Origin of the sequence: Saccharopolyspora flava, assembly GCF_900116135.1 — a bacterium.
Taxonomy (GTDB): Bacteria; Actinomycetota; Actinomycetes; order Mycobacteriales; family Pseudonocardiaceae; genus Saccharopolyspora; species Saccharopolyspora flava.
In genome coordinates this window covers 457,397-916,976 of record NZ_FOZX01000001.1, presented here as the reverse complement: position 1 = coordinate 916,976, position 459,580 = coordinate 457,397, and the positions used below count along the sequence as shown (strand labels likewise).

Genomic DNA, 459,580 nt, shown 5'->3' with positions numbered 1-459,580 from the left:
CGTGCTGCTGCTGGACGAGGCCGTCGGGGGATCTCCCGGCGGCGTCGAGGAGGGGTGAGGCGCCGGTGCTGGACGACACCCTCCTCGACGACCCGGCCAGGCTGGCCGACGTCGACTCCGGCGGCCTGCTGAGGCTGGCCGCGCTCTTCGGCGCGCAGGTGCGCGCCACCGCCGAGACCGCGGCCGAGGTCGGCCTCGACGACCTGGCCGACGACCGCCCCCGCGCGGTCGTGCTGCTGACCAGGCCGGGCGTCTCGGCGAACGTGGCGCGGCTGCTCCTCGCCCTGACCGGGGCTCGCTGCCCGGTCCCGGTCGTGGCCGCCGACGAGCTGCCGTCCTGGGTCGGTGCGCTCGACGTCGTGTTCGCCCACACCGACGACGTCGGTGACGTCACCCTCGCCGAATCCGTGGCCACCGCCTGCCGCCGGGGCGCGAGCGTCGTGCTCGCCGCTCCCTCCGACGGGCCCGTGGCCGCCGCCGGAGCCGGGCGGGCGAAACTGCTGGTCCCGAGGGTTCCGGTGCCGCCCGCGCTGGCGTTCGCCTACGTCTTCGCCGCCGGCATCAGCACCTTCCGGGCCCTGGGACTGCTGGACTTCGACGTCGAGGAACTCGCCGAGGAGCTCGACAAGGAAGCCGAACGCGCCCACCCGGGGCACGAGTCGCTGAGCAACCCCGCCAAGTCGCTGGCGCTGCGGATGGCCGAGCGCACCCCGCTGCTGTGGGGCCTGGGCCCGGTCACCACCGCCGTCGCCGCGCACGCCTCGTTCGCGCTCGGCGCGCACGCCGGCGTCCCGGCGCACGTCACCGACTACCCGCAGGCCGTCGCGCAGCGCGGGCTGCACCGCGCCGCCGCCGCCGTCGGGTCCGAGGCCGACATCTTCGCCGACCCCGACGACGAACCCGGGGTGGCGCTGCGGGTGTTCCTGATCAGCACCCGGCACGACGAGCGGGTGGAGGTGGGGGAGCGGTCCGCCCTGCGGGACCTGCCCGGTGCCGACGTGGTCGCCCCGGGCGACACGGTGCGCGCCGACCCGCTGCTGCGCGCCGCGGTCCTGGCCGCCCGCTTCGACCTGGCCGCCGTCTACTTGGGCCTGGCCGCGGGCACGCTCAACGGCCCGGGCTGGCCCGCACTGGCCATGAGCTGAGGCCGAGGGGCCCGCACCGAAAATCCGGGAGGCCCCCGATGCCCCGCGCTGCGCGGACGGGGTGTGCTGGCCGGACGAGCAAGCGCGAGAACGAGGAAGCGAGAACGACTGTGGAGCTACTGCGCAACGCGGTGCGCCCCTACGCGTGGGGTTCGCGCACCGCAATCGCGGATCTGCTCGGTCGGCCCGTCCCCACACCGCACCCGGAGGCTGAGCTGTGGATGGGCGCCCACCCCGGTGACCCGTCCCGGGTGCTGCGCCCCGGCGGGGACGAGGTGTCGCTGCTGTCGCTGCTGGACTCCGCACCGGCCCACCACCTCGGCGACGAGTGCGTGCGCCGCTGGGGCGGCAGGCTGCCGTTCCTGATGAAGGTCCTCGCCGCCGACGAGCCGCTGAGCCTGCAGGCCCATCCCTCCGCCGAGCAGGCCGCCGAGGGCTTCGCCCGTGAGGAGAGCTCGGGCATCGCCCGCAACGCGCCGCACCGCAACTACCCGGACCCCACGGCCAAGCCCGAGCTGATCTGCGCGCTCACCGAGTTCCACGCGCTGGCCGGGTTCCGCGAGGCGCAGCGCACGGTGCGGCTGCTCGACGCGCTGGACGTGCCGAGCCTGCGCGCCCACCGCGAGCTGCTGGCCGCCCAGCCGGACGCCGACGGGCTGCGAGCGCTGTTCACGACCTGGATCACGCTTCCCGAGCACTACCTGCGGGACGTGCTGCCGGAGCTGCTGGACGCCTGCGTCGCGCACGTCAAGGAGCGCGGCGAGTTCGCCCTGGAGTGCCGCACGGTCCTGGAGCTCGGCGAGGCCTACCCGCACGACGCGGGCGTGCTGGCGAGCCTGCTGCTCAACCGGCTGGTGCTGCAGCCCGGCGAGGCGATCTTCCTGCCCGCCGGGAACCTGCACGCCTACCTGCACGGCACCGGCATCGAGATCCTCGCCAACTCCGACAACATCCTGCGCTGCGGGCTGACGCCGAAGCACGTGGACGTGCCGGAGCTGCTGAAGGTGCTGGACTTCGCCTGCGGCGACATGCGGGTCCTCAAGGGCGAGTCGCTGGACGCCAACCTCACCGCCTACCGCACGCCCGCCGACGAGTTCGAGCTGTCCAGGCTGGACTGGACGCCCGCCGAATCCGGGACCGTCCACCTCGATTCGCCGGGACCGCAGATCCTGCTGTGCACCAAGGGCAGCGTCCGGTTGACCAGCGGCCACCGCGAGAACGGGTCGCTGCCGCGGGAACTGGTGCTGCAGCGCGGGCACTCGGTGTGGCTGGCCGCCAGCGACCCGGCCGTGGAGGTCCGGCCCGCCGAGCTGGACCCCGACGGGCAGGCGCAGGTGTTCCGGGCGGCCGCCGGCTCGTTCTGAGAGCGATCTCAAGTCGCCGATCTCCCCGGTTGTCCCTTTTCTCCGCTGAGCACCCGGTAGATTCCTCCCGTCGTCGCAGCCGGAAGGTCTGGAGGAGATCGTGTCAGCAGGGGGCGGGACCAAGGCCATCTTGGCCGCGTTGGGAGCGAACGCGGGGATCGCGGTCGCCAAGTTCGGCGGATTCCTGTTCACCGGTTCGTCGTCGATGCTGGCGGAATCGGTGCACTCGCTGGCCGACACCTCCAACCAGGGGCTGCTGCTGCTCGGTCAGAAGACCTCGCAGCGCAAGGCCGACGAGGAGCACCCCTTCGGCTACGGCCGCGACCGGTACTTCTACTCGTTCGTCGTCGCGCTGATGCTGTTCACGCTCGGCTCGGTGTTCGCGCTCTACGAGGGCATCCACAAGATCGAGCACCCGGAGCCGCTGCAGGCGGCGTGGGTGGCGGTGCTGATCCTGGTCATCGCGATCTGCCTGGAGTCCTACAGCTTCATGACCGCGATCAAGGAATCGCGCGCGCTCAAGGGGAAGCTGACCTGGTGGCAGTTCATCCGCCAGGCCAAGACCCCGGAGCTGCCGGTGGTGCTGCTGGAGGACTTCGGCGCGCTGATCGGTCTGGTGCTCGCGCTCGGCGGCGTCGGGCTGACCGTGCTCACCGGCAACCCGGTCTTCGACGGCATCGGCACCGTGTGCATCGGCGTGCTGCTGGGCGTGATCGCGGTGGTGCTGATCGTGGAGACCAAGAGCCTGCTCATCGGTGAGGGCGCGAGCCGCGACGTGCTCGACGACATCATCGGGCAGATCGAGTCCGAGCGGGTGGAGCGCGTCATCCACATCCGCACCCAGTACCTGGGTCCCGAGGAGCTGCTGATCGCCGCGAAGATCGGCCTGGCCCCGTCGCTCTCGGTTGCGGATGTCGCCGCCGAGATCGATGGTGCAGAGCAGCGGATCCGAGCGAAGGTTCCGGCGGCGCGCCTGATCTACCTGGAACCGGACCTCGACCGTGGCCGCACGACCACGGCCTGACACAAGACATCGTCTTGTCATCACAACGGGTTAACGAAAGCTAGGGCGAATACTAGTCGGTCGTTACCCGCAGCGACATTGGCGAGTTAGGGTGCGTGCACCCACGACACTTGGGACTTGATGGAGGAGGCGACAGTGCCAGGCACTGGGCTGTGGCGTACCAAGTCGGTAGAGCAATCCATTCTCGACACCGACGAGCCGGACACCAAACTACGCAAAAATCTGGGCACCTGGGATCTGATCGTCTTCGGCGTATCAGTCGTCATCGGTGCCGGCATCTTCACGCTCGCGGCGCGCACGGCGGGTGACGTCTCCGGGCCTTCGGTGTCGTTGGCCTTCGTGCTCTCCGCGATCGCCTGCGGCCTCGCCGCGCTGTGCTACGCCGAGTTCGCCTCGACGGTGCCGGTCGCCGGCAGCGCCTACACCTACTCCTACGCGACCTTCGGCGAGTTCATCGCCTGGATCATCGGCTGGGACCTGATCCTGGAGTTCGCGGTCGCCGCGGCCGCCGTCTCCAAGGGCTGGTCGGTGTACCTGCAGGAGGTCCTGGCGCTCATCGGGCTCGACGTGCCCACCGTGTTCGATCTCGGGCCGCTCCAGTTCGACTGGGGCGCACTGCTGCTCGTGGCCGTGCTGTCCACGCTGCTGGCGGTCGGCACGAAGCTGTCGGCGCGCGTCTCGCTGGTCATCACCATCATCAAGGTGGCCGTCGTGCTGCTGGTGATCGTGGTCGGCCTCGCCTACATCAACGCCGCCAACTACACGCCGTTCATCCCGCCGGCGCAGGCGGCGACGGAGGACAGCCCGGCGATCGAGCAGTCGCTGCTGTCGCTGATCCTCGGCGGCCAGACCAGCACCTACGGCATGTTCGGTCTGCTGGCCGGTGCTTCGCTGGTGTTCTTCGCGTTCATCGGTTTCGACATCGTCGCCACCACCGCGGAGGAGACGAAGAACCCGCAGAAGAGCGCCCCGCGCGGCATCATCGGCAGCCTCGTCATCGTCACCGTGCTCTACGTGGCGGTCGCGCTGGTCGTCACCGGCATGGTGCCCTACACCGACCTGGCCACCGCCGACGACGGCACCCGCTCCACGCTGGCCACCGCGTTCGCGATCCACGGCGTGACCTGGGCGGCGGCGATCATCTCGGTCGGCGCGCTGGCCGGTCTCACCACGGTGGTCATGGTGCTGCTGCTGGGCCAGACCCGCGTGCTGTTCGCGATGTCGCGTGACGGTCTGATGCCGGGCGCGCTGGCCAAGACCTCCAGCAAGGGCACCCCCGCCCGCGCCACCATCCTGGTCGGCATCGTGGTGGTGCTGGCCGCGGCCTTCTTCCCGGCGGACAAGCTGGAGGAGATGGTCAACGTCGGCACGCTGTTCGCGTTCGTGCTGGTGTCGCTGGGCGTGATCGTCCTGCGGCGGACCCGCCCGGACCTGCCGCGCGGCTTCAAGGCCCCGCTGGTGCCGGTGGTGCCGATCCTGGCGATCATCGCCTGCCTGTGGCTGATGCTGAACCTGACGGCGCTGACCTGGATCCGGTTCGTGGTCTGGATGATCGCCGGTGTCGTGATCTACTTCCTCTACGGCCGGACGCACTCGCGCCTCGGCAAGCGGCAGCAGGGAGACATCGCCTCCGGCGGCGAAGTCACCAGCTAGCCCCGCACCACACCAAAGCGGCGCCATCCCCCCCGGGGGTGGCGCCGCTTTTCGCTGTCCTCCGGGAGTGCTCGGGCGTCACCAGTGGACAGTTTTAGTCCAAATCACCCGGCCTCGACGCCCGAAATGTCCGGACAGTTCTCACTAAAACTGTCCCCTGCCAAGCACCTTCGGCACCGCAACGGGACACCACAGCGAGGAGCACCGCAACGAGGAACACCGCAACGAGGTGCCGAAGCGACCGGGCGCTACTGGGAATGGGCGGCGCTGAGCTGGGCGCCACCGGGGTTGGGTAGCGCTGGGTTGGGTGCTGTTGGGGTGTTGTTGCTGGGGGTTGGGGTCAGGAGTCCGTGGAGCGGAGGGAGGAGCCTCGTTCCCAGGGGGCCGTGCGGCCTCGGGGTTCGGTGATCTCCGGGAGCACCGATGGTTCCGAACGCGGCTCGGAGTCCTGCTGCTCGGGGAGCCCGGCGTCGCCCTCGGCGTCCTCCGAGGACGGGTCCCGGTGCGACTGCTGCTCCGGCACCTCGGCCTCGACCGGCCGCTGCGGTCCCTTGCGCAACGACCGGATCGACTTGGCGCGCTTGGTCTTCGCCGCCTCCGCCGACTCGCCGGAACCCCGCTTCGGCAGCTCCTCCACCGGATCCCCGATCGACCCGCCGTCATCACCCCGCGGCGACAACGCCGTGCCCGACCCGATCGCCTGCGGATCCGGCGCGGACGGGATCTGCGGCGCCTCCGACACCGGCAGCGCGGCACCGCGAACCGGCCGCTCCAGACCCGCCGCCATCGCCACCGCGCGATCCCACTCCGGATCACCGCTGTAATCGGTGTGCCCGAGCACGCCCGGAACCCAGCGGCGGCACGAGAACGGCCCGCGCTGCGGATCCGGCAACCAGTGGTCACCGCCGAGCACCAGCGCACCCGTCGGGCCGCGCGTCGCCGCGGGCAGCGGGCCTTCCGTGCCGTCGCCGCGCAGACCCACGCCGATCAGCATCCCGTTGTAGACCTGCCGGTTCCAGGTCGTCACGGCCCCGCCGAGCGGGTCGGTGCCCCGGCACAGCGAGCGCCAGCGGTCACCCATCGACCCGGCCAGATCGCGCAGCGCCGCGTGCGGCACGACACCCGGGAACGCCCTCGGATACGCCCACTGCAACTGCGATCCGGCGGTCACCAGACCCACCCGCTCGCGATCGGACTCCGGCAGCGACTCCAGCAGCCGCGCCGCGGCGACGGCCGCCAGCAGGCTGCCCTGGCTGTGCCCGACCAGCACCACGCGGGTGTTGGGGTCCTTGAGGTGCTCGGTGGCCCGATCGGCCAGCTCCGGGATCACCTTCAGCGCGTAGCACGGCGGCACCACCGGGTGCGCCTCGCGCGGCCAGAACAGCGCCAGATCGCCCAGCACGCCCAGGTAGCGGGCGGTGTCGCGCTTGGTCGCCGCCAGGAACACCATCCGCAGCAGACCGACCGCCAGACCCGCCAGCGCCACCACGCCGATCGCGCTCAACCAGCCCAGCCGCGGCATCCCCGCGAACCGGGCCGCCAGGCTCGCCGCCGTGCTCGCGGTCAGCACCCCGGCGATCACCAGGAACAGCTGGTGCGAGTAGCGGCGCTGCAGATCGGCCAGCCGCCACGCGCCCGCCGCCTTGCGCTGGTCCTCCTGGCGCCCGGCGTGCAGCAGCGCCACCTCGTCCGGGATGGGGTCGTCGTCCTCGCCGCGCCGGAACCGACGCACCAGCAGCCACGGCACCGCCACCAGCAGCGCCACCGCCATGAGCACCACGGCGGTGCCCCAGAAGATCGTCACGTCGTCGAACGCGGTCGGCAGCAGCAGCGGCGCAGCGCCCTCGGGCTGCGGCGCGCTCAGCGTCTGCCGGACGCTCAGCGCCAGACCCGCGCCGAAACCGTTGCCCAGCATCGCCGCCAGCATCAGCACCGGCGCCGCCATCCAGCCGCCCGCCCACGGCCGCAGCTGCCGCGGCTGCGACTTCCACACCGGCCGAGCCAGCAGCGACGCAGGCAGCAGCAGCACCGCGACCGCCACGCAGGTCAGCACCAGCAGCGCGGTCAGGGCGTCGATCGTCCCGCCCGACCCCGGCAGCGGTCCCGTCAGCTCACCCGGCAGCACCGCCACCGAGGCCACCAGGACACCGGCCACCGACATCAGCACCCGCCTGCTGCGGCGGCCCAGCAGCGCGCGGAACACCTTGCCGGTCTCCCGCATCCCCGCCGGATCGTCCAGCCCGGCCGTGCCGACACCCGCGATCACCAGCAGCGCGACCGCGACCAGCCAACGCGGGTCCAGGCTGAACGTCAGCGGCCCGCCCAGCGCCACCAGGGCCGCCGTGGCCAGCGCCGCCGTCACGTGCAGCGCCCGCAGCGCGGGAGTGTCCGGATCGGACACCACGTTGCCGCCCGGCAGCATCGGCGCCAGCGCCGAGTGCTGCGGGCTGTCCTCCTTCGGCGCCGACACCCGCCAGGACACAGTGGACAGCCGGTGCATCAGCAGCACGACCAGCGTCACCGGGATCAGCGCGACCACCGACCGCAGCACGTCCGCGCCGCGCGCCGCCTCCGGCACGAAACCCAGGCACTGCGCGCCCGGCGCCAGGCACTGCGCGGCCACCAGGTCCAAGGTGATCACCGTGAGCTGCGCGACCATCAGCATCGTCAGCAGCAGCGCGGAAATCCGCAGCAGCCCGCGCAGCGCCGAGCACAGCAGCCGGCTCAGCGGGTTCTCGGCGCGCGTCGGCGGCAGCATCCAGTGCGCCATGTTGGCCAGCGCGAACGGGAACAGCAGCGCCCAGGTCGCCTTCGCCAGACCACCCGAGGTCATCGCGCCCCACACGTAGCCCTCGACGATCCGGGGAACCGAGCGGTCACCGGCGTTGAGCATCGGCCCCGGAACGGGGCGGCGCAGCCGGTCGGCGGGCCGCATGATGCGCCCCACCCCGTCCCCAGCGACGTCCACCGACGCCACCGAGTCGGTCAGCTCGTCACCGGTGGTGCCGAGGATGCCGTGCACGCGCAGCTCAACGACGCGGGTGTCGGGCCCGGGTACTTGCACAGGGGTCCTCCCGAGCAGGTGGTGATCATCGAACGCCGTGGTGATTGTCCATCGCAGATCCACACCTGGCGACCTCTACGCGAACGATTGTGATCGTCACGGCAGGTGATGTCATGAATTCGAGCGTTTTGCGCGGCGGGACCGGCGCGGCGGCGAGCGCCCCGGCCCGCTCCGCTACCGTTCAGCGACGTGGGACGACTCATCGTCATCGAGGGACTGGACGGCGCGGGCAAGCGCACTCTCTCCAGGGGGATCACCGAGGAGCTGACCGCGCGCGGACGCACCGCCGCCACCGCGGCGTTCCCGCGCTACACCGAGGACGTGCACGCCGAACTCGTCGCCGAGGCGCTGCGCGGGCAGCACGGCGACCTCGGGTCCTCGGTGCACGGCATGGCCGTCCTCTACGCCCTGGACCGCCGGGGAGCGGCCGACTCGCTGCGCGCCGACCTCGACACCCACGACGTCGTCCTGCTGGACCGCTACGTCGCCTCCAACGCCGCCTACGGCGCGGCCCGCCTGCACCAGGGGGCCGACGGCGATTTCGTGTCCTGGATCCGCGACCTGGAGATCACCCGGTTCGGCCTGCCCGAACCCGACCTGCAGATCCTGCTGCGGGTGCCCGCCGAGGTCGCCTCCGGCCGCGCCGAGCACCGCGAGCGCACCGAGTCCGACCGCCGCCGCGACCGCTTCGAGTCCGACACCCCGCTGCAGCAGCGCTGCGCCGAGGTCTACGCCGAACTGGCCGAGTCCGGGTGGTGGACGCCGTGGGTCGTCGTCGACGGAGCGACCGATGTGGACTTCGGCGCACTGGTCGACGAGCACGTGCTCGGCTGAGAACTGAAGCCGAGACCACACCACCTCTGCTCCATTCGGCGGTATGGGTGCCGCTGAACCGGTGTCGAGTTCACGACCTGCGACGACACCCGGCGGGTGGATGCACGGGCGCGAAGTGACAAGTGCAACGATGTGGTGCATGAAGGCACGCGTGCTCGTGGTGGACGATGATCCGGCCCTGGCCGAAATGCTGACCATCGTGCTCCGGGGAGAGGGATTCGAGACGGCCGTCGTCAGCGACGGCACCAAGGCGATGCCCGCCTTGCGCGAGCTCAAGCCCGACCTGGTCCTGCTGGACCTGATGCTGCCCGGCATGAACGGTATCGACGTGTGCAAGGCGATCCGCACCGAGTCCGTGGTGCCCATCGTCATGCTCACCGCCAAGAGCGACACCGTCGACGTCGTCCTGGGCCTGGAATCCGGCGCCGACGACTACATGGTCAAGCCCTTCAAGCCGAAGGAGCTCGTCGCCCGGTTGCGCGCCCGGCTGCGCCGCACCGACGCCGAACCCGCCGAGGTCCTCACCATCGGCGACGTGATCATCGACGTGCCCGGCCACGAGGTCACCCGCGACGGCCAGCCGATCGCCCTGACCCCGCTGGAGTTCGACCTGCTGGTCGCGCTGGCCCGCAAACCGCGCCAGGTCTTCACCCGCGAGGTGCTGCTGGAGCAGGTCTGGGGCTACCGGCACGCCGCCGACACCCGCCTGGTCAACGTGCACGTCCAGCGCCTCCGCTCCAAGGTCGAGCGCGACCCCGAACGCCCCGAGGTCGTCCTCACGGTCCGCGGCGTCGGATACAAGGCAGGCCCCCCGTGATCAGCTGACCACCTCGTTCCGGACGCCACCTCGTCTGCAAGGGTCCGATGGGGAGCGTCAGGAGCAAGCGGCGCAGCCGCGAGCCGTGAAGACCACCTTCGCAGCCCGCACCGCCGCGGGTTCTCAGACGTTGCCTGGTGAGGACGCCGGGACGCCGTGTATTGGCATACATCAGGAGCGGCGCCCGGAGCCAGGCGGCGTCTGAGGTTCCGCTACCTGCACCGCTACGCAAGACGAGTACTAGCAGCCTTGAGGTCGCCGTGAGCGTGTGGACTCGACAGAGCCGCTGGGTGCGGTTGTTGAGCAGTCGTGTCCGCGAGGAGACGCGCACCCGCTGGCACCACTTCGAAGCCATGTGGCGCCGGTCCATGCAGCTGCGCGTCGTCGTCAGCACCCTCGCGCTGTCGCTGGCCGTGGTGATCGTGCTGGGCATGGTGCTGCAGTGGCAGATCACCTCGCAGCTGCTGGACTCCAAGGAGCAGGCCGCGATCTCGCAGGCCGAGTACAGCCTGCCGATCCTGGAGCGCGAGCTCACCGCCGTCGACCCCAACTCCGACAGCGTCGCCGAGCAGCTGCAGGCCGCCCTGAACCGGCTCACCACCTCCTCCTCCGGCCAGTCCACCACCGAGACCGTCGCCGGAGCCTTCACCCCCGTCCTCGTCGACGGCCGAGCACCCGGTGCGCGCGACCAGCAGCCCGCCGCCGGACCCATCGAGGACGTGCCCGAAGACCTGCGCGGCTTCGTCGAGCGCGGCCAGCTCGCCACCAAGATCTACACCGTGCAGCGCGACAACCGCCCGGTCACGATGGTCATCGTCGGCACCCCGGTGTCCAGCGCGACCCGCCCGCTGCAGATCTACCTGCTGTTCCCGCTCACCGCCGAGCAGGCCACCCTCGCCGTCATGCAGCGCACCCTGCTGGTCAGCGCCGTCGTGCTGCTGGCGCTGCTCGGCGCGATCACCAACCTGGTCACCCGCCAGGTGGTGCGCCCGGTCCGGCAGGCCGCCCAGATCGCCGAGCAGCTCGCCGAAGGCGACCTCGACAAGCGGATGCGGGTGATCGGCGAGGACGACGTCGCCCGGCTCGCCGAGTCGTTCAACGAGATGGCCGACAGCCTCAAGCAGCAGATCACCCAGCTCGAGGAGTTCGGCCAGCTGCAACGCCGCTTCACCTCCGACGTCTCGCACGAGCTGCGCACCCCGCTGACCACCGTGCGGATGGCCGCCGACGTGCTGCACGCCTCCCGCGAGGAGTTCCCGCCCGGCCTGTCCCGCTCCACCGAGCTGCTCGTCGACGAGCTCGACCGGTTCGAGCTGCTGCTCGCCGACCTGCTGGAGATCTCCCGCCTCGACGCCGGCGTCGCCGACCTGGCCGCCGGCGAGCTGGACCTGCACGAGATCAGCACGCGCGCCGTCGAATCCGTGCGCGCCATCGCCGAGACCAGCGGCGTCGAGCTCCGCGTCCACCCGCCCGCCGAGGGCGCCGACCTGCACATCGTCGCCGACGCCCGCCGCGTCGAGCGCATCATGCGCAACCTCGTCGCCAACGCCATCGACCACGCCGAAGGCGGCCCGGTGGAACTGCGCTTCGGCGGCAACGAGCAGGCCGTCGCCGTCACCGTCCGCGACTACGGGGTGGGGCTGCGCAGCGGCGAGGCCGAGCTGGTGTTCACCCGCTTCTGGCGGGCCGACCCGTCCCGCAACCGGCGCAGCGGCGGAACCGGTCTCGGCCTGTCGATCAGCCAGGAGGACGCCCGGCTGCACGGCGGCGAGCTCGACGCCTGGGGCGAACCCGGCGAGGGCTCCTGCTTCCGGTTGACGCTGCCGCGCAAACCCGGTGAGGACGCCGAGCCCAGCCCGCTGTCGCTGCCCAGCACCCGGCGCATCGCCGCGCCCGAGGCGCTGCTGGCCACCGGCGTGGAACGACCGTCCGAATCGGACGGCGAGCAGGAGGTCCGGGACCAGGGCCCGGCCCGGCTCTCCGAAGAGCCCCGGGAGGAGACGTGATGCGCGCGGCCCGCCGAGGAGCGGCACTGCTGGTCCTGCTGCTGACGGTGTCGGCCTGCGCGTCGATCCCGGAGAGCTCCGAACCCAAGGCGGTCAAGGAGGTCGACGGCAGCAACACCACGATCCCGATCAACCCGCCGCCGGACGACATCGACGCGCTGGCGCTGGTGCGCAGCTTCGTCGACAAGTCCGCCTCCCCGGCCAGCAACCACGAGTCGGCCCGCAAGCACCTGGCGCCCGCGATCGAGCGCAACTGGACCCCGCCGCCGGGGATGCTCATCGTCGAGAACGTCGACACCATCCCGGCCACCCCGCCGCAGCCGCTGCCCGAGGGCGTCCAGCTGGTGACCTTGCGCGCCGACCGCGTCGGCAGGCTGCTCGCCGACTCCTCGTTCGTGCCCGAGTCCGGCGAGCTCACCGTGGACGTGCGGGTGGAGCGGCAGGGCAACGGCCAGTGGCGGATCACCACCCCGCCGCCGGAGCTGGTGGTCAGCAAGGCCTCGTTCAGCAGCGCCTTCCGTCCGGTGCCGGTGTACTTCCTCGACCACGACCTCTCCGGCGTGGCGCCCGACCTGCGCTACGTCGTGTCGCAACCGGCCACCACGCTGCCGCGCCGCGTCATCGAGCTGCTCACCTCCGGGCCGTCGGAGGGCATGCGGGACGCGATGCGCACCGCCATCCCGCCGGGCGTGCACCCCAAGACCAACACCACCGAAGCCGCCGACGGCGCGCTGGAGGTCAACCTCAGCCAGCTCGGCGACGTCTCCCCGGAGACGCGCAGGCTGATCGCCGCGCAGGTGGTGTACACGCTGGAGGGCGTCAGCAGCGCGCGGGTCCGCATCAAGGAGGAGGGCATGCCGCTGCTCCCCGACGGCAAGGACCTGCGGCCCACCGACATGGAGAACTACGAGGCCGACAACCTGCAGCGCCCCGACCTGCCGGGCCTGGCCGTGGTCTCCGAGCGGGTGCTGGTGCTCGACCGCCAGGCCAAGCCGATCCCCGGCCCCGCCGGTTCCGGCGAGTACGACGTGGTGCGGGCCGGCCGGTCCCCGCACGGCGACAAGTTCGCCGCGGTCACCCGGCGGCCCGGCGGGGTGGCGCTGCGCGTCGGCGACTTCGGCGGTCAGCTGGCCGAGCTGCCCACCGTCGGCAACTACATGTCCAAGCCGACCTGGCGCGGCGAGGAGGAGACCTGGACGGTCGTCGACGGCCGCGAGGTGGTGCGCGCGATGGCCACCGCCACCGGGTGGGTGCCGCAGACCGTCGACACCCGCGCGCTGCCTGCCGGCCGCCCGATCACCGACCTGCGGCTGTCCCGCGACGGCACCCGCGTCGCCGCCGTCATCGACGACCAGGTGGTGGTCGCCGGGATCGGCGAGCAGGACGGTCACGCCGTCCTGCAGCGCCCGGTGATGCTGCGCGCGCCGCAGGACGTGCGGATCACCGGCGTCGAGTGGCGGCAGGACGAGTCGCTGGTCGCGACCACCGACAGCAACAACTTCCCGGTCTTCGACCTGTCGGTGGACGGCTTCCGCTGGGAGCCCTACACGGCCGCCAACCTCGGCCAGCCGCTCACCGCGATCACCGTCGGACCCGGCGGCCAGGTCGTGGTCGCCGACCGCCACGGCATCTGGCAGGCCCAGGACACCGAGGACGTCTGGTCGCTGGTGGACGCCCCGATCGGCGGAGCGTCGATCCCGTTCTACCCGGGGTGACGCGTCTCCCGCGAGGAACCGGCTCGCCCGACACGCGTCGGTGAGTCGGATCGGCGGGAACGCCATGATCGGGCGGTGCTCACCCGCCTGCGCCTGGCGCTCACCGGACTCGTCGACCTGCTGCTGCCGCAGCACTGCGTCGGCTGCGACGTCGCGGGCACCGCGTGGTGCCGGGAGTGCGCGGGCCGGCTGGGCGGGCTGCGGCGCGTCGAGCGGCCGCTTCTCTCCGACGGGCCACCGGTGTTCGCGCTCGGCCGGTACCGGGGTGCGGCTCGCCGCGCGGTGCTCGCCTACAAGGAGGCGGGACGGCGCGATCTCGCCGCCCCGCTGGCCGCGCAGCTGGCGGTCGCGCTGCGCTCGATCACCCTGGAGCGCGCGTGGCCGGGGGAGTGGTGGCTGGTCCCGGCGCCGTCGCGGGCGGTGGCCTCGCGGCGGCGGGGCGGTTCCCACATGGGCCGGATCGCGCGGCACGCGGCCGAGGCGCTCACCGCATCGGGGACACCGGCCCGCGCGGCCGACTGCCTGGTGACCGCACCGGGCGCCGCCGACTCGGCGGGACTGTCCCCGCAGCAGCGCGCCGACAACCTCGCGGGCCGGGTGCTGGTGCGCCCGAACCGCCTGCCACCTGCGGGAACGCGGGTCGCGCTGCTCGACGACGTGGTCACCTCCGGTGCCACGGCGGCCGGTTCGGCGGCGGCCCTGAGCAGGGCGAGACGTCCGGTTTCGGTGGTGCTCGCGCTGACCGCGACGGCCGGTTGATCTCCCCGGGTGATTCGGTGATACCTGATCGGCCCAGGAACCTGAGCGGCCCGCCGTTCGTTCTCCGGGTATGAGCTGGGTGAACAGTCAGATCGCTACCCTGCGCAGAGCGACGACGCTACCTACCCGAACGGGTGATGAGCCCGTTCGGCGGCTCATTCCGGGCACGCCTGACACACAGCGTGATCTCGTGCTTTCGGCTGCAAATATCACTCTCGGTGGATGCTTGACTTCGCCCTTCCGAGGGGGTGTCACAAATCGATAAACCGAGCTAACGTGGCGAACCAATCTAGCCAACTCGAGGCGGAGGGAAGGAGCGAAAACCATGTCCCTGGCGCCTAAAGCGAGCTGATCTCCTTTCCAGGCGCCCCCGTGCACACCTCGCCTACGGATCATGCAAGGAACGGAGGTCGTGAATGGATATCGTCGTCAAGGGTCGTAACGTTCAGGTTCCCGATCACTACCGGGAGCACGTCAACACGAAGATGACCCGGCTTGAGCGGTACAACCGGAAGGCCATTCGGGCGGAAGTGGAGCTGTTCCACGAGAAGAACCCCCGCCAGGCCAAGAACTGCCAGCGAGTCGAGATCACCCTCAAGGGCAAGGGCGCACCCATCCGCGCCGAAGCCTGCGCAGGCGACTTCTACGCCGCGCTCGACGCCGCGACGACCAAGCTGGAGAGCAGGCTCCGGCGCATGCACGACCGTAGAAAGGTGCACTACGGACAGCACAACCCCACTTCCGTGGCAGAGGCGACCGCAGCGATGGCAGACCGGCCCGTCGTGACCGGCTCCGGCTCCTCCGGCATGGCCGAAGGCCGGACCGCGCTGCTCGAAGCGCCCCAGGAAGCCCCCGAGCACACCGCCGAAGTGCCGGGACAGCGCATGACCGAGGAGGACGACGAGTACGCCCCCGGTCGGGTCGTGCGCGAGAAGGAGCACACGGCCAAACCGATGACCGTCGACGAGGCCCTGTCCCAGATGGAGCTCGTCGGCCACGACTTCTACCTCTTCGCGGACGCCGACAGCGGACGTCCCAGCGTCGTCTACCGCAGGAAGGGATTCGACTACGGCGTGATCCGACTCGCCGACGCCTGACCACACAATCCGGGCGGCTCCGCGGACGTCGCCCGGAAGGGCTCAGGGCGAGTCTGCGCCACGCCCGACCCGCACGGCTGTCCCCCGCGTACGGTGGTTCGCGGGGGACAGCCGTGCGTTGCGGTCCGCCAACACTGCAGCGGACTACGGCACACCCCCGCAGCCAGCTCTAATACGATGGCCACAAAGCGTCCGTGACGGACGCGTCACGATCAGCTAGCGAGGTCGACCGGATGGTCCTGTCCCGACTGCTCCGCGCCGGCGAGGGCAAGATGCTCAAGCGCCTGCGCGCTATCGCAGCGCACATCAACGAGCTCGAAGACTCCGTCGTCGGTTTGTCCGATGGCGAGCTGCGGGGCAAGACGGACGAGTTCAAGCGCCGCTACAGCGACGGAGAGTCGCTGGACGAGCTGCTCCCCGAAGCGTTCGCCGTCGCCCGCGAAGGCGCCAAGCGCACCCTCGGCCAGCGCCACTTCGACGTCCAGCTGATGGGCGGTGCCGCCCTGCACCTCGGCAACATCGCCGAGATGAAGACCGGTGAGGGCAAGACCCTGACCTGCGTGCTGCCCGCCTACCTCAACGCCATCACCGGCAAGGGCGTGCACGTGGTCACCGTCAACGACTACCTCGCCAAGCGCGACGCCGAGTGGATGGGCCGCGTGCACCGCTTCCTCGGCCTCGAGGTCGGCGCGATCCTCGCCGAGATGACCCCGGAGCAGCGCCGCCAGGCCTACGCCGCCGACATCACCTACGGCACCAACAACGAGTTCGGCTTCGACTACCTGCGCGACAACATGGCCTGGAGCCTCGCCGACTGCGTGCAGCGCGGGCACCACTTCGCCGTGGTCGACGAGGTCGACTCCATCCTCATCGACGAGGCCCGGACGCCGCTGATCATCTCCGGCCCCGCCGACCAGTCCTCCCGCTGGTACCAGGAGTTCGCCCGGCTCGCCCCCATCCTCAAGCGCGACACCCACTACGAGGTCGACGAGCGCAAGCGCACCGTCGGCGTCACCGAAGAGGGCGTGTCGATCATCGAGGACCAGCTCGGCATCGAGAACCTCTACGAGGCCGCCAACACGCCTCTGGTCGGCTACCTCAACAACGCGCTCAAGGCCAAGGAGCTCTACCAGCGCGACAAGGACTACATCGTCCGCGACGGCGAGGTGTCCATCGTCGACGAGTTCACCGGCCGCGTCCTCGCCGGCCGCCGCTACAACGAGGGCATGCACCAGGCGATCGAGGCCAAGGAAGGCGTCGAGATCAAGGCCGAGAACCAGACGCTGGCCACGATCACGCTGCAGAACTACTTCCGCCTCTACGACAAGCTCGGCGGCATGACCGGTACCGCCGAGACCGAGGCGGCCGAGTTCCACACCACCTACAAGCTCGGCGTGGTGCCCATCCCCACCAACGAGCCGATGGCCCGCATCGACCAGCCCGACCTGGTCTACAAGGGCGAGCCCGCCAAGTTCGAAGCCGTCGCCGACGACATCGCCGAACGCCACGAGAAGGGCCAGCCGGTCCTGGTCGGCACCACCAGCGTCGAGCGCTCCGAGTACCTGTCGAAGCTGCTCACCAAGCGCGGCATCCCGCACAACGTGCTCAACGCCAAGAACCACCAGCGCGAAGCCGCGATCATCGCCGAGGCCGGCCGGCTGCGCGCCGTCACCGTCGCCACCAACATGGCCGGTCGCGGTACCGACATCGTGCTCGGCGGCAACGTCGATCACCTCGCCGACGCCGAACTCCGCCAGCGCGGCCTCGACCCGGTCGACAACACCGAGCAGTACGAGGCCGAGTGGCCCGCCGTCGTCGAGAAGATCAAGGCGCAGGTCGACGCCGAAGCCGACCGCGTCCGCGAAGCCGGCGGCCTCTACGTGCTCGGCACCGAGCGCCACGAGTCCCGCCGCATCGACAACCAGCTGCGCGGCCGCTCCGGCCGTCAGGGCGACCCGGGCGAGTCCCGCTTCTACCTGTCGCTGGGCGACGAGCTCATGCGCCGCTTCAACTCCGCCATGGTCGAGACCGTCATGACGCGCCTGAAGGTGCCCGACGACGTCCCGATCGAGCACAAGATGGTCTCCCGCGCGATCCGCAGCGCTCAGACGCAGGTCGAGCAGCAGAACATGGAGATCCGCAAGAACGTCCTCAAGTACGACGAGGTGATGAACCAGCAGCGCACCGTCATCTACGACGAGCGCCGCCGGGTCCTGGCCGGTGAGGACCTGCAGGACCAGATCATGCACATGCTCACCGACGTCATCACCGCCTACGTCGACGCCGAGACCTCCGCCGGCTACGCCGAGGACTGGGACTTCGAGAAGCTCTGGAAGGCGCTCGGCTCTCTCTACCCGGTCGGCTTGAGCTGGGAGAAGCTCGTCGACGAGGACGACGACCTCAGCAAGGAGCACCTCCTGGAGCTCGTCGTCAACGACGCCAAGGAGGCCTACGCCCGCCGCGAGGCCGAGGTCGACGGCAAGGTCGGCCCCGGCGCGATGCGCGAGCTGGAGCGGCGCGTGCTGCTCAGCGTCCTGGACCGCAAGTGGCGCGAGCACCTCTACGAGATGGACTACCTCAAGGAGGGCATCGGCCTGCGCGCCATGGCGCAGCGCGACCCGCTGATCGAGTACCGCCGCGAGGGCTTCGACATGTTCGGCGCCATGCTGGACGCGTTGAAGGAGGAGTCGGTCGGCTTCCTGTTCAACGTCCAGGTCGAGGCCGCCGAGCCCGAGCCCGCCCCCGAGCAGCCCGCTGTGCCCGTCTCGGTGAGCCAGGCGGGCAACGGGGTCCCGGAGGTCCCGCAGACGCCGCAGGTCCCGCAGGCGGGCGCTCAGCCCCAGGGCGCACGCGCCCGGCGCGCCAAGCCCGCCTCGGCGGGCCCGGCGCTGAGCCAGCTCGCGGGCGGACCCGCCCAGGGCGGCGAGCAGCCCCCGGCCGCGCTGCGCGGCGGCGGCCTCCAGGCCCCCGGCAACCAGCGGCTGAGCTACTCGGGCCCGAGCGAGACCGGTGAGGTGCAGACCAACCAGGACGCCGACACCCCCGAATCCCGCGGCGGCACCCGTCGCGAGCGCCGCGCGGCGGCCCGCGCCGACAACAAGAAGCGCAAGCGCTGACCCGTCAGCCACGAGAAAGGCCCCGGACCGATCGGTCCGGGGCCTTTCTTCATCTCGGGTGCGGCCAGAGCCGCCGAGATCACGAGTTGGGGCGCTTGCCGTGGTTGGCCTTGTTCTTGCGCCGGTCCTTCTTCTTGCGCGCGCGCTTACCCATAAGGCGACTCCCTCGAAGGTCGAGATTCACTCCAGCCCGGTGACCGCGAGTGATCAACTGTCGAGTGATCGACTGATCAACTGGTACCCGGTCTCCGCTGGGATTTCGAGGTTCCAGTCTGCCATGTCCGATACCTGCCTCCGGCGGGTGGTGGCGGTCGTGGTTTCCTGAACGGGGGCCGATGACGGCCGCGACGAGGAGGAAGAATGGCGGGGGAGATCCGCGCAGCCGACCCGGAGGGCCGACTTGTCCACGCTGAGTGACCTTCTCGCCGAGCACACCGGTCTGTCCGGCACGGCCGCCGACCACCTGCAACTCGTGGTCGCGGAGTGGCAGCTGCTGAGCGACCTGTCGTTCGCCGACTTCATCATGTGGGTCCCGATCGGCCCGTCCGAGGCCCCCGAGGACCGCTTCCTGTGCGTCGCCCAGGCGCGCCCCACCACCGCGCCCACCGCGCACCCCGAGGACGTCGTCGGATCCGAGGTCACCCAGGACGACCACCCGCAGCTGCGGCGCGCCGCCCTGGAGGGCCGCATCTGCCGCGAGGAGGACCCGCGCTGGCACCTGGGGGTGCCGGTCCGGCGCGAGACCATCCCGGTGAAGCTGGGCGACGAGATCGTGGCCGTGCTCAGCCGCGACACCAACCTCGCCGTGCCGAGAGTGCCCAGCCCGCTGGAGATCTCCTACCTGGGCAGCGCCGCCGACCTGTGCCAGATGGTCGCCGACGGCACCTTCCCGACCCCGGAACCCGCCCCCGACGTGCACACCAGCCCGCGCGTCGGCGACGGTCTGATCCGCCTGGACAACTCCGGCACGGTCGTGTTCGCCAGCCCCAACGCCCTGTCGGCCTACCACCGCATGGGCCACGCCGCCGACCTGGTGGGCGCGCAGCTGGCGCCGCTGACCCGGTCGCTGCTCAACGACCCGTTCGACGCCGACGAGGTCGCGCAGCGGGTCCGGCGGGCGATGGGCGGTGAGCCGAGCATGCGCATCGAGGCCGAGGCGCGGGGCGCGACGGTGCTGTTCCGCGCGCTGCCGCTGCGCCCGCGCGGCCAGTCGGCCGGCGCGCTGGTGCTGGTCCGCGACGTCACCGAGGTCAAGCGGCGGGACCGGGCGCTGATGTCCAAGGACGCCACGATCCGCGAGATCCACCACCGCGTGAAGAACAACCTGCAGACCGTGGCGGCCCTGCTGCGGTTGCAGTCGCGGCGCACCGGCAACAACGAGGCGCGGCTGGCGCTGGACGAGTCGGTGCGGCGGGTCACCTCGATCGCCCTGGTGCACGAGACGCTGTCGATGTCGGTCGACGAGCGGGTCGACCTCGACGACGTGGTGGACCGGGTGATCCCGATGATGAGCGATGTCGCCGTGGCCGAGACCGGGGTGAAGGTCAGCCGCGGCGGGAAGTTCGGGGTGGTGTCGGCCGAGCTGGCCACGCCGCTGGTGATGGTCCTGACCGAGCTGGTGCAGAACGCTTTCGAGCACGCCTTCCCGGAAGGGCAGGGCGGGGAAGTGGTCGTGCAGGCGGAGCGTTCGGCGCGCTGGCTCGACGTCGTCATCTCGGATGACGGTCGTGGCCTGCCGAAGGGCTTCTCCCTCGAGCGCGCCGAACGTCTCGGCCTGCAGATCGTGCGGACCCTCGTGGAGTCGGAGCTCCGCGGGTCGTTGAGCTTGCGTGGCCGCGGTCATCAACGCGGTACCGAAGCGGTCTTGCGGGTGCCGCTGAAGTACCGACGATGACGGCCCGTATACTGGGCGCCACGCTATGCGTCGATCGTTCGAGTGACGTCCCCACGCGCCGGGGACGTCGGCGGGCCGATCGGGTCGGTTTCCCGGTTCCGGCTACCCCGTCGAGATGGGGAGATCGGCTGGAACGTGCGGGACCGACATCGACGCTGATCGGCCTGGTGCTACTAGTCGGGGTGGGTCAGTTCACGCTGCGAGGCCGTGTGCGGCCCGGGGCGAGACGGGCGGTCGGTCACCGGGGGTGCGACCGACCGGCCGCGTCTCAGCGAGCTGCTCCTCAGGCGTTGGTGCGCGCCCGGGTGCGAGCGTTGCGCCGCTTGAGGGCACGCCGCTCGTCTTCGCTCATGCCGCCCCAGACGCCGGCGTCCTGGCCGCTCTCGAGCGCCCACGCCAGGCACTGAGAGGCAACCGGGCAACGGCGGCATACGGCCTTCGCCTCGGCGATCTGCAGCACAGCAGGACCGCTGTTCCCCACCGGGAAGAACAGCTCCGGGTCCTCGTCACGGCAAACCGCATCGTGGCGCCAGTCCATTGTTCCTTGCTCCTCGCTAGGCACGCCATGCGCGCGCCGATAGTTCGTTCGGGGTGTTTGTGAATGCTTTCACGGAGTCCGTGTGCTTGTGAATGCTTTCACGAACTGCCGCGATGTCAAGAGGTCGATCTCGAGCGGTGAGCCAACTCACCTGAAAGATCGACGAGACTTGACCAGGGGTTTCGGTGTGCTCCCGGACTCAGACGGGGGTCATGAGTCGGCAGCGACGTCCATCCGTTACGAGAAGGTTATACAGCGACGCGGAGAGCGTTCGGGACTGAGGAGAACTCGACCACCGATCGCTCACCCAGGCAATCGCCGTCCACCTGCAGGCGCAACGGCTCCGTACAGGCTACGCGTAGATGGGGCACATCCGCAGCCTGAATTGAGTTTCTTCCGTGTGGTTTCCCTCTACCGCGTAGCATCTCCGCTACGTGTCGCAACACAGGGTAAACGCTCGTCTTGGTCAGCGCGAACACGCCGAGACCGTTGTCGAAGCTGGTCTCGGGGCTCATGCGCACCGGAGTCGACCCCAGGTAGGTCCACGGGTCAGTGTTGGAGACGAACACGCTGTGTAGTAGGTCACTCGGTTCGTCGTCACCAATTTGCAAGGTGAGCTTCGGCTCGCCGCGCGCCATCCGGAAGTAGCAGGACAGGGCGATCCGGGCGTACAGGGCGGGCGTCGCCTCCCGGCCGCGCGACCGCTGGCGCTCCATCTCGGCGACCACCTCGGCGTCCCAGCCGATGCCGGCGTTGAAGGTGAACCACCGCTCATCGGCCTTGCCCAGCCCGACCCGCCGCGTGCTGCGATCCGCCAGCGCGCGCATCAGGTGGTGGGTGGCGTCCACCGGATCCTTGGGCAGCCCGAGCGCGCGGGCGAAGACGTTCGCCGACCCGCCGGGCACCACGCCCAGCGTCGGCATCGACGGATCGCCCGGCTCGGCGACCTCGAACATGCCGTTGACCACTTCGTTGACCGTGCCGTCGCCGCCGTGCGCGATGACCAGGTCCGCGCCGTCCCGGACGGCGTCCCGCGCCGATTCCGCGGCGTGCCCGGCGTGCTCGGTCTCCACCACGTCCAGCTTCAGCACGCTGGCCAGTGCCGCGGCCAGCACGTCCCGGCCGCTGGCGGTGGTGGAGGTCGCCTGCGGGTTGACGACGAGAACGGCGCGCACGACCTGAAGCCTAAGCGAGACGGTTTCGTGTCCGTCGGGCGCGGGGGCTCCGGTAGGCGCGCGAGAACTCCGGCGCGAGAAGTCAGCTGGGCTGTCCGGCCACCTCCGGCATCGACGACCGACGGGACCGGCCGAGGTGCGCGGCACGGGCGGACGCGGCGGACGAGCGCACCAGGAGCGAGTGCGCCACGCCGCTGACCACCGGTTTCCGGTGACGACCCGATGCGTAACCCCGGAACGCACCCGCTCGTCGTCCACCGGCTGCCGACCTGCACGCGGCGAGATCGGCGGACACCCCGATATCCGCGAACGCCGCTTCAGCCATGAGTCGATCATGTCGCCTCCGGGCCAGCGGCAGCTATGCGGCGATCGGGCGGTATTACCATCGAAAGCGCACACGCAGAGTCACTAGCGGGGTTCCGGCCCCGATCCTGAGAGGGCCCCTTGGCTACCGAGACCGTTCCCCGCACGGTGCGCATCGCCGGCCTGCTGACCACGCTGCAGGCCGTGGCGGGCCTGGTGTTCGTCGTGGCGCTGCTGATCCGCAGCACCTCCACCGACCTCGGCGGCGTCGGCCAGCTCGAACGCGGCGAGACCTGGGGCGAAGCCGGCTACTACACCCTGCTGGCCGCCGGCGTGCTCGCCGCGGGGATCGGCCTGATCAAGGGCAAGCACTGGGCCCGCACTCCGGCCCTGCTGCTGCAACTGCTGCTGCTCGGCACCGCCTGGTACGCCACCGGCCCCTCCGGGCGCCCGCTGATCGGCCTGATCATCGCCGTCCCCGCGATCGCCGTGCTCTGGTTCCTGTTCAACCGCCAGGGCCGCGAGTGGTCGTTCCACGCCTCGATGGCCCCCGACGCCCGCGACGACTGACGCGCGCGGCGACCGACCCGCTCAGGGCCTCGCTCAGCGGCTCAGCCGCCGAACGCGGTGAGGGCGTCGCCGGTGAGCCGGTAGACGCTCCAGCCGTCCATCGGGAAGGCGCCCTGGGCCTTGTAGAAGGCGATCGAGGGCTCGTTCCAGTCCAGCACCGACCACTCCAGCCGCGCGTAGCCGCGCTCGACGCACTCCCGCGCCAGCGTCCGCAGCAGCTCCTTGCCCAGCCCCGAACCGCGGTGCTCCGGGCGCACGTAGAGATCCTCCAGGTAGATCCCGTGCACGCCCTCCCAGGTGGAGAAGTTCAGGAACCACAGCGACAACCCGACCACCGCGCCGTCCACTTCGGCCACGTGCCCGAACAGCGCCGGGTCCGGGCCGAACAGCGCGGTCCGCAGCTGCTGCTCGGTGAGGTGGCAGGACTCGGGTTCCTCCTCGTAGCGCGCGAGCTCGTGCACCAGCTCGACCATCGTCGCCACGTCCTGCTCACGGGCCCGCCTGATCATCCGACCTCCACGACTCGGTGTCCGGCGGTCCATTCTGCGCGGCCGCCCCGGCGCGAGTCGCGGCCAGGTCTCAGCCGTGCTGCCAGGCGGGGATGTTGGAGCGCTGGACCTGCGGGACACCCCGGTCGTCGCCGAGCACGGTGACGGCCGCCGCGTCCAGCGCGAAGTGCACGCCCGCCGAGATCGGCAGGTTCAGCCAGCGGGCGATCAGGCAGCGGCTGAAGTGCCCGTGCCCGACCAGCACCACGTCGGTGCCGGCCTCGCGCACCCGCGCCAGCAGGTCGTCGGCCCGGGTGGCGACGTTGGAGGCGGTCTCACCGCCGGGGCACGGGTGGCTCCACACCGTCCAATCCGGAACGGTCTCGCGGATCTGGTCGGTGGTCAGGCCCTCGTAGTCGCCGTAGTCCCACTCCACCAGCAGCGGTTCGGTGACCACGTCGGCCAGCCCGGCCAGATCCGCCGTCCGCTGCGCCCGCTTGCGCGGACTGCACAGCACCAGCACCGGCCCGGGCGGGCGCAGCGCGGTCAGGGTCTGCCCGGCCTGGCGAGCGCGCAGCTCGCCCTCCGCGGTGAGCGGGATGTCGGTGCGGCTGGTGTGCTGCCCGGTCAGGGACCACTCCGTGGTGCCGTGCCGGAGGATGTAGACGCGCTGCTCCACGCACCGCAGCCTACGGACCCGGGACCGTTCCGCACGGTGACGTCCCGAGTCCACATCGGTCAGTGCTCGTCGTAGTGCTGCCCGTGGGCGGCGTGCCGGTGCCCGTCGTGCAGGTAGTCCACGTGATCACCGTGCGGAACGGCGACGTGCCCGCAGCCCTCGCCGTGCACGTGATCGTGGGAACCGTGCTCCTGGTGCCCCTCGGTCTCGCACTCGTCGTAGTGCCCGCCGTGATCGACGTGCAGGTGCCCGTCGTGGGCGTAGTCGACGTGATCGCCGTGCGGCACCGCGACGTGCCCGCACCCCTCGCCGTGCACGTGGTCGTGGCCGGTGTGCTGCTTGCACGCAGTGGTCATGATCCCTCCCGCGACGTCGCTCTGGGACTGCCGAGACTACGAGCGGGCCGGTGACCTCGCATGATCCGGAGAGCGCGCCGGCCGGCGGACCACACCGGCCGGCGCGCGGCTCAGTGCTCGGAGGCGATGGCCGCCGGCACGCACGTCATCGTGTGGCCGGGGGTGGTCGGCGCCAGGCCGAGCGAGGCCAGCAGCGCGGGCGGGCCCGGGTCCTGCTGGTACTGGCAGGCGTAGGCGACGGTGGTGCCCGGGTCGTCGCCGCCGGACGTGATCGTCTCGCCGCCGGGGGCGAGCGGGTTGATCACGCTCGACAGCGCCGTGCGCGGGGGCAGCGGCTCGCCGTGGAGCGCGTCGATCTCGTGGTCGCTGATCCGGGAGATCACGGGTTCTCCTCCTGGTGTGCGCGGGAACGGGGTCGCAGGACTCGGCGCAGCAATGCCCGCAGCAGCAGCCACAGCATCAGCGCCAGTCCGGCCACCGGCAGCAGCATGAACAGGATCTGCAGCGCACCGGCGGTGACGGTGAGGACGTCCAGGTCGGGGCCGGAGAGCCGGCCCGCCAGGTCGTGGATCGAGGTGCCGATGGTCTCCAGCAGACCGGGCAGCTGGAACGCGATCAGTCCCAACTGGACGATCAGGGCCGGGACCACCAGCAGCACCCACGCCGAGACCATCAGCTGCGGCCACCGGCGCAGGACCTTCAGCTGCTCGTGCTGGGGCTGCCGCAGGAACGTCTGGCGCAGGATCGGCCCGATGTACTTGTACAGATCGGGCACGCCGACGAGGTCGGCCATGATGTAGTAGCCGTCGAACCGCAGCGTCGGCAGCAGCTGCTGGACGATCTCCAGGTTCGTGGCCAGCACGATCACCAGCAGCGGTTCGAAGCCGGTGCGCAGGTACAGCAGCGTCAGCACGACCACGACCAGGCCGTTGAAGTACACGCCGCCGAGGTCGGCGCGCAGCCGCCCGGCCCGGTCGAGCCGGTAGGAGTCGGTGATGTCGGTGTAGAACGCCGGCCACACCACGTAGATGCCGCACCCCATGACGCCCGGTCGCGCGCCGCCGTAGCGGCAGGCGGCGGCGTGGCCGAACTCGTGGAACGTCGTCGACACCAGCGCCAGCAGCAGCACCAGCAGGACGTTGACCGGCTCGCCGAGGGTCGATCGCATCGCGGCGCCGAGGTCCTGGGTGAGCAGGACCCATCCCTCGCACATGAAGGTCGCGGTGAGGACGCCGGTCATCACCAGCGGGTGGAACAGCCAACTGAACAGGCCGGCGATGAACCAGGTCGTCCCCTCACCGAAGACGCCGAGCTTGAACCGCAGTGCGAGGAAGGGACTCTTCCGCTCAACTCGCGGCGTGGAGCCGTCGCTGAAGGTCGTCAGGCCGAGCGGGGCGAGCTTGTGGTCGATCAGGTGCGCCAGCTGCTCGGGTCGCAGCAGGACGTCGCAGCGCTCCAGCAGGACGGCCGCCAGGCGCGGCAGCTCGACGTCGGGGCTGGCCCACTTGCCGGGCGGGCGGTCCTGCAGCACCTCGATGATCGAGTGCAGCAGCCACGGCAGCCGGACCAGCTCGCCGTCGGCGCGGCGCACGAGCTGCGGCGGTTCCCGGTAGCCGGAGCCGCGCAGTTCGCCGACGGGTTCCACGCCGTCCAGCAGCCTCGGCACGGGAGCGGGCAGGCGCCGGAGCGGGCGCGTGTCGGCCACGTCGAGGGTCGGGGTGTCGATGGTGCTCTCCGGGGTCTCGCGTTGGTGGCGGCCGCGTTCTTTTCTTCGCGGAACGACAATTCCTGCGGCGGCCGCGCGTCGGCCGTAACGTAAAAGACGAATCCGCGTTCTCGCGGATCGCATCGCGCTGTTCCCCGAATCGGATGACGCATTTCTCGAACCCGCGTCCCGGCGATTTCGGTAAGACCGGTCCTGATTTAGTTCGGACAAACAAGTGTGATCTTGCCGGAACAATTAGCGGCGGTTGACATTTGTTTTTCGCCGCGCCGAGAGGGTCGCTGAGCCGGGCGTCGGTTCAGGCACGAATGCCTCCCTCGATCGGAGGTAGGGGGCGCGGGAAGGATGCGAATTGCGGATTTGGTCGGATAGAAATTCCCCGCCTTCGCCGAACGGCTGGCGAGGTGAAATTCCTGACCCCGTCATCGGGGTTGAGGGGGAACGATGAAAGGAATGTTGTTCGTGCGTACTTTCAGCAACGAAGAGGTCAACCAGGTCGCCGGTGAGCTGCTGCCGGAGCGTGCCGTGCTGTCGGTCGTGCCGATCGTCGGCAACGGCGGCGGCGCTGCCGGTGGCCCCGCCTACGGCGGCGGCGTTGACCACGGCACGACCGCTCTGTCGGCCTGCCACGCGCACACCGCTGAGGGCACCCCGGGGCTGCTCGGCTCCCTGGGTCTGGGGTCCAACAACCCGTCTGACGGCATGACCTGCGCCCCGGCCGCGGTTTCCGGTCACTGAGGCTGAATTCGCGCACGAGGCCGCCGGGGAGAGCTCGCGCCTTCCGGTTCTCCCCGGCGGTCCTTCTCGTTGATCAGAATCGCACTGGCTGATCGGCGAACACCGCGGGATTCGACGCGAGTCGGGGTGCGGGGACGATTCCGCGCCCCGACTTCGCGTGTTCCCGGGGGTGCCGGATAAAACGCCACCCCGGGGTCGCTACCGGTGAGTCGAACGAATTCGTTCGCCCACCTCAATTCCTCGAACTCCTCGCCCGTCCGCGCCGCCCCGACAACGCGGACGGCTCACCAGCCTCGAAGGTGAAAATACCGATGTCGAACAACGAGACTCCCTTAGCGGAAAAACGCGGAACGTCCACCAACACGATGCTCACCCTGGGAGTGCTGATCGTCGCGGTGGTCGCGATCGGAGGAGCGCTGCTGTTCGCCCGCGGCGGCAGCGGCGACAGCGGCACCGCTTCCGCCGAGGTGCTGCACCGGCCCGACAGCCACGCGCTGACCACTGCGGCCGACGGCAAGGTCACCGTCGTGGAGTTCCTGGACTACCAGTGCTCCGCCTGCCGCGAGTACTACCGCGCCCTCACCAAGCGGATCGAGTCCGACTACGCGGGCCGGGTCACCTTCGTGGTCCGCAACAACCCGCTCGACGATCACCCGCTGGCCCAGCCGGCCGCCCGTGCCGCCGAGGCGGCCGCGATGCAGGGCCGGTTCGCCGAGTACCACCACGCCCTCTACGACCACTACGGCGCGTGGGCGGTCGGCGGCGACGGCCGGAGCAGCGCCGACACGGCCAAGGCCACCCGCCTGTTCGAGCAGTACGCGCAAGCGCTCGGCCTCGACCTCGGCAAGTTCCGCTCCGACGTCGCCTCCCCGCAGGTGCAGGCCCGCATCGACGGAGACGCCGCCGACGCGGGAGCGGCCGACGTGCAGTCGACCCCGACGCTGTTCATCAACGGCACCCGCTTCGAACCCGACGAGGCCCGCACCTTCGCCGAGGTCAACGACGCCTTCCGCGCACGCGTGGAGGAGGAGCTGAGCCGATGACCACCCCGATGGCCCGCGAAAGGCGACCTTCATCCACACCGGGCGGTGACGTGCGCATGGGAACCTTCCTCGCACTGGCGCTCGGCCGCCTGGCCACCGCGCAGATGAAGGTCGCGTTCGGGGCGCTCCGCCGACCGCGAAGGTCGTCTCCGGCCCGCGCCGGTTGCGGGGAGGGGAACCTTCCTGTCACCGCCGCGGGCGGGCGACGTTCCCGCTGAAACCTCCCCACCACGCCGCGGCCAGGCGCTCCCTTCTGGACGGCGGCGCGGGTTTCGGCCGGAACACCGCACTCGGCGGGTGACGCCCCGGAGGCGAGGTCGTGCGGACATGAGGACGCCCGCCGGTGAGAGCACTTCGCCGGCGGGCGTCCTCATGCGTGCGCGCTCGACGAGAGGGCGCGGTAGCGCGTCGCTCTCGCCTCGCCTCGACCCTCCACTCGGGACCGGGCCGTCTCGCAGGGCAAAAAAAGACGCCGGCCGGCGAGAGAAGCTCTCGCCGGCCGGCGCCGTGTTCGGGCGGACTACCTCAGCCCTTCTTGGTCTCCCAGAAGATCTTGTCGATCTCGGCGATGTAGTCCAGCAGCTCCTGGCCCTTGGCCGGGTCCATCGAGCCCTTGGTGCCGGTGGCGCCGGCAGCCTTGGTGGCCTTGTTGACCAGCTCGTGCAGCTGCGGGTACTTCTCGAAGTGCGGCGGCTTGAAGTAGTCGGTCCACAGCACCCAGAGGTGGTGCTTGACCAACTCGGAGCGCTGCTCGGCGATCATGATCGCGCGAGTGCGGAACTCCGGGTCCTCGTTGGCCTGGTACTTCTCCTGGACCGCCTTGACCGACTCCGCCTCGATCCGCGCCTGCGCGGGGTCGTAAACGCCGCACGGAAGGTCGCAGTGCGCGGTCGCCTCAAGACGGGGGCCGAGGATGCGCGACAGGAGTCGCATGTTTCCTCCCTGACAGGTGAGTGCTCCGACGGGGCCGACCCTACTCTTGAAGATCCTCGTCGTCCTACTGGAGGTGCCGGTGAAAACACTCGGACCGTGGCCGTTGCGCCGGTTGCGGGTGCGCGGACCGTCGATGGTTCCCACTCTTCGGGACCAGGACGTGGTGCTGTTCCGCACCGGAGACGTTGCCCGTCCGGGTGACGTCGTGCTCGTGCGGTGGCAGCAGCGCCCCGAACAGCTGTCGGTCAAGCGCGCGGTGCGCCGCGAAGACGGCGGCTGGCACGTGGAGGGCGACAACGGTTTCGGCTCCACCGACTCCCGCGACCTCGGCCCGGCTCAGGTGCTGGGCGTGGTGCGGTGGCGGTTGTGGCCCTCGCCGGGGCGCGTGCGCTGAGGAAGGGAACCTTCTTGTCACCGCCCCGGTGGCGTCACCTCGGGCGTGACAGGAAGGTTCCCATGCTCACGTCGCCGACCGCAGCGACTCGTAGTGGGCGAGGCAGGTGGCGAAGTCGGGGAGGAGGCCGTCGGCCTTCGCTTCGGCGAGGGTCGGGGCGTCGCGGTCCTTCGCCGACAGGATCGGTTCGCCGGTCAGCTCCGCGGCCCAGGGCAGGTCGAGCTCGGGGTCGAGCGGGTTGATGCCGTGCTCGCCGGAGGGGTTGTAGCCGGTGGAGCACAGGTAGGTCATCACCGTGTTGTCGGTGAGGGCGAGGAACGCGTGCCCGAGGCCTTCGGCGAGGTAGACGGCGCGGTACTCGGTGGAGTCGAGGCGGATCGCCTCCCAGCGGCCGAAGGTGGGGGAGCCGACGCGGACGTCGACGATCACGTCCAGCAGGGAGCCCTGCGGGCAGTAGACGTACTTGGCCTGGCCCGGAGGGGTGTCGGCGAAGTGCACGCCGCGGATGACGTCGCGGGCCGAGACGCTGTGGTTGGTCTGCCCCAGGCGCATCGGGTGCCCGGTGGCTTCGGTGAACGCGTCCCCTTGGAAGGGGGCGACGAACAGCCCCCGGTGATCCGGGAAAGCCTTCGGGGTGAATTCGAACGCCCCGGTGATCTCAAGTCGACGTACCTGCACGCGCCGAGCCTAGGAGGCGTGATCTCCGGTTCCCGCGACGGGGCGGCGGTGACAGGAAGGTTCCCTTGCTCGGATCGCATCGCGGAAAACACGAGGTAGTCCACCGCGCTTTTGTGAACAGTTTCGATTCAGATGCGAGAACCGCACGGATGTCCCGCATAACCGCGAATTGCAAACCGGACGTACGTACTGCATTCCGCACGCGGAAAATATGACGCGCGTACTGTCCTGTTCCGTAAAATTCTCGCCTTTTTGCTGGTCGAGCGTGTGATCCCTGTCGCTGACATGCTCTCGCGGGGCTGGCACACTAACCGAACCGCAGCGTCCGCCGAGCCGCTGTCCGAACAGGATGGCCGGTATCGGTATTTCGAAAGACGTCCACTTCTCCGGTACGCCCGGGAAGTCGGCGTCGAAAGCGACCGCTCGAAGGTCGCATCCGCCCGGCTCGAATTGTGCTCGGGTCGCAGGCATGGCAACAGGAGGGACGCCGTGACCACCATGAACGAGGGCACCGCCAATGGAATCGGTGCCGAGCTGACCCACGAAGAGATCTTCGCCGCGCACGAAGGGGGCAAACTCACCGCTGCGGTGACCGCCCCGCTCGACAGCGCGCGCGACCTGTCGATTGCGTACACCCCCGGAGTGGCGCAGGTCAGCCGGGCGATCGCCAGCGATCCCGCCCTGGCCGACCGCTACACCTGGACGCAGCGGCTCGTCGCCGTGGTCAGCGACGGGTCGGCCGTGCTCGGTCTCGGCGACATCGGGCCGAAGGCCTCGCTGCCGGTCATGGAGGGCAAGTCCGCACTGTTCAAGACCTTCGCCGGGCTCGACTCGATCCCGCTGGTCCTGGACACCAACGACGTCGACGAGATCGTGGAGACGCTGGTCCGGCTGCGCCCCTCGTTCGGCGCGGTGAACCTGGAGGACATCTCCGCGCCGCGCTGCTTCGAGCTGGAGCGCCGCGTCACCGAGGCCCTCGACTGCCCGGTCATGCACGACGACCAGCACGGCACCGCCGTCGTCGTGCTGGCCGCGCTGCGCAACGCCGCCCGCGTCTCCGGCCGCGAGCTGGGGTCGCTCAAGGTGGTCATCTCCGGCGCCGGCGCCGCCGGTGTCGCCTGCGCGAAGATCCTGCACACCGCGGGCGTCGGCGAGATCATCGTGCTCGACTCGCGCGGCGTCATCAGCGCCGACCGCGACGGGCTCACCCCGATCAAGCAGGAGCTCACCGAGTTCACCAACCCGCGCGGCATCAGCGGCGGCCCCGCCGAGGCGATGCGCGGCGCCGACGTGTTCATCGGCGTCTCCATCGGGCAGGTCCCCGAGGAGCAGGTGGCCTCCATGGCGCCCGACTCGATCATCTTCGCGCTGTCCAACCCCGACCCGGAGATCCACCCGGAGATCGCCGGCAAGTACGCGGCGGTCGTGGCCACCGGGCGCAGCGACTTCCCGAACCAGATCAACAACGTCCTGGCGTTCCCCGGCATCTTCAAGGGCGCGCTGGACGCGGGAGCGCGGCGCATCACCGACGGCATGAAGGTCGCCGCGGCCGAGGCCATCGCGGCCGTCGCCGCCGACGACCTCAGCGCCGACTACATCGTGCCCTCGCCGCTGGACCCGAGGGTCGCCCCGGAGGTCAGCGCGGCCGTGGCGAAGGCGGCTCGTGCCGAAGGTGTGGCCACCGCGTGATCAACGAACCCTGTCGCCGGTCGGTGGATCGGCGGTAGGTTCTACACCGGCATCGAGTGGGGCCGGGAGAGTCCTCGAGGGCTCTCCCGGCCCCACTCGTCGATGGCGGCCGGGAACCGGATTCAGAAAGATTCGGCGGTCGGCGTCATCATGTCGGGCGAAGGCTGTCACCTCTTCAGGGAACGGGCCTCAGGTGGTCCCGGCACCACGGCGGTACCGGCCGTGCGCGGAACGGTAGGGTCTGCGATACGACTCGCTGTGGCGCGCATCACTCGGTGGTGGGGTGTTCGGGGGCCATCGGGCCGGAGTGGACGGCCGTTGCGCGGCTGCAACGCAGGAGGGGTGCAGTTGACCGAGCGGAGCGAGCGGAACCGGATGTCACCGACACCCGGTGGTCTCGGCCTGGCCGGCACCCCGCGCGTGCACGGCCTGTCACTACCGGACGCACCGGCGCTGCTCAGCGCCGAAGACGGCCTCGTCGTCGCGGCCACCAAGCAGGCCGCCACCCTGACCGGGCACGACGAACCCGGGGCACTCGTCGGCAGCAAGCTCGCCGACCTCGTCGAACGCGAAGGCCGCGAGACCTGGCTCATCGGCGCCACCGGCCGCACCCCCGTGCGACTCCAGACCTGGCCCCACCCCGACGACGACGCGCTGCAGGTCACCCTGCTCGTCGACGTCTCCGACCTCACCGAGACCGGCCCCGACGCGACCGGCGGCCCGCGCGACTCCGAAGAGCGCTACTGGCTCATCGACGCACAACGCCTCGCCAAGGTCGCCAGCTGGGTCTACTACCCCGACACCGGCGCCATCTACCGCAGCCCGCTGCTCGCGGAATTCCTCGGCGCGGGCGGCGCCGACCACGCCGACGACGTCACCGCGATGATCTCCACCACCCACCCCGACGACCGCGACCGCGCCGCCCAGTTCTACGCCGACGTGCTCAACGCCGCCGAAGGCGAACTCCTCGAAACCGAGCTCCGCAACCTCCACGGCACCCGCATCTTCCTGTGCACCGGCCGCGCCGAGTACGACCGCGCCGGGCAGATCGTCCGCGTGCAGGGCACCGTCCAGGACGTCACCGAACACCGCGCGCTCGAACGGCAGCTCCGCGACGAACGCCGCCGGCTCCAGGACGCCCAGCGCATCGCCCGCCTCGGCACCTGGGAAGTCGACCCGCGCACCAACGTGATGCGCCTGTCGAGCATGCTCTACGAGATCCTCGGCCAGCCCGTCAGCAGCACCGGCACCTTCGACCGCTACCTCGACCGCGTCCACCCCGACGACCGCGAATGGGTGCGCCAAGCCTGGCGGCCCCTCATCGAGCACGGCGAACAGGTCGAGATCGAACACCGCTACCAGCGCACCCCCGACAGCACCCGCATCCTGCGCATCCACGGCACCCGCATCGCCGACGCCGACGGCCGCGACCTCCTCGTCGGCACCGCCCAGGACGTCACCGAACAGCGGGCCGTCGTCACCCGGATGGAACGCTCCAGCCAGCGCTTCTCCGACCTGGTCAACATCACCCCCGTCGGCATCGGCCTGTTCGACCGCACCGAACGGCTCGTCAACGCCAACGAAGCCCTCTGCGAACTCCTCGGATACCGGCTCGACCAGATGCGCGGCCTCAGCATCCGCGACATCACCCACCCCGACGAACCCGACCCCAGCCTGCCCGCGCCCGACGAACCCTCCGGGTTCCGGCGCCGCGCACCGCAGCGCGTCATGGTCCGCGCCGACGGCGAACCCGTCTACTGCGAACTGCACACCTCCAGCTCCGTGCAGGACGACGGCACCGAGTTCTGGCTCGTGGTGTTCCAGGACATCACCGAACGCCGCCGCGCCGCCGAAGCGCTGCGCTACCAGGCCACCCACGACGACCTGACCGGCCTGCCCAACCGCACCGCCGTCAAGGACCTGCTCGGCCGCCTGCTGGGACGCGCCGACTCACCCGGCATCGCCGTGCTGTTCTGCGACATCGACAACTTCAAGCGGGTCAACGACTCCCTCGGCCACGACGCGGGCGACGAACTGCTCGTCGCCCTGGCGCGGCGCCTCGAAGGCGGCCTCCCCGAAGGCTGCACCCCCGCCCGGCTCTCCGGCGACGAGTTCGTCATCATCTGCTCCGACGTCGAGGCCTGCGGCGGCGTTGACCACCTCGCCACCCGCGTCTCCGCGCTGCTGCGCACCGCCGTGCCCGTGCACGGCCAGCTGGTGCGGGTGTCGTCCTCGATCGGCGCGGCCGTGCCCAACGGCTCCGGCGCCGGCGGCGAAGACCTGCTGCGCTTCGCCGACGCCGCCATGTTCGAGGCCAAGCGCCGCGGCACCGGCAAGGTCTCGCTCGCCAGCCCCGCCCTCATGGCCGCCGCCGACCGCCAGCTCCACCTCGAAGGACAGCTGCGCGAAGCGCTCAGCAACGACGGACTCGCCCTGCACTACCAGCCCGTCGTCGACGCCGAAGGCACCGTCGTCAGCGCCGAGGCCCTCATCCGCTGGCCGCACCCCGAACGCGGCATGCTCTCGCCCGACGCGTTCCTGCCCGTCGCCGAACAAGGCGACCTGCTGCGCGAACTCGACCGGTGGGTGCTGCGCACCGCGCTGCGCGAAGCCGCCTCGTGGCCCGTCCGCAACGGCAGGCCCGTCAGCATCGCGGTCAACCTCGCCGGACTCGTGCCCGGCGGCCCCGACTTCGTCGACTCCGTCGCCGACATCGTCGCCGAGACCGGCATCGCCTGGGACCGGGTGATCCTCGAACTCGTCGAGACCTCGCTGGTCGACCTGCCCTCCCGCACCCGCCACGAGATGGGCGAGCTCGTCTCCCGCGGCGTGCGGTTCGCCGTCGACGACTTCGGCACCGGCTACTCGTCGCTGGCGCGCCTGAAGGACCTGCCCGCGCAGATCATCAAGGTCGACCGGCGGTTCGTCGCCGGGGTCGGCGGCGACGCCTCCGACTTCGCCGTCGCCCGCGCCGTCGTCGACATGGCCTACGCCATGGACCGGCAGTGCGTCGCCGAAGGAGTCGAGGACGCCACCCAGTTCCGGCTGCTGCGCGGCGTCGGCGTCGAGTCCTACCAGGGCTGGTTGTTCTCCGGCGCGGTCCCCGCGGAGAAGTTCCGCGAGATGCTCGCCGACGGGCCGCTCGCCACCCCGTGACCCGGCCCCGCTGACGAGCCCCCGACCAGCGAGCCCTCGCTGGCCGGGCTTCAGCGCATCGCGCGCAGCACGTCGGCGATGCGGTGCCGCGGCAGGTCGATCAAACGCAGCTCCAGGTCCCGCGAGTGCGGTGCGAGTTCGGCGACCTTCTCCCGCGCCTGCCGCTTGGTGAGCTCACCGGAAGCCGCGATGAGCGCCTCGCGCCAGACGTTGCCCAGCTTGCCGTGGGCGCGCTGCAGCACGAACCCGGCCGCCGCCTCGGCGCCCTCCCGCTCGTCCGCGCGTTCGGCGACCACGATCGCGTGCTTGCCGTCCGGGACGCTGCGGTGCAGCGTCAACCGGTACTTCGCCGCCACCAGCTCGCGCAGTTCGGACTGGGCGCGCTCGCTGGTCACGTCCGGGTGGTTGTTGCCCACGACGAAGGCCACCTTCCGCGCACCGCACGCCAGCAGCATCCGCAGCAGCCACGGCCCCGGATCGGCCCGCAGGTCGAACGCCACCGGACCCGGCTCGCGCACCGGCCGCGCCCAGCCCGCCCGCCGCAGCTCGGCGACCGGCTCCCCGAGACGCTCCGCCGCGGCCTGCGGCATGGACTCCGGCGTGTCACCCGAGGCCTCCACCGACTGCGGGCCGTGCGTGTAGATCGCCTGGTCCTGGCGCGACGCGAGCTTGCGGGTGCGCGGCGTCGGCTGGCACACGTACAGGTCGCTGGCGCTGCCGATGGCCTGCGCACCGTAGTAGCGGTTGAACTGCGGCAGGATCGCCTCGAACGCGAAACCCAGGCGCAGCAGCTCCTGCTGGACCTTCCATCCCAGCGCCGGGGTGCGCGGGCTGCAGCCGTAGGCCAGGAACATGCGGCTGGTGGCCCCCGCCAGGCACTCGGCGGCCCGCGCGGCGAACAGGCCGATGCCCTCCGGGGTGTAGGGCGGGTCGGTGAACACCGCGTCGGCCCAGCCCTCCAGCGCCGGCGGCAACCCGAACCGCAGGTCGGCGTGCGTGGTGACGACGGGGAAACCGCGCTCGGCGGCGACCGAGTCGATGTGCCGCAGCACCCGCTCGTCCAGATCCACCACCCGCACCTCGGCCGAGGGCGCCACCAGCGCCAGCGCCAGCGACGTCAGGTCGTGGTCGCCCAGGCACAGCACCTTGCGGCCGTCCAGGTCGTAGTGGTCGCGCAGCCACATCGCCCGCCGCAGCGCCGTTTCCGGCGTGGCCGTCACGTGGTCCAGCGCCGACTCCGGACGCGGCCCGGACGCCACGAAACCGGCCATCACCTCCAGCGCCTCGGCATCGAGGTCGCCTTCCGCGCACGCCACCGGCAACGCGTCGAGATCCAGCTCCCGCCGGTAGAGCGAGAGAAGGGAGTCCTTGATGCGCAACGCACCCGCCCGCTCCTCGACGTCGTCACCGGCCGCGGCGAGCACCTGCTCGACCGTGCGGCGGGACACCCCGGTGCGGCGGATCAGCTCGTCCAGCGAACGCGGGGCGGTGGTGAGCTCGGCGAGCACGCGACGCACGTGCTGACCCAGCAGTCCGTGCTCGGCGCGCAGCTCGCGCACGGCATCGATCGGGGGAGCGGAAGACGGGGCGCTGGAATTCGGGGCGTTGTCCATGGGAATGCACAGCCTAATCGGTGCCCGAACGCGAGCACGGGAACGTTCCTGTCACCGCGCAGGGTTCACCGAGCAGGGGACTCCCGCATCATGGGAGCAGGTCACGCATCGATCTCGGGAGATCGCGGCGAGTGACACCTCGGGCTATCGTCGGCCGCGACTGGGGACCCGCGCGAGAGGGGGGCTCGCTTGATCGAGTTCCAGGCCGTCCGGAAGCAGTACCCGAACGGCACCGTCGCCGTCGAAGAGCTCAGCCTGTCCGTCGAGACGGGAACCATCACCGTGCTGGTGGGCCCGTCCGGCTGCGGCAAGACGACCCTCATGCGCATGGTCAACCGCATGATCGAGCCCTCATCGGGCACCGTGTCCGTCGACGGCACCGACGTGCGCGACCGCGACCCCGCGCAGCTGCGCCGCGGCATCGGCTACGTCATCCAGCAGGCCGGGCTGTTCCCGCACCGCACCGTCGTCGACAACATCGCCACCGTCCCGCTGCTCGCCGGGGAAACCCGCCGCGCCGCCCGCGACCGCGCCGGCGAGCTCCTCGACCTCGTCGGGCTGCCCGCCGACCTCGGCAAGCGGTACCCGGCGCAGCTGTCCGGCGGGCAGCAGCAGCGCGTCGGAGTCGCCCGCGCCCTGGCCGCCGACCCGCCGGTGCTGCTCATGGACGAACCCTTCAGCGCCGTCGACCCCGTGGTCCGCGAAGGACTGCAGGACGAGCTGCTGCGGCTGCAGGACGAGCTGGGCAAAACCGTCCTGTTCGTCACCCACGACATCGACGAGGCCATCAAGCTCGGCGAGAAGGTCGCCGTCCTGCGCCAAGGCGGGCACCTCGCCCAGTACGCCCGCCCCGACGACCTGCTGGCCGCCCCCGCCGACGACTTCGTGACGACCTTCGTCGGCCGCGACCGCGGCTACCGCAGGCTGTCCTTCGTGGACTCCACCAGCCTGCGCCCCCACCCGGTCCCGACCGTGCGGGTGGGAGAAAGGTTCCCTTCCTCGCACGACTGGCGGCTCGCGGTGGATGAGGGGAACCGTCCTCGCGGCTGGCTGCCCCCGGACTCCGGCCCCGGCGACGCGCTCGACGAGCAGCACCTGGTGGCGGGAGGATCGCTGCACGCGGAGCAGGGGAACCTTCGTGGCGCCCTCGACGCGGCGCTGTCCGCGCCGTCCGGGCTCGGGGTCGTCGTCGACCGCGACGGCGGCGCGATCGGGGTCGTCACCGCCGACGAGGTGCTGTCGGCGCTCGACCGGCAGCGGGCGGCGACATGATCGACTTCTTCGAGTCGCCCAGCAACCGCGAACTGGTGATCACCCAGCTCGGCCAGCACCTCTACCTGTCGCTGCTGCCGCTGCTGCTCGGCGTGCTGCTCGCCCTGCCGCTCGGACGCCTCGCGCAACGCGTCGGCTGGCTCCGCGAAGCCCTGCAGAACATCGCCAACGTCTTCTACACCATCCCGTCCCTGGCGCTGTTCGTGATCCTGCCCGGGCTGATGGGAACCCCGCTGCTGTCCCCGCTCAACGTCATCATCGCCCTCACCCTCTACACCGCGGCGCTGCTGGTGCGGCCGGTGCGCGACGCCCTGGACTCGGTGCCCGGCCACATCGTCGCCGCCGCCACCGCCATGGGGTACCGGCCCGGCAGGCGGCTCCTCGCCGTCGAGCTCCCGCTGGCCGTGCCGGTGCTCGCCGCGGCCGTGCGGGTCGCGTCGGTGAGCAACATCAGCCTCGTCAGCGTCGGCGCCCTCGTCGGCATCGGCGGTCTGGGACGGCTGTTCACCGACGGATTCCAGCGCGACTACCCCGAGCAGATCGTCATCGGCATCGTGCTCACCCTCCTGCTCGCCCTGATCGTCGACCTCCTGCTCGTGCTGCTGTGGCGGCTCGCGACCCCGTGGGCGCGGTCATGATCGGCGAGATGATCGCGTGGCTCACCGACCCCGCCCACTGGCGCGGCGCGGACGGCATCCCCGCGCAAACGCTGCTGCACCTCTACTACTGCGTCCTGTCCGTCCTCGTCGCCGCCCTCATCGCCATCCCCCTCGGCGTCTACATCGGACACACCGGGCGGGGCTCGGTGCTCGTGGTGGCCTTCGGCAACGCGATGCGGGCGCTGCCCACGCTCGGCGTCGTCACCCTGCTCGTCCTCGGATTCGGGCTCGGCGTCACACCCGCCCTCGCCGGACTGGTGATCCTCGCGATCCCGGCGATCCTCTCCGGCGCCTACGCGGGCGTGCGCAACGCGCCCGCCGACGCCGTCGACGCCGCCAGGGGAATGGGCATGCGACCCGCCCAAGTGCTGTGGCAGGTGGAGCTGCCGACCGCCCTGCCGCTGGTGCTCGGCGGCATCCGCAGCGCGATGCTGCAGGTCGTGGCCACCGCCGCCGTCGCCGCCTACGTCGGACTCGGCGGACTCGGACGCATCCTGCTGGACGGGCTCAAGATCAGCGACTACGCGCAGATGGCCTCCGCCGCGATCGTCATCGCGGTGCTGGCCGTCCTACTCGACCTGGCCTTGGCTGGACTCACCCGGCTCGTGGTGCCACGCGGTCTGACCCTGGCCGCCCGACGAGGAGGAAACGACCGATGAAACGACTCCTGGCACTGGCCGCCACCGCGGCCCTGCTGCTCACCGGCTGCGGAACGCAAGACCCGCTGGAAGCCAACAAGGCCCAGGGCGGGCAGGTCGTCATCGGCTCCGCGGACTTCGCCGAGAGCGAACTGCTCATGCACATCTACGCCGAAGCCCTCAAGACGACCGGCACCGACGTGCAGACCCGACCCCGCATCGGCGCCCGCGAGTTCTACGTCAACGCCGTCCGCAACGGCGAACTCACCCTCGTCCCCGAATACACCGGCAACCTCCTGCAATTCCTCGACCCGGCCTCGACCACCACCGAATCCCAGCAGGTCTACGACCAGCTCGGCACCAAGGTCGGACCCGACATGGAACTGCTCGAACAATCACCCGCCGAGGACTCCGACGTCCTCACCGTCACCCGCGCAACCGCCGACAGCGGCCTGCACTCGATGACCGACCTCGGACCCCGCTGCGGCGAACTCGTCCTCGGCGCCCCCGCCGAGTGGAAATCCCGGTGGGAAACCACCATCGCCCGCGACTACGGCTGCACCTTCAAGGAAATCCGCAGCGTCGAAGCCGGCACCATCACCGTCAACGCGCTCACCGCCGGCGAGATCCAGGTCGCCAACCTGTTCACCACCTCGTCCCAGATCGCGAGCAACGGCCTCGTCAAACTCGACGACCCGAAGAACATGTTCCCCGCCCAGAACGTCGTCCCCCTCGCGGGCAAGGGCAAGCTCACCCCACCCCAAGCCGACGTCCTCAACAAGGTCTCCCGGGCGCTGACCACCGACAAGCTCACCGAGCTCAACAAGCGACTCGAAGTCGACAAGGCCAACCCCGCCGACGTCGCCAAGGAATTCATCTCCACCGTCGGCCTCTGACCCGCCGACGACCGAATCACCCCGTGCGGCCGCTGATCCGCGACGTCAGCTCAGCGGCCGCACGCCCCACCTCGCCTGCCAGGTTCGGCCACGTCTCCCCGCACCCCGGCCCCTCGCAGTCGTGGCGGAACGTCACCGCGATCGCCGCGAGCGGACGCGCCGTGTGATCGAAAACCGGGCACGCCACCGACGCGAACCCCGCCGTGATCACCCCGTCCTCCACCGCCCAACCCCGGCGCCGCTCCTCGGCCAGCAACCGCCGCAACTCCGGCAGGCTCCGCGGCCCCCGATCCGTGCGCAGCACGAACCGCTCGGAGGAAGGGAACATCGCGCGCACCTGAGCCGCCGGAAGATGCGCCAACATCGCCCTCCCCGACGCGGGCAGCTGCGCCGGCAACCGCACACCCACATCGGTCACCAGGGTCTGCGGCTGCGAAGGACGCTCCTTGATCAGGTACAGCAGCTCGCCCCCGCGCAACACCCCGAGCTGCGCCGTGCGCCCCACCCGATCCACCAACCGCCGCAAGACCGGCCCCGCCAACCTCTCCAGCGGATCGTGCCGCACGTACGCCGACCCCAACTCGAACACCGCCACACCCAGCCCGTACCGGCGCTCCTCCGGCAGGTGCACCACAAAACCACCCGCCACCAACTCCGCCAGCAGGTGATACGTCGTCGACCTCGGCAAATCCAGCTCGCGGGCCAACACCCCCGCCGACACCGGACCCGGCCGACCGGCCAACGCGCGCAAGATCGCCAACCCCCGCCGCAACGCGGGCACATCGCTGCTCTCACCCACCCACCGAGTCTGGCATCCCAGACACAGACCCACCATCAGGGCTTCTGCCAGGAGCTTCCGCGAGTTGGGATGGAGACATGCACACCGAGTTGTTCATCGGCCCGCAGCCGCTCACACGCGCCGAGGTCGTCTCCGTCGCGCGCGGCGGAACCCCGGTGCGGCTCAGCGAACTCGCCGAACAGGGCATCGCCGCCACCCGCAAGCACATCGACGCCCTGGCAGCCGAGGAACGACCCGTCTACGGCGTCTCCACCGGCTTCGGAGCCCTGGCCGTCCGCCACATCCCCCGTGACAGAAGGGCGGCCTTGCAGCAGTCCTTCGTCCGCTCCCACGCCGCCGGAGCAGGCGACATCGTCGAACCCGAAGTCGTGCGCGCCCAGATGCTGCTGCGCCTGCACACCATCGCCACCGGCCGCACCGGCGTCCGACCCGAAACCGCCCACGCCCTCGCCGCCGCGCTCAACGCCGGCATCGTCCCCCTCGTCCGCGAGCACGGCTCGCTCGGCTGCTCCGGCGACCTCGCACCCCTGGCCACCGTCGCCCTCGCGCTCACCGGAGAAGGCGACGTCCTCGACGCCGAAGGACACCGGCGACCCGCCGCCGACGCCCTCGCCGACGCCGGAATCACCCCCGTCGCCCTCGCCGAGAAAGAAGGCCTCGCCCTCACCAACGGCACCGACGGCATGCTCGGGATGCTCGTGCTCGCCCTGCACGACATCGGCGACCTCATCGACGTCGCCGACCTCACCGCCGCCATGAGCGTCGAAGCCCTCCTCGGCACCGACCGGCCCTTCGCCGCCGACCTGCAGGCGCTCCGCCCGCACCCCGGCCAAGCCGTCTCGGCCGCGAGGATGGCCGCCTTCCTGTCACGCTCACCCATCGTCGCCAGCCACCGCGGCCCCGACTGCCCGCGCGTCCAGGACGCCTACTCGCTGCGCTGCTCCCCGCAGGTCCACGGCGCCGCCCGCGACACCGCAGGCCACGCCGAAACCGTCGCCGACCGCGAACTCGCCGCCGCCATCGACAACCCCGTCGTCCTGCCCGACGGGCGCATCGAATCCAACGGCAACTTCCACGGCGCACCCCTCGGCTACGTCCTGGACTTCCTGGCCATCGCGCTCGCCGACATGGCCAGCATCTGCGACCGGCGCACCGACCGGATGCTCGACGTCGCCCGCTCCCACGGGCTCCCGGCCTTCCTCGCCGACGACCCCGGCGTCGACTCCGGCCACATGATCGCCCACTACACCCAGGCCGGGATCGTCTCCGAGCTCAAACGCCTCGCCGCACCGGCCTCCGTCGACTCCATCCCCACCAGCGCCATGCAGGAAGACCACGTGTCCATGGGCTGGGCCGCCGCCCGCAAACTCCGCCGCGCCGTCGACGGCCTCACCACCGTGCTCGCCGTCGAACTGCTCACCGCCGCACGCGCCCTCGACCTGCGCGCACCCCTGGAACCCGGGCCCGCCACCGGCGCCGTCCGCGACCTGCTCCGCACCCGCGTGCCCGGACCAGGACCCGACCGCCACATCGCCCCCGAGATCGCCGCCGCCGAAGAACTCATCCGCCACGGCGACGTCCTCGCCGCCGCCGAAACAGGGAGGGACCGATGACCGACGTGCGAGCCCCGCGCGGCACGACCCTGACCGCGCGCAGCTGGAGCACCGAGGCACCGCTGCGGATGCTGCAGAACAACCTCGACCCCGACGTCGCCGAACGCCCCCACGACCTCGTCGTCTACGGCGGGACCGGCAAAGCCGCCCGCAACTGGGCCAGCTACCACGCACTCGTCCGGGAACTCACCGCGCTGCGCGACGACGAGACGCTGCTGGTGCAGTCCGGAAAACCCGTCGGCGTCCTGACCACCCACGAATGGGCGCCGCGCGTGCTCATCGCCAACTCCAACCTCGTCGGCGACTGGGCGAACTGGAGCGAATTCCGGCGCCTCGACGAACTCGGCCTGATGATGTACGGCCAGATGACCGCAGGCTCCTGGATCTACATCGGCACCCAAGGGATCCTCCAAGGCACCTACGAGACGTTCGGGGCCATCGCCGCCAAGCGCTTCGGCGGAACGCTCGCGGGCACCCTCACCATCACCGCCGGGCTCGGCGGCATGGGCGGCGCGCAACCGCTGGCGATCACCATGAACGAAGGCGCCGCGCTCGTCGTCGAATGCGACCCGGAACGCGCCCACCGCCGCGCCCGCCAGGGCTACCTCGACGAAGTCGCCGACACCCTCGACGAGGCCATCGACAAGGCCGCCGCCGCCAAGCGAGACCGCCGCGCCCACTCGGTCGCCGTCATCGGCAACGCCGCCGACCTGCTGCCCGAGATGCTGCGACGCGGCGTGCCCGCCGACATCGTCACCGACCAGACCTCCGCCCACGACCCGCTGTCCTACCTCCCGCTCGGCGTGGACCTCGACGACTGGGCCGACTACGCCGCCCGCAAACCCGACGAGTTCACCACCCGCGCGCGCGAATCCATGGCCCGGCACGTCGAAGCGATGGTCGGATTCCTCGACGCCGGCGCCGAAGTCTTCGACTACGGCAACTCGCTGCGCGGCGAAGCCCAACTCGCCGGATACGACCGGGCCTTCGCCTACCCCGGCTTCGTCCCCGCCTACATCCGGCCGCTGTTCTGCGAAGGAAAAGGTCCCTTCCGCTGGGCGGCGCTGTCCGGCGACCCCGCCGACATCGCCAAGACCGACCGGGCCGTGCTGGAACTCTTCGGCGACGACGAGCACTTGGCCCGTTGGCTGCGGCTGGCTGACAGGAAGGTTCCCTTCCACGGCCTGCCCGCCCGGATCTGCTGGCTCGGCTACGGCGAACGCGCCGCCGCGGGCCTGCGGTTCAACGAGATGGTCGCCTCCGGTGAACTCGCCGCCCCCGTCGTGCTGGGACGCGACCACCTCGACTGCGGCTCGGTCGCCTCCCCCTACCGCGAGACCGAAGCCATGGCCGACACCTCCGACGCCGTCGCCGACTGGCCGCTGCTCAACGCCCTCGTCAACACCGCGTCCGGCGCCACCTGGGTCTCGCTGCACCACGGCGGCGGCGTCGGCATGGGACGTTCCCTGCACGCCGGTCAGGTCACGGTCGCCGACGGCACCGAACTCGCCGCCCGCAAACTGGAACGCGTCCTCACCAACGACCCGGGCATGGGGGTGATCCGGCACGTCGACGCCGGATACGAACGCGCCGAGGAAGTCGCGGCGCAGCGCGGCGTGCGGACCCCGCTGGTGGGCCGATGAGCGGGCTGGACGACCTCGCCGGCATCGGCGCGGACCGGCGTCGCGGCGGCTACTCGCGGCACGTCTTCGACGACGCCGAACGCCACCTGCGGGAGTGGTTCGTCGAGCAGGCCGAGCGGCGCGGGCTCGCGGTGGAAACCGACGCCAACACCAACATCTGGGCCTGGTGGGGAAACCCGGGACCGGGCGCGGTCGTCACCGGCAGCCACCTCGACTCGGTGCCCGGCGGCGGCGCCTTCGACGGCCCGCTCGGCGTGGTCAGCGCCCTGGAAGCCGTGGACCTGCTGCGGGAACGCGGGTTCCGGCCGCGCGCACCGCTGGCGCTGGTCGTGTTCTCCGAGGAGGAAGGCGGCCGGTTCGGCGTGCCGTGCCTCGGGTCGCGGTTGATGACGGGAACCATCCACCCGGACCGCGCCCGCGGCCTGCGCGACTCCGACGGGCTCACCTTCGCCGAAGCGATGGGCTCCTTCGGCGCGGACCCGGCCCGCATCGGCCGCGACGACGATGCTCTCGGGCGCATCGCGGCCTTCGTGGAACTGCACGTCGAACAGGGCAAGGGACTGATCGACCTGAACCGGCCGATCGCGGTCGCCGACTCGATCCTCGGACACGGCAGGTGGCGGTTCCGGTTCCGCGGCCAGGGAAACCACGCGGGCGCCACCCTCATCGACGACCGCAACGACCCGATGATTCCCGCCGCCCGGCTCGTCCTCGCCGCCCGCGACGCGGCCGCCGCGACGCGGGACGGCCGCGCCACCGTCGGCCGGCTGGTCCCCACCCCGGGCGGCACCAACGTCATCGCGTCCGCGGTGGACGTTCACCTCGACGCCCGGGCACCCCGCGACGCGCGGGCCCTGGTCGACGACCTGGCCGGTCAGGCGAGGGAATTCGCCGCTCAGGAAGGCTGCCACGTCGACGTCGTCGAGGAGTCCTTCGGCGACACCGTCCACTTCGACCCGACGCTGCGCGACCGGCTGCGCACCGTCCTCGGCGACGCACCGACCCTGCCCACCGGTGCCGGCCACGACGCGGGCGTGCTCGCCGCCGAGACACCGACGGCGATGCTGTTCGTGCGCAACCCCACCGGCATCAGCCACGCTCCCGAAGAGCACGCGACCGCCGAGGATTGCGAGGAAGGTTCCCATGCCCTGGCCCGCGTCCTGGCCGAGCTGGCGGGGTGAGGGGGATGTTCTGGTGCGCGTGGGCGTGGCTGCCCGACGGTCCCTGCCAGGACGTGCTGTTCGAGGTCGAGGCCGGACGGATCACCACCGTGCGGAAGGGGGAGGCGCCCGGCGGTGCGCGGCGGCTTCCCGGGCTGGTGCTGCCGGGCTTGGCCAACGCGCACTCGCACGCCTTCCACCGGGCGCTGCGCGGCGACACCGATCGCGGGACGTTCTGGACCTGGCGGGAACGGATGTACCGGATCGCCGAGCGGCTCGACCCGGACAGCTACTACCTGCTGGCCCGCGGCGTCTACGCGGAGATGGTGCAGGCGGGCATCACCGGCGTCGGCGAGTTCCACTACCTCCACCACGCCCCCGGCGGTTCCCGCTACCGCGACCCCAACGCGATGAGCCACGCACTCGCCCACGCCGCCCGGGACGCCGGAATCAGGTTGACGCTGCTGGACACCTGCTACCTCACCGGTGGCTTCGGCCGGGAACTCGACCCGATCCAGCGCAGGTTCTCCGACGGCGACGCGAGCCGGTGGGGCGAACGCGTGGAGACCTTCACCGCACCCGAGGTCACGACCGGGGCCGCCGTGCACTCGGTGCGGGCGGTGCCCGCCGAGGCCATCGAGACCGTCGCGGGGTGGGCGCGTGACAGGAAGGTTCCCCTGCACCTCCACCTGTCCGAGCAGCGCGCCGAGAACGAGGCGTGCCTGGCCGCGCACGGGCGGACCCCGACGCAGCTGCTCGCCGAACGCGGCGCGCTCGGCGAGAACGTGACCGCCGTGCACGCCACCCACCTCGCGGCCGGGGACGTGGCGCTGCTGGGCGGAAGCGGCACCGGGGTGTGCCTGTGCCCGACGACCGAGGCGGACCTGGCCGACGGGATCGGTCCCGCCGGTCCGCTGGCGGTGGCGGGAAGTCCGCTGTCGCTGGGCAGCGACGGGCACTCGGTGATCGACGTGCTCGCCGAGGCCCAGTCCGTGGAGGCCTACCAGCGGTTGGCGACCGAGACGCGGGGACATCACGCACCGGGGGAGCTGCTGTCGATGGCCACCGCCCACGCGGCGCTGGGGCACCCCGATGCCGGTCGGCTCGAACCGGGTGCCCGCGCCGACTTCGTCGCGGTCGACCTGGACTCGACGCGGTTGGCGGGTGTCGCTCCGGAAGCGGTACCGGCCGTGGCGCGCGCCGCCGACGTGCGCGAGGTGATCGTCGACGGCCGGACCGTCGTCACCGGCGGCGCTCACACCGACATCGACACCGCGCGTGAACTGCGGGAATCCATCGCGGCACTGCGAGCGTGAGGAAACAGCCAACGATGCCAGCCACTGTTATCACTGGAATAGGTGAACTCACCACCCACGACGACGAGCTCGGACCCCTCGCCGACGCCGCGCTGGTCCTCGAGGGCGACCGGGTCGCGTGGGTCGGTTCCTCCCGGCACGCCCCCGCCGCCGACGAGCGCGTCGACGTCGGAGGGCGAGCGGTCCTGCCCGGCTGGGTGGACAGCCACACCCACCTCGTGTTCGCCGGCGACCGCACCGACGAGTTCGCCGCCCGCATGTCCGGGCAGCCCTACCGGGCGGGCGGGATCGCGGTCACCGTCGACGCCACCAGGAGGGCCTCCGACACCGAACTCGCCGACACCCTCCGCCGCCACGTCGACGAAGCGGCCGCCCAGGGCACGACGTGCGTGGAGACCAAGACCGGATACGGGCTGACGGTCGCCGACGAACTGCGGTCCGCGAAGGTGGCCGCGGGCATCGCCGACGAGATCACCTTCCTCGGCGCGCACCTCGTTCCCCCGGGAACCGATGCCGACGACTACGTGGACCTGGTGTGCGGCGACATGCTCGACGCCGTCGCGGAGCACGTCGGCTGGTGCGACGTGTTCTGCGAGGAAGGTGCCTTCGACGCCACCCAATCCCGGCGAGTGCTGCACGCCGCCCGGCAACGCGGCCTGGGGTTGCGGGTCCACGGCAACCAGCTCGGGCCGGGCCCCGGCGTGGCGCTGGCGGTCGAGCTGGACGCGGCCAGCGTGGACCACTGCACCCACCTCAGCACCGCCGACGTCGACGCGCTCGCGAACTCCGACACGGTCGCGACCTTGCTCCCGGCCTGCGACCTGTCCACCCGCCAGCCGCTCCCGGACGCCCGCGCGCTGCTGGACGCGGGAGCCACCGTCGCCCTCGCCAGCAACTGCAACCCCGGCTCGTCCTACACCTCGTCGATGGCGTTCTGCGTGGCCACCGCCGTGCTGCAGATGCGGATGAGCATCACCGAAGCCGTGCTCGCCGCGACCTGGGGAGGGGCGCGCGCCCTGCGGCGCGAGACCGGCGACGGTGCGGTCGGCGTGCTGCGCCCCGGAGCCCGCGCGGACGTGCACGTGCTCGACGCCCCGAGCACGACGTGGCTCGCCTACCGGCCCGGGGTTCCCCTCACCCACGCGGTGTGGCGGAAAGGCGACCGCGTTCGCTGACGGCCGCCGGTGAGCACGGGAACCTTCCTGTCAACATCGCCGCGCCTTCGTACACTGCCGTCATGGCCGTCGGTTCGGAAATGGCTCGGTGAACGACCGCGAGCGGCTGCGCTCGGTGTTCGGGCAGGACGCCGAGCGCTACGACCGGTGCCGTCCGGGGTATCCGTCCCAGCTGTTCGACGTGCTCACGGCCGCGGTGGGGGAAGGGGCCCGCGTCCTGGAGATCGGCTGCGGCACCGGGCAGGCGACGGTGCCCCTGGCCGGTCGGGGTTTCGCGCTCACCGCGCTCGACCGGAGCGAGGAGATGGTGAAGCTCGCCCGGGAGCACCTGGCCGGTTACCCGTCGGCGCGGGTCGTCGTCGAGGACTTCGAGAGCTGGGAGCTGCCTCCGGTGGGCTTCGACCTCGTGGTGGCCGCGACCTCGTTCCACTGGCTCGACCCCGAGCTGCGCATGGCCAAGGCCGCCGATGCGCTGCGTCCGCGAGGTGCGCTGGCCGTGGTGTCGACGCACCACATCGCCGGTGGCAGCGAGGAGTCCTTCACCCGGATCCAGCGCTGCTACGAACGGTTCGATCCGCGCACCGAACGAGGCCGGCGGCTTCCCGCGGCCGACGAGATCGCCCAGGACCCGGACGAGTTCCACCGGTCGGGCCGGTTCAGCCCGCCGGAGTTCCACCACTACGAGTGGGAAGCGACCTACGCGGTCGACGCCTACCTCGACCTGCTGATGACCTACTCGGGCCACCGGGCGATGCCCGACTCCGCCCGCGAGCAGCTGCTGACCTGCATCGGCAGGTGCATCGAGGAAGACGGCGGCACCATCACCAAGCGCTATCTGACCCAGCTCGCGTTCGCGCAGCGACTCGGATGACCCCTTCATCGCCGCGACGTGTCATGGCGATCGATCTGACCGGTATCGACTCCGCCGAGTCCCTCCTGACCGAAACGCCCCCTTGACCTCCAGCTCGCTCGAAGTTCGACGGTGGGTGCAGTCGACGCGAAGGGCGGAGTGATCGGAATGCGAGCGGTGCAGGTGAACGAGTTCGGGGGACCGGAAGTCCTGTCGGTGGTCGAACGACCCGTGCCCGAACCACGACCGGGAGAAGTCCTGGTCCGGATGGCGGCCGTGGACGTGCTGTTCATCGACACCCGGCTCCGCCAGGGCTGGGGACGCGAGTACTTCGAGATGAACCCGCCCTACACCCCCGGCGACGGGGTGGCGGGCGAGGTGGTCGCGCTCGGCGAGGACGTCGACCCGGCGTGGCTGGGCACCACCGTCGTCGCCGACACCGGCAACAGCGGCACCTGCGCCGAACTCGTCCCCGTCCCGGTCGCCGAACTCGCGGTCATCCCCGGCGGTCTCGACGAGCAGGCCGCCGTCGTGCTGCTGCACGACGCCGTCACCGCCCTGGGCATCGCCGACCACGCCAGGATGCGGCCGGGGGAGAACGTGCTCGTCACCGCGGCGGCCGGGGGAGCGGCGGGCATCGTCATCCAGCTGGCCATCGCAGCCGGAGCGCGCGTCCTCGGCGCGGCCCGCGGCGAGGAGAAACTCGCCCACGCGCGGTCGCTCGGCGCCGAGCCGGTCGACTACGGCGCACCGGACTGGGTGGAACGGGTCCGCGACCTCACCGGCGGAGTCGACGTGCTCGTCGACGGCGCCGGCGGCGCCTACGGACGCGACGCGTTCGGGGCCGTGGCTCGCGGCGCGCGGGTCATCACCTACGGGGCCTCCGACGGCGACTTCGCCGACATCGACCTCGACGAGGCCCGCCGCCGCGACGTGACCGTCACCGGGCTCTTCGACCTGGGGCTCAACACGCGTGAACGCCGCCGGGAACTGCTCGGCAGAGCCCTCGCCGAGGCCGCCGCGGGACGCATCAGCCCGGCCATCGGAGCCGCCTTCCCCCTGGAGAAGGTCGCCGACGCCCACACCGCCATCGAACGCCGCGAGATCGTCGGACGCGCCGTCCTGCATCCCTGACCGAGGCCCGGCCGCGCTTCCCGGGGGTGCGCGGCCGGGCCCGGCTCACTCGTCGTCGGCGTCGTCGCGCGCGAGGAAGGTCGCCAAACGCTCAGTGGCGTCCTCGAAATCCGGGTTGAGGTCCACGAAGGCCCGCATCCGGTCGGCGACCCACGCCAAGGTGACCTCGTCGTCACCGCGACGCTCCTCGAGTTCCTCAATGCCGCGGTCGGTGAAGTACACCGCTTCCTCCTAGTGCTCGGTCGATCTTCGACGCGGTGTGGTCGGGAACAGCAGGGTACGAAACGGGCCTCCACCACGCGGAACAGCCCCGCCCGAGATGAGCGGAAGGTTCCCGTGCACACTCCGCCACCCCGCCTGGGCGCGAAAAAGCGGGCCGCCGGTTCCCGGAGGAACCGACGGCCCGCTCAAGCCGTGGAGATCAGGCGAACGCGTTCGCCACGACCTCGGCCTGCTCGACCTCGTGGACCTTCGCCAGACCCGTGGCCGGCGCGGCCATCGGACGACGCGAGACCCGCGTCAGCTTGCCGACCAGCTCCGGGAACTGCTCGGTCAGGGCCAAGCCCAGGAACGGCCACGCACCCTGGTTCGCCGGCTCCTCCTGCGTCCAGCGGACCGACTCCAGGTTCGGGTACCGCTCGAACAGGGCGCCCAGCTTGCGGTGGGGCAGCGGGTAGAGCTGCTCCAACCGCGCCACCGCGGTGTCGGTGATGCCGTTCTTGTCGCGGTAGGCCGCCAGCTCGTAGTAGAGCTTGCCGGTGCACAGCACCAGGTTCTTGACCTGCGACGGGTCCGGCTGCGCCGGGTCGTCGATGACCGACGTGAACTTGCCCTCGGTGAAGTCCTCGACCGGGCTGGTCGCGGCCTTCAGGCGCAGCATCGACTTCGGCGTGAACACCACCAGCGGGCGGTGGATGCCGTCGAGAGCGTGCCGCCGCAGCAGGTGGAAGTAGTTCGCCGGAGTCGACGGCATCGCGACCGTCATCGACCCCTCGGCGCACAGCTGCAGCCACCGCTCGATGCGGCCCGAGCTGTGGTCCGGGCCCTGACCCTCCTGGCCGTGCGGCAGCAGCATCACCACATCGGAGCGCTGACCCCACTTGGCCTCACCGGACGAGATGAACTCGTCGATGATCGACTGGGCGCCGTTGAAGAAGTCACCGAACTGCGCCTCCCACAGCACCAGCGACTCGGGGTTGCCCACCGAGTAGCCGTACTCGAAGCCCAGCGCGGCGAACTCCGACAGCGCCGAGTCGTAGACCAGGAACTTGCCCTGGTCGTCCGAGAGGTTCTGCAGCGGCGTGTACTCGGAGTCGTTCTTGCGGTCGATGAGCACCGAGTGGCGCTGACCGAACGTGCCCCGCCGGCTGTCCTGACCGGTCAGGCGGACCTGGCGGCCCTCCATCACCAGCGAACCGAACGCCAGCAGCTCGCCGAACGCCCAGTCGATGCCGCCCTCGCGGCCCATCTTGGCGCGACGCTCCAGCACCGGCTTCACGCGCGGGTGCGGGGCGAAGCCCTCCGGCAGGTTGATCTGCGCCTCGGCGATCCGCTCCAGCGTCTCCTGCGGGATCGCCGTTGACAGACCACGCGGAACCTGCTGCTCGGACTCCACCGACGGGCTCGGCGTCGGCGGGTGCTTCTCCAGCTCGCGGACCTCGTTGAACACGTGCTCCAGCTGCGCGGCGTAGTCCTTGAGGGCCTTCTCCGCCTCGTCCACGGTGATGTCCCCGCGGCCGATCAGCGACTCGGTGTAGACCTTGCGGACGCTGCGCATCTTGTCGATCGCGTCGTACATCTTCGGCTGCGTCATCGACGGGTCGTCGCCCTCGTTGTGGCCGCGACGGCGGTAGCAGACCATGTCGATCACGACGTCCTTGCCGAACGCCTGGCGGTACTCCACGGCCAGCCGCGCGACCCACACGCAGGCCTCGGGGTCGTCGCCGTTGACGTGGAAGACCGGCGCGCCGATCATCTTCGCCACGTCGGTGCAGTACTTGCTGGAACGCGAGTGCTCCGGCGCGGTGGTGTAGCCGACCTGGTTGTTGACGATCACGTGGACCGTGCCGCCGGTGCGGTAGCCGCGCAGCAGCGACAGGTTCAGCGTCTCGGCGACCACGCCCTGACCGGCGAACGCGGCGTCACCGTGCAGCAGCACCGGCAGCACCGTGAAGCCCTCCTGGCCCTTGTCCAGGATGTCCTGCTTGGCGCGGACGATGCCCTCCAGCACCGGGTCCACGGCCTCCAGGTGGGACGGGTTCGAGGTCAGCGACACCTTCGTCTCGCCGTCGCCGAACATCCGGAAGTATTTGCCCTCGGCGCCCAGGTGGTACTTCACGTCACCGGAACCGTGCGCCTGACCCGGGTCGAGGTTGCCCTCGAACTCGCGGAAGATCTGCGAGATCGGCTTGCCGACGATGTTGGCCAGCACGTTCAGCCGGCCGCGGTGCGGCATGCCGATGACGACCTCGTCGAGCTCGTGCGCCGCGGAGTTGTCCAGCACCGCGTCCAGCAGCGGCACCACGGTCTCGGCGCCCTCCAGCGAGAAGCGCTTCTGACCGACGTACTTGGTCTGCAGGAACGTCTCGAACGCCTCGGCGGCGTTGAGCTTCGACAGGATGTACTTCTGCTCGGTCGAGTCCGGCTTGGTGTGCGGCTTCTCGACCCGCTGCTGCAGCCACTCGCGCTCGTCGGGCTCCAGGATGTGCATGTACTCCACGCCGACCGTGCGGCAGTAGGAGTCGCGCAGCACGCCCAGCACGTCGCGCAGCTTCATCTTCTCGCGGCCGGCGAAACCACCCACCGCGAACTCGCGGTCCAGGTCCCACAGGGTGAGGCTGTGCGACAGGACGTCGAGGTCCTCGTGGCGGCGCTGCCGGTAGTTCAGCGGGTCGATGTCGGCCATCAGGTGGCCGCGGGTGCGGTAGGCGTCGATGAGCTCGAGCACCCGGGCGGTCTTGTCGACCGCGCCCTCGGGGATGTCCTGGGTCCAGCGCACCGGCTCGTACGGGATGCGCAGCGACGCGAAGATGTCGTCGAAGAACCCGTCCTCGCCCAGCAGCAGCTGGTGCACGCGGCGCAGGAAGTCACCGGACTCGGCGCCCTGGATGACGCGGTGGTCGTAGGTGGACGTCAGCGTCACGATCTTGCTGATGCCCATGTCGACCAGCGTCTTCTCGCTGGCGCCCTGGAACTCGGCCGGGTAGTCCATCGCCCCGACGCCGATGATCGCGCTCTGGCCCTTGGTCAGCCGCGGCACCGAGTGGTTGGTGCCGGACGGGCCCGGGTTGGTCAGCGAGATCGTGGTGCCGGAGAAGTCGTCCGCGGTCAGCGTGCCACCGCGCGCCTTGCGGATGATGTCCTCGTAGGCCTGCCAGAACTGGTAGAACGTCATGTCCTCGCAGCCCTTGATGGAGGCGACCACGAGGTTGCGCGACCCGTCCTTGCCCGGCATGTCGATGGCCAGGCCCAGGTTGACGTGCTCCGGCGTGACGGCCGCGGGCTTGCCCTTGGCGTCCTCGCCGTAGTGGCGGTTCATGTTCGGGAAGTCCTTGACCGCCCTGATCAGCGCGTAGCCGATCAGGTGCGTGAAGGAGACCTTCCCGCCCTTGTTCCGCTTGAGGTGGTTGTTGATGACGATGCGGTTGTCGAACAGCAGCTTCGCCGGCACCGCGCGCACGCTGGTCGCGGTGGGGACCGTCAGCGACTGGTCCATGTTCTTGGCGATCGCGGCGGCGGCACCCCGCAGCGTCTTGACGTCGCCCTCGGCCTGCGGCTGCTTCACCGGCGCGGCCTTCGCGGCCTGCTGCGGAGAAGGCTTCGGAGCGGCGGGGGCGGGCTTGGCGGCGGGCGCGGCGGACGCCTGGCCGTTGGTGTCGGCGGCGCGGGTCGCGGTGGCCGTCTGGGTCGGGGCCGCTGCAGCGCCGGCCGCAGCAGCGGTAGCGGTGTTCTCGTTTTTCGCCTGGTCCGACTTGTAGTCGGCGAAGAATTCGTGCCACGCCGAGTCTACGGAGGTGGGATCTTGGAGGAACTGCTCGTACATCTCCTCGATCAGCCACTCATTGGGGCCGAACTGTGACGCGGGGCTGCTGGACACGGCTGGCGTTCGCCTCGATCCATATGCTCGTGATTTACAGACACACTCGGGTACCAGGCTAGCCGCCCGATTCGCGAGGTTGACACACAGGACGGCCGTTCGGCGGAAGGACTCCGGTCACAGAATCGATCAGGGTCGTCCGGCCAGCGGAGATGGGACTCCTCCTGAGCCGTTCGCATGACCATCAGCCGTCCTCGGCGTGCTTCGTTCGCTGATCAGCGCCGCTTGGCACTACTCCGTACGGGTTGTCGTACATGTTCATTATGGCGTTTCACCGCCACGCTGTGTTCTCAACTGGTAACCGAACCGACCGCATGGCGAGAACGCGCCCCTCATCCCGCACGGCGACGCCCGGTTTTCCCGGTTGCTGATCGCGGACCGTGTCGAACCGGTTCCGGTGCGTGCGATCACGGGCCCAGATGTGGCAATCGTGACAGAAAGGTTCCCTTCCTCACACCCGTCGGCGACCTCGAAGTGACCTAGGAGTAACTCGCCCGCCGCCGCACCCGGGGCGTCAGCGCGCCGGATGGCGGCGGGCCGGGATGACAGGAAGGTTCCCCTGCTTCACGCGATGTTGCTCGCCTCCGCGACGGAACCGCCCTCGGACGAGTCGTCCGCCGCCCGCCACAACCGCGCGTAGTGCCCCTGCCGGGCCACCAGCTCCTCGTGCCCGCCCTGCTCGACGATCCGCCCGCCATCGACCACCACGATCCGATCCGCGCGCGCCGCCGTGCCCAACCGGTGCGCCACCACGAACGTCGTGCGCCGCGCCGCCAGCCGATCACTGGCCGCCACCACCAGCGACTCCGTCGCCGGATCCAACGCCGCCGTCGCCTCGTCGAGCAGCAGCACGTCCGGCTCCACCAGCTGCGCCCTCGCCAACGCCACCAGCTGCCGCTGACCCGCCGACAACCCCCGGCCGCGCTCACCGACCTCCTGCCGGAACCCGCGAGGCAACATCGCGATCCCCGGCAACGCCCCCACCGCGCGGGCCGCCGCCTCCACCTCCGCGGGCCCGGCATCGGGACGCGCGTAGGTGATGTTGTCGGCGACATCCCCGGTGAACAGGTGCCCCTCCTGCGGCACCACCGCCAGCCGCTGGTGGAACGCCGCCAGCCCGTAGCCGCGCACATCCGTCCCATCGACCAGCACCGCGCCCTCGGTGACGTCGTAGAACCGGGCGATCAGCTTGATCAGGGTCGACTTGCCCGCACCCGTGGCACCCACCAGCGCCACCGTCTCCCCGGGACGCACCCGGAGGTTCACGTCCCGCAGCGCCCACTGCTCGGTGCCCGGGTAGCGGAACGAGACGTCCCGCAACTCCACCTCACCCCGCAGTCGCGCGGGCACCTCGACCGGCTCGGCGGGCGCCGGCACCGACGTCGGCGTGCGCAGCAGCTCACCGATGCGCCGCAACCCCACCCGCGCCTGCTGGTAGCCGTCGAACACCCCGGACAACTGCTGCACCGGGGAGAAGAACAACCCCAGGTACAGCAGGAAAGCGACCAGCACACCGGCCGTCAGCTCACCCGAGGCGACCCGCGCCGCACCCACGCCCAGCACCGCCGCCTGCGCGATCTCCGACAGCAGCGCCACGAACGGGAAATAGGTGGCGATGTAGCGCTGAGCCCGCAGCCGCGACCGCCGATAGGCGTCGCTGCGCTGCGCGAACACCTTCGCGGCGTGCCCCTCGCGGCGGTGCGCCTGAGCGACCCGCATGCCCGAGACGTTCTCCTGCAGATCCGCGTTGACGGTGCTGACCCGCTCCCGCGCCTCGGCGTAGGCGGTCGAGGACACCCTGCGGAACACGATCGTGGCCACCACCAACACCGGCAGCACCGCCATCGCCACCAGCGCCAGCGACGGATCGGTGATCAGCAGCGCACCCGCGATGCCCAGCAGCGTCAGCACGCTCACCACGAACGTCGCCAAACCCGTCTGCAGGAACGACGACAGCGCGTCGACGTCGGTGGTCATCCGGGTCATGATCCGCCCGGCCAGCTCCCGCTCGTAGAAGTCCAGGCCCAAGCGCTGCAGGTGCGCGAAGCTGCGCAGTCGCAGCACGTAGAGCAGCGTCTCGCCGGTGCGGGCCGTGATCACCGTCTGCAGCTTGATCACCAGCCACCCGCAGGCCACCAGCACCGCCGCCAGACCCGTGGCCAGCCACAACGCGTCGACATCGGCGGTCCCGACACCGCTGTCGATGCCGTGCCGCACCAGCGACGGCAGCAGCACCGACGTCAACGCGTCCCCGGCGACCAGCGCGACCGTCAGCACCAGACCCCACCGGATCGGCCGAAGCAGCCGCGACAACCGGAACCGCGGATCGGGCGCGGTCGGATCCGTTCCCCGCACCCGAGGCATATCCCGAGCCGGCGGCAACGCGCGAATGCCCTCCACCAGCTCCGGCGTGGGAGGAACGGTCCCTTCCCCCATGCCGTGCCTACCGGGTGCTGACACAGCGGTTCCCGTCACCTCGGCCGCGGGCTCGTCCTCCCGCGGCCACAGCTCCGGGGTGATGCCGTCGGGGGAGACCTCCACCCGGCCCTCGTGCGGATCGTCGATGGTCTCGCCCGGACCGGCCAGCAACGACCGGAACAGCCCGCACCGCTCCCGCAACTCGCTCTCGGTGCCCACGTCCACCACGCGGCCCTCGTCGAGCACCGCGATCCGGTCCGCCAGCGCCAGCGTCGAACGCCGGTGCGCGATGAGCAGCGTCGTGCGCTGCGCCGTCACCGACCGCAGCGTCTCGTGGATCGCGGCCTCCGTCGCCGGATCGACCGCCGACGTCGCGTCGTCGAGCACCAGAACCCGAGGGTTCGACAGCAGCGCCCGCGCCAGCGCCACCCGCTGCCGTTGACCCCCGGACAACGTCAAACCCCGCTCACCGACGACCGTGTCGTAGCCGTCGGGAAGCGCGGAGATGAACTCGTGGGCCTCGGCGCCCTTCGCCGCCGCGATCACGTCCTCATCGCTCGCGTCGGCGCGCCCGTAGGCGATGTTGCCGCGAATGGTGTCGGAGAACAGGAACGCCTCCTCGAACACCACGCCCACCGCGCCGCGCAGCGAATCCAGCCGCAGGTCGCGCAGGTCGAAGGTCTCCCCGGTGTCAGCGGAGGCGATCGCGACACGACCCGAGTGCACGTCGTAGAAGCGGGGCAGCAGCAGCGACACCGTCGACTTGCCGGACCCGGCCGGCCCCACCAGCGCCACCGTCTCGCCCGGGCGGACCCGCAACGACGCGTCCCGCAGCACCGGCTGATCGCGGGTGTAGCCGAAACCGACCTCGTCGAGCCGCACCTCCAGCGGGCCCTCGGGCAGGCTGCGGGCGTCGGGGGACTCGGTGACCTCCGGCTGCGAGTCGGTGAGCTCGTGGATGCGCTCGACCCCGGCCCGCGCCAGCTGGCCCTGGATCATCACGCTGGAGAGCATGCGGGCCGGCCCGGACAGCATCGCCACGTAGCCGGCGAATGCCACGAAGGTTCCCAAGCTCACCTGGTCCTGCAGCACCAGCCAGCCGCCCAGGCCCAGCACGCCCACCTGACCGGCCGACGGCAACGTCGCCAAGCTCGCCGCGGGCAGCGACGTCATGCGGGCGGCGCGCAGCCGCGCGGCGAACAACCGCCGGGCCCGCGTCTCCAACCGGGCGACCTCGCGCTGCTCCTGGCCGAAGCCCTTCACCACGCGGACACCGGTGACGGTTTCCTCGACGTGCTGGGCGATGTCGGCCGCGCGCTGCTGCGCCGCCCACGTCGCCGGGAACAACCGCTTCTTGCTGCGCGCCGAGACCCACGCGATCAGCGGTGCCACGATCAAGGCCACCACGGTGAGCAGCGGCGACAGCCACAGCATCGCCGCGATCGCGAACACCGCCAGCACCGCGGTGCCCGCCGCCAGCGGCAGCATCGACAGCAGCGAGTTCACCAGCTGCAGGTCGCTGATCGAACGCGACACCACCTGACCGGTGCGCAGCGCGTCCTGCTTGCCGCCGTCCAGCCGCTGCATCGCGGCGAACACCGCCCGCCGCAGGTCGTGCTGCACGTCCAGGGCCAGCCGCCCGGCGCTGTAGCGGCGGACGAACGCGGCCGCGAACCGGAACACCCCCAGCACCAGCAGCACGAGCACGACCCACCACAGCCGCTCGGTGCTGCGGGCCACGGCGTCGTCGACCGCGAGCTTGGTCAGCAGCGGAACCAGCGCCTCCAACCCCACCGCGGTCACGGAGGCACCCATCGCCAACACCAACGCGACCGGGTGGCGCCGACATGCGGCGAAGAGGCGACGGATCCAGCCGCCGGAGGAACGGCGGGGATTCTCGGAGTCGCTCACCCCGCCAGATTAGGCCGCCGCACCGACGCGGCAGCACCACCGATCCTGCGGTGTGACCGGCGCCAACGGGTGAGCAAGGGAACCTTCCGCTCATTTCGCCCGCGCGCCGGCGGGGTTGGCAGAAAGGTTCCCTTGCTCACACCACGTCGCGCCGCGTGCTCACGAACCAGCCGCCGGCCACGAACAGCGCGGTGTAGCCGAGGAACGTCAGCAGGCTCGCCCACCACGGGTGCCCGTAGGTGCCGCCGAAGAACAGGTGCAGCAGTTCGAACGCGGCGCGCGGCGTGTTCGGCTCGTCGGGTCCCGCCACCGCGGAGACGAACAGCGGTACCGCCAGGTTCGACACGATCCCGTTGCCCGCCGCGCCCGGCAGGTAGGGGCTGATGCCGGAAATGGCCGTGTCGATCAGGCTGATCGACAGGATGAACTCGATCGCGAACTTGTAGACCAGCGGCAGGATGATCACCAGCACGGAGTTGGCGATCAGCGCGCCGAAACCGACCCCGAGCAGCGTCCACAGCAGCATCGACAGCACCCCGGCGCCACCCACGCCGAGCCAGCTGCCGAAACTGCCGAAGTTGCCCATGTCCTGACCGGCGCCGAGCAGCGCGCCGAAACTCGCCACCAGCACGTTCGCCAGGCCGTAGAGCACCCCGACCCCGGCGCAGGCGATCAGCTTCGCCCACAGCACGGAGCTGCGCGGGTTGGCCGTCAGGTACGTGGTGGTGATCGACTTGGAGCGGAACTCGCCCGCGAAGGCCATCGCCCCGAACAGCAACGCGAAGATCGTGCCGAAGTTCGTCGACAGCGCCACCGACAGCAGCCCCAGCGGCAGGGAAGCGCTGAACTCCTCGATCATGTCGATGATCCCGCCGAACGCGGTGCCCAACCAGCCCGCGCCGAACCCGAGTACCACCACGGGGATCAGCAGCGCCCACCACAGGCTGGTGGTGAAGATCTTCCGGTACTCGGCCTTGATCAGCGCGATCATCACACGTCCCCACCTTCGCCGGGCCGATCCGCCCACGTCCCCCGCATCGGCGGGGCGTACTGCGGGAGCCCCGCGTACTGGCCTTGGGTGAGGCGGAAGAACAACTGCTCCAGGTCGATGCGCTCGTCCTGCATCGCGTAGAGCGCGACCCCCGCTTCTCGCGCCAGGTCGGCGACCGCGCGGGAATCGGCCCCGATCACCGCCAGCCGCCCGTCCGGCAGGTACTCGACCCCGAAACCGGCCTGCTGCACCCTGCCGACCAGCACGTCCGGCGAGTCGGCCTGCACCAGCGCGCGGGCCTGCTGGGCGGCGCGCAGCTCCTCGATGTGGCCGTCGTAGACGCAGCGGCCCTGGCTGATGATGACCAGGCGGTCGACGGTGTTCTCGATCTCCCTGAGGAAGTGGCTGGACATCAGCACCGTCCGGCCACCGGCGGCGAAGGCGTGCAGGAATCCCCGCAGCCACGCGATGCCCTCGGGGTCGAGGCCGTTGGCGGGCTCGTCGAGGACCAGGATCTGCGGGTCGCCGAGCAGCGCGGTGGCCAGCGCGAGTCGCTGCCGCATGCCCAGCGAGAACCCGCCGGTCTTGCGGTCCGCGGCGGCGGCGAGCCCGACCAGTTCCAGAGCCCGGTCGACCTGCGAGTCGGGAACGTTCATCGCGGCGGCGTAGCAGCGCAGGTGGTGGCGGGCGGTGCGGTTGGGGTGGAAACCGTGCGCGTCGAGCACGGCCCCGACGATCCCGCCCGGGTTCGGCAGCCGGTGGAACGGCAGCCCGTTGATGGTCGCGGAGCCCGAGGTGGGGGTGATGAGCCCGAGGATCATGCGCAGCGCGGTGGTCTTGCCCGCCCCGTTGGGGCCGAGGAAACCGGTGACCGCGCCGGGCTGCACCGTGAAGCTGAGGTCCTGCACCGCGTGCACGGGACCGAACCTCTTGTTCAGCCCCTGCACGTGGATGCGACCGCTGCCGTCGTGCACGCGCCCTCCCACGTCCGGTCACCCGTCGGTGTGCCAACCCTGACGGCCCCCATCCTGCCGGACAGGCGGGCGCGGGCCGGTGCGGTGTCGGGGCCGTCTCGGGTTGCGGGTGCCGGACGTGGGGGAGAGCGACAGGTCAGGAGCGCTCGACGACGGCCGCGCGGTAGAACGCGCCGTGCTCGGCTTCGGGCGCCTCGGCCGGTTCGGCGAGCGGGGGCGGGGTGACCGGGACGGTGGTCAGGTCGGGCCGGATGAACTCGTCGGTGTCCCAGTCCGACGGGCCGCGCCCGGTGGTCGACACGATCGGCTCGCTGATCACGGGAACCTCGGGCTCGGGGGTGCGCGGGTGCGATCCGGTTTGCCTGCGCAGCATGCCGCGGCGTTCCCGCGAAGCCGAGCGCTCGGTGATCAGCTGGTGGTGCGCGGCCTGCCACACCTTGCAGGGCCAGGGCCGGCCGCGCAGGGTTCCCCGGCAGGACGGGCAGCGTCCGTCCGCGCCGGGTTCGTGAGCCGATAACAGGGATTGCAGGGCTTCGGTGAGTCGATGCAGTTCGGATCGGGCAATCGGAAGCAGCACTTCCGGAGAGCCTTCGCCCATCGCTCGGTCCAGCGTGTCGAGCCGGTCGAGAACCGCCTTGCGCAGCGCCGTGTCCGTCACGTTTTCTCCCACCCCTCAGCGCGTTTTTGCCGCCTTCGGAGTTTCCGGCCGGAGCACTTGTCGATCAGTCACCCGCCGTTACTCCGATGGGTGACATCGGCATCGCCGGTCCACGCCTGCACGGCCACCCGACCAGACTCACCCCATCGAGTGGTTATCGATTCGGCTGGGAAATGGCGGCGAAGCGCTCGCTCACGTCATCGGCAAACCGGCGATCTTGTCCTACACTGAGAGTGGCGGCCTGCTCCCGGTGACCCCCAGGCTGGTTGAGCGGGCCGCCCCTTTTTCCTAATGCCCGACGTGCCGGGATTCGCACATCCCGGCAATTGCTGCGCATTCGGACCCGAGTTGCTTCTCAACCAATTCGAATTCGAACTCGGCACGAATTCCCGAGCCGCGCGGTCGCGATGCCGGAGGGCCGGCGGGTCCGGTCGGCTGCGCATGTGAAACTTCTTCCCCGTGGAGCCTTCCCCGACGACCGACAACACCACGAGCGGCGCCGACACCCGTCCCGCTCACCACCTGCGCGATCGCCTCGCGCACGTGCTCACCGAGGTGTGCGCGCCGTGGGTCATCGTCGTCCTGCTGCCGCTGGCGGTGGCCTGGCAGGCCACCCACCGGGTGCTCCCCGCGCTCGGCTGGGGCCTGCTCGTCGCCGCCACCAGCAGCATCCTCCCGATGGGGATCATCGTCTGGGGCGCCAGGACCGGGCGGTGGGACGGCCACCACGTGCGCGACCGCGCCGGCAGGCTCGTGCCCTTCATCGCGCTCATCGTCATGAGCCTCGTCGGACTGGGACTGCTGCTGGCACTGGGCGCACCGCGACAGGTGATCGTCCTGGACGTCGTCATGATCGCCCTCCTGCTCGTCACCGGAGGCATCACGGCGTGGTGGAAGATCTCGATGCACTCGGCGGTCGCCGCGGGCGCGGTCGCGATCCTCGCGGTGACCTACCACCCGCTGTGCTGGGCGCTGATGCTGCTGGTCGTGGCGATCTCCTGGTCGCGCGTGCGGATCCGGGACCACACCACCGCCCAGGTCACCATCGGAGCCCTGGTCGGTGCCGCGTCCGGCGGCCTGTTCGCCGCGCTCCTCTAAGCGCTCGAACCGGGTGCGACCGCCTGGGACCGGACCTCGGCCACGATCGGTGAGCGCTCCACGAGACGGCCGACCTCGATCAACCACCGCGCCTCGGCGTGCGGGTCGGAATCCACCCCGCGATACGGCGCGGTGGACTCCTCCGAGTCCTGCTGGTGCCGCCGCCCCTCAGCGTGAGCGTCCAGAGCCGCCGCCAGGCACGCCGCCTCGACGACCTGATGCGCGCGCCGCGCACCGAGCCCGGCACGCTCGGCGGCTGAGCGAGCCCGGTCGCGGGCCTCGGGAGGCACGTAGGACCGCAGCACCAGCTGCGCGTCGCGGATCTCCACCACCCGCCGGTACAGCGCGAACCGCGCATCGGCCTGCGCGTACATGGCGGAGGGCAAGGTGATCTGCGGCAGTTCGTCGGCCAGCCGCCGCCAGAACCGGCGCAGCCGCCGGGCCTGGACCACCGCGCGCACCCACGACGCCCCGGCCTCCACCCGCGGCCCCAGGACGGGCACGGTCGCCCCCACGGCCACCAGCGCCACGCACCCCGCCGCGCACGCGCTCGCCACACCCGCCACCGGCGCCACCGCGGCCGGGTCGTGGCCGCTGACCACCCACAGCGCAGCGGTGACCTTGGCCGCCGCCCACCCCGCCGACGCCACGCACCCGGCCTGGATCGTGCGCAGCCCGGCGCGCAACCACCTGCGCGGCGATTGCGCGCTGTAGCGGTGCAGGAACCAGCCGAACACCGACGTCGACCAGCAGATGTAGAGGGCGAACACCACGATGTAGGCCGCCACGGCCGGGTGATGGGCGTACTCGGCCAAGAACGCCGGGTGGAACGGCAGGCCCGCCGTGATCAGCAGCACCGCCATCGCGGCCGAAGCCACGACCATGATCGGCACTTGCAGGCGCATCACCCGGCGGGCGCGGGCCGGCTCGTGCAGCAGGTGCGCCAGCAGCCCGTGCACGCAGACCGCCGCGCACATGGCCAGGACGTTGGCCACCAGGCGCCCGAGGTTCGGCACGGGCTCCCAGGCCGACATCCACCGCAGCGAGGCCGGGGCCACCAGCGCCGCCGACAGACCCACGCCGCCGATCGCGCCGCACAGGTACAGCAGACTCGGCGTCAAGGACCGCCTGCGATACCCCTGAACGGCCTTGCCGACCGCCGTCAGCACCGCGACCAGGCCGACGACCTGCAGGACCACGCTGCTCATCGCTTCTCGGGCCCACCCCGGCGGGAGCCGTCGAACGTCGCCTGGATCTCGCGCAAGGTCCGGCCCGACTTCGCATCCAGCTTCCGCACGCCCCGCAGCGGAGCCGGTGCGCGACCGGCGCGGTAGAGGTACAGGCTGGCCACGAGCTCGGCCTGCTGCTCGGTGACGGCGTCGAACGCGGAGCGCCCCAGCACGCTGCGGATCAGCTCGGGAGAGAGGTCCGGCACCAGCGCGGCCACCATCGGCGAATCGGCCAGCTTGGTGTCCGAGTGCCCGCACACCAGGTGCCCGACCTCGTGCAGGATGATGTGCTCCTCGTGCAGCGGGGTGCTGGGCACGTAGCCGATCACGTCGTGGTCGGCGAGCGAGACCAGAGCGCCGCAGGGGCTCTCGGACTCCACCGCGGACACCCGGCGCAGCCGGATCCGGCGCCCCCGGGCCTGCCCCAGCTCCTCGATGAACGTGTGCAGATCCCACGGCGTCGGCAGGGGAAGCGCCGACGCCAGCTCCTGGCACCGCGCCCGCATCAGCGCGTGATCGTCGGACCTCATGTCGTGATCACGGCCCGGGGCCAGGACCAGTCGCGCGCAGCGGAACGGAGTGTGCTCATCATCGCGATCACGCGTCATCGCTGCTCGCGGCGTTGCTGTCGCGCAGATCGGCGACCACGCCGCGGATGCGTTCGGCTTGGGCCGGGGTGAGCCCGCGCAAGCTGAGCGACTCCACACCGGAGTCCTTCAGCTCCCGCAGCTCGACCAGCGTCGCCAGCTGGGCGCGCACCGAGTCGGCGTGCTCACCGGAGTCGAAGGTGTCCAGCGGTACGCGGAAGAACGCCGCCAGCGCCCGCAGGTGCTGCCAGCCCGGGTTCGGGGACTCCCCGCTGAGGATCTTGTAGAGCTGCGAGCCGGAGATCCCGGTCTCCGAGGCGATCCGCTTGATCTCGTACGGCCGCCCGGTCTCCGGATCGGGGAACGATCGCCGCAGCCACGCCAGCCGCTCGGCCAGCGTGTTCCCCTGATCGCTCGACGCGCTCCCGTCCTTCTCCCGCACAGGATCACCCCCAAGATCACGCCATCGATTGACGGATTCTCGCATTCGATACTACTGTCTGTCGATATTCCACGATCGTGTAATCGTGGTGCTGGGGGTGAGCCGGGCAGGGCCGCGGAAGGCCGACACCTTCCCGCGCCCTGCCCCGGTCCGGCGGCCGGAGGGGACGCGACCGGTGCAAGGGAACCTTCCTGTCACCGACGACCGTCCGGGGTGAGAAGAAGGGAACCTTCCTCCCACCCCGAGGCGCGCGATGCAACCGCGGCCTTCAGTCCAGGACGCTGCTCAGCGGCAGGCTCGACCGGCCGTGCGCCTCGGCGACCGCCTCGTTGACCAGGTGCCCGTCGTGAGTGTTGAGGCCACCGGCCAGCGCCGCGTCCGAACGGCAGGCCTGCTGCCAGCCCGCGTCCGCGATGCGCAGTACGTACGGCAAGGTCACGTTGGTCAACGCGTGCGTGGAGGTGTTGGGCACCGCGCCCGGCATGTTCGCCACGCAGTAGAAGACCGAGTCGTGCACCCGGTAGGTCGGGTCGTCGTGCGTGGTCGGACGCGAATCCGCGAAGCACCCGCCCTGGTCGATGGCGATGTCGACCAGCACGCTGCCCGGCTTCATCTCCGAAACCAGGTGGTTCGACACCAGCTTCGGGGCCTTCGCGCCCGCGATCAGCACCGCGCCGATCACCAGGTCGGCCGACCGGACCGCCTGCTCCACCGCGTAGCGGTTGGAGGTGACCGTCCGGATCTGGCCGTGGAAGTCGCGGTCGATCTCGCGCAGCTTGTCGACGTTGGTGTCCAGCAGCTCCACATCGGCGCCCATGCCCAGCGCCACCCTGGCCGCGTTGAGCCCGGCGACACCGCCGCCGATCACCACGACCCGCGCCGGGTGCACACCCGGAACACCGCCCGGCAGCACACCGCGACCACCGCTGGGGCGCATCAGCGAATGCGCGCCCACCAGCGGTGCCAGCCGCCCGGCGACCTCGCTCATCGGCGCCAGCAGCGGCAACCCACCACCCGGGGTCTGCACCGTCTCGTAGGCGATCCCGGTGACACCCGAGTTCAGCATCGCGTCGGTCAGCTCGGCCGACGCCGCCAAGTGCAGGTAGGTGAACAGCACCTGGTCCCGGCGCAACCGCGGGTACTCCTCGGCGATCGGCTCCTTGACCTTGAGCACGAGGTCGCCTTCGGCCCACACGTCGTCGGCGGTGGCCAGAACCTTCGCCCCGGACGCGAGGTAGTCCTCGTCCGGGATGGACGAGCCGGCGCCGGCGCCCGCCTCGACGAACACGTCGTGACCACGTGCGGTCAGCTCGTGCACACCGGCAGGAGTGATCGCCACCCGATACTCGTTGTTCTTGATCTCGCGAGGCACTGCGATCTTCACCGTGGGGTCCTTTCGTCGTGTGGAAACAACGATCGGACGCTGTGGCGCAGGACGCATCATGTCCACGGCATGAGATTGGGTGGGGGACTTTGTGCTGCGGGCACAACGGCGGTGCGTGCGGGGCGGGTGGTGACAGAAAGGTTCCCGTGCTCCACCGCGGGCGCGGGCCTCCCGGGCTCAGCCGTGCTGGGCCCACCGCTCGGCCAGCAGCTGCACCAGCAGCGCCGAGCGCACGTCCGGGTCGTCGAGGTCCACGTCCACCAGCTGACCGATCCGCTTCATCCGGTACCGGAAGGTGTTCGGGTGGACCCGCAGCTCACGGCTCGCCTGGCGCGGGTCGCCCGGGTGCCGCAACCACGCGTGAAGGGTGGCCTGGTACTCGGTGCCCTGCGCGCGGTCGTGCTCGCGCAACACCGGCAAGGGACCCAACGTGGCAACCCCCGCGTCGGTGGCCGCGCCCGCCATCCGGCTCAGCACCAGCAGGTGCCACAGGTCGTCGTAGATCGCCACGCGCTGCCGCACCAGGCCCGTGCGCAACAACCCGATCAGCTCGTCGGCCTGCGCGCGCGACCGCGGCACATCGGTGACCGGCACGGAAGTTCCCACCGCGATCAGCGGGCGAGGGGACAACTCGTGCGAGAGCAGGGCCTGGCGCAGCTCCGGCCAACCACCACCTCGCGCCCGATCCGGGACCAGCGCGTAGAGCACCGAACCGATCTCGGTGACCAGCGGACGCCGCCCGATCCCACGGGTGATCCACTCCCACATCGCCAGCCGCTGCCCCTCCGCCGGCTCGTCGGAGGAGGGCATCTCGATCGCGATCACCCGGTGCTGCTCGTTCGGCACGGCCAGTTCGGTGGCCGCCGCGCGCCACCCCTCACCGCCCTCGAGCAGCAACCGCACTTGCTCCGCCGATCGCCGTCGCTGCACGTCGGCGACCGCTCGCCAGCGCAACAGCTGCAACGCCACCAGCGGCGCCGTGTCGGCGAAGGCCGTGGCGCGCTCCTCCGACACCGGCCCCGGCACCACCGCCCACATCGATCCGAGCAGCTCACCGCCCATGCGGATCGGCACCACCAGCCGCGGCAGCGTCCCGTCCTGCTGCGCGGGCACGAAGATCGCCGAACTGCCCTTGGTGAGCTGCCGGAACGTGCCGCGGGCCCGGAACTTCGCGAGCACGTCGTCCGGCTGCTTGCGCCCCATGATCGTGGAGATCCGCGCCGGATCGGTCAGGTCCTGCCGCGCCGAGTGGGCCAGCACCTGCGAGTGCGCGTCCTCGATGGTCACCGGCGCGTCCACCACGTCGGCGACCGCATCCGCCAGCCGGAACAGGTCGGTGACCCCGACCCCGCTCTCCTCGGTCTGCCGGATGCCGCCCGCCAGAGCCGCGCGGATCAACCACACCAGCTGCGCCCACGCCGTGCCCTGCCGCACCTCGATCAGCGCGATCCCCGCCTCGCGCACCGACGCCACCACCTCGTCGAGCCCCGCCGCAGGCGGTTTCAGCAGCACCGCCGCCACTCCGCGCTCGCCGCACTCGCGCACCAGCCGCAGCGCCTGCTCGGCCTCGGTGATGCCCACGCCCAGCACGAGGTCGCCGCCGGTGGCGGTCGTGGGCTCGCCCGGTTCGGCGATCACCACATCACCGGCGACGGTGCTGGCCTCCGAGCTGATCACGGTGCGCAGCAGGGCCGGTCCGACCCGCTCGACCAGCGCCCGGATGTCGAGCATCGAAGAGGCCTCCTCGACCAGACGCACCGGCGGAGATCACATGTGCATTGACAGTGCCGCTGGCGCGTTTATCGTTGCTGAGCACATCGACAATCGCATACGGCCATCGACCCCGTGCGGGAGAGACCCTGCCCGGTGCAGGGCGCCGAAGGAGCAACACTCCCCAGCAAACTCTCAGGCACCCATGACCGCTCGGGCGAGGCGACTCTGGAAAGCGCTCGTCGACGCCGACGCGCCACCCACGGTGCAAGCCGCCGCAGCGGCGAAGCTCTCAGGTTCCGCAACAGAGGGGGAGGCCCAGCCGAAACCGGGGATCAACGCCCCTCGAACCAGCTTTGGAGCCTCCCTCATGGCGCTGCCCACCAACCTGTCCTACACCGAAGAGCACGAGTGGATCGAGGACCGCGGCGAGATCGCCCGCGTCGGCATCACCGAGCACGCCGCCAGCGCCCTCGGTGACATCGTCTTCGTCCAGCTCCCCGAGGTCGGCGACACCATCGAGGCCGGTCAGGCGTGCGGCGAGCTCGAGTCGACCAAGTCCGTCAGCGACCTGTTCGCGCCCGTCACCGGTGAGGTCGTGGCCGTCAACGACGCCGTCGACGAGGACCCCGCGGTGGTCAACTCCGACCCCTACGGCGAGGGCTGGCTGATCGAGGTGCGGGTCACCGAGACCGGTGCGACGCTCACGGCCCAGCAGTACTCGGACTTGATCAGCGAGTAGTCGCGGAGCCCGGAACGAGGCGAGGCGATCAATGGCGATCGGTGTCTTCGACCTGTTCTCGGTGGGGATCGGCCCGTCCAGCTCGCACACCGTGGGACCGATGCGCGCGGCGCAGCGGTTCACCGTCAGGCTGCGCGAGAACGGGCTGATCTCCCAGGTCAACAGGGTCAAAGCGGAGTTGTTCGGTTCCCTCGGCGCGACCGGCCACGGTCACGGGAGCCCGGGGGCCGTGATCCTCGGGCTGGAGGGGCACCGGCCGGAGTCGGTGGACCCGGTGGCCGGCGCGCGGCGCGTCGACGAGATCGAGCGCAGCGGCATGCTGCGGCTCGGCGGTGACCAGGTGCTGCCCTTCAGCAGTGCCCGCGACCTGGTGCTGCACCGGCGCAAGTCGCTGCCGCGGCACCCCAACGGGTTGCGGTTCACCGCCCTCGGCAACGACGGGGGAGAGCTCGACTCGGCGATCTACTACTCGGTCGGTGGCGGTTTCGTCGTGGACGAGGACGCGGCCGGGGCGGATCGGGTCAAGGCCGATGACACGAAGGTTCCCATGCCCTTCCGCACCGGCGCCGATCTGCTGCTGCACAGCGCAGAGTCCGGTCTGCCGATCAGCGGGGTCATGCTGGCCAACGAGCTGTCGTGGCGCGAGGAGCCCGCGGTGCGCGCGGGGCTGCTCGACATCTGGCGGGTCATGCGGGAGTGCGTCGACAACGGATGTCGCAACACCGGTGAGCTGCCGGGCGGGTTGAAGGTGCGGCGGCGAGCGGCGGAGCTGGCCGCGTCGTTGACCGACCGTGACGACCCGCTGGAGTGGGTCACGTTGTTCGCGCTGGCGGTCAACGAGGAGAACGCGGCGGGCGGGCGCGTGGTGACGGCTCCGACCAACGGCGCGGCCGGCATCGTTCCCGCGGTTCTGCACTACTACGCCCGTTTCGTGCCCGGTGCCGACGAGGACGGGGTGGTGCGGTTCCTGCTCACGGCGGGGGCGATCGGGGTGCTGTTCAAGGAGAACGCCTCGATCTCCGGTGCCGAGGTCGGCTGCCAGGGAGAGGTCGGATCGGCCTGCTCGATGGCGGCGGCCGGTCTGGCGGAGGTGCTGGGCGGCACCCCGGAGCAGGTGGAGAACGCCGCGGAGATCGCGATGGAGCACAACCTGGGGCTCACCTGCGATCCCATCGGTGGTCTGGTGCAGATCCCGTGCATCGAGCGCAACGCCGTCGCGTCGGTCAAGGCGATCACCGCGGCCCGCATGGCGCTGCGGGGGAACGGCACGCACTACGTGTCTCTCGACAAGGTCATGAAGACGATGCGGGAGACCGGGCGCGACATGTCGGTCAAGTACAAGGAGACGGCTCGCGGCGGCCTGGCCGTCAACGTCATCGAGTGCTGATCCGCGGCCCGGGGTGAGCATGGGAACTTTCCTGTCATCACCTCGGGCCGCATCACGTCCCTGACCTGCCTCGGCGCGGTGCAGGGGAACCTTCCTGCCAACCCCCGGCAGACCATTGCGTCCAATTCAGTTGCGCACAACTGAATGGCGCGCTACTGTTTATCCCGTGACGACAGAACCCGGAACGACGCTGGACCGGTTGCTCTGCTTCGCGCTGCACAGCGCGTCGCGGGCGTTCACCAACCTCTACCGGCCCTTCCTCGACGAGATCGGCCTGACCTACCCGCAGTACCTGGTGATGCTCGTGCTGTGGGAACGCGAGTCGCTCACCGTCAAAGAGCTGGGTGCCCTGCTCCGGCTCGACTCCGGAACCCTGTCGCCCCTGCTGAAGCGACTCGAAGCCCGCGGAGTCCTCACCCGCGCCCGCAGCGAAACCGACGAGCGGTCCGTGCGCGTCGCGATCACCGACGACGGACGCGCGCTCGGGCGGCACGCGAGCGATATCCCGCAGCGGATGGTCGCCGCCACCGGGATGGAACTCGGCGACGTCGAGGAACTTCGGTCCACATTGGAAAACCTGACGACCACGTTGAACGACGCGGCCCGCCGGGTCACCGAGAATCAGGAGACGCCATCATGACCGTTCTCTACACCGCGGAGGCCACCGCGACCGGAGCCGGCCGCGCCGGCCACACCCGCACCTCGGACGGCCTCGTCGACCTCGAGCTGGCCATCCCCAAGGAGATGGGCGGACCCGGCGGCGCCACCAACCCCGAGCAGCTGTTCGCCGCCGGCTACGCCGCCTGCTTCCACAGCGCCCTGCAGGTCGTCGCCCGCAAGCAGAAGGTCGACATCGAAGGCTCCTCGGTCACCGCCGAGGTCGGCATCGGCCCGAACGGACAAGGCGGCTACGGCCTCAACGTCGGGCTCGTCGTCGAACTCCCCGGCCTCCCGAACGACCAGGCGCAGCAGATCGCCGAAGCCGCCGACGCCGTCTGCCCGTACTCCAACGCCGTGCGCGGCAACATCGACATCGACGTCCGCGTCGCCGCCTGACCCCGCCAGGCACGCCCTCGCCGGTACCTACGCGAACAGGACGTACACCGCACCGGTCGCACCGGCGAGCATCGCCAGCGCCGCTGTCGCGGCGGGCAACACCCCGCCCGGCAGCGGCGTTCGCGCGCGCAACCGACGTTCACTGCGGTGATGACGCCGCCACACCAGCCACGCCACGAGCCCGCTGACCGGCAACGTCACCAGCGCGCACACCACCGCCGCGACCGTGCTGTGATGCGAGATCAACTTCAGCAGCACCAGCAGACTCGCCGTGAACGCCAACACCGTGCGCAACCACGCCAAGGTCGTGCGCTCGATCTGCAGACCCGGATCCCAGGGCTGATTCCCGCTCACCGTCAGAACCCGGTCACGAACAGCAGCACGCAGGCCAGCACCCCGACCACGCCCAACCCGTAGCCCAGCACCGGGGCCAGCCGCGGCGCGGGCAGCGGCCGCCCCCTGCGCAGCGCGCGCTCGGTCGCCACCCACCTCGTGAAGGCCGTGGCGCTGCACAACACCCCGGCCAGCAGCAATGCGACCGCCAGCACCGTGCGAATCGGGCTGCGCTCCGCGGCCACCGCGTTGAGCGCCTCCACACCGACCCCGCCGGCCATCAACGCCAACGAGGTGCGGATCCAGGCCAGGAACGTCCGCTCGTTGGCCAGCGTGAACCGGGGATCGGGCTCATCGCCCTCCTCGTAGAGCCGCCGCGGCCAACGCGTGCTCCGCTCTTCGCCATCGGTCGCCATGACCTCACGTTATCTGGTCCGAATGGCGGAACAGCCTCCGCTCCGGCCTCGACGGCCTCCACGGTGACAGGAAGGTTCCCCTGCTCCAGCGGGAATGACAGGAAGGTTCCCACGCTCCCCGCCGTCACAACGCCAAGGGCACGTTCCCGCCGAACAGCTCCGGCTTGCGGCCGGTGATCGTCAGGTACCCGTCGTCGTCCAGCTCGCCCACGTCACCCGTGCACAGCCAGCCGTCCGCGTCGGTGACCGAACGGATCATGCCGTCCGCCTCCAGATAGCCCGCGCACACCAGCGGCCCGCGCACCAGCACTTCGCCGTCGGCCGCGATCCGCAGCTCCATGCCCGGCATCGCCCGGCCCACCGTGCCCGTGCGGCGAGCGGCGGGATGGTTCGTGGTGGCGCACCCGGTGGTCTCGATCAGCCCCCACCCCTCGCACACCTCGAGCCCGATGCCGCTGAACAGCTCCACCACCTCGGCCTCGACCGGGCCGGACCTGGTCGACGGCCACACCGTGCCGCCCAACCCGATCCGGGCCCGCACCCGCTGCCCGTCGCGGGGCGTGCTGCGCTGCTCGGCCGGGATGTCGCGAAGCACGCCCGTCAACTGCGACAACACCTCCGACGAGGCGAAGAACAGCGCGGGTCTGGCCCTCGGGAGCTCGGCGAGCACCCGGCCGCGGTCCCCGCAGAAGTGCACGTGCGCGGCGTCGTGGATCGCCGCGTGGACACCCACCACCCGCTCGGCGATGTGGCTCAACGGCAGATAGCTCAACCGGGCGGTGTTCGGCTCGGGACGGGTGAGCCGGTGCAGCGCCGCGGCCGCGAAGCACAGGTTGCGGTGCGTCAGCACAACCCCTTTGAGGTGGTCGCAATCCTCGCTCGGGTAGACCACCGCCGCCGGTGTGCCGGGGGAGACCCCGGCGCTCTCCCGCCGCACCAGGCCGGGATCCGCCGCCAGCTGCTGAGCCCCCTGTCTTCGCAGGTCGCGCCAGGTCCGGAAGCGGTGATCGGCACTGACCATCAGCGCCTCGTCGAGCACCACCACGTGCTCGATCGTGCTGTCGTTGCGCAGCGCCTTGGCCCACCGGCGCAGCTGATCACCGCTCTCCAGCACCGCGACCCGGGCGCGGCTGTGGGCGACGATGGCGTGCACCTGGTCCTGGCTCAACCCCGGGTTCAGCGTGCTGGGAACCGCTCCCAGATGTGCCGCGGCCACGTCGGCCAGCCAGTGCTCGGGGCGGGTGGACATCATCAGCAGGATCGTCTGACCCCGTTGCAGGCCGAGCGCGTGCAGCGCCGCGGCCAGCAGCTCGACCTCCTCACCCGCCTGCTTCCAGGTGAAGGTCCGATCACCGTCGGTCAGGGCCGGTTCGTCCGCGAAATGAGTGGTGGTGTGGTAGAACAGTCGTGGGATCGTCGTTTCCAGTGCTGCCTCGGCCCAGTCGTCCACGGTGCTCATCGCAGCCGGATCTCCCCTCGCCCCGAACGACGGTTGCGAATGTCGCGCGTTGAGGCGATGAAACCCGATCAGGGCCGAGGGAAACCAGCGCCGAAAGCTGGAATCACGTTCCGCCCAACCGGTAGACCTGCCGGCCCAACACGGGAAAACCGGTGAAATCAGACGTGATCGCGGATGACGTCGTTGACCGCGTGCTGGAACCCGTTGACCAGCACCTGAATGGTCAGCGGCCGCAGCTGGTCGGTCGCCGCCCGCACCCGTTCCCGCTCGTCCTCGGGGCGCCCGTGCTCCATGTAGGGGCGCAGCACGTTCGCCGCGAACAGCTCCCGCAGCTCCGTCGCGATCTGCGCGGTGTGCTGCTCGACGATTCCCTTGGCCTGCACCAGCATCTCCAGCGGCAGCCCCAGGTCGAGGATCTGCAGCCCGACCCCGAGCATCGCCGGGCTCGGCAGCCGCAGCGCATCGGCATCCTCCGTGCGCTGCAGGATCCCCAGCTCCACCAGGTGCTCGACCAGATCGTCGTCGAGGTGACGGCCCGCCCGGCGATCCAGCTCGTGGCGGTCGAGCTCCTCGGCGTGCTCGTCGGTCCACGGAGCGATCAGCGCCCGCTGCAGCGCCAGCTCGTCCGGCGACGATCCCTCGGGGATGCGCTGCAGATGCCGCTCGATCGCCGACAGGGTGAACCCGAGAGTCTGCAGCTCGCGGATCAGATCCAGTCGCGCGAGGTGCTCGGCGCCGTAGAGTCCGAGACGCCCGCGCAGCCGCGGTGCGGGCAGCAGGCCGCGCGACGAGTAGAAGCGGACCGTCCGCACGGTCACCCCGGCGCGGGCAGCCAGTTCGTCGATGGTGAGCTCTTCGTCCGCAGTTCGGAGCATGCCGGTCACGCTACTCCTTGACCGCTGTTACACCAACGATGTAACACTAATCGCGTCGAGATTCCTGTGTCGCGTGACACAGCGTTGTGCCAGGGCCCGGGCGGCCCGGACTTCCGCGTCGTGGAGAGGACTTGTCGTGACGGCAACGGGTGGCCCGCTGGCCGGGGTGAAAGTCGTCGAGCTCGCCGGGATCGGTCCCGCGCCGTTCTGCTCGATGCTGCTGGCCGACCTCGGAGCGGACGTGGTCCGCGTCGACCGGCCCGGCACCGCCGGCGGTGGCGACGACCTGCTCAACCGCGGCAAGCGGTCGGTGCAGGTCGACCTCAAGCACGAGCAGGGCCCGGAAGCGGTGCTCGCCCTCGCCGAACAGGCCGACGTCCTGCTGGAAGGACTGCGGCCCGGCGTCACCGAACGCCTCGGCGTCGGCCCCGAGCAGTGCTGGAAACGCAACCCCCGCCTCGTCTACGGCCGGATGACCGGATGGGGTCAGGACGGCCCGCTCGCCCACACCTCCGGCCACGACGTCGGGTACGTCTCGCTGACCGGAATGCTGCACCTCATCGGCCGCAAGGGCGGACCCCCGCAGGTGCCCGCGAACCTGCTCGGCGACTTCGGCGGCGGCGCCATGTACCTGGCCGTCGGCGTGCTCGCCGCCCTGCTGGAAGCCCGCTCCAGCGGACGCGGCCAGGTCGTCGACGCCGCCATCGTCGACGGAACCGCGCACCTCGGCGCCATGCTGTGGGGCTTCTTCGGCTCCGGCGGGTGGAGCACCGAGCGCGGCACCAACCTCCTCGACACGGGGGCTCCCTACTACGACGTCTACGAGACCGCCGACGGCGAGCACATCTCCGTCGGCGCCCTGGAACCGAAGTTCTACGCCGAACTGCTCGACCGGCTCGAACTGACCGGAAAAGTCCCGGACCGCGACGACGCCTCGAACTGGCCCGAGCTGCGGGCGACCTTCGCCGAGACGTTCAAGCAGCGCACCCGCCAGGAGTGGACCGAGGTGTTCGACGGTTCCGACGCCTGCTTCGCGCCGGTCCTGTCGATGGCCGAAGCCGAACAGCACCCGCACCTGGCCGCCCGGCAGACCCTCGTGCGACGTGACGGGACCCTTCAACCCGCCCCCGCACCGCGCTTCAGCCACACCCCCAACCCCGAGCCCGGCCCGATCGCCACACCGGGCGCGCACACCGAAGACGTGCTGCGCGACTGGGGACTTCCCCAGGGCCTGCTCGACTCCGGAGCGATGCACTCCGCGTCATGACGACCCGCGACGCACCGCGTCGCGAGAACCCGTCCCCTCGAAGCGGCCTCGCGGGCGGCCCGTGACAGGAAGGTTCCCTTCCTCGCACCGCCCACCACGAACGAAAGGGATTGCGTGATGATGCGCAGGGAGTTGTTCGAGCCCGAGCACGAGGCGTTCCGCGACACGGTCCGGACCTTCGTCACCAAGGAACTCGTCCCGCACGTGCCGGAGTGGGAAGAAGCCGGTCAGGTCAGCAGGCAGGCCTGGCGCGCCGCCGGCGCCCAGGGGCTGCTCGGTTTCGCCGTCGACGACGAGTTCGGCGGCGGGGGAGTCGACGACTTCCGGTTCAACGTCGTGTTCAACGAGGAACTCGTCGCGGCAGGCGTTTCCGGGTTCGGATCGCCCCTGCACAACGACATCGTCGCCCCCTACCTGATGAACCTCGCCAACGACGAGCAGAAGCGCCGCTGGCTGCCCGGTTTCTGCTCCGGTGAGCTCATCTCGGCCATCGCCATGACAGAACCCGGCGCGGGCAGCGACCTCCAGGGCATCCGCACCACCGCGATCCGCGACGGCGACGAGTACGTGCTCAACGGGCAGAAGACCTTCATCAGCAACGGCATCATGTCCGACCTGGTGATCGTGGTGGCCCGCACCGATCCCGACGCGGGTCACCAGGGCATCAGCCTGCTGGTCGTCGAACGCGACATGCCCGGCTTCGAACGCGGCCGCAACCTCGACAAGATCGGCCAGAAGTCGCAGGACACCGCCGAGCTGTTCTTCCACGACGTCCGCGTCCCCGCCCGCAACCTCCTCGGCGAGGAAGGGCAGGGCTTCGTCTACCTGATGCAGAACCTACCGCAGGAACGCCTGTCGATCGGCGTCGCCGCCATCGCCTCGGCCACCAAGATCCTCGAGCTCACCAAGGACTACTGCCGCGAGCGCACCGCTTTCGGACGCCCTATCGGCAAGTTCCAGAACACCCGGTTCGAGCTCGCCGAGATGGCCACCGAGGTCGAGATCGGCCAGGTCTTCGCCGACCGCTGCGTGCGCGACCACGTGCGCGGTGAGCTCAGCGTCGAGCACGCCGCGATGGCCAAGTGGTGGCTCAGCGAGCTCAACAAGCGCGTCATCGACCGCTGCCTGCAGCTGCACGGCGGGTTCGGCTACATGACCGAGTACCCGGTGGCCAAGGCCTACCTGGACTCCCGGGTGCAGACCATCTACGGCGGCACGACCGAGATCATGAAGGAGATCATCGGCCGGTCCATGGGATTCTGACGGTGCCGGCGGTGACCGGCGCCCGCCGGTCACCGCGCCCCGCCGAGAAGGAGGCGAGCCGTGGACTGGATCGTCGCCCCCGATCCCAACGGTCGTGCGCTGCGCGACGTCCTGCCCTCGATGCTGTCCGCGCTGGACGTCGAGGGCTTCACCGACACCATCGGCATCCCGCCGTGCCGCACCGCGCTGGTGCTGCTCATCGACGGGCTCGGCCACGAGCTGCTGCGCGAGCACGCCGCCGATGCCCCGTTCCTGTCGAGCCTGCAGAGCGCGCCGCCGCTGACAGCGGGGTTCCCCACCACCACCGTCACCAGCATCACCTCGCTGGCCACCGGCCGGTGCGCGGGAGAGCACGGGCTCGTCGGCTACACCTTCGCCGAACCGGGCGGCGGTCTGCTGCACCCGCTGAGCTGGACGGTGCGCAGCGCCCCCGGCGGCGCCGGCGACGAGCGCGGCGACATGATCGAGAAGTGGCCACCGGAGCAGGTCCAGCCGCACGCCACCGTGCTGGAACGCGCTGCGGCCGCGGGCGTGGACGTGCGCACCGCCGTGCCGGGGCACTTCGAAGGCACCGGGCTGACCAGGGCCTCGATGCGCGGCGCCGCGTTCCGCGGTGTGCGGGAGCTCGGTGACCTCGCCGCGGAACTCCTCGCCGCGGCCCAGAGCCGGGGCCCGGCCCTCTGCTACGGCTACCACGGCGGTGTTGACCTGCTGGGTCACATCCACGGGCCCGGGTCGATCCAGTGGCGCATGCAGTTGCGGCAGATCGACGCATTCGTGCAGATGATCGCCGAGGCGCTCCCGCCGGGAGCGGTGCTCGGCGTCGTCGCCGACCACGGCATGGTCGACCTCGACCCGGCCGAGGCCATCGACGCCGACGCCGATCCCGCGCTGAGCGACGGGGTTCGGCTGATCGGTGGCGAGGTCCGCGTCCGCCAGGTCTACGCGCGGCCGGGCGCGCGCGACGACGTGCTCGCCGCGTGGCGGGACACCATCGGCGCCGCCGGTGCGGTGATGACCGGGGAGCAGGCCATCGACGAGGGCTACTTCGGCCCGGTGTCGGCGCAGATGCGGCCACGCATCGGTGACGTGCTGGCGATCATGCGAAGCGGCGGGGTGATCCGGTCCGTGCACGAGCCGGGGGAGTCGGCGCTGCGCGGCCACCACGGTTCCCTGACCGCCGCCGAACAGCTGGTGCCCGTGCTGGTGACGGGAGGCTGAGTCCCGATGGCCGATGACGGGGTCCCGATGCTCGACGAGGGCTTGTTCGGGCCGCGAACGGTGACCTGGCAGCTGCACGGTGATCCGACGATGTGGATCGCGGGGATCTGCAGCCTCTTCCTGCAGGCCTTGCACCCCCGGGCGGTGGCGGCGGTGGTGCAGAACTCGCGGTTCCAGCAGGACCCGATCGGCCGGTTGCGCCGCACCAGCGATTTCGTCGGCGTCGCCACCTACGGCACCACCGACAAGGCCGCTGCCGCGGCCGAACGCGTCCGTCACGTGCACCGGGTGCTGAGCGCCACCGATCCGAGGACGGGCGAGCGGATCCGGCTCGACGACCCGGACCTGCTGCTGTGGGTGCACTGCGCGGAGGTCGCCACCTTCGCCGAAGTGGTGCGGCGGGCGGGTTTTCCGATCACCGACGCCCAGCACGACCGCTACCTCGACGAGCAGCGCCGGTCGGCCGAGCTCGTGGGACTCGACCCGCAGCAGGTCCCGGGTTCGCGCGCCGAGATGGACGCCTACTCCCGGCGGGTGCGCCCGGAGCTGGCGCGCACGGCCGAATCGGAGGTCGTGTTCCGGTTCCTGCACCACCCGTTGCGCAGCAGGCGCTGGCGCCCGCTGAACGCCGGCTATCTGCCGATCGGGCGCCTGGCGTACTCCCTGCTGCCGGCTTGGGCGCACGACCTGCACGGCCGGAAGGCGTTGCCGTCCGCCGTCACCACCTCGGGCGCGCGGGCGTTCCGCGCCGCGGGCAAGGCGGTGCCCGACCGGCTGCGCTACCGGTTCCCCAGCGGGCACGTGCTGCGCGCGGTGGAGCGGATGGGGGAAGGGGCCTTTCCTTCCACCCGGGCGCTGGCCGAGCTCTAGCGGCGGGGCGGGAGGAAGGGAACCTTTCTTCCACTTCCCTCGGTGCTCCCGGCCTGCGGAGATCGTCTGTGAAGTGCATATTCGGGCACACTCGGGATGAGCACGCGCATCTTGTCCACCTCTTGTATCTATGTTGTGAGCAACCTAGGATTTCCTTTCACGGAACCACTTTTCTGCCAGGCGGAAGTTTCCCGGGAGGCTGAACGATGCAGTCGGCCAGTGTCGAAGCCGAGCGCGCGGCGGGAGGTCCGGCCGCGCTGGACACCGCGATAGGGGAATTCCGCGCGGCGTTGCCCGACGGGGCGGTGATCACCGATCCGCAGCGGCTGCGGACCTACGAATGCGACGGACTCGCCAGCCACCGGGTCGTGCCGGCCGTGGTCGTGCTGCCCGAGACCGCCGAGCAGATCCGCGACGTCGTGCGAACCTGCGCCGCGCACGAGATCCCCTTCGTCGCGCGAGGATCCGGAACCGGCCTGTCCGGAGGGGCGCTCCCGCACTCCTCCGGAGTTCTGATCGTCACCTCCAAGATGCGCCGCATCCTGGAGATCGACACCGCCAACGAACGCGCCGTCGTCGAACCCGGCGTGATCAACCTCGACGTCACCAAGGCCGCTGCGCCGCACGGCTACTACTTCGCCCCCGACCCCTCCAGCCAGCAGGTGTGCTCGGTCGGCGGCAACGTCGCCGAGAACTCCGGCGGCGCGCACTGCCTGAAGTACGGGTTCACCGTCAACCACATCCTCGGCATCGAAGTGGTCACCCCCGACGGAGAGCTCGTCGAACTCGGGTCGGATGCGCGCGAAGCTCCCGGCTACGACCTGCTGGGGGCCTTCATCGGCAGCGAAGGGACCCTCGGTGTCGTCACCAAGATCACCGTGCGGCTGCTGCGCAAACCGGAATCCGTGCAAACCCTGCTCGCCGGGTTCCCCTCCACCGACGAAGCGGGCGGCGCGGTGTCGGCCATCATCGCCGACGGCGTCACGCCCGCGGCCATCGAGATGATGGACGCCCTCGCCATCGAAGCCGCCGAACAGGCCGTGCAGTGCGGATATCCCGCCGGAGCCGGGGCCGTGCTGGTTGTGGAGCTCGACGGTCCCGCGGCCGAAGTCGAGCACACCTTCACCGAAGTTGAACGGCACTGCCGCGCCCACGGCGCCTTCGAGATCCGCGTCGCCGCCGACGACACCGAACGGGCCATGATCTGGAAGGGCCGCAAATCGGCCTTCGCCGCCGTGGGTCGCATCAGCCCCGACTACATCGTTCAGGACGGGGTCATCCCGCGCACCGCGCTGCCCGAGGTGCTGGGCCGCATCGCCCGCCTGTCCAGCGAATCCGGTGTGCGCGTGGCCAACGTCTTCCACGCCGGTGACGGCAACCTGCACCCGCTGGTGCTCTTCGACGACGCCGAACCCGGCGCGGGCGAACGCGCCGAAGCCGTCTCCGGCGCGATCCTCGACCTGTGCATCGAGCACGGCGGCTCCATCACCGGCGAGCACGGCGTCGGGGCGGACAAGGTCAAGTACATGGGCCGCATGTTCACCGCCGACGACCTCGACACCATGCAGCGGGTGCGCTGCGCCTTCGACCCGGTCGGGATCTGCAACCCCGGCAAGGTCTTCCCGACACCCCGGCTATGCGGCGAAGCACCGGGCCGGCGCCGCGGCGTGCACCCCCTGACCGAAGCGGGATTGGCGGACCAGTTCTGATGCCCACGAAGACCACCGACGCCGCCCACAACGCCCTGGTCGCCGCCCTCGGCGCCGACCACGTCCGCGCGGCCACCGAGCAGGACCAGCACGGCATCGGCCACTCCCTGGTCGCCGCAGTGGAGGGAACCGAACAAGCAGCGGCCGCGATGAAGGTCGCCGCCGAACACCAACTGCGCGTCGTGCCCAAGGGCTCCGGCAGCAAACTCGACTGGGGCGCCCCACCCCAGGACGTCGACCTGCTGCTGGACGTCTCACCGGCCAACAAGATCGTCGAACACGCCGCGGGCGACCTCGTCGTGCACGCGCTGGCCGGCACCCCCATCGCCGAGATCAACCGCGCCGTCCGCAGCGGCGGGCAACAACTGGCCATCGACCAGCCCATCGAGTCCGCCACCGTCGGCGGCGTCATCGCCACCGCGAACTCCGGGCCGTGCAGGCACCTGTTCGGCGGCGTGCGGGACCTGCTGATCGGCATCACCGTCGTGCTCGCCGACGGCACCGTCACCACCGCGGGTGGCAAGGTCGTCAAGAACGTCGCCGGCTACGACCTCTGCAAGCTCTACACCGGATCCTTCGGCACCCTCGGCGTCATCACCGAAGCCGTCTTCCGGCTGCACCCCGTCGCCGCCGAGCACAGGTGGATCACCGTCACCACCGACGACACCGCGACCGCGGCCGACGCCGCGGCCGCCATCCGCCACTCGCAGGCGATGCCGACCGCCATCGAGGTCGACCGTCCCGCGGAAGGTCCCATCACCGTGTGCGGACAGGTGGAAGGACGCCCTTCTGCCACCCACGCCCGCGCACTGGAACTGGCGGCCGAGATCGGAGGCGACGTCCTCGACCAGCCACCGCAGTGGTGGGGGAAGCATCCCTTCACCCCCGACGGCACCGGGCTGCGCGTCGGCGCCGAACCCACCGCCATGGCCGAGCTGCTCGCCGCCGTCGAACAGCTCTCCGGCGACCTGCCGGTCGCGGTGCGCGGCGCGATCGGGCTCGGCGTCCTGCACCTGGGCCTGCCCGCCGACACCGACCCCGCCGCGATCGCCCGGCTCACCTCGCGACTGCGCGACCGCGGCGACTACGCGGTGCTCGAACGAGCCCCGCGCGAAGTCCTGCGGGCCGTGGACCCGTGGGGACCGGTCGCCGCCGGACCGCTCGCGCTGATGCGCCGCACCAAGGACCAGTTCGATCCGCAACACCGGCTCGCCCCCGGCCGGTTCGTGGGAGGAATCTGATGACCGAGACCCCGGCCCGCCCCGGAGCCTTCGACGCCTTTCACCCGCCGCAGCGCGAACTCATCGACGACTGCGTGCACTGCGGGTTCTGCCTGCCCAGCTGCCCCACCTACGACCTGTGGGGCGAGGAGATGGACTCGCCGCGCGGGCGCATCTACCTGATGAAGGAAGGTCTCGAAGGCGAACCGCTCACCGACAACATGGTCGAGCACTTCGACGCCTGCCTGGGCTGCATGGCCTGCGTGACCGCGTGCCCGTCCGGCGTGCAGTACGGCACGCTGATCACCGAAACGCGCGCGCAGGTCGAACGCCACCACGAGCGCGGCCGCTTCGAGAGGCTGATGCGCACCATCATCTTCACGCTCTTCCCGTACCCGAAGCGGCTGCGCGCCATGCGCGGCCCGCTCGCGCTCTACCAGCGCACCCGCCTGGGACGACTGCTCAAGCGCACCGGGCTGATGGCCAAGCTGCCCGCAGGGCTGCAGGTCATGGAATCGCTCGCGCCGCCGATCAACCGCGCCGAGAAACTCCCCGAGCGGATCCCGGCCCGCTCGGCCAAGCGCGCCACCGTCGGCATGATCACCGGCTGCGTCCAATCGGCGTTCTTCCCGGACGTCAACGCGGCCACCGCCCGCATCCTCGCCGCCGAGGGCTGCGACGTCGTCGTCCCGCCCTCCCAGGGCTGCTGCGGTGCGCTCAGCGAGCACTCGGGCCGCGAAACCGAAGCGGTGAACTTCGCCCGCGCCCTGCTCGACAGCTTCGAAGCGGCCGGCGTGGACCACGTGGTCATCAACTCCGCGGGCTGCGGCTCCACGCTCAAGGAGTACCCGCGACTGCTCCAGGACGACCCGGTGTACCGGGAGAAGGCCGAGCGGTTCTCAGCGAAGGTGCGCGACATCGCCGAACTGCTGGTGGAACTCGGCCCGGTCGCCGAGCGGCACCCGCTGCCGGTGAAGGTCGCCTACCACGACGCGTGCCACCTGGCCCACGGCCAGGGCATCCGGTCGCAGCCGCGCGAACTGCTGCGCGCCATCCCGGGCCTGGAGCTCAGCGAGATCAACCGCGCCGAGCTGTGCTGCGGCTCGGCGGGCGTCTACAACCTCCTGCAGCCCGAACCCGCCCGTGAACTCGGCGACCGCAAGGCCGCCAACGTGCTCGACACCGGCGCGCAACTGCTGGTCACGGCCAACCCCGGCTGCTCCATGCAGATCCGCACGGCGCTGGAGCGGCGCGACGAGACCATGGCGATGGCGCACACGGTCCAGGTGCTCGACGCCTCGATCCGCGGTGCGGGCGTGGAGTCGCTGCTGACGTGATGTCGGTGACGGCAAGCGGGGGCGCCGTTGCGGCGTCCCCGCTTCGTCGTTGAGGCGGGTGTGCGGTCGGGCAAGGGAACCCGCGTGTCGAGTTGCCGGGCGCCGGTGGCGGGGGAAGGTGAACGAAAGGTTCCCATGCTCCCAACACCGCCCGCTCCGTCCCGACCGGATCAGGATTGTCATTGACTGTGACAGCATTGGTGTCACACTCTGAGTGGAGCACCTGCCGCAATGAGGAGGCACGCCACACATGTCCGAGGCGTTCGTCTACGACGCGATCCGCACACCGCGGGGTCGTGGAAAGAAAAACGGGTCGTTGCATGGGGTGAAACCCATCTCCCTGACCGTCGGCCTGATCGAGGAGCTGCAGCGCCGCCACCCCGAGCTCGATCCCGCGCTGATCGATGACGTCGTCCTCGGCGTGGTCTCGCCGGTGAGCGACCAGGGCGGCGACATCGCCAAGACCGCGGCCATCGCCTCGGGTCTGCCCGACACGGTCGCGGGCGTGCAGCTGAACCGCTTCTGCGCCTCCGGCCTGGAAGCCGTCAACATCGCCGCGCAGAAGGTCCGCTCCGGCTGGGAGGACGCCGTCCTCGCCGGCGGCGTGGAGAGCATGTCGCGCGTCTCCATGGGCTCCGACGGCGGCGCCTGGGCGATGGACCCGGAGACCAACTACGCGACCGGATTCGTCCCGCAGGGCATCGGCGCGGACCTCATCGCCACCCTCGAAGGCTTCGACCGCGGCACCGTCGACGCCTACGCGGCCGAATCGCAGGACCGGGCCGCCAAGGCCTGGGCCGACGGCCGCTTCGCCCGCTCGGTCGTCCCGGTCAAGGACCGCAACGGCACGACCGTCCTCGACCGCGACGAGCACATCCGCGCCGGCACCACCGCCGACTCCCTCGGCGGGCTCAAGCCCTCCTTCGCCGACATCGGCGAGATGGGCGGGTTCGACGCCGTCGCGCTGCAGCAGTACCACTGGGTCGAGCGGATCAACCACGTCCACACCCCGGGCAACTCCTCGGGCATCGTCGACGGCGCCGCGCTCGCCCTGATCGGCAGCGAGAGCCTCGGTCAGCGCACCGGTCTCAAGCCGCGCGCCCGCATCGTGGCCGCCGCCCTGTCGGGCGCCGACCCGACGATCATGCTCACCGGTCCTGGCCCGGCCGTGCGCAAGGCTCTGGCCAAGGCCGACATGAGCATCGAGCAGATCGACCTGATCGAGATCAACGAGGCGTTCGCCGCGGTGCCGCTGAAGTTCATGAAGGAGTTCGGCGTCGACCACGACAAGGTCAACGTCAACGGCGGTGCGATCGCCATGGGCCACCCGCTGGGCGCCACCGGCGCCATGATCCTGGGCACCGTCATCGACGAGCTCGAACGCCGCAACCTCCGGTACGGCCTCGCGACGCTGTGCGTCGGCGGCGGCATGGGGATCGCGACCATCGTCGAACGGATCGGCTGAGGGGCACATCAGACATGAGCGAGCAGAACACCATCCGCTGGGAATCCGACGCCGACGGCATCGTCGTGCTGACCCTGGACGACCCCCAGCAGCAGGCCAACACCATGAACCTGCGCTACCAGGCGAGCATGGACGCGGTCCTCGACCGCCTGGAATCCGAGCGCGACAGCATCACCGGCGTGGTCCTCACCTCCGCGAAGAAGACCTTCTTCGCGGGCGGTGACCTGCGCGAACTCATCCAGGCCCGGCCGGACGACGCCGAATCCGTCGGCGCCACCACCGCCAACGTCAAAAAGCAGCTGCGCCGCCTGGAAACCCTCGGCAAGCCCGTCGTCGCCGCGCTCAACGGCACCGCCCTCGGCGGCGGCCTGGAGATCGCGCTGGCCTGCCACCACCGCATCGCGCTGAACAACCCCAAGGCCCGCTTCGGGTTCCCCGAGGTCAGCCTGGGCCTGCTGCCGGGCGCCGGCGGTGTGGTGCGCAGCGTGCGCCTCATGGGCATCGCCGAGGCGCTGATGGGCGTGCTGCTGCAGGGCCAGCAGCTGCGCCCGGAGAAGGCGCTCAAGACCGGCCTGATCCACGAGATCGTCGACACTCCCGAGGACCTGCTGTCCAAGGCCAAGGAGTGGATCAAGGCCAACCCCGAGGCCGCCCAGCCGTGGGACACCGCCGGCTACAAGATCCCCGGCGGCACCCCGTCGAACCCGAAGTTCGCGGCGAACCTGCCCGCGTTCCCGGCCAACCTGCGCAAGCAGCTCAAGGGCGCCCCCATGCCGGCGCCGCGCAACATCATGGCCGCCGCGGTCGAGGGCAGCCAGGTCGACTTCGACACCGCCCTGGACATCGAGGGCCGCTACTTCGTGGAACTGGTCACCGGCCAGACCGCGAAGAACATGAGCAAGGCGTTCTTCTTCGACCTCCAGCACATCAACGCCGGTGGCAGCCGCCCCGACGGTGTGCCGCAGTTCCAGGCGAAGAAGGTCGCGGTGCTCGGCGGCGGCATGATGGGCGCCGGCATCGCCTACGTCTGCGCCAAGGCCGGCATGCAGGTCGTGCTCAAGGACGTCTCGCTGGAGAACGCCGAGAAGGGCAAGGACTACTCGGTCAAGCTCGTAAAGAAGGCCGTCGCCCGCGGCCGGTCCACGCAGGAGCAGGGCGACGAGCTGCTGGGTCGCATCACCCCGACCGACCAGGTGGAGCCGCTGTCGGGCTGCGACCTGGTCATCGAGGCGGTCTTCGAGAACCTCAAGCTCAAGCACCAGGTCTTCGGCGAGATCCAGGACGTCGTCGACGGCGACGCGCTGCTGTGCTCGAACACCTCGACGCTGCCGATCACCGACCTCGCCGAAGGCGTGCGCAACCGGGAGGACTTCATCGGTCTGCACTTCTTCTCGCCGGTCGACAAGATGCCGCTGGTCGAGATCATCTCGGGCAAGCAGACCAGCGAACGAGCCCTGGCCCGGGCTTTCGACGTCGTGCAGCAGATCAAGAAGACGCCGATCGTGGTCAACGACAGCCGCGGCTTCTTCACCAGCCGCGTCATCGGCACCTTCATCAACGAGGGCGTGGCGATGCTGGCCGAGGGCGTGCACCCGGCTTCCATCGAGCAGGCCTCCTCGCAGGCCGGCTACCCGGCGCCGGTGCTGCAGCTGTTCGACGAGCTGACCCTGACGCTGCCGCGCAAGATCCGCGACGAGTCCAAGGCCGCCGTGGAAGCGGCCGGTGGCACGTGGGATCCGCACCCGGCCGAGCAGATCATCGACCGGATGGTCGACGAGTTCGGCCGCACCGGCAAGTCCGGTGGTGCCGGTTTCTACGACTACGCCGACGGCAAGCGCGCCGGGCTGTGGCCGGGTCTGGTGGAGCACTTCGGTTCCGCCGACGCCGACCCGTCGCAGGTCGACCTGGTCGACCTGCGGGAGCGGATGCTGTTCGCGGAGGCCCTGGAGACCGTGAAGTGCCTCGACGAGGGCGTGCTGACCTCGGTGCCGGACGCCAACATCGGGTCGATCATGGGCATCGGTTTCCCGCCGTGGACCGGTGGTGTCGTGCAGTACATGAACGGATACCCGGGCGGTCTGGCCGGTTTCGTCGCCCGCTCCCGCGAACTCGCGGAGCGCTACGGCGACCGGTTCCAGCCGCCGGAGTCGCTGGTCAAGCGCGCCGCCAACGGCGAGCCGTTCGACATCGGCGAACCCGACTCGGAGATCGTGAACTTCACGTCGGCCCAGTGACGTGACACGATGGTGAGCTGACAAGACGAGGCGCCGGGTCCGATTCGGACCCGGCGCCTCGTTGCTCGATCAGCGAGCTCAGCCCTCGGGGTGGTCCACGACCGGGGCGTTGACGCACTGCGGGGTCTGCGGCGACAGGACCGGGACAACCGCGCCGAGAACGGCGACGTTGTCTCCGCACAGCTGCACCGGAACGGCGCTGATGTTGTTGTCGTTCGCCCCGTTGACGCCCTCGTTGTCCGCGCTGTCGGCGAACGCCGGGCCGGCCAGGGCCAGCATGGCGGTGGCGGCGCCGGCGACGCCGGCGATACGTGCAGCGGTACGCACTGTCGTTCTCCTTATGGATGACTGTTCTTCAGGGATGAACCCTTGCGGCACAGGGAATTTCTGCTCTTCGCCTGAGTCGCGCGGCAGAGTCTGCGACATGGCGCGCGCCCAAGTCGAACTCAGAAGGGCGTTTTCAGCCGAATACCCTCGATGGAGTGACGCGAACCGGACATTCCACTATGGCCTTTCATTTCAGCTGAAACCGCGGGGTTCTCAGTTCTGCGGCAGGACGCCGGTAATCCGCTGGAGCGGAGCGTCCGCCACGCCGCCCACGGCCTTGTCGACCTCGGACAGCACCGGAGCCTTCTGCGCGGCGGGCAGCACGTCGCTGGGCTTGGGCAGCGTCACCGGCTCGCCGGAGGTCTGCAGCGGGTTGTTGTTGAGCGTCGGGGCGACCAGCGCCACCGGGTTGCTCACCGGCTCGGACTCGTAGCCCTGGGCGGCGGTCAGCGCCACCGCGGTGTCCAGCGCCGAGAAGCCCTGGTGGTTGGGCTCGCGCGGGCCGATCTCGGTGTCCAGCAGCGCCGCGTCGGGCGTGTGCTCGTACACCACGCCGAGGTGGCCCGGGGTGACCGAACCGCTCACGGTCGGACGGGTCTTGGTCATCTTCGAAAGCCGCGTGGTCTCGGCGAAAACGTGCCCGAGGACCTGGTTGGGCTTGCCCGGCGCGAGCACCGGGCGGCCGTCCTGCAGCTCGCCGGCGACGCCGTGGGCGGTCTTGGTGATGTCCACGCCGACCTTCTTGACGACGTTCGGCGAGCTCACGTTCAGCTGCGTGTCGGCGCACGGCGCCTTGGTCGAGCTGAACGACGGGCCTTCCTGCATCTGGCAGGCGTTGGCCGGGATCTCCGCGGTGATCTCGTCCGGCACGGACGAGAGGTCGGGCTTGTCGATGTCGGTGGTTCCCGCCGCGTTCGCGGCACCGGTGCCGACGGTGGCGAGGCCCGCGGCCATGACGGCCGCCTTCACAGTGCGCGTGGTCCAGGAGCGCAAGATTGGATCTCCTCGAGTCAGAGGTGTTGGCACGGCTGACTCGACATCGGAGACGCTGTTAAGGATCTTGAGTCATGATCGACCAATGCAGCCCGAACGAGTGAATGTGCCCGTTCCGCTCGGGGCTGTGACAGGAAGGTTCCCTTGCGCCGGTCAGGACCGGTCGGCGTGGGCCGGGTGATGACAGGAAGGTTCCCTTGTGCCGGTCGGCGCCGCTGATCAGAAGCCGAGGCCGGGGGCGAACAGCGCGATCACGTGCTCGGTGGCCTTCTCGGCCGTGACCTCCGGACGGTTCTCCCGCCACAGCGCCAGTCGCTCGCTGGCTCCGATGATCGCCTCCGCGTAGGCCTCGGCCTGCTCGTCGTCGAGGTCGTCGCGGACCTGGCGCAGCAGGTCCGCGGTGAAGTCGCGCTGCTGGATGCGGATGGCCTCCAGCTCGGAGTTGACCGAGGCGTTGGGGATGGAGAACTCGTTGCGCAGCAGCGCCCAGGCCTGCTGGTGCTCGTCGCCGAAGCGGAAGAAGGCCAGCATGCAGTCGTAGAGCAGCTGCTCCGGGCCGGTGGCGTGGGCGGCGGCCCGGCTGGTGACCTCGAGCAGCTCGCGCTTGGAACGCCGCAGGCAGGCGAGCAGAAGGCCCTCCTTGGAGCCGAAGTACTCGTAGAGCATCGGCTTGGACAGGCCCACTTGACCTGCGATGTCGTCCATCGAGCTCGCTTGGTAGCCGTCGTTGGCGAAGACCCGCTCGGCGACTTCCAGGATCTGCGCCTCGCGTTCGGCGCGGGACATCCGCTTGCGGGCGCCCACTGCAGGAGAGCTCGTCACGAAATCAACCCTACCGCAGGTAACCTACTCGTAGTAGCCTACTCCCGAGTAGTTAGCGTGCCGGTGTCCGAGGAGGGGCTCTGATGGTGCAGAGGCAGTCGCCTGGCCAGCGTCGATACGAGACTTCGGTGGTCATCGTCGGAACCGGTTTCTCCGGTCTCGGCATGGCGATCAAGCTCAAGCAGGCCGGCATCGATGACTTCATCGTGCTGGAGAAGTCCGATGGTCTCGGTGGAACGTGGCGCGACAACACCTACCCGGGCTGCGCCTGCGACGTCCCCTCGCTGATGTACTCGTTCTCGTTCGAGCAGAACCCGAACTGGTCGCGGCTGTTCGCCGAGCAGGGCGAGATCAACGACTACCTGAGCTACTGCGCGGACAAGTACCAGGTCCGCGAACACGTCCACCACGGCGTCGAATTCACCGGTGCCGAGTACGACGAGCAGAGCAAGACCTGGCTGGTCACCACCGCTGACGGGACCGAATACGTCGGCCGCGCCCTGGTTTCCGGCGTCGGCGCCCTGCACATCCCCAGCTACCCGGACCTGCCGGGCGTGCAGGACTTCGAGGGCGAGATCTTCCACTCGGCGCAGTGGAACCACGACTACGACCTGACCGGCAAGCGCGTCGCCGTCGTGGGCACCGGTGCGAGCGCCATCCAGTTCGTGCCGCGCGTCGCCGAGAAGGCCGCGAAGCTGCACCTGTTCCAGCGCACGCCCCCGTGGATCCAGCCCAAGCCCGACCGCCCGATCCCCGAGTCGGTCAAGAAGCTGTTCCGCACCGTGCCGCTCACGCAGCGGGCGGCGCGCGCCGCCGTGTACTGGATTCTCGAGGCCCGCTACTTCGCGGTGTTCAACAAGCGCCTGGGCAAGGCGGCCGAGTGGCTGTCCAAGCGCTACATCCGCAAGACCATCTCCGACCCGAAGCTGCGCGAAGCCGTCACGCCGGACTACTCGATGGGCTGCAAGCGCATCCTGCTGTCCAACGACTACTACCCGGCGCTCAACCGGCCCAACGTCGACGTCGACACCAGCGGTGTCGCCGAGGTGCGGAAGAACTCGGTGGTCACCGGCGACGGCCAGGAGCACGAGGTCGACGCCATCATCTACGGCACCGGGTTCCACGTCACCGACGCCTACGACCACCTCGCCATCGTCGGGCGCGAAGGGCGCAAGCTCCAGGACACCTGGCGCGACGGGGCCGAGACCTACCTCGGCATCACCGTTTCCGGGTTCCCCAACCTGTTCTTCCTGCTCGGGCCGAACACCGGGCTCGGGCACAACTCGGTCGTGTTCATGATCGAATCCCAGCTGAACTACGTGATCGACTGCATCCGCCGCATCCACCGGGGTGAGATCGGGCAGGTCGACGTGCGTCAGCCCGTGCAGGACGCCTTCAGCCAGGAGCTCCACGGCGAGCTCGGCGGAGAGGTCTGGTCGGTCGGCGGCTGCCGCAGCTGGTACCTCGACGAGAACGGCGTGAACCGCACCCTGTGGCCGGGCTTCACCTGGAAGTACTGGATGCGCACCAGGAAGGTCGACTACGCCGACTACGAGGTCGCGGCCCGCTGAGGTGATCGACTCGCCGCCCCCGGTTGAACCTTCGCACGAGCGTTCGATATAGTGATCGAGTCACTGTCGAGCAGCTCCGTCCGGAGCGCACCCTAGCTAGGGGCGGCGATGTCACCGCTGTCGTCCGATGAACTGCGCGCCATCCGCGAGGAACTCAGCGCGGGAACCACACCGACCGTGTGGTTCACCAGCTCTGCCGTCGGCGTCCAAGAAGGTCGCTCCGGCAAGGTGATCGCGCTCGGCGAACCCGCCGAAGGGGACTTCATCCAAGTCCGCCCCGCCGGATCGAAGGACGTGCTGTCCTTCTCGACCGCCGAGGTCACCCAGGTCAAGCCGCCGCGCAAGAAGCCGGCCCCGCCGGAACCGGCCAAACCCGCGGCGGCGAAGCCCCCGGCGAACAAGCCCGCCCAGACCGCTGCGGCGAAACCGGCCGAGAAGCCCGCTGCCAAACCAGCGACTCCCGCGACCACGTCGACGCCCTCGCCCGCGGCGAAATCCGGTGACACCGCTGCCGCGCGCCGCAAGCCGCGACAGGCCAAGCCGCAGATCGGTGGCGCCGTGGTCACGCTCACCGCCGATCAGGACGGGCAGTGGAGCGTCGAGGTCGCCAACACCAAGCGCAAACTCGTCAAATCGACCCAGGTGCCGGCCAACGCCGTCGCGCAGGCGGCGAAACTCCTGCACGACGACGTCGCCGCGGCCGTCGAGCCGCTCATCGAAGCCGCTCGCGAACAGCACCGGGCCCGCGTTGAGCAACTCCGGGCCGAACTCGAAGCGGCCCAGGCCGCGCTCGAAGAACTCGACGAGTGAACGCGCTGTCGTCCCCACCGGGACGACAGCGTCCTCATCCCACGCCGACCGGAACCGCGGCTCCCGCGGGTGGCGAGCATGGGAACCTTCCTGTCACGCCCCTGCGCCGCTCCAGCGCGCGTCGGGTGAGATCTAGCCTTCGATGCCGGTCGGCCCGCTCAGCGTCCGCTCGCCGCGATCCGTCGGCGGGATCCGGTCGTACTCGGCCGGGTCGATCCGGGCCACCTCACCGCTGGCGATGGAAGAAAGGATCCCATCCAATCCGATGTGGACGGTCTGGGTGAGGGTCTCCCGGTGCTGCTCGCCCAACGTCTGCGTCTGCCCGCGGACCTCGAACAGCACCGCGCCGCTGCCGTTGAGCTGGAACGCCCCGAGGCCGGTGCCCGGCAGGTTGATGTCCTGCGGGTACAGGGTGATGTGGCCGAAGTCGGGGTTGCGGTCGGCCGCGTCCTGCAGCGCGTTGTAGGCGGCCACGTTGAGCTGACGGGAGTACTCCGGACGGAACGTGTCGCCGAACTCGGCGAACGCGGCGCCCTCGGGTGTGCGCGGGTCCGCGACGAACTTGCCCGACAGGCTCATCGTCACGAAGTCATCGGTACCCGGCACCGTGTAGCACGCGCCCTGGTGATGAAGGTCGACATAGGTGTCGACCGCGCCGAACTCCGCGCGCAGCCGCTTGTAGACGTCCCGGACCGTCTGCGTTTCCGGGCTGATGAACCACCCCGGCTCGTCGCTGCTGCCCGGGAAGTCCTGCGGCTGCGGCCGGTAGTCCAGATCCGGGTGGTAGTCGCGGTTGACGTCGAAACCCGGACGTTGCGAGTAGTCGTCACCTTGGCGCTGATCGGTGATGTAGTTCCACGGCGGAGGCGACGCGGCCAGCTGCGGGAACCGCGCCTGCGCTTCCTGCCAGGTCATGTCGTTGCCCCGCCGATCCAACGACGCCGCATCCGGGTTGATCTTCGGCATCGCGACCACCGTCAACCGGTCGCGGATCTGCCGGGCCGCCGTCGAATCCGACGTCCCCAGGTAGTCGACGACATCCAGCAGCGCATCCGGGCCGGTCTTCTCGTTGCCGTGGATCTCGGCGGTGATGAACACGACCTTCGGGCCCGTCCCGACCCGGGCGAGCATCATGCCGCGCCCCCGGTTCGAGGTCCCCACCTCCTCGACCGCCACCCGGCCTCGGCTGACCCGCTCGATGCGGTCCAACTCCACCAGCAGCTCGTCGTAGCCGGTGAACTCGCTGATCGGGTTCTCCCGCGGTTCCTCGCTGCACGGAGGCGGTGCCGCGGCGGTGTGCGGAGCCGACGCCGTCGAGGGAACGAACGCGGCACCCACCACGACGCCGACCAGCGCCAGTGCTCGTAAACGGTGCATTGCCGAACTCCTTGCCGTAGGCGAAACGCGGTTCAGGCAAATCGCTCGACCCGAAACGCACAATCGGCCAAGAGGGGACAACCCGGATATCGCGTGAATTCGCCGGAATGGACACGAGGCGCTCGCGCCGCCTATCAAGAGCAGGTGCGCACACCCGTCTCCACCGGCTCCCCGACACCGCTGCGACAGCGACCCTTCCGATTCCTGCTGATCGCGACGGTCGGAGGGTTCTCCGGGTACGCGCTGCTGCTGCCGGTCGTGCCGCTGTGGGCGGTCGCCGGAGGTGCCGGAGAGGTCGCGGCCGGCGCGACGAACGCGGTGTTCATGCTGGTCACAGTGCTCACCCAACTGGTGATGCCGTGGTTGCTGCGCCGCGTCGACTGCCGGGGGCTGTTCGCTCTCGGCACCGCGCTGATCGGAGCACCCACACCGCTGTTCGCGCTCTCCAGCGACATGGTGACGCTGCTCGGAGTCTCGGCGCTGCGCGGGATCGGCTTCGGGATCCTGACCGTCACCGGCTCCGCGCTCACAGCCGAACTCGTCCCGACCGCCCAGCGAGGCAGGGCCGCCGCCTACTACGGCCTGGCGATCGGACTCCCCAACGTCGCACTGCTCCCGGCGGGCGTGTGGCTCAGCGACCGCATCGGATTCGAGCCGCTGTTCTGGGCCGCCGGTGCGGTGCCGCTCGTGGCCGCGCTGACCGCGCTGGGCATCACGCGGGTGCGACTCGGCGAGGCGCCGCGGACCGCCCCCGCCCAGCCGGTCGCCTTGCTGCCGTCCTGGACGATCATGGTCGTCAACACCGCAGCCACCGGAGGCCTGACCGCTTTCCTGCCGATGGCCGTGGACGCCTCCATCGCGCCCGCCGCGCTGCTCGTCTTCGCCGCCGCGACCATGCTCGGCCGCTGGCTCGCGGGACACGTGGGGGACCGGCTCGGCCAGCGAGGCGTCCTCGCGCCCGCGACCCTGCTCGGCGGCATCGGCGTCCTGCTGCTGGCCCTGGCGGCCTGGAGCTCTGACCCGGTCGCCCTGGCCGGAGCAGCGCTGTTCGGGGCCGGCTTCGGCGCGGTGCAGAACACGACCCTCATCCTCATGCTGGAACGAGTCGACTCGGCCACGGCCAGCACCGCCTGGAACATCGCCTACGACGGCGGCCACGGACTCGGTGCCATCGGCTTCGGCGTGCTCATCGCCGCATCCGGATATCCCGTGACCTTCGCGATCACCGGCGTCCTGCTGACACTGTGCCGAACCCTCGCCGCCCGCCGGTGGGCGTGAAGCAGGGGAACCTTCCTGTCACCGCCGCGCGCGAACCGCCCCACGAGGAGCACTCGCGCTGTGGGGTCGGCCACACCGCGCTCCGAGGGGTCGGGGACGGCGAGGTCACTGACAGTGGTCGACGCCCGCGGCCGGAGATGCCGGGCGGTTGCCACCGCCGCGGGGCACCTAGAATCGGGGTGTGTTGCGCAGCCTGTTGACCCCACGTTGGCTGCTTCTGCATGTGCTGTTCATCGTGGCCACGATCGCCACCGGCTTCCTCGCCGTGTGGCAGTGGGACCGCGCGCACGAGGCGGGTGGGAGCTTCCAGAACCTCGGCTATGCGCTGCAGTGGCCGCTGTTCGGCGCCTTCACGATCTTCCTGTGGATCAAGCTCATCCGCATGGACCTCGCTCAGCACGACGGCGAGGGCGAAACCGGAAGCGCTCCCGAAACCGGCACCCCGGAAGAACACCAGGAGACGACTCCCGAAACAGCGGAACAACGCCGGACGCGACCGCTCGTGCCACCCCCGGCGCCGTCCGTCGACGCCGACGAAGATCCGGAACTGGCCGAGTACAACAAGTACCTGGCCGGGCTCAACGAATCTGATCAGTCCGCTAGTTGAACGTGATCCCGCCGTTGATCTCGCGGGTTTGCACCAGATTCGTGACCTGACCCTTGTTGATGTTGACCACGTTGTCCGACGCGGTGATCTCGTTGTGCACGGCCGCACCCTCGTGGCGCAGCTGCTCGGCGAACTGCGCGTCCTCCGCGCACACCTCGTCCAAGCGCTCGGCCAGCGCGGTGATCTGAGCAGGGCCCGCATCATCCCGCTCAGCCGCCTCCAACGCGGCCTGCGTGTCCGGGTCCCGCTGCGACCTGCGGCTCAGCAGATCGCGCACCTTCGCCAAAGCCATCGTCCCCGCAGCGCTCAGCGCGGTGGCGGCCTGCCCGCCGAGTGCGGTGGCCAACGAATCCAGGAACGGGTCGGTCATCTGTCCTCCGCGAGCAAGGGAACCAATCTGTCACGAAGTGTAGTGATCTGGACCGTCTCCGTGTCGATTTCAAGTCGAATTCAGTTGTTCGGCAGCACGCTGGCCACGCGGGCGGGTGTGATATCAACGAACTGGTTGACGGCAAAGCGAAACGATGCCGATTGCTTCCGTTCAGCGGAAGCCGGTGGTTCTTTCCGGCCGCTGGGATCGGTGAACGCGAGTGCGGATGTGCACCGCGTCCCGCGGTCGGTGGCCGGATCTTGCGGACACTTTGGTGATAGGGGCTGGCGTGCGCAGCGGCGTGCTGTTGAAGATGTTCGGACTGTGCGTCCTTGCCGGCGTACTGGTGGCGGCATTACTGCTGCCCATGGCGACCGGGGCAGGGGCGATGGTCAACCAGACCACCCATGCCATGTCGAGAATGTCGAGTTCGCTCGCAAAGCAGGAAATGCCGCAGGTGTCCACGGTCACCGATCGCAACGGCAAGCCCATCGCGCACTTCTTCAAGGACTACCGGGTGGAAACCCGCCCGGACCAGATCGCCGACACCATGAAGGCCGCCATCACCGCGGTCGAGGACAAGCGGTTCTGGCACCACGGCGGCGTCGACTGGCACGGCACCATCCGGGCCCTGGCCACGAACATCGGCAGCGGTGAAACCGCCCAGGGCGCGTCGACGATCACCCAGCAGTACGTGAAGAACTACCTGGTGCACGTCACCGCCACCAACGAGCTCGAAGCCGAGCAGGCCAAGGAAACGACGATCGCGCGCAAGCTCCGCGAAGCCAAGATCGCCGTCGAGCTCGAACGCACGATGTCCAAGGAAGAGATCCTCACCGGGTATCTCAACGTGGTGCCGTTCGGCAACCAGACCTTCGGCGTCGGAGCGGCCGCTCAGACCTACTTCGGCACCACCCCGGACAAGCTGACGATCGCGCAGGCCGCCCTGCTGGCCGCCGTGGTCAACCAGCCCGGATCGCTGAACCCCAACAGCAACCCGCAGGACGCCCTCGCCCGGCGCAACCTGGTCATCGACCTGATGGCGGACAACAACAACGACATCCGCATCACCAAGGAAGACGCCGAGATCGCCAAGCAGGAGCCCTTGGGCGTGCTGTCCCCGCTGGGCCGCCCGCCGAACGGTTGCGTCGGCATCGGTGACGGCACCACCGACGGCTTCTTCTGCACCTACGTCCGCGACTACCTCGAGCGCTACGGGATCGACACCGACAAGCTCAAGGTCGGCGGCTACACCATCCGCACCACGCTCGACCGCACCGCCTCGGACGCTGCCAAGCAGGCCGCGCAGAAGCAGGTCCCGACCCAGACCGAGGGCATCGCCAACGCGATGTCGGTCGTCGAACCCGGCAAGGACAAGCACAAGGTCCGCGCGCTGGTCGCCAACCGGGACTTCGGCAACGACTCCTCCAAGGGGCAGACGGCCTACGACATCGTCAGCCGGGTGCAGCCCTTCGGCGCCGGGTCGATCTACAAGATCTTCACCGCCGGCGCCGCGCTCGAACGCGGCATGGACATCTACGACACGATCGACGTGCCCGCCAGCTACACCTCGCGCATCTACAAGAACGGCCTGGCGCCCTACACCGTGCACAACGCCGACGGCGTCCGGCCAGGGCCGCGCACCTTGCAGATGGCGCTGGCCACGTCCCCGAACACCGGGTTCGTGGCGCTGCTGGAACGCGTCGGGTTGAACAACGCCGTCGACATGGCCGCCAAGCTCGGGATGCGCAAGAGCATCAACGGCGTCAACGCACTGGGATCCACGCTCAAGGACGACGGCTCCAACGGCCCCTCGCTCGGCGACTCCATCAAGCGCCACAACAACGGGGCCTTCACCCTCGGCTTCACGCCGACCAGCGTGCTGGAGCTGTCCAACGTCGCCGCCACGATCATGAGCGACGGCGTCTACTGCCCGCCGACGCCGATCGAGGAGATCAAGGACCGCTACGGCAACCCGGTCCCGCTCAACGAGCCCGGCTGCGAGCAGGCCGTCTCGCCCGCGGTGGCCACGGCGCTGGCGCAGGGGCTGAGCAAGGACGACACCGAGGGAACCTCCCGCGCAGCCGCCCAGGCGGTCCAGTGGACCCGGCCGATGATCGGCAAGACCGGCACCACCCAGGAGCACAAGTCCGCCGCGTTCCTGGCCGCCACCCCGCAGATGGCGGGCGCGGTGCTGACCTACTCCGACGGCAAGCGCCCCCAGGGCATCTGCGACGGCGGCGGTGACGCCCCGCCGTACCTGTGCGGGGACGGCAACATCTACGGCGGCAAGGTGCCCGCGCGCACCTGGTTCGACGCGATGACGAAGATCCACAGCGGTTTGCCGACCGTGCCCCTCCCGGGCACCCCGGCACCACCGCCGGCGCAGGGCCCGCCGCCCGGAGCGCCGACCCCGTAATCGGGCGTGAGAACAAGGGGGCCTTCCCGTCATTTCGGATGACAGGAAGGCCCCCTTTCTCGTGTCCCCAGGGTGTGCTCAGCGGAAACTCAGAAAACGTTGGCAAAATGCCGACGTGGTTTCCGAACGTGATCGAGTGGATGTTCGCGGCACCGTCTGGTTCGTCGTCCTCGCCTACGCTCCCGCCTGGCTGTTGAGCCTCCCCCTGTGGCTGAGCGGTGAAGGACTGTCGTGGAAGTGGGCACCGGTCGCCCTCACGCTCATGATGTTCGTGCCCGCGGTGGCCGCGTTGGTGGTCAGCCGGTGGATCAGCCCGAGCCCGACGCCGCTGCGATCACTGGGACTGACCAACCCCGGCGGGATCAAGAAGTGGTGGCGCTACGCGCTCCTTGCATGCGTCGGCCCACTCGCGGCGATGCTGCTCGCCCTGGCGGTCGGCTACCTGCTCGGCGTGTACAAAGCGGACTGGACCGGGTTCTCCGGGCTCGCCGAGCAGAGCGGAACCACCGTCGTCGGCCAACACAACCAGACAGCACCGACCGGGCTCGCCGCGACCCAACTCGGCTGGATCTTCCTGCTCGGGTGGGTCCAGGCGCTTCCCGCGCTCGGCGAGGAACTCGGCTGGCGCGGCTACCTGGCCAAGCAGCTGCTCCCGCTCGGTCAACCCGGCTCGTTCCTGACCACCGGTGTTCTGTGGGGCCTGTGGCACGCTCCGATCCTGATCCTCGGCTACAACTACCCGACCGTGCCCGTCGTGGTGGCGTTCCTGATGATGGGCTGCTTCTGCGTCCTGGTGGGGACGTTGCTGAGCTGGCTGCGGCTGGCATCGGGCAGCGTGTGGCCGGCGGCGATCGCACACGGATTCCTCAACTCCGCGGGCACCATGGCCCTGGTCTTCAGCCAGGCCGGACATCCCGTCGACAACGCCGGAGTCGGCTTGCTGGGGTGGACCGGCTGGATCGTGCTGATCCTGCTCATCCTCGTGCTGATCATGATGGGGAAACTGCCGGTCAGGTTCCCAGAGGTGAAGCAGGGCATCAGCAAGGGCGTCGAACGGCGCAGCCGCAAGGCCTGAGCGAAGCACGGGAACCTTCCTGTCATTCCCGCGCGAACCCACGGCCACGATGCGCGTGCCCGGGAACTTTGGCGTGACAGCATTGAGGCATGGTGACGAGTCTGCTGCCCTCCACCCAGCGCGCGCTGCTGCGACGTCTGGCCGTGGAGCAGAGTGAAAACCGCGTTCCTTCCCTCATCGCCGGATTGCTGCGCGACGGAGAAACCATCTGGGTCGACTCCCGCGGCCAGGTGAACGGGGCACCCGCCTCGACCGACACCCAGTACCGGATCGGTTCGATCACGAAGACCTTCGTGGGCGTCATGGTGATGCGGCTTCGCGACGAAGGTCGCCTCGACCTCACCGACAAGCTCGACGAGCACCTTCCGGGAACGGCACTCGGCGACCGCAGCCTCGGCGAGATCCTCAGCCAGAGCAGCGGACTGACCGCGGAACCGGCCGGGCAGTGGTGGGAACGCACCCCGGGAGGAAGCCCGGAGGAACTGCTCGCCACTGTCGACGGCAGCGCGATCCGCCCGACACCCCGCCACCAGTTCCACTACTCGAACGTCGGATTCGGCATCCTCGGCGAACTGGTCGCCCGCCTGCGCGGCGCCCCGTGGCACGAAGTGATGGAACGCGAGATCCTTCGGCCGCTCGACATGCGCCGCACCACCCTGAGCCCCGTCGCTCCGCACGCCGAAGGACTGGCCGTGCATCCGTGGGCGGACGTCGTCCTGCCCGAACCGGCCGAGGACACCGGGGCAATGGCACCGGCAGGGCAGCTGTGGTCGACCTTCGACGACATGGCCAGGTGGGCCCGTTTCGTCCTCGGTGACACCGGAGAAGTGCTGCACCCGGACACCGTGGCGGAGATGCGGGTGCCCGGATCCGTCGACGACGGGCCGGAATGGCGTTCCGGATACGGACTGGGACTCCAGCTGATCCGGAACAACGGTCGCCGACTCGCAGGTCACAGCGGCTCGATGCCGGGCTTCCTGGCCAGCGTGTGGGCCGACCCGGCCGAGAACGAGGCGGTGATCTTCATGGCCAACACCACGGCCGGCGTCACCGGTGCCCTCGGCACGGACCTGCTCGATGCGCTCGCCGAGCACGAACCGCGCATCCCGGCACCCTGGGTCCCGCGTCCCGACGTCGACATGGGGCTGCTCGAACTGACCGGTGAGTGGTACTGGGGCCCGTCCCCGCACGTGCTGCGGGTCCTGAGCAACGGTCTTCTGGACCTCAGGCCGGGCCACGGACGCAAGGGGAGGGCCTCGCGGTTCCGCCCCAACGGCGACGGCACCTGGACCGGCCTCGACGGCTATTACGCGGGCGAGACCCTGCGCATCGGCCGCGACGCCGACGGCATCCCCAACCACCTCAACCTCAACACGTTCATCTTCACCCGCACCCCCTACGCCGCCGACGCCCCGGTGCCGGGCGGCGTCGCCGGGTGGAGGCCCGCCGGTAGCTGACGGTGAGCTTGGGATCCTTCCTGCCACCAAGACGACAGGAAGGATCCCAAGCCGCGTGCGCGGGTGCCGCTGTGAGCGGCCGAGCAGGTGCGGCATGCTGGCCGCATGCCCGAAGACCTGCCCATCACCGACGCCTGGAGCATCCCGCCCGCAGAACTCTCCGAGCGCTTCTCCCGGTCATCCGGGCCAGGTGGGCAGGGCGTCAACACCACCGACTCGCGCGTGGAGCTGTCCTTCGACCTCGCGCGGGCAGCGTCCGTGCCGGAGAAGCTGCGAGCACGCGCGATCGAGCGGCTCGGGAACCGGCTCGTCGACGGGGTCATCACGATCACCGCGTCCGAGAACCGAGCCCAACTGGCCAACCGGCAGGCCGCCCGCGAACGCCTCGCCGCCGTGCTGGCCGCCGCCGTCGCACCATCCGCGGCACGGCGCCGCCCCACCAAACCGACCAAGGGATCGCAGAGGCGGCGCCTGGCGGGCAAGAAACGACGCTCCGAGATCAAACGCCAGCGCAGACGCGGTGACCCCGGCGACGCCTGAGCTGCGAATACCCCATTCCTCGATACTCTTGCGCACGAGGTGAATGCAGGAGGGAACGAGCTGATGCGCACAGCATGGGTCATGCCCGGCGGTTCCACCTTCGGAGCCATCCAGGCCGGTCTGGCAACGGCACTGATCGAGCACGGCATCAGGCCCGACGTCGTCGTGGGCACCTCCGCAGGCTCGCTCAACGCGGCGTGGATCGCGGGAGACCCCACCGTGGGCGGCGTTGAGAAGCTGCGCGAGCTGTGGAAGTCGATGCGGCGTGCCGACGTGTTCCCGATCCAGCCGATGCGGATCCTCGCCGGCAAGCTCGGCCTGTCCAACCACGTCATGGGCAACCACGGGCTCGCCCGATGGCTGCACGAAACGCTGCCGTTCCGCAGGCTCGAGCAGGCCGCGATCCCGCTGACCGTCACCGCGACCGACCTCGTCACCGGGGAAGCCGTCTACTACGAAGACGGCCCCGCCTTGCCCCCGCTGGTGGCGTCCTGCTCGATTCCCGGCATGTTCCCACCCGTGAAGGTGGGCGATCGCTGGTTGGTCGACGGAGGCCCCGCGGCCTTCATGCCGATCAGCCGCGCCGTCGAGCAGGGAGCTCAACGCGTGTTCGTGCTGCCCTGCGGCGGCACCGAACCGTTCGAACTCGACTCCCACCGGTGTCGCGGCGTCGGCTCCATCGCGACCTGGCCGCCGCCGAAAACACCGCCGCGCTCCGTCGGCGGCGTCAACGGCGCAGCCCTGGGCGCCGCGATGCTCTCGGCCGCTCGCCTGGACATGCAGCTCAACGCTTCCCGCTGCGAGTTGTACGTGGTCCCGGCTCCTTCCGTCGTGGGCCTGTCGCCCTACTCGTTCGCGCACTCAGGCGCCCTGATCGACACGGCCTGGCGCGTCGCCGGCGACTGGCTGCCGTCGGCTGCACCCGTCCCGGCAGGACAGGCTGTGGACATCACCGGCAAGCCGACCGATGGCGACCGCTTCGGCGTCACGGATTCGGCACCCGTGTCCTGAAGAACGCACGGCTGATCAGGCGTCCCGCCCGCACCAGGGGATGTCGCCGCGAACCCGACGAACTCGCCGCGGACGGCCGTTTTCCGGCCCCGGTGAGGTGTGCGACGTGCAACCGGTCGCGCGGTGGATCGAGATCAAACCGGTAGGCCCGCAGGGTCGCGCGCGGCAGCGCGGTCCCACGGCGACTGCCGCGATCCATCTCGGTGACCAGTTCCTCGAAATCGCACAGGTTTTCCCGCTGGACGGCCTCGAACAGGAGCTGCTTGGTGAGCGCGGCCGTCAGGAACGTGCGGGCACCGTCCATCACCGCGCGCACCGGCGGAGCCACCGGAATCCCGTCGATGAGAACGGGTTTCGGCAACCGCGTGGTGCGTTCGAATCGGGTTCCCGCGTAGCTCTGGATCTTCTGGCCGTGCGGGATAAGGATGTGGACGTCAGCCGATTGCGGAGGCGATTTCAAACCGTGCAGGCGCGCCGCCTGCAAGCCCGTGACCATTGCGCCCGGCCCTGCCCGCAGCAGCGCGGCGTCGATGCGGTCGCGCACCGTCGCGGGACCCGGTGCGACGAGCACGATTCCGGGGGCCAGACGTGTCCAGGGACCGTCGGCGCGAGCCCAGCGGTAGGCGGTGGACTGGCTGATCCCGAACCGGGGGAGTTCAGCGACGCGGTAGACGCGACGCTGCAGGTTCCTGGCGGCTTCCTTGGCGGCGATCGATTTCTGCATGCAGAGAACTATCGCCTCTAGCGCGCGGAAATCGTGGAATCAAGCGTTGGGTGTGCGCGTGTTGGTAACCGGGTGGGCTCGACCGTCCGGCTACGAGGTGGGCGTGGGAGCGCTTCGTCCCGACCGAGCCGGGAGGAAGCGCTCCCACGCCCACCTGGAGCGGGAATCACCGGGTGGCAGAAAGGTTCCCCTGCTCCTCCGGGTGCCGCTGCATCCACCACTGCATCGCGTATTCGACCAGCCGGATCAAGGACTGCTTGGTGGACTCCCTGTTCCGGGCGTCGCAGGTGACGATCGGAACGTCGTCGGGGATCGCCATCGCTTCCCGAACCTCTTGCACGCGGTGCTGCAGGGTTCCGTCGAAGCAGTTGAGGCCCACGATGTACGGCAGCTTCCGGTCTTCGAAGAAGTCGATGGCCGAGAAGCAGTCCGCGAGACGCCGCGTGTCGACCAGCACGATCGCGCCGATCGCCCCGCGGACCAGGTCGTCCCACATGAACCAGAACCGGTGCTGACCAGGCGTTCCGAACAGGTAGAGGATCAGATCCGAATCCAGCGACAGGCGGCCGAAGTCCATGGCCACCGTCGTGGTCTGCTTGTGAGGAGTGGCGTGCAGGTCGTCGATTCCGTGACTGGCCTCGGTCATGACCGCTTCCGTGGTCAGCGGCACGATTTCCGACACAGAACCCACGAACGTGGTCTTTCCTGCGCCGAAACCACCGGCGACGACGATCTTCGCCGACGTGGTGGTCGGAGACCTGCGGGGGGATTCAGGTCGGGCTTGCGTATCAGGATTCATGTCTGCCCACTTCAGTCATCGAGTCAGAGCTGGGTTGCTGCGCTCGGCGCGCAGGGGAGTCAGAGCCGACGTAGGCCGCTCAGCACTCGTTCCATCAACAGGAAGTGCGACGAGCTGGTGCTGTCGCTGACGGTTTCGTGCACGGTGATCAACCCCAGATCCGCCATGTCACCGAGCAGCACCTTGGCCACGCCGAGCGGAACTCCGAGCATCGCGCCCACTTCGGCCACCGACCTGGGGTGCCGGCAGATCTCGGCGATCGAGTGGTGCTCGGTGCGCCGCAACCGTTCCGGCGTGCAGAACTCGCTGGCCGTGACCAGCGTTTCCAGCTCCAGGTGGTGGTTGGACCTCGTGCGACCTCCGGTCCACGCGTAGGGGCGGATGGAGGTCGACATCGCGTCACCGTTCGGTGAAGCGTCCGGGGCCGTCCTGGACGCGGGCACCTGTGCCGGAGGGTGCTCGCCGTGACCGTCGGAAGCCGGCCAGGGCGGTTCGGGAGCGGAACTGCCGGGCTCGGGTGCGGATGGCTGCGGCACGCGGTCGCCACCGCCCGGTTGTTCGGTCGCGCCCTGCGGTCCGGGGTCCTTCCGCGCACGCTTCCGGAGCCACCCGCGGCGGCCGCTGTCCAGGGTGAACCGGTTGAAGACCTCCGCCACGCCGTCGTCCGACGCATCGGGGTCACGCCACCGGTGTTGCCCGGTCGGGTCCGGACCTTCGCTCATCTCCGCCTCACACCGACTGTCCGGTCATCACGCGGTTCGTGCCTTGCAGTTGAGAGCGCAGCTCGGGCGTCAGGATCTGGCCGACGCGTTCGACCAGCAGCGTCATCTCGTAGGCGATCAACCCCATGTCGCATTGCGGAGCCGCCAGCACCGTCAGGCAGGAACCGTCGCTGATGGCCATCTGCAGCATCAGGCCGCGTTCCATCTCGACCACGGTTTCGGTGACCGCGCCCGCCTCGAAGCACCTCGCGGCCCCTTGGGTGAGGCTGAGCAGCCCGGACGCTACCGCGGCGAGCTGATCGGCGCGGTCGGTGGGGAGCTTCGCCGATGCGGTCAGCAGAAGTCCGTCGGCAGAGACGACGACTGCGTGGGCGACACCGGGGACTCGCTCGGTGAAGTCCGTGACGAGCCAACCGAACTGACTCGGCTGGGAATTGTGGGCGTTCATGGCGCCTCCTTTCCTCCTAACTGATTCGGGGGTCACCGGGTCTCATCCGTTGAGGGTTGAGGGTCGCGGAGACTGTGCTTGCCTTCGCGGACTCCGCGTTGGAAGCTGGCCAGCCGACCTCGCATCGCGTCTGCGTCGCGGGGCGGTGCGGTGGCCGAATCGGTGGCCAAGCCCGAAACCAGCTGGGCCCTGGGGGTGCGGCGGGGAAGCCCGGAGGGCGTGTAGTGCACGGCCTCGCCGGAGGTCTCCTCCACCGCTGCGGTTGCGGGGTTTTCAGGTGCGTCGGGTGGTGCGGTGGCGGGGTCCTCGACCGCGGTGCCCGCGGCCTGGCCCGCCTGCTTCAACCGGTGCCGACCTCGCTGCACACCGGCCTGGAAGCTGGCCAACCTGCCTCTGGCCAGGTTGGCGTCCCGAGTCGGCCGGGCTTCGTCGGAATCGGGCCGCTCAGCGCTCCCGGCGACCAGGTTCGCCAGCGGAACCCGCTGCGGCAGACCGGCCGAGGTGAAGTCCGTGGGCTCGGCCGCCGCGACCTCCTCGGCCCGCTGCCTGCCCTCATCGCTGGCGAAGGTCCAGTCCCGGGGACCCGAATCGCTCGTTGACTCGTCGGTCTCGTCGGAGGAAGGGACCTCTTCTTCCACGTCCACTGCCGCGAACGTCTCGGTGTTCGGGCCGTCGGCCTCGTCGGGCCACAGGAGCTCCGGCTCGCCGTCGGGCCGTTCCTGGAACCACGCCGAGGACAACTCGTCGAGGATCGACTCCGCGGTGGAGGGAACCTCCATCGCGGGCGGAGGCTCGGTGGAGATCTCCTGCGTGGTGAACAGGTCCGCGGGGGAGTTGTCCGGCGAATCGTCGCCGGCCTCGCGGAAGAGGTGGAAACCGTTGTGAGTGGGCGGGTTGTTGATCGCGTCCTGCTCGGCGGCTTCCCAGTCGAACTGCCGGATGAGCGTGTCGTCGTCGTGATCGGGGCGGTAGACGCCGTTGGTGCGCGGGGCGGGCAGCGAGACGTCGTCGACCAGCAGCTCCGGGCGCAGCGTCAGCGACACCCGCACGCCCGTGCCCTCCTGACCGGGAGCCAGCTCGACCCGGATCCCGTGTCGGCGGGCCAGCCGCCCCACCACGAACAGGCCCATCCGCCGGGACGTGGACTGCTTGATCTCCTCGTCAGAGGTCAAGCGCTCGTTGGCTTCGGCGAGCTCGGCGGGATTCATGCCGATGCCCTCGTCGTCGATGTCGAGACGAAGGGAACCATCCTTCTCCCGCTGCCCCGACACCACCACCTGCGTCTGCGGTGCCGAGAAGTTCGCCGCGTTGTCGAGCAGCTCCGCCAGCAGGCGCACCAGGTCGCTGGCCACGTATCCGACGATCTTGGTGTCGGGCAGTTGCTGCACGTTCACCCGCGGGTAGTGCTCGATCTCCGAGACCGCCGCCCGCAACAGGTCGGCGGGGGTGGTCGGCCGGGTGAAGCGCCGGGCGAGGTCCGCACCGGAGAGCACCATCAGGTTCTCGTTGTTGCGGCGCATCCGGGTCGCGAGGTGGTCCAGCTGGAACAGCGTCGCCAGCTGGTCGGGGTCCTCTTCGTCGCGTTCCAGCTGCTCGAACAGGCGCAGCTGGCGCTCCAGCAGGCTCTGGCTGCGCCGCGACACGTTGATGAACGAGTCGCTGTAGCTGCGGCGGAGCTCGGCCTGCTCGGTGGCGAGGGTGACCGCCTGCTCGTGCACGTCGTCGAAAGCGCGGGCCACTTCACCGACTTCGTCGGTGGTGGAGACCGGCACGGGGTCGACGGCCAGCGGTGCGTGCCCGGCGCGGATGTCGGCGACGGCGTTGGGCAGCTGGTGGTTGGCGGTGTCGAGCGCGCTGCGCCGCAGCAGGTCGAGCGAGCCCAGCAGGTGCCGGGCCATGACGACGACGATCGCTCCGGCGATCAGCAGGGCGCTGAGCAGGAGGACCGACGAGAGCCCGGCGAGGTTGCCCGCGGTGTCCTGCAGGGTGAACGCGGTGCTGTGCAGCTGGCGGTCGAGCTGCGCCTGCAGGTCGTTGAGGGCCTTCGTGGCGGTGTGGGACTGGTTCTTCCAGGTCGTCGTCGACACCAGGTGCGAGGACAGGCTGGAACGGGTGTTGTTCTGCTCGGCCATGGCCAGCTGCACCGAGGTTTCCCGCGCGGGCACCTGGGGATTGGCGTAGAGCCGGTCGTACCGGATTCGCTGCTCCGGGTCGGCCGCGGCGCGGAACTCCTTGACGGCCGCGGTGCGGCGGGCCTCGCTGGCGGCGAGCCGGGCGAGGTTGTCGCTGGTGAACTCATCGCGGGACAGCCCGGTGAGCACCAGTGCCTGCTGCAGCTGCACCTCTTCGCTGATCTTGGCCAGCTCGTGCACGGTGGTGGCGGTGGCCACCAGTTCCGACGACGAGATCTGGCTGATCAGGGTGCGGTCGAGCGCGAGCATCACGTCGATGAGCTCGGTGTAGGAGTTGGCGGTGATGCCGGGGTCGACCTGGCCGCCGAGCACGAGCCTGCGGATGGGGTCGAGCTCGGTCGACTGCCGGTCGGTTTCCTGCCGGGCGTAGCGCACGGCGTCGCTGTCGGGGGCGGCGCGCAGCAGGCGTTGGGTTTCGGCGAGGGCCCGGTCCGATTCGGCGAACCGGTTCCGCACGTCGGCGTCGGTGACCTGTCCGTGTGCCAGGAATTCGGCGGCCTGACTGCGTTCCTCCTGCAGCCGGTCGACCGCCGTGCGCACGGCGCGGCCTGCTGAGACGACCCGGTCCATCTGCTCGTAGTTGTTGGCCTCGGTGATCTGGCCACGAATCTGCAGGACGCCCAGCACGATCGCGAAGATGACCGGGACGAGCACGACCGCGGCAATCTTGACCGGGAGTTTCCAGTTCTGCCACGTGATGATTCGAGTTGTGGCGCGCGACCACATGGACGTCCGGGTCGCGTTCGCGGGCGGGTCTTGTACTCCGCTGCTCACGACGCAGTCCTTTCCCGCGCGGTGGAAGCTTTCATCGCCAACTGCGCGTTCGTGTGGTGGGCAGGCCGGCCCGCCTCGGGTGTGTGCGCGGCAGGTCATGCGTGGTTGGCGGCGCTGCCTGCGTTTCGGGGTTTATTCGCGGGTGGCCGTGCGGTCTTCGACGTCGGTTTTCGAAGGCCTGCGATGTCGGGGGTGATCGCGGCGGCATCGAATAGGTTCGCACCGGTCGTCGGCGTGCAGAACACTACCTCACCGGAATGATCTACCAAGGATCTCGAATTTGATCCGCTGACCTGCGCATTCGCATCGATGGAGATCATCTTTGCGGGTGGTGGGGGGCTCGCTGGGCACAATGGACACTGCTCGTGTTCATTTTCCAGGAGGTCAGCGGCGCTTTAGTCACCCGATGGGGAGAATCTTTCCTATCGGGTGACGATGAGGGCGAAAGCGACAGGAAGGTTCCCTTGCTCTTCCTGTGTTACCCTCGCCTAATTCCCCTGTTGATCAGCGAATATGCTGTTCATCGGGTCGATCATGAAGGGCTCGGAGCTGCCGTCCGACACCCGGAGGGGCATGGCTTCGAGTGCCGCTCAATCACGCGTAGTGACTGTTCGATTCATCAATAGGTGTGGTGTGTCGCTGCCGTAGTCCAGGTATTGCGAATTGATCGTTAGACTCCGGCTCCGGTTGGCATCGCAAGTCGTGCGGTCACCGACCGCCGTTGAATTCACGATCGAGGGAGATCGGGAAGGACTGCGGCGGCCGGACGGAGTTGGGGGACTTCGCAGCATCGGCGGAACACGCCGGTGCGATGCTCGAAATGCTTGGAAGGATGCATGCGCAACGCCACCCAGCCACCGCCGCCCCCTCGGCAGACCGAAGCCACGTTCGGGCAGATCGACAAATCCGCCCGGCGCACCGACCTGCCCGAGCCCGCTCGCCCGAAGCCGGACTACCCGGCACTGGCGCGCAGTGACGAGTTCCGCGAACTGCGCGGCAGGCTGCGCAGGTTCACGTTCCCGATGACCGCGATCTTCCTCATCTGGTACGTCGGCTACGTCATCGCCGCCGCCTACTTCCCCGATTTCATGGCGATCCGGCTGTTCGGGACCGTCAACATCGGTCTGGTCTTCGGCATCGCCCAGTTCGTCAGCACCCTGGTCATCACCGTCCTCTACCTGCGCTACGCGGCAGCCGAGATCGACCCCCGCGCCGACGACCTCTACCGCCAGGCCACCGGGGAGGAGCGCCCGTAATGGACACCAACCCGATGCTCAACATCAGCATCTTCGCGGCATTCGTGCTGGTCACGCTGTACATCGTCTACCGCGTGAGCAGTGCGGGCACCACCACCGACTACTTCGCCGCGGGCTCGCAGTTCACCGGTGCGCAGAACGGAATCGCGCTGTCGGGCGACTTCCTGTCGGCCGCCTCGTTCCTCGGCATCGCCGGCGCCATCGCCGTGCACGGCTACGACGGGTTCCTCTACTCCATCGGCTTCCTGGTCGGCTGGCTGGTGAACCTGCTCCTGATCGCCGAACTCCTGCGCAACACCGGCAGGTTCACCATGGGCGACGTCCTCAGCTACCGGATGGAGCAGCGCCCGGTGCGCGCGGCGGCGGCCGTGTCGACCATGGTCATCTCCTTCATCTACATGATCGCGCAGATCGCGGGCGCCGGAAGCCTGGTCGCGTTGCTGCTCGACGTGCACAGCGCCTCCGGCCAGGCCCTGGTGATCGCCGCGGTCGGTGCCCTGATGGTCGTCTACGTGCTCGTGGGCGGGATGAAGGGAACCACCTGGGTGCAGATCATCAAGGCCGTGGGCCTGATGCTGTGCGTCGCGCTCATGACCCTGTTCCTGATGGGCAAGTTCGGCTACAGCATCACGTCCCTGATGCAGCACGCGGCCGAGCGGAACCCGCTCGGCGAGCGGATCTTCGCCCCCGGCGCCCAGTACGGCGAGAACGGCACCACCAAGCTCGACTTCGTGTCGATGTCGCTGGCCCTGGTGCTCGGCGTGGCCGGTCTCCCGCACGTCCTGATGCGCTTCTACACGGTGCCCAACGCCTTGCAGGCCCGGCGTTCGGTGGTGTGGGCGACGGTCACCATGTCCGTGTTCTACCTGTGCACGCTCGTGATCGGCTTCGGCTCGGCCGCGGTCAGCGGCACGGACTCGATTCTGTCGGCCCCGGGTGGCGAGAACTCCGCGGCACCGCTGCTGGCCTACCGCATCGGCGGCACGGTGCTGCTGGGCGTGGTCGCCGCGGTCGCGTTCGCCACGATCCTCGCCGTGGTGGCGGGGCTGACGCTGACCGCGTCGGCCTCCTTCGCCCACGACGTCTACGCCAACGTCTTCAAACGCGGCCAGGCCGACCCGGAATCGGAGATCAAGGTGGCACGGCTGACCGCGTTGATCATCGGTGCGACCTCGATCATCGGGGGCATCCTGGTCAACGGCCAGAACCTCGCGTTCCTGGTGTCGCTGGCGTTCGCCTTCGCCGCCTCCGCGAACCTGTCCACGCTGCTGTTCTCGCTGTACTGGCGGCGGTTCAACACCCGGGGAACCCTGTGGGGCATGTACGGCGGGCTGGCGACCTGCCTGCTCCTGATGATCTTCTCCCCGGTCGTCTCCGGAGCCCCGACGTCCATGATGCCCTGGGTCGACTTCGCCTGGTTCCCGCTGAACAACCCGGGCCTGGTGTCGATCCCGGCCTCGTTCCTGTTCGGCTACATCGGCACCCTGCTCGGCGAGCGGGAGGACGACGACCGAAACGACGAGATGGAAGTCCGATCGTTGACCGGCATCGGCGCCCACTGATCGCCCGACCACTGGATGGGAACCTTCCTGCCACTTCCCCGGCAGGAAGGTTCCCTGGTTTTCAGGCCTGCTCCCCGGTAATCGGGGTCGCACGGAGCGTAAGGATGCCGTCAGGGATGCCGATTTCGGGCGATTGGGGACGTAAGGTGTTCCGACCAGGGAACCCAGGCTGGAAGTGAGGAGTGGCATGAGTTCCGCCGCCTACAGTTCGTGGGAACCGGCGCGCAAGGTGCGGACCTACGAGCAGGTCATGGCGCAGATCGAGCAGCGCATCCTCGACGGCCGCCTCGCGCCCGGCGACCGGTTGCCCAGCGAGCGGGAATTCGCCCAGCTCCTGGGTGTGAGCCGCCCGTCGCTGCGAGAGGCCCTGCGCGTGCTCGAGGCCCTGGGCGTCGTCGACGTCAGGCCGGGCCGCGGGCCCGACGGCGGCACCGTGTTCCTCGGCCACCCCGGAACCGGGTTCTCGATGCTGCTGAAGATGCAGCTCGCTCTCGGCCACTTCGACCCCACCGAGGTGCTGCGGACCCGGTTGACGCTGGAGGAGTGGGCGATGAGGGAGGCCGCCCGCCACGCCACCGAAGACGATCACCTCGCGTTGCGGGCGATTCTCGACCAGATGGACTCCCCGCACCTCACGGCCCGCGACTTCAACGGCCTCGACACCGAGTTCCACGTGCGGATCGCCGAGGCCACCGGCAATTCGCTGGCCGCGCACCTGATGGGGTCGCTGCGGACCGCGATCCAGCGCCAGATGATCGAGGCCTACGAGCAGCTCGACGACTGGCGCCTGACCTCCCGGCGCGTGCGGAGCGAGCACCGCGCCATCCTGCAGGCGATCGAGAACCGCGACGGTCAGCGGGCGGTGGAGCTGCTGCACGGGCACATCAGCGACTTCTACGAACTGGGGGAAGACCCCCGAGCCTGAGGCTGGACGGTCAGTCCTGCCTGCGGACGCGCAGACCGTCGAAGGCGACCGCCGCCACCGTGTCGGCGAGCGTCTGGGCATCGGCGCCGCGACGCGGCCGGTACCACTCGACCAGCGAGTTGACCATGCCGAACAGCAGGCGGGCCGCGGTGGCCGGGTCGACGTCCGGGCGCAGATCACCGTCCGCGGCGGCCTTGCTGACCAGGTCGGCGACGATCTGGTCGAATTCGCGCCGGCGGGCCAGCGCGTCCTTCTCGACCTTGGTGTTGCCGCGGATCCGCAGCAGCAGGGTCACGAAGGGCAGCTGTTCGACCAGCACGTTGACGCTGGCCCGCACCAGGTATTCGAGCTTGTCGATGGCGCGGCCGTCGATGCTCTCCAGCTTGTCGGCCTCGGCGAAGAGCCCGTCCAGACCGCGGTTGACCGCCAGCCGCAGGAGCTCGTCCTTGCTGCGCACGTGGTGGTAGATCGCGGACTTGGTGATCTGCAGCTTGCGCGACAGATCTTCCATGCTGGTGCCGTCGTAGCCGCGCTCGTTGAACAGCTTGACCGCCACCGCGAGCAAGGACTCCAGGTCATAGCCGGGGCGACCGCGCTTGGTGGCGCGGGTGCTGGGTGGTTCGGTCATGGCCGCCATTATCGCAAGTGACCTCAGTCTCGAGGCCGTTGGTCGATGACGCGGCGGAGCTTGCCGACCGAGCGTTCCAGCGAGCCGGGCTCCACGATCTCCACCCCGACGCTGACGCCGACACCGTCCTTGACCCGCGCCGCGATCTCGACCGACGCGGTGCTCCACCGCTCCGACGGGGTTTCGGGGAGGGCTTCGACGAGCACGGTCAGCTGGTCCATCCGATCGTGCCGTGTGAGCCGGAGCTGGAAGTGCGGTGACAGGTCGGCGGTGTCGAGCACGATCTCCTCGACCTGGGTCGGGAAGACGTTCACACCGCGCAGGATGATCATGTCGTCGCTGCGGCCGGTGACCTTGTCCATCCGCCGGTAGGCGGGGCGGGCGGTGCCGGGGCGCAGGGCGGTGAGGTCGCGGGTCCGGTAGCGGATGATCGGCAACGCCTGCTTGGTCAACGAGGTGAACAGCAGCTCACCGGTGGTGCCGTCGGGGAGAGCGACGCCGTCGATCGGGTCGATGACCTCGGGGTAGAAGTGGTCCTCCCAGATGTGCAGGCCGTCCTTGGTCTCGACCGCTTCCTGCGCGACACCGGGTCCCATCACCTCGGAGAGCCCGTAGATGTCGACCGCGTCGATGTTCGCGCGTTCCTCGATCTCGCGCCGCATCTGCTCGGTCCACGGCTCGGCGCCGAAGATCCCGACCCGGAGCGAGGACTTCCGCGGATCGATCCCCTGACGTTCGAACTCGTCGAGGAGCGTGAGCATGTAGGACGGCGTCACCATGATGATCTCGGGCCGGAAGTCGTTGATGATCTGCACCTGGCGCGCGGTCATGCCGCCGGAGGCCGGGATGACCGTGGTGCCCAGCTTCTCGGCGCCGTAGTGGGCGCCGAGTCCGCCTGTGAACAGCCCGTACCCGTAGGAGACGTGCACCTTGTGCCCGGGGCGGCCGCCGGCGGCGAAGATGGATCGGGCCATCACCGTCGCCCAGGTGTCCAGGTCCGCTTCGGTGTAGCCCACCACGGTCGGTTTGCCGGTGGTGCCGCTGGAGGCGTGGACGCGCCGCACCTGTTCCTGCGGGACGGCGAACATGCCGAACGGGTAGTTGTCGCGCAGGTCCTGCTTGGTGGTGCAGGGGAACTTCTCGAGATCGCGCAGCTCCCGGCAGTCGTCCGGGTGCACGCCCGCGTCGTCGAACTTCCTGCGGTAGAAGGGAACGTTGTCGTAGGCGTGGTGCAGCGTCCACCGCAGGCGCTCGAGCTGCAGGGCGCGAAGTTCGTCGGTGCTGAGCCGTTCGGCCGGTGAGAGGTCGTCCACCGCGGGCGCGGTGCCCAGTCGGCGCGCGGTCGGCACTTCGTTGTGCGTGGTCGGCATGGGAAGACTCCTCAGCGCTTGATCTGTCCGACGGTCCGGCTCCTGCCGCGGAACTCCGCGATGACCTCCGGGCCGGCGGGAGTGTCCCGGTGGACGGTGACGTCGTAGATGCCGTTGCGGCCGTAGCTGGTTCGCTCCTGCGCGGTCGCGGTCAGCTCGTCACCGAGGTGCGCGCTCTTGACGAAGGAGATCTCCGCCCCGGCGGCGACGGTGACCGGTCCGTGGCTGTTGCACGCGGCGGCGAAGGTCGTGTCGGCGAGCAGGAACACGTAGCCGCCGTGCGCGATGTCGTGACCGTTGACCATCTGCTCGGTCACTCGCATGTGGGCGGTCGCGATGCCGTCGTGCGCAGTGGTCACGTCGATGCCGAGCGCCGCCGAGGCGGCGTCGGATTCGAGCATGGAGCGCGCGGAGTCGGTGAGTCGGTTCGCCGAGGTTGACACGAGGCTGCACCGCCTTGGTTACTGACCGAATGGACGGTAAATAAATCCGCTCAAGTAAAAGTCAGCCCACGAATCCCTGTCAAGGGTGCCCGTGGGCGGTGGGGTCCCGGTGCAAGGGAGCCTTCCGCTCATTCCGTCGCGTGCCCGGCGGGCGGAAGGTTCCCTTGCGGTTGCTCCGCCGGACGGGGTGATTCGCGAGCCGGGCGGTTCCGTTCTCCACGGCAGAGCGCTAGCATTATTTCCCGACCGTTCGGTTAGTAATTCTGGGAGAGCGAGGCGCGATGGCTCAGGGTGCGAGCAAGGTCCTGCGGAGCTACACCAGTGGCGGCTGGCAGGTGGGCGAAGGCGACGGCGCACCGCTGCACGACGCCGTCACGGGGGCGGAAGTCGCGCGGATCTCCTCGGTGGGCATCGACATGGCCGCCGCGCTCGACCACGGCCGCCGGGTCGGCGGACCGGCGTTGAGGGAACTGACCTTCCACCAGCGCGCCGCCCTGCTCAAAGCCCTCGCGTCCCACCTCCGCGAGAACCGCGACGAGCTCTACGCGCTGTCGGCCAAGACCGGAGCGACCCCCGGTGACTCCCAGTTCGACATCGACGGCGGAATCGGAGTCCTGTTCTCCTACTCCAGCAAGGGCCGACGCGAACTGCCCAACGACATCGTCTACGTCGATGGCGGGGTCGAACCGCTCGGCAAGGGCGGCACGTTCCAGGCCCAGCACATCGCCACACCCCTCCGCGGTGTCGCGGTGCAGATCAACGCCTTCAACTTCCCGGCCTGGGGCCCGCTGGAGAAGTTCGCCCCGGCGTTCCTCGCCGGCGTGCCCAGCCTGATCAAACCCGCCAGCCAGACCGCCTACCTCACCGAGAAGCTGGTCGAGCTGATCGTGAACTCCGGCCTGCTGCCCGAAGGATCGCTGCAGCTGATCAGCGGCAGCGCCGGTGACCTCCTCGACCACGTGACCGGCCAGGACCTGGTGTCGTTCACCGGCTCGGCGTCCACCGCGCAGAAGCTGCGCGCCCACCCCGCGATCGTGCGCAACTCGGTGCGCTTCAACGCCGAAGCCGATTCGCTCAACTGCTCGATCCTCGGCCCGGACGCCACGCCGGGAACGACCGAGTTCGACCTCTACGTCAAGCAGCTGGTCACCGAGATGACCGTCAAAGCCGGGCAGAAGTGCACCGCGATCCGGCGAGCGTTCGTCCCGGCCCAGCTGCTCGACGACGTCACCGAGGCCGCCCGCGAGCGGCTCGCCAAGATCAAGGTCGGTAACCCCGCCAACTCCGACGTGCGGATGGGGGCGCTCGCCAGCCTCGAACAACGCGAAGAGGTCCGCCGCTCCCTGAAAGCACTGCAGGGCGCGGGCAACATCGTGTTCGGCGACCCGGAGGCGGTCGAGGTCCTCGACGCCGATGCGGAGAAGGGAGCCTTCCTCTCACCCGTCCTGCTCCAGGCCGACCCCGACCGGGCCGAGCCGCACGAGGTCGAGGCGTTCGGCCCCGTGTCGACCCTGATGCCCTACACCTCCGTCGAGCAGGTCGTCGACTACGCGGCGCGCGGGCAGGGGAGCCTGGCGGGTTCGGTCGTGAGCGGAGACGCGGAATTCGCGCGGGAGGTCGTGCTCGGCGTGGCGCCCTGGCACGGGCGCCTGCTGGTCCTCGACGCCGACGACGCCAAGGAATCCACCGGGCACGGCTCGCCGATGCCGGCGCTCGTGCACGGCGGTCCCGGCCGCGCCGGCGGCGGTGAGGAGATGGGCGGGATCCGCGGCGTGCTGCACCACATGCAGCGCACCGCCGTGCAGGCGAGCCCGCGCGTGCTGTCCCAGGTCACCGGTCGGTGGGTGGAAGGTGCCCCTCGTCGCGACGAAGGCACCCACCCGTTCCGCAAGTCGCTGGCCGAGCTGAAGATCGGCGACGCCGTGGTCGCCGGGCCCCGCCCGGTCACCGACGAGGACGTGGCGCACTTCGCCGAGTTCACCGGCGACACCTTCTACGCGCACACCGACGAGGAGGCCGCGCGCGAAAACCCCCTGTTCGGCGGAATCGTGGCGCACGGCTACCTGGTCGTGTCCTTCGCCGCGGGGCTGTTCGTGTCACCCGAGCCCGGCCCGGTGCTGGCCAACTACGGGCTCGAGAACCTCCGGTTCCTCACTCCCGTCAAGCCCGGCGATGACCTGACGGTGACCTTGACCTGCAAGCAGATCACCCCTCGCGAGAACGCCGACTACGGCGAGGTCCGGTGGGACGCCGACGTGACCAACCAGAACCAGGAGTCCGTCGCCAAGTACGACGTGCTCACCTTGGTGGCCAAGGAGAACCGATGACAGCGACACCGACGGCAGCGACGCTGTCCGACGAGGAGCTCGAAGCCCACTTCGAGCACACCATCGACAAGGACCAGCGCATCGAACCCCGGGACTGGCTTCCCGAGGGCTACCGCAAGACGATGATCCGGCAGATCGCCCAGCACGCGCACTCCGAGATCATCGGCATGCAGCCCGAGGGCAACTGGATCACCCGGGCACCGTCGTTGCGGCGCAAAGCGATCTTGCTGGCCAAGGTGCAGGACGAGGCCGGGCACGGGCTGTACCTGTACTCGGCGGCCGAAACGCTCGGCGGCGACCGGCAGGACCTGACCGAGAAGCTCATCACCGGTCGTCAGAAGTACTCGTCGATCTTCAACTACCCGACGTCGTCCTTCGCTGACGTCGGAGTGATCGGCTGGCTCGTCGACGGCGCCGCGATCTGCAACCAGGTGCCGCTGTGCCGCTCCAGCTACGGCCCGTACGCGCGGGCGATGATCCGCATCTGCAAGGAGGAGTCCTTCCACCAGCGGCAGGGCTACGAACTGCTGATGACCATGATGAGGGGAACCCCCGAGCAGCGGCAGATGGTCCAGGACGCGGTGAACAGGTTCTGGTGGCCGTCGCTGATGATGTTCGGCCCGCCCGACGCCGAATCCGCGCACACCGAGCAGTCCATGCGCTGGAAGATCAAGCGGCACACCAACGACGAGCTGCGGCAGCGGTTCGTCGACATGACCGTGCCGCAGGCAGAGGTGCTCGGGGTGACGCTGCCGGATCCCGACCTGAAGTGGAACGCCGAGCGGCAGCACTACGACTTCGGCGAGATCGACTGGGACGAGCTCAAGCAGGTCATCAAGGGCAACGGGCCCTGCAACACCGAACGCGTCGCGCGGCGACGCCAGGCGCACGAGGCCGGCGCCTGGGTGCGCGAAGCCGCGGCCGAGCACGCGCGCAAGAGGGCGGAGGCGACGTCATGAGCAGGAACGAGTGGCCGCTCTACGAGGTGTTCGTGCGCGGCAAGCGCGGTTTGAACCACGTGCACGTCGGTTCCCTTCGCGCCGCCGACGACGAGATGGCCGTGCACCACGCACGCGACCTCTACACGCGGCGCAACGAGGGCGTGAGCATCTGGGTGGTGAAGGCGTCGGAGATCACCGCGTCGTCTCCTGACGAGAAGGATCCCTTCTTCGCGCCCTCGGGGGACAAGGTGTACCGCCACCCGACGTTCTACGACATTCCCGACAACGTTCCCCACATGTGAGCCGACGATGTCCTTCGACAACGCCTACGAGGCACTCATCGACACCCATGACGACTCGCGGTGGGCCTTCGGCACGGGGTTCGAGGACCCCTTGGCCGGCATCGACACCTCGGTGCCGGCCGGGGTGGACGGTGCGGACCTGGCCGCGTACTGCCTGATGCTCGGTGATGACGCGCTGGTCCTGTCGCACCGGCTGCAGCAGTGGTGCACCTTCGCCCCCGAGCTGGAGGACGAGGTCGCCATCGCCAACATCGGGCTGGACCTGCTGGGGCAGGCGCGGCTCCTGCTCGCCCGAGCGGGCAAGGCCGACGGCACCGGACGCGGCGAGGACGACTACGCGTTCTTCCGCCACGAGAACGAGTTCCGCAACGTGCGGCTCGCCGAACTGGAGCGCGGCGACTTCGGCAGGCTCACCGCGGTCCTGCTGGTGCTGTCCACGTGGCGGCTCGCGCTGTTCCAGCGACTGACCACCTCAACGGACCCGGTGCTGGCCGCGATCGCCGACAAGGGAGTCAAGGAACTGACCTACCACCGCGACTACGCGGCCCGGTGGGCCGTGCGGCTCGGCGACGGAACCGCGTTCTCGCGGGAACGCATGCAGGCGGCTTTGACCGACATCTGGCCGTACGTGGACGAGCTGTTCACCGCGCACGAGATAGAATCCCGCCTCGCCGCCTCCGGCATCGCGGTCGATCCGGCGGCGGTGCGCGACGAGTTCGACTCCGTGCTGCACCAGGTCTTCGAGCCCGCCACGCTCGAAGCACCCGAGACTGCGAGCAAGGCCGGTGTCGCCGGTGGTACCGGGCGCCACGGGCGCCACACCGAGAGCATGGGATACCTCCTCGCGGAGCTGCAGAGCGTCGCCCGAGCGCACCCGGAGGCGACGTGGTGACCGCACGAGCCATCGCCGAAACGGTCTGCGACCCGGAGCTTCCGATGCTCACGCTCGCCGACCTCGGAGTCCTGCGCGAGGTGTCCGAACACGACGGTGCGGTGAAGGTGTCCATCACGCCCACCTACACCGGCTGCCCGGCCATGGACACGATGCGCGACGACCTGGTCCACGCCCTGCGCGAGGCCGGGTACGACGACGTCGAGGTGCGCACGGTGCTCAACCCGCCGTGGAGCACGGACTGGATCAGCGAGCGCGGCCGCCGCAAGCTCGCCGAAGCCGGCATCGCCCCACCGGCCGGAGCGCCGTCGGCGAAACCGGGCCCGGTTCCTCTCACTCTGCTCCCGCCTGACAGAGAGGTTCCCTGCCCGCGCTGCGGTGCCCCGGACACGGAATTGCTGTCGGAATTCGGCGCTACGGCGTGCAAGTCGATGCGCCGCTGCCGGTCGTGCGCCGAACCGTTCGAACACGTCAAGGAGATCTGAGGTGGCCGCGTTGACGAAGTCCCGGCTGCGGGGCGAGTTCCACACGCTGACCGTCGCCGACGTCAGCCGCCTGTGCGACGACGCCGTCGCGGTCACCTTCGACGTGCCGGCGGAACTGGCGGAGGTCTACGACTTCCGCGCCGGTCAGTCGTTGACGCTGCGGCGCGTCGTCGACGGCAGAGAGGAGCGGCGCTCGTACTCGCTCTGCGCTGCGGAAGGGAACCTTCCTCGCATCGGCGTGCGCGAGGTGCCCGAGGGGCTGTTCTCGACGTGGCTGGTCAACGAGGTCCGGCCGGGCGACGAGATCGAAGTCGGTGTTCCCACGGGCTCGTTCACACCGAGGTCGCCTTCCGGTCATCACGTGCTGATCGGAGCCGGGTCCGGGATCACTCCGCTGCTGTCGATCGCGGGAACCGTGCTGCGCGACCCGGAAGCCACCGTCACCATCGTCTACGGCAACCGGCGCACCGACACCGTGATGTTCGCCGATGAGTTCGCCGATCTCAAAGATCGGTATCCCGCGCGCGTGGAACTGGTGCACGTGCTCTCGCGGGAACCGCGCGAGGCGGACTTGTTCACCGGCCGCCTCGACGCGACCAAGCTTCGCGAGCTGCTGACGTTGGTCCCCGATGTCGGCGAGGTCGACGAGTGGTGGTTGTGCGGCCCGTTCGGCATGGTGACGGGCGCCCAGGAACTGCTGACCGAACTCGGCGTCGGCGATGAGCGCATCCACCGGGAGCTGTTCTACGTCGACGAGGTCCCGCCGGAACCGGTGCGGCACGTCGACGCGAAACCGGTGGGTGAGATGACGGAGGCGACCATCGTTCTCGACGGCCGCCGCACGACAACGACGTTGTCCCGAGAGAGCACCGTCCTGGACGGAGCGCAGAAGGCCAGGCCGGATCTTCCCTTCGCCTGCAAGGGCGGGGTGTGCGGGACCTGCCGGGCGAAGGTCACCGACGGGAAGGTCGACATGCGGCGCAACTTCGCCCTGGAGCAGGCGGAGGTGGATGAAGGGTTCGTTCTGACCTGCCAGTCGGTTCCCGTGACGGAGGCGATCACGGTCGACTTCGATTCCTGATCTCCGCGGCGGAACCCGATGCGTGCGAAAACCGCCCCTGGCTGAGAACTCCGTGGCCGGGGGCGGTGTCGCGTGTTCTTCAGGACCGTGTCCGGAGGTCGTTCGTCGGGGCGAGTGTGAAGGTGTGGTGCTCCTTTTCGGTCATTCGGACAACCTCCGGTCGTCCGGGGCGTCTTCAGGAATATGAACAGCAATCGGATCCGGCGGGACTGGAGCGCCCAACAGCGGCCGGTGCGCGGCCCGGTGAGGCGGGCACCGATGGAGCGGGCCCCGCGGGGCAGGGCGCCGATGGGACGTGCGCCGGGGGTGCGGCGGCGAAGCAGGAAGCGCCCGGTCGCGGTGTTGCTGGTGGCCCTGCTGGTGCTTCCGGTGGTGTTCGCGACCTGGCTCTGGTTCCACGTCGATTCGACCGTGCACCGGATCGAGGCCTTCCCGGATTACTCGGGCCGGCCGGAGGCCGCCGCGGGTGAGAACTGGCTCGTCGTGGGATCGGACAGTCGTGACGGGCTGGATCCGGAGATCGCGGAGGGCCTGCACGTGGGGGATGCGGACGGGCAGCGCACGGACACGATCCTGATTGCGCACCTGCCGGACAACTCCACGACGCCCACGCTGATCAGCATCCCGCGCGACTCGCGGGTCCCGGTTCCGGGCCACGGCCGGAGCATGATCAACGCGGCGTTCGCGATCGGCGGGCCGCAACTGCTGGCGCGGACGGTGGAGCAGGCGACCGGGCTGCGCATCGACCACTACGCCGAGATCGGGTTCGGTGGTTTCGCGGGCCTGGTCGACGCGGTCGGCGGGGTCGAGATGTGCCTCGACCGGGAGATGCACGACGTCAAGACGGGCGAAACCCTCCAGGCCGGTTGCCAGACCTTGCAGGGGGCGGACGCGCTGACGTTCGTGCGCATGCGCTACAGCGACGCGACACCGCGATCGGACCTGGATCGTGTCGCCAACCAGCGCAAGTTCATCGGTGCCCTGGCCTCCGAAGCGTCGAGCATCACCACCTTCATCAATCCGTTCCGGGCGTACGCGGTGGCGGACGAGGGCGCGGACGCGCTGACCATGCTCGACTCCGACGGTCCGGGTGATCTGCTGTCGTTGGGGTGGGCGATGCGCGGCATGTCCTCGGGCGGTGTCGTCACGACGACCGTTCCGGTCACCGACTCCACCGCCCATCAGTGGGACAAGGAGAAGGCGCTGCGGCTGTTCGAAGCGATGGAAACCGACTCCCCGCTCCCGCAAGACCTGATCGTGAACTGACCATCGCAACGCCGTGAAGATCGGCCTCTTGGTCGCGATAGCCGTCAGGACCGGGTTCGCGGTCAGCGGACGAGGCGGAAGAATCCGCGTACCTGCTCCACCAGCGATTCCGGTTGTTCCAGTGCGGCGAAGTGCCCGCCTCGGGGCAGTTCCGCGAACCACCGCAGGTCGGTGAACCGCAGTTCGGCCTCTCGGCGCGATGGGCGGGTGATGTCGTGCGGGTAGACCGACAGCCCCGCAGGCGCGGTGACCGAGTTCCGGAAGGAAGCGAAGCTCTCCCAGTACAGGCGGGCCGACGACGTGGCCGACGCGGTGAACCAATAGACGGAGATCTCGTCGAGGATCTTCTGCCGGGACACGGCGTCCTCGGGATGGCCGTTGTTGTCGGTCCAGGCCCAGAACTTCTCGGCGATCCACGCGGCCTGGCCCGCAGGAGAGTCGGTGAGTCCGTAGCCGAGCGTTTGAGGACGGGTCGACTGGATCGCCGAGTAGCCCCGCCCGGTGCGTCGGAACTCCTTGACGGCTTCGAGATTCGCCCGCTCTCCGGGAGTCGGGTCGTCGAAGGTGCCTGACGCAACGGATCCCATGTTCACGTGAACACCGGCGACGCGTTCGGGCGCGACTTCACCCAGCTCGCCGGACACCGCGGACCCCCAATCGCCGCCTTGCGCTCCGTAGCGCTGGTAGCCGAGGGAGTCCATCAACGCGTCCCAGGCGCGCGCGATGCGGGTGATGTTCCACCCGGTCGTCGGCGGCTTGTCGCTCCAGCCGTACCCGGGCAGGGACGGCGCGACCACGTGGAACGCGTCGGCCGGGTCGCCGCCGTGCGCGCGCGGGTCGGTCAGCGGACCGAGGACGTCGAGGAATTCGAGCACCGAGCCCGGCCACCCGTGGGTCAGCACCAGCGGGAACGCGTTCGGTTCGGGCGAGCGGACGTGCAGGAAGTGGATGCCGAGTCCGTCGATGGTGTCCCGGTAGTTCGGGAAAGCGTTGAGCCGCTCGGCGAACCCGAAGTCGTAGTCCTCGGCCCAACTGCGGCAGAGCTCCTGCGCGTAGGCCAGCGGTACCCCTTGCGACCAGTCGTCCACTGGTTCGTGCTCGTTCCACCGCGTCCGTCGCAACCGGTCGCGCAGATCCTCGATCTCGGCTTCGGTGACGCTGACGTCGAACGGTTCGGCGGCCATGGGGCTCCTCTCCGGAACTGCGTGATCGGACGGTGGCCGAAGTCGAGCGGGCTCTTCGGCCACGGCGCTCAGGTGACTGCGCACGTGCATCGCACCTGATGATCAGTCGACACCGCCGGAAGCATGCGGGCAAGCCGTCGAAACACAAAACCGCCCCTGGCCAGTTCTCGCTGGTCAGGGGCGGTTCTTCAAGGGTGCCCTCGGCAGGATTCGAACCTGCGACACCTGCCTCCGGAGGGCAGTGCTCTATCCACTGAGCTACGAGGGCTAGTCGCTGTGGACGATCGAAAGCTTATCGCACGCCTCGGAGGTGGCTGGGACGGGGTCGGGTTGTGGCGGGGTGGATGAGTTCATCTGGGGGTTCCCGGGCGGTGGGTGCAAGGGAACCTTCCTGTCACCACTGCTGCGCCGGGGGTCGGGCGCGGGTCGTGATCTGAGTTTCAGGGCACTTTCCTCTCACCGCGCGAATCATGCATACTTCGCTATGTATTGGACGCGGATGTGAGGAGACGACGAGATGGGCCACGGTCACGGGCACGGCTCCGCCGCCGACGCGGCGCACGCGTCCGGCCGGTACCTGACCCGGCTGTCCATCGCCTTCGGCGTGCTGCTCGCGTTCTTCGTGCTCGAGGCCGTCGTCGGGTGGATGACGTCCTCGCTGGCACTGCTGTCCGACGCCGGGCACATGCTGACCGACGTCCTCGGCGTGGGGATGGCCCTGGCCGCCATCACCGCTGCGCGGCGCCCCATCGGCACCAAGCGCACCTTCGGCCTCTACCGGGTGGAAGTCCTCGCGGCGCTGGCCAACGCGGTGCTGCTGTTCGGCGTCGCCGGCTACATCCTCGTCGAATCGGTGGAGCGCTTCCAGCGGCCGCAGGAGGTCGCCGGTCTGCCGATGATGGTGACCGCGGCCGCCGGTCTGCTCGCCAACCTGGTCGTGTTCGCGCTGCTGCGCAAGGGTGCTGACGAGAGCCTCAACGTGCGCGGCGCCTACCTGGAGGTCCTCGCCGACACCGTCGGATCCGCGGGCGTGCTCGTCGGCGGCTTCGTGACCTGGGCGTTCGGCTGGTACCTCGCCGACCCGATCATCGCCGTCGGGGTCGGGCTGTTCGTGCTTCCCCGCACCTTCACGCTGGCGCGGCAGGCGCTGCGGATCCTCGTGCAGCAGGCGCCCGAGGGCCTGGACCTGCAGGAGATGCGCAGCGACCTCGCCGCCCTGCCCTCGGTCACCGAGGTGCACGACCTGCACGTGTGGACCCTGACCTCCGGCATGGAGGTGGCCTCCGCGCACCTGACCGCCACCCAGGACGCCGACCACGGGGGAGTGCTCACCGCCGCGCAGCGACTGCTGTCCGAGCGCTACCGGATCGAGCACGCCACCCTGCAGGTCGAACCCGCCGAGTGCGCGCGCCGTTGCCAGGAACTGACGTGGTGAGCGAGAGGAACCCTTCCCGCTCCGGATGAGCGGAAGGTTCCCATGCTCAGCTCAGCGGCCGCTCAGCTCAGCGGCTGGGCGCCTCGCTGGCTGAGCATGGTCTTCATCAGCTCCATCTCGCTGCCCTGGGAGCCGAGCATGTTCTCGGCCAGGGCGCGGACCGCAGGGATCGCGGCGTGCGCTGCGCCGTACTCGGCCATCGGGGCGCCGCCCTGGTGATGGCGCAGCATCAGCTGCAGGAAGTACACGTCGAACTCCGGGCCTCGCAGCGAGCTGAGGCGGGAGAGCTCCTCGCTGCTGGCCATGCCCGGCATGAGCGCGCCGTCGGACATCGGCATCGCGGTGGCGCCGTGCTGGTGCTCGCCGGTCTCGGTCATCCACTGCATGACCGGGCCGGAGGCCTGCGCGGGCTGGTTCCAGATGCTCAACCAGCCCTGCATGCGCCCGATCTGGTCGCGCTGGTTGGTCTCGATGTCGAAGGCCAGCTGCCGGACGGCGACGTCATCGGCGCGTTCCCGGGCCAGCGTCGCCATGGTCACCGCCTGCTGGTGGTGGACGGTCATGTCCTGGGAGAACCCGATGTCGGTCGCCGTCGGCCGGGGCTCGGGCTGCTCGGCCGACGGCATCCGGATCAGCAGTCCGATCGCCGCCCCGATCAGCAGGAGCGAGAACGCCGCGACGATCGCGACGACGATCTGCGAAACGCGTCGTGCCTGGGCCACCGCGCTCACTGCCCCATTTCGCCGCTGGCGGCGTTGGCGCCCTTGCCGTCCATGGTGACCGCGCCCGGGCCGGGCGGGGACGCGTCGAACTTCGGCGGGTTGTTCGTGTCGAACGCGCCCGGGTAGGCCTGGCAGGAGCCGCCGACCTCGGGGTAGACGCCGTTGTTGTTCAGCCGCAGCGCGGTGATGAACTGGTCGATCCGCGGGTCGTCGGCGCTGTCGACCTTGAGCTGGTGGCCCCAGGACTGCAGCGAGATCGGCTTGTCCAGGCCCGGGTACGGCGACATCATCGTGTACGGCTTGCCCTCGGCGCGGACCTTGAGGCGGTCCAGCGCGGCCTGGTCGACCTTGTCCGGGTTGTAGGCGATCCAGACGGCGCCGTGCTCCAGCGAGTGGACCATGTTCTCGGTGCGCACGGCCTCCGGGTAGACGACACCGGTGCAGTCGGCCCAGACGCCGTCGTGCGGGCCGCCGAACGGCGGGGTCTTGTCGTAGGCGACGCGCTGGTCGGGGTTGACGTGCTGCTGCCCCTTGTAGTCGGCGGTGACGACCCCGGGGATCTGCTTCGACGGGTCGGGGTTCTGCGGCGACGGCTTGAACGCCGCGGTGGCCTTCTCGGCGGCCGCCTGAGCGTCGCGCGTCGCGGCCTGGTCGGACCACCGGGTGTAGGCGTATCCGAAGATCACCGCCGCGAACACCGCGACCACCGTCACCCCGGAGACCAGCATCCAGGGGATCGACCGTTGGTTGACCACGGCGGCGCTGCGCACCGCTTTGTTCTTAGCCATGCTGCTCGCAAACCTCGTCTCGCCCGAACCTGGGGACAGCGCCCGCCAGTGTAGAGAGTGCCCGTTCGGCGGTGTGCCGATCGGCGCATGCTCGCCACCACACGTTCTCACACACAGGCAACGCTTCGATCACGCCCCGTGGTCATCTCGGGGGAGGGGTGCGGGCGTCCCGGGAGACGGCGGTGGTCGTCCCGGGCGGGGCCGCTGGGCCGAACGGGCCGGGGGTGGGGCGGCAACCCGGCGTCTGAACTGCGCGGAAGGATCCCTAGACTTCATCGGGTGACTCCTGCCGCGCTCGCTGAACTGGTCCGCAACACCGCCGTCGACGTGCTCTCCGCCCGTGGGCTGGACACGTCGGTGCTGCCTGAGACGGTCACCGTGGAGCGCCCGCGAAAGCCGGAGCACGGCGACTACGCGACGAACCTCGCGATGCAGGTCGCCAAGAAGGCCGGGGTCGCCCCGCGCGATCTCGCGACCTTGCTCGCCGAGGCGCTGACCAGCCAGGACGGCATCGACTCGGTCGACGTCGCCGGTCCGGGCTTCCTCAACCTGCGGCTCGCCGCCGACGCCCAGGGGCAGATCGTGCGCGAGGCGCTCGAGGCGGGCGCCGACTACGGCACCGGCGAGCTCTACTCCGGCCTGAAGGTCAACCTCGAGTTCGTCTCGGCCAACCCGACCGGCCCCATCCACCTGGGCGGCACCCGCTGGGCCGCCGTGGGCGATGCGCTGGGACGGGTGCTCTCCGCTCAAGGCGCCGAGGTGACCCGCGAGTACTACTTCAACGACGCGGGCGCCCAAATCGACCGGTTCGTTCGTTCCCTCATCGCCGGCGCCAAGGGCGAGCCGGCGCCGGAAGACGGTTACGGCGGCGACTACATCGCCGAGATCGCGGGCCAGGTCGTCGAGGCCGAGCCCGGGGTGATGGAGCAGCCCGAGGACGAGCGCAACGAGACCTTCCGCCGCATCGGCGTCGGGTTGATGTTCGAGGAGATCAAGCAGAGCCTCACCGACTTCGGCACCGTTTTCGACGTCTACTTCCACGAGGACTCGCTGCACACCTCCGGGCAGGTCGAGCAGTGCGTGGAGCAGCTGAAGGCCTCCGATCACCTCTACGCCGCCGACGGCGCGTGGTGGCTGCGCTCCACCGAGTACGGCGACGACAAGGACCGCGTGGTCATCAAGAGCGACGGCGACCCCGCCTACATCGCCGGTGACATCGCCTACCTGCGCGACAAGCGCTCCCGCGGCTTCGACCTGTGCATCTACATGCTCGGCGCCGACCACCACGGCTACATCGCCCGCCTCAAGGCCGCCGCCGCGGCGCTGGGCGACGACCCGGCGGTGGTCGAGGTCCTCATCGGCCAGCTGGTGAACCTGGTGCGCGACGGCAAACCGGTCCGCATGAGCAAGCGCGCCGGCACCGTGGTCACCCTCGAGGACCTGGTGGAGGCCGTCGGCGTCGACGCCGCGCGCTACTCGCTGATCCGCTCCTCGGTGGACTCCGCCGTCGACATCGACCTGGACCTGATCAGCAAGCGCACCAACGAGAACCCGGTCTTCTACGTGCAGTACGCCCACGCCCGGTTGTCGTCGTTGCAGCGCAACGCCACGTCCCTGGGCATCGAGCGGGGAGCCGTGGAGAATGCCGATCTGTCGCTGCTCACCCACGAACGTGAGGGCGACCTGATCCGCACCTTGGGCGAGTTCCCGCGCGTGGTGCGTTCGGCCGCCGAGTTGCGCGAACCGCACCGGGTGGCTCGTTATCTGGAGGACGTGGCCAGCGCGTACCACAAGTTCTACGACGCCTGCCGCGTGCTGCAGCCCGGTGACGACCAGGCCAACCCGCTGACCATCGCGCGGCTGCAGCTGTGCGAGGCCACCCGCCAGGTGCTGGCCAACGGTCTGGGCCTGCTCGGCGTGAGCGCGCCGGAACAGATGTAATCGCGGGCGGGCGGATTCCCTCGACGTGGAGGGAACCGTTCTGCCGGCTTTCACCGCCTGTCCAGCGGCAGGCTGCGCTAAGGAGCTTTGTCAACATGCGCGCCCATCCCGCCGGGCCGCTGCACGCCGACGTCGTGCCCCCCGGCAACACCGCAGGACCGTCCCCGTCGAGCACGGGGGAGACCGACCTGCTGCATCCGCACGTGTGGCCGCGCAACAGCGAGCGCGGCGCCGACGGCGTCGTGCGCGTCGCGGGCCTGGACGTGCGGGAACTCGCCGAGCAGTACGGCACCCCGCTGTTCGTGCTCGACGAGGACGACTTCCGGTCGCGGTGCCGCGACTACGCCGAGGCCTTCGGCGACCCGGCCGCCGTGCACTACGCCTCGAAGGCGTTCCTGTGCACCGAGGTGGCCCGCTGGGTCGCCGAGGAGGGGCTGAGCCTGGACGTGTGCAGCGGCGGCGAGCTGGCCGTGGCGCTGCGCGCCGGGTTCCCCGCCGAGCGCATCACCTTCCACGGCAACAACAAGTCCGTGGCCGAGCTGACCGCCGCCGTGGACGCCGGGGTCGGTTCGGTGGTGCTGGACTCGTTCCACGAGATCGCCCGGCTCGACCACATCGCCACCCAGCGCGGCGCGACGCAGCGCGTTCTGGTGCGGGTGACGGTCGGCGTCGAGGCGCACACCCACGAGTTCATCGCGACCGCGCACGAGGACCAGAAGTTCGGGTTCTCGCTGGCCGCGGGCCAGGCCGCGGAGGCGGTTGCCCGGGTGCTCAAGGCCGACGGGCTGGAGCTGGCCGGTCTGCACAGCCACATCGGTTCCCAGATCTTCGAGGTGGACGGGTTCGAGCTGGCCGCGCACCGGGTGGTGCGGCTGCTGGCGGAGCTGCGGGAGGAGCACGGGGCCGACGCGCTGGCCTCGGCCGACACCGTCGACCTCGGTGGTGGTCTGGGCATCGCCTACACGCCCGAGGACGATCCGATGCCGCCCGCGCAGCTGGCGAGCAGGCTCTTCGAGATCGTCGGCAAGGAGGCCGAGAACGCGGGCCTGCCGGTGCCGAAGATCGCGGTGGAGCCGGGGCGCGCGATCGTCGGGCCGAGCATGATGACCGTCTACGAGGTCGGCACGATCAAGGACGTGGCGCTGGGCTCGGACGTCGAGCGGCGTTACGTCAGCGTTGACGGCGGGATGAGCGACAACATCCGCACCTCGCTCTACGACGCGGTCTACGACAGCCGTCTGGTGTCGCGTTCGGCCGAAGCGGAGCCCGTTCTGTCCCGCATCGTGGGCAAGCACTGTGAGTCCGGTGACGTAGTGGTGCGCGATTGCTGGCTTCCGGGCGACATTGCTCCGGGAGACCTGCTCGCGGTGGCCGCCACCGGGGCGTACTGCTACGTGATGGCCAGCAACTACAACCGCCTGCCCAAGCCGCCGGTGGTTGCGGTTCGCGCTGGTCAGGCGCGATTGTTGCTGCGCAGGGAGACCGAGGACGACCTGCTCCGGCTGGAGGTGTGAGTGATCCGGGACCGTGAACCGATCAGGGTCGCGATGTTGGGCTGCGGCACCGTGGGCACCGAGGTGCTGCGGCTGCTGCAGGATCAACCGGAGGAATTCGCGGCGCGAACCGGGGCCCCGATGCTGGTCACCGGTGTCGCCGTGCGGCGCCCGCACAAGCATCCGGAGGTGCCCGAGCAGCTGCTGACCACCGATGCGCAGGCGTTGGTGGAGGGCGACGTCGACGTCGTGGTGGAGCTGATCGGCGGTATCGAGCCGGCCAGGTCGCTGCTGCTGACGGCGCTGCGCTCGGGCAAGTCGGTGGTGACGGCGAACAAGGCGCTGCTCGCCGAGCACGGCTCGGAGCTCTACGCCGCGGCCGACGAGTCGGGTGCCGACATCTACTTCGAGGCCTCGGTGGCGGGTGCGATCCCGCTGCTGCGGCCGTTGCGCGAGTCGTTGGCCGGGGACCGGATCAACCGGGTCATGGGCATCGTCAACGGCACGACGAACTACATCCTCTCGGCGATGGACTCCACCGGCGCGGGCTACTCGGAGACGCTCGACGAGGCCGGTCGGCTGGGGTACGCGGAGGCGGATCCGACGGCGGACGTGGACGGTTTCGACGCTGCGGCGAAGGCCGCCATCCTCGCGTCGCTGGCGTTCCACACCCGCGTCTCGGCCGGTGACGTGCACCGCGAGGGGATCTCCGGGGTCACCCCGGGCGACATCGCGGCCGCGGCGACGCTGGACCGCACGGTGAAGCTGCTGGCGATCTGCGAGCGGGTCGTCGACGACAACGGTGCCGAGTCGGTGTCGGCGCGCGTGCACCCGGCGATGATCCCGCGCAGCCACCCGCTGGCCGGGGTCGGCGGGGCGTTCAACGCGGTGTTCGTGGAGGCCGAGGCCGCCGGTCAGCTCATGTTCTACGGGCAGGGCGCCGGTGGGGCGCCGACGGCGAGCGCGGTGCTGGGCGACCTCGTCGCGGTGGCCCGGAACCTGGTGGTCGAGGGCAAGGGGCCGCGCGAGTCGGCGCACGCCCAGCTGCCGGTGCAGCCGATGGGCAAGACCCCGACCCGGTACCACATCAGCCTCGACGTGGCGGACAAACCTGGTGTGCTCTCGCAGGTGGCGGCGACGTTCAACGAGCACGATGTGAGCATTTCGGTGGTGCGTCAGCAGGGCAGGGGTGCCGAGGCCAGCCTCGTGGTGGTCACGCACACCGCCGACGACGCGGCACTGTCGTCCACAGTGGACAAGATCGCGCAGCTCCCGATTGTGCGCGAAGTGGTCAGCGTGATGCGCGTGGAAGGTGAACCGACGTGACGAACATCCAGAGCGCTCCGGCGAAGTCCGGAGCCGGCTGGCCCGGTCTGATCGAGGCCTACCGGGACCGGGTCGCGGTTCCGGACGGCGCGCGCATCGTGACGCTGCAGGAGGGCAACACCCCGCTGGTGCCCGCGCCGCACCTGTCGGAGCGCACCGGGTGCACCGTCTACCTGAAGGTGGAGGGCGCCAACCCGACCGGGTCGTTCAAGGACCGCGGCATGACGGTGGCCATGACCCACGCGCTCGCCGAGGGCAGCAAGGCCGTCATCTGCGCCTCCACCGGCAACACCTCGGCGTCGGCGGCCGCCTACGCCGCACGCGCCGGGCTGACCTCGGCGGTGCTGGTGCCGCAGGGCAAGATCGCGCTGGGCAAGCTGGCCCAGGCCGTCGTGCACGGCGCGAAGATCCTCCAGGTCCAGGGCAACTTCGACGACTGCCTGGAGCTGGCCCGCAAGACCGCCGCCGAGCACCCGGTCACCCTGGTCAACTCGGTCAACCCGGTGCGCCTGGAAGGCCAGAAGACCGCGTCGTTCGAGATCTGCGACGTGCTGGGCCGCGCGCCCGACATCCACTGCCTGCCGGTCGGCAACGCCGGCAACATCACCGCCTACTGGAAGGGCTACACCGAGTACCACGGCGAGGGCATCACCGATTCCCTGCCGCGGATGTTCGGCTTCCAGGCCGCCGGTGCCGCGCCGCTGGTGCACGGTCACCCGGTCGCCGAGCCCGAGACGATCGCGACCGCGATCCGCGTCGGCAGCCCGGCTTCGTGGGAGGGCGCGGAGAAGGCCAAGGACGCCTCCGAGGGCCTGTTCTCCGCGGTGAGCGACGAGGAGATCCTCGCCGCCTACCGCACGCTGGCCTCGCGCGAGGGCGTGTTCGTCGAGCCCGCCTCGGCCTCCAGCGTCGCCGGCCTGCTGGCCACCGCCGCCGACGGGCGCCTGCCGAAGGGCTCGGTCGTGGTGTGCACGGTCACCGGGCACGGTTTGAAGGATCCCGACACCGCGCTGGCGGGCATGGTCGAGGTCGAGCCGCTGCCGGTCGACCCGAGCGCGGTCGCCGACGCGCTGGAGCTGCGGTGAGCCCGCTGCCCGTGGGAGCGGTCCGGGTCGAGGTTCCCGCGTCGACGGCGAACCTCGGCTCGGGATTCGACGCGCTGGGCATGGCGTTGTCGTTGCACGACACCGTCTTCGCGCGCGTGGCCGAGGGCCCGGAGGGCTCGGCGACGGTGTCGGTGACCGGTCAGGGTGCCGGTTCGGTGCCCGGTGACGAGCGGCACCTGGTCGTGCGGGTCATCCACGACACCCTTGCGGAGCTGGGTTTTCCGGCTCCGCCCGCGCTGGAGTTGCGCTGCGAGAACAGCATTCCGCACTCGCGCGGTCTGGGTTCCTCGGCGGCGGCCATCATCGCGGGCATCGCCGTCGCGCACGGCCTGGCCGGGATCGACCTGCGCGCGGCCGAGAACGCGGAGCGCGCGCTGCACCTTGCGGCTGTCCGCGAGGGGCACGCCGACAACGTGGCGGCGAGCCTGCTGGGCGATTTCGTGCTGGCGTGGCGGGAATCGGACCGGTTCCGCGCGGTGAGCGCGCCCGCGCACCCGGAGGTGTCGCCGATCGCCTTTGTGCCGCAAGCGGAATCGGCGACGCACGTGACGCGAGGGCTGCTGCCGGAACGGGTTCCGCACGCCGACGCCGCGTTCGCCGCGGGCCGCGCCGCGCTCGCGGTGCACGCGATCACCCGCGATCCGTCGCTGCTGCTGGCCGCGACCGATGACCGGCTGCACCAGGACTACCGCGAGCCTGCGTGGCCGGAGACCGTGGCGCTGGTGCGCGCGCTGCGCGCGGAGGGGATCGCGGCCGCGGTGTCCGGTGCGGGCCCGACGGTGCTGGCGCTGCCTGTGAAGAACGTGAACGCGCGCGAGTTCGCTCCCGAGGGCTTCGCCGCGCTGGACCTCCCGGTCGACCGGGCCGGGGTCCGCACGCACGTCGAGGGCTGACCCGATCACCCCGCGGCCGGGCGCGTCGACGCCGGGTCGCGGGGTGGGTCACGAGCGAAAAGGCCTGATCAGCGGCCCCCGGCGCGGTGGTTTCGCCGGGAGTGGTAAAAAGGAGTTGTCGCCGACGGTCCGCTAGCGCGAGTCGCTGGAGGGAATCACGCGGGCCGGTCCCCGAAACGGGATCGCACCGCTTTCCGGGGTCTTCGTTCGTGGAAATGTCGACGGCTTGATCTGCGAGCGCGCTACACGCCCGCGGGGGGTTGTTGCACCCGAACTACGGGGCGTCTACCCTCAAGGTCAATCAGTCACCGCGCCTAGGGCCGGTGCCGTGCCCGGAACATCGTTTTCCGGGGCGCATCTCCCGCTGTGAATTGGCCTTCGCCCGGCATGGGTGAAGATCAACTTCAAGGGGGTCTGGCGACCGCGGTGACCGAGGCAGGAGTTGTCAACTCAAAGTGAGTTCGCTTCGGGATCATCGGCGCCAATCCGTTGCCGATGTCGGGGTTGGGGCCTTAAGTTCCACGGTGTGGCCTCTCAAGGTGACCATGACGCCGACCCGGATCCTGAAGTTTCCCGGTTCACCACCGGGGCAATCCGAGAGTCGGGGATTCCTGGAATGAGGCGGCAGGACGTGCATCGGCACGTGTGGATCGGAGTGGATGCGTCGCACATGGACCACGCGAGCCGGGTGCCTCCCACTGCCCGGTGCTGCTGGTTCCCCGAGCCAACGCCGAAGTCGGTAATGCTGTGCCCGAGGGGCGAATCCGACCGGCGACAGGGCTGGTAGCACATACCGGCCGTCCGCACTCAGATGAGCGGGCGGGCAATCCGCTGGGTCGCGTAGGAGGCGCGGTCCGGTCAGGAAGGACATTCGTGAGCAACACCGAACTGTTGAGCAGCGAGGCCGCCAACGGCACCTCATCTGCTGGCCAGCAGGATGCCGAGGCCAACGGCACTCCGCGGCGACGCGGCGGACTTTCCGGCATGGTTCTTGCCGAGCTGCGCCAACTCGCGGGGGAACTGGGGATCGAGACCGGAGGCCTTCGCAAAGGCGACCTGATCGCCGCGATCAAGGAGAAGCAGGGTGGCGGCAGCACTGCGCCGCGAACCCGCTCGACCGCGAAGAAGGCCCAGGTGCGCAGCGAAGAATCCCCCGCCAAGGCCAGCCAGCCGACCCTCGACGGCAACGCGAGCGAGGGCGACAACGCTTCCCGTGACACCGCCCCGCGCGAGGGCCGTGACACCGCGTCGCGCGACGGTGCGGCCGAGTCGAACAACAACGGCTCCGCCCCCGCGCGCACCCGCACCCGTCGGCAGTCCGGCGACAGCGGCGGCGAGGACGACAACCGCCGCGGCAACAACCGCCGTCGCCGCTCCAACGGGCGCAACAACGCGAGCACCGAGTCGGGCGGTGCCGACGACCAGCGCGGCGGCAACGCCGAGCGCAAGTCCGACAACAACCGCGACAACCGGCAGGACCGGGACAACAACCGGGACAACCGGCAGGACCGGCAGGATCGCGACAACCGGCAGGACGATGACGACGAGGGCCGCGGCAGGGGCCGGGGACGTCGCTTCCGCGACCGCCGCCGCAACCGCGGTCGCGGCGAGGGCGGCGAGCCGGAGGTCCGCGAGGACGACGTGCTGCTGCCCGTCGCCGGCATCCTCGACGTGCTGGAGAACTACGCCTTCGTGCGCACCTCCGGCTACCTCGCCGGGCCGAACGACGTCTACGTCTCGCTGTCGCTGGTCCGCAAGTACGGGCTGCGCCGCGGCGACGCCATCAAGGGCGTCATCCGCCAGCCCCGCGAGGGCGAGCAGCAGCGGCAGAAGTTCAACCCGCTGGTGCGGGTGGACTCGATCAACGGCCTGGAGCCCGAAGCCGCCAAGAGCCGCTCCGAGTTCCACAAGCTGACGCCGCTGTACCCGAACGAGCGCCTGCGCCTGGAGACCGAGCCGCAGAACCTGACCGGCCGGATCATCGACCTGGTCATGCCCGTCGGCAAGGGGCAGCGCGCGCTGATCGTCTCGCCGCCCAAGGCCGGTAAGACGATGGTGCTGCAGGCGATCGCCAACGCGATCACCACGAACAACCCCGAGTGCCACCTGATGGTCGTCCTGGCCGACGAGCGTCCGGAAGAGGTCACCGACATGCAGCGCTCGGTCAAGGGTGAGGTCATCGCCTCCACCTTCGACCGCCCGCCGTCGGACCACACCACGGTCGCCGAGCTGTCCATCGAGCGCGCCAAGCGCCTGGTGGAGATGGGCCACGACGTCGTCGTGCTGCTGGACTCGATCACCCGGCTGGGCCGCGCCTACAACCTGGCGGCCCCGGCGTCCGGGCGCATCCTGTCCGGTGGTGTGGACTCCACCGCCCTGTACCCGCCGAAGCGGTTCCTGGGCGCGGCCCGCAACATCGAGAACGGCGGCTCGCTGACGATCTTCGCCACGGCGCTGGTCGAGACCGGTTCGACGATGGACACGGTCATCTTCGAGGAGTTCAAGGGCACCGGTAACGCGGAGCTCAAGCTGGACCGCAAGCTCGCCGACAAGCGACTGTTCCCCGCGGTCGATGTGGACTCCTCCAGCACCCGCAAGGACGAGATCCTGCTCTCGCCCGACGAGCTGGCCGTGACCCACAAGCTGCGCCGGGTGCTCGCCGCCCTCGACGCGCAGCAGGCGCTGGAACTCCTGCAGGACCGGCTCCGCAAGTCGCGCACCAACATCGAGTTCCTGATGCAGGTCGCCAAGAACACCCCGGGCAAGGACGACGACTGACCCGTCCCCACCGGCAGAACAGGGCCCGCACCCGAGAGGGGGGCGGGCCCTGTTTGCGGTCCGGGGTGACAGGAAGGTTCCCTTGCTCAGCTCGGTGCGCGGCAGGAAGGGGGCCTCGTGCCGTTGCCGGGGCGCGTGGTGACAGGAAGGTTCCCTTGCACCGGTCAGGGCCGGTTCAGGTGGGCAGGCAGTCGGCCTCGTCGCGGGTCTGGCGGGAACGAACGAGCAGCCCCGCGAGCAGCAGGGCGGCGATCGGGCCGATGATCAGCGCGGCGCCCATCGGGAGCGTGAACACGTCCATCGCGACCGCGCAGGCGAGCATCACCAGCGGGTAGGCGACGCGCAGGCTCAGGCGCTGCCAGCGGAAGCTCCACTTGACGTGGCCGGCGCTGAACAGCGCCAGCCCGCCGGCGAAGCCGAACAGCAGGGGAGCCGACAGCGACAGGTCGCCCGCCACGGTCGGCTCGGTCTGCAGCATCAGATCGATGAGCGCGGCGACCCCGGTGGCGCTGCCCAAGAAGAGCAGGGGAAGGAACACCCACGACCGGACCGTGAGTCTTCCCAGGGCAGCGCAGAACAGCACCCGACGATGATGAACGGCGTTCACGGAGTTCTGCATCCGGGGCGCGACCCGGCCTCGCCGGGCGGTTGCTCCGCTGCGCCGGGCGGTCGAGCTGGTGCGACGAACGGCTCCGGGAATACTGGTCCGAACACCTGCGTTGCAGGTCGCGTGCCGTGGTCTGGCACAATCGAAGGCTGGTTCCGGTCCCGGTTCACCACGTCGCGAGGTGCGCGTGGACCCGGCGGCCAAGTTGAGAGGAAACGCCGTTGAAGAGTGGCATTCACCCCGAGTACGTGGTGACGCAGGTCAACTGCGGTTGTGGCAACAGCTTCACCACCCACAGCACCCGCAAGAGCGGTCAGATCACCGTTGAGGTCTGCTCGAACTGCCACCCGTTCTACACGGGTAAGCAGAAGATCCTGGACACCGGTGGCCGCGTGGCCCGCTTCGAGGCCCGGTACGGCAAGCGCAAGAAGTAGCTGCGCCGACGGCGCCCGCCCTCCGCTCCCACGCGCGAGGGCGGGCGCCGTCATTGCGTGAGGGCCGTCTCGACCGGGGGCGGCTGCGTCGAGACCGACTTCAAGCCGTCAGGAAAAGGGTCGCCCCGTGGAGACATCGAAGCTCGAAGGTCTGCTGGCCGAGTACGAGGATCTGGAGAAGCGGCTGGCCGACCCGAGCGTGCACGTCGACCAGGCGAACGCCCGCAAGCTCGGCCGCCGCTACGCCGAGCTCACCCCCATCATCCGCACCTCCCGCGAGCTCGACGAGACGCGCTCCGACCTGGAGACCGCGCGCGAGCTCGCCGCTGAGGACGAGGGCTTCGCCGAGGAGGCCGAGCGGCTCGCCGAGCGCCTCCCCGAGCTGGAGGACAAGCTCACCGAGCTGCTGCTGCCCCGCGACCCGCACGACGGTTCCGACGTGGTGCTCGAGGTCAAGTCCGGTGAGGGCGGCGAGGAGTCCGCGCTGTTCGCCGGCGACCTGCTGCGCATGTACCTCCGGTTCGCCGAGCGCCAGGGCTGGCGGGCCGAGGTCCTCGACTCCACCGAGTCCGATCTCGGCGGCTACAAGGACGCCACCGTCTCGCTCAAGGCCAAGGCCGGCGACAACAGCCCTGATGGCGTGTGGTCGAAGATGAAGTTCGAAGGCGGCGTGCACCGGGTGCAGCGCGTCCCGGTCACCGAGTCGCAGGGCCGCGTGCACACCTCCGCGGCGGGCGTCCTGGTCTACCCGGAGCCCGAGGAGGTCGAGGTGGAGGTCGACGAGAAGGACCTGCGCATCGACGTCTACCGGTCGTCCGGACCGGGCGGGCAGAGCGTGAACACCACGGACTCGGCGGTGCGCATCACCCACCTGCCGACCGGCATCGTGGTGTCCTGCCAGAACGAGAAGTCGCAGCTGCAGAACAAGCTGCGCGCCATCCAGGTGCTCAAGGCCCGGCTGCAGGCGGCGGCCGAGGAGGAGGCCCAGCGGGAGGCGTCGGAGACGCGCCGCAGCCAGGTCCGCACGGTCGACCGCTCCGAGCGCATCCGCACCTACAACTTCCCGGAGAACCGCATCTCCGATCACCGGGTCAACTACAAGGCGTACAACCTCGATCACGTTCTCGACGGTGACCTGGAGGCGGTGCTCGACGCGCTGCTGGCTGCGGATCGCGCCGAGCGCCTCGCGCTCTAAGCTGACCGACGTGACCCGACAGCCCTTGCGCCTGGCCATCCTGGAGGCCGAGCGCACTCTCGCGGCGGCGGGCGTGGGAAGTCCGCGCACCGACGCCGAGCTGCTCGCCGCGCACCTGCTCGGCGTCGAGCGCACCAAGCTGATGATGGTGCCGCTGGTCGACCCGCCGGTGGTGCAGGCGCTGCAGGACCTGGTGCGGCGCCGCGCCGCGCGGGTTCCGCTGCAGCACCTGACCGGGCAGGCGCACCTGGGTGCGGTGAACCTCGAGGTCGGGCCCGGTGTGTTCGTGCCCCGCCCGGAGACGGAGCTGCTCCTGGAGTGGGGCGGCAGCGTCATCGAGGGCGTCGACAAGCCCACGATCGTCGACCTGTGCACGGGCTCGGGAGCGCTGGCGCTGGCGTTGGCGCACGCCCGCCCGGACGCCTCGGTGCACGCGGTCGAGAAGGACCCGACCGCGCTGTCGTGGGCCCGGCGCAACGCCGAGCGGCGCGCGGCGGCCGGCGACGGCCCGATCACCCTGTACTCGGGCGATGTCACCGACCCGATGCTGTTCATGGAGTTGGAGGGCCTGGTCGACCTGGTCGTCTGCAACCCGCCGTACGTGCCGGACGGGACCCCGGTCCCGCCCGAGGTCCGCAACCACGATCCGCACGAGGCGGTGTTCGGCGGCCGCGACGGCCTCGACGTCGTCCGTCACGTGGTGGCCTGCGCGGCCCGCCTGCTCAAGCCGGGCGGTGGTGTGGCGATCGAGCACGATGACACGCACGGCGGCTCGGTGCCCGCGCTGCTGCGCGCCCGCAGGGTCCTCACCGACGTCCGGGAACACCCGGACCTCGCCGGTCGCCCCCGCTTCGCCACCGCCCGCCGCACCCAGCCGGAGTGACAGGAAGGTTCCCTTGCTCCGCACGGAGCAAGGGAACCTTCCTGTCACCGTCCCGGTCCACCACTGCGATGAAGGTCGTGGCGTGAGCGCGGTGGTGAGCGAAAGGTTCCCTTGCTCAGCTCACGGGCTTGCCGTCGGTGCCCTCGGACTCGGTCTTCTTCGGCTTGTCGGTCGCCTTCTCGGCGGCCTCGGGCTTCTCGGTTTCGTCGTCCGCGGGGGTGGCCTTCGCGTCGGTGCTGGCCGAGTCGGTGTCGGTGGTCGCGTCGTCGGTGTCGTTCGCCGGTTCGGTGCGTGAGGTGTCGGAGTCGGCGGGTTCGGCTTCGGGCTTTGGTTCCGCCGCTGCCTTCGTCGTCTCCGGTTCGGGCGCTGGCTCCGGCTTCCGGGGAGCTTCCGCTTCCTCGGCGTCCTCCGTCGCCTCGGTCGCGGTGTCCTCCTCGGCCTTCACGTCCTCTTCGACCTCCGCGTGCTCGGCGGTCTCGGGCTCTTCGGCCGTGTCGGGCTCCTGGGGCTCGTCGGCTGGGGCCGGTGCGTCGTCCTCGTCCTTCGACGGGGAGTCGACCTTGATGAACCGGGTCGGTGCGTCGGCGGTCGCCTTCGTGTCACCGGAGGCCTCGTCGGCGGTCTCGGTGCTTCCCGAGTCGGTCGCGGGCTTGCCGGTGGTGTCCTCGTCCGGCTTCGCCGCGTCCGCGTCGTCCTCGGAAGCGGGGGTGCTGCCGGTGCCGATCTTCAACATCTGCGTCTCGGCCTCGGCGGTGTCCTGCGAGCCGGAGGGGGCCTTCATCCGCTGCGTGGGGGCCTCCGCGCTCGCATCGCGCTGCGGGCCCGCGGTCGCCGGGCCCAAGGCCGCCGGGCCTGAGGTCGCCGACGCCGGGGGAGCCGGGGTGTCGAGCGCGTTGACGAACTCGCGGAGCAGGGCGTTGAACTCCGTGGGTCGTTCCCGGTTGGGCCAGTGACCGGCCTGCTGCATGATCCGCAGCTGGGCGCCGGGGATCGCGCCCGCCACGGCCTGCGCGGAGGCGACCGGGACGAGGGCGTCCTTCTCGCCGTGGATGACGGTCACCGGGCACGTGATCCGGTCCAGCTGCGGCAGGTGGTTGATGCTCATCGAGCGCCGGTTGATGGCGTCGGCGTGCCAGTCGGCGAACACCGAGCGGCGGGCGCGGGCCTCGGCGCCGATCTCCTCGACGACGGCGTCCAGGTCGCGAACCGACGAGGGGTCGGCGAAGAACACCTTGTCCAGGGCGGTGCGCACCAGGGCGCGGTTGCCGCGCAGCAGCTTGGCGGCGACCCGGCCGCTGAGGTCGGTGCGCATCAGCAGGTAGGTCAGCAGGTGGTGCGGCATGCGGTGCTGCACGCCGGTGCTGTCGACGAGGGCGAGCGCGCGGACCCGCTGGGGGTGGCGCAGCGTGAACCCGGCGGCGATGCTGCCGCCCATCGACAGGCCGACCAGGATGGCCTGCGGGACCTGCCAGGCGTCGAGCAGCCAGCGCAGCACCTCCTCGAAGGTGCGCTGGTTGCCGCGCCCGCGCCATTCGGTGCTGCCGCCCTGTCCGGGCAGGTCGGGGGCGTAGACGCGGTGGTCGGGGGCGAGGGCGCCGATGGTGTGGCGCCAGCTCAGCAGCGCGTTGTCGGGGCCACCCCCGTGCAGCAGGACGATGGGTGGACCGTCGGTTCCCGCCTTGTAGTAGCGGACCTTGCCGGCCGGGAATTCGATCTGGTCGACCTCGACACCCTGGGGTGGGGCGGTCATCAGCGCTCTCCTCATCTCTGTGCTCGATCGGCGCCCGTGTCCGGCAGACGCGTGGGAGGCCGGGCTCGTTTCGTGTCCACGACCACACCCGAATTGATCTCGGGCCGATGCTCCGGCGTTACTAGTCAGGATGCCCGGGACGGTGATCTGCTGCACCACCCGCAGGCGCTTCGGCGTGGCGTGTCAGGATTCGTGGGGTGAGCACCGTTTTTGACTGCAGCAGTCCGGACAAGCGCGAGGCGGGATTGGCCGCCGCGGCGAACGCGGTCCGCGCCGGCGGGCTCGTCGTGCTGCCGACCGACACGGTCTACGGGATCGGCGCCGACGCCTTCGACGCCGAGGCCGTGCGATCGCTGCTGGCGGCGAAGGGGCGGGGCCCGGACATGCCCGTCCCGGTCCTGGTCGGGTCCTGGTCCACGGTGGACGGCCTGGTCATGTCGGTCCCGGACCAGGCGCGTGCGCTCATCGAGGCCTTCTGGCCGGGCGGGCTGTCGCTGGTGCTGCCGCAGGCACCGTCACTGAACTGGAACCTGGGCGAGACCCGGGGCACCGTGAACCTGCGGATGCCGCTGCACCCGGTGGCGCTGGACCTGCTGCGCGAGGTCGGCCCGATGGCGGTGTCCAGCGCCAACAGCACAGGTCAGCCGCCTGCCGGCAACGTCACCGAGGCGGAGGAGCAGCTCGGCGACCGGGTGCAGGTGTACTTGGACGGCGGGCCGTCGGGGGACCCGGTGGCCTCGACCATCGTGGACCTGACCCAGGGGACGCCGCGGATCCTCCGCGACGGCGCCGTGAGCAGGGCCGAGCTGTCCGACGTGCTCGGTGTGGAGCTCGAAGCGGACCGGTGAACGGACCCGGTGGCGCGATCGATAGCGTTAGACCGCAAACAGTGCGGACCTGCCGTCCCGGGTCGGGGCGGGCGGCGGTCTCGCCGCGCGGGTGCCAGGCGCCGCGGCGACGCCGGTGCGGGACCGTGATTCTCTAGCGACGAGGAGCGCCGGGTTTGATTACTCCGTTCTGGGGGCTGGACTTCGACCGCGCGCCGCAGCGCGGGTGAGCCACCGGCATGGACTACGCACCCTTCGCCCCGGTCGGACTGCCCGCGCGTGAGTACCTGCTGGTACTTCTCACGGCGGCGGTCACGACCTTCCTGCTGACCGGCCTGGTCCGGTTGCTGGCCATCCGGGTGGGCGCGGTGGCCTACCCGCGGGTCCGGGACGTGCACGTCAAGCCGATGCCGCGGATGGGCGGCGTCGCGATGTACGGCGGCGTGGTGGCCGCGGTCTTCCTGGCCGCGAACCTGCCGGCGCTGTCCCGCGGGTTCGCCTACTCGAAGGATTCGCTGGCGGTGCTCATCGCCGGCGGGTTGATCGTGCTGGTGGGCGCGCTCGACGACCGGTTCGAGCTGGATTCGCTGACCAAGCTCGCCGGTCAGGTCACCGCGGCCGGGATCCTGGTGCTCTCCGGTGTGCAGTGGTTCGTGTTCTGGGTGCCGTGGGGCGGCACCGACGGGCACGTGGGCCAGCTGCTGGTGCTGGGCAGCAACCAGGGGCAGCTGCTGACGGTGCTGCTGGTCGTGGCGATGATCAACGCGATGAACTTCGTCGACGGCCTGGACGGGCTGGCCTCGGGCATCGGCCTGATCTCGGCGACGGCGACGTTCGTGTTCTGCCTGAGCGTGCTGGACCGGCAGAACGGCGACGTCAACGCCTACCCGCCCGCGCTGATCGCGGCCGCCATCGCCGGTGCCTGCCTGGGGTTCCTGCCGCACAACTTCCAGCCCGCGAAGATCTTCATGGGCGACTCGGGGTCGATGCTGATCGGCCTGATGCTGGCCACGGCGAGCACCTCGGCTTCGGGCCGCATCATCTACACCGGTTCCGGGCCGGGCGACACGATCGCGCTGCTGTCGCCGCTGCTGGTGGTGGCCGCGGTGCTGTTCGTGCCGCTGCTGGACCTGATCATGGCGGTGGTGCGGCGGACGAAGGCGGGCAAGAGCCCCTTCCACGCCGACAAGATGCACCTGCACCACCGGTTGCTGGAGATCGGTCACTCGCAGCGCCGCGCGGTGCTGCTGATGTACCTGTGGGCGGCGGTGATCGCCTTCGGCGCGGTGTCGTTGACGCTGTTCAACACGTGGGTCGTGGGCTGGGTCGTGGCACTGGTCGTGCTGCTGGCCGCTATCATTTCGGTGATTCCGCGCATGCGAACCCGAGCCGATCGAGAGTCCTGATGAGCGAAGCACCCGAGCCCGCCACCGGTGAGCAGTCCGAGCCGGTGAACCCGCACGCCGAGGTCGTGCGCAGGCTGGCCTCGGCGATGCTGCGCACCGCGGTGTGGCCGGGTGCGGCCACGGTGGTCATCGGGGCGATCGTGGCGACGGTGCTGGTCGGTGTTCCCGGGCTGGTCGGGGCGCTGATCGGTGGGGTCGTGGCGTTCGGGTCCTCGTTGCTGACCATCTGGCTGATGCGGTTCTCCGGAGGCATGAACCCGCAGTTTGTGATGGTTGTCGCATTGGGTGGCTACGTGGGCAAGATGCTGGTGCTGCTGGTGGTGATGACGTTGCTGGGAGGCATCGACGTCATCCACCGGGAGTCGCTGGCGTTCACGATGCTGGCCACCGTGATGGTGTGGGCCGGTGCGGAGGTCGTGGCCTTCAAACGCACCAGGATCCCGACCATCATTCCGGGTAACTGAACCGTTCTCACGGCGTAATCCGGGCCTGCGGACGGGTGGAATCGCAGGGGTAGCCGACCAGCATGTCGGTTGGCTACGTACCCGCTGGTAAGGTCTGACCCGCAAGCCTTCCCTGCACAGCGGGTTGAAGGGCACCAGGAGGCCGGCCCTTGAGACCACACTAGGTGGGGTGGGCCCCTCCGCGTGCCGGATCGCGTATCAGGTACGTTAAGTGCAAAACGTGACGATTCCCCCGGAAGAGTGAAGTTCGGCCGGGAGAACCGGAAGGAGCCCAGTTGGGCGCGCTGATGCTGGCCGAAGGCGGAACATTCCAGCCGCCGGGCGCCGATAGCTTTTTCCTCCCGCCGATCGCCGGCGGAGTCACCAAGCCGATGGTTCTCGTCATCGCTTCGGCGATCATCGTGGGCGCCTACTTCCTGATCGCCACCCGAAACCTGAAGCTGGTTCCGGGCAAGGGTCAGTTCGTGGCCGAGTTCGCCTACGAGTTCAGCAGGAACAAGATCGCCCGGGAGCAGATCGGCGCCAAGGACTTCCGTCCTTTCGTGCCGCTGATCTTCGCGCTGTTCACGTTCGTTCTGGTGAACAACCTCTTCGGCATCATCCCGATCATCCAGTTCCCCACGATGTCCAAGATCGGTTTCCCGATCGCGCTGGCCGCCGTGGTGTACCTGGTGTTCCACGGGGTCGGGTTCGCTCGCCACGGCTTCCTGGGCTACTTCAAGCACATCATGTTCCCGCCCGGGGTCCCGAAGCCGATCTACATCCTGCTGGCACCGATCGAGTTCCTGCAGAAGTTCATCGCGCAGCCGGCCGCGCTCGCGGTCCGAGTTTTCGCCGCGATGTTCGCCGGGCACCTCATCCTGCTGGTGTTCACGCTCGGCGGTGAGTACCTGCTCATGGAAGCCAGCGTGGCGTTCAAGCCCATCTCCGTGGTGGCGTTCGCCTTCGCTATCGCCCTGACCTTTGTCGAAGCCCTGATCCAGGTGCTCCAGGCCTACATCTTCGCCCTGCTGACCGCCAACTTCATCGGCGCGGCACTGGCCGAAGGCCACTGACGGCCTGACACAAATAAAGAACCGGGCGACGACAAAGACTTTCCGATCCGAAAAAGGACCTGTCGATCCGCCCAGATAAAGCGGACCGAGTGAAAGGTAGTGAAAGTGAGCAACATCGTTCTCGCGCAGGCCGCTGAGGCCGCGGGCAGCATCAACCCCGGTCTCGCCGCGATCGGCTACGGCCTCGGCGCCGTCGGCCCGGGCATCGGCGTCGGCCTGATCTGGGCCGCCGTGATCAACGGCACCGCCCGCCAGCCGGAGGCCCAGGGCCAGCTGCAGGGCATCGCCTGGATCTCCTTCGTTCTGGTCGAGGTGCTGGCGCTGATCGGTCTGGTCGTCTACTTCATCGCGTCGGCTGCCTGATCATCTGACGGCTCAACGCGTTGGGAGACGTTGTGGTGAAGACCCAGATGCTGCTGGCCGCTGAAGGCGAGCACAACCCGATCATCCCGGAGCCCGCGGAGATCGTGGTCGGTCTGATCGCGTTCCTGCTGCTGCTGTTCGTGCTCTGGAAGTTCGCGGTCCCGCGCTTCGAAAAGATCTACGCGGAGCGCAGCGAGCGGATCGAGGGCGGGATCGCGAAGGCCGAGGCCGCCCAGGCCGAGGCCCAGCGGACCCTCGAGCAGTACAAGTCGCAGCTGGCCGAGGCTCGCGCCGAGGCCGCGCGCATTCGCGACGACGCCCGGGCCGAGGGGCAGCAGATCCTGGAGGAGATGCGCGCTCAGGCTCAGACCGAGTCGGACCGCATCGTCAGCCAGGGTCAGGCCCAGCTGACGCACCAGCGGGCGCAGATCGTCGCCGAGCTGCGTGCCGATCTGGGACGTCAGGCGGTCGACCTGGCCAGCCGGGTGGTCGGCGAGTCCCTGGAGGACGAGGCGCGTCGTCGCGGCACCGTGGACCGGTTCCTCGACGAGCTGGACGCGACCTCGGCCCCGGCCGAGTCGGCCAAGCCCTGAATCTAGTGAAAGGCGCTGAGAGTTGAGCACCCTCGTGAACGCCGCGAGCCGTGAGGCAATGGCAGCGAGCCAGCTGCAGTTGCTGCAGGCCACTGACGGGGCTCAGGCCGCGGAGATCACCGGGCTCGCCGACGAGCTGTTCGGCGTGGCCGCTCTGCTGGGCCGTGAGTCCACGCTGCGGCGGGCGCTCGCCGACGCCTCCACCGACGCGCAGTCCAGGGAGAACCTGGCCCGCGGGTTGCTGGAAGCGAAGGTCGGCGCCCGGGCGCTTCCGGTGATCGTCGAAGCCGTCCGCGCCCGCTGGTCCAACCCGAGCGACCTCGTCGGCGGACTGGAGCAGCTGGCCCGCACCGCGCTGCTGGTGCAGGCCGAGCGGGCAGGTCGCCTCGACTCCGTCGAGGACGAGCTGTTCCGCCTGGGCCGCATCATCGGCTCCGAGGTGGACCTGGAGCGCTTGCTGTCGGATCCCTCCGGGGACCCGGCTGCCAAGACCGCCGTGCTGGATCGGCTCATCGAGGGCAAGGTCGAACCGGTCACCCTCGAACTGGTCCGGCAGCTCGTGGCCCGGCCGCGTGGCCGGCGGGTCAGCGAGGGGCTGGAAGAGCTGGCCGAGCTGTCGGCGAAGCGCCGGGAACGCTCGGTGGCGCACATCCGATCCGCTTTCCCGCTCAGCGAGGAACAGCAGGACCGGTTGTCGCGCACCCTGCAGCGGATCTACGCCCGTCCGATCGCTCTGCACCTGGAGGTCGATCCCGGTGTCGAGGGCGGGCTGCTGATCAAGGTCGGTGACGAGGTCATCGACGGCAGCGTGACGGGACGCCTGCAGACGCTGCGGCGCGACCTGGCCGACTGATGCCGACGCCGCGCCCCGGCTTCACCGAGCCGGGCGCGCGGCGCGCAACACCAACTCCCTTCCAAGAACTAACCGAGGGCAGGAACGAGACATGGCGGAGCTGACGATCTCGTCGGACGAGATCCGCAGTGCGATCGAGAATTACGTCTCCAGCTACTCCCCGGAGGTCAGCCGCGAGGAGGTCGGGGTCGTCACCGAGACCGGTGACGGCATCGCCCATGTCGAGGGCCTGCCTTCGGTCATGACCGAGGAGCTGCTGGAGTTCCCCGGCGGCATCTACGGTGTCGCGATGAACCTGGAGGCTCAGGAGATCGGTGCGGTCATCCTGGGTGAGTCCGACAAGATCGAGGAGGGCCAGGAGGTCAAGCGGACCGGCCAGGTCCTGTCGACCCCGGTCGGCGACAACTTCCTCGGTCGCGTCGTGAACCCCCTGGGTGAGGCCATCGACGGCCTCGGCGACATCGTCGCCGAGGAGCACCGTCCGCTGGAGCTGCAGGCCGCCACGGTCGTGCAGCGCCAGGGCGTCGGCGAGCCGATGCAGACCGGCATCAAGGCCATCGACTCGATGACCCCGGTCGGTCGCGGTCAGCGTCAGCTGATCATCGGTGACCGCAAGACGGGCAAGACCACGGTCGCCGTCGACACGATCATCAACCAGAAGAAGAACTGGGAGTCGGGCGACCCGACCAAGCAGGTCCGCTGCATCTACGTCGCGATCGGCCAGAAGGGCTCCACGATCGCCGGTGTGAAGCGGTCCCTCGAGGAAGCCGGCGCGATGGAGTACACCACCATCGTCGCGGCTCCGGCCTCGGACTCCCCGGGTCTGAAGTGGCTGGCCCCCTACACCGGTTCGGCCATCGGCCAGCACTGGATGTACCAGGGCAAGCACGTCCTGATCATCTTCGACGACCTCACCAAGCAGGCCGAGGCCTACCGCGCGATCTCGCTGCTGCTGCGTCGTCCGCCGGGCCGCGAGGCCTACCCGGGTGACGTCTTCTACCTGCACTCGCGTCTGCTGGAGCGCTGCGCGAAGCTGTCGGACGAGCTGGGCGCGGGTTCGATGACCGGTCTGCCGATCATCGAGACCAAGGCCAACGACGTGTCGGCCTACATCCCGACCAACGTCATCTCGATCACCGACGGCCAGTGCTTCCTGCAGTCGGACATGTTCAACGCCGGTCAGCGCCCCGCCATCGACGTCGGTATCTCGGTGTCGCGTGTCGGTGGTTCCGCGCAGATCAAGGCGATGAAGGGCGTCACCGGTTCGCTGCGTCTGGACCTGGCGCAGTACCGCGAGCTGGAGGCCTTCTCGGCCTTCGCCTCCGACCTGGACGCCGCCTCCAAGGCTCAGCTGGACCGCGGTGCCCGCCTGATGGAGATCCTCAAGCAGGGTCAGGGCGAGCCGCTCCCGGTCGAGGAGGAGGTCGTGTCGCTGTTCATCTCCACCAAGGGTCACCTCGACTCGGTGGCGATCGGCGACGTGCGCCGCTTCGAGAGCGAGTTCCTCGCGCACATGCGCCGCTCGCACGAGACCACGCTCAAGGAGATCGTCGAGACCGGCAAGCTGTCGGCCGACGGCGAGAAGGTCATCGTCGACGCGGTGGAGGAGTTCAAGAAGAGCTTCACCGGTTCGGCCGGTTCGGCCGCCCCGAGCGGTCCGGACGCCGAGGCTCTGGCAGCCGACGAGGTCGGGCAGGAGACCGTGAAGGTCGCCAAGCCCGCCCCGAAGGGATGACCGGATAAGCCATGGCCAACCTTCGGGAACTCCGGGATCGCATCCGGTCGGTGAAATCGACCCGGAAGATCACCAAGGCGCAGGAGCTGATCGCTACCTCGCGCATCACCAAGGCGCAGGCCAGGGTCGAGGCTTCGCGGCCGTACGCCGAGGAGATCACCAACGTCCTGTCCGCGCTGGCCGACGTGAGCACGCTGGACCACCCGCTGCTGACCGAGCGCTCGAACCCCAAGCGGGCCGGGGTGCTGGTCGTGACCAGTGACCGGGGTTTCTGCGGTGGGTACAACGCCAACGTGATCAAGGCCGCCGAGGAGCTGCAGTCCCTGCTGCGCGAGCAGGGCAAGCAGCCGGTGCTGTACGTCATCGGCCGCAAGGGCGAGTCGTACTACAAGTTCCGGCAGCGCGAGATCGAGGCCAGCTGGTCCGGTTTCAGCGACCGGCCCGAGTACGCCAACGCCTCCGAGGTCGGCGAGACCCTGGTCAAGGCGTTCCTGGCGGGCGCCGACGACTACCTCGACGACGGTGGTCCGGACGGTAAGCTGGGTGTGGACGAGCTCCACCTGGTCAGCACCGACTTCGTGTCGATGCTGACCCAGAAGCCCGCCGTCCGGCGGATCGCTCCGCTGGAGGTCGAGTACACCGACGAGCGCAAGCTCAAGCCCGTCTTCGAGTTCGAGCCGGACGCCGAGACGCTGTTCTCCGCCCTGCTGCCGAAGTACATCAAGACCCGCCTGTTCGCGGGTCTGCTGGACTCGGCGGCGTCGGAGCACGCGGCGCGGCGGACCGCGATGAAGTCGGCGACGGACAACGCGGACGAGTTGATCCGCAACCTCAGCCGCGAGGCCAACCAGGCCCGCCAGGCCCAGATCACCCAGGAAATCAGCGAGATCGTCGGCGGTGTCGAGGCGCTCTCGTCCGCAGGAAGTGAGTGACATGACTGCTGCTACTGCCACCAGCACTGGCACGGGCCGCGTCGTCCGGGTGCTCGGCCCGGTCGTGGACGTCGAGTTCCCGCGTGACCAGGTGCCGGACCTGAACAACGCCCTGACCGCCGAGATCACGGCGGAGGGCATGGCCAAGACCCTGACCCTCGAGGTCGCCCAGCACCTGGGTGACAGCGTCGTGCGCACGGTCTCCATGCAGCCCACCCAGGGCCTGGTCCGCGGCGTCAACGTCGTGGACAGCGGTGCCGCGATCTCCGTCCCGGTCGGCGACAAGGTCAAGGGCCACGTGTGGAACGCGCTGGGCCACTGCCTGGACGAGCCGGGCTACGGCTCGGACGCCGAGCGCTGGGAGATCCACCGCAAGGCCCCGGCCTTCGACCAGCTCGAGGGCAAGACCGAGGTGCTGGAGACCGGCATCAAGGTGATCGACCTGCTCACCCCGTACGTGCAGGGTGGCAAGATCGGTCTGTTCGGTGGTGCCGGTGTCGGCAAGACCGTTCTGATCCAGGAGATGATCCGCCGAGTCGCCAAGAACTTCGGTGGTACCTCCGTGTTCGCCGGTGTCGGTGAGCGCACCCGTGAGGGCAACGACCTCTGGGTGGAGATGGACGAGTCCGGCGTTCTCGCCGACACCGCCCTGGTGTTCGGTCAGATGGACGAGCCGCCGGGCACCCGTATGCGCGTGGCGCTGTCCGCTCTGACGATGGCGGAGTACTTCCGCGACGTGCAGAACCAGGACGTGCTGCTGTTCATCGACAACATCTTCCGGTTCACCCAGGCCGGCCAGGAGGTCTCGACCCTGCTCGGTCGCATGCCTTCGGCCGTGGGTTACCAGCCGACGCTGGCCGACGAGATGGGTGAGCTGCAGGAGCGCATCACCTCGACCCGGGGTCGTTCGATCACCTCGATGCAGGCGATCTACGTGCCGGCGGACGACTACACCGACCCGGCGCCGGCGACGACCTTCGCCCACCTGGACGCGACGACGGAGCTGTCCCGTCCGATCTCCCAGATGGGTATCTACCCGGCGGTCGACCCGCTGACCTCCAGCTCCACCATCCTCGACCCGTCGATCGTGGGTGACGAGCACTACCGCGTGGCCCAGGAGGTCAAGCGGATCCTGCAGAAGTACAAGGAGCTGCAGGACATCATCGCCATCCTCGGTATGGACGAGCTGTCCGAAGAGGACAAGGTGACGGTGCAGCGGGCGCGTCGCATCCAGCGCTACCTGTCGCAGAACTTCTTCGTCGCGAAGCAGTTCACCGGCCAGGAGGGCTCCTTCGTCCCGGTGAAGGAGACCATCGAGGCCTTCGACAAGCTGTGCAAGGGCGACTTCGACCACTACCCGGAGCAGGCCTTCCTGTCCATCGGTGGTCTCGACGACCTCGAGGCCGCGTACAAGAAGCTCACCGAGCAGTGATCGCCCGCCCCGCCGAGCCCGGCGGGGCGTGGTGAAACCGGCGAGCGGGGTCGGGACCCGAGGCGGTCCCGACCCCCTTTGCCACTAGGCCCTTCCAGCCCGGCAGTCATGATCGCCCCGGTGGCGTTGGCTAGACTGCGGGCACACACCCGACAAAGGAGACGCGCGTGGCCAACATGTCCGTCCAACTGGTCGCCGTCGAGCGCCTGCTGTGGTCCGGGGAGGCGACCGCGGTGGTCGCGCAGACCACCGAGGGAGAGATCGGCATCCTGCCGGGTCACGAGCCGCTGCTCGGGCAGCTGGTGGAGGGTGGCGTCGTGCGCATCACCACCACCGACAAGGAGACCGTGACCGCTGCGGTGCACGGTGGTTTCCTCTCGGTGACCGGTGCCGGTGTGAGCGTGCTCGCCGAGTCCGCCGAGCTGGCCCAGGAGATCGACGTGGCGCAGGCCCGTCAGGACGTCAAGAGCGACGACGAGCTGGCCAGAACGCAGGCGGCCGCCCGATTGCGAGCAGCGGGCCAAGCGGACTGATCGGGCCAGCATGGGTTCGCCGGTCGTGGTGCTCGTGGCAGCGGTGACGCTGCTGGTGCTCGCCGCTGCGGTGGTGGGCCTGCTCGCGTGGCGGCGAGTCCGCGAACTGCGGGTCGGAGGCATCGACGTGGCGCTGCGCGCCACCGATGGCAAGGGACGCGGCTGGCAGCTGGGTGTGGCGCACTACCGGGGCGAGGAATTCGCCTGGTACCGCATCCTGAGCCTTCGCTCCGGCCCGAACTGGGTGATCAACCGGCGGACCGTGGACATCGCGCAGCGCCGCGAACCGTCGGTCGCCGAGGCGTACGCGATGCCGAGCGGCTCCACCGTCCTGGACCTCACAGGACCGGACCTGGAGCTGGCGATGAACAGCGACGCGCTGACCGGTTTCCTCTCCTGGCTCGAATCGGCACCACCGGGACGATCGGTGCCGTGGGCGTCGTAGGACGCCCGACGAACAACAGCGGGGCCCACCACGGGCCCCGCTTTTTTCGTGCCCGGGGTGGAGCATGGGAACTTTCCTGTCACTCCCGCCCCGGTGGTGGCGGGAGGGTTCCCGTGCCTCAGGGGTGACAGGAAGGTTCCCATGCTCGCGTGGGCCCGGGAGCTCTCCGGCGGGTGGGCTGGCCGAGACTGGGGGCGTGGTTGAGGACTTCACGATCGCCCCGGAGCCGTTCGGCGGGGCTGACGCCCGGTGGGCGTTGGCTCAGTACGTCGCTGAGCTCGTCGAGCGCTTTCCGGAGGGTTTCGATCCGGGTAGGGGCGCGCCGCCCGATGAGGACGCTTTCACGCCGCCGAAGGGCGTGTTCCTGCTGCTGCGCCGGGACGGGTCGGTGCTGGGCTGCGGAGGGGTGCGGACCGAGTCGCCGGGGACCGCGGAGATCAAGCGGATGTGGATCTCGCCGGAGCTGCGCGGCAGGGGTGCCGGCCGCGCGATGCTGAGCGCGCTGGAGGAGCAGGCGCGCCGGTTGGGGTTCTCCCGGGTCCGGCTCGACACGGCGGCCGAGCTGGTGCAGGCGCGGGCGATGTACGCCAAGGCCGGCTACGCCGAGGTCCCGGCCTACAACGACAACCCGTATGCCGCGCACTGGTTCGAGAAAGGCCTTCTCTGACCAGGCCTGGAGCCGATTACGCTGCGGGTGTGCGCATCGAGATCGTCGACTACGACCACCCCGATTCCCAGCGGTTGATCGAGGATCTGCAGCGGGAGTACGTCGCCCGCTACGGCGAAGCCGACATCACTCCCGTGGACCCGGCCGAGTTCTCCCCGCCGCAGGGCCTGTTCCTGCTGGGCTATCTCGGGGACGAGCCGGTCGCCTCCGGTGGCTGGCGGGTTCACGAGTCCGATGAGGAGGACTTCCGCGACGGCGACGCGGAGCTCAAGCGCATGTACATCGTCCCGGCGCAGCGCGGCAACGGGTTGTCCAGGCGGATGCTCGCCGAACTGGAGTCCGCCGCCGCGCTGGCCGGGCGCAAGCGCCTGGTGCTGGAGACCGGCACCGAGCAGCCCGAGGCCGTGGCGCTCTACGCGTCGTCCGGGTACGAGCGGATCGACAACTTCGGCATCTACCGCGACGACCCGCGCAGCCGCTGCTTCGCCAAGGAGCTCTAGGCGTTGCCGCCGGGCTTCCACAGCACGTCGCCGTCGGGGTTGGCGACCCTGGCCAGGATGAACAGCAGGTCGGAGAGCCGGTTGAGGTACTTCGCCGGCAGCGGCGAGGTGCGGTCGGGGTCGGCTTCCTGCAACGCCCAGGCGGAGCGTTCGGCGCGGCGCGCCACGCAGCGCGCCTGGTGCAGCAGGGCGGCACCGGGGGTGCCGCCGGGCAGGATGAACGAGTCGAGCTTGCCGAGCCGCTCGTTGAACTCGTCGCACCAGCCCTCGAGCCGGTCGATGTAGGGCTGGGTGACGCGCAGCGGCGGGTACTCGGGGGCCTCCACCACGGGAGTGGACAGGTCCGCACCCACGTCGAACAGGTCGTTCTGCACCGCCCGCAGCGCGCTCACCACGTCGTCGGGGAGTTCGGCGGTCGCCAGCGCCACGCCCAGCACGGAGTTCGTCTCGTCCACGTCGGCGTAGGCGACCAGGCGCGGGTCGGTCTTGTGGACCTTCGAGTTGTCCGACAACCGCGTGGTGCCCGCATCGCCCGCGCGCGTGTAGATCTTCGTCAGGTGGACTGCCATGCCCCACACCCTAGGCGCGGCGGGGCCGGGTGGAGAGTGGCAGGAAAGTTCCCCTGCACCGCTCTGCGGTGAGTGGGAGGTTCCCCTGCTTCCCACCCGGTGGGAGGAAGGTTCCCTCACTCGCTCGTGACCCGCCACGATGCGCGCCACGCCGGGGCCGTAACCTCGATGCTCGTGAGTGAGCACTTCCGGGTACGCGGCGGAGCCCGCCTCGTCGGCGCGGTGGACGTGGTCGGGGCGAAGAACAGCGTGCTGAAGCTGATGGCGGCGGCGCTGCTGGCCGAGGGCACGACGACGATCGTGAACTGTCCCGAGATCCTGGACGTTCCGCTGATGGCCGACGTGCTGCGCAGCCTCGGCTGCGAGGTGACGATCGACGGCGGCACGGTGCGCATCACCACGCCCGCCTCGATCAGCCACGAGGCCATCTCGCCGTCGATGGGCAAGTTGCGCGCCTCGGTGTGCGTGCTGGGGCCGCTGGTCGCGCGCTGCCGCCGCGCGGTGGTGACGCTGCCCGGTGGTGACGCGATCGGTTCGCGCCCGCTGGACATGCACCAGAACGGGCTGCGCAAGCTGGGTGCGACCAGCCACATCGAGCACGGTGCGGTGGTCGCCGAGGCCGAGAACCTGCAGGGCGCGCAGATCTGGCTGGACTTCCCGAGCGTGGGCGCCACCGAGAATATCCTGATGGCCGCCGTGCTGGCGGAAGGCACCACGGTGATCGACAACGCGGCGCGCGAGCCGGAGATCGTCGACCTGTGCGTGATGCTGCAGCAGATGGGCGCCAAGATCGAGGGCGCGGGGACCTCCACGCTGACGGTGCACGGCGTGTCCTCGCTGCGCGCGGTGGAGCACCGCGTGATCGGTGACCGCATCGTCGGTGCGACCTGGGCTTTCGCCGCGGCCGCCACCCGCGGTGACATCACGGTCAACGGAGTGGATCCCCGGCACACGAACCTGATGCTGGAGAAGCTGCGCAGCGCGGGCGCGGAGGTGATCACCGAGGAGGAGAGCTTCCGGGTGGTCATGCCGGAGCGCCCGAAGGCCGTGGACTACGTGACCCTGCCGTACCCGGGTTTCCCGACGGACCTGCAGCCGATGGCGCTGGCCCTGTCGGCGGTCGCCGACGGCACCTCGATGATCACCGAGAACCTGTTCGAGTCGCGGTTCCGGTTCATCGAGGAACTGGTGCGGATGGGTGCCGATGCGCGCACCGACGGGCATCACGCCGTGGTGCGCGGCCTGGATCGGTTGTCCAGCGCGCCGGTGTGGGCGACCGACATCCGCGCGGGCGTGGGCCTGGTGCTGGCGGGGTTGTGCGCGGACGGCGACACCGAGGTGTGGGACGTGTTCCACATCGACCGGGGGTATCCGAACTTCGTGGAGAACCTGCGCGCGCTGGGTGCCGACATCGAGCGCGTCGCCGACTGATCTCGCCTGTTCTGCGGCCGGTGTCCCGTTCTCGGATCGGGTGCCGGCCGTTGTGCTCGGCGGGGCGGGGGATCATGATCATCGGTTCCGGGTGCGTGGCTAGAGTCCTCGTGCACCTGGTGAGAATCCGGAAAGGGAACCGATGAGCACCATCCCGCGGGTCGGCCGAATCATGACCTTCACCGCGAAACCCGGCCGGGGCGCGGAGCTGGCTTCGATCATGTTGCAGGTGGCCGAGGGCCTGCGCGGTTCGCTGGGTTGCGAGCTCTACCTGGTCAGCCGTGACGCGGAGGCTCCCGACACGGTGCGCGTCGTGGAGGCGTGGACGGATTTCGCCAGTGCCGACGCGGCTCTGGCCACCACGGTGGCCACGCACGCCGACATCGACCTCAACGCGGTGCTGGGGATGCTGGCCGAGCCGCCGGAGCAGATCGATCTGGACGCGCTCGGCGGCGTCGGCCTGTGATCCGGCCGCCGGTTCAGCCGGTTCGGCGTTCGTGCAGCAGGAGCAGCGCGTAGGCCGCGATGGACTGGGCGTCGGTCACCTCACCCGCGTGGATCATCTTCTCGAAGTCGGTGCGGCTGAACCACGCGGTGCGCATGTCCTGCTCCTCGTGCTCGCGTTCGTGCGCTCCCTCGGTGAGGCCGGTTGCGAGGAAGACGCGTCCGCGCTGGCTGGACATGCCGGGGGCGACGTCGAGCGGTCCCAGCTCGTGCATGGTGGCCGCGCGCAGACCGGTCTCCTCCCGGAGTTCGCGCGCGGCGAGTTCGCCGGCTTCGACGTCGGCCCGGTTCGGGGCGGTGCCCTGCGGGAACTCCCAGCGGCGCATGCCCAGCGGGTACCGGAACTGCTCGACGAGGTGCACGCGGTCCCCGTCGAGCGGGATCACCAGTGCGTAGTCGGGCTTGTCGATGACCCCGTAGATCCCGTCGGATCCGTCGTCGCGGCGGACGCCGTCCTCCCGCACGGTCATCCACGGATTCGCGTACACCTCGCGGCTGCTGGTCTGCTCCATGCGCCCCATCGTGCCGTCGATCGGGTGCGGACGTGCGCATGGGAACCTTCCTGTCACCCCACCCCGGCGAAGCCGCTGGTCAGGGCGTGGGTGACAGGAAGGTTCCCTTACTCCGCGGGGGCGTTGAGGCGCGATTTGCGGCGGCCGTAGCCGAAGTAGACGGCGAGGCCGAGCAGCGTCCAGATCGCGAAGGTCAGCCAGGTGACCGCGTCCAGCCCGGTGATCAGGTAGGCGCACAGCGCCAGGCCGAGCAGCGGCACGAACGGCATGAGCGGGGTGCGGAAGCTGCGGGGCAGTTCGGGGCGGGTGCGGCGCAGCACCACGACACCGATGTTGACCAGGCCGAAGGCCACCAGGGTGCCGATGCTGGTGGCTTCGGCGAGCTGGTTGAGCGGCACGACGGCGGCCAGCACCGCCACGAGCACGCCCACCAGCAGCGTGTTGCGGGCCGGGACCGCGCGGCGGTTGACGCGGGCGAGCACGGGCGGGACGAGCCCGTCACGCGACATCGACACCAGGATGCGGGTCTGCCCGTACAGGACGGTGAGCACGACCGAGGCGATGGCGATGACCGCTCCGAGGGCGAGCACGACGGCGGGCCAGCCCTGGCCGGTGACCATGCGCAGGGCGGTGGCCAGCGAGGCGTCGGATTCGCCCAGCGCTCCGGCGCCGACCGCGCCGACCGCGGCGAAGGCCACCAGCACGTAGATCGCGGTGACGATGACCAGCGACAGGATGATCGCCCTGGGCAGGTCGCGCTTGGGGTTGCGGGCCTCCTCACCTGCGGTGGAGGCGGCGTCGAAGCCGATGAAGGAGAAGAACACGGCCGAGGCCCCGACGGAGATGCCCGCGACGCCTGCCGGTGCGAAGGGGGTGAGGTTGCCGGAGTTGAACGCGGTGAAGGCGACCGCCACGAAGAACACCAGCACGGCGATCTTGAGGACGGTGGTGACGGTGGTGGCCCAGGCGCTCTCGCGCACGCCCAGCAGCAGCACGGCGGTGGCCAGCAGCACGACGATCGCGGCGGGCACGTTGACGACCCCGCCCTCGCCGGGTGGTGCGGCCAGCGCGTCCGGGATGGTCACACCGATGGTGCCCTGCAGGAATTCGTTGAGGTAGCCGCCCCAGCCGACGGCGACCGCGGCGACCGACACCCCGTACTCCAGCAGCAGGCACCAGCCGCAGATCCAGGCGATGATCTCGCCGAGGGTCGCGTAGGTGTAGGAGTAGGCGGAGCCGGAGACGGGAACGCTGCCGGCGAGCTCGGCGTAGGACAGCGCCGAGCACAGCGCGGCCAGGCCCGCGAGGACGAACGAGACGACGACGGCCGGGCCTGCCGCCGGTGCGGCTTCGGCGAGCACCACGAAGATGCCGGTTCCCAGCGTCGCGCCCACCGACAGCGCCACCAGCGGGACCAGGCCGAGGGTCCGGTTCAGCTCGCTGTGCGAGCCCTCGCTGGAGAGCTGTTCGGCTGGTTTGACGCGGAGCAGACTGCGGGCGAAAGACACGAGCGGTAACGGTAACTCCGGTGGTGGAGGGCCTGGTGGAGCGGGGCCTGACCGGGTGACCGACGTTGATCACCCGTGGGGGTGCTCGACATCGATCACCACGCCCGTACTCTGTGCCGAGTGCGACTCGTGATTGCCCGCTGCCAGGTGGACTACGTCGGACGCCTCACCGCGCACCTGCCGATGGCGCAGCGACTGCTGCTGGTGAAGGCCGACGGTTCGGTGTCGGTGCACTCCGACGACCGCGCCTACAAGCCGTTGAACTGGATGAGCCCGCCGTGCTGGCTCATCGAGGACCCCGACGTGTGGACGGTGCAGAACAAGGCCGGCGAGAAGCTGGTGATCACGGTCGACGAGGTGCTGCACGACTCCAAGCACGAGTTGGGTGCGGAGCCGGGCCTGGTCAAGGACGGTGTGGAGTCGCACCTGCAGGAGCTGCTGGCCGAGCACGTGACGACCCTGGGTGACGGGTGGTCGCTGGTGCGCCGGGAGTTCCCGACCGCGATCGGGCCGGTCGATCTGATGTGCCGGGACGAGGCGGGCAAGAGCGTCGCCGTGGAGATCAAGCGTCGCGGCGAGATCGACGGTGTCGAGCAGCTGACCCGCTACCTGGAGCTGCTCAACCGCGATCCGCTGCTGGCCCCGGTCTCGGGTGTGTTCGCCGCGCAGCAGATCAAGCCGCAGGCGCGGACCCTGGCCGAGGACCGCGGGATCCGCTGCGTCGTCCTGGACTACGACAAGCTCCGGGGCATCGAGCCCGACGAGTACCGCCTGTTCTGATCGCACGACCGCTCCCGTCGTCGCCGGGGTGCGGTCGGTGCCGTGGTGACAGGAAGGTTCCCTTCCTCAGGTCATCGGGGGATTCCTTCGCGAATGCCTTTTCCGGTGGGATCGGACCGCTCAAAAGTCGATCTTGATCGGTGTCGTGCGGATCGGTGATGACAGGAAGGTTCCCTTCCTCCGCGCGAGAATTGATCCAGACCATTCTTCTCGCTCGGATGGCGGCCGCGGTTCGGTCGCGAAGTGGCAGAAAGGTTTCCATCCTCGCGTCCCGCGCTGGGGGCGGGACGTGAGTGCGGATGGGGACGGCTGCGGGTGCCGGGTCAGCGGGACGCGTGGCCGGGGCAGTCGCAGAGGTGCGGGCGGGGTGCCGCGAGCGGGGCGAGCATCGCCGTCAGCTGCTGGAAGAGTCCTTCGTGGCGGGATTCGGCCGGTTCGGGGTGGTCGCTTCGGGAGCGCTCGGGCGGGTCTTCCGCGAGTCCTGCGCTGATCGCCAGGTCGATCCGGGCGTTCACGATTCCTCCCCGCATCGTTTCGAATGCATACTGTGACCATACAGTCACGGTGTGTCGAATTCGGCGGGATAATGCGTATATCACTCGCATGGCCCTGAGTGCTCACGGGGTGCACATGGGTGCGACCGGAAAGTCTCCTGCGTGACGCCACTCGGCGGAAGTTCCGTGATCGATTTAGTGTCTTCTCCAACGAATTGATATCGGCTTACGACCACTGCCTCATCTGTGCGGTACTGTCCGACCGCTATCGCGAATGTGGTGGTTCTCGTTTGACTTTGTTGGGTCTGTGGGAGGTGGGGCGGCAGTGCAGCTAGCCCAAGGTCAGCTACTCGACGCGAACGGCGTCGACTACGTGTTGTTGGCGCTGTATTTCGCGTTCGTACTGGGTATCGGCTGGCTGGCGAGGCGGGCCGTTTCAACCAGTCTTGACTTCTTCCTCTCCGGGCGCGCCCTGCCCGCGTGGGTGACTGGTCTGGCGTTCATCTCGGCGAACCTCGGCGCCATCGAAATCATCGGCATGTCGGCCAACGGTGCCGAATACGGCATGCCGACGATGCACTACTTCTGGATCGGTGCAGTCCCGGCCATGCTGTTCCTCGGCGTGGTCATGATGCCGTTCTACTACGGCTCCAAGGTCCGAAGCGTTCCCGAATTCATGCTTCGCCGATTCGGCAAAGCGGCGCACCTGGTCAACGGCATCTCCTTCGCCCTCGCCCAGGTCCTCATCGCCGGCGTGAACCTCTACCTGCTGGCCAGCATCGTCAACGCCCTGCTCGGCTGGCCGCTGTGGGTCTCGGTCCTGGTCGCCGCGCTGATCGTGCTCTCCTACACCGCGCTGGGCGGCCTGTCCGCCGCCATCTACAACGAGGTGCTGCAGTTCTTCGTGATCGTCGCGGCGCTGCTGCCGCTGACCATCGTCGGTCTCGTCAAGGTCGGCGGTGTGCAGGGCCTGGTCGACAAGGTCACCGCCAGCAAGGGCGGCGCCGAGCAGCTGACCGCCTGGCCCGGGGCCGAGCTGACCGGTTTCGCGAACCCCGTCCTCAGCGTCATCGGTCTGATCTTCGGCCTCGGCTTCGTGCTGTCCTTCGGCTACTGGACCACGAACTTCGTCGAGGTCCAGCGCGCGATGGCCTCCAAGTCGATGTCGGCCGCGCAGCGGACCCCGATCATCGGTGCCTTCCCGAAGATGTTCATCCCGTTCATCGTGATCATCCCCGGCATGATCGCCGCAGTGATCATCCCGGAGATGACCAACTACAAGCTGACCGAGCAGGGTCCCTACGACTACAACGACGCGATCCTGCTGATGATGCGAGACCTGCTGCCCAACGGCATCCTCGGCATCGCGCTCGCCGGTCTGCTGGCGTCGTTCATGGCTGGTATGGCCGCGAACCTGTCGTCGTTCAACACGGTGTTCACCTATGACATCTGGCAGGCGTACATCGTCAAGAACAAGCCGGACAGCTACTACCTGCAGATGGGCCGGTGGGTCACCGTCGGCGCCACCATCGCCGCCGTGGGCACCGCGTTCATCGCCTCCGGCTATGAGAACCTGATGGACTACCTGCAGCAGCTGTTCTCGTTCTTCAACGCGCCGCTGTTCGCGACCTTCATCCTCGGTATGTTCTGGAAGAGGATGACCGCCCACGCCGGTTGGTCCGGTCTGGTGTTCGGTACGGCCTCGGCCATCACGGTCTACGCTCTGGCTGAGACCGGGGTGTGGGACCTGCCCGGTCAGGGCGCGAGCTTCGTCGGTGCCGGTGCGGCCTTCGTGGTCGACGTCGTCGTCAGCGTCGTGGTCTCGCTGGCCACCAAGCCGAAGACCGATGAGCAGCTGGTCGGGCTCGTGTGGGGCCTGACGCCGAGGGACAACCTGAAGGCGTCCACCACCGGCGAGGACGCCGGCTGGTACCGGCGCCCGGGCCTGCTGGCGGGCATCGCGCTGATCCTGATCATCGCCCTCAACATCATCTTCGGCTGAGCCAGGACTGGGAGGAAATCTCATGGCTAGTGAAGGTTCGGGGCACAGCGCAGGTGCCTTCGACATTCGCACGGTGATCGCGCTGCTGTTCGCGATCTACGGCGTCGTTCTGGTCGTGCTCGGCTTCATCCAGCCGCAGGCCGAGATCGACAAGGCCGCAGGACTCAACATCAACCTGTGGGCCGGTGTCGGCATGGTGGTGTTCGCGGCGGTGTTCATCGCCTGGGCGCGACTGCGCCCGATCACCGTCCCCGACGACGTCGAAGGCGGCAGCACCGCCGAATGACGTGATCCGAGATCGCCCGAGACGGCGTCCGCTCCCGATGGGTGCGGGCGCCGTCTTGCATTTCGGCACCGATTCCCCGGATCCCGCCCCCATTTCAAGATCCGCTGGCTACCGTGACGGCCGGAGCGCAGCTGACAAGTGGACCAGTGGTCAACGCCCCGTGTCCAGCACATGAGTCGGGCGGTACAGGACGGTTCTTTCCCGACCCGTGATTTCGTAGGCTGCACCGTGACAACGACCGTCGTAATGGTGGGAGGCCGGCCATGACCCAGACCGCCCGTGAGAACGTCGAGGAGATCGCCGACGCGCGGACCGAGACGTTCGAGTCGATCGATCCGCGCACCGGCGAGGTGGTGGGCGAGCATCCGATCCACGACGCGGAGACGGTCGGCAACCGGGTCGCGGCCGCGCGCGAGGCGCAGGCGGCGTGGGACGAACTCGGCTTCTCCGGCCGCAAACAGCATCTCGACAGCTGGCGGAAACTCCTGGTCAAACGCCTCGACGAGCTGGCGGGCGTGATCTGCGCGGAAACCGGCAAGCCGCTCGAGGACGCCAAGCTCGAACTGGTCCTGGTCATCGACCACCTCGCCTGGGCCACCTCCAACGCCGAGAAGGTTCTCAAGCGCCGCAAGGTCTCCCCCGGCGTGCTGATGTCGAACCAGACCGCCACGGTCGAATACCTCCCGTACGGCGTCGTCGGTGTCATCGGCCCCTGGAACTACCCGGCCTTCACGCCCATGGGCTCCATCGCCTACGCGCTCGCCGCGGGCAACGCCGTGGTGTTCAAGCCCAGCGAGCTCACCCCCGGGGTGGGGGAGTGGCTGGTCAAGAGCTTCGCCGAGGCCGTGCCCGAGCACCCGGTGTTCCAGCTGGTGACCGGCTACGGGTCCACCGGTGCCGCGCTGTGCAAGGCCGGTGTGAACAAGGTGGCCTTCACCGGCTCCACCGCCACCGGCAAGCGCGTGATGGCCTCCTGCGCGGAGAACCTCATCCCGGTGCTCGTCGAGTGCGGCGGCAAGGACGCCCTCATCGTCGACGCCGACGCCGACCTGGCGGCCGCCGCCGACGCGGCCGTGTGGGGCGCCATGTCCAACGCGGGCCAGACCTGCATCGGCGTCGAGCGCGTCTACGTGCACGAAGCCGTCGCCGACCGGTACCTGAAGATGGTCAGCGACCGCGCCGCCAAGCTGCGGCCGGGCGGCGAGCCCGGCGCCGACTTCGGCCCCATCACGATGGCCTCGCAGGTCGACATCATCCGCGGCCACATCGACGACGCCATCAACCGCGGCGGCCGCGCCGTGATCGGCGGCCGGGACTCGGTGCGCCCGCCGTTCGTCGAGCCCGTGGTGATCGCCGACGCCCCCGAGGACTCCACCGCCATCACCGAGGAGACCTTCGGCCCGACCCTCGTGGTGCAGCGGGTCAAGGACGTGGACGAGGCCATCACCCTCGCCAACGCCACCAACTACGGCCTCGGCGGCACCGTGTTCTCCCGCGCCCGCGGGATGGAGCTGGCCCGCCGGCTGCGCAGCGGCATGGTCGCGGTCAACTCGGTGATCGCCTTCGCCGGTGTGCCCGCGCTTCCCTTCGGCGGGGTCGGCGACTCCGGCTTCGGCCGGATCCACGGCGCCGACGGCCTGCGCGAATTCGCCCGCCCGCAGTCGGTCACCCGGACCAAGTTCACCATCCCGCTCAACCCGATGAGCTTCGCCCGCCCCAAGGGCACCGTGAGCACCGTCGTCAAGCTCATCAAGGTGCTGCGCGGCCGCTGAGCGGATCGGGTCCACCGCGGCCGGTGTTTTGGCTTGCGCCCGTGGTGACAGGAAGGTTCCCTTGCTCGCATCCCCCTGGGTCTCGTCCGAGGGGGATGCGCGCGGGCGCTCGTCCCGGGCAGAGTTGACCGCGCACGGTTGATCGCGCCGAGTCCGTGGAGCGACGTCGGCGGCGGGAGCGCAGGCAGGGAGGCCAGCGGGTGAAGAAGATCATCAACGAGCCGGCGGACGTGGTCGCCGAGGCGTTGCGGGGCGTGGCCGCGGCCCACCCCGAGCTGCTCCGGGTGCAGACCGATCCGGCGGTGATCGTCCGCGCCGACGCCCCGGTGCAGGGCCAGGTCGCCGTCATCTCCGGCGGCGGATCCGGCCACGAGCCGCTGCACGGCGGCTTCGTCGGCGCGGGCATGCTCGCCGCGGCCGTGCCCGGCGCGGTGTTCACCTCCCCGACCCCGGACGCGGTGCAGGCGGCCATCACCGCCGCCCACGGCGGCTCCGGGGCGCTGCTGCTGGTCAAGAACTACACCGGCGACGTCCTCAACTTCGAGACCGCCGCCGAGCTCGCCGCCATCGAGGACATCGACGTGCGCAGCGTCGTCATCGACGACGACGTCGCGGTCAAGGACTCCACGCACACCGCCGGTCGCCGCGGTGTCGGCGGCACCGTGATGGTGGAGAAGATCGTCGGTGCCGCGGCCGCGCGAGGTGACAGTCTCGACGCGTGCGAGCAGCTCGCCCGCAAGGTCGTCTCCCAGGTGCGCTCGATGGGCATGGCGCTCAGCGCCCCCACCGTGCCGCACGCCGGGCAGCCCAGCTTCGAGCTCGCCGACGACGAGATGGAGATCGGCATCGGCATCCACGGCGAACCCGGCCGGGCGCGGGTGCCGATGGGCACCGCCGACGAGATCGTGGCGCGGCTGCTCGACCCGATCCTGGAGGACCTGCCGTTCACCGAGGGCGACGAGGTGCTGCTGTTCACCAACTCCATGGGCGGCACCCCGCAGCTGGAGCTGTACCTGGCGCACGGCATCGCCGAGCGGCTGCTGGCCGAACGCGGCATCACCGTGCGCAGGCGACTCGTCGGCCCCTACGTGACGAGCCTGGAGATGCAGGGCATGAGCTTGACGCTGCTGAAACTGGACGACGAGCTCACCGAGCTCTGGGACGCGCCCGTGCGCACCGCGGCGCTGCACTGGTGAGGAGGAGTCCCGGAATGGGTTGCACAGCACAGGACATCACCACCGCACTGCGGGCCGGTGCCGCCGTCGTCGCCGAGCACCGCGACGAGCTGATCCAGCTGGACCGCGAGATCGGCGACGCCGACCACGGCGAGAACATGGACCGCGGATTCCGCGCCGTCATCGCGAAGCTGGACACGGCGGGCCCGGAAACCCCGGCCGCCACGTTGAAGCTCGCCGCCACCGTCCTCATCTCCACCGTCGGCGGCGCCTCGGGCCCCCTCTACGGCACGGCGTTCCTGCGCGCGGCCACGGCCGTCGGTGACGACACCGAGCTCGACGGCCGGGCTGTCGCCGCGGCGCTGCAGGCCGGGATGGAGGGCGTCGTCGCGCGCGGCCGCGCCGAGGTCGGCGACAAGACGATGATCGACGCGCTGTCCCCCGCGGTCGAAGCCGCCCGCAGCGTGGCCGAGTCCGGGGCCGACGGCGCCAAGGTGCTGGCGGCCGCCGCCGAGGCCGCGCACCAGGGCGCCCAGGACACCGAAGGGCTCGTCGCCCGCAAGGGCCGCGCCTCCTACCTGGGTGAGCGCAGCGCCGGGCACGTCGACCCCGGTGCGCGTTCCACCGCGCTGCTGTTGACCGCGTTCGCCGAAGCCGCAGGAGCCCGATCATGACCGTGGGACTGGTCGTCGTCTCGCACAGCACCGGCCTCGCCGAGGGCGTCGCGGAACTCGCCGGGCAGATGGCTCCGGAGGTGCGCATCGTCCCGGCGGGCGGGCTGCCCGACGGCGGGATCGGCACCGACTTCGAGAAGGTCTCGGCCGCGCTGTCGGACGCCGACACCGGCGCCGGGGCGGTCGTGCTCTACGACCTGGGCAGCGCGCAGATGGTCGCCGATCTCGCAGTGGAGACGCTGGGCGATCCCGACAGCGCGCTGGTCGTGGACGCCCCGCTGGTGGAGGGAGCGGTTGCCGCGGCCGTCTCGGCCCAGGGCGGCAACGACATGAAGACCGTCGCCCAAGCCGCCGAGAGCGCCCGGGGCAGCGCGGACGCCGCAGCGGCCGAACCGGCCGGCGCCGCGCCGGACACCGGCGGCCAGGTCACCAGGGAGCTGGAGCTGACCAACGAGGTCGGTCTGCACGCTCGCCCGGCCGCCCTGCTGGCCCGCAGCCTCACCGGGTTGCAGGCCACGGTCAAGATCGGGCTCGGCGACAAGCAGGCCGACGCGGCCAGCGTCCTCGGCCTGATGGGGCTCGGCGCACGCAAGGGCGACCACCTCACCCTGACCGCCGACGGTCCCGACGCGGTCCAAGCGGTCGAGCGCATCCTCGACCTCGCCCGCCGCGACTTCGACGAGTAGCCCGCGACCGGTGCAAGGGAACCTTCCTGTCATCTCCGCGGCAGGAAGGTTCCCTCGTGCGCGCCGCCGTGACAGGAAAGTTCCCTTGCACCATCCCCGCCGGTGTTGATCACTGCGTTCCAAGGTCATCGGGGGCTAGGCTGAGTTGATGTCGCCGCGCCGCCACCGAGGCATGTTGCTGCTGGTGCTGTGCTGGGTGCTGCTCGCCGCGTGCACGGCGCAGCCCACCACCGAGATCGCCGGCTCCAGACCGGTCGACACGAGCGCCCGCGCGATGCTCGGTGATCTCCGCACCCTCGATCCCTGCACGCTCGCCGACACGGCGGCTTTGCAGCGCTTCGGCGCGGTGTCGAACGCGGGAATCGTGTCGCTGGACTACTGCCTGCTGCACCTCAAGCCCGATGACCGCACGCTCATCCAGCTGGCCGTCGGCGAGCTGACCGGCCCCGACAGCGACCGGCCGGGCGATCCGGTCGTGCCGCAGGGGGCGTTGAACATCGTGCAGAACGCACCGGTCCCGGGGCACTGCACGCGCCGGGTGCGGTTCGGTGACGGTGTTTCGTTGCAGGTCAGCGCCGATCTGCTTGCGGGAGAACCGGGTGCCGGGCTGTGCGGCATCGCCGATGCCGGTGCCGAGGCGGTCGCCGGCGCGGTCCAGCAGGGACGTGCCGGTCACCGCGACTTCCCGCCGAACTCGCTGGCCCTGGTCGACCCGTGCGCCGTGCTGGACACGGCCGCGGTGAACCAGGTGCCGGGGTTGGAAGAGGCGCGACCCCGGCCGTCCGTCGGTGGCCACCAGTGCTCGTGGGGCGAGCAGTCCGCGGACGCGCCGCGCGTGCAGTTGCAGCACACCGCCGGCGAACCGCCCAGGATCCTGCACGGGGCCGCCGTGGAGGAGCCGGTGGACGGGCGCCGCACCGTGCTCAGCGTCGTCGGCGGTGACCCGCAGGTTCCCCTGTGCTCGGCGGAGACCGGGCACATCCCCTTCGGCACCGTCGCGGGGCAGGTCGAGGTCGCCCAGCTCGTCGTCGCGGTACCCGGCGAGACCGGCACCGATGCCTGCGCCTACGCCCGCGGACTGGCCCGGTTGGCATGGCCGAACCTGCCGCCCGCGAATCCCTGAGCGCCGAACCGGTTACCGTTGTTGTCGTGCCTCGACGCAATCGACAGCAGCGCCACAAGGGTCTTCGCGCGGACACCAGTCACCGCGGAGCCGGCACCGCCTACGGGGCGTCCCGCGTCGAGCAGGGCCCGGACGGCGACTGGATGGTGCGCACCGTTCCCGCCGCGCAGGCCACCAAGATCTACCGCTGCCCGGGCTGCGACCACGAGATCCAGGTCGGCATCGCCCACGTGGTGGCCTGGCCGGAAGCGGAGCTCGGCGGCGTCGACGAGCGCAGGCACTGGCACAGCGGCTGCTGGAAGGCGAGGGCCCGGCGCGGCCCGACGCGCCGCTGGTCGTAGCGCGCGCCACAGGCGCGCAGGTCACCACGAGCGGACCACCCTTTCGTGGCAGGATCGGGTTCGATGAGCACCGAGATCCGCGCCAACACGATGCTGCCCGCCCGCCGCGAGCAGATCACCCTGCACACCGCTGACGGGCTGGAACTGATCGGTGAGCTGGCCCTGCCCGAGCCCGGGCAGCCGCGCGCCACCCTGATCTGCCTGCATCCGCTGCCCACCCACGGCGGCATGATGGACTCGCACATCTACCGCAAGGCCGCGTTCCGGCTGCCCGCGCTGGCCGACATCGCGGTGCTGCGCTTCAACACCCGCGGCACGGTCAGCGAGGCGGGCCGCAGCCAGGGCAGCTTCGACAACGGCGACTCGGAGCGCTTCGACGTCGCGGCGGCCCTGGAGTACGCGGAGTTCCACGACCTGCCCAACGTGTGGCTGGTCGGCTGGTCCTTCGGCACCGACCTGACCTTGGTGCACGGCCTGGACCCGCTGGTGGAGGGCGCGGTGCTGATCTCGCCGCCGCTGCGCTGGTCCACCGAGGACCACCTGCGCGCGTGGGGCGAGTCGGGCAAGCCGGTGCACGCCCTGATCCCGGAGTTCGACGACTACCTGCGGCCGGACGAGGCCCGCGAGCGCTTCTCCCTCATCCCGCAGGCGCAGGTCACCGGCTTCACCGACACCAAGCACCTGTGGGTCGGCAAGGCGGAAGCCGCGTTGGACGCCATCGTGCAGGCCGTCGCCCCCGACGTCGCCACACCGCTGCCGCGCACCTGGGACGGGCCGTCGGAGACCCGCCAGGTCACCATCGTCAACTCCTGAACCGGCGGTGGGGTGACAGGAAGGTTCCCATGCTCACGTCAGCGGCTCGGGAACCGACCACCGGTAGAGCACTTCGGGTTCGCCGTCGTGGAGGCGTTCCCGGACGCGTTCGAAACCCAACTTGTCGGCGACCCGGATCGCGGGGGTGTTGCGGACCGAGGTGGCGATGACGACGGGCAGCCGCGGCCGGTTGTGGTGCGCCCACCGCAGGGCCGCGTGGCCCATCTCGGGGGCGTAGCCGCGACCCCAGGCGTCCGGCAGGAACCGGAAGTAGAGGTTGAGGACCTCCTCGGCGTCGTCGACGCATTCCCGCAGGCCACCGAAACCCAGCACGTCGCCGGAGGCCGCCGACACCACCGTCCAGTAGCCGATGCCGCGGGTGTCCCAGTCGCGCTGGACGCCGTCGAGCAGCCGCAGCGACCGGTCCCGGTCGCGTGGCGCGACGCCGGGGAAGACGTGGGTTTCGGGGCTGGTGTGCACCTCGATGAACGGTTCGGTGTCGGTGGGCAGCGGGCGCCGCAGCAGGAGCCGGCGGGTGCGGATCTCCGAGGGGAGGGCTGTCCGGCAGGATGGTTCCCGTGCACTACATCGAATCGGGAGCCGGAACGCCGCTCGTGCTGCTGCACGCCTTCCCCGTCGACGCGCGCATGTGGGATCCGCTGCGCGTCCGGTTGGAGGAGCAGGTCCGGGTCATCACGCCGGATCAGCGGGGCCTGGGGGAGAGCGCGTTGGACGGGTCGTGGGCGCGCGGCATGCTCGACGAGCGGTCGGCTTCGCTGATCGTCGACCGGCCGGGTGTGGATGTGGCGGCCGCGGACGTGGTGGAGCTGCTCGACCGGTTGGAGCTGCCGCGGGTGGTGCTGGGCGGCTGCTCGATGGGCGGGTACGTGGCCTCGGCGGTGCTGCGGGCCGCGCCGCAGCGGGTCGCGGGCCTGCTGCTGGTGGACACCAAGGCCCCCGCCGACACCGAGGGGCAGCAGGCCAATCGGCTCGGCGTGGCCACGCGGGCCGAGAAGGAGGGCACGTCCGGGTGGCTGGCCGAGAGCATGTTGTCGAACCTGCTGGGTGCGAGTACGCGGCAACGGCGCCCGCAGGTCGTGGAGGAGCTGCGGGCGCTGATCGAGGCGCAGCCCGCCGACGGGGTGGCCTGGGCGCAGCGGGCGATGGCGTCGCGGCCTGACAGCCTCGCCGCGCTGCGCGCTTTCGAGGGGCCGGCGATGGTCGTCGTCGGTTCCGAGGACACCATCACCCCGCCGGAGGCGGCTCGGGAGATGGTCGATGCGTTGCCGAACGGCGAGCTGGTCGAGCTGCCCGGGGTGGGGCACCTGCCGTCGCTGGAAGCCCCGGACGCGCTGGCTCGGGTGCTGCTGCCGTGGTTGGCGAGCATCGACGTGTGACTAGTCGTCGGTGCCGGGGTCCTGTTCCTTCCCGCGTTGGGCGGATTCCGGCGTGCGCTCTTCGCGCCGGAACCGCTCCGCGGTTTCGCTGGGCAACATGAAGTACCGGCCCGAGTCGCGCTGGCCGCGCGATCGGGTTCCGGTGGTGTCACTTCGGGGCTCGTTGTCCGCCATCGATGGGTCCTCTCCTGGGGCGTCGGCTCACGGCCAACCTCGCCCATAGAGAGAGCGCTGCTCCAAAACGATGACGCGCAATCACCTGACCAGCGGAAATTCGGTCAGCTCTGCTGGTTGGCGTTCACCCGGTCGGACTCCTGCGCGTGCTCCTCGGACTGCTGCTCGCCGGGCACCGGGAGTTGGATGCGGCGGGTCGGTTCGTCCGCGGAGAGCTGCTTGCGCTGGATCTTGTCGGTGGGCTCGTCGACCGACGGCTTCGGCGAACCGCCCTGGCCGGGGGTGCGCTTGGGCAGCCCCGAGTCGGTCACGGCCTTCTCGGAGCGGCCGGACGCGTCCTGGCCGGTTGTTCCCGGGTTGGGCGCGTCGTGGATCTCGCCGGTTTCGCGGCCGTCGCGGGCGATGGCTTCCTCGGCGTCCTTGCGGGCCTGCTCGCGGGCTTCCACCGCGGCCACGCGGAGCTTCTCCTCCTCGGCGTCCTCGAGGTCGAGGCGTTCCAGCAGCGGCGTGGTCTGGCCGAGCAGTTCCGCGGCGTCGCGCAGCTTCTTGGCGACGGTGTCGCGCAGCTGGGTGAGCGAGTGGACGTGCTCGTCGGCCTGGGCGAGCCGGCGCTGCACCTCCTCGGTGGTGGCGCCGAGCCTGCGCTGCGCGTCCGCCCGGGTGGCGGCGACCAGGCGCTTGGCCTCGCGGGTGGCCACGTCGATGCGCCGGGTGGCTTCCTCGGTGCACTCGCGGATCATCCGTTCGGACTTGTCGGTGGCCTCGGCGACGAGGCGCTCGGCCTCCTGCTTGGCCTCCTGGATGCGGCGCTGCGCGGCTTCCTTGCTGGAGGCTTCGCGGGCGTGGGCGGCCTCGGTCGATTCGCGTTCGAGCTTCTCGGCGGCCTCGGTGGAGTCCTTCTCGAGCTTCTCGGCCTTGGCGGTGGCCTCGCTGACCAGCGTGTTGGCCTGCTCGGTGGCTTCCTGGACGCGGCGGTGGGCCTCGTTGGTGCCTTCGCGCAGCCTGCGGTTGGCCTCTTCGGTGGCTTCGCGGACGCGGCGTTCGGCCTCGGACTTGCTGGTGGCCTCCTGCTCGGCGAGGGCCCGCATGGACTCGGTGCGGCGGGCCGACATGGCGATCTCGAAGTCCTCTTCCACCTGGATGCGGTGGGCTTCGGACTCCTCGTCGGCGCGCTTGCGGTTCTCCTCGGCCTCGCGTGTGATGCGTTCGGCCTCGGCCTTCGCGCCCTCCATCAGCGACCGGTGCTCGGTCTCCATCTCGCTGCGACGGCTGTCGACCTCGCTGATCAGCCGCTCGTAGCGGGTGCGCAGGTTGACGGCCTCGGCTTCGGAGCGGGCGCGGATCTGGGAGGCGTCGCTCTCGGCGCGGGAGCGGATGTCGGCGGCCTCGTCCTGGGCCAGGCGGAGCATGCGCTGCAGCCGCTCGCTGAGGCCTTCGAGGGTTGTCGGCGGCTTGGCCAGCCGGTCGACCTGGCCGCGCAGGCTCTCGATCTCGGACCGTGCCGCTTCGAGCTGCTTGGACAGGTCGGCGGCCTGCGACACCGCGGCATCCCGGTCAGAGGTGAGGATGCGGATGTCGGCGTCCAGGCGCTCGAGGTGCTCGTCGACCTGGGCGCGGTCGTAGCCGTTCTTGCGAGCGAGATCGAAGCCCGATCCCAGTGGCAGCAAATCGCGGTCGTCGGCAAGGCCCATGACAACCAAGCTACCTGGTAGCCGACGTTGTTGTGGGAGGTGCGGCTGGGTCTCGGGAGGATTTTCCTCACCTCGGGTCACCGGGGGTGCGGACCGCGAAAAACCCGCTATTGACCGGCTGGCCAACCAAGAGTGAACATGGACTGGTCAACTCGGACATGACGGAGGTGATCGACGTGGCCGACAGGTCGAGCGCTTCGGCTTCGAAGCCGTGGGTCCGCTGGCAGGACTGGGTCGGGGTCGTCCTCGGCGCCTATCTCGTCCTCGCCACCATGTGGACGTCGACGAACGGGTCCGCGATGTCGGCGATGATCGTGCTGGGCGCGCTGCTGCTCATCGCGAGCGTGTGGTCGCTGGCGATGCCGGGCTCGATGACCAGCGAGTACAGCCACATGCTGCTGGGTGTGCTGCTGTTCATCTCCCCGTGGGTCCTCGGCTACACCGAGATGATGGCGGCGTCGTGGACCTCGTGGATCGTGGGCGTGCTGGCGGTGATCGCCGGTGCGGCGGCACTGCCCGAAGCCAACGCGAGCCACCGCGGGATCGCGGGGCAGCACTGACCCCATCGCACCGCTTCCTCCTCCGAGATGTTCGACGCGGGCCCGAGGCGGTGACGTGCACGGTTGCGACAAACGCGCGGCCCGGCGGTAACCTCCGGGCCGCGCTTTTCGTGTTCATCCCGCCAGGAGGAGGTCGGGCACATGTCGAACGAGGTGGGCGAACGAGCCCGTCGACGCCCGTCCACTTCGGACTCCGACGACGACCGCGGTGCGAGCACCCGGGAGCGGATCCTCACCGCGGCCGGTGAGCTGTTCGCCGAGCACGGTTTCAACGCGACCCCGACCTCCCGCATCGCCGAGCGCGCCGAGGTCCCCAAGGGACTCATCCACTACTACTTCCGCCGCAAGCAGGACCTGCTGGCCGCGCTCGTGGAACGGCTGCCCGACGAGGAGATCGTCTCCGACGCGCTGGTCGTGCGCGGCGACGTGGCGGCCAGCCTGCGTCGCCTGGTCGGCGAACTCGACGCCCGCCTGGAGTCGTCGATGCTGCTCAGCCACCTGCTGTGGCGGGAAGCCGACACCCACGACGCGGTGCGCCAGGCCATGCAGCAGCGCTTCGGGGTGGTGGTCGAGCAGATCCGCCGGGTCATCGAGCTGGCCATGCCGCGCGGACTGGCGGGCTGCGACATCGAGGCGGCCGCCATGCTGCTGGCCCGGGTCGTCAACCACCGGCACTCGGTGGCCCGCCACCGCACCGGTGACGACGAGCTCGACCGCGAGATCGGTTTCATCGCCAAGGCCCTCGAACTCGGCGCGGGCAACGCGGCGGTCGAGCCCGCCTGAATCCCGGCCTTGTGGCCGGGTGTTCGCGGCACTAGACACTCCCGCAGGTGATCACTGCGGCAGGTTGGGGTGGGCATTGAGCGCGTTCGTCTTTCCCGTCGGCAAGGACTCATCGCGACCGGTTTCGGCATCGCCGGGGCGGGTGCCATGACCTCGGTCGGTGATGCCGCGCCCGACCCGGCGTCCTACCCCGTGACGGGGCTGGCCGAGGAGGTCGAGCTCGTCGAGGACCGCTACGGCGTCCCGCACCTCTACGCCCGCAACGAGGACGACCTCTTCCTCGCGCAGGGCTTCAACGCGGCACGGGAACGTCTCTTCCAGATCGACCTGTGGCGGCGGCGCGGCCTCGGCCGGCTCGCCGAGGTCCTCGGCCCCGACCACGTCGAGCAGGACCGGGCCACCAGGCTGTTCCTCTACCGCGGCGACATGGACGCCGAGTGGGCTCGCTACTCCGACGACGCCCGGCACATCGCCACCCGGTTCACCCAGGGCATCAACGCCTACCTCGACTGGCTCGACGAGCACCCCGAGCGGATGCCCGAGGAGTTCGGCATCCTCGGCTACCGGCCCGCGCGCTGGGACCCGGCCGACGTGGTGCGCATCCGCAGCCACGGGCTCACCCGCAACCTGGAGAGCGAGGTGGAACGGTCCCGCGTGGTCTGCGCCGCGGGCGTGGAGGCCGACCTCGTCCGCCAGGGCCTGCAACCCGAGCACCGCACCGTCGTGCCGGACGGGTTCGACCCGTGCGCGCTGCCCGACGACGTGCTGGAGGTCTTCGACCTGGCCACCCAGGACGTCGAGTTCCGGGACGGATCCGTGCGTCGCGTCGTCCGCGACGCCACCACCGAGGGCAGCAACAACTGGGTCGTCAGCGGCGAGCGCACCGCGACGGGACGTCCCGTGCTGGCCAACGATCCGCACCGCGCCTACTCGACCCCTTCGCTGCGCTACATCGCGCACCTGTCCGCGCCGGGCCTGGACGTGATCGGCGCGGGAGAACCGGCGCTGCCCGGCATCTCCATCGGGCACAACGGCACGGTCGCGTTCGGGTTGACGATCTTCCCGGTGGACCAGGAGGACCTCTACGTCTACGAGCTCGACCCGGCCGACGCCACCCGCTACCGCTACGGCTCGGTATGGGAGTCGATGACGCTGCTGCGCGAAACCGTGCGGGTGCGCGGCGAAGCGGACCGCGAGGTGGAACTGGCCTTCACCCGGCACGGCCCGGTCATCCGCGTCGACCGCGACCGCCACCTCGCCTACGCGGTGCGCACCGCCTGGCTGCAACCGGGGATGTCGCCGTACTTCGGCAGCATCGCCTACATGCGGGCGCGGAACTTCACCGAGTTCACCCGCGCCATGCGCGATTGGGGCGCTCCCACCGAGAACCAGGTCTACGCCGATGTGGACGGCAACATCGGCTGGGTGCCGGGTGGTCTGGCGCCCCGGCGCGTCGGTTACGACGGGCTGCTGCCCGTTCCCGACGACGGCCGCTACGAGTGGGACGGTTTCCACTCGGGCGACGACCTGCCGCGGTTGCTCAACCCGGATGAGGGGTTCATCGCGACCGCCAACCAGTTCAACCTGCCCGCCGAGCACCAGAACCTGGGACTCGGCTACGAGTGGACCAACCCGTTCCGCCACCAGCGGATCGTGGAGGTCCTGTCCCGCCAGCACCGGCACACCGTCGAGGACTCGCAGCTGCTGCAGAACGACCAGCTGTCGCTGCCCGCCCGCCGGATCCAGGCGCTGCTGTCGGGTGTGGACAGCGGCGAGGCCGATCTGCGCCGCGCGCTGCGGCTGCTGCGCGACTGGGACGCGGTGCTGGGGGCGGATTCGGCCGCGGCCGCGCTGTTCGAGGTGTGGCGCTCCAGGCACCTGGGGCCGGGTTTCGCGCGCGCCGCGGTCCCGAAGGCCGCCCGGCACATCGAGAGCGTCGACGATCTGGTGATGCTCACCGAGCTGGAGAACCCCGGCCGCTGGTTGCCGGACGCGGCGGCCCGCGACCGGCTGCTGCTGGAGACCCTGCGTGCCGCCTACGCCGAGGTGCGGGAACTGCTGGGGCGTTCCGAGAGCACGTGGCGGTGGGGGCGCTTGCACCACAGCTACTTCGCGCACCCGGCCTCGGACGCGTTCACCGAGGCCCAGCGCGCCCGCTTCGACGTCGGCCCGCTCCCGCGCGGCGGTTCGCCTGCGACGGTGAACCAGTCCTCGTACCGGGTCGAGGACTTCCGCCAGACCAACGGCCCGTCGTTCCGGATGGTCCTCGACGTCGGCGACTGGGACCGCTCGGTCGCGGTGAACACGCCCGGCCAGTCCGGCGACCCGTCCGACCCGCACTACCGCGACCTCGCCGAGCGGTGGCGCAAGGGAACCTTCTTCCCACTCGCCTACAGCCGGGCGGCCGTCGAAGCCCTGGCGGAACGCAGGATCCGCCTCGTCCCGGCTTGATCCGGTCAGCGCGACGCGGCGGCGGGTCCACTTCGGACCCGCCGCCGCTGCGTTCGGGGGTCAGTGACCGGTGGCGGCGGGTTCGACGAGTTCGACGAGAACGCCGCCGGCGTCCTTGGGGTGGACGAAGTTGATGCGGCTGTCCGCGGTGCCGCGGCGCGGCTGGTCGTAGAGGAGGCGCAGGCCCTTGGCCTTGAGGGCGGCCATCGCGGCTTCGACGTCGGTGACCCGGTAGGCGAGCTGTTGCAGGCCGGGGCCGTTCTTGTCGAGGAACTTGGCGATCGTGGAGTCCTCGCGCAGCGGTGCGAGCAGCTGGATCTGGGTCGCGCCGGTGGTGTCTCCGGGGGCGCGCAGCATCGCTTCGCGGACGCCCTGCTCCTCGTTCTCCTCGGAGTGTGCGACTTCCAGGCCGAAGGTGTCGCGCTGGAACGCGATGGCCTCGTCGAGGTCGGGGACCGCGATGCCCACGTGATCGATTGCCGTGACCAGGTCGTTCAGTTCCGCTCGCATGGGTGGCAGCGTAGCCGTCGCGGAAACCGTGGGAAAAGCGGCGAAATCCGAAGATCGGATTGCCCCAACAGGGGGAGTCGGGCGCGCTGCCCCGGAGGTGAGCATGTGGCTTGTTCACGTGGAAGGGGCAGAAATGGTCAAGACGCAACACGTGCGCGGGCTCGCCGGGTTGGCCCTCGTCGTCGGGTTCGCCGCTGCGACAACGGCTCCCCTCGCTCACGCGGCCGGAGGTGACGGGACCATCAGCGGCGGTGGCGGGCCCAATCCGCGCGCCGAGCAGATGAGCCGGGACCGCGGGTGGGTGGCGCCCCTCGCAGAGCTGCACTTCGGTGCCGAGCCCTACGCGGCGGTCGAATCCGCGGCCACCGACGCGGCCGAGGCGGCCGACTGCGGCATCAGCGCCACCGCCGCCACCTATCTGACGCTGTCGACGACCTGGCCGGAAGTGTCCCCGTCCGGCCAATCCCCGTCGCCGATGACGCTGTCCCGCTACGACGACCAGACCTCGCTGGCCGACCCCGAGCAGCGCGCCGAAGGGCTGTTCTTCAACCCCGGTGTCGGCATCTGGCAGCTCGACTCCGCGGGGCTCGGTGCGGAGGAAACGGCCGCCACCGCCATCGACAGCACCACCGCCGCCGCCACGATGGCGTCCCACATGGTCGGCAAGTACTGCTCGGCCATCAACGCCGGCAACGGCGAAGCCCAGGCCCGCGCCTCCGCCTGGGCCGACTGGCACGCCTGCGACTCCGGCGCCTGCGAGGACGTCTACCAGCGGCTCGCCGCCGACGGCGTCACCCAGGACGACGGCGTCGGCCGCTACGGCGGCGCCGAGATGCGCACCTGCACCTTCGAAGGCGCCGAGTACGACTGCCTCCGCGTCGACCCCGCCGCAGCCCAGGGCGAGGACGCCTGGACCTCACCCGACTACGGGCCGGCCCCGGTGCCCGCCCCCTTCTACGCCTTCACCTACACCGAGGACGGCGTCGACTACGAGGTCCGCTACTGGCTCAAGAGCGACTCCGGCGCCGACACCGACGTGTCGGCTTCCCGGGAACTGGGGGTGGACGCGCGCAGCAAGCTCTCCTGGTCGGAGGAGACGTCGCTGTGCGACATCACCACCGGAACCGGCAACTGCTGAGCGCCCGGGGGCGGGTGTGAGCATGGGAACCTTCCTGTCATCCGGCCCCCGGCGAAACCGCAGGACGGGAACCTTTCGCTCACCCGCCTGCCCCGCTTATGGCAGTCGTCACAAGCGGGGCGGGCGTGGTTCGCGGGTATGGTCCCCAGGGCGTTCGCGGGCGATGATGGACGCGAGCCGAGAACGTGATGTGTCGACGATGACCGGGAGGCAGTCGTGAGTGGTTCTGTGATCGTTGCGGGCGCGCGGACCCCGATGGGACGACTGCTCGGTTCGCTCAAGGACTTCTCCGGCGCGCAGCTGGGCGGGATCGCCATCAAGGCCGCGCTGGAGCGCGCCGGTGTCGCACCGGAGCAGGTCGAGTACACGATCATGGGTCAGGTGCTGACCGCCGGGGCCGGTCAGATCCCGGCTCGCCAGGCCGCCGTGGCCGCCGGCATCCCGATGGACGTGCCCGCGCTGACCATCAACAAGGTGTGCCTGTCCGGGCTCGACGCGATCGCGCTGGCCGACCAGCTGGTGCGGGCCGGTGAGTTCGACATCGTCGTGGCCGGTGGCCAGGAGTCGATGACCCAGGCGCCGCATCTGCTCACCGGGTCTCGCGAGGGCTTCAAGTACGGCGACACCACGATGCTCGACCACATGGCGCACGACGGTCTGTTCTGCGCGTTCGACCAGGTCGCGATGGGTCTGTCGACGGAGAAGCACAACTCCCGCTACGGGCTGACCCGCGAGGAGCAGGACGCGTTCTCCGCCCGCTCCCACCAGCGCGCCGCGGCCGCGATCGACTCCGGCGTGTTCGCCGAGGAGATCGCCCCGGTCGAGATTCCGCAGCGCAAGGGCGACCCGGTGGTGTTCGACACCGACGAGGGCGTGCGCGGCAACACCACCGCCGAGACCCTCGGCAAGCTGCGCCCGGCGTTCTCCGCCGACGGCACGATCACCGCGGGCTCGGCCTCGCAGATCTCCGACGGCGCCGCCGCCGTCGTGGTGATGAGCAAGGCCAAGGCGCAGGAGCTGGGCCTGGACTACCTGGCCGAGATCGGTGCGCACGGCGTGGTCGCCGGGCCCGACGCGAGCCTGCACGAGCAGCCGTCCAACGCCATCGCCAAGGCCTGCGGTAAGGCCGGTGTCGAGGCGGGCGACCTGGACCTGGTGGAGATCAACGAGGCCTTCGCCGCGGTCGGCATCGTCTCGACCCGCAAGCTGGGCATCGACGAGGACAAGGTCAACGTCAACGGCGGCGCGATCGCGCTGGGCCACCCGATCGGCATGTCCGGTGCCCGGCTCGCCCTACACCTGGCCCTCGAGCTCAAGCGGCGCGGGGGCGGCACGGGTGCCGCGGCGCTGTGCGGCGGCGGCGGTCAGGGCGATGCGCTGCTGCTGACCGTCCCCTCGGCCTGATCCGGGTCTCCCCGGGAATTCCCTGAGAGGGACCCGGGGATTCGCCCACCTCCATGATCAACTGTCTGGTTCGTGGATACCCTGGGGCGCATGAGATGGCTTCCAGGGGGATGGCAACGAGCTGACTGGAGCGAGCCGACGCGCACGATGCCGCGCGGCACCGCCCGCTACACCTCGGGGCGCCCGGCGGCGGAGCCGCACCGCCCGCCGGCCGGGGCGCCCGCGCCCACGCTGCTCGGCGCCGACGCCCACGACGTCGACGTCAGCGCCGCGGGTTTCCGCTCGCTGCTCATCGGCGGCGGCATCAGCGGCCTGGGCACCGTGCTCATCGCCGCGACGCTGGTCAACAACGGCAGCACCGTGGGCATGTGGATCTGGCAGCTGGTCTTCGGCGTCGCGTTCCTGTGGTTCGTGATGGGCTCGCGCGGCATGCTGCGCGGCCGCGGGTTCCTCATCGACCGCAGCGGCTTCTACGCGCGCACCATGGGCGAGGTCGTCGGGGTCGACTGGCGCGAGATCCAGGCGGTGGGCATCGGAACGCTGCCGTGGGTGGAGAACAAGCGGCCGGTGAACCCGGAACGCCGCCGCGCGCTGGAGATCTACCCGGCCGACGCGGGTTTCGCCGAGCGCCACCCGGAGCTGGAGCGCTGGTGGGTCGAGGAGCCGCCGACCGTGCAGGGGCTGCCGCCGGACCGGTACCGGTTCCACCTGCCGCCGTTCAGCAGGCTCCCGAAGGACCTCGAGCACGCGATCAAGGACATCGCTCCGCAGAAGTGGGTGGGCCAGTACCGGCGTCATCTGCCTCGTCCGCCGCAGGGCTGAGCCCCAGGCTGGCCAGCGGGTCGGCGGTGCTGAGCTGCGGATCGTCGACCGAGAAGGTCCGCGCCACGCCCCGGCCCGTGGCCGCGGTCTCGAAGCGGATCGTGACGCGGCCGTGCCCGGCGCCCTGCACCCAGCCGTGCCCGAGTTCGGCGTGGTGGACGTCGTCACCGGCCCGCCACTGGCGCGTCGCGGGCTGCGGGATTTCGACCGCGCCGGGTGCTTCGGGCTCCGGTTTCGGGGCGTCGTCCGGGTCGGCGGGGTGGTCGAACAGCGACTCCTGCTCGGAGGTCGCCAGACCCGAGTAGGAGACCCCGACCAGCCGCACGGGCGTGCCCGGCGGCACCGCGATCGGCAGGAGGCGGCGCGCCGCCGCCGAGAGGGTGTGCAGTTCGCTGGTCGCCGAGGAGAACGTCTCGGCCCGGCTGATCGTGGTGAACTCCGAGTCGCGCACCTTGAGCGTCACGGTCCGCGCGGCGCGCCCCGATGACACCAGCCGCCGGTGCGCGTTCTCCGCCTGGCCCATCACCTCGGCCAGCAGCGTGTCGCGGTCGGTGATGTCGGTGTCGAAGGTCGTTTCCGCGCTGACCTGCTTGGCTTCGGCGCGCTCGGCCACCGGGTGGTCGTCGATGCCCTGGGCGAGCCGGTGCAGTTCGCCGCCGATCGCCTGCCCGAGCAGCGAGGTCACGTCCTGCGGGTGCAGGGCGGCGAGCTCGCCGATGGTGCTGACCCCGATGCGGTGCAACTTGGACTCGGTGACCGGTCCGATGCCCCACATCTTGCGCACCGGCAGCGCCCACAGCAGTTCCAGCTGCTCCTCGGGCGGCACCACCAGCATCCCGTCGGGTTTGGCGAGCCCGGAGGCGATCTTCGCCAGCTGCTTGCCGGGGCCCGCGCCGATCGAGGCCACCACCCCGACCTCCCGCTGCACGCGGGCGCGCAGCGCGGCCGCGAACTCCTCGACGCGGCTGGTCGAGGCCCCGGAGAGCTCGGTGGGTTCGAGGAACGCCTCGTCGACCGACACCTGCTGCACCACGTCGGAGACCTCCCGCACGATGCCCAGCACGTGCCGGGACACCGCCTGGTAGACGCGGAAGCGCGGCGGCAGCACCACCGCGACCGGGCATCGGCGGCGCGCCTCGCCCATCGGCATCGCCGACTTCGCCCCGTACTCGCGGGCCTCGTAGCTGGCGCCGGCGACGGTTCCGCGCGGGCCGAGCCCGCCCACCAGCACCGGACGGCCTCGCACGGTGGGCCGGGTGAGCTGCTCCACGGACGCGAAGAACGCGTCCATGTCCATGTGCAGCACCCACCTCATGGGGTTCATTGAACTCGAACGGACCGACAACAGCCCGCAGGACGCGGCTGTGAGAGCCGTCTCGGGCAGGGGGCGGTTTGAGTCCGTCACCACCTCGCGCCGAGCGGGGGAGTGAGGCCCGGATCGAGGACGCTTTGCGATCAGCGCGAGCGGTGCATGGGAACTTTCCTGTCATCCCCCGGCCCGGCAGCGGCGTCCCGGCGGGTGTCAGCGCAGGCGCGCCCAGGCGTAGGTCGTCATGGCGTCGCGGAGGTAGGCGGCCATGCCCCGGGGTTTGCGGCGTTCGATGCGGTGCCGGAACTTCGGCTGGTTGACGTACATCTCGGCGAGCCGCAGGTAGGAGGCGCGGTCGGGCGTCCAGAAGTGGCCGAGCCACTGGTAGTGCTGGTGCACGACCTGCTGGGTGCGCGGGTCGTTGCTGGGGACGCCGGTGGCGAACAGCTCGGCGACCGCGGAGCTGATGCGCTGCCAGTCCTGGCCGACCTTGCGCGCGATGGCCTGCTTCTGCGCGGGGCTGAGGTTCCCGGCGCCTGCGGGGGTGAGGTTTCCGATCAGCGCGGTGCCGTCCTCGACGGCCTCGGTCTGTTCGAGAGCAGCGCTCCCGGACAGGTTGTTCGGCTGCACGGCATCCCCCTTGCTTCGATCACGCGCGACCTCAGCGCGTTCCCACACGGCCAACGGTCAGTGACGATTGAGGACTCGTTCGAGCGAAATGCGTCAACTGCCCGTGGCACAGTAGCGGAGGCGATCGGATGCGGTGCGTGATCTATCGGATCCGCGACCAGTCTGTGACTGCCCGCGGACTCCGAACAGCCGGGATCAGTCCTGCCGGTGGTCGTCCTGCTCCGGATCCTGCTCGGCGGCGGGCTCGCGCGGCGCGAGGAACACCACGCCCCTGTCCAGGTCCAGCGGGCCTCCGGGATCGTGCTCGCGGGACACGCCGTCCTGGTCGCCCTCGTGCTTGAGCTTGCGACCGGGGAACATCTCACCGATTGCGGCCATGCCCCCACGGTAACCGCGACCTGCGGCGACGCACAGGTGTGACAGGAAGGTTCCCATGCACCGCTCGCGCCGACCGTGAGGCGCGGGCGGTGAGACGAAGGTGCCCGCCTCGCCGTGGCGAGACGGGCACCTTCCGATCAACCGCGCTCCGGGGGCGGTACCGCGGTGGCGGGGATCAGCACTGGGACTTGTAGAAGTACTGCGACTGCTGGTCCATGTTGTCGCGGGTGATGGAGATCATCTCCGTCTTCGTCTCCCGCTCCACCGGCTGTCCCTTGATCGCGGAGATGGCGCGTGCGACGCCCTCCTTGCCGATCTTGGCGGGGTCCTGCGCGATGAGGGCCTGCACCCGGCCGTTGCGCAGGTCGTCGACCTGCTTGGGGCTGGCGTCGAAGCCCACCAGCTGCACCTGGCCGGACTTGCCCGCGTTCGACAGCGCCGTGCCCGCGCCCTCACCGGTGTTGAGGTTGGTGCCGAACACGCCCACCAGGTCCGGGTTCGCCGCCAGCGTCGAGGACACGATCTGCGCGGCGGTCGCCGGCTCGTTCTCGGTGTACTGGGTGGGCAGCAGCTTCAGGTTCGGGTGCTTGCGGATCTCGTCCTCGAAGCCCTTGGCGCGCTCGTCGGTGGTGGAGGTGCCCGCCTTGGTGTTCAGCGCCAGGACCGAACCGCCCTTCTCGCCCAGCAGCTGCACCAGCGTCTGCGCCGCCAGCTGCCCACCGGCGTAGTTGTCCGAGGACAGCGAGGTGACCGCGATCGACCGGTCCTCCAGCGCCGTGTCGACCTCCACCACCTGGATGCCGTTGCCCTTCGCCTGCTGCAGCGGAGCGGCCAGGGCCTTGTCGTCGGTGGGGGCGATGATCACCGCTCCCGGCTTGCTGCTGACGATGCCGCCGAGGATCTGCGACTGCTCGGCCTGCTCGAACTTCTCCGGGGCCTGCGCGTTGAGCTGGTAGCCCTGCGCCGCGGCCTCCTGCTGCGCGGCGCACTCGAGCGAGACGTAGAACGGTTCCCCTCGCTGACCGGTGATGAGGGCCAGGTTCTTGTTGTTCGGGTCGGTCTGCCCGCCGGTGTCACCGATCTGCCCGGAACCGCACCCGGCCAGCAGCAGTGCCGCGGCGCCGAGCGCCAGCAGTCCCTTGTGCGTTCTCATCGAAACGACCTCCACACGTCTTTGTGTTGACCAAGGCTTCGGTTTCAGAGGAAGGGGTTGTCGAAGAAGGGGTCTCACCGGCTGTTGCGGGCTCGACGCCGCCGCTGGTCCAGGTAGACCGCGGCGACCAGGACCGCCCCGACGGCGATCGGCTGCCAGAACGGGCGAACACCGGCCATCACGAACCCGGCGTCGAGCACCGCCGGGATGAAGATGCCGATGACGCTGCCGAGAATCGATCCGATGCCGCCGAACAGGCTGGTCCCGCCCAGCACCACGGCGGCGATCGAGTTGAGGTTGTCGTTGCTGTGACCGCTGATCGTGGTCGTGCCGAAGTAGGCCAGTGACATGAAACCGGCCAGACCGGCCAGCACCCCGGTCAGCGCGTAGACCACCACGAGGTGGCGGGTCACCTTGATGCCGCTGCGCCGCGCGGCCTCGGCGTTGGACCCGATCGCGTAGGTGTAGCGACCGAACACGGTGGTGTGCAGCAGCCACCACGCCAGCAGCGTCACGATCGCCGCCAGGATCACCAGGTTCGGCACCACCCCGAACGACGTCCCGGTCCCCAGGGTGGTGCGCAGCACCGAGGGAACCGTGCGCACGTCGACGCCGTTGGTGAGCAGCTGCGCGGCTCCCAGCGCCGCGCCGAACGAGCCGAGCGTGACGATCAGCGCAGGCACCCGCGCCACCGCCACCAGCAGCCCGTTGAGCAGACCCCACGCCGCGCCGCCGAGCAGCGACACCACCAGGCCGACGGCGATCACGCCCCACCCGGCGCCGGTGGCGTCGCCGCCGCTGAGCGCTTCCATGGTCATCGCCGAGACGACCCCGGCGAACACCAGCACCGACCCGACCGACAGGTCGATGCCGGAGGTGATGATCACGAAGGTCATGCCCACGGCGAGCATCAGCAGCGGTGCGGCCTGCACGAGCAGGTTCTGCACGTTGAACAGGGTCAGGAACGCGTCCGGGCGCAGCGCGCCGAACAGCACGCACAACGCCACCAGCACCAGGCCGGTCCACGCGGTGTTGGATCCGGCCAGCCGCGAGCGCAGGCTCGTGGCCTTGTCGTCGGGTGTCTGCTGCACCGGGGTCGTGCCGGAGGTCTTCTGCGGAGCGGGCATCAGTCGGCGTCCTCCTGGGCGAGGGCCCCGGTCATCGCACCGACCAGGTCCTCCAACTGGGCTTCGGCGGCCTTGAACCGGGCGACGCGGCTGCCCAGGCGCAGCACTTCGACGCGGTCGGCGACCGACAGCACCTCGGGCATGTTGTGGCTGATCAGCACGACGGCGATGCCGGTGTCGCGGACCCGCCGGACGACGTCGAGGACGCGTTCGCGCTGCACCACGCCGAGCGCGGCGGTGGGTTCGTCGAGGAACACCAGGCGGTTCGCCCACGCCACCGAGCGCGCCACCGCGACGCTCTGGCGCTGGCCGCCGGACAGGGCGCCGATCGGCACCGACAGGTCGGGCAGCGACACCCCGAACTTGGCGAACTGCTCGCGGGCTTCGGTGCGCATCGCGGCCTTGTCGAGCATTCCGAGCTTGCCGAGCAGGCCCGGTTTGCGGATCTCGCGGCCGAGGAAGAGGTTCGCGGCCGGATCCAGGTCCGGCGCCACGGCCAGGTCCTGGTAGGCGGTTTCGATCCCGTGTCCGCGGGCGGCGGACGGGGAGTCCAGCGACACGGGCTCGCCGTCGACCAGGATCTGGCCCGAGTCGGGTTGTTCCACCCCGGACAGGCACTTCACCAGGGTGGACTTGCCGGCACCGTTGTCGCCGATGAGCGCCACGACTTCACCGGGGTGCACGGTGAAGGACGCTCCGCGCAGCGCCTCGACGCCGCCGTAGCGCTTGACGAGGTCGCGTGCTTCGAGAAGGGGTTGGGTCATGCGTGGCTCCCAGCTGACGGAGGTCTGCACAGCACGGTGGTGAGGTCGCCGTCGAGCCGCGTGCGGCCCGCGGCGTGCGGCACGACGACGGTGGTGCCGCGGCTGAGCTGCAGAGGGGAACCTTCCGCGCAGTGCAGCTCGCCGCGGCCGTCGAGGACGATCAGCACGCCGAACGACGGGTCGAGTTCGGCCGGACCGTGCAGCCGGTCGGCCCGGAAGAACGGTGCGGCGTCGTCGGCGAGGAGAGGAACGCGACCTTCATCCGCGCCGCCGGTGCGCTTGATCAACGACGACAGGAGCGCGTCGTCGAAGCGCGTGCGGTTGACGGTTTCCAGGGCGGTGGTGGTGTCCAGGCCGAGGAACGCGCTCTCGGCGTCGGCGAGGAATCCCCGCCACTCCAGGGTGATCGAGAAGTCGGTGGGCTGCTGCAGCTCGACGATGAACACCCCGGCGCCGATGGCGTGCGGGGTGCCTGCGGGCACGTGCACCGTGTCGCCCGGCTTGACCGGGATCTCGTTCAGCGAGCCCAGCATCGCCGAGGAGTCCTGGGTGCGCACCCACTCGGCGACGGTCTCCGGTGACACGTCGTCCCGGAAGCCCAGGTGCACCACGGGATTCGGGCCGCTGGTTCCCACCACGATCCAGGCCTCGGTCTTGCCGAACCGGGAACCGAGGTGGCGCTGGGCGAAACCGTTGTCGGGGTGGCAGTGCACCGGCAGCCGCTGGCCCGCGTCGAGCAGCTTCACCAGCAGCGCGGTGCTGTCGCCGAAGGCCGAGGTGTGCTCGGCTCCGAGCCAGGCCTGCGGGTCGGCGCTGACGGCGTCGCGCAGCAGCCTGCCGTCGGGAAGCCGCGAGAGCCCGGATTCGTCGTGCCCGAAGCGGGCGGTGGTGGAGGCGACCCAGTCCTCGGGGCCGAACTCGCGGTCGTGGTCACCGCCGCGCAACGCGGCGATCGACGCCCCACCCCGGTAGAACTGCCGGGGCTGGTTCGCCGGCAGGGCCGCGGCCTGCGCGGGAAGTGCACTGTGGACGGAACTCAACGGACCACCTCTCCGGATCCTCGGGGCAGCAGCGTGGTCGGGACGACCACGCGACCGGGCGGCGAGGTGTCGCCGTCCAGTCGCGCGAACAGCAGCTCGGCCGCGGACTTGCCCAACGCCCAGGTGTCGTGGGTGACCACGGTGATCGGCGGGTCCAGCAGGTCGGCCAGTTCGAAGTCGTCGAAGCCGACCAGCGCCGGGCGCGACGGGCGTCCGGCCAGCGCGCGCAGCGCGTGCACGGTGATCCGGTTGTTGCCGGTGACCAGCGCGGTGGCGTCGCGCAGCGGCCCGGACAGGGCCGCAGTGACGGTGGTGTCGTCGTGCGGGCCCATCACGACCAGGTCCGTGTCGAAGGGCACACCGGCTTGGGCGCAGCCCTCCCGGAATCCGCGCAGTCGCTCGGCCGCGGTGTGGATGTCGGGGGAGTCGCCGAGGAAGGCGATGCGGCGGTGCCCGTGGTCGGCGAGGTGCCGCGCGGCCTGGGCGGTGCCGCCGGCGTTGTCGATGAGCACCGAGTCCGCGTCGAGATTGCCCGGCGGCCGGTCGACGAACACCACCGGTGTCCCGGCGTTGATCTCGTGCGCGATGTACCCGTGCTGGTGGCCTGCGGGGACGACGACGAGCCCGTCGACGCGGCGCGCGCAGAACTCCAGGACGAGTTCCCGCTCGCGGGTGGGGTCTTCGTCGGAGGAACCGGTGAGCACCTGCTTGCCCTGCACGCGGGCGACTTCCTCCACCGCGCGGGTCAGCATCGAGTAGAAGGGGTTGGCCAGGTCTTCCAGGACCAGGCCGAGCGTGCCGGTGCCGGTGCCCCGGCGCAGGTTGCGGGCGCTGACGTTGCGGCGGAAGCCGAGCTGGTCGATGGCCGACAGCACGCGCTGCGCGGTCGCCGGGTGCACGCCGGTCTCGGCGTTGACGACGCGGGAGACCGTTTTGACGCTCACCCCGGCCAGCCGCGCGACGTCGGTCATGGTGGCGCGGCGGACGCTTCTCGACTCAGACAACGTTGTCATGGTGCTGCGGATTGGACTCCGCGCACGAGTTGCCTGTCAACGCCGCGACGGTGAACTTGCTGCGCCCGGATGCGCGGAATGCGCCGCTCGGCCCAATCGCCGGAAGGGTCCCTTCATCGGCCGGGGTTGGCAGAAAGGTTCCCTTGCTCCCGTTCCGGCGGGCGTGAAGGGCGCGGTCAAGGCGTCCGGTGGTGGAACGGGTGCGGCCGGTCGGCGCCCGCGGGTGTCCAAAACCGACAACTGCGGCGCTGCGCGTTGACCTGGTCGGTGACGGCCCGCGACGGTGGTGCGGCGTGGCTTGACAAGGTTGTCCAGGTGCGGAGTTGACGATGCTTCCAGGCATGTCCCGAAGGTCCGCGTTGCGCGCGTTGGGCGCCGTCGCGGTCGCAGGTGGGTTGTTCTCGACCACGTCCGGCCCGGTTTCGGCTCAGGGGAGCTGGAAACCGGTCGCCGACACCGTCCGCGAGGAGTACCTGTGGGCGTGGCGCCACTACGTCGACCGCGCCTTCGGCGCCGACCAGATCAAACCGATCTCCGGCGGCAGGGAGGACTTCTTCGCCGAGGGCCACTCGGTGGGGTTGAGCCTCGTCGAAGCCGTCGACACGCTGTGGCTGATGGAGGCCGACGACGAGGTCGCCCGCGCGGTGCGGTGGATCGTCGACCACCTGGATTTCGACATCGACGCGCCGTTCCAGGTCTTCGAGACCAACATCCGCATGGTCGGCGGGCTCGCCGCCGCCTACCACTGCACCGGTGATTCCCGGCTCCTCGACCGGGCCGAGGACATCGCCGACCGGCTGCTGCCGGCCTTCACCCAGTCCCCGACGGGACTGCCCTACCGGTACGTGAACCTGGCGACCGGGCAGGTCAGCGACCCCGAGACCAACATCGTCGAGATCGGCACCTACATCGCCGAGTTCGGCGTCCTCTCGCAGTGGACCGGGGATTCCCGCTACTACGACGCGGCGAAGCGCGCGATGCGCGTCGCCTACGACAACCGCACCGAACTCGGCCTGCTGCCGCACGACATCAATGCCGAGACCGGGAGGTGGCGCAACCGCGAGGCCACCATCGGCCCGCCCGGCGACTCCTACTACGAGTACCTCTGGGACGGCTATCGGCTCTTCGGCGACCCCGACCTCAAGCACTGGTACGACACGCTCACCGAGGCGATCCTGGCTCGGCAGGCCGAACGCCGCGACGGGCACCTGTGGTTCCCGCAGATCGACGCGTTCACCGGGGAGGTGCTCAGCCGCGAGCAGAGCGTCCTCGCCGGCTTCTACGCCGGGCTGCTCGCCGAATCCGGTCACGTCGACGAGGGTCGCGCCTATCACGACTCGTTCTCCCTCGTGCAGGACCGGTTCGGCGTGATCCCGACCTTCGTGGACTACGCGACGATGAGCGCCACCCGCGTCGACAACGCGCTGCGCCCCGAGTTCGCCGACTCGGCGCTGATGCTGTGGCTGGCCACCGGCGACGAGGTGTTCCGCGAACGAGCCCGCACGCACTTCGAGAACATGCGCGCCACGTCCAAGGCCGCCTTCGGCTTCGCGTCCCTCAGCGACGTCACCGCCACGCCACCGTCCCAAGAGGACACGTGCCCGGGTTACTGGTGGTCGGAGCAGATGAAGTACTACTGGCTGCTGTTCTCCGACACCCCGCGCCTGGACTACCGGGACAACTACCTGAGCACCGAGGCGAACCTGCTGCGCGGCGCCCGGCGCTGACCTGAGCATGGGAACCTTCCTGCCACCGCGGTGACAGGAAGGTTCCCATGCCCACCTCACCGCGCGGATACGCTGGTGGCATGGCCGATCACGTGCTGGTGGTGACCACCACCGACTCCGAGGAATCCGCCGCCGAGCTCGCCCGAGGTGTCGTGGAGGCGCGGTTGGGGGCGTGCGTGCAGGTCGTGCCGATCCGCAGCTTCTACGTGTGGGACGGCGCGGCGCAGGACGACCCGGAGTGGCAGCTGCAGATCAAGACCTCCGGTGGCAGGTTGGATCCCCTCATCGCGCACCTGAAGGCCCACCACGGCTACGACGTCCCGGAGATCATCGCGACGCCGATCGTCGGCGGGAACCCGGACTACCTGTCGTGGGTCGACGAGCAGACCACTCCGGCGTCCCCGTGACGCGCGCCACCGGGCACACTCGTTCGCAGGTGCCGTGCAATCGGAGGTGGGGTCGACGTGCCGCGTAGCTATGGCGGGTGGTTCCGGCTGGTGGCGATCGCCGAGGCGTTCTCCTGGGCGGGTCTGCTGGTGGCGATGGCGTTCAAGTACGGGCTCGGCTGGCCGCTGGGCGTGACCGTCATGGGTTCGATCCACGGGGCCATGTTCACCGCGTACGTGGTGACCACGCTGGTCGTGTTCAGCCCGCTGCGGTGGCGGTTCTGGCCGGTGGCGTTCGCGCTCGTGGCGTCGGTGCCGCCGCTGGCCACCGTGTGGTTCGAGCGCTGGGCTCACCGCAGGGGCCTGCTCACCGAACCGGAGTCGGACGCGCCGACCTTCTGGGGTCAGGTCCGCTACGCGCTCAAGGAGCTGAACTAGAAGTCGCCGGCGGCGTGGCGGACCTTGCCGAGCAGTTCGGTGAGCTGCTGGGTCTGGCGTTCGGTGATGCCGCCGAGGCCGAAGTCGATCTGGTTGACGGCGTCGGTGGCCTTCTCCATGAGGTTGCGGCCCTCGTCGGTGATCTCCACCAGGGTGGTGCGCCGGTCGGTCGGGTGCGGGACGCGGCGGACCAGGCCGTCCTGCTCGAGCCGGTCGACGATGTTGGTGACGCTGGTGGGGTGCAGCTGCAGCCGGTCGCCCATGACGCGCATCGGCAGGCTGCCGCGCTTGGAGAAGCTCAGCAGCACCAGCGCTTCGTAGCGCGCGAAGGTCAGGTTGTGCGGGCGAAGCGCGTTGTCGACGGCGGACTGCAGGATCTGCTGCACGCGCATCACGCTGGTCACCGCGGCCATCGTCGTGGACGGGCCGATCCGCTCTGCCCAGGTTTCGGCCGCGCGCGCGATGGGGTCGAAGGGCAGTGGACCACGGGAGCTCATAGCTTCCGACGCTAGCAGCGAGAGCGCGCGAGCCCGATGGCTGTGCTGCTAGTACTTTTCCTAGGGATCATTTTCACGGTGATGAACCGAGGGGAGTCGACGTGCTGGTGGCCTTCAGTGTTGCCCCGAGCGGTGCCGGTGAGAGCGACAGCGTCAGCGAGGCGGTCGCGGCCGCGGTGAAGGTGGTGCGGGATTCCGGTCTTCCGCACGAGACGACCTCGATGTTCACCACGATCGAGGGTGAGTGGGACGAGGTCATGGATGTCGTGAAGCGGGCGACTGAGGCGGTTTCGGCGCACGCGCCGCGCACGAGCCTGGTCCTCAAGGCCGACATCCGGCCCGGGCACACCGGGCAGTTGCGGGAGAAGGTCGAGCGGGTCGAGCAACATCTGCGGGAACAGTAGGTGAACGCGGAACGGGGGTGGTGTCGTCATCGACACCACCCCCGTGATCACGTCAGGCTCGCGGCCGACGTCAGCCCTGCGGGTGGTCGACCACCGGGGCGTTGACGCAGTCGCTGCTCTGCGGCGACAGAACCGGGACGACGACGCCGATGGCGGCACCCACGTTGTTGCCGCAGGCCTGCACCGGGACGGCGCTGATGTTGTTGTCGTCCAGCAGGTTGACGCCGTCGTTGTCGGCGGTGTCAGCGAACGCGGCGCTGCCCAGGGTCACGATGCTGAGGGCGGCGACGCCGGCGGCACCGGCAACACGGGTTGCAATACGCACTGTTTCGAACCTCTCGTTGAACTACTGGCCGAAGGTCCCCCACGAGAGACCCCGCAACCCACGAGCGGCCGGAAGCCTTTCGCGGGTTCTGTGTCCTCTTCGGCGATCACCGCGGGGGTACCTGAGGGTTTGATCGCCTTCTCCACCTGTTCGAGTGGCTTCGTTCACTGGTTCGAATTGATCTTTGGAATTCTCGGCGTGTCTGGTTGAGCGCATTCGGTAATCGGTCCGCCGCCTGGACGTGATCTTGGCCCGCGCCGTGCGAGAAAGGTTCCCCACATCGCCCGCCCACGCACCACGCCGCTGGTCGGACGTGTCAGGATGGGTGTGTGACGAGGCCGGATCCACGCCAGAACGCAGCAGCCATGTCCGCCGCGATGTCGGGCGCAGTCGACCTGTCGGCACTGAAGAACCGTGCCGAGGCCGCCGCGAACTCCGCCGCCCAGCCGCCCGGCGGCGGCGACGGCGCGGCCGGGCAAGCGCACCCGGCGATCATCGAGGTCACCGAGGCCGACTTCCAGGCCGAGGTGGTCGAGCGGTCCCTGCAGGTGCCGGTCGTGGTCGACCTGTGGGCCACCTGGTGCGAGCCGTGCAAGCAGCTGTCCCCCGCGCTGGAGAAGCTCGCCCGCGAGGGCAACGGCGCCTGGGTGCTGGCCAAGATCGACGTCGACGCCAACCCGCGGATCGCGCAGCTGTTCCAGGTGCAGTCGGTGCCGATGGTGATCGCCGTCGCCGGTGGCCAGCCGGTCGACGGGTTCGCCGGAGCGCAGCCCGAGCCGCAGCTGCGCGAGTGGATCAGCTCCCTGCTCAACGCCCTGCGCGACCAGCTGCCCGGCATCCGCGCCGCCGAGGAGGGCGCCGGGGCCGCTGAGCCGGAGGAAGAGCCCGAGGACCCGCGGTTCACCGCCGCCGAGGACGCCCTGGAGAACGGCGACTTCGCCGCGGCCGAGGCCGCCTACCAGCAGATCCTCGACAGCGAGCCGAACAACGAGCAGGCCAAGGCCGCCCTGATGCAGGTGCGGTTCATGGCGCGCGCCGAGCAGGCCGACCCGTCGGCCGTCGAGCGCGCCGACGCCTCCCCGGACGACGTCGACGCCCAGCTGGCCGCCGCCGACGCGGAGGTCGCGTTCGGCAAGGTCGAGGAGGGCTTCGCGCGCCTGATCCAGACCGTCAAGCGCACCTCGGGCGATGACCGCGACCGCGTGCGCACGCACCTGGTCGAGATGTTCGAGATCTTCCCGGACGGCGACGAGCGGGTCGCCAAGGCCCGCCGCAACCTCGCCAGCGCCCTGTTCTGATCCGCGCGCGGACCTACCGACCGCACGACGCGAACGCCCCCGGCACCGACCACCGGTGCCGGGGGCGTTGTGCGTCAGGGTGAGCGAAAGGTTCCCTTGCACCGGTCCCGGCGTCGCTCAGGCCGGGTCCAGCAGGCGTGCGCGGAGCGCGGCGATCCCTTCATCGCCGAGCCCGGCCGCGCGCAGGTAGTCGCTGAAGTCGCGGCCGGTGAGGACCTCGTCGAGAGCCCGGGACTCGGTGGTGCCCTGCTCGGCGAGGAACGCCCGGATCCGCGCGGTGTCGTCGTCCAGGCCCGCCGCCGCGCACAGTTCGGCCCGTCGCCGGTGGCTGAGCGCGTAGTCCTCGGCGATGTCCGCGGCGCTCACGCCCAGCGCGGCGAGCAGGACCAGGACGATCAGGCCGGTCCGGTCGCGGCCGCCGCCGCAGTGCACCAGCACGCCTCCCGGCTCGGCGCGGATCAGCGCGCCGACGGCCTCGGCGACCAGTCCGGGGAAGCGGTCCAGGTACGGGCCGTAGTAGAGGGGAGTGCCGCTGTGCGCCCCGCCCCAGCGGGCCCAGAACTCGGTGTCGGACGGATCGTCCAGCAGGATCCGGATCGTGGTCATCCCGGCCGGGCGCGGCGCCAGGTCCGGTTCCGCTTCGTGCTCGCAGGTGAGGTCGATGATCGTGCGGACCCCGTGCCGCCACACGCCTTCCCAGCCGGTCGCGCTCAGCTTCGCCGGGTTTTCGGCGCGCACCACCGCTCCCCACCGGATGCGTCCGCCCGCGGCGGGCAGGCCGCCCAGGTCGCGGGCGTTGACGAGACCGTCGAAGTCCAGAACCCGTTGTCCGCTCATGTTCCGGGGACGTGCGGGACGGCGCGGGGTTGTCCGGGAAGGACTCAGTCGCCGTACTTCGTGGTGCAGGGGGACAGCCCCTCCTGCACCCCGACGCGGAAGGCCTCCACCCGGGCGAAACCGACCGGGACCTGGTCGCCGTTGACGTTCGCCGAGATCAGGCTCTCGTCGCCGAGCAGCGCGGACACGCCCTCATCGATGTCCTGCGGCACGATCCGCAGCTTGCCGACGGGATTGCGCTGCCCGATCGGATCTTCCACCAGCAGCCCGCTCCACGCGCCCACCATGCACGCCGTGCGCAGCCCGGCCGACTCGTCGTCGAGCGCGTAGCCGGCGGCCTTCTGCACCGACAGCGCGTACCGGGAGGCGACCTGGGCGTAGGCGGCGAAGTCGCCGTAGCCGGTGGACTGGCTGCTCTTGCTCGGCGGGGTCGCGATCTTCCGCAGCTCCGGCACGTTCAGCGAGATCGTGTTCGTCTCCGGGCAGTACGAGGCGGGGGAGGTCGGCTGCCGGCCCGAGCACGTCTTGGGTTCGGCCACGATCTCCGGCGGCTCGACACCGGTGTCCCGGAAGACCGCGTGCAAGCTGTCCTCGACCGCCCGCAGGCTCTTGTCGTCGATGGGCAGCTCGGTCTCCTGCTGCGCGGGCTTCCAGTTCTGGAACAGCGTCGTGCGCTGCGTGACCTCCTGGTTGGTCATCTTCGCGCAGCGCTGCGGCCCGTCGCTGAAGCCGTACTGGAAGGCGCTGACCCGGTCGAACGCCGTGCCGTGCGCGTTGCTGCCGGTGAAGTCCGAGGTTCCCGGGGAGTCGCGGATGTAGTTGAGCACGCCCATGACCTCGTTGAGGCCGGAACCGGTGGACACCTGGAAGTACTGCGACGACCCCTCGGCGACGTGCCGGAAGTAGGCGCCGGTGTAGCAGTCCGCCTGCTGCTCCAGCACGATCACGGGATCGTTCGGCCCGGCGGTGCCTGCCCGGTTCTGCACGGCATGGCCCATCTCGTGCGCCAGCACGGTCACCACCGCCAGCGGCCCGAAGCTGTTGTTGAGCTGCGGCAGCAGCGTCCCTCGGTCCCAGGCCACGAGGTCCTCGGACGGGCAGTAGAAGGCGTTGACCATGCCCGCGGTGCTCTGCCCGCACAGCGGGCCGCCGGGAGCGCCCGAGTCGTAGGAGATCAGGCGTTTGAGCGGCTCGAACTTCTTGCCGCGGAACGCGTCGGGGAAGGCCTCCGCCCAGTAGGCGTCGACGTCGGCGACCGCGTTGCGCGCGATCTTGTCCATCTCGCCGTTGTCGGTGCCCTCCACCGGAAGCGGCGCCTGCGGAGCACCGTCCTTCGGCCCGCTCGGCCCGTCGGCGGCGGGGAGCCCGGCCACGTCGGTCGTCGAGTAGCCGCCCACCGTGGTGGGGACGCCGCTGATGACCTGCGCGCACCCGCTGACCAGCGATGCGCAGGTGAATGCCGAGACCACGGCACCGAGGATCCGCTTCCGCCGCGGGTTTGCCGTCGCCACCACTCCACGCGTCCCATCTCGCCGCCGGTACCGAACTCGTTCGCACCGGGCCGGTCGCGCGGCCCGGTCGTCGCGCAGCAGCCTATCGGGTGATCGATCTTCGTCACGTCCGATCGGGGAGGTCTCCGGTCGCGCGTGGCAGGAAGGTTCCCATGCCCCGCTCAGCGGGCGAGGCGGGATGACAGGAAGGTTCCCATGCTCACGTCAGGCACCCTCCGGCGCCGGAGCGCACGCCGTCGCTGAAGGCCGCGATCCGCTCGAAGCCGGTCATCGGGGTCCCTCCGCCGCGGGACACCGCGTCGGATTCCAGGACGACCTGCACCGCCTCGTCCAGGTCGCCGGGGGACAGGTGCGGCTGGGCCGCGGTGAACGCTCCCGTCAGGCACGACAGCGCGGCCCCGGTCGGGCGCTGGTGGAGCTCGGTCAGCGCGGCCAGGGCGTAGCGGGAGGCCAGGAGCGTGGTGACGGCCTGGTCGCCGATGTCGTCGCGGGTGCGGGCGAGCGCGGCCGGGTCCGCGGCGACCGTCGGGGGTGAGAGGCAGAACCCGACCGGTCCGCGCGCGCCGGGGCAGCGGTCCGCGCGGGCCGGGGGAACCCATCGCCCGCCGCGTTCGGTGACGATCTCGCCGAAGTGGTCGGCGATCGCGGTCGTGTCCAGCAGCGCGGTGAGGGGACTGTTCGGGTCGTGGCCGGTCGGCTCGGCCACGTCGCTCTCGCGGACGTCGGTGCAGCCGCGCGGGCCGCCGTTGAAGCCGTGCTGGAACGCGGTGACGCGGTCGAAGGCCGTGCCGTGGCCGGAGGTGCCCACCGGGTCGCGGAAGACGGTGATGGCGCGCAGCGCGTCGTCGAGCTGCTGCGGGCTGGTGCGCAGGTGCGGGGCGCGGCCGTCGGAGACCCAGCGCAGGAACGATCCCGCGTAGCAGTCGGCCATCGATTCCAGCCGCAGCGGCTCGCCGTCGGCGAGACCGGCGCGCTGCTGCACGGCGTGCCCGATCTCGTGGGCCAGCACCACGGCCACGGCGGTGTCGCCGTAGTGCTCGCGCAGCACCGGCAGCAGGGCCGCGCGGTCCCAGGCGATGGCGTCCACCGACTGGCAGTAGTAGGCGTTGCCCTCCACTTCCTGCGGGGTGGAGGCGCAGGGCGGGGCGGTGCCGGAGGAGGCGGCGGTGTCGACGGAGAAGAACCCGCCGTCGAGGTTCCGCCACGGGGACCCGAACGTCTCGGGGTAGGCCTGCGCCCAGTAGCGCTGGACGTCGGTGACGACGGCGGCCGCGAGCTCGTCGGTGGCGCCGCCGTCGGTGCCGTGCACGAAGGCCGGGTCGACGGAAGCGGCCGGGGCGGCGGTGGTCTCCGCCACACCCGGTGGCGGTGCGGTGGGGGCGGAGCAGGCGCTGATGAGCAGCGCGACGGTCACCGCGACGAGTCCGAATGCACGCACGCACCCCAGCTTCCCACCCGTCGCCGCCCTCCCGGTGGGGTTGGTGCGCGTCGCACGCGAGCGTGTCGAGCGAGATAGGGTCCGCTCCCGTGAGAGCCGTCCACCGCTTCACCGTCCGGGCCCACCTGCCCGAGCCGCTCAACGCTCTGGGCAAGCTGGCGACCAACCTGCGCTGGGCTTGGCACCCGCCGACCCAGGACTTGTTCTCGGCGGTCGACCCGCAGGTGTGGGCGGCGGTGGGGGCCGACCCTCTGCGGCTGCTGTCGGAGGTGCCCGCCGAGCGGTTGCGGCAGTTGGCCGCCGACGAGGACTTCCTGGCGCGCACCCGCGCGGTGGGCGACGACCTGCGTCGCTACCTGACGGTGCCGCGCTGGTACCAGCAGCGGCAGGACGAGGGTGCCGAACTTCCCGCGTCGATCGCCTACTTCTCGATGGAGTTCGGGCTGACCGAGGCGCTGCCGAACTACTCGGGCGGGCTGGGGGTGCTCGCCGGTGACCACCTCAAGTCCGCGTCCGACCTGGGGGTTCCCCTCATCGGGGTCGGGTTGCTGTACCGGTCGGGCTACTTCCGGCAGGGGCTGTCGTCGGAGGGCTGGCAGGTCGAGCACTACCCGGTGATCGATCCGCGCGGTCTGCCGCTGGAGGTGCTCACCGACGCCGACAACCGGCCGGTCGTGGTGAAGGTCGCCATGCCCGCGGGCCGCACCCTGCACGCGCGGGTGTGGAAGGCGCAGGTCGGGCGGGTTCCGCTGCTGCTGCTCGACAGCGACCTGCCGGACAACGACGACGACCTGCGCGGCACCACCGATCGTCTTTACGGCGGCGACGCCGAGCACAAGATCCGCCAGCAGATCCTCGCCGGGATCGGCGGGGTGCGGGCGGTGCGCGCCTACTGCCGGCTGACGGGGCATCCGCAGCCGGAGGTGTTCCACACCAACGAGGGGCACGCCGGTTTCCTGGGCTTGGAGCGGATCCGGGAGTTGCAGGCCGATCCGGGTCTGGAGTTCGACCAGGCCACGGCGGCGGTGCGGGCGGGGACGGTGTTCACCACGCACACCCCGGTGCCTGCGGGCATCGACCGGTTCCCGGTGGACCTGGTGCGCCACTACTTCGACGACGGTGCCGAGCGGCCGCTGCTGCCGGGGGTGCCGTCGGACCGGGTTCTGGCGCTGGGCGCCGAGGACAACCCGGGCATGTTCAACATGGCGCACATGGGGTTGCGGTTGGCGCAGCGCGCCAACGGGGTCTCGGAGCTGCACGGCGAAGTGATCCGCAAGATGTTCCGCAACCTGTGGCCGGGTTTCGGGGTCGAGGAGGTCCCGATCCGCTCGGTCACCAACGGCGTGCACGGGCCGACGTGGTCGGCGCGGGAGCTCGGCAAGCTGCTGGGCGAGTCCGAGATGGACAGCGGCGCGGGGCTGCGCGGGATGGAACCGGTCAGCGATTCGCTGCTGTGGGAGCTGCGGTGCTCGCTGCGGCAGCGGCTGATCGACGAGGTGCGGCGGCGGTTGCGGGTCGCCTGGCAGCAGCGCGGTGCCTCGGATCTGGAACTGGGCTGGTGCGACTCGGTTTTCGACCCCGAGGTGCTCACCATCGGTTTCGCGCGAAGGGTTCCCACCTACAAGCGGGCCACGCTGATGCTGCGCGACACCGACCGGCTGCGGGAGCTGCTGCTGGATTCCGAGCGCCCGGTGCAGATCGTGGTGGCGGGCAAGTCCCACCCGGCCGATGAGGGCGGCAAGGCGATGATCCAGCGGATCGTGCGCTTCGCCGACAGCGCCGATGTGCGGCATCGGATCGTGTTCCTGCCGGACTACGACATGTCGCTGGCCCGCTACCTGGTGACCGGTTGCGACGTGTGGTTGAACAACCCGGTGCGCCCGTTGGAGGCGTGCGGCACGTCGGGGATGAAGGCCGCGCTCAACGGGGTGCTGAACCTGTCGGTGCGCGACGGCTGGTGGGACGAGATGTACGACGGCCGCAACGGGTGGGCGATTCCCACGGCCGACGGGGTCAGCGACCCGAACCGGCGTGATGACCTGGAGGCGGCCGCGCTCTACGAGCTGATCTCCGAGCACGTGGCGCCGATGTACTACGAGCGCAACAGCGACGGCGTGCCGGGCAAGTGGATGTCGATGGTGCGGCACACCTTGGCGACCTTGGGGCCGAGGGTGCAGGCGTCGCGGATGATCCGCGAGTACGTCGACGGGCACTACACGCCCGCCGCGCAGTCGATGCGGGCGATGTCGGAGGACGACTTCCGCGGGGCGCGGGAGATCGCCGACTACCGGGCGCGGTTGCAGGCCGCCTGGAACCGGGTGCGGGTCGGGGACACCGAGATGTCGGTGGATCACGGGACTCCGCTGCTCGGCGGGCAGGTGACGGTGCGCGCCCGGGTGGATCTGGCCGGTCTGGACCCGTCCGATGTGGATGTCGAGGTCGTGGTGGGCCGGGTCGACGACAACGACGTCCTGCACGATTTCGTCACCGCGTCGATGAAGTCGATCGGCGAGGACCGCTACGCGGCGGCGGTGACGTTGCCGCACGCGGGCCCTGCCGGTTACAACGTGCGGGTTCTGCCGCGGCACCCGTTGTTGTCGGAACCGGCGGAGCTGGGCAAGGTCGTTCTCGCCGGCTGATCTCGGCGCCCCACGAGGTGCGGGCGCCGAGCGCGGGTCAGCGGACGCGGCGGATGCCGAGCGCGCCGACGGCCAGGAAGATCAGGGCCGTCACGCACACGCCGGGCCAGCCGTAGGCGCCGTAGGCGAAGCTGCCCGCCGCGGAGCCGAGGGCGCCCGCCAGGAACGACGACAGCATGAAGATCGTGTTGAGGCGTCCTCCGGCGGCGGGGTCGACCGACAGCGCCGCGTTCTGGTTGGCGGCCTGGCCGACCTGAAGTCCGATCGGCACGGCGGCGCTGCCGATGAGCAGCGCGGTCAGCGAGCCGGTGCCCGGGATCATGATGATCGTGGCGAGGGCGAGTACGGCCAGTCCGATGGCTCCGACCAGCAGCGGGCCGCGGCGGTCGACGAGCCCGCCCGCCACGGGGGCGAGCGCGGCGCTGAGCAGGCCGAGCAGGCCGACGAGCCCGGCTTGGGCGACGGTGAACCCGTGCGGAGGTGCGGTGAGCACGAGCGCGAGGGTGGTCCAGATGGTGTTGAACGCGGCGAAGGCTCCGGCCTGGCGCAGGCAGGCGCGGCGGAGTCCGGGTTCGCGGCGCAGGTAGCCGGGCAGCGAGCGCAGCAGCGACCAGTACTTGACCGGGTCGCGCTGTCCGTCGCTGGGCAGCACCCGCACGGTCCACAGTCCGACGATGAGCGTGAGCGCGGCGCCGACGGCGAACACGGAGCGCCAGCCCATGAGTCCGGCGAGTTGTCCGGACACGACGCGGGCGCCCATGATCCCGGTGATCAGCCCGGCCTGCACCCAGGACATGGCGGTGCCGCGCTGGGCGGGGTCGGCGAGCTGGACGACGAGCGGGATGAGGATCTGCGGGACGACCGTGGTCACGGCGGCCAGACCGGCCAGGACCGCGAGCACCGGCAGCGAGGGGGCGAGGGCGCTTCCGGCCAGCAGCAGGGCGGTGAGGGCGCTGAGCGCGCCGACCATCTTGCGGCGGTCGAGGCTGTCGCCGAGGGGGATGACGAACAGCAGGCCGGCCGAGTATCCGAGCATCCCTGTGGTGACCACGATGCCCGCGGTCTGCGGGGAGGCGCCGAAGGTCGCGGCGACGGGGCCGATGATCGGCTGCGCGAGGTAGATGTTGGCGACGGTGATGCCGGCGCACAGCGCGGCGGCGAACAGCAGGCCGCGACTGAGGCGGCCCGTCTCGGGTGTGACGGCGGTCATCAACTCTCTCCGCAGCGAAAACGATGCAACCAACTGGTTGGTTACAGTCTCCGGATGGCGCCCGTTCGTGTCAACCAAACAGTTGGTTGCAGCGGTATGGTGCGGGCGTGCCCCGCAACGCCGAAGCCACCAAGGCGCGGATCTTCCAGGCCGCGACGGCCGAGTTCGCCGAACACGGCATCGCAGGCGCCCGCGTCGACCGCATCGCCAAGCAGGCCCAGGCCAACAAGCAGCTGATCTACGCCTACTTCGGCGGCAAGGACGACCTGTTCAGCGCCGTGCTGGAGGCGGCCATGGCCGACCTCGCCGCCGAGGTTCCCATCGATGGCGAAGATCTGCCGGGCTACGTCGACCGGCTCGCCGCCTACCACGCCGCCAACCCGCACATCCTGCGGCTGCTCATGTGGGAATCGCTCGAGCGCGGCGACAGCGGCGTGACCGCCCAATCCGAGCGCGCCGCGCACTACCGCGACAAGGTCGACGCCGTCCGCGACGCCCAGGAGACGGGCAAGGTCACCGGCGCCCTCGACGCGGGCATGCTCGTCCTGCTCTCCCTCGGCACGATCAGCTGGCCGCTCGCCGTGCCCCAGCTGCGCCGCCTGATCCTCGGCGAGACGAAGGTCGAAGACCTCCAGTCCGCGGCCCGCGAAGCCGTCCGCCGCCTCACCGAACCCGGCTGAGCGCGCGACGTGCACAAGGGAACCTTCCGCTCACGCCACCCGGAGTGGCAGCGCGTGCTGTGACAGGAAGGTTCCCCTGCTCACCCCGCGGCCGCGCCGGTGCCGGTCCGGAACGTGCGCCGGTACGCCAGGGGCGCGACCCCGATGGCCGCGTGCAGGTGCTGGCGCAGGGACGCGGCCGTGGCGAAGCCGACCTGCCCGGCGATCTGGTCGATCGGCAGATCGGTGGTCTCCAGCAGCTGGCGGGCGCGGGCCAGTCGCTGGTGGGTGAGCCACCGTCCGGGGCTCGCGCCGACCTCGTCGCGGAACCGGCGGGCGAAGGTGCGGTTGCTCATCCGCGCGTGCTCGGCGAGATCGGCCACGGTCAGCGGCCGGTGCAGGTTCTCCAGCGCCCACGCCCGGGTGGCCGCCGTGCCCTGCCCGCCCGGGTCGGGGACCGGCTGCTCGATGTACTGGGCCTGCCCGCCGTCGCGGAACGGCGGCACCACGCAGCAGCGGGCCACCTGGTTGGCGACCTCGCTGCCGTGGTCGGAGCGCACCAGGTGCAGGCACACGTCGATGCCCGACGCCGCGCCTGCGGAGGTGAGCACGTCGCCGTCCTCGATGAACAGCACGTCCGGATCCAGCTGCACGGCCGGGAACATGCGGCGGAAGTCGTCGGCGAGCCGCCAGTGCGTGGTGGCGGGCCTGCCGTCGAGCAGGCCGGCGGCTGCGAGCATGAACGCGCCGGTGCAGATCGACACGATCCGCGTCCCCGGCCGGATCATGCCCAGCGCGCGCATCACCGGATCGGGGATTTCGGGTGAGATCAGCTCGACGTCGAACGCCGGGATGATCACGGTGTCGGCGGTGGGCAGCAGCTCCGGGCCGTGCTCGACCGAGATCATGAAGTCGGCGTTGCTGCGCACCGGAGCTCCGTCGACGGTGCAGGTCATGATCTCGTAGCGGTCGTCGGCGCTGCCGAAGACCCGCTGCGGGATGCCCAGTTCGAAGGCGTAGACCCCGTCCAGCGCCAGCACGACCACTCGATGCATGGCACGATCCTATCGAATGTTGTCATTCGTGCCATTTCGAGATCGGTGCAGATGAGGCAGGGTGGGGGCCATGAGTGAAACCATGCGTGCCATCACACAGGACGTTTACGGCGGGCCCGAGGTGCTGCACGAGGCGCAGCTGGACAAGCCGGAGCCGGGGCCGAGCGAGGTCCTGATCCGGGTGCGCGCGGCCGGTGTCAACCCCACCGACTGGAAGCACCGCGCGGGGCAGGGCTTCCTCAGCCAGCCGCCGCGCATCCTCGGCTGGGACGTCTCCGGCGTCGTCGAGGACATCGGCACGGGCGTGACCATCCACAAGCCCGGCGACGAGGTCTTCGGCATGCTGCCCTACCCGTTCGGCCTCGGCTCCCACGCCGAGTACGTGACCGGTCCTGCGCGGGCCTTCGTGCCCAAGCCCGAGGGCATCGACCACGTGCAGGCCGGTGCGATCCCGCTCGCGGCCCTGACCGCCTGGCAGGCGCTCAACGACACGGCGAACCTGCAGTCCGGGCAGAAGATCCTGATCCACGCCGCCGCGGGCGGTGTCGGTCACCTGGCCGTGCAGATCGCCAAGGCCAAGGGCGCCCACGTCATCGCCACCGCCAGCAAGAGCAAGCACGAGTTCCTGACGAAGCTCGGCGTCGACGAGCTCGTCGACTACACCGAGGTCGACTTCACCGAAGCCGTCAGCGACGTCGACGTCGTGCTCGACCCGATCGCCGCCGACTACCGCAGCCGCTCGCTGCAGGTGCTGCGCAAGGGCGGCATCCTCGTGTCGATCCTGCCCTACGACCGCGAAGAGCTCGTCGCCGAAGCCGAACAGCTGGGCGTGCGCGCCGAGCTCATGCTCGTCGAAGCCGACCAGGCCGGCATGCAGGCCGTTCGCGACCTGGTCGTCGCCGGCAAGCTGCGCGCCGAGATCGCCGACACCTTCCCGTTGGCCGAGGCCGCCGAGGCCCACACCCGGGGCGAGACCGGCCGGACCCAGGGCAAGCTCGTGCTGACCATCGACTGACAGCCGCGCTGACCAGTGCAGGGGAACCTTTCTGCCACCCGGGTGGCAGAAAGGTTCCCCTGTTTCAGCTCACCGACAGGCGCTTGCGGGTCTCGGTGACGCGCGGCGACCACGGGGCCAGCTCCTCGGCGCGAGCCAGCGCGGTGCGGGCGGCGGCGTTGTCGTGCAGCGCCATGTGCGCGCGGGCCAGCGTCGCGAAGTCGTCGGCGCGCGACAGCGGCGAGTGGTTGTACTCCGCTCCGCTGGTGGCCAGCCGGACCGCGTCGTCCGCGTCGCCCTCGATCAACGCCAGCAGCCCGCTGGTCCCGTTGAGCTCGAACTCGGGATAGCCGAGCTGCACCGCGTCTTCGAGGGCCTTCTTCGCCGTGGGAAGCAGGCTGTCGGCCGGCATCTGCCCCGACTCCACGGCTTTGAACCCCAAACCCGCCAGACCGGCCAGCAGGTAGGCCATCTTGCGGGACGGAACGTCGTTGTCGGACAGGAACTTCAACAGCAGCAGCACCCCGGGCGCGTAGAGACCCCGCGACTCCAGCACCGCGATCTGGCACGACACCGTCGCGTTGATGCCGGGGAAGCGCTCGGCGAGCTCGTCGGCGCGCGCCTGCGCCGCGTCGAGATCACCGGCCCGCAGCGCCTCGTAGGCGCGCGCCGCCATCGGGGCGGCGAGGAAATCCGAACGCTCCGGCTCCGGCATCCGCGGCAACGAGAACAACAACCAGCCCGTCGACGTCGTCAGCGGAACCCGTTTGGGCCACAGCTTGACCAGCATGAACGCGCTCATCGCCAACGCCAGACCGCGCCCGAACGCACCCGGCACCAGCCACGCGCCCACCACCGCGGCGACGCCTGCCAGCGCCGAGACCAGACCGGCCAGCCAGCAGCGCAGGATCACCGGCGACCGCCACGGCCCGATCTGCGCCCGCAACGTCACCGGCAGCGCCCGGAACGTGAAGGTCACGCTGCCGCGCCGGAACGACCCGACCTCGCGCATCGCGCCGAAGACCACCTGACGCACGCGCAGTCCGAAGACCACCGAACCGAGCAGCAACCCGACCTGCGTGGCCACCGGCAGCAGGATCGCTCCCACCACACCGCCCGCCCAACCGGCGGCGACACCGGCGGCACCGGTCCCCAGGACCAGCTCGATCACTGCTAGGACAACCGCGCCCACCACGGTGACCAGCACCCACGGGCGGAACAAGAGGCTCTGCGCTCGCACAAGGCCGGGAGCCTACGGGACCCGCTCCCGCCGAGGAGGCGCTTTGCCCTCGCTCGTGCGCCGGTGGGCCCGTGAAGTGAGCAAGGGAACCTTCCTGTCATCCGCGCCCCGGTGCGTGACAGGAAGGTTCCCTTGCTCAGGTCAGGCGACGGGCGCGGTGGTGGGAAGGCCCGCTTGCTTCCACGCGTGGAAACCGCCCGCCAGGTCGGTGGCCCGGGTCAAGCCGAGTTCCTGGGCTTGGGCGGCGGCGAGGCTGGAGGCGTAGCCCTCGTTGCAGACCAGCACCACCGGGCGCTGCGGGTGCAGGCCGGTGAGGCGGTGCGGTCCGGCCGGGTCGAGGCGCCATTCCAGGACGATGCGCTCCACCGTGAGCGCGCCCGGGATCTCGCCGTGCGCGAGCCGGTCGGCTTCGGGGCGGATGTCGATGATCACGCCGCCATCGCGCTGGATCTCGAAGGCCTCCTGCGGATCGACGCGGGCGAGTTTCTCGCGGGACTCGGCCAGCAGGTGCTCGATCCCGTACGGGCCGGCGGCGGTCTCCTGTCGCGGTTCGGGGACGGTCATCGGGTTCCCTCGATTCGCTGTGGCGGGACGGGCGGGATCTCGGCCAGGTCGGCGTAGTAGTTCACCGGCAGCAGCGGCGGCGAGTAGGCGTGCACGCTGGCCGAGTTGACCGAGCTGACGTTGGTGACCTGGTGCGCGCGGCCGGGACCGAAACCGATCCCGGCGCCCAGGTCGTGGTGCTGGGTGCGGACCGGGCCGTTGGCGTAGCGGTAGTCCTCCCGCAGCGCGCCGAACAGCACCGAGAACGAGCCGGAAGCACCGCCGTGGTCGTGGGCGGGCGTGCCCTGCCCCGGTGCCCACGACAGCAGCCACAGCTCGACGCCCGCGGTGAGCGCGAGCTTGGCCCACCACCTCTCCTGCTCGTCGACGCGCACGATGTTCATCAGCTCGGAGGTCAGCTCGCCGGCGACGAGCCCGGTCAGGTCGCGGAGTTCGCGCGCGCTCCACTGGAGGTGGTTCGGGCGGATCAGGTCGCGCAGCAGCGGCCGGTCCAGCGCCGGGTGCACTTCGGCGTCGCCGAGCGCGGGCACCGGTGCGGTCGGGGTGTAGGCGGACAGCGGGGCGGACGGGTTCTCGGGTTGCGTGATGCTCACGGTGTCTCCAGGTGTCTTGCGGTGTGGCACCGGCACGACACGGCACACCTCCGCCGGCAGGAGCCGAAGAAGGAGAGAGGTGTTGTGGTGATTCGTCGTGCCGCGATGACGTCGGGAAGCGGGAGTGGTCCCTCGGACCGCTTTCAGCGACAGGCGGAGGCGACGACCCGGAACAGGTCGATCACGCGATCGCGGGTGAGAAACGAATCGGGCACGGGCTCGATCGTGGCACCGGATCGCCGCCGGGGCCAGGGATCCGGCGGGGTTCCCGGGATGTGGACGACCGGGATGCGCAGGGACGATCATGTTCACCCTGGCAGGCGAGTGGTCAGCGGCATCCCGCCCGCAGGCGGTGCGGTCGCGGCGGGAAGAATGTCCACCGGAGGGGTCCGCCGGAACCTGCGGCGGATCAGCGACGGAGACGAACGCCGAGTGCGCGCCTGGTTGCGCCGCCGCGGTCAGTCACGGCTGGGAGGTAGACGTGGACGACCTGGTCATCCGGATGGATGGCGTCGGTGTCCGGCGGGGCAAGACGACGCTGCTGGCCGACGTGAACTGGTCGGTCGAGCTCGACGAGCGGTGGGTCGTGCTGGGCCCCAACGGGGCGGGCAAGACGACGCTGCTGAAGATGGCCAGCACCGAGATGCACCCGACCACCGGCACCGTCGACGTGCTGGGGGAGCGGCTCGGCAAGACCAACGTGTTCGACATCCGCCCGCTGATCGGGCTGTGCTCGGGTGCCCTGGTCAACCGCGTTCCCGGTGACGAGATCGTCCGCGACGTCGTGGTCAGCGCCGGGTATTCGGTGTTCGGCCGGTGGCGCGAGGAGTACGACGACCTCGACACCGATCGGGCGGTGGAACTGCTCGACCTGCTCGGCGTCGCGCACCTCGCCGACCGCGAGTTCGGCACGCTGTCCGAAGGTGAGCGCAAGCGGGCCATGATCTCCCGCGCGCTGATGACCGACCCGGAACTGCTGCTGCTCGACGAGCCCGCCGCCGGACTCGACCTCGGTGGCCGCGAGGACCTCGTCGGGCGCCTGTCGACCCTGGCGATGGACCCCGACGCGCCCGCGTCGGTGCTGGTCACCCACCACGTCGAGGAGATCCCGCCCGGGTTCACGCACTGCCTGCTGCTGCGCGAGGGCGGCATCGTCGCCCAAGGCCTGCTCGAGGACGTGCTCACCGAGGACAACCTGTCGAAGACCTTCGACCAGAACCTCGAACTGCAGCGCGCCGGCGACCGCTACTTCGCCCGCCGCCGGTCCTGACCAGCGGGTGAGCGCCGGGTCTCGGCGCGTTGAGATCGGTGACACAGCAGTTTTCGGGTGGGGCGCGATAGCCTCCCGGCGGCAAGCGGTGGTTCGACGAGGAGGTTGCTGCGTGGGCGAGTTCGTCAGGCTTGAGGTCGAGGGTGCGATCGGCACGATCCGGCTGGATCGGCCGAAGATGAACGCGCTGAACAGGCAGATCGAGACGGAGCTGCGCGACGTGGCGATCGAGGCCGCCGAGCGCGACGACATCCGCGCGGTGATCGTCTACGGCGGGGAGAAGGTCTTCGCCGCGGGCGCGGACATCAAGGAGATGGCCGACATGTCCTACGCGGACATGGCCGCCAAGGAGCAGCGCGGGCTCTCCGACGCGATGAGCCAGGTCGCCGCCATCCCGAAGCCCACGGTCGCGGCGCTGACCGGCTACGCCCTCGGTGGTGGTTTCGAGCTGGCGCTGTCGTGCGACCGGCGCATCGCGGCGGACGACATCAAGGTCGGCCAGCCGGAGATCCTGCTCGGCGTCATCCCGGGTGCCGGTGGCACGCAGCGGCTGGCGCGGCTGATCGGGCCGAGCAAGGCCAAGGACATCATCTACACCGGCCGGTTCGTCGAGGCGCAGGAGGCGCTGTCGCTGGGCATGGTCGATGAGATCGTGCCCTCCGCCGAGGTCTACGCGACGGCGAAGCGCTGGGCCGAGCAGTTCACCGGTGGTGCGGCGCGCGCCCTGGCGGCGGCGAAGGCCGCGATCGACGGCGGTCTGGACGTGGACCTGGACAACGGTCTGAAGCTCGAAACGCACCTGTTCGCCGGGACTTTCGCGACCGAGGACCAGAAGATCGGCATGCGGTCGTTCATCGAGAACGGCCCCGGCAAGGCGAAGTTCACCGGGCGCTGACCCGGCGGGAAGCAGCGGAAGCGGTCGTGACGAGCACACCCCACCACCCGGTCCCCGGCGCGCGCCGGTCGTGCACCGCCGGTGCGCGCTAGGGGGCGCCGGTGGGGTACTCGTTCGACCTCGACGACGTGCTGTTCCTCCGCTCGGCGGAGGGCCGCGCGGCCGTCGCCGAGCTGTCCGGGCTCGCGCTGACCGGCAAATCCCGGCTGTCCGACGTCGCCGCGGCGCGGCGCCTGGTGGGTGAGCGGTTCGCCGCGGCGGCCCTGGAAACAGCGGTGCTGCGGCGCAAAGCCGAGTCCAAACTGGACGGCGGCGGCGAGTGGTTGTTCACCGACGCCGCGCTGCAGCAGGCCACGGCGAGCGTCGTCGCCCGGCACCGGGCGCAGCGCCTGGCCGGGCGCGACGTGCACGACGTGACCTGCTCGATCGGTGCCGACCTGGCTGCGGTGGCGGCGGTCGCGCGCCGCAGCGTCGGTTCCGACCTCGACCGGGTCCGGTTGCTCATGGCCCGGCACAACCTGGCCGCCGCCGGTCTCGACGCCGCGGTCGTGGAGGCCGACGCGTTGCGCCCGGTCACCCGCGACACCGTGGTGCTGGCCGATCCGGCGCGCCGCGACGAGGGCGGCAGGCGGCGCTGGGATCCCGCCGATCTGGTGCCGCCGCTGGACGAGCTCCTCGACGTCTACGCGGGACGCGACCTGGTGATCAAGTGCGCGCCCGGCCTGGACTTCGCGGCGGTGCCCGACGACGTCGAGGCCGAGGTCATCTCGCTGGACGGCGGTGTGCGGGAGGCCGCGCTGTGGTTCGGTTCGCCCGCCGACCCGACCGTGCGCCGGCGGGCGAGCGTGCTGCGCTCGGACGGCGGCGCGTGGAGCATCACCGACGCCGAGCCCGACGACTGCCCCGCCGAGGACGTGCGCGAGTGGATCGTCGACCCGGACGGCGCGGTGGTGCGCGCGGGCCTGGTGCGCCACTACGCGGCGCGGCACGGGCTCGTGCAGCTCGATCCGCGCATCGCCTACCTCACCGGTGACGTCCCGCCGCCCGGTGTGCGGGCGTTCCGGGTCGTCGAGCACGGCCGGTTCAACGAGAAGGCCCTGCGCACGCTGCTGCGCAAGCACGATGTGGGCCGGTTGGAGATCCTCGTGCGCGGGGTCGACGTGGATCCCGACGCGCTGCGGCGCAGGCTCAAACCCAAGGGTGCGCAGGAGGCCAGCGTGGTGATCACCAGGGTCGGTGACCAGGCGATGGCCTACCTGTGCCGGGCGGAACGCACCTGATCGACCCACCCCCGCCGGGCGGTGACGCGCGTCACCGAGCGGGTGCCGGTTGTGAGCGCGGCGAAATCGGGAGGCAGCGCCGCCTGCGCCTTCTCTATGCTTGTGCGGAGTATGGGTACGTCGTCTGTGAAATCCTCGCTCGCTGATCTGCGGGAACGCTTGCCCGAGCTGATGCTGCAGGACCAGCGTCGGCTGCGCCGTCGTATCGAAGGTGCCCGCAAGATCCGCGATCCCGAGGCCCTGAAGTCGGTCACCGCGGAGATCACCGGCGACGTCGAGACCGCCGAGCTGCGGGTGCGGCGCCGCCGCGACGGCATCCCCAAGATCACCTACCCGGAGAGCCTGCCGGTCAGCCAGCGCCGGGACGACCTGCTCGAAGCCATCCGCGACAACCAGGTCGTCATCGTCGCCGGCGAGACCGGCTCCGGGAAGACCACGCAGCTGCCAAAGATGTGCATGGAGCTCGGGCGCGGGGTGCAGGGCGTCATCGGCCACACCCAGCCGCGCAGGCTCGCGGCGCGCACGGTGGCCGAACGCGTCGCCGAGGAGCTGGGCACCGAGATCGGCGGCGCCATCGGCTACCAGGTGCGCTTCACCGAGCGCACCGGTGACGACACGCTGGTCAAGCTGATGACCGACGGCATCCTGCTCGCCGAGATCCAGCACGACCGGCTGCTGCGCCGCTACGACACCCTGATCATCGACGAGGCCCACGAGCGCAGCCTCAACATCGATTTCATCCTCGGCTACCTCAAGCAGCTGCTGCCGAAGCGCCCCGACCTCAAGGTCATCATCACCTCGGCGACGATCGACCCGGAGCGGTTCTCCCGGCACTTCGACGACGCACCGGTCGTCGAGGTCTCCGGGCGCACCTACCCGGTGGAGGTGCGCTACCGGCCGCTGCTGGAGGACTCCGAGGATCCGGAGGACCCCACGACCGAGGTGCGCGACCAGCCGCAGGCCATCTGCGAGGCGGTGCGCGAGCTGTGCGCCGAGGGCCCCGGCGACATCCTGGTGTTCCTCAGCGGCGAGCGGGAGATCCGCGACGCCGCCGACGCCCTGGGGCAGCTCAACCTCCGCGACACCGAGATCCTGCCGCTGTTCGCGCGGTTGAGCGCCGCCGAGCAGCACCGGGTGTTCCAGCGCCACACCGGCCGCCGGATCGTGCTGTCGACCAACGTCGCCGAGACCTCCCTGACCGTGCCGGGCATCAAGTACGTCATCGACCCCGGCACGGCGCGCATCTCCCGCTACAGCTTCCGCACCAAGGTGCAGCGGCTGCCGATCGAACCGATCTCGCAGGCCTCGGCCAACCAGCGCAAGGGCCGCTGCGGCCGCGTCTCCGAGGGCATCTGCATCCGGCTGTACTCCGAGGAGGACTTCGAGGCCCGGCCGGAGTTCACCGACCCGGAGATCCTGCGCACCCACCTGGCCTCGGTCATCCTGCAGATGACGTCGCTGGGGCTGGGCGAGATCGAGTCCTTCCCGTTCCTGGAACCACCGGACCGCAGGCAGATCACCGACGGCGTCGCCCTGCTGCACGAGCTCGGCGCGCTGGAGAACGTCAAGTCCGCGGGCGACCGCAAGCTCACCCGCATCGGCCGCAGCCTCGCCCAGCTGCCCATCGACCCGCGCTTGGCGCGGATGGTGCTGGAAGCCGAGCGCAACGGGTGCCTGCGCGAGGTGCTGGTGATCGTGGCCGCGCTGTCCATCCAGGACCCGCGGGAACGCCCGGCCGAGCACCAGCAGGCCGCCGACCAGAAGCACGCGCGCTTCGTCGACAAGGACGCCGAGTCCGATTTCCTCTCCTTCCTGCGGATGTGGGAGTACCTGCGGACCCAGCAGAAGGAGTTGTCCTCCAACCAGTTCCGCAAGCTCTGCCGCAACGAGTTCCTCAACTACCTTCGGGTGCGCGAGTGGCAGGACCTGTTCGGCCAGTTGCGCCAGATGGTCAAGTCGATGGGCATGACGCTGGCCGATCAGCCGGCCGACGCCACCCGCATCCACCAGTCGCTGCTGGCCGGGCTGCTCTCGCACATCGGGCTCAAGGACGTCGAGAAGCGCAACGGCGGACAGCGTTCCGGCCCGCCCGGGCGCGGCGCCAACGAGTACCAGGGGGCCCGCAACGCGCGGTTCGCGGTGTTCCCCGGGTCGTCGTTGTTCAAGAAGCCGCCGCGGTGGGTGATGGCGGCCGAGCTCGTCGAAACCTCCCGCCTGTGGGCTCGGATCGCGGCCCGCGTGGAGCCGGAGTGGATCGAGCGGCTCGCGCAGCACCTGGTCAAGCGCAACTACAGCGAACCGCACTGGGAGAAGGACCGGGCGGCCGTGGTTGCCACCGAGCGGGTCACGCTCTACGGCGTTCCGCTGGTGGTCGACCGCAAGGTCAACTACGGGCGCATCGATCCCGAGGTCAGCCGCGAGCTGTTCATCCGGCACGCCCTCGTCGAGGGCGATTGGGACACGCGGCACGAGTTCTTCCACCAGAACCGCGCGCTGCTCGACGAGGTCGAGGGCCTCGAGGAACGCGCCCGCCGCCGCGACATCCTCGTCGACGACGAGACGCTGTTCGACTTCTACGACCAGCGCATCGGCGCGGACGTGGTCTCGGGCAGGCACTTCGACACCTGGTGGAAGAAGACCCGCCGCGAGCAGCCCGATCTGCTCAACTTCGAGAAGTCGATGCTGATCAACGAGCGCTCGGCGCAGGTCAGCGACCAGGACTACCCGGACCACTGGATCTACGGCGAGCACCGGCTGAAGCTGACCTACCAGTTCGAGCCGGGCGCCGACGCCGACGGCGTCACCGCGCACATCCCGCTGCAGGTGCTCAACCAGATCGACCCCGAGGGCTTCGACTGGCAGATCCCCGGCCTGCGGGAAGAGCTGGTGACCACGCTGCTCAAGTCGCTGCCGAAGCAGACCCGGCGCAACTTCGTGCCCGCGCCGGACTTCGCCAAGGCCGTGCTCTCCCGCGTCGGCCCGGACGACGGGCCGCTGCTGGAAACCCTGCAGCGCAGCCTCCGCCAGCTCACCGGCGTCGAGGTGCTGAGCTCGGAGTGGGACCCGGACAAGGTGCCCGACCACCTGAAGATGACCTTCCGCGTGGTGGGCCGCCGCGGCCGCAAGCTGGCCGAGTCCAAGGACCTCGACGAGCTCAAGCTGCGGCTCAAACCCAAGGTGCGCGAGGAGATCTCGGCCGCGGCCGACGACGTCGAGCAGAGCGGCCTGCGCTCCTGGAGCTTCGGCGAGCTGCCGCGCACGTTCTCCCAGCAGCGTTCCGGGCACGCGGTGAAGGCCTTCCCGGCTCTGGTGGACGAGGGCGAGACCGTCGCGGTGCGCATGTTCGACACCGAACGCGAGCAGCGGCGCGCGCTGTGGAACGGCACGCGCCGGTTGCTGCTGCTCAACGTGCCCTCGCCGGCCAAGTCGATCCAGCGCGGCATGAGCGCGACCAGCCGCCTGGTGCTCGGCGGGAGCCGGCACGGCGATCTCGCGTCGATCCTCGACGACTGCGTGCGCTGCGCCGTGGACAAGCTGATGCTCGACAACGGCGGACCCGTGTGGGACGGCGAGGCCTACTCCTCGCTGGAGGCGAAGGTCCGGGCCGGTCTGGGCGAGTACACCGTGGCCGTGCTGGCCCAGGTGGAGCGCGTTCTGGTGGCCGCGCAGCACGTCGAAGCGGTGCTCGCCGACCGCCCCAAGGGCGTGTCGGCGGAGTCGCTGGCCGACATCCGGGAGCAGCTGGACGGCTTGCTGCACCCCGGTTTCGTCACCGAGACCGGCTTCGACCGGCTCCGCGACCTGGTCCGCTACCTGCGCGCGATCGAGCAGCGGCTCGACAAGGCGCAGCACCAGCCGCAGCGCGACCGGGAGTGGATGTATCAGGTGGACGAGGTCCGGCAGCGCTATCGGGATCTGCTGTCCCGGGTGCCGCAGGGGCGTTCGCCCAGCGAGGCTCTGCTCGACGTGGGGTGGATGATCGAGGAGTTGCGGGTGAGCTTGTTCGCGCAGTCGCTGGGAACGCCGCGACCCGTATCGGTCAAGCGCGTGCACCGCGCGATGGACAAGATCGAGGACTGAGATCGGCGCGTTCGATCGGATCAGTCCGACAATTGTCGTGGTGCGCATGATTCTCCCCCGGAGATGAGGCACAGCAGTAGAGGCACAGCAGTGCCGAAGCAGTGCCGAAGCGGTGCGATTGATGCGGAATTCGGTCCCGTGCGAGAAGTTTCGGGTCCGGTGACAAGAAGTATCCGCGATCGAACGCGCGTTCGCATCACTCAAAAGGGTGGGAGATCCAGGAAAAAACAGGCGAAACCGCGAGACGGCGAGCGAAAAGGTCGTCTCGTGAAAGGGATTCGCTCTTCGTTGGTGGCGTGCGTCGCCGGGCGAGTCCGGTCCCCGCACCGGACTTCGCGGCGGGGCGAGCGCCTCAGGGGCCTGCGGGCGAGACCGCGATGCCGAGCGCTCCGGGTCCCGTGTGGGCCCCGATGATCGCGCTGGTCTCCTCCAGCGTGACCCTGCGCACCTGCGGCAGCTGCGAGCACAGCGCGTCGAGGACCTCCTTGGCGCGGTCGGCGGCCTCGAAGTGCTCCACGCCCACGTCGACCGGGCCCCGGCCGGCGCGCTCCACGGCGGTCGCGATGGCCTTGCGCAGCGCGCGCTCCTCGCCGATGCCCTTGGCGAGCTGGTCGATGACGCCGTCCTTCATGATCAGCACCGGTTTGATCGACAGCGCTTGACCGACCCACGCCTGCGCTCGGCCGATCCGGCCGCTGCGCTGCAGGTATTCGAGGGTGTCGACGTAGAGCAGCTGGGTGGTGCTGCGCAGCCGGTGCTCCAGGACGTTCATCACGCCGTGCGGCGTGGCGCCCGCGGCGGCGGCCTCGGCCGCGGCGATCACCGGGAATCCGAGGCTGAGTCCGGTCAGCCGCGCGTCCACGACGTAGACCGGCACGCCGATCTCGGCCGCGGCGATCCGGGCGGCTTGGCAGGTTTGGGACATTCCTTCGGAAATGTGGATCGAAATGATCGCTTCGACCCCCGATGCCGCGGCATCGGCGTAATTCCAGTAGAAGGCGGGAGGAGGGGGAGGGTTGGTGGCGACCGGGACGTTGTTTCGCATTGCCTCGGCCATCTGGGGGTGCAGCACCCGTCGCTCGTCGTTCTGTTCAGCACCGACCGTCAGCTCCAACTGCACGATGGAGATTCCCAGCCGGTCGGCCACGTCGAGCGGAACGGAAGCCGTCGAATCGGTCACGATGGCGACGCGTCTTCTCATGGCGGCAAGGCTACTAATACGTAAGGTTCGTTCACATACTTTCCGGATGACCCGTTCCCACTTTTGCGAAGGGCGATCATCTTCGCCGGGCGAGGGTGAGTACTGTCACGGGTGGGACCTGGTTGCACCCGGGCTACTGGCAAGTAACATCCTCGGTGGTTGGCATCACTGTGCTTTCCCGCTGAGGGCATGGCAAGGTCAACCTAACCCGGACGGAACGCGCCGGGTCCACAAGCAGAGCCGCTGGAGGACCAGCGAGCGTCAGTTGAGTCCGCAGGAGGTCGAAGAGGGCCCATGAACATCGTCGTCCTGGTTAAGCAGGTGCCCGACACGTATTCCGAACGGAAGCTGTCTGCTGCGGATCACACGTTGGACCGCGAGTCGGCGGATGCCGTGTTGGATGAGATCAACGAGCGCGCCGTGGAGGAGGCGCTGTTGATCAAGGAGGCTCAGGGCGGCGAAGTGACCGTCGTGTGCATGGGCCCGGATCGCGCCACGGATGCCATCCGCAAGGCGCTGTCGATGGGCGCGGACAAGGCGGTGCACCTCGCCGACGAGGCGCTGCACGGCACCGACGCCCCCGCCACCGCCAAGGCGCTGGCGAAGGTCATCGGCACCGTTGAGGGTGTCGAGCTGGTCATCGCAGGCAACGAGGCGACCGACGGTCGCTCCGGTGCGGTGCCGGCCATGGTCGCCGAGGTGCTCGGCTGGCCGCAGCTGACCTTCGCGCGCAAGGTCGAGACCGACGGTTCGTCGGTGAAGGTCGAGCGCGAGACCGACGCGGGCATCCTGACTGTCGAGTCGGGTCTGCCGGCCGTCGTGAGCGTGACGGAGAAGATCAACGAGCCGCGGTACCCGTCGTTCAAGGGCATCATGGCCGCGAAGAAGAAGCCGGTGAGCGCGCTGTCGCTGACCGACGCGGGGATCGACGCCTCCGAGGTGGGCCTGGCCGCCGCCGGCTCCCAGGTCGTCGAGTCCGCTCCGAAGCCGCCGAAGTCCGGCGGTGTGAAGGTCACCGACGAGGGCGAAGGCGGCGTTCAGGTCGCCGAGTTCCTGGCCGGCGAGAAGCTGCTCTGAGTCGTTCACGGTTTTCGAGGAGGCAAATTCATGGCTGAGGTTCTGGTCCTCGTCGATCACGTGGACGGCGAGGTCAAGAAGGTCACGTACGAGCTGCTGACCGCGGCGCGCCGCATCGGCGAGCCGTCGGCCGTCGTGGTCGGCGAGCCGGGCACCGCGGGCAAGCTGTCCGAGGCCCTGGCCGGTTACGGCGCGGCGAAGGTCTACGCGGCCGAGTCCGCCGAGGCCGCCGAGTTCCTGGTGACCCCGCAGGTCGACGTGCTGGCCAAGCTGGCCGGTTCGGCGTCCCCGGCGGCGGTGCTGGTTCCGGCGTCGGTCGACGGCAAGGAGATCGCCGGTCGCCTGGCGATCCGCCTGGACTCGGGTCTGCTGTCGGAGGTCGTGGACGTCGATGGTGAGGGCGTCGCGTCGCACTCGCTGTTCGGTGGCACTTACGACGCCAAGGCGAAGGTCACCAAGGGCACCCCGGTGATCACCGTGCTGCCCGGTTCCATCGAGGCCGAGCAGGCTTCGGGTGCCGCGGCGGTCGAGCAGGTCGAGGTTCCGGCCTCGTCCGGCGCCAAGATCACCGGTCGGCAGCCGGCCGAGGCCGGCGACCGCCCCGAGCTCACCGAGGCCAGCATCGTGGTCTCCGGTGGTCGGGGTGTCGGTTCGGCCGAGCAGTTCGAGGTCGTGGAGAAGCTCGCCGACACCCTCGGTGCCGCCGTGGGTGCCTCGCGTGCCGCGGTCGACTCCGGCTATTACCCGCACCAGTTCCAGGTCGGTCAGACCGGTAAGACCGTCTCGCCGCAGCTCTACATCGCGCTGGGCATCTCCGGCGCGATCCAGCACCGGGCGGGCATGCAGACGTCGAAGACGATCGTCGCGGTGAACAAGGACCCGGAGGCGCCGATCTTCGAGATCGCCGACTACGGCGTCGTGGGCGACCTGTTCAAGGTCGCCCCGCAGCTGACCGACGAGGTCACCAAGCGCAAGGGCTAAGCCCCTTCACGCAACGAGAACGGGCCGCGCTCCACCGGAGCGCGGCCCGTTCTCCGTTCAGCGCGCCTCGTCGCGCCCCTGGCAGGCGAGCTTGTCGGCGCGTTCGTTCTCCGGGTGACCGGCGTGGCCCTTCACCCACTCCCACTGGACCTCGCCGTGACGGGAGCACTCCGCGTCCAGCCGCTGCCACAGGTCGGCGTTCTTGACCGGCTTCTTGGCCGACGTCATCCAGCCGTTGCGCTTCCAGCCGCGCATCCACTCCGTGATGCCCTTGAGCACGTAGGTGCTGTCGGTGTAGACGCGCACCACCGGGATCGGCCGGGTGAGGGCGGCCAGCCCCTCGATCACGGCCATCAGCTCCATCTTGTTGTTGGTCGTGGTCGGGTCTTTCCCGTAGAGCTCCCGCTCGTGATCGCCATAGCGCAGCACCACGCCCCAGCCGCCCGGGCCGGGGTTCCCGCTGCATGCGCCATCGGTGAAGAGTTCGACGCGCTCGGTCTGCATGCGCTGAATCTAGCCGCCGTCCCCGGGGTGATCGGGCAGCGCCGTGCGAGGAAGGTTCCCTTCCTCACTCCGGCGCTGCTGCGGGGTGTGGTGGCAGGAAGGTTCCCGTGCTCATTCGCTTGCTGGTGATCTCGAAACTGTTCCACCATTCCCGCTGTGAATCGGAACCCCGACCTCCGATCTGAGCGGCGAAGGCTCGCGGCCTCTGCGCTCAACAGCGCTGCGTTCGTTGTCACGGGCGCGGTGGGTGCGATCAACGGCATCTCGCCGCTGCTCGTCTGGGGAGTCCTCGTCGCGGGCCTGGGTGTCTTCGTCGTGGCCGTTGTGCGCTACGTCCGGCTCCGGGCAGCGGGGTGGCGGGGATGAGCAACCGGCTCACCCGATGGATCCGGAAAATCCCCTCCAGCGAAGCCGGATTCCGGATGCCCACGACCCATGCGGAATGGCAACGCTGGTCCAAACCCCGACGCCGCTGGTTGATCGCCATCGGGCTCTTCGCCGCCCTCGCCTTCGTGCTCGCGGTGCTCTCGGCACCCACTTGGGCCTTGCTCACCGCCTTCGCCCTGGCCTTCCTCAGCCAGGCGCCGTTGCTGTACTACGAACGGCGAGAAGACCACGCTGACCGGCGGGGTGACCGGGATGCGTGACTGGCTGCGCGCTTCGTCGCAGACCGGCCCACCTGGAAGTGGTGGAAGGGCAGCCCATCCCTTCTGACGTGCTGGGATGGGCGGCATCGGGGGGCCGGATGGGCTAGCACGCACCTGGCATTCACCGAAAGTTCCGGCTCCGTGTCATCCGCTGGTGTGTTGGGCGTTCGGCGCGCGGCGATACACCTGGGACATGTCCGAGACGCAGCTGCTGGCCAGCGCCGCACCGAACGCGGCGGCCGACGCCCACTACTCGCTTCTCGTCGCTCGTGACGCCGATGAGGTCCACGCCGCACAACGCCTGCGCCACCGGGTGTTCGCGGAGGAGATGGGCGCCACGGTCAAGGGCGGGGAGCTCGGCGTCGACCAGGACTCCTTCGACGACCACTGCGACCACCTGATCGTGCGGGAGGACCGCAGCGGCGAGGTGGTCGGCACCTACCGGATGCTGCCGCCCGACCGCGCCGCCTCCGCCGGAATGCTCTACTCGGAAACCGAATTCGACCTCTCCGCCCTCGACCCGCTGCGCCCCTCCCTGGTGGAGACGGGCCGCTCGTGCGTGCACCCGGATCACCGCAACGGTGCCGTGGTGAGTCTGGTGTGGACGGGAATCGCCCGCTACATGCTGCTGCACGGGCACACCATGCTCGCCGGCTGCGCCTCGGTGCCGCTGGACGATGGTGGTGTGCAGGCGGCGCACGTGTGGCGGACGGTGTCGCAGAAGCACTACGCGCCCGAGGAGCGGCGCGTGCACCCGCACCAGCCGTGGGAGCCGGGTGAGCGCGACGAGCGCTCCACGATCCCGCCGCTGCTGCGCGGCTACCTGCGCTTGGGTGCGGAGGTGTGCGGCCGGCCCGCGCACGACCCGGACTTCGGGGTGGCGGACTTCTTCGTGCTGGTCGACCTCGAACGCGCCGATCAGAGATACATGCGGTTCTTCCTCGGAGAGGCGGCATGAACCACTCGTGGATGCCGGAGTCGCCGTGCGGGCCGGAGTGCCTCCCGCCGCGTGACCCCGGCACCGAGGTCGGCCGGCTGCGGCTGGCCTTGCGCATCGGGATCACCGTCGGGCTGCTGCTGATCGGCAGCGCGATGGTGCTGGCGCTGCCGTCCTCGCTGCGGCAGCGGGCGGTGCCCAAGTGGTTCCGGATGTTGTTGCGTGGGCTGGGCATCCGCCTGGAGGTCGACGGCACGTTGAAGCCCGGTGGCGGGCTCGTCGTGTGCAACCACGTCTCGTGGCTGGACGTCGTGGCGCTGCAGGTGCTCACCCCGATGAAGATGCTGGCCAAGGTCGAGGTCCGCTCCTGGCCGGTGCTGGGCTCGCTGGCGGGCCGGGTCGGGACCGTCTACATCGACCGCGATCGGTTGTCGGCCTTGCCGGGCGCGGTGGCCACCATCGCCGATGAGCTGCGGGCGGGGTCGGTGATCGGAACGTTCCCCGAAGGCACCACGTGGTGCGGTTCGGCGAGCGGCAAGTTCCGTCCGGCCGTGTTCCAGGCGGCCCTGGACGCGGGGGCCCGGATGCAGCCGGTCGCGGTCCGCTTCCGCGACGGTCGCGGGAAGTTGACGACCGGCGCGGCGTTCCTGGGCGACACGAGCTTGGCGGACTCGGTGTTCTCAGTGGCCCGCATGCGCGGCCTGGTGGTGGAGGTCGTGGTCCTGCCGGAACTCACCGGCACCGACCGCAAGGTCCTCGCCCGGCAGGCCCAGGACGCGATCACGGGTGCCACCGGCGCACGCCGCACCCACACTGAACCCGCCGAAGCCCTCGCCGCCTGACCCACGCGGCGCAGAACCCACTACTGCCCCGGTGATGACACGGGGTCGGCCTCGGGGTCAAAAACTGCAGTTCTCGTCGGTCAAATACCGCAGTTTTTGACCGACGAAAACCGCGGTTTTTGACCCCGAGGGCTTCCTCGGCCGGGTTGCGAGGGTTCGACGGGGTCGGATGAGCGCTGCTGGTCGGGGGCCGGGTGCGCTGGTGGTGGCGTGGGGTGGGTTGTGATGCTGGTCCGTGTGGGGCGGGTCAAACCGGTCTGACCTGCGTCTTCTGTCGGACCGCAGGTCAGGCGGCGGTCGGCTTGCATTACCCTGGATGAGCGATGACTTACCTCGACCACGCCGCTACGACCCCGATGCGGCCCGCAGCGGTGGCCGCGATGAGCGAGGCGTTGACCCGGATCGGCAACGCCTCGTCCCTGCACACCTCGGGTCGGCAGGCGCGGCGGCAGGTCGAGGAGTCCCGCGAGGACATCGCCGACGCCTTGGGCGCGCGCCCCTCGGAGGTGCTGTTCACCGCGGGGGGAACCGAGAGCGACAACCTCGCGGTCAAGGGCATCTTCTGGGCGCGCCGCGCGGCGGACCCCGCCCGGAACCGGATCGTGGCCTCCACGGTCGAGCACCACGCGGTCCTCGACGCGGTGGAGTGGCTGGCCGAGCACGAGGGCGCCGAGGTCACCTGGCTGGAGGCCGACGCGCTCGGCCGCATCACCCCCGAAGCCTTCGAGGCGGCGCTGACCAGCGATGACGACGTCGCGGTGGCGACGGTGATGTGGGCGAACAACGAGGTCGGCACGGTCAACGACATCGCCGGGCTCGCCGCCATCGCCGACCGGCACGGGGTTCCGCTGCACACCGACGCGGTGCAGGCGGTGGAGACGCTGCCGGTGGACTTCGCGGCCTCGGGTGCTTCGGCGCTGACCATGACCGGCCACAAGGTCGGCGGGCCCTACGGCGCCGGTGTGCTGCTGCTGTCGCGCGACGTCAAGTGCACTCCGGTGCTGCACGGAGGCGGCCAGGAGCGCGAGGTGCGGTCCGGGACCCTTGACACCCCGAGCGTGCTGGGGCTGGCGGCGGCGGTGCGCGAGGCGGTCGCGGAGCGCGAGTCGCACGCGCCGCAGCTGGCGAAGCTGCGCGACGAGCTGATCAGCGGGGTGCGCGCGGCGGTGCCGGACGTGGTGCTCAACGGCGATCCCGGCGAGGGGATCATCGCCGGTGGGCCGTCGCGGCTGCCGGGCAACGCGCACTTCACGTTCCCCGGCTGCGAAGGCGACAGCCTCCTGATGCTGCTGGACGCCAAGGGCATCGAGTGCTCCACCGGGTCGGCGTGCACGGCCGGTGTGGCCGAGCCCAGCCACGTGCTGCTGGCGATGGGGGCCGATCCGAAGGCCGCGCGCGGGTCGCTGCGCTTCTCCCTGGGGCACAGCTCGACCGCGGCCGATGTACAGGCACTGACCGAGGCCATCGGGCCGGTGGTGCAACGAGCGCGTAGCGCCGGGTTGGCCGGGTTGCGCCGATCTTCGGCGGCCACGGCCGCCACGGAGGTGTGAGTCGTGCGAGTGCTGGCGGCCATGAGCGGTGGAGTGGACTCCGCGGTCGCGGCGGCCCGGGCGGTCGCCGCAGGCCACGACGTGGTCGGGGTGCACCTCGCGTTGTCGGCGAAGCCGGGAACGCTGCGCACGGGCGCCCGGGGGTGCTGCACGATCGAGGACTCGCACGACGCGCGTCGTGCCGCTGACCTGCTGGGAATCCCGTTCTACGTGTGGGATTTCGCGGAGCGCTTCACCGAGGAGGTCATCGAGACCTTCGTCGGCGAGTACGCGGCCGGCCGCACCCCGAACCCGTGCCTGACCTGCAACGAGAAGATCAAGTTCGAGGCGTTGCTGGAGAAGGCGATGGCTCTGGGCTTCGACGCGGTCTGCACCGGCCACTACGCGCGTCTGTCCGTGGTGGACGGTGTTCCGGAGCTGCGGCGCAGCCGCGACGAGGGCAAGGACCAGTCCTACGTGCTGGCGTCGCTGACGTCCGAGCAGCTGCGGCACTCGATGTTCCCGCTGGGCGGCTCCCTGAAGTCGGAGGTCCGCGAGGAGGCCGCCGAGCGGGACCTGGCGGTCGCCAAGAAGCCCGACAGCCACGACATCTGCTTCATCCCGGACGGCGACACCAAGAGCTTCCTGGAGAACAAGCTCGGCCAGACCCCGGGTCAGCTGGTCGACGAGGAGACCGGCGCGGTGCTCGGCGAGCACACCGGCGTGCACGGCTTCACGATCGGCCAGCGCAAGGGCCTCGGCATCGACGCCCCCGCCCCGGACGGGAAACCGCGCTACGTCCTTTCCCTGGAACCGGTGTCGGGCACGGTGAAGGTCGGTTCCCGCGATCGCCTGGCGGTCACCGAGATCGACGCGAAGCGCCCGATCTGGCCGTCGGAGAAGCCGCTCGACGGTCCGACCGAGTGCGTCATCCAGGTCCGCGCCCACGGCGGCACGGCCGACGCGGTCGCCGAGTTCGACGGCGAACACCTCAAGATCCAGCTCCGCCAGGAACTCCAGGGCGTCGCCCCGGGCCAGGCCGTCGTCCTCTACCGCCCGGACGAAGCAGGCGACCTCGTCCTCGGCAGCGGGATCATCTCGGCCACCCGGTGACGTGGGGTGGGGAAGTTTTCATGAAAACTTCCCTCCCCACTCGAACGGGAGGTTTTCATGAAAACCTCCCTCATCCTGGGGAAACCGGGGGTCCTGGGGACTTCTGTCTCGTTCTGAGGGGACAGTTTTCATGAAAACTGTCCCCCTGTGGTCGACGGGGAAGTTTTCATGAAAACTTCCCCACCCACCCCACTGACGAGGGCGGCGTGAACGCCGCCGAGCAGCGCGTTGAGCTGGGAGAGGACGACGACGGCCTCGGCGATCCGCTGGGCGTCGAGGCGCTCGGAGCCGGCGTCGAAGGCGAGTTCGTCGAGGAGCCACTGGGCTTGGCGGAGGCGCACGGCCAGTGCCGTGGACTGCTTGGTCATCGCGCCGGAATCCCCGCCAGGCGAAGGGCTTCCCGGTAGCAGGTCGGGCAGGTGTCCCAGAACCAACCGAACTCGCTGTTCTCCGCGGTCAACTCCTGCCCGCACAACGTCGTGACCTCGGTCCCCGTCGGGTACGAGCGACCACTCGGGTGCTCGTCGAGACTCGCGTGCCGCCGCCCCTCGCACGGCACCCAGTGAAACGGATACATCGGACTCCTCGGTTCTCGCCGTCATGACTGGTTCCGAGAACCATGCTTCCGGTGTCGTGACAGTTGCGCAATCACCTGGAAGAGCGTTCCCACCTGCGGCTTTATCGGGCTAAGATCGGTTCATGACCCGAACCACCAAGGCGAATCCGCGAGCTCGCGCACTGGGGGCCGAGCTGCGGCAACTACGAGAAGAGGCAGGCTTCGGTGTTCGGGAACTGGGACGCGTCCTCGGAGTCGGCCACACCACGATTTGGCGATACGAGTCAGGACTGAAGCCCCCGACACCCGAAGAGGCCGCCTCCGTCCTGACCGCACTGGGGGTGAAGGGCGAGGCGAAGGAAAGGATTATCGGAGGAGCCCGCACCGTCCGCGATCCTGACTGGCTGACGTCCGGATTCCCCGGTGTGAAGGAAAAAGCGGCGGTGATGGCGGACTTCGAGAGAACAGCAACGGGGATCACCGAGGTCCAGATGCACGTCGTTCCCGGGATCCTCCAGACACGCGAATACATGAGCGCGATCATGCGCGGGTTACCCAGGGAAACACGCGAAGCACGAATCGCGTTTCGGCTCAGCCGCCGGGAGGTTTTGGACTCCACGCGGTCGCCGGAGTACGTCGCTGTTCTCGGCGAGGCCATGTTCCACGACATGATCGGCGGGCATGCGGTGTTCGCCGAGCAGCTGCGGTACTTGATGGAGGTCGAGGATCGCTCCAAGGTGACGGTCCAGATCTTGCCGTTCGGCGCACATGACTGGCACGCAGCTCACGCGGGCTCGTTCATGCTGCTTGAGTTCGCCGATCAGGATCCGATCGTGCATCTGGAGCACTATCGCGCGCTCGCGTTCCTACGTAATGTGAGGGATGTTCGTGACTACCGGGAGGCGGTGGCCGACCTCCGGAGTCGAGCGTTGCCCCCTGTGGAGTCCCGTGACTTCATTCGTAGTCGCGTGGAAGCGATCGAAAGCGAGCTGCGCTGATGCCGTTACCTCAACCGACCCGCTGGCGGAAGTCCTCTCGTTCTCACCAGGAGTCTGCGTGCGTCGAGGTCGGCGCGGTCGATTCCGGTGCGGCAGTGCGGGATTCGAAGAACCTCGACGCCGGGTACTTCACCACGTCCTCGCGGCAGTGGCGCTTGTTCATCGATGCTGTGAAGTCGGATCGCTTCGACCGCTGACGCCCCTCGGGGGAAGATCGATCGCGTTGGCCGCGGTTCGGGTCTTCTTGGAGAAGGTGATGGCGCCGGGGAGATGGGGTGCGAGGCGGAGGAGGCCGTTGCGGAGGTGCAGTGAGGTTCGGGTTTTCGGGATGAGGATCTTGGCGCCGTCGGGGGCGAGTTTCTGGTTGCGGCGCACGAAGTCGCGCATCCGGTTCTCGTAGCGGTCGAAGGCGAGCGAGTGGTTCCCCTCGCTGTCGCGGAGTTCGGCGGCCAGCACGCAGGCGCCCACCAGCGCGAGGCTCGATCCCTGTCCGGACAGCGGTGAAGGGCAGTATCCCGCGTCGCCGAGCAGCACGACCCGTTCGCGTGACCAGCGGTCGAGGCGGATCTGCGAGACCGAGTCGAAGTAGAAGTCCGGTGCTTCCCGGGCCGCGCTGAGCAGCTGCGGGACGATTCCGCCCATGCCGCTGAAGGCCTCGTCGAGCAGGGCGAGCTGGCCGGCGGCGTCGCGCGGGTCGAAGGTCAGCTCCGGTGAGGTGAACGAAAGGATCCCTTTCGCACCTCGATCGGTCTTCGCGCGGTAGGAGCCCGCCATCCGGCCGGGTTCGTTGAACAGCGCAGTCCAGCGGTCCAGGCCGAGGGCGTTCTCGGTGCTGAAGATCGACACGTGGTAGCCGAGGTGGCGGCGGAAGTTCCCCTCCGGGCCGAAGGCCAGTCGCCGGACGTTCGAGTGCAGTCCGTCGGCCCCGACCACCAGGTCGAACTCGCGCGGCGGGTGGTGTTCGAAGGTCACCTCGACGCCGCCGGGCCGCTCGGTGAGGTCGACGATCGAATCGCCGAACAGGTACTCGATGCCGTCGGTGCGCTCGTGGATGAGCCTGGCCAGCGTGCCGCGCATGAGCTCGACGTCGGCGTCCTCGCTGCCCAGCTGCGACATGTCGATGTCGGCGAAGGACCTGCCGTCGGCGCTGATCAGCGACAGGCCGCGCATCCCGGTGTGGGCGGCGCGGACCTCCTCGAGGATGCCCATCCGGTCGGCGACCTCGACGGCCGCGCCCCGGACGTCGATGGCGTAACCGCCGTCGCGGACTCCCGGCGCCCGCTCCACCACGGTCGGCCGGAAACCCCACTTGTGCAGCCAGAACGCCAGCGCGGGGCCGGCGATGCTCGCGCCCGAGATCAGGACTGTCTTGGCCATGGATTCACGCTAACGCGTGTACTTACCGGGCGGCAAGTAGCTTACCGGGCGGCAAGCAGTAGGATCTTCCGCTGGAGGAGGATGCCGATGCCGAGGACCCGGGTCGACACGCGGTCGGAGATCCGCGAGGTCGCCGCCGAACTGTTCGCGCGCCAGGGGTACGACAAGACCAGCCTGCGCGAGGTCGCCGAACGTCTCGGCATCACCAAAGCCGCGCTGTACTACCACTTCCCATCGAAGACCGACCTGATGCGCGGCATCGTGCAGCCCTTCGTCGACGACATCGAAGTGCTGCTGGCCGAACGCGAAGCGGAAGAGGTCGACGCGGAGCGGTTCCTCGCGGACTACTTCGAGATCGTGCTGCGGCACCGGAAGATCTTCGAGTTCATCGTGCGCGACGCCGGAGCGCTGGCCCAGCTCGACGTCGTGGAGCAGCTCCTGTCCTGGCGGGACCGCGTCTACGCGCTGCTGGTGGGAACCGATGCCTCACCGGCCGAGCTCGCCAAGGCCACCGTCGCCGTGGGCGGGCTCCAGGACTGCGCGATGACCGACGCCCCCACCGACGACTTCCGCGACGCCGCCCTCGCCGCGGCCCGAGCAGCCCTGGCCAGCTGATTCACCGGTCTTTTTGATCGAAAGCACCACGTGCGCGTCGTGTGCTCCCTACGCTTCGATCTTGAGGTTTGTGCCCCGAGGATCGGAGTGACATGGACGGCAGCATCCTCGATCCGGACAGCGCGCACGAGCGGTTGGCCGCCTGGAAGGGCCGGATCGAGAAGCTCGCGGCGGACACGCAGACGATGAGTCAGCGGTTCCAGGAAGTGCGCGTCACTGCGAAGGACCCTGGCGGGATCGTCGCGGTCACCATCGACTCGTCGGGCGCGCTGGCCGACATCCAACTGACCTCCAAGATGAAGAGCAGCGACCCCGACGCGGTGTCGCGCGCCATCATGACGGCCTTCGCCGAGGCCAAGAACCAGTTGGCCCAGCGCTCGCAGGAGATCATCGCCGAGACGATGGGCACCGAATCCCCGGCGGCGCGGGCGATCGCCGACAGCGTCGGCGCGCAGCTCGCCGCCGATCCGGACGCCGTCGCCGCGAAGCCCAGCGCGCCGGAACCTCCCGACGACGAGGACAACGAGAACCGGTCGTTCATGGAGAAGTGGTAGCCGTGGGTGACGGATACGCGGTCAATGCCGAGCAGATCCGTGCTCACGCCGCCAAGGTCGAGCAGATCCAGGCCCGCTTCGACGCGGTGAAGTCCGCCAGCGCGCACATCACCCAGGACGACCAGGCCTACGGGCTGTTGTGCGGGTGGATCTCGGGAATCCTGGAAGGCCGTCACGCCAGGCAGGACGAACTCATCTCGTACGTGGCCGAGAACCTGTCGCTGGCCGCCGAATCCCTCCGCGCCGCCGCCGACGACTACCAGGCGATGGACGAGGATCACGCCGCGCAGATCAAGACTTCCGGTGGAGGGATGCCGTGAGCGACTCGCTGGTCGCGCCGGTCGAATCGACCCGCAAGGCCTGGACCGGATCGAGCATGGCCGAGAGCGTCGAAGGCCTCGTCACCTCCATCCAGAACGAGGACTGGGTGGACGCCGCCCTGGCCGGCCTCGGCACCGGGCTGGAAGTCGCCTCCGCCGTGCTGGACCCGTTCAGCGCGCTGCTGTCCAACGGCATCGGCTGGGCGATGGAGTACTTCGAGCCGCTGCGCGAAATGCTCGACGAGCTCACCGGAATGCCTGACGTGGTCCGCTCGCACGCGGCGACCTGGAACAACATGGCCGCCGAACTCGGCTCGATGGCCGAGGACCTCAAGTCGAGCCTGGAAAGCGACCTCGGCCAGTGGAAGGGCGTCGCCGCCGACGCCTACCAGCAGATGATGGGCAACAACGTGCAGGCCATCGGTGGCCTCGCGGCGATCTCGGCCGCGATGGCCTCGGCCACCGAAGGCGCCGGTGGGCTGGTGCAGCAGACCCGCGAGCTCGTGCGCGACCTCATCGCCGACCTGGTGGCGCGGGTGGTCGTGTGGGCGGTGGAAGCGATCTTCGTGGTGACGATCCCGGTGATCGCGGCCCAGATCGTCTCCGCGGTGCTCAAGTGGGTCGGCCGCATCTTCACCTACATCACCGGGCTGATCACCAGCCTCACCAACCTCAGCAAGCTGCTCAGCGGATAAGGGGAATCCGTGGCCAAGACCAAGGGCACCGGGGGTACGACGTCGAAGCCGCACGGCGATGGCGAGGGAGGTTCGTCCAGCAGGCCGTCGCAGAAGGTCGGCAACGTCGACGCGAGCAAGAGCGTCTCCAGCGCGCAGGACGCCACCCACCAGTTGGCCCAGGCCGGGCGTGCCGGCTCCCACGGCAACTCGACGACCCCGGCGGGTGCGAGCCCGCCGCCGTCGCGGACCGATCCGGCCGGGACCTCGCCGAACTCGAAACCCGGCGACGCCGACCTCAACGACCGGAGCTCGGACCCGCAGAACCCGACGACGGACGCCAACAAGCGCAACACCGAAGGCGATCCGATCGACATCGCCAGCGGCGAGATGATCCTGCAGCAGACCGACGTCGAGCTGCAGGGCGTGCTCCCGCTCGTGCTCAAGCGCACCCACCTGTCGTCCTACCGGGTCGGTCTGCGGTTCGGCGAGTCCTGGACGTCGACGCTGGACCAGCGGCTGGAGTTCACCAGCTCAGGTGTGTCCTTCGCGGCCGAGGACGGCAAGCTGCTGGTGGCTCCCACACCGGCCGTCGGTGCCACGGCGCGGTTCGCCGGTTCCCTTCACCAGCTCACCCGCGGTGAGGACGGGAACTTCACGATCACCGAGTTCGACACCGGCCGGACGCTGCACTTCACCACCGGTGACACGAACGCTCCCTTGACCGCGATCGTGGCCCGCAACGGCGACCGCATCGACTTCGACCACGACGAGACCGGAACACCGGTCGAGGTGCGGCACTCCGGTGGTTATCGCATCCGCGTCGATTCCGAGGACGGTCTGGTCACCGCCCTGCACCTGCGCGGCGCCGACAACGGCAGCGACGTTCCCCTCATGCGCTACGCCTACGAGGGCCGCAGGCTCACCGAGGTCGTCAACGCCTCCGGGCTGCCGCTGCGGTTCGACTACGACAGCCACGGGCGCATCACGAGCTGGACCGACCGCAACGACAAGTGGTACCGCTTCAGCTACAACGCCGAAGGTCGTGTCATCGCAGGTGAGGGCTCCGGTGGATTCCTCAGCGGGACCATGACCTACGACGTCGAGAACCGGATCACCACCTGGACCAACTCCCAGGGCGCCAGCACCACCTACCACCTCAACGAGGCCGGCCAGACGATCCGCGAGATCGACTCCCTCGGGGGAGAAACGCTGTCGGAGTGGGACGAATTCGACCGTCTGCTCTCCCGCACCGACCCGCTCGGCCGCACCGTCCGCTACGACCACGACGACGAGGGAAACCTCATCGCGGTCACCCGGCCCGACGGCACCCAGGCCCGGTTCGAGTACAACGCGCTGCGGCTTCCCATCACGATCGTCGCGCCGGACGGTTCCGTGTCACGTCGCGAGTACGACGAGCACGGCAACGTCACCAAGGCGATCGACCCGACCGGGGCCGTCACCGGCTACGCCTACGACGAGCAAGGGACCTTTCGCGCATCACCGACGCGATGGGACACGTTCAGCACGTCGAGACCGATGCGGCGGGACTTCCCGTCGCGCTGACCGACCCGCTCGGAGCGAGGACGCTTTTCACCCGCGACGCGTTCGGCCGGGTCTCGGAGATGACGGACCCGCTCGGTGGCGTCACCCGGTTCGGCTGGACCGTCGACGGCAAACCCGCGTGGCGGACCCTTCCCGACGGGGCCACCGAGCGGTGGATCTACGACGGCGAAGGGAACCTTCGTTCGCACGTCGACGCTCTCGGGCAGGAAACGCGCACCGACGTCACCCACTTCGACCTGCCCTCGGCCGAGACCCGGCCCGACGGCACGCGCCTGGAGTTCGGCTACGACACCGAACTCCGCCTGGTCAGCGTCACCAACGAGCTCGGTGCCGTGTGGCGCTACGACTACGACCCGGTCGGCAACCTCGTGCGCGAAACCGACTTCAACGGTCGCGCCATCTCCTACCGGCACGACGCCGCCGGGCAGCTGATCACGCGCACCAACGGTGCGGGAGAAGTGACCTTCTTCGCCCGCGACGCCCTCGGCAACGTCATCGAACGCCGCAGCGGTGACACCATCGCGACCTTCACGTTCGACCCGCTCGGGCGGCTCACCGAAGCGATGGACGGTGACACGCAGGTCACCTTCCACCGCGACCCGGCAGGGCGGGTGCTCGCCGAAACCATCAACGGCCGCACCGTCGCCTCCGCCTACGACGCGCTCGGCCGGCGGGTTCGCCGCCGCACGCCGTCCGGCGCGGAGAGCGCGTGGGAGTACGACGGGAACAGCCGTCCCACCGCGCTGCACACCGTCGGTCGCACGCTGCGGTTCGGCTACGACAACGCGGGCAACGAAGTGCAGCGCCAACTCGGCCCGCAGGCGGTCCTCGCCCAGGCTTGGGACGCCAACCACCAGCTGCTGTCGCAGACGATCACCGGTGCGGCCGGGCGGCAGCTCCAGCAGCGCGGCTACACCTACCGCGCCGACGGCAACCTGACCGGGCTCGACGACAAGCTCACCGGACCCCGCACCTTCGAACTCGACCGAGCCGGCCGCGTCACCGCGGTCACCGGCACCGGCTGGACCGAGCGCTACGCCTACGACGTGGCCGGAAACCTCGCCCACGCCTCGTGGCCGTCTCCCGAACCCGAGGAGATCGGGGACCGCGAGTACAGCGGCACGCTCATCCGGCGAGCCGGCAACGTCCGCTACGAGCACGACGCCCAAGGCCGCGTCGTGCTCCGCCAGCGCAAGCGCCTGTCCCGCAAGCCCGAGACCTGGCGCTACTACTGGGACTCCGAAGACCGCCTGGTCGAAGTGCTCACCCCGGACGGCACCCGCTGGCGCTACCGCTACGACCCGCTCGGCCGCCGCGTCGCCAAGCAACGCCTCACCCCCGACGGGAACGGCGTGGCCGAGCAGATCGAGTTCACCTGGGACGGAACGGCCCTGGCCGAGCAGGCCCACACCGACGGCGTGCTCAACGGGCCGCAGCTCGGCGACCGCCGCGTCACGGTCTGGGACTACGAGCCGGGAACCTTCCGCCCGCTCATCCAGGCCGAACGCTCCCAACTCCGCAACGCACCCCAGCAGTGGGTCGACGAGCAGTTCTACTCCATCGTCACCGACCTCGTCGGCACCCCGACTGAACTGATCAACGACCAAGGCGGCATCGCCTGGTTCCACCGCACCACCCTCTGGGGCGTCACCACGGACCAAAGCCGCACCGGGGCGTACACACCCCTGCGGTTCCCGGGTCAGTACGCCGACCCGGAGACCGGGTACAACTACAACTTCCACCGACACTACGACCCGACGACTTCTCGGTATGCGAGTTCCGACCCGATCGGGCTGGTTGCTGGGCCACAGCCATTCAGCTTTGTTGGTAATCCATTCATTCACGCTGACCCGCTTGGTCTGTCTCAGGAGGGTGGAGTCGAGCGTGTCGATCCAAACTCGTTGAACTTCTCTCAGCGGACTATTTCAGAGAACAACTATGCTGATTTGATGCGGTCTGGAGCCTGGGACTGGAACCGGTCAGGGCCGTTGCATGTGATGGAAGTTGATGGCCAGCTTGTCTCATACGACAATAGGCGCTTGAATGCGGCAAGGGAGGCAGGTCTGGAGAGCGTCCCGATCGTGCGCGTCGACCCGAGTGCTCCCCATCCAGATTCAGGTACAGGAAAGACATGGGGTGATAAGTTCCGTCAGCGATTCAACGATAGGCGAAATATCCGAGAAGGTGGCCCGGTTCCTGAAACTGGCCTAAGAGAGTCTCCTACCGTAAAGTGTAAGAAGTGAGCATGATTTCGAGTCTGTGGCGATCTGGCCAGCTCCCTATTCGGGATGGTCTTTACCGGTCGACGGGTGAGTCCTTTGACGTGCGAGTGGACTCCACGATGGAGAGTGGGTTCGAGGTCCTAGGGGGGTTTGACCTGGAAGAATTTCTCCGCGCTGAACCTGAGGAGACGACAAGTTTCGATATCACCCGAAAAGTGCCGATCGACGCGGGATTTCTGTGCTGTGGTGATGGATCGTTTGGTTCGGAGGGGTTTTGCGGTCAGCTTGACGGAGATGGGGAGTTGAAATGGGTTGTATACCTGGAGGAGTGCAATCCATTTGTTGAGATCGCCGTCGAGGGTGAATTCGCGACATTTAGGTCGAGTTCGGGTGTCTGGTTGAGGATCAACTTCAAAGATAGTGGGAACTGAGCCGTTGCCCCCGGGGTGCCGGGATGGAGTGTCTGACCTCAATTGATCTGTCCGATCTAGTCTTCTCCGGTTTGTCGGGTTAGTGTCTGGCCTCACACGATGGCGTGGGAGGGCTGATGGTGGAGCTTCGGGGGAGCGCGGTCGCGGACGTAGTGCGGCGGAGTGCTGCGCGCGTCGGTGATCGGGAGGCGCTGCGGTTCGTCGATTCCGGTGGGCACGAGCGGGTGTGGACCTACGCCGAGCTCGACGCCGCGGTGAGCCGGGCCGCCGGGGTCCTGCTGGAGGCCGGGGCGGTCAAGGGTGATCGGGTCGCGGCCTACGGCAAGAACTCCGACGCCTACCTGATCGGTTTCCTGGCCTGCGCCAGGGCGGGTTTGGTGCACGTGCCGATCAACTACAACCTGACCGGAGGGGAACTTTCCTATCTCCTCTCCCAGTCGGGAAGTTCCCTCGCACTGGTCGACCCTGCGTTGGCCGGCAACGTGGACGAGGTGCGGGCGGAAAGTTCCCTTCAGCAGGTCATCCCGCTGCGCGACGCGAAGGGATCCTTGCTGTCGCGCAGCGTTGAAGGGAACCTTCCTGTCATCGACGTCGAGGTCGCCGACGACGATCTGGTGCAGCTGCTCTACACCTCGGGCACGACGTCGCTGCCGAAGGGCGCGATGATGACGCACCGGGCGCTGCTGCACGAGTACGTCTCCTGCCTGCACGCCTTGGACTTCGGCGAGAACGACCTGCCGCTGCACGTGATGCCGCTGTACCACTCGGCGCAGATGCACGTGTTCCTGCTGCCGCACCTGATGATCGGAGCGCGCAACCTCCTCGTCGAGGTACCCGATCCGGCCGACATCCTGCGTCGCGTCGAGAGCGAGCAGGTGACGTCGTTCTTCGCGGCGCCGACGGTGTGGGTGGCGCTGGCCAACCACGCGGATTTCGCGACCCGCGACCTGAAGTCGCTGCGCAAGGCCTACTACGGGGCGTCGATCATGCCCGGTCCCGTGCTGCAGCGGCTCCGCGAGCAGCTGCCGGAACTGGGCTTCTACAACTGCTTCGGGCAGTCCGAGATCGCGCCGCTGGCGACGGTGCTGCGCCCGGAGGAGCACGACGAGCGGCCGGATTCGGCCGGTCGGCCGGTGCTGTTCGTGGAGGCCAAGGTCGTCGACGACCAGGGCGAGGAGGTCGCGCCGGGGGAGCTCGGCGAGATCGTCTACCGCTCGCCGCAGCTGTGCACGGGGTACTGGGACAAGCCGGAGGAGACCGAGGAGGTCTTCCGCGGCGGCTGGTTCCACTCCGGTGACCTGGTGCGACGGGACGAAGCCGGGTACTGCTTCGTCGTCGACCGGATCAAGGACGTCATCAACACCGGTGGCGTGCTGGTCGCCTCCCGCGAGGTGGAGGACGCCCTCTACACGCATCCGTCGGTCGCGGAGGTCGCGGTGATCGCGGTGCCGGATCCGAAGTGGATCGAGCGGATCGCGGCCGTCGTGGTGGTCAAGGACGAGGTGAGCGAGCAGCAGCTCCTCGACCACGCGCGGGAGCGGCTCGCCGGGTTCAAGGTGCCCAAGCAGATCCGCTTCGTCGACGATCTGCCGCGCAACAGCTCCGGCAAACTCCTCAAGCGGGTCCTTCGCGACGAACTGGCCTGAGTTCGCCGAACCGGGGACGCCTCGTCGAACGGGCTGGTAGCTTCCGCGCGCCAAGATCAACAAGGCGGGGAGGCTGTCATGTCGAAGTTCGCCGGGAAGGTCGCTTTCATCACCGGGGCCGCTCGCGGTCAAGGTCGCAGTCATGCCATCCGGCTCGCCGAGGAGGGCGCGCGGATCATCGCGGTCGACATCTGCGCCGACATCGACTCCGTCCACTACTCGATGAGCACTCCGGACGACCTCGCCGAAACCGCGTCCGAGGTGGAGAAGCGCGGCGGGAAGATCGTGTCCAGGATCGCCGACGTCCGCGACGCCGACGCGCTGCAGAAGGCCTTCGACGACGGCGTCGCCGAGTTCGGCGGTGTGGACGTGGTCATCGCCAACGCCGGGATCTCGCCGATGAGCGTCGACGAACCGGCGAACACCTGGCAGGACACCATCGACATCAACCTCACCGGCGTCTTCAACACCGTCGAGGCCGCGCTGCCCACCATGATCGAGGCCGGGCGTGGCGGGTCGATCGTGCTCATCAGCTCCACCGCCGGCAACAACGGCGTCGGCGGCCCGACCCGGGGCGGCCTCGCCTACACCGCCTCCAAGCACGGGGTCATGGGGTTGATGCGCAGCTACGCCAACAACCTCGCGAGCCACTCGATCCGGGTCAACTCCGTGCACCCCAGCGCCGTGAACACCCCGATGGTCGCCAACGAGGCCACCGGCAAGTGGATCGAGGCCTTCGGCCTGGGCGACGGGATGTCCAACGCGCTGCCGGTCGACCTCCTCGAAGCCGTCGACATCACCAACGCCGTCGCGTGGCTGGCCTCCGACGAAGCCCGCTACGTCACCGGCGTCGCCCTGCCCGTCGACGGCGGAGCCAGCAACAAGAAGTAGTCCTTCATCACGACGACACCCGTGAACAGGCGTGGGAACCTTCCTGTCACGCTCCTGGTCGGATGCGGCCCTTCACTGCTTCGGAGGTTCCCGGCTCCGGTGCGGAGTGAGCGAAAGGTTCCCATGCTCCACCTGGCGCGGCCCTCACCCGGCCTCGAGTGGTGGGGGTGGCGGTCGATAATGGGGTTGTGACTGATGCTGCTTGGGGTCCGGGTGTGGCCACCGCTGTCGGGTCGCTGCCCGGGACCGATCCGGTGGAGGCGGCGCGCACGGTGGTCGGGGAACTGCCGGAGCTGATGCCGGTGCCCGAGCTGCCCGCGCGCGGTGTCGGGGCCGACATCCTCGGGCGGACCGCGGGGCTGCTGGTGGACCTGGCGGTCGAGGTCGTGCCGTCGGGGTATCGGGTGGCGGGCTCGCCCGGGATGGATCACCGGCGAGCCGTGGACCTGCTGCGCTGGGATCTCGACGCGCTGGAGCAGGCCGTCACCGAGGCCGGTTCCCCGAAGGTCGTGAAGGTGCAGGCGGCCGGGCCGTGGACGCTGGCCGCCGGCGTCGAGCTGGCGCGCGGGCACCGGGTGCTCACCGATCACGGGGCGCTGCGCGACTTCACCGAGTCCCTGACCGAAGGTCTTCTCGGGCACGTCCGGCAGGTCGCCGCGCGCAGCGGTTCGCGCGTGCTGGTGCAGCTGGACGAGCCGTCGCTGCCCGCCGTGCTGAAGGGGTCGCTGCCCACCCCGTCGGGCTACGGCAACGTCGCCGCCGTGCCGGAGCCGGACGTGCAGCGGCTGCTCGGCGAGATGATCGACGAGATCGGGTCGGCGACCGGGGAACCCGTGGTCGTGCACTGCTGCGCGAAGCGCCCGCCGGTGGAGCTGCTGCGCCGTGCCGGGGCCGGGGCGATCTCGCTGGACGCCTCCGGGCTGGGCGAGGTCACCGGCGCGTTCGCCGACGAGCTCGGGGAGGCGTGGGAGGAGGGCACGACGCTGTTCCTCGGCCTCGTCCCCAGCGTCGACCCGGCGGGACAGGCGGAGCTGCGCGACATCGCGCAACCGGCCTTCGACCTCGCGACGCGCCTCGGCTTCGGCAAGAAGACCCTCGCCGAACGCGCCGTCCCCACCCCCACCTGTGGTCTCGCCGGGGCGTCCCCGGCATGGGCCCGCCGCGCGATCTCCCTGACCAACGACCTCGCCAAGCTCTTCGCCGACGAAGCCGAGTCCTGATCTCACCCTCGGTGCCGGTGCGGAATCGGTGCGCGAGCAGCGGTTCCCGGCAGGCTGGAGTCCACTGTGGATAGAGGTGCGGGCGCGTCCGTTTGGGGCGTTTGATGTGGGCTCGTTGTCCGAATGTTTTGCGGAAATGCCCGTGGTCTGACCTTTGCGCTGGTAGGAAGAGCCCTGTGGGGAGTCATTGCGTCAGCGAGCTCGACCGCGTCGCGTGGATCGGGCGGAGCACGATCCAGGACGCGGCGTGCCTGACCCTGGTTCGCGACAGCGACCTGGGCCGGGTGGCCGCGTCGTTCGGTGCGGTCACCTCGTACGGCCGGTCATTGGACATCGACGAGTTCTGCGAAGAGGCCTTCGCCTACCAGGAGAAACACCCGATGATCGCGCTGCGGCCGGTCGGTGAGTGGACCCTGGTGGTCGAGGACAGCGGAGGGCAGGGCGTCCGGCCCGAGGTGCTGCGGCGGGTCGCGCGTCCCGAGGCGGTCTCCTGCTACTGGGACGAGGACGTGCGCACGCGGTTCGTGCACGCCGTCGACGGCGTCGTGCAGACGTCCTTCGAAGCCGTGCTCCCCGAATACCGGGAAGGCGCCGAACCCGACGGGCTGGAGGCGCACCGCGAGCACCTGCCGTGGTCGGAAGGTTCCCCGGTGCAGCTGATGCTGGCGCTGGCCGGCCGGATCACCGGCGAGGTCCCCAGCGAGGAGTGGCTGGCCGGGCAGTTCTGGACCTACCCGGTCGCCCCCTGGCCCGACGACCTGGTGTCGCTGCCGCTCGGCGACGTCGAGGGGTATCCGGCGGAGATGCTGACCGCGCTGCGAGCCGCCGGTGAGCAGGAGCAGCGGCGGGTGCTGCGGTCGTTGGCGCGCTACGTCGCCACCACCGCCGACTGCCTCGACCTCCCGGTCGTGCAGCACATCCTCGCCGGGTCCCGGCCGCCGTGCGCGGAAGTCGACCAGACCCTGCGCGAGCTGGTGTGGAGCGGGATCTGGGAGCGGCCCGCGCTGGTCAGCCGCAACCGGCTGCACGCGATGCAGGTCATCCGGCAGATCATGCACGAGGATTCCCGCCACGCCCTGTCGGGTGTGCTCACCGGCGTGACGTCGGTGCGCGGCGTCGAGCACGGTGCCGTCACCGCCCTGGTGCGCGACGAGCTGGCGTGAGTTCGCTCGTCCCGCCACGCTGAGCGCGGCCGAACGGCACAATAGTTCCCATGTTCAGGTTCCTGCGCCGCCGCGATGCCGACACCCCCGCTCCGGTCCAGGCCGACCCGGCCGCCGAGGCGGCGGAGCGGGCGGCGACGTTCTGGGCGTGGTGGGACGAGAACCTGCCCGAGATCGCCTCGGCGCTCGGCGACGGCGAGCCGCAGCGCATCGAGAACCTCGTGGCCGACGCGGTCGCCGGGGTCCACCCGGACCTGACCTTCAGCATCGAGCACGGCGAGAAGGCCGCGTTCGCGCTGGTCATCAGCAGCCAGGCCGACCCCGATCTGCGGCCCTACACCGATGCGTGGATGGCGGCCGCGCCCGCCGCCGACACGTTGTGGGAGTACCACGACTCGGTCCCGGCCGTGCCGGACCCGACGCAGGTCACGGTCAATCTGCGGGGCGAGAAGTACCCGTTGGAGCAGGTGCGGGTGGCCGCGCAGGTCGACGAGGCCGAGGGGCTGGTCGACGTCGCCGTCTACCACCCGGGCTTCGGGGCGCTCGACGACGCCGCGCGGCGGGCTCTGACGTTCCTGCCGCTGGACGCCGCGCTCGGCGAGCGCCTGGCCGCCGACCGGCTGGGCCGGGTCGAAACCGCCGAGGCCGAACCCGACGGTGCCATCGGGCTGCTCGAACTGCGCGAGCTGGTGCGCGAGCTGGACCGCAACGCGCAGTGAGCCGCTGCGTGCTCGTGTCGGTGGCGCTCGCTAGTCTCGGGGCGTGACCAGCAAGGACGTTGACGAGCTCAATCCCAGCGAGGACGCCGAGGGCGTGCCCGCCGACCCCGCCGCCCAGAGCGCGGCCGAAGGCGTCGAGGACGTGCCGCCCGACGTGCGCGAACAGTACGCGGAGCTGGCCGAGGAGGTTCGCGGCCACCAGTTCCGCTACTACGTGCTGGACTCGCCGACGATCTCCGACGGCGAGTTCGACGAGCTGTTCACGCGGCTGCAGCGGATGGAGGCCGAGCACCCGGCGCTGCAGGCGCCCGACTCGCCCACGCAGGTCGTCGGCGGCACCTTCTCCACCGCGTTCACCCCGGTGGCGCACCTGGAGCGGATGCTCAGCCTGGACAACGCCTTCGACTCCGAGGAGCTGCGGGCGTGGGTCGAGCGGGTGGAGCGCGAGGTCGGGGGTGGCGCGCACTACCTGTGCGAGCTCAAGATCGACGGACTGGCGGTCAACCTGCTCTACCGCGACGGCCACCTGGAGCGGGCGCTGACCCGCGGCGACGGCCGCACCGGTGAGGACGTCACGCTCAACGTGCGCACCATGGGCGACGTGCCCGAGCAGCTGTCCGGCACCGACGAGTACCCGGTGCCGGAGCTGGTGGAGGTGCGCGGCGAGATCTTCTTCCGGGTCGACGAGTTCGGCGAGCTCAACGCGAAGCTGGTCGACGCGGGCAAGGAGCCCTTCGCCAACCCGCGCAACGCCGCGGCCGGGTCGCTGCGGCAGAAGGACCCGCGGGTGAGCCGGTCCCGCCCGCTGCGGTTGATCTGCCACGGGCTGGGCAGGCGCGAGGGTTTCGAGCCGGAGCGGCAGTCGGAGTCCTACGCGGCGCTGAAGGCCTGGGGACTGCCGGTGTCCCGGCACACGGTCGTTCTGTCCACTGTGGATGAGCTGATCGATCACATCCAGCACTGGGGCAAGAACCGCGACTCCGCCGAGCACGAGATCGACGGCATCGTCATCAAGGTCGACGAGGTGCCGCTGCAGCGCAGGCTCGGCGCCACCTCCCGCGCGCCGCGCTGGGCCATCGCCTACAAGTACCCGCCGGAGCAGGCCACCACGAAGCTGCTCGCCATCGAGGTCAACGTGGGCCGCACCGGCCGGGTCACGCCGTTCGCGGTGATGGAGCCGGTCAAGGTCGCCGGATCGACCGTGTCGATGGCGACCCTGCACAACGCCGACGAGGTGCGGCGCAAGGGTGTGCTCATCGGCGACCGCGTCGTCATCCGCAAGGCCGGCGACGTCATCCCCGAGGTGCTGGGCCCGGTCACCGACGTGCGCAGCGGCGACGAGCACGAGTTCGTCATGCCCGAGGCCTGCCCCGAGTGCGGGGCCCGGCTGGCGCAGCAGAAGGAGGGCGACGTCGACCTGCGCTGCCCCAACGCGCAGGGCTGCCCCGGCCAGCAGCGGGAACGGCTGTTCTACCTGGCCAGCCGCAAGGTCCTCGACATCGACGCGCTCGGCTACGAGGGCGCCTCGGCGCTGCTGAGCGCCGGTGTGCTCGGCGACGAGGGCGACCTGTTCGACCTCGACGAGGCCAAGCTGCTCAAGACCCCGCTCTACACCACCAAGGAGGGCAACCTCTCGGCCAACGGCGCGAAGCTGCTGGCGAACCTGGAGGAGGCCAAGCAGAAGCCGCTGTGGCGGGTGCTGGTGGGGCTGTCGATCCGGCACGTGGGGCCGACGGCGGCGCAGGCGCTGGCGCGGGAGTTCGTGACGCTGGAGCGCATCGAGCAGGCCTCGGAGGAGGAGCTGGCCAACACCGACGGCGTCGGGCCGACGATCGCCACCGCCGTGCGCGAGTGGTTCGCCGTGGAGTGGCACCGCGAGATCGTGCGCAAGTGGCGCGAGGCCGGGGTGCGGATGGCCGACGAGCGCGACGAGTCGATCCCGCGGACGTTGGAGGGCATGTCGATCGTGGTCACCGGGACGTTGCAGCAGTACTCCCGGGACGACGCCAAGGAGTCGATCATGGCCCGGGGTGGCCGGGCGGCCGGTTCGGTGTCGAAGAAGACCGCGTTCGTCGTGGTCGGCGACGCGCCGGGGTCGAAGTACGACAAGGCGATGCAGCTGAAGGTTCCGGTGCTCGACGAGGACGGTTTCACCGTGCTGCTGCAGCAGGGCCCGGAGGCCGCCGCCGAGCACGCGCTGCCGCCGGAGGAGTGAGAAAACCGCTGGTGCGGGGTGGCAGGATCGGTGCATGGCAACGATTCGAGCCGCCCTGCCCGCGGAGTACGAGACGATCGGGGAGATCTCGGCCAAGGCCTACGCGAACGCCGACAACGCGCCGGACTTCTACCTGTCGGTGCTGCGCGATGCCGCCGACCGAGCGGCCCACGCCGAACTCCTGGTCGCCCTCGACGAGGGCCGTCCGGTCGGCACGGTGACCGTGGTCCGTCCGGGTGACTCCTACGCGGAGATCGCGCTCCCGGGGGAGATGGAGTTCCGGATGCTGGCGGTCGATCCGTCCTCCGGCTGCCGGGGTATCGGCCGGGAGCTCGTCGAGGCGGTCCTGGAGCGGGCGCGGGCCGAGGGCGTCGGGCGTGTCGTGCTGTGCGTGTCGGAGACCGCGCACCGGCCTCGGCGGCTCTACGAGCGGATGGGGTTCGTGCGGATGCCCGAGCGCGACTGGAGCCCCACCGAGGGCATCCGCCTCCTCGCCCACAGCCTCGACCTCTGAGCGCCGAGCCGCGTGCTCAGCGGTTCTCGGGGGCGCGTGACGGTGTCAATGGTCGTGGGCAGCGGACAGTTTTAGCCATAATCACCCATGATCAATGTCCCTTTTGCCCGGTCAATTATGGCTAAAACCGTCACCAGGTGACGTACGCGCTCGACGTGACCGGCAAGACGGGGTGGGGTCAGCCGTCGAGGACGACGGAGACGATGCCCGCGAGGTGGGCGAGGCGGGCGAGTTCCGCTGCGCGGAACATCGGGCCGCCGGGGCGGCCGGCCAGCAGCACGCGGTCCGGCTTGCCGATGGGGGTGGCCGCGAGCTCGGTGCCCAGCTCCTGCCAGGTCTCGGGCACCCAGGTCTCGTCGCCGTCGAGGATCGTGGCGCGCGGCAGCGGCAGCCACGGCAGCTCCAGGTAGCCCTCCTGCGGGGCGGAGGTGCTGGCGGCCAGCTGCTCGGCGCCGCCGGAGCGGTGCCCGAACACGATCGCCCAACCCGATCGGATGATCTTCGGGACGCCTTCGGCGAAGATCTGCAGGCCGCGGCCGGGCTCGGCGGCGATCTCCTCGACCAGCTCCAGCTCGCGGTGGGTGTCCAGCACGCCCGCGTACGGGCGGACGGCGTCGACCTCCACGCCGTCGACGGATTCCGCGGCGGTGATCAGCACGTCCGGCGGGCGCCCCGAGGGCAGCTCCACCACGAGGTCGTCGATGGCCGTGCCGTTGATGCGTTCGACCACGTCGACGCTGAGGATGTCGGCACCGATCTCGCCGAGCGCGCTCGCCACCGACCCGAGGTTGCCGGGCCGGTCCGGTATCTGCACCCGGATGAGGAAGGACACCGGACTCAACGCCTCCAGTTTCGTGCGCGACACCTCGCCGGCCGCGCGTTTCCTTCGCGTGCTCGTCCGCCTTGCGCGGCAGCTCGTGCGAGGACAACCGCGGAGAAATTGTGTCAGACGCCGCGTAGTCATCTTGCTACAGCCGCCCGGTCACTAGAACGACCAGGGGATTCCGGAAAGTTCCCGGGCCCGCCTCGCCAGGCGCGACCCCTGCCAGGTCTGGCAGCGTGGCCGCCATAGACTGGGATGTACTCGTAAACCGGACATGACCAGGGAGCCTTCGCAGTGTCCAAGATCTCCCGCGACGAGGTCGCACACCTCGCCGGCCTGGCGCGGCTGGCCGTCACTGAGGCCGAGCTCGACACCTTCGCAGGCCAGCTCGACCAGATCCTCGACGCGGTGGCGAAGGTGGGGCAGGTCGCTGCGGACGACATCCCACCGACGTCGCACGCCGTGCCGGTGACCAACGTTTTCCGCGAGGACGAGGTCCGCCCGGGCCTGACGCGCGAGCAGGCGCTCGCAGCGGCGCCCGCGGCCGAAGAGGACCGCTTCCGCGTTCCGCGCATTCTGACTGAGGAGGCCTGATGAGCCTGACCGGGCTGACCGCGTCCGAGCTGGCCGCCAAGCTGGCGGCAGGGGAGGTCACGTCGGTCGAGGTGACGCAGGCGCACCTGGACCGCATCGCCGCCGTGGACCCGCTGGTCCACGCGTTCCTGCACGTCGACGCCGAGGGCGCGCTGGCCGCAGCGCGCCAGGCCGACGAGGACCGCGCGGCGGGCAAGGCGGCCTCGCCGCTGGCCGGTGTGCCGCTGGCGCTCAAGGACGTGCTGACCACCACCGACATGCCCACCACCGTCGGCTCGAAGATGCTCGAGGGCTGGATGGCGCCGTACGACTCGACGGTGACGCGCAAGCTGCGCGAGGCCGGCGTGGTCGTGCTGGGCAAGACCAACATGGACGAGTTCGCGATGGGCTCGTCCACCGAGAACTCCGCCTACGGTCCGACCCGCAACCCGTGGGACACCGACCGCATCCCGGGCGGCTCGGGCGGCGGTTCCTCGGCGGCGCTGGCCGCGTTCGAGGCGCCGCTGGCCATCGGCACCGACACCGGCGGCTCCATCCGCCAGCCGGGCGCCGTGACCGGCACCGTGGGCGTCAAGCCCACCTACGGCGGGGTGTCCCGCTACGGGCTGGTGGCGTTCTCCTCGTCGCTGGACCAGCCGGGCCCGTGCGCCCGCACCGTGCTCGACGCGGCGCTGCTGCACGAGGTCATCGCCGGGCACGACCCGATGGACTCGACCTCGATCGACCAGCCGGTCCCGCAGGTCGTCGAGGCCGCCAAGCAGGGCGCCAGCGGTGACCTGACCGGTGTGAAGGTCGGCGTGGTCCGCGAGTTCTCCGGCGACGGCTACCAGCCGGGCGTGCAGCGGGCGTTCGACGCCGCCGTGGCGCAGCTGTCGAAGCTGGGCGCGGAGGTCGTCGAGGTCTCCTGCCCGCACTTCGACTACGCGCTGGGCGCCTACTACCTGATCGCGCCGAGCGAGTGCTCGTCGAACCTGGCCCGCTTCGACTCGATGCGCTACGGCCTGCGCGTCGGCGACGACGGCGAGCACAGCGCCGAGCAGGTCATGTCGATGACCCGCGAGGCCGGGTTCGGTCCCGAGGTCAAGCGCCGCATCATGCTCGGCACCTACGCGCTGTCCTCGGGCTACTACGACGCCTACTACGGCCAGGCGCAGAAGGTGCGGACGCTGATCACCCGCGACTTCACCGCCGCGTTCGAGCAGGTGGACGTGCTGGTCTCGCCGACCACGCCGACCACCGCGTTCAAGATCGGCGAGCGGGTCGACGACCCGATGGCCATGTACCTCGCCGACCTGTGCACGATCCCGTCGAACCTGGCGGGCAACGCCGCCATGAGCCTGCCCTGCGGTCTGTCCGATGAGGACGGTCTTCCGGTGGGGCTGCAGATCATGGCCCCGGCGATGGCCGACGACCGGCTCTACCGGGTCGGCGCGGCCTACGAGGTCGCCCGCGACGCCGAGCAGGGCGGTCCGCTGATCAACCGTGTCCCGAAGCTGGAGGCGGCGGTATGAGTCGCTCCCACGCCACCGAAGCAGGAGGTCGCAAGGTGAACCCGAAGTTGAAGGCAGCGTTCCAGCTCGCTTCCGTGGTCTCGGCGGCCTTCGGGCTGAAGGCCAGCTACAAGGCCGCCCGCGAGAACAACGACAAGCTCGAACTGGCCGACGTCATCATCACGGCGCTCGGCCTGATCACGGGTACCGCTCTGGCGGTGCGTGCGCTGCGCAAGGGGAGTGACGAGGAGTGACCGCCGTCGCCGAGATCATGGACTACGACGAGGTTCTGGCCCGGTTCGACCCGGTGCTGGGCCTGGAGGTCCACGTCGAGCTCTCCACCAAGACCAAGATGTTCTGCGGCTGCGCCAACGAGTTCGGCGCCGAGCCCAACACCCAGGTCTGCCCGGTGTGCCTGGGCCTGCCGGGTGCGCTGCCCGCGGTCAACGGCAAGGCCGTCGAGGCCGCGATCCGGATCGGCCTGGCGCTGAACTGCCAGGTCGCGGAGTGGTGCCGGTTCGCCCGGAAGAACTACTTCTACCCGGACATGCCGAAGAACTTCCAGACCTCGCAGTACGACGAGCCGATCGTCTTCGACGGTCACCTCGACGTGGTGCTCGACGACGGGGAGACCTTCCGCGTCGACATCGAGCGGGCGCACATGGAGGAGGACACCGGCAAGTCGCTGCACATGGGCGGTGCCACCGGTCGCATCCACGGCGCCGACTACTCGCTGCTGGACTACAACCGGGCCGGCGTGCCGCTGATCGAGATCGTCACCAAGCCGATCACCGGTGCCGGTGAGCGCGCCCCCGAGGTCGCCCGCGCGTACGTGGCCGCGCTGCGCGACCTGCTGCGGGCGTTGAACGTCTCCGACGTGCGGATGGACCAGGGTTCGCTGCGCTGCGACGCGAACGTCTCGCTGATGCCCAAGGGCACCACCGAGTTCGGCACGCGCACCGAGACCAAGAACGTCAACTCGCTGCGCAGCGTCGAGCGCGCGGTGCGCTACGAGATGCAGCGGCACGCGGCGGTGCTGACCTCCGGCGGGTCGATCCTGCAGGAGACGCGGCACTTCGACGAGTCCACCGGGTCCACCTCGGCCGGTCGGCCGAAGGAGACCTCGGAGGACTACCGGTACTTCCCGGAGCCGGACCTGGTGCCGATCGCGCCGTCGCGCGAGTGGGTCGAGGAGCTGTCCCAGACGCTGCCCGAGCTGCCGTGGGAGCGCCGCAAGCGCGCCCAGGAGGAGTGGGGCCTGTCGGACGAGGAGCTGCGCGACCTGGTCAACGCCGGGGCGCTGGAGCTCATCGCCGAGACCGTCGAGGCCGGTGCCGCGCCGGGTGACGCCCGCTCCTGGTGGGTGGCGTACCTGTCGCAGCAGGCCAACACGCGCGGTGTCGAGCTGGCCGACCTGGCGATCACGCCGCAGCAGGTGGCGCGGGTCGTCGCGCTGGTCGGCGAGGGCAAGCTGACGAACAAGCTGGCGCGTCAGGTCGTCGACGGCGTCCTCGACGGCGAGGGCGAGCCGGACGAGGTCGTCGCCGCCCGCGGCCTGGAGGTCGTCTCGGACGACTCGGCGCTGCAGAAGGCGATCGACGAGGCGCTGGCGGCGCAGCCGGACATCGCGGAGAAGATCCGCGGCGGCAAGGTCCAGGCCGCCGGTGCGGTGGTCGGTTCGGTCATGAAGGCCACCAAGGGCCAGGCCGACGCCAAGCGAGTCCGCGAACTCGTCCTCAAGGCCTGCGGCCAGTAACCCTTCCCGCACGACCCGAGGAGCCCCCGGCTTGAAGCCGGGGGCTCCTCGTCGTCTCTGGGGTCCTTGGGGGGGAGACAGTTTTCATGAAAACCTCCTGACCTCGGGGAGGACGAAGTTTTCATGAAAACTGTCCCCTCCCCGAGGGGACGAAGGTTCCCTCGGGGTCTTGGTTCCCCACGGGGGGTGAGGTTTTCATGAAAACTGTCCCGTCCCGGGTGGAGTGCAGTTTTCATGAGAACTTCGCGATCTCCGGGTGGGGATCGGGTCTTCCGGGGGGCCTTGGGTGGGGACAGTTTTCATGAAAACTGTCCCCCCACGGTGGGGTCAGCGGATGTGGGCGATGTAGCCGTCGGGGCGGATCAGGACCTCGGTGCCCTCGGTGACGTCGTAGGTCGGGTAGGCATCGACGTCGGTGAGGGAACCTTCCTGCCGGTTGCCGCGGCGGGTGATGTGCACGGGGCGCACCCGGGGTGAGTGCTGGGGAACCTTCCTGTCAAAGCACAGCAGGGTCCAGTGGGTTCCGCGCAGCAGGTCGAAGAGGCCGACCGTCTCGCCGTCGGGGCTGCGCAGCGCGGCGCCCGGGGCGCGGTCGCCGGCTCGGACACGGCCGGGTTCGGCGCGTTCGTCGGTGGTGAGGGGACCGTTGCGGTAGCCGATGCCGAGCTGGTCGGTCGCGGCGCCGCGCCGCAGTGCGTCAGAGGTTCCCCGCAGGGTCTTGTCCAGCAGGTCCGCGCTGAGGTCGAGCACGCTCGCGGCGACCGGGCGGCGTTCGGCGTCGTAGCTGTCGAGGAGTTCGGGGGAGCCGTCGGCGAGCTTCCAGCCCAGGTTGTAGGCGTCCTGCACGCTCGTGTTGAGCCCTTGACCGCCGGTCGGCGGGTGCGTGTGGGCGGCGTCGCCGGCGAGGAACACACGGCCTCGCCGGAAGGTCTCGGCCAGTCGTGAGTTCGGTCGCCAGACCGTCGACCAGGTCAGCTCCCGGATCCGCACGTGCGACGCGCCGTAGGCGTCCAGCAGGCCCTGCGCGGAGGCGGGATCGTCCCGGGCCTCGTGGGTGGAGGGAGGCCTTGCTGCGCACTGCAGCAGATCGGTTCCCGCGAGGGGTGTGAGGCTGACGCCGTGGCCGGGTTCGGTGGCGGATTGGAAGTGGTGGGCGAGCTCGGGGTGGTCGAGGCCGGTGACGCGGGCGTCGAAGAGGACGAGCTTGGTGGCCTCGTCGGTGTCGCCGAGGAACTCGACGCCGAGTTGCCTGCGGACGGTGCTGCGCCCGCCGTCGGCGCCGACGAGGTACTCGGCGCGCACGTCGCCGCTGTTCAGCGAGGCCGTCACGGCGTCGTCGTCCTGGCTCAGGGCCAGCAGGGCGGTGCCGCGCTCGACCTTCACGCCCAGGTCGGCGAGGCGGTCGCGGAGGATCTCCTCGGTGCGCCACTGGGGAACCATCCACCCGTTGGGATAGGGCACCTGCGGAGTGGGTTCGACGTGCTCGGCCATGCGGATCTCGCCGGTGGGCTCGCCGCCGGTGTAGGTGCGGAAGGGCGGTGGGAGGAATCCGGCCGCCAGGATCTCGTCGATCACGCCCAGGTCGTCGAAGACCTCCAGGGTGCGCGGTTGGAGGCCGTCACCGCGCGAGCCGGGCAGGGGATCCTCCCTGGCGTCCACGATCCGGCACGGCACGCCGCGGCGGGCCAGTTCGATGGCCAGCGTCAGCCCGGCGGGGCCGGCGCCGGCGATCAGCACTCGGGTGTCCATCAGCACTCCTCGGTAAACTGAGATTCAGTGAATATGAATTCAGTGAACCGCTTGCTAGGTTTCCCGTCAAGCGGCGAGGGAGGAGAGGCCATGCCGGGAACCATCCGCAAGGCGCAGGCGGCCGAGACCGAGGCGGCGCTCAAGACCGCGGCGGTGCGCGTCTTCGACCGGCAGGGCTACCTCAACACCAAGATCACCGACATCACCGCGGAAGCGGGCCGGTCCGCCGGGTCGTTCTACAACCACTTCAAGAGCAAGCAGGAGCTCCTCGAATCACTGCTCGCCGACCTGCTGGAGGCCGGGGACCAGGACGTGCTCACCTCCGCCGATCACTCGGCGGACCTGCGCGACCGCGCCGCCATCCGCTGGCACGTCGCCCAGTACTGGGGTTTCTTCCGCGCCCACCGGACCGTGCTCATCGCGCTGCGCCAGGCCGCGCTGGTCGACCAGCGCTTCGCCGACCGCGCCGCCGAGCTCCTCGAACCCGACGTGCACCACTTCGCCGACCACCTCGCTCACTGCGAGCGACCCGAGGCGACCGCGCTGGCCGTCGCCGGGCTCTGCCAGCAGTTCGCCCACAGCAAGCTCGTCGAGGAGCAACCCCTGCTCGCCGAGCTCACCGACGACGACGCCATCGACCTGCTCACGGACATGATCGACCGAGGCATCAACGGCTAGCCGCGAACCGGTCCTAGTCCTTGCCCGCCGTGCCGCCGGTCGGGGGCTCCAGGCGCAGCACCCGGTCGTCGCTGGGGACGGGGCGGTCGCCGTCGCGGTTGGTGGTGCCGAGCCAGACCAGGCCGTCCGGGGCCAGGGCCGCGGTGGCGAAGCGGCCGTAGCGGTTCTCCAGGACCTTCGTGGGCTGGCCGGTGAAGCTGCCGTCCGGGGCCGGGTGCAGCGTGTAGAGCGCGGAGGCGTCGCGCAGCGCCACGATCACCGTCGACGGGTCCGCCGCGCACCCCGACACACCCGGGCGATCCGACCAGGTCCAGGCCGGAGCGCCCAGCGGCTCACCGAACTTCACCTGGTGCAGGGCGTCCCGGCCGCCGTTGCGGTCGGTCACCCAGAACATGTTCAGCGCGGACGTGCCGCAGATGCCGGTCGGTTCGGCCAGCCCGGAGGCCACCACCGGCGAGTCCTGCTTCGGGTTCCCCTCGGCCGGTTTGCCGAAACCGTCGATGCGCAGCAGCTTCCCGGCCAGCGACGCCGGATCGGCCGCGCTGCCCGGGTCGCCGGCGTTGCCGGTGGCCACCAGCAGGGCGCCCTTGCCGTCGTCGAGCAGCGCGCCCGAGTTGCCGCCCGCGCCCTTCGGGATGCCGGTCAGGACCGGTTTCGGGCGATCCCCGCTGGCCACGCGCACCACCTGGTTGTCCGAACCCGTGGTGACGTAGGCGTAGAAGAGCTCGTCCTCGTGGTAGGTCGGCGACAGCGCGAGCCCCGTGAGGCCGCCGCCGCTGCTCGCGTCGACCGGAATCCGGGCCAGCTCAACGGGTTCCGCGCCCTTCTGCACGCGCAGCACGCGGCCGGTGGTGCGCTCGCCGACGAGCGCGCTCTGCCCGTCCGGCAGCACCGCGATCGCCCCGACCGGGTCCAGGCAGGTCGCGATCACCGCCGGGTCGGGGTCCTCGCAGCCCACCGCCTGCGGGGGCTGCTGCGGTTGCGGCGGGCCGGGCGCCTCCGACGGGGGCGGCTCGCTCTCGAAGGACGGCTGCGGTCCGGCCTGAGGCTCCAGCGACGGCTGGTCGGTGAACGGACGGGTGTGCTCGTTCGGGAACTGGGCGCACCCGCTCAGCACGACACCGAGCACCGCGCAGGCGCCCACCAGCACACGAGACCGACCCATCACACCCCGACCCTATCCGTCCCCCGGTGAACCCGGGGTGAGCCTCCACGCCCCGGCCCCGGCGAGGTTCCCGATTCCCGGGGAGATCGGGTCATCCGCGGTGAGGTGGTGGGTGGAGGGTTCTGCGGCGTCGGGTGGGTTCCGGGAGGGGAATGCGGAGCCTGCGCACCTGCGGGGGCGGCGGGTCGATGCCCCGGCGGGCGCATTCGACGGCCTCGACGCGGCGGAGCAGCAGGTCGAACTCCGCGCGGACCGCGGCGGGCGCCTCCAGCGGGATGAAGTGCGAGGTGTCCAGCAGCCGCACCCGGGCCTGCGGGAGGGAAGCGACCTGCTGCGCGGTGGTGAGCGGTTCGCCCAGCGGGTCCCAGCGCCCGGCCAGCAGGGTGAGCGGGCAGGTGATGCCGGGCAGGCCGTCGCGGACCGAGGAACTCCAGTCCAGGGCGAGTTCGGCGTGGGTGCGCCAGTCGTGCTGCACCAGCCTGCGCAGCGAGGCCGTGATCGTGGCGCGGTCGGAGTCGGCGGGCAGCAGCCCGGTCCGGCGCAGCAGGTGACCGGGCAGGTCGCCGACGGGCAGCTGCGCGGTCACCGATTCGGCCAGGTCGCCGGTCAGCCGCAGCGAGGCCGATCCGGTGGCGGCCAGCAGGCGTCGCAGTCGTCCCGGCACGCCGATGCCCGCCAGCAGCGCTTCGGCACCCGCGGTGGGCGGGCCGGCGAGCAGCAGCAGCCCGCGCACCCGGTCGGGGTGGCGGGCGGCGAGTTCCACGGCGAGCGCGGTGCCGCCGGACCAGGCCAGGACCACGCAGTCCGGTGCGTCGGCGTCGTCGAGAACGGTGAGCACGTCGGCGATGCGATCGCCGGTGGTGCGGGAGGAAATGCGTTCCGGGGACCAATTCAGGACCTGGGGCGCGCAATCGAGCGGAAGCAATTCCGGGGCCGAAACCAGTCCGGGAACCACGAGAACCGCTCGCGGTGCCGACGAGATCCACGGACGACGGCCGTTGTTTTCCAGGAAAGATTCCCGATCGGCGGAGATGTCGAGATCTCCGGTCACGGGCTCGTGGAATTCCGGGTCCTCCATCCGCACATTTTCCCCCTGGTCGAAGACGAGTGGTATCGAACCTGTCACGTGTGGGAAAGGTTTTCTCCCCAGGGGTCGCACCATCGGGTGAAGATGCCCTAGCCTCTCGCGGCGTGAGGATCCAAGACGATCGCCCCGGCGGTGCGGGCGGCTCCCCCGACGATCGCAGCTACGGCGCGCACGCCCAGCGGCCGCGCGGCGCGAAGGGTGCGGCCAAGAGCACGCAGAGCCTCGGCGCACGCCAACACAACTACTACGACGAAGACGACGGCTACAGCGCAGGTGAAGCGACCTCGCTGGTGGGCGGCGTCGGTGAAGACTCCGGCTACGCCGAGGAACTCGGCAAGCAGCGCAAGCCGTTCGCCTGGAACGGCGGAACCGACCTCGGCCTGCTGGTCCTGCGGCTGGCGCTGGGCGGTGTGTTCCTGCTGCACGGCGCGCAGAAGCTGTTCGGCGCGTTCGGCGGACCGGGCCCGGAGGGCTTCGCGCAGGTTCTCTCCGGCATGGGCTTCCAGCAGAGCGCGGCGCTCTCGCTGGTCACCGGCGGCACCGAGCTCGGAGCCGGTGCGCTGCTGGTCCTGGGCCTGTTCACGCCGGCCGCCGCGGCCGGTGTGGTGGGGCTGATGGCCAGCGCGGTGTTCGTCAAGCTGGGTGCCGGTTTCTTCAACGCCGACGGCGGTTTCGAGATGGATGCCATCCTCGGCGCCGTCGGTATCGGCTTGTTGTTCACCGGTCCCGGCCGGGTGGCCTTGGACTACGGGCGAGTGTGGTTCCGCCGCCCGTTGGGATTCGGCTTCTTCGGCCTGATCATCGCGGCTGGCGCGGCCGCGGCGATCCTGATCCTGTTCCACCGCCCCTGATACGACGCGCACCGACGAGAATCGGGCCCCGCTTCAGCCAGAAGCCGGGGCCCGATTTCACGTCACACCGCTCAGGTTCCCTTACCCGCACCGCCAAGCAAGGCGATCACCGGGATAAAGAAGATCACTTGTTCACGTCGCGGACCGCTCCGTAGGAGGCGGACGTCGCGAGCTTGGCGTAGGCGCGCAGCGCGTTGGTGACCTTGCGCTCGCGGCCGACCGGCTGCCAGGGGTTCTCGCTGGCCTCCATCTTGGCGCGGCGCTCGGCCAGGACCTGCTCGTCGACCAGCAGCTCCAGCTTGCGCTCGTGGACGTCGATGAGGATCTGGTCGCCGTTCTCCACCAGGCCGATCTCGCCGCCGCCCGCGGCCTCCGGCGAGATGTGGCCGACCGACAGGCCCGAGGAGCCGCCGGAGAACCGGCCGTCGGTGATCAGCGCGCACTTCTTGCCGAGGCCGGAGCCCTTCAGGAACGCGGTGGGGTGCAGCATCTCCTGCATGCCCGGGCCGCCGGCGGGTCCTTCGTAGCGGATCACCAGCACCTCGCCGGGCTGGATCTCCTTGTTCAGGATCGCCGAGACGGCCTGCTCCTGGCTCTCCAGCACGCGGGCCGGGCCCTGGAAGTGCCAGAGCTCCTCCTCGACCCCGGCGGCCTTGATGACCGCGCCGTCGGTGGCCAGGTTGCCCTTGAGCACCGCCAGCCCGCCGTCGACGGTGTAGGCGTGCTCGACGTCGCGGATGCAGCCGTTGACCGAGTCGGTGTCCAGCGACGACCAGCGGTTCTCGGTGGAGAACGCCTGCGTGGTGCGGACCCCGCCCGGGGCGGCGTGGAAGAGTTCGAGGGCCTTCTCCGACGGCGATTCGCCGCGCACGTCCCAGGTGGACAGCCACTCGGTGAGGCTTGCGCTGTGCACCGAGGCGACGTCGCGGTGCAGCAGGCCCGCGCGGTCCAGCTCGCCCATGATGGCGCTGATGCCGCCGGCCCGGTGCACGTCCTCCATGTGGTAGTCGGAGTTCGGCGCGACCTTCGACAGGCACGGCACCTTGCGGCTGATCTCGGCGATGTCGTCGAGGGTGAAGTCGATCTCGCCCTCCTGCGCGGCGGCGAGGGTGTGCAGCACCGTGTTGGTGGAGCCGCCCATCGCCATGTCCAGCGCCATCGCGTTCTCGAAGGCCTGCTTGTTGGCGACCGAGCGCGGCAGGACGGTCTCGTCGTCGTCCTGGTAGTAGCGCTTGGCGATGTTGACGACGGTGCGACCGGCCTCCTGGAACAGCTCGCGGCGCAGCGCGTGGGTGGCCAGCGTCGAGCCGTTGCCCGGCAGCGCCAGGCCCAGCGCCTCGGTGAGGCAGTTCATCGAGTTCGCGGTGAACATGCCCGAGCAGGATCCGCAGGTCGGGCAGGCCGAGCGCTCCACCTCGGACAGGCCCTCGTCGTCGATCGCCGAGTTCGCCGACGCCGAGATCGTGGTGATCAGGTCGGTCGGCGCGTGCGCGACGCCCTCGACGACGACGGCCTTGCCGGCCTCCATCGGGCCGCCGGAGACGAACACCGTCGGGATGTTGAGCCGCATCGCGGCGTTGAGCATCCCGGGGGTGATCTTGTCGCAGTTGGAGATGCACACCAGCGCGTCCGCCTGGTGCGCGTTGACCATGTACTCCACCGAGTCGGCGATGATCTCGCGCGAGGGCAGCGAGTAGAGCATGCCGCTGTGGCCCATGGCGATGCCGTCGTCGACGGCGATGGTGTGGAACTCGCGGGGCACGCCCCCGGCCTCGCGCACCGTCTCGGCCACGACGTCACCGAGGTCGCGCAGGTGGACGTGCCCGGGCACGAACTGGGTGTAGGAGTTGGCGATGGCGACGATCGGCTTGCCGAAGTCGTCGTCGGTCATGCCGGTGGCGCGCCACAGCGAACGGGCGCCGGCGGCATTCCGGCCGTGAGTCGTGGTGCGGGAACGCAGCTGGGGCATTGGGAGACCTTCTTCGATTCCAGGCTCGTGGTGCGGGTCAGCGCCGAGCGCGGAGGCGGAGCTTCGACGCGATCGGCCCATCCCGCTGACATCGCCTTGTGGGCGCTAAGCGTGGTGGTGTGCTCCCGACCCTACTCCTCCGGACAACCCGGTTGACCACGGATGTCGCTCGGATTACGGGCCGGGAGCGCGGCGTCAGCCCTCGTCGGAGGACTGCGCGGTGGGGTCGGGGAGGTGTCCGCGGGACACCAGGGCGATCGCCGGGAGGTCGCGCGGGCGCACGTTGGGCAGCGCGACCTCGGCGCCCTCGGTGGTGCTGGCGCGCACCTGGGACTGCTTGGCGATGGCCAGGCCCTTCAGCGACTCCCAGGGCAGGGTGCGGCCGCCGGCCAGGGTGCGGACCCGGATCTTCTCGGCGTCGACGGTGGTGCGCGGGCGCAGCACGAGCCACAGCAGGGCCAGCGGGATCAGGAAGACCAGCAGGCCCAGCGGGCCGGAGGTGGTGGCCAGCGGCACGGCGCAGGCGGCGACGGCGAGCACGGCCAGCAGGGACACCCGGGGTACCCGGAAGTTCAGCGACTTCGGGATCTCGAGCGGCTGCTCCTCGCGGGCCGCGTCCTGCTGCGCCTTCTCCTCGGCCGGGGCCTGTTCGGCCGGTGCGGCTTCGGCGTTCTGCTCGGCGGCGTCGTCCCGCCCGGCGTCCTGGGGTGTCTCGCTCACGCCTCGATGGTCTCACCTGGCCCGATCCGGCCGAACGGGCACCGCTTTCCCGCCCGCTGGGACAGCGGGAGCGGCGCGCATCACACCGGCCGGAAAACGAGCTGAAACAGCATCGTTGAACTGCGGAAACCGTGCGGAGGCAAGATCGGGGTCGCCCGAACGGGTGCCCAGCATGCGGGACGATCGTTCCGGATGGTTTGACGCGGCGCTCCCGATCCCATTAACGTCCTCGCCATGCTGCGACTGCACGACATTCTCGTACTTCCCCGGCGCGTCGACGCCTGAGGAAGTACCGCAGCGTCGACGCGCCAACCCTCGTGGGGCCATTGTCTGGCCTGCGGGGGTTTTTTCGTGTCCGGTCCCACTCCCAACCACCGAGGTTGACCCGATGACCAGCGCCAATACCAGGCAGAATCCGGTCCCGGCGCCCCCGCCAGGACGCCGACCCAAGCCCGCGCCGCCCAGCGGTGCTCCGGTGAAGATGACGGGTGCGCAGGCGCTCGTGCGCTCGCTCGAGTCCGTGGGGTGCGAGGTCGTCTTCGGGATTCCGGGCGGCACGATCCTCCCGTCCTACGACCCGCTGCTCGACTCCGAGAAGGTCCGGCACGTGCTGGTGCGCCACGAGCAGGGCGGCGGGCACGCGGCAACCGGGTACGCGCAGGCCACCGGCAAGGTCGGGGTGTGCATGGCGACCTCCGGTCCGGGCGCGACGAACCTGGTCACCCCGCTCGCCGACGCGCACATGGACTCGGTCCCGGTCGTGGCGATCACCGGTCAGCAGGCCACCGGCCTGATCGGCACCGACGCCTTCCAGGAAGCCGACATCTGCGGCATCACGCTGCCGGTCACCAAGCACAACTTCCTGGTCACCGACCCCGAGGACATCCCGAGGGTCATCGCCGAGGCCTTCTACATCGCCTCCAGCGGCCGTCCCGGCCCGGTGCTGGTCGACATCCCCAAGGACGTCCAGCAGGCCACCATGTCGTTCTCCTGGCCGCCGGAGATGAAGCTGCCCGGCTACCGGCCGACCAGCAAGCCGCACGGCAAGCAGGTCCGCGAGGCCGCCAAGCTGATGGTCGAGGCCAAGCAGCCGGTGTTCTACGTCGGCGGCGGTGTCATCAAGGCCGAGGCGCACGCCGAGCTGCGCAGGCTGGCCGAGCGCACCGGCATCCCGGTGGTCACCACGCTCATGGCGCGCGGCGCGTTCCCGGACTCGCACCCGCAGCACCTGGGCATGCCGGGCATGCACGGCACGGTCGCGGCGGTGGCCGCGATGCAGCGCGCCGACCTGCTGATCGCCCTCGGCGCCCGGTTCGACGACCGGGTCACCGGGCAGCTGTCCTCGTTCGCGCCGGACGCCAAGGTCGTGCACGCCGACATCGACCCGGCCGAGATCTCCAAGAACCGCTACGCCGACGTCCCGATCGTCGGTGACTGCAAGGACGTCATCGCCGAGCTCACCGAGGCCTTCGAGGCCGCCGAGAGCGAGGACGGCGCCACCGACCTCAAGGCCTGGTGGGGGATGCTCGACGACATCCGCGGCCGGTTCCCGCTGGGCTACGAGGAGCCCGACGACGGCAGCCTGTCGCCGGAGTACGTCATCGAGCGCCTGGGCGCGATCGCCGGCACCGACGCGGTCTACGCCGCGGGCGTGGGCCAGCACCAGATGTGGGCCGCGCAGTTCATCGGCTACGACAACCCGCGCAGCTGGCTGAACTCCGGCGGCCTGGGAACGATGGGCTACGCGGTCCCGGCCGCGATGGGCGCCAAGGCCGGCGTGCCGGACAAGGTCGTGTGGGCCATCGACGGCGACGGCTGCTTCCAGATGACCAACCAGGAGCTCGCCACCTGCGCGATCGAGGACATCCCCATCAAGGTGGCCGTCATCAACAACGGCAACCTGGGTATGGTCCGGCAGTGGCAGAACCTGTTTTACGCCGAGCGTTACTCACACAGCGACCTCGGCACCCACAAGCACCGCATCCCGGACTTCAAGCTGCTCGCCGACGCCTACGGGTGCGCAGGCCTGCGGTGTGAGTCCAAAGAGGACGTCGACAGCGTCATCCAGCGGGCTATGGAGATCAACGACCGACCGGTCGTGATCGACTTCGTGGTGGGCAAGGACGCCCAGGTGTGGCCGATGGTCGCGGCGGGCACGAGCAACGACGAGATCATGGCGGCCCGCGGAATCCGCCCGCTCTTCGAGGAGGACGACGCATGACCAGGCACACGCTGAGCGTTCTGGTGGAGAACGTGCCGGGTGTCCTCGCTCGCGTGAGCGGTCTGTTCTCGCGACGCAGCTTCAACATCGAGTCGCTCGCGGTCGGCCCGACCGAGCACCCGGAGATCTCCCGGATGACGATCGTGGTCGCCGTCAGCGACCAGCCCCTGGAGCAGGTCACCAAGCAGCTCAACAAGCTGGTGAACGTGATCAAGATCGTGGAGCTGGAGGACGACGCCGCGGTGCAGCGCGAGCTGCTGCTGGTCAAGGTCCGCGCCGATTCCTCGGTGCGCAGCCAGGTCCTGGAGACCGTCCAGCTGTTCCGCGCCAAGGTTGTCGACGTCTCGCCCGAGGCGCTGACGATCGAGGCCACCGGCACCGCCGATAAGCTCGATGCGTTGCTGCGAATGCTGGAACCTTACGGCGTCCGCGAGATGGTGCAGTCGGGAACGATCGCGATCGGCCGAGGCCCCCGCTCCATCACGGCCACCGCCGTCCGCTGACAACCGACGACCCCGCCACACAGGGCCCACCAGGCTCATGAGCTAGCGGTTGGCGGCACGGCTGACAACCGATGAAGTCCCGAAAGGAAACGCTGAATCACCATGGCAGTTGAAATCTTCTACGACGCGGACGCGGACCTCGGCATCGTTCAGGGCCGCAAGGTCGCCGTCATCGGCTACGGCAGCCAGGGCCACGCCCACGCGCTGAGCCTGCGGGACTCGGGTGTGGACGTGCGGATCGGCCTGCCGGAGGGCTCGAAGTCCCGCGCCAAGGCCGAGGAGGAGGGCCTGAAGGTCCTGACCCCGTCCGAGGCGTCGGCCGAGGCCGACCTGATCATGATCCTGGCGCCCGACACCAAGCAGCGCGAGATCTACGCCAACGACGTGGCCCCGAACCTCAAGCAGGGTGACGCGCTGTTCTTCGGCCACGGCTTCAACATCCGCTACGGCCTGATCCAGCCGCCGGCCGACGTCGACGTCGCGATGGTCGCCCCGAAGGGCCCGGGTCACCTGGTCCGCCGCCAGTTCGTCGACGGCAAGGGCGTGCCGTGCCTGATCGCCGTCGAGCAGGACGCCTCGGGCAACGCCCAGGCCCTGGCGCTGTCCTACGCCGCCGCCATCGGCGGTGCCCGCGCCGGCGTCATCAAGACCACCTTCAAGGAGGAGACCGAGACCGACCTGTTCGGTGAGCAGGCCGTCCTCTGCGGTGGCGCCTCCGCGCTGGTGCAGAACGGTTTCGAGGTGCTGGTCGAGGCCGGTTACCAGCCCGAGATCGCCTACTTCGAGGTCCTGCACGAGCTCAAGCTGATCGTGGACCTGATGTGGGAGGGCGGCATCGCCGGTCAGCGCTACTCCTGCTCCGACACCGCCGAGTACGGCGACCTCACCCGGGGCCCGCGCGTCATCGACTCGCACGTCAAGGACTCGATGCGCAAGGTGCTGGGCGAGATCCAGGACGGCACCTTCGCCAAGGAGTGGGTGGCCGAGGACGAGGGCGGTCGCCCGAACTTCACCAAGCTGCAGGCCGAGGGCAACGCCCACCAGATCGAAGAGGTCGGCAAGAAGCTGCGCTCGCTGATGTCCTGGACCAACAAGTGAGTTGACGCCGGCGCGCTCCAGCGCTCGGCGGTCGCGTTGCGCGAGGCCCGGTGAAACCTTGTGAAAGAGGTTTCATCGGGCCTCGCGCGTTGCGGCGGTGGTGGGTAGGTTTCCGCCGGGCGGGTCTCCCACAACGGGATATCGCTAGGAGTGAGGGATACGGTACGCATCGTGAGTGCAGAGAACGAGATCGTCGACGACAAGGCGCACATCCGCGACAAGCTGGACTTCTCGGTCGCAGAGTGGATCACGAGCACCGATGATCCGGACGAACCGGGCGTGGAGATCGCTTTCGTCGACGGTTATGTGGGGATGCGGAACGGGGCTGATCCGGAAGGCCCGGTGCTCGTTTTCACCCCCGAGGAATGGGACGCGTTCGTCGCGGGAGCCAAGGACGGTGAATTCGACGAACCGTGAGTCCGGCCGCCGTTCGGGCCTCGTGCCATCGGGGAGGGTGGCGCGGGCCCGTTCGGGTGGCGATCGCATTTCTCGCACTCTGGAACGAAAACCCCTCGCGTGGTGGGTGATCTGCGAGAATGCCGGCAGAACGGGCCGCTTCGGGGAGCGGGAACGAGCGGTGATCCGAGCTACACCCTTGTGAATGCTTTCTCAATCTCCCGTTAAACTTCCAACGTCCGGGCACATCGTCGTGCCGATCGTGATCTTCCAGCTTGGAGTTCGCCCGTGACCAACGCAAGCCGTCCTGTCGTACTTCTCGCCGAGAAGCTGGCCCCGTCCGTGATCGACGCCCTCGGCGAAGAGGTCGAGATCCGCAACGTGGACGGCACCGACCGTCCGGCGCTGCTCGACGCTGTCGCCGACGCCGATGCGCTGCTGGTCCGTTCCGCGACCAAGGTCGATGCCGAAGTCCTGTCGGCCGCCAAGAACCTCAAGGTCGTCGCCCGCGCCGGCGTCGGCCTCGACAACGTCGAGGTTCCGGCCGCCACCGAGCGCGGCGTCATGGTGGTCAACGCTCCCACCTCCAACATCGTCTCCGCCGCCGAGCACGCCATGGCGCTGCTGCTCGCGGTCGCCCGCAACGTGCCGCAGGCCGACGCGAGCCTGAAGGGCGGCGCGTGGAAGCGCAGCTCCTACGGCGGCGTCGAGCTCAACGGCAAGACCATCGGTGTCGTCGGTCTGGGCAAGATCGGGCAGCTGTTCGCCGCCCGCGTCGCCGCCTTCGGCACCAAGCTCATCGCCTACGACCCCTACGTGTCGCCGGCCCGCGCCGCGCAGCTGGGCATCGAGCTGGTCTCCCTGGAGGAGCTGCTCACCCGCGCCGACGCGCTGTCGATCCACCTCCCGAAGACCGCTGAGACCCTGGGCCTGATCGGTGCCGAGGAGCTCAAGAAGGCCAAGCCGAACCTCATCATCATCAACGCCGCCCGCGGTGGCCTGGTGGACGAGGACGCGCTGGTCGAGGCGCTGCGCAACGGCACCATCGCCGGCGCGGGCATCGACGTGTTCAAGTCCGAGCCGATCACCGACAGCCCGCTGTTCGAGCTGGACAACGTCGTGGTCACCCCGCACCTGGGCGCCTCCACCGCCGAGGCCCAGGACCGTGCGGGTACCGACGTGGCCAAGTCGGTGCGGCTGGCGCTGCGCGGCGACTTCGTGCCGGACGCGGTCAACGTCCAGGGCGGCGCGGTCGGCGAGGAGGTCCGCCCGTACCTGTCGCTGACCCAGAAGCTGGGTCAGCTGCTGGCCGGTCTGCAGGGCGGCACCCCGAGCTCGGTGACCATCGAGGCCCGCGGCGAGCTGGCCGACGAGGACGTCTCGGTGCTGCAGCTGGCGGCGCTGCGCGGCGTGTTCTCCGGCGCGGTCGAGAGCCAGGTGACCTTCGTCAACGCCCCGCAGCTGGCCGAGGAGCTGGGCGTGCAGGTCGAGGTCAAGACGACCTCGGAGAGCCCGAACCACCGCAGCGTCGTGTCGCTGCGCGCGCACATGGCCGACGGCACCACCTCGGTCGTCTCGGGTGCGCTGTCCGGCCCGAACCAGGTGGAGAAGCTGGTCGAGGTCAACGGCCGCCACTTCGACCTGCGGGCCGAGGGCAACGTGCTGCTGCTGGAGTACCCGGACCGCCCGGGCGTGATGGGCAAGGTCGGCACCCTGCTGGGCGAGGTCGGCGTGAACATCGAGGCCGCCACGGTCAGCCAGACCACCGAGCGCTCGGACGCGATCATGCTGCTGCGGGTGGACCGCCCGGTCGAGCAGGGCGTGCTGGAGCCGATCGGGGCCGCCGTGGGCGCCCGGATCGTGCGCACCGTCAGCTTCGAGTGAGCGGGTTGTGAGCGCGCAACGAGGTGTCGCTGCGTAGGTGCTCGACGCCGGGTTCGCACGCTGAATAACTCGGAAGCGTGAAGAGGGGTCGTCCCAGTTCGTGGGACGGCCCCTCGTGCGTACCTGGACCGAAACAGTGCGTCACCCGTCTGGGTGTCCCACAGTCCGGGACTTATCATCCACTTGGTGGGCCCGGCGTGCCGCGCCGCGCGGCCATGCCGGTAGCCTTCGGCTCAACAGTTCGAGCCCCGCAGTTCGGGGTGGTTCTCGGGAGGTGTGTAGATGCGGCTCGCTGTGATCCCCGGCGACGGGATCGGGCCGGAGGTCGTTGCCGAGGCACTCAAGGTGCTCGGCGAGGTGGTGCCGGATACCGAGATCACCCGTTACGACCTCGGGGCCGCTCGCTGGCACGCGACGGGGGAGCTGCTCCCCGAGTCCGTGCTCGGCGAGCTCCGCCAGCACGACGCGATCCTGCTCGGCGCGGTCGGCGACCCGTCGGTGCCCAGCGGCATCCTGGAGCGCGGCCTGCTGCTGCGGCTGCGCTTCGAGCTCGACCACCACGTGAACCTGCGCCCCGCGCGGCTCTACCCGGGCGTGAAGAGCCCGGTGGCCGACCCGGGTGAGATCGACATGGTCATCGTGCGCGAGGGCACCGAGGGCCCGTACGCGGGCAACGGTGGCCTGCTGCGCAAGGACACCACGCACGAGATCGCCACCGAGGTCAGCATCAACACCGCGTTCGGCGTCGAGCGGGTCGTGCGCGACGCGTTCGCCCGCGCCGCCTCGCGGCCGCGCAAGCACCTGACCCTGGTGCACAAGACCAACGTGCTCACCCACGCCGGCTCGTTGTGGTCGCGCGTGGTCGAAGAGGTCTCGCTGCAGTACCCCGACGTCACCGTGGCCTACCAGCACGTCGACGCCACCACGATCCACATGGTCACCGACCCGAGCCGGTTCGACGTGATCGTCACCGACAACCTCTTCGGCGACATCATCACCGACCTCTCCGGCGCGATCACCGGTGGCATCGGCCTGGCGGCCAGCGGCAACATCGACGCCACCCGCCGCAACCCGAGCATGTTCGAGCCGGTGCACGGCAGCGCCCCGGACATCGCCGGGCAGGGCGTGGCCGACCCGACCGCCGCGGTGCTGTCGATCGCCATGCTGCTCGACCACGTCGGGCTGACCGAGGCCAGCAAGCGCGTCGAGGCCTCGGTGGCCTTCGACCTGGCGACCCGCGACCACTCGTCGCCGGGCGCCACGTTCGCCATCGGCGACCGGCTGGCGGCGCTGGTGTCCTCCCGCGAGGTGGCACCCCAGCCCTGATGTTCCGCTCGCTCGAAGGGCGCCTTCCCGGAGGGGGAGGCGCCCTTCGGCGTTTCCGGATCGTGAGAAGTCCGCCGCGTTCGATGGACATCCCGGCCCCGGGTGTGCAGCATGGGGTCGTGGCTTTCCGCAGTGTGATCATTATTGGCGAGCGCGTCGGGTAAACATCTCCGCATCCCGGCGCGCTGACCTCTCGCATCCTGCGGGGGGTCTTTTTTGTTGCCCGCTGCACGTCCACGCCGAACCGACCCCTCTCGACGGGAGACGATCCAGTGACCCGCACCCACCCGGCAGGCACGCCCCTGGGCGACGACTTCCACGTCTACGACACGACGTTGCGCGACGGCGCGCAGCGCGAGGGGATTTCGTACTCGGTGACCGACAAGCTCGCCGTGGCGCGGCTGCTCGACGATCTCGGCGTCGGGTTCATCGAAGGTGGTTGGCCCGGAGCGCTTCCCAAGGACACCGAGTTCTTCCACCGCGCCGCACAAGGGGAACTGGAGCTCCAGCACTCCGCTCTCGTGGCCTTCGGCTCCACCCGCCGAGCCGGGTCCACAGTGGAGGAAGACCGGCAAGTGGCGGCACTGCTGGACTCTCGCGCTCCGGTGGTGACGCTGGTGGCCAAATCGGACCGCAGGCACATCGAACGCGCGCTGCGCACCGACGTGGCCGAGAACTGCGCGATGGTCGCCGACACCGTCCGCCACCTCGTCGAGCACGGCAGGCGCGTGTTCCTCGACGCCGAGCACTTCTTCGACGGCTACGCCTTCGATCCCGACACCTCGCTGCGCGTGCTCGACGCCGCCGCGGGCGCGGGCGCCGACGTGGTGGTGCTGTGCGACACCAACGGCGGCCAGCTCCCGCTGCAGCTCGCCGAGACCGTCGAGGAGGTCATCGCGCGCACCGGCCTGCGGGTCGGCATCCACTGCCAGGACGACACCGGCTGCGCGGTGGCCAACAGCGTCGCCGCCGTGCAGGCCGGTGCCAGCCACGTGCAGTGCACCGCCAACGGCTACGGCGAGCGCGCGGGCAACGCGGATCTGTTCGCGGTGCTGGGAAATCTGGGTGTGAAGCTCGGCAAACCCGTGCTGCCGGAGGGAAAGCTCGCGGAGCTGACGCGGGTTTCCCACGCCCTGGCGGAAATCGCCAACCTCGCGCCGGACACCCACCAGGCCTACGTCGGGCAGTCGGCGTTCGCGCACAAGGCGGGTCTGCACGCCAGTGCGATCAAAGTGGACCCCGAGCTCTACAACCACCTCGACCCGGCCGAGGTCGGCAACGACATGCGGGTGCTGGTGACCGAGATGGCCGGCCGCGCCAGCCTGGAGCTCAAGGGCGCCGAGCTGGGCCTGGAGCTGTCCCCGGAGGCCGTCGGCGGTGCCGTGCGGAAGGTCAAGGAGCTGGAGGCGCGCGGCTGGTCCTTCGAGGCCGCCGACGCGTCGCTGGAACTGCTGCTGCGCCGCGAGATCGGCGACGCGGCGCTCGACGCGCCCTTCGAGCTGGAGTCCTACCGGGTGCTGCTCGACCACCGCGAGGACGGCGAGGTCGTGTCCGAGGCGACGGTGCGGGTGAGCGTGTCGGGGGAGCGGGTGATCGCCACCGCCGAGGGCAACGGGCCGGTCAACGCGCTCGACGCCGCGCTGCGGCAGGCCCTGGTGCCGCGGCTGCCGTGGCTGGAGTCGGTGGAGCTGGCCGACTACAAGGTCCGCATCCTCGTCGACGAACCCGGCACCGACGCGGTCACCCGCGTGCTGGTGGAGTCCCGCGACGGCGAGCACGAGTGGACCACCGTCGGCGTGCACGCCAACATCGTCGAGGCCAGCTGGCTGGCGCTGTGCGACGCGCTGCTCCACTGCTCGTTGCGGCGGAACGTGACCGCTGCCTCGCGCTGAGGCCCCGAATGCGGTGGTGGGTGGGCGTGGCCGAGTATGTTGGGCGAAGTCCACAGCAGATCGTGCGGAGGTTTTAGTCTTGCGGTTGGCTCGTGTCGCCCACTCTGACGGGGTGTCCTTCGTGGCTCTGGAGCCGGATCCGGCTGCGCCGCGCGAGAAGATCGTCGCGGTCGAGATCGACCAGCACCCGTTCGGCACGCCCACCTACACCGGTCGCAAGTGGCCGATGGCCGACGTGCGGCTGCTGGCGCCGATCCTGCCGAGCAAGGTGATCTGCGTCGGCAAGAACTACGCCGAGCACGCCGCCGAGATGGGCAGCGAGGCGCCGGAGAACCCGCTGATCTTCATGAAGCCCTCGACCTCGGTGATCGGCCCGAACGCGCCGATCAAGCTGCCGCCGAACTCCGAGCGGGTCGACTTCGAGGGCGAGCTGGCCGCGATCATCGGCCAGCCCTGCAAGGACGTTCCGGAGGCGCGCGGCACCGAGGTGCTGCTGGGCTACACGATCGCCAACGACGTCACCGCCCGCGACCAGCAGAAGGCCGACGGGCAGTGGACCCGCGCCAAGGGCTACGACACGTTCTGCCCGCTGGGGCCGTGGATCGACACCGAGCTCGACCCGTCGGACCTGTCGATCCGCACCGACCTGGACGGCGAGGTCAAGCAGGACGGCCGGACCTCGCAGCTGGTGCACGGCATCGGCGGCCTGGTCTCGTGGGTGTCGCGGATCATGACGCTGCTGCCCGGCGACGTCATCCTCACCGGCACCCCGGCCGGGGTCGGCCCGATGACCGACGGCCAGAAGGTCACCGTCGCCATCGACGGCCTCGGCGCCCTCACCAACCCGGTCCAGAACGCCTGACTTCCCGCCCCCACGTGGTCACCTTCGGGTGGCAATGTGGGGCAGTGGACAGTTTTAGCCAGAACCGCCCGGGCTTGATGTCCCTTTTGTCTGGTCAATTATGGCTAAAACTGTCCACTGCCGAGCTCACGCGCCCCGCAGCGCGCTTCCTCGGAGGGATTCGCGCGGCGGGCGCTCGCGGACCGCGCCGTAGGCGAGGAGGTAGGGCGGGAAGCGGCGCAGGAACGGCAGCCGGCTCACCGCCCGCACCGGCAGCGGCAGCCTGGCCGAGCCGCTCAGGTCGATCTCGCCGCGCAGCGCCGGGCCGACCACCTTCTCGTGGATCATCCGCTGGAATCCCTGGATCAGCACCGTGGTGAGCCAGCGGCGGCGCTGGATCGCCACCACGTGCCTGCGGCGCAGCCGTCCCTCGCGCAGCGGGCGGGCCAGGTGCCGGGCCGCCGCGACCGCGTCCTGCACCGCGAGGTTGATGCCCACGCCGCCGACCGGTGACATCGCGTGCGCGGCGTCGCCGATGCACAGCAGCCCCGGCACGTGCCAGCTGCGCAGCCGGTCCAGGGTCACGTGCAGCAGCTTCACGTCGTCCCACGAGCGCACCAGCTCCCGGTCGCCCAGCCACGGGATCTCCCGCCGGAGCTGCGCGTTGAACTCCTCGACCGGCCCCGACCGGCCCTCGGCGTCGGAGCCCTTGTGGATGATCGAGGCGACCTGGAAGTAGTCGCGCCGGTCGATGAGCACCTGGAAGCTGCGCTTGCGGAACAGCCCGAGCAGCCCGTCCGGATCGCCCTCCTGGCGCGGCAGCCGGAACCAGCGCACGTCCATCGGCGTGGGGAAGTCGTGCAGCTCCAGCTCCGGCAGGTCGCGCACGAAGGACTTGCGGCCGTCGCAGGCGACCGTGATGTCGGCGCGCAGCTCGCCGGTCTCGCCCGAGGCCGTGCGGTAGCGCACGCCGCGCACCCGGCCGCCCTCCCGGACGAGCTCGGTGGCCTCGGTGTTCATCCGCAGCGAGAAGGTCGGTTCGGCCTTGCCCTCCTCGGCGAGCATGTCCAGCAGGTCCCACTGCGGAACCATCGCGATGTAGTTGTACTTGATCTTCAGCAGCGAGAAGTCGCCCATGGTGAACAGCGACCCGTCGGGCCCGAGCGGCAGCTGGAGCTTGGTGATCCGGCTCTGCGGGATCTGCTCGAAGCGCTCGGCCAGGCCGAGGTCGTCGAGGAGCTGCAGGGTCGTGGGGTGCACGGTGTCGCCCCGGAAGTCGCGCAGGAAGTCCCCGTGCTTCTCCAGGACCGTGACCTGCACGCCCGCCCGCGCGAGCAGCAGTCCGAGCACCATGCCGGCGGGTCCGCCGCCGACGACGCAGCAGGTGGTGCGCTCCATCGCGATCCGCTCCCAGGTTTTCAACGGGTGTTGAATAAACTCAGGATGCACCTACCGGGTGCGCCGGTCAAGCGCCTGGCTACGCTGAATCCGTTATGAGCACGCCAGAAGCCAGCACCAACGCAGCCAAGGGGCAGGTTCGCGCCCGTTTCTGCCCGTCACCGACCGGAACGCCGCACGTCGGCCTGATCCGCACCGCCCTCTACAACTGGGCGTTCGCCCGGCACAACAAGGGCAAGCTGGTGTTCCGCATCGAGGACACCGACGCCGCCCGGGACAGCGAGGAGTCCTACCAGGCGCTGCTCGACGCGCTGCGCTGGCTGGGCCTCGACTGGGACGAAGGCCCCGAGGTCGGCGGCGAGTACGGGCCCTACCGGCAGAGCGAGCGGCGCGACATCTACGCCGACATCGCCCAGCGCCTGCTGGCCGCCGGAGAGCTCTACGAGTCCTACTCCAGCCCCGAGGAGGTCGAAGCCCGCCACAAGGCCGCCGGGCGCGACCCCAAGCTCGGCTACGACAACTTCGACCGCGACCTCACCGACGAGCAGCGCGACGCCTTCCGCGCTGAAGGCCGCAAGCCCGTGCTGCGGCTGAAGATGCCCGCCCGCGACATCACCTTCACCGACCTGGTGCGCGGCGAGATCACCTTCCCCGCCGGCAGCGTCCCCGACCCGGTGCTGGTGCGCGGCAACGGCGACCCGCTCTACACGCTCACCAACCCCGTCGACGACGCGCTCATGCAAATCACCCACGTGCTGCGCGGTGAAGACCTGCTGTCGTCCACGCCCCGCCAGATCGCCCTCTACGAGGCGCTGCAGCGCATCGGCGTCACCGGCTTCACGCCCGAGTTCGGGCACCTGCCGTTCGTCATGGGCGAGGGCAACAAGAAGCTGTCCAAGCGGGACCCGCAGTCCAACCTGTTCCACCACCGCGACCGCGGCTTCCTGCCCGAAGGCCTGCTCAACTACCTCGCGCTGCTCGGCTGGTCCATCGCCGACGACCGCGACGTGTTCACCCTCGACGAGATGGTCGAGGCCTTCGACATCTCGCGGGTGAGCTCCAACCCGGCCCGCTTCGACCAGAAGAAGGCCGACGCCATCAACTCCGCGCACCTGCGCGCCCTGGCGCCCGACGACTTCGTCGAGCGGATCGTGCCCTACCTCGTCGACGGCGGCGTGCTGCCCGCGCAGCCCACCGAGGAGCAGCTGGCCACCGTCCGCGCCGCCGCGCCCCTGGTGCAGGAGCGGCTCATCGTGCTCTCCGACGCCGTCGGCATGATGGGCTTCCTGTTCGCCGGCGACGACTTCCAGCCCGAGGAGGCCTCCGCGCAGAAGGCCCTCGGCGACGACGCCCGGCCCGTCCTGGAAGCCGCCATCGGCTCGCTCGAAGCGCTCCCGGAGTGGACCACCGCCGCCATCGAGGAGGCCCTCAAGGTCTCCGTCGTCGACGGCCTGGGCATCAAGCCGCGCAAGGCCTTCGCGCCCGTGCGCGTGGCCATCACCGGCCGCACCGTGTCGCCGCCGCTGTACGAATCGATGGAACTGCTCGGCCGCGACGTCTCGCTCGCCCGGCTCCGCAAGGCGCTCGGCTGACCGATCCCGCGCCGCCACGACGCCGCCGTGCCGCTCACCTGAGCGCGCGGCGGCGTCGTCGTCTCACCAGCGAAATCGTCCGCCACGCGACCGAGCCCAACTGCTAAGACGGGACGAGCCCCGCCGGTGGTTGCACAGTGTTCGCACACCCACACCAGACTTCACTAGGTTGGCAGAGTCGGACGCGGTGCGTGAACGCCTAGCCTCTCGGGGTGACATCCGCGGCTGACGAATCGAATCCCCGCAATCCCGCCCAGATCAAGGCCGTCTGCCTCGACCTCGACGACACCCTCGTCGACAGCCGGAGCGCGGCCCGCAGCTCCCTCCGGGAACTCCTCGGCACCGACCGGGCCTGGCCGGTGTGGCAGCGCACCACCGACCGCTACTACGGGCGATTCGTCACCGGGCAGCTCACCTTCGACGAGATGTGCGTCGAACGCACCCGCGCCTTCTTCGCCGCCTTCGGCGAACGCATCGACCACGACGAAGCCCGCCGCCGCGAAACCCGTCGGATGGCCGCCATGCAACGCGCCTGGAGCCTCTACGACGACGTCACCGACACCCTCGACTGGATGCGCGCCACCGGCCTCAAGCTCGCCGCCGTCACCAACGCCCCCGGCGCCTACCAGCGCAGGAAACTCGCCGCCGTCGGACTCGCCGACGCCTTCGACGCCGTCGTCATCTCCGGCGAGATCGGCATCGCCAAACCCGACCCGCGGATCTTCCACACCGCCTGCGAACGCCTCGGCCTCCAGCCCGGCGAAGTCGCCCACGTCGGCGACCGCCTCAGCACCGACGCCCAAGGCGCCACCCGCGCCGGCCTCCGCGGCATCTGGCTCAACCGCGACCGGATCCCCGCACCACGCAGCGGTGCCGACGACACCACCCAGGCCATCACCGGGCTCCGCGAACTCCCCGAACTCCTCGTCACCGAGATCGCCGCACCCCACCTCGCCGACCTCGTCGGCCAGACCCGCTGAAAACGCCCCTCACCTGCGGCAACCCCGAAAGAGGGGGGTGGTGAGAAGGGGGTCTGAGCGGTGGTCTAATATATTCACCAACGCGGCGGACAGAAGTCCGGAGCCCGAACTCCCCGGCGGAGATCGGAATTCCAGACAACTGGCCGTCGGTCACCATGGGGTATGGTGTAATCGGCAGCACGACTGATTCTGGTTCAGTTAGTCTAGGTTCGAGTCCTGGTACCCCAGCGAGCGGATCACTCCGGTGATCTCTCACGCGGTCCCGTCGTCTAGCGGCCTAGGACGCCGCCCTCTCAAGGCGGTAGCGCGGGTTCAAATCCCGTCGGGACTACAGAGGTAGGAGGCCTGTGCTCACGATTTTGTCGTGAGCCGGGCCTCCTTCGTCATTGTATTGGGGGGGTCGAACCCCCCAAGCCCCCCACGGTGCGGTGGTGGCGTGGGGGAGGGCTCCTCGCCTTCGTGGCGTTCCCGGCCTGGGTTTCTGACCAGCATCTCCTTGGTTGCGTTCTCTTGCTTGGGCTTCGCCCCTCGATGTCTCTCGGGCTTCGCCCTCGGGGTTTCTTGCTCGGGCTTCGCCCTCGTTGTTGTGTGTCTTCCTTTTCTTGGCTGCGCTTCGCTTGCCTGCGGTGTGTTGGTCTCTTCTCTTCTCTTCCTTGCGTCTTTTGTTCTTTGCTTTGGGCTCGTCCTTCGGGCTCGGGGGTGCTTGGTCCGTCTCCCTCTTCCCCCTCCCTCTTCCCTCTCCCTCTCCTCCTCTTGTTGCTCTCTTCTTCTTTGGTGTTGGGGGTTTTGGTTGTTGTTTGGGTCACTTGTTTGTTGTTTTTGCTGGTCTTGGGGGTGGGGTGGGGGGTTGTTCTTGGGGGTTGGGGGGTGTTGTAGAGTTATCACCGTTGCGCGGTCCCGTCGTCTAGCGGCCTAGGACGCCGCCCTCTCAAGGCGGTAGCGCGGGTTCAAATCCCGTCGGGACTACAACGCGAAGGGCCTCCCGGGTTGCCGGGAGGCCCTTCTTGCTTCTGGGGCTTGGTGCGCTTCTTGCGCTTGTTGGTCCTCTTGGTCCTCTTGGTCGTCTTGGTCTTCGTCTCTCTTCTTCTGGCTGCTTGTCACAGCCTGTTCTGCAGGCCTTCTGCTGCTGCCAGCAGGTCTGCTGCCCACCTGGCTCCTGGGCGCCTGCCCATGCGGTCGATGGGGCCCGAGACCGAGATGGCTGCGATGACCGTGCCCTGGGAATCCCTGACCGGGGCCGAGACGCTCGCCACGCCCGCTTCTCGCTCCGCGACGCTCTGGGCCCAGCCCCTGCGGCGGACCTCCAAGAGCGTGCGCTCACCGAACACCGCCTCCGCCAGCACCGCGCGCTGCGTCGCCGGATCCGCCCACGCCGCCAGCACCTTCGCGCCCGAACCCGCCGTCATCGACAACGGCGTGCCCACCGGCACCGTGTCCCGCAAACCGCTCGGCGGCTCCGCCGACGCGATGCACAAGCGCTGCATCCCGTCCCGGCGGTACAGTTGGACGCTTTCCCCCGTGACATCCCGGAGTTTGGGCAGGATCGTGGACGCCGCCTCCAGCAGCGGATCCACCGCGCCGCCCGCCAGCTCCGCCAGAGCCGCGCCAGGACGCCACCGGCCATCCGAACCGCGGCGCAGCAGGCGATGCGTCTCCAGACCCACCGCCAGCCGGTGCGCAGTCGCCCGCGGCAGCCCCGTCCGGCTGCACAGTTCCGCCAGGCCGCACGGCTCCTGAGCCACCGCCTGCAGAACGGCCACTGCCTTGTCCAATACTCCGATGCCGCTATGCTGTCCCACGTACCGATACTAACTTCCCGGCATCTGGGAAGTCCACTCTGTGGGAGAGACCCCTTCCTCGGGTCTCGGCGCGCTCGACTGGAGCAGTGATGGGAAAAACGCTCGCGGAGAAGGTGTGGGAAGCGCACATCGTGCGCCAGGGTGAAGGGCACGAGCCCGACCTGCTCTACATCGATCTCCACCTGGTGCACGAAGTCACCAGCCCGCAGGCATTCGAAGGGCTCCGGCTGGCCGGCCGCGAGGTGCGGCGCCCCGACCTGACGATCGCCACCGAAGACCACAACGTCCCCACCGTGGGGCTCGACCTGCCGATCGCGGACCCGGTCTCGCGCACCCAGGTCGACACGCTGCGCAAGAACTGCGACGAGTTCGGCATCCGGCTGCACCCGATGGGCGACGCCGAGCAGGGCATCGTGCACGTCGTCGGCCCGCAGCTCGGCCTCACCCAGCCCGGAACCACCGTCGTCTGCGGTGACAGCCACACCTCCACGCACGGCGCGTTCGGCGCGCTGGCCTTCGGCATCGGCACGTCCGAGGTCGAGCACGTGCTGGCCACCCAGACGCTGCCGCTGCGGCCGTTCAAGACGATGGCCATCAACATCGAGGGATCGCTGCGCCCCGGCGTGACGAGCAAGGACGTCATCCTCGCCGTCATCGCCAAGATCGGCACCGGCGGCGGCCAGGGCTACGTCCTGGAGTACCGCGGCGAGGCCGTGCGGCAGCTGTCGATGGAATCCCGCATGACCATCTGCAACATGTCGATCGAAGCCGGTGCGCGCGCGGGCATGATCGCGCCCGACGAAACGACTTTCGAGTACATCAAGGGCCGTCCGCACGCCCCCGAGGGCGCCGAGTGGGACGCCGCCGTCGAGTACTGGAAGACGCTGCGCACCGACGACGACGCGACCTTCGACGCCGAGGTCACGCTCAACGCCGACGAGCTCACCCCGTTCGTCACCTGGGGCACCAACCCCGGTCAGGGCCTGCCGCTGGGCGAGAACGTGCCGGACCCCGCGACCATCGCCGACGAGGGCGAGCGCTACGCCGCCGAAAAGGCGTTGGACTACATGGGCTTGACCGCGGGCATGCCGCTGCGCGAGGTCAGCGTCGACACGGTCTTCCTCGGCTCCTGCACCAACGGCCGCATCGAGGACCTGCGGGCCGCCGCGGAGGTCATCAAGGGCCGCAAGGTCGCCGCCGACACCCGGATGCTCGTGGTGCCCGGCTCGATGAAGGTCCGGATGCAGGCCGAGAGCGAAGGCCTCCACGAGGTTTTCACCTCCGCCGGAGCGGAATGGCGTTCGGCCGGTTGTTCGATGTGCCTGGGCATGAACCCGGATCAGCTGGACCCGGGCGAGCGCAGCGCCTCGACCTCCAACCGCAACTTCGAGGGCAGGCAGGGCAAGGGCGGCCGCACCCACCTGGTCTCCCCGCTGGTCGCCGCCGCGACCGCCGTGCGCGGAACCCTGTCCTCGCCCGAAGACCTCGACTGACCGCCCCACCACCAGGAGCAGTGACGATGGAACCGTTCAAGACGCACACCGGGGTCGGCGTCCCGCTGCGCCGGTCCAACGTGGACACCGACCAGATCATCCCCGCCGTCTACCTCAAGCGGGTCTCGCGCACCGGCTTCGAGGACGCGCTGTTCGCCGCCTGGCGCGGTGATGAGGACTTCATCCTCAATCAGGAACCCTTCAAGAACGGCAGCGTGCTGGTCGCCGGACCCGACTTCGGCACCGGTTCGTCCCGCGAGCATGCCGTCTGGGCGTTGAAGGACTACGGCTTCCGAGTGGTCATCTCCAGCCGTTTCGCCGACATCTTCCGCGGGAACTCGGGCAAGCAGGGCCTGCTGGCCGCCCAGTGCGAGCAGTCCGATGTGGAACTGCTCTGGAAGCTGCTGGAGAACGAGCCCGGTACCGCTGTCACGGTGGATCTTCAAGCACTCACCGTGCACGCCAAGGACCTCACAGTGCCCTTCAGCATCGACGACTACACCCGCTGGCGGCTGCTGGAAGGCCTCGACGACATCGGTTTGACGCTGCGCCACGCCGAGACGATCGACACTTTTGAGCGCGGGCGCCAGAGTTTCAAGCCCACCACGCTGCCCGCCCGCCAGGGCTGAGGCCAACCCGGCCCGGGACGGGTTTTTCCTTTCACAGCAGGAAGAATCCGTCCCGGGAGGGACAACTCCAGACTCGCTCGGAGCACTGCTCGGACCCCGTTGCCCGGACTCGAATGCCCGCGCCCCAAGGAAAAAATGGGGCGTGGCGAATGGCATTTGTTGTTCCGGGGCTTTACCGTTGACATTGAGTCGGCCCAACGGGGCCGTTGTTGTGTCCTGGGAGGGACTGAAGTGAACAAGGCCCAACTGATCGAGGCTCTGGCAGAACGCCTCGGAGACAAGAAGACCGCCAGCCAGGCCGTTGAAGACGTCGTCGACATCATCGTTCGCAACGTCAACAAAGGCGAGAAGGTCAACATCACCGGTTTTGGCGTTTTCGAGAAGCGCGCTCGCGCGGCTCGCGTCGCGCGCAACCCGCGCACCGGTGAGAGCGTGAAGGTCAAGAAGACCAACGTTCCCGCGTTCCGCGCCGGCACCCAGTTCAAGGAAGTCGTGGGCGGCCAGCGGAAGCTCCCGCGCGCGACCACCTCGGGCAAGGCGGCCACCACGCGCGGCGTGACCACGCGCACCGCCTCGGCGAGCAAGACCACGACCGCTCGCAAGGCCACCACCACGCGTGCCGCGGCCAGCAAGACCGCCACCCGCACCACGGCGAAGGCCTCCACCGCGAAGGCTTCGACCGCCAAGGCCACCAAGGCCTCCACCACCAAGGCGAGCACCGCCAAGGCCTCGACGGCCAAGGCCGGCACCGCCAAGGCGGCCCCGAAGCGCGCCACCACCAAGGCCTCCACGGCCAAGGCGACCCCGGCGAAGGCCTCCACCACCAAGCGGGCCAGCACCGCCAAGGCCACCACCAAGGCGGCGCCGAAGACCACGGCGAAGACCACTCGCCCGGCCACCAAGAAGGCCACGACGACGCGCAAGTCCACCAAGAAGTGACCGCTCGCCTCGATTGCGAGCTCAGGTGGATCGAGCGGGCGGCCGCATAGCCCCGTCTTTCGGGGCGTGCCGCCGCCCGCTCACAGCGCTCGGGACGCGCGAGAACCCGCCGCACCGCGGGCGGCGGGGGTCGCATCCCGTTCCGAGTTGACGCGCTGAGAAGCGCGCAGAGCGCCGGAAACGGCGTTGCCGGACCCCTGCGGCGGACGTGACCGCAGCGCTGGGCAGCGGCGCGATCAGCGCCCGTCAGGGGTTCTTCACGGTCATGCCTGCGGGTCCGGAAGGTAATCGGCCGCCGCCAGGCTCAGGTTCGGTGCCTGACCGTTCCCCGAGATCGCGCCGTTCCCCAGTTCGCCGTTCTCCACTTCGCCGGGCCGGAACGAGAGGGTCCACACGCTGCCCTTGCGCGCAGCGACCTCGTCCAGGCGCAGACCCGCTGAATCGGCCAGCCGCGTCACCAGATCCGGGATGACCCCGCCCTGGCTGCACACCACGCTGGTGCCGCCGCGGCCTGCCACCTCCAGCATCGCCCGCACGCCCGCGTCGGGATCGGCGGAATAGACCTCTTCGGAGAACAGCGGTTCGCTCACGACGTCGATTCCGCGGTCGCGGGCCACCGGGGCCACGGTTTGTTCGCAGCGCACGCGAGGGGCGGAATAGACGCGGGAAGGCGCGAACAACGGCAACAGGGAATGCAATGCGTCCCGTTGTCGGCGCCCCGCTTCGCTGAGCGGACGAAGAGCGTCATCTCCTGACCATTCGGATCGTTTGCCCGCTTTTGCGTGCCTAACCAGCAATACGGTCGCCGTTTCGGAGCGGGACTCGGCGAATGCGTCGAGCACTCGCGCATCATGCGGATAGGTCAACTCCGCTCGCGCCTCCTTCAACGGTAGCCAGCGGAGTTCGTCCACTTCGTCATTGGGCGTGAACTCGCCACCGAGCAGGTGCGCGGAGAAGTAGTCCACGACCTTCGGCGCGGTCCGGCCGCCGCGCGCGGGCGCCGTGTAGCGCACCTGCGTGAGGGGACGGGTGAGCGCGGTCGAAAACCCCGTCTCCTCGGCGACCTCGCGCACGGCGGCGTGCGCGGCGAGCTCACCCGGGTCGAGCTTTCCCTTGGGCAGCGACCAGTCGTCGTAGCGGGGGCGGTGCACCAGCACCACCTCGGGTCCCTGCTGGCCGGGGCGCCACAGCACGGCCCCCGCGGCGCGCACCGCTTCGGTCACCGGGATGTCGGTCACGATCTACTTCCTCAACGAGCCTGGGAACGAGTTGTCGCCGGCAGTTCGCGGAGCCGCTCAGGTACTCCTGCCCGCATGGCTGAGCGGAGCATCACTGGGAAACCTTGGCGCCGTGGCCGGAGAGCATTTCGGTCTGGTGGTCGCGGACCTGTTCGCCGCTGCGCGGGGAGGCTTCCCAGTCGCCCTTGGCGTTGAGCACCCAGCAGCGCGTCGAGGGGTGCAGCGCGGAGTCCATCATCGCGTCCATCTGGGCGGTCAGCTTCGGGTCGGTGACGCGGACCTGGGTCTCGATGCGGCGGTCCAGGTTGCGGTGCATCATGTCGGCGCTGCCCAGCCAGTGCTCGTCGATGCCGACGAAGTGGAACACCCGCGAGTGCTCCAGGAAACGCCCCAGGATGGACCGGACCTCGATGTTGTCGCTGAGCCCGTCGACGCCGGCCTTGAGCGCGCAGATGCCGCGCACCACGACCTGCACCGGCACACCGGCCTGCGATGCGCGGTAGAGGGCGTCGATGATCTGCTCGTCGACCAGCGAGTTCACCTTCATCCGCACGCCGCAGCTCAAACCCTGCCGGGCGCGCTCGATCTCGGCCTCGATGCGCTCGACGATGCCGTTGCGGATGCCCTGCGGCGACACCAGGATCCTCCGGTAGTCGCCGTGCCGGGCGTAACCGGTGAGCACGTTGAACAGGTCGGTGAGGTCCGCGCCGATCTCCGGCGAGGCCGTCAGCAGACCCAGGTCCTCGTAGATGCGGGCGGTCTTCGGGTTGTAGTTGCCGGTGCCCAGGTGGCAGTAGCGGCGGATTGTCGAACCCTCCTGGCGCACCACGAGCGAGGTCTTGCAGTGCGTCTTCAAGCCGACCAGGCCGTAGACGACGTGCACGCCCGCGCGCTCCAGGGTGCGCGCCCACTGGATGTTGGCCTGCTCGTCGAACCGCGCCTTGAGCTCCACCAGCGCCACCACCTGCTTGCCCGCTTCGGCGGCGTCGATGAGTGCGTTGACGATCGGCGAGTCGCCGGAGGTGCGGTAGAGGGTCTGCTTGATGGCCAGCACGTGCGGGTCGGCGGCGGCCTGCTCGATGAAGCGCTGCACCGAGGTGGAGAACGAGTCGTAGGGGTGGTGCACCAGCACGTCGCCCTCGCGCAGCGTGGAGAAGATGCTCTTGGGCGTCTGGCCCTCGGCGAACGCGGGGTGCGTGGCGGGCACGAACGGCGAGTTCTTCAGGTCCGGGCGCTGCAGCTTGTCGAGCTGGAACAGGCAGGACAGGTCGAGCAGCCCCTTGACCTCCACCACGTCGTGCTGGTCGACCTCCAGCTCGCGCAGCAGGAGTTCGAGCATGTTCTCGCTCATGGTGTCGGTGACTTCCAGCCGCACCGGCGGTCCGAAGCGGCGGCGCGCGAGTTCCCGCTCCATGGCCTGCAGCAGGTCCTCGTCGCGGTCCTCCTCGACCTCCAGATCGGCGTTGCGGGTGACCCGGAAGATGTGGTGCTCGGAGACCCGCATGCCGGGGAACAGCTTGTCCAGGTGCGCGGCGATGAGCTCTTCCAGCGGCAGGAAGGTGGCCAGCTCGTTCTCGCGGTCGGATTCCACCCGGATCAGCCGCGGCACGTTGTCGGGCACCTTCACGCGCGCGAAGCGGCGCAGCCCGGCGTCCGGGTCGGTCACGGTCACCGCGAGGTTGAGCGACAGCCCGGAGATGTAGGGGAACGGGTGCGCCGGGTCCACGGCCAGCGGGGTGAGGACGGGGAAGATGTGGTCCTCGAAGTAGCGGGTGAGCTTGACCTGGTCGTCGGAGCCGAGCTCGTCCCAGTCCAGGATGCGGATGCCGTGCGCGTCGAGCTCGGGCAGCAGCTCGTCGACGAACACGCGGCCGAGCTTCTCCATCAGGTCCTGGTTGCGGGCGGCGATGCGCACCAGCTGCTCGTGCGGGGTGAGCCCGTCGGCGCTGCGCACCGACAGCCCGGTCTCCTCGCGGCGCTTCAGACCGGCCACCCGCACCATGTAGAACTCGTCCAGGTTGGAGGCGAAGATCGCCATGAACCTGGCCCGCTCCAGCACCGGCTGCGAGCGGTCCTCGGCGAAGGCCAGCACCCGCGCGTTGAAGTCCAGCCAGGACAGCTCCCGGTTGAGGTAGCGGTCCTCCGGCAGGTCGGTGGTCGCCGCCGCCCGGGTGACGGCCGGCGGCGCGGAGGGAACCCGCGCGCCGTCGTTGGCTGGCGGGGGCGGCGTGGTGTCGGAGCTGCCGGCGCGGCGAGCAGGACGCGGCGCGCGGTTCGCGGCCCCGCCGTTGGCCGCCCCGCCGTTGGACCTCCTGGCGTTGGACGTCCTGGCGGAGGAGGTCCTCCCGCTGGACGTCTTCCCGGTGGAGGCCTTGCCAGCGGACGCCTTGCCGCTGGACGACGCCTTGCCGCTGGACGACGCCTTGCCACTGGACGACGAGGTGCGCTTGGCGGGCCGCTTCGGCGACGGGTCGCTGCTGTTCGTGCTCACCGGCCCATTGTCACTCAAAAAACCGTTTCAGATCGACCGCCGCGGACGTTCACGCGATGTTCGTCTGAGCACAGCCGCACCGCGCGTGACGTGCACGAGGGAACCTTCCTGTCACGCCGGGCCTCCGGAGGGAACGCTTCACGCGGTCGGCGCGAGGAGGGGAACCTTCGTGTCACCACCGTCGTGAGCGGTGCGTGGGAACCTTTCGCTCACTCCGCCGACGCGACCCGGGCGCGGGTGCGGGGGCCGAGGCCGGTGGTCTTCGCCGAGGTCAGGTCGGCTTCGGTGTCGACGTCGCGGCGCAGCGACTCCCAAGGGCCGAGCAGGGTTTTCGCGCCCGACTCGGAGTGGGCCTCGGCGGAGCCGGGGCCGAAGCGCGGGTCCAGCGGCAGGCCGGGTTCGGCCAGCAGCAGCGTCGTGCCGTCGCCGGGCAGGTCGGGGCAGAACGAGCGATCGGTTCCCGCCGCGCGCAGCGCCCACCCGAGTTCGCCGGAGCGCAGCGCGGGCAGGTCGGCCTGCAGCGCGCCGACGCGGTGCGCGCCGCGAGCGCGCAGCACCTCGTCGCCGTGGCGCAGCGCTGCGTTGAGGCCGTCGGCCGGTTCGTCGGGCAGGACCTCGACGCCGAGCGCGGTGAAGGACTCGGTCAGCTCGCGGTCGGAGGAGACCACCACGACCCCGGCGACCCCGCGGGCGCGGCGGGCGGCGGCGACGGTGTCCAGCGCCATCGCGGTGACCAGCTCGGCGTGCCCGGCGGGTCCGCGCCCGGCCAGCAGCCGGGACTTGGCGCGGTTCAGGGGCTTGAGCGGGACGAGCAGGTGCACCCCGGTGCTGTCGGGCGTGTCGGCGGCGGTCACGGGTCCATCTTGCGCCAACGTCCGCCGATGCGGTGGCGGGCCAATCAACTGCCGCCTGGTTGACGAGCCGGTGTCCCGTGCCGGGTAATTTGACGGGCGCTCAAGACTTGGAGGAATGGCCGTGGTGGAACCGAGGAACCTCCGACGCCGGCGGAGGGCGACCAGCGAGAAGGCACACGGGATGGGCATCTTCTGGCTGGGCCTGGCCCGTTGGGTGTTCTACCCGCTGACCTGCCTGCTGGCGCGCGTCCGGGTGCGCGGGGTGCACCACATCCCGGCCGAGGGCGGCGCGCTGATCGTGCTCAACCACGTCTCCCACCTCGACCCGATCTTCGACGCGGTCACGGTGCACCGCGCGGCCCGGGTGCCGCGGTTCATGGCCAAGAACAGCCTGTGGAACGTGCCGGTGCTCAAGAACGTGCTGGTCGGCGTCGAGCAGATCCCGGTCTACCGGGGCACCGCGGACGCGCGGAAGAGCCTGCGCGACGCGCACGCGGGGCTGGAGGCCGGGAAGGTCCTGGTGATCTACCCGGACGGCACCATCACCAAGGACCCCGACGGCTGGCCGATGACGCCGAAGGTCGGGGTGGCGCGGCTGGCGCTGGCCAACGACATCCCGGTCATCCCCGCCGCCCGCTACGGCACCCGCGAGATCTACGACCACTACAACAAGAAGTTCCGGCCCTTCCCGCGCAAGACGGTCAACTACGTCTTCGGTGAACCGCTGGACCTGTCGGCCTACCGCGGCGGCGAGCCCGATGTGGAGACGATCCGCGAGGTCACGAACCTGGCGATGAGCGAGGTCCGCGACCTGCTCGGCGAGATCCGCGAGGAGCAGCCGCCCACCGAGTTCTACGCCCCCGCCCGCAAGAAGAAGGGGACCGATGGCGCAGCCTGAGCGGATCGCGGTGCTGGGCGCCGGATCCTGGGGGACCACGTTCGCGAAGGTGCTGGCCGACGCGGGCAACGACGTCGCGCTGTGGGCCCGGCGCCCGCAGGTGGCGCAGGAGATCAACGAGACCCGGCGCAACGGCTCCTACCTGCCGGGCATCGAGCTGCCGGAGCGGCTGCGCGCCACCGACGACGCGGCCGAGGCGGTGCACGCCGCGGAGGTCGTGGTGCTGGCGGTGCCGAGCCAGACGCTGCGGGAGAACCTGGCGGGCTGGCAGCCGCTGCTGCCGCCGGAGGCGACGCTGGTGAGCCTGGCCAAGGGCGTGGAGCTGAGCACGCTCAAGCGGATGAGCCAGGTCGTCGGCGAGGTCGCCGACGTGCCGATGGAGCAGGTCGCCGTCGTGTCGGGCCCGAACCTGGCCAAGGAGATCGCCGCCGGGCAGCCGACCGCGACGGTCGTGGCCTGCCCGGACGAGGAGCGGGCGGTGGCGCTGCAGAAGGCCTGCTTCACGCCGTACTTCCGGCCCTACACCAACACCGACATGGTCGGCATCGAGATCTCGGGCGCCTGCAAGAACGTCATCGCGCTGGCCTGCGGCATCGCCGCGGGGCTCGGGTTCGGGCACAACACGATGTCGTCGCTGATCACGCGGGGTCTGGCCGAGACGACTCGGCTGGGCGTCGCGCTGGGCGCGGACCCGATGACCTTCGCCGGGCTGGCCGGTCTGGGCGACCTGGTGGCGACGTGCTCGTCGCCGCTGTCGCGCAACCGGACCTTCGGCGAGCGGCTGGGCAGCGGGGAGACGCTCGCCCAGGCGCAGGAGGCCGCCCACGGCCAGGTGTCGGAGGGCGTGAAATCCTGCTCCTCGATCCGCCAGCTGGCCGACCGGCACGGCGTGGAGATGCCCATCACCGACGTGGTGCACCGGGTGTGCCACGAGGGACTGGAACCGGGCCCGGCCACGGCGGAGCTGCTGGGACGCGAGCGCAAGGCCGAGTGATCCGGTCCGCGCTCGCGTCGATCGCGAGTGCGGGAGTGACCACAGTGAATCTCGGGGAACTTGGGGATTTCGGCGACGGAACGCGCGTCGTGCACGGCGGGCACCCGGAGCCGGAGGCGGGAACGCCGCTGCTGCCGGGGCCGGTGTTCGCCGCGCCGTACCACCTGGGCGAGTCCGGTCCGAGCGGTGATTTCTACGGCCGCGCGGGCAATCCCACGTGGCGGGCGCTGGAGTCGGCGATCGGCGACCTCGACGGCGGCCGCTGCGTGCTGCTGCCCTCGGGCATGGCGGCGATCAGCACGCTGCTGCGCGCGGTGCTGCGCACCGGCGACAAGCTGGTGCTGCCCTCGGACGGCTACTACGCGTCGCGCCAGTTCGTCGCCGACGAGCTGACCGAGCTGGACCTGGACGTGCGGGAGATCCCCACGCCGGGGCCGTGGTCCGACGACGTCTTCGACGGCGCCCGGCTGGTGCTGCTGGAGACCCCGTCGAACCCGGGCGGCGACGTCTGCGACATCGCGGAGCTCGCCGAGCGGGCGCACGCCGCGGGCGCGCTGCTGGCGGTGGACAACACCACGGCGACGCCGCTGGGGCAGCGTCCGCTGGAGCTGGGCGCCGACGTCGTCATCGCCAGCGACACCAAGGCCCTGTCCGGGCACAGCGACATCCTGCTGGGGCACGTCTCGGTCCGCGACGACGAGCTCGCCGACCGCCTGGTGCGCGCCCGGTCGCTGTCGGGTGCGATCCCGGGCCCGTTCGAGACGTGGCTGGCGCACCGCAGCATGGGCACCCTCGACCTGCGCCTGTCCCGGCAGGCCGAGAACGCCGCCGCCCTGGTCGAGGCCCTCTCGGATCACCCGGCGGTGACCGGTCTGCGCTGGCCCGGCTGGTCCCAGGACCCGGCCCACGAGCTGGCGAACAAGCAGATGCGCCGCTTCGGCGGCGTCTTCCGCTTCGAACTCGCCGACGCCGACGCGGTCCAGTCGTTCATCGCCCGGTCCCGCCTCGTCGTCGCGGCCACCAGCTTCGGCGGCCTCCACTCGACTGCGGACCGCCGCGCCCAGTGGGGCGACCAGGTCCCCGAGGGCTTCCTCCGCTTCTCAGCAGGCTGCGAAGACCCCCACGACCTCGTCCAAGACGTCCTCCAAGCCCTCTCCTGACTCCACCGTCCCCACCCGAGGTCAAATACCGCAGGATTCGACCGGTCAAATACCGCAGTTTTCGTCGGGTCGAATCCTGCGGTTTTTGACCCGACGAAAACCGGGGTTTTTGACCGCTGGTGGGGTCACCCTCACCCCAACGGGTGTGAAGTGGGTCGCTGGGTGTGGGGGTGCGGTGGGGTGTTGGTTGACGGCGGGGTGGGGGACTGGTTGAGTGCGGGGCGTGTTGAAGCGCGCAATCACCGGCCGACGGGGTCACATCGACCTGCACCGCGTCGCCAGCGCGCTCTGTTCGTGTTCTTCGTGTTGATCGATCTCATCCAGTTCCCGGGTTGATCGCGGCGTCGTCGCGCGCCTGCGCCCCGGGGTTCGCTCACGATCTCCGAAGGACCACAACCGTGTTCGCCGTTCCGCCCAACACCGTGGCCGCTCCTGCCGACCTGACCATCGCGCACCCGGCCCGCATCGCCCGCGAGTTCGCCGCCGACCGCACCTCCTGGGCTCACCTTCTCCGCTACGACGCCGACGAGCGCTGGGCCGGGCTGCTGGCCCGCACCGACGCCTACGAGGCGTGGCTGCTGAGCTGGCTGCCCGGCCAGCGCACCGACCTGCACGATCACGGCGGCGCCACCGGTGCTTTCACCGTCGTGCAAGGGGTTCTGACCGAACGGGTCGCCCGCCCCGGTGACGCCGAGCTGCTGCACTCGCTGAGCGCCGGGCAGTCGCGGGTGTTCGGCCCGCACTACGCCCACCAGGTCAGCAATCTCGGCGTCGATCCGGCGGTGACCATCCACGTCTACCGGCCGCAGCGCGCCAACCGCGCGATCCGGGGCTGATCAGCCGCGGCGCAGCACGTGCTCGGGCACGGGCAGGTCCGAGACGAGGTCGGCGGCCGGCACCGGGTCGCCCCAGGTCCGGTGCAGCGGCAGGACTCCGGCCCACGCCTCGTTGGCCTCGATGTCCTCGGCGTCGTCGCCGGGGCCTCCGGTGCGGATCTTCACCGAGGCCTCGGCGAGGTCGAGGGCGATCACGGCGGTGGCGGCGAGCTCCTTCTTGTTCGGTTGCCGCGCGTGGTCCCAGGAACCGGGGGCGAGGTGCTCGGTGATCACCCGCAGCGCCTCCCACCGCTCGCCGGGGTCGGTGACGTGCCGGGCGCGGCCGTGGATCACCGCCGACCGGTAGTTCATCGAGTGGTGCATCATCGACCGCGAGTACACGACGCCGTCCACGACGGTCACCGACGCGCACACCTCGTCGGCCTCCCGCAGGCTGCGGGCCCCGCTCGATCCGTGCAGGTAGAGGGTGTCGTCGAGGCGCCCGTAGCCGGTGGGCAGCACGCGCGGGGAACCGTCGACGACCATCGCCAGGTGGCAGATCAGCCCGGCGTCGAGGGTGGCGTGCAGGTCGGCGCGGTCGGTGCTGGCCCGGTGGGCGCCGCGGCGGACGGTGGAGCGTTCCGTGGGTGAGAGCTGCGTAGTCACGTCGCCAGCATCACCCGGACAAGTGGCCTCATCGAAGTGCCAATCTGCGAGAATTCCAGAATGCCACATGACGTGCCCGCGGCGAGCTCCCCGCTGCTGGAGCTGGCCATCGACCTGCACCGGGACGGTGATCTGCCGCTCGCGGTCCAGCTCGCCGACGCCCTGCGGCACGCGGCCACGATCGGCCAGCTGCGCGGCGGCGACCGGCTGCCGTCCACGCGCGCCCTGGCCCGGCACCTGGCGGTGAGCCGCACCGTCACCGCCGCCGCCTACGAGCAGCTGCACGCCGAGGGCTGGATCGTCGGGCGGCGCGGATCGGGCACCTTCGTCACCACGAGCCCGCCCGGTGCCCGCAGCGACGCCGTCGCGCCGCCGGTGCTGGAGCGCAAGCACGCCGAACGCCCGATGGTGCAGCTGTTCGCCGGGGTCCCGTGGGCGGACGGGATCGACCGCGCCGCGTGGCGCCGGGCGTGGCGGGCAGCCGCCGACACCGCCCCCGACCTGCGACCGCAGCGGGCGGGACTGCTCAGCTACCGCGAGGCCGTCGTGGAACACCTGCTGCGGCACCGGGGTCTGGTCGTCGGCGGCTGGACCGCCGAGAACGTGCTGGCCACCGGCGGCACCAGCACCGCGCTCGGCGAACTCGCCGCCGCCGTGCTGCCGCGCGGCGCGAAGGTCGCCGTCGAGGAACCCGGCTACCAGCGCGCGGTCGGTGCCCTCAAGGCCGCGGGAGTGGAGGTCGTGCCCGCGCCCGTCGACCACTCCGGACTCGTCGTCGACGACATCCCCGGCGGGATCGCGGCCGTCTACTGCTCACCGGCGCACCAGTTCCCGATCGGCGGCAGGCTGCCCGCCGAGCGCCGCATCGCGCTCATCGAGCGCGCCCGCGACGAGGGGTGGCTGATCGTCGAGGACGACTACGACGGCGAGCTGCGCTACGACGTCGCCCCGCTGCCGGTGCTGGCGTCGATGGCCCCCGACGTCGTGGTGCACCTGGGCACGACCAGCAAGATCCTCACTCCCACGCTCGGCGTCGGCTGGATGCTGGCCGCCGAGCGGATCACCACCGCCGTGCAGCGGCACCGCGAGCGCATCGGCCAGGGCCCGGCGCTGGCGGGCCAGCGCGTGCTGGTCGAGTTCGCCCGCCACGGCGACCTCGGCCGGCACCTGAGGCGGTTGCGCCGCGAGCTGTCGCAGCGCCGGGCGCTGGTCGTGGAGACCCTCGCGGCCGAGGGCGTCGAGGTGTTCGGCGACCGCGCGGGCGCGCACGTCGTGCTGCCGCTGCCCGACGCCGACGCCGAGCGGCGCGTCCTCGACGACGGCGCGGAGGAGGGGCTGGTCCTCGACGGGCTGCGACGGCACCACGACGGACCGCAGCGCTGGTGCGGACTGGTCCTCGGCTACGCCGCCTGCAGTCGCGATGAGCTCCGATCGGCCCTGCCGATGGTGGCCCGGTTGTGCCGGGGAACGCCCTGATACCGCATCGTGTCGTCAGCGGGAGGGCTTCGTAAAACGACCTGAGCGCACGCGGGGTATGGTCCGGCGCATGACTTCGCGCAAGACCCGGGTGGCCGTCGTTTTCGGCGGGCGCAGCACCGAGCACGGCATCTCCTGCGTCTCCGGCGGCAGCGTTCTCGCCCACCTGGACCAGGACCGTTTCGAGATCGTGCCGGTGGGCATCACCCAGGAAGGCGCCTGGGTGCTCGGCACCGACGACCCGAAGCAGCTGGAGATCCGCGACCGCAAGGAACCCGAGGTCGTCTCCGGCACCGCGCTGGCCCTGCCGGGCGACCCGACGCGTCAGGAGCTGGTCCTGCTCGAGCCCGAGAAGGGCGGCGAGGTGCTCTCCGGCGTCGACGTCGTCTTCCCGGTGCTGCACGGCGCTTTCGGCGAGGACGGCACCATCCAGGGCCTGCTGGAGATGGCCGACGTGCCCTACGTGGGGCCCGGTGTGCTCTCCAGCGCGGTGTCGATGGACAAGGAGTACACCAAGAAGCTGCTGGCGGCCGAGGGCATCGAGGTCGGCACCTACGAGGTGCTGCGGCGCGGTCAGGCGACGCTGACCGACGCGCAGCGCGAGCGGCTGACCCTGCCGGTGTTCGTCAAGCCCGCCCGCGCCGGTTCGTCGCTGGGCATCACCAAGGTCGCCGACTGGTCCGAGCTGGACGCCGCGATCGCCGAGGCCCGCAAGACCGACCCGAAGGTCATCGTCGAGACCGGGGTGAGCGGCCGCGAGATCGAGTGCGGCGTCCTGGAGTTCCCCGACGGCCGGGTGGAGGCCTCGCAGCCCGCCGAGCTGCGCGTCACCGGTGAGAGCGACTGGTACGACTACGAGTCGAAGTACCTCGACGACGTCACCGAGTTCGACCTGCCCGCCAAGATCAGCGACGAGCACACCGCGCAGCTGCGCGACATGGCCGTCCGCGCCTTCGCCGCCCTGGAGTGCCAGGGGCTGGCGCGCGTGGACTTCTTCCTCTCCGACGAGGGCACGCTGATCATCAACGAGGTCAACACGATGCCGGGCTTCACGCCGATCTCGCTCTACCCGCGCATGTGGGCGCACAGCGGCATCGACTACCCGACGCTGCTGACCACCCTCATCGACACGGCCCAAGCCCGAGGCACCGGCCTCCGCTGATTCACCCGTGTGAAAACCCCGGTTTTCGTCGCGCGAAAACCGGGGTTTTTGACGCGACGAAAACCGGGGTTTTCGACCGGGGGACGGTCGATCAGGGGAAGACGGGTTGCTTCGGGAGCTTGGTCTTGATGAGGGCGGAGAGGTCCTGGAGCGGACCGGTGCCGGTGTCGGCGGGGGCGCTCAGCGCCACGTAGACCGGGCGGTCCACGGCGAGCCAGGAGGAGTCGCCGCCCTGGTTGATCTCCAGCCAGCTGACCCCCGAGACGTCCATCAGCTGCGACGTCGGGGTGAGCTCGGCGGGGGCGTCGATGCCGCAGCGCACGGTGATCGGGTCGTGCTCGGCGTCGCCCCACGCGACGGTCGCGGCCGGTGCGGGCTGGGCGATCGGCCTGCGCGGCACCGGCGCACCGCCGACCACGAGGTCCGCGGGCAGCGCCGACATCACGGCGGCGCACTCCGGCGACTCGGCCTCGGGCGCCGGGATCGGCGGGGCCGCCAGCGGGCCGGTGCGGCGGGCGGCCTGCGCGGCCTCGGCCTCCTCCCGCGCCCGGTGCTCGCCGTACCAGCCGTAGACGCCGACACCGGCCACGCCGACGGCCAGCAGCACGCCGAGCGCGATCGCGATGATCAAGACCGGCTTGGGGACGCCGGAACCCTCGTGCTCAACCACGTTCCCACTACAGCACCACGCCGCGCACCGGCCGCGACGGGGTCAGCTCAGAGGTGAACCACGGGACAGGTCAGCGTCCGCGTGATGCCCTCGACGTTCTGGATCTTGGCGACGACCATCTTGCCGAGGAGGTCGACGTTCTCGGCCTCGGCGCGCACGATGACGTCGTAGGGACCGGTCACGTCCTCGGCGCTGATGACGCCGGTGGACCCGGAGATCTCGCCTGCGACGGCGGCCGCCTTGCCGACCTCGGTCTGGATGAGGATGTATGCCTGAACCACGGCGTGCCCCTTCGTCTAGCCCATGTGCTCGGGGTAGGAAACTGGCAGAAAGCTACCCCATCTGACCGAGCTGATGCTCAAGGAAGGAAGGTCCCAGTTGGGTCCTGACTCGTCCCAGGAACCACAGACCATTTCCCAGGTGGGTGAGTTCGATCTCATCGAACGAGTGACGGCGGGCCGTCAGCAGTCGCCGGGCACGCAGCTCGGCCCCGGCGACGACGCCGCGGTGCTGGCCGCTCCCGACGGTCGCGTGGTGGCCACCACCGACGTGCTGGTGGAACAGGTCCACTTCCGTTTCGACTGGTCGACGCCGCACCAGGTGGGCCGCAAGGCGGTCGCGGTGAACCTCTCCGACATCAACGCGATGGGCGCGGTGCCCACCGGGGTGCTGGTGGGGCTCGGATGCCCGCCGGAGACCCCGACGGCGGTCGTCGACGAGCTCGCCGACGGCCTGTGGGAAGAGGCACAGCAGGCCGGGATCGGGATCATCGGCGGCGACATGGTGTCGTCGTCGTCACTGACGATCTCGATCACAGCCCTCGGCGACCTGCAGGGCCGCGACCCCGTCACCCGTTCCGGAGCCCGGCCGGGCGACGTCGTCGCGGTCGCCGGCAGGCTCGGGTGGTCGGCGGCCGGCTTAGCCGTGCTGGGGCGCGGTTTCCGCTCCCCGGTCGCCGTCGTCGGCGCGCACCGCGTGCCCGAACCGCCCTACGGCGCCGGCCCGCAGGCCGCCGTCGCGGGCGCCACCTCCATGGTGGACACCTCCGACGGGCTGCTGGCCGACCTCGGCCACATCGCCACCGCCTCCGGCGTGGCCGTCGACCTGCGCATGGAGCAGGTCGAGGTGCCGCAGCGGCTCACCGAGGTCGCCTCCGCGCTCGGCGCCGACGCCCGCCACTGGGTCCTCACCGGTGGCGAGGACCAGGCCCTGATCGCCACCTTCCCCGCGTCCCGGCCGCTGCCGCCCGACTTCCGCGAGATCGGCGTGGTCACCGAGGGATCGGGCGTGACCATCGACGGCAACCCCTACGTCGGCCCCACCGGCTGGGAGCACTGGCGCTGACGACGGAGAACGCCCCCTGGAAGGGTTCCAGGGGGCGTTCTCGACTGTGGTGGGTTCGGCGTCAGTTCGCCGTCGCCGCCGCGGGGGCGTCCTGCATGAGCGGCTTCTTCGCGGTCTCCTTCATGAGCAGGATCGGCACCAGTGCGACCAGTGCCGCGCCCATCAGGTAGAAGGCGGGGAAGTAGCTGTTGCCGGTGCTGCTCACGACCGAGTCGTTGATCAGCGGCGCAGTACCACCGAAGGCGGCCGTGGAGATGTTATAGCCGACCGAGAACGCCGCGTAGCGGACCTTGGTCGGGAACATCGCCGGCAGCGTCGAGGCCAGCGGCCCGATCAGCTGCACGTGCCCGATCGCCAGCAGCGCCAGACCCAGGATCGTGGTCAGCACCGTCCCCTGGCCGATGAGCCAGAACGCGGGCACCGGCAGGATCAGGAAGCAGATGGCAGCGGACAGGAACAGCGGCTTGCGGCCGATGCGGTCCGACAGCGCGCCGATCGGCGTGATGATGATCAGCATGAACACGACCGTCAGCAGCAGCGGGATCAGCACCTGGTGCTCCTGCCCGTCCGGCACGTCGAGCGTGTCCGACAGGTAGGTCTCCATGTAGGTGAGGATCGTGTAGTTGGCGACGTTGATGAGCACCACGATGCCCATCAGGATCAGCAGCTGCCGCCACCAGTCGCGGATCAGGTCCTTCAGCGGCGACTTGGCCACCTGGTGGGTGTTCTCCAGCTGCTTGAACGCCGGGGTGTCCTCCAGCTTGGACCGCAGGTACAGACCGACGCCGCCGAGCGGACCGGCGATGAGGAACGGGATGCGCCAGCCCCAGGTCTCCATCGAGGTGCTGTCCAGCGTCAAGATCAGGATCGTGGGCACCAGCGCGCCCAGCCCGAATCCGACCAGGGTGCCGAATTCCAGCCAGCTGCCCCAGAAACCGCGTTTGCGATCGGGCGCGTACTCGGCGATGTAGGTCGCGGCACCGCCGTATTCACCACCGGTGGAGAAGCCCTGCACCAAGCGGCACAACAGCAGCAGCATCGGTGCCACGATGCCGATCGCGCCGTAGGTCGGCAGCAGACCGATGACGAACGTCGATCCCGACATCAGCAGAATCGTCACGGCGAGCACCTTCTGCCTGCCGATCCGGTCGCCGAGCGGCCCGAAGAACAGGCTGCCCAGCGGGCGGAACAGGAAGGAGATGGCGAAGACGCCGAAGGCGGAGACGGTCTCCCAAGGGCCGGGGAAGAACTGGTGACCGACGTAAGCGGCCACGTAGGCGTAGACGCCGAAGTCGTACCACTCCGTGCAGTTACCGATTGCCGCTGCGCCGACCGCGCGGCGCAGCAACGACTTCTGCTCGGCCTCTGTTTCGGCTGGTTGCTGAGAAGTCATGATTGTGCGGCCCACCTCCGGGTGTTGTCTCCACGGCCGTGGTCGATTTGGAACTTCGCCAGAACCTAGCCGAGCGGCCTGGGCTAGGCCACCAAAACTGCTGGATCGAGCATTGCCCCGTTATTTCCTTTCTGCGGAACGACGGGCGCCGGGCGCCGGAATCGTCCTGTCGCAGCGTCACTGATTTGACAGGCGAATTTCCGCGATGACGGGCGGAAATGGCGCTTTCGGAGTAGTTCGCGATTACGCATGTGAGCGAACTCGCGATCATCGTTACGTCATCGGTATGTGACGTGTGACACTTCTGGTTGGTCGTGGGGCTGTGCGCGAGCGCTTCGGAGTCGATCGCTAACCTGCTCGGCATGGCAGCACGTCCCCTGCACGAAACCGTCGAGTCCGGCTGGGCGGAGGCGCTCGCGCCGGTCGCGGACCAGATCGCGGCGATGGGCGACTTCCTGCGCGCCGAGGTCGCCGAGGGCCGCACCTACCTGCCGGCCCCGGAGAACGTGCTGCGCGCGTTCCAGCAGCCCTTCCACGACGTGCGCGTGCTGATCGTGGGCCAGGACCCCTACCCGACACCGGGACACCCGGTCGGGCTCAGCTTCTCGGTCGCCCCGGGCGTGGCGCCGCCGCGCAGCCTGGTCAACATCTTCCGGGAGTACTGCGAGGACCTCGGCCACCCGAAGCCCTCCAGCGGCGACCTCACCCCGTGGACCGAGCGCGGCGTGCTGCTGCTCAACCGCTCCCTCACGGTCAGCCCCGGCAAGCCCGGCTCGCACCGCGGCAAGGGCTGGGAGCAGGTCACCGCCCAGGCCATCAAGGCCCTCGCCGCCCGCGAAGAACCCCTCGTGGCGATCCTCTGGGGACGCGACGCCCGGGACCTGCGGCCGCTGATGCCCGGCGTCGAGTGCGTCGAGTCGCCGCATCCCAGCCCCATGTCAGCAGACCGAGGCTTCTTCGGCTCTCGTCCTTTTTCGAGGACGAATGAGATCTTGGCTCGGAAGGGCTGGGAGCCGATCGACTGGAAGCTGCCCTAGTTCTACTGATCAACTACTTCGTGGTCGCCCTGCTTGGCGGTGCGGGTAGCGGAACCTCAGACGCCTTCTGGCTCCGGGATCCGAGGCTTATGTATGCCAAGACACGGCGCGTCGGCTGTCCTCCCCAGAAGACGTCTGAGAACCCGCGGCGGTGCCAGCGTCTTAGGTGGGGTACTGAGAAACCGGCTTCGCCGGTTGCCTGACGTGGGTGGGTGGCGGGGTTGTCGTTCCTGGCCTGAACAGCAGAAAACCCCGAGGCGCAACCACCTCGGGGCTCCCTAAGAACAAAACCTCAGCCGCGGACGACCTTGCCTGCCTTCATGCAGGACGTGCAGACGTTCATGCGCTTGCGCTGGGACAGACCGATCTTGGCGTGGACGGTCTGAATGTTCGGGTTCCACCGGCGCTTGGTCTTCCGGTGGGAGTGCGAGACCGAGTTGCCGAAGCCTGGTCCCTTGCCACAGACGTCGCAGACGGCAGCCACGTCAGACACCCCTTACTTTGCTTGACGGTTACAGCGATGAGAGCTCCGCAGTCGTGCCACGCCGAAGCGGAGAGGCACCTGCGGGAGCGCTTCCTGCTCACCGCCGTGCGGCGGCCTGAGCCCGGAGAACCCGGTCGCCCGGGGTCATCGCCACCCTGGGACCGGGTCAGTCTAGCCCACCGCCACCGGCTCCTTCCGAGGTGGGGGCCGATGTGCGCCGGAGCACCGGGAGCGCGCCGACTGCCGATAGTCTCGGGCCCAACCGATCGTAACGTGCGTGGGAGGTTCCCAGGTGTTGCGGACGCTGAACGCGGCGGCGGCCCGTCGCTGGGCGGACCTGGCCCTGTCGGCGTTGACCGCCGAGCGCGAGTCGATCGACCGCATCAACGTCTTCCCGGTCGCCGACGGCGACACGGGCACGAACCTGCTGCAGACGATGCGCGCGGCGGTGCGCACGTTGGACGAGTCCGCGCCGGACACGCTCGGTGGTGTGCTGGACGCGTTGGCGAAGGGCGCGCTGGGCGGGGCGTGCGGGAACTCCGGGATGCTGCTGTCGCAGGCGCTGCGGGGCGTGGCCGAGCAGGTGGGCGATGCGGTGACGGCCGACGGCCCGCTGTGGCGGGAGGCGCTGACGCGGGCGGAGCAGCTGGCGCGTCGCGCGGTCGCCGAGCCGCAGGAGGGAACCGTGCTGTCGGTGCTGCGCGCCGCCTCGCACGGCGCGCGGGGCGCCGACGAGCTGGCGGAGGTGGTGCGCGGGTCGACGCGGGCCGCGATCGAGGCTCTGGCCGCGACCCCGGCGCAGCTGCCGGTGCTGTCGGACGCGGGCGTGGTGGACGCGGGTGGCCGGGGCGTGGTGGTCCTGCTGGACGCGTTGAACGCGGTGGTGCGCGACGGCGAGTGGCTGGCTCCGAGCACCTCGGTCCCGGCCGAGGCGGATCTGCTGGAGCACGAGTCGAGCTTCGACTACGAGGTCATGTACCTGCTGGCCGACACCGACGCGGCGCGCGCCGAGGCGCTGCGCGCGCGGTTGGGGGAGCTGGGCGACTGCGTGTCGGTGGTGGGTGACGGGTCCGGTTCGTGGGCGGTGCACGTGCACTGCGACGAGATCGGGGGAGCGATCGAGGCCGGCGTCGAGTCGGGCCGGGTGCACCGGATCAAGGTGACGCGCTTCGCCGACCAGCGGGAGGCCTACGCCCGCGACGTGGCGGTGCTGGCGTGCGTGCCGGGCGAGGAGCTGGGCGGGGTCTTCGCCGCCGAGGGCGCGGACGTGCTGGTGGTGGACTCGATGCCGGTCCCGGCCGAGTGGCGGGAGGCCTTCACCGGCACCGGCGCGGGGCACGTGGTGGTGCTGCCGAACGACCTGGACACGGCCCTGGTGGCGGAACGCGCGGTCACCGATCTGCCCAAGGACGCCCCGGAGGTCGTGGTGGTCCCGACGGCCTCGCCGGTGCAGGGCCTGGCCGCGCTGGCCGTGCACGACCCGAACCGGCGCCGCGCCGACGATCAGGTCGCGATGGCCGAGGCCGCGGCGGCGACGCGTCGCGGGGAGCTCTACGTCGCCGACGTTGAGGCCCTGACGTGGGTGGGCCGCTGCCGTCCCGGCGACATCCTGGGCTTGATCGACGGCGAGGTGGTGCTCATCGGCGAGGACCTCACCGCCACGGCCCAGGAGCTGCTGACCCGGATGCTGGCCCTCGGCGGCGAGCTGCTGACCGCCCTGGTCGGCGACAACACCCCCGCCGACCTGCCCGGGGAACTTTCCGCTCACCTGCGCCGGGAGCACCCCGAGGTGGAGATGGCCACCTACCCGGCGGGCGCCCTGGACGCCCTCCTGCTGATCGGCATCGAGTAGCGCGTTTCGCGAGGAAGGGAACCTTTCTGTCACGGCAGGAAGGTTCCCTTCCTCGTCGTCGTTCCAGGATGACACCGATGGTGCTAGTGTCATTAGCACCATGTTGCTCTCCCTGGATCTCGAGGACGACCGGCCGCTGCACGAGCAGGCCGCCGATGCGATCCGGCGCGCCATCGCGGAAGGCGAGGTGGAGCCGGGTGATCGGCTGCCGCCCGCGCGTGACCTGGCCGACGCGATGCGCGTCAACGCCAACACCGTGCTGCGCGCGCTGCGCGAACTGCGGGCCGAGGGACTGCTGGAGTTCCGCCGCGGACGCGGGGTGACGGTGCTGCGCAAGCCCGACCCGGAGGCGGGCCTGCGAACCCGGGCGCGCGAACTCCTCGCCGACGCCCGCCGCCACGGCTACACCGCCGCCGACCTCGCGCGGTGGATCGAGGAGGAATCGTGAACCACCGGAAGGCGTTCCTGGTCGTCTCGCTGCTGTGGTCGGTGCTCGTGACGGTCGCCCTGATCGCACCGCTGGTGCTGCTGCGCGACCGGCTCCCGGACCCGATCGCCACCCACTTCGGCTTCGGCGGCGTCCCCGACGGCTCCACGTCGCGGGCGCTGTTCCCGCTGGTCGTGCTGCCCGGGTGGCTGCTGGTGGCGGTGTTCGCGGTGATCGTCGGAACCGCCGGCCGGCGCCGAGCCCACCGCGCCGGGAGCGCGGCGCTGCTGGGCGCGGCGGCCCTGTTCTTCGCGGGACTGCTGGGGTCGACGCTGTGGGTCAACCTCGACCACGCCGGTTGGCGGGACGCCCGGCTGCCGCTGTGGCACGTGCTCCCGGTGCTGGGCGCGGCGGCGGTCGCCGGGTGGCTCGGCTGGCTGCTCGGCAACCGCGGTCCCGACGAGCCCGGCGCCGAACCCGAGCCCGCCGGCGCGCTCGACCTGGCGCCCGGCAGGCGCGAGGTGTGGATCTCGTCGGCGTCCAGCCGCGTGCTCACCGCGGTCGGTGCCGCCGGGGTGCTCATCGGCGTGGGACTGCTCCCGCTGGTCAGCGCGGGCGTCGCGGTGCCGGTGCTGATCGTGGGAGTGCTGGTGCTGGGCCTGTCCTCGGCCCGGACGCGGGTCGACGACAGCGGCGTGCACGTCGCCTTCGGGCTGCAGCGCTTCCCGGTCCGGCGCATCCGCCTCGACCGGATCAGCGCCGCGAGCGTCGCCCACCACCACGCCCTGTCCGTCGGAGGCTGGGGCTACCGGGTCCTGCCCGCCGCCACGGCGATCATGCTCCGCAGCGGCGACTGCCTGGTGCTGCGCCTGACCTCCGGCCGCGACTTCATCATCAGCGCCGACGAACCCGAACGCGGCGCCGAACTGCTGAACGCCCTGATCGCGGAACGCTCGGCGATGTGAACAGGGGAACCTTCCTGTCACGGGCGTGGCAGGAAGGTTCCCCTGCCGTCAGCGCCGAGGGGAACTTTCCTCCCGGGCGAGCATGGGAACTTTCCGCTCACCGGCTGAAGGGAACTTTCCTCTCACGGGTGGATGGGAGCTTTCCTCCCACGGGTGGAAGGGAGCTTTCCGCTCATCGGTGCATGGGAACCTTTCTGTCATCGTCCGCGCGTCGTCGCGGGTGGTGGGACGGGTGGTCGGGGTGTGCCGCTAATCTCGGGGCGAGTCGTCGAGGGAGCCAGCAGTGCGAATCCGGAGCCGGTACCTGTGGTTGATCACCGGCTGGACGCTGCTCGTGGCCGTGCTGATGCTCGCCGTGCCGATGGCGCTGCGGGCGCGGTTGCCCGAGCCGATCGCCGTCGAGTGGACCGCGAGCGGGACGCCGGAGACGTCGAGCTCGCTGCGCGATTTCCTGCTCGGCAAGCTGGTGTGGTGGCTGGTGGTCGCGGCCGTGTGGGGCGCGCTGGTGCTGCGCGGGGTGCTGCGGACGCGGGCCACGGCGGTGGCGGGGGCCGTGATGGCGGTGTTCGGCTGGGTGATGCTGGGAACCGTGGTGCTGACGACGTGGGCGAACGTCGACGCACCGGACTTCCGCGACGCCGGTGAGCTGTCCGGACAGGGCTGGTTGCTGCTCGGGGCGCTGCCGGCGGCGTGGGCGGGCTGGCGGTTCGGCGGCCGGGAGAGTGCGGGCACCGAGTAGGACGCGGGCGGAGGACTTGCAGTGACCACATTGGACGCCAAGCTCGACCGGTTGTTGGGGGCCAAGACCGGCAAGGCGCTCGAATCAGCGCTGGGCCTGGTCACCGTCGGCGACCTGCTGCGGCACTACCCGCGCCGCTACGCCGAGCGCGGCGAGCTGACCGCGATCGCCGGGCTGGAACTCGGCGAGCACGCGACCGTGCTGGCCAAGGTCGAGCGGGTCACCAAGCGGACCATGAAGTCCCGCCGCGGCACCATCGTCGAGGCCCGCATCACCGACGGGCACCGCTCGCTGTCGTGCACGTTCTTCAACCAGGCCTGGCGCGAGCGGGAGCTGATCCCCGGCAAGCGCGGCATGTTCGCGGGCAAGGTGACCGCGTTCCGCGAGCAGCTGCAGCTGTCGCACCCCGAGTACCAGCTGTTCGACTCGGAAGCCACCGACGTGGGGGCGGCGGCCGAGGAGTTCGCGGCCGCGCTGCTGCCGGTCTACCCGTCGGCGCAGGGGCTGCCGTCGTGGTCGATCGCGCGCTGCGTCAGCCAGGTCCTCGACGTCTGGGACGGCACCGACGACCCGCTGCCCACCGAACTGCGCGAGCGCCTGGGCATGTCCTCGCTGGAGGACGCGCTGCGCAAGATCCATCGGCCGCAGAACTTCGGCGAGGTCGCCGCCGCGCAGGACCGGCTCAAGTGGGACGAGGCGCTGGCCGTGCAGCTCATCCTCGCCCAGCGCCGCAGCGCGATCGAGGAGCGTCCGGCACCGGCGTGCGCGCGCCGCGACGACGGGGTGCGGGCGGCGTTCGACGAGCGGATGCCGTTCGAGCTGACCCGGGGGCAGCAGGAGATCGGCGAGCAGATCGCCACCGACCTGGGCAGCGAGCACCCGATGAACCGGCTGGTCCAGGGCGAGGTCGGCAGCGGCAAGACGATCGTGGCGCTGCGGGCGATGCTGCAGGTCGTCGACGCAGGCAGGCAGGCGGCGATGCTGGCGCCGACCGAGGTCCTGGCCGCTCAGCACGCGCGGTCGCTGCGCGAGCTGCTCGGCGAGCTGGCGATGGCCGGTGAGCTGGGCGGGGCGGAGAACGCGACCCGCGTGACGCTGCTGACCGGGTCGCTGAGCACCGCGCAGCGGCGTCAGGCGATGCTGGAGGCGGCCTCCGGTGAGGCCGGGATCGTGGTCGGCACGCACGCGCTGATCCAGGACAAGGTGTCCTTCGCCGACCTCGGGCTGGTGGTGGTCGACGAGCAGCACCGCTTCGGCGTCGAGCAGCGCGACGCGCTGCGGGCGCGCGGTGGTGAGGAGACCGCGCCGCACGTGCTGGTGATGACGGCGACGCCGATCCCGCGCACGGTGGCGATGACGGTCTACGGCGACCTGGAGACCTCGGCGCTGCGCGAGCTGCCGCAGGGGCGTTCGCCGATCAGCACCAGCGTGGTCCCGGTGTCGGAGAAGCCGGCGTGGCTGGACCGGGCGTGGGCGCGGATCCACGAGGAGGTCGCGGCCGGGCACCAGGTGTACGTGGTGTGCCCGCGCATCGGTGACGACGAGGAACCTTCGGGCAAGGGCAAGAAGTCGAAGAAGAAGTCCACTGTGGATGACGGTGACGGTGAGGAGCCGCCGCCGGACGACGACGGCGGCGAGCAGCGGCGCCCGCCGGTCGCGGTGATCGACGTGGCCGAGCAGCTGGCCGCGGGGCCGCTTTCGGGGCTGCGGCTGGGAATTCTGCACGGCAGGCTCGCGCCCGACGACAAGGACGCGGTGATGCGCTCGTTCGCCGCGGGCGAGCTCGACGTGCTGGTGGCGACCACGGTGATCGAGGTCGGCGTGAACGTGCCCAACGCGACCGTCATGGTGATCATGGACGCGGATCGGTTCGGCGTCTCGCAGCTGCACCAGCTGCGCGGCCGGGTCGGCCGGGGCAGCGCGCCGGGCCTGTGCCTGCTGGTCACCGAGGCGATGGGCGGCACCACGACGCGGGAGCGGCTGGACGCGGTCGCCTCCACCACCGACGGGTTCGAGCTGGCGCGGCTGGACCTGGAGCTGCGGCGCGAGGGCGACATCCTGGGCGCGGCGCAGTCGGGCCGCAAGTCCGGGTTGAAAATGCTGTCGCTGCTGCGGGACGAGGACGTGATCGCCCAGGCGCGCGAGGAGGCGGAGCGCGTCGTGGCGGCGGACCCGGAGTTGCGGGAGCATACGGGGCTGGCGCGGATGGTGGCCGAGGTGGTCGACGAGGAGCGCGCGGAGTACCTCGAGAAGTCGTGATCACCTTCCGGATCCGGGTGGGAATCCCGGATGCTGGGCGGTTTTGGCGAAAACTGCCCTGTTCCCGGAAAAAATCGATCTCGGGCGATTCCGGCGAAAATCGTCGGCGGGTGTCCCCGCGGCGGCCTCCAGGTGACCTCCAGATCTCGAATAGGTGAGCGAAAGTTCCGCCCGTGGAAAATTCGCATGATTTTCTTTCGGCTACAGCTTGTGCACGACCGGCATTTGGGCTGGTCATTGGGGGTGTCGAGGTCTTCGTCACCTGACGGGTTCTCCCGTAACGGGGAATTTTCGCGGTAGTGTCTCCTGCACCGACCGACGCCTGTTATCCGAGGGAGCCGGCATGTTCCGCAAGGTGCTCGTCGCGAACCGCGGCGAGATTGCGATTCGCGCTTTTCGCGCCGCCTACGAGCTGGGGGCGGGGACCGTCGCGGTCTTCCCGCACGAAGACCGCAACTCGCTGCACCGCCTCAAAGCCGACGAATCGTACGAGATCGGCGAACCCGGCCACCCGGTCCGGGCCTACCTCTCCGTCGACGAGATCATCAAGGCCGCGCGCCAGGCGGGCGCCGACGCCGTCTACCCGGGCTACGGCTTCCTCTCGGAGAACCCCGAGCTGGCCAAGGCCTGCCACGAGGCCGGCATCACCTTCGTCGGCCCGCGCCAGCAGATCCTCGAGATGACCGGCAACAAGGCCACCGCCGTGGCCGCCGCGCGCGAAGCCGGCGTCCCGGTGCTGGACTCCTCCGCGCCGTCCCGCGACCTCGACGAACTGCTCGCCGCCTCCGAGCAGATGACCTTCCCGGTCTTCGTCAAGGCCGTCGCCGGTGGTGGCGGCCGCGGCATGCGCCGCGTCGACGAGCCCTCCGCGCTGCGCGAAGCCCTCGAAGCCGCCATGCGCGAAGCCGAATCCGCCTTCGGCGACCCGACCGTGTTCCTGGAGCAGGCCGTGGTCAACCCGCGGCACATCGAGGTGCAGGTCCTCGCCGACGGGCAGGGCAACGTCGTGCACCTCTTCGAGCGCGACTGCTCGGTGCAGCGACGCCACCAGAAGGTCATCGAGATCGCCCCGGCGCCCAACCTCGACCCGCAGCTGCGGGAGCGGATCTGCGCCGACGCGGTCGCCTTCGCCCGCAAGATCGGCTACGTCAACGCGGGCACCGTCGAGTTCCTCGTCGACGAGCGCGGCAACCACGTGTTCATCGAGATGAACCCGCGCATCCAGGTCGAGCACACGGTGACCGAGGAGGTCACCGACACCGACCTCGTGCAGTCCCAGCTGCGCATCGCCGCCGGCGAGACGCTGGAGGACCTGGGCATGACCCAGGACAAGATCCGGCTGCGCGGCGCCGCCCTGCAGTGCCGCATCACCACCGAGGACCCGGCCAACGGGTTCCGCCCCGACACCGGCATGATCAGCGCCTACCGGTCGCCGGGCGGCGCGGGCATCCGCCTCGACGGCGGCACCGCCTTCGCCGGCACCAGCATCAGCGCGCACTTCGACTCGATGCTGGTCAAGCTGTCCTGCCGCGGTCGCGACTTCCCGACCGCCGTCGGCCGCGCCCGCCGCGCCCTCGCCGAGTTCCGCATCCGCGGTGTCGCCACGAACATCCCGTTCCTGCAGGCGGTGCTCGACGACGACGACTTCGGCGCCGGTCGCGTCACCACGTCGTTCATCGACGAGCGCCCGCACCTGCTCACCGCCCGGCACTCCGCCGACCGCGGCACGCGGATGCTCAACTACCTCGCCGACGTCACCGTCAACCAGCCCAACGGCCCGCGGCCCAGCGCCGCCGACCCGAGCTTCAAGCTCCCCGAGGTCGACCTCACCGCCGCGCCGCTGCCCGGTTCGAAGCAGAAGCTCACCGAGCTCGGCCCGGAGGGCTTCGCGCGGTGGATGCGCGAATCCACCCAGGTCGGCGTCACCGACACCACCTTCCGCGACGCCCACCAGTCGCTGCTGGCGACCCGGGTGCGCAGCAAGGACCTGCTGGCGGTCGCGCCGCACGTGGCGCGGATGACCCCGGACCTGCTGTCGCTGGAGTGCTGGGGCGGCGCCACCTACGACGTCGCGCTGCGGTTCCTCGCCGAGGACCCGTGGGAGCGGCTGGCCAAGCTGCGCGACGCCGTCCCCAACATCTGCCTGCAGATGCTGCTGCGCGGCCGCAACACCGTCGGCTACACGCCGTACCCGACGGAGGTCACCGAGCACTTCGTGCAGGAGGCCACCGACACCGGCATCGACATCTTCCGGATCTTCGACGCGCTCAACGACGTCGAGCAGATGCGCCCGGCCATCGAGGCCGTCCGCAACACCGGCAAGTCCGTCGCCGAGGTCGCGCTGTGCTACACCGCTGATCTGTCCAACCCGGACGAGAAGCTGTACACACTGGACTACTACCTGCGTCTCGCCGAGCAGATCGTCGAGGCCGGTGCGCACGTGCTGGCCATCAAGGACATGGCGGGACTGCTCCGCGCGCCCGCCGCGGAGAAGCTGGTCTCCGCGCTGCGCTCGGAGTTCGACCTGCCGGTGCACCTGCACACCCACGACACCGCGGGCGGTCAGCTGGCCACCTACACCGCCGCCATCCAGGCCGGTGTGGACGCCGTGGACGCGGCGACCGCGTCGATGGCGGGCACCACCTCGCAGCCCGCGCTGTCCTCGCTGGTGGCCGCGACCGACTACACCGAGCGCACCACCGGCCTGGACCTGCAGGCGGTGTGCGACCTGGAGCCCTACTGGGAATCGGTCCGCAAGATCTACCAGCCCTTCGAAGCCGGGCTGGCCTCGCCGACCGGACGCGTCTACTCGCACGAGATCCCCGGCGGCCAGCTGTCCAACCTGCGCACCCAGGCGGTGGCGCTCGGCCTCGGCGACAAGTTCGAGGAGATCGAGGCCATGTACGCCGCCGCGGACCGCATCCTCGGCCGGCTGGTCAAGGTCACCCCGTCCTCGAAGGTCGTCGGTGACCTGGCGCTGCACCTGGTCGGTGCGGGCGTCGACCCGTCCGACTTCGAGGCCGACCCGCGCAAGTTCGACATCCCCGACTCGGTCATCGGGTTCCTGCAGGGCGAGCTGGGCGACCCGCCCGCCGGGTGGCCGGAGCCGTTCCGCACCCGCGCGCTGGAAGGCCGCACCAGCACCCGCAAGATCGCCGAGCTGTCCGCCGAGGACCGCGACGGGCTGGTCAACGACCGGCGCAACACGCTCAACCGGTTGATGTTCGCCAAGCCCACCAAGGAGTTCCAGGAGCACCGGGACGCCTACGGCGACACCTCGCTGCTGCGCAGCAAGGACTTCTTCTACGGCCTCAAGCCGGGGGAGGAGTACTCGGTGGACCTGGAGCCCGGCGTGCGGCTGCTCATCGGGCTGGAGGCCATCAGCGAACCCGACGAGCGCGGCATGCGGACCGTCATGGCGGTGCTCAACGGGCAGCTGCGGCCCATCCAGGTCCGCGACCGCTCGGTGGCCACCGACCTGCCGGTCGCGGAGAAGGCCGACCGCGGCAACCCGGGCCACGTCCCGGCCCCGTTCGCGGGCGTGGTCACCCTGGCCGTCGGCGAGGGCGACTCCGTCGAGTCCGGCCAGACCGTGGCCACGATCGAGGCCATGAAGATGGAGGCCGCGATCACCGCCCCGCAGAGCGGCCAGGTCAAGCGCCTCGCCATCGGCGCGGTGCAGCAGGTCGAGGGCGGAGACCTCATCATCGAACTCGGGTGATCCTCGGGTGTGGGGGAAGTTTTCATGAAAACTTCCCCCACCCCCGAAGGGACCCACACGGCGCCGGACCCCTGAACGGGCCGCTCCCTCGTGGAGGGAGCGGCCCGTTGTCGTTCTGTCCGGGGAGTTTCCACGTCGCTGTGCGGGGATCTTCGGGAAGCGCGGTGTTCTTCATCCGATGCGGTGAACCTGGACAGGTGCGGCAACGGGATTGCCGTGGTTGCCCGTGTCCTGGGTAGCCGACGACGACGCGATGGAGACATGGGGGACGTCATGCGCAAGCGGGTCGTGGCGAGCGCGGGGGCGCTCGCGGCAGCCGGGATGATCGCCGGCGGCGGGATGGCCGCGGCCGACGTGCAGGAAGTGGACTGGCACAACGCGGCATTCGAGGTCCCGCAGGTGGGACCCTGCCCGCGGCAGGTGGTTTCGTTCACCAACGGGGCCGGGGAAGCCGGGGACTGGATCTACCGCTTCGCACCGGAGAAGCCGATCGGCTACGCCGACGTCACCGGCGAAGGGGTCGACGACGCGCTGATGTACGTCGAGTGCGGGCCCAGGGGTGCCGAGTACTCCCGGGCGCTGATCGGCATGACCACCGACCCGGGCGGCACCGAGCCGCACGCGCTCGGCACCGTGGTCAGCCCGCCGGTGTGGACCCAGGTGCCCGAGGAGCACCAGGTGTTCCACGGCGACATCGCCGTGTGGATCAACGACCTCGACACCGGTCAGGGCCACACCGAGCACTACCGCTGGGCCTCGTCGGCCCAGGCGTTCGTGCGCATCGACGGTCAGTAGCCCGCCGCGGCCCAGGACTCGAGGATCTCGGTGACCCGGTCGCGCTGGTGCGCGGACAGGCCACCCGCCGGTGGCCGGACACCCGGGCCGCACAGGCCCTGCTGGGCCAAGGCCTCCTTGACCACCGCGACGTTGCACGCGGTCGCGTCCTCGGCGCGCATCGCCTCGAACGGGGCGATCAGCGACCACAAGCGCCGGACCTCGGCCTGATCGCCCGAGCGCAGCGCCGCCAGGTAGTCCAGGGACAGCTTCGGGGCCACGTTGACCCCGCCCGAGGTGAACCCGGCCGCCCCCAGCGGCCAGAACGACGGCGCCCACCGCTCGGCCAGCCCGCACGACCACGCCACCCGGTCCGCGCCGAGCGACGCGCAGATCTCGCCGAAGCGCAGCGGATCGGCCACCGCGTACTTGATGCCGACCACGTTCGGGCAGGCGTCGAACAGCGAGCCCAGCGCGTCGGCGCCGATGCGGGAGTCCTTGACGTAGAGCACGAAACCCAGCCCCGGCGCGGACTGGACGATCTCCCGGTTGTAGGCGACCCACCCGGCCACCGACTGGTGCGGGTGCACCGGCTGGTGCAGCATCGCCAGCGGCGCGCCGAGCTGCTGCACCGCCACCGCCATGTCCTTGGCCGTGCCGATGTCGTAGCCGATGCCCGGCATCACCACCGACCCGCCCGCCGCGGCCGCGGTGACCTCGTTGGCCCGCTGCCACTCGGAGCGGGACAGCGCGTAGAACTCGCTGGTGTTGCCGTTGGGCGTGATCACTTGCACCCCGGCCTCGCCCATCCGCGCCACGATCGCCTCGTAGCCGGACCAGTCCGGGGCGCCCGCGCCGTCGAACGGGGTCACGGTGATCGCGGTGACCCCGCGCAGCGCGTCGACGCTGGTCGTCATCGTCTCCTCCGCTCGACTCAGTGGATGGCCGGTTCGGGCGCGCCCCCGGCGCCTTCGAGGAAGTCGAAGTCGCAGCCCCGGTCGGCCTGGGTGATGTGCTGGGCGAACAACTTGCCGTAGCCGCGCGCGAACACCGCCTCCGGCGGCGTCCACTCCGCGCGTCTGCGCTCCAGCTCCGCCTCGTCGACGTGCAGGTCCAGCCGGCGGCCCTCGACGTCGAGCTCGACGACGTCGCCGTCGCGCACCAGCGCCAGCGGGCCTCCCGCGAACGACTCCGGCGCGACGTGCAGCACGCAGGTGCCGTAGCTGGTGCCGCTCATCCGGGCGTCGGAGATCCGCACCATGTCGGTGACACCCTGGCGCAGCAGCTTCTTCGGGATCGGCAGCATCCCCCACTCCGGCATCCCCGGCCCGCCCAGCGGGCCCGCCCCGCGCAGGATCAGCACCGAATCGGCGTCGACGTCGAGGTCGTCGGCGTCGATCCGCTGCTCCATGTCCTCGTAGGAGTCGAACACCACGGCCCGTCCCCGGTGCCGCAGCAGCGCGGGGTCGGCCGCGCTGGTCTTGATCACGCAGCCGTCGGGCGCCAGCGACCCGCGCAGCACCGCCAGCCCGCCCTGCTCGGACAGCGGGTCGTCGCGGCGGCGGATCACGTCGGCGTCGTGGATCTCCGCGCCGTCGAGGTCCTCGCCCAGCGAGCGCCCGGTGACGGTGATGGCGTCGCGGTGCAGCAGCTCGCCGAGCTCGGCCATCAGCCCGCGCAGCCCGCCCGCGTCGTGGAAGTCCTCCATCAGGTACTCGCCGGACGGGCGGATGTTGGCCAGCGCCGGGACCGTCCGGGACAGCTCGTCGAAGACCTCCAGCGGCAGCTCGACCTCGGCGCGACCGGCCATCGCGACCAGGTGGATCACCGCGTTCGTGGAACCGCCCATCGCCATCACGACCGCGACGGCGTTCTCGAACGCCTCCCGGGTGAGGATCTCGCGCGGCCGGAAGTCCTCCCAGACCAGGTCGACGACGCGGCGCCCGGTGGCCACCGCCAGCTGCGGGTGGTGCGAGAACGCCGCCGGGATCGACGAACCGCCGGTCAGCGTCAGCCCCAACGCCTCGGCAGCGGCCGTCATCGTCGAGGCCGTGCCCATCGTCATGCAGTGGCCGGGGGAGCGGGCGATGCCGTCCTCGATCTCGCCCCACTCCCGCTCGCCGAGGGTGCCCGCGCGGCGCTGCGCCCAGTACTTCCAGGTGTCCGAGCCGCTGCCCAGCGTCACGCCCTTCCAGCGCCCCTTGAGCATCGGCCCGGCGGGCAGGAAGATCGACGGCACGTTCGCGCTGGTCGCCCCCATGATCAGGCCGGGCGTGGTCTTGTCGCAGCCGCCCATGAGCACGCAGCCGTCGACCGGGTAGGAGCGCAGCAGCTCCTCGGTCTCCATCGCCAGCATGTTCCGGTAGAGCATCGTGGTCGGCTTCTGGAACGGCTCCGACAGCGACATCGCGGGCAGTTCCAGCGGGAACCCGCCCGCCTGCAGCACGCCGCGCTTGACGTCCTCGGCGCGCTCCCGGAAGTGCCGGTGGCACGGGTTGATCTCGCTCCAGGTGTTGACGATGCCGATCACCGGCTTGCCCGAGTAGTCCTCGGCGTCGTAGCCCATCTGCTTGGCACGGGACTTGTGGCCGAAGGAGCGCATGGTGTCCACGCCGAACCAGCGGTGACTGCGCAGCTGCTCGGCGGTGAGCCTGGGACGGGACATGGCCGGCGAACTCCCTTCCGGAGTCTGGAACCTCGCTGTTCGGAGGGTTTGGCTGGAGATCATCGGGGACGACCCCTTGCCGTGCGATATATGATATCTCAGACGTCCGACGATGCGAAGGGCCGACGATGGTGGACACCCCGATCCAGGCTTCCGATCCGCTGCCCGAGCGCACCGAGCAGGCGCTGCGCTACGCGAGCACGGCGACCATCACCACGCAGCTGCTGTCCCGGGGCCTGCGCAACCAGCTCGTGCAGGGGCTGCGGGCGCTCAACCCCGAGCGGTCCCGCATGGTCGGCGTCGCCTTCACGCTGCGCTACGTCCCGGCGCGCGAGGACATCGACGTGCTGTCGGTGTTCCAGGACTACGACCACCCCCAGCGCAAGGCCGTGGAGTCGGTGAGCCCGGGCGAGGTCCTGGTCATCGACTCGCGCGGGCAGCAGCGCGCCGCCTCCCTCGGCCACATCCTCGCCACCCGCCTGCTGCACCGCGGGTGCGCGGGCGTGGTCACCGACGGGTCGGTGCGCGACTCCGACGGCTTCGCCGAGCTGGCGATGCCGACCTTCGCGCGCAACCCCTCGGCCAACACCAACCTGATCCAGCACCACGCCGCGGACATGCAGGTGCCCATCGGGTGCGGGGAGGTCGCGGTCTACCCGGGCGACGTGCTCGTCGGCGACCACGACGGCGTCGTGGTCATCCCGCGCCACCTCGCCGACGAGGTCGCCGAGGCCGCCGCCGCGCAGGAACACCTCGAAGCCTTCGTGCTCTCCCGGGTGGAATCCGGTCTGCCCCTCCGGGGCACGTACCCGCCGGACGCGGCGACCCGGGCCGAGTACGAGAAGTGGGCGGCCGAGAACCCCTGGCGGTAGGGCTCTTCCGGTTCGGAACCGGAGAACGGGAGGCAGTGGTGCGGGTTTCCGTCGACGCGGTGCGCGAACTGATCGGCCAGGTCTTCATCGCGTGGGGGATGGACCACGACCTGGCCGCCGTCACCGCCGAAGTGATGGCCGAGACCGACCTGGCCGGCATCGACTCGCACGGCGTGTCGATGCTGATGAGCTACGAGCGGATGCGCGCCGAAGGCCTGATCGACCTGACCGCCAGACCCGCCGTGGTGCGCGAGAACGCCGCCTCGGCGCTGGTCGACGCCGGTGGCGGTATCGGCCACCCGGCCGGTGAGCTCGCCATGCGCACGGCCATCGACAAGGCGAAGGCCGGCACCGTCGGCGTGGTCTCGGTGGTCAACTCGCACCACTTCGGCGCCGCCGGGCACTACGCCGAGATGGCCGCGCGCCAGAAGCTGATCGGCCTGGTCACCAGCTCGGCGAACCTGCCCGCCGCGCCACCGACCGGATCGGTGGTGCCGATGCTGGCCACCAACCCGATCGCCTTCGCCGCCCCGGCGCGGCGCAACCCGCACTTCCTGCTCGACATCGCCACCACCACCGCGGCGGTGAACAAGGTCAAGGTCTACGACTTCCACGACGAACCCCTTCCGGAAGGCTGGGTGGTCGACGACGTCAACCGGCCGGTCACCGACGCGCGCGAAGCGCTGGGCATCCTGCGCGGTGACGGCGCGGGCGGTCTGACGCCGCTCGGCGGAACCCCCGAGATGGGTTCCCACAAGGGCTACGGGCTGAGCATGATGGCCCACCTCCTGGGCGCCACGCTGTGCGGCGGGACGTTCCCGGCGATCCGGAAACCCGGGGAGCCGAACAACATCGGGCACTTCTTCCTGGCCCTCGACCCGAGCGGGTTCCGCCCGCCCGGCGAGTTCGAGGACGACCTCGACGACGCCGTCGACCTCCTGCACGCCGCCCCGCCGCTGAACGCCGACGAACCCGTTCTGGTGGCGGGTGATCCGCAGGCCGCCGCCCGGCAGGACCGGTCCCGGAACGGGATTCCGCTGCCCGACGTGCTCGTCGAGCAGCTGCGCGGCATCGCCGAGCGGGCCGGTGTGCCCTCAGGTCTCTAGGAAATCGCCCAGCCGGGCGTCGGCGGTGAGCACGTCGGGATCGGTGCGGACGTCGAGCACGCATGGTCGTTGCTCGGCCAGCGCCGCGCGGATCGCCGGTTCCAGCTGCTCGCGCGTCTCGACCGTGCGCCCGGCGGCGCCGAGACTGCGCGCCCACCCGGCGAAGTCCACCGCGCCGATGTCCACCGCGGACATCGGACGGCCGCTCTTGACCTGGTGCAGCGCGATCGTGCCGTACAGGCCGTTCTGGAACACCACGACGACGATCGGCGCCCGGTGGCGCACCGCCGTCTCGATCTCCTGACCGGTCATCAGCGCGCCGCCGTCGCCGACCATCGCGATCACCGCGCGCCCGGGTTCGAGCAGCTGGGCCGCCACCGCGGCGGGAACCGCGTAGCCCATCGCCCCGTTGCACGGGCCGAGCTGGGTGCGCGGCTCGGTGAAGCACCAGTAGCGGTGCGCGAAACCGGAGAAATTGCCTGCGTCGTTGGTGACCACGGCGTCGCGCGGCGCGAGCCGGCGCAGCGCGCGCACCACCTCGGTCGGGTGCAACGCAGCGCCGGGGCCGAACTCCGGTGGGGTCGTGAACTCGCGGACCGCCTCGTGCGCGACCGACCAGTCGCGCTGCCGCGGCGGGGTCTTCGCGCGCAGCTCGGCCAGCGCCGACGGCGGCAGCTCCAGGTGCTCCTGCTCGGGCAGCGGGAACCGGAAGCCCTGGCTGGTCACCTCGTCGAGCCGCATCCCCACGGTGAGCACGACGTCGGCGTCCTCCAGTGCCTTGAGCTGCGCCTCGGGCACCGACAGCCCGAGATGGCCCGCGAACTGCGGGTGGTCCTCCGGGAAGGCGTCCTGCCGCCGGAAACCGGTGTAGATGGCGAGACCCAGGGCCTCGGCGGTGGCGACGAGCTCGCGGTGGCCGTCCGGATCGCGCGCGCCGGTGATCACCACGGGACTGCGCGCGGCCCCGAGCCGTTCGGCGATCTCGGCGACGTCGGGTTCCGGAGCCGCGAGGCGCGCGGGCGCGGGGAGCGTGCCGGGGAAGGGCTCGTCCCAGAAGTCGCTCGGCACCGCCACCACCGCCGGTCCCGGCCGGGGACCGGTGGCCTGCGCGAGCGCCTCCGCGACCGCGCCCGGCACCTCGGCGGCCGTGGCCGGCTGGGTGGCGGAGGTCGCCAGCGGCGCGTACATCGCCGCGAGGTCGACCTCCTGGAAGCTGTCGCGGCCGAGCTTGGTCGAGGGGACCTGGCCGAGCAGCACCACCATCGGCGTGCCGTCCTGCCGTGCCGTGTGCACGCCGATGGACAGGTTCGTCGCGCCCGGGCCCCGGCTGGCCATCGCCACCGCCGGGACCCCGCGCAGCTTCCCGCAGGCCTCGGCCATGAACGCCGCGCCGCTCTCGTGCCGCGTCGACACCAGCGTCAGCTCCGGGGTGTCGGCGAACGCGTCGAGTAGCCCCAGGAACGACTCGCCGGGGACGGTGAAGCCGTGTTCCACCCCCGCGTCGGCGAGCACGCGGGCGACGGCCTGGGCGACTGTGCGCATGGTTTGCCTCGCAATGTCCGATCTGTGCTGAGATATCATACGCCAGAGGACGTGCCGGGGGTGGAATCAGCAGGTCGCCCGGGCGTGTCGGCAGGTCGCGATATATCATCGACGTCGTGACACAGCTGGCCAGCGATTCCTCCCGACTGCGTCCCCTCAACGGGCCCGCCAGCCGCACCGACCTGGTCGCGGACTCCATCCGCACCGCGATCCTGGCCGGCGAGCTGCGCCCCGGGGAGACGCTGGTCGAGCGCCGCCTGTCGGAACTGCTCGGCGTGTCGAAGACCCCGGTGCGCGAGGCGCTCATCGGCATGGCACACACCGGCCTGGTCACCGTCGTGCCCAACAAGGGGATCACCGTCCGCGCGCTGTCGCTGGAGGACGTCCGCAAGGTCTACGAGGTCCGCAGGCTGCTCGAACCCTGGGCCGCCCGGATGACCACCACCGCCCGCGCCGCCGACGTCGTGCAGCGCGCCCAGGACGCGCTCAACGAGGCCGCCGGACTGCTCAGCGCCGGCGACAACCACGACCTGAGCATGGCCAACCGCCGGTTCCACCGGGCGCTCTACGCCGGCTGCGGGAACTCCCTGGTCATCGACCAGCTCGACGCCCTCCAAGATCTCACCGCCCTCGGCGTGGTCAACCTGCTGTGGGACCGCTGGCCGACCTGGCGCGAGGAGTTCGTCGAGCACGCCGAGATCCTCGCGGCCGTCAACGACGGCAACGCCGACGAGGCCGAACGCCTCGTCGGCGAGCACATCCAGCGCTCCCTCACCAACCTCGAATCCGCGGAGCAGGCCGAGTCCTGATCAGCCGAACATCGGCCGCTGCTCGTCCAACGGCTCGACCCGCACGACGAACGCGTAGAAGAAGGCGCCCAGCAGGCACATCGCGCCCGCGAACGCCAGCGGCCACACGTAGGCGAACTGCCCGGTTCCCAGCAGGAAACCGATCGCGATCGGCCCGATGATGCCGCCCAGCTGCGACCCGAAGTTCTGCACTCCGGTCAGCGAGGCCACGTTGCGCGGCGTCGGCGCCACGTCCGCAGGCAGCGACAGCAGCGCGCCCGTGGACACCGCCGCGCTGCAGTAGGAGACGGTCAGGAACGCCAGCGCCCACACCGGGTTCGGCGCGATCGAGGCCAGCGCGATCGTCGAGGCCCCGAGCATGCCGATGACCAGCGGGATCTTGCGCGCCATCGCCAGCGGGGTGCCGCGCCGCACGAGCCAGTCGGAGAACAGCCCGCCGAGCCAGTTCGCCACCATCGCCGCCAAACCCGGGATGGCGCCGAACAAACCGAGCTCCAGCAGCGAGAAACCCTGCTGGTCCACCAGGAAATCCGGGTACCACGTGATGAAGAAGTAGATGATCACGCCGCGACAGGTGTAGCCCGCGACCAGCGCCCAGGTGGTGGAGTAGCGGAACAGGTCGCGCCACTTCATCGGTTCCTTGCCGCCCTCGTCGAGCTCCTTCTCCTCGGTGCGGCCGCCGCCCTGCTCGATGTAGTCGATCTCGGCCCGGTTCGCCCAGCGCTGCTTGCGCGGCGAGCGGTACACCAGCAGCCACACCGCGACCCAGACCAGCCCGAGCGCACCGGTGACCAGGAACGAACCGCGCCAGCCGACGAGCGCGATCAGCAACGTCACCAGCGGCACCGACAGCGCGCTGCCGAACTCCGAACCGGTGTCGAAGATCGACGAGGCGAACGCCCGCTCCTTGCGCGGGAACCACTCCGAGACGACGCGCGCGTTGGCCGACTGCACCGGTGCCTCGCCGACGCCCAGCGCCAGCCTGCACCCGATCACCCCGGCGAATCCCCTGGTGAGCGCGGTGGCCGCGGTGCCGATCGACCACCACACCACCGCGATCGCGTAGAGCGCGCGCGGCCCGTAGCGGTCCACCAGCCAGCCGCCGGGCAGCTGGAAGATCGCGTAGGTCCAGAAGAACGACGACAGCATGATGCCCTTGAGCTCGTCGGAGAACTGGAGCTCCTGCTGCATGGAATCGCTGGCGACGCTGAGGTTCGCCCGGTCGACGTAGGCGATGGCCGTCGCCAGGGCGACGAGCACGACCATCAGCCATCGGATCTGGGAACGCTTGCCCGCGGGCCGCTTATCCGCCGCAGCGGGAGCGGTGGGAACGGGTTCGTGCATGCAACCACCCCGTCGTGACGCATGATATCTCATATGCCAACGTAGGTGGTGCGACACGACCGGTCAACGGGATGTCGGCTTCGAACCGGCCGGAACCGGCCGCGTCAGGCGGGTTTGAGGACCGTGAGGAACTGGGTGGCGCGGCTGAGGGCGACGTAGAGCGCCCTGCGGCCGGTGGTGGACTCGGTGGCCAGGCCGTCGGGGTCGACGACGGCGACCGCGTCGTACTCCATGCCCTTCGAGTCCAGGCTGCCCACCACCCGCAGCCTCGAGTCGTCCACATCGGACAGCCAGGCGCGGACCTCGTCCCGGCGCGACATCGTGGTGATGACGCCGATCGTGCCCTCCGCGCGCTCCAGCAGGTCGAGCGCGGCCTCCCGGGCCGCCGCGGCCAGGTCGTCGGCCGCGACCTCGCGGACGTCGGGTTCGACGCCCGTGGTGCGCACCGCCGTCGGCAGGTCGTCCGGGTCGACCAGGTCGCGGACCGCGTCGCAGGCGTGCTCGAAGATCTCCGCCGAGTTCCGGTAGTTCGTGCGCAGCGTGAACGTGCGATGCGTGCGCTGGGCGCTGAGAGCCTGCTCGCGCGCGGTCGCCGCCTCGGCCGGGTCCGGCCAGGACGACTGCACCGGGTCGCCGACGATCGTCCAGCTCGCGTGCCTGCCGCGGCGGCCGACCATCCGCCACTGCATCGGCGAGAGGTCCTGGGCCTCGTCGATGACCACGTGGGCGTACTCGTCGTAGTTGACGGCGCGACGCGGCTGCTCGGCGTCCGGTTCGGGGCGGGCGGGGCGCTTCGGCGGCGGGCCGATCATCGTCCGCAGCTCGTCGATCAGCGCGATGTCGGCGACCGTCCACTCGGCACCGGCCGAATCTCCCAGGGACGCCCACGACTTCGCCAGCAGGTCGACCTCCTCGGCGGCCAGCAGCCGCCGCGCCGCGCGGGCCAGCCGCTCCGGGTCCGACAGCCAGCGCAGCACCTGCATCGGGTACAGCGCGGGCCACCAGGCCACGAGGAAGCGGTGGAACTCGATGCGCTCACCGATCTCGGTGATCAGCTGGTCGCGGTCGGGCTGGAAATCGCCGCCCGCCAGGGATTTCGCCTGCTGCCAGAGGGCTTCCAGCAGCGCGTCGGCTGCCTTCATCCGGAACTTGTTGGGCTGACCGCCCTTGTTGTGCAGGGTGCGGCGGATCCGCTTGAGCTCGTCGGCCTCCAGCTTGAGCACCGTGCCCCGGTAGAACAGCTGCAGCGACTCGGGTGCCTCCGGTGGCGGCAGGCGCAGCGCGCGGCGCAGCACCTTGACCATGCGGGAGGAGCCCTTGATCTCGGCGGTGCGCGGGTCGTCGATCCTGGCGGTGCTGATGCCGTCGAGGACCTCGCCGAGCGCGCGCAGCTCCACGTTGTGCTCGCCCATCGACGGCAGCACCCGCGAGATGTAGCTCATGAACACCGGCGACGGGCCGATGACCAGCACGCCCGGTCCGCCGAGCTTGCGCTGCTCGCGGTAGAGCAGGTAGGCGGCGCGGTGCAGGGCGACGGCGGTCTTGCCGGTGCCCGGGCCGCCGGTGATCTCGGTGACGCCGCTCTCGGGGGCGCGGATCGCCTCGTCCTGCTCCTTCTGGATGGTGGCGACGATGTTGCGCATCGTCTCGCCGCGCGAGCGGGTCAGGGCCGCCATCAGCGCGCCGTCGCCGATCACCCGCATGTCGGAGGAGGCGCGGTCGGGGTCGAGCAGGTCGTCGGAGACGTCGACGACGGTCTCCCGGGAGCAGCGGATCACGCGGCGGCGGATCACGTCCTGCGGGTGCTCGGGGGTGGCCTGGTAGAAGGCGGCGGCCAGCGGCGCGCGCCAGTCCACCAGCAGGTTGTCGAAGCGCTGGTCGCGGATGCCGAGGCGGCCGATGTGCACCACGTCGCCGTTGCCGGTGTCCAGCCGGCCGAACACCAGGCCCTCGGACTCGGCGTTGAGCGCCTGCAGCGTCCGGATGGCGTGGTGGAGCATGACGTCCCGCTCGTTGAGCGCCTCGGGCGTGGCCTCCCGGCCGTACTCGTAGCTCTTGTCGCGCATCGCCTGGGCTTCGGAGCGCAGCTCGTCGAGACGGGCGTAGACGCGGTCCACGTGCTCCTGCTCGACCGCGATCTCGGCCTGCTTTTCGGACGCTTCGGACACCTGTGACTTTCTCCCGGTCTGGCGCGGTGGGCAGACCTAACAGACTACGCGCGATCCCGTGCCGCCCAACGCGTCCCGCCTGCCGTCGGGGGAGGTCGCCGGGCGTAGAATCCGCGCTGGGTCACCACCCGCGAAACACCTGCCCACCGGCGGTGCGCGACGATGTGCGGGTGACTCGGATCGTGGCGGGCAGCGCGGGCGGACGACGCCTGGAAGTACCCCCGAAGGGAACCAGGCCGACCTCGGAGCGGGTGCGCGAGGCGGTGTTCAACTCGCTGGAGACGATGCTCGACATCGACGGCGCCCGGGTGCTCGACCTCTACGGCGGTTCCGGTGCGCTCGGCCTGGAAGCGCTCTCGCGCGGTGCCGGGCACGCCACGTTCGTCGAGTCGGACCGGCGCGCGGCGCAGATCCTCAAGCGCAACGCCGCGACCCTGGGCTTCCGCGACGTGCGGGTCGAGCAGGCCAAGGCCGAGACGCTGACCGCCTCGCCCGCGCCGGAGCCGTTCGACGTGGTGCTGGCCGATCCGCCCTACGACCTGTCGGCCGAGCTGCTGCAGCGGGTGCTCGACGGGCTCGTCGAGCACGGCTGGGTGGGTCCGGGCAGCGTGGTGATCGTCGAGCGCGCGGTCCGCAGCGGCGACCCGGACTGGCCGGAACCCCTGGAGGCGCTGCGTTCGAAGCGCTACGGCGACACCGCCGTGCACCGGGCCGTGATCGAACAGCGGTGAGCCGGGCCACGTCATCCTGGGGGTTCGCTGATCCGGCTGCTAACGTCCCTGGCCATGAGGCGTGCGGTATGTCCAGGTTCCTACGACCCGGTCACCAACGGTCATCTGGACATCATCGAGCGAGCGTCCGGCCTGTTCGACGAGGTCGTCGTCGCGGTGCTCATCAACAAGAGCAAGAAGGGCCTGTTCTCGGTCGACGAGCGCCTCGACATGCTGCGCGAGGTCACGGCCCCGTGGCCGAACGTGCGCATCGACTCCTGGCACGGCCTGCTGGTCGACTACTGCAAGGCCAACGAGATCGGCGCGATCGTCAAGGGCCTGCGCGCGGTCAGCGACTTCGACTACGAGCTGCAGATGGCGCAGATGAACCAGCAGCTGTCCGGGGTCGAGACGATGTTCATGTCGACCAACCCGCTCTACAGCTTCCTGGCGTCGTCGCTGGTCAAGGAGGTCGCCACCTACGGTGGTGACGTCTCCAACCTGCTGCCGGCGACGATCGAGCAGCGGCTGCGCGATCGGCTGGCCGAGAACGGCTGATCTTCGCGACGCGCGACGCCAACGCGTGAGTGCGGACTTGCAACGAGGGAGCCTTCCCGTCACCGGATGACGGGAAGGCTCCCTCGTTCGCGGCCGGGGCTTGACACGCGGATGGTGGATTTCCGCCGGGTACGGGGGTCCTGCAGGCAGACTGGACGGGGAACGGCCCGTGATCGGCATCGCGCGGTGTTCTGAGATGCTGGAACGGCGCGGCGCTGGACGACTGCAGGGAGATCATGGTGTACCGGGTGTTCGAAGCCCTCGACGAGCTCGTGACGATCGTCGAAGAGGCCCGTGGCGTCCCCATGACCTCGGGTTGTGTGGTGCCTCGCGGTGATGTGCTGGAGCTGCTCGACGACGTGCGGGACGCGATCCCGCAGGAGCTCGACGACGCCCAGGACGTCCTGGACCACCGGGACGAGGTGGTCACCAAGGCGCAGACGGAGGCCGACAAGTCGGTCGCCGAAGCCCAGTCCGAGGCCGAGCGCACGCTCGCCGAGGCCCGGGCGGAGGCCGAGCGGATGCTGGCCGAGGCGCGCGAGCAGGCCGATCACCTGCTGTCGGACGCCCGCGGCCAGGCCGAGCAGGCGGTCACCGCCGGTCGCCGCGAGTACGAGGACTACGTGAGCCGCGCCCAGTCCGAGGCGGACCGCATGGTGCAGGCCGGTCGCGCGGCCTACGAGCAGTCGGTGCACGAGGGCAAGACCGAGCAGGCACGCCTGGTCACCGACACCGAGGTCGTGCAGGCCGCGAACAACGAGGCCAAGCGCATCGTCGAGGAGGCCAACGACGAGGCCGAGCGGCTGCGCAGCGAGTGCGACGCCTACGTCGACTCCCGGCTGGCCGACTTCGAGGACCTGCTCGGCCGCACGCTGCGCACCGTCGGCAAGGGCCGCCAGCAGCTCCGCAGCCCGATGGGCGCCCCGTTCGACTACGAGGAGTGGCAGCCCTCAGCGGGCGCCAACTGAGGCCGGGTCCTTGAGGATCTGGTGGGTCGCCACGGCGGTGGCCGTGGCCACCAGCAGCGGGGAGATCAGCAGCATCAGGTAGACCATCACCGGCGCCGTGTACTCCAGGTGGTGGCCGTAGGCGATGCCGTCGACCCGGACCGCGCTGTGGAACGACAGCGCGGCGACCGACGAGGTCAGCAGGGTCATCATCCAGTAGGTCGTCGCCACGTGGCGGACCTGCGCGGCCTCACCGGCGTTGAAGCGGCCGGTCCGGACGTTGCGCCGACCGGTGAGCAGGGTGAGCGCCAGCAGCAGCGACATGGCCGCGGCCACGATGCCCATGCCGACGGTGAGGATCTGGGTGGCGACCGTGGCGCTGGGCACGTGGTAGCCGCAGGCCACGATCAGCACGCCGACGAGCGCGCTCAGCCCGGTCGCGATCGAGCCCAGCCAGGTGCACTGGTTCCGGATCCGCCGCAGCTCGTCGGGGGTGAGCTCGACGAACCGGTAGACGGGCGTGGTGAGTGGGGATGCGTCCTCGTTCATGGCGTCAGTCCATGCCTCGCGAAATTCCCCGACCGCTGGATTTCCCAGCACCCTAATCCGCTGATGGCGGGAGGGGAAGTTGTGCCCGCCGGTCGAGCGGCTGCGCTGAATGGTCCAACCACCGGAGCGGGGCGGCGGTGCGCTGAACCGGGGCTGGTGTCGTTCCGAGCCGGGCGTCGCGTACGCTGGGAGAGCTGACTTGGGACGTGGCGCCCGACCCCGTCGGGGATCGTTCCCAGCGTCGGCCCCATTGCCCGTTCATCAAGCACCGAAATTCGTGATGTCTCAGAGCCATGAAACGCGCACTGCGCAAGCCGGCCCTTGGGTGATCGACACCCGGGAAATCGGCCACCGGGCCGGTAGCAGCCGTGCCTACACGCGCAACGCTCCGGCACCGGCCGGCTTCGGGCTGGACATGATCAAGGTGCCCGAGGGCGAGCCGGTGGAGCTCGATCTGCTGGCCGAGTCCGTGGTGGAGGGCGTGCTGGTGTCCGGCACGGCGTCGGCCGAGCTGTCCGGCGAATGCGTCCGCTGCCTGGACCCGGTCTCCGAGGAGATCGAGGTCGAGATCCGCGAGCTGTTCGCCTACCCGGACAGCGCCACCGACACCAGCACCGATGACGACGAGGTGGAACGGGTCGTGGACGACCTGATCGACCTCGAACCGGTGGTGCGGGACGCGATGCTGCTGTCGCTTCCCTCGGCACCGTTGTGCTCGCCGGACTGCCAGGGGCTGTGCTCCGGGTGCGGCGTGAAGTGGGCCGAACTCGCCCCCGAGCACACGCATGAGACCATTGATCCTCGCTGGGCCGCGCTTCAAGAGCGGTTCGGCGGTACCGAAGAGGAGAAGTAGTCGTGGCCGTCCCGAAGCGCAAGATGTCCCGGGCCAACACCCGTCACCGCCGTTCGTCGTGGAAGACCTCGGCGCCGACGCTGACCGAGTGCTCGAACCGCTCCTGCCGCGAGCAGAAGCTGCCGCACGTCGTCTGCCCGGCCTGCGGTCAGTACGACGGCCGTCAGGTCGTCCAGCCCGCCTGAGCGGCGGTCACGTAGTGGGGGGAAAGCAGCCGAGGGCCCGTCAGATCGACCGGGCTCCGTTGTTGGCAGCGCTCGGCGTCGAGTTGGACGCCGAGCTGCTCACCCTTGCCCTCACCCACCGTTCGTACGCGTACGAGAACGGCGGTCTTCCGCCGAACGAGCGGCTGGAGTTCCTCGGCGACGCGGTGCTCGGGCTGGTGATCACCGATCACCTCTACAACGAGCACCCCGATCTGCCGGAGGGGCAGCTCGCGAAGCTGCGCGCCAGCGTGGTCAACATGCACGCGCTGGCCGGAGTGGCCCGCGGGCTCGGTGAGGGCGGTCTCGGCGAGTACCTGCTGCTGGGCCGGGGCGAGGAGCTCACGGGGGGCCGTGACAAGGCGAGCATCCTCGCGGACGGTCTGGAAGCGGTGCTCGGCGCCGTCTACCTGGCCGAAGGCATCGACGTCGCCCGCGCCGTCGTGCACAAGCTCTTCCAGCCGCTGCTGGCCGAGGCGCCGCGGCGCGGTGCCGGTCTGGACTGGAAGACGAGCCTGCAGGAGCTGACCGCTTCCGCGGCGCTCGGCGTGCCCGAGTACCGCGTCGAGGAGGAGGGGCCGGACCACCGCAAGGAGTTCAGCGCCTTCGTCTCCGTCGGCGGCCAGACCTACGGTCGCGGCGACGGCCGCACCAAGAAGGAAGCCGAGCAGAAGGCCGCCGAGGCGGCGTGGCGCCTGCTCGACGAGCAGGTCAACGCGGCGAAGTCCGCGGAGGAGGGCTCTGCCGACTCCGCGTCGTGAGGCCGAACGCCTGAGAGGGACATGATCAGGGACCGGTTCGGGCGGATCCGCCCGGCCCCTGATCATGTCCCTTTTCGCGCCCCGACCCGGTCAGGTCCCGGTGGTGGGCGCGTTCCGGGCGTGGGACAGGATGGGCTCGTGCCTGAGTTGCCCGAGGTCGAGGTGGTCCGCCGCGGTGTCGCCGAACACGCCGTGAGCCGGAAGCTCTCCAGCGTCGAAGTCCTGCACCCGCGCGCCGTGCGCCGCCACGCCCTCGGAGCCCAGGACCTGGCGGCCCGGCTGGCTGGGCGGGTGCTCACCGCCGCTCGGCGGCGCGGGAAGTACCTGTGGATCGAGCTCGGCGACGGCTCCGGCGACACCGACGGCGAAGGTCTCGTCGTGCACCTGGGCATGAGCGGGCAGCTGCTCGTGCAACCCACCGACGCGCCCGACGAGAAGCACCTGCGGGTGCGGATGCGCTTCGCCGACGGCGGTCCTGAGCTGCGGTTCGTCGATCAGCGCACCTTCGGCGGTCTGCAGCTGGCCGAGCTCGTCGAGGTCGACGGCGTGCTGCTGCCCGAACCGGTCGCCCACATCGCGCCGGACCCGCTGGAGCCGGTGTTCGACCTGGCGCGGCTGACCGAGCGGCTGCGCGCCCGGCGGACCGGCATCAAGCGCGCGCTGCTGGACCAGAGCCTGGTCTCGGGCATCGGCAACATCTACGCCGACGAGGCCCTGTGGCGCGCCAAGCTGCACTGGGCCCGTCCGACCGCGACGATGACGCGGCCCAAGGTGCGCGAGCTGATGGAGGCCGTCACCGACGTCATCGGCGAGGCGCTGCACGCCGGCGGGACCTCCTTCGACGCCCTCTACGTCAACGTCAACGGCGAATCGGGCTACTTCGACCGCTCCCTGGCGGTCTACGGCCAGGGAGGCAGCCCCTGCCCGCGCTGCGGCGCCTCCATCCGCCGGGACCCGTGGATGAACCGCTCCGCCTACACCTGCCCCGTCTGCCAACCCAAACCCCGCAACGCCCACCTGTAGTCGGCGCGGATCTCATCATTCTGAGCGACTCATTCTGCTCGAAAAACGAGAGATGTGATGGGCTCAGGTGCTAATGTCGCGCCATGCTCCTGCTGAGCTTCACGGTGCGGAACCACAACAGCATCCGCGACGAAGTCACCGTCGACTTCGCTCGCCCGTCGCTGCGCACCCTTCGGCCCCGGGACGACGACTGGGCCGCTGCGACGTATCCGCTTGCGGGCGTCTTCGGGGGCAACGCCACCGGCAAGTCCGCCGTGCTCGACGCGATCCGGTACGCCTTCGCGGCGATCGGCCACTCGGCGACGACCTGGCAGGCGGCGAAGGGGATGCGGCGCGCACCGTTCCTGCTGGACGGGGACGCGCGCGCATCGTCGAGCACCTACGAGCTCGACTTCGTCCACGATGGACGTCGTCACCGGTACGGGTTCGAGGTCGACGCCGAGGGCATCAAGCGGGAGTGGTTGCGGGACGTGCCGTCGTCGCGATGGCGCACGTTGCTGGACCGCGACCGCGACGACGATGTCCTGACGTTCCACCCGAGTCTCCGCAGGATCGAGGTGACGAAGCGCGAGCTCGTGCTCAGCCGCGCTCTCCTCCTGCCCGACTCCCCGCTGCACGCCGTCGCGCACGACCTGACGTCGAGCTTCGACTACGTCCTCGTGAAGGACTCCCATCGCGAAGCCCGGCTGACCAACATCGCCGACTCGCTCGCCGAGGGGGCGATCACCTTCTGCGACCTCGAGGCGCTGCTGCAGGTCGCCGACATCGGCGTCGTGAAGGTCGACATCGAGGAGACCAAGATCCCGGAGCACATCCGCCGAGCGCTTCGGCGATGGGTGCGCGACGTTCAAGGCGGCGACGACGCGGCCCCTGCCGAGGCCGGAGACGCGGACGACGATCGCGAGGAGCAGGACGAGCTGGACGACGACCAGCTCGCGCAGGTCGTCCGGCATCTCGTGTTCACCCACCGCGGCACCGCGGAGGAACGCCCCGCGTTCTCGATCCACGACGAGAGCGATGGGACCATCGCGTGGCTCTCCATCGCGGTGCCTGCGCTGGAAGCCCTGCGCGGCGGGGGACTGCTCGTGGTCGACGAGATCGATGCGAGCCTCCACCCGCACCTGCTGGACGTGCTGCTCGGCGCGTTCGCGGACCCGACGGTCAACACCGAGCAGGCGCAGCTGGTGTTCACCAGTCACGAGTCCTACCTGCTCTCGCCCCTGAGCGAGGTCTCTCTCGAGCCCGAGCAGGTGTGGTTCACGGACAAGTCCTGGGACGGAGTCACCGAGCTGTCCTGCCTCGCCGATTTCCCGAAACATCCCGACGCGAACGTGGCCAAGCGGTACCTGACGGGACGGTACGGCGGAACACCACGGCTCTCACCCAGCTCACTGGCGGTCCTCGTCCGACCCGAGGCGGGCTGAAGGTGGCCGACCGTCCGAACAAGCGCCGGGGGCGTCCGGCGAGGCAGCTCGCCAAGCGAATTCTCGTCGTCACCGAAGGCACTCTCACCGAGCCGCAGTACGTCGAACGCCTGAACAGCTTTCTGCGCAGCAGAGGTTCGACGGCGGTCGTCAAACCGGTCGGTGTGGGGAGGGATCCGCTCCGAGTCGTCCGGAAGTGCGTCGAGATCCGGGACAAGGCGGCGAAGGATGACAAGCCCTTCGACATCTGCGTCTGCTTGGTGGACGTCGACCGGCACGAAGCGCTGCCGAGCGCCTGCGAACGCGCTGAGCGCGAGTCGATTCTGCTGCTGGTCTCCAACGTGAAGTTCGAGATGTGGTTGCGATGGCATGCCGAGGGGAATCGTTCTGCGTTGACTTCTGCGCAGCTCGATCAGCGCACCGCCAAACTGGGTTTGGTCAAGAACAAGATGCTGTCGCTGAGCTTCCCGTTCCACCAGGTCGGCGAAGCGTGCGCGATCGCATATCGCGCCGACCCCGAGTTGCGGGCTGGGCGGGTGGGTCCGGATCCGTCCTCGGCGATGCCGGTCCTCGTTGAGCTGCTGTCGGATCGGTGAGTCGCCGTCTGCGGAGGGGTTTTTGGTTCGTTGGGGCGGGTCATGTTGTGCCTTGGCAGTCGTGGAGGTGGGTGGTGGTTGTGGGGTTGGCGCCGTAGTCGGTGGGGTTGACGACGGGGCAGTGGTGGGCGACCCAGGACATGGTGGTGTCGACGACCGCCGTGTCGACGTCGCCGCTCATGCTCCGGACGCCTGAGGAGCCGCTGGTCCAGACGTAGCGGAGCTCGCCGTCGGCGATGTGCTGCTTGAGCTCATCGACGGTGGGGGTGGGGTCGTTGCCGTTGTAGCCGCCGACGGCCATCACCGGTTGGCCGGTCTCCAGGATCACCGGTGCCGCGACCATCGATCCCACCACCGCGACCAGCCACGTCTCGTTCTCGTGGTGGTCGGTGAGGTAGCGCATCAGCTGCGGGCTGACCTGTTCGCCGCCGGAGCGCTCGCCGCGTTCGCCGCGCACGCCGTCGGGCCGGTGCCCGGTCGCGCCGTCCGGTCGCGTTCCGCCCCCGTGCCGGGTGCCGTCGGGCATCCCGCGGCCCCCGTCGGGGCCCGGACCGCCGCCGGGACCGGTGGTGCTGGGGCCGGCGGAGGGGAACGTTGCTTGCACCGGGGTGGACAGCGGAGTCACCGCGTAGGCCGTCGGTCCCGCCAGCGACGCGAGGATTCCCACCAGCGCACCCGCGGCGATGACGCGGGTCTTCCCGGCTCGCCGGGCGCGGGGCAGGAACAGGGGAACCGTCATCGCAACACCGGCGACCAGCGCGACGGCTGCGACGACGGTTCCCATTTACGGCAGGAAGTCCTCGTTGCGGCCGAGCAGGTGGGCGCTCCAGAGACCGGTCGTGATGATCGACGCCGGGAGCAGCAGGCCCCACCACTCGGTGTCGCGGGTCAGGCGCCACATCGCGATCACGCCCATGCCCACGACCGCCGCCAGCGGGGCGGCCAGGGCGACCGTGTAGTAGGTGTGCCAGATGCCGGAGGCGAAGGTGAACACGCCCGCCGTGATCAGCAGGGTTCCGGCCCACAGCAGGAAATCGGCGCGCTGGGCGTCGTGCCGGGGGCGGCGCCGGAGGAGCACCAGCACGGCGATCATGCCGAAGAGGGCCAGCGGGTACAGCCAGCCGATCTGCGAGGCGACCTCGCCGCTGACCAGCCGCGTCAGGCTCGCGCCGTCCATGCCGCCCCCGCCGGGACCGCCACCGCCCGGGGGCATTCCGCCGCCCGGAGGCATCCCACCGCCGGGACCGCCACCGGGGCCACCGCCGCCCATCATGCCGGGCGACATGATCCGCGCCTGCCCCTCGACGCGACCGAGGCCGTTGTAGCCCAGCAGCAGGTCGAGGACCGTGTTGTTCCTGCTGGCCGCCCACGTACGGCCGGGCCGAGGCCGGCACGAGGTCGACCACCAGCAGCCACGACGCGCTCACCGCCGCCAGCGCGATCCCCGCCACGCCCAGGTTGAGCAGCTTGCGCGGCCACGCCGGGCGGGCCGCCAGCAGGTAGACCGCCGCGATCACCGGGACCACGAAGAACGCCTGCAGCATCTTGGTGTTGAACGCCAGGCCGATCGCGACCGCGCACCACACCAGCGGCATCAGCCTTCCCGACCGGATCGCGTTCGAGGCCGCCCACAGCGACAGCGCCAGCAGCAGGGTCAGCAGCATGTCCGGGTTGTTGTGCCGGGCCATCACCACCGCGATCGGCGTCACCGCCAGCGCCAGTCCCGCCAGCGTCCCGGCGGCGGGGCCGAAACCGCGGCGCACCACGTGCTGCACCACCCACACCGCGGCCACCCCGGCGATGGCCTGGGGCAGCAGCAGGCTCCAGGTGTTGAACCCGAAGATCCGCGCGGACAGCGCCTGCACCCACAGGGCCAGCGGTGGTTTGTCGACCGTGATGAACGATCCCGCGTCCATCGCGCCGTAGAAGAACGCCTTCCAGCTCCGCGTCATCCCCAGCACCGCGGCCGAGTAGTAGGTGTTGGCCCACTCGTTGATCGACAGCGCCCAGGTGTTGAGGAACGCGGCGAGCGCCAGTACCGCCCAGCGGGCGGGACGCGACCCTCTCGGTTCCCCGGTGCGGGTGAGCGGTGGAGCAGCGGACATGCGGATTCCTCTCCGGAGCGGACCTTTCCCGCGACGAGCCTGGCCGCTGCGCCTGGGAGGACCGTGTGAGTCCGCTGCGCGTCCGCCGGGAGCCGACTCCCAGCCGATTCCCAGGTTCCGTCAACCGGGTTCGCACCTGGCTCCGGCTTGATGGATGCGGAACCGGATGAGAGGTGGTGGGAGATGAGTGCCGTGCCGCAGCTCGGTGCCGAGGCGGCGCCGGCCGGTGCCGGGTCGAACCGGACCGCGACGGTCGACGTGGTGATCCCGGTCTACAACGAGGAGCGGTCCCTTCCCGGGTGCTTGCAGGTGCTGAGCCGGTACCTGGGCGAGGGGTTCCCGTTCTCGTGGTCGATCACGGTCGTCGACAACGCGAGCACCGACGCGACGCTGGACGTGGCGCACGAGCTGGCCCGCGAGATCCCGAACGTGCGGGTGCTGCACCTGGACCGCAAGGGACGCGGTCTGGCGCTGCGCACCGCCTGGGGCTACAGCGACGCCGACGTCGTGGTCTACATGGACGTCGACCTGTCGACCGGGCTGGACGCCCTGCTGCCGCTGGTGGCGCCGCTGGTCAACGGGCACTCCGACCTGGCCATCGGCTCCCGGCTGGCACCCGGCGCGCGGACCGTGCGCGGCGGGAAGCGGGAGATGATCTCCCGCGGCTACAACAGGATGATCCGCTGGACCCACGGCGCGCGGTTCACCGACGCCCAGTGCGGGTTCAAGGCGGCCCGCACCGACGTCGTCCGCCCGCTGCTGCGTCAGGTGCGCGACGACTCGTGGTTCTTCGACACCGAACTGCTGCTGCTGGCCGAGCACAACGGCCTGCGGGTGCACGAGGTGCCGGTGGACTGGGTCGAGGACGTCGACACGCGGGTGAACGTGGTGCGCACCGCCGCCGACGACATCGCCGGGCTGGTGCGGGTGGCGCGCGCGAAGATCACCGGGGCCGCGCGGGTCGACGGTCTGCCGCAACGCCCCGAGCCGCGCGCCGCGCACCCGCAGGCGGTGCTGGCCAAGCGGGAGAACGGGCTGCTGTGGCAGCTGGTCTCGTTCGGCGCGATCGGCCTGGTGTCCACGGTCCTCACCTCGGTGCTGTACGCGATCCTGCGCGGGTGGTGGCCGCCGCTGCTGGCGAACCTGGTGGCGCTGACCGTCACGACGCTGTGGAACACCGAGGCCAACCGGCGCTACACGTTCCTGCAGCAGCGCGGCTCCTCGGGCCGTGTGCACGCGCAGGGGCTGATCGTGTTCGCGCTGTACTACGTCGTCACCTCCGGCGCGCTGCTCGGGTTGCACGCTTGCGCGGCGAACCCGTCGCGCTGGCTGGAGGTCCTGGTTCTCGTACTGTCCTCTGTGGTCGGTACCGCTCTGCGGTTCGTACTGCTCCGCTCGTGGGTCTTCGCGGCCCCGGCCAAGGAAAAGGAAACATCATGATCGCAGTCGAGGAGGCCGTCCCGCGCGCGGCGGACAGCGGCAGTGGTCCGCCGGTGTGGCGGCGCATCGCCCTGGCCGGGATCTGCGCGCTCGCGGCCGTGCTCCACCTGTGGGGCATCGGAAGTTCCTGGGGCAACGGCTATTACACGGCGGCCGTGAAGTCGATGTCGACGAACTTCGAGGCGTTCTTCTTCGGATCGTTCGACTCCGCCGGCGTGGTCACCGTGGACAAGCCGCCGATGGCCCTGTGGTTGCAGGTCCTGTCGGTGAAGATCTTCGGGTTCGACCAGTTCGCGGTGCTGTTCCCGCAGGTCGTGTGCGGTGTCGCCGCCGTGTTCCTGCTGCACCGCGCGGTGCGCCGGTGGGCGGGCGAGAACGCCGCGCTGATCGCGTCGCTGGTGCTGGCGCTGAGCCCGATCACGGTGCTGATCAACCGCGACAACAACCCCGACACCCTGCTGGTGCTGCTGGTGGTGGCCGCCGCCTACGCGATGACGCGGGCGAGTTCGGACCGCCGCTCGACGGGCTGGATCGCGCTGGCCGCGTTCCTCGTCGGCTGCGGGTTCATGACCAAGATGCTGCAGGCGTGGATGGTGCTGCCCGCGTTCGTCGCGGCGTACCTGATCGGTGGCCGCCACGGCTGGGGGCGCAAGGTCGCCGACCTCGCCGTGGCCGCCGGGGTGCTGCTGGTGAGCTCGTTCTGGTGGGTCGCGGCGACGATGCTGTGGCCGTCGCCGAAGCCCTACATCGGGGGCAGCACCGACGGCACGGCGCTGGACCTGATCTTCGGCTACAACGGCTTCGGCCGGATCCTCGGCAACAGCCAGGGCAACGGCGGCGGTGGACCCGGCGGTGGCGGTCCCGGTGGTGGCGGGGGCTTCTCCGGGACCGCCGGGGCGCTGCGGCTGTTCAACGAGAAGCTGGGCGGTCAGATCAGCTGGTTGCTGCCGCTGTGCGCGTTGATCCTGGTCGCGATGGTCGTGCTGGGGATCCGGCACCGGCGTTCCGGCGGCGCGCTGGAGCGCGGGACGACGGCGGGCTGGGTGCTGTGGGGCGGCTGGCTGGTCGTCATCGGCGTGATGTTCAGCTTCGCGCAGGGCACCATGCACCCCTACTACACGACGATGCTGGCGCCCGCGATCGGCGCGATCACCGGCGCCGGGCTGGTGCGGTTCCGGCAGTGGCACCGGGAGCCGGGCGGCAAGGCCTGGCTGCTGCCGGTCGGCGTCGCGATCACCGTCGCGTGGGCGATGGTGCTGGTGGCGCGGGATCTGAGCTGGAACGCGTGGGCCGGGTACCTGGCCGCGGGCCTGGGCGTGGTGGCGCTGGTGGTGCTGGTGCTCGGTCGTCGTGGCCGCGCGGGCCTGGCCAAGGCCGGTTTCGCGCTGGGGCTGGCGGCGATGCTCACCGTGCCCACCGCGTGGTCCGCGATCGGGGCCGTCGGCGGCAGCAGCGGGATGATGGGAGGTGTCAACCCGATGGCCGGACCGGAGACGTCGATGGGCGGTCCCGGTGGTGGTTTCCGCGATGGCCGCATGAACGGAACGCCGCCCGGCATGAACGGGCAGATGCCGCCCGGGATGTCCGGGGATCGGGGTCGCGGCGGCATGGGCGGCGGTCCCGGCGGCGCGACGCTGAGCACCGAGCAGCAGAAGCTCGTCGACTACGTGCGGGCCAACGCGGCGGACGCGCGGATCCCGCTGGCCGTGGAGGGCGGCGCGAACGGGGCGTCGAGCTACATCATCAACACGGACCTGACCGTGATCGGGATGGGCGGCTTCATGGGCTCCGACGACGCACCGTCGGTCGCCCGGCTCACCGAGTGGAAGCAGAGCGGCCAACTCGGATTCGTCCTGCTGGGCGGCGGCCCGGGCGGCATGATGCGCTCCCACGACAGGCAGCAAGACCAGGACCAGCAGCCCGGCCAGGACGGTCAGCCCGGTCAGGACGGTCAGCCCGGTCAGGACGGCCAGGACGGCCAGGACGGCCAGGACGGCCAGGCCAGGCAGGACGGCCAGGCCAGGCAGGACGGGACTCAACAGGACCGTGCCGGGGACCGATCCGGCTCCGGAATGCAGATGCCCGGCGGCCGAGGCGGCGAGGCCGCCACCGCCCGGGAGAACTGGGTCAAGCAGAACTGCACCCTCGTCGACCCGGCCGCCTACGGCGGCTCGGCCGACTCCTCCTCGCAGCTCTACCGCTGCGGATGACCCGGATTACCGCTGTAATCCGTCCCCGGAATACCGCCGTAATCGGGTCCCCGAAAACGGCGGTATTCCGGTGCCGGAAAACGGCGGTAATCGGGACCCCGGGGGCTGCGGTGGTGCGGGTTGTCCGGGTGTGGGGGACGGGTGGGCGGATTGCGGGGGTGGGGTGGTGCTGGTGGGGTGAACGCCGGGTGGGTGTTCAGCGGGTTTCCAGGGTTTTCCCAGGGAGCTCGGGGATGCTGGAGGACGTGGTGGAGAGCAACGGAGCGCGAGTGCTCGTCGTCGACGACGAGCCGAACATCCTCGAACTGCTGGCGGCGGCGCTGCGCCTGAGCGGGTTCGAGGTCCGCGGCGCGGCCACGGGTGCCGAGGCGCTGCGGGCGGCGGCCGAGTTCCACCCGGACATCGTCGTGCTGGACGTGATGCTGCCGGACCGCGACGGCTTCTCCGTGGCCACCGAGCTGCGGGCCGGCGGCAACACCGTCCCGGTGCTGTTCCTCACCGCGCGCGACGCGGTGGAGGACCGCATCGCCGGGCTGACCGCGGGCGGCGACGACTACGTCACCAAGCCGTTCAGCCTGGACGAGGTGGTGCTGCGGCTGCGCGCGATCCTGCGCCGGGTCCGCCCGGAGCAGGACGACGACGGCGCGAAGCTGCGCTACCAGGACCTGGAGCTCGACGAGGACACCTACGAGGTCCGGCGGGCCGGGCAGCTGGTCAGCCTCTCGCCGACCGAGTTCAAGCTGCTGCGCTACCTGCTCATCAACGCCGAGAAGGTGGTCAGCAAGGTGCAGATCCTGGACCGGGTCTGGAACTACGAGTTCGGCGGTGACTCGCGGATCGTCGAGTCCTACATCAGCTACCTGCGGCGCAAGGTCGACGTGGTGTCGCCGCCGCTGATCCACACCATCCGCGGCGTCGGCTACGTCCTGCGCCTGCCGCCGGAGAACCGGTGAGCGCCGTGGCGTTCTTCCGCACGCTCCGGGGACGGCTGGTGCTGGTGCTGGTCGGCGCGCTGGTGGTGGGCCTGCTGCTGATGGGGTTCACCAGCGTCGCGCTGCTCAACCGGTCGCTGGTGGAGCGCACCGACGACCGGCTGGCGGAGATGTCGATGCCGTGGGAGGAAGGGCGCATGCCGCCTCCCGATCCGGCGCGCAGGCATCCCGAGGGACCCGGGCGGGGGGCGCTGCCGACGGAGTTCCGGGTGCTGATCTTCGACCGCTCGGGTGCGCAGCTCGGCGGCGTGGTCGGTGCCGAGGACGGCGAGACCGGCGGACCGATGGTGCTCAACCCGCAGCTGGGCCCGGAGCTGGGCACGGTGCCGGACCGGGCGGGCTGGGCGGACTGGCGGGTGCGCCGGGTGTCGCTGCCGGACGGCCGGACCGCGGTGCTGGCGCTGTCGCTGAGCAACGCCCAGTCGACGGTGCACCAGCTGGTGGTCATCGAGCTGGCGGTGGGCGGTGCGGTGCTGCTGGTGCTGGCGCTGGCGGCGGCGATGACGGTGCGGTTGAGCCTGCGTCCGCTGGCGCGCATCGAGGACACCGCGGACGCCATCGCCGCCGGTCAGCTGGATCGCCGGGTGCCGGATCAGGATCCGAGGACGGAGACGGGACGGCTCGGCGAGGCGCTGAACACGATGCTGGGCAGGCTCACCGACGCGCTGCAGCAGCGGGAGCGCTCGGAGGACCGGTTGCGGCGGTTCGTCGCCGACGCCTCGCACGAGCTGCGCACGCCGCTGACCTCGATCCGCGGGTTCGCCGAGCTGTACCGGCGCAGCGAGCAGCACCGGCCGGAGGACGTGCGGATGATGATGGGCCGCATCGAGTCGGAGTCGGTGCGGATGGGCGGTCTGGTCGAGGACATGCTGCTGCTGGCCCGGCTGGACCGGGAGCGCACCGTCGATCTCGTCGACCTGGACCTGGTGCCGCTGGCCCGCGACGTGGTGCACGACGCCCGGGCTCGCGACCCGGAGCGCGAGATCACCTTGAACAGCCCTGCTGAGCTGCGGGTTCTCGGTGACGGGGAGCGGTTGCGGCAGGTGCTGACCAACCTGGTCAACAACGCCCTGGTGCACACGCCCGCGGGGTCGCCGATCACCGTCGAGGCCGGTCGCGCGGCGGCGAGCGACCGGGCGGTCGCGGCGGTGGGTGCCGAGCCGGGGCCGGGGACGCGGATGGTGTCGGTGTCGGTGAGCGACACCGGTCCGGGCATCCCGCCGGAGCACGCGGCGCGGATCTTCGACCGCTTCTACCGGGTGGACGACGGCCGGACCAGGGCGGCCGGCGGCAGCGGCCTGGGCCTGGCCATCACGGCGGCCCTGGCCCAGGCCCACGGCGGACGTCTCGAACTGCACTCGGCCCCGGGCGGCGGGAGCACGTTCCGCCTGCTGCTGCCCTCGGCGTGAAGCGGGGAGCCGTCTCGGAAGACGGCTCCCCGCAACGGGTTTCAGGTCAGAGCTTGACCGTCGGGTTGTGGATGTCGAACCAGGTGGCCAGGTCGAGGGCGCGCTCGAAGGTGTAGCGAGCGGCCATCTCGATGTTGGCCGGGTCCTGCTCGACGGCCTCGGCGACCCACTTCTTGTTGAGCAGCGACAGCGCCGGGTTGTCGGCCTTGACCAGGTCGCGGACCTGGCGCTGCAGCACCGCCGCGTACTTCGGGTCCTGAGTGGACGGGTACGGGCTCTTGACGCGCTCGACGACCGACTTGGGCAGCGTGTCGGCGGTGGCGTGCCGCAGCAGGCTCTTCTCGCGGCCGTCGAAGGTCTTCAGCGACCACGGGGTGTTGAAGACGTACTCGACGAGCCGGTGGTCGCAGAACGGCACGCGCACCTCGAGGCCCACGGCCATGCTCATCCGGTCCTTGCGGTCGAGCAGGATGCGCACGAAGCGGGTCAGGTGCAGGTAGCAGATCTCCCGCATCCGCCGCTCCAGGTCGCTCTCCCCGTCGAGGGTCGGGACCTGGCCGATCGCGGTGCGGTAGCCGTCGGCGATGAACGACGGGATGTCCAGCGTCGCGGAGACGTCGGGGTCGAGCATGTCGTAGCCCGCGCCCTGGCTCTGCACCGCGGCCAGCCACGGGAAGGTGTCGGCGTCGCGCACCTCCGGGTCGTGGAACCACTTGTAGCCGCCGAAGACCTCGTCGGCGGACTCACCGGACAGCGCCACCGTGGAGTGCTGCCGGATGGCCTTGAACAGCAGGTACAGCGACTGGTCCATGTCGCCCAGGCCCATCGGGAAGTCGCGGGCCTGCACGGCCGCGCGGCGCACCTCCGGGTCACCGAGGGTCTCGGGGTCCAGCACGATGTCCTGGTGCTGGGAGCCGACGTGCTCGGCGACGTCGCGCACGTACGGCCCGTCGGGGGTGGCGCGCATCGGGTCGGGGACGAAGTTCTCGGTCTGGCCGAGGAAGTCGACCGCGAAGCTGCGGACCTGCTCACCGCTCTTGGCCAGGTGCAGGCCGGACAGCGCGGTGATGGCGCTGGAGTCCAGGCCGCCGGAGAGCAGCACGCAGCGCGGCACGTCGGAGACCAGCTGGCGCTGCACGATGTCGTCGAGCAGCTCGCGGACGTGCGACACCGAGGCCTGCTGGTCGTCGGTGTGCTCGGTGGCCTGCAGCTGCCAGTAGGTCTGCTCGCGCAGGCCCTTGCGGTCGAGGGTGACGATGGTGCCCGGCTCGACCTCGCGCATGCCGGCCCACACGGCCTGGCCGGGGGTCTTGACCATGCCGAACAGCTCGCGCATGCCGTCGGCGTCGACGACCTTCTCGGCCAGGGGGTTGGCGAGGATGGCCTTGGGCTCGGAGCCGAAGAGGACGCCGTCCTCGGTGGGGTAGTAGTACAGCGGCTTGATGCCCATCCGGTCGCGGATGAGCAGCAGCTTGTCCTCGCGGGAATCCCAGACGGCGAACGCGAACATGCCGTTGAGGTGCTCGGCGACCTGCGCGCCCCACTCGAGGTAGCCGTGCAGCACGACCTCGGTGTCGCTGTCGGTGTCGAAGCGGTGGCCGCGGCGGCGGAGTTCGTCGCGCAGCTCGGTGAAGTTGTAGGCCTCACCGCTGTAGACGATGGCGACCTGGCCGCTCTCGGCCTCCATCGGCTGAGCGCCTCCGGGCAGGTCGATGATGGCCAGTCGCCGGTGTCCGAGCGCGGCGTGCGCGCTGACCCAGGTGTCCCCGGCGTCCGGGCCGCGGCAGGTCATGGTCTCGCACATGGCGTCGACGGTGGCGCGGTGCTGGGTCAGGTCGCGCTGGAAGTCGATCCAGCCGGAGATTCCGCACATTTCCGGATGTATCCCCAATCTCGCTTGTTTCCGACCGTTTTCAGGCGTTTTTCCAAGAGATTTCAACGCCGACGGCTTGTTAGCGAGAGTAACGAGATCGTTGCATCGATGAAACCAACTAACCGAGTGAAGTCACCCACGCACAAATAGTGCAGATTCGCAGAAAAAGGGAGAAAAGCGACCCGCATCAAGAAGGCGTCAAGGGCTCCCGTCGCCGCGTCAAGGACCCGTCATGGCCCTCGACCGCGACCGCCGCGGAGGACTTGGCTGGACCACGAGAAGACATCCCGAGAGGAGAACCGGTCGTGGTCGATCTCGCCTTCGCGGCGTTGCTCGTCGGCGGATTCCTGGCGCTGGCGCTGCTGCTGCGCGGATTGGAGCGGTTGTGAGCGCCCTGATCGCCAACGTCGCCGGCGGAGTGCTGGCGCTGCTGCTCATCGGATACCTGTTCGTCGCGCTGGTCCGGCCGGAGAGGTTCTGATGCTGCTGCAAACCGGCCTGCTGGTGGCCGCCCTCGCGATCGTGCACAAGCCCTTCGGGGACCACATGGCTCGCGTCTACACCAGCGACACCGACTGGCGGATCGAGAAGGTCGTCTACCGCCTGGTCGGCGTCGACCCCACCGCGCGCCAGCGCTGGACCAGCTACGCCGCGGGCGTGCTCGGCCTCTCGCTGGTCTCCGTCGCCCTGCTCTACGCGATGCAGCGGCTGCAAGGCCTGCTGCCGCTGAACCTCGGGCGCGGCGCGGTGCCGCCCGAGATGGCCTTCAACACCGCGATCAGCTTCGTCACCAACACCAACTGGCAGTCCTACGTGCCCGAGGAGGTCCTCGGCCACGGCGTCCAGATGGCCGGGCTGACCGTGCAGAACTTCCTGTCGGCCGCCGTCGGCATGGCCGTGGCCGTCGCCCTGGTGCGCGGCTTCACCGCCGACGGCGACGACCGGATCGGCAACGTGTGGGTCGACATCACCCGCGGCTGCACCCGCATCCTGCTGCCCGTGGCCGCGGTGGCCGCCGTCCTGCTCATCGCGCTCGGCGCGGCGATGAGCCTCGCGCCCGGCATCGCGGTCACCGGCCTCGACGGGCAGGCGCACACCATCGCCACCGCCCCCATCGCGAGCCAGGAGGCCATCAAGGAACTCGGCACCAACGGCGGCGGCGTGCTCAACGCCAACTCCGCGCACCCGCTGTCCAACCCCGGCGGGGTGTCCGACCTGCTGGAGATCTTCCTGCTGCTGGTCATCCCGGTCTCGCTGACCCGCACCTTCGGCACCCTCGTCGGCGACCGCAGGCAGGGCCACGCGCTGCTCGCGGTGATGGGAACCCTCTGGGCGGCGATGCTCGCCGCGACCTGGTGGGCCGAAACCCACCCCAACGGCCCCGCCTCCATCGCGGCCGGAGCCGCGATGGAGGGCAAGGAGACGCGCTTCGGCATCGACGCCTCCGTGCTGTGGGCGGTGAGCACGACCGGGACCTCCACCGGCGCGGTCAACGCCATGCACGACAGCTTCACCGGACTCGGCGGCGGTGTCGTGCTGCTCAACATGCTCGTCGGCGAGGTCGCTCCCGGCGGGGTCGGATCCGGGCTCTACGGGATCCTCGTGCTCGCGGTGATCGCCGTGTTCCTCGCCGGACTCATGGTCGGGCGCACCCCGGAGTACCTCGGCAAGAAGCTCGGCCGCCGCGAGGTGACGGCCGCCGCCCTGTCGGTGCTGGCGATGCCCACGGTCGTGCTGCTCGGCGCCGGGTTCGCGATGGCGCTGCCCGCCACCCGCGACGCGCTGAACAACACCGGCGCGCACGGACTGTCCGAAGTGCTCTACGCGTTCGCCTCGGCGGGCAACAACAACGGCAGCGCCTTCGCCGGGCTCACCGTCACCAGCCCGTTCTTCCAGACCTCGCTGGGCGTCGTGATGCTGCTGGGACGTTTCGTGCCGATCCTGGCGGTGCTCATGCTCGCCGGCCGCGTCGCCGAGCAGCAGCGCGTTCCCGCCACCGCCGGAACCCTGCCCACCACCGGACCGCTGTTCGCCGGGCTGCTCGGCGGCACCGTCGTCCTCGTCGCGGCGCTGACGTTCCTGCCCGCGCTCGCACTCGGCCCGATCGCGGAGGCCCTGGCATGACCACCACCCTCGAACCCCACGTGCACGTCCCCGCCGAACCCCGGCGCGCCGCCGCGGGACTGTTCCGCCCGCGACAACTGCTCACCGCCGTGCCCGAGGCGCTGCGCAAGCTCGACCCGCGGCACCAGCTGCGCAACCCGGTGATGTTCGTGGTCTGGGCCGGTTCGGTGCTCACCACGGTGCTGGCCGCGTTCTCCCCGAGCGCGTTCTCGATCGCGGTCGCCGCCTGGCTGTGGTTCACCGTGCTGTTCGCCAACCTCGCCGAGGCCGTCGCCGAGGGGCGCGGCCGGGCGCAGGCGGAATCGTTGCGGCGCACCAGGACCGAGGCCGTCGCGCGCAAGCTCGTCGACGGCGGTGAGCGGAAGGTTCCCGGCACCGCGCTGGCCGTCGGCGACCACGTCGTGGTCGAAGCGGGCGAGACCATCCCCGGCGACGGCGACGTCGTCGAGGGCATCGCCACCGTCGACGAATCCGCCATCACCGGCGAATCCGCGCCCGTCATCCGGGAATCCGGCGGCGACCGCTCGGCCGTCACCGCGGGCACCACCGTGCTGTCGGACCGGATCGTCGTGCGCATCACCGCCGAGCCCGGGCAGACCTTCGTGGACCGGATGATCGCGCTCGTCGAGGGCGCGCAGCGGCAGAAGACGCCCAACGAGATCGCCCTGACGATCCTGCTGTCGACGCTGACGATCATCTTCCTGCTCGCGGTCGTCGCCCTGCAGCCGATGGCGGCCTACTCCGGGTCGCTGCTCGAGGTCACCACCCTGACGGCGCTGCTGGTGTGCCTGATCCCCACCACGATCGGCGCGCTGCTGTCGGCGATCGGCATCGCGGGCATGGACCGGCTCGTGCAGCGCAACGTCCTGGCGAAGTCCGGTCGCGCCGTGGAGGCCGCCGGTGACGTGGACACCCTGCTGCTCGACAAGACCGGGACCATCACCTTCGGCAACCGCCGCTGCACCGAACTCGTCCCGGTCGACGGCGTCACCCCCGCTCGGCTCGCCGAGGTCGCCCGCCTGTCGAGCCTCGCCGACCCCACCCCGGAGGGCAGCAGCGTGGTGGCCTTCTGCGCCGCCGAGTTCGGCCTGCCCGACGGGCCCGTCGGCGCCGAGGTGGATGCGCGGAAGGTTCCCTTCACCGCGCAGACCCGGATGAGCGGCATCGACCTCGACGGCCGCCGCATCCGCAAGGGAGCCTTCGGCGCGATCGGCGAGTGGGTCGGGGAACTTCCCGATCAGGTCGTGCGGTGCGCCGAGGAGATCGCCGCGGCCGGCGCGACACCGCTGGTCGTGGTCGAGGACGACCGCGTGCTGGGCCTGATCCGGTTGTCCGACGTGGTCAAGCCGGGCATGCGGGAGCGGTTCGACGAGCTGCGCGCGATGGGCATCCGGACCGTGATGATCACCGGTGACAACGAGCTCACCGCCCGCGCCATCGCCGCCGAGGCCGGGGTGGACGACTACCTCGCCGAGGCCAGGCCCGAGGACAAGATGGCCCTGATCAAGGCCGAGCAGGCCGGTGGGCGGATGGTGGCCATGACCGGCGACGGCACCAACGACGCCCCGGCCCTGGCGCAGGCCGACGTCGGAGTCGCGATGAACACCGGCACGGCCGCGGCCAAGGAAGCCGGCAACATGGTCGACCTCGACTCGGACCCGACGAAGCTGATCGAGATCGTCGAGATCGGCAAGCAGCTGCTCATCACCCGCGGCGCGCTGACGACCTTCAGCATCGCCAACGACCTGGCCAAGTACTTCGCGATCCTGCCCGCGCTGTTCGTGGCGATCTACCCGCAGCTCGACGCGCTGAACGTGATGCGGCTGGCCAGCCCGGCCTCGGCGGTGCTGTCGGCGGTGGTGTTCAACGCGCTGATCATCGTCGCGCTGATCCCGCTCGCGCTGCGCGGCGTCCGCTACCGCCCGTCCAGCGCCGCCGTGCTGCTGCGGCGGAACCTGCTGATCTACGGCCTGGGCGGGGTGGTCACGCCGTTCGCCGGGATCTGGCTGATCGATCTGGTGATCCGTTTCGCACCCGGGATCGGGTGAGGGGAGTGAACGCGTTGTTGCGGCAAACCTGGGCCGGTCTCCGGCTCCTGCTCGTGGCCACGGTCCTGCTCGGCGTCGGCTACCCGCTGGCGATCTGGGGAGTCGGCCACCTGCCGGGCCTGGCGTCGCGAGCCGAGGGCTCGCGGATCGTCGCCGACGGCCGGGTGATCGGCTCGTCGCTGATCGGCATCGACCCGGTGCCGGCGGACGGAACAAGGGATCCTTTCTTCCACACCCGGCCCTCGGCGTCGGCGGAAGATTCCCTCGGTCCCGGCGACCCGGCCGTCACCGGCGGCACCAACCTCGGCGGTTTCGACGAAGGGCTCCTCGCTGTCGTCCAGCAGCGGCGCGCGGCGATCGCGGCCCGCGAGGGGGTCGCGCCCGGCGCGGTTCCGGCCGACGCGGTCACCGCCTCCGCCAGCGGGGTCGACCCGCACATCAGCCCCGCCTACGCCGAGCTCCAAGCCCCCCGCGTCGCGCGGGTGACGGGACTTCCCCTCGCGCAGGTCCGGGGCCTGGTGGCCGAGAGCGAGGAGGGAGGTCTCGTGTCACCTCGCGCGGTCAACGTCACCACCCTCAACGCGGCGGTCCACGCCGCACTCCGGTGACCTGGGGTGGGGAAGTTTTCATGAAAACTTCCCCACCTCGGGACGGAAGTTCGTCCGAAAACGGGATCTGGTGGGAACTTTCGTCTCATCCCCGGACGGGAGTCGCCCTTTCGGGGTGGGGAGGTTTTCATGAAAACTTCGTTCCTCCTCGGGGCGGGAGGTCTCTTCGGGGTTGGGGAGGTTTTCATGAAAACTTCGTTCCACCTCGGGACGGGAGGTCCTTTCGGGGTCGGGGAGGTTTTCATGAAAACTTCCCTCCCCACCTCGTGACAGGATTCTTCCCGTCGGGTCGGGAGGGGCCTGGTCAGGCGTCGGTGCCGGTAGTGGGTGATGATCGTCGTTAATAGCAGCGGGCAGTAGGAGACTGGAGTCGTGGAGCACGGGCGCAAGCGCGGTGAGCTGCGGATATACCTCGGGGCCGCGCCGGGGGTCGGCAAGACCTACGCGATGCTCAACGAGGCGCACCGCAGGGCCGGGCGCGGGACCGACGTCGTCGTCGGGTTCGTGGAGGACCACGGCCGGCCCAAGACCGCGGCGCTGCTCGACGGCCTCGAACAGCTGCCGAGGGCCACCGTGACGCACCGCGGCGTCTCGCTGACCGAGTTCGACGTCGACGGGATGCTGGAGCGCGCGCCCGAGGTCGCCGTGGTCGACGAGCTCGCCCACACCAACGCGCCCGGCAGCCGCAACGACAAGCGATGGAAGGACGTCGAGGAGCTCCTCGACGCCGGCATCACCGTGCTGTCCACCGTCAACGTCCAGCACCTCGAAGGCCTCAACGACGTGGTGGAGACCATCACCGGCGTGCGCCAGCGGGAAACCGTCCCCGACGAGGTCGTGCGCCGCGCCGGGCAGATCGAGCTGGTCGACATCACCCCGCAGGCGCTGCGCCGCCGCATGGCCCACGGCAACGTCTACCCGGCCGAGCGGGTCGATGCCGCGCTGGGCAACTACTTCCGCACCGGCAACCTCACCGCGCTGCGCGAGCTGGCCCTGCTGTGGCTGGCCGACCAGGTCGACGTGGCGCTGCGCCGCTACCGGGCCGAGGAGCAGATCACCACCACCTGGGAGACCCGCGAGCGCGTGGTGGTCGCGGTGACCGGCGGACCGGAGAGCGAGACGCTGATCCGCAGGGCCCGCCGGATCGCCGCCCGCGCCGGGGCCGAGCTGCAGTGCGTGCACGTGCTGCGCGGCGACGGCCTGTCCGGGACGTCCCCGCGCGCGCTGGCCAAGGCCCGCGAGGTCGCTGACGCGCTCGGCGCCAGCTTCCACACCGTCGTGGGCGACGACGTGCCGGAGGCGCTGCTGGAGTTCGCCCGCGCCGCCGACGCCACCCAGCTGGTGGTGGGAACCTCCCGCCGCTCGCGCTGGGCGCGGGTGCTCGACGAGGGCATCGGGGCCACCACCGTGCAGAAGTCGGGCTCGATCGACGTGCACATGGTCACCCACGACGAGGCGGGAACCCGGCGGCTGGCCAAGAACCTGACCCGCAACCCGCTGTCGCCGGGCCGCCAGCTGTGGGGCTGGGCGCTGGCGGCGGTGCTGCCCTCGCTGGTCACCGTGCTGGGCACGGCGTGGAGCAGCGTGTCGCTGTCCACCGACGTCGTCGGCTACTTCCTGGCCACGATCATGGTGGCGCTGGTGGGCGGGATGGCCCCCTCCATCGCGGCCGCGCTGCTGGCGGGCGGGCTGCTGAACTTCTTCCTCACCGAGCCGCGCTACACGCTGCTGGTCGCCGACCCGGAGAACGTGGTCACGCTGGTGGGGATGATGGTCGTCGGCGTGCTGGTGGCCTTCACCGTGGACCGGGCCGCGCGGCTGGCCGAGCAGGCGGCGCGCGCCGGCACGGAAGCGGCCCTGCTCGCCTCCTACGCCCGCACGGTGCTCACCCACCCCGACCCCCTGGAGCGCCTGCTGGAGAAGGTCGCCGAGAACTTCAACCTCACCTCGGTGGCGCTGCTGGAGCGCACCGAGGGCGGTTGGGTGGTCGCGGCCAGCATCGGCACCGACCCGTGCCTGCGCCCCGACGAGTCCGATGTGGACATCGAGGTGACCGAGGACGCGCACCTGTCGCTGCGCCGCGCCGGTGAGCGGCCGCTGCCCGCCGCCGACCGCGTGGTCCTGGAAGGTGCGGCCGGGCAGGCGCTGCTGGCGCTGCGGCAGCAGCGGATGGCCGACGACGCGCGCGAAGCCCAGCGCCGCGCCGACGCCAACGAGCTGCGCACCGCCCTGCTGTCGGCCGTCGGCCACGACCTGCGCACCCCGCTGGCCTCGATCAAGGCCTCGGTGAGCAGCCTGCGCGCCCCCGACCTCCGGCTCTCGCCCGACGACACCGCCGAACTGCTGGCGGGCGTGGAGGAATCCGCCGACCGGCTCACCGAGCTCGTCGACAACCTGCTGGACTCCTCGCGCCTGGCGACCGGCGCCGTCTCACCGCGACTGGCGCCCGTCGGCTACGACGAGGTCGTGGCCCGCGCGCTGGCCGGGCTCGACGGACGGCACCTCGTCGACGTCGACATCTCCGAGAACCTGCCGCGCGTGCGGGCCGACGCCGGGCTGCTGGAGCGGGTGGTGGCCAACGTCGTGCAGAACGCCCTCAAGTACGGGCGGCCGGAGGAATCTCGCGTCCGCGTCGGCGCGAGCGCCCACGCCGCGCGGGTCGAGCTGCGCGTCGTCGACCACGGCCCGGGACTTCCCGCCGGGGCCGCCGACACCGCGTTCGCGCCCTTCGAGCGGCTCGGCGAGCACGGCGAGCGCGGCGACTCCGGACCGGCCGGGGTCGGGCTCGGCCTCAACGTGGCGCAGGGCTTCGCGGACGCGATGAAGGGAACCATCCGCGCCGAGGACACCCCGGGCGGCGGACTGACGATCGTGGTCTCGCTGCCCGCGGCGGAACAGGGGGAATAGATGACGAAGGTGCTGGTCGTCGACGACGAGCCGCAGCTGCTGCGCGCCCTGCGCATCAACCTCTCCGCGCGCGGGTACGAGGTGCTCACCGCCGTCGACGGCGGTTCGGCGCTGCGGGCGGCCGGGGACGGCAAACCCGACGTGGTCGTGCTGGACCTGGGGCTGCCGGACATCGACGGCAGCGAGGTCATCGCCGGGCTGCGCGGCTGGACGACGGTTCCCATCATCGTGCTGTCCGCGCGCACCGACTCGACCGACAAGGTGCACGCCCTCGACGCCGGTGCCGACGACTACGTAACCAAGCCCTTCGGCATGGACGAGCTCCTGGCGCGGCTGCGCGCCGCCGTTCGCCGCGCCAGCACCACCGGGGACGCCGACCAGCCGGTGGTCGAGACGGCGACCTTCACCGTCGACCTGTCGGCGAAGAAGGTCCTCCGCGACGGCGTCGAGATCCACCTCACCCCCACCGAGTGGGGAATGCTGGAACTGCTGGCCCGCAACCGGGGTCGCCTGGTGGCGCAGAAGCAGCTGCTGCGCGAGGTCTGGGGTCCGCAGTACGCCAACGAGACGCACTACCTGCGCGTCTACCTCGCCCAGCTCCGCCGGAAGCTGGAACCCGACCCGAGCCGCCCGCGTCACCTGCTGACCGAGCCGGGGATGGGGTACCGGCTGGAGCCGTGAGGCCGTCGCATGCGCGGTCGCGAATAGGGGTGGGAAGTTCGCCGAACCCGGTGCTCGGCGGCTTCCGGCACTGCTACTGTCGGGTCCGATCGGTGATCAGATGCCGCCGCGACCTGGGGGTTTCCGCGATGACGACGCCACTGCCGCCGCCTCCCGCGCCGGATTCCGGAGCGGCCGCGCAGACCATCACGGTCAACGGGGACAACGTCCTCGAGGTCCGCAAGACCATCCTGTCCGCAGCCGAGGACGCGCGCGAGCGGCTGTACAACCTCGCCGCCAGCCTCCAGGTCACGCCACCCGCGGGCGACGAGGTCAGCAAGCACGCCGCGATCACCTGGACGGCCTACCTGCTGGGCAACCAGGATTCGCACTTCAACAGGCTCATGCAGTACGTCGACAACGTCGTGAAGCTCGGGGAGCAGCTCGGTGAGGCCGCCAGGCAGTACGGCTACACCGACGAGGAGATCAGCGCCTCCTTCCAGCTCACGCGAGGAGCGAAGTGAGGGGAACCGCGGTGCGAGTGCGTACCTGGTCCGCTGCGACGACGGTCGCCGCGGCCCTGCTCGTCCTGACCGGGTGCACCGTGGACGGTCCCGACCCGGCTCCGGAGCCCAGCAGCGCTCCCGCCGCCGACGACGAGGTGAAGCTGCCGCCGCGACCGGGGGATCTGCCCGTCGCGGGCAAGCAGGACGACGACGTGTGCACCTGGTTGACCGCCGAGCAGCAGCGGTCGTTGCAGATCGGGGGCGGTCAGCCGGTCATCAAGCACGGCGACAACTACAACGGCTGCGGGTTCCTCGGCGACACGGGTGCGGCGCGGTTCGCGATCGGCGTGCGCATCGTTCCGGAGCCGATCGAGCTGTTCCTCGACAAGATCAACTCCAGTCCGGGTTCGCGACAGGTCTACGCGCTCAACGGTTTCAGCGCCGTGCAGAGCCAGATCGGTGGCGGCGAGAGCCTGGGGTGCGATGCGTTCATCGACGCGGCGCAGGGTCAGACGGTGTGGGTCAACATGCAGCTGCAGACGCCGGGCGCGATGAACGCGGACCAGATGTGCGAGAAGGCCCAGACGGCGGCGCATTCCGTCGTCACCACGGTGCAGGCGCAGAGCTAGGGGGCCGGGCATGACCTACATCGACCCGATCCGCGACATCCGCTTCAAGGGGATGGACATCCCCGAGCTTCAGGAGTGGATCGCCCAGATCAAGCAGGGCCAGGGCACCCAGGCGATGCAGGGGGCCGTGCGGGCGCTCGACCAGTGCGTGCAGGTCGTCGTCGACCTCGACGACACGCTGCGCCGCGAGCTCGGCAAGCTCCAGGTCGAGTGGCAGGGCAACGCGGGCAGCCTCGCGGCCGAGGCGACCCGGCAGCAGAGCGTGGCCTTCGGCGACGCGCCCGACCCCCTCGCGGTGTCGGCGAGCAGCGTCGACGCGCAGGCAGGCGGGTACGAGTCGGCGCGGCACGCGCTGCCCAACGCCGACGAGCTGCGGCACAGCCAGTCGGAGAACGTCTTCGAGTGGGCCGGAGGCGCTTTCGGCTACGAGAGCGACTACGACCAGGAGGCCAAGCGGATCGAGGCGCAGAAGCAGGCCGCGCAGGCGGCGCTGTCGAACTACCGCGACACCTCGGTCGAGCAGGCCCAGGCCTACCAGCCGCTGCCGACGATGCCCGCGGCCGCGGTGGCGCCCGCGGCGTCCTCGGGATCGGTTCCCTCGGCCGGGATCGGGTCCTTCGGTTCGACGCCGGGGGAGGCCTCCGGTGTGGTGGTCGGTGGCAGCGTGGGCGGGGATCGGCCCGTCGCGCCGAAACCGCCTGCGGCGCAACCTCCTTCTGGGCAGGAACGTCCCGGCGAGGAGCGCCCGGAGCACGGGCAGGACGAGCACGGGGCCGACGAACACGGTGCGGACGAGCACGGGGCCGATGAGTTCGGGGCCGAGTTCGACGCCGAGCCGGACCCGCAGGCGGGTGCCGACACCGGTATCAGCACCGGCACGGTCCTCGGCGTCGCCGCGGGTGGTGCGGCCGTGGCCGGGATCGGCGCCTACGCCGCGAGCCGGGCCCTCGGCGGCCGGACTCCGGCCACCGCCGGACCCAAGGTCGTCCCCGGTGCCGAGCCGAAAGCGCCTGCGGCGCGCGGCGGGACGATCGGCGGCGGACCGGGCGACACCGTGGCGGGCAAGGCCGCGGGCGGCACGCCCGGCAGCAGGCCCGCACCGGGATCGGTGATGTCGCCGGCGGCCACGCGCGGCGAGAAGCCCGGCGAGGACGCCGAGCACGAGAACAAGTACACCGCCGAGGAAACGCCGTTCGACGACGACCGGCTGGTCGCCCCCGCCGTGCTCGGGCACGTCGAGTCCGAGACCGAGGACGCCGCTTCGGATGACGGTGCCTCCGACGGCGGGGCGGCTGAGGACGGCGCGGCTCAGGGCGGCGGGGCCGACGACCGGCCGGAGAAGCGGAACTGACCGTGCGTCCTGGAGCAGAAGCAGAGCCGATCAACCTGTCGGTCCTGGAGTTCGACGTCGTCTGCGAGGCGGCCGGGCTCGACGAGCGGCGGCACATCATCCTCGACGTGCCCAGCCCCGGCACGACCTTCACCGAGCGGGCCGAACTCGTCGCGCAGGCGTGGGAGTCGTTGCGGCGCAAGCGTCTCGCCGAGGCGAAGCGGGACCGGGTCGAGGTCGAGTTCGCCGACCTGCTCGGTCTGCTGGACCGGCCGCAGCGCAGCATCGACGTCCGCATCTGGGCGGACCGCCCGATCCGGGCCCTGGCCTGCGCCAACGGCGGTGAGGGGCTGTTGACGGTCGTCGACGGCGACGTGGTCGAGATGACCCCGATCCGCGGGGGTTCGCTGGCCGAGGCCGCCGTGTCGGTCGCCGGCGACGTGCCGCCCGGTCCCGGGCGGGCGGTGAGCCTGCCGCACGACGTGCTGCGCAAGGCCTCGGCCGCCGCGGGTGATCGCGGACGCCTGGTGCTCACCGACGAGCTGCGGATCCTGGGCATCGGCCACGACGACGCGGCCGACATCGCGAACATGGCCGACAACATGGGGATTCGCGGCCAGTTCGGCGCCGAGGGCAATCCCGGTCGCGGCAAACCCGACCGCGCCGGTCGCGTCGTCGCCTTCCACGACACCGACCGAGGCCGCTACCTGCACGTCGTCCGCTCCAGCGGCGACGGCCGGGCCTGGAGCACCATCGCCCCGGCCGACAACGCCCGCCTTGCCACCTACGCCCGAGAACTCCTCGCCGAAGTCTGGGAAGACCCCACCACCCACAACCCCACCCCCCACGCCTTCCCCGCGAACGACTTCCCCGGTCACGACTTCACGGGTCACGACTTCCCCAACCCCACCTTCCCCTAACCCCCGATCACCCGACCCCACCGTCAAAAACCGCAACATTCATCGCGCGAAAACCGGGGTTTTCGACGCGATGAAAACCGGGGTTTTCGCGCGGGGTGGAGTGAGGAGCCGCGGTGGCGGTCGGAGTGGTGGTGGGCAGTGGACAGTTCTAGCCATAACTTTCCGGACAATTCGGGCACCGAGGGTGGGTAGTTATGGCTAAAACTGTCCGCTGGTGACTCGGGTGGGGGACGGGACGCGAACTAGGGTGGGGGCGTGTACTCGGAGTTGATCTCGCGGGCGGAGCGGCTCGCTGGTGACGGGCGGCGGCGGCGGATCCTGGGGATCGCCGGGGCGCCCGGGGCCGGGAAGGGGACCGTGGCCGAGCGGGTGCTGGACGCGCTCGGGGACCGGGCGGTCCTCGTTCCCATGGACGGGTTCCACCTGGCCAACGCGCAGCTGCGGCGGCTGGGGCGGGCCGATCGCAAGGGAGCCCCGGACACCTTCGACGCCGCCGGGTACGTCGCGCTGCTGCGGCGGATCCGCGAGGGCTCCGAGACCGTCTTCGCGCCGAGCTTCCACCGCGAGATCGAGGAGTCCTTCGCCGCCGAGATCGCCGTGGACCCCGACGTCCCGCTGATCATCACCGAGGGCAACTACCTGCTGCTCGACACCCCGCCGTGGGCACCGGTGCGCGGTCTGCTCGACGAGTGCTGGTTCCTCGCCCCCGACGACGACGAGCGCGTGCAGCGCCTCATCGACCGGCACGTCCGCTACGGCCGCACCCTCGCCGAGGCGACCGAGTGGGTGCACCGCAGCGACGAGCGCAACGCCGCGGTCGTGGCCGCCACCCGCGACCGCGCGGACCTGATCGTCGAGGGCGACCCGAGCTGAACCTCAGCGCTCGCGGAGCTCGGCGCGCACGTCGTCGGGAATCCGCCCGGTGTGGTCGATCGGCGTCCACGCCTCGCTGCGGATCCACTGCGAACCGCAGCCGCGGCACGCCAGCAGCGGAAGACCGTCGAGTTCCTTGGGCGTCCGGTGCCAGGAGCACAGCGACCGGCACGCGTGCACTGCCAGCGACATCAGCTCGAGGTCGTGCTCGCGCTCGGGCCGTGCGGCGGGGTCTCGGTCGTGCTCGGCGTGGTCGTGGTGGTCGGAGGCGTCGTCGGCGGATGAGTCGGGGACGGCCTGGTCGGCGTCGGGCGCGGTGACGACGGCGTCGTGGTCGTGGGCGGCGGGGGAGGCGGCAGCGTCGTCGACGGGCTGGTCGAGGTCGAGGTGCGGGTGGTCGTCGCCTTCTCGTGGCTGCTGGTGGTCTCCGAGCTGGTGGTGCCGGTGATCGGCGGGCCCGGCGGCAGCGGCGGTGCCGTGGTCCACGACGTGGTGGTGCGCGAGGTCGAGGGGCGCAGCGTGATGTCCGGGCCGGCGGATTCCCGCTGCTCGCTGGAACCGGCCACGACGACGGCGGTGGTGGCGAAGATCGTGGCGACGGCGATGCCGGACGCGGCGAGCATCACCAGGCGCTTCGGCCGGGCGTCCGGGTCTTCCACGTCTAACGGGTCCATCGGTGCCCCAACTCGTGTCGGTTCGTCCTCGTCCCCCGATGTCCCGGGCGCGCCGGGATCTGGCGGATCATACCGGGGGCCGGATTCGCCCCGATCAACCGCCGGTGATGTGACCTCGTCGGCCGCGCGGCATCATCGGGGACCGTGACGGAACAGGAGCCGGTACGACTGCTGGCACGCGTGCACGGACACGTGCAGGGCGTGGGTTTTCGCTGGTGGACGCGGTCGCGCGCGTTGGAGCTGGGGTTGGTCGGCAGCGCCACCAACCTGCCCGCGGGGCGCGTCGAGGTCGTCGCCGAAGGTCCCCGGCGGGACTGCGAGAAGCTCCTGGAGGCCTTGCGCTCCGGCAGCACGCCCGGCCGCGTGGACCACGTCGCCGAGCTCTGGATGGAGCCCAAGGGCGGCTTGAGCGGCTTCGTGGAGCGCTAGAACCAGCGGTTCTGCGTCGGATCCCGATCGATCGACGATAGAGTCTCCCGGACGTGGTCGCGCATCCGACGTAGAGAGGTCGACGGCAGCCGTGCATCTCAAGAGCCTGACGCTGAAGGGGTTCAAGTCCTTCGCCTCGGCTACGACGCTGCGCTTCGAACCCGGCATCACCTGCGTCGTCGGCCCCAACGGTTCGGGCAAGTCCAACGTCCTCGACGCGCTGCGCTGGGTGATGGGCGAGCAGGGCGCCAAGGACCTGCGCGGCGGCAAGATGGAGGACGTGATCTTCGCGGGCACGGCGGGTCGCGCCCCGCTGGGCCGCGCCGAGGTCACGCTGACCATCGACAACGCCGACGGCGCGCTGCCGATCGAGTACACCGAGGTCTCCATCACGCGGCGGATGTTCCGCGACGGCGCCAGCGAGTACGAGATCAACGGCAACTCGTGCCGGTTGATGGACGTGCAGGAACTGCTGTCGGACTCCGGTATCGGCCGCGAGATGCACGTCATCGTCGGTCAGGGCCAGCTGGCGTCGATCCTGCAGGCCAAGCCGGACGAGAACCGCCGCCTCATCGAAGAGGCCGCCGGTGTGCTCAAGCACCGCAAGCGCAAGGAGAAGGCGCTCCGCAAGCTCGACGCGATGCAGGCGAACCTGACGCGTCTGACCGACCTCACCAGCGAGCTGCGGCGGCAGCTCAAACCGCTGGGCAAGCAGGCCGAGATCGCCCGCAAGGCCCAGACCGTGCAGGCCGACCTGCGCGACGCGCGGCTGCGGCTGATCGCCGACGACCTGGTCACCGCCCGCGCCGACCTGGCCCGCGACGAGGCCGACCAGGAGACCGCGCGCGCCAAGCGCACCGAGGTCGAGCGGGCCCTGCAGTTCGCCCAGTCCGAGGAGAAGACCCTCGAGGAGGCCGTCGCCGCCGACGCGCCGCGGCTGAACCAGGCGCAGGAGACCTGGTACCGGCTGTCCGCGCTGGAGGAGCGCCTGCGCGGCACGCTGCGGCTGGCCGCCGAGCGGCACCGGCACCTCACCGAGCAGGGCGAGGAGCAGCGCACCGGCCGCGACCCCGACCAGCTCGACGCCGAGGCCGAAGAGGCCGCCGAGCAGGAGATCGAGCTCCGCGAGCAGGTCGAGGAGGCGCGCGAAGCGCTCCAAGACGTGGTGCACCGCCGCTCCGAGCTGGAATCGCAGCTCAAGCAGGCCGAACAGGCCCACATGGCCGCGGTCCGGGCCATCGCCGACCGGCGCGAGGGCGCCGCCCGGCTGTCCGGCCAGGTCGAGTCGCTGCGCGGCAAGGTCAGCGACAGCGCCGACGAGATCGAGCGGCTCACCGAGTCCCTGGAGGAGGCCACCGCCCGCGCGGAGGAGGCCAACAGCGCGCTCGCCGACGCCGAGGAGGAGAGCGGCGGTCAGGACTCCGACGACGCCGGCCTGCAGGAACGCCGCGAAGCCGCCGCGCAGGCCCGCGACGCGGCCCGCGCCCGGGTCGAGGAACTGGTCAAGCAGGAGCGGGCCGCCGAGCGCGAGATCGCCTCGTGGAAGGCCCGCGTCGAAGCCCTGTCGATGGGGTTGCAGCGCAAGGACGGCGCGGGCGCGCTGCTCGCGGCCGGGGACCGGGTGCCCGGTCTGCTCGGGTCGGTCGCCGCGCTGCTCACCGTCGAGACCGGTGCCGAGGCGGCGTTGGCCGCCGCGCTGGGCGCGGTCGCCGACGCGGTCGTGGTCCGCGGCGTCACCGACGCGGTCGCTGCGCTGGAACTGCTCAAGTCCGACGACGCGGGCCGGTCCGGCGTGGTCGTCGGCTCCGACGCCGACGTCGACCGCGCGCAGTGGCCGCAGCTGCCCGGTTCCGCCCGCTGGGCGGTCGACCTGGTCAGCGCTCCGGACGAGCTGCGCGGCGCAGTGCTCAGCGCGCTCGACCGGGTCGCCGTGGTCGACACCCTGGAGGCGGCGAAGGACCTGGTGCAGGCCCAGCCGGGCGTGCGGGCGGTGACGTCGGCGGGTGACGTCCTCGGCGCGCACTGGGCCACCGGCGGTTCCGACGACAAGCAGAGCGTCATCGAGGTCCGTGCCGCCGTCGACGAGGCCGAGGCCGAGCTGGCCGCCGCCGAGCGGCGCCTGGAGCAGCACTCGGCGGCGCTGGAAGGCGCTCGCGCCGAGGAGGAATCGCGTCGCGCCGAGGCCCGCGCCGCGCAGGAGCAGATCAACGAGGCCAAGGTCGCCCGGGCCCGCAGCACCGAGCGGCTCTCCAGCCTGCAGCGGGCCGCCCGCAACGCGACCTCCGAGGTCGAGCGGATCACCGAGCAGCGGGTCAAGGTCGAGCAGAACCGCGACCAGTCGCTGACCAAGCTCGCCGAGCTGGAGGAGCGGCTCGACGCGGTCAAGAACGAGCAGGAAGAAGCCGCCGAGCCCGACACCGACGAGCGCGACCGGCTCTCCGCCGAGCTCACCGGCGTCCGCCAGCAGGAGATGGACGCGCGGCTGACCCAGCGCACCGCGGAGGAACGCGCTCGCGCCGTGCAGGGCCGCGCCGACCAGCTGCGCCGCGCCGCCCGGCACGAGCGGGAGGCCCGCGCCCGGGCCGAGGCCGCCCGCGAGGCCCGCGAGCGCGCCGCCCGCGTCACCCGCGCCGTCGTCGACGGAGCCGAGACGGCGCTGGAGCGGATCACGGTGTCGCTGCAGGCCGCGACCGAGGAGCGCGACGTCGCGCAGGCCAAGCAGAGCGAGCACGAGCAGGCCCTCGGCGTGGTCCGGGCGCGGGTGCGGGAGCTGTCCGGCGAGCTGGAGAAGCTCACCGACGCGGTGCACCGCGACGAGGTGGTGCGGGCCGAGCAGCGGCTGCGCATCGAGCAGCTCGAAACCAAGATCATCGAGGACTTCGGGATCGGCCTGGACGACCTGGTCGACGAGTACGGGCCGACGGTGCCGGTCCCGCCGAGCCCCGCCGAGGTCGCCGAGTACGAGGCGGCCAAGGAGCGCGGCGACGAGGTCAGCGCCCCGCCGCCGGTGCCCTACGACCGCGCCACCCAGGAGCGCCGCGCCAAGCGCGCCGAGAAGGACCTGTCGCTGCTGGGCAAGGTGAACCCGCTGGCGCTGGAGGAGTTCGCGGCGCTGGAGGAGCGCTACAAGTTCCTGTCCACCCAGCTCGAGGACCTCAAGGACAGCCGCCGCGACCTGCTCAGCGTCGTCAAGGAGGTCGACGAGAAGATCCTGGAGGTCTTCTCCTCGGCGTTCGAGGACGTGGCCAAGGAGTTCGAGGTCGTCTTCAAGGTCCTGTTCCCCGGGGGCGAGGGGCGCCTGACGCTCACCGATCCCGAGGACATGCTCACCACCGGCGTGGAGGTCGAGGCGCGTCCGCCGGGCAAGAAGGTCAAGCGGCTGTCGCTGCTGTCCGGTGGCGAGAAGTCGCTGACCGCGGTGGCGATGCTGGTGGCGATCTTCCGCGCCCGCCCGTCGCCGTTCTACGTGATGGACGAGGTCGAGGCCGCGCTGGACGACACCAACCTGCGCCGGCTGATCACGCTGCTGGACCAGCTGCGCGCGACCTCGCAGCTGATCATCATCACGCACCAGAAGCCGACGATGGAGATCGCCGACGCGCTCTACGGCGTCACCATGCGCGGCGACGGCATCACCCAGGTCATCTCGCAGCGCCTCAAGGGCAAGTCGGACTCCGCCTCGGAGGCCGCCCCGGACGCCGAGGGGACGCCCGAGGAGGGCGACGTCGCCGCGGTCCTGGACTAGACCCCGAGGGCGTAGCCGACGCTGAAGGCGACCAGGGCCGCGACCAGGACGACGCCGAGCAGGATGGTCCAGCCCGGAGCGGTCTCGCGCGCGGTCCGCCCGCCGGTGTCGTGGTCGGCGATGATGCGCTGCGGTGCGGCGCGGTTCCACAGCTGGGGGCGGCGCAGCTGGGACTGGCAGTGCGCGCACTCGGCGAGGTGGGTGCGCATCATCAGCCAGTCGACGTCGTCGAGCTCGCCGGCCGCGTAGGCGTCGAGCCTGCTCTGGAACTCGTCGCGGCCGGTTCTCGCTTCAGTCCGCTTGCCGCGGACGAACATTCCCATTGCCCCTTGATCGGCTTTCGGCGCGCGAACCTGAAGAGCGGTTGCGGACGGGGGTGCGGGAGCCGGGGAACGCATGCGCGAAGATGGGCTCGATCCGGCATCTCGCGAGGCGTCGGCGTCGTGGCACTAGGAGATCGTGATGACCAACCCGTACGGCCCGCCGCCAGGGCAGTCGCCATACCCGCAGCAGGGCTACCCGCAGTCCGGGCCGATGCCCCAGCAACCGATGCCCCCGCAGCCGATGCCTCCGGGCTACCCGCAGCAGGGGTATCCGCAGCAGCCGCCGTCGCCGCCGCAGGGCTACCCGCAGCAGGGTTATCCCCAGTCGGGGCCGATGCCGCAGCAGCCGATGCCGCCCCAGCAGCAGATGCCCCAGCAGCAGATGCCGCCGCAGTTCCCGCCGCCTCCGCCGGGCATGGGCCGGTTGCTGATCGACTGCTCGTTCCACTGGCTGGGCTGGGCGTTCCTGCTGTTCAAGCCGCAGGTGACGATCAACGGCCAGCCGGGTCCGGTGCTGACCTGGGGCAAGAACCCGATCGACCTGCCGCCGGGGCAGCACCAGATCCAGGTGCACGTGAACTACCTGTGGAAGATCGGCTACGCGACCGCGGTGATCCCGGTCGGCCCGGGCCAGCAGCTCGACGTCTTCTACCGGGCTCCCGCGATGGTCTTCGTCGACGGCGCGATCGGCCCGACGCCGCAGGAGACCCCGGGCATGGGCCTGACGATCGGCGTGTCCATCGCCGTGTTCGTCCTGGTCCTGCTGCTCGGCCTGCTCCCGCTGGCGCTCTGACGCCTCCCGCGCGAACGGCCCCCGGTGATCGCACCGGGGGCCATTCGCGCAGGGGGCTCAGGCGGTTTCGGCGGCCGCGCGCTCCTCGGTGTCGCTGCCGTGGCGCAGCGACAGCAGGCCGCCCACGACGAGGGTGACGATCACGCCGAGCGGCGTGTACCAGGGGAACGCCAGCGACGTCTCGCCGCCTTCGCCGTCGGGGAAGCTGACGCCGACGACGAAGTACAGCACCACCGCGAGGGTCGCGACGAAGGCGATGATCGCGTCGGCCTGCCGGGCGCGCTTGACCAGCAGTCCCAGCAGGAACGCGCCGAGCAGCGCGCCGTAGGTGTAGCTGGCGATGCTGAGACCGACCTCGACGACCGGGTTCTCGGTGCTGGTGAACATCGACGCGAACACCACGAACACCACCGCCCACACCAGCGTCCACACCTTGCCCATCTTCAGGACCGAGGCGTCGTCGAGCGGCTTCTTCGACAGCCGCTGGTAGAGGTCGCTGACGGTGGACGTCGACAGCGAGTTCAGCGAGGACGCCAGGGTGCTCATCGCGGCGGCGAGGATGCCGGCGATGAACAGGCCCGAGATGCCCGGCGGCAGGTCGTTGACGATGAACCGCGGGAACAGCTCGTCGGAGCTGGACAGGCCCATCGAGTCCGGGGTGGCGCCCTTGTAGAACGCCCACAGCATGGTGCCGATGAACAGGAACAGCGCGAACTGCAGCGCCACCACGACACCGCTGGCGATCAGCGCGCGGCGACCGTCCTTGAGGTCCTTGCAGGCCAGCAGCCGCTGCACCATCAGCTGGTCGGCGCCGTGCGAGGCCATCGCGAACACCGCGCCGCCGATCACGGCGGTGAAAAACGCGTACTGGTCGGTGATGATCGACGAGGAGAAGTCGAAGAGCTGGAACTTGCCCTCGCTCATCGCGGTGGAGAACCAGTCGCCGGGCAGCTCGCCGAACAGGATGATCCCGGCCACGATCGCGCCGCCGACGTAGACGATCATCTGGATGGCGTCGACCCACACCACGGCCCGGATGCCGCCGAAGTAGGTGTAGACGACGGTCAGCACCGACAGCAGCGCGATGATCTGCCAGTACGCCAGGTGGACGTCGAAGGCCGCCAGCATCACCTTGACCGGGATGGCGGTGGCGAAAAGCCGCAGACCGTCGGCCAGCAGCCGGGTGATCAGGAACGTCACCGACGCGGTGCCCTGCAACCCGCTGCCGAAGCGCTGCCCGAGGAACGCGTAGGCGCTGACCAGGTTCCCGGCGAAGTACCGGGGCAGCAGCACGAACGAGACGATGATGCGGCCGATCAGGTAGCCGATCGCCAGCTGCAGGTAGGTGAAGCTGCCGAGGTAGGCCACCGTCGGCACGCTGATCACGGTCAGCGTGGAGGTCTCGGTGGCCACCACCGAGAAGCACACCGCCCACCAGGGCAGTCGCCTGCCGCCGACGAAGTAGTCCTGCGAACTCCTCTGCTTGCCGCTGAGCAGCAGTCCCAGGGCCGGCATCGCGATCAGGTACAACCCGATCACGACGAGGTCGAGCGCTCGCATCTGGCCTCCTAGTGCGTCGCGGCCGATCGCACGATCAGCCGCCGGGGCGGGTGGGTGACGGGTTCGGGCAGCCGCAGGGCGGTGCGGCCGGGCGTGATGCTGCCGAGGACGCGGGGGCCGGTCGCCCCGGTGGTGCCGGGCGTGTTGCCGGGCAGGCCGTGCCAGGTGAGGAAGCCGAGCAGCGCGGCGAGCAGGGCTTCCTTGCTGTCGGCGGGCATCCCGAGATCGTCGCTGACCAGCACCGGGACGTCCAGTTGTCGGCGCAGTGCCGCCAGCAGCACGGGGTTGTGCACGCCGCCGCCGGAGACGACGACCCGGTCGGCGCCCTCGGCGCGGCAGGCGTCGGCGACGGTGCGGGCGGTCAGCTCGGTGAGCGTCGCCAGCAGGTCGCCGTCGCCGATCGGCCTGCCGAGCTCGGCGAGGGCGCGGTCGAGGTGGTCGGCGTTGAAGTGCTCCTTGCCGGTCGACTTCGGCGCGGGTAACGCGTAGTAGGGCTCGTCGAGCAGGATCGCGAGCAGCTCCGCGTCGGGCGTCCCGGAGGCGGCCAGCGCCCCGCCGGTGTCCTGCGCGCGACCGGCCCGCCGCTGCGCGGCGAGGTCGATGAGCGCGTTGCCGGGCCCGGTGTCGTAGGCCAGCGGCTCGGGCCCGCCGACCACGGCGATGTTCGCGATCCCGCCGATGTTCACCGCCACCTGAACGCCCGACGCCTCCGGTGTCCCCGATTTCCCTTGAAACCGGGAACCTCCGAGCCAGAGGGCGTCGAGGACTCCTGCCAGGGGTGCGCCGTGCCCTGCGGCGGCGACGTCGCGGGCGCGCAGGTCGGCGACGACCGGCAGGCCGGTGGCTTCGGCGATCCAGGCGGGCTGGCCGATCTGCAGGGTGCCGAGGGCGCGGTCGCCCTCGACCCAGTGGTAGAGCGTCTGGCCGAGCGAGGCGACGAAGTCGGCCTCGCCGCCGGCGAGCGCGACGCCGAGGCGGGCGGCGTCGGCGAAGGCCTGGCCGACGCGGGTGTCGAGGCGGCAGGCGGTCTCGGCGTCGATCCGGCCGGGCGGCAGCGCGGCGAGGAGCTGTTCGCGCAGGCCGGCGGGGTAGTCGAGGGTGTCGTCGCCGAGCGGGCGGAGTTCGATCGCGTCGCCGTCGAGGGCCATCTCGGTGGCGGCCACGTCGATGCCGTCCATCGAGGTCCCCGAGAGCAGCCCCACCACTCGCCACCAGCGCATGACTGTGGTGTATTGCACTCGGCCATGAAAAAGCAAGCACTTGGCACGCATTGTTGGTGAATTGCTCACGGAACCGCCCGGCAGGTGCTGGTGGAGGCGGTTAGAGCAGGTGGGAGGATGGCCGGGTGACCACCTCAACCCTGATTGCGATCGTCGTCGTTGTCGCGCTGGTGCTGGCTCTCGCCGTGGTCGCCGGCGTGGTGCTCAACCGCCGCCGGCGGATCAGCCTCCGCGAGAAGGACGAGACCGAAGCCCGCCCCGAGGTCAAGGGCGGCGGTTACCAGGCGGGCGGCGGCTTCAGCTTCGCCAGCGGCGCCGCCACCGCCGAACCCGAGACCGCCCGGACCGCTGAGTCCTCCGCGCCGGAGCACCCGGTCGAGGAGCGCACCGAGGTGGAGGGGCAGCCGGGCGTCGGGGACGACGCCGCGGTCCCGCGCGACACCGAGCGGCGCGGCATCGTCGACGTCGAGCTCCCCGAGGACACCGCCACCGCCGAGCCCGCGGCCGAGCCGACCGCCGAGCCCGAGGTCCCGGCCCAGCCCGAGCCGGAGCCCGCCGCCGCTGAGCCGGTCGCGCCGCCGGAGCCGGAGAAGCCGGAGAAGCCGGCGGCCGAGCCGGAGGAGATCGAGCCCACCAGCGGTCGCCTGGAGCGGCTGCGCGGACGGCTCTCCCGCTCCCGCACGACCTTCGGGCAGAGCCTGCTGGGCCTGCTCGGCGCGGGTGACCTCGACGAGGAGTCCTGGGAGGAGATCGAGGACACCCTGCTGATGGCCGACCTGGGCGCGGCCACCACCACCGAGATCATCGAGCGGCTGCGCGGCGAGATCGCCTCGCGCGCGGTCCGCAGCCCGGAGGAGGCCCGCGCGGTCCTGCGCGAGGTGCTCGTGGACGCGCTCGGCCAGGACATGGAGCGCTCGGTGCGCGCCCTGCCGCACGGCGACCCGGCCGACGGCGGCAAGCCCGCGGTGCTGCTGGTCGTGGGCGTCAACGGCACCGGCAAGACCACCACCACCGGCAAGCTCGCCCGGGTGCTCGTCGCCGACGGCCGCACGGTGCTGCTGGGCGCGGCCGACACCTTCCGCGCCGCCGCCGTCGAGCAGCTGGCGACCTGGGGCGAGCGCGTCGGAGCCGAGGTGGTGCGCGGCAACGAGGGCGCCGACCCGGCCAGCGTGGCGTTCGAGGCGGTCAGCCGGGGTGGCGACAGCGCCGTGGACGCGGTCCTGGTCGACACCGCCGGCCGGCTGCACACCAAGACCGGCCTGATGGACGAGCTCGGCAAGGTCAAGCGCGTCGTGGAGAAGAAGGCGCAGGTCGACGAGGTCCTGCTGGTCCTGGACGCGACCACCGGCCAGAACGGGCTGATGCAGGCCCGGGTGTTCTCCGAGGTCGTCGACGTCACCGGCATCGTGCTGACCAAGCTCGACGGCACCGCCAAGGGCGGCATCGTCTTCCAGGTGCAGCGCGAGCTGGGCGTGCCGGTCAAGCTCGTCGGTCTCGGCGAGGGCCCGGACGACCTGGCCCCGTTCGAGCCGGGTGCCTTCGTGGACGCCCTGCTGGACTGACACCGCTCTCACCCGAAGCCCCCGGTCTCCGGCCGGGGGCTTCGTCGTCGCTGGTGGCGGGGGTTTTGGTGGGTTCGGGAGAATTCCGCCGCGAGGTGTGCAGAGGTTCACTGCTCGGGAGTTTGTGGTACGGGCGTTCCATGTAGTTGAGTTGTGCCCGCGACGCCGCCGGGAGCGGATCTCGTCGCGGACCAGCTCTTTCTCATCGAAGGGATGTTGCGTGGACACCGGAGTCCAGGGGGGAACGCCGCGAACTCAGCGGGTCACCGCGATCGCGACGGTGGTCGTGGTGGTGCTGGTGGCGCTGGCGTTGCGGCCGCCGTTCACCGCGGTGGCGCCGCTGCTGGATCGCATCCAGCGGGACCTGGGCGTGTCCGGCACGTTCAGCGGTGTCCTGACCACGCTGCCGGTGGTGTGCCTGGGGGCGTTCGCGTTCATCGCCCCGAAGCTGCGGCAGCGCTTCGGCGACGAGCGGGTGCTGCTGGGCTGCCTGGTGGTGCTGGTGATCGGCAACGCGCTGCGCGCCTTCGGCGACATCGCGACGCTGCTGGCGGGCACGGTCGTCGTCGGCGCGGGCATCGCCGTGGCCAACGTCGCCGTGCCGGGGCTGATCAAGCGCGACTTCCCGCACACGGTCCCGGTGGTCACCGCCGTCTACACGATGTGCCTGACGCTGGGCGGGGCGATCGCGGCCGCCTCGGTGGTGCCGATCGGGCACGCCGTGGGGTCGGAGTGGCGGGCGCCGCTGGGGCTGCTGGCCGTGCCGGTGCTCATCGCCCTGGTGATCAGCCTGGTCGTGGTGCGCGGCAGCGCGGTGGCCGCGCCGAAGCCGGTCAGCCCGGGGCTGCTCTGGCGCAGCCCGCTGGCCTGGCAGGTCACCGTGTTCATGGGCTTGCAGTCCTCGCTGGCCTACGTGGTGTTCGGCTGGCTGCCGACGATGCTGCAGAGCCGCGGCATGAGCCCGGAGCTGGCGGGCTTGGCGCTGGGCGTGCAGGCGGCGATCCAGGCCGCCGGGTCGATGTCGATCCCGGTGCTGTGCCGGAGGCTGCGCGATCAGCGGGGCATCATCGTGGTGCTGTCGCTGATGCTCATGGCCGGTTTCGGCGGCATCCTGCTGGGCCCGCCGGTGCTGGCCTGGCCCGCGGTGGTCGTGCTGGGCCTGGCGCAGGGCGCGGCGTTCGGCCTGGCGCTGACGTTGCTGGGGCTGCGGTCGCCGGACAGCGACACCACGACCGCCTTGTCCGGTATGGCACAAGGTGGGGGATATCTCATCGCCGCGGCGGGCCCCCTGCTGATCGGTCTGCTGCACGACCTCACCGGTGCCTGGACGGTGCCGCTGGTGCTGATCCTGGCCTGCTCAGCGGGCTGGTTGGCGTGCGGGCTCTCGGTCGGGCGACCGGTCCAGGTCCCGTCGGTGATCGGCCGCGTAACACGGAATTGACGTGGACATGTCGGCGTAACCCCGCAGGCAGTCCTTTTCATGCCCTCGTAACACCACGACGGTGCGTCTGAAACAGCCATTTCCCAAGATGCGGCCCAACTCGGTCCGCACGGGGAGGCAATGTGAATTCAGGCGACACCGCATGGGTGCTCGTGAGCGCCGCTCTGGTCCTGCTGATGACACCAGGTCTGGCGTTCTTCTACGGCGGCATGGTCCGGTCCCGGGGCGTGCTGAACATGCTGATGATGAGCCTCGGCTCGATCGGCGTGATCGGCGTGCTGTGGGTGCTGTTCGGCTACTCGATGGCGTTCTCCACCGACCTCGGTGGTCTGGGCCTGCTCGCGAACCCCTTCGAGAACTTCGGTCTGTCGGGGCTGCTGGGTGAGGACTCGCTGTCCGGCACGATCCCGTCGCTGGCGTTCGTCGGTTTCCAGGCGATGTTCGCGATCCTGACGGTCGCGCTGATCTCGGGCGCCATCGCCGACCGCGCGCGCTTCGGCCCGTGGCTGCTGTTCGCCGCGCTGTGGGCGGTCGTGGTGTACTTCCCGGTCGCGCACTGGGTCTTCGACTTCGACGACACCGACGACGCGGGCAACGTGACCGCGGTCGGTGGCTGGATCGCCAACCGCCTGGCCGCGATCGACTTCGCCGGCGGTACCGCGGTGCACATCAACGCCGGTGCCGCGGCGCTGGCGCTGGTCCTGGTGCTGGGCAAGCGCAAGAACTGGCCCAAGGGCGTCGGCAAGCCGCACAACCTGCCGTTCGTGGTGCTCGGCGCCGGTCTGCTGTGGTTCGGCTGGTTCGGCTTCAACTCCGGTTCGGCCCTGGCCGCCGACAACACCGCGGCCTTCACCCTGGTCAACACCCTGGTCGCGACGAGCGCGGCGATGCTGGCCTGGCTGCTGGTCGAGCGCATCCGCGACGGCCACGCCACCACGCTGGGCGCCGCCTCGGGCATCGTGGCCGGTCTGGTCGCCATCACCCCGGCCTGCTCCTCGGTGACGCCGCTGGGCGCCATCGCGGTCGGCGCGATCACCGGCGCGGTCTGCGCGCTGGCGGTGAGCCTGAAGTTCAAGTTCGGCTACGACGACTCGCTCGACGTCGTCGGCGTCCACCTCGTCGGTGGTCTGATGGGCACCCTGCTGGTGGGTCTGTTCGCCTCGGCGGAGGCCCCGGCGGGCGTGGCCGGCCTGTTCTACGGCGGCGGTGTGGATCAGTTGTGGCGACAGGCTGTCGGAGCCTTCGCGGTGCTGATTTACTCCTTCGTGCTCAGCCTGATCCTGGCCCTGATCGTCAAGGCGACCATCGGCTTCCGGCTGAGCGAGGAGGACGAGGCCGAGGGTGTCGACGAGACCGAGCACGCCGAGACCGCTTACCACTTCGGTGACGGTCGAGCCACCCGCCGCGCCTCGGCTTCGGCCGGCGACGTCGAAGACCGCAAGCTGGAGGGCAGCCGCGCATGAAGTTGGTGACCGCCATCGTTCAGCCGCAGAAGCTGGACGATCTCAAGGATGAACTCGGCAAGCTCGGCGTGCTGGGCATGACCGTCAGCGACGCCCAGGGTTACGGCCGCCAGAAGGGCCACACCGAGGTCTACCGGGGCGCCGAGTTCTCGGTGGACTTCGTCGAGAAGTCCCGGGTGGAGGTCCTGGTCGACGAGACCGACGTCGACAAGGTGGTGGAGGGCATCGTCAACGCCACCCGCACCGGCAAGGTGGGCGACGGGAAGGTCTGGGTCACCGCCGTGGAGAGCGTGGTGCGCGTCCGCACCGGTGAGACCGGCGTGGCCGCCATCTGATCGCAGAGCAGTGCCGGAGGGCGCCTTCCGACCTCGTGTCGGGAGGCGCCCTTCGCGCGTTCTCAGCAGGTTCCCGGGGCCGGGATGCGTACAACTACGCAGGCCTACTCGGGCATCTTCACGGTCTCGCATCGCCGCTGGTCCGGGCAGACTTCATGGTGCGACGCGGTGATCAGGGAGGAGCCGGGGAACGCGCCCGTACTGGGGGTCGGGCGAGCTCGCCGGCGTCTCCGCGATCGCGGGGGTGCGTGGGAGGCAGGGGGAACATGCCTCCCACGCGATGACCGGGTGCGGTACCCCGTAACGCACCGGGAGTTCGAACGAGGCGGCCCGCCCTTGGGGGAGCGGGCCGCCTCGTCTCTCGCGTGATCACGATCTCGCCCGTCCATGATCGTTCGCGCGTAATCTGGAGCGGTCGTGGACATTTCGGACGCATCCCCGGTTTCCGCCGACCCCACGCCCTCGGTGCGGGTGGGCCGTCGGACCCTGGTCGTGCTCGCGGGCGTGCCCGGCGCGGGCAAGAGCACCGTGCTGGCCAAGCTGCGCGCCGATGCCGACGTCGTCCGGCTCGACTCCGAGCAGGTCCGCGCCCGGCTGCGGGAGCTCTCGCCCGGCATCCCGTACCGCTTCTACCGGCCGGTGGTGCACCTGGTGCACCGCTCCCGGATCGCCTGGTCCTGCCTGGTGGCGCGCGGCCCGGTGGTGGCGCACGAGCCCGCGACCCGGGCCAGCACCCGGGCGCTGCTGCTGGTCTTCGCCCGGCTCAGCGGGCGACGCACGGTCCTGGTGTGGCTGCACGTCGACCCCGATTCGGCGCTGGACGGGCAGCGGGCGCGGGGCAGGCTGATCCGCTCGGGTTCGTTCCGGCGGCACGTGCTGCGCGCCGAGCGGATGCACCGGCGGCTGCTGGCCGGCGAGACGCTGCCGGGCTGGCGCCGGGTGCACCTGTTCACCCGCTCGCAGGTGGCCCGTGGCCTGCGGCTGGACGTCGAGACGTGACCTGCGTCCCGTTGGGCGGGGGCGCCCCGACATCAACTGATCGCGATGACTACCCTGGACGACCGGTGCCACGGCCGGATGTCGTGGTGCCAGGCTGAGATTTTTCGAGCTGCGGGTCACTGGCAACAGGGTGTGCGTCGGGTGGAGCGCGCGGTTCGTCAAGCGCAAGCGGAGTCGACACGGGTTCGCCGCACGCCGCGAGTGGACGCAACGCCCCGATCAGCACGCGCGGGGTGGGCGCCGGACCTCCTTTCCGCGATCAGCCCCCCGCCGACCCACCTAGGGAGACCTGCGTTCCGCATGCCTACTTTCGCTGAACTCGACCTCGACGAGCGCGTCCAGAAGACGCTGGCCGAGATCGGGTACGAGGCCCCGTCGCCGATCCAGGAGCAGACGATCCCGCTGCTGCTGGAAGGCCGCGACGTGCTGGGCCTCGCGCAGACCGGTACCGGCAAGACCGCCGCGTTCGCGCTGCCGATCCTGTCCAACATGGACCTGAGCACCACCAAGCCGCAGGCGCTGGTGCTCGCCCCCACCCGCGAGCTGGCGATCCAGGTCTCCGAGGCCTTCCAGCGCTACGCCTCGAACCTGCCCGGCTTCCACGTGCTGCCGATCTACGGCGGCACCGGCTACGGCCCGCAGCTGGCCGGGCTCCGCCGCGGCGCGCACGTCGTCGTCGGCACCCCGGGCCGGCTCATCGACCACCTGGAGAAGGGCTCGCTGGACCTCAGCGCGCTGAAGAACCTGGTGCTCGACGAGGCCGACGAGATGCTGCGCATGGGCTTCATCGAGGACGTCGAGAAGATCCTGCAGTCGGTGCCCTCCCAGCGCCAGGTCGCGCTGTTCTCGGCAACCATGCCGCAGGGCATCCGCAAGATCACGCAGAACTACCTCAACGACCCGGCGGAGATCTCGGTCAAGACCAAGACCTCCACGGCCACCAACATCAACCAGCGGCACGTGCCGGTGCGCGCGTCCAACAAGCTGGACGCGATGACCCGCATCCTCGAGGTCGAGGACTTCGACGCGATGATCGTGTTCGTGCGCACCAAGCAGCTCACCGAGGAGCTCGCCGAGAAGCTGCAGGCGCGCGGCTTCAGCGCCTCGGCCATCAACGGCGACATCGCCCAGGCCCAGCGCGAGCGCACCATCGGGCACCTGCGCGACGGCAAGATCGACATCCTGGTGGCCACCGACGTGGCCGCCCGCGGTCTCGACGTCGAGCGCATCTCGCACGTGCTCAACTACGACATCCCGCACGACACCGAGTCCTACGTGCACCGCGTGGGCCGCACCGGTCGTGCCGGGCGCAGCGGCGAGGCGATCCTCTTCGTCTCCCCGCGCGAGCGCCACCTGCTGCGCGCCATCGAGCGGGCCACCCGCCAGCAGATCCCGCAGATGGAGCTGCCGACGATCGACGCGGTCAACGACCGCAGGCTCGCCAAGTTCGCGCAGAACATCACCGACACGCTGGCCAAGGGCGGCCTGGAGGTCTTCCAGGAGCTGGTCGCCGAGTACGAGCGCACGCACGACGTGCCCGCCTCGGAGATCGCTGCCGCGCTGGCCGCGATGGCCCAGGGCGACCGCCCGCTGCTGCTGGAGCCCGAGCCGGAGCCCGCGCGCCGGGACGGCCCGATGTTCCACCCCAACAGCGCCGACACCGAGACCTACCGGGTCGAGGTCGGCCGCCGGAACCGGGTCACGCCGCGCGCGCTGGTCGGTGCGCTGGCCAACGAGGGCGGGGTGCCCAGCAAGCACATCGGGCACATCGACATCCGCAACGAGCACACGCTCATCGAGCTGCCCGCCGACCTCCCGGAGGAGCTGCTCAGCAAGCTGCGCACCACCCAGGTGGCCGGTCGCGGCCTGAAGATCTCCCGCGCCGACGGCGAGATCATCAACCGCCGCCCGCGCCGCCCCGCAGGCAACCGGGACCGCGACAACAAGCCGCGCCCGCACCGCAAGGGCCAGAGCGGCAGCGGCCAGCGCTCCCCGCAGCAGTACCGCGGCCCCAAGCGGGACCTCCGCCACACCGGTGCGTGACATGAAAATTGTCTGTGGTCCCGCTGCTTGGCGGTGCAGGTAGCGGAACCTGACATGCCTTCTGGACTCCGTGCGCCACTCCTGATGTATGCCAATACACGGCGTCGCGGCGTACTCGCCAGAAGACATGTCAGAACCCGCGGCGGTGCGGGCTGCGAGGGTGGTTTTTCACAGCTCGCGGCTACGCCGCTTGCACTCACCCCGTGGTCGCCGAGCCAGCTGAATTGATCGGGTCCTGCTGAGGTAGCCGGTCCGCGCCAGGTCCTGGTGCGGACCGGCTACCCTCGCACAGGTACCCAGGTACATCCTCTCGACTCTGGAGCCCGTGAACCCGTGTTCGACACTCTCTCCGACCGGCTCACCTCGGTCCTGACGAACCTGCGCGGCAAGGGGCGGCTGTCCGAAGCCGACATCGACGCCACCGCGCGGGAGATCCGCATCGCCCTGCTCGAAGCGGACGTGGCGCTTCCCGTCGTGCGCGGGTTCATCAAGGGTGTCAAGGAGCGGGCCAAGGGTGCGGAGGTCTCGCAGGCGCTGAACCCGGCGCAGCAGGTCGTCAAGATCGTCAACGAGGAACTGGTCACCATCCTCGGCGGGGAGACCCGGCGGATCGAGCTGGCCAAGAACCCGCCGACGGTGATCATGCTCGCGGGTCTGCAGGGTGCCGGTAAGACGACGCTGGCGGGCAAGCTCGCCAAGTGGCTGTCCGGCCAGGGCCACACGCCGATGCTGGTGGCCTGCGACCTGCAGCGCCCCAACGCGGTCAACCAGCTCCAGGTCGTCGGTGAGCGCGCCGGTGTCCCGGTGTTCGCGCCCGAGCCGGGCAACGGCGTCGGCGACCCGGTGCAGGTCTCCCGCGACAGCATCGAGGAGGCCAAGCGGGCCCAGCACGACATCGTCATCGTCGACACCGCCGGCCGGCTGGGCGTCGACGAGGAGATGATGAAGCAGGCCGCCGACATCCGGGACGCGGTCTCGCCGGACGAGATCCTGTTCGTCCTCGACGCGATGATCGGTCAGGACGCGGTGACCACCGCCGAGGCCTTCCGCGACGGCGTCGGCTTCTCCGGCGTGGTGCTGACCAAGCTCGACGGCGACGCCCGCGGTGGTGCCGCGCTGTCGGTCCGCGAGGTCACCGGCCAGCCGATCATGTTCGCCTCCAGCGGCGAGAAGCTCGAGGACTTCGACGTCTTCCACCCGGACCGGATGGCCAACCGGATCCTGGGCATGGGCGACGTGCTCACCCTGATCGAGCAGGCCGAGCAGGCCTTCGACCAGGAGCAGGCCGAGAAGGCCGCGGAGAAGCTGGGCACCGGCCAGCTGACCCTGGAGGACTTCCTGGAGCAGATGCAGGCGGTGCGGCGGATGGGTCCGCTGCAGAACCTGCTGGGCATGCTGCCGGGCGCGGGCCAGATGAAGGACCAGCTGGCCAACTTCGACGAGAAGCAGCTGGACCGCATCCAGGCGATCATCCGCGGCATGACCCCGGCCGAGCGCGCCGACCCGAAGATCATCAACGCCTCGCGGCGCCAGCGCATCGCGCGCGGTTCCGGTGTGACCGTCGGCGACATCAACGACCTGGTCAACCGGTTCTTCGAGGCCCGCAAGATGATGCAGCGGATGGCCGGCCAGTTCGGCGGTTTCGGCGGCGGAGGCGGCGGCTCCAAGAACCGCAAGGGCAAGAAGGGGAAGAAGGGCAAGAAGGGCAAGGGCGGCCCGACCCCGCCGAAGGGCATGAAGGGCATGCCCGGCGGTCTCCCCGGCCTGCCCCCGGGCGGCATGCCCGGCATGGGCGCCGGCCCGGATCTGTCCAAACTGGACCCGACCGCGAACCAGCTGCCGCCCGGCTTCGACCCGTCGAAGCTCAACTTCGGCAAGAAGGACAAGTGACGGCGCTGCACCTGCGCGCCACCGTGCTGCCCGACGGCGCGCAGCAGGACCTCTGGATCGCCGACGGCCGGATCTCCCTGGAGCCGATCGCCGACGCCGAGACCGTCTTCGACGGCGGCTACGTGCTGCCGGGCCTGGTCGACGCGCACTGCCACGTCGGCATCGGCACGCAGGGCCCGGTCGAGCTCGACGAGGCCATCACCCAGGCCGAGACCGACCGGGACGCGGGCACCCTGCTCATCCGCGACTGCGGCGCGCCGATCGACACCCGGCCGCTGCAGCAGCGCGACGACCTGCCGCGGATCATCCGCGCGGGCAAGCACCTGGCCCGGCCCAAGCGCTACATCCCGAAGCTGTCCGACGACCTCGACGACGAGCGGGACCTGCCCGCCGCGGTCGCCGAGCAGGCCGCTTACGGCGACGGCTGGATCAAGCTCGTCGGCGACTGGATCGACCGCTCGGTGGGCGACCTGGCTCCGCTGTGGAGCGACGAGGTGCTGGCCGAGGCGATCGACACCGCGCACCGGCTCGGCGCCCGCGTCACGGCGCACGTGTTCGGCGAGGACGCGCTGCCCGGCCTGATCAACGCGGGCATCGACTGCATCGAGCACGGCACCGGCCTGACCGACGACACCGTCGAGCTGATGGCCGCCCGCGGCACCGCGCTGGTGCCGACCCTGGTCAACGTCGAGAACTTCCCGGGTTTCGCCGCCGCCGCGACGAAGTACCCGGACTACGCCTCGCACATGACCGACCTCTACGAGCGCGCCGACCGCACCGTCGGCAAGGCGATCGAGGCGGGCATCCCGGTCTACGCGGGCACCGACGCCGGCGGCGGCATCCCGCACGGGGTGCTGGCCGACGAGGTCGCCGCGCTGCACCGGGTGGGCATGCCGGTCGAACAGGCGCTCGCCGCCGCCTCCTGGGGCGCGCGCGAGTGGCTGGGCTGGTCGAGCATCGAGCACGGTGCGGTCGCCGACCTGGTCTGCTACGACGCCGACCCGCGCAAGGACCTGGACGCGCTGCGCTCGCCCCGGCGGGTCCTGCTGGGCGGCAAGGTCTTCTAGCGCCCCGGATTCCGGTCCTTCGAACAGGCTGAAAACGGCTCCCGCAATCGTTTCCACCGCTCGATGGTGAAAACGGCACCGGCGTGTGCGACCCCTTAGGGTTGAAGGGTCGAGGGGAGCGTTCTGTGGGGGAGAAGCGGGAGCCTTACCTTCAGCCGATGCGCCGGGTGGACGGCACCGTCGACCCGAACCCCACGTTCTGGGAGGCGAAGCTGGAGGCGGCCAGGCGCGGTTCGCTGGCCTGGGGTTTCGCGGCCTTCTTCCTCGGCTACGGCGGCTACTACCTGGCCGTGGTCGTCCTCGGGGCCGTGCGACCGCACCAGGACGGCGGGTTCGACCCGTCGCAGCCGCCCAACACCGGGCCGCTGCTGCTGCTCGCGTTCGCCCCGAACATCCTGCTCGGACTCGTCCCGGCGGTCTTCTCCTGGTGGCGCGGGCACGGCCTGCGCGCCGACTTCGGCATCCTGCCGCGCCGCCGCGACCTCAAGATCGGCCTGATCTGCGGGCTCTGCGCCCTGTTCGGGTCCTGGGCGATGACGATGGTGATCATCGCGGTCTCCGGCCCGCCACCGGAGACCGACCTCGCCCGGCTCATGCAAGGAGACCGGACGGTCTGGTTGTTCCTGTTCGCCCTGTTCGCGTTCCTGGGCGCCCCGCTGACCGAGGAGCTGCTGATGCGCGGCGCGCTGTGGGGAGCGCTCGAGCACTACCGGATCCCCCGCGTGGCGATCCTCGTCCTCACCTCGGTGATCTTCGCGCTGATCCACCAGGAGGCCTGGCGCACGCCGGTGCTGTTCGTCGGAGGCCTGGCCATCGGCGCCGCCCGGATGATCACCGGGCGGGTCTCGGCGAGCATGGTCGCCCACGCCACCAACAACTTCCTGCCCGCCCTGCTGCTGTTCGCCGTCGCGAGATGAACAACACCCCGCCGCACCTCGTGTTGATCGTGGTGCCGCGGGAGTCCGGTATAGCCTGACGGCTCCGCCGGTGTCCGCCGACATCGTCACGCGGGTCGTCGACCCGCTGCTCGGCATCACGGAGGCGCTCGTGCACTCAACACAAGAATCCGACCTCGCGGGCGAACCCGCGGGCCGCGGCTGGGTCGCGGTTCCGCAGGTGCGCACGCACCGCTGGGGGCTGGGCGCGTTCTTCCTGGCCGAGGCCGTGTTCGTGCTGACCTCGGTGGTGCTGGCCGCCGCCTTCGGCACGCCCGGCGTCTGGTCGATCGTGCTGATGCTGGTGCTGCCGACCGTGCTGGCCGGTGCGCTGGCGGTGCTCATCACGGTGGTGCGCGGCAACGGCCCGATGCTGGACTTCGGGTTGCAGTGGCGCTGGTCGGACGTCCGGATCGGACTGGCGATCGGCGGGATCGGGCTGGTCACCACCACGATCGCGACGATGCTGTGGACGCAGTGGGCCGACCCGGGCCAGACCTCGACGGTCAGCAGCGTCCTGGACGGGGTCCGGCTGCCGCCGGTGGTGGCGGTGCTGGTGTTCCTGCACATCTGGCTGATCGCACCGGTGTGCGAGGAGCTGCTCTACCGCGGCCTGCTGTGGGGCGCGATGGAGCGGCTGGGCTGGAGCCAGCTCAACGTGTTCGTGCTGAGCACCGCGGTGTTCGCGATCGGTCACCTGGAACCGGCGCGCACCTGGCTGCTGCTGGTGATCACCATCCCGATCGGGGTGGCCCGGATGGTCACCGGCCGGCTCACCGCCAGCGTCATCGCCCACCAGGTCAACAACTTCCTGCCCGCCCTGGGCCTGCTGCTGGTGTCCCTGGGCCTGATGCCGACCTGATCCGGTCCGCGTCGCCGGAGAGGCACCGCTGGGCAAGCCGACCCCGTCGTCGTCCGGGGAGACTGTCTGGCAGAATGGGTTGCTGTTCGCTGCGAGGGGTCCCTCTCACCTCTCGTTCTGCGATTTGACCTGGAGCTGTGCGGATCGCTGCCCCACGCGTTCGCGCATCGCTCACCGGAGCATCAATGAGAGTCTGAGGAGCACCAGCACCCGTGGCTGTGAAGATCAAGCTCGCGCGGATCGGCAAGATCCGGGAGCCGCACTACCGCATCGTCATCGCGGACGCCCGCACCCGCCGCAACGGCCGGGTCATCGAGACGATCGGCCAGTACCACCCGAAGGAGAACCCGAGCGGCATCATCGTCGACTCGGAGCGGGCGCAGTACTGGCTGGGTGTCGGCGCGCAGCCGACCGAACCGGTGCGCAACATCCTGGAGATCACCGGCGACTGGCAGAAGTACAAGGGCCTGCCGGGCGCCGAGGGCACCCTCAAGGTCGCCGAGGCCAAGAAGTCCAAGCAGGAGCTGTTCGAGGAGGCCCTGGCCGCCGCAGGCGAGGAGCCCACCGTCGAGGCCACCACCCCGAAGAAGAAGGGTGGCAAGAAGTCCGAGGCGAAGGCCGATGACGCCAAGGCCGACGAGGCCAAGGCCGAGGAGAAGGCCGACGAGCAGAAGTCCGAGGACGGTCAGGCGTGACGGTCCTCTCGGACGCGCTTGAACACCTGGTGCGCGGCATCGTCGACAACCCCGACGATGTCCGCGTCCAGCTGCTGACGACCCGGCGCGGTCGCACCCTCGAGGTGCACGTCAACCCGGATGACCTGGGCAAGGTCATCGGCCGGGGCGGGCGCACCGCCACCGCGCTGCGGACCGTGATGACCGGCATCGGTGGTCGCGGCATCCGGGTCGACGTGGTCGACACCGACCGCTGACCGGCATGAACGAACTCCAGCCGGAGGCCCTCGCAGTGGGGCGCGTGGTGCGACCGCATGGCGTGCGGGGCGAGCTCGTCGTCGAGGTGCTCACCGACAGCCCGGAGCTGCGGTTCGTTCCCGGATCGGTGCTCGGTCTGAAGCGCCGGTCCGGTCAAGGCAGGAAGTCCAGCGCGCAGAGCCTCACCGTGACAGCCGCCCGGCACCACGCCGGGCGGCTGCTGGTGCGCGCGGAGGGCGTGGACGGCCGCGACGCCGCCGAGGAGCTGCGCGGCGCGCTGCTCACGGTCTCCTCCGACGAGGCCGAGTCCCCCGAGGACCCCGACGAGTTCCACGACACCGAGCTGATCGGGCTGCGCGCGCAGCTGGTCGCCGGTGACGAGGTGGGCGTGGTGCGCGACGTGCTGCACTCGCCCGCCGGCGAGCTCCTCAGCATCGCCATCCCCGATCCCGAGGCCGACAAGGGCGAGCGGGAGGCCCTGGTCCCCTTCGTCTCCGCCATCGTCCCCGAGGTTGACCTCGACAAGGGCACGGTCGTCCTCGACCCGCCCGAAGGCCTGCTGGACTGAGAGACTCACCGAGCACTTCCAGACGAGGCCATCTCATGCGCATCGACGTCATCACGATCTTCCCCGACTACCTGAACCCGCTGCGGGAAGCGCTGCTGGGCAAGGCCATCGAGCGCGAGCGCATCTCGGTGGGCGTGCACGACCTGCGCGACTGGACCCACGACGTGCACCGCGCGGTCGACGACAGCCCCTACGGCGGCGGGCCGGGCATGGTCATGAAGCCCGACGTGTGGGGCGAGGCGCTCGACGAGGTCTGCGCACCGCAGGAGGCCACGCCGCGGCTGGTCGTGCCGACCCCGGCGGGCCGCCCGTTCGACCAGAAGACCGCTGTGCGCTGGTCGAACGACCCGTGGCTGGTGTTCGCCTGCGGCCGCTACGAGGGCATCGACCAGCGGGTCATCGACGACGCCGCCACCCGGATGCCGGTCGAGGAGGTCTCGATCGGCGACTACGTGCTGGTCGGCGGCGAGGTCGCCGCGCTGACCATGATCGAGGCCGTGGTGCGGCTGCTGCCCGGCGTGCTGGGCAACCCGCTGTCGGCCGAGCAGGACTCCTTCTCCGACGGCCTGCTGGAAGGCCCCTGCTACACGCGTCCCGAGGTGTGGCGCGACCGGCCGGTGCCGGACGTGCTGCGCTCCGGCAACCACGCCGCGATCGCCCGCTGGCGGCGCGATCAGGCCCTGGAGCGCACCTTCCACCGGAGGCCGGAACTCCTCGCGGCGCTGCCGGAGGGGGACCTGGATAAGGCCGACCGGAAACAGCTCGATAAACTGCGTGCGTCGGATGCTTCCGACGACTCCCGGTGAGACCGGAGCCGCGTCGCGCTGAGCCCTTCCGCCGCGCCCCTTCGCAGGGGGCCGGATCAGGCGCCGAGATGCGGATCTGGCACACTGGACAGGTTGATGCAGTCGAGCCACCTGGTTCGACATGCGCAAAGAGCAAGTTCACCCCGTGTCGGGCGGTGCCCACCTTCAGGTCGGGTCATCGACATGTGAGAACACGGGTGCCTTCGACACGGATGAGGACGGACCACCGATGAACACCCTGGACGCGTTGGACGCCCAGTCGCTGCGTTCCGACATCCCGGCCTTCCGGCCCGGTGACACGCTGAAGGTTCACGTCCGCGTCATCGAGGGTTCGCGCGAGCGGACTCAGGTCTTCCAGGGCGCAGTCATCCGCCGCCAGGGCGATGGCATCCGGGAGACCTTCACCGTGCGCAAGGTTTCCTTCGGTGTCGGTGTGGAGCGGACTTTCCCGGTGCACACCCCGAACATCGCGCAGATCGAGGTCGTCTCGCGCGGCGATGTCCGGCGGGCGAAGCTGTACTACCTGCGCGACCGGCGCGGCAAGGCGGCGAAGATCAAGGAGAAGCGGGAGACCGCTGCGTCCTGATCGACGCGAGACGAGCAGTACCGGAGGGCCCGGGCGCGACGAGCGCTCGGGCCCTCCTGCTGTTCCACCTTCGGGTGATCCGTGCAGGCCCGGGATGCGCGGGAGGCGTCGATGGAACGGGATTTTCCGGAAAAGGCCACGTCATCGGGCAGTAACCGGGCGGGTTTTCCGTCCCGCCGCGCCGGGGCAGCGCGACGGGCCCGCACGCCGTTCGAGTAGCCTGGCCGGGTGGCCGACGTCATGCGCAGCGGATCAGCGGAAGAGCCCCACGACTCGGAGCACCGTGACGGTGCTCCCGGCGAAGCGGCTCCGAACCGGAAGTCGAAGGGGAAGAAGAAGTCTTCCTTCTGGGTCGAGTTGCCCATCCTGATCGTGACCGCCCTGGTGCTCACGGTGCTCATCCAGGCGTTCCTCGCCCGGGTGTACGTGATCCCGTCGCAGTCGATGGAGCAGACGCTGCACGGCTGCACCGGGTGCAGCAACGACCGGGTGCTGGTCGACAAGGTCTCCTACCGGTTCTCCGACCCCGAGCCCGGCGACGTCGTGGTCTTCCGCGGCCCGCAGCCGTGGGTGCAGAACGAGTTCATCGCCGAGAAGTCCCCCAACCCGGTCGTCGGCTTCTTCCAGGGCGCGGCGTCGCTGCTGGGCTTCGGCGCCCCGGACGAGAAGGACTTCGTCAAGCGGGTCATCGCCACCGGCGGCCAGACCGTCGAGTGCTGCGACGCGCAGAACCGGGTGCTGGTCGACGGCAAGCCGCTCAACGAGCCCTACGTCTACTGGGAGCCGGGTCGCGGCGTCGGCCAGGACGAGTTCGCGCCGGTCACGGTGCCGCCGGGGCACCTGTGGGTGATGGGCGACAACCGCAACGACTCCGCCGACTCCCGCGTGCAGGGCGGTGGCGGCATCAACGGCGCCGTCCCGGTGGACAACGTGATCGGCAAGGCGCAGGTCATCGTGCTGCCGCCGACCCGCTGGCAGAGCATCCCGGAGCCCAACCCGCAGTCGCAGGCGCTGGGCGCGCCGGCCTGGCAGCACGGGCTGCCGCTGGGCGTGGGTTTCGCGGCGGCGTTCCCCGCGGTCTGGGCGGGTCGTAGGCTCCTCGGTGCAGCGAGCAAGCGACGGCACTCGGAGTGACATCGAAGTGACGGTGACGGAGTTCCGGCCACCCCGGTCGGTGATCCGGCGCAGCAGCGGCAACTGGGCGCTGCAGAGCGCCCTGGACCGCCGGGGGCTGGGCCCGGTCGCCGGCGTCGACGAGGCGGGGCGCGGCGCGTGCGCCGGACCGCTGGTGGTGGCCGCGTGCGTGCTCAAGCCGGGCGACGGCAAGCGGTTCGACGGCCTCACCGACTCCAAGGTGCTCGGCGAGGCGGACCGGGAGCGGCTCCACGACCGCATCACCGCCCGCGCGCTGAGCTGGTCGACGGTGGTCATCCCGGCCGAGGACGTGGACGCGCTGGGCATCCACGTGGCCAACCTGGAGGGCATGCGCCGCGCGGTGGCGCAGCTGACCGAGCACCCCGGGTACGTGCTCACCGACGGCTTCAAGGTGCAGGGCCTGGCGACGCCGAGCGTCGCGGTCGTCAAGGGCGACCTGGTGGCGGCCTGCGTGGCCGCGGCGTCGGTGCTGGCGAAGGTCACCCGGGACCGGCTGATGGCCGGTGAGCTGCACGAACGATTCCCCGAGTACGCCTTCGACGTGCACAAGGGCTACAGCACGCCGCTGCACTCGGCGCGGCTGTCCGAGCACGGTCCGTCCGTCCAGCACCGGTGGTCCTACGCCAACGTCGTGGCCGCCGCGACGCGGCACGGGATGCGCTCGCCGCGCGCTGTGACCAGCAAGCCCGGTCTGTTCGATGCCTCGAAGGGGGATGTGGTGGACAATGTGGCCTTGTAGTCCGAGTAGTCCGACCGGAAACGCAGAAGGGCTCGCACACCGATGAGCGCCGAGGATCTCGAAAAGTACGAGACCGAGATGGAGCTGCAGCTCTACAAGGAGTACCGCGACATCGTCGGTCAGTTCACCTACGTCGTGGAGACCGAACGGCGCTTCTACCTGGCCAACGTCGTCGACGTGCAGGTGCGCAACTCCGACTCGGAGGTCTACTTCGAGGTGTCGATGTCCGACGCCTGGGTCTGGGACATGTACCGCCCGGCTCGGTTCGTCAAGAACGTCCGGGTGATCACCTTCAAGGACGTCAACGTCGAGGAGCTCGACAAGCCGGACCTCCGGTTGCCGGAGAACGGTCCCTTCGGTTCCTGACGATCCAGGATCACGAGATGTGATGCCCGGGCGGCCGATTTCGGCCGCCCGGGCTTTTTCGTGCGCGCAGCGCGATCGGATTCGGTGAACGAGTACCCGGATACACGAAATCCACCACACGTAGGTGTGAGTGTTGTTTGTCCACAGCAGACGAATTCATCCACAGATTCGGAAATCTGCTTGGCATTTCGATGCGCGATGGGCAGCGTGGTGTTCATCCCGTTTCCGGAATCGTTGGTGCCGAAGCCCTTTCGCCCGCCGGATCGGGAGTCGTGTCGAATTCCGGGGGAGGTTCTCGTGCGCACGGACAAGATCACCGCACCGCTGTCCGATCACCTGGTGGGCGGGCGCAGGCACGAGCTGGGCAGGGTCGCCGAGCGGATGGCCGCCGAGCTGCTGGAGAGCGCCGGGCTGACCGTGCTCGACCGCAACTGGCGCTGTCCGCGAGGCGAGCTCGACATCGTCGCCACCGACGGCGACCTGGTGGTGTTCTGCGAGGTCAAAGCCCGGTCGGGGGTGGACTACGGCGGTCCGCTGGGCGCGATCGGGCCGGACAAGGTCGCCCGCGTCCGCACCGTGGCGCGGGCCTGGCTGGCCGAGCGCGACCTGGTCGGGTGCCGGGTGCGCTTCGACGTCGTGTCGGTGCTGTGGCCACCGGGCGAACCCGCGCGCGTCGAGCACCTCGAGGGGGTGTTCTGAGTGGCGCTGCGCAAAACGTGGGCGATCGCGCTGTTCGGGGTCGACGGCGTGCTGGTGGAGATCGAGGCCGACGTGCGCGCGGGCCTGCCCTCGGTGCAGCTCATCGGGCTGCCGGACAGCGCGTTGAAGGAGGCCAAGAACCGGGTCGCGGCCGCGATCCAGAACTGCCGGGAGGACTGGCCGGTGGACCGGGTCATCACGCTGGCGCTGTCCCCGGCCGCGCTGCCCAAGGGCGGCACGACCTACGACCTGGCGCTGGCCTGCGCGGTGCTGGCGGCCAGCGAGCAGGTCCCGGCGCACCGGCTCAAGGGCACGGTCCTGTTCGGGGAGCTCGCGCTGGACGGCCGGTTGCGCCGGGTGCCCGGGCTGCTGCCCGCGCTGCTGGCGGCGCGGCGCAACGGCGTGCGGCGCGCGGTGGTGCCGGTCGAGGGCCTGGCCGAGGCGCACCTGGTCGACGGCATCGAGATCCTCGGCGCCGACCACCTGCGGGAGGTGATCGCCTGGCTGCGCGAGCTCGTCGATCTGCGCGAGGACGCCCCGCCGGCGGCCGAGCCCCGGGCCGAGGAGGTGCCGGACCTGGCCGACGTGCTCGGCCAGCCGGAGGCGCGGTGGGCGCTGGAGGTCGCCGCCGCCGGCGGGCACCACCTGCTCATGGTGGGGCCACCGGGGACCGGCAAGACGATGCTGGCCAAGCGGTTGTGCGGGTTGCTGCCGGAGCTGACCCGGTCGGAGTCGCTGGAGGTCACGGCCCTGCGGTCGCTGAGCGAGGAGTCCACCGAGTTCCTGGTGCGCAGACCGCCGTTCGTGGCCCCGCACCCGTCGCTGTCGATCCCGGCGCTGATCGGCGGCGGCACCGGCCTGGCCCGCCCGGGCGCGGTCAGCCGCGCGCACCGCGGGATCCTCCTGCTCGACGAGGCGTGCGAACTGGGGCCGAAGCGGCTGGAGGCGCTGCGGACGGCGCTGGAGGAGGGCGAGATCAGGCTGGCCCGCCGCGACGGGACCTTGCGGTACCCGGCGCGGTTCCAGCTGGTGCTGGCCACCAACCCGTGCCCGTGCGCGCCCGCTCGGGAGCTGGACTGCCAGTGCGCTCCGCAGCAGCGGCGGCGCTACCTGGGCAAGCTGTCCGGCCCGCTGCTGGATCGGGTGGACCTGCGGGTGCGCACCCGGCCGATCTCGGCGATGAGCACCGCGGTCGGTGCCGAACCGGAGAGCACGGCGGTGGTCCGCGAGCGGGTCGAGCGGGCGCGGGAGGTGGCGCGCGAGCGGTGGTCCGAGCACGGCTGGCAGACCAACACCGAGGTGCCGGGGCCGGTGCTGCGCAAGGAGTTCGCGCTGCCGGAGGAGACCACGGCGCTGCTGGAGCGCGGTCTGGAGGCGGGGGCGATCACGGCGCGCGGAGCCGACCGCTGCCTGCGGGTGGCCTGGACGCTGGCCGACCTGGACGGCAGTCCGTGGCCCGCGGCCGACCACGTCGCCGCCGCGCTGGAGTTCCGGGACAGGAGGGCGGCCTGATGGGCAGGTGGGCGTCGCTGGGGGAGAAGACTCGGCAGGAGCTGCTGCACGCGAGGGCGTTCCTGTCGGCGGTGGCCGAGCCACCGGCGCAGGCGTTGGCCGGGTTCGTCGCCGAGCGCGGTGCGCGCGGTGCGGTGGACGCGATCCTGCGCGAGCGGGCTCCCGCGCCGGTGCTGGCGGAGGTGGAGTCGCGGTGCGGCGAGCTCTCCGGCGAGCGACTGCTGCGGGCCGGGGAGGCGGCCGGGCTGCGGCTGCTCGTCCCGGAAGCCCCGGGCTGGCCGCGGGAGGCCTTCGCCGAGCTCGCCGGGGCGCGCGAGGTGGACCTGCCGGACATGGCCGAGCCGCTGGCGCTGTGGGTGCGGGGCCGGTTCGAGCCGGGCGAGCTCGCCGAGAAAGCGGTGGCGGTGGTGGGTGCTCGCGCCGCGTCCGGCTACGGCGAGCACGTGGCCGCCGAGTTCGGGCACGGGCTGGCGCGGTCGGGGTTCGCGGTGGTCTCCGGCGCGGCCTACGGCATCGACGGGGCGGCGCACCGGGGTGCGCTGTCGGCGGGCGGCCGCACGGTCGCGTTCCTGGCCTGCGGCGCGGACCTGGACTACCCGGCCGGGCACGGCAGGCTGCTGCGCGCGATTGCCGACCAGGGCGCGGTGGTCAGCGAGTACCCGCCGGGGACGCCGCCGCGCAAGCACCGGTTCCTGGTGCGCAACCGGCTGATCGCCGCGATGGGGCAGGCCACCGTGGTGGTCGAGGCGGGGGCGCGCAGCGGCGCGGCCAACACGGCCAACACCGCGGACCTGCTGGGCCGGCCGCTGCTGGCGGTGCCGGGGCCGGTGACCTCCCAGAACTCGGTGGGATGCCACGGCATGGTGCGGTCCGGGCAGGCGGTGCTGGTCACCCGCACCGAGGACATCGTGGAGCTGCTCAGCCCGTTGGAGGTGCGGCCGTGCGAGGAGCGGGAGGGGAGCGCCCGCGCCACCGACCGGCTGCACCCGGAGGCGCGGCGGGTGCACGACGCGCTGACCGGAGTGGACTCGGCGAGCGATGAGGAACTGGCCCGTGACTGCGGGCTGCGGCTCGGGAGGGTGCGCGCGCTGCTGCCCGAATTGGAACTCGACGGCTTCGTGAAGCGAACGGAAAGCGGGTGGACTGCGACGAAGAGGTGAAGAGAAAGATGTGTGAAAGATCAGTGAAAGGGATTCCGGAGAATGAAAGGGGAAACCGACTCCGATCAGCGAGTTCCAGCATGGACGGTCGCCGTGTCCAGGGTCTTTCGTGACAACATGTAATGGCATCATCTCGCAACGTGACTTCGGAAACAGCGGAATTCGCGTGGCGATGCTTGACCGGAGAATCGATTGCGACGAGCGTCGAGGCATGACCGCTGGACGCCCACGAGCCGGCCGGCCCGACCTCGGCGAGGTCCGGGCCGGGTTACCCGAAGAGCTGGGCTCCGCCGTGGACTCCTTCGAACGGCACCTCGCGGCCGAGCGCGGCCTGTCCGTCCACACGGTGCGCGGGTACGTGGCCGACGTGGTGTCGCTGCTGTCGCGGGTCGCCGAGGTCGCGGGCGATGCGGGCCTGCGCGGCCTGGACCTGTCGGTCCTGCGGGAGTGGTTGTCCGCGCAGCACAGCGCCGGTGTCAGCAGATCGACCCTGGCCCGCAGGACGGCCTCGGCGAGGGCCTTCACGGCCTGGGCGTTCAAGGCCGGGCTGCTGCCCGCCGACCCGGGGCCGCGGCTGGCCGTCCCGTCGCGTCCGCGCAGGTTGCCGCCGGTGCTGCGGGCCGATCAGGCGGGCGAGGCGATGAGCGCCTCGGCGTCCGGGGCCGAGCAGGGCGATCCCGTCGCTCTCCGTGATCACGCGGTCGTGGAGGTGCTGTACGCCACCGGTGTTCGCGTCGCCGAGCTGTGCGGGTTGGACATCGGTGATGTGGATCGCGAACGCCGGGTCTTGCGCGTGATCGGTAAAGGCGACAAGGAGCGGGTTGTGCCGTTCGGCCTACCCGCCGATGCGGCACTCGATCGATGGCTCCACAGCGGACGGCCTAAACTGCTGCGGGAGTCGTCGAACACCGCGTTGTTCCTGGGAGTCCGGGGTGGACGGCTCGATCCCAGGGCAGTGCGGCGGACCGTGCACGACGCGGTCGGCGCGGTCGGTGGCGCGCCGGATCTCGGGCCGCACGGACTTCGGCACTCGGCTGCGACCCATTTGTTGGAAGGTGGCGCAGACCTCCGTAGCGTTCAGGAGTTGCTTGGTCACGCTACGCTCGCAACGACCCAGCTTTACACCCACGTGACCGTTGAACGGCTGAAGGCGATCCATGACCGAACCCACCCCCGTTCCTGACCATGCCGGGGGCGGCGCCGACACGGTGGCCGCGAGCGCGAACTCGGCACCGGTGAACGCCCGCGACCGCGGCGGCGCGGCCAACGGCCACCGCCCCAAGCTGCCCGGAGCGCTGTCGCTGGCCACCGTCGAGTCGGCGTGGGAGGCCGGCGGACAGCGCAGCGGCGACGAGGTCGAAGCGGGCATCGTCGCGCTGTGGCAGGCGTTCGGGGAACGGCCGACCCAGGAGCTGCGCGACCGGCTGGTGCTGCACTACGCGCCGCTGGTCAAGTACGTCGCCGGGCGCGTGGGCACCGGTCTGCCGTCGCACGTGGAGGTCTCGGACCTGATCCAGTCCGGGATATTCGGCCTGGTCGACGCGATCGAGAAGTTCGAGCCGGAGCGCGGGCTGAAGTTCGAGACCTACGCGATGCAGCGCATCCGCGGCGCGATCCTCGACGACCTGCGCGCCCAGGACTGGGTGCCGCGCTCGGTGCGCAGCCGCGCCCGCGACGTGGAGCGCGCGCTGGAACGCCTTGAGGCGAAGCTGCAGCGCACCGCCACCGACGCGGAGCTGGCCGAGGAGCTGGAGCTGTCCGTCGAGGAGCTGCGCGAGCTGTTCGCCCAGCTGCAGATGACCAGCGTCGTCGCGCTCGACGACCTGATCGGCGCCGGGCACGCGCAGTCCTCGCTGGCCGAGACGCTGCCCGACGACCGGGCCGAGGACCCGGTGGCCGCGCTCGTCGACCGCGACAGCCGCCGCCAGCTCGCCGAGGCCGTCGAGCGGCTCAGCGAGCGCGACCGGGTCGTGGTCACCCTCTACTACTTCGAGAACCTGACCCTCGCCGAGATCGGCCGGGTGCTGGGCGTGACCGAGTCGCGGGTCTGCCAGCTGCACACCCGCGCCGTGCTGCGCCTGCGCACCAAGCTCACCGAGCAGACCTGATCACCGAGCGGGCCTGATCACCAGGGCAGCAACCGCACCCGCGATCCCGCGACGAGCTCGAGCGGATCCCGGTACCGATCGCCCTCCCGCGCACCCCAGTGCAGGCAGGCCGGTGCCGCGCAACCGGGATGTCCCGCTGCGAGGTGGCCGATCACCTGCCCCCGCGCGACCCGGTCGCCGGAGGCCACGGTCGGCGTGATCGGCTCGTAGCTGGTGCGCAGTCCCGAGGCGTGCTCGAGAGAGACCACGCCGCGATCCACCAGCCACCCGGCGTGCACCACGACGCCGTCGGCGGCGGCCAGCACCGGCTGCCCCGGTGCCCCGGCCAGGTCGACCCCGCGGTGACCGGGCCCGAACGCCGAGCCCGGTTCGTCGAACGGGCGGAGCACCTCCGGCGGTTCGAGCGGCCACCCGAGCGACGCCGTCGCCGGGGACGCGAGCGGTTCCGGACGCGCGGGCCGGGCGGTGGCGACGGCCAGCCCGGCGGAGCAGGCGAGGGCGGCGCCGAGCAGGATCGCGATCAGGATGCGCATGCCTCCAACCTGACCCGCGGGCGTCCGCGATGACCAGGTCCGACGGCGAATCTGTGGACAAACCGGGCGGCTGTGGACAACTGCCGGTGCGCGATCGGGCGGTGGGTTGCGCGTCCAGTACACTGTTCACGCGGTTTCGTGTGCGCACGGACCGACTACGCGTGCCCGCGCGTACGTCGCCGCGCAGGACGTCCGGATCGTTCCGGATTCCCTGCCGGCAGGCCAACCGGGTCCCTCGTGGTCCCGCCCTCCGCAGGGCGGGTGGGGGAGCCGGGCCGGGCACCAGGGCGGCGGGCCACCCGGCTCGTCGCGGCAACCCAACGCGCGCTCCCCGGTGGGGCGCGCCCGACTCAAGAGGTGAACACAGGCCATGGCCGTCGTCACCATGAAGCAGCTGCTCGACAGCGGCGTGCACTTCGGGCACCAGACCCGTCGCTGGAACCCGAAGATGAAGCGCTACATCTTCACCGAGCGCAACGGCATCTACATCATCGACCTGCAGCAGACGCTGACCTACATCGATGGTGCGTTCGACTTCATCAAGCAGACCGTCGCCCACGGCGGCACGATCCTGTTCGTCGGCACCAAGAAGCAGGCGCAGGAAGCGATCGCCGAGCAGGCCCAGCGGGTCGGCATGCCGTTCGTCAACCAGCGCTGGCTGGGCGGCATGCTGACGAACTTCCAGACCGTCCACCGCCGTCTGCAGCGTCTCAAGGAACTCGAGACGATGGAGCAGACCGGTGGCTTCGAGGGTCGCACCAAGAAGGAGATCTTGATGCTGACCCGCGAGAAGGACAAGCTGGAGAAGACCCTCGGCGGTATCCGCGACATGTCCAAGGTGCCCAGCGCCGTGTGGATCGTGGACACCAAGAAGGAGCACATCGCCGTCGGCGAGGCTCGCAAGCTGGGTATCCCGGTCGTCGCGATCCTGGACACCAACTGCGACCCCGACGAGGTCGACTACCCGATCCCGGGCAACGACGACGCGATCCGCTCCGCCGCGCTGCTGACCCGCGTGGTCGCCGACGGTGTCGCCGAGGGCCTGATGGCGCGCTCCGGCCGCAACAACGGCGCCCCCGCCGAGAGCGGCGAGGAGAAGCCGGCCGGTGGCGAGCCGCTGGCCGAGTGGGAGAAGGAGCTCCTGGCCGGTTCCGGCCAGGCTGCCGAGGGCGGCGAGCAGCAGCCCGCGCAGTCCTGATCATCCGCGCTGCGCACCCGCTGATCGCTGCGGGTGCGCAGCGCGATCAGGCTGCTCACCAGGTGCCACGGCTGCCGGCAACGCCGGCCGCCGGGCGCACCGGGAACAGACCGACGCCGGGCCGAGAGCACGGCCGCTGAACGCGGCGCATCGCGCGGTGTCGGGTCCGAAATTTCGGGAAGATCTTCCAAATTCCGTATCAACAGGGACGGACTACGCACGATGGCGAACTTCAGTGCGGCCGACGTCAAGCGTCTTCGCGAGCTGACCGGCGCCGGCATGATGGACTGCAAGAAGGCTCTTGAGCAGAACGACGGCGACTTCGACAAGGCCGTCGAGAGCCTGCGCATCAAGGGTGCCAAGGACGTGGGCAAGCGCGCCGAGCGCGCCACCGCCGAGGGCCTCGTCGCCGCTGAGGGCGGCGTCCTGATCGAGATCAACAGCGAGACGGACTTCGTCGCCAAGAACGACGAGTTCATCGAGCTGGCCAACAAGGTCGTCGCCGCCGCGGCCGCCGCGGGCGCGACCGACGTCGACTCGGCGCTGGCCGCCAAGCTGGACGACAAGACCGTCGCCGACGCCATCCAGGAGCTCTCCGCCAAGATCGGCGAGAAGCTGGAGCTGCGCCGGGTCAAGAAGTTCGACGGTCAGGTGAGCACCTACCTGCACCGCCGCTCCGCGGACCTGCCCCCGGCGGTCGGCGTGCTGGTCGAGTACACCGGTGACGACGCGGACGCCGCTCGCGGCGCCGCGATGCAGGTCGCCGCGCTCAAGCCCACCTACCTCTCCCGCGACGAGGTCCCCGAGGACATCCAGGCCAACGAGCGCCGGATCGCCGAGGAGACCGCCAAGGCGGAGGGCAAGCCGGAGAAGGCCCTGCCGAAGATCATCGAGGGTCGCCTCAACGGCTTCTTCAAGGAGAACTGCCTGCTGGACCAGCCGTCCGTGCAGGACAACAAGAAAACCGTCAAGGCTCTGCTGGACGAGGCCGGCGTGACCGTGACCGGATTCGTCCGGTTCGAGGTCGGCCAGGCCTGATCCAGGCCGCGGCGGAGGCCGGCCGCGCCCGGTGACGGGCCGGCCGGCTCACCCGGCCCCGGCGGCCGTCCACGACGGCACCGCGCCCCGCCTTCGCCCGGAGGCGGGGCGTTTTTGCAAGAACGGGCGCATTCGGCATGGCGGTCCCGCCCAGGCGGGGCCGCGACGGGTATCGGTCGCTCACGAGGCGGGTATCCGGTTCACGACCCGCACAACACCTGATGACGTGCATGATCAAGACCTCGCGGGAGGATTCAAGTGACCGACGACGGCCCGGCTAAGCGTGGTTACGGTCGCGTGCTGCTCAAGCTCGGCGGCGAGATGTTCGGCGGCGGCAGCGTCGGAATCGATCCCGAGGTGGTCGCCACCGTGGCCCGGCAGATCGGCGAGATCGTCGCCGACGGGGTCGAGGTGGCCATCGTGATCGGTGGCGGGAACTTCTTCCGCGGCGCCGAGCTGCAGCAGCGCGGCATGGACCGCGCGCGCGGCGACTACATGGCGATGCTGGGCACCGTCATGAACTGCCTGGCGCTGCAGGACTTCCTGGAGCGCGAGCACGGCATCGACACCCGGGTGATGACCGCGATCACCATGGGCCAGGTCGCCGAGCCCTACATCCCGCGACGCGCGATGCGGCACATGGAGAAGGGCCGCGTCGTCATCTTCGGCGCCGGCACCGGCATGCCGTACTTCTCCACCGACACCACCGCCGCGCAGCGGGCGCTGGAGATCGGCTGCGACGTGGTGCTGATGGCCAAGGCCGTCGACGGCGTCTACACCGCCGACCCCAAGACCACCCCGGACGCGAAGCTGTTCGAGCACATCACCCACCGCGAGGTGCTCGAGAAGGGGCTGAAGGTCGCCGACGCGACGGCGTTCAGCCTGTGCATGGACAACCACATGCCGATCCTGGTCTTCAACCTCCTGGAGGAAGGCAACATCGCCCGCGCGGTCGGCGGTGAGAAGATCGGCACGCTGGTCAGCACCCCGGGCGCCGAGAAGCTGTGACGGTGCTGGATCCTGATCTGGTCGCGGGGCCGCCGGTTCGGCGAACCCGGCGACACGCCACACTTGCAAAGTCCACTGGTCGGCAGACTTAAGGAGCAGCCGTGATCGACGAAGCTCTTCTCGAAGGCGAGGAGAAGATGCAAAAGGCTGTGGAGGTGGCCAAGGACGAGCTGGCCTCCGTCCGCACCGGTCGCGCGAACCCCGCGATGTTCTCCAGCATCGTCGTCGACTACTACGGATCGCCGACGCCGCTGAACCAGCTCGCGAGCGTGTCCGTCCCGGAGGCGCGGCTGGTCGTCATCAAGCCCTACGACGGCAGCCAGATCCAGGCGATGGAGAAGGCGATCCGCGACTCCGACCTCGGGGTCAACCCGTCCAACGACGGACAGCTCATCCGCGTGGCGATCCCGCAGATGACCGAGGAGCGTCGCAAGGAGATGGTCAAGCTCGCCAAGGCCAAGGGCGAGGAAGGCCGGGTCACCATCCGCGGCATCCGCCGCAAGGTCAAGGAAGAGATCGAGCGCATCGTTAAGGACGGCGAAGCCGGCGAGGACGAGGGCTCGCGTGCGGAGAAGGAACTCGACAACCTGACCCACCGCTACACCGGTCAGGTCGACGAGCTGCTCAAGCACAAGGAAGCGGAACTCCTCGAGGTCTGAGTGGTGACGCCCGGCCAGTGTGCAGACGAGTCCGGAATGTCGGCCGACGACATTCCGGACCCGCCTTCGCGTCCATCCCGGGCCGGTCGTGACCTCCGCGCCGCCATCGGCGTCGGGGTCGTGCTCGGGGCGGCCGTCATCCTCTCGTTGCTGATGGTCCGGTTCGTGTTCATCGGCATCGCCGCAGCGGCCGCTCTGGTCTCGACGATCGAGCTGGCCCAGGCCGTGCGACGCGCGGCGGGCATCCGCGTCTCGCTGGTCCCGGTCCTGATCGGCGGGCAGGCCATGATGTGGCTGTCCTGGCCGTTCGGGCTGCGCGGAATCCTGATCTCGTTCGCGATCACCGTGCTGGGCTGCCTGGTGTGGCGCTTCCGCGACGGCGTCGAGGGCTACCTGCGCGACGTCACCGCCTCGGTGTTCACCGCCGCCTACGTGCCGCTGTTCACGGCGTTCGCCGCGATGCTGGTGCGCCCGGAGGACGGTGCGTTCCGGGCCCTGGTGTTCCTGATCTGCGTGGTCGCCTCCGACACCGGCGGGTACGCGGCCGGGGTGCTGTTCGGCAAGCACCCGATGGCGCCGGTGATCAGCCCGAAGAAGTCCTGGGAGGGCTTCGCCGGGTCGATGATCGGCGGCGTGCTGGCCGGTGTGCTGTCGGTGTGGCTGATGCTCGACGGCCAGTGGTGGATGGGTGCGCTGGTCGGCGCGGCGCTGGTGTGCAGCGCGACGATCGGTGACCTGATGGAGTCGGTGATCAAGCGCGATCTGGGCATCAAGGACATGGGCAACCTGCTTCCCGGGCACGGCGGCCTGATGGACCGGATGGACTCGCTGCTGCCGTCGGCCCCGCTGGCGTGGATGATGCTGTTCTGGCTCATCCCGAGCTGATGCGGACCTGGCGCGAGAAGCGGGCACCGGAGGTCACGCCGAGCCCCAACATCTGGAACTGGCCCGAGGTCTACGAGGCGGAGAACCGCGCTCAGGACTCCGCCGGGGCGTTGTGGAAGGCGTTGCGCGCCGAGCGCGACTGGTCCGGACTGGACGTGGTCGACGTCGGCTGCGGCGACGGCTTCCACCTGCCGGTCTTCGCCGCCACCGCGCGCTCGGTGATCGGGGTGGAGCCGCACGAGCCGCTGGCCGAGCGCGCCCGCGCGCGCATGTCCGGCACGCCGGGCGTGGACGTGCGCGTGGCCCCGGCGCAGCGGCTCCCGCTGGCCGACGGCAGCGCGGACCTGCTGCACGCGCGCACGGCGTACTTCTTCGGCCCGGGTTGCGAGCCGGGTCTGGCCGAGGCGGAGCGGGTGCTGCGGCCCGGCGGGACGCTCGCGATCATCGACCTGGACACGGCGTCGCGGCCGTACGGCGAGTGGATGCGCACCGACGCCCCGCAGATCGATCCGGCGGCCATCGAGTCGTTCTTCGCCCGGCACCACTTCACGAGCACGACGGTCTCCACGCTCTGGCGCTTCCACGACCGGGAGACCTTCGAGGCGGTCCTGCGCATCGAGTTCTCCGCCAAGACCGCCGCCCGCGCGATCGCCGAGTCCCCGGGCCGCACCCTCCCGGTCACCTACCGCCTCCGCACTCGCACGAAGCCGTCCGGCCTCCTCACCCCCTGACCCCCGTCGGCCACCCGGCCGCGGTGCCGTGAGCGTCGCGCGGTGGGTTTCCGGTGGGTGCCCTCCCGGGCAGGGGACAGTTTTTCCTCGAATCACCCATGATCAATGTCCGAAATGTCGAGACAGTTTTCACTAAAACTGTCCTCGGCTGAGCCCTCGTCCCCCGAGCGCGAGGCACCCGGGGGACGAGGGCTCAAAGGCGGAGGGGTCAGAAGGTTTGGCCCGCGGGTTGGCGGGTGACCGCGTTGACCCGGTTGAACAGGTTCGAGAGGCCGATCATGAGGGTCAGCGCCGCGATCTGCTCCTCCGAGTAGTGGGCCGTGACGCGCTGCCAGAGGTCGTCGTCGACGGGGTCGCCTCGGTCGGCGACGCGGGTCGTGGCCTCGGCGAGCTCCAGCGCCACCCGCTCGGCTTCGGTGAAGAACGGGGCATCCCGCCACGCCGCCACCGCCCACAACCGGTCGTCGCCGCACCCGAGCTGCTTGAGCTGCTTCGAGCTGTAGTGCGCGCAGAAGCTGCACCCGTTGATCTGGCTCGACCGCAGGTGCACCAGCTCCAGCGTCTCCGCCGGGACGTCGGCGGCGTGGATGGTCTTCATCAACGCCTGGATCGCCTCGAACGCGCCCGGCAGGAGCATCGCCGGGTTGCTCACTCGTGCTTGCATGGGGACCTCCCTGTCACAACAGCCGTGTCCGGCTCGTCCACCCCCATGACGGCCGATGACGAGGGAATGTGACCGATGGACGACAACGAGTTCCTGGCCAGGAAGTTCGAGCAGCACCGCGCGCGGCTGAAAGCGGTGGCGCTGCGGATGCTCGGCAACCACGCCGAAGCCGAGGACGCGGTGCAGGAGGCGTGGCTGCGGGTGGACCGGGCCGGCGCCGACGACGTCGACAACCTCGGCGGCTGGCTGACCACGATCGTCGGCCGGATCTGCCTCGACGTGCTCCGCGCCCGCCGCTCCCACCCGGAACAGCCCGCCGAGGAGCTGCCCGAGCGCTCCGAGGGGCCGACGCCGGAGACCGAGGCGGTGATGGCCGATTCGGTGGGCCTGGCGCTGTTCGTCGTCCTCGACGCCCTCGAACCGGCCGAGCGCCTCGCGTTCGTGCTGCACGACATGTTCGCCGTGCCCTTCGACGACATCGCCGCGATCGTGGGCCGCAGCCCGGCGGCCACCCGCCAGCTCGCCAGCCGGGCCCGCCGCCGGGTCCGCAGCAGCGGCCGGCCCGAACCGGACCTGCTCGCGCAGCGCGAGGTCGTCGACGCCTTCCTGCGCGCGGCCAGGGAGGGCGACTTCGAGGGCCTGCTCCAGGTGCTCGACCCCGACGTGGTGCTGCGCGCAGACGACCGGGCCGTGGAGCTGGCGGCCCGCGCTCGCAAGGCCGGAGCCCCGGACCTCGCCGCCGAGGCGCGCGGTGCGAACTCGGTGGCCGGGGTCTTCCGCGGCGGGGCGAAGCTGGCCCGCCCGGCGCTGATCGCCGACGCGATCGGTGCGGCCTACGCGCCGCGCGGCAAGGCGCACTCGGCGTTCCTGCTGACGATCCGTGACGGCCGGATCACCGAGATCGAGGTGGTCGCCGACCGCGACCACCTCGCCGAACTCGATCCGCTGGTGCTGGAGTAGGTCAGCCGCTGCGCTGGGAGGTGTCGATGAGCGTGAAGGTCGCGCCCACCACGTCCCGCACCACCGCCAGCCTGCCGTGCGGGGAATCGGTGGGCTCGCGCAGCACCTGGCCGCCCAGCGCCTGGACCTTGCCGACCGCCGAGTCGGCGTCGTGATCGGGGTCGACCTGGAAGTACAGCTGCCAGTGCGGTGGAACGCCCTGCGGCAGCGACGCTCTCGCGTCCAGGCGGCCCAGCAGCGGCTGGTCGCCGACGTGCCAGACGGTGTAGTCGAAGTCGCCGCTCGGCTCGCCGATTTGCTGCTGCCGGTATCCCAGCAAACCGGCGTAGAACGGGTCGGCGGCCGCGGCGTCGCGGGTGTGCAGCTCGGCCCAGCACAGCGCGCCCGCCCGGGCCCAGCCGAACGTCGCGTTCTCGGGTGCCTCCCACAGGCCCACGACCGCGCCGCTCGGGTCCTCGGCGACGAGGAACATCTCGTCACCGGGGGTCTCGGTCGGCGGCACGACGACCTTGCCGCCCAGCGCGCGGATCTGCTCGGTCGCGCGCCGCGTTGAACCGCACTCCAGGTACAGCGTCCACGCGGTCGGGACGTCGCCGGATTCCGGTAGCAGCCCGGCCACCGGGACGTCCCCGGCCAGGGCCACCGAGTAGTCGCAGCGCTGCACCCAGCGCCAGCCGAACAGCCCGGTGTAGAACTCGTGCACAGCTTCGGTCTCGTTAGATGCCAGATCGGCCCACCCGGGCGCTCCCAGTGCGATGCCCACGGCGATCACCCCCGCAAACCCTGTCGTTGTAGGCAGCGTCACGTGTGCACCGTCCGCCCGCAATGCGAAGCCCCCGAATGACGCCTTGATAGCGGTCGAACCACGTGATCGACTGGGAGGCGTCGTCTGCACGCACACGGGTCTTCTCAGGAGCGGCCATGTCATTCCGCGCGGCGCAGCCGGTGACCGCGGGTCTGAGCCGGCTCGCTCAACTGGATCGCGGTGAGCGCGCACGCCTCGTGCGCCAGCTGTGCCACCAGTACCCGGTGTTCCGGTCGATGTTCCGGCAGGCGCTGATCGCGCGCGGCGTCGCCTTCGCGTCCGCGGTGGCCTTGGGGGCCTCGGTGATGACCTTGGCGCAGGGCTTCGACATGTGGATCGTGGCGAGCCTGGTCTTCGCGGGCATGGGCGGTTTCTGCTACGTCGCGGTGACGCTGACCAACAGCCGGTTCGACCTGCTCATGGCGGTGCTCGGCGCGCACCGCACCGACGAGCTGCACAGCAGGCTGGTCACCGAGCAGATCTACGCCGAGGAGATCGACCAGGTCGAGCCGGAGGCCCCGGCGCAGCAGGTCGTGCCCTCGCACGCGGTCGGCTCGCGGCTGACGGCCGACCCTAGCTCTGCACGCTGATCGACAGCGCTGCGGCGATCTCGTCGCCTACGAAGTGGGTTTCGGCGTGCTCCGGGTCGCCGACGCGCACCACCAGCGGTCCGCCGAAGGGCTTGCGCTCCACGATCTCGATGCGCGAGCCGAGGGTGAGCCCGTGCTCGGTGAGGTAGCGCAGCAGCTCCGAATCGGTGTCCCACACCCGGGCGATGATGCCGACGGTGCCGGGTTCGATCTGGTCGAGCTGACGGGTGCGCGGGGCGGCGAGCTCGCCGTCGGCGGTGGGGATCGGGTCGCCGTGCGGGTCGGTGGTGGGGTTGCCGAGCTTGGCCGCGATGTGCTCGACGAGCTCGTCGGAGACGGCGTGCTCCAGCGCGTCGGCCTCCCGGTGCACGGCGTCCCAGCTGTAGTCGAGCTCCTCGACGAGGAACAGCTCGATCAGCCGGTGCCTGCGCAGCACGGCGTGCGCGAGCCGCAGCCCCTCCGGGGTGAGCTCGACGCTGCGGTAGCGGACGTGGGTGACCAGGCCCAGCTGATCCAGCTTGTTGATCATCCCGGAGACCGAGGAGGGGCTGAGCCCCAGGCGAGCGGTCAGCGTCGCGTTGGTGACCTGCTCACCCCGTTCGCGGAGACCGTAGATGGCTCGGAGGTAGTCCTCCACCGAAGACGAGGGTCGCTCGGTTTCGCTCGGCATACTTTCACGATACGGGCGAGCCGGTGCCCGCGGTCGCGCGGTCACCGATCGACGCCCGTCGGCGCAGCGCACGGGGGATCACGCCCTGCGTCGGCGCCAGCAGGTAGACCAGCGCGAACAGCGCGGCCTGGCAGAGCACGATCATCCCGCCGGTCGAGGTGTCGATGTGGAAGCTCAGGTAGGTGCCGGTGACCGAGCACAGCACCGACAGGCCGGCGGCCGTGGCCAGCATCTTCGGGAACCGCTTGGTGAGCAGGAACGCGGTCGCGCCCGGCGTGATCAGCATCGCCGTGACCAGCACGACCCCGACGGCCTGCAGCGCGACCACGACGGTCAGCGCCAGCATCGTCAGCAGCAGTGCGCTGACCCGGCGCGGCGAGATGCCGATCGCGTGCGCGTGCGTCGGGTCGAAGGCGTAGAGGGTGAGATCGCGCCGCTTGAGCAAGGCCACCACCAGCACCACCGCGGCGATGATCAGGACCTGCGCGATGTCGAAGTCGGTGACGCCCAGGACGTTGCCGAACAGGATGTGGTTGAGGTCGACCTGGCTCGGAATCCGCGACACCAGCACGAGCCCGAGCGCGAACAGGCCGGTGAACACCACGCCGATCGCCGCGTCGCCCTTGAGCCGCGTGGTGCTGCGCACGCCCGCGATCAACCCGACCGCCAGGCCGCCGAACAGGAACGCGCCGACCGAGAACGGCATCCCCAGCACGTAGGCGAGCACCACGCCGGGCAGCACGGCGTGCGAGACGGCGTCGCCCAGCAGCGACCAGCCGATCAGCGTCACCCAGCAGGACAGCACCGCGCACACCAGCCCGGCGGCGAGGCTGACCAGCAGCGCGCGCTGCATGAACCCGAATTGGAGGGGTTCGAGCAGGAACTCGATCATCGGGCCTCCACGCCGAACGTGCGGGCCAGCGTCTCGGGCGCCAGCACCTCGTCGATCGGGCCGTGGGCGATCACCCGCTGCTGCAGCAGGACCGCCTCGTCGCACAGCTCGGGGACGCTGGCGAGGTCGTGAGTGGAGATGATCACGGTGCGTCCTTCGTCGCGCAGCTCCCGCAGCAGGGCGCTGATCATGGCCTCGGACTTCTTGTCGACCCCGGCGAAGGGCTCGTCGAGGAACAGCAGCCGCGCGTCCTGGGCGATGCCGCGCGCGACGAAGGCCCGCTTGCGCTGGCCGCCGGAGAGCTCCCCGATGGGCCGGTGGGCGAGCTCGCCGAGGCCCACCCGGGTCAGGGCCGCGCGCATCGCGGCCTTGTCGGCGCGGCGGGGGTGCCGGGTGAGGCCGAGGCGGCCGTAGCGGCCCATCAGCACCACGTCGGCGACCGTCACCGGGAACGTCCAGTCCACGGCCTCGGACTGCGGCACGTAGGCGAGCAGCCCCTCCCGCCGCGCCTGCTTGCGGTCCCGGCCCATGATCGAGATGTCGCCGGTGTCCGGCTTGACCAGGCCCATCAGGGACTTGAACAGGGTGGACTTGCCGGAACCGTTCATGCCGAGCAGACCGCAGACGCGTCCCTCGCCGACCTGCACCGACACGTCGTCGAGCGCGAGGACCTCGCCGTAGCGGACGGTGACGTGGCGGGCGCTGATGGCGTTCGGGCTCACGGGGTCCCTCCGCGCAGGCCGGAGACGATGGCGCGCGCGTCGTGGCGCAGCAGGTCCAGGTAGGTCGGCACGGGTCCTCCGGGCTCGGACAGCGAGTCGACGTAGAGCTTCTCGCCCAGCCGTGCCCCGGTCTCGCGCGCGACCTGGCGTTGCGGGCCGTCGTTGACGGTGGACTCGCAGAACACCGTCGGAACCCGGTTGTGCTGCACGAACTCGGCGGTGGTCCGGATCTGCCGCGGGGTGCCCTCGGACTCGCTGTTGACCGGCCACAGGTAGGCCTCGGCGAGCCCGGCGTCGCGGGCGAGGTAGGAGAAGGCCCCCTCGCAGCTGACCAGCGCCCGCTGCTCGGCGGGCAGCGAGGCGAGCTCGTCGTGCAGGTATCGGTCGATCTCGGCGATGCGGGCCAGGTAGGCGTCGGCGTTCGCGCGGAACGTCGCCTCGTGCGCCGGGTCGAGGCGGATGAAGGCGTCCCTGATGTTGGCGACGTAGATCGCGGCCGTGCGCGGCGACATCCAGGCGTGCGGGTTGGCCTTGCCCAGGTACTCGCCGCTGCGGATCGGGAGCGGCTCGACGCCGTCGGTCAGGGTGACGTGCCGGGCCTCGCTGCGCTGCACGAACCGGTCGAACCAGCGCTCCAGGCCGAGCCCGTTGTCGAGCACCACGTCGGCCTTGGCGGCCTTGAGCATGTCGCTGGGGGTGGGCTCGTACTCGTGGATCTCGGCGCCGGGCTTGGTGATGGAGTCGACGACGATCACGTCGCCTGCGACGTTGCGGGCCATGTCGGCGAGCACGGTGAAGGTGGTGACGACGTGCTTGCGGTGGTCGTCGGGGCTGCTCAGACCGGTTCCGCAGGCCGACACCAGCATCGCCAGCACGGCCAGCGCGGCCAGGTTTCGGCGGCTCGCGAGTCCGGGTTTCGCCACGCCGAAAACCCTACCTCGGCGTCCCGGAATGTCCAACGGCGGACGGTGCCCCGGCTGCCCGGAGAGATCGTTCGCTGACGTGGGACACTGTGGGGCGCTATGTCTACGAAATCCCTGCCGCTCGTCTTCGACGCCCCGCGCCGCGGCAAGCCGCCGCGCCACCTCGCCGACCTCTCCGCCGAGGAGCGGAAGGCCGTCGTCGCCGAGCTGGGGGAGAAGCCGTTCCGCGCCAAGCAGCTCGCCAACCACTACTTCGGCCGCCTCAACGCCGACGTCGACTCGATGACCGACATCCCGGCGGGCAGCCGCGAGGCGCTGGGCGCCGCGCTGCTGCCGCAGCTGCTCAGCCCGGTCCGCAACCTCGACACCGACGAGGGCACCACCCGCAAGACGCTGTGGAAGGCGCACGACGGGACGCTGCTGGAGAGCGTCCTGATGCGCTACCCGGATCGCGCGACGGTGTGCATCTCCAGCCAGGCCGGGTGCGGCATGGCCTGCCCGTTCTGCGCGACCGGTCAGGGAGGGTTGCAGCGCAACCTGTCCACCGCCGAGATCGTCGACCAGGTCCGCTCGGCGGCGGCGATGATGCGCGACGGCGAGGTCCCCGGCGGTCCCGGGCGGCTGTCGAACGTCGTGTTCATGGGCATGGGCGAGCCGCTGGCGAACTACCGGCGGGTGATCGACGCGGTGCACCGCATCTGCGACCCGGCGCCCGACGGGCTGGGCCTGTCGCAGCGCTCGGTGACGGTCTCCACGGTCGGCCTGGTCCCGGCGATCCGGAAGATGACGGCCGAGGACCTGCACGTCACCCTCGCGGTCTCGCTGCACACCCCCGACGACGAACTGCGCGACACGCTGGTGCCGGTCAACAACCGCTGGAAGGTCGCCGAGGTCCTGGAGGCCGCCCGCGGCTACGCCGACCACACCGGCCGCCGGGTCTCGATCGAGTACGCGCTGATCCGCGACGTCAACGACCAGCCGTGGCGGGCCGACCTGCTGGGCAAGCTGCTCAAGAAGCACCTCGGCCAGTTCGCGCACGTCAACCTGATCCCGCTGAACCCGACCCCGGGCAGCAAGTGGGACGCCAGCCCCAAGCCGGTCGAGCGCGAGTTCGTCCGCCGGGTCCGCGACGCCGGCGTCTCCTGCACGGTCCGCGACACCCGAGGCCAGGAGATCGCAGCAGCCTGCGGCCAACTCGCAGCCGAGGAATAACCGGCCAACTGCCCACGAACCCAGCGGCCAGGTGCCCACGAACCCAGCGGCCAAGTGTCCACGAACCCAGCGGCCAAGTGTCCACGAACCTAGCGGCCAATTGACCACGAACCTAGCGGCCAGGTGTCCACGAACCCGGCGGCTTCGGGTGTGATCTCGTGACCGCAATGAACAGAAGTGGGTGGGTCGGCTTCCGGTGGTCGATGATCCTCGTGTCCGAGTGATCGAGCTGGGAGGCAACGGTGCCTGACCTGAGAGTTCGTGGCATTGCGGTTCATTCGATCGTCGCGGCGGCGCTGGTGCTGCTCGCCGCGCCCGCGCACGCCGAGGTGTCCGTGCCCGGCGGGACGGCGGGGTGCGGGAGCGGGGACGTGCGGCCGGGGGAGTCGGTGACCAGGGAGATCGTCTCCGGTGGCGTCACCCGCAGCTACCTGCTTCACGTGCCGGAGAGCTACGCGCCGGAGGAGCCGACGCCGGTGGTGCTGTCGTTCCACGGCCATTCGCGGGATTCGGCCTACCAGGAGGAGCTGTCGGAGTTCTCCGGCACCGACGCCATCGCCGCGTACCCGCAGGGGCTGGTCGGGACCGACGGCGAGACGGCCTGGCAGGGCGCGCCGTACTCGGCCGACGTCGACGACGTGCGGTTCACCGGGGACGTGCTCGACGAGCTGGAGCGGGATCTGTGCGTCGACCCGGCGCGGATCTACGCGGCCGGCAAGTCCAACGGCGGCGGGTTCATCGGGGTGCTGGCCTGCCGGATGAGCGACCGGATCGCCGCGTTCGCGCCGGTGTCCGGGGCCTTCTACCCGCAGGGCGGGGAGTGCGACCCGGAGCGCCCGGCACCCATCCTCGACTTCCACGGTGCGGTCGACGAGACGATCCCCTACGACGGCGACGCCGAGCGCGGGCTCCCGGCGATTCCGGACTGGCTGGCCGGGTGGGCCGAGCGCGACGGTTGCGAGGCGGATCCCGTCACCCGGGACGAGGGCGACGGGGTGCACCGGGTCGAGCACCGGGGCTGCGACGGCGGAGCCGAGGTCGTGCACTACCGGATGGACTCGGTCGCGCACGACTGGCCCGCGACGCACCCGAACCCGGACTCCGACGCTCCCGCTCCGATCGACGCGACGCCGCTGATCATGGACTTCTTCTCGCGCCACTCGTTGCGCTGAGTGCAACAGGGGGCAGTTTTAGTGAGAACTGCCCGGGGGTGGTGCCCGAAATGTCCGGACAGTTCTCACTAAAACTGTCCTCTGCCGAGCATCGCGGAACGTGAGATCCGTGCTCAACGGCGAAGAGCCGCCCCTCGGGGGTCCGAGGGGCGGCTCTTCGTGGTTCTGGGGTCAGCGGCGGCGCTTGTTCTTGGTCAGGTCGTAGAGCAGACCGACGGCCAGGACCACCGCGGTGATGATGAGGAACACGTCCTCCATCTTGAAGTGCCCGCCACCACTGAGGATGCCCTGGTGGTTGCCGATGAGCATGCACAGGACCGCGACGACCGAGAACCAGCCGGCGATCTGGGTGCCCTTCGGGAAACCGCCGTGCCAGCCCCACTCGACCGACGGTTCCTCGGCCGGGTCGATGGCCTGGCTGGGCTTCTTCTCCAGCTCGGTGCTCGCCACGTTCCCCTCCTGCGCCACACCGGCCACCCGCGGCCGGAAAGCCTGTTGCTTGGGTTTCGCGCACCGCCGGACGGCGATCCACGATCGCCCTCATCCTCGCACACCCGATCGGGACCCGATCGGCCACCTGCCCGGCATCAGCAGCGAAAAAGGTGCCGCGCGAACCCGGCTCGCGCGGCACCTCGGTGAACGACGACCGGTGACTACCCGCCCTTGACGGCCCTGCGGCCGATGACGACGCGGTAGACGCCGAGCACGATGAGCGAGCCCACGATCGCCAGGATCCAGGTCCGGATCGACCAGAACTCGTTGAGTCCCGTTCCGAAGATCCACTTGCCGATCAAGCCGCCGAGGAACGCCCCGACCACTCCGAGCAGCATGGTGACGATGATGCCGCCCGGGTCCTTGCCCGGCATGATCAGCTTCGCGATGGCCCCCACGATCAAGCCGAGAACGATCCATCCGATGATGCCCATGACGGCCTCCTTCATTCGTCAGGCAGCGCCGATACCCCGATCGTGACGCCGGAAGGTGATTTGTGCACCGCGAGGGGCACCGGCTCACCTCCTTCGGGGACAATGGCGTCGATGCACGCGGACACCAGCACACAGAGCGACACCCCGCGCACCGTTCTGGTGCTCGGATCGACCGGTTCCATCGGCACCCAGGCACTCGACGTGATGCGCGACAACCCGGACCGGTTCCGGGTCGTGGGGCTGGCCGCGGGCGGGAGCGACCCGCAGGCGCTCGCCGCGCAGGCGCTGGAGTTCGAGGTCCCGGTCGTGGCCGTGGCCAAGGGCACAGCCGCCGAGGACGTCCAGCTCGCCCTCTACTCCGAGGCGCAGAAGCGCGGCTACGCCGAGGGCGAGTTCAAACTCCCCCGGCTGCTGGCCGGGCCCGAGTCCGCGCTGGAGCTCATCGAGGCCGCCCCGGCCGACGTGGTGCTCAACGGCGTCGACGGCTCGCGCGGCCTGCGGCTGACGCTGGCCGCCCTGGACACCGGCGCCCAACTCGCGCTGGCCAACAAGGAATCGCTGGTCGCGGGCGGTGCGCTGGTGCTGGACAAGGCCGCGCCCGGGCAGCTGGTGCCGGTCGACTCCGAGCACTCCGCGCTCGCCCAGTGCCTGCTGGGCAACGACAACGCCGACGTGGACCGGCTGGTGCTGACCGCCTCCGGCGGCCCGTTCCGGGGCCGCAAGCGCGACGACCTCGCCGAGGTCACCGTGCAGCAGGCGCTGGCGCACCCGACTTGGGCGATGGGCAACGTCGTCACGATCAACTCCGCGACCCTGGTCAACAAGGGCCTGGAGCTCATCGAGGCGCACCTGCTGTTCGGCATCGAGTACCCGCGCATCGACGTGGTGGTGCACCCGCAGTCGATCGTGCACTCGATGGTCACCTACACCGACGGGGCCACGATCGCCCAGGCCAGCCCGCCGAACATGAAGATCCCGATCGCGATGGGCCTGGAGTGGCCGCGCCGGGTCCCCGGCGTCGCGCCGCGGCTGGACTTCACCGACGCCCAGGAGTGGACCTTCGAGCCGCTGGACGACGAGACGTTCCCGGCCGTCGAGCTGGCCCGGGCGGCCGGTTCCGGCGGGGGATGCCTGCCCGCCATCTACAACGCGGCGAACGAGGAGGCGCTGGCGGCGTTCGTCGACGGTCGCCTCCGGTTCCCGCAGATCGTGCAGACTGTCAGTGACACGCTCGGGGCGGCCGACCAGTGGCGCGGCGCACCGTCGGAGCTCGACGAGGTCTTCGCGGCCGAGGAGTGGGCGCGGAACCGGGCGCGTGAGCTGGCCGGAGGGAAGGCGGAGTAAGTGCTGGTCGTCGTTGGCATTCTGATCTTCTTCTTCGGGCTGCTGTTCTCCATCGCGTGGCACGAGCTGGGGCACCTGGCGACCGCGAAGATGTTCGGCGTCAAGGTCACCGAGTACATGGTGGGCTTCGGCCGGACCATCTGGTCCCGCAAGAAGGGCGAGACCGAGTACGGGGTGAAGCTCATCCCGTTCGGCGGCTACATCCGCATGATCGGCATGTTCCCGCCGCAGAAGGACGAGGAGATGGGCCGCTCCGCTTCGTCCTCGCCGTTCCGGGCGATGATCGACGACGCGCGGCAGATGTCGGCCGAGGACATCAAGCCCGAGGACGCGCACCGGCAGTTCTACCAGCGCTCCCCGTGGAAGCGGATCATCGTGATGATGGCCGGGCCGGTGATGAACCTGATCCTGGCGGTCGGCATCTTCTCGGCGATCCTGATGGGGCACGGCCTCAACACCCCCACGCTGACGGTGTCCACGGTCAGCGAGTGCGTGCTGCCCGCCGACGCCCCCGACACGCAGAAGTGCCCGCCCGGCGCGAAGCCCTCGCCGGCCGCCGCGGCCGGGTTCAAGCCGGGCGACCGGATCGTGGAGTTCAACGGCAAGCCCTTCCACACCTGGGACGAGCTGCAGCTGGAGATCCGGAAGTCGCACGGCACGGTCCCGGTGGTCGTCGAGCGCGACGGGCACCGGCAGACGCTGACCGCCGACCTGATGCAGACCGAGCGGCCGAAGCTGAACTCCACCAGCGAGTACGAGACGGTCGGCTTCCTGGGCCTGTCCCCGACGTCGGTGCTGGTCAAGCAGGACATCGGCGGCGTGGCCGACACGATCGGCGAGTTCGTCAGCCTGACCGCGCAGAAGATCGTCGAGCTGCCGCAGCGGATCCCGGACCTGGTCTCGGCGATCTTCGGCGGCGAGCGGCACAAGGACTCGCCGGTGGGCATCGTCGGCGCCAGCCGTCTCGGCGGTGAGGTGCTGGCCACCGACCAGATCGCGGTCGACGAGCGGATCATCCTGATGTTCAACCTGCTCGCGGGCGTGAACCTGTCGCTGTTCGTGTTCAACCTGCTGCCGCTGCTGCCGCTGGACGGCGGGCACGTGGCGGGCGCGGCGTGGGAGTGGATCCGGCGGAGCTTCGCCAAGCTGGTCAAGCGCCCGGACCCGGGCCCGTTCGACACGGCAAGGCTGATGCCGCTGGCCTACGCGGTCAGCCTGGTGTTCATCGCCTACTCGTTGCTGGTCCTGGTCGCCGACATCGTGAACCCGGTGACGCTGTACTAGCCCCGGCCGGAGATTTCACCGCTGTGGTGGACCGGGTTCACGGCGCGAGTCGTGCCGTCGCGTTCGGCGACGGCCACGGCGCGTCGTTGTGAGCGCAAGATCACCGATAGGGTGATCCACGGCTCGAAGTCGTGGGCCGAACGGGACGTGAACGGCCGATGTCGATCACCCAACGTGATTCGTCAGACGCCCGGACGTCCAGCCGGATGAAGGTGCGCCGGTATCGTGGAACGCGGGCGGGACACCGTCCGAAGCACACCAGAAGAGGTGGAGAGGTATCGATGACCGTCGATCTGGGCATGCCCGCGGGCCCCGCCCCGGTGCTCGCGGAGCGGCGCAAGACTCGCCAGTTGCAGGTCGGACCGGTCGGAGTGGGCAGCGAGAGCCCCATCTCCGTGCAGACCATGACCACGACCGTCACCGCTGACGTCAACAGCACGCTGCAGCAGATCGCCGAGCTCACCGCCGCGGGCTGCGACATCGTCCGGGTCGCGTGCCCGAGCGCCGACGACGCCGAAGCCCTGCCGGCCATCGCGAAGAAGTCCCAGATCCCGGTCATCGCCGACATTCACTTCCAGCCGAAGTACGTCTTCGCGGCGATCGAGGCGGGCTGCGCGGCGGTGCGCGTGAACCCCGGCAACATCAAGAAGTTCGACGACAAGGTCAAGGAGATCGCGCAGGCCGCCAAGGACCACGGCACGCCGATCCGGATCGGCGTCAACGCCGGTTCCCTCGACCCGCGCCTGATGGAGAAGTACGGCAAGGCCACCCCCGAGGCGCTGGCCGAGTCGGCGCTGTGGGAGGCGGGCCTGTTCGCCGAGCACGACTTCCACGACATCAAGATCTCGGTGAAGCACAACGACCCGGTGGTCATGGTGCGCGCTTACGAGATCCTCGCCGAGCAGTGCGACTACCCGCTGCACCTCGGCGTCACCGAGGCCGGCCCGGCCTTCCAGGGCACCATCAAGTCGGCCACCGCCTTCGGCGCGCTGCTGCGCCAGGGCATCGGCGACACGATCCGCGTCTCGCTGTCGGCCCCGCCGGTCGAGGAGATCAAGGTCGGCACCCAGATCCTGCAGTCGCTGAACCTGCGGCCGCGCAAGCTGGAGATCGTCTCCTGCCCGTCCTGCGGACGCGCCCAGGTCGACGTCTACAAGCTCGCCGACGAGGTCACCGCCGGTCTGGAGGGCATGGAGGTGCCGCTGCGCGTCGCGGTCATGGGCTGCGTCGTCAACGGTCCCGGTGAGGCCCGCGAGGCCGACCTGGGCGTGGCCTCCGGCAACGGCAAGGGCCAGATCTTCGTCAAGGGCGAGGTCATCAAGACGGTGCCCGAGCACCAGATCGTCGAGACGCTGATCGAAGAGGCCATGCGCATCGCCGAGGACATGGGCGAGACCGTGGAGGAGGGCGCGAGCCCGACCGTCACCGTGGGCTGACCCGCGCACGACATCAGCCGCCCGGACCCGCTCCGGGCGGCTGATCCTTTTCCACGACGTTTCCGCTGCTCCGAACGGGTGAGTGCGGCCGCGCGGGATGTGGTGGATCTCCACCGGTCAGCCGTTCGCGTGGCATTTCTGGCAGTCTTGGCTGGTGCTCAAGGTTGCCGGTGCCCGCCTGCTGGAGGAACGCGACGCGAGTCTGGTCCGGTCGGTGCTGGACTCCGCGCCCGTGGCCGCGTGCATGGTCGCCGCGCGCGTCGAGGAGGCCGGGGTGCACCCGCTGCGCCTCGGCGGCGAGCTCTGGGGCCACGGGACCCGGCTGACCGGCATGTGCTTCTCCGGGGCGAACCTGGTGCCGCTGCGCGGCGGCCCGGACGCGATGCGGGCCTTCGCCGACCGCGCGCTGCGCCGCCGCCGCGTGTGCTCCTCGCTGGTCGGGCCGGCCGAGCAGGTGCTGATGCTGTGGGACGAGGTCGAGGCCCAGTGGGGTCCGGCGCGGGAGGTCCGCGACGAGCAGCCGCTGATGGCGCTCTCCGAGCTCCCGCACGTGCAGCCGGACCCGATGGTGCGGCAGGTGCGCCTGGAGGAGCTGGAGCGCTACCTGCCGGCCGCGGTGGCCATGTTCACCGAGGAGGTCGGCGTCGACCCCTCCACCGACGGCGGTGGCGCGGGCTACCGGGCCCGGGTGGCCGACCTCATCACCTCGGGGCGGGCGTTCGCGCGCTTCGAGGACGGCGAGGTCGTGTTCAAGGCCGAGATCGGGGCGCTGTCGTCGACGGTCGGCCAGATCCAGGGCGTGTGGGTGCACCCGGACCGCCGCAGCACGGGCCTGGGCACCGCGGGCACGGCCGCGGTCGCCGACCGGCTGGTGCGGGGCCTGGGGCGGACGGCGAGCCTGTACGTCAACGACTTCAACACCGCCGCGCGGGCGGCCTACGAGAAGGTCGGTTTCCGCCGGGTCGGGGAGTTCGCGACCGTCCTGCTGTGAAGGCGGCTCACCGGCGTCCCAGGTGAGGCGGCCGCGAACCATTTCGCCCGGTGTGTCGGGAACCCGGATTCGGTACCGCACAAGGGTTCGGCATACTCGCGGACATGCTTGCCTCGCGGATCATGGTCGGGCTCACCGCACTGCTGCTGGTTCCAGTGGCGGGGTGCAGCACCGGACCATCCGAGAAGGACGTGGCCACCTCGTTCGTCAACGCCGTCGCCGCAGGTGACGCGGCGGGCGCGGCGGCCCAGACCAACAACCCCGACGCCGCGCGCCGCGGACTGGAGCAGGCGCGCGAGCACCTCGCCCCGGTCGCGTCGCACGCCAACCTCGGCCAGGTCACCGAGAACGAGCAGGGCGCGTCCGCGAAGGTCGACCTCTCCTGGGACTTCAATGACGGCAAGGTCTGGCGCTACACCAGCACGGTGCAGCTCGTCGACGAGTCCGAGGGCTGGAAGGTCCTGTGGGCCCCGTCGGTGCTGCACCCCGACCTCAAGCCCGGTCAGACCCTCGCCTACAGCGAGGTGCTGCCCGCTCCCGGAGCCGTGACGGGCGCCGAGGGCAAGCAGCTGATGGGGCCGGAGCCGGTGGTGACGGTCAGCCTCAACGGCCAGGAGGCCGGTGACGTGCCGGGCGTGGCCGGGAAGCTGGCCCAGGCGCTGAGCCCGATCGAACCGGCGATCACCCAGCAGTCCATCGTCGAGGGCGTCGGCAAGACCCCGCCCGGCCAGCCGTACCAGGTGGTCACGCTGCGCCAGGCCGACTACGACAAGGTGCGCTCGAGCATCTACGACCTGCCGGGCGTGCGGTTCCCGGCGCAGATGCGGCTGCTGGCCTCCGAGCGCGGCTACGCCTCCCAGGTGCTGGCCGGGGTGTCGAAGAAGGTCGACGAGCAGGTCAAGGCCAACGCCGGGTGGCAGGTGGCCATCACCGACGACAAGGGCAACGAGGTCCGCAAGCTGCACACCGTCGCCGAGAAGCCGGTCCCGCCGACCTCGGTGACGCTGTCGGACCGCACCCAGCGGGCCGCCGAGCAGGCGCTGGACCCGATCCCGCAGGCCGCGATGATCGTGGCGATGAAGCCCTCCAACGGCGAGGTGCTGGCGGTCGCGCAGAACGACCCGGCCGACGCGCAGGGGCCGATGGCGCTGTCCGGGCAGTACCCGCCGGGGTCGACGTTCAAGATGGTCACCGGTGCCGCCGCCCTGGAGTCGGGCAAGGTCCGCGCCGACACCCCGGTGGAGTGCCCGGGCAAGAAGGTCTTCGACGGCATGACGCTGCCGAACGACAAGGAGTTCGACCTGGGCCGGGTGCCGCTGCACACGGCGTTCGCGCAGTCCTGCAACACCACGTTCGCGCAGCTGTCGGTGGACCTGCCCGACGACGCGCTGCCGAAGGAGGCCAAGAAGTTCGGCCTGGGAGTGGACTTCGACATGCCGGGCGCGACGACGATCACCGGCAAGGTCACCAACGCCGAGACCGTCACCCAGCACGCGGCCAACGGCATCGGCCAGGGCAAGGTGCTGGCCAGCCCGTTCGGGATGGCGCTGGCCGCCGCGTCGGTGGCCAACGGCGCCATGCCGACGCCGACGCTGATGCGCGGCCAGGAGACCAAGGCCGACGCCGCTCCGGAGAAGGTCTCGCCCGCGGCGCTGGACCAGCTGCGGTCGATGATGCGCGAGGTCGTCACCGGCGGCACCGCGCGCGGCCTGGCCGGTTCGGGCGAGGTCCGGGGCAAGACCGGCACCGCGCAGTTCGGCGACGGCACCCACTCGCACGGCTGGTTCGTCGGCTACCGCGACGACGTGGCCTTCGCGGTGCTCATCACCGACGCGGGCTCCTCGGGCCCGTCGGTCGACGCGGCGAAGAGGTTCCTCGACGGCCTGTGACGGTCGATCCCACGCGGACGGCGCCGCTCGGTTCCCCGGAACCGGGCGGCGCCGTCGTTTTTCGCGCGTCGAAAACCCCGGTTTTCGCGCCATGAAAACCGGGGTTTTCGACACGGGAGAGGAGTGGCGTGCGGGGAAACGCGGTCGCTTCACGTGATTGGGTGATCACTTAGGGTCAGTTGGGTGCTAGGTTGTAGCCCATCGAGCGCAGCAGCGTGGTCTCGTTGCTGTTCTCGGTGGGGTCGTCACCGGTCGGGCGCCACTGACGCGCGATCCGGCCGCCACGCTGCGTTGCGGCGGTGTGCGATGGCGATCCGGTGTCCGGGCCGACCGGACGCGCATCGGTCCGCCGCGCCGTCGGCGACCGCATCCCCGACGAACCGTGCCGGCAACGCCTCCCCCGAAGGCCGCCGGCGCCGCCCCAGGTGCGAACAGGAGTGGCTGTGATCTACTTCGATTCTTCCGCGTTGATCAAGATGATCGCCCCCGAACCGGAGAGCCAAGCGCTGAGCCAGTGGATCCGCGACCGCTGGGAGCAGCCGCGGGTGACCAGCGCGCTGTCCAAGGTCGACGTGCTGCGCAGCTTCCGCGAGCAGGGCCCGGCGGCCGAGGACCTGGCCTCGATCGTGGTCTCGAAGCTCGACGTGCTGCCGGTGCAGCAGGAGGTGCTCGACAGCGCCAGCGAGCTGCGCGCCGACCTCGGCCCGGTGGAGGCCATCCACCTGGCCTCGGCCTGCGGCATCCGCAACGAGCCGGTGACCTACGTCTCCTACGACCCGGCTCTGCTGGAAGCGGCCAGAGAAGCGGGCCTGGCGACCGCCTCCCCGGCCTGATCCGGAGCGGGAACCTCCCCTCCCGCTCGGGGCGGGGAGGTCCCGGCCACTCGCGGTCACCGCCGGGAGTCGGGTCCGGCGTGCGTGGTTAGAGTGGGGGCATGCCGGTTCGAGCCCCGTTGAAGCCAGGCGTTCCCACGCCGCGCCGCCAAGTCCCCGCGCACATCGAGCGTCCCGAGTACGTGGACAAACCGGCTCCGCAGCGCAACACCGACCCGGACGTGCAGCCGCCGGAGGTCATCGAGGCGATGCGCCACGCGGGCAAGATCGCGGCGCAGGCCCTGGCCGAGGCAGGCAAGGCCATCCGGCCGGGCGTGACCACCGACTCCGTCGACGCCGTCGTGCACGAGTTCCTGCTCGACCACGGCGCGTACCCGTCGACGCTGGGCTACCGGGGTTTCCAGAAGTCCTGCTGCACCTCGCTCAACGAGGTGATCTGCCACGGCATCCCGGACTCGACGATCATCGAGGACGGTGACATCGTCAACGTCGACGTCACCGGGTTCATCGGCGGCGTGCACGGCGACACCAACGCGACGTTCCTGGCCGGTGACGTCTCCGAGGAGGCCCGGCTGCTGGTCGAGCGCACCCACGAGGCGACGATGCGCGGCATCAAGGCCGCCAAGCCGGGCCGCCAGCTCAACGTGATCGGCCGCGTCATCGAGTCCTACGCCAAGCGCTTCGGCTACGGCGTGGTCCGCGACTTCACCGGCCACGGCATCGGCCGCTCGTTCCACAGCGGACTGGTGATCCTGCACTACGACGAGCCGTCGGTGGATACCGTCCTGGAACCGGGCATGACCTTCACCATCGAGCCGATGATCACCCTCGGCACCCACGAGTACGACATGTGGGACGACGGCTGGACGGTGACCACCAAGGACAAGAGCTGGACCGCCCAGTTCGAGCACACCATCCTCATCACCGAGAACGGCAACGAAATCCTCACCCAGCCCTGAGCTGACGGGGTGGTTCTCCCGGAACCGCCCCAACCGCTCCAGGACGTTTCCTAGGGTGACTGCTGTGCGCACCGAACTGTGGGCTCCCAGCGACTCGGCGAAGATCGTCCGCTACCGCGAGGGCTGGGGTTTCCTCGCCGCGATGGTGTTCCTCCTGGCCTTCGCCGGGTTGTTCCTGGCCGTCGCACTGTTCCCGGACGAGATCGTCACGCGCAAGGGACGGGATTTCGCGCCCTACATCGGCTGGTTCTTCACGGTCCTGTTCGGCCCGCTCTCACTGCTCGGAGTCGCGGGTGGCGTGGGCATGGTCACGCAGGTCCATCGCATCCACGTCGACGAGCGCGGTCTTTGGCTGCACATCCACGGCAAGGCCGATCTGATCTCGTGGAGCGAGCTGCGGGCGATCCACGGCCGTCTTCCGCGACCCAAGGTCAAGGACGACCCGAACTCGAAACCGGTCCAGGCGGCTCTGCTGTTCCAACCGGTCGATGAGGGCTTCGCCGGGCGTCACGGGCAGATCCTCGACAAGCGGCAACCAGACCCACCGCAGATCACACTGCCCGGGAAATCCGTCGTCCAACGGATCACCCGGGCAGTCGCGGAACTCAGGCCGGACCTGGTTCGCTAGACGAACGGGGTCGGCTCAGCTCTGGCCGCCTTCTTTCGCCCGCTTGCGAGCAGCCTTGGCGGCCTCGTGCTGCTCGGCGCGCCGCCGCTGCGTTTCGCGCCAGCGATCGTCCTCCGCCTGCTTCTGCCGCTTCTTCTCGGCCTTCTGCTCAGATGTTCCGCCGATCTTCTCCCAGAACTTGCGCTGCTCGTTCTGGGGGAAGCTCCAGACGACGGATTTGACCAGGAGCCACAGCGCGGGTGGGAGAAGCACGACGGCCGCGACGATGGAGACGAGGAGGCGCACACCCGCTGGGTAGCCCTCAGCGCGTGTGTAGACGTAGGTATCGGTGTTCGTGCTCGCGCGACCACCACCGTGTCCCCAGGTGAGCCTCTTCTCCTTGCCCACGTCCTCGGGGGAGAAGAAGTTCATGTCGATGTTGGTGGTCCAGTTCTTCCTGCTCTCATCGTCCGTGATCCGGACACGGCAATCCCAGTTGTGGCCGAAGCCCCGCCGTGTGATCGGCCCGGTGTCCTCGCAGGACTGGACGGTGGCGGTGGCGTTCTGCTCGTCGGCCTTCTCGGGGAACGAGAACACGATCGTCGGCCACAGCATGACGATGCAGGCCGTGACGATCAGCCCGAGCACCATCTTCGTCAGTCGCAGACCGATGTTGTTCGAGTTCGAGGTGCTCATTGCCCTACTCGCCCTCCTGGTCTTTGCCGTCGTCGAGCTTGGCGGTTTCCTTGACGACTTCGTAGCCGAACTTGTGCCCGCCCTCGCCCGGCCCGAGGTCCAGGTTGGGCTCCCAGATGTCGCCCTTCGCGAACGGTGCGTAGCCGGAGCCACCGGCCTTGGCTCCCTCCCAGGCGTCCTTCAGCTTGCTGCCGCTACCTGTGGCGCCTTCGGCGAGCTCGTCGGCTTTCCCCGCGGTGAGGGGCGTGTTCTGGTTCTGGATCTTGACGAGGTTGCCTTCCGGTGGCGTGTACAAGCCGCTGAAGAAGTCATCGACCCCCTTTCGGATCGAGGTCGCGGCTGAGCCCAGTTCGTCCAGCTTGTTCCACAGGTTCTTCAGCGCGGTGCCGAGCTTCTCCATCCAGCCGGAGATCTTCTCGGCCCATTGCATCGCGATTCGGACCGCATCGGCGATGGCGCCGCCGAGAGCGATGCCTGCGGTGCACACGGCCGCGATTCCCCATTTGGCCAATGCCGCGATGATCTCTCCGATGGCTCCGGCGATGAGATCGCGGACGATTCCCCGCACCGCGGAAACGACCGCGCCGGCGCCGTCGACACCCGCCTTCATCCCCGCGCACGCAGCGGAGAGCCCGTCAACCGTTTTCGCCGCATCGCCGCCGAGCCTGCGGTACGCCTCAGCGGCTCGTCCTTCCCAACCGGTGGTGCTGCGCACGGTTTGGGCGTACTCCTCGCCGACGGACTTGAGCTCCGAGCCGATTTTCTCCCAGGTCGCGGCCATCCCGGAGATCGCGTCCGGGTTACCCATGAGCGCGTCGAACGGTTCCTTGATGAACTCGACGTGCTCGATGATGTAGCCGACACCCCAGCTGGCCAGCGTCCCCAAGGGGTTGGCCACGAGCGACACCGTGTCGACCGCGGCCCCCATGGCGCTCAGCCCGACGGTGTCCCAATCTCCGTTCTCGATCCCCTTGGCGATGGATACGGCGTTCTCGACCCCGCCTGCACCGTCCATGGGGTTCTTGGTGTTCTCCGCCGCTGCTTCCGCTTCCGCCTCATCGCCGGAAACGACCAGGTCTTCAGCCGAAGTCAACGTTCACCTCCTTGAGGATCGCGCCGCTCTCCTGATCGGTGGCCAAGTAGTCGGCAGCCGTTTCGTCGAGAGCCGTCCGAACCTGTTCGAAGGCCTTCCCGCCGCCTTCGATCGCGGACTTCACCACGTCGCTCTGAACGAGGACGTGCGCGGCCAGGAACTGGCCGAAGATGCCGAAGGCGTTGGTGTCCATCGTTGTTTCCGCTGCGCTGTGGGCGGTCTTGATCCGGTCGGCGAAGCCTTGGACCTGGTTGCTGTGCTGCTTGATCACCGGGACGTCGGCGCGGAATCCGTCGGTCATCGCAGGAAGCTCCCGTTGGAGTAGTCGTCATCGTCGTCGGGTGGGGTGGCGGGACGAGCGGGTGCCTGCTGCTGGTCCTCGTCCGTGCCGTCGCCCGCGTAGCCGTGGGGGAGGTTGTTCTTGACGAAGTCGAGGGCAGCGCCGTCGCCGACGAACTGCTGCATGACCTCGACCATCTGACCTGCGGCTTGGCGTTGGGCGTCGCGGACGCAGGCCATGATCGCGGCCGCGACCTGGTCCGGTTTCGGATGCTGGAAGCCGTTGCCGAAGCGGATGTCCTCCAGGACGCCGCTGCTGTTGACCTTGACCGTGATCTGCCCGTCGGGCGAGGTCGCGGACGCCCCGACCTGCGTGAGCTCCTGCTGGGCGCGGTCGGTGTCGGTTTTGATCTTCTGCAGCCTGGCGTTGTAGTCGCTCAGCCAGTCGTCAGGTGTGGTCATCGGGTTTCCGTCGGTCGAGTGGTCGGGTCAGTCGGCAGAGTAGTTGAGCCTGTTCGTCCGGTGTTCACGTTTTGGGTGGTCGTTGCCACAGGTGGTGCATGGGGTAGGAACGTCGTGTGAGTGGGTTGCTTGTCGCTGGGACGACGTCGGACGCTGGGAAGAGCGTGGTGACCGCCGGGATCTGCCGGTGGCTGGCGCGGTCCGGGGCTCGGGTGGCGCCGTTCAAGGCGCAGAACATGTCGAACAACTCCGTGGTCACGCCGGACGGCGGGGAGATCGGCCGGGCGCAGGCGGTGCAGGCCGCGGCGTGCGGGATCGAGCCCTCGGTGCGGTTCAACCCCGTGCTGCTCAAGCCCGGCAGTGATCGGCGGTCGCAGGTCGTGGTGCTGGGGCGGGTCGCCGGTGAGGTGACCGCGCTGTCCTACCGGGAGCGCAAGGCCGAGCTGCTGGAGATCGTGTCGTCCACTTTGGACGAACTGCGGCGGGATTTCGACCACGTGATCTGCGAGGGCGCCGGGTCGCCCGCGGAGATCAACCTGCGGGCCGGCGACATCGCCAACATGGGGCTCGCGCAGGCCGCGCGGCTGCCGGTGGTCGTGGTCGGCGACATCGACCGGGGTGGCGTGTTCGCGCAGCTGTTCGGCACCCTGTCGCTGCTCGACGCCGCCGACCAGGCGCTGGTCGCCGGGTTCGTGATCAACAAGTTCCGGGGTGATCCCGAGCTGCTGCGGCCCGGGCTCGACCAGTTGCGGGCGCTGACCGGGCGGCCCGTGCACGGCGTGCTGCCGTGGGCCGAGGACCTGTGGCTCGATGCCGAGGACTCGCTGTCCTACGTCGCCGACGGCGTCGTGGGCCGGCCTGCGCCGCCGCGCGGCGGGCAGTGGTTGCGGGTCGCCGTGCCCCGGCTGCCCCGGATCTCCAACGCCACCGACGTCGAGGCGCTCGCCGCCGAACCCGGGGTGGCCGTGCGGTTCGTGACCGAGCCGTCGCGGCTGTCCGACGCGGACCTGGTGGTGCTGCCCGGCTCGAAGTCGACCGTGGCCGACCTGGCCTGGCTGCGCGAGACCGGTCTGGCCGAGGCGATCCGCGAGCACGCGCGCGCCGGGCTGCCGGTGGCCGGGATCTGCGGCGGGTTCCAGATGCTGACCCGGCGCATCCACGACGAGGTCGAGTCCGGTTCCGGGTCCGTCGACGGGCTCGGGCTGCTCGACCTGGAGATCGACTTCGCGCCGGACAAGACCCTGGCCACGCCGCGCGGCGAGGCCTTCGGCGAGGCCGTCACCGGCTACGAGATCCACCACGGCGTCGCCGTCCGGCGCGGTGACCTGCCGCCGCTGGTCACCACCGCCGACGGCGAAGGGGAGGGCGGCATCGCCGAGGCCGTGCTCGGCACGCACTGGCACGGGCTGTTCGAGAACGACGCGTTCCGCCGCGAGTTCCTGGCCTGGGCGGCGCTGCGCGCCGGGCGGGACGGGTTCCGGGCGGCCACCGACACCGTCTTCGCCGACATCCGCACCGCCCAGCTCGACCTGCTCGGCGACCTCGTCGCCGACCACCTCGACACCGACGCGCTGCGCAGGCTGCTCGACGACGGCCCGCCGAAGGAGCTGCCGACGGTCGGTGCCTCGCTGAGCCCGAGCGCCTGAGATGTCGTGTTCGTCGTCTTCCGGCTAGGTAGTTATGCCCAAACCACTACTCGAAATGGTCTCAACATCGGTGTGATGCCGGTAACTTGGCGGCATGGCTGTTGAGTACTCCGTGGACGAGGCCCGCGAGCGGCTGACCGAGCTGATCGAACGCGCCGAAGCGGGCGAGCACATCGTGATCACGCGCTTCGGCGCGCCCGCCGTGTCGCTGGAACCGTCACCCGTGCCCGCCCAGCGCCGCGGCGCCTTCGCCGCCGGTGTCGTGGCCGCCTCGTGGGCCTCCCCGCAGGACGGCGGGACCTTCGACGTGGGAACCGACTACTGGTCCGATCCGGGGACCGCGTGAGCGAGCCGCGGCGAGCTACCCGCCTGGCCGGTTAGCCTCCGCCCATGCCCGCTGACGCCCCGACGATCCTGGCCACCAGCGGTGGTCTGCGCGCGGCCCGGCGCCTGCCGTGGGAGGTCGGCCCGCTCACCCGGCACGCCGTCGACCTGGCCGGAACCGCTGGTCGCGCGCCGCGCGTGTGCTTCCTGGCCACCGCCGTCGGCGACGATCCGAAGACGATCGGCACCTTCTACGCCAACGCCGCCGCCGAGGGCTGGCAGGCCTCCCACCTCGCGCTGTTCCCGATGCCGAACCTCGCCGAGGTGCGCGACCACCTGCTGAGCGCCGACGTGGTGTGGGTGTGGGGCGGCAGCGTCGCCGGTCTGCTGGCGATGTGGCGGCTGCACGGGCTCGACGAGATCTTCCGCGAGGCGTGGCGGGCGGGTGTGGTGCTCACCGGGGTGTCGGCGGGATCGATCTGCTGGCACATCGGCGGCACCACCGACTCCTTCGGCCCGGACCTGCGGCCGATCACCGACGGGCTCGGTCTGCTGCCGCACTCCAACGGCGTGCACTACGACAGCGAGCCGCAGCGGCGTCCGCTGTTCCAGCGGCTCATCGCCGACGGTTCGCTGCCGCCCGGCTACGCCACCGACGACGGGGCCGGGCTGCTCTACCGGGGCACCGAGCTCGTCGAAGCCCTCGCCGAACGGGATCGAGCGGGTGCCTACCGGGTCGACCGCGGACCCGACGGGACCGCGGTCGAAACCCCGCTGGACGTGCGACGACTCAGCTGAGCGGCAGGTTCAGCAGGGCGTTCTCCAGCAGTTCCGGCATCGCCGGGTGGATCCAGTACTGGCCGCGCGCCATGCTGCGCGCGTCCAGGCCGAAGTGCATCGCCTGGATGATCGGCTGCAGCAGCGTCGGCGCCTGCGGGCCGATGATGTGCGCGCCGATCAGCAGCCCGCTGCTCGGGTCGGCCAGCAGCTTGGCGAAACCGGTGGTGTCCTCCATCGCCCAGCCGTAGGCGATGCCCGCGTAGTCCTGGGTGGAGATGACGTGGTCGATGCCCCGCGCGCGGGCCTCCTGCTCGGTGAGCCCGACCGAGGCGATCTGCGGGCCGGAGAACACCGCGTGCGGCACGAAGCGGTGGTCGGAGGAGATCGGCGCGTCCGGGTGCAGCAGGTTGTGCTGCACCACGCGGGTCTCGTGGTTGGCGACGTGCTTGAGCTCGTAGTCGGAGCTGATGTCGCCGAGGGCCCACACGCCCTCCACCGAGGTGCGCTGGGTGTCGTCGACGGCGATCTTGCCCTCGTCGGTGAGCTCCAGCCCGCCCGCGGCCGCGTCGATCAGGTCCGCGTTGGGGGTGCGGCCGACCGCGACCAGCAGCTCGTCGGCCTCGACCGTCTCCTCGCCGTCGGGGCCCTCCAGCTTCAGCCGGACCTGCTCGCCGGTCTTCTCGGCGGCCACGACCTTGCGGTTGAGCCGCAGGTCCCAGCGCCGGTCGGCGATCTCGGTGAACCGGGCCGAGACGTCGGCGTCCTCCGCGCGCAGGACCTTGCCGGACCGGCCGATCATGGTGACGTGCACGCCGAGCGAGCTGAAGACGTGCGCGAACTCGGCGCCGATGAACCCGGTGCCCATGATGATCATGCTGCTGGGCAGCTCGTCCAGGCGCATCACCGTGTCGCTGGTGTGCACCTCGACCTGGTCCAGGCCGGGGACGTCGGGGATGACCGGGCGGCCGCCCGCGGCGACCACGAACCGGTCGGCGGTGATCGTCTCCGCGCCGTCGGCGGTCTGCACCGTGAGCTGCTTGACGTCGGTGAACCGGGCGTTGCCGGTCAGCAGCGTGACGTTGGGCGAGCCCTCGGCGCGGTACCGGCGACCGCCCTCGGAGATCGGGTCGATGCGCCCGAAGATCCGGTCCCGGATCTCCGGCCAGCGCACTCCCCGCCGCTCCAGGTCGACTCCCAGCCCGGCACCCGCGTCGGGGGCGCCGGCGATGTCGGCGGTGTGCACGAACATCTTCGTCGGGATGCAGCCGACGTTGAGGCAGGTGCCGCCGTAGGCGTCGTTCGGGCCGATGCCCTTCTCGACGATGGCCACGTTCCAGTCGGCGAACCGGTCGTCGAGGATCGAGTTGCCCGAGCCGGAGCCGATGATGACTAGGTCGAAGTGCCGCACGGTTCCATCCTGCCTCACGGGGTGCGGGCCGTCGCCGGTCCGCGGACGTCGGTCAGTTCCAACCCGGCCAGGCGCCCGGTGATTCCGCGGTGACCTGTGATTCCGCGCGTATCCCGGAACGCTCCGAGAGCGTGCGCGGCGCACCACAGCACGCCGAGCGCGGCGCCCGGCGCCCCGCGCACCAGCTCGCAGCCCGCCTCCAGCAGCGCGAGACCACCGGTGCCCAGCGCCCAGCGCAGCACCGCGGACCGCCGGTTCGGCGCGCGGGCCCGCAGCAGCACCAGCCGCTGACCCGGCGAGCCGGTCCCGGGCGGGCTCGCCGCCAGCAGGATCAGCGCTGGCACCAGCCAGGTCGCGCTCACCTGCAGCAGCGGCGTGGCCGCGACGCCCGCCCAGCGCAGCACGACGCCGGTCGCGGACGCGCAGACCGCGCCCAGCCACCACAGCAGCAGGCCGTCGCAGCACATCCCCAGCAGTCGCCGCCCGCCCGTCACAGGACGCGGCTCGCCCGCCGGTCCGGAACCGGGGGAAGGTCGCGGCAGCAGCGGGGCCAGCAGTCCGCCGAGCGTCGCGCCGAGGGTGTTGGCGAGGACGTCGTCGACGTCGAACACCCGCACCGGGCACGGGAAGTGGAACCACCACCCGGTCAGCTGCGTGACCTCGATGAACACCGACAGGCCCGCACCGGCCAGCGCCGCGACCGGTGGTGCCCGGCGCAGCAGCGCTCCCAGCGGGACGAACAGCGCGACGTTGCAGGCGAACTGACCGATCCCGATCGCGCTGGACAGGCCCGCCAGCGGCCGCAGCTGCGCGGCGAAGCAGGACGTCCCGGCGGGCGGCAGCACGTAGCAGGCCAGCGCGATCCCGTAGAGCAGCGCCGCGAAGCGCAGCACGGCCCCGCCCGCGCGCAGCTCCCCGTGCCGCCGGTGCTGACCGGCGACGAACGACGGGAACAGCAGCGCGGCGACCCCGGTCGCGATCACGACGGCGGCGGACCCCGGCAGCAGACTCATCTCTCGCACCTCCCCTCACCCGTATAGAGGCGCGAACCCCCTCCGGAAATACATCTCGAACGGGTGAAAACGACGTCGAGCCCGCCCGGAAGGTCCGGGCGGGCTCGACGAGCGGCGCTGTCAGTGCTGGTAGGTGGGGGTGATGACGGCGCGGCCGACGGTGTGGAAGGCCAGGTTGAAGCTGACCACCGCGGCCGAGGCGCTCTCGTCCACGCCCAGCTTCTCGGTGTCCACCGCGTGCACCACGAAGTAGTAGCGGTGCGGCCGGTCGCCGGGCGGCGGCGCGGCACCGCCGAAGGCCCGCTCGCCCATGTCGTTGGAGATGTGGAACGAACCGGCCGGGATGTTCTGGCCGCTGCGGTTGCCCGCGTCGGTGGCCAGCTCGGTGACGTCGGCGGGCACGTCGACCAGGATCCAGTGCCAGAAACCGCCCGGGATCGGGGCGTCCGGGTCGAAGCAGGTCACCACGAAGCTCTTCGCCGTCTCCGGGAAACCCGACCAGCTCAGCTGCGGCGAGAGGTTCTGACCGTCCGCTCCCATGCCGTCGAAGGCCTGGGCCTTCGACATCGCCCGGCCGTCGGCCACGTCGGTGGAGGTGACGGTGAACTCGGGGACCGCTGGCAGGAACGAGTACGGATCAGGATCGATCGGGCGCTCCAGACTCATGCGAGCATCCTCCTTTTCCTGTGGCTCGGGGGTGATCGTCGGCGATCACCGGGCCCAGCCTAGGAGACCTCACTCGGACCGGTCGCGCCGGATCTAGCGGCCTCGTTGCGCTCTGTGCAATGAGGAGTGTGCATTTTGCAGCGCCGTGTGGCTAAGCTGTCGCCCGACCCAGTGAGCAACGGGAGGAAACGTGGCGCAGCCGGGCAACGAGCCCGAGGTGTTGTGCCTGGGCGAGACGATGTCGCTGGTCGCACCGGCCGCCCCGGTACCCCTCGAGGAAGCACCCTCGTTCACGCTCTCCGCCGGGGGAGCCGAGTCCAACGTGGCCGTGCACCTCGCCTCCCTCGGGCACCGGGCGTCGTGGGCCGGTCGCGTCGGCGACGACCCGCTCGGACGCCGCCTGGTCGCCTCGATCGCCGCCGCCGGAGTCGACACCGGCCTGGTCGAGGTGCGCTCCGACGCGCCCACCGGCGTCTACTTCAAGGACCCCGGACCCGACGGCACCCGCGTGCACTACTACCGCGCGGGCTCGGCCGCCTCGACGATGGATGAGGACTTCCTCGCCGACGAGGTCATCGACGCCGCCCGCGTCCTGCACATCAGCGGCATCACCCCGGCCCTGTCCGAGGGCTGCGACCGGCTGATCCGCCGCCTGCTGACCCGGCCGCGCCGCGCCCCGATCTCCTTCGACGTCAACCACCGGCCCGCGCTGTGGCCGGCCCGCCGGGCCGCCCCGGTGCTCGCCGAGCTCGCCCAGCTCGCCGACGTGGTCTTCGTCGGCCTCGACGAGGCCGCCGCGCTGTGGGGCGTGAAGACCGCCGAGGACGTGCGAAAACTGCTCGACGGGCCGGTCACCGTCGTGGTCAAGGACGGCGCCGAGGCCGCGCATGCCCTCGGCGAGCGCACCACCGTCGTGCCCGCGCCGACCGTCGACGTCGTCGAACCCGTCGGCGCCGGGGACGCCTTCGCCGCCGGGTTCCTCTCCGGCGTGCTGCGCGGCGAGGACGACCGGCGCTGCCTGCGCCGCGGCCACCTGCTCGCCGCGCACAGCCTGCGCAGCACCGAGGACCACGCCGAGGCACCCGACGCCGAGTCCCTGGAGCGCTGGCTCGGTCTCGACGAACAGCGCTGGGGCGCACTGCGATTCGACGGGAGCGAGTGAGAAGTGCCCTTCCTGGAAGACCTCTTCGCCCGGCCGGTGATGGCGATCCTGCGCGGCATGGACCCGCAGCGGACCGTCGAGCTCGCCGAACGCGCCTGGGACCTCGGCATCGACGCCGTCGAGGTGCCGATCGAGACGCCGCGGGCCGAACCGTCGCTGGCCGCGGCCGTGCGCGCCGGGGCCGAGCGCGGACGCCCGGTCGGCGCGGGCACCATCGTCACCCCCGAGCAGCTGCGCACCGCCCGCGACCTGGGCGCGGCCTTCACCATCGCTCCCGGGCTCGACGCCGAGATCGTGCGGCTCAGCGCCGAGCTCGACCTGCCGCACGTGCCCGGTGTGGCCACCCCCAGCGAGATCCAGCAGGCGCTGCGGCTCGGCTTGAGCTGGGTCAAGGCGTTCCCCGCCGCCGAACTGGGCAGCGGCTGGTTCCGGGCGATGAAGGGTCCGTTCCCCGCGCTGCGCGTGGTCGCCACCGGCGGTGTGAACGCCCGCAACGCTCCCGAATTCCTGGCCGCGGGGGCCGACGTCGTCGCCGTCGGCTCCGCCCTGGAGGAGGAGACCCAACTCCCCGCCCTCGCCGACCTCATCCGGAGGTAGGGAGGTTTTCATGAAAACCTCCCACCCCGGGACCCGGTCGTGGGTCGTGACAGTTTTCATGAAAACTTCCCCCAACCCCAGGTGAGTTGGACGTGGAGTGGGGAGGAGTGGGTGACGTCTTCCCACCTCACGACGGGTTTCGTTGAGTGGTGGGGACAGTTTTCATGAAAACCTCCCGGTGACGAGGTGGGGGAGGTTTTCATGAAAACTGTCCCCACCCCCACTCGTCGCGGGGGAGGGGAACGTCCCGTGTTGGAGGAGAAGTCGTGAAGGTCCACGTTGGTCCGGTGCCGGAGCCTGAGCTGGAGGCCGCCGTGGTGGCGGCGGGAGCCGAGCTGAGCTCCGCCGAGGACGCGAACGCGCTGGTGTGGTTCGGCGCCGAGCCGAGCCGGTTCGCCGAGTACGACAAGCCGGGCCTGGAATGGGTGCAGCTGCCCTCGGCCGGCATCGAGTCCTGGGTCGCCGCCGGAGTCCTGCGCGAGGACCTGACCTTCACCTCCGCCGCCGGCACCTTCGCCCAGACCGTCGCCGAGCACACCCTCGGCCTGGTGCTGTCCGGCGCGCGGCAGCTCCCCGCGATGGCGCGGGCCACGACCTGGCAGCGCCCCGAGGGGATGCGCAGCCTCACCGGCTCCACCGTCGGCATCATCGGCGCGGGCGGCATCGGCAAGGCGCTGATCGAGATGCTGCGCCCCTTCCAGGTGCGGGTGCTGGCGGTGAACCGCTCCGGCAAGCCGGTGCTGGGCGCCGAGCGGACCTGGCCCGCCGACGACGCCGACGGGATGCGCGAGCTGCTCGCCCAGTCGGACTTCGTGGTGGTCGCGGCCCCGGCGACCTCGGCGACCTCGAAGCTCATCGACGCCGCCGCGCTGGAGACCATGAAGTCCGACGCGTGGCTGATCAACATCGCCCGCGGTTCCCTGGTCGACACCGACGCGCTGGTCGAGGCCCTGGACGCCGGCCACATCGGCGGGGCGGCGCTGGACGTCACCGACCCGGAGCCGCTGCCCGACGGCCACTCGCTGTTCGGCCACCCGCGCGCGCTGATCTCCCCGCACACGGCCAACCCGCCGCACCTGCAGATGCCCGCCCTCGCCCGCCGCGTCGAGGAGAACGTCCGCCGCCACATGGCCGGTCAGCCGCTGCTCGGCCTGGTGGACGTGGCCGCGGGGTACTAGGGCTCGTCAGAAGAGATCTTTCTCGCGAAATCGCTCGGCGGGTGGTGAGGGGAACCGCGGTCGATAGGATGGCCTCGCCAGTACGGCGGTGACGTGGAGGAACCCGGTGTGAGGCCGGGGCGGTCGCGCCACTGTGACCGGGGAGCGGACCCCAGGCAGCCACGGCCCGGACGGGCCGGAAGGCGGGGACCCCGCGACGATCCGGGAGCCAGGAACTCCTGCCGCCGTGACCCCCGCCGGGGCGCGCACCCCGAGAGAGGATCACCGTGAGCGAGCCTGCCCGCGACGCCCGAGTCCTGCTGCTGTCCACTGCGGACACCGACCTGCTGGCCGCCCGCGCCGCCGAGGCCGACTTCCGCGTCGCCAACCCGTCCCGGGTGGCCGCCGAGGACGTTCCCGCGCTGCTCGACGGCGTCGACGTCGTGGTGGTGCGCCTGCTCGGCGGCCGTCGCGCCTGGGAGGAGGGCCTGGACGCCGTGCTGGCCTCGGGCCTGCCGACCGTGGCGCTGGGCGGCGAGGCCACCCCGGACGCCGAGCTCATGGCGCTGTCCACGGTGCCCGCCGGCGTGTCCACCCAGGCCCTGGCCTACCTGGTCGAAGGCGGTCCGGAGAACCTCGCGCAGCTGGCGAACTTCCTGTCCGACACGGTGCTGCTGACCGGCACCGGGTTCACCGAGCCGCAGTCGATGCCCGAGTTCGGCCTGCACGGCGAGCGTGCGCACGACCCGTCGAAGCCCACGATCGGCGTGGTCTTCTACCGGGCGCACGCCCTGTCCGGCAACACCGCCTTCGTCGACACCCTCGCCGACCAGGTCGAAGCCGCCGGGGCCAACGTCGTGCCGGTGTTCTGCGGGTCGCTGCGCGGCCTGTCCGACGCCGCCGGTCTGCGCGAGCTGCTGGCCGGCTGCGACGCGCTGATCGCCACGGTGCTGGCCGCGGGCGGTGCCGTGGCCGCCGACGCCAGCGCGGGCGGCGACGAGGACTCCTGGGACGCGGGCGCGCTCGCCGAGCTCGACATCCCGGTGCTGCAGGGCCTGTGCCTGACCACCAGCCGCGCCGTGTGGGCGGAGAGCGACGCCGCGCTGTCGCCGATGGACGCCGCGATGCAGGTCGCCGTGCCCGAGTTCGACGGCCGCCTGATCAGCGTCCCGTTCTCCTTCAAGGAGGAGGGCCCCGACGGCATCCCGGTCTACGTCGCCGACCCCGAGCGCGCCGCGCGGGTCGCCGCCACCGCGACGTCGCTGGCGCGGCTGCGGCACGTCGACAACTCCGCCAAGCGCCTCGGCGTGGTCCTGTCGTCGTACCCGACCAAGCACTCCCGCGTCGGCAACGCCGTCGGCCTGGACACCCCGGCCTCGGCGGTGGTGCTGCTGCGCGCGCTGGAAGCCGCGGGCTACGACCTCGGCGGGCTGGACGTGGCCGGTCTCGACGGCGACACCCTCATCCACCGGCTCATCTCCGCCGGTGGGCACGACGTGGAGTGGCTGACCGAGGAGCAGATGGCCGACGCCGCGATCCGCGTCCCGGCCCCGCGCTACCGCGAGTGGTTCGACGCGCTGCCCGAGGAGCTGCGCGCGTCGATGACCGAGCACTGGGGCGCCCCGCCCGGCAGCCTCTACGTCGACGACGAGGGCTACCTCTACGTCGCGGCGCTGCGCTTCGGCAACGTGGTGATCCTGATCCAGCCGCCGCGCGGGTTCGGCGAGAACCCGATCGCGATCTACCACGACCCGGACCTGCCGCCGTCGCACCAGTACCTGGCGGCCTACCGCTGGCTGGACGAGGAGTTCGGCGCGCACGCGGTGATCCACCTGGGCAAGCACGGCACCCTGGAGTGGCTGCCCGGCAAGGGCCTGGGCCTGGCGGCGGACTGCGCCCCGGACGCGGTGCTGGGCGACCTGCCGCTGGTCTACCCGTTCATCGTCAACGACCCGGGCGAGGGCACGCAGGCCAAGCGGCGCGGCCACGCGACCGTGGTCGACCACATGATCCCGCCGATGGCGCGCGCCGACGCCTACGGCGACATCGCCAAGCTGGAGCAGCTGCTCGACGAGTACGCCCTGGTCACCGACCTGGACCCGGAGAAGAAGCCGGCGCTGCGCAACCAGATCTGGGAGCTGATCACCCACGCCGAGCTGCACCACGACCTGCACCAGGAGGGCCAGCCGGACGAGGAGTCCTTCGACGACTTCGTGATGCACGTCGACGGCTACCTGTGCGAGATCAAGGACGTGCAGATCCGCGACGGCCTGCACATCCTCGGCCGCGCGCCGCGCGACGAGGAGCTGGTCAACGACGTGCTGGCGATCCTGCGCGCCAAGCAGGTCTTCGGCGGCACGGTCGGCGCGCTGCCCGGCCTGCGCTCCGCGCTGTCGGTCCACTTCGGACTCGACGAGCAGGCGCTGCTGGCCGAACCCGGTGCGCGCGCGGACGTCCCGGCCGAGCTGACCAAGCTCGTCGAGGGCCCGTCGGCCTCGGCGTCGGACGCGGTGGACCTGCTGGAGTCGTTGGCGCGCAAGCTCGTCGAGGCGCTCGCCGACACCGGCTGGGACGCCGACCGGGCCGAGCGGGTCGCCGCCGACGTGATCGGCGCCGAGGTCGCCGACGTCGCCCGCATCCTGCGGTTCGCCTGCGTCGAGCTGGTGCCGCGGCTGGCGCGCACCACCGACGAGGTCGACAACGTGCTGCACGCGCTGGACGGCGGTTTCGTGCCCGCCGGGCCGTCCGGGTCGCCGACCCGCGGGCTGATCTCGGTGCTGCCGACCGGCCGCAACTTCTACTCGGTGGACCCCAAGGCCATCCCGTCCCGCAACGCCTTCGACGTCGGCTCCGCGCTCGCCGAGTCGCTGATCGCCCGGCACGTCGCCGACACCGGCGAGAACCCGCGCTCGGTCGGCCTGACCGTGTGGGGCACCTCGGCGATGCGGACCCAGGGCGACGACATCGCCGAGATCCTCTGGCTGCTGGGCTGCCGCCCGAAGTGGGACGACGCGTCCCGGCGGGTCACCGGCTTCGACGTCGTCCCGGTCTCCGAGCTGGGACGGCCGCGCATCGACGTGGTGGTGCGCATCTCCGGCTTCTTCCGGGACGCGTTCCCGCACGTGGTGTCGCTGATCGACGACGCGGTGCGGACCGTGGCCGTGCTCGACGAGTCCGACGAGGACAACTACGTCGCCGCCCACTACCGCGCCGACAAGGCCGGGCACGGCGACGACCGCCGGGCCTCGACCCGCATCTTCGGTTCCAAGCCGGGCGCCTACGGGGCCGGGCTGTTGCCGCTGATCGACGCCCGCAACTGGCGCAGCGACGCCGACCTCGCCGAGGTCTACGCGACCTGGGGCGGCTACGCCTACGGGCGGGGCCTGGACGGGCGCGAGGCGCGCGGCGACATGGAGACGGCGTTCAAGCGCATCCAGGTCGCGGCCAAGAACGTCGACACCCGCGAGCACGACATCGCCGACTCCGACGACTACTTCCAGTACCACGGCGGCATGGTCGCGATGGTGCGCTCGCTGTCCGGGCAGAACCCGGCCGCCTACGTGGGTGATTCGGCGGTGCCGCACGCGGTCAAGACGCGCACGCTGGGCGAGGAGACCAAGCGGGTCTTCCGCGCCCGGGTGGTCAACCCGAAGTGGATCTCGGCGATGCAGCGGCACGGCTACAAGGGGGCGTTCGAGCTCGCCGCGACCGTGGACTACCTGTTCGGCTTCGACGCCACCGCCGGGGTCGTCGACGACTGGATGTACACCAAGCTGGCCGAGTCCTACGTCTTCGACGAGCAGGTGCAGCAGTTCCTGCGCAACTCCAACCCGTGGGCGCTGCGCGGGATGACCGAGCGGCTGCTGGAGGCCGCCGACCGCGGCCTGTGGGCCGAGCCGGACGAGCAGGTCCTCGACGACCTGCGGTCGGTGTACCTGGAGCTGGAAGGCCAGCTGGAGGACTGATCGCCCGCCCGGGGCCGGCGTGCCGGTTCCGGGCGGAACGCACCTTCTCCCGTCTCTCCACAGTGGACCCCAGTGGTCGGCCGTTCGAGTGGAGAACCCCGTGGAATTCCACTCGTTCGTGTTGTGCTCCCGGTCGAGGTGTATCTGACAGGGGGTTCGGTTCCTCTTACTCGTGGACACTTTTGACGAGCCGGAGCGGCGGTCGGACGGCCGCCCGGAGGCTCCGGGGGAGGAGACGAACCATGTCGGACACGAAACCCAGGACGGGCGCGAAGGTCCGGGCGGCGGCCGGGACGCTCGCGGCGATGGGCCTGCTCGGCGGCCTGCTGACGACCGCGGCCCACGCCTCCGAGCAGGGCGCGGCGGCGCCACCGATCGTCGGGGGACAGCAGGCGCCGATCGCCGACCACTCGTGGGTGGTGTTCCTGACCGACGACCAGGGCAACCAGTTCTGCGGCGGCACCCTCGGCGCGGCCGACAAGGTCATCACCGCCGCGCACTGCGTCGACGGCGAGCGGCCCGCGTCGGTGAAGGTCGTCGCCGGCCGGGAGGACAAGTCCTCCACCGAGGGCGTCGAGTCCTCGGTCACCGACATCTGGGTGCACCCCGGCTACCAGGACGCCAACACCGGCTCCGACGTCGCGGTGCTGACCCTCGACAAGCGGCTGACGCAGACCCCGCTGCCGGTCGCGATGCCGGAGGACACCGCCGCCTACGAGCCCGGCACGATGGCCAGCGTTCTCGGCTGGGGCAACACCTCCGAGGGCGGCGAGGCCTCGGAGACCCTGCAGAAGGCCCAGGTGCCGCTCACCTCGGACGCCGACTGCAAGAAGGCCTACGAGCAGTACGACCCGAAGGCGATGGTCTGCGCCGGGTTCCCCGAGGGCGGCGTGGACAGCTGCCAGGGCGACTCCGGCGGCCCGCTGGTGGTCGACGGCAAGCTCGTCGGCATCGTCTCCACCGGCAACGGCTGCGCCCGGCCGGGCAACCCGGGCATCTACACCCGCACCGCCACCTACCAGCCGGACATCCAGGCCCAGCTCACCGCCCAGCGGTGATCAGGCCGGTGTCAGCCGCAGCCCGGGGCCGAGGTCCCGGGCGAGGCCGGCGGCCAGCGTCCGGAAGGCCCGGACCCCCGGGTCCGCGTCGCCGGCGCGGCTGACCAGCACGCTGTGCTCCCACGCCGCGTCGGCCACCGGGACGCACCGGGTGCCGGGCCACCGGTAGAAGCGCTCGAAGGACTCCAGAGCCGAACCCGCCCCGCGCCCGGCGGCCGCCGCGGCCAGCACCTCGTGCGGGGTGACGGCGTCGTCCCGACCGCGGCGCGGGGCCTCACCGCCCCGCGCCGCGGTGAAGTACAGGTAGTCGGCGAACGGCCGCGGCGTGCGCTCGGGAAGCCGGATGAACGGCAGGTCGAGCACGTCGGCCAGGCGCACCTCGGGCGCGTCGGCCAGCTCCCAGCGGGCCGGGACCACCACGATCCGCCGCTCGGTGGTGAGCACGTCGATCTCGACGCGCTCGTCCTCCGGCGCCGGGCGCACGAAGGCCACGTCCACCCGGTGCTCCAGCAGCGCCGACACGTGCTCGGTGAAGTCCAGCGGCACCAGTCGCAGGTCGATCTCGGGGTGGGCGGTCCGGAACGCCCGCACCGTCGCCGGGGTCAGCTCGGCCGAGCCGTGCCCCATCACCCCGACCCGCAGCACGCCCGGCCGCGCCGTCGCGGCCTCGGCGACGTCCTCGCGGGCCAGTTCGGCGGCGGCCAGCAGCGCCCGCGCGTGCCGCGCGAGCCGGTGCCCGGCGGGCGTCAACCGCACCGGACCGCGCTCCAGCAGCGGCACCCCGAAGTCCTGCTCCAGCTGCTTGACGTGCTCGGTCACGGTCGCCTTCGCCAGGAACAACCGCTCAGCGGCCCGCCCGAAGTGCCCCTCCTCGGCCACCACGAGCAAAGTCTCCAACCGCCGAAACTCCATACGCGCAAGCTACGACCGCCGATACCCCAAAACCAGCGAAAGAGGCGCGACTAACGACGAACCAACGCCTCCGCGGAGTAAGTCGATCGTGTCATGGAAAAGGCTTGGGCCAGTGCGATAAGCTCGCCGCAGGAGTCCGGCATCGTGGGTGTCGGGCGAGTCGCAGGGGCAGGTGCACCCGGGGTAGACCGGGACCCTGCCTCTACGCATGTCAGGACCAGGTCAGCAGTCGGTCGTGACGGCGATTTCGTGAAGGCTTTCTCCCAGCAGCGGCTGATAATCGGCACGTCCCTCGTGCTGGGCGCGAACAGCTCCGGCGGCGATGTCGGCGGCCCACAACAGCGCTTCTCGCTTTCCCGGAATGTGGTCGATGCGGAACATCGAGCCGCTCGGTAAGCAGAATCGGGCGCCGCGGACGGTGTTGACATCGCGCTGATCCAGCTCGGGAGTCCGCGATTCCACGTGCAGCTCGGTTACTCCCAGGCCGTGGAGTTCAAGAGTGAGTCGGACCAGGCACGCGGCCCGCGCACGTTCTTGGCGTCGTGCCGGGACCGGCGAGCCCACGGCCACGACGTAGATGCCGTCGAGATCAGCGATGGTTTTGACGGCGTTGTGCCGCAGCTGTTGGTTCATCTCGTTCCAGTGCAGCTTCAGCGGAGCGCGTTTCCCTTGCAGGACGTGCATGGCGTCGCGGGCGGCGTCTTCGGCGCCGGGTTCGAAGACGGCTGCGGCCAAGACGTAGAAACCGCCGAATTCGGCTTCGCGGAACGATTCGTCGGCGAAGGCCTCGAGGCCGCCGGGTGATGGGGTGATCACGTGGGGAGCGTAGAACCGCGCTGGTCAGCTACCCGTTTCGGCGACAGCGCAAGACGGAGGAGTGGACGATCAGTGAGTTTGGAGGATGGCGAGAAGCTCAGCGGCTTCGAATCTGAGCCGATCGTGGAGTACCCGCGAACCGACGGTTCCCAACGGGACGACGTGATGAGACGGATCGATTCCGCTCTCGACGAGGGGCTCGGTCGATTCGCGCGGGCCTGGGAGCGTCTTGGGGAGGTGTGGTCGTTCGGGAAAAGTGAACGGTGGGGGTTCGGGGGTGGTTCGGGGACGTAGAAACCTGCGTATGCGAAGCGTGTGGGTGCCTGCTGGTCTGTTGTTGATGGCGGCCGGGTGGGGTGCGAACCAGTTCTCCCCGCTGTTGGGGGCCTACCGGGGTGAGCTGGGGTTGAGCCCGTCGGCGGCGACCGGGTTGCTGGCGTTGTACGTCGTGGGGCTCGTGCCCGGGTTGCTGCTCGGGGGGCCGCTGGCGGATCGGCGGGGGCGCAGGCCGGTGGTGCTCTGGGCGATCGTGCTCAACGCCGCGGCCACCGTCGCGCTGATGCTGGGGGCGCACCTCGTGCCGTGGCTGGTCGTCGGCCGGTTGCTGGTCGGGGTGAGCACCGGGGCCGTGCTGGCCGCCGGGAGCGCGTGGGTGCGGGACCTGTCGCACCCGCCGTTCGGGACCGCCACCGAGGACGGGGCCGGAGCGCGGCGGGCCGGGGTGCTGCTGGCCGTCGGCTTCAGCCTGAGCGGCATCGCCTCTGCGCTGGTCGCGACCTGGGGTCCGGTCCCGCTGGTCAGCGCCTACGTCCCGCACCTGCTGCTGTGCGCGGTGACGTTGCCGCTGGCGTGGCGCTGCCCGGAGACCCGCGTCGAGCCGGAGTCCGGGGTGCCGCGCGGGCGGGGTGCGCGCGACCCGCGCTTCCTGCGGCGGGTGGCGCCGGTGGCGCCGTGGATCTTCTTGTGCCCCACGATCGGTTTCGCGGTTCTTCCGGCGCAGGTCACCGTCCACGCGCCCGGCTTCGAAGTGCTCTTCGCGGGCCTGTCGACGCTGTGCGCGCCGGGTTTCGGGGCGGTCGTGCAGCCGTGGGCGCGCCGGATCGCCCGGAACGGGGTGCGGGCCACGGCCGTGGTCGGGCTCCCGGCGATCGCCGGCGGGCTGGTGCTGGCGGCGGTCGCGGCGTGGCAGGCGCAGCCGTGGCTCGGGCTGCTGGCTTCGCTGACGCTGGGCACCGGCTACGGCTTCGTGTCCACCTACTGCCTGACCTTGGTCGGCCGGATCGCGGGGCCCGCCGAGCTGGCCGGGCTGACCGCGATCATGTGGGTGCTGGCCTACCTGGGCTTCTGCACCCCGTTCGCGGTCAGCCTGCTGTCGGGGGTGGTCCCGGTGCCGGTCGTGCTGCTGGTGCTGGCCGGGCTCGCGCTGCTGACGCTGCTGTCAGCTCGCGACGAGGCCGATCGAGATGGTGACGAAGGCCGTCGCGCTCAGCGCGTCCAGCGACTTCGAGACTCGGGGGTTCTTTAGCCGGTCGGCGATCCCGGCGGCCGAGAGCACGATCGAGACTTCCCAGATCGCGGCCAGCACCAGGAACACCGCGCCCAGCACGACCAGCTGCAGCGCCGGTCGCGTGGAGTCGCCGACGAACTGCGGCAGGAAGGCGAGGCTGAACAGCAGCATCTTCGGGTTGGTGAGGTTGCTGAGCAGTCCGCGCAGGTAGGGGTTGGCCTCCTCCGGCGGCGGCACGTCCAGCGAACCGGTCTCGCGGCGGGTCAGCCAGTAGCCGCGGACGATCGTCGCCGCCAGGTAGAGCAGGTAGGCCGCGCCGACCCACTTCAGCGCCACCATGACGCCGGGGGCGCTGGTGATCAGCGCGCCCAGTCCGGAGATGACCAGCGCGACCTGCAGCGCGCTGGCGCTGTGGATGCCGGCGAGCGCCAGCAGCCCGGCCTTGCGGCCGTAGTTGAGCGAGGTGCGCAGCAGCAGGAAGACGTCCACTCCCGGTGTGATGATCACGACCGCGCTCGCCAGCAGGAAGGCGGGCAACGGCGTCAGGTCCAGGAGCACGGCGGAGTCCTCTTTCGAATCGGGCAGCAACCGCTGCTGCGTCGCTTGATCAGGTTCATCTCGTCATCCGGTCAGGCGAAATCGGCGGGCGCCGGTGGTGGAGGGACCCCGGTTCCGCATCGCCACGGGATGGAGGCGCGCCTGTCGACGGCGACATGCGCGAAAGGATTTGTTCCTGAATCCAAGTTTAACGAAATATTTTCCCGTGAACCTGTGAGTTGCGCCTCGTGATGTTTCGGTGTGCGGGTGATTACGGTGTGTCCGCTCCGCACGATCACCGCGACAGCTGGAGGCACCCGCATTGGGCCGCGACGACCACGGACCGACCGACAAGACCCGGGCGCTGCGCGTGCTCGCCCTCGCCGGAACCGTCACCGCGATGGCCGTCGGGAACCCCGTCGCCCACGCCGGACCGGCCATCACCGGCGACGACCAGCCGCAATCCCGGATCCTCGGCGGAACCGGCGCCAGCACCGAGGACACGCCGTGGGTCGTCGCGCTCACCGACCGCTACGGCAACCAGTTCTGCGGCGGCACGCTCATCCGCGCCGGTGAGGTCATCACCGCCGCGCATTGCGCGCACGACCCGCTCACCGGGGCCGAGCGCTCCCCGGAGGACATCCGCGTGATCGCCGGGCGCACCGACCTGCGCGGCACCGAGGGCACCGAAGCCGAGGTCGACGAGATCAAGGTGCAGCCCGGCTACCAGGACTTCACCACCGGCGACGACCTCGCCGTGCTCGAACTCGCCACGCCCCTGCCGCAGCGCCCGCTGCCCGTCGTCGCCCACGGCGACACCGAGCCCTACCGGCCCGGCACCGTCGCGCGCGTCTACGGCTGGGGCCGCACCAGCGAGGACGGGCCCGCCTCCGACACGCTGCGCTCGGTGGAGGTGCCCGTCGCCGCCGACGACACCTGCCGCTCGGCCTACCCGACCTACGACCCGCGCAGCATGTTCTGCGCCGGCTACCCCGAAGGCGGCCGCGACGCGTGCGCGGGCGACTCCGGCGGCCCGATCGTCGCCGACGGCCGGCTCATCGGCGTGGTGTCCTACGGCACCGGCTGCGGCCGTCCCGGAACCCCCGGCGTCTACACCCGGCTGGCCAGCTACGCGCCGTGACGAGCGGCGAGTGGTCTGCACAACTCCGGCCGCCCGCGCGTGCGGGAAACCCGGAAGCCCTGTGATATCCAGGTAAGGGTGACCCTTCAGCCGCTCGCGACAGCCGTGCAACGCGCCTACACCGCAGACCTCGACGCCTTCGACTTCTACCGGATGCTGCGGTTGCGCGTCGACGTCTTCGTGGTCGAGCAAGAGGCCCCGTACCACGAGCTCGACGGCCGCGACCTGGAGGATTCCACCCGCCACTTCTGGGTCGACTCCGCCGATGACTACGTGCTCGGCTACCTCCGGCTGCTGGAGGACCCCGACGGCGTCTACCGCATCGGCCGCGTCTGCACCGCCAAGAGTGCCCGGGGTCTCGGCATCGCCCGCAAGCTCATGCGCGCCGCCGTCGCCGAGGTGCAGAACTCACCCGCCGTGCTCTCGGCCCAGACCTACGCCAAGGGCTTCTACGCCTCCTTCGGCTTCGTCGAGGTCGGGGACGAATACCTCGAAGACGGCATCCCGCACATCGACATGCGCCGAGAGCCCCGTCGAGCAGGCGTCACCGCCGGTCGTTGATGTGAGTTCGCGCGCCAGGCGGTTGGGCCAGTGATCGCCGTCTGGAACGATGTGGCTGAATCCGTTTGCAAGGGGTGTGGGCAGGAAGCCGGTGCGAGTCCGGCACGGTCGGCGCCACTGTGACCGGGGAGCGGACCTCCCGCGCGAGCCACCGGGGTGACCTGGGAAGGCCGGAGGGACGTGACGATCCGGGAGTCAGGACACTGCCGCCCCTTGTTCCCGACAGCGGGGCGTCCGCACCCCGAGGAAGGACCCACACCGGCATGTCCCATGCCCCTCGCTTCCCCTTCTCCGCCGTGGTCGGCCACGACGACCTGCGGCTGGCGCTGCTGCTCAACGCGGTGCACCCGCGCATCGGCGGTGTCCTGGTGCGCGGCGAGAAGGGCACCGCCAAATCCACCGTCGTGCGCGCGCTGGCGTCGCTGCTGCCCGCGCTGGACGTCGCCGACGACTGCCGCTTCGGCTGCGACCCGGCCGCGCCCGACCCGCAGTGCCCCGACGCGCCGCACGGCGAGACCGCCACCCGCAAGCCCGCGCAACTCGTCGAGCTGCCCGTCGGCGCCACCGAAGACCGGCTCATCGGCTCGCTGGACCTCGAACGCGCGCTCACCGAAGGCGTCCGCGCCTTCCAGCCCGGCCTGCTCGCCGGAGCGCACCGCGGCGTGCTCTACGTCGACGAGGTCAACCTGCTGCACGACCACCTCGTGGACCTGCTGCTCGACGCCGCCGCCATGGGCCGCGCGCACGTCGAGCGCGACGGCGTCTCCGTCTCGCACGCCGCGTCGTTCCTGCTCGTCGGCACCATGAACCCCGAGGAAGGCGAACTGCGGCCGCAGCTGCTCGACCGCTTCGGCCTCACCGTGCAGGTCGCCGCCAGCCGCGAGGTCACCACCCGCACCGAGGTCGTCCGCCGCCGGCTCGCGTTCGAAGCCGACCCCGCCGGGTTCGCCGCTCAGTGGGCCGACGCCGACGCCGAACTCGCCGAGCACATCCGCGCCGCCCGCGACCGCGTCGAGCACGTCGTGCTGCCCGACTCCGAGCTGCGCCGGATCTCCGCGCTGTGCGCCGCCTTCGACGTCGACGGGATGCGCGCCGACCTCGTGCTCGCCCGCACCGCCGTCGCCCACGCCGCCTGGCGCGGCGCCGACGCCGTCGCCGAGGAGGACGTCGAAGCCGCCGCCCGGCTCGCCCTGCCGCACCGGCGTCGCCGCGACCCGTTCGACGAGCCCGGCATGGCCGAGGACCAGCTCCAGCAAGCGCTGTCCGACGCCGCCGAGCAGGCCGACGAGCAGCCGCCGGACGACCCCGACGACGACCCCGACGGTCCCGACGACGGCGGCCCCGGCGGAGGCAGCGAACCCCAGGACGAGCCCACCGGACCCGACGGCGGCGGAGGCGGTGAGCAGCAGGAACAGCCCGGCGGAGGCGACTCCGAGCGCTCCCCGGTCGGCGCCGGGCAGTCCTTCCGCGCCCGGCTGCTGGAAGTCCCCGGACTCGGCGAAGGCGCACCCGGGCGCCGCTCCCGCGCCCGCTCCCGCAGCGGACGCACCACCCGCGCCACCACCGTCGGCGGCCACGGCCTGCACGTCACCGCCACCCTCGCCGCCGCCGCACCCCACCAGGCCGCGCGCGGCCGCAGCGGACCCGGCCTGATCCTGCGCTCCGACGACGTCCGCCGAGCCCTGCGCGAAGGCCGCGAAGGCAACCTCGTGCTCTTCGCCGTCGACGCCTCCGGCTCGATGGCCGCCCGCGACCGGATGAGCGCCGTCAGCGGCGCCGTCCTGTCCCTGCTGCGCGACGCCTACCAGCGGCGCGACAAGGTCGGCGTGATCACCTTCCGCGGCGACAAGGCCGAACTCGCCCTGCCGCCCACCTCCTCCGTCGACATCGCCGCCGCCCGGCTGCGCAGCCTCCGCACCGGCGGACGCACCCCGCTCGCCGACGGACTGCTGCGCACCCAGCACGTCATCCGCACCGAAGCCACCCGCGACCCGCAGCGCCGGCCCCTCGTCGTGCTGCTCACCGACGGCAAGGCCACCGTCGGCGTCGGCGGCGCCACCGGCAGCAAGCAGGCCGTCGACGACTCGCTGCGCGCCGCCCGCGTCCTCGCCGGCACCGGAACCGCTGCCGTCGTCGTCGACTGCGAGAACGGGCCCGTCAAGCTCGGACTCGCGAACCAGCTGGCCACAGCCCTCGGCGGGCCCAGCCTGCGGCTCGAAGAGCTCTCCGCCGAGAACGTCGCCGGAGTCGTCCGGGCCGTCAGCGGTGACAGCGGGTTGGCAGCTTAGTCTCGTTTTGGTTACGAGATTCAACCCTGTGAGTACCGACCCTTCGGTCGGATTGGTACGGTGACGACCAGTCCACCTGACCCCCAGGGGTGGACCTCCAAAGTGCCCCGCGCTCCCAGCGACCCCCAGGCCGGTTGAGCGCGGGGCTCTTTTTTGTTGTTCTTCGGGTCCATTTGCTTGGCGGTGCGGGTAGGGGAACCTCAGACGCCGCCTGGCTCCGGGATCCGAGGCTTATGTATGCCAATACACGACACGTCGGCTGTCCTCCCCAGGCGACGTCTGAGAACCCCCGGCGGTGCCAGTTGCTCAGGTGGGGTACTGAGAAACCGGCTTCGCCGGTTGCCTGACGGTGTTTAGGCTGGTTGTGGGGTTTTCTTGTGCTTGTAGCGGTTTCTTGCGTAGGTGGCTGTGGCTGCCAGGGGGATGGCTACTGCTCCTGCTGTGGTGAACAGGGTCGTGTACTGGTCGTGGTCCGCCAGGGGGCCTGCTGCTGCTGAGGCTGCTGCGCTGCCGAGGAAGAGGGCGCAGGCGAAGAGGGCTACCGCGGTTCCTCTGGCTTCCGGGGCGACCTCCGTGGCCCAGGCCTGGAGGGAGGAGTGCATGAAGGACCAGCCTCCGCCGAGCAGGAGGGCCGTGATGATCGTCGTGGTGAGGTTCGTGTCCAGGCTGACCAGGGCGTAGCCGACGACCATCTGGGAGCCGCCGATGGCGATCAGGGCAGAGACCGGCAGCTTGGAGTTGATGGCCTTGACGACCCGCGAGAACACCAGCACGCCGACCCCGTAGGCGCCGGTGGCCAGGCCCGCGACGGCCACGTCCAGGCCCTCGCTGACCAGCGCCGACGCCAGGAACGTCATGGTGCCCAGCAGGACCGCGCCCTCCACGAACACCAGCCCGAACACCAGCAGCGCCCAGCGGTTGCGGAGCACGCCGCCGATGTGGGCGCCGACGCCGCCGGTCACCGCGGCGCGCTGCGGCTCCGGCAGGTTCCGCAGCAGCAGCGCGCACACCGCCGCGCACACCGCCGGGACCGCGAAGACCACCCGCCAGTCCAGCCAGTGCGCCAGCACGCCGCCGACCGCCATCGCCATCGCCGTGCCCAGCGCCTGGGCCGCCATCAGGTCCGACAGCGCGCCCTGCCGCCGCTGCTGGGAGACCGTGTCGCCGACGTAGGTCAGCGTCGTCGGCACCACCGCGCCCATGAACGCGCCCGCCAGCACCCGGGCCGCGATGAGCACCGGCAGCGACGGCGCGAACGTGGACAGCAGGCCCGTGGCGGCCGCCGCCAGCAGCGTCGCGCGCATGATCGGGATCCGGCCGAAGCGGTCCGACAGGATGCCCCACACCGGCTGCGACAGGCCGTAGGCCAGGAAGTAGCCGCTGGCCACCGTCACCGCCGAGGCCATCGGGACGTGCATGCTCAGCGCGATCAGCACCAGCATCGGGGTCACGGCGAACCGGTCGAAACTGCTGATGAACGAGGCTGTGGACAACACCAGAGGCGGCCTGGTGGGCATGCGGCGGCTCCTAGTTCTGGGACGCTCGTCCATCTTCACGCCTCGAACGCCGGATGCGGCGGTGAGGTTGCCCACCTCACGCGGGGCCGTGCGCTGGGAATGCTCTTGGTTAGGGTCGTCGCATGCCTCAAGGACAGCCTGCCTCCGTGCCCGCCGACGGACTGACGACCCGCCAGCGCCGCAACCGGCCGCTGGTCGTGGTGCACACCGGCGAGATGAAGGGCAAGTCCACCGCCGCCTTCGGGCTCGCGCTGCGCGGCTGGAACCAGGGCTGGGACATCGGCGTCTTCCAGTTCGTCAAGTCCGCCAAGTGGAAGGTCGGCGAGGAGTCCGCGTTCCGGGCGCTTGGCCGCCTCCACGAAGAAACCGGCGAGGGCGGACCCGTCGAGTGGCACAAGATGGGCGAGGGCTGGTCCTGGACCCGCAAGAAGGGCACCGAGGAGGACCACGCCGCCGCCGCGCTCGAAGGCTGGCGGGAGATCGCCCGCCGCCTCGACGAGCAGCGCCACGGCCTCTACGTCCTCGACGAGTTCACCTACCCGCTGCACTGGGGCTGGGTCGACGTCGACGAGGTCGTCGCCAAGCTCCGCGAACGCGAGGGCCACCAGCACGTCGTCATCACCGGCCGCTACGCGCCGCAGGCGCTCATCGACGCCGCCGACCTCGTGATGGAGACCGGCAAGGTCAAGCACCCGATGGACGCCGGGCAGAAGGGCCAGAAGGGCATCGAGTGGTGAACCCCGATCGGGTGGTCTTCGCCGCGCCCGGATCGGGGCAGGGCAAGACCACCGCGGTGACCGGCCTGCTCGGTGCGCTGCGCAGACGCGGCGACCGCGTCGCGCCCTTCAAGGTGGGACCCGACTACATCGACCCCGGCTACCACCGGCTCGCCGCCGGGCGGACCGCGCGCAACCTCGACCCCGTGCTGGTCGGAGCCGACCGCATCGCACCGCTGCTGCACCACGGGTCGGCCGGCGCCGACCTCGCCGTGGTGGAAGGCGTGATGGGCCTGTTCGACGGCCGCATCGGCGGTGATGAGGAGGTCGCGTTCGGCTCCACCGCCCACGTCGCCCAGCTCATCGACGCGCCCGTGGTGCTCGTCGTCGACGCCAAGGGGCAGAGCCACAGCCTCGCCGCGCTGCTGCACGGCTTCCGCGCCTACCGGCCGCAGGTGCGGGTGGCCGGGGTGCTGCTCAACCGCGTCGGCTCGCCGCGCCACGAGGAGGTGCTGCGCACCGCCGCCGACAACGCGGGCTTACCGGTGCTCGGCGCCATCCCGCGCACCGACGACCTGGAGGTGCCCTCGCGGCACCTCGGCCTGGTGACCGCCGTCGAGCACGGCGCCGACGCGCTGCGCGCCGTGGAGGCCATGACCGACGTCGTGGAGCGCTCGGTCGACCTCGACGCCGTCACCGCGCTCGCCCGCACCGCCGGTGACCTGCCCGGAACCGCCTGGGACCCGGCCGCCGAGGTCACCCCGCGAGGGCGCCCGGTGGTCGCGGTGGCCGGGGGGCACGCGTTCAGCTTCGGCTACGCCGAGCACGTCGAACTCCTCGAAGCCGCCGGAGCCGAGGTCGCGCTGGTCGATCCGCTGCGCGACGAGCGGTTGCCCGAGGGCACCGCCGGACTCGTGCTGCCGGGCGGCTTCCCGGAGCAGCACGCCTCCGCGCTGTCGGCGAACACCGCGCTGCGCACCGAGATCCGCGCCTTCGCCGGCACCGGCGCGCCCGTGCACGCCGAGTGCGGCGGCCTGCTCTACCTCGGCGAATCCCTCGACGGCGAACCCATGTGCGGGGCGCTGCCGGTGCGCGCGGCCATGTCGCCGCGGCTCACCCTCGGCTACCGCGACGCCGTCGCCGCGACCGAATCCCCGCTGTTCGCCGAGGGAACCCGCATCAGCGGGCACGAATTCCACCGCACCGCAACCGAACCCGGCCACGGCGAGGAGCCCGCCTGGTTCTGGCGCGGCCCCTCCGGCGCGCACCGCGAGGGATTCGTCCGCGGCGGGGTGCACGCCTCCTACCTGCACACCCACCCGGCCGGGAACCCCGGTGCGGTGGCCCGATTCATCGAGAGGTGCCTGCGATGAGACTCGTCGGAGTCGGGGTCGGCCCCGGCGATCCGGAGATGCTGACCCTGAAGGCGCTGCGCGAGATCCGCGACGCCGACACCGTGTACGTGCCGGTCCTGGCGCCCGAGGAGCAGGGGCGCGCCGAGGCGATCGTGCGCGCCCACCTGGGCGCCGACGCCCGCGTGCAGCGGCTCGTGTTCGCGCTCGCCGACCCGGTCGACGGGCCGCAGGAGCGCCGCCGCAGGCACTGGGACGACGCGGCCGAGACCGTTGCGGAGCGACTGCGTGATCAGGGCGGCACGGTGGTCTTCGCCACCTTGGGCGACCCCGCCGTGTACTCCACCTTCAGCTATCTGGCAGCGGCCGTCGCGGAGCTGTTGCCCGAGGTCGAGATCGCGACGGTGCCCGGGATCACCGCGATGCAGGCGACCGCGTCGCAGGCGGGCATCGCGCTCACCGAGGGCTCGGAGCCACTCACCGTGATGCCGGTGCTGCGCGACGTCACCGCCCTGCGGGAGGCGTTGCGGGCGCGCGGTACGGTCGTTGCCTACAAAGGCGGGCGACGCCTGGGTGAGCTGCGCGACGCGATCGACGAGAGCGGAGCTCTGGACCGCTCGGTCTACGCCGAGCACCTGGGCACGCCGGATGCGCGGGTACTACCGCTTGCTGAAGTGTCCGATGTGGACGATGCGCCTTACTTGTCGACAGTGGTAGTGCTGCCACCCCGAGGCGGAAGAGGAGAGCAATGGTGACTGGCCGGATCTCGTTCATCGGCGCCGGACCCGGCGCGGCCGACCTGATCACGGTCCGCGGCGCCAAGCGAATCGCCGAAGCCGACATCGTGGTCTGGGCCGCGAGCCTGGTCACGCCGGAGTGCGTGCAGGAGCACGCGCGCTCGGACGCCGAGCTCGTCGACTCCTCCCGGCTCACCCACGAGCAGGCGCTGGAGATCTACCGGCGCGCCGAGCGCGACAAGCTCAACGTCGCCCGCGTGCACTCCGGCGACCCCTCGCTGTGGGGTGCGGTGCAGGAGCAGTACGACTCGGCGATCAAGATGAATCTCGAGGTCGAGATCGTGCCCGGCGTCGCCGCGTTCTCCGCCGCCGCGGCGTCCATCGGCCGCGAGCTGACCGTCCCGGAGGTCGCCCAGTCGCTGGTGCTGACCCGCCTGGAGGGCGGCAAGACGCCGATGCCCGACGGCGAGAAGGTCCGCGAGTTCGCCAAGCACGGCACCACCATGGCGCTGTTCCTGTCCGCCGCGCGCACCGGCCAGCTGGTCGAGGAGCTGCGCGCCGGTGGCTACCCGGACGACACCCCGGTGCTCGTGGCCTACAAGGTGACCTGGCCGGACGAGCTGCTGGTGCGCTCCACGCTCGGCGAGCTCGAGGCCGACTGCAAGAAGCACAAGCTGTGGCGGCACACGCTGTTCATCATCGGCAAGGGCCTCACCGCCGGTGGCACGCGCTCGCACCTGTACCACGCGGGCCACTTCCACACCTTCCGCAAGGCCGACAAGGAGGCCCGCCGAGCCCTGCGCGCCGAGCGCAGCGCCCGCAAGGCCGACAAGCCGCAGGACCCCGACCCGGCCCCGGCGGCCCCCAAGGTCGAGGCTGCGCCCAAGGTCGAGGCGGCCACCAAGACCGACGCGGCCACCCAGCTCAAGGAGTCCGACGCCGCCTGGTGGGCGGTGCGCGACTGGCAGGAGACCGCTCGCGGCGCGGCCCGCTTCGGCGCCAACCGCACCATCCCGGTGCGCCAGGCCGACGAGTCGCAGTCCGAGCTGTTCACCGCCGAGGACGCGACCGAGCCCGCGGCGGAGACCGCGGCACCGGACGCGGCCGGTTCGGAAACCGCTGCGCCGCAGGCGGAATCGGCCGCCACGACGACCCGCGCGCCCGCCAAGACCGGCACCGCGCGCAAGTCGACCGGCACCGCGAAGTCCGGCACCACCAAGCGCAAGGCCCCGGCCAAGCCGGCGGGGGCGAAGTCCAAGCAGCCTGCCAAGCGCAAGCCCGCGGCGAAGCCGGATGAGCAGTCAGAGTGATCCGCAGCCGCCGCTGCGCGAGCCGGACCTCCCGCGCACCGCGAAGGTCCGGCCCAAGGCGCTGCGCACCGGCTTCACCACCGGTGCCTGCTCCGCGGCGGCGGCCAGGGCGGCGGCCGAACTGCTGGTCACCGGCGAGCTCCCGGCCACCGTGGACATCGGTTTCCCGGACGGCAAGCGGCGGCGCTTCCCGGTCGACTCCGGCAGCGCCGAACCGGCCACGGCCGTGGTGGTCAAGGACGCCGGCGACGACCCGGACGTCACGCACGGCGCGCGGCTGACGGTCTCCGTGACGTCCCGCGAGGACGGCGAGGTCGTGCTGCACGGCGGCGAGGGCGTCGGCACCGTCACCAAACCCGGCCTGGGGCTGGAGGTCGGCGGTCCGGCGATCAACCCGGTGCCCCGGCGGATGATCACCGACTCGGTGCGCGAGGTGCTCGGCGATCGCGGCGCCGACGTCACGATCACCGTGCCCGGCGGCGAGAAGATGGCCTACAAGACCACCAACCGGCGGCTGGGCATCTTCGGCGGCATCTCGATCCTCGGCACCACCGGCATCGTCCGGCCGTTCTCGACCGCTTCGTGGCGCTCCAGCGTCGAGCAGGCCGTGTCCGTGCTGTCCGCGCAGGACGGCAAGGTCGCCGTGCTGTCCACCGGCGGGCGCACCGAGCGGGTCGCGATGCGGTTGCTGCCCGACGAGCCCGAGGTGGCCTTCATCGAGGTCGGCGACTTCACCGGCGCCGCCGTGCGCCGGGCCGTGGAGCACGGGCTGGACGAGGTCGTGTTCGTCGGCATGATCGGCAAGCTCACCAAGCTCGCCTCCGGCGTGGTGATGACGCACTACACGCGGTCCAAGGTGGACACCGGGCTGCTCGGCCGGCTGACCGCCGAGTTCGGCGGCAGCGAGCAGGACGTCGCCGAGGTCACCGAGGCCGCCACCGCCCGCCGCGCCTACGAGGTGTGGCAGCGCGGTGACCACTTCTCGGCGTGTGCGCACCGGTTGTGCGAGCTGGTGGCAGCAGTATTGGAGCGGTTCAGCGAGGAGTGCGGTCGCAGGCTGCGTGTTCGGGTCGCCATGGTCGACTTCGAGGGTGAGCACGTGGTCGCGGCCACCGAGGCGAGGTGGGTGACGTGGCAGTCACGGTGATCGGGGTCGACGGGACGGCGCTGCCTCCGGGCGGCGCGGAGGTCCTGGAGCAGGCGCGGCTGGTCGTGGGAGGCAAGCGGCACCTGGACGCGCACGCTCCCGAGCACGCGAAGCGGCTCGAGCTCGGGCCGCTGGATCCGGCGCTCAACGCGCTGTCCTCGCTCTCCGGCGACGAGCAGGGCGTGGTGCTGGCCTCCGGCGACCCGGGGTTCTTCGGCGCGGTGCGCGCGTTGCGCGAGCGCGGCCTCCGGTGCTCGGTGCTGCCCGCGATCTCCAGCGTGCAGCGGTTGATGGCGCGCGCGGGCCGGTCCTGGGACGACGTCGTGGTGGTCAGCGCGCACGGGCGCGACCTGGGCCCGGCGATCAACGTGTGCCGGGCGCGCCCGGCGGTGGCGGTGCTGACCGCGCCGAAGTCCGGTCCGGCGCAGATCGCCTCCGGGCTGGCGGGCTGGCGCCGCACCATGATCGTCGGCGAGGACCTGGGCGGGCCGAACGAGTCGGTGGTGACCATCGACCCGGCCGACGCGGCCAAGCGCACCTGGTACGAGCCGAACGTGGTGCTGTGCCTGGCCGACGCCGACGAGGTGCCGCAGCGCGGCTGGATGGCCGGTGGCGAGCCGGTCCCGCCCGCGACCGGCTGGGCGCTGTCGGAGGACGAGTTCTCGCACCGCGACGGCATGATCACCAAGGCCGAGGTGCGCGCCGTGGCGCTGGCCCGGCTGGCCCCGCGTCCGGGCGTGCTGGTCTGGGACGTCGGCGCGGGCTCGGGTTCGGTGGCCGTGGAGTGCGCCCGGATGGGCGCGGCGACCATCGCCGTCGAGTCCGACGAGGCCCAGGTGGTCCGGATGGTCACCAACGCCGCAGGTCACGGCGTGGACGTGCGGATCGAGGAGGGCAAGGCGCCGCAGGCGCTGCGCGAGCTGCCCAAGCCGGACGCGATCTTCGTGGGCGGCGGCGGCAGCGAGGTCGTCACGTCCTGCGCCCACGCGGGCGCGTCGCGGGTCGTGGTGGCCCTGGCCGCGCTGGACCGGGTCGGCCCGACCCGGGAGACGCTGCGCTCGGCGGGCTACGAGGTGGAGGGCGTCCAGCTCGCGGCGTCCCGGCTGGCCGAGCTCCCGGACGGCTCCTCCCGCCTCGAAGCCGCCAACCCGGTGGTCCTCCTCACCGGCACGAAGAAGGCCTGACCCCCGTCCGGGGCACCGGGTTCCGCGGTGTGCCCTGGTCACCAGGGGACAGTTTTAGTGAGAACTGTCCGGGCAAAACGGACATTGATCATGGGCAGTTTTAGCTAAAACTGCCCCGAGCCCGGAGTGTCGTAGGGTGTTTTCACCCGATCCGGGGAACGAGAACGAACGAGGCAGGGGAGTAGCAGTGATCGGTCTGTTCGCGGTGACCGCGGCGGGACGGCGGGCGGCCGCCGAACTCGCCGGACGACTGGGGCCGGAAGCCCTGGTCGCCGACGGTCCGATCGGACCGGCCGTCCGGCGGCTCTGGGACCACCTCGACGCGGCGGTGTTCTTCCTCGCCAGCGGCGCCACGATCCGCCTGGTCGCCCCGCTGCTGCAGGACAAGCACACCGACCCGGGCATCGTCAGCGTCGACGAGGCGCAGCGCTTCGCCATCGCGCTGGCCGGCGGCCACGGCGGCGGCGCGAACGCGCTGGCCGAGCAGGTCGCCGAGCTCTTCGGCTGCACCCCGGTGATCACCACCGCCACCGACTCCACCGGCACGACCGCGCTCGACGAGCTCGTCGACCAGCTCGACGCGACCGTCGACGGCGACCTGCCGTCCTGCGGCGTGGCGATCCTCGACGGCGAGCCGGTCCGGCTGGTCAACCCGCACGGCTTCCCGCTCCCGGCGTTACCGCCGAACGTCGCCGCCGACGTGGCGAACCCGGCCTGGACCGTCGTCATCGACGACCGCCGCCCGACCGAGGACGAGGAGCGCACGCTGCGCCTCATCCCGCGCACCCTGGTCGTCGGCGTCGGGTCCGCGCGCGGCGTCTCGCGCACCGCGGTCACCGAGACCATCGCCCGGCTCGACAGCGAGCACGGCCTGGACCCGCGCGCCATCCGCGCGTTCGCCAGCGTCGACCTCAAGGCCGACGAGGCCGGCATCCTCGACGCCGTGCAGGACCTGGGCTTCTGGCACTCCGGCGAGGGCGAGGAGCTGTCGCTGCTGACCTACTCGGCCGACGTGCTGGCCGGGGTCGAGGTGCCGAACCCGAGCGAGGTGGTGCGCAGCGAGGTCGGCACGCCCAGCGTCGCCGAGGCCTCCGCGCTGCACGCCGCCGAGGAGCTGGCCTACGGCGCCCCGGTCGAGCTGGTCGCCGACAAGATCAAGGGCGACAACGTCACCGTCGCCGCCGCCCGGATCAGCCCGCGCGGCAGGCTCGCCATCGTCGGCATCGGCCCCGGCGCTCCCGACCTGCGCACGCCGCGCGCCGACGCCGAGCTGCGCCGCGCGTCGGTGGTCGTGGGCCTGGACCAGTACCTCGACCAGGTCCGGCACCTGCTGCGCCCGGGCACCGAGGAGCGCGCCACCGGCCTGGGCGCCGAGGAGGCCCGCGCGGCCGAGGCGGTGGAGCTGGCCAAGCAGGGCCGCGCGGTCGCGCTGATCGGCTCCGGCGACGCGGGCGTGTACGCGATGGCCAGCCCGGCGCTGGAGAAGGCCGACGTCGACATCGAGGTCGTCGGCGTTCCCGGCGTGACCGCCGCGCTGTCGGCGTCGTCGCTGCTGGGCGCGCCGCTCGGGCACGACCACGCGCTGATCAGCCTGTCCGATCTGCACACGCCGTGGGAGATGATCGAGCGCCGGGTCCGCGCCGCCGCCGAGGGCGACATGGTGGTGTGCTTCTACAACCCGCGGTCGGTGCAGCGCCACTGGCAGCTCGGCCGCGCCCTGGAGATCCTCGCTGAGCACCGGCCCGCGACGACCCCGGTCGGCGCGGTCCGCCAGGCCAGCCGCGCGGACGAGAAGGTGTGGTGCGCCCCGATCGCCGAGTTCGACCCGGCCGAGGTGGACATGTTCACCACGGTCGTCGTCGGCTCCTCGCAGTCCTCCGTGGTCGGCCGGCGGATGGTCACCCCGCGCGGCTACCGCTGGATGGCGGGCGATGTCCGTTGATCCGCTGACGATCACCGACGCCTGCACCGCCTGCGGCGCCTGCCTGCTCACCTGCCCGGAACACGCCCTCCGCCCGGCCCCGGGCCGCCCCCAGGTCGTCGCCGAAGCCTGCACGTCCTGCGGAGAATGCGTCGAAATCTGCCCCAGAGACGCCATCGACCTCCTCCGGTAGCGTTTTCGTTTTGTTCGTTTCGCTGCTACTGTGGTGGTCATGGAGGGGACGGAGCAACGCACGGTACTGCCGCCGACCAGGGTCGACGACCTGCTGGGGCTGCTGCGCGCGCTCGACGAGCAGCGTTCGGCTCCGGCGCTGATCACGCGGGACGGCACCAGGATCGATCTGCCCGATGAGCTCTACGACGTGCTGCACGACGTGGTGCTCTCGCTGTCGCGGGGAATGGCGATCACGGTCGCCCCGAGGCACACGGTTCTGACCACCGGGGAAGCGGCCGAGATGCTGGGGATCTCCCGGCCCACTCTGGTCAGGCTGCTCGAAGCGGGCGAGATCCCGTACGAGCAGCCGGGTCGGCACCGCAGGATCCGGCTTGACGACCTGCTCGCCTACCAGGAGCGCGCTCGCCGGGCCCGTGCGGCGGGTCTCGACGAGATGGTCCGCGTTTCCGAAGCGGGCGGCGTCTACGACGTCCCGGCCGATGCGCAGGCCGAGCGGTTCTCGGGCCCGGAAGAGGAAGCCTGACCGACACCGATGATCCGCGCCCTCCTCGACACGTGCGTGCTGTTCAAACCGCTCGTGTGCGACGCGTTCCTCAGCATCGCCGAGGAGCACGCGTTCCGACCGCTGTGGTCCAGGCACATCCTCGACGAACTGCGCGGCTCGCTGATCCGCGCCGGTGTCGTCGCCGACTCCGTCGAGCATCGGATCGCCCAGATGCAGACGCACTTCCCCGGCGCGGACGTCGACGGCTACGAGGACCTGATCCGGGGCATGACGAACGATCCCAAGGACCGGCACGTCCTGGCAGCGGCCGTTCGGGGAAATGCCGAGGCGATCGTGACTGAAAATGTCCGCGATTTCCCGAAATCATCGGTCGAGTGCTACGACATCGCGGTCCTGAACCAGGACGAGTTCTTCCTCGACCTGTACGACCTGGACCCCGGGGCCGTGACGCGCGCGCTGACCCGGCAGGTCTCCCGCTACCGCCGGAATCCCCGCTCGGTCGAAGACCTGCTCATCGCCCTGGGCAGTGCCGGGAACGGCTGCCCCGGGTTCGCGAGCCTCTGCCACGCCGAGCGTTTTGGTGGGGGTGGGTGAGGTCGTGCGGGGTGGGATGGTGGTCGGGTGAGCGCGGAGATGTCGCCGGAGGAGTTCCGGCGCTGGGGCAAGCAGGTCGTGGACTGGATCGCGGACTACCGGGCGGGGATCGAGTCGTTCCCGGTGCGGTCCCGGGTCGCGCCGGGGGAGGTGCGGGCGAAGCTGCCCGAGCGCCCGCCGGAGCGCGGTGAGGGGTTCGACGCGGTCCTGCGCGACCTCGACGAGATCCTCCTGCCGGGGGTGACGCACTGGCAGCACCCGGGGTTCTTCGCCTACTTCCCGTCGAACGCCACCGGTCCCTCGATCCTCGGTGACCTGCTCTCCAGCGGTCTCGGCGTGCAGGGCATGGTGTGGGCGACCAGCCCGGCCTGCACCGAGCTGGAGACCGTCGTGCTCGACTGGCTCGTCGAACTCCTCGGCCTGCCACCGCATTTCCGCACCGACGCGGCCGGTGGTGGCGTCATCCAGGACTCCGCGTCCAGCGCCGCGCTGGTGGCCTGCCTGGCGGCGCTGCAGCGGACCGGCGAGGACGTCGCGCGGCGCGGCATCACCCGCCGTCACACGCTCTACGTCTCCGCCCACACCCACTCCTCGCTGGAGCGGGCCGCGCGGCTGGCCGGGATCGGGGCCGACAACGTGCGGGTCGTCGACACCGACCCGGACACGCTCGGCATGGACGCCGGCCACCTCGACGAGCTCATCGCCGCCGATCTGGCCTCCGGCGCGGTGCCGACGATGGTGTGCGCGACGATCGGCACCACCTCCACCACCGCCATCGACCCGGTGCGCGAGATCGGCGAGGTCTGCCGCGAGCGCGGCGTCTGGCTGCACGTCGACGCCGCCTACGCGGGAGTGGCGGCGGTGTGCCCGGAGCTGCGCTGGATCAACGACGGCGTCGCCGAGTTCGCCGACTCCTACTGCACCAACCCGCACAAGTGGTTGCTGACGAACTTCGACTGCAGCGCGCTGTGGCTGGCCGACCGGGCGCCGATGATCGAGGCGCTGTCGATCCTGCCGGAGTACCTGCGCAACGCGGCCAGCGAGTCCGGCGAGGTGATCGACTACCGGGACTGGCAGGTCCCGCTCGGCCGCCGGTTCCGGTCCCTGAAGCTGTGGTCGGTGCTGCGCTGGTACGGCGCCGAGGGGCTGCGCGAGCACATCCGCGGCACCGTCGCGCTCGCCCAGGAGTTCGCCGGATGGGTGCGCGACGACCCCGATTTCGCGCTGCTGGAACCGCATCCGCTCGCGCTGGTGTGCTTCTGGCCGCGCTACCCTGACCTGCCCGTCGAGGAGGCCAACGCGCGCACCCACCGGGTGCTGGACGCGCTCAACGACTCCGGCGACCTCTTCCTCACCCACACCAAGATCGACGGGCGGACGCTGCTGCGGCTGGCCGTCGGCTCGCCCGCCACCGAGCGCAGGCACGTCGAAGCCGCCTGGGATCAGATCCGCCGCGCCGTCTGAACCGGGGCCGCCCGGGTGCCCAGCACGCACGCCGTGGTCGCCAGGGCGATGCCGAGAAGCACTGCGAGCGAAGGGGTTTCGCCGAGCACCGGCCAGGCGATCACGGCGGTCAGCGGCGGCACCGCGCTGAACAGGGCGCTGGCCCGGGCCGCCCCGCCGACCGCCACCGCCCGCAGGTAGGCGCTCACGCCCAGCACCGATCCGGTGATCACCAGCCACAGCACGGAGATCCCGGCCTGCGCCCAGTGCGTCACGTGGCCGTGCTCGACGACCGCGATGGCGCCGATGGCCAGCGCCGCGGCGATGGTCTGCACGGCGGCGCCGGAGCGGATGTCGATGCCACCGCAGAAGTGCTGCTGGTACAGGCCGCCGGCGGAGAAGCCCAGCAGTCCCAGCAGCGTCAGCAGGATCGCCGGGTTCCACTCGCCCTCGGCCGCCACCTGCCCGCCGAGGGTGACCAGCACCGCCAGCACGCCCAGCACGAGCCCGATCACCCGCGCCCGGCTCAGCCGCTCGCGCAGCAGCAGCGCCGCCAGCGCGGCCGTGAGCACCGGGTTCATCGAGATCACCAGGGCCGTCACCGACGCGGGGACCCCGGCGGCCATGCCGCCGTAGCAGCCGCCGAACTGGGTGGCGTGGGTGAGCAGCCCGGCGACCGCGCTGTGCCCGACGGCGTTACCGCTGGGCCACACCGCCCGCCGCAGCAGCGCGATCACCGACAGGGTCGCCGCGGCCAGGGTCAGCCGGATGGTCGTCAGCAGGAACGGGGATGCGGCGGCCACGCCCAGCGCTCCGGTCGGGTAGCCGCTGGCCCAGAAGAAGACGATCGGGGCGGCCAGCGAGAGCGGGATCGACCGCGAGGTGTGCATGGTTTCCAGAATCCGGCCTCGAACAGCTCCGCGTCCAACAACGATAAGAGATCGCGATCGATCGCGAACGCTGATCGGTCTAGGCTGGGTGCATGAGTGCTGTGCTCGACGTCGTCGCGCTGCGCAGCCTGGTGGCCGTGGCCGACTGCGGCGGGTTCCACCGGGCCGCGGCGGCGCTGTACCTGACCCAGTCCGCGATCAGCCAGCACCTGCGCAAGCTGGAGCGGACCCTGGACCGCAAGCTGGTCGTCCGCGAGGGCAGGCAGGCCCGCTTCACCGCCGACGGCGAACTGCTGCTCGCCGAGGCCCGCCGCATCCTCGACGTGCACGACGACGCCGTGCGCAGGCTCGGCGCCGAGGGGCGCGGCACGCTCGTGTTCGGCTCCACCGAGCACGCCGCCGACCGGTTCCTGCCCGAGCTGGCCGCGGGGCTGCGCACGGCGTTCCCGGACCGCGAGATCCGCTTCCGCCTCGACCGCACGGCCCGGCTCGCCGACGCCGTCGATCGCGGGAACGTCGACATCGCGCTGCTCATCGACGACACCGTGGACGAGCGCAGCATCGACGCGGGCCGGTTCCGGCTGGAGTGGTTCTCGGCCCCGGAGTGGGAACCGCCCGCCGAGGACCGGCCGCTGCCGCTGGTGGTGTTCGACCAGCCCTGCACCCTGCGCAGGCACGCGATCGCGGCGATGGACGGGCTCGGCCGGGGCCCGGACCTCGTGTGCGAGGCCGCCGACCTCGCCGGCGTCCTGGCCGCGACCCGCGCGGGGCTGGGCGTGACGCTGCTGCCGTCGACCCGCACCCGGCCGGTCGGGCTGCTCGAACGCCGCGATCTGCCCCGCCTCGACCCGGTCGACCTCCGCGTCCGCGCCCGCCCGGGCCTGCCCCCGGACGTCCCCGCGGCCGCCGCCCGAGTGGTCCGCGAAGTCCTCACCGAAGTCGCATGACCTCACCCGGAGAACCCGGTGGGGGACAGTTTTCATGAAAACTGTCCGGTCCCCGAGAACCCGAAGTTTTCATGAAAACTGTCTCGACCTCGGGAACGGGAGGTTCTCATGAAAACTGTCCCCCCACCGAAGGTGGTCACCTCCCGAAGGACCTCCGTTCACGAGGGAACCCGGAAGTTTTCATGAAAACCTCCGGGTTCCTGAGGGATGACAGTTTTCATGAAAACTTCGATCTTCTGAGGGGGTCGTGAGGGGGATTTCACCTCCTGGGGTGGGGGAGGTTTTCATGAAAACCTCCCGTCGTGGGTGGAGTGGGCGACGGTCTCAGGCCGGGAGGTGGACTCGCCGGTGGAGTCGGTCCCCGATGTCGCTGGAGGCGTGGTCGAGGAGCTTGTGGCCGAGCTCGAACAGGGCGCGGGCGATGGCGATCTCGTCGCCGATCTGCGGCACCTCGGGATCGTCGGGGTGCCTGCGCGCCGCGCCGTGACCGTGCAGCGGCTGCCCGCCCGGCGTGGTGAAGCCGACGTCGGCGGTCGTCTTCGCTCCCGCCTCCACGACCTGCAGGTTCAGCGTGATCGAGTGCGTCTCGTTCATGGTGGCCTCCTTGACGCGCCTGGAGCCGGAGCACGCGGCTCACCCGACCGAGTACCCCCGATGGAGGCGGTTGAAAGCGCCTTCGGCGGAGCGATGCACCCCAGGAGATCACTCAACGTGATCGATTTCACCAGGTTTGACCTCGGACCGTAGATCAGGCAAGGATGACTGTCGCCGACAGTGCAGGAACCCGGTGCGAGTCCGGGACGGTCCCGCCACTGTGACCGGGGAGTGGTCCCCACCCATCGCCACGGCTGCCACCAGCTGGAAGGCGGGGGAACCACGCTGATCCGGGAGTCAGGACACTGCGCGCCGGCCCCGCGCCGCGAACCCGCGGCGCGCGGCCACCGAACCCCGGGCGGGAGAACCCAGGAGGTCGGAGATCCCATGAGTCGGGATGCCGAAGTGAGCCGGCGCACCGCCGGCTGGGGCGCGCGCGAGCGCCGCAAGTCCGCGGTCCTGCTGGCCGCGATCGGAGCACTGCACCTCGCCGGATGGGGTGCCTACCTGCTGCACGAGCAGGCCTTCAGCGCCGCCGGGGGCCTCGCCGCCGCCGGCACCACCGCCTACCTGCTCGGCCTGCGGCACGGCTTCGACGCCGACCACGTCGCCGTCATCGACGACGCCACCCGGCTGCTCATGCAGCGCGGGAGGCGCCCGGTGTCCACCGGCATGTGGTTCGCTCTCGGCCACGCCAGCGTCGTGCTGCTGCTGGCCTGCGGCGTCGCCTTCATCGCCGGACCCGCCGCCCAGCAGTGGGCCGAGCAGACCGGCGTGCGGATGGCCACCTTCGTCGATCTCGTCGTCGTGGCCGTGCTGGCCACCCTCGCCGTGCTCAACGCGCTCGTGCTGCGCGACGCGTGGCGGCTGCTGCGCCGCGCCCGCAACGGCGGCGTCGACGAGGCGGAGGTCGAACTCGTCCTCGGCCGTCGCGGACTGCTCGCGCGCGTGCTGCGCGGCCGGATGCGGGGAGTCGCCCGCTCCTGGCACCTGTTCGGCATCGGCCTGCTGTTCGGCCTCGGGATGCAGACCGCCACCGAGATCACGGTGCTGGCGATGGTCGCTCCCGGCGCGAACCTCTCGGCCATCGCCGTGCTGAGCCTCCCGCTGCTGTTCGCCGCCGGGATGTGCACTGTGGACAGCGTGGACGGCATGCTGATGTCCCGCGCCTACACCTGGTCGCTGGCCCGCCCGCTGCGGCGGCTGTGGGTGAACGTCACCACCACCGCGCTGACCGTCGGCCTCGCCGCCCTGGTCGCCTTCGTCGTCCTCTGCGGCCTGCTGGCCGACCTGGGCGTGGACTTCCTGGGCGGCATCGCGGCCATCTCGGAGGAGTTCGAGCTGCTCGGCTACCTGACGCTCGCGCTGTTCCTGCTGGTCTGGGGCGGTGCGGCCATGTGGTGGCGGTTCACCGCCCGAAAAAGCGCGGAAATCGCATAGGGAACAGGGAAGACCATGAGGCGCACAGTCCATCCGATCGAGACCGAGTCCTACCGGATCATGCGGTCGCGAGCCGACTTCGACCGGTTCGCACCGCTGACCCGGGCGGTCGTCGAACGCGTCGTGCACACCACCGCCGACCCCAGCTGGACCGGTGAGGTCGTCGCCGACGAGGACGCGCTGCGGCAGGGCCGCGACGCCCTGCTGTCCGGGGCGCCGCTGATCACCGACGTGCGCATGGTCGCCTCCGGCATCACCGCCCGCGAGGTCACCATCGGTCTGGACTTCCCCGGCGTCGCCGAGCTCGCCGCGTCCGAGGGGCTGACCCGCTCCGCGGCCGGGATGCGGCTGGCCGCCCGCGAGCACCCGCGCGGCGCCGTGTGGGCCGTCGGCAACGCCCCCACCGCGCTCACCGAACTCCTCCGGCTCGCCGAGACCGGCGAGCTGGAACCGGCGCTGATCATCGGCGTGCCCGTCGGGTTCGTCGGTGCCGTCGACAGTAAGGCCGCTCTGCGGCGCAGCGGCCTGCCGGCCGTGAGCACCCTGACCGAACGCGGTGGCGCGGCGATCGCCGCAGCCGCCGTCAACGCCCTGCTCTACTGGGCAGAACCTGGAGGTAACCGGTGACCGAACCGCTGCTGGTCGTGGGCCACGGCACGGTGGACGAACGAGGCGTGGCCGAGTTCCACTCCTTCCTGGAGCGGCTCAAGGCGCGCATGACCGCCGCCGGCGTCGACGCCTCCGGCGGCTTCATCGAGCTGTCCGCTCCCGCGGTCACCGAGGCCTGGACCGAGCTCACCGACGCAGGCCACCGCCGGATGGCCGCGGTGCCGCTGGTGCTCGTCGCCGCCGGTCACGGCAAGGGCGACATCCCCGCCGCGCTGGAGCGCGAGGTCCGCCGCCACCCGGGCACGTCGTTCGTCTTCGGACGCCCCCTCGGCCCGCACCCGATCCTGCTGGACCTGCTCGCCGAGCGGATCGCCGAGCAGGCCCCGCGCGAGGAATGGGCCGACACGGCAGTGGTTCTCGTCGGCCGCGGCTCCACCGACCCCGACGCCAACGCCGAGGTGTGCAAGGTCTCACGCCTCTTGCAGGAGACCTGCGGCTTCGACACTGTTGAGACCGCGTTCATCTCCCTGGCATCGCCGGACGTCCCTGGCGGGCTGGACCGGGCTCGCAAGCTCGGGGCCAAGCGCGTCGTGGTGGCCCCGTACTTCCTGTTCGACGGCGTGCTGCCGCAGCGCGTCGTGACGCAGGCGCGCGAGTGGTCCCAGACCGCACCGGAGCTCGAGCTCCACGTCGCCGGGTATTTGGGAGACTGCGATGCCCTGGTCGACCTCGTCGTGGAGCGCTACCACGAGGCCCTGCACGGCGACATCCGGATGAACTGCGACACCTGCGCGTACCGGGTGCTGCTGCCGGGCTTCGAGGACAAACTGGGTGCACCGCAGACGCCGCACCACCACCCCGACGACCCGACCGGACACGGTCACGCACACGGACACGCACATGGCCACTCCATCGGATAACCACTACCTCGCCGGACTCGACCTCGCCGGTCGCCGCGTCGTGGTGGTCGGTGCCGGGCCCGTCGCGCAGCGGCGGCTCCCCCGGCTGATCAAGGCGGGCGCCGCCGTCGAGGTGATCGCCCCGCAGGCGACGCCCGCCGTCGAGGCGCTGGCCGACGCCGGCGAGATCACCTGGAGCCGCCGCGACTACCGCGACGGCGACCTCGACGGCGCCTGGTACGCCGTGGCGGCGACCTCGTCCGACGAGGTCAACGCGGCCGTCGGCGCGGAAGCCGAGCGCGACCGGGTGTTCTGCGTCCGCTCCGACAACGCGACCGAGGGCAGCGCCGTCACGCCCGCCGTCGCCGAGCACGACGGGCTGCTGCTCGGCGTGCTCGCCGGAGGCAAGCCGCGCCGCAGCGCCGGCGTCCGCGACGCGCTGCTGGAGGCGATGCAGTCCGGTGTCGTCGACGAGCACCCCGAGCCGCACGCCCCCGGCGTCGCGCTGATCGGTGGCGGGCCCGGCTCACCGGACCTGATCACGGTGCGCGGGCGGCGGCTGCTGGCCAAGGCCGACGTGGTGCTCACCGACCACCTGGCGCCGCGCGAACTGCTGGAGGAGCTGGGGTCGCACGTCGAGGTCATCGACGTCTCGAAGATCCCCTACGGGCGCTCGGCGAGCCAGACCGTGATCAACGAGACGCTGATCGAGAAGGTCCGCGCCGGCAAGTTCGTCGCCCGGCTCAAGGGCGGCGACCCGTACCTGTTCGGGCGGGGCTTCGAGGAGCTGCTGGCCTGCGCCGAAGCCGGTGTCCCGGTGACCGTGGTCCCCGGCATCACCAGCGCGTTCTCGGCTCCGGCGATGGCCGACGTGCCGGTCACCCACCGCGGTGTGGCGCACGAGGCGGTCGTGGTCTCCGGCCACGTCGCCCCCGACGACGAGCGGTCCCTGGTGGACTGGGAAGCGCTGGCCCGGCTGCGCGGCACGCTGGTGCTGCTGATGGCGGTGCAGCGCATCGAGGCCTTCGCCGAGGTGCTGATCAAGAACGGCCGTCCGGCCGACACCCCGGTCGCGGTCGTCCAGGAGGCCACCACCGACGCCCAGCGCTCGGTGAAGACCACCCTGGAGCGGGTCGCCGACGACGTCCGCGCCCACGACATCAAACCGCCGGCGGTCATCGTCATCGGCCCGGTAGCAGGCCTCAAGGACTGACCCGCACCGACGAAGCGGCCCCCGCCGGAAACCCCCGGCAGGGGACGCTTTTCACATCACGAACCCGCTCTCGCCCTCGCCCCGGTCAAATACCGCGGTATTCGACCGGTCAAAAACCGCAGTTTTCGACCCGACGAATACCGCGGTTTTTGTCGGGTCGAATACCGCAGGTTTTGACCGCGGTCAGCGGGAGGTGTTGGTGCGGCGGGGGCGTCCAGAGCCGGTGGGGCGGCCGCCGCCGTTGGCGCCGCCTCGGCGGTTGCGGTTGGGGTTGCCGCCGCCGGAGCCCGAGCCGGTGCCCCGGCGGGCCGAATCTCCGCCTCGGCGGGTGGGTTCGGTGCCTCGCGGGGAGCGCTGGGGGCGGTGTTCGCCTCGGGACCTGGCCGGCTTGGGCTGCTGGCGCTGCGGGGTGGCCAGCGGGGTGCCGGACGGTTCGCGGGCACCGGTGAGGCGGGCGAGTTCGGCGTCGTGCGGCCGGATCTCGGTCGTGACGGCCGTGACGCCCGCCTGGTTGGCCATCGCGCGGAACGCCTGCTTCTGGTCGTCGGTCACCAGCGTCACCACCGTGCCGCTGGAACCGGCGCGTGCGGTGCGACCGGCGCGGTGCAGGTAGTCCTTCGGGTCCGCGGGCGGCTCGACGTGCACCACCAGGCTCACGTCGTCGATGTGGATGCCGCGCGCCGCGACGTTGGTGGCCACCAGCGTGCTCGACGAGGCGTTCTTGAACTCGTCGAGGATGCGGGTGCGCGCGTTCTGCGCCTTCCCGCCGTGCAGCGCACCGGCTTCGACGCCGACCGCGCGCAGCTTCTTGGCGAGCCGGTCCGCGTGGTGCTTGGTGCGCACGAACATGATGGTCCGGCCCTCGCGCGCGGCGATGCGGGCCAGCACCGTCTGCTTGTCGGTCGTCGACACCAGGAACTGGTGGTGCTCCATGCTGTCCACGCTCGCCGACGGCGGCGCCAGCGAGTGCACCACGGGATCGGTCATGTAGCGCTCGACGAGCTTGTCGACGTCACCGTCGAGCGTCGCGGAGAACAGCAGCCGCTGCCCGTCGGACGGGACGTGGTCGAGGATTTCCCGAACCTGCGGCAGAAAACCCATGTCGGCCATCTGATCCGCCTCGTCGAGCGCGGTTCGCTCCACTTCGGACAGATCGCAGGTGCCCTGGCGCAGGTGGTCGTTGAGCCGGCCCGGCGTGGCCACCAGGACGTCCACGCCGCGACGCAGCGTGTCGACCTGCCGGTTGAACGACGTGCCGCCCACGACCTCGCGGACGTACAGGCCCAGCGCCTTGGCCAGCGGCTTGAGCGAGTCGGTGACCTGCGTGGCCAGCTCGCGCGTCGGCACCAGGACCAGGCTGCGCGGACGCATCGGCTGCGCGTTGCCGCTCTGCATCGCCAGCAGCGGCAGCCCGAACGCCAGCGTCTTGCCGGAACCCGTCTGGCCGCGACCGAGCACGTCCCGGCCGGTCAGCGCGTCCGGGATCGTCGCGGCCTGGATCGGGAAGGCCTCGCGCATCCCGTTGTCGTGCAGCGCGCGGACCAGGCGCTTCGGCAGGCCCAGGTCGGCGAACGGCGCCGGGTCGACGGCGGTCACACCGACCTCGTCGAACAGGCTGCGCTTCGCCGGCTTGGCGTTGCCCGCCTTGGCCTGCGGGCGACGTCGACGCGGACGTCCCTGCTGGCTGCGGCGTGCGGGCGTGGCGGAAGAAGAAGGCACGAAGAGAACTCCCCGGAAGTAGGCACGTCACGGGGAGAGCTTCGCGGTCGGTACCGCGGGCGATCACGAGGACGAGCCCGGCGCGATCTCGCGCCGATGGGTGGGCGAACGCGGCGGACGCCGCTCGCATTGCGGCCGAGTGCCGGCCGCGGACACCCCGCAGTCTATCCGACCGGTCCCGGTCTCCCGGGCGCAGGCGCCTGTGCCGAACGTCTCGTCAGGCCGAGACGACGACGCAGAGCTTGCGGTCGGCCTCCCGCTCCACCCGCAGACCCGCTTCGGAGGCGACGTCCACGACGTCCTCGACGGTGGCCGGTTCCTCCACCGCGCAGGCCAGCGCCCGCGCCAGCCGCCCCTTGTGGGACTTGTTGTGGTGGCTGACGACCTTGCGCTTGCCGGAGGAATCCTCCGACAGCACCCGCACCTCGACCGCGCCGGGAACCTTGGCCAGCGCCGCGTAGGCGCCCGAGCGCAGATCGACGACGAGGTCGTCGGCGGCGGCCAGCACCGGCTCCAGCACCGGTCGCCACACGCTGCGCAGCGTTCCCAGGCCCGGCAGCGAGCCGCCGCCGGAGAGCCGGTAGGCGGGGATCGAGTCGGTCCCGCGCGCCAGCCCGAACAGCGCCGAGGCCACCGCGAGCCGCGCATCGGCCTGCTTGCGCTGCGCGGGCTCCAGCGAACCGATGTCCAGGGCGTCGTAGAGCACCCCGGTGTAGCGCTCCAGCGCGGGCGTCGTCGGGGAGGTCCACAGCTCGGCGTTGCGCTCCACCTCGTTGACCTGGCGCTCGGAAATCCCCAGAACCTCGAGACTTCGCGGCACGTCACCGGCCAAAGTGGACAGCGCGTCGACGAGCTCGCGCCGGGTCTCGTTCAGCTCGGGGTGCGACAGGGCGTCCAGGTCCAGCGGAGCACCGTCCCCACCCGCGGCCTTGGTCTCCGAAGGAGGCAGCAGAACCAACACACCACCAGGGTAAGCGCTCACGCAGCCACCCCTCCCCGCCACCTGACAGCAGCCGCGACCTCGGCGATGACCTTCTTGAGCCCGCCGTTGAGATCCTCGTTGGTCACCACGAACACCAGCCAGCCCAGATCGCGCAGCCGCTGGTAGCGCTCCAGGTCCCGCGCGGCCCGCTCGGGCTCGGCGTGAAGTCCACCGTTGTACTCCACGGCGACCTTGGCCTCCTCGAACGCGAGATCCAGCCGTGCGACGAACCGGTCCCCGTCGTAGACCTCCACCTGCGGTTCGGGATGCAGCCCGCTCAGGTTGAACTCGACCCGCAGGACCGATTCGGGCAGTGATTCCGCGCGTTCGTCGAGGTACGGCAGGTGCAGCCAGGCGCGCCGGATCCCGGCGTCGTGCCGCCCGGTCAGGAACGCCGCGATCGCGTCGACCCCGATGACCCCGGCGTGCAGCAGGGCGTCGACCTGCGCGACCGCGCGGCTGATCGACCGCTGCCTGAGCAGGTCCAACGCGATCCGCGCGAACCCCGCCACCCCCACTCCGCGCCACGGCGAGTGCTCGGCCTCACCGACCCGAACCGAGGAGCAGGACACGCCCTTCCTGCGCATCATCAATGTGTTCGTCGGCACGATGACGTCCACCGGCGTCGAGAAGTCCGCCAACGGCACTCCTCGTAGCGTTGCGGCGGACCGGCCTGTGATGACCGATCCTTCGGGCAAGGTCTTCGCCACGGCCGCGCATTTGAGCTCGTGCGTGAGCGGTGTGTCCTTGGTCGTGTACACGCCCTGCATGACGCGCAGGAACCAGTATTTGAGGTGTCGGTCCTTGAGGTTTGCCGCGATGGCGTCGCAACGTCGGAAGACGAAGATCGAGCCATCGGGGATGATCGGCGGCTGCTGCGGTTTTCTCACGCAGTTAAAGAGGCGAAACCACCCCCGTCAGATACACCAAACCCCAAATCCCCCACAGAATCCCCACCAACGTGTGACCTCCGAACGAAAACCCCGGTTTTCGCGTCGACGAATGTCGCGGTTTTTGACGTGTCGAAAACCCCGGTTTTCGTGCGATGGATGTTGCAGTTTTTGACCTGGGTCGAGTGGGGATGGGGTGGAAATGGGTTTGACCTGGTTGTTTGGGGGTGGGGAGGATGGGGTGGTGGTTGGGGTGACCGCGCAGCCGTGCTGGTGACGGGGGTCGCTACCCTGCCTGTATTCCCTTACTTCGGTCGAACTAGGAGCCGGTAGCCGTGATCACGAGGATGTCGACGTTGTTCCTGCGTACGTTGCGCGAGGATCCGGCCGACGCCGAGGTGCCGAGCCACAAGCTGCTCGTGCGGGCCGGCTACGTGCGGCGCATCGCGCCGGGCATCTACTCGTGGCTGCCGCTGGGTCTGCGCGTGCTGCGGCGCGTCGAGGAGATCGTGCGCCAGGAGATGGACGCGATCGGCGCGCAGGAGATCCACTTCCCGGCGCTGCTGCCCAAGGAGCCCTACGAGGCGACCAACCGGTGGACCGAGTACGGCCCCAACCTGTTCCGCCTCAAGGACCGCAAGAACGCCGACTACCTCCTCGGTCCGACGCACGAGGAGCTGTTCACCCTGACCGTCAAGGGCGAGTACAGCTCCTACAAGGACTACCCGGTCATGCTGTACCAGATCCAGACCAAGTACCGGGACGAGGAGCGGCCCCGCGCGGGCATCCTGCGCGGCCGCGAGTTCGTGATGAAGGACTCCTACTCCTTCGACATCGACGACGAGGGCCTGTCGGAGTCCTACCGCAAGCACCGCGACGCCTACATCAAGATCTTCGACCGGGTGGGTCTGCGCTACGTGATCGTGGCCGCCACCTCGGGCGCGATGGGCGGTTCGGCCTCCGAGGAGTTCCTGGCCGAGAGCGCGACCGGTGAGGACACCTTCGTCCGCAGCACCGGTTCCGGCTTCGCCGCGAACGTCGAGGCCGTGGTCACGCCCGCCCCGCCCGCCGAGTCCGTCGAGGACAAGCCGGCCGCGGAGGTCCACCACACGCCGAGCACGCCGACCATCGAGTCGCTGGTGGACTTCCTCAACGCCAACACCGACCGCAAGTTCACCGCCGCCGACACCCTGAAGAACGTGCTGGTCAAGACCCGCCGCCCGGGTGCCCAGGAGTGGGAGCTGCTGGCTATCGGCGTTCCCGGCGACCGCGAGGTCGACATGAAGCGCCTCGAGGCCTCGCTGGAGCCCGCCGAGGTGGCGCTGCTGGAGGAGTCGGACTTCGCCGCGAACCCGTTCCTCGTCAAGGGCTACATCGGCCCGAAGGCGCTGCAGGACAACGGTGTTCGCTACCTGGTCGACCCGCGCGTGGTCACCGGCACGGCGTGGGTGACCGGCGCCGACAAGACCGACCACCACGTGCTGGACCTGGTGTGCGGCCGCGACTTCACCCCCGACGGCACGATCGAGGCCGCCGAGGTCCGCGAGGGCGACCCGTCGCCCGACGGCAACGGCACGCTGGTCGCGGCGCGCGGCATCGAGATCGGCCACATCTTCCAGCTGGGCCGCAAGTACTCCGACGCGTTCGGCCTGGACGCGCTCGGCCAGGACGGCAAGCCCAAGCGCATCACCATGGGTTCCTACGGCGTCGGCGTGTCCCGCCTGGTGGCGGCGATCGCCGAGCAGAGTCACGACGACATGGGTCTGGCGTGGCCGCGCGAGGTCGCCCCGGCCGACGTGCACGTGGTCATCGCGGGCAAGGACGAGACGGTCCGGGCGCGCGCCGAGGAGATGGCCGCCGAGCTCGACCGGGCCGGTGTGCAGGTGATGCTGGACGACCGCACGGTCTCGCCGGGCGTGAAGTTCGCCGACGCCGAGCTGGTCGGCATCCCGTCGATCCTGGTGGTCGGCAAGGGCCTGGCCAACGGTGTCGTCGAGGTCCGCGACCGGGCCTCCGGCGAGCGCACCGAGGTCGCCGCCGACGAGGCCGTGTCGCACCTGATCGGCGTGGTGCGTGGGTAAATCACGTCAGCGGGCCCGCTGAGCCGGGCGAGCGAACTAGCCTCCGGTGGTGATCAGCTGATCACCACCGGAGGCCTTTTCATGCGTTCCCTCACGCGTTTCCTGTTACCCGCGGTCGCGGCGCTGACCCTGCTCGCCCCCAGCGCGCACGCGGCCCCGGCCGAGGTCGAGCCGCTGCCGCAGGCGCACGCGCACAACGACTACCTGCACGAACGTCCGCTGCTGGACGCGCTGGACCACGGTTTCACCAGCGTCGAGGCCGACATCTACCCGCTGGGTGATCAGCTGCTGGTGGGGCACGACCCGTTCCAGCTGCGTCCCGACCGCACGATCGAGTCGCTCTACCTGGACCCGCTGCGGGAGCGCGTCAACTCGGGTGGCCTCTACCCGGGCCAGGACGTCGACTTCCAGCTGCTGGTCGACTTCAAGACCTTCGGCGAGGACGGCTACAAGCGGCTCGACGAGATCATGCGCGAGGACGAGTACGCGGGGCTGTTCACCCACTACGACAACGGCACCGTCACGAAAGGCCCGGTGACCGTGGTGATCTCGGGGGAGAAGCCCACCGAGTACGTCGAGGGCCAGACCGACCGCTACGCGTTCCTCGACGGCGGCACCGGCGGGTCGATCGGCGCCGACCCGGAGCTCGTCCCGCTGGTCTCCGACGACTGGACCGAGGTGTTCACCTGGAACGGCTCCGGCGACATGCCCGCCGAGGAGCGCGAGAAGCTGGAGCAGATCGTCGGCGACGCCCACGCCGCCGGGCAGCGCGTCCGCTTCTGGGCGACCCCCGACAGCGAGGGCGCCGAGCGCGAGGCCGTCTGGAACGTCCTGCGCGAGGTCGGCGTCGACCACATCAACACCGACGACCTCGCCGGTCTCCAAAGCTTCCTGACCAGCTGAAACTCCCCACCGCGCCGAAAACCCCGGCATTCGTCCCGTCGAAAACCCCGGTTTTCGCGCGCACGAAAACCGGGGTTTTCGACGCGACGAATGCTGCGGTTTTCGAACGGGGGTCGCTCAGCCGGGGAGGTAGCTGAGGCGGACCTTGCGGACCGGGTTGTCGATGTTGGTGTCGACGAGGCAGACCGATTGCCAGGTGCCCAGGGCCATGCGGCCCGACAGGACCGGGATCGTGGCGTAGGGCGGGACGAGCGCGGGCATGACGTGGTCGCGGCCGTGGCCGGGGGAGCCGTGGCGGTGCCGCCAGCGGTCGTCGCCCGGGAGGAGGTCCTTCAGAGCGGTGAGCAGGTCGTCGTCGCTGCCCGCGCCGGTCTCGATGATCGCCAGGCCCGCCGTCGCGTGCGGCACCCACAGGTTGAGCAGCCCGTCGCCCGCGCCCGCCGAAGCCAGGAACCGCGCGCACTCGTCGCGCAGGTCGCGGACCACCTCGCTGCCGCCGGTGCGGATCTCGATCTCTTCGCTGTGCATGCTCCAACCGTAGGCACACGCTCACCTCGCCGGCCCGATCGGTGCGAGGATGTCGGTCATGCGGAAGGCCTTCGACGCGGTTTTCGACGTCCCCGACGGATATCTCAACACCGCCAGCATCGGCATCCCACCGGCCGAGGCGGTGCGCGAGGTCTCCGAGGCCGTGCAGCGCTGGGGCAGCGGCCGGTCGGGCCCGGGTGACTTCGACGAGCACGTCGCGACCGCCCGCGACGCCTTCGCCCGCCTCGTCGGCGTGTCCCCCGACCGGGTCGCCATCGGCGCCAGCGCGTCCCAGGTGATCGGGCTCGTCGCGGCGAGCGTGCCGGACGGGGCGCGGGTGCTGGTGGCCCGCGGCGACTTCACCAGCGTGCTGTTCCCGTTCGCCGCGCAGGCCGACCGGGGCGTGACGGTCACTGAGGTCGAGCTCGACGAGATCGGTGACCACGCGCCGGAGTTCGACGTCGTCGCCGTCAGCGCCGTGCAGTCGATGGACGGCCGCATCGCCGACTTCGAAGCCCTCGAACTCGCCAAGCGCGAGCACGGCACCCGGGTCCTGTTCGACGTCACCCAGGCCGCGGGCTGGATGCCGCTGCGGCTGGACTGGGCCGACTGGGTCGCCGCGGCGGGCTACAAGTGGCTGATGGCACCGCGCGGCTCGGCGTGGCTGGCCGTGCACCCGGACGCCCCGCGCCCGGTGCCGCACAGCGCCAACTGGTACGCCGCCGAGGACCCGTGGGACGCCACCTACGGGCTGCCGCTGCGGCTGGCCGGCGACGCGCGCGGCCTGGACCTGTCGCCGGTGTGGCTGGCGCAGGTCGGCGCCGCGGCGTCGATGACGTGGCTGGCCTGTCGAGATCTCGCCGAGATCGCCGCGCACTGCACCGGACTGGCCGACGGGTTCCGCGCCGAGCTCGGCCTGCCGCCCGCCGGGTCCGCGATCGTGTCGCTGGCCAGGCCCGATGCGGTGGCCAAGCTCACCGAGGCCGGGATCGCCTGCGCAGGCAGGGGCGGCCGGACCAGGGTGTCGTTCCACCTGTACAACACTGCCGAGGACGTCGAACGGGCGGTTCGGGCACTGCTCTGATCAGCGCAACCGGGCATCGGGGTATCCGTCCCGTAATCCGTAACCGCTACCGTAGGCACTCGTGTCAGACCGACAGGGTGTGCCCGAGGACGTGACGGGATCACAGGGCAACGAGCAGCGCGAGACGGCGCCGCTGCGGCGGGACAACTCCTACATCAGGCAGGACCGCCCGGTGGCCACGCCGACGCCGGACCACGCGACCCGGCCGGTGATCACGCACTCACCGACGCCGCAGCAGCCGCCTCACCAGGCGCCGCAGCAGTCCTACCCGGGCACCAGCAGACAGCCGGTGCCGCCGCCCCCACCACCGCAGGGGCCGCAGAAGCGGGTCACGCCGATGGGCTGGGCCCTGCGCGGGCTCGTCCTGGTGCTCGTCGCGGTGGTGTCCGGTCTGATCTGGAGCGCCATCAAGCCGGACGACGAGGTCGCCGCGCCCGCGCCGCCGCAGCTGCGCTACGACTTCACCCTGGTCCGCAAGGAGGAGGCCTTCCAGGGCTGCAAGGGCGTCTCCACCGACGACATCCAGAAGTACTTCGCCAAGCAGGAGTGCGACCACCTCACCCGCGCCCTGTACACCACGACGCTGCCCGACGGCCGCCGCGTGCTCACCTCGGTGATCACCGTGCTGATGCCGACGCCGCAGGTCGCCTCCCAGCTCAACGAGCTCACCACCAAGGACGGCACCGGCAACATCCGGGACCTGGTCGACGACGAGCGCGACGGCACCAAGGACATGCCCGACCTCGACGACGCCGCCTACGCCTCGGGACGGCAGGACCGGCTCGTGGTGATCGGCGACTCGGCGTTCTTCGGCAAGTCCTCGAAGAAGGACCCGGCGCTGAGCGACGTCACCAACGAGGCCCTCAAGCTGGGCTGGCCCCAGGACCAGGCCCCGAAGTAGTCCCTCAGCGCTGGCCGGGGAAGTGCTCGACGGCGGGCTGGCGTCCCAGCGTCAGCCGCCAGCGGGTCGCGCGGGTGGCCGAGGTGGTCAGCCCGTCCAGCGCGGTGCGGCGCAGGCCCGCGTCCTCGGTGTTGTCGAGGACCGAGCGCCAGCCGACCTCGCAGTCGCCCTCGGCGGTGATGAGCAGCTCGATCGCGCTCGACTGGTTCCGCACGTCGCCGCCGACCTCGTAGGCGGGCTGGGCGGGCGTGGGCGTCAGGCCCGCCTGCCGCATCGCCTGCTCGGCGGTGTCGCGGAGCCGTTCGTGCTGGTCGACGGCTTCCTCGATCGCGTCGCGCACCCGTGACTCGCCGACGAAGGCGTTGGCCAGGCCGTAGACCCACAGGGCCGCGTGCTCGGCGCCCAGCGCGTCGCCGAGGGCCTTGCCCGCCTGCTCGGACAGCTCGCTCATCCCAGCACCTCCTGCAAGCACGCGCAGCCGGCCGAGACCGAGGCGACCAGGCCCGCGCGGTAGCCGGGAAGCCCGGGGACGAGGTCCGCCGCCTTCTGCTGGGCCTCGCGCATCGCGCTGCGCAGCGCGTCGGCGGCCGCGGACGCCGAGGAGGGCGCCTTCTTCGGCGCCGGGTCGGGCACCGACGGCGGGTCGTCGGGGTCGCGCGGGGCGAGGCGGTCGATCTCCCGCTGCAGCGCGGTGGCGTGCGCGGTGCGCGCGGCCGCCAGCTCGCGGGCGGTCTCGGCGAGTCCGGAGTGGGTCCGCGCGATCGACTCGGCCAGCGCGGCGTCGGCCTTGGCGGCCGTGGCCAGCGGAAGCAGCTGGTCGGGCTCGTCGGAGCCGGTGCCGCAGGCGCTCAGCGCGGCCACCGCGGGCGCCGCCGCGATCCACCGCAGGACGCGCCGGCGTTCGAGGACCGAACGGGATGCGCGGGAGAGTTCCACGGCGACCTATCCTGCCAGCACCCGCGATCATCGCGCGCACCCTGGGTGCCACCGGGAGAGCGGGTCGGACAGGTGACCCGTTCGGGGTCCCGGGCGATCCGCCGATCGTTGGGGTCCCACGTCGCGCTCGGGTGCGGGCGGACGCGATACCCTGGGCGACCGCGGCCGGGGTGCACCGGACGCGGGCCCATCGCGCCCGCGGACGAGCCCGGGTCGCCACGCATGGGGTCTGAGAACCAGACCAGAACCGAAACCTAGGAGTGCCAACGTGTCCAGCCCGCCGCGTGGTGAGATCACCGCGCAGCTGGAGCCCGTCGTCGCCGAGGCCGTGGCCGAGAAGGGCTTCGACCTCGAAGAACTAGACGTGCAGCAGGCCGGTCGTCGCCGGCTGGTCAAGGTCGTCATCGACTCCGATGACGGTGTCGGCCTCGACGACATCACCGAGGTGAGCCGTTCGGTCGCCAAGGTCCTGGACGCGCACGAGCACGTGCTGGCCGGTTCCTACACGCTGGAGGTCACCTCGCCTGGCGTGGACCGGCCCCTGACCAAGCAGCGACACTGGAAGCGCGCCCGCTACCGGCTGGTCAAGATCCGGCTGACCGGCGGCGAGCAGCTGGTGGCGCGCGTCGGCGACGCCGATGACGACGGCGTGCAGGTGCTGGTGGGCGCTGAGCTGCGCCAGGTGGCCTACCGTGAGGTGGAGCGCGCGGTGGTCGAGGTGGAGTTCCAGCAGCCACCCGCGGAGGAGTTGCGCAAGCTGGAGCGGGCTGCGAGCGGCGTTTCCCAGCAGGGGGACGACCGGGAAGACACGGAGGAGTCGAGGTGAACGTCGACATCGCGGCGCTGCGGGCGATCGAGCGCGACAAGGACATCCCGTTCGAGACGGTCCTGGAAGCGATCGAATCGGCACTGCTCACCGCATACCGTCACACCGAGGGGCACCAGCCGCACGCGCGGGTGGAGGTCGACCGCAAGACCGGCATCGTGCGGGTCATCGCGCACTCCCTCGACGCGGACGGCAGCGTCTCGGAGGAGTGGGACGACACGCCGGAGGGGTTCGGGCGGATCGCGGCGACGACCGCGCGGCAGGTCATCCTGCAGCGGCTGCGCGACGCGGAGCACGAGCGGACCTTCGGCGAGTTCGCCGCCAAGGAGGGCGAGATCATCGGCGGCGTGATCCAGCGCGACGCGCGGGCCAACTCGCGCGGCATGGTGATCGTGCAGATCGGTGACAGCGAGGGCGTCATCCCGGGTGCCGAGCAGGTGCCGGGGGAGAACTACGAGCACGGCACGCGGATCAAGTGCTACGTCTACGGCGTGGCGCGCAGCGCCCGGGGGCCGCAGATCTCGCTGTCGCGCACCCACCCGAACCTGGTCCGGCGGCTGTTCGCGCTGGAGGTCCCGGAGATCGCCGACGGCACCGTCCAGATCCCGGCGGTGGCGCGGGAGGCCGGCCACCGGTCCAAGATCGCGGTGCGGTCCACGATCAGCGGCGTCAACGCCAAGGGCGCCTGCATCGGCCCGATGGGGGCCCGGGTGCGCAACGTGATGAGCGAGCTGGGCGGCGAGAAGATCGACATCATCGACTACTCGGACGACCCGGCGACGTTCGTCGGCAACGCGCTCTCGCCCGCCAAGGTCGTCTCCGTCGAGGTGGTCGACGAGCGCACCAAGACCGCGCGGGTGATCGTGCCGGACTTCCAGCTGTCGCTGGCGATCGGCAAGGAGGGCCAGAACGCGCGGCTGGCGGCCCGGCTGACCGGCTGGCGGATCGACATCCGCAGCGATGCCGACCCGTCGTCGCCGACCACCACGAGCGGTCAGGCACCCGTGCAGCCGACCGGTCCGGACCCGGCGGTTGAGGGACTGCCCACCGTGGGTTCGGCCGAGTGACACCCTCGGGTTAGAATCGACAGCTGAGGCTCGACGCGAGGGGAGCGATCAATCCACACCAGTGCACCCGGGAATGGCGGACGCCATGTGCCGGTTCGTACCTGTGTGGGTTGTCGTACTCGGACGTCGGCTGTTGAGCTGCTACGCGTGGTGGCTGAGGTCGGTGGTTCGGGTTCCCTCGCGGTTCCCGATCCGCGGCATCGGCGACCGGGTCGGGGAGCCTGGCTGCATCCCGATCCGGCTTGCCTGCGCCTGGCCGAGCGACGCCGGGCTTTTCCGCGGGCACTTCGCGTGCCGGGATCTCTCGACACCTCAGCAGTGCAGGACCACTTGAGTGCCGGACCTCGGTCCGTCGCGGCTCAAGACATGACCGACGCGGGATCCGTCCCGCGCCAGGCAACCGAAGGAAAGCAGGTCGACCCGTCATGAATCAGCCGTGAAGCTGAAGCCATGAACGCGCATCGGCGATAGGACGAGGTCGAGCGGGACTGCCGCCCGGCCTCACCCAGATGAGGAGAGCAGTGGCAGGCAAGGCCCGCGTACATGAGCTCGCGAAAGAGCTCGGTGTCACCAGCAAGGAAGTACTGAACAAGCTCGCCGAGCAGGGCGAGTACGTCAAGTCCGCGTCGTCCACCGTGGAAGCCCCGGTGGCGCGCAGGCTTCGCGACGCCTACGCGAAGTCGTCCAAGAAGGGCGGCGACAGCGGCAAGCCCGCGCAGGGCGAGTCCAAGGCGGTCAGTACCGGAGGGGCGGCCGCCGGTTCGCCGGCGCCCAAGCCCGGACCCAAGCCCGGCCCGCGCGCCGAGGCACCCAAGCCCGGCCCGAAGCCCGGTCCGAAGCCGGGCCCCAAGCCCGAACCGAAGGCCGAGCCGGCCCCGGCCGCCCAGGCCGAGCCGCAGCAGCAGGCCCCCAAGGTCGAAGAGCCCCGGTTCGAACAGCCCAAGACCGAGCAGCCGAAGCCGGAGTCCCAGGGCGACCGGCCCAAGCCCGGCCCGAAGCCGGGCCCCAAGCCCGGTCCGAAGCCCGGTGGCGACGGCGATGCCGCGCGCCCGAAGGCGCCGAAGCCGGGCCCCAAGGCCCCGCGCGTCGGCAACAACCCGTTCGGCGTCGGCCAGGGTGCTCCGCAGCAGCGCCCGGGTCGTCCCGGTCCGGGTCCGCGTCAGGACCGCAGTGGTGGCCAGCAGGGCCCCGGTCGCGGTCGTGACGACCAGCAGCGCCGCGGTGGCGGCCAGGGGGCGGGCACCGCTCCCGCCGGTGGCGGCAACGCCCCGCGCGGTGAGGGCGGCGGTTCGCGTCCGAACCCGGGCATGATGCCTCCGCGTCCGAACCCCGGCATGATGCCTCCCCGCCCGGCTCGCGGCGGCAACGGCGGTCCCGGTGGCGGTCGCGGTCGCGGCGGTCCCGGTGGCGGCGGCGGTGGCCGCGGTCCCGGTGGCGGCGGTCGTCCCGGCGGCGGTGGCGGCGGTTTCCGCCCCGGCGGCGGTGGCGCTCCGGGTGGAGCCCCGGCCGGTGGTGGCTTCCGCGGTCGTCCCGGCGGCGGTGGCCGTCCGGGCGGTCCCGGTGGTCGCGGCGGTACCGCGGGTGCCTTCGGTCGTCCCGGCGGGCCCGCGAAGCGCGGTCGCAAGTCGAAGCGGCAGAAGCGCCAGGAGTACATGGAGAACATGCAGGCGCCGTCGGTCGGCGGCGTCCGCCTCCCGCGCGGCAACGGCGAGACCCTTCGCCTGCGCCGCGGTGCTTCGCTGACCGACTTCGCCGAGAAGATCAACGCCAACCCGGCTTCGCTGGTGCAGGCGATGTTCCACCTCGGTGAGATGGTCACCGCGACCCAGTCCGTCTCCGACGAGATCCTCGAGCTCCTCGGCCAGGAGATGAACTACAAGGTCGAGATGGTCTCCCCGGAGGACGAGGACCGGGAGCTGCTGGAGTCGTTCGACATCAGCTACGGCGACCCGGGCTCCTCCGACGAGGAGCTGGCGGCGCGTCCGCCGGTCGTGACCGTCATGGGTCACGTCGACCACGGTAAGACGCGACTGCTGGACACCATCCGGAAGGCGAACGTGCAGGCCGGCGAGGCCGGCGGCATCACCCAGCACATCGGTGCCTACCAGGTCGTGACCGAGCTGGAGGGCAACGAGCGGCCCGTCACCTTCATCGACACCCCGGGTCACGAGGCGTTCACCGCTATGCGTGCCCGCGGTGCGAAGTCGACGGACATCGCCGTGCTGGTGGTCGCCGCCGACGACGGCGTCATGCCGCAGACGGTCGAGGCGATCAACCACGCCCAGGCCGCCGGTGTGCCGATCGTGGTCGCGGTCAACAAGATCGACGTCGAGGGCGCGAACCCGGACAAGATCCGCCAGCAGCTGACCGAGTACAACCTGGTGGCCGAGGAGTACGGCGGCGACACGATGTTCGTCGAGATCTCCGCCAAGCAGGGCACCAACATCGACGGTCTGCTGGAGGCGATCCTGCTGACCGCCGACGCCTCGCTCGACCTCCGGGCCAACCCGAAGATGTCGGCGCAGGGCGTGGCGATCGAGGCGCACCTGGACCGCGGTCGCGGTCCGGTGGCCACGGTGCTGGTCCAGCGCGGCACGCTGCGGGTCGGCGACTCGGTCGTGGCCGGCGACGCCTACGGCCGCGTCCGGCGCATGATCAACGAGAACGACGAGGACGTCACCGAGGCGCTGCCGTCCCGGCCGGTCCAGGTCATCGGCTTCACGTCGGTGCCGGGTGCCGGTGACTCCTTCCTGGTGGTCGACGAGGACCGGGTCGCCCGGCAGATCGCCGACCGCCGCGGGGCCCGCATCCGCGAGGCGCAGAACGCCGCCAAGCGCAAGCGGGTCAGCCTCGAGGACCTGGACAAGGTGCTCAAGGAGACCAACCAGCTGAACCTGATCATCAAGGGCGACAACTCGGGTACCGTCGAGGCGCTCGAGGAATCCCTGATGAAGATCGAGGTCGGCGACGAGGTCGAGCTGCGGGTCATCCACCGCGGCGTCGGTGGTATCAACGAGTCCGACATCAACCTCGCCACCGCGGAGAACACCATCGTCCTGGGCTTCAACGTCCGGGCCGAGGGCAAGGCGGCCGAGGTCGCCAACCGCGAGGGCGTGGAGATCCGGTACTACTCGGTGATCTACCGGGCCATCGAGGACATCGAGCAGGCCCTCAAGGGCATGCTCAAGCCCGAGTACGAGGAGGTCGAGCTCGGCCGGGCGGAGGTCCGCGAGGTCTTCAAGTCCTCGAAGGTCGGCACGATCGCCGGTTGCATGGTCACCGACGGCATCGTCAAGCGGAACGCCAAGGCGCGCCTGCTGCGGGACAACGTGGTGGTCGCCGAGAACCTCAGCATCAACTCGCTGAAGCGGTTCAAGGACGACGCCACCGAGGTCCGCGACGGTTTCGAGTGCGGTCTGACCCTGGGGTCGTACAACGACCTCAAGATCGGCGACATCATCGAGCCGTACGAGATGCGCGAGAAGCCTCGCGACTGATGTCGAGCCCGCGCAGGGGGTCCGGTCCGGACCCCCTGCGCGGCGACGACCGGGGGATGCACCCATGTACGTCGGTGCTCTCGAGCTGGACGTGCTGCTGGGCGACGTCCACTCGTTGAAGCAGAAGCGCGCGGTCGTGCGGCCGATCCTGGCCGAACTTCGCCGTCGCTTCGAGGTCGCCGTCTCCGAAGCCGGTGACCAGGACCTCCACCGCCGCGCCCTGCTGGGCGTCGCGGCGGTTTCCGGCGACGCCTCGCACGTCCGCGACCTGCTGGACTCGTGCGAACGGCTCGTCGCCGCACGCCCAGAGATCGAACTCCTCTCCGCCCGCCAGCGCATGCTGGGACCGGAGGACTAGAACCGCCCGCCGGACCACCGCGGGCGTCGAAGCTTCTTTTGCACGAAGGAGGTGCGTCGTGGCTGATACGGCGCGCGCCCGCAGGCTGGCCAAGCGCATCGCGCAGATCGTCGCGTCCGGGCTGGAGCACGAGGTCAAGGACCCGCGGCTGGCGATGGTGACGATCACCGACGCGCGGGTCACCCCGGATCTGCGGGATGCCACGGTCTACTACACCGTGTTCGGCGACGACGCCGACTACGCCTCGACGGCGGCCGCGCTCAACAGCGCCACCGGCGTGCTGCGCTCCCGCGTCGGCGACCAGACCGGCGTGCGGTTCACCCCGACGCTGACGTTCGTCGCCGACACCGTGCCGGACCAGGCTCGCCGGATGGAGGAGCTGCTGGCCAAGGCCAAGGAGGCCGACGACGAGGTCGCCCGGCTCGCCTCGGGCGCCGTCCCGGCCGGTGACGCCGACCCGTACCGCACCAGCCCGGTCGACGACGACACCGACGATGACGAGGACGCCACCGACGGTGCCGATGACGAGGACGTTTCCGACGCCGATGTGCGTCGTGGCCCACAAGGTGGTTGAGTCGCGGCGCTGAATCGGGTGCGTTGGTCACCGGCGGCCGGAGCGGGCCGCCGGTGACGTGGAGGTGACGTGTGCGCGGGCAACCCGAGACCGCAGGCCCCCAGGGCAGCCCCGGCGGGGGCGAGTCCCTGGACGAGGCCGTCGCGGTCGCCGCGGGCACGCTCGCGGCCGCACCGGACGTGACCCTGCTCGGGCACGTCAACCCCGACGCCGACGCCCTGGGCAGCGCGCTGGCGCTGGGCCGGGCGCTCAAGGCCCGCGGCGCCACCGTGCGGGTGTCCTTCGGGCATCCGGACGAGCCCGCGCACTCGCTGCGCGACCTCGACGCCGACGGGCTGGTCGTGCCGCCGTCGGAGGTGCCCGCGGCGCCGCCGCTGCTGGTGGTGTGCGATTCGGGCAGCCTCGGCCGGTTGGGCAGGCTCGCCGACCGGGTCAAGGCGACCATCGCCGCCGGCGGTGAGGTGATCGTGGTGGATCACCACCTGGCCAACACCCGCTACGGCACGCAGCACGTCATCGACGAATCGGCCGAGGCCACGGTGCTGCTCGTGCTGCGCCTGCTCGACGAGCTCGGCGCCGAGCTGGACCTGCCGATCGCCCGCTGCCTGTACGCGGGTCTGGTGACCGACACCCGGTCGTTCCGGCACGCCGGTGCCGAGGTGCACCGGGTCGCGGCCCGGCTGATCGACGCCGGTGTCGATCCGGAGGCGACGACGAAACCGCTGATGGACACGCATCCGTTCGGGTTCATGGGCATGCTCGCCGGGGTTCTCGGCCGGGCCGTGCTGGAACCGTCGGCCGCGCACGGGCTGGGCTTCGTGCACGCCACCGTCCGCAGGTCCGATGCCGACGGGATGGGCAGCGAGGACGTCGACAGCGTCATCGACATCATCCGCACCACCGGTGAGGCCGAGGTGGCGGCGGTGCTCAAGGAGATCGGCGCAGGCCACTGGTCGGTGTCGCTGCGCGCCGACAGCCGCGTCGACGTCAGCCGCGCCGCCAACGCCTGCGGCGGCGGGGGCCACCGCCTCGCGTCCGGCTTCACGGCCCGGGGCGAGGAGCAGGAGATCCTCGCGGCGATCCGCAAGGCCCTCGACGAGGCGCCGCTGATCCCGTGACCCGGGGTCAGGCGCGCTTGCGGGCGCGGAAGGCCGCGACGTGGACGCGGTTGGCGCAGCGGGGGGAGCAGAAGCGCTTGGCCTGGTTGGTCGAGGTGTCGAGGAAGTAGGTCCGGCACGCCTCGGCTTGGCAGCGGCCCCAGCGGTGGGTGCCGTGGTGGACGATGCCCTGGGCCAGGCCCCAGGCCGCGGCGGCGACGACCTCGTCGGCGGCGGGGGCGTCCGGGCCCGCGACGTGGACGTGCCAGTTGGGGGTCCCGTCGTGACCGCCGTGCCCGGAGAGCCGGGGTCGTGGCGGATGGGCGGCGAGCAGGGCGTTGACCTCCGCGCGGACCGCGCCGTCGGAGTCGGGGCCGGGGGAGTCGACCATCGTGGCCAGCGCTCGGCGCAGGCTCTCGGCGACCTCGCGCAGCAGCGGCAGGTCGGCTTCGCGGACCCGGTCGGCCCACCAGGGCTCCTCGTGCAGCGCGGCGCGAACCGACTCGACGTCGGTCAGGTCGGCGTTGGCGAGCCGGAGCGCGACCTCGGTGTAATCGGCGCTATCCACAGCCGCTCCTTACCGCTAGTCTGTGTCAGGGGCGAACCCACACATCGCAGCTTACAAGGGGGATGACGTGTCCGAGGCCGGGGAACGGGTGTCACCGCGCAAGGTGCTGGGGCTCGCGGTCCCCGCGCTCGGCGTGCTGGCCGCCGAGCCGCTGTACGTTCTGGTCGACACCGCCGTGGTCGGCCACCTCGGCGCCGTCCCGCTGGCCGGGCTCGCGCTCGGCGGCACCCTGTTCACGCTGGTCTCCAGCCAGCTGACCTTCCTCACCTACGGCACCACCGCCCGCACCGCGCGGCTGCACGGCGCCGGGCGGCGCACCGAGGCCGTCGCTGAAGGCGTGCAGGCCACCTGGCTCGGCGTCGCCGTCGGCGTGATCCTCTCGCTGCTCGCCCAGCTCGTCGCCACCCCCGTCGCCGAACTGCTCGCCGGACCCGGACCGGTCGCCGACGCCGCCGGGACCTGGTTGCGCATCGCGCTGTGCGGGGCGCCGCTGGTGCTGATCACCATGGCCGGCAACGGCTGGATGCGCGGGGTGCAGGACACCGTCCGCCCGCTGCGCTACACGCTCATCGGCAACGGCGTCTCCGCCGTGCTGTGCCCGATCCTCGTCTACCCGATGGGCCTGGGCCTGGAGGGTTCGGCGATCGCGAACCTGATCGGCCAGACCATCGCCGCCGCCCTGTTCATCCGCGCCCTGCTCGTCGAGAAGGCCCCGCTGCGCCCGGACTGGACGAAGATGCGCGCCCAGCTCGGCATGGGCCGCGACCTGGTGCTGCGCACCCTCGCCTTCCAGGTCTGCTTCCTGTCGGCGACCTCGGTGGCCGCGCGCACCGGCGCCGAGACGGCCGCCGCGCACCAGGTCGTGTGGCAGCTGTGGATGTTCCAGTCGCTGGTGCTGGACTCGCTGGCCATCGCCGCCCAATCGCTGGTCGGCGCCGCGCTGGGCAGCGGATCGGTGCCGCGCGCCAAGGCCGTCGCCAAGCAGGTCACCTGGTACAGCCTGGTGTTCGGCTGCGGCCTGGCGGTGTTCTTCACCGCCGTGTCCGGGGTGCTGCCGTCGGTGTTCACCACCGACGCCGCCGTGCTCGCCGAGATGCCGCACGCCTGGTGGTTCTTCGTCGCGGTCCAGCCCGTGGCGGGCGTGGTGTTCGCGCTCGACGGGGTGTTCCTCGGCGCCGGCGACGCCGCCTACCTGCGCACCGCGACGATCCTCAGCGCCGTGATCGGCTACCTGCCGCTGATCTGGCTGGCTCTGGCCTTCGGCTGGGGCCTGGCCGGGATCTGGACCGGGCTGAGCCTGTTCATGGTGCTGCGGATGGTGACGCTGCTGCTGCGGGCGCGCTCCGGCAAGTGGGCCGTCACCGGCGCCACCCGCGAGGCCGCCGCGCCGGCCTGATCCCGGGTCGGGAATGATGGTTCGCCGTGTCCGCGCAATCCCGCAACCAGAGTCCCGCCGTCCCGCCCGGCCTGCTGATCGTCGACAAGCCGGCCGGGATGACCTCGCACGACGTCGTCTCCCGAGTCCGCCGCATCATGGGCACCCGCAAGGTCGGGCACGCCGGAACGCTGGACCCGATGGCCACCGGCGTGCTGGTGCTCGGCCTGGAACGGGCGACCAAGCTGCTCGGCCACCTCGCGCTGGACACCAAGGCCTACCTGGCGACCATCACGCTCGGGGCCGCCACCAGCACCGATGACGCCGAGGGCGAGGTGCTGTCCACGACCGACGCCGCCGACGTGGACGAGACCGCGATCCGCGACGGCGTCGCCGCGCTCACCGGCGACCTGCAGCAGGTGCCCAGCGCGGTCAGCGCCGTGAAGATCAACGGGCGGCGCGCGTACGAGATCGCCCGCAGCGGCGAGACCGTCGAGCTCGAAGCCCGCCCGGTCACCGTCTCCCGCTTCGACGTGCTCGCGCTGCGCCGCACCGAGACCACCACCGAGCTCGACGTGCTGGTCGAGTGCTCCTCCGGCACCTACGTGCGCGCCCTGGCCCGCGACCTCGGCGAGGCGCTCGAAGTCGGCGGCCACCTCACCGCCCTGCGCCGCACCCGCGTCGGCCCGTTCGGCCTGGCCACCGCCCGGACGCTCGACCAGCTGGAGGAGGCCCCGGAGCTCTCGATGGGCCTGGACCAGGCCGTCGAGACCGCCTTCCCCCGTCGCAACGTCGACGCGAAGACCGCTCGGGCGCTCTCCCACGGTCAGGTCGTCACGGCTGCCGGGGTGGAGGGGACCTACGGGATGTTCGACCCCGACGGTCGGGCTGTGGCGCTGGTGCGCGATCGCGGCCGCACAGCCAAAGCCGTCCTGGTGATCGTTCCTGGGAACTGACAACTACTCCGTGGTCTTTTTGCTTGGCGGTGCGGGTAGCGGAACCTGACACGCCTTCTGGCTCCGGGATCCGAGGCTTATGTATGCCAATACACGGCGCGTCGGCTGTCCTCCCCAGAAGACGTGTCAGAACCCGCGGCGGTGCAAGCGCCTGAGGTGGGGTACTGAGAAACCGCCTGCGGCGGTTGCCTGACGGGGTGGGGGTTCGGCCGTTCGTTCTGTGTGGTCCACCGCTCGGTGCTCGATTCGGTTCGGCAAGTAGGCTTCTGGACCGTGCAGCGTTGGCGTGGTTTGGAGCAGCTTCCCGGTGGTTGGGGCCGTTGTGTCGTCACCATCGGTGTCTTCGACGGGGTGCACCGCGGGCACCAGAAACTCATCGCGCACGCGGTGCAGCAGGCTCGGCGGCGCGGGGTGCCCTGCGTGCTGATGACCTTCGACCCGCACCCGGCGGAGGTGGTGCGCCCGGGCAGTCACCCGGCGCAGCTGACCACCCTGCGGCGTCGTGCCGAGCTCGTCGAGCAGCTCGGGGTGGACGTGTTCTGCGTGCTGCCGTTCACCCGCGAGATGTCGAAGGTGCCCGCCGAGGGCTTCGCGCACGAGGTCCTGGTGGACAAGCTGCACGCGGCCGAGGTCGTGGTGGGGGAGAACTTCACCTTCGGCCACAAGGCGGCGGGCAACATCGACCTGCTCACCAAGCTCGGCGAGCGGTTCGGCTTCGAGGTCGCCTCCGACGCGCTGGTGTCGGGCCCGGTGGAGCGCTCGGACGACCACGACGGCACCTCGGTCACGTTCTCCTCGACCTACATCCGCGCCTGCATCGACGCCGGTGACGTCGTCGCCGCGGCCTCGGCGCTGGGCCGGTACCACCGGGTGGAGGGCATCGTGGTGCGCGGTGCGGGCCGCGGCGGCAAGGAGCTCGGCTTCCCGACCGCGAACCTGTCCACCCCGGACTACACCGCCATCCCCGCCGACGGCGTCTACGCGGCCTGGTTCACCCACCGCACGCGCGGCGCGGACCAGCCGGGCCCGGCGATGCCGGCGGCGGTGTCGGTGGGCAGCAACCCGACCTTCTCCGGCACCGAGCGCACCGTCGAGGCCTTCGTGCTCGATGTGGACGCCGACTTCTACGGCGAGCACGTGGAACTCGACTTCGTGCAGCGGCTGCGCCCGATGGAGCGCTACGACTCGGTGCAGGCGCTGGTGGACCAGATGAACGCCGACGTCGCCGAGACCCGCCGGATCCTCGGAGTGCGCGAGTGAGCTCCGCCGCTCCGATGCACGGGTTTTCGGATTCACGTCCCCGCGCGGCCGGTGAGCTGGCAGGATTCGAGTCCGAATCGGTCCGGGTTCGCCGGACGGGTGGCCACGCAGGGGGAGTGAAGGTGTCGGAGAGCAGCAGCGTCCAGCGGAACCTGGCTCTGCAGCGGCAGTGGTACGGCGAGCCGCTGGGGGACCGGGTGCGTCGTCTGGTCGTGGCCTTCCGCATCTCGCAGGCCCAGCTGGCCGACGTGCTCGGCATCAGCGCGCCGATGCTCAGCCAGGTGATGAGCGGACGCCGCGCCAAGATCGGCAACCCGCAGGTGCTGGCCCGGCTGGTGATGCTGGAGCGCAAGGTCCTCGTCCCCGGTGTCGCGGCGGGCGAGTCGGACGCGATCAAGCAGGCGCTGGAGGACGTGCGCCAGTCGCAGCCCTCCGTCGGCCGCGACAACCTGCCGGTCAAGCAGGTCACCAACGGCGAGCAGATCGCCTGGCCGGTGCTGCTGGAGGTCGCCAAGCCCACCGAGCTGGAGGCCGCCGCCTCCCTCCTGGAGGGGCGCTACCCGCGTCTGGCCGGATTGCTGCGGCGGGCCGCCGACAGCGAGTAGGCGCGATACTCGCGGGATGCGGCTGTTCACCGCGCTGCGGCCGTCCGAGGAGGCGGTGCGGCACCTCGCCGAGGTCATCGCGGGCCTGGACCCGGGCCGGGTGCGCGAGGCGACGGCGGGTCTGCGCGGGTTCCGGTTCACCGCGGCCGAGCGCTGGCACCTCACCCTGCGGTTCCACGGCGACGACGCCGACCCCGACCGGGTCGCCGAGCGCCTGGACCGCCGCCTGGCGCGGCTGCGCACCGGGCCGCTGGAGCTGCGGCTGAGCGGCGCGGGCACGTTCCGGGGCGTGCTGTGGACCGGGGTCGAACCCGCCGGTGACGGCGACCGGCGGGCGCTGCGCGAGCTGGTCGGCGCGGCTGGGGGCGACCCGGCCGGGTTCCGGGCGCACCTGACCGTCGCCCGCTGGTCGTCGGGCCGCGCGGACCGGCGGGCGGTCGCGGGCCTGCTCGCGGACTACGCCGGCCCGTGGTGGACGGTTGGCGAACTCGCGGTGATGCGCAGTGACCTGGGCGGAAGCGCTCCGGTGCACCGGCTGGTGCACCGCGCGCCGCTGACGCGCGAGGAGTCGGGGTAACCGGGGCGAGCAGGCCTTCCCTGTTATCCTGGCCTGTGGATCGGCTGCAGTCCGTGGTGGCCGAATTCCGAGGTGACCGGCCCGCGCGGCCCGGTCCCCGCAGGCGGTCGTCCGCCGACTGGCACGGGACATGTGAAGAAGGAGCATTTCGTGGCGCTGTCCACTGACGAGAAGAAGCAGATCCTGGCCGAGTACGGCCTGAAGGACGGCGACACCGGTTCGCCGGAGGCCCAGGTGGCCCTGCTGACCAAGCGGATCACCGGCCTGACCGAGCACCTCAAGCAGCACAAGCACGACCACCACTCGCGTCGTGGCCTGCTGCTGATGGTGGGTCGCCGCCGTCGTCTGCTCAACTACCTGACCAAGGTGGACATCGAACGCTACCGTTCGCTGATCCAGCGACTCGGTCTGCGTCGTTGACATGACGCCGGGGGGAGTGGCCGCGGGCCGCTCCCCCCGGTGCGTAAAACCGGGCGGTGCCTAGCAGGCGCCGTCAGCAACTCAACAGAGCGCTCACGGTGGCAAGCACTGGGTGCAGGCGTCCGCCGGTCCTCGGTAGTGGCTGCCGGGCAGTCGTCACGAGACGGTCCCGGGAGCTTCGATCGATGGCCGGCCTTGTCGGATCACCGATCCGGATGCTCCTGCCGTGGGCGTAGTGACGATAGGGAGTCACCTTGACTGAAGCGATCGAAGAGGGCGTGTACGAGTCGACCGCCGTGCTGGACAACGGCGCGTTCGGCACCCGTACCGTTCGTTTCGAGACCGGCCGGCTCGCGAAGCAGGCCGCCGGGAGCGTCGTCGCGTACCTCGACGACGAAACCATGCTGCTGTCGGCCACCACGGCCTCCAAGCAGCCGAAGGAGCACTTCGACTTCTTCCCGCTGACCGTCGACGTCGAAGAGCGGATGTACGCCGCGGGCCGCATCCCCGGCTCGTTCTTCCGCCGCGAGGGGCGTCCGTCGACCGACGCGATCCTGACCTGCCGGCTGATCGACCGCCCGCTGCGCCCGTCGTTCGTCGACGGCCTGCGCAACGAGGTCCAGGTCGTGGTCACCGTCATGAGCCTCAAGCCGGGCGACCTGTACGACGTGCTGGCGATCAACGCCGCGTCGGCGTCGACCCAGGGCTCGGGCCTGCCGTTCTCCGGCCCGATCGGTGCCACCCGCATGGCGCTGATCGACGGCCAGTGGGTCGCGTTCCCGACCCACGAGCAGCTCGAGCGCGCCGTGTTCGACATGGTCGTCGCGGGCCGCGTCGTCGGTGACGACGTCGCGATCATGATGGTCGAGGCCGAGGCCACCGAGAAGACCGCCGAGCTCGTCGACGGCGGCGCCCAGGCGCCGACCGAGGAGATCGTGGCCGCCGGTCTGGAGGCCGCCAAGCCCTTCATCCGCAGCCTGTGCGTGGCCCAGCAGCAGCTGGCCCAGGCCGTGAACAAGGAGACCCAGGAGTTCCCGGTCTTCCCGGCCTACCAGGACGACGCCT

Annotated in this window: 432 protein-coding genes, 4 tRNA genes, 1 pseudogene and 5 riboswitches (2 of these 442 cut by a window edge); of the genes and pseudogenes, 297 read left to right on the top strand and 140 right to left on the bottom strand. The window is 70.5% G+C overall.

Going from position 1 to position 459,580, the window contains the following annotated elements; translation table 11 throughout:
• From BM424_RS04155 to BM424_RS04135, 5 genes are all read left to right on the top strand, one after another.
• Nucleotides 1-58, top strand: the end of a protein-coding gene (locus BM424_RS04155) for a Trm112 family protein (protein ID WP_093413777.1). The gene continues 155 nt to the left of window position 1, outside the view; 58 of the gene's 213 nt are visible here — the last part of the coding sequence; its start codon lies off the left edge, out of view; it ends in the stop codon at nt 56-58.
• Nucleotides 59-65: 7 nt separating this feature from the next.
• Nucleotides 66-1,145: an SIS domain-containing protein gene (locus tag BM424_RS04150; protein ID WP_093413775.1), complete on the top strand. Its 1,080-nt coding sequence runs from the start codon at nt 66-68 to the stop codon at nt 1,143-1,145.
• A 110-nt stretch (nt 1,146-1,255) separates the two neighbouring features.
• Nucleotides 1,256-2,509, top strand: coding sequence for a mannose-6-phosphate isomerase, class I (manA, locus tag BM424_RS04145; RefSeq protein ID WP_175547920.1), 1,254 nt, complete (start codon nt 1,256-1,258; stop codon nt 2,507-2,509).
• A 100-nt stretch (nt 2,510-2,609) separates the two neighbouring features.
• Nucleotides 2,610-3,533, top strand: a complete 924-nt coding sequence (locus BM424_RS04140) for a cation diffusion facilitator family transporter (protein ID WP_093413772.1) — start codon at nt 2,610-2,612, stop codon at nt 3,531-3,533.
• A gap of 135 nt (nt 3,534-3,668) precedes the next feature.
• A complete protein-coding gene (locus tag BM424_RS04135) occupies nt 3,669-5,186 on the top strand; it encodes an amino acid permease (protein ID WP_093413771.1) in 1,518 nt (505 codons plus the stop codon).
• A gap of 340 nt (nt 5,187-5,526) precedes the next feature.
• Here BM424_RS04135 and BM424_RS04130 read toward each other — a convergent pair whose 3' ends face one another.
• The gene (locus BM424_RS04130; protein WP_093413770.1) at nt 5,527-8,250 is read right to left on the bottom strand and encodes a hypothetical protein; all 2,724 of its coding nucleotides are present in this window, start codon (nt 8,248-8,250) and stop codon (nt 5,527-5,529) included.
• A gap of 189 nt (nt 8,251-8,439) precedes the next feature.
• On the opposite strand from BM424_RS04130, the gene BM424_RS04125 reads away from it, so the two are divergent.
• The 7 genes from BM424_RS04125 (at nt 8,440) to secA (ending at nt 18,594) form a co-directional block, all read left to right on the top strand.
• On the top strand, nt 8,440-9,084 hold the full coding sequence (locus tag BM424_RS04125) for a dTMP kinase (protein WP_093413768.1): 645 nt from the start codon (nt 8,440-8,442) through the stop codon (nt 9,082-9,084).
• A 139-nt stretch (nt 9,085-9,223) separates the two neighbouring features.
• Complete coding sequence (gene mtrA / locus BM424_RS04120; protein ID WP_093413767.1) at nt 9,224-9,901, top strand: MtrAB system response regulator MtrA; 678 nt, start codon at nt 9,224-9,226, stop codon at nt 9,899-9,901.
• Between the two features lie 353 nt (nt 9,902-10,254).
• Complete coding sequence (gene mtrB, locus BM424_RS04115; RefSeq protein WP_245775657.1) at nt 10,255-11,907, top strand: MtrAB system histidine kinase MtrB; 1,653 nt, start codon at nt 10,255-10,257, stop codon at nt 11,905-11,907.
• Nucleotides 11,907-13,622, top strand: a complete 1,716-nt coding sequence (locus tag BM424_RS04110) for an LpqB family beta-propeller domain-containing protein (protein WP_093413764.1) — start codon at nt 11,907-11,909, stop codon at nt 13,620-13,622. The genes mtrB and BM424_RS04110 overlap by 1 nt, the downstream gene beginning before the upstream one ends.
• A gap of 75 nt (nt 13,623-13,697) precedes the next feature.
• Entirely contained in the window at nt 13,698-14,381 is a 684-nt protein-coding gene (locus BM424_RS04105) for a ComF family protein (protein ID WP_245775592.1), read from the top strand.
• A gap of 416 nt (nt 14,382-14,797) precedes the next feature.
• Nucleotides 14,798-15,478, top strand: coding sequence for a ribosome hibernation-promoting factor, HPF/YfiA family (hpf, locus tag BM424_RS04100; RefSeq protein WP_093413763.1), 681 nt, complete (start codon nt 14,798-14,800; stop codon nt 15,476-15,478).
• Nucleotides 15,479-15,711: 233 nt separating this feature from the next.
• Nucleotides 15,712-18,594, top strand: a complete 2,883-nt coding sequence (secA, locus tag BM424_RS04095; RefSeq protein WP_093413762.1) for a preprotein translocase subunit SecA — start codon at nt 15,712-15,714, stop codon at nt 18,592-18,594.
• 79 nt (nt 18,595-18,673) lie between these two features.
• Here secA and BM424_RS29855 read toward each other — a convergent pair whose 3' ends face one another.
• Entirely contained in the window at nt 18,674-18,748 is a 75-nt protein-coding gene (locus tag BM424_RS29855) for a 50S ribosomal protein bL37 (RefSeq protein WP_372448851.1), read from the bottom strand.
• A 246-nt stretch (nt 18,749-18,994) separates the two neighbouring features.
• Here BM424_RS29855 and BM424_RS04090 point away from each other — a divergent pair, with 246 nt between their 5' ends.
• Nucleotides 18,995-20,488 (top strand): PAS domain-containing sensor histidine kinase, encoded by a 1,494-nt coding sequence (locus BM424_RS04090; protein WP_093413760.1) that lies wholly within the window; start codon nt 18,995-18,997, stop codon nt 20,486-20,488.
• Nucleotides 20,489-20,771: 283 nt separating this feature from the next.
• On the opposite strand, the gene BM424_RS04085 is transcribed toward BM424_RS04090, so the two are convergent.
• Both BM424_RS04085 and BM424_RS04080 read right to left on the bottom strand, forming a co-directional pair.
• Complete coding sequence (locus BM424_RS04085; protein ID WP_093413759.1) at nt 20,772-21,026, bottom strand: WhiB family transcriptional regulator; 255 nt, start codon at nt 21,024-21,026, stop codon at nt 20,772-20,774.
• A 248-nt stretch (nt 21,027-21,274) separates the two neighbouring features.
• Nucleotides 21,275-22,201 (bottom strand): diacylglycerol/lipid kinase family protein, encoded by a 927-nt coding sequence (locus BM424_RS04080; RefSeq protein WP_093413757.1) that lies wholly within the window; start codon nt 22,199-22,201, stop codon nt 21,275-21,277.
• 444 nt (nt 22,202-22,645) lie between these two features.
• Here BM424_RS04080 and BM424_RS04075 point away from each other — a divergent pair, with 444 nt between their 5' ends.
• On the top strand, nt 22,646-23,074 hold the full coding sequence (locus BM424_RS04075; RefSeq protein WP_093413756.1) for a hypothetical protein: 429 nt from the start codon (nt 22,646-22,648) through the stop codon (nt 23,072-23,074).
• Nucleotides 23,075-23,115: 41 nt separating this feature from the next.
• On the opposite strand, the gene BM424_RS04070 is transcribed toward BM424_RS04075, so the two are convergent.
• From BM424_RS04070 to BM424_RS04050, 5 genes are all read right to left on the bottom strand, one after another.
• A complete protein-coding gene (locus BM424_RS04070) occupies nt 23,116-23,616 on the bottom strand; it encodes a GNAT family N-acetyltransferase (RefSeq protein ID WP_139273995.1) in 501 nt (166 codons plus the stop codon).
• A 37-nt stretch (nt 23,617-23,653) separates the two neighbouring features.
• Complete coding sequence (locus BM424_RS04065) at nt 23,654-24,241, bottom strand: histidine phosphatase family protein (RefSeq protein ID WP_093413753.1); 588 nt, start codon at nt 24,239-24,241, stop codon at nt 23,654-23,656.
• Nucleotides 24,242-24,300: 59 nt separating this feature from the next.
• Nucleotides 24,301-24,597: a hypothetical protein gene (locus tag BM424_RS04060; RefSeq protein WP_093413751.1), complete on the bottom strand. Its 297-nt coding sequence runs from the start codon at nt 24,595-24,597 to the stop codon at nt 24,301-24,303.
• Nucleotides 24,598-24,707: 110 nt separating this feature from the next.
• A complete protein-coding gene (locus tag BM424_RS04055; RefSeq protein WP_093413750.1) occupies nt 24,708-24,980 on the bottom strand; it encodes a hypothetical protein in 273 nt (90 codons plus the stop codon).
• Nucleotides 24,977-26,302 (bottom strand): hypothetical protein, encoded by a 1,326-nt coding sequence (locus BM424_RS04050; protein ID WP_217649617.1) that lies wholly within the window; start codon nt 26,300-26,302, stop codon nt 24,977-24,979. The genes BM424_RS04055 and BM424_RS04050 overlap by 4 nt, the downstream gene beginning before the upstream one ends.
• A gap of 480 nt (nt 26,303-26,782) precedes the next feature.
• Between BM424_RS04050 and BM424_RS04045 the strand changes: the two genes are divergently transcribed.
• Both BM424_RS04045 and BM424_RS04040 read left to right on the top strand, forming a co-directional pair.
• Nucleotides 26,783-27,058: a hypothetical protein gene (locus BM424_RS04045; RefSeq protein WP_093414641.1), complete on the top strand. Its 276-nt coding sequence runs from the start codon at nt 26,783-26,785 to the stop codon at nt 27,056-27,058.
• 365 nt (nt 27,059-27,423) lie between these two features.
• Nucleotides 27,424-28,101, top strand: a complete 678-nt coding sequence (locus BM424_RS04040; protein ID WP_245775591.1) for a DsbA family protein — start codon at nt 27,424-27,426, stop codon at nt 28,099-28,101.
• A 525-nt stretch (nt 28,102-28,626) separates the two neighbouring features.
• On the opposite strand, the gene sodN is transcribed toward BM424_RS04040, so the two are convergent.
• Nucleotides 28,627-29,034, bottom strand: coding sequence for a superoxide dismutase, Ni (sodN, locus tag BM424_RS04035; protein WP_093413746.1), 408 nt, complete (start codon nt 29,032-29,034; stop codon nt 28,627-28,629).
• Between the two features lie 79 nt (nt 29,035-29,113).
• Here sodN and BM424_RS04030 point away from each other — a divergent pair, with 79 nt between their 5' ends.
• Nucleotides 29,114-29,428, top strand: a complete 315-nt coding sequence (locus BM424_RS04030) for a S24 family peptidase (protein WP_093414640.1) — start codon at nt 29,114-29,116, stop codon at nt 29,426-29,428.
• Between the two features lie 66 nt (nt 29,429-29,494).
• Here the strand turns inward: BM424_RS04030 and BM424_RS04025 are convergent, their stop codons facing one another.
• Nucleotides 29,495-30,106 (bottom strand): dTDP-4-dehydrorhamnose 3,5-epimerase family protein, encoded by a 612-nt coding sequence (locus tag BM424_RS04025; RefSeq protein WP_093413745.1) that lies wholly within the window; start codon nt 30,104-30,106, stop codon nt 29,495-29,497.
• Between the two features lie 498 nt (nt 30,107-30,604).
• On the opposite strand from BM424_RS04025, the gene BM424_RS04020 reads away from it, so the two are divergent.
• Nucleotides 30,605-31,795, top strand: a complete 1,191-nt coding sequence (locus BM424_RS04020) for an NAD(P)-dependent malic enzyme (protein WP_093414638.1) — start codon at nt 30,605-30,607, stop codon at nt 31,793-31,795.
• Between the two features lie 375 nt (nt 31,796-32,170).
• Complete coding sequence (locus BM424_RS04015) at nt 32,171-34,951, top strand: bifunctional diguanylate cyclase/phosphodiesterase (protein ID WP_093414637.1); 2,781 nt, start codon at nt 32,171-32,173, stop codon at nt 34,949-34,951.
• A 50-nt stretch (nt 34,952-35,001) separates the two neighbouring features.
• On the opposite strand, the gene BM424_RS04010 is transcribed toward BM424_RS04015, so the two are convergent.
• The gene (locus BM424_RS04010; RefSeq protein ID WP_342742587.1) at nt 35,002-36,510 is read right to left on the bottom strand and encodes a bis-aminopropyl spermidine synthase family protein; all 1,509 of its coding nucleotides are present in this window, start codon (nt 36,508-36,510) and stop codon (nt 35,002-35,004) included.
• Nucleotides 36,511-36,753: 243 nt separating this feature from the next.
• Here BM424_RS04010 and BM424_RS04005 point away from each other — a divergent pair, with 243 nt between their 5' ends.
• Genes BM424_RS04005 through BM424_RS03990 form a run of 4 tightly spaced genes read left to right on the top strand, consistent with a single transcriptional unit; the run spans nt 36,754 to nt 40,029 of the window.
• Nucleotides 36,754-37,836: an ABC transporter ATP-binding protein gene (locus BM424_RS04005; RefSeq protein ID WP_093413742.1), complete on the top strand. Its 1,083-nt coding sequence runs from the start codon at nt 36,754-36,756 to the stop codon at nt 37,834-37,836.
• A complete protein-coding gene (locus tag BM424_RS04000) occupies nt 37,833-38,474 on the top strand; it encodes an ABC transporter permease (RefSeq protein WP_093413741.1) in 642 nt (213 codons plus the stop codon). The genes BM424_RS04005 and BM424_RS04000 overlap by 4 nt, the downstream gene beginning before the upstream one ends.
• Nucleotides 38,471-39,154, top strand: a complete 684-nt coding sequence (locus BM424_RS03995; protein ID WP_093414635.1) for an ABC transporter permease — start codon at nt 38,471-38,473, stop codon at nt 39,152-39,154. Before BM424_RS04000 ends, BM424_RS03995 begins: the two co-directional genes overlap by 4 nt.
• A complete protein-coding gene (locus tag BM424_RS03990; RefSeq protein ID WP_093413739.1) occupies nt 39,151-40,029 on the top strand; it encodes an ABC transporter substrate-binding protein in 879 nt (292 codons plus the stop codon). The genes BM424_RS03995 and BM424_RS03990 overlap by 4 nt, the downstream gene beginning before the upstream one ends.
• A gap of 16 nt (nt 40,030-40,045) precedes the next feature.
• Here the strand turns inward: BM424_RS03990 and BM424_RS03985 are convergent, their stop codons facing one another.
• Nucleotides 40,046-40,828, bottom strand: a complete 783-nt coding sequence (locus BM424_RS03985; RefSeq protein WP_093414634.1) for an IclR family transcriptional regulator — start codon at nt 40,826-40,828, stop codon at nt 40,046-40,048.
• A 77-nt stretch (nt 40,829-40,905) separates the two neighbouring features.
• Here BM424_RS03985 and hutH point away from each other — a divergent pair, with 77 nt between their 5' ends.
• The 7 genes from hutH (at nt 40,906) to BM424_RS03950 (ending at nt 49,719) form a co-directional block, all read left to right on the top strand.
• A complete protein-coding gene (hutH, locus tag BM424_RS03980; RefSeq protein ID WP_093413738.1) occupies nt 40,906-42,441 on the top strand; it encodes a histidine ammonia-lyase in 1,536 nt (511 codons plus the stop codon).
• Nucleotides 42,438-44,084 (top strand): urocanate hydratase, encoded by a 1,647-nt coding sequence (gene hutU, locus BM424_RS03975; RefSeq protein ID WP_093413736.1) that lies wholly within the window; start codon nt 42,438-42,440, stop codon nt 44,082-44,084. Before hutH ends, hutU begins: the two co-directional genes overlap by 4 nt.
• Nucleotides 44,081-45,265, top strand: a complete 1,185-nt coding sequence (locus BM424_RS03970; RefSeq protein WP_093413735.1) for an allantoate amidohydrolase — start codon at nt 44,081-44,083, stop codon at nt 45,263-45,265. Before hutU ends, BM424_RS03970 begins: the two co-directional genes overlap by 4 nt.
• A gap of 5 nt (nt 45,266-45,270) precedes the next feature.
• The gene (locus BM424_RS03965) at nt 45,271-46,560 is read left to right on the top strand and encodes a formimidoylglutamate deiminase (protein WP_093413733.1); all 1,290 of its coding nucleotides are present in this window, start codon (nt 45,271-45,273) and stop codon (nt 46,558-46,560) included.
• A gap of 14 nt (nt 46,561-46,574) precedes the next feature.
• Nucleotides 46,575-47,735, top strand: coding sequence for an imidazolonepropionase (hutI, locus tag BM424_RS03960; protein WP_093413732.1), 1,161 nt, complete (start codon nt 46,575-46,577; stop codon nt 47,733-47,735).
• A gap of 88 nt (nt 47,736-47,823) precedes the next feature.
• Nucleotides 47,824-48,606 (top strand): class I SAM-dependent methyltransferase, encoded by a 783-nt coding sequence (locus BM424_RS03955; protein WP_093413731.1) that lies wholly within the window; start codon nt 47,824-47,826, stop codon nt 48,604-48,606.
• 147 nt (nt 48,607-48,753) lie between these two features.
• Entirely contained in the window at nt 48,754-49,719 is a 966-nt protein-coding gene (locus tag BM424_RS03950) for a zinc-binding dehydrogenase (protein ID WP_093413729.1), read from the top strand.
• Between the two features lie 45 nt (nt 49,720-49,764).
• On the opposite strand, the gene BM424_RS28690 is transcribed toward BM424_RS03950, so the two are convergent.
• The 6 genes from BM424_RS28690 to BM424_RS03920 form a co-directional block, all read right to left on the bottom strand.
• A complete protein-coding gene (locus BM424_RS28690; RefSeq protein WP_093413728.1) occupies nt 49,765-49,941 on the bottom strand; it encodes a DUF6104 family protein in 177 nt (58 codons plus the stop codon).
• Between the two features lie 199 nt (nt 49,942-50,140).
• On the bottom strand, nt 50,141-53,761 hold the full coding sequence (locus BM424_RS03940) for a multifunctional oxoglutarate decarboxylase/oxoglutarate dehydrogenase thiamine pyrophosphate-binding subunit/dihydrolipoyllysine-residue succinyltransferase subunit (RefSeq protein ID WP_245775656.1): 3,621 nt from the start codon (nt 53,759-53,761) through the stop codon (nt 50,141-50,143).
• A 618-nt stretch (nt 53,762-54,379) separates the two neighbouring features.
• On the bottom strand, nt 54,380-58,048 hold the full coding sequence (locus tag BM424_RS03935; protein WP_093413724.1) for an ABC transporter ATP-binding protein: 3,669 nt from the start codon (nt 58,046-58,048) through the stop codon (nt 54,380-54,382).
• Nucleotides 58,049-58,280: 232 nt separating this feature from the next.
• The gene (locus BM424_RS03930) at nt 58,281-59,135 is read right to left on the bottom strand and encodes an ABC transporter permease (RefSeq protein WP_093414632.1); all 855 of its coding nucleotides are present in this window, start codon (nt 59,133-59,135) and stop codon (nt 58,281-58,283) included.
• Nucleotides 59,135-60,109 (bottom strand): ABC transporter ATP-binding protein, encoded by a 975-nt coding sequence (locus BM424_RS03925; protein ID WP_093413723.1) that lies wholly within the window; start codon nt 60,107-60,109, stop codon nt 59,135-59,137. The genes BM424_RS03930 and BM424_RS03925 overlap by 1 nt, the downstream gene beginning before the upstream one ends.
• Before the next feature lie 136 nt (nt 60,110-60,245).
• Nucleotides 60,246-60,767, bottom strand: a complete 522-nt coding sequence (locus BM424_RS03920; RefSeq protein ID WP_245775589.1) for a hypothetical protein — start codon at nt 60,765-60,767, stop codon at nt 60,246-60,248.
• 459 nt (nt 60,768-61,226) lie between these two features.
• Here BM424_RS03920 and BM424_RS03915 point away from each other — a divergent pair, with 459 nt between their 5' ends.
• The gene (locus tag BM424_RS03915; protein WP_093413721.1) at nt 61,227-61,865 is read left to right on the top strand and encodes a phosphatase PAP2 family protein; all 639 of its coding nucleotides are present in this window, start codon (nt 61,227-61,229) and stop codon (nt 61,863-61,865) included.
• Here BM424_RS03915 and BM424_RS03910 read toward each other — a convergent pair.
• The 5 genes from BM424_RS03910 to BM424_RS03890 all read right to left on the bottom strand — a co-directional run bounded on the left by BM424_RS03910 (nt 61,862) and on the right by BM424_RS03890 (nt 67,238).
• On the bottom strand, nt 61,862-63,073 hold the full coding sequence (locus BM424_RS03910) for an MAB_1171c family putative transporter (RefSeq protein ID WP_093413720.1): 1,212 nt from the start codon (nt 63,071-63,073) through the stop codon (nt 61,862-61,864). The two genes, BM424_RS03915 and BM424_RS03910, sit on opposite strands and share 4 nt — an antisense overlap.
• Nucleotides 63,070-63,624, bottom strand: coding sequence for a hypothetical protein (locus BM424_RS03905; protein ID WP_093413719.1), 555 nt, complete (start codon nt 63,622-63,624; stop codon nt 63,070-63,072). The genes BM424_RS03910 and BM424_RS03905 overlap by 4 nt, the downstream gene beginning before the upstream one ends.
• A 67-nt stretch (nt 63,625-63,691) precedes the next feature.
• Nucleotides 63,692-64,123 carry a helix-turn-helix domain-containing protein gene (locus BM424_RS03900; protein ID WP_093413717.1) on the bottom strand — a complete coding sequence of 144 codons (432 nt, stop codon included), beginning with the start codon at nt 64,121-64,123 and terminating at the stop codon, nt 63,692-63,694.
• Nucleotides 64,124-64,391: 268 nt separating this feature from the next.
• The gene (gene ald / locus BM424_RS03895; RefSeq protein ID WP_093413716.1) at nt 64,392-65,507 is read right to left on the bottom strand and encodes an alanine dehydrogenase; all 1,116 of its coding nucleotides are present in this window, start codon (nt 65,505-65,507) and stop codon (nt 64,392-64,394) included.
• Between the two features lie 177 nt (nt 65,508-65,684).
• Nucleotides 65,685-67,238, bottom strand: a complete 1,554-nt coding sequence (locus tag BM424_RS03890; protein WP_093413714.1) for a helix-turn-helix domain-containing protein — start codon at nt 67,236-67,238, stop codon at nt 65,685-65,687.
• 107 nt (nt 67,239-67,345) lie between these two features.
• A riboswitch (glycine riboswitch) is annotated at nt 67,346-67,439 on the top strand.
• A riboswitch (glycine riboswitch) is annotated at nt 67,440-67,535 on the top strand.
• Nucleotides 67,536-67,587: 52 nt separating this feature from the next.
• Between BM424_RS03890 and gcvH the strand changes: the two genes are divergently transcribed.
• The 4 genes from gcvH (at nt 67,588) to BM424_RS03870 (ending at nt 70,402) form a co-directional block, all read left to right on the top strand.
• A complete protein-coding gene (gcvH, locus tag BM424_RS03885; RefSeq protein ID WP_093413713.1) occupies nt 67,588-67,959 on the top strand; it encodes a glycine cleavage system protein GcvH in 372 nt (123 codons plus the stop codon).
• A 31-nt stretch (nt 67,960-67,990) separates the two neighbouring features.
• Nucleotides 67,991-69,346, top strand: a complete 1,356-nt coding sequence (locus tag BM424_RS03880; RefSeq protein WP_093413711.1) for an L-serine ammonia-lyase — start codon at nt 67,991-67,993, stop codon at nt 69,344-69,346.
• 166 nt (nt 69,347-69,512) lie between these two features.
• On the top strand, nt 69,513-69,986 hold the full coding sequence (locus BM424_RS03875) for a MarR family winged helix-turn-helix transcriptional regulator (RefSeq protein ID WP_093413710.1): 474 nt from the start codon (nt 69,513-69,515) through the stop codon (nt 69,984-69,986).
• Nucleotides 69,983-70,402 carry an organic hydroperoxide resistance protein gene (locus BM424_RS03870; protein ID WP_093413708.1) on the top strand — a complete coding sequence of 140 codons (420 nt, stop codon included), beginning with the start codon at nt 69,983-69,985 and terminating at the stop codon, nt 70,400-70,402. Before BM424_RS03875 ends, BM424_RS03870 begins: the two co-directional genes overlap by 4 nt.
• A 27-nt stretch (nt 70,403-70,429) precedes the next feature.
• Here BM424_RS03870 and BM424_RS03865 read toward each other — a convergent pair whose 3' ends face one another.
• From BM424_RS03865 to BM424_RS03850, 4 genes are all read right to left on the bottom strand, one after another.
• On the bottom strand, nt 70,430-70,756 hold the full coding sequence (locus BM424_RS03865; RefSeq protein WP_175547919.1) for a DUF202 domain-containing protein: 327 nt from the start codon (nt 70,754-70,756) through the stop codon (nt 70,430-70,432).
• A 2-nt stretch (nt 70,757-70,758) separates the two neighbouring features.
• A complete protein-coding gene (locus BM424_RS03860) occupies nt 70,759-71,151 on the bottom strand; it encodes a YidH family protein (RefSeq protein ID WP_093413707.1) in 393 nt (130 codons plus the stop codon).
• A gap of 124 nt (nt 71,152-71,275) precedes the next feature.
• Nucleotides 71,276-72,610: an AMP-binding protein gene (locus tag BM424_RS03855; RefSeq protein ID WP_093413705.1), complete on the bottom strand. Its 1,335-nt coding sequence runs from the start codon at nt 72,608-72,610 to the stop codon at nt 71,276-71,278.
• A gap of 158 nt (nt 72,611-72,768) precedes the next feature.
• Nucleotides 72,769-73,485: a MerR family transcriptional regulator gene (locus BM424_RS03850; protein ID WP_093414628.1), complete on the bottom strand. Its 717-nt coding sequence runs from the start codon at nt 73,483-73,485 to the stop codon at nt 72,769-72,771.
• Nucleotides 73,486-73,621: 136 nt separating this feature from the next.
• On the opposite strand from BM424_RS03850, the gene BM424_RS03845 reads away from it, so the two are divergent.
• The 9 genes from BM424_RS03845 (at nt 73,622) to BM424_RS03805 (ending at nt 86,071) form a co-directional block, all read left to right on the top strand.
• Nucleotides 73,622-74,752, top strand: a complete 1,131-nt coding sequence (locus BM424_RS03845) for a CaiB/BaiF CoA transferase family protein (protein WP_245775588.1) — start codon at nt 73,622-73,624, stop codon at nt 74,750-74,752.
• Nucleotides 74,753-74,872: 120 nt separating this feature from the next.
• Nucleotides 74,873-76,015: an acyl-CoA dehydrogenase family protein gene (locus tag BM424_RS03840; protein WP_093414626.1), complete on the top strand. Its 1,143-nt coding sequence runs from the start codon at nt 74,873-74,875 to the stop codon at nt 76,013-76,015.
• A 60-nt stretch (nt 76,016-76,075) separates the two neighbouring features.
• The gene (locus BM424_RS03835) at nt 76,076-77,236 is read left to right on the top strand and encodes an alkaline phosphatase family protein (protein ID WP_093413702.1); all 1,161 of its coding nucleotides are present in this window, start codon (nt 76,076-76,078) and stop codon (nt 77,234-77,236) included.
• Nucleotides 77,237-77,242: 6 nt separating this feature from the next.
• A complete protein-coding gene (locus tag BM424_RS03830) occupies nt 77,243-78,106 on the top strand; it encodes an oxygenase MpaB family protein (RefSeq protein ID WP_245775587.1) in 864 nt (287 codons plus the stop codon).
• Between the two features lie 206 nt (nt 78,107-78,312).
• Nucleotides 78,313-79,815 carry an FAD-linked oxidase C-terminal domain-containing protein gene (locus BM424_RS03825; RefSeq protein ID WP_093413700.1) on the top strand — a complete coding sequence of 501 codons (1,503 nt, stop codon included), beginning with the start codon at nt 78,313-78,315 and terminating at the stop codon, nt 79,813-79,815.
• Nucleotides 79,815-81,056, top strand: a complete 1,242-nt coding sequence (locus BM424_RS03820; protein ID WP_093413699.1) for an FAD-binding oxidoreductase — start codon at nt 79,815-79,817, stop codon at nt 81,054-81,056. The genes BM424_RS03825 and BM424_RS03820 overlap by 1 nt, the downstream gene beginning before the upstream one ends.
• Nucleotides 81,056-82,372: a (Fe-S)-binding protein gene (locus BM424_RS03815; RefSeq protein ID WP_093413697.1), complete on the top strand. Its 1,317-nt coding sequence runs from the start codon at nt 81,056-81,058 to the stop codon at nt 82,370-82,372. The genes BM424_RS03820 and BM424_RS03815 overlap by 1 nt, the downstream gene beginning before the upstream one ends.
• Nucleotides 82,373-82,622: 250 nt before the next feature.
• A complete protein-coding gene (locus BM424_RS03810; protein WP_093413696.1) occupies nt 82,623-83,837 on the top strand; it encodes an acetyl-CoA C-acetyltransferase in 1,215 nt (404 codons plus the stop codon).
• 14 nt (nt 83,838-83,851) lie between these two features.
• Nucleotides 83,852-86,071 carry a 3-hydroxyacyl-CoA dehydrogenase NAD-binding domain-containing protein gene (locus BM424_RS03805; protein WP_093413695.1) on the top strand — a complete coding sequence of 740 codons (2,220 nt, stop codon included), beginning with the start codon at nt 83,852-83,854 and terminating at the stop codon, nt 86,069-86,071.
• A 78-nt stretch (nt 86,072-86,149) separates the two neighbouring features.
• Here BM424_RS03805 and BM424_RS03800 read toward each other — a convergent pair whose 3' ends face one another.
• The 3 genes from BM424_RS03800 to BM424_RS03790 form a co-directional block, all read right to left on the bottom strand.
• Entirely contained in the window at nt 86,150-86,398 is a 249-nt protein-coding gene (locus BM424_RS03800; protein ID WP_245775586.1) for a hypothetical protein, read from the bottom strand.
• Between the two features lie 213 nt (nt 86,399-86,611).
• Nucleotides 86,612-87,391 carry a hypothetical protein gene (locus tag BM424_RS03795; protein WP_139273994.1) on the bottom strand — a complete coding sequence of 260 codons (780 nt, stop codon included), beginning with the start codon at nt 87,389-87,391 and terminating at the stop codon, nt 86,612-86,614.
• A 219-nt stretch (nt 87,392-87,610) separates the two neighbouring features.
• Nucleotides 87,611-88,213: a TetR/AcrR family transcriptional regulator gene (locus BM424_RS03790; protein ID WP_342742586.1), complete on the bottom strand. Its 603-nt coding sequence runs from the start codon at nt 88,211-88,213 to the stop codon at nt 87,611-87,613.
• Between the two features lie 83 nt (nt 88,214-88,296).
• Here BM424_RS03790 and BM424_RS03785 point away from each other — a divergent pair, with 83 nt between their 5' ends.
• Together BM424_RS03785 and BM424_RS03780 are read left to right on the top strand one after the other, a co-directional pair.
• Nucleotides 88,297-89,784 (top strand): flavin-containing monooxygenase, encoded by a 1,488-nt coding sequence (locus BM424_RS03785; RefSeq protein WP_093413692.1) that lies wholly within the window; start codon nt 88,297-88,299, stop codon nt 89,782-89,784.
• Between the two features lie 108 nt (nt 89,785-89,892).
• A complete protein-coding gene (locus BM424_RS03780) occupies nt 89,893-90,594 on the top strand; it encodes a DUF6319 family protein (protein ID WP_093413690.1) in 702 nt (233 codons plus the stop codon).
• A gap of 132 nt (nt 90,595-90,726) precedes the next feature.
• Here the strand turns inward: BM424_RS03780 and BM424_RS03775 are convergent, their stop codons facing one another.
• On the bottom strand, nt 90,727-91,971 hold the full coding sequence (locus BM424_RS03775) for a M14 family zinc carboxypeptidase (protein WP_093413689.1): 1,245 nt from the start codon (nt 91,969-91,971) through the stop codon (nt 90,727-90,729).
• Between the two features lie 144 nt (nt 91,972-92,115).
• On the opposite strand from BM424_RS03775, the gene BM424_RS03770 reads away from it, so the two are divergent.
• Together BM424_RS03770 and BM424_RS03765 are read left to right on the top strand one after the other, a co-directional pair.
• Nucleotides 92,116-93,249 (top strand): MFS transporter, encoded by a 1,134-nt coding sequence (locus tag BM424_RS03770; protein WP_093413687.1) that lies wholly within the window; start codon nt 92,116-92,118, stop codon nt 93,247-93,249.
• Between the two features lie 181 nt (nt 93,250-93,430).
• On the top strand, nt 93,431-93,856 hold the full coding sequence (locus tag BM424_RS03765) for a hypothetical protein (protein ID WP_093413686.1): 426 nt from the start codon (nt 93,431-93,433) through the stop codon (nt 93,854-93,856).
• Here BM424_RS03765 and BM424_RS03760 read toward each other — a convergent pair.
• On the bottom strand, nt 93,849-94,226 hold the full coding sequence (locus tag BM424_RS03760; protein WP_093413684.1) for a hypothetical protein: 378 nt from the start codon (nt 94,224-94,226) through the stop codon (nt 93,849-93,851). The genes BM424_RS03765 and BM424_RS03760 overlap by 8 nt on opposite strands.
• Before the next feature lie 171 nt (nt 94,227-94,397).
• Complete coding sequence (locus BM424_RS29355) at nt 94,398-94,697, bottom strand: hypothetical protein (RefSeq protein ID WP_245775666.1); 300 nt, start codon at nt 94,695-94,697, stop codon at nt 94,398-94,400.
• On the opposite strand from BM424_RS29355, the gene BM424_RS03755 reads away from it, so the two are divergent.
• The 5 genes from BM424_RS03755 to BM424_RS03735 all read left to right on the top strand — a co-directional run bounded on the left by BM424_RS03755 (nt 94,675) and on the right by BM424_RS03735 (nt 100,728).
• Nucleotides 94,675-96,645, top strand: a complete 1,971-nt coding sequence (locus BM424_RS03755) for a transglycosylase domain-containing protein (RefSeq protein WP_245775655.1) — start codon at nt 94,675-94,677, stop codon at nt 96,643-96,645. The two genes, BM424_RS29355 and BM424_RS03755, sit on opposite strands and share 23 nt — an antisense overlap.
• A gap of 115 nt (nt 96,646-96,760) precedes the next feature.
• Nucleotides 96,761-97,720 carry a CPBP family intramembrane glutamic endopeptidase gene (locus tag BM424_RS03750; RefSeq protein WP_175547918.1) on the top strand — a complete coding sequence of 320 codons (960 nt, stop codon included), beginning with the start codon at nt 96,761-96,763 and terminating at the stop codon, nt 97,718-97,720.
• Nucleotides 97,721-97,809: 89 nt separating this feature from the next.
• Nucleotides 97,810-99,177, top strand: coding sequence for a serine hydrolase domain-containing protein (locus BM424_RS03745; protein ID WP_093413680.1), 1,368 nt, complete (start codon nt 97,810-97,812; stop codon nt 99,175-99,177).
• 105 nt (nt 99,178-99,282) lie between these two features.
• Nucleotides 99,283-99,717: an alternative ribosome rescue aminoacyl-tRNA hydrolase ArfB gene (gene arfB / locus BM424_RS03740; RefSeq protein WP_093413678.1), complete on the top strand. Its 435-nt coding sequence runs from the start codon at nt 99,283-99,285 to the stop codon at nt 99,715-99,717.
• A gap of 63 nt (nt 99,718-99,780) precedes the next feature.
• Entirely contained in the window at nt 99,781-100,728 is a 948-nt protein-coding gene (locus BM424_RS03735; RefSeq protein ID WP_093413676.1) for a patatin-like phospholipase family protein, read from the top strand.
• Here BM424_RS03735 and BM424_RS03730 read toward each other — a convergent pair.
• From BM424_RS03730 to BM424_RS03710, 5 genes are all read right to left on the bottom strand, one after another.
• Nucleotides 100,703-101,452: a hypothetical protein gene (locus tag BM424_RS03730; protein WP_093413675.1), complete on the bottom strand. Its 750-nt coding sequence runs from the start codon at nt 101,450-101,452 to the stop codon at nt 100,703-100,705. The genes BM424_RS03735 and BM424_RS03730 overlap by 26 nt on opposite strands.
• Nucleotides 101,453-101,618: 166 nt before the next feature.
• On the bottom strand, nt 101,619-102,251 hold the full coding sequence (locus tag BM424_RS03725) for a GTP-binding protein (protein ID WP_093413673.1): 633 nt from the start codon (nt 102,249-102,251) through the stop codon (nt 101,619-101,621).
• Nucleotides 102,252-102,310: 59 nt separating this feature from the next.
• The gene (locus BM424_RS29350; RefSeq protein WP_245775585.1) at nt 102,311-102,646 is read right to left on the bottom strand and encodes a DUF742 domain-containing protein; all 336 of its coding nucleotides are present in this window, start codon (nt 102,644-102,646) and stop codon (nt 102,311-102,313) included.
• 334 nt (nt 102,647-102,980) lie between these two features.
• Entirely contained in the window at nt 102,981-103,421 is a 441-nt protein-coding gene (locus tag BM424_RS03715; RefSeq protein WP_093413670.1) for a roadblock/LC7 domain-containing protein, read from the bottom strand.
• A 32-nt stretch (nt 103,422-103,453) separates the two neighbouring features.
• Nucleotides 103,454-106,387 (bottom strand): nitrate- and nitrite sensing domain-containing protein, encoded by a 2,934-nt coding sequence (locus tag BM424_RS03710; RefSeq protein ID WP_093413669.1) that lies wholly within the window; start codon nt 106,385-106,387, stop codon nt 103,454-103,456.
• An 836-nt stretch (nt 106,388-107,223) separates the two neighbouring features.
• Here BM424_RS03710 and BM424_RS03705 point away from each other — a divergent pair.
• From BM424_RS03705 to BM424_RS03695, 3 genes are all read left to right on the top strand, one after another.
• Entirely contained in the window at nt 107,224-107,643 is a 420-nt protein-coding gene (locus BM424_RS03705) for a DUF485 domain-containing protein (protein ID WP_093413667.1), read from the top strand.
• The gene (locus BM424_RS03700) at nt 107,643-109,205 is read left to right on the top strand and encodes a solute symporter family protein (RefSeq protein WP_093413666.1); all 1,563 of its coding nucleotides are present in this window, start codon (nt 107,643-107,645) and stop codon (nt 109,203-109,205) included. The genes BM424_RS03705 and BM424_RS03700 overlap by 1 nt, the downstream gene beginning before the upstream one ends.
• Nucleotides 109,206-109,392: 187 nt before the next feature.
• Complete coding sequence (locus tag BM424_RS03695; protein ID WP_093413664.1) at nt 109,393-110,130, top strand: FadR/GntR family transcriptional regulator; 738 nt, start codon at nt 109,393-109,395, stop codon at nt 110,128-110,130.
• 10 nt (nt 110,131-110,140) lie between these two features.
• On the opposite strand, the gene BM424_RS03690 is transcribed toward BM424_RS03695, so the two are convergent.
• Genes BM424_RS03690 through paaI form a run of 3 tightly spaced genes read right to left on the bottom strand, consistent with a single transcriptional unit; the run spans nt 110,141 to nt 112,529 of the window.
• Nucleotides 110,141-110,758 (bottom strand): TetR/AcrR family transcriptional regulator, encoded by a 618-nt coding sequence (locus BM424_RS03690; protein ID WP_093413663.1) that lies wholly within the window; start codon nt 110,756-110,758, stop codon nt 110,141-110,143.
• A gap of 23 nt (nt 110,759-110,781) precedes the next feature.
• Nucleotides 110,782-112,128, bottom strand: coding sequence for a phenylacetate--CoA ligase PaaK (gene paaK, locus BM424_RS03685; RefSeq protein ID WP_093413661.1), 1,347 nt, complete (start codon nt 112,126-112,128; stop codon nt 110,782-110,784).
• 11 nt (nt 112,129-112,139) lie between these two features.
• Nucleotides 112,140-112,529: a hydroxyphenylacetyl-CoA thioesterase PaaI gene (gene paaI / locus BM424_RS03680; protein WP_093414620.1), complete on the bottom strand. Its 390-nt coding sequence runs from the start codon at nt 112,527-112,529 to the stop codon at nt 112,140-112,142.
• A 323-nt stretch (nt 112,530-112,852) separates the two neighbouring features.
• Here paaI and paaZ point away from each other — a divergent pair, with 323 nt between their 5' ends.
• From paaZ to BM424_RS03645, 7 genes are all read left to right on the top strand, one after another.
• Nucleotides 112,853-114,898 carry a phenylacetic acid degradation bifunctional protein PaaZ gene (gene paaZ, locus BM424_RS03675; protein WP_093413660.1) on the top strand — a complete coding sequence of 682 codons (2,046 nt, stop codon included), beginning with the start codon at nt 112,853-112,855 and terminating at the stop codon, nt 114,896-114,898.
• On the top strand, nt 114,895-115,857 hold the full coding sequence (paaA, locus tag BM424_RS03670; RefSeq protein WP_093413658.1) for a 1,2-phenylacetyl-CoA epoxidase subunit PaaA: 963 nt from the start codon (nt 114,895-114,897) through the stop codon (nt 115,855-115,857). The genes paaZ and paaA overlap by 4 nt, the downstream gene beginning before the upstream one ends.
• Complete coding sequence (gene paaB / locus BM424_RS03665; RefSeq protein WP_093413656.1) at nt 115,854-116,141, top strand: 1,2-phenylacetyl-CoA epoxidase subunit PaaB; 288 nt, start codon at nt 115,854-115,856, stop codon at nt 116,139-116,141. The genes paaA and paaB overlap by 4 nt, the downstream gene beginning before the upstream one ends.
• Before the next feature lie 7 nt (nt 116,142-116,148).
• The gene (gene paaC / locus BM424_RS03660) at nt 116,149-117,033 is read left to right on the top strand and encodes a 1,2-phenylacetyl-CoA epoxidase subunit PaaC (RefSeq protein WP_093413655.1); all 885 of its coding nucleotides are present in this window, start codon (nt 116,149-116,151) and stop codon (nt 117,031-117,033) included.
• Entirely contained in the window at nt 117,027-117,518 is a 492-nt protein-coding gene (gene paaD / locus BM424_RS03655; protein ID WP_093413653.1) for a 1,2-phenylacetyl-CoA epoxidase subunit PaaD, read from the top strand. The genes paaC and paaD overlap by 7 nt, the downstream gene beginning before the upstream one ends.
• Before the next feature lies 1 nt (nt 117,519).
• The gene (gene paaE, locus BM424_RS03650) at nt 117,520-118,599 is read left to right on the top strand and encodes a 1,2-phenylacetyl-CoA epoxidase subunit PaaE (RefSeq protein WP_093413651.1); all 1,080 of its coding nucleotides are present in this window, start codon (nt 117,520-117,522) and stop codon (nt 118,597-118,599) included.
• Nucleotides 118,600-118,887: 288 nt separating this feature from the next.
• A complete protein-coding gene (locus BM424_RS03645; RefSeq protein ID WP_245775584.1) occupies nt 118,888-119,865 on the top strand; it encodes an LCP family protein in 978 nt (325 codons plus the stop codon).
• A gap of 62 nt (nt 119,866-119,927) precedes the next feature.
• Here the strand turns inward: BM424_RS03645 and BM424_RS03640 are convergent, their stop codons facing one another.
• Nucleotides 119,928-121,049 (bottom strand): epoxide hydrolase family protein, encoded by a 1,122-nt coding sequence (locus BM424_RS03640; RefSeq protein ID WP_093413648.1) that lies wholly within the window; start codon nt 121,047-121,049, stop codon nt 119,928-119,930.
• 195 nt (nt 121,050-121,244) lie between these two features.
• Nucleotides 121,245-121,317 (bottom strand) — tRNA-Arg (locus tag BM424_RS03635).
• 249 nt (nt 121,318-121,566) lie between these two features.
• Between BM424_RS03635 and BM424_RS03630 the strand changes: the two genes are divergently transcribed.
• Nucleotides 121,567-122,484, top strand: coding sequence for a cation diffusion facilitator family transporter (locus tag BM424_RS03630; protein ID WP_093413647.1), 918 nt, complete (start codon nt 121,567-121,569; stop codon nt 122,482-122,484).
• 62 nt (nt 122,485-122,546) lie between these two features.
• On the opposite strand, the gene BM424_RS03625 is transcribed toward BM424_RS03630, so the two are convergent.
• Both BM424_RS03625 and BM424_RS03620 read right to left on the bottom strand, forming a co-directional pair.
• Complete coding sequence (locus BM424_RS03625; protein WP_245775583.1) at nt 122,547-123,215, bottom strand: DUF305 domain-containing protein; 669 nt, start codon at nt 123,213-123,215, stop codon at nt 122,547-122,549.
• Nucleotides 123,212-123,994, bottom strand: coding sequence for a thioredoxin-like domain-containing protein (locus BM424_RS03620; protein WP_093413646.1), 783 nt, complete (start codon nt 123,992-123,994; stop codon nt 123,212-123,214). The genes BM424_RS03625 and BM424_RS03620 overlap by 4 nt, the downstream gene beginning before the upstream one ends.
• Before the next feature lie 279 nt (nt 123,995-124,273).
• On the opposite strand from BM424_RS03620, the gene argS reads away from it, so the two are divergent.
• From argS to rho, 6 genes are all read left to right on the top strand, one after another.
• On the top strand, nt 124,274-125,935 hold the full coding sequence (argS, locus tag BM424_RS03615; protein ID WP_093413645.1) for an arginine--tRNA ligase: 1,662 nt from the start codon (nt 124,274-124,276) through the stop codon (nt 125,933-125,935).
• Nucleotides 125,936-126,030: 95 nt separating this feature from the next.
• On the top strand, nt 126,031-127,449 hold the full coding sequence (gene lysA / locus BM424_RS03610; protein ID WP_093413644.1) for a diaminopimelate decarboxylase: 1,419 nt from the start codon (nt 126,031-126,033) through the stop codon (nt 127,447-127,449).
• On the top strand, nt 127,450-128,754 hold the full coding sequence (locus BM424_RS03605; protein WP_093413642.1) for a homoserine dehydrogenase: 1,305 nt from the start codon (nt 127,450-127,452) through the stop codon (nt 128,752-128,754).
• Nucleotides 128,751-129,839: a threonine synthase gene (gene thrC / locus BM424_RS03600; protein ID WP_175547917.1), complete on the top strand. Its 1,089-nt coding sequence runs from the start codon at nt 128,751-128,753 to the stop codon at nt 129,837-129,839. The genes BM424_RS03605 and thrC overlap by 4 nt, the downstream gene beginning before the upstream one ends.
• The gene (gene thrB, locus BM424_RS03595; protein WP_093413641.1) at nt 129,836-130,753 is read left to right on the top strand and encodes a homoserine kinase; all 918 of its coding nucleotides are present in this window, start codon (nt 129,836-129,838) and stop codon (nt 130,751-130,753) included. The genes thrC and thrB overlap by 4 nt, the downstream gene beginning before the upstream one ends.
• An 873-nt stretch (nt 130,754-131,626) precedes the next feature.
• A complete protein-coding gene (rho, locus tag BM424_RS03590) occupies nt 131,627-133,531 on the top strand; it encodes a transcription termination factor Rho (RefSeq protein ID WP_093413639.1) in 1,905 nt (634 codons plus the stop codon).
• A gap of 175 nt (nt 133,532-133,706) precedes the next feature.
• Here the strand turns inward: rho and BM424_RS03585 are convergent, their stop codons facing one another.
• The gene (locus tag BM424_RS03585; RefSeq protein ID WP_245775582.1) at nt 133,707-134,048 is read right to left on the bottom strand and encodes a hypothetical protein; all 342 of its coding nucleotides are present in this window, start codon (nt 134,046-134,048) and stop codon (nt 133,707-133,709) included.
• A gap of 311 nt (nt 134,049-134,359) precedes the next feature.
• On the opposite strand from BM424_RS03585, the gene rpmE reads away from it, so the two are divergent.
• The 3 genes from rpmE (at nt 134,360) to prmC (ending at nt 136,650) form a co-directional block, all read left to right on the top strand.
• On the top strand, nt 134,360-134,572 hold the full coding sequence (gene rpmE, locus BM424_RS03580; protein ID WP_093413636.1) for a 50S ribosomal protein L31: 213 nt from the start codon (nt 134,360-134,362) through the stop codon (nt 134,570-134,572).
• A gap of 127 nt (nt 134,573-134,699) precedes the next feature.
• A complete protein-coding gene (gene prfA, locus BM424_RS03575) occupies nt 134,700-135,767 on the top strand; it encodes a peptide chain release factor 1 (protein ID WP_093413635.1) in 1,068 nt (355 codons plus the stop codon).
• Nucleotides 135,768-135,777: 10 nt separating this feature from the next.
• The gene (gene prmC, locus BM424_RS03570; protein ID WP_093414615.1) at nt 135,778-136,650 is read left to right on the top strand and encodes a peptide chain release factor N(5)-glutamine methyltransferase; all 873 of its coding nucleotides are present in this window, start codon (nt 135,778-135,780) and stop codon (nt 136,648-136,650) included.
• 115 nt (nt 136,651-136,765) lie between these two features.
• On the opposite strand, the gene BM424_RS29045 is transcribed toward prmC, so the two are convergent.
• Nucleotides 136,766-138,400, bottom strand: coding sequence for an alpha/beta fold hydrolase (locus BM424_RS29045; RefSeq protein WP_217649616.1), 1,635 nt, complete (start codon nt 138,398-138,400; stop codon nt 136,766-136,768).
• A gap of 197 nt (nt 138,401-138,597) precedes the next feature.
• Here BM424_RS29045 and BM424_RS03560 point away from each other — a divergent pair, with 197 nt between their 5' ends.
• The 14 genes from BM424_RS03560 (at nt 138,598) to BM424_RS03495 (ending at nt 150,205) form a co-directional block, all read left to right on the top strand.
• Nucleotides 138,598-139,248, top strand: a complete 651-nt coding sequence (locus tag BM424_RS03560) for an L-threonylcarbamoyladenylate synthase (protein ID WP_093413633.1) — start codon at nt 138,598-138,600, stop codon at nt 139,246-139,248.
• Between the two features lie 218 nt (nt 139,249-139,466).
• Complete coding sequence (locus BM424_RS03555) at nt 139,467-140,633, top strand: glycosyltransferase family 4 protein (protein ID WP_093413632.1); 1,167 nt, start codon at nt 139,467-139,469, stop codon at nt 140,631-140,633.
• Nucleotides 140,633-141,097, top strand: coding sequence for a Cg1360 family ATP-synthase-associated protein (locus tag BM424_RS03550; protein WP_093413630.1), 465 nt, complete (start codon nt 140,633-140,635; stop codon nt 141,095-141,097). The genes BM424_RS03555 and BM424_RS03550 overlap by 1 nt, the downstream gene beginning before the upstream one ends.
• A 275-nt stretch (nt 141,098-141,372) precedes the next feature.
• Nucleotides 141,373-142,152, top strand: a complete 780-nt coding sequence (atpB, locus tag BM424_RS03545) for a F0F1 ATP synthase subunit A (RefSeq protein ID WP_093413629.1) — start codon at nt 141,373-141,375, stop codon at nt 142,150-142,152.
• 105 nt (nt 142,153-142,257) lie between these two features.
• Nucleotides 142,258-142,515 (top strand): ATP synthase subunit c family protein, encoded by a 258-nt coding sequence (locus BM424_RS03540; RefSeq protein ID WP_029534827.1) that lies wholly within the window; start codon nt 142,258-142,260, stop codon nt 142,513-142,515.
• 35 nt (nt 142,516-142,550) lie between these two features.
• Entirely contained in the window at nt 142,551-143,108 is a 558-nt protein-coding gene (locus BM424_RS03535) for a F0F1 ATP synthase subunit B (protein WP_093414614.1), read from the top strand.
• 22 nt (nt 143,109-143,130) lie between these two features.
• On the top strand, nt 143,131-143,961 hold the full coding sequence (locus tag BM424_RS03530; protein ID WP_093413628.1) for a F0F1 ATP synthase subunit delta: 831 nt from the start codon (nt 143,131-143,133) through the stop codon (nt 143,959-143,961).
• A 91-nt stretch (nt 143,962-144,052) separates the two neighbouring features.
• A complete protein-coding gene (gene atpA, locus BM424_RS03525) occupies nt 144,053-145,696 on the top strand; it encodes a F0F1 ATP synthase subunit alpha (protein ID WP_093413626.1) in 1,644 nt (547 codons plus the stop codon).
• Between the two features lie 11 nt (nt 145,697-145,707).
• The gene (locus BM424_RS03520) at nt 145,708-146,628 is read left to right on the top strand and encodes a F0F1 ATP synthase subunit gamma (RefSeq protein WP_093413625.1); all 921 of its coding nucleotides are present in this window, start codon (nt 145,708-145,710) and stop codon (nt 146,626-146,628) included.
• Nucleotide 146,629: 1 nt separating this feature from the next.
• Nucleotides 146,630-148,060 carry a F0F1 ATP synthase subunit beta gene (gene atpD, locus BM424_RS03515; RefSeq protein WP_093413623.1) on the top strand — a complete coding sequence of 477 codons (1,431 nt, stop codon included), beginning with the start codon at nt 146,630-146,632 and terminating at the stop codon, nt 148,058-148,060.
• 167 nt (nt 148,061-148,227) lie between these two features.
• Nucleotides 148,228-148,593 carry a F0F1 ATP synthase subunit epsilon gene (locus BM424_RS03510; protein ID WP_093413622.1) on the top strand — a complete coding sequence of 122 codons (366 nt, stop codon included), beginning with the start codon at nt 148,228-148,230 and terminating at the stop codon, nt 148,591-148,593.
• Between the two features lie 10 nt (nt 148,594-148,603).
• Nucleotides 148,604-149,038 carry a DUF2550 domain-containing protein gene (locus BM424_RS03505; RefSeq protein WP_093413620.1) on the top strand — a complete coding sequence of 145 codons (435 nt, stop codon included), beginning with the start codon at nt 148,604-148,606 and terminating at the stop codon, nt 149,036-149,038.
• Nucleotides 149,039-149,234: 196 nt separating this feature from the next.
• A complete protein-coding gene (locus BM424_RS03500) occupies nt 149,235-149,705 on the top strand; it encodes a GNAT family N-acetyltransferase (RefSeq protein ID WP_245775581.1) in 471 nt (156 codons plus the stop codon).
• 29 nt (nt 149,706-149,734) lie between these two features.
• Nucleotides 149,735-150,205 carry a GNAT family N-acetyltransferase gene (locus BM424_RS03495; RefSeq protein WP_093413617.1) on the top strand — a complete coding sequence of 157 codons (471 nt, stop codon included), beginning with the start codon at nt 149,735-149,737 and terminating at the stop codon, nt 150,203-150,205.
• Here BM424_RS03495 and BM424_RS03490 read toward each other — a convergent pair.
• Complete coding sequence (locus BM424_RS03490; protein ID WP_093413616.1) at nt 150,202-150,774, bottom strand: cob(I)yrinic acid a,c-diamide adenosyltransferase; 573 nt, start codon at nt 150,772-150,774, stop codon at nt 150,202-150,204. The two genes, BM424_RS03495 and BM424_RS03490, sit on opposite strands and share 4 nt — an antisense overlap.
• A gap of 174 nt (nt 150,775-150,948) precedes the next feature.
• Between BM424_RS03490 and murA the strand changes: the two genes are divergently transcribed.
• Nucleotides 150,949-152,205 (top strand): UDP-N-acetylglucosamine 1-carboxyvinyltransferase, encoded by a 1,257-nt coding sequence (gene murA / locus BM424_RS03485; protein ID WP_093414612.1) that lies wholly within the window; start codon nt 150,949-150,951, stop codon nt 152,203-152,205.
• A 142-nt stretch (nt 152,206-152,347) separates the two neighbouring features.
• Nucleotides 152,348-152,671 carry a putative quinol monooxygenase gene (locus BM424_RS03480; protein ID WP_093413614.1) on the top strand — a complete coding sequence of 108 codons (324 nt, stop codon included), beginning with the start codon at nt 152,348-152,350 and terminating at the stop codon, nt 152,669-152,671.
• A 13-nt stretch (nt 152,672-152,684) separates the two neighbouring features.
• Here BM424_RS03480 and BM424_RS03475 read toward each other — a convergent pair whose 3' ends face one another.
• Both BM424_RS03475 and BM424_RS03470 read right to left on the bottom strand, forming a co-directional pair.
• Nucleotides 152,685-153,221: an NUDIX domain-containing protein gene (locus tag BM424_RS03475; RefSeq protein ID WP_093413613.1), complete on the bottom strand. Its 537-nt coding sequence runs from the start codon at nt 153,219-153,221 to the stop codon at nt 152,685-152,687.
• Nucleotides 153,222-153,328: 107 nt separating this feature from the next.
• Nucleotides 153,329-154,729, bottom strand: a complete 1,401-nt coding sequence (locus BM424_RS03470) for an amino acid permease (protein ID WP_093413611.1) — start codon at nt 154,727-154,729, stop codon at nt 153,329-153,331.
• Between the two features lie 120 nt (nt 154,730-154,849).
• Between BM424_RS03470 and nucS the strand changes: the two genes are divergently transcribed.
• Nucleotides 154,850-155,509 carry an endonuclease NucS gene (nucS, locus tag BM424_RS03465; RefSeq protein ID WP_093413610.1) on the top strand — a complete coding sequence of 220 codons (660 nt, stop codon included), beginning with the start codon at nt 154,850-154,852 and terminating at the stop codon, nt 155,507-155,509.
• Nucleotides 155,510-155,832: 323 nt separating this feature from the next.
• Here the strand turns inward: nucS and BM424_RS03460 are convergent, their stop codons facing one another.
• Nucleotides 155,833-156,024, bottom strand: a complete 192-nt coding sequence (locus BM424_RS03460; RefSeq protein ID WP_093413608.1) for a hypothetical protein — start codon at nt 156,022-156,024, stop codon at nt 155,833-155,835.
• Nucleotides 156,025-156,277: 253 nt separating this feature from the next.
• On the opposite strand from BM424_RS03460, the gene BM424_RS03455 reads away from it, so the two are divergent.
• The 9 genes from BM424_RS03455 (at nt 156,278) to BM424_RS03415 (ending at nt 164,875) form a co-directional block, all read left to right on the top strand.
• The gene (locus tag BM424_RS03455; protein WP_093413607.1) at nt 156,278-158,005 is read left to right on the top strand and encodes a sodium:solute symporter family protein; all 1,728 of its coding nucleotides are present in this window, start codon (nt 156,278-156,280) and stop codon (nt 158,003-158,005) included.
• Nucleotides 158,006-158,027: 22 nt separating this feature from the next.
• A complete protein-coding gene (locus tag BM424_RS03450) occupies nt 158,028-158,291 on the top strand; it encodes a hypothetical protein (RefSeq protein ID WP_093413605.1) in 264 nt (87 codons plus the stop codon).
• A 263-nt stretch (nt 158,292-158,554) separates the two neighbouring features.
• Complete coding sequence (locus BM424_RS03445) at nt 158,555-160,063, top strand: aldehyde dehydrogenase family protein (RefSeq protein ID WP_093413603.1); 1,509 nt, start codon at nt 158,555-158,557, stop codon at nt 160,061-160,063.
• Between the two features lie 200 nt (nt 160,064-160,263).
• Complete coding sequence (gene dhaK / locus BM424_RS03440) at nt 160,264-161,259, top strand: dihydroxyacetone kinase subunit DhaK (RefSeq protein WP_093413602.1); 996 nt, start codon at nt 160,264-160,266, stop codon at nt 161,257-161,259.
• A 14-nt stretch (nt 161,260-161,273) separates the two neighbouring features.
• Nucleotides 161,274-161,912, top strand: a complete 639-nt coding sequence (gene dhaL / locus BM424_RS03435; protein WP_093413600.1) for a dihydroxyacetone kinase subunit DhaL — start codon at nt 161,274-161,276, stop codon at nt 161,910-161,912.
• Entirely contained in the window at nt 161,909-162,598 is a 690-nt protein-coding gene (gene dhaM, locus BM424_RS03430) for a dihydroxyacetone kinase phosphoryl donor subunit DhaM (protein WP_175547916.1), read from the top strand. Before dhaL ends, dhaM begins: the two co-directional genes overlap by 4 nt.
• Nucleotides 162,599-162,746: 148 nt before the next feature.
• The gene (locus BM424_RS03425; protein ID WP_093413597.1) at nt 162,747-163,721 is read left to right on the top strand and encodes a DUF3558 family protein; all 975 of its coding nucleotides are present in this window, start codon (nt 162,747-162,749) and stop codon (nt 163,719-163,721) included.
• Nucleotides 163,722-163,747: 26 nt separating this feature from the next.
• A complete protein-coding gene (locus tag BM424_RS29040; protein ID WP_217649615.1) occupies nt 163,748-164,062 on the top strand; it encodes a hypothetical protein in 315 nt (104 codons plus the stop codon).
• Between the two features lie 63 nt (nt 164,063-164,125).
• On the top strand, nt 164,126-164,875 hold the full coding sequence (locus BM424_RS03415; protein WP_093413595.1) for an alpha/beta hydrolase: 750 nt from the start codon (nt 164,126-164,128) through the stop codon (nt 164,873-164,875).
• Nucleotides 164,876-164,908: 33 nt separating this feature from the next.
• Here BM424_RS03415 and BM424_RS03410 read toward each other — a convergent pair whose 3' ends face one another.
• Entirely contained in the window at nt 164,909-165,397 is a 489-nt protein-coding gene (locus tag BM424_RS03410) for a GNAT family N-acetyltransferase (RefSeq protein WP_281248680.1), read from the bottom strand.
• 56 nt (nt 165,398-165,453) lie between these two features.
• On the opposite strand from BM424_RS03410, the gene BM424_RS03405 reads away from it, so the two are divergent.
• Nucleotides 165,454-166,272, top strand: a complete 819-nt coding sequence (locus tag BM424_RS03405) for an alpha/beta fold hydrolase (protein WP_245775579.1) — start codon at nt 165,454-165,456, stop codon at nt 166,270-166,272.
• Here BM424_RS03405 and BM424_RS28685 read toward each other — a convergent pair whose 3' ends face one another.
• The gene (locus BM424_RS28685; RefSeq protein ID WP_175547915.1) at nt 166,273-166,446 is read right to left on the bottom strand and encodes a hypothetical protein; all 174 of its coding nucleotides are present in this window, start codon (nt 166,444-166,446) and stop codon (nt 166,273-166,275) included. It lies immediately after the preceding gene.
• A gap of 104 nt (nt 166,447-166,550) precedes the next feature.
• The gene (locus BM424_RS29795) at nt 166,551-168,137 is read right to left on the bottom strand and encodes a coiled-coil domain-containing protein (RefSeq protein WP_093413590.1); all 1,587 of its coding nucleotides are present in this window, start codon (nt 168,135-168,137) and stop codon (nt 166,551-166,553) included.
• Nucleotides 168,138-168,295: 158 nt separating this feature from the next.
• On the opposite strand from BM424_RS29795, the gene BM424_RS03395 reads away from it, so the two are divergent.
• The 3 genes from BM424_RS03395 (at nt 168,296) to BM424_RS03385 (ending at nt 171,931) form a co-directional block, all read left to right on the top strand.
• Complete coding sequence (locus BM424_RS03395; RefSeq protein ID WP_093413589.1) at nt 168,296-168,697, top strand: SPW repeat protein; 402 nt, start codon at nt 168,296-168,298, stop codon at nt 168,695-168,697.
• A gap of 141 nt (nt 168,698-168,838) precedes the next feature.
• Nucleotides 168,839-169,480, top strand: coding sequence for a TetR/AcrR family transcriptional regulator (locus BM424_RS03390; protein ID WP_093413587.1), 642 nt, complete (start codon nt 168,839-168,841; stop codon nt 169,478-169,480).
• 147 nt (nt 169,481-169,627) lie between these two features.
• Nucleotides 169,628-171,931, top strand: a complete 2,304-nt coding sequence (locus BM424_RS03385; protein ID WP_093413586.1) for a penicillin acylase family protein — start codon at nt 169,628-169,630, stop codon at nt 171,929-171,931.
• Between the two features lie 60 nt (nt 171,932-171,991).
• Here the strand turns inward: BM424_RS03385 and mce are convergent, their stop codons facing one another.
• On the bottom strand, nt 171,992-172,441 hold the full coding sequence (mce, locus tag BM424_RS03380; protein WP_093413584.1) for a methylmalonyl-CoA epimerase: 450 nt from the start codon (nt 172,439-172,441) through the stop codon (nt 171,992-171,994).
• Between the two features lie 133 nt (nt 172,442-172,574).
• Between mce and BM424_RS03375 the strand changes: the two genes are divergently transcribed.
• From BM424_RS03375 to BM424_RS03365, 3 genes are all read left to right on the top strand, one after another.
• Nucleotides 172,575-173,579 (top strand): hypothetical protein, encoded by a 1,005-nt coding sequence (locus BM424_RS03375; RefSeq protein ID WP_093413582.1) that lies wholly within the window; start codon nt 172,575-172,577, stop codon nt 173,577-173,579.
• Between the two features lie 216 nt (nt 173,580-173,795).
• Complete coding sequence (locus tag BM424_RS03370) at nt 173,796-174,983, top strand: acetyl-CoA C-acetyltransferase (protein WP_093413580.1); 1,188 nt, start codon at nt 173,796-173,798, stop codon at nt 174,981-174,983.
• 90 nt (nt 174,984-175,073) lie between these two features.
• Nucleotides 175,074-175,805, top strand: coding sequence for a hypothetical protein (locus BM424_RS03365; protein ID WP_093413579.1), 732 nt, complete (start codon nt 175,074-175,076; stop codon nt 175,803-175,805).
• On the opposite strand, the gene BM424_RS03360 is transcribed toward BM424_RS03365, so the two are convergent.
• The 8 genes from BM424_RS03360 to BM424_RS03325 form a co-directional block, all read right to left on the bottom strand.
• The gene (locus tag BM424_RS03360; RefSeq protein ID WP_217649614.1) at nt 175,735-177,120 is read right to left on the bottom strand and encodes a DNA polymerase IV; all 1,386 of its coding nucleotides are present in this window, start codon (nt 177,118-177,120) and stop codon (nt 175,735-175,737) included. The two genes, BM424_RS03365 and BM424_RS03360, sit on opposite strands and share 71 nt — an antisense overlap.
• A gap of 207 nt (nt 177,121-177,327) precedes the next feature.
• Nucleotides 177,328-177,744 (bottom strand): TipAS antibiotic-recognition domain-containing protein, encoded by a 417-nt coding sequence (locus tag BM424_RS03355; RefSeq protein WP_093413576.1) that lies wholly within the window; start codon nt 177,742-177,744, stop codon nt 177,328-177,330.
• 195 nt (nt 177,745-177,939) lie between these two features.
• Nucleotides 177,940-178,122: a hypothetical protein gene (locus BM424_RS03350; RefSeq protein ID WP_093413574.1), complete on the bottom strand. Its 183-nt coding sequence runs from the start codon at nt 178,120-178,122 to the stop codon at nt 177,940-177,942.
• A gap of 175 nt (nt 178,123-178,297) precedes the next feature.
• Entirely contained in the window at nt 178,298-179,275 is a 978-nt protein-coding gene (locus BM424_RS03345) for an ABC transporter substrate-binding protein (RefSeq protein WP_093413573.1), read from the bottom strand.
• Between the two features lie 74 nt (nt 179,276-179,349).
• Nucleotides 179,350-180,402, bottom strand: a complete 1,053-nt coding sequence (locus tag BM424_RS03340; RefSeq protein WP_093413571.1) for an ABC transporter permease — start codon at nt 180,400-180,402, stop codon at nt 179,350-179,352.
• A complete protein-coding gene (locus BM424_RS03335; RefSeq protein ID WP_093413570.1) occupies nt 180,402-181,166 on the bottom strand; it encodes an ATP-binding cassette domain-containing protein in 765 nt (254 codons plus the stop codon). The genes BM424_RS03340 and BM424_RS03335 overlap by 1 nt, the downstream gene beginning before the upstream one ends.
• The gene (locus BM424_RS03330; RefSeq protein ID WP_245775578.1) at nt 181,163-182,206 is read right to left on the bottom strand and encodes a class I mannose-6-phosphate isomerase; all 1,044 of its coding nucleotides are present in this window, start codon (nt 182,204-182,206) and stop codon (nt 181,163-181,165) included. Before BM424_RS03330 ends, BM424_RS03335 begins: the two co-directional genes overlap by 4 nt.
• On the bottom strand, nt 182,203-183,177 hold the full coding sequence (locus BM424_RS03325; protein WP_093413568.1) for a LacI family DNA-binding transcriptional regulator: 975 nt from the start codon (nt 183,175-183,177) through the stop codon (nt 182,203-182,205). The genes BM424_RS03330 and BM424_RS03325 overlap by 4 nt, the downstream gene beginning before the upstream one ends.
• Before the next feature lie 383 nt (nt 183,178-183,560).
• On the opposite strand from BM424_RS03325, the gene BM424_RS03320 reads away from it, so the two are divergent.
• The 3 genes from BM424_RS03320 (at nt 183,561) to BM424_RS03310 (ending at nt 185,770) form a co-directional block, all read left to right on the top strand.
• Entirely contained in the window at nt 183,561-184,946 is a 1,386-nt protein-coding gene (locus BM424_RS03320) for a glycoside hydrolase family 47 protein (RefSeq protein WP_217649613.1), read from the top strand.
• A gap of 80 nt (nt 184,947-185,026) precedes the next feature.
• Nucleotides 185,027-185,353, top strand: a complete 327-nt coding sequence (gene cutA, locus BM424_RS03315; protein WP_093413566.1) for a divalent-cation tolerance protein CutA — start codon at nt 185,027-185,029, stop codon at nt 185,351-185,353.
• Nucleotides 185,354-185,410: 57 nt separating this feature from the next.
• Nucleotides 185,411-185,770, top strand: coding sequence for a DUF3817 domain-containing protein (locus BM424_RS03310; protein WP_425441970.1), 360 nt, complete (start codon nt 185,411-185,413; stop codon nt 185,768-185,770).
• Here BM424_RS03310 and BM424_RS03305 read toward each other — a convergent pair.
• Nucleotides 185,767-186,267 (bottom strand): MarR family winged helix-turn-helix transcriptional regulator, encoded by a 501-nt coding sequence (locus BM424_RS03305; RefSeq protein WP_093413564.1) that lies wholly within the window; start codon nt 186,265-186,267, stop codon nt 185,767-185,769. The two genes, BM424_RS03310 and BM424_RS03305, sit on opposite strands and share 4 nt — an antisense overlap.
• Before the next feature lie 101 nt (nt 186,268-186,368).
• On the opposite strand from BM424_RS03305, the gene BM424_RS03300 reads away from it, so the two are divergent.
• Nucleotides 186,369-186,671 (top strand): MTH1187 family thiamine-binding protein, encoded by a 303-nt coding sequence (locus BM424_RS03300; RefSeq protein WP_093413563.1) that lies wholly within the window; start codon nt 186,369-186,371, stop codon nt 186,669-186,671.
• 70 nt (nt 186,672-186,741) lie between these two features.
• Here BM424_RS03300 and BM424_RS03295 read toward each other — a convergent pair whose 3' ends face one another.
• Nucleotides 186,742-186,996, bottom strand: coding sequence for a hypothetical protein (locus BM424_RS03295; protein WP_175547914.1), 255 nt, complete (start codon nt 186,994-186,996; stop codon nt 186,742-186,744).
• Nucleotides 186,997-187,373: 377 nt separating this feature from the next.
• On the opposite strand from BM424_RS03295, the gene BM424_RS03290 reads away from it, so the two are divergent.
• Nucleotides 187,374-188,294 (top strand): tetratricopeptide repeat protein, encoded by a 921-nt coding sequence (locus BM424_RS03290; RefSeq protein WP_093414608.1) that lies wholly within the window; start codon nt 187,374-187,376, stop codon nt 188,292-188,294.
• Between the two features lie 117 nt (nt 188,295-188,411).
• On the opposite strand, the gene BM424_RS03285 is transcribed toward BM424_RS03290, so the two are convergent.
• From BM424_RS03285 to BM424_RS03275, 3 genes are all read right to left on the bottom strand, one after another.
• Entirely contained in the window at nt 188,412-189,131 is a 720-nt protein-coding gene (locus BM424_RS03285) for a tyrosine-protein phosphatase (protein WP_093413560.1), read from the bottom strand.
• 44 nt (nt 189,132-189,175) lie between these two features.
• On the bottom strand, nt 189,176-190,600 hold the full coding sequence (locus tag BM424_RS03280; protein WP_245775577.1) for a neutral zinc metallopeptidase: 1,425 nt from the start codon (nt 190,598-190,600) through the stop codon (nt 189,176-189,178).
• Nucleotides 190,601-190,841: 241 nt separating this feature from the next.
• Nucleotides 190,842-192,080, bottom strand: coding sequence for a neutral zinc metallopeptidase (locus BM424_RS03275; RefSeq protein WP_245775576.1), 1,239 nt, complete (start codon nt 192,078-192,080; stop codon nt 190,842-190,844).
• A gap of 89 nt (nt 192,081-192,169) precedes the next feature.
• On the opposite strand from BM424_RS03275, the gene glgP reads away from it, so the two are divergent.
• Complete coding sequence (gene glgP / locus BM424_RS03270) at nt 192,170-194,719, top strand: alpha-glucan family phosphorylase (protein WP_093413556.1); 2,550 nt, start codon at nt 192,170-192,172, stop codon at nt 194,717-194,719.
• Nucleotides 194,720-194,756: 37 nt separating this feature from the next.
• Here glgP and BM424_RS03265 read toward each other — a convergent pair whose 3' ends face one another.
• Entirely contained in the window at nt 194,757-195,929 is a 1,173-nt protein-coding gene (locus tag BM424_RS03265; protein ID WP_093413554.1) for an MFS transporter, read from the bottom strand.
• Nucleotides 195,930-196,036: 107 nt separating this feature from the next.
• Between BM424_RS03265 and BM424_RS03260 the strand changes: the two genes are divergently transcribed.
• A complete protein-coding gene (locus BM424_RS03260) occupies nt 196,037-196,609 on the top strand; it encodes a TetR/AcrR family transcriptional regulator (RefSeq protein WP_093413553.1) in 573 nt (190 codons plus the stop codon).
• An 80-nt stretch (nt 196,610-196,689) separates the two neighbouring features.
• Here the strand turns inward: BM424_RS03260 and BM424_RS03255 are convergent, their stop codons facing one another.
• The gene (locus BM424_RS03255) at nt 196,690-197,643 is read right to left on the bottom strand and encodes a GlxA family transcriptional regulator (protein WP_093413551.1); all 954 of its coding nucleotides are present in this window, start codon (nt 197,641-197,643) and stop codon (nt 196,690-196,692) included.
• Between the two features lie 82 nt (nt 197,644-197,725).
• On the opposite strand from BM424_RS03255, the gene BM424_RS03250 reads away from it, so the two are divergent.
• Nucleotides 197,726-198,658, top strand: a complete 933-nt coding sequence (locus tag BM424_RS03250; RefSeq protein ID WP_217649611.1) for an NADP-dependent oxidoreductase — start codon at nt 197,726-197,728, stop codon at nt 198,656-198,658.
• 64 nt (nt 198,659-198,722) lie between these two features.
• Here BM424_RS03250 and BM424_RS03245 read toward each other — a convergent pair whose 3' ends face one another.
• From BM424_RS03245 to BM424_RS29340, 3 genes are all read right to left on the bottom strand, one after another.
• Nucleotides 198,723-199,808 (bottom strand): hypothetical protein, encoded by a 1,086-nt coding sequence (locus BM424_RS03245; RefSeq protein ID WP_245775575.1) that lies wholly within the window; start codon nt 199,806-199,808, stop codon nt 198,723-198,725.
• A gap of 210 nt (nt 199,809-200,018) precedes the next feature.
• A complete protein-coding gene (locus BM424_RS03240; protein WP_093413548.1) occupies nt 200,019-200,441 on the bottom strand; it encodes a rhodanese-like domain-containing protein in 423 nt (140 codons plus the stop codon).
• Nucleotides 200,438-200,998 carry a cysteine dioxygenase gene (locus BM424_RS29340; protein WP_245775652.1) on the bottom strand — a complete coding sequence of 187 codons (561 nt, stop codon included), beginning with the start codon at nt 200,996-200,998 and terminating at the stop codon, nt 200,438-200,440. The genes BM424_RS03240 and BM424_RS29340 overlap by 4 nt, the downstream gene beginning before the upstream one ends.
• Nucleotides 200,999-201,536: 538 nt before the next feature.
• Here BM424_RS29340 and BM424_RS03230 point away from each other — a divergent pair.
• The 4 genes from BM424_RS03230 to hrpA all read left to right on the top strand — a co-directional run bounded on the left by BM424_RS03230 (nt 201,537) and on the right by hrpA (nt 208,559).
• A complete protein-coding gene (locus BM424_RS03230; RefSeq protein ID WP_175547953.1) occupies nt 201,537-202,304 on the top strand; it encodes an ABC transporter ATP-binding protein in 768 nt (255 codons plus the stop codon).
• Nucleotides 202,305-202,416: 112 nt separating this feature from the next.
• Nucleotides 202,417-203,199, top strand: a complete 783-nt coding sequence (locus BM424_RS03225) for an enoyl-CoA hydratase/isomerase family protein (RefSeq protein ID WP_093413545.1) — start codon at nt 202,417-202,419, stop codon at nt 203,197-203,199.
• Nucleotides 203,200-203,300: 101 nt separating this feature from the next.
• Nucleotides 203,301-204,479, top strand: coding sequence for a THUMP-like domain-containing protein (locus tag BM424_RS03220; protein WP_093413543.1), 1,179 nt, complete (start codon nt 203,301-203,303; stop codon nt 204,477-204,479).
• A 171-nt stretch (nt 204,480-204,650) separates the two neighbouring features.
• Nucleotides 204,651-208,559, top strand: coding sequence for an ATP-dependent RNA helicase HrpA (hrpA, locus tag BM424_RS03215; protein ID WP_245775651.1), 3,909 nt, complete (start codon nt 204,651-204,653; stop codon nt 208,557-208,559).
• A 352-nt stretch (nt 208,560-208,911) separates the two neighbouring features.
• Here the strand turns inward: hrpA and BM424_RS03210 are convergent, their stop codons facing one another.
• Nucleotides 208,912-209,760 (bottom strand): DegV family protein, encoded by an 849-nt coding sequence (locus BM424_RS03210; protein WP_093413540.1) that lies wholly within the window; start codon nt 209,758-209,760, stop codon nt 208,912-208,914.
• 294 nt (nt 209,761-210,054) lie between these two features.
• Here BM424_RS03210 and BM424_RS03205 point away from each other — a divergent pair, with 294 nt between their 5' ends.
• Nucleotides 210,055-210,837 (top strand): electron transfer flavoprotein subunit beta/FixA family protein, encoded by a 783-nt coding sequence (locus tag BM424_RS03205; protein WP_093413538.1) that lies wholly within the window; start codon nt 210,055-210,057, stop codon nt 210,835-210,837.
• 30 nt (nt 210,838-210,867) lie between these two features.
• A complete protein-coding gene (locus BM424_RS03200) occupies nt 210,868-211,818 on the top strand; it encodes an electron transfer flavoprotein subunit alpha/FixB family protein (RefSeq protein ID WP_093413536.1) in 951 nt (316 codons plus the stop codon).
• A 57-nt stretch (nt 211,819-211,875) separates the two neighbouring features.
• Here the strand turns inward: BM424_RS03200 and rnhA are convergent, their stop codons facing one another.
• Nucleotides 211,876-212,322: a ribonuclease HI gene (gene rnhA / locus BM424_RS03195; RefSeq protein ID WP_093413535.1), complete on the bottom strand. Its 447-nt coding sequence runs from the start codon at nt 212,320-212,322 to the stop codon at nt 211,876-211,878.
• A gap of 243 nt (nt 212,323-212,565) precedes the next feature.
• Here rnhA and BM424_RS29695 point away from each other — a divergent pair, with 243 nt between their 5' ends.
• The 6 genes from BM424_RS29695 to mnmA all read left to right on the top strand — a co-directional run bounded on the left by BM424_RS29695 (nt 212,566) and on the right by mnmA (nt 217,390).
• Complete coding sequence (locus tag BM424_RS29695; protein WP_281248670.1) at nt 212,566-212,688, top strand: hypothetical protein; 123 nt, start codon at nt 212,566-212,568, stop codon at nt 212,686-212,688.
• The gene (locus BM424_RS28310) at nt 212,685-212,969 is read left to right on the top strand and encodes a sugar porter family MFS transporter (RefSeq protein ID WP_139273993.1); all 285 of its coding nucleotides are present in this window, start codon (nt 212,685-212,687) and stop codon (nt 212,967-212,969) included. The genes BM424_RS29695 and BM424_RS28310 overlap by 4 nt, the downstream gene beginning before the upstream one ends.
• 193 nt (nt 212,970-213,162) lie before the next feature.
• On the top strand, nt 213,163-213,927 hold the full coding sequence (locus tag BM424_RS03190; RefSeq protein ID WP_093413534.1) for a GNAT family N-acetyltransferase: 765 nt from the start codon (nt 213,163-213,165) through the stop codon (nt 213,925-213,927).
• Entirely contained in the window at nt 213,924-214,748 is an 825-nt protein-coding gene (locus BM424_RS03185) for a lysophospholipid acyltransferase family protein (protein WP_175547912.1), read from the top strand. The genes BM424_RS03190 and BM424_RS03185 overlap by 4 nt, the downstream gene beginning before the upstream one ends.
• 323 nt (nt 214,749-215,071) lie before the next feature.
• On the top strand, nt 215,072-216,298 hold the full coding sequence (locus BM424_RS03180; RefSeq protein WP_093413533.1) for a cysteine desulfurase family protein: 1,227 nt from the start codon (nt 215,072-215,074) through the stop codon (nt 216,296-216,298).
• Nucleotides 216,299-216,301: 3 nt separating this feature from the next.
• Nucleotides 216,302-217,390, top strand: coding sequence for a tRNA 2-thiouridine(34) synthase MnmA (gene mnmA / locus BM424_RS03175; protein WP_093413531.1), 1,089 nt, complete (start codon nt 216,302-216,304; stop codon nt 217,388-217,390).
• Between the two features lie 128 nt (nt 217,391-217,518).
• Here mnmA and BM424_RS03170 read toward each other — a convergent pair whose 3' ends face one another.
• Both BM424_RS03170 and BM424_RS03165 read right to left on the bottom strand, forming a co-directional pair.
• Nucleotides 217,519-217,758: a hypothetical protein gene (locus BM424_RS03170; RefSeq protein WP_093413530.1), complete on the bottom strand. Its 240-nt coding sequence runs from the start codon at nt 217,756-217,758 to the stop codon at nt 217,519-217,521.
• Entirely contained in the window at nt 217,755-217,967 is a 213-nt protein-coding gene (locus BM424_RS03165) for an HC3 family zinc finger protein (protein WP_093413529.1), read from the bottom strand. Before BM424_RS03165 ends, BM424_RS03170 begins: the two co-directional genes overlap by 4 nt.
• Before the next feature lie 122 nt (nt 217,968-218,089).
• Here BM424_RS03165 and BM424_RS03160 point away from each other — a divergent pair, with 122 nt between their 5' ends.
• On the top strand, nt 218,090-218,944 hold the full coding sequence (locus BM424_RS03160) for a helix-turn-helix domain-containing protein (protein WP_093413528.1): 855 nt from the start codon (nt 218,090-218,092) through the stop codon (nt 218,942-218,944).
• A complete protein-coding gene (locus tag BM424_RS03155; RefSeq protein ID WP_093413527.1) occupies nt 218,944-219,141 on the top strand; it encodes a DUF397 domain-containing protein in 198 nt (65 codons plus the stop codon). The genes BM424_RS03160 and BM424_RS03155 overlap by 1 nt, the downstream gene beginning before the upstream one ends.
• Here BM424_RS03155 and BM424_RS03150 read toward each other — a convergent pair.
• The gene (locus tag BM424_RS03150) at nt 219,104-220,321 is read right to left on the bottom strand and encodes an FAD-dependent monooxygenase (protein ID WP_093413526.1); all 1,218 of its coding nucleotides are present in this window, start codon (nt 220,319-220,321) and stop codon (nt 219,104-219,106) included. The genes BM424_RS03155 and BM424_RS03150 overlap by 38 nt on opposite strands.
• An 87-nt stretch (nt 220,322-220,408) precedes the next feature.
• On the opposite strand from BM424_RS03150, the gene BM424_RS03145 reads away from it, so the two are divergent.
• The 14 genes from BM424_RS03145 to BM424_RS03090 all read left to right on the top strand — a co-directional run bounded on the left by BM424_RS03145 (nt 220,409) and on the right by BM424_RS03090 (nt 235,071).
• Entirely contained in the window at nt 220,409-220,936 is a 528-nt protein-coding gene (locus BM424_RS03145; protein WP_093413525.1) for a TetR/AcrR family transcriptional regulator, read from the top strand.
• A 92-nt stretch (nt 220,937-221,028) separates the two neighbouring features.
• On the top strand, nt 221,029-221,490 hold the full coding sequence (locus tag BM424_RS03140; RefSeq protein WP_093413523.1) for a YbaB/EbfC family nucleoid-associated protein: 462 nt from the start codon (nt 221,029-221,031) through the stop codon (nt 221,488-221,490).
• Nucleotides 221,491-221,492: 2 nt separating this feature from the next.
• Nucleotides 221,493-221,810, top strand: a complete 318-nt coding sequence (locus BM424_RS03135) for a type VII secretion target (RefSeq protein ID WP_093413522.1) — start codon at nt 221,493-221,495, stop codon at nt 221,808-221,810.
• The gene (locus tag BM424_RS03130; RefSeq protein ID WP_093413520.1) at nt 221,807-222,505 is read left to right on the top strand and encodes a WXG100 family type VII secretion target; all 699 of its coding nucleotides are present in this window, start codon (nt 221,807-221,809) and stop codon (nt 222,503-222,505) included. Before BM424_RS03135 ends, BM424_RS03130 begins: the two co-directional genes overlap by 4 nt.
• A gap of 9 nt (nt 222,506-222,514) precedes the next feature.
• Entirely contained in the window at nt 222,515-224,050 is a 1,536-nt protein-coding gene (locus BM424_RS29335; RefSeq protein ID WP_245775574.1) for a DUF6531 domain-containing protein, read from the top strand.
• Entirely contained in the window at nt 223,996-226,293 is a 2,298-nt protein-coding gene (locus BM424_RS29330; protein ID WP_245775573.1) for an RHS repeat-associated core domain-containing protein, read from the top strand. Before BM424_RS29335 ends, BM424_RS29330 begins: the two co-directional genes overlap by 55 nt.
• Before the next feature lie 86 nt (nt 226,294-226,379).
• Entirely contained in the window at nt 226,380-226,703 is a 324-nt protein-coding gene (locus BM424_RS28305) for a hypothetical protein (protein WP_139273992.1), read from the top strand.
• Between the two features lie 116 nt (nt 226,704-226,819).
• Nucleotides 226,820-228,349, top strand: coding sequence for an acyl-CoA synthetase (locus tag BM424_RS03120; protein ID WP_093413519.1), 1,530 nt, complete (start codon nt 226,820-226,822; stop codon nt 228,347-228,349).
• Between the two features lie 78 nt (nt 228,350-228,427).
• A complete protein-coding gene (locus BM424_RS03115; RefSeq protein WP_093413517.1) occupies nt 228,428-229,240 on the top strand; it encodes a mycofactocin-coupled SDR family oxidoreductase in 813 nt (270 codons plus the stop codon).
• A gap of 188 nt (nt 229,241-229,428) precedes the next feature.
• Nucleotides 229,429-230,460 (top strand): methionine synthase, encoded by a 1,032-nt coding sequence (locus BM424_RS03110; RefSeq protein WP_093413516.1) that lies wholly within the window; start codon nt 229,429-229,431, stop codon nt 230,458-230,460.
• A 176-nt stretch (nt 230,461-230,636) separates the two neighbouring features.
• Entirely contained in the window at nt 230,637-231,623 is a 987-nt protein-coding gene (locus BM424_RS03105) for a DUF6461 domain-containing protein (protein ID WP_093413514.1), read from the top strand.
• 50 nt (nt 231,624-231,673) lie between these two features.
• A complete protein-coding gene (locus tag BM424_RS03100) occupies nt 231,674-232,342 on the top strand; it encodes a hypothetical protein (RefSeq protein WP_093413513.1) in 669 nt (222 codons plus the stop codon).
• 43 nt (nt 232,343-232,385) lie between these two features.
• The gene (ligA, locus tag BM424_RS03095; protein ID WP_093413511.1) at nt 232,386-234,557 is read left to right on the top strand and encodes an NAD-dependent DNA ligase LigA; all 2,172 of its coding nucleotides are present in this window, start codon (nt 232,386-232,388) and stop codon (nt 234,555-234,557) included.
• Between the two features lie 34 nt (nt 234,558-234,591).
• On the top strand, nt 234,592-235,071 hold the full coding sequence (locus BM424_RS03090) for a GNAT family N-acetyltransferase (protein ID WP_093413510.1): 480 nt from the start codon (nt 234,592-234,594) through the stop codon (nt 235,069-235,071).
• A gap of 178 nt (nt 235,072-235,249) precedes the next feature.
• On the opposite strand, the gene BM424_RS03085 is transcribed toward BM424_RS03090, so the two are convergent.
• On the bottom strand, nt 235,250-235,903 hold the full coding sequence (locus tag BM424_RS03085) for an ACT domain-containing protein (RefSeq protein WP_175547952.1): 654 nt from the start codon (nt 235,901-235,903) through the stop codon (nt 235,250-235,252).
• A 285-nt stretch (nt 235,904-236,188) separates the two neighbouring features.
• On the opposite strand from BM424_RS03085, the gene gatC reads away from it, so the two are divergent.
• From gatC to gatB, 4 genes are read left to right on the top strand one after another with little or no spacing between them, the layout of a single operon-like run.
• Entirely contained in the window at nt 236,189-236,488 is a 300-nt protein-coding gene (gene gatC / locus BM424_RS03080) for an Asp-tRNA(Asn)/Glu-tRNA(Gln) amidotransferase subunit GatC (protein WP_093413507.1), read from the top strand.
• A complete protein-coding gene (gatA, locus tag BM424_RS03075; RefSeq protein ID WP_093413505.1) occupies nt 236,488-237,999 on the top strand; it encodes an Asp-tRNA(Asn)/Glu-tRNA(Gln) amidotransferase subunit GatA in 1,512 nt (503 codons plus the stop codon). The genes gatC and gatA overlap by 1 nt, the downstream gene beginning before the upstream one ends.
• A gap of 35 nt (nt 238,000-238,034) precedes the next feature.
• Complete coding sequence (locus BM424_RS03070) at nt 238,035-238,232, top strand: hypothetical protein (RefSeq protein WP_093413503.1); 198 nt, start codon at nt 238,035-238,037, stop codon at nt 238,230-238,232.
• Nucleotides 238,229-239,734 carry an Asp-tRNA(Asn)/Glu-tRNA(Gln) amidotransferase subunit GatB gene (gene gatB, locus BM424_RS03065; protein WP_093413502.1) on the top strand — a complete coding sequence of 502 codons (1,506 nt, stop codon included), beginning with the start codon at nt 238,229-238,231 and terminating at the stop codon, nt 239,732-239,734. Before BM424_RS03070 ends, gatB begins: the two co-directional genes overlap by 4 nt.
• A 327-nt stretch (nt 239,735-240,061) precedes the next feature.
• Here gatB and BM424_RS03060 read toward each other — a convergent pair whose 3' ends face one another.
• Entirely contained in the window at nt 240,062-241,483 is a 1,422-nt protein-coding gene (locus BM424_RS03060) for an FAD-dependent monooxygenase (protein WP_093413500.1), read from the bottom strand.
• A 90-nt stretch (nt 241,484-241,573) separates the two neighbouring features.
• Between BM424_RS03060 and BM424_RS03055 the strand changes: the two genes are divergently transcribed.
• On the top strand, nt 241,574-242,161 hold the full coding sequence (locus tag BM424_RS03055) for a TetR/AcrR family transcriptional regulator (protein WP_093413498.1): 588 nt from the start codon (nt 241,574-241,576) through the stop codon (nt 242,159-242,161).
• A 13-nt stretch (nt 242,162-242,174) separates the two neighbouring features.
• Here the strand turns inward: BM424_RS03055 and BM424_RS03050 are convergent, their stop codons facing one another.
• Together BM424_RS03050 and BM424_RS03045 are read right to left on the bottom strand one after the other, a co-directional pair.
• The gene (locus BM424_RS03050) at nt 242,175-243,326 is read right to left on the bottom strand and encodes a PQQ-dependent sugar dehydrogenase (RefSeq protein ID WP_175547911.1); all 1,152 of its coding nucleotides are present in this window, start codon (nt 243,324-243,326) and stop codon (nt 242,175-242,177) included.
• 91 nt (nt 243,327-243,417) lie between these two features.
• On the bottom strand, nt 243,418-244,404 hold the full coding sequence (locus BM424_RS03045; RefSeq protein ID WP_093413497.1) for an alpha/beta fold hydrolase: 987 nt from the start codon (nt 244,402-244,404) through the stop codon (nt 243,418-243,420).
• Between the two features lie 113 nt (nt 244,405-244,517).
• Between BM424_RS03045 and BM424_RS03040 the strand changes: the two genes are divergently transcribed.
• Nucleotides 244,518-245,264, top strand: coding sequence for a DoxX family protein (locus tag BM424_RS03040; protein ID WP_093413495.1), 747 nt, complete (start codon nt 244,518-244,520; stop codon nt 245,262-245,264).
• A gap of 124 nt (nt 245,265-245,388) precedes the next feature.
• Here the strand turns inward: BM424_RS03040 and ilvD are convergent, their stop codons facing one another.
• Nucleotides 245,389-247,233 (bottom strand): dihydroxy-acid dehydratase, encoded by a 1,845-nt coding sequence (gene ilvD / locus BM424_RS03035; RefSeq protein ID WP_093413494.1) that lies wholly within the window; start codon nt 247,231-247,233, stop codon nt 245,389-245,391.
• A gap of 195 nt (nt 247,234-247,428) precedes the next feature.
• Nucleotides 247,429-247,953, bottom strand: coding sequence for a PH domain-containing protein (locus tag BM424_RS03030; RefSeq protein WP_093413492.1), 525 nt, complete (start codon nt 247,951-247,953; stop codon nt 247,429-247,431).
• A gap of 388 nt (nt 247,954-248,341) precedes the next feature.
• Between BM424_RS03030 and BM424_RS03025 the strand changes: the two genes are divergently transcribed.
• From BM424_RS03025 to BM424_RS02990, 8 genes are all read left to right on the top strand, one after another.
• A complete protein-coding gene (locus BM424_RS03025; RefSeq protein WP_093413491.1) occupies nt 248,342-250,174 on the top strand; it encodes an acetolactate synthase large subunit in 1,833 nt (610 codons plus the stop codon).
• Complete coding sequence (ilvN, locus tag BM424_RS03020; RefSeq protein WP_093413489.1) at nt 250,171-250,677, top strand: acetolactate synthase small subunit; 507 nt, start codon at nt 250,171-250,173, stop codon at nt 250,675-250,677. Before BM424_RS03025 ends, ilvN begins: the two co-directional genes overlap by 4 nt.
• A 102-nt stretch (nt 250,678-250,779) precedes the next feature.
• Nucleotides 250,780-251,775: a ketol-acid reductoisomerase gene (gene ilvC / locus BM424_RS03015; protein ID WP_093413488.1), complete on the top strand. Its 996-nt coding sequence runs from the start codon at nt 250,780-250,782 to the stop codon at nt 251,773-251,775.
• Between the two features lie 171 nt (nt 251,776-251,946).
• Nucleotides 251,947-252,192, top strand: coding sequence for a DUF397 domain-containing protein (locus BM424_RS03010; protein ID WP_093413486.1), 246 nt, complete (start codon nt 251,947-251,949; stop codon nt 252,190-252,192).
• Between the two features lie 267 nt (nt 252,193-252,459).
• Complete coding sequence (gene serA / locus BM424_RS03005) at nt 252,460-254,055, top strand: phosphoglycerate dehydrogenase (RefSeq protein WP_093413485.1); 1,596 nt, start codon at nt 252,460-252,462, stop codon at nt 254,053-254,055.
• 282 nt (nt 254,056-254,337) lie between these two features.
• Nucleotides 254,338-255,381, top strand: a complete 1,044-nt coding sequence (locus BM424_RS03000) for a 3-isopropylmalate dehydrogenase (protein ID WP_093413483.1) — start codon at nt 254,338-254,340, stop codon at nt 255,379-255,381.
• Between the two features lie 272 nt (nt 255,382-255,653).
• Entirely contained in the window at nt 255,654-257,273 is a 1,620-nt protein-coding gene (gene cimA, locus BM424_RS02995; RefSeq protein ID WP_093413482.1) for a citramalate synthase, read from the top strand.
• A 79-nt stretch (nt 257,274-257,352) separates the two neighbouring features.
• Nucleotides 257,353-258,135, top strand: coding sequence for a fumarylacetoacetate hydrolase family protein (locus BM424_RS02990; RefSeq protein WP_093413480.1), 783 nt, complete (start codon nt 257,353-257,355; stop codon nt 258,133-258,135).
• Between the two features lie 126 nt (nt 258,136-258,261).
• On the opposite strand, the gene BM424_RS02985 is transcribed toward BM424_RS02990, so the two are convergent.
• Entirely contained in the window at nt 258,262-259,512 is a 1,251-nt protein-coding gene (locus tag BM424_RS02985; RefSeq protein WP_093413479.1) for an FAD-dependent oxidoreductase, read from the bottom strand.
• Between the two features lie 95 nt (nt 259,513-259,607).
• Between BM424_RS02985 and gltX the strand changes: the two genes are divergently transcribed.
• The 5 genes from gltX to BM424_RS02960 all read left to right on the top strand — a co-directional run bounded on the left by gltX (nt 259,608) and on the right by BM424_RS02960 (nt 263,050).
• The gene (gene gltX, locus BM424_RS02980) at nt 259,608-261,104 is read left to right on the top strand and encodes a glutamate--tRNA ligase (RefSeq protein WP_093413477.1); all 1,497 of its coding nucleotides are present in this window, start codon (nt 259,608-259,610) and stop codon (nt 261,102-261,104) included.
• Between the two features lie 212 nt (nt 261,105-261,316).
• On the top strand, nt 261,317-262,084 hold the full coding sequence (locus tag BM424_RS02975; protein WP_093413476.1) for an HAD family hydrolase: 768 nt from the start codon (nt 261,317-261,319) through the stop codon (nt 262,082-262,084).
• Between the two features lie 156 nt (nt 262,085-262,240).
• A tRNA-Gln gene (locus BM424_RS02970) sits at nt 262,241-262,312 on the top strand.
• A gap of 30 nt (nt 262,313-262,342) precedes the next feature.
• A tRNA-Glu gene (locus tag BM424_RS02965) sits at nt 262,343-262,415 on the top strand.
• A 562-nt stretch (nt 262,416-262,977) separates the two neighbouring features.
• Nucleotides 262,978-263,050 (top strand) — tRNA-Glu (locus BM424_RS02960).
• Between the two features lie 131 nt (nt 263,051-263,181).
• Here the strand turns inward: BM424_RS02960 and BM424_RS02955 are convergent.
• On the bottom strand, nt 263,182-263,883 hold the full coding sequence (locus BM424_RS02955) for an IclR family transcriptional regulator (protein WP_175547909.1): 702 nt from the start codon (nt 263,881-263,883) through the stop codon (nt 263,182-263,184).
• Nucleotides 263,884-263,972: 89 nt separating this feature from the next.
• Here BM424_RS02955 and leuC point away from each other — a divergent pair, with 89 nt between their 5' ends.
• The 3 genes from leuC (at nt 263,973) to BM424_RS02940 (ending at nt 266,944) form a co-directional block, all read left to right on the top strand.
• The gene (gene leuC, locus BM424_RS02950; RefSeq protein ID WP_093413473.1) at nt 263,973-265,376 is read left to right on the top strand and encodes a 3-isopropylmalate dehydratase large subunit; all 1,404 of its coding nucleotides are present in this window, start codon (nt 263,973-263,975) and stop codon (nt 265,374-265,376) included.
• A 26-nt stretch (nt 265,377-265,402) separates the two neighbouring features.
• Nucleotides 265,403-266,005, top strand: coding sequence for a 3-isopropylmalate dehydratase small subunit (gene leuD, locus BM424_RS02945; protein WP_093413471.1), 603 nt, complete (start codon nt 265,403-265,405; stop codon nt 266,003-266,005).
• 231 nt (nt 266,006-266,236) lie between these two features.
• On the top strand, nt 266,237-266,944 hold the full coding sequence (locus tag BM424_RS02940; RefSeq protein ID WP_093413470.1) for an HU family DNA-binding protein: 708 nt from the start codon (nt 266,237-266,239) through the stop codon (nt 266,942-266,944).
• Between the two features lie 263 nt (nt 266,945-267,207).
• Here the strand turns inward: BM424_RS02940 and BM424_RS02935 are convergent, their stop codons facing one another.
• The 3 genes from BM424_RS02935 to cofC all read right to left on the bottom strand — a co-directional run bounded on the left by BM424_RS02935 (nt 267,208) and on the right by cofC (nt 271,527).
• Nucleotides 267,208-268,167: an NUDIX hydrolase gene (locus BM424_RS02935; protein ID WP_093414600.1), complete on the bottom strand. Its 960-nt coding sequence runs from the start codon at nt 268,165-268,167 to the stop codon at nt 267,208-267,210.
• Nucleotides 268,168-268,273: 106 nt separating this feature from the next.
• Complete coding sequence (locus BM424_RS02930; RefSeq protein WP_245775571.1) at nt 268,274-270,673, bottom strand: RNA degradosome polyphosphate kinase; 2,400 nt, start codon at nt 270,671-270,673, stop codon at nt 268,274-268,276.
• A 209-nt stretch (nt 270,674-270,882) separates the two neighbouring features.
• Nucleotides 270,883-271,527: a 2-phospho-L-lactate guanylyltransferase gene (gene cofC, locus BM424_RS02925; RefSeq protein WP_245775570.1), complete on the bottom strand. Its 645-nt coding sequence runs from the start codon at nt 271,525-271,527 to the stop codon at nt 270,883-270,885.
• 181 nt (nt 271,528-271,708) lie between these two features.
• Here cofC and BM424_RS02920 point away from each other — a divergent pair, with 181 nt between their 5' ends.
• The 4 genes from BM424_RS02920 to BM424_RS02905 all read left to right on the top strand — a co-directional run bounded on the left by BM424_RS02920 (nt 271,709) and on the right by BM424_RS02905 (nt 275,415).
• Entirely contained in the window at nt 271,709-272,425 is a 717-nt protein-coding gene (locus tag BM424_RS02920) for a lysophospholipid acyltransferase family protein (RefSeq protein WP_245775569.1), read from the top strand.
• Nucleotides 272,412-273,419 (top strand): NAD(P)H-dependent glycerol-3-phosphate dehydrogenase, encoded by a 1,008-nt coding sequence (locus tag BM424_RS02915; RefSeq protein WP_093413466.1) that lies wholly within the window; start codon nt 272,412-272,414, stop codon nt 273,417-273,419. The genes BM424_RS02920 and BM424_RS02915 overlap by 14 nt, the downstream gene beginning before the upstream one ends.
• Before the next feature lie 35 nt (nt 273,420-273,454).
• Nucleotides 273,455-274,579: a cystathionine gamma-lyase gene (locus BM424_RS02910; RefSeq protein ID WP_245775568.1), complete on the top strand. Its 1,125-nt coding sequence runs from the start codon at nt 273,455-273,457 to the stop codon at nt 274,577-274,579.
• A gap of 398 nt (nt 274,580-274,977) precedes the next feature.
• Nucleotides 274,978-275,415, top strand: a complete 438-nt coding sequence (locus BM424_RS02905; RefSeq protein ID WP_093413463.1) for a cysteine dioxygenase — start codon at nt 274,978-274,980, stop codon at nt 275,413-275,415.
• On the opposite strand, the gene BM424_RS02900 is transcribed toward BM424_RS02905, so the two are convergent.
• Complete coding sequence (locus tag BM424_RS02900) at nt 275,416-276,060, bottom strand: pyridoxamine 5'-phosphate oxidase family protein (protein ID WP_245775567.1); 645 nt, start codon at nt 276,058-276,060, stop codon at nt 275,416-275,418. It lies immediately after the preceding gene.
• A gap of 60 nt (nt 276,061-276,120) precedes the next feature.
• Here BM424_RS02900 and pdxR point away from each other — a divergent pair, with 60 nt between their 5' ends.
• Together pdxR and BM424_RS02890 are read left to right on the top strand one after the other, a co-directional pair.
• A complete protein-coding gene (pdxR, locus tag BM424_RS02895) occupies nt 276,121-277,536 on the top strand; it encodes a MocR-like pyridoxine biosynthesis transcription factor PdxR (RefSeq protein ID WP_093413460.1) in 1,416 nt (471 codons plus the stop codon).
• 70 nt (nt 277,537-277,606) lie between these two features.
• Entirely contained in the window at nt 277,607-278,698 is a 1,092-nt protein-coding gene (locus tag BM424_RS02890; protein WP_093414597.1) for a D-alanine--D-alanine ligase family protein, read from the top strand.
• 91 nt (nt 278,699-278,789) lie between these two features.
• On the opposite strand, the gene BM424_RS02885 is transcribed toward BM424_RS02890, so the two are convergent.
• Together BM424_RS02885 and BM424_RS02880 are read right to left on the bottom strand one after the other, a co-directional pair.
• Nucleotides 278,790-279,368 carry a DUF3515 domain-containing protein gene (locus BM424_RS02885; protein WP_245775566.1) on the bottom strand — a complete coding sequence of 193 codons (579 nt, stop codon included), beginning with the start codon at nt 279,366-279,368 and terminating at the stop codon, nt 278,790-278,792.
• Between the two features lie 47 nt (nt 279,369-279,415).
• Complete coding sequence (locus BM424_RS02880) at nt 279,416-279,649, bottom strand: Lrp/AsnC ligand binding domain-containing protein (RefSeq protein ID WP_093413458.1); 234 nt, start codon at nt 279,647-279,649, stop codon at nt 279,416-279,418.
• Nucleotides 279,650-279,722: 73 nt separating this feature from the next.
• Here BM424_RS02880 and BM424_RS02875 point away from each other — a divergent pair, with 73 nt between their 5' ends.
• Nucleotides 279,723-280,712, top strand: a complete 990-nt coding sequence (locus BM424_RS02875) for a thiamine-phosphate kinase (protein ID WP_175547908.1) — start codon at nt 279,723-279,725, stop codon at nt 280,710-280,712.
• 61 nt (nt 280,713-280,773) lie between these two features.
• On the opposite strand, the gene BM424_RS02870 is transcribed toward BM424_RS02875, so the two are convergent.
• Nucleotides 280,774-282,105, bottom strand: a complete 1,332-nt coding sequence (locus tag BM424_RS02870; RefSeq protein WP_093413456.1) for an MFS transporter — start codon at nt 282,103-282,105, stop codon at nt 280,774-280,776.
• Nucleotides 282,106-282,467: 362 nt separating this feature from the next.
• On the opposite strand from BM424_RS02870, the gene BM424_RS02865 reads away from it, so the two are divergent.
• On the top strand, nt 282,468-283,142 hold the full coding sequence (locus BM424_RS02865; protein WP_093414594.1) for a uracil-DNA glycosylase: 675 nt from the start codon (nt 282,468-282,470) through the stop codon (nt 283,140-283,142).
• Between the two features lie 292 nt (nt 283,143-283,434).
• On the opposite strand, the gene rpmB is transcribed toward BM424_RS02865, so the two are convergent.
• Entirely contained in the window at nt 283,435-283,626 is a 192-nt protein-coding gene (rpmB, locus tag BM424_RS02860) for a 50S ribosomal protein L28 (protein WP_010305739.1), read from the bottom strand.
• 292 nt (nt 283,627-283,918) lie between these two features.
• Here rpmB and BM424_RS02855 point away from each other — a divergent pair, with 292 nt between their 5' ends.
• The 7 genes from BM424_RS02855 to BM424_RS02825 all read left to right on the top strand — a co-directional run bounded on the left by BM424_RS02855 (nt 283,919) and on the right by BM424_RS02825 (nt 294,384).
• Nucleotides 283,919-285,478: a DAK2 domain-containing protein gene (locus tag BM424_RS02855; RefSeq protein WP_093413454.1), complete on the top strand. Its 1,560-nt coding sequence runs from the start codon at nt 283,919-283,921 to the stop codon at nt 285,476-285,478.
• Nucleotides 285,479-285,578: 100 nt separating this feature from the next.
• The gene (locus BM424_RS02850) at nt 285,579-285,926 is read left to right on the top strand and encodes a GntR family transcriptional regulator (protein ID WP_175547907.1); all 348 of its coding nucleotides are present in this window, start codon (nt 285,579-285,581) and stop codon (nt 285,924-285,926) included.
• Nucleotides 285,923-286,870: a DUF1648 domain-containing protein gene (locus BM424_RS02845; protein WP_175547906.1), complete on the top strand. Its 948-nt coding sequence runs from the start codon at nt 285,923-285,925 to the stop codon at nt 286,868-286,870. Before BM424_RS02850 ends, BM424_RS02845 begins: the two co-directional genes overlap by 4 nt.
• 283 nt (nt 286,871-287,153) lie before the next feature.
• Nucleotides 287,154-287,609, top strand: coding sequence for a hypothetical protein (locus BM424_RS02840; RefSeq protein ID WP_093413452.1), 456 nt, complete (start codon nt 287,154-287,156; stop codon nt 287,607-287,609).
• A gap of 21 nt (nt 287,610-287,630) precedes the next feature.
• Entirely contained in the window at nt 287,631-289,868 is a 2,238-nt protein-coding gene (gene recG, locus BM424_RS02835; protein WP_093413451.1) for an ATP-dependent DNA helicase RecG, read from the top strand.
• Nucleotides 289,869-290,211: 343 nt separating this feature from the next.
• Complete coding sequence (locus BM424_RS02830; protein ID WP_093413450.1) at nt 290,212-293,589, top strand: pyruvate carboxylase; 3,378 nt, start codon at nt 290,212-290,214, stop codon at nt 293,587-293,589.
• 261 nt (nt 293,590-293,850) lie between these two features.
• Nucleotides 293,851-294,384, top strand: coding sequence for a hypothetical protein (locus tag BM424_RS02825; RefSeq protein ID WP_245775565.1), 534 nt, complete (start codon nt 293,851-293,853; stop codon nt 294,382-294,384).
• Here the strand turns inward: BM424_RS02825 and BM424_RS02820 are convergent.
• Together BM424_RS02820 and araD are read right to left on the bottom strand one after the other, a co-directional pair.
• Nucleotides 294,378-295,280, bottom strand: coding sequence for a dihydrodipicolinate synthase family protein (locus BM424_RS02820; RefSeq protein WP_093413449.1), 903 nt, complete (start codon nt 295,278-295,280; stop codon nt 294,378-294,380). The two genes, BM424_RS02825 and BM424_RS02820, sit on opposite strands and share 7 nt — an antisense overlap.
• A 17-nt stretch (nt 295,281-295,297) precedes the next feature.
• Nucleotides 295,298-297,028: an L-arabinonate dehydratase gene (gene araD, locus BM424_RS02815; RefSeq protein WP_093413448.1), complete on the bottom strand. Its 1,731-nt coding sequence runs from the start codon at nt 297,026-297,028 to the stop codon at nt 295,298-295,300.
• Nucleotides 297,029-297,156: 128 nt separating this feature from the next.
• Between araD and BM424_RS02810 the strand changes: the two genes are divergently transcribed.
• Nucleotides 297,157-297,900, top strand: a complete 744-nt coding sequence (locus BM424_RS02810; protein WP_093413447.1) for a ribonuclease activity regulator RraA — start codon at nt 297,157-297,159, stop codon at nt 297,898-297,900.
• A 38-nt stretch (nt 297,901-297,938) separates the two neighbouring features.
• A complete protein-coding gene (locus tag BM424_RS02805; protein ID WP_093414590.1) occupies nt 297,939-299,006 on the top strand; it encodes an Ldh family oxidoreductase in 1,068 nt (355 codons plus the stop codon).
• Here the strand turns inward: BM424_RS02805 and BM424_RS02800 are convergent.
• Nucleotides 298,995-300,548 (bottom strand): thiamine pyrophosphate-binding protein, encoded by a 1,554-nt coding sequence (locus BM424_RS02800; protein ID WP_093413446.1) that lies wholly within the window; start codon nt 300,546-300,548, stop codon nt 298,995-298,997. The genes BM424_RS02805 and BM424_RS02800 overlap by 12 nt on opposite strands.
• Nucleotides 300,549-300,664: 116 nt before the next feature.
• On the opposite strand from BM424_RS02800, the gene BM424_RS02795 reads away from it, so the two are divergent.
• Nucleotides 300,665-301,357: a GntR family transcriptional regulator gene (locus BM424_RS02795; protein WP_245775564.1), complete on the top strand. Its 693-nt coding sequence runs from the start codon at nt 300,665-300,667 to the stop codon at nt 301,355-301,357.
• Here BM424_RS02795 and BM424_RS02790 read toward each other — a convergent pair whose 3' ends face one another.
• Together BM424_RS02790 and BM424_RS02785 are read right to left on the bottom strand one after the other, a co-directional pair.
• On the bottom strand, nt 301,358-302,701 hold the full coding sequence (locus BM424_RS02790; RefSeq protein WP_093413445.1) for an MFS transporter: 1,344 nt from the start codon (nt 302,699-302,701) through the stop codon (nt 301,358-301,360). It lies immediately after the preceding gene.
• A gap of 104 nt (nt 302,702-302,805) precedes the next feature.
• Complete coding sequence (locus tag BM424_RS02785; RefSeq protein ID WP_093413444.1) at nt 302,806-304,869, bottom strand: HelD family protein; 2,064 nt, start codon at nt 304,867-304,869, stop codon at nt 302,806-302,808.
• A gap of 170 nt (nt 304,870-305,039) precedes the next feature.
• Between BM424_RS02785 and rsmD the strand changes: the two genes are divergently transcribed.
• The 3 genes from rsmD (at nt 305,040) to BM424_RS02770 (ending at nt 307,105) form a co-directional block, all read left to right on the top strand.
• Nucleotides 305,040-305,600: a 16S rRNA (guanine(966)-N(2))-methyltransferase RsmD gene (rsmD, locus tag BM424_RS02780; RefSeq protein WP_093413443.1), complete on the top strand. Its 561-nt coding sequence runs from the start codon at nt 305,040-305,042 to the stop codon at nt 305,598-305,600.
• A gap of 54 nt (nt 305,601-305,654) precedes the next feature.
• The gene (gene coaD, locus BM424_RS02775; protein WP_093413442.1) at nt 305,655-306,137 is read left to right on the top strand and encodes a pantetheine-phosphate adenylyltransferase; all 483 of its coding nucleotides are present in this window, start codon (nt 305,655-305,657) and stop codon (nt 306,135-306,137) included.
• A gap of 239 nt (nt 306,138-306,376) precedes the next feature.
• Nucleotides 306,377-307,105, top strand: a complete 729-nt coding sequence (locus tag BM424_RS02770; protein ID WP_093414587.1) for a DivIVA domain-containing protein — start codon at nt 306,377-306,379, stop codon at nt 307,103-307,105.
• Here BM424_RS02770 and BM424_RS02765 read toward each other — a convergent pair.
• Nucleotides 307,088-307,633: a hypothetical protein gene (locus tag BM424_RS02765; protein ID WP_093413441.1), complete on the bottom strand. Its 546-nt coding sequence runs from the start codon at nt 307,631-307,633 to the stop codon at nt 307,088-307,090. The genes BM424_RS02770 and BM424_RS02765 overlap by 18 nt on opposite strands.
• A 280-nt stretch (nt 307,634-307,913) precedes the next feature.
• On the opposite strand from BM424_RS02765, the gene BM424_RS02760 reads away from it, so the two are divergent.
• The 6 genes from BM424_RS02760 (at nt 307,914) to BM424_RS02735 (ending at nt 312,493) form a co-directional block, all read left to right on the top strand.
• The gene (locus BM424_RS02760; protein ID WP_175547905.1) at nt 307,914-308,486 is read left to right on the top strand and encodes a YceD family protein; all 573 of its coding nucleotides are present in this window, start codon (nt 307,914-307,916) and stop codon (nt 308,484-308,486) included.
• 2 nt (nt 308,487-308,488) lie between these two features.
• Nucleotides 308,489-308,671 (top strand): 50S ribosomal protein L32, encoded by a 183-nt coding sequence (gene rpmF, locus BM424_RS02755; RefSeq protein ID WP_093413438.1) that lies wholly within the window; start codon nt 308,489-308,491, stop codon nt 308,669-308,671.
• A gap of 14 nt (nt 308,672-308,685) precedes the next feature.
• The gene (rnc, locus tag BM424_RS02750; protein ID WP_093413437.1) at nt 308,686-309,450 is read left to right on the top strand and encodes a ribonuclease III; all 765 of its coding nucleotides are present in this window, start codon (nt 308,686-308,688) and stop codon (nt 309,448-309,450) included.
• Nucleotides 309,451-309,588: 138 nt separating this feature from the next.
• The gene (gene mutM / locus BM424_RS02745; protein WP_093413436.1) at nt 309,589-310,473 is read left to right on the top strand and encodes a bifunctional DNA-formamidopyrimidine glycosylase/DNA-(apurinic or apyrimidinic site) lyase; all 885 of its coding nucleotides are present in this window, start codon (nt 309,589-309,591) and stop codon (nt 310,471-310,473) included.
• 83 nt (nt 310,474-310,556) lie between these two features.
• Nucleotides 310,557-311,897, top strand: a complete 1,341-nt coding sequence (locus BM424_RS02740; RefSeq protein ID WP_093413434.1) for an AAA family ATPase — start codon at nt 310,557-310,559, stop codon at nt 311,895-311,897.
• Between the two features lie 2 nt (nt 311,898-311,899).
• Nucleotides 311,900-312,493 (top strand): RloB family protein, encoded by a 594-nt coding sequence (locus tag BM424_RS02735; RefSeq protein WP_175547904.1) that lies wholly within the window; start codon nt 311,900-311,902, stop codon nt 312,491-312,493.
• A gap of 40 nt (nt 312,494-312,533) precedes the next feature.
• Here BM424_RS02735 and BM424_RS02730 read toward each other — a convergent pair whose 3' ends face one another.
• The 3 genes and pseudogenes from BM424_RS02730 to BM424_RS29850 all read right to left on the bottom strand — a co-directional run.
• On the bottom strand, nt 312,534-313,277 hold the full coding sequence (locus tag BM424_RS02730; protein WP_093413431.1) for a mannosyltransferase YkcB-related protein: 744 nt from the start codon (nt 313,275-313,277) through the stop codon (nt 312,534-312,536).
• Nucleotides 313,278-313,778, bottom strand: a complete 501-nt coding sequence (locus BM424_RS02725) for a hypothetical protein (RefSeq protein WP_175547903.1) — start codon at nt 313,776-313,778, stop codon at nt 313,278-313,280.
• A 187-nt stretch (nt 313,779-313,965) separates the two neighbouring features.
• A pseudogene (locus tag BM424_RS29850) lies at nt 313,966-314,409 on the bottom strand (glycosyltransferase family 39 protein); the annotation flags it as partial.
• A 372-nt stretch (nt 314,410-314,781) separates the two neighbouring features.
• On the opposite strand from BM424_RS29850, the gene BM424_RS02715 reads away from it, so the two are divergent.
• The 4 genes from BM424_RS02715 to BM424_RS02700 all read left to right on the top strand — a co-directional run bounded on the left by BM424_RS02715 (nt 314,782) and on the right by BM424_RS02700 (nt 320,649).
• On the top strand, nt 314,782-316,038 hold the full coding sequence (locus BM424_RS02715) for a bifunctional glycosyltransferase family 2/GtrA family protein (protein WP_093413428.1): 1,257 nt from the start codon (nt 314,782-314,784) through the stop codon (nt 316,036-316,038).
• On the top strand, nt 316,035-318,248 hold the full coding sequence (locus BM424_RS02710) for a glycosyltransferase family 39 protein (protein WP_093413427.1): 2,214 nt from the start codon (nt 316,035-316,037) through the stop codon (nt 318,246-318,248). Before BM424_RS02715 ends, BM424_RS02710 begins: the two co-directional genes overlap by 4 nt.
• Before the next feature lie 233 nt (nt 318,249-318,481).
• Nucleotides 318,482-319,201: a response regulator transcription factor gene (locus BM424_RS02705; RefSeq protein ID WP_093413426.1), complete on the top strand. Its 720-nt coding sequence runs from the start codon at nt 318,482-318,484 to the stop codon at nt 319,199-319,201.
• Nucleotides 319,198-320,649: a sensor histidine kinase gene (locus BM424_RS02700; RefSeq protein ID WP_245775562.1), complete on the top strand. Its 1,452-nt coding sequence runs from the start codon at nt 319,198-319,200 to the stop codon at nt 320,647-320,649. The genes BM424_RS02705 and BM424_RS02700 overlap by 4 nt, the downstream gene beginning before the upstream one ends.
• Before the next feature lie 46 nt (nt 320,650-320,695).
• Here the strand turns inward: BM424_RS02700 and asnB are convergent, their stop codons facing one another.
• Nucleotides 320,696-322,522, bottom strand: coding sequence for an asparagine synthase (glutamine-hydrolyzing) (gene asnB, locus BM424_RS02695; RefSeq protein WP_093413424.1), 1,827 nt, complete (start codon nt 322,520-322,522; stop codon nt 320,696-320,698).
• A 263-nt stretch (nt 322,523-322,785) separates the two neighbouring features.
• Between asnB and BM424_RS29690 the strand changes: the two genes are divergently transcribed.
• From BM424_RS29690 to BM424_RS02640, 12 genes are all read left to right on the top strand, one after another.
• Nucleotides 322,786-322,911, top strand: coding sequence for a hypothetical protein (locus tag BM424_RS29690; RefSeq protein WP_281248669.1), 126 nt, complete (start codon nt 322,786-322,788; stop codon nt 322,909-322,911).
• Nucleotides 322,908-323,003 (top strand): K(+)-transporting ATPase subunit F, encoded by a 96-nt coding sequence (kdpF, locus tag BM424_RS29320; protein WP_093413423.1) that lies wholly within the window; start codon nt 322,908-322,910, stop codon nt 323,001-323,003. The genes BM424_RS29690 and kdpF overlap by 4 nt, the downstream gene beginning before the upstream one ends.
• A complete protein-coding gene (gene kdpA, locus BM424_RS02685) occupies nt 323,003-324,646 on the top strand; it encodes a potassium-transporting ATPase subunit KdpA (RefSeq protein ID WP_093413421.1) in 1,644 nt (547 codons plus the stop codon). The genes kdpF and kdpA overlap by 1 nt, the downstream gene beginning before the upstream one ends.
• Nucleotides 324,643-326,694 (top strand): potassium-transporting ATPase subunit KdpB, encoded by a 2,052-nt coding sequence (gene kdpB / locus BM424_RS02680; protein ID WP_093413420.1) that lies wholly within the window; start codon nt 324,643-324,645, stop codon nt 326,692-326,694. Before kdpA ends, kdpB begins: the two co-directional genes overlap by 4 nt.
• 5 nt (nt 326,695-326,699) lie before the next feature.
• Nucleotides 326,700-327,302 (top strand): potassium-transporting ATPase subunit C, encoded by a 603-nt coding sequence (locus BM424_RS02675; protein WP_093413418.1) that lies wholly within the window; start codon nt 326,700-326,702, stop codon nt 327,300-327,302.
• 372 nt (nt 327,303-327,674) lie between these two features.
• The gene (locus tag BM424_RS02670) at nt 327,675-330,209 is read left to right on the top strand and encodes a sensor histidine kinase (RefSeq protein ID WP_093413417.1); all 2,535 of its coding nucleotides are present in this window, start codon (nt 327,675-327,677) and stop codon (nt 330,207-330,209) included.
• Nucleotides 330,210-330,890 carry a response regulator gene (locus tag BM424_RS02665; RefSeq protein WP_093413415.1) on the top strand — a complete coding sequence of 227 codons (681 nt, stop codon included), beginning with the start codon at nt 330,210-330,212 and terminating at the stop codon, nt 330,888-330,890.
• A 128-nt stretch (nt 330,891-331,018) separates the two neighbouring features.
• The gene (locus tag BM424_RS02660) at nt 331,019-331,393 is read left to right on the top strand and encodes a hypothetical protein (protein ID WP_245775561.1); all 375 of its coding nucleotides are present in this window, start codon (nt 331,019-331,021) and stop codon (nt 331,391-331,393) included.
• A gap of 11 nt (nt 331,394-331,404) precedes the next feature.
• Nucleotides 331,405-332,004: a DUF3558 domain-containing protein gene (locus tag BM424_RS02655; protein ID WP_175547901.1), complete on the top strand. Its 600-nt coding sequence runs from the start codon at nt 331,405-331,407 to the stop codon at nt 332,002-332,004.
• Between the two features lie 10 nt (nt 332,005-332,014).
• Nucleotides 332,015-333,355 (top strand): hypothetical protein, encoded by a 1,341-nt coding sequence (locus tag BM424_RS02650; protein WP_175547900.1) that lies wholly within the window; start codon nt 332,015-332,017, stop codon nt 333,353-333,355.
• Nucleotides 333,356-333,357: 2 nt separating this feature from the next.
• A complete protein-coding gene (locus tag BM424_RS02645; protein WP_093413412.1) occupies nt 333,358-334,254 on the top strand; it encodes an ESX secretion-associated protein EspG in 897 nt (298 codons plus the stop codon).
• Nucleotides 334,255-334,509: 255 nt separating this feature from the next.
• Complete coding sequence (locus BM424_RS02640; RefSeq protein ID WP_093413410.1) at nt 334,510-335,127, top strand: nucleoside/nucleotide kinase family protein; 618 nt, start codon at nt 334,510-334,512, stop codon at nt 335,125-335,127.
• Nucleotides 335,128-335,130: 3 nt separating this feature from the next.
• On the opposite strand, the gene BM424_RS02635 is transcribed toward BM424_RS02640, so the two are convergent.
• Together BM424_RS02635 and BM424_RS02630 are read right to left on the bottom strand one after the other, a co-directional pair.
• Entirely contained in the window at nt 335,131-335,319 is a 189-nt protein-coding gene (locus tag BM424_RS02635) for a hypothetical protein (protein ID WP_093413408.1), read from the bottom strand.
• Complete coding sequence (locus BM424_RS02630) at nt 335,319-335,801, bottom strand: hypothetical protein (RefSeq protein ID WP_093413407.1); 483 nt, start codon at nt 335,799-335,801, stop codon at nt 335,319-335,321. The genes BM424_RS02635 and BM424_RS02630 overlap by 1 nt, the downstream gene beginning before the upstream one ends.
• A 144-nt stretch (nt 335,802-335,945) precedes the next feature.
• Here BM424_RS02630 and BM424_RS02625 point away from each other — a divergent pair, with 144 nt between their 5' ends.
• Together BM424_RS02625 and smc are read left to right on the top strand one after the other, a co-directional pair.
• On the top strand, nt 335,946-336,230 hold the full coding sequence (locus BM424_RS02625; RefSeq protein ID WP_093413405.1) for an acylphosphatase: 285 nt from the start codon (nt 335,946-335,948) through the stop codon (nt 336,228-336,230).
• A gap of 91 nt (nt 336,231-336,321) precedes the next feature.
• Nucleotides 336,322-339,975, top strand: coding sequence for a chromosome segregation protein SMC (gene smc, locus BM424_RS02620; RefSeq protein ID WP_093413404.1), 3,654 nt, complete (start codon nt 336,322-336,324; stop codon nt 339,973-339,975).
• Here the strand turns inward: smc and BM424_RS02615 are convergent.
• Nucleotides 339,972-340,298: a zf-HC2 domain-containing protein gene (locus BM424_RS02615; protein WP_175547899.1), complete on the bottom strand. Its 327-nt coding sequence runs from the start codon at nt 340,296-340,298 to the stop codon at nt 339,972-339,974. The two genes, smc and BM424_RS02615, sit on opposite strands and share 4 nt — an antisense overlap.
• A 139-nt stretch (nt 340,299-340,437) precedes the next feature.
• On the opposite strand from BM424_RS02615, the gene BM424_RS02610 reads away from it, so the two are divergent.
• Complete coding sequence (locus tag BM424_RS02610) at nt 340,438-341,091, top strand: hypothetical protein (RefSeq protein ID WP_093413401.1); 654 nt, start codon at nt 340,438-340,440, stop codon at nt 341,089-341,091.
• A 57-nt stretch (nt 341,092-341,148) separates the two neighbouring features.
• On the opposite strand, the gene BM424_RS02605 is transcribed toward BM424_RS02610, so the two are convergent.
• Nucleotides 341,149-342,651: a sodium:solute symporter gene (locus BM424_RS02605; protein ID WP_093413399.1), complete on the bottom strand. Its 1,503-nt coding sequence runs from the start codon at nt 342,649-342,651 to the stop codon at nt 341,149-341,151.
• 8 nt (nt 342,652-342,659) lie between these two features.
• The gene (locus BM424_RS02600; protein ID WP_093413398.1) at nt 342,660-343,871 is read right to left on the bottom strand and encodes an anhydro-N-acetylmuramic acid kinase; all 1,212 of its coding nucleotides are present in this window, start codon (nt 343,869-343,871) and stop codon (nt 342,660-342,662) included.
• A gap of 125 nt (nt 343,872-343,996) precedes the next feature.
• On the opposite strand from BM424_RS02600, the gene ftsY reads away from it, so the two are divergent.
• The 23 genes from ftsY (at nt 343,997) to whiG (ending at nt 367,099) form a co-directional block, all read left to right on the top strand.
• The gene (ftsY, locus tag BM424_RS02595; protein WP_093413396.1) at nt 343,997-345,433 is read left to right on the top strand and encodes a signal recognition particle-docking protein FtsY; all 1,437 of its coding nucleotides are present in this window, start codon (nt 343,997-343,999) and stop codon (nt 345,431-345,433) included.
• Between the two features lie 220 nt (nt 345,434-345,653).
• A complete protein-coding gene (locus tag BM424_RS02590; RefSeq protein ID WP_245775560.1) occupies nt 345,654-346,874 on the top strand; it encodes a CynX/NimT family MFS transporter in 1,221 nt (406 codons plus the stop codon).
• Nucleotides 346,875-346,996: 122 nt separating this feature from the next.
• Complete coding sequence (locus BM424_RS02585) at nt 346,997-348,337, top strand: ammonium transporter (protein WP_093413395.1); 1,341 nt, start codon at nt 346,997-346,999, stop codon at nt 348,335-348,337.
• The gene (locus BM424_RS02580) at nt 348,334-348,672 is read left to right on the top strand and encodes a P-II family nitrogen regulator (RefSeq protein ID WP_093413393.1); all 339 of its coding nucleotides are present in this window, start codon (nt 348,334-348,336) and stop codon (nt 348,670-348,672) included. The genes BM424_RS02585 and BM424_RS02580 overlap by 4 nt, the downstream gene beginning before the upstream one ends.
• Nucleotides 348,673-349,089: 417 nt before the next feature.
• The gene (locus BM424_RS02575; RefSeq protein ID WP_093413392.1) at nt 349,090-349,671 is read left to right on the top strand and encodes an AAA family ATPase; all 582 of its coding nucleotides are present in this window, start codon (nt 349,090-349,092) and stop codon (nt 349,669-349,671) included.
• Nucleotides 349,672-349,971: 300 nt separating this feature from the next.
• Nucleotides 349,972-351,714, top strand: coding sequence for a DEAD/DEAH box helicase (locus BM424_RS02570; protein ID WP_093413390.1), 1,743 nt, complete (start codon nt 349,972-349,974; stop codon nt 351,712-351,714).
• Nucleotides 351,715-352,047: 333 nt separating this feature from the next.
• The gene (gene ffh, locus BM424_RS02565) at nt 352,048-353,604 is read left to right on the top strand and encodes a signal recognition particle protein (protein ID WP_093413389.1); all 1,557 of its coding nucleotides are present in this window, start codon (nt 352,048-352,050) and stop codon (nt 353,602-353,604) included.
• On the top strand, nt 353,601-354,671 hold the full coding sequence (locus BM424_RS02560) for a metal-dependent hydrolase family protein (RefSeq protein WP_093413387.1): 1,071 nt from the start codon (nt 353,601-353,603) through the stop codon (nt 354,669-354,671). Before ffh ends, BM424_RS02560 begins: the two co-directional genes overlap by 4 nt.
• Nucleotides 354,672-354,829: 158 nt before the next feature.
• Nucleotides 354,830-355,588, top strand: a complete 759-nt coding sequence (locus BM424_RS02555; RefSeq protein WP_093413385.1) for a CPBP family intramembrane glutamic endopeptidase — start codon at nt 354,830-354,832, stop codon at nt 355,586-355,588.
• Nucleotides 355,589-355,658: 70 nt separating this feature from the next.
• Entirely contained in the window at nt 355,659-356,468 is an 810-nt protein-coding gene (locus tag BM424_RS02550) for a CPBP family intramembrane glutamic endopeptidase (protein WP_245775559.1), read from the top strand.
• A 212-nt stretch (nt 356,469-356,680) separates the two neighbouring features.
• Nucleotides 356,681-357,163: a 30S ribosomal protein S16 gene (gene rpsP, locus BM424_RS02545; RefSeq protein ID WP_093413384.1), complete on the top strand. Its 483-nt coding sequence runs from the start codon at nt 356,681-356,683 to the stop codon at nt 357,161-357,163.
• Entirely contained in the window at nt 357,160-357,399 is a 240-nt protein-coding gene (locus BM424_RS02540; RefSeq protein WP_093413382.1) for an RNA-binding protein, read from the top strand. The genes rpsP and BM424_RS02540 overlap by 4 nt, the downstream gene beginning before the upstream one ends.
• A gap of 5 nt (nt 357,400-357,404) precedes the next feature.
• Nucleotides 357,405-357,968: a ribosome maturation factor RimM gene (rimM, locus tag BM424_RS02535; RefSeq protein WP_093413381.1), complete on the top strand. Its 564-nt coding sequence runs from the start codon at nt 357,405-357,407 to the stop codon at nt 357,966-357,968.
• Between the two features lie 35 nt (nt 357,969-358,003).
• Nucleotides 358,004-358,774 carry a tRNA (guanosine(37)-N1)-methyltransferase TrmD gene (gene trmD / locus BM424_RS02530; protein WP_093413379.1) on the top strand — a complete coding sequence of 257 codons (771 nt, stop codon included), beginning with the start codon at nt 358,004-358,006 and terminating at the stop codon, nt 358,772-358,774.
• Between the two features lie 229 nt (nt 358,775-359,003).
• The gene (gene rplS / locus BM424_RS02525) at nt 359,004-359,360 is read left to right on the top strand and encodes a 50S ribosomal protein L19 (RefSeq protein WP_093413378.1); all 357 of its coding nucleotides are present in this window, start codon (nt 359,004-359,006) and stop codon (nt 359,358-359,360) included.
• 228 nt (nt 359,361-359,588) lie between these two features.
• Nucleotides 359,589-360,494: a signal peptidase I gene (gene lepB, locus BM424_RS02520; RefSeq protein WP_093413376.1), complete on the top strand. Its 906-nt coding sequence runs from the start codon at nt 359,589-359,591 to the stop codon at nt 360,492-360,494.
• A 7-nt stretch (nt 360,495-360,501) separates the two neighbouring features.
• Complete coding sequence (locus BM424_RS02515) at nt 360,502-361,254, top strand: ribonuclease HII (protein WP_093413375.1); 753 nt, start codon at nt 360,502-360,504, stop codon at nt 361,252-361,254.
• Nucleotides 361,255-361,296: 42 nt separating this feature from the next.
• Nucleotides 361,297-361,620: a DUF2469 domain-containing protein gene (locus BM424_RS02510; protein ID WP_093413373.1), complete on the top strand. Its 324-nt coding sequence runs from the start codon at nt 361,297-361,299 to the stop codon at nt 361,618-361,620.
• A gap of 297 nt (nt 361,621-361,917) precedes the next feature.
• Nucleotides 361,918-362,319, top strand: coding sequence for a YraN family protein (locus BM424_RS29315; RefSeq protein ID WP_281248668.1), 402 nt, complete (start codon nt 361,918-361,920; stop codon nt 362,317-362,319).
• Complete coding sequence (locus BM424_RS02500) at nt 362,320-363,831, top strand: YifB family Mg chelatase-like AAA ATPase (RefSeq protein ID WP_093413370.1); 1,512 nt, start codon at nt 362,320-362,322, stop codon at nt 363,829-363,831.
• Nucleotides 363,831-364,991 carry a DNA-processing protein DprA gene (gene dprA / locus BM424_RS02495; RefSeq protein ID WP_093413369.1) on the top strand — a complete coding sequence of 387 codons (1,161 nt, stop codon included), beginning with the start codon at nt 363,831-363,833 and terminating at the stop codon, nt 364,989-364,991. The genes BM424_RS02500 and dprA overlap by 1 nt, the downstream gene beginning before the upstream one ends.
• A 211-nt stretch (nt 364,992-365,202) precedes the next feature.
• Nucleotides 365,203-366,174, top strand: a complete 972-nt coding sequence (locus tag BM424_RS02490; protein WP_093413367.1) for a tyrosine recombinase XerC — start codon at nt 365,203-365,205, stop codon at nt 366,172-366,174.
• Complete coding sequence (gene whiG / locus BM424_RS02485) at nt 366,149-367,099, top strand: RNA polymerase sigma factor WhiG (RefSeq protein ID WP_093413366.1); 951 nt, start codon at nt 366,149-366,151, stop codon at nt 367,097-367,099. Before BM424_RS02490 ends, whiG begins: the two co-directional genes overlap by 26 nt.
• A gap of 17 nt (nt 367,100-367,116) precedes the next feature.
• Here whiG and BM424_RS02480 read toward each other — a convergent pair whose 3' ends face one another.
• A complete protein-coding gene (locus BM424_RS02480) occupies nt 367,117-367,632 on the bottom strand; it encodes a M23 family metallopeptidase (RefSeq protein ID WP_093413364.1) in 516 nt (171 codons plus the stop codon).
• Nucleotides 367,633-368,002: 370 nt separating this feature from the next.
• Between BM424_RS02480 and rpsB the strand changes: the two genes are divergently transcribed.
• From rpsB to BM424_RS02450, 6 genes are all read left to right on the top strand, one after another.
• Nucleotides 368,003-368,830, top strand: a complete 828-nt coding sequence (gene rpsB, locus BM424_RS02475) for a 30S ribosomal protein S2 (protein ID WP_093413363.1) — start codon at nt 368,003-368,005, stop codon at nt 368,828-368,830.
• 222 nt (nt 368,831-369,052) lie between these two features.
• On the top strand, nt 369,053-369,868 hold the full coding sequence (gene tsf, locus BM424_RS02470) for a translation elongation factor Ts (protein ID WP_093413361.1): 816 nt from the start codon (nt 369,053-369,055) through the stop codon (nt 369,866-369,868).
• A gap of 258 nt (nt 369,869-370,126) precedes the next feature.
• Nucleotides 370,127-370,876 carry a UMP kinase gene (gene pyrH / locus BM424_RS02465; protein ID WP_093413360.1) on the top strand — a complete coding sequence of 250 codons (750 nt, stop codon included), beginning with the start codon at nt 370,127-370,129 and terminating at the stop codon, nt 370,874-370,876.
• Nucleotides 370,877-370,977: 101 nt separating this feature from the next.
• Nucleotides 370,978-371,535: a ribosome recycling factor gene (gene frr, locus BM424_RS02460; RefSeq protein WP_093413358.1), complete on the top strand. Its 558-nt coding sequence runs from the start codon at nt 370,978-370,980 to the stop codon at nt 371,533-371,535.
• Nucleotides 371,536-371,571: 36 nt separating this feature from the next.
• The gene (locus tag BM424_RS02455; RefSeq protein WP_093413357.1) at nt 371,572-372,420 is read left to right on the top strand and encodes a phosphatidate cytidylyltransferase; all 849 of its coding nucleotides are present in this window, start codon (nt 371,572-371,574) and stop codon (nt 372,418-372,420) included.
• Nucleotides 372,420-373,151 (top strand): class I SAM-dependent methyltransferase, encoded by a 732-nt coding sequence (locus BM424_RS02450; RefSeq protein ID WP_093413355.1) that lies wholly within the window; start codon nt 372,420-372,422, stop codon nt 373,149-373,151. The genes BM424_RS02455 and BM424_RS02450 overlap by 1 nt, the downstream gene beginning before the upstream one ends.
• A 208-nt stretch (nt 373,152-373,359) precedes the next feature.
• On the opposite strand, the gene BM424_RS02445 is transcribed toward BM424_RS02450, so the two are convergent.
• Nucleotides 373,360-373,815, bottom strand: coding sequence for a carboxymuconolactone decarboxylase family protein (locus BM424_RS02445; protein WP_093413354.1), 456 nt, complete (start codon nt 373,813-373,815; stop codon nt 373,360-373,362).
• A gap of 75 nt (nt 373,816-373,890) precedes the next feature.
• Between BM424_RS02445 and BM424_RS02440 the strand changes: the two genes are divergently transcribed.
• Entirely contained in the window at nt 373,891-374,775 is an 885-nt protein-coding gene (locus BM424_RS02440) for a sigma-70 family RNA polymerase sigma factor (protein ID WP_093413352.1), read from the top strand.
• Between the two features lies 1 nt (nt 374,776).
• On the opposite strand, the gene BM424_RS02435 is transcribed toward BM424_RS02440, so the two are convergent.
• Nucleotides 374,777-375,538, bottom strand: a complete 762-nt coding sequence (locus tag BM424_RS02435; protein ID WP_093414579.1) for a VOC family protein — start codon at nt 375,536-375,538, stop codon at nt 374,777-374,779.
• 158 nt (nt 375,539-375,696) lie between these two features.
• Between BM424_RS02435 and BM424_RS02430 the strand changes: the two genes are divergently transcribed.
• Entirely contained in the window at nt 375,697-376,170 is a 474-nt protein-coding gene (locus BM424_RS02430) for a hypothetical protein (protein WP_093413351.1), read from the top strand.
• Here the strand turns inward: BM424_RS02430 and BM424_RS02425 are convergent.
• The 4 genes from BM424_RS02425 to BM424_RS02410 are packed head-to-tail and all read right to left on the bottom strand — an operon-like array spanning nt 376,154 to nt 379,377.
• A complete protein-coding gene (locus tag BM424_RS02425; protein ID WP_093413349.1) occupies nt 376,154-376,840 on the bottom strand; it encodes a metal-dependent transcriptional regulator in 687 nt (228 codons plus the stop codon). The two genes, BM424_RS02430 and BM424_RS02425, sit on opposite strands and share 17 nt — an antisense overlap.
• Before the next feature lie 4 nt (nt 376,841-376,844).
• A complete protein-coding gene (locus BM424_RS02420) occupies nt 376,845-377,732 on the bottom strand; it encodes a metal ABC transporter permease (RefSeq protein WP_093413348.1) in 888 nt (295 codons plus the stop codon).
• The gene (locus BM424_RS02415; RefSeq protein WP_093413346.1) at nt 377,729-378,454 is read right to left on the bottom strand and encodes a metal ABC transporter ATP-binding protein; all 726 of its coding nucleotides are present in this window, start codon (nt 378,452-378,454) and stop codon (nt 377,729-377,731) included. The genes BM424_RS02420 and BM424_RS02415 overlap by 4 nt, the downstream gene beginning before the upstream one ends.
• Complete coding sequence (locus BM424_RS02410; RefSeq protein WP_245775558.1) at nt 378,451-379,377, bottom strand: metal ABC transporter substrate-binding protein; 927 nt, start codon at nt 379,375-379,377, stop codon at nt 378,451-378,453. The genes BM424_RS02415 and BM424_RS02410 overlap by 4 nt, the downstream gene beginning before the upstream one ends.
• Nucleotides 379,378-379,476: 99 nt before the next feature.
• Between BM424_RS02410 and rlmN the strand changes: the two genes are divergently transcribed.
• Entirely contained in the window at nt 379,477-380,589 is a 1,113-nt protein-coding gene (gene rlmN / locus BM424_RS02405) for a dual-specificity RNA methyltransferase RlmN (protein WP_093413345.1), read from the top strand.
• 242 nt (nt 380,590-380,831) lie between these two features.
• Nucleotides 380,832-381,761 (top strand): CE1 family esterase, encoded by a 930-nt coding sequence (locus BM424_RS02400; protein WP_139273990.1) that lies wholly within the window; start codon nt 380,832-380,834, stop codon nt 381,759-381,761.
• Nucleotides 381,762-381,932: 171 nt separating this feature from the next.
• On the opposite strand, the gene BM424_RS02395 is transcribed toward BM424_RS02400, so the two are convergent.
• Both BM424_RS02395 and BM424_RS02390 read right to left on the bottom strand, forming a co-directional pair.
• Nucleotides 381,933-382,211, bottom strand: a complete 279-nt coding sequence (locus tag BM424_RS02395) for a DUF2631 domain-containing protein (protein ID WP_093414576.1) — start codon at nt 382,209-382,211, stop codon at nt 381,933-381,935.
• A 203-nt stretch (nt 382,212-382,414) separates the two neighbouring features.
• Nucleotides 382,415-382,687, bottom strand: a complete 273-nt coding sequence (locus BM424_RS02390; RefSeq protein ID WP_093414575.1) for a GlsB/YeaQ/YmgE family stress response membrane protein — start codon at nt 382,685-382,687, stop codon at nt 382,415-382,417.
• Nucleotides 382,688-382,789: 102 nt separating this feature from the next.
• Here BM424_RS02390 and dxr point away from each other — a divergent pair, with 102 nt between their 5' ends.
• The 5 genes from dxr to BM424_RS02365 all read left to right on the top strand — a co-directional run bounded on the left by dxr (nt 382,790) and on the right by BM424_RS02365 (nt 389,631).
• The gene (gene dxr / locus BM424_RS02385; protein ID WP_093413343.1) at nt 382,790-384,031 is read left to right on the top strand and encodes a 1-deoxy-D-xylulose-5-phosphate reductoisomerase; all 1,242 of its coding nucleotides are present in this window, start codon (nt 382,790-382,792) and stop codon (nt 384,029-384,031) included.
• Complete coding sequence (locus BM424_RS02380; RefSeq protein ID WP_093413341.1) at nt 384,032-385,315, top strand: M50 family metallopeptidase; 1,284 nt, start codon at nt 384,032-384,034, stop codon at nt 385,313-385,315.
• Nucleotides 385,316-385,596: 281 nt separating this feature from the next.
• On the top strand, nt 385,597-386,751 hold the full coding sequence (gene ispG / locus BM424_RS02375; RefSeq protein ID WP_093413340.1) for a flavodoxin-dependent (E)-4-hydroxy-3-methylbut-2-enyl-diphosphate synthase: 1,155 nt from the start codon (nt 385,597-385,599) through the stop codon (nt 386,749-386,751).
• 154 nt (nt 386,752-386,905) lie between these two features.
• The gene (locus tag BM424_RS02370) at nt 386,906-387,742 is read left to right on the top strand and encodes a GNAT family N-acetyltransferase (RefSeq protein ID WP_093414574.1); all 837 of its coding nucleotides are present in this window, start codon (nt 386,906-386,908) and stop codon (nt 387,740-387,742) included.
• A gap of 104 nt (nt 387,743-387,846) precedes the next feature.
• Entirely contained in the window at nt 387,847-389,631 is a 1,785-nt protein-coding gene (locus tag BM424_RS02365) for a penicillin-binding transpeptidase domain-containing protein (protein ID WP_217649608.1), read from the top strand.
• A 175-nt stretch (nt 389,632-389,806) separates the two neighbouring features.
• Here the strand turns inward: BM424_RS02365 and BM424_RS02360 are convergent, their stop codons facing one another.
• Nucleotides 389,807-390,001 (bottom strand): hypothetical protein, encoded by a 195-nt coding sequence (locus tag BM424_RS02360; RefSeq protein ID WP_093413337.1) that lies wholly within the window; start codon nt 389,999-390,001, stop codon nt 389,807-389,809.
• Nucleotides 390,002-390,074: 73 nt separating this feature from the next.
• On the opposite strand from BM424_RS02360, the gene BM424_RS02355 reads away from it, so the two are divergent.
• The 3 genes from BM424_RS02355 (at nt 390,075) to BM424_RS02345 (ending at nt 392,051) form a co-directional block, all read left to right on the top strand.
• Nucleotides 390,075-390,464: a type II toxin-antitoxin system VapC family toxin gene (locus BM424_RS02355; protein ID WP_093413335.1), complete on the top strand. Its 390-nt coding sequence runs from the start codon at nt 390,075-390,077 to the stop codon at nt 390,462-390,464.
• 101 nt (nt 390,465-390,565) lie between these two features.
• The gene (map, locus tag BM424_RS02350; RefSeq protein ID WP_093413334.1) at nt 390,566-391,423 is read left to right on the top strand and encodes a type I methionyl aminopeptidase; all 858 of its coding nucleotides are present in this window, start codon (nt 390,566-390,568) and stop codon (nt 391,421-391,423) included.
• 64 nt (nt 391,424-391,487) lie between these two features.
• Nucleotides 391,488-392,051: a hypothetical protein gene (locus BM424_RS02345; RefSeq protein ID WP_093413332.1), complete on the top strand. Its 564-nt coding sequence runs from the start codon at nt 391,488-391,490 to the stop codon at nt 392,049-392,051.
• A 15-nt stretch (nt 392,052-392,066) separates the two neighbouring features.
• On the opposite strand, the gene BM424_RS02340 is transcribed toward BM424_RS02345, so the two are convergent.
• The 4 genes from BM424_RS02340 to BM424_RS02325 are packed head-to-tail and all read right to left on the bottom strand — an operon-like array spanning nt 392,067 to nt 394,560.
• A complete protein-coding gene (locus tag BM424_RS02340; protein WP_093413330.1) occupies nt 392,067-392,726 on the bottom strand; it encodes a DUF6346 domain-containing protein in 660 nt (219 codons plus the stop codon).
• A gap of 4 nt (nt 392,727-392,730) precedes the next feature.
• Nucleotides 392,731-393,819: a WXG100 family type VII secretion target gene (locus tag BM424_RS02335; protein WP_093413329.1), complete on the bottom strand. Its 1,089-nt coding sequence runs from the start codon at nt 393,817-393,819 to the stop codon at nt 392,731-392,733.
• Nucleotides 393,806-394,120, bottom strand: coding sequence for a type VII secretion target (locus BM424_RS02330; RefSeq protein ID WP_093413328.1), 315 nt, complete (start codon nt 394,118-394,120; stop codon nt 393,806-393,808). Before BM424_RS02330 ends, BM424_RS02335 begins: the two co-directional genes overlap by 14 nt.
• Nucleotides 394,117-394,560 carry a YbaB/EbfC family nucleoid-associated protein gene (locus BM424_RS02325; protein WP_093413326.1) on the bottom strand — a complete coding sequence of 148 codons (444 nt, stop codon included), beginning with the start codon at nt 394,558-394,560 and terminating at the stop codon, nt 394,117-394,119. The genes BM424_RS02330 and BM424_RS02325 overlap by 4 nt, the downstream gene beginning before the upstream one ends.
• 116 nt (nt 394,561-394,676) lie before the next feature.
• Here BM424_RS02325 and BM424_RS02320 point away from each other — a divergent pair, with 116 nt between their 5' ends.
• The 3 genes from BM424_RS02320 (at nt 394,677) to BM424_RS02310 (ending at nt 397,328) form a co-directional block, all read left to right on the top strand.
• Entirely contained in the window at nt 394,677-396,206 is a 1,530-nt protein-coding gene (locus tag BM424_RS02320) for a cobyric acid synthase (RefSeq protein WP_093413324.1), read from the top strand.
• A 94-nt stretch (nt 396,207-396,300) separates the two neighbouring features.
• Nucleotides 396,301-396,552, top strand: a complete 252-nt coding sequence (locus tag BM424_RS02315; RefSeq protein WP_093413322.1) for a type II toxin-antitoxin system Phd/YefM family antitoxin — start codon at nt 396,301-396,303, stop codon at nt 396,550-396,552.
• Nucleotides 396,553-396,596: 44 nt separating this feature from the next.
• The gene (locus BM424_RS02310; protein ID WP_093413320.1) at nt 396,597-397,328 is read left to right on the top strand and encodes a Type 1 glutamine amidotransferase-like domain-containing protein; all 732 of its coding nucleotides are present in this window, start codon (nt 396,597-396,599) and stop codon (nt 397,326-397,328) included.
• Here BM424_RS02310 and BM424_RS02305 read toward each other — a convergent pair.
• The 3 genes from BM424_RS02305 to BM424_RS02295 form a co-directional block, all read right to left on the bottom strand.
• On the bottom strand, nt 397,321-398,718 hold the full coding sequence (locus BM424_RS02305; protein ID WP_093413319.1) for a mycothione reductase: 1,398 nt from the start codon (nt 398,716-398,718) through the stop codon (nt 397,321-397,323). The genes BM424_RS02310 and BM424_RS02305 overlap by 8 nt on opposite strands.
• A 14-nt stretch (nt 398,719-398,732) precedes the next feature.
• Nucleotides 398,733-399,731: a VanZ family protein gene (locus tag BM424_RS02300; protein WP_093413317.1), complete on the bottom strand. Its 999-nt coding sequence runs from the start codon at nt 399,729-399,731 to the stop codon at nt 398,733-398,735.
• 120 nt (nt 399,732-399,851) lie between these two features.
• Nucleotides 399,852-400,397 (bottom strand): YbhB/YbcL family Raf kinase inhibitor-like protein, encoded by a 546-nt coding sequence (locus BM424_RS02295; protein WP_093413315.1) that lies wholly within the window; start codon nt 400,395-400,397, stop codon nt 399,852-399,854.
• Nucleotides 400,398-400,587: 190 nt separating this feature from the next.
• Here BM424_RS02295 and BM424_RS02290 point away from each other — a divergent pair, with 190 nt between their 5' ends.
• The 5 genes from BM424_RS02290 to BM424_RS02270 all read left to right on the top strand — a co-directional run bounded on the left by BM424_RS02290 (nt 400,588) and on the right by BM424_RS02270 (nt 408,336).
• Nucleotides 400,588-401,559, top strand: coding sequence for a sugar kinase (locus tag BM424_RS02290; protein ID WP_093413313.1), 972 nt, complete (start codon nt 400,588-400,590; stop codon nt 401,557-401,559).
• A gap of 3 nt (nt 401,560-401,562) precedes the next feature.
• Nucleotides 401,563-402,156 (top strand): bifunctional 4-hydroxy-2-oxoglutarate aldolase/2-dehydro-3-deoxy-phosphogluconate aldolase, encoded by a 594-nt coding sequence (locus BM424_RS02285; RefSeq protein ID WP_245775557.1) that lies wholly within the window; start codon nt 401,563-401,565, stop codon nt 402,154-402,156.
• A gap of 266 nt (nt 402,157-402,422) precedes the next feature.
• The gene (locus BM424_RS02280; protein WP_093413312.1) at nt 402,423-403,334 is read left to right on the top strand and encodes a D-isomer specific 2-hydroxyacid dehydrogenase family protein; all 912 of its coding nucleotides are present in this window, start codon (nt 402,423-402,425) and stop codon (nt 403,332-403,334) included.
• A gap of 97 nt (nt 403,335-403,431) precedes the next feature.
• Nucleotides 403,432-403,551: riboswitch (cobalamin riboswitch) on the top strand.
• Between the two features lie 49 nt (nt 403,552-403,600).
• Nucleotides 403,601-407,278, top strand: a complete 3,678-nt coding sequence (gene cobN / locus BM424_RS02275; protein ID WP_093413310.1) for a cobaltochelatase subunit CobN — start codon at nt 403,601-403,603, stop codon at nt 407,276-407,278.
• Nucleotides 407,279-407,520: 242 nt separating this feature from the next.
• Nucleotides 407,521-408,336 carry a S1 family peptidase gene (locus BM424_RS02270; protein ID WP_093413308.1) on the top strand — a complete coding sequence of 272 codons (816 nt, stop codon included), beginning with the start codon at nt 407,521-407,523 and terminating at the stop codon, nt 408,334-408,336.
• Here BM424_RS02270 and BM424_RS02265 read toward each other — a convergent pair whose 3' ends face one another.
• Both BM424_RS02265 and BM424_RS02260 read right to left on the bottom strand, forming a co-directional pair.
• Nucleotides 408,337-409,233, bottom strand: coding sequence for a LysR family transcriptional regulator (locus BM424_RS02265; protein ID WP_245775556.1), 897 nt, complete (start codon nt 409,231-409,233; stop codon nt 408,337-408,339).
• A gap of 237 nt (nt 409,234-409,470) precedes the next feature.
• The gene (locus BM424_RS02260) at nt 409,471-410,064 is read right to left on the bottom strand and encodes a hypothetical protein (protein WP_093413305.1); all 594 of its coding nucleotides are present in this window, start codon (nt 410,062-410,064) and stop codon (nt 409,471-409,473) included.
• Nucleotides 410,065-410,368: 304 nt separating this feature from the next.
• On the opposite strand from BM424_RS02260, the gene BM424_RS02250 reads away from it, so the two are divergent.
• Entirely contained in the window at nt 410,369-411,589 is a 1,221-nt protein-coding gene (locus tag BM424_RS02250; RefSeq protein WP_175547898.1) for an MFS transporter, read from the top strand.
• Here BM424_RS02250 and BM424_RS02245 read toward each other — a convergent pair.
• Nucleotides 411,503-412,129: a LysE family translocator gene (locus tag BM424_RS02245; protein WP_093414570.1), complete on the bottom strand. Its 627-nt coding sequence runs from the start codon at nt 412,127-412,129 to the stop codon at nt 411,503-411,505. The two genes, BM424_RS02250 and BM424_RS02245, sit on opposite strands and share 87 nt — an antisense overlap.
• A gap of 301 nt (nt 412,130-412,430) precedes the next feature.
• On the opposite strand from BM424_RS02245, the gene BM424_RS02240 reads away from it, so the two are divergent.
• The 3 genes from BM424_RS02240 to BM424_RS02230 all read left to right on the top strand — a co-directional run bounded on the left by BM424_RS02240 (nt 412,431) and on the right by BM424_RS02230 (nt 416,098).
• Nucleotides 412,431-413,249, top strand: a complete 819-nt coding sequence (locus BM424_RS02240; protein ID WP_245775555.1) for a S1 family peptidase — start codon at nt 412,431-412,433, stop codon at nt 413,247-413,249.
• Between the two features lie 78 nt (nt 413,250-413,327).
• Nucleotides 413,328-413,810 carry a GNAT family N-acetyltransferase gene (locus tag BM424_RS02235; protein WP_175547897.1) on the top strand — a complete coding sequence of 161 codons (483 nt, stop codon included), beginning with the start codon at nt 413,328-413,330 and terminating at the stop codon, nt 413,808-413,810.
• Between the two features lie 55 nt (nt 413,811-413,865).
• Nucleotides 413,866-414,038: riboswitch (cobalamin riboswitch) on the top strand.
• Between the two features lie 35 nt (nt 414,039-414,073).
• Complete coding sequence (locus BM424_RS02230) at nt 414,074-416,098, top strand: putative cobaltochelatase (RefSeq protein WP_093413302.1); 2,025 nt, start codon at nt 414,074-414,076, stop codon at nt 416,096-416,098.
• A gap of 353 nt (nt 416,099-416,451) precedes the next feature.
• Here the strand turns inward: BM424_RS02230 and BM424_RS02225 are convergent, their stop codons facing one another.
• On the bottom strand, nt 416,452-417,615 hold the full coding sequence (locus BM424_RS02225) for an MFS transporter (protein WP_093413300.1): 1,164 nt from the start codon (nt 417,613-417,615) through the stop codon (nt 416,452-416,454).
• Between the two features lie 122 nt (nt 417,616-417,737).
• Between BM424_RS02225 and cobO the strand changes: the two genes are divergently transcribed.
• From cobO to BM424_RS02175, 11 genes are all read left to right on the top strand, one after another.
• Nucleotides 417,738-418,352: a cob(I)yrinic acid a,c-diamide adenosyltransferase gene (gene cobO, locus BM424_RS29310; protein WP_245775554.1), complete on the top strand. Its 615-nt coding sequence runs from the start codon at nt 417,738-417,740 to the stop codon at nt 418,350-418,352.
• On the top strand, nt 418,346-419,704 hold the full coding sequence (locus BM424_RS29305) for a cobyrinic acid a,c-diamide synthase CobB (protein WP_245775553.1): 1,359 nt from the start codon (nt 418,346-418,348) through the stop codon (nt 419,702-419,704). The genes cobO and BM424_RS29305 overlap by 7 nt, the downstream gene beginning before the upstream one ends.
• The gene (cobI, locus tag BM424_RS02215; protein ID WP_093413299.1) at nt 419,701-420,438 is read left to right on the top strand and encodes a precorrin-2 C(20)-methyltransferase; all 738 of its coding nucleotides are present in this window, start codon (nt 419,701-419,703) and stop codon (nt 420,436-420,438) included. Before BM424_RS29305 ends, cobI begins: the two co-directional genes overlap by 4 nt.
• Entirely contained in the window at nt 420,432-421,730 is a 1,299-nt protein-coding gene (gene cobM, locus BM424_RS02210) for a precorrin-4 C(11)-methyltransferase (RefSeq protein ID WP_217649607.1), read from the top strand. Before cobI ends, cobM begins: the two co-directional genes overlap by 7 nt.
• A complete protein-coding gene (locus BM424_RS02205; RefSeq protein WP_093413297.1) occupies nt 421,714-422,877 on the top strand; it encodes a cobalt-precorrin-5B (C(1))-methyltransferase in 1,164 nt (387 codons plus the stop codon). The genes cobM and BM424_RS02205 overlap by 17 nt, the downstream gene beginning before the upstream one ends.
• Nucleotides 422,862-424,061 carry a precorrin-6y C5,15-methyltransferase (decarboxylating) subunit CbiE gene (cbiE, locus tag BM424_RS02200; protein ID WP_093414562.1) on the top strand — a complete coding sequence of 400 codons (1,200 nt, stop codon included), beginning with the start codon at nt 422,862-422,864 and terminating at the stop codon, nt 424,059-424,061. Before BM424_RS02205 ends, cbiE begins: the two co-directional genes overlap by 16 nt.
• Before the next feature lie 187 nt (nt 424,062-424,248).
• Nucleotides 424,249-426,003, top strand: a complete 1,755-nt coding sequence (gene cobJ / locus BM424_RS02195) for a precorrin-3B C(17)-methyltransferase (RefSeq protein ID WP_093413296.1) — start codon at nt 424,249-424,251, stop codon at nt 426,001-426,003.
• Nucleotides 425,993-426,175 (top strand): DUF362 domain-containing protein, encoded by a 183-nt coding sequence (locus BM424_RS02190; protein ID WP_093413294.1) that lies wholly within the window; start codon nt 425,993-425,995, stop codon nt 426,173-426,175. Before cobJ ends, BM424_RS02190 begins: the two co-directional genes overlap by 11 nt.
• Before the next feature lie 39 nt (nt 426,176-426,214).
• A complete protein-coding gene (locus tag BM424_RS02185) occupies nt 426,215-426,700 on the top strand; it encodes a helix-turn-helix domain-containing protein (RefSeq protein WP_093414561.1) in 486 nt (161 codons plus the stop codon).
• A 9-nt stretch (nt 426,701-426,709) separates the two neighbouring features.
• Entirely contained in the window at nt 426,710-427,276 is a 567-nt protein-coding gene (locus BM424_RS02180; protein ID WP_093413293.1) for a PIN domain-containing protein, read from the top strand.
• A gap of 39 nt (nt 427,277-427,315) precedes the next feature.
• The gene (locus BM424_RS02175) at nt 427,316-428,740 is read left to right on the top strand and encodes an aminotransferase class I/II-fold pyridoxal phosphate-dependent enzyme (RefSeq protein ID WP_093414559.1); all 1,425 of its coding nucleotides are present in this window, start codon (nt 427,316-427,318) and stop codon (nt 428,738-428,740) included.
• Here BM424_RS02175 and BM424_RS02170 read toward each other — a convergent pair.
• On the bottom strand, nt 428,719-429,609 hold the full coding sequence (locus BM424_RS02170; protein WP_093413291.1) for a DMT family transporter: 891 nt from the start codon (nt 429,607-429,609) through the stop codon (nt 428,719-428,721). The two genes, BM424_RS02175 and BM424_RS02170, sit on opposite strands and share 22 nt — an antisense overlap.
• Before the next feature lie 92 nt (nt 429,610-429,701).
• Here BM424_RS02170 and BM424_RS02165 point away from each other — a divergent pair, with 92 nt between their 5' ends.
• On the top strand, nt 429,702-430,556 hold the full coding sequence (locus BM424_RS02165; protein WP_093413290.1) for a LysR substrate-binding domain-containing protein: 855 nt from the start codon (nt 429,702-429,704) through the stop codon (nt 430,554-430,556).
• Nucleotides 430,557-430,880: 324 nt separating this feature from the next.
• Here BM424_RS02165 and BM424_RS02160 read toward each other — a convergent pair whose 3' ends face one another.
• Nucleotides 430,881-431,150, bottom strand: coding sequence for a DUF1876 domain-containing protein (locus tag BM424_RS02160; RefSeq protein ID WP_093413288.1), 270 nt, complete (start codon nt 431,148-431,150; stop codon nt 430,881-430,883).
• Between the two features lie 183 nt (nt 431,151-431,333).
• Nucleotides 431,334-431,458, top strand: a riboswitch (cobalamin riboswitch).
• 97 nt (nt 431,459-431,555) lie between these two features.
• Between BM424_RS02160 and BM424_RS02155 the strand changes: the two genes are divergently transcribed.
• From BM424_RS02155 to cobA, 4 genes are read left to right on the top strand one after another with little or no spacing between them, the layout of a single operon-like run.
• A complete protein-coding gene (locus tag BM424_RS02155) occupies nt 431,556-432,590 on the top strand; it encodes a HoxN/HupN/NixA family nickel/cobalt transporter (RefSeq protein WP_245775552.1) in 1,035 nt (344 codons plus the stop codon).
• 15 nt (nt 432,591-432,605) lie between these two features.
• Nucleotides 432,606-433,217, top strand: a complete 612-nt coding sequence (locus BM424_RS02150) for a precorrin-8X methylmutase (RefSeq protein ID WP_093413285.1) — start codon at nt 432,606-432,608, stop codon at nt 433,215-433,217.
• Nucleotides 433,214-434,119 (top strand): sirohydrochlorin chelatase, encoded by a 906-nt coding sequence (locus BM424_RS02145; RefSeq protein WP_093413284.1) that lies wholly within the window; start codon nt 433,214-433,216, stop codon nt 434,117-434,119. The genes BM424_RS02150 and BM424_RS02145 overlap by 4 nt, the downstream gene beginning before the upstream one ends.
• Nucleotides 434,100-435,311, top strand: coding sequence for a uroporphyrinogen-III C-methyltransferase (gene cobA, locus BM424_RS02140; RefSeq protein ID WP_093413282.1), 1,212 nt, complete (start codon nt 434,100-434,102; stop codon nt 435,309-435,311). Before BM424_RS02145 ends, cobA begins: the two co-directional genes overlap by 20 nt.
• Before the next feature lie 183 nt (nt 435,312-435,494).
• Here the strand turns inward: cobA and BM424_RS02135 are convergent, their stop codons facing one another.
• The 3 genes from BM424_RS02135 to BM424_RS02125 form a co-directional block, all read right to left on the bottom strand.
• Nucleotides 435,495-437,030: a DEAD/DEAH box helicase gene (locus tag BM424_RS02135; RefSeq protein ID WP_093413281.1), complete on the bottom strand. Its 1,536-nt coding sequence runs from the start codon at nt 437,028-437,030 to the stop codon at nt 435,495-435,497.
• 217 nt (nt 437,031-437,247) lie between these two features.
• On the bottom strand, nt 437,248-437,991 hold the full coding sequence (yaaA, locus tag BM424_RS02130) for a peroxide stress protein YaaA (RefSeq protein WP_093413279.1): 744 nt from the start codon (nt 437,989-437,991) through the stop codon (nt 437,248-437,250).
• Nucleotides 437,992-438,008: 17 nt separating this feature from the next.
• Nucleotides 438,009-438,653 carry an endonuclease domain-containing protein gene (locus tag BM424_RS02125; protein WP_139273989.1) on the bottom strand — a complete coding sequence of 215 codons (645 nt, stop codon included), beginning with the start codon at nt 438,651-438,653 and terminating at the stop codon, nt 438,009-438,011.
• Nucleotides 438,654-439,237: 584 nt separating this feature from the next.
• On the opposite strand from BM424_RS02125, the gene BM424_RS02120 reads away from it, so the two are divergent.
• Nucleotides 439,238-440,983, top strand: coding sequence for a proline--tRNA ligase (locus tag BM424_RS02120; protein ID WP_093413276.1), 1,746 nt, complete (start codon nt 439,238-439,240; stop codon nt 440,981-440,983).
• A gap of 81 nt (nt 440,984-441,064) precedes the next feature.
• On the top strand, nt 441,065-441,886 hold the full coding sequence (locus tag BM424_RS02115) for a phosphatidylinositol-specific phospholipase C/glycerophosphodiester phosphodiesterase family protein (protein WP_093413274.1): 822 nt from the start codon (nt 441,065-441,067) through the stop codon (nt 441,884-441,886).
• 117 nt (nt 441,887-442,003) lie between these two features.
• On the opposite strand, the gene BM424_RS02110 is transcribed toward BM424_RS02115, so the two are convergent.
• A complete protein-coding gene (locus BM424_RS02110) occupies nt 442,004-442,414 on the bottom strand; it encodes a YjbQ family protein (RefSeq protein WP_093413273.1) in 411 nt (136 codons plus the stop codon).
• A gap of 58 nt (nt 442,415-442,472) precedes the next feature.
• On the opposite strand from BM424_RS02110, the gene BM424_RS02105 reads away from it, so the two are divergent.
• Complete coding sequence (locus BM424_RS02105) at nt 442,473-443,498, top strand: aminotransferase class V-fold PLP-dependent enzyme (protein ID WP_093413271.1); 1,026 nt, start codon at nt 442,473-442,475, stop codon at nt 443,496-443,498.
• A gap of 61 nt (nt 443,499-443,559) precedes the next feature.
• A complete protein-coding gene (locus tag BM424_RS02100; protein WP_245775551.1) occupies nt 443,560-444,399 on the top strand; it encodes a hypothetical protein in 840 nt (279 codons plus the stop codon).
• A 4-nt stretch (nt 444,400-444,403) separates the two neighbouring features.
• Here the strand turns inward: BM424_RS02100 and BM424_RS02095 are convergent, their stop codons facing one another.
• Both BM424_RS02095 and BM424_RS02090 read right to left on the bottom strand, forming a co-directional pair.
• Nucleotides 444,404-444,850, bottom strand: a complete 447-nt coding sequence (locus BM424_RS02095; protein ID WP_093413268.1) for a ferritin-like domain-containing protein — start codon at nt 444,848-444,850, stop codon at nt 444,404-444,406.
• The gene (locus tag BM424_RS02090; RefSeq protein ID WP_093413266.1) at nt 444,847-445,335 is read right to left on the bottom strand and encodes a hypothetical protein; all 489 of its coding nucleotides are present in this window, start codon (nt 445,333-445,335) and stop codon (nt 444,847-444,849) included. The genes BM424_RS02095 and BM424_RS02090 overlap by 4 nt, the downstream gene beginning before the upstream one ends.
• A gap of 268 nt (nt 445,336-445,603) precedes the next feature.
• Here BM424_RS02090 and rimP point away from each other — a divergent pair, with 268 nt between their 5' ends.
• The 7 genes from rimP (at nt 445,604) to BM424_RS02055 (ending at nt 452,775) form a co-directional block, all read left to right on the top strand.
• Nucleotides 445,604-446,161, top strand: coding sequence for a ribosome maturation factor RimP (gene rimP, locus BM424_RS02085; protein WP_093413265.1), 558 nt, complete (start codon nt 445,604-445,606; stop codon nt 446,159-446,161).
• On the top strand, nt 446,158-447,228 hold the full coding sequence (gene nusA, locus BM424_RS02080) for a transcription termination factor NusA (protein WP_093413263.1): 1,071 nt from the start codon (nt 446,158-446,160) through the stop codon (nt 447,226-447,228). Before rimP ends, nusA begins: the two co-directional genes overlap by 4 nt.
• A gap of 87 nt (nt 447,229-447,315) precedes the next feature.
• Entirely contained in the window at nt 447,316-447,657 is a 342-nt protein-coding gene (locus tag BM424_RS02075; RefSeq protein WP_342742581.1) for a YlxR family protein, read from the top strand.
• A gap of 92 nt (nt 447,658-447,749) precedes the next feature.
• Complete coding sequence (gene infB / locus BM424_RS02070; protein ID WP_093413260.1) at nt 447,750-450,725, top strand: translation initiation factor IF-2; 2,976 nt, start codon at nt 447,750-447,752, stop codon at nt 450,723-450,725.
• Between the two features lie 64 nt (nt 450,726-450,789).
• Nucleotides 450,790-451,083: a DUF503 domain-containing protein gene (locus BM424_RS02065; RefSeq protein WP_093413258.1), complete on the top strand. Its 294-nt coding sequence runs from the start codon at nt 450,790-450,792 to the stop codon at nt 451,081-451,083.
• Between the two features lie 58 nt (nt 451,084-451,141).
• Entirely contained in the window at nt 451,142-451,657 is a 516-nt protein-coding gene (rbfA, locus tag BM424_RS02060) for a 30S ribosome-binding factor RbfA (protein WP_093413257.1), read from the top strand.
• Nucleotides 451,658-451,785: 128 nt separating this feature from the next.
• Nucleotides 451,786-452,775, top strand: a complete 990-nt coding sequence (locus BM424_RS02055) for a DHH family phosphoesterase (RefSeq protein ID WP_093414558.1) — start codon at nt 451,786-451,788, stop codon at nt 452,773-452,775.
• A gap of 7 nt (nt 452,776-452,782) precedes the next feature.
• Here BM424_RS02055 and BM424_RS02050 read toward each other — a convergent pair whose 3' ends face one another.
• Complete coding sequence (locus tag BM424_RS02050; RefSeq protein ID WP_093413255.1) at nt 452,783-453,322, bottom strand: CGNR zinc finger domain-containing protein; 540 nt, start codon at nt 453,320-453,322, stop codon at nt 452,783-452,785.
• Between the two features lie 67 nt (nt 453,323-453,389).
• Between BM424_RS02050 and BM424_RS02045 the strand changes: the two genes are divergently transcribed.
• From BM424_RS02045 to BM424_RS02015, 7 genes are all read left to right on the top strand, one after another.
• On the top strand, nt 453,390-454,718 hold the full coding sequence (locus tag BM424_RS02045) for an MATE family efflux transporter (RefSeq protein WP_093413254.1): 1,329 nt from the start codon (nt 453,390-453,392) through the stop codon (nt 454,716-454,718).
• 26 nt (nt 454,719-454,744) lie between these two features.
• Nucleotides 454,745-455,653: a tRNA pseudouridine(55) synthase TruB gene (gene truB / locus BM424_RS02040; RefSeq protein ID WP_093413252.1), complete on the top strand. Its 909-nt coding sequence runs from the start codon at nt 454,745-454,747 to the stop codon at nt 455,651-455,653.
• A gap of 273 nt (nt 455,654-455,926) precedes the next feature.
• Nucleotides 455,927-456,913: a bifunctional riboflavin kinase/FAD synthetase gene (locus tag BM424_RS02035; RefSeq protein WP_093413251.1), complete on the top strand. Its 987-nt coding sequence runs from the start codon at nt 455,927-455,929 to the stop codon at nt 456,911-456,913.
• Nucleotides 456,914-457,035: 122 nt separating this feature from the next.
• Complete coding sequence (locus tag BM424_RS02030) at nt 457,036-457,518, top strand: helix-turn-helix domain-containing protein (protein ID WP_093413249.1); 483 nt, start codon at nt 457,036-457,038, stop codon at nt 457,516-457,518.
• Between the two features lie 16 nt (nt 457,519-457,534).
• Nucleotides 457,535-458,095 carry an RNA 2',3'-cyclic phosphodiesterase gene (thpR, locus tag BM424_RS02025; RefSeq protein ID WP_093413248.1) on the top strand — a complete coding sequence of 187 codons (561 nt, stop codon included), beginning with the start codon at nt 457,535-457,537 and terminating at the stop codon, nt 458,093-458,095.
• Nucleotides 458,096-458,245: 150 nt separating this feature from the next.
• On the top strand, nt 458,246-458,515 hold the full coding sequence (gene rpsO, locus BM424_RS02020) for a 30S ribosomal protein S15 (protein WP_093413246.1): 270 nt from the start codon (nt 458,246-458,248) through the stop codon (nt 458,513-458,515).
• Between the two features lie 254 nt (nt 458,516-458,769).
• On the top strand, nt 458,770-459,580 hold the 5' end (the start) of the coding sequence (locus tag BM424_RS02015) for a polyribonucleotide nucleotidyltransferase (RefSeq protein WP_093413244.1). 1,430 nt of this gene lie beyond the right edge of the window; the window shows 811 of its 2,241 coding nt (coding positions 1-811); the start codon lies at nt 458,770-458,772; its stop codon lies off the right edge, out of view.

What these genes read in the sequence shown, in the direction of transcription:
- mtrA (WP_093413767.1), top strand. Translation starts at nt 9,224, where the DNA reads ATGAAGGCACGCGTGCTCGTGGTGGACGATGATCCGGCCCTGGCCGAA.
- mtrB (WP_245775657.1), top strand. Translation starts at nt 10,255, where the DNA reads ATGTGGCGCCGGTCCATGCAGCTGCGCGTCGTCGTCAGCACCCTCGCG.
- BM424_RS04110 (WP_093413764.1), top strand. Translation starts at nt 11,907, where the DNA reads ATGCGCGCGGCCCGCCGAGGAGCGGCACTGCTGGTCCTGCTGCTGACG.
- hpf (WP_093413763.1), top strand. Translation starts at nt 14,798, where the DNA reads ATGGATATCGTCGTCAAGGGTCGTAACGTTCAGGTTCCCGATCACTAC.
- secA (WP_093413762.1), top strand. Translation starts at nt 15,712, where the DNA reads ATGGTCCTGTCCCGACTGCTCCGCGCCGGCGAGGGCAAGATGCTCAAG.
- BM424_RS04085 (WP_093413759.1), bottom strand. Translation starts at nt 21,026, where the DNA reads ATGGACTGGCGCCACGATGCGGTTTGCCGTGACGAGGACCCGGAGCTG.
- BM424_RS04070 (WP_139273995.1), bottom strand. Translation starts at nt 23,616, where the DNA reads ATGGACCGCCGGACACCGAGTCGTGGAGGTCGGATGATCAGGCGGGCC.
- BM424_RS04060 (WP_093413751.1), bottom strand. Translation starts at nt 24,597, where the DNA reads ATGACCACTGCGTGCAAGCAGCACACCGGCCACGACCACGTGCACGGC.
- BM424_RS04040 (WP_245775591.1), top strand. Translation starts at nt 27,424, where the DNA reads ATGCTCACCCTGGGAGTGCTGATCGTCGCGGTGGTCGCGATCGGAGGA.
- sodN (WP_093413746.1), bottom strand. Translation starts at nt 29,034, where the DNA reads ATGCGACTCCTGTCGCGCATCCTCGGCCCCCGTCTTGAGGCGACCGCG.
- BM424_RS04020 (WP_093414638.1), top strand. Translation starts at nt 30,605, where the DNA reads ATGAACGAGGGCACCGCCAATGGAATCGGTGCCGAGCTGACCCACGAA.
- BM424_RS04015 (WP_093414637.1), top strand. Translation starts at nt 32,171, where the DNA reads ATGTCACCGACACCCGGTGGTCTCGGCCTGGCCGGCACCCCGCGCGTG.
- BM424_RS04000 (WP_093413741.1), top strand. Translation starts at nt 37,833, where the DNA reads ATGATCGACTTCTTCGAGTCGCCCAGCAACCGCGAACTGGTGATCACC.
- BM424_RS03995 (WP_093414635.1), top strand. Translation starts at nt 38,471, where the DNA reads ATGATCGGCGAGATGATCGCGTGGCTCACCGACCCCGCCCACTGGCGC.
- BM424_RS03990 (WP_093413739.1), top strand. Translation starts at nt 39,151, where the DNA reads ATGAAACGACTCCTGGCACTGGCCGCCACCGCGGCCCTGCTGCTCACC.
- hutH (WP_093413738.1), top strand. Translation starts at nt 40,906, where the DNA reads ATGCACACCGAGTTGTTCATCGGCCCGCAGCCGCTCACACGCGCCGAG.
- hutU (WP_093413736.1), top strand. Translation starts at nt 42,438, where the DNA reads ATGACCGACGTGCGAGCCCCGCGCGGCACGACCCTGACCGCGCGCAGC.
- BM424_RS03970 (WP_093413735.1), top strand. Translation starts at nt 44,081, where the DNA reads ATGAGCGGGCTGGACGACCTCGCCGGCATCGGCGCGGACCGGCGTCGC.
- BM424_RS03965 (WP_093413733.1), top strand. Translation starts at nt 45,271, where the DNA reads ATGTTCTGGTGCGCGTGGGCGTGGCTGCCCGACGGTCCCTGCCAGGAC.
- hutI (WP_093413732.1), top strand. Translation starts at nt 46,575, where the DNA reads ATGCCAGCCACTGTTATCACTGGAATAGGTGAACTCACCACCCACGAC.
- BM424_RS03950 (WP_093413729.1), top strand. Translation starts at nt 48,754, where the DNA reads ATGCGAGCGGTGCAGGTGAACGAGTTCGGGGGACCGGAAGTCCTGTCG.
- BM424_RS03940 (WP_245775656.1), bottom strand. Translation starts at nt 53,761, where the DNA reads ATGTACGAGCAGTTCCTCCAAGATCCCACCTCCGTAGACTCGGCGTGG.
- BM424_RS03935 (WP_093413724.1), bottom strand. Translation starts at nt 58,048, where the DNA reads ATGGGTGCCTCCGTGACCGCGGTGGGGTTGGAGGCGCTGGTTCCGCTG.
- BM424_RS03930 (WP_093414632.1), bottom strand. Translation starts at nt 59,135, where the DNA reads ATGATCGCGCTGATCAAGGCCGAGTACCGGAAGATCTTCACCACCAGC.
- BM424_RS03910 (WP_093413720.1), bottom strand. Translation starts at nt 63,073, where the DNA reads ATGAGCAGCGTGGTCCTGCAGGTCGTCGGCCTGGTCGCGGTGCTGACG.
- BM424_RS03905 (WP_093413719.1), bottom strand. Translation starts at nt 63,624, where the DNA reads ATGAGGTCCGACGATCACGCGCTGATGCGGGCGCGGTGCCAGGAGCTG.
- BM424_RS03890 (WP_093413714.1), bottom strand. Translation starts at nt 67,238, where the DNA reads ATGCTCGACATCCGGGCGCTGGTCGAGCGGGTCGGACCGGCCCTGCTG.
- gcvH (WP_093413713.1), top strand. Translation starts at nt 67,588, where the DNA reads ATGGCGCTGCCCACCAACCTGTCCTACACCGAAGAGCACGAGTGGATC.
- BM424_RS03880 (WP_093413711.1), top strand. Translation starts at nt 67,991, where the DNA reads ATGGCGATCGGTGTCTTCGACCTGTTCTCGGTGGGGATCGGCCCGTCC.
- BM424_RS03870 (WP_093413708.1), top strand. Translation starts at nt 69,983, where the DNA reads ATGACCGTTCTCTACACCGCGGAGGCCACCGCGACCGGAGCCGGCCGC.
- BM424_RS03860 (WP_093413707.1), bottom strand. Translation starts at nt 71,151, where the DNA reads ATGGCGACCGATGGCGAAGAGCGGAGCACGCGTTGGCCGCGGCGGCTC.
- BM424_RS03855 (WP_093413705.1), bottom strand. Translation starts at nt 72,610, where the DNA reads ATGAGCACCGTGGACGACTGGGCCGAGGCAGCACTGGAAACGACGATC.
- BM424_RS03850 (WP_093414628.1), bottom strand. Translation starts at nt 73,485, where the DNA reads ATGCTCCGAACTGCGGACGAAGAGCTCACCATCGACGAACTGGCTGCC.
- BM424_RS03840 (WP_093414626.1), top strand. Translation starts at nt 74,873, where the DNA reads ATGCGCAGGGAGTTGTTCGAGCCCGAGCACGAGGCGTTCCGCGACACG.
- BM424_RS03830 (WP_245775587.1), top strand. Translation starts at nt 77,243, where the DNA reads ATGGCCGATGACGGGGTCCCGATGCTCGACGAGGGCTTGTTCGGGCCG.
- BM424_RS03825 (WP_093413700.1), top strand. Translation starts at nt 78,313, where the DNA reads ATGCAGTCGGCCAGTGTCGAAGCCGAGCGCGCGGCGGGAGGTCCGGCC.
- BM424_RS03820 (WP_093413699.1), top strand. Translation starts at nt 79,815, where the DNA reads ATGCCCACGAAGACCACCGACGCCGCCCACAACGCCCTGGTCGCCGCC.
- BM424_RS03815 (WP_093413697.1), top strand. Translation starts at nt 81,056, where the DNA reads ATGACCGAGACCCCGGCCCGCCCCGGAGCCTTCGACGCCTTTCACCCG.
- BM424_RS03810 (WP_093413696.1), top strand. Translation starts at nt 82,623, where the DNA reads ATGTCCGAGGCGTTCGTCTACGACGCGATCCGCACACCGCGGGGTCGT.
- BM424_RS03805 (WP_093413695.1), top strand. Translation starts at nt 83,852, where the DNA reads ATGAGCGAGCAGAACACCATCCGCTGGGAATCCGACGCCGACGGCATC.
- BM424_RS03785 (WP_093413692.1), top strand. Translation starts at nt 88,297, where the DNA reads ATGGTGCAGAGGCAGTCGCCTGGCCAGCGTCGATACGAGACTTCGGTG.
- BM424_RS03780 (WP_093413690.1), top strand. Translation starts at nt 89,893, where the DNA reads ATGTCACCGCTGTCGTCCGATGAACTGCGCGCCATCCGCGAGGAACTC.
- BM424_RS03775 (WP_093413689.1), bottom strand. Translation starts at nt 91,971, where the DNA reads ATGCACCGTTTACGAGCACTGGCGCTGGTCGGCGTCGTGGTGGGTGCC.
- BM424_RS03760 (WP_093413684.1), bottom strand. Translation starts at nt 94,226, where the DNA reads ATGACCGACCCGTTCCTGGATTCGTTGGCCACCGCACTCGGCGGGCAG.
- BM424_RS03755 (WP_245775655.1), top strand. Translation starts at nt 94,675, where the DNA reads ATGCCGCAGGTGTCCACGGTCACCGATCGCAACGGCAAGCCCATCGCG.
- BM424_RS03745 (WP_093413680.1), top strand. Translation starts at nt 97,810, where the DNA reads ATGGTGACGAGTCTGCTGCCCTCCACCCAGCGCGCGCTGCTGCGACGT.
- arfB (WP_093413678.1), top strand. Translation starts at nt 99,283, where the DNA reads ATGCCCGAAGACCTGCCCATCACCGACGCCTGGAGCATCCCGCCCGCA.
- BM424_RS03735 (WP_093413676.1), top strand. Translation starts at nt 99,781, where the DNA reads ATGCGCACAGCATGGGTCATGCCCGGCGGTTCCACCTTCGGAGCCATC.
- BM424_RS03730 (WP_093413675.1), bottom strand. Translation starts at nt 101,452, where the DNA reads ATGCAGAAATCGATCGCCGCCAAGGAAGCCGCCAGGAACCTGCAGCGT.
- BM424_RS03725 (WP_093413673.1), bottom strand. Translation starts at nt 102,251, where the DNA reads ATGAATCCTGATACGCAAGCCCGACCTGAATCCCCCCGCAGGTCTCCG.
- BM424_RS29350 (WP_245775585.1), bottom strand. Translation starts at nt 102,646, where the DNA reads ATGTCGACCTCCATCCGCCCCTACGCGTGGACCGGAGGTCGCACGAGG.
- BM424_RS03715 (WP_093413670.1), bottom strand. Translation starts at nt 103,421, where the DNA reads ATGAACGCCCACAATTCCCAGCCGAGTCAGTTCGGTTGGCTCGTCACG.
- BM424_RS03705 (WP_093413667.1), top strand. Translation starts at nt 107,224, where the DNA reads ATGCGCAACGCCACCCAGCCACCGCCGCCCCCTCGGCAGACCGAAGCC.
- BM424_RS03700 (WP_093413666.1), top strand. Translation starts at nt 107,643, where the DNA reads ATGGACACCAACCCGATGCTCAACATCAGCATCTTCGCGGCATTCGTG.
- BM424_RS03695 (WP_093413664.1), top strand. Translation starts at nt 109,393, where the DNA reads ATGAGTTCCGCCGCCTACAGTTCGTGGGAACCGGCGCGCAAGGTGCGG.
- BM424_RS03690 (WP_093413663.1), bottom strand. Translation starts at nt 110,758, where the DNA reads ATGACCGAACCACCCAGCACCCGCGCCACCAAGCGCGGTCGCCCCGGC.
- paaK (WP_093413661.1), bottom strand. Translation starts at nt 112,128, where the DNA reads ATGCCGACCACGCACAACGAAGTGCCGACCGCGCGCCGACTGGGCACC.
- paaI (WP_093414620.1), bottom strand. Translation starts at nt 112,529, where the DNA reads ATGCTCGAATCCGACGCCGCCTCGGCGGCGCTCGGCATCGACGTGACC.
- paaZ (WP_093413660.1), top strand. Translation starts at nt 112,853, where the DNA reads ATGGCTCAGGGTGCGAGCAAGGTCCTGCGGAGCTACACCAGTGGCGGC.
- paaA (WP_093413658.1), top strand. Translation starts at nt 114,895, where the DNA reads ATGACAGCGACACCGACGGCAGCGACGCTGTCCGACGAGGAGCTCGAA.
- paaB (WP_093413656.1), top strand. Translation starts at nt 115,854, where the DNA reads ATGAGCAGGAACGAGTGGCCGCTCTACGAGGTGTTCGTGCGCGGCAAG.
- paaC (WP_093413655.1), top strand. Translation starts at nt 116,149, where the DNA reads ATGTCCTTCGACAACGCCTACGAGGCACTCATCGACACCCATGACGAC.
- BM424_RS03645 (WP_245775584.1), top strand. Translation starts at nt 118,888, where the DNA reads ATGGGACGTGCGCCGGGGGTGCGGCGGCGAAGCAGGAAGCGCCCGGTC.
- BM424_RS03640 (WP_093413648.1), bottom strand. Translation starts at nt 121,049, where the DNA reads ATGGCCGCCGAACCGTTCGACGTCAGCGTCACCGAAGCCGAGATCGAG.
- BM424_RS03630 (WP_093413647.1), top strand. Translation starts at nt 121,567, where the DNA reads ATGGGCCACGGTCACGGGCACGGCTCCGCCGCCGACGCGGCGCACGCG.
- BM424_RS03620 (WP_093413646.1), bottom strand. Translation starts at nt 123,994, where the DNA reads ATGGCTAAGAACAAAGCGGTGCGCAGCGCCGCCGTGGTCAACCAACGG.
- lysA (WP_093413644.1), top strand. Translation starts at nt 126,031, where the DNA reads ATGCGCGCCCATCCCGCCGGGCCGCTGCACGCCGACGTCGTGCCCCCC.
- BM424_RS29045 (WP_217649616.1), bottom strand. Translation starts at nt 138,400, where the DNA reads ATGACCGCCCCACCCCAGGGTGTCGAGGTCGACCAGATCGAATTCCCG.
- BM424_RS03555 (WP_093413632.1), top strand. Translation starts at nt 139,467, where the DNA reads ATGGACTACGCACCCTTCGCCCCGGTCGGACTGCCCGCGCGTGAGTAC.
- BM424_RS03550 (WP_093413630.1), top strand. Translation starts at nt 140,633, where the DNA reads ATGAGCGAAGCACCCGAGCCCGCCACCGGTGAGCAGTCCGAGCCGGTG.
- atpA (WP_093413626.1), top strand. Translation starts at nt 144,053, where the DNA reads ATGGCGGAGCTGACGATCTCGTCGGACGAGATCCGCAGTGCGATCGAG.
- BM424_RS03520 (WP_093413625.1), top strand. Translation starts at nt 145,708, where the DNA reads ATGGCCAACCTTCGGGAACTCCGGGATCGCATCCGGTCGGTGAAATCG.
- atpD (WP_093413623.1), top strand. Translation starts at nt 146,630, where the DNA reads ATGACTGCTGCTACTGCCACCAGCACTGGCACGGGCCGCGTCGTCCGG.
- BM424_RS03505 (WP_093413620.1), top strand. Translation starts at nt 148,604, where the DNA reads ATGGGTTCGCCGGTCGTGGTGCTCGTGGCAGCGGTGACGCTGCTGGTG.
- BM424_RS03490 (WP_093413616.1), bottom strand. Translation starts at nt 150,774, where the DNA reads ATGGCAGTCCACCTGACGAAGATCTACACGCGCGCGGGCGATGCGGGC.
- BM424_RS03480 (WP_093413614.1), top strand. Translation starts at nt 152,348, where the DNA reads ATGAGCACCATCCCGCGGGTCGGCCGAATCATGACCTTCACCGCGAAA.
- BM424_RS03475 (WP_093413613.1), bottom strand. Translation starts at nt 153,221, where the DNA reads ATGGAGCAGACCAGCAGCCGCGAGGTGTACGCGAATCCGTGGATGACC.
- BM424_RS03455 (WP_093413607.1), top strand. Translation starts at nt 156,278, where the DNA reads ATGTGGTGGTTCTCGTTTGACTTTGTTGGGTCTGTGGGAGGTGGGGCG.
- BM424_RS03450 (WP_093413605.1), top strand. Translation starts at nt 158,028, where the DNA reads ATGGCTAGTGAAGGTTCGGGGCACAGCGCAGGTGCCTTCGACATTCGC.
- BM424_RS03445 (WP_093413603.1), top strand. Translation starts at nt 158,555, where the DNA reads ATGACCCAGACCGCCCGTGAGAACGTCGAGGAGATCGCCGACGCGCGG.
- dhaL (WP_093413600.1), top strand. Translation starts at nt 161,274, where the DNA reads ATGGGTTGCACAGCACAGGACATCACCACCGCACTGCGGGCCGGTGCC.
- dhaM (WP_175547916.1), top strand. Translation starts at nt 161,909, where the DNA reads ATGACCGTGGGACTGGTCGTCGTCTCGCACAGCACCGGCCTCGCCGAG.
- BM424_RS03425 (WP_093413597.1), top strand. Translation starts at nt 162,747, where the DNA reads ATGTCGCCGCGCCGCCACCGAGGCATGTTGCTGCTGGTGCTGTGCTGG.
- BM424_RS03415 (WP_093413595.1), top strand. Translation starts at nt 164,126, where the DNA reads ATGAGCACCGAGATCCGCGCCAACACGATGCTGCCCGCCCGCCGCGAG.
- BM424_RS28685 (WP_175547915.1), bottom strand. Translation starts at nt 166,446, where the DNA reads ATGGCGGACAACGAGCCCCGAAGTGACACCACCGGAACCCGATCGCGC.
- BM424_RS29795 (WP_093413590.1), bottom strand. Translation starts at nt 168,137, where the DNA reads ATGGGCCTTGCCGACGACCGCGATTTGCTGCCACTGGGATCGGGCTTC.
- BM424_RS03395 (WP_093413589.1), top strand. Translation starts at nt 168,296, where the DNA reads ATGACGGAGGTGATCGACGTGGCCGACAGGTCGAGCGCTTCGGCTTCG.
- BM424_RS03390 (WP_093413587.1), top strand. Translation starts at nt 168,839, where the DNA reads ATGTCGAACGAGGTGGGCGAACGAGCCCGTCGACGCCCGTCCACTTCG.
- BM424_RS03385 (WP_093413586.1), top strand. Translation starts at nt 169,628, where the DNA reads ATGACCTCGGTCGGTGATGCCGCGCCCGACCCGGCGTCCTACCCCGTG.
- mce (WP_093413584.1), bottom strand. Translation starts at nt 172,441, where the DNA reads ATGCGAGCGGAACTGAACGACCTGGTCACGGCAATCGATCACGTGGGC.
- BM424_RS03375 (WP_093413582.1), top strand. Translation starts at nt 172,575, where the DNA reads ATGGTCAAGACGCAACACGTGCGCGGGCTCGCCGGGTTGGCCCTCGTC.
- BM424_RS03365 (WP_093413579.1), top strand. Translation starts at nt 175,074, where the DNA reads ATGAGATGGCTTCCAGGGGGATGGCAACGAGCTGACTGGAGCGAGCCG.
- BM424_RS03360 (WP_217649614.1), bottom strand. Translation starts at nt 177,120, where the DNA reads ATGAGGTGGGTGCTGCACATGGACATGGACGCGTTCTTCGCGTCCGTG.
- BM424_RS03350 (WP_093413574.1), bottom strand. Translation starts at nt 178,122, where the DNA reads ATGGCCGCAATCGGTGAGATGTTCCCCGGTCGCAAGCTCAAGCACGAG.
- BM424_RS03345 (WP_093413573.1), bottom strand. Translation starts at nt 179,275, where the DNA reads ATGAGAACGCACAAGGGACTGCTGGCGCTCGGCGCCGCGGCACTGCTG.
- BM424_RS03340 (WP_093413571.1), bottom strand. Translation starts at nt 180,402, where the DNA reads ATGCCCGCTCCGCAGAAGACCTCCGGCACGACCCCGGTGCAGCAGACA.
- BM424_RS03335 (WP_093413570.1), bottom strand. Translation starts at nt 181,166, where the DNA reads ATGACCCAACCCCTTCTCGAAGCACGCGACCTCGTCAAGCGCTACGGC.
- BM424_RS03325 (WP_093413568.1), bottom strand. Translation starts at nt 183,177, where the DNA reads ATGACCGACGTCGCGCGGCTGGCCGGGGTGAGCGTCAAAACGGTCTCC.
- BM424_RS03320 (WP_217649613.1), top strand. Translation starts at nt 183,561, where the DNA reads ATGTCCCGAAGGTCCGCGTTGCGCGCGTTGGGCGCCGTCGCGGTCGCA.
- cutA (WP_093413566.1), top strand. Translation starts at nt 185,027, where the DNA reads ATGGCCGATCACGTGCTGGTGGTGACCACCACCGACTCCGAGGAATCC.
- BM424_RS03305 (WP_093413564.1), bottom strand. Translation starts at nt 186,267, where the DNA reads ATGAGCTCCCGTGGTCCACTGCCCTTCGACCCCATCGCGCGCGCGGCC.
- BM424_RS03290 (WP_093414608.1), top strand. Translation starts at nt 187,374, where the DNA reads ATGTCGGGCGCAGTCGACCTGTCGGCACTGAAGAACCGTGCCGAGGCC.
- BM424_RS03285 (WP_093413560.1), bottom strand. Translation starts at nt 189,131, where the DNA reads ATGAGCGGACAACGGGTTCTGGACTTCGACGGTCTCGTCAACGCCCGC.
- BM424_RS03265 (WP_093413554.1), bottom strand. Translation starts at nt 195,929, where the DNA reads ATGACCGCCGTCACACCCGAGACGGGCCGCCTCAGTCGCGGCCTGCTG.
- BM424_RS03255 (WP_093413551.1), bottom strand. Translation starts at nt 197,643, where the DNA reads ATGCATCGAGTGGTCGTGCTGGCGCTGGACGGGGTCTACGCCTTCGAA.
- BM424_RS03250 (WP_217649611.1), top strand. Translation starts at nt 197,726, where the DNA reads ATGCGTGCCATCACACAGGACGTTTACGGCGGGCCCGAGGTGCTGCAC.
- BM424_RS03240 (WP_093413548.1), bottom strand. Translation starts at nt 200,441, where the DNA reads ATGACCGTCCCCGAACCGCGACAGGAGACCGCCGCCGGCCCGTACGGG.
- BM424_RS03230 (WP_175547953.1), top strand. Translation starts at nt 201,537, where the DNA reads ATGGATGGCGTCGGTGTCCGGCGGGGCAAGACGACGCTGCTGGCCGAC.
- hrpA (WP_245775651.1), top strand. Translation starts at nt 204,651, where the DNA reads ATGCTGCAGGACCAGCGTCGGCTGCGCCGTCGTATCGAAGGTGCCCGC.
- BM424_RS03210 (WP_093413540.1), bottom strand. Translation starts at nt 209,760, where the DNA reads ATGAGAAGACGCGTCGCCATCGTGACCGATTCGACGGCTTCCGTTCCG.
- BM424_RS03205 (WP_093413538.1), top strand. Translation starts at nt 210,055, where the DNA reads ATGAACATCGTCGTCCTGGTTAAGCAGGTGCCCGACACGTATTCCGAA.
- BM424_RS03200 (WP_093413536.1), top strand. Translation starts at nt 210,868, where the DNA reads ATGGCTGAGGTTCTGGTCCTCGTCGATCACGTGGACGGCGAGGTCAAG.
- rnhA (WP_093413535.1), bottom strand. Translation starts at nt 212,322, where the DNA reads ATGCAGACCGAGCGCGTCGAACTCTTCACCGATGGCGCATGCAGCGGG.
- BM424_RS28310 (WP_139273993.1), top strand. Translation starts at nt 212,685, where the DNA reads ATGAGCAACCGGCTCACCCGATGGATCCGGAAAATCCCCTCCAGCGAA.
- BM424_RS03190 (WP_093413534.1), top strand. Translation starts at nt 213,163, where the DNA reads ATGTCCGAGACGCAGCTGCTGGCCAGCGCCGCACCGAACGCGGCGGCC.
- BM424_RS03185 (WP_175547912.1), top strand. Translation starts at nt 213,924, where the DNA reads ATGAACCACTCGTGGATGCCGGAGTCGCCGTGCGGGCCGGAGTGCCTC.
- BM424_RS03180 (WP_093413533.1), top strand. Translation starts at nt 215,072, where the DNA reads ATGACTTACCTCGACCACGCCGCTACGACCCCGATGCGGCCCGCAGCG.
- BM424_RS03170 (WP_093413530.1), bottom strand. Translation starts at nt 217,758, where the DNA reads ATGACCAAGCAGTCCACGGCACTGGCCGTGCGCCTCCGCCAAGCCCAG.
- BM424_RS03165 (WP_093413529.1), bottom strand. Translation starts at nt 217,967, where the DNA reads ATGTATCCGTTTCACTGGGTGCCGTGCGAGGGGCGGCGGCACGCGAGT.
- BM424_RS03160 (WP_093413528.1), top strand. Translation starts at nt 218,090, where the DNA reads ATGACCCGAACCACCAAGGCGAATCCGCGAGCTCGCGCACTGGGGGCC.
- BM424_RS03155 (WP_093413527.1), top strand. Translation starts at nt 218,944, where the DNA reads ATGCCGTTACCTCAACCGACCCGCTGGCGGAAGTCCTCTCGTTCTCAC.
- BM424_RS03150 (WP_093413526.1), bottom strand. Translation starts at nt 220,321, where the DNA reads ATGGCCAAGACAGTCCTGATCTCGGGCGCGAGCATCGCCGGCCCCGCG.
- BM424_RS03145 (WP_093413525.1), top strand. Translation starts at nt 220,409, where the DNA reads ATGCCGAGGACCCGGGTCGACACGCGGTCGGAGATCCGCGAGGTCGCC.
- BM424_RS03140 (WP_093413523.1), top strand. Translation starts at nt 221,029, where the DNA reads ATGGACGGCAGCATCCTCGATCCGGACAGCGCGCACGAGCGGTTGGCC.
- BM424_RS29330 (WP_245775573.1), top strand. Translation starts at nt 223,996, where the DNA reads ATGGGACACGTTCAGCACGTCGAGACCGATGCGGCGGGACTTCCCGTC.
- BM424_RS03120 (WP_093413519.1), top strand. Translation starts at nt 226,820, where the DNA reads ATGGTGGAGCTTCGGGGGAGCGCGGTCGCGGACGTAGTGCGGCGGAGT.
- BM424_RS03115 (WP_093413517.1), top strand. Translation starts at nt 228,428, where the DNA reads ATGTCGAAGTTCGCCGGGAAGGTCGCTTTCATCACCGGGGCCGCTCGC.
- BM424_RS03100 (WP_093413513.1), top strand. Translation starts at nt 231,674, where the DNA reads ATGTTCAGGTTCCTGCGCCGCCGCGATGCCGACACCCCCGCTCCGGTC.
- BM424_RS03090 (WP_093413510.1), top strand. Translation starts at nt 234,592, where the DNA reads ATGGCAACGATTCGAGCCGCCCTGCCCGCGGAGTACGAGACGATCGGG.
- gatA (WP_093413505.1), top strand. Translation starts at nt 236,488, where the DNA reads ATGAGCCTGACCGGGCTGACCGCGTCCGAGCTGGCCGCCAAGCTGGCG.
- BM424_RS03060 (WP_093413500.1), bottom strand. Translation starts at nt 241,483, where the DNA reads ATGGACACCCGAGTGCTGATCGCCGGCGCCGGCCCCGCCGGGCTGACG.
- BM424_RS03055 (WP_093413498.1), top strand. Translation starts at nt 241,574, where the DNA reads ATGCCGGGAACCATCCGCAAGGCGCAGGCGGCCGAGACCGAGGCGGCG.
- BM424_RS03050 (WP_175547911.1), bottom strand. Translation starts at nt 243,326, where the DNA reads ATGGGTCGGTCTCGTGTGCTGGTGGGCGCCTGCGCGGTGCTCGGTGTC.
- BM424_RS03045 (WP_093413497.1), bottom strand. Translation starts at nt 244,404, where the DNA reads ATGGAGGACCCGGAATTCCACGAGCCCGTGACCGGAGATCTCGACATC.
- ilvD (WP_093413494.1), bottom strand. Translation starts at nt 247,233, where the DNA reads ATGCCCCAGCTGCGTTCCCGCACCACGACTCACGGCCGGAATGCCGCC.
- BM424_RS03025 (WP_093413491.1), top strand. Translation starts at nt 248,342, where the DNA reads ATGACCAGCGCCAATACCAGGCAGAATCCGGTCCCGGCGCCCCCGCCA.
- ilvN (WP_093413489.1), top strand. Translation starts at nt 250,171, where the DNA reads ATGACCAGGCACACGCTGAGCGTTCTGGTGGAGAACGTGCCGGGTGTC.
- ilvC (WP_093413488.1), top strand. Translation starts at nt 250,780, where the DNA reads ATGGCAGTTGAAATCTTCTACGACGCGGACGCGGACCTCGGCATCGTT.
- BM424_RS03000 (WP_093413483.1), top strand. Translation starts at nt 254,338, where the DNA reads ATGCGGCTCGCTGTGATCCCCGGCGACGGGATCGGGCCGGAGGTCGTT.
- BM424_RS02985 (WP_093413479.1), bottom strand. Translation starts at nt 259,512, where the DNA reads ATGGAGCGCACCACCTGCTGCGTCGTCGGCGGCGGACCCGCCGGCATG.
- gltX (WP_093413477.1), top strand. Translation starts at nt 259,608, where the DNA reads ATGAGCACGCCAGAAGCCAGCACCAACGCAGCCAAGGGGCAGGTTCGC.
- leuC (WP_093413473.1), top strand. Translation starts at nt 263,973, where the DNA reads ATGGGAAAAACGCTCGCGGAGAAGGTGTGGGAAGCGCACATCGTGCGC.
- leuD (WP_093413471.1), top strand. Translation starts at nt 265,403, where the DNA reads ATGGAACCGTTCAAGACGCACACCGGGGTCGGCGTCCCGCTGCGCCGG.
- BM424_RS02920 (WP_245775569.1), top strand. Translation starts at nt 271,709, where the DNA reads ATGGGCATCTTCTGGCTGGGCCTGGCCCGTTGGGTGTTCTACCCGCTG.
- BM424_RS02915 (WP_093413466.1), top strand. Translation starts at nt 272,412, where the DNA reads ATGGCGCAGCCTGAGCGGATCGCGGTGCTGGGCGCCGGATCCTGGGGG.
- pdxR (WP_093413460.1), top strand. Translation starts at nt 276,121, where the DNA reads ATGCCACATGACGTGCCCGCGGCGAGCTCCCCGCTGCTGGAGCTGGCC.
- BM424_RS02890 (WP_093414597.1), top strand. Translation starts at nt 277,607, where the DNA reads ATGACTTCGCGCAAGACCCGGGTGGCCGTCGTTTTCGGCGGGCGCAGC.
- BM424_RS02875 (WP_175547908.1), top strand. Translation starts at nt 279,723, where the DNA reads ATGCTCAAGGAAGGAAGGTCCCAGTTGGGTCCTGACTCGTCCCAGGAA.
- BM424_RS02870 (WP_093413456.1), bottom strand. Translation starts at nt 282,105, where the DNA reads ATGACTTCTCAGCAACCAGCCGAAACAGAGGCCGAGCAGAAGTCGTTG.
- BM424_RS02865 (WP_093414594.1), top strand. Translation starts at nt 282,468, where the DNA reads ATGGCAGCACGTCCCCTGCACGAAACCGTCGAGTCCGGCTGGGCGGAG.
- BM424_RS02850 (WP_175547907.1), top strand. Translation starts at nt 285,579, where the DNA reads ATGTTGCTCTCCCTGGATCTCGAGGACGACCGGCCGCTGCACGAGCAG.
- BM424_RS02830 (WP_093413450.1), top strand. Translation starts at nt 290,212, where the DNA reads ATGTTCCGCAAGGTGCTCGTCGCGAACCGCGGCGAGATTGCGATTCGC.
- BM424_RS02825 (WP_245775565.1), top strand. Translation starts at nt 293,851, where the DNA reads ATGGGGGACGTCATGCGCAAGCGGGTCGTGGCGAGCGCGGGGGCGCTC.
- BM424_RS02820 (WP_093413449.1), bottom strand. Translation starts at nt 295,280, where the DNA reads ATGACGACCAGCGTCGACGCGCTGCGCGGGGTCACCGCGATCACCGTG.
- araD (WP_093413448.1), bottom strand. Translation starts at nt 297,028, where the DNA reads ATGTCCCGTCCCAGGCTCACCGCCGAGCAGCTGCGCAGTCACCGCTGG.
- BM424_RS02810 (WP_093413447.1), top strand. Translation starts at nt 297,157, where the DNA reads ATGGTGGACACCCCGATCCAGGCTTCCGATCCGCTGCCCGAGCGCACC.
- BM424_RS02800 (WP_093413446.1), bottom strand. Translation starts at nt 300,548, where the DNA reads ATGCGCACAGTCGCCCAGGCCGTCGCCCGCGTGCTCGCCGACGCGGGG.
- BM424_RS02790 (WP_093413445.1), bottom strand. Translation starts at nt 302,701, where the DNA reads ATGCACGAACCCGTTCCCACCGCTCCCGCTGCGGCGGATAAGCGGCCC.
- coaD (WP_093413442.1), top strand. Translation starts at nt 305,655, where the DNA reads ATGAGGCGTGCGGTATGTCCAGGTTCCTACGACCCGGTCACCAACGGT.
- BM424_RS02765 (WP_093413441.1), bottom strand. Translation starts at nt 307,633, where the DNA reads ATGAACGAGGACGCATCCCCACTCACCACGCCCGTCTACCGGTTCGTC.
- BM424_RS02760 (WP_175547905.1), top strand. Translation starts at nt 307,914, where the DNA reads ATGTCTCAGAGCCATGAAACGCGCACTGCGCAAGCCGGCCCTTGGGTG.
- BM424_RS02740 (WP_093413434.1), top strand. Translation starts at nt 310,557, where the DNA reads ATGCTCCTGCTGAGCTTCACGGTGCGGAACCACAACAGCATCCGCGAC.
- BM424_RS02730 (WP_093413431.1), bottom strand. Translation starts at nt 313,277, where the DNA reads ATGGGAACCGTCGTCGCAGCCGTCGCGCTGGTCGCCGGTGTTGCGATG.
- BM424_RS02725 (WP_175547903.1), bottom strand. Translation starts at nt 313,778, where the DNA reads ATGTCGCCCGGCATGATGGGCGGCGGTGGCCCCGGTGGCGGTCCCGGC.
- BM424_RS02715 (WP_093413428.1), top strand. Translation starts at nt 314,782, where the DNA reads ATGAGTGCCGTGCCGCAGCTCGGTGCCGAGGCGGCGCCGGCCGGTGCC.
- BM424_RS02710 (WP_093413427.1), top strand. Translation starts at nt 316,035, where the DNA reads ATGATCGCAGTCGAGGAGGCCGTCCCGCGCGCGGCGGACAGCGGCAGT.
- BM424_RS02705 (WP_093413426.1), top strand. Translation starts at nt 318,482, where the DNA reads ATGCTGGAGGACGTGGTGGAGAGCAACGGAGCGCGAGTGCTCGTCGTC.
- asnB (WP_093413424.1), bottom strand. Translation starts at nt 322,522, where the DNA reads ATGTGCGGAATCTCCGGCTGGATCGACTTCCAGCGCGACCTGACCCAG.
- kdpA (WP_093413421.1), top strand. Translation starts at nt 323,003, where the DNA reads ATGCTGCTGCAAACCGGCCTGCTGGTGGCCGCCCTCGCGATCGTGCAC.
- kdpB (WP_093413420.1), top strand. Translation starts at nt 324,643, where the DNA reads ATGACCACCACCCTCGAACCCCACGTGCACGTCCCCGCCGAACCCCGG.
- BM424_RS02665 (WP_093413415.1), top strand. Translation starts at nt 330,210, where the DNA reads ATGACGAAGGTGCTGGTCGTCGACGACGAGCCGCAGCTGCTGCGCGCC.
- BM424_RS02660 (WP_245775561.1), top strand. Translation starts at nt 331,019, where the DNA reads ATGACGACGCCACTGCCGCCGCCTCCCGCGCCGGATTCCGGAGCGGCC.
- BM424_RS02650 (WP_175547900.1), top strand. Translation starts at nt 332,015, where the DNA reads ATGACCTACATCGACCCGATCCGCGACATCCGCTTCAAGGGGATGGAC.
- BM424_RS02635 (WP_093413408.1), bottom strand. Translation starts at nt 335,319, where the DNA reads ATGTCGCTGGCAGTGCACGCGTGCCGGTCGCTGTGCTCCTGGCACCGG.
- BM424_RS02630 (WP_093413407.1), bottom strand. Translation starts at nt 335,801, where the DNA reads ATGGACCCGTTAGACGTGGAAGACCCGGACGCCCGGCCGAAGCGCCTG.
- BM424_RS02615 (WP_175547899.1), bottom strand. Translation starts at nt 340,298, where the DNA reads ATGGGAATGTTCGTCCGCGGCAAGCGGACTGAAGCGAGAACCGGCCGC.
- BM424_RS02610 (WP_093413401.1), top strand. Translation starts at nt 340,438, where the DNA reads ATGACCAACCCGTACGGCCCGCCGCCAGGGCAGTCGCCATACCCGCAG.
- BM424_RS02605 (WP_093413399.1), bottom strand. Translation starts at nt 342,651, where the DNA reads ATGCGAGCGCTCGACCTCGTCGTGATCGGGTTGTACCTGATCGCGATG.
- BM424_RS02600 (WP_093413398.1), bottom strand. Translation starts at nt 343,871, where the DNA reads ATGCGCTGGTGGCGAGTGGTGGGGCTGCTCTCGGGGACCTCGATGGAC.
- BM424_RS02580 (WP_093413393.1), top strand. Translation starts at nt 348,334, where the DNA reads ATGAAGTTGGTGACCGCCATCGTTCAGCCGCAGAAGCTGGACGATCTC.
- BM424_RS02570 (WP_093413390.1), top strand. Translation starts at nt 349,972, where the DNA reads ATGCCTACTTTCGCTGAACTCGACCTCGACGAGCGCGTCCAGAAGACG.
- BM424_RS02555 (WP_093413385.1), top strand. Translation starts at nt 354,830, where the DNA reads ATGCGCCGGGTGGACGGCACCGTCGACCCGAACCCCACGTTCTGGGAG.
- rimM (WP_093413381.1), top strand. Translation starts at nt 357,405, where the DNA reads ATGAACGAACTCCAGCCGGAGGCCCTCGCAGTGGGGCGCGTGGTGCGA.
- trmD (WP_093413379.1), top strand. Translation starts at nt 358,004, where the DNA reads ATGCGCATCGACGTCATCACGATCTTCCCCGACTACCTGAACCCGCTG.
- rplS (WP_093413378.1), top strand. Translation starts at nt 359,004, where the DNA reads ATGAACACCCTGGACGCGTTGGACGCCCAGTCGCTGCGTTCCGACATC.
- BM424_RS02510 (WP_093413373.1), top strand. Translation starts at nt 361,297, where the DNA reads ATGAGCGCCGAGGATCTCGAAAAGTACGAGACCGAGATGGAGCTGCAG.
- dprA (WP_093413369.1), top strand. Translation starts at nt 363,831, where the DNA reads ATGGGCAGGTGGGCGTCGCTGGGGGAGAAGACTCGGCAGGAGCTGCTG.
- BM424_RS02490 (WP_093413367.1), top strand. Translation starts at nt 365,203, where the DNA reads ATGACCGCTGGACGCCCACGAGCCGGCCGGCCCGACCTCGGCGAGGTC.
- whiG (WP_093413366.1), top strand. Translation starts at nt 366,149, where the DNA reads ATGACCGAACCCACCCCCGTTCCTGACCATGCCGGGGGCGGCGCCGAC.
- BM424_RS02480 (WP_093413364.1), bottom strand. Translation starts at nt 367,632, where the DNA reads ATGCGCATCCTGATCGCGATCCTGCTCGGCGCCGCCCTCGCCTGCTCC.
- rpsB (WP_093413363.1), top strand. Translation starts at nt 368,003, where the DNA reads ATGGCCGTCGTCACCATGAAGCAGCTGCTCGACAGCGGCGTGCACTTC.
- tsf (WP_093413361.1), top strand. Translation starts at nt 369,053, where the DNA reads ATGGCGAACTTCAGTGCGGCCGACGTCAAGCGTCTTCGCGAGCTGACC.
- BM424_RS02455 (WP_093413357.1), top strand. Translation starts at nt 371,572, where the DNA reads ATGTCGGCCGACGACATTCCGGACCCGCCTTCGCGTCCATCCCGGGCC.
- BM424_RS02450 (WP_093413355.1), top strand. Translation starts at nt 372,420, where the DNA reads ATGCGGACCTGGCGCGAGAAGCGGGCACCGGAGGTCACGCCGAGCCCC.
- BM424_RS02445 (WP_093413354.1), bottom strand. Translation starts at nt 373,815, where the DNA reads ATGCAAGCACGAGTGAGCAACCCGGCGATGCTCCTGCCGGGCGCGTTC.
- BM424_RS02440 (WP_093413352.1), top strand. Translation starts at nt 373,891, where the DNA reads ATGGACGACAACGAGTTCCTGGCCAGGAAGTTCGAGCAGCACCGCGCG.
- BM424_RS02430 (WP_093413351.1), top strand. Translation starts at nt 375,697, where the DNA reads ATGTCATTCCGCGCGGCGCAGCCGGTGACCGCGGGTCTGAGCCGGCTC.
- BM424_RS02425 (WP_093413349.1), bottom strand. Translation starts at nt 376,840, where the DNA reads ATGCCGAGCGAAACCGAGCGACCCTCGTCTTCGGTGGAGGACTACCTC.
- BM424_RS02420 (WP_093413348.1), bottom strand. Translation starts at nt 377,732, where the DNA reads ATGATCGAGTTCCTGCTCGAACCCCTCCAATTCGGGTTCATGCAGCGC.
- rlmN (WP_093413345.1), top strand. Translation starts at nt 379,477, where the DNA reads ATGTCTACGAAATCCCTGCCGCTCGTCTTCGACGCCCCGCGCCGCGGC.
- BM424_RS02390 (WP_093414575.1), bottom strand. Translation starts at nt 382,687, where the DNA reads ATGGGCATCATCGGATGGATCGTTCTCGGCTTGATCGTGGGGGCCATC.
- dxr (WP_093413343.1), top strand. Translation starts at nt 382,790, where the DNA reads ATGGCGTCGATGCACGCGGACACCAGCACACAGAGCGACACCCCGCGC.
- ispG (WP_093413340.1), top strand. Translation starts at nt 385,597, where the DNA reads ATGACCGTCGATCTGGGCATGCCCGCGGGCCCCGCCCCGGTGCTCGCG.
- BM424_RS02365 (WP_217649608.1), top strand. Translation starts at nt 387,847, where the DNA reads ATGCTTGCCTCGCGGATCATGGTCGGGCTCACCGCACTGCTGCTGGTT.
- BM424_RS02360 (WP_093413337.1), bottom strand. Translation starts at nt 390,001, where the DNA reads ATGCGGTCGCCGACGGCGCGGCGGACCGATGCGCGTCCGGTCGGCCCG.
- map (WP_093413334.1), top strand. Translation starts at nt 390,566, where the DNA reads ATGCCGGTTCGAGCCCCGTTGAAGCCAGGCGTTCCCACGCCGCGCCGC.
- BM424_RS02340 (WP_093413330.1), bottom strand. Translation starts at nt 392,726, where the DNA reads ATGAGCACCTCGAACTCGAACAACATCGGTCTGCGACTGACGAAGATG.
- BM424_RS02330 (WP_093413328.1), bottom strand. Translation starts at nt 394,120, where the DNA reads ATGACCGACGGATTCCGCGCCGACGTCCCGGTGATCAAGCAGCACAGC.
- BM424_RS02325 (WP_093413326.1), bottom strand. Translation starts at nt 394,560, where the DNA reads ATGACCACACCTGACGACTGGCTGAGCGACTACAACGCCAGGCTGCAG.
- BM424_RS02315 (WP_093413322.1), top strand. Translation starts at nt 396,301, where the DNA reads ATGGCTGTTGAGTACTCCGTGGACGAGGCCCGCGAGCGGCTGACCGAG.
- BM424_RS02310 (WP_093413320.1), top strand. Translation starts at nt 396,597, where the DNA reads ATGCCCGCTGACGCCCCGACGATCCTGGCCACCAGCGGTGGTCTGCGC.
- BM424_RS02300 (WP_093413317.1), bottom strand. Translation starts at nt 399,731, where the DNA reads ATGAGTCTGCTGCCGGGGTCCGCCGCCGTCGTGATCGCGACCGGGGTC.
- BM424_RS02295 (WP_093413315.1), bottom strand. Translation starts at nt 400,397, where the DNA reads ATGAGTCTGGAGCGCCCGATCGATCCTGATCCGTACTCGTTCCTGCCA.
- BM424_RS02270 (WP_093413308.1), top strand. Translation starts at nt 407,521, where the DNA reads ATGTCGGACACGAAACCCAGGACGGGCGCGAAGGTCCGGGCGGCGGCC.
- BM424_RS02250 (WP_175547898.1), top strand. Translation starts at nt 410,369, where the DNA reads ATGCGAAGCGTGTGGGTGCCTGCTGGTCTGTTGTTGATGGCGGCCGGG.
- BM424_RS02230 (WP_093413302.1), top strand. Translation starts at nt 414,074, where the DNA reads ATGTCCCATGCCCCTCGCTTCCCCTTCTCCGCCGTGGTCGGCCACGAC.
- BM424_RS02225 (WP_093413300.1), bottom strand. Translation starts at nt 417,615, where the DNA reads ATGCCCACCAGGCCGCCTCTGGTGTTGTCCACAGCCTCGTTCATCAGC.
- cobO (WP_245775554.1), top strand. Translation starts at nt 417,738, where the DNA reads ATGCCTCAAGGACAGCCTGCCTCCGTGCCCGCCGACGGACTGACGACC.
- cobI (WP_093413299.1), top strand. Translation starts at nt 419,701, where the DNA reads ATGAGACTCGTCGGAGTCGGGGTCGGCCCCGGCGATCCGGAGATGCTG.
- cobM (WP_217649607.1), top strand. Translation starts at nt 420,432, where the DNA reads ATGGTGACTGGCCGGATCTCGTTCATCGGCGCCGGACCCGGCGCGGCC.
- BM424_RS02205 (WP_093413297.1), top strand. Translation starts at nt 421,714, where the DNA reads ATGAGCAGTCAGAGTGATCCGCAGCCGCCGCTGCGCGAGCCGGACCTC.
- BM424_RS02190 (WP_093413294.1), top strand. Translation starts at nt 425,993, where the DNA reads ATGTCCGTTGATCCGCTGACGATCACCGACGCCTGCACCGCCTGCGGC.
- BM424_RS02185 (WP_093414561.1), top strand. Translation starts at nt 426,215, where the DNA reads ATGGAGGGGACGGAGCAACGCACGGTACTGCCGCCGACCAGGGTCGAC.
- BM424_RS02180 (WP_093413293.1), top strand. Translation starts at nt 426,710, where the DNA reads ATGATCCGCGCCCTCCTCGACACGTGCGTGCTGTTCAAACCGCTCGTG.
- BM424_RS02175 (WP_093414559.1), top strand. Translation starts at nt 427,316, where the DNA reads ATGTCGCCGGAGGAGTTCCGGCGCTGGGGCAAGCAGGTCGTGGACTGG.
- BM424_RS02170 (WP_093413291.1), bottom strand. Translation starts at nt 429,609, where the DNA reads ATGCACACCTCGCGGTCGATCCCGCTCTCGCTGGCCGCCCCGATCGTC.
- BM424_RS02165 (WP_093413290.1), top strand. Translation starts at nt 429,702, where the DNA reads ATGAGTGCTGTGCTCGACGTCGTCGCGCTGCGCAGCCTGGTGGCCGTG.
- BM424_RS02160 (WP_093413288.1), bottom strand. Translation starts at nt 431,150, where the DNA reads ATGAACGAGACGCACTCGATCACGCTGAACCTGCAGGTCGTGGAGGCG.
- BM424_RS02150 (WP_093413285.1), top strand. Translation starts at nt 432,606, where the DNA reads ATGAGGCGCACAGTCCATCCGATCGAGACCGAGTCCTACCGGATCATG.
- cobA (WP_093413282.1), top strand. Translation starts at nt 434,100, where the DNA reads ATGGCCACTCCATCGGATAACCACTACCTCGCCGGACTCGACCTCGCC.
- BM424_RS02115 (WP_093413274.1), top strand. Translation starts at nt 441,065, where the DNA reads ATGCGTTCCCTCACGCGTTTCCTGTTACCCGCGGTCGCGGCGCTGACC.
- BM424_RS02110 (WP_093413273.1), bottom strand. Translation starts at nt 442,414, where the DNA reads ATGCACAGCGAAGAGATCGAGATCCGCACCGGCGGCAGCGAGGTGGTC.
- BM424_RS02105 (WP_093413271.1), top strand. Translation starts at nt 442,473, where the DNA reads ATGCGGAAGGCCTTCGACGCGGTTTTCGACGTCCCCGACGGATATCTC.
- BM424_RS02095 (WP_093413268.1), bottom strand. Translation starts at nt 444,850, where the DNA reads ATGAGCGAGCTGTCCGAGCAGGCGGGCAAGGCCCTCGGCGACGCGCTG.
- BM424_RS02065 (WP_093413258.1), top strand. Translation starts at nt 450,790, where the DNA reads ATGTACGTCGGTGCTCTCGAGCTGGACGTGCTGCTGGGCGACGTCCAC.
- thpR (WP_093413248.1), top strand. Translation starts at nt 457,535, where the DNA reads ATGCGGCTGTTCACCGCGCTGCGGCCGTCCGAGGAGGCGGTGCGGCAC.